This window comes from Rhodobacter capsulatus (assembly GCF_052363175.1).
Taxonomy (GTDB): Bacteria; Pseudomonadota; Alphaproteobacteria; order Rhodobacterales; family Rhodobacteraceae; genus Rhodobacter; species Rhodobacter capsulatus_D.
The window spans coordinates 1-447,302 of record NZ_CP198946.1; the positions used below are offsets into that span (position 1 = coordinate 1).

Annotated in this window: 431 protein-coding genes, 5 tRNA genes, 11 pseudogenes and 2 riboswitches (1 of these 449 running past the window's edge); of the genes and pseudogenes, 238 read left to right on the plus strand and 209 right to left on the minus strand. The window is 64.3% G+C overall.

Annotated features, from left to right (window positions below):
* The first annotated feature begins 345 nt into the window (after positions 1–345).
* The 14 genes from dnaA to ACTTAI_RS00830 all read left to right on the plus strand — a co-directional run bounded on the left by dnaA (position 346) and on the right by ACTTAI_RS00830 (position 16,996).
* Positions 346–1,722 (plus strand): chromosomal replication initiator protein DnaA, encoded by a 1,377-nt coding sequence (gene dnaA / locus ACTTAI_RS00765; protein WP_444453508.1) that lies wholly within the window; start codon positions 346–348, stop codon positions 1,720–1,722.
* Positions 1,723–1,824: 102 nt separating this feature from the next.
* On the plus strand, positions 1,825–2,943 hold the full coding sequence (gene dnaN / locus ACTTAI_RS00770; RefSeq protein ID WP_444453509.1) for a DNA polymerase III subunit beta: 1,119 nt from the start codon (positions 1,825–1,827) through the stop codon (positions 2,941–2,943).
* 46 nt (positions 2,944–2,989) lie between these two features.
* A complete protein-coding gene (recF, locus tag ACTTAI_RS00775; protein ID WP_444453510.1) occupies positions 2,990–4,048 on the plus strand; it encodes a DNA replication/repair protein RecF in 1,059 nt (352 codons plus the stop codon).
* 81 nt (positions 4,049–4,129) lie between these two features.
* A complete protein-coding gene (gene gyrB / locus ACTTAI_RS00780; RefSeq protein ID WP_444453512.1) occupies positions 4,130–6,580 on the plus strand; it encodes a DNA topoisomerase (ATP-hydrolyzing) subunit B in 2,451 nt (816 codons plus the stop codon).
* Between the two features lie 33 nt (positions 6,581–6,613).
* Positions 6,614–7,168 carry a flavin reductase family protein gene (locus ACTTAI_RS00785; RefSeq protein WP_444453514.1) on the plus strand — a complete coding sequence of 185 codons (555 nt, stop codon included), beginning with the start codon at positions 6,614–6,616 and terminating at the stop codon, positions 7,166–7,168.
* Between the two features lie 97 nt (positions 7,169–7,265).
* Positions 7,266–8,117 (plus strand): flagellar motor protein MotB, encoded by an 852-nt coding sequence (locus ACTTAI_RS00790; protein WP_444453516.1) that lies wholly within the window; start codon positions 7,266–7,268, stop codon positions 8,115–8,117.
* Positions 8,118–8,224: 107 nt separating this feature from the next.
* Entirely contained in the window at positions 8,225–9,586 is a 1,362-nt protein-coding gene (locus tag ACTTAI_RS00795) for a flagellar hook protein FlgE (RefSeq protein ID WP_444453517.1), read from the plus strand.
* Between the two features lie 31 nt (positions 9,587–9,617).
* Positions 9,618–11,099, plus strand: coding sequence for a flagellar hook-associated protein FlgK (gene flgK / locus ACTTAI_RS00800; RefSeq protein WP_444453518.1), 1,482 nt, complete (start codon positions 9,618–9,620; stop codon positions 11,097–11,099).
* A 1-nt stretch (position 11,100) separates the two neighbouring features.
* Positions 11,101–12,114 carry a flagellin gene (locus tag ACTTAI_RS00805; RefSeq protein ID WP_444453520.1) on the plus strand — a complete coding sequence of 338 codons (1,014 nt, stop codon included), beginning with the start codon at positions 11,101–11,103 and terminating at the stop codon, positions 12,112–12,114.
* Complete coding sequence (locus tag ACTTAI_RS00810; RefSeq protein WP_444453522.1) at positions 12,114–13,211, plus strand: flagellar basal body P-ring protein FlgI; 1,098 nt, start codon at positions 12,114–12,116, stop codon at positions 13,209–13,211. Before ACTTAI_RS00805 ends, ACTTAI_RS00810 begins: the two co-directional genes overlap by 1 nt.
* A gap of 125 nt (positions 13,212–13,336) precedes the next feature.
* Complete coding sequence (locus tag ACTTAI_RS00815; RefSeq protein ID WP_444453523.1) at positions 13,337–14,005, plus strand: CerR family C-terminal domain-containing protein; 669 nt, start codon at positions 13,337–13,339, stop codon at positions 14,003–14,005.
* Positions 14,002–14,949, plus strand: coding sequence for an HlyD family secretion protein (locus tag ACTTAI_RS00820; RefSeq protein WP_444453525.1), 948 nt, complete (start codon positions 14,002–14,004; stop codon positions 14,947–14,949). Before ACTTAI_RS00815 ends, ACTTAI_RS00820 begins: the two co-directional genes overlap by 4 nt.
* The gene (locus ACTTAI_RS00825) at positions 14,946–15,863 is read left to right on the plus strand and encodes an ABC transporter ATP-binding protein (RefSeq protein ID WP_444453527.1); all 918 of its coding nucleotides are present in this window, start codon (positions 14,946–14,948) and stop codon (positions 15,861–15,863) included. Before ACTTAI_RS00820 ends, ACTTAI_RS00825 begins: the two co-directional genes overlap by 4 nt.
* On the plus strand, positions 15,860–16,996 hold the full coding sequence (locus ACTTAI_RS00830) for an ABC transporter permease (protein WP_444453529.1): 1,137 nt from the start codon (positions 15,860–15,862) through the stop codon (positions 16,994–16,996). The genes ACTTAI_RS00825 and ACTTAI_RS00830 overlap by 4 nt, the downstream gene beginning before the upstream one ends.
* Before the next feature lie 45 nt (positions 16,997–17,041).
* Here ACTTAI_RS00830 and xylA read toward each other — a convergent pair whose 3' ends face one another.
* From xylA to xylF, 5 genes are all read right to left on the minus strand, one after another.
* Positions 17,042–18,343: a xylose isomerase gene (gene xylA, locus ACTTAI_RS00835; RefSeq protein WP_444453530.1), complete on the minus strand. Its 1,302-nt coding sequence runs from the start codon at positions 18,341–18,343 to the stop codon at positions 17,042–17,044.
* Positions 18,340–19,776 carry a xylulokinase gene (gene xylB / locus ACTTAI_RS00840; protein WP_444453532.1) on the minus strand — a complete coding sequence of 479 codons (1,437 nt, stop codon included), beginning with the start codon at positions 19,774–19,776 and terminating at the stop codon, positions 18,340–18,342. Before xylB ends, xylA begins: the two co-directional genes overlap by 4 nt.
* A complete protein-coding gene (locus tag ACTTAI_RS00845) occupies positions 19,776–20,537 on the minus strand; it encodes an ATP-binding cassette domain-containing protein (protein WP_444453534.1) in 762 nt (253 codons plus the stop codon). The genes xylB and ACTTAI_RS00845 overlap by 1 nt, the downstream gene beginning before the upstream one ends.
* Positions 20,534–21,823: a sugar ABC transporter permease gene (locus tag ACTTAI_RS00850; protein ID WP_444453536.1), complete on the minus strand. Its 1,290-nt coding sequence runs from the start codon at positions 21,821–21,823 to the stop codon at positions 20,534–20,536. Before ACTTAI_RS00850 ends, ACTTAI_RS00845 begins: the two co-directional genes overlap by 4 nt.
* A gap of 85 nt (positions 21,824–21,908) precedes the next feature.
* Complete coding sequence (xylF, locus tag ACTTAI_RS00855; RefSeq protein ID WP_444453537.1) at positions 21,909–22,928, minus strand: D-xylose ABC transporter substrate-binding protein; 1,020 nt, start codon at positions 22,926–22,928, stop codon at positions 21,909–21,911.
* Between the two features lie 218 nt (positions 22,929–23,146).
* Between xylF and ACTTAI_RS00860 the strand changes: the two genes are divergently transcribed.
* Positions 23,147–24,415: an ROK family protein gene (locus ACTTAI_RS00860; protein WP_444453539.1), complete on the plus strand. Its 1,269-nt coding sequence runs from the start codon at positions 23,147–23,149 to the stop codon at positions 24,413–24,415.
* A gap of 40 nt (positions 24,416–24,455) precedes the next feature.
* Here ACTTAI_RS00860 and mgrA read toward each other — a convergent pair whose 3' ends face one another.
* Entirely contained in the window at positions 24,456–25,484 is a 1,029-nt protein-coding gene (gene mgrA / locus ACTTAI_RS00865) for an L-glyceraldehyde 3-phosphate reductase (protein WP_444453541.1), read from the minus strand.
* 94 nt (positions 25,485–25,578) lie between these two features.
* Here mgrA and ACTTAI_RS00870 point away from each other — a divergent pair, with 94 nt between their 5' ends.
* On the plus strand, positions 25,579–26,400 hold the full coding sequence (locus tag ACTTAI_RS00870) for a YihY/virulence factor BrkB family protein (RefSeq protein WP_444453542.1): 822 nt from the start codon (positions 25,579–25,581) through the stop codon (positions 26,398–26,400).
* Here ACTTAI_RS00870 and ACTTAI_RS00875 read toward each other — a convergent pair.
* Positions 26,385–27,605 (minus strand): acyl-CoA dehydrogenase, encoded by a 1,221-nt coding sequence (locus ACTTAI_RS00875; protein ID WP_110804512.1) that lies wholly within the window; start codon positions 27,603–27,605, stop codon positions 26,385–26,387. The two genes, ACTTAI_RS00870 and ACTTAI_RS00875, sit on opposite strands and share 16 nt — an antisense overlap.
* A gap of 78 nt (positions 27,606–27,683) precedes the next feature.
* Here ACTTAI_RS00875 and ACTTAI_RS00880 point away from each other — a divergent pair.
* Together ACTTAI_RS00880 and ACTTAI_RS00885 are read left to right on the plus strand one after the other, a co-directional pair.
* A pseudogene (locus tag ACTTAI_RS00880) lies at positions 27,684–27,803 on the plus strand (helix-turn-helix domain-containing protein); the annotation flags it as partial.
* A 70-nt stretch (positions 27,804–27,873) separates the two neighbouring features.
* Positions 27,874–28,575, plus strand: coding sequence for a LysR substrate-binding domain-containing protein (locus ACTTAI_RS00885; protein ID WP_444453543.1), 702 nt, complete (start codon positions 27,874–27,876; stop codon positions 28,573–28,575).
* Here ACTTAI_RS00885 and ACTTAI_RS00890 read toward each other — a convergent pair.
* The 5 genes from ACTTAI_RS00890 to ACTTAI_RS00910 all read right to left on the minus strand — a co-directional run bounded on the left by ACTTAI_RS00890 (position 28,569) and on the right by ACTTAI_RS00910 (position 35,642).
* Complete coding sequence (locus tag ACTTAI_RS00890) at positions 28,569–32,060, minus strand: translocation/assembly module TamB domain-containing protein (protein ID WP_444453545.1); 3,492 nt, start codon at positions 32,058–32,060, stop codon at positions 28,569–28,571. The two genes, ACTTAI_RS00885 and ACTTAI_RS00890, sit on opposite strands and share 7 nt — an antisense overlap.
* Before the next feature lie 8 nt (positions 32,061–32,068).
* Positions 32,069–33,865, minus strand: a complete 1,797-nt coding sequence (locus ACTTAI_RS00895) for an autotransporter assembly complex protein TamA (protein WP_444453546.1) — start codon at positions 33,863–33,865, stop codon at positions 32,069–32,071.
* 105 nt (positions 33,866–33,970) lie between these two features.
* Positions 33,971–34,501: an isopentenyl-diphosphate Delta-isomerase gene (locus ACTTAI_RS00900; protein WP_444453548.1), complete on the minus strand. Its 531-nt coding sequence runs from the start codon at positions 34,499–34,501 to the stop codon at positions 33,971–33,973.
* A gap of 116 nt (positions 34,502–34,617) precedes the next feature.
* Positions 34,618–35,112 (minus strand): protein-export chaperone SecB, encoded by a 495-nt coding sequence (gene secB, locus ACTTAI_RS00905; RefSeq protein WP_444453549.1) that lies wholly within the window; start codon positions 35,110–35,112, stop codon positions 34,618–34,620.
* 50 nt (positions 35,113–35,162) lie between these two features.
* Complete coding sequence (locus ACTTAI_RS00910) at positions 35,163–35,642, minus strand: FxsA family protein (protein WP_444453551.1); 480 nt, start codon at positions 35,640–35,642, stop codon at positions 35,163–35,165.
* A 112-nt stretch (positions 35,643–35,754) separates the two neighbouring features.
* Here ACTTAI_RS00910 and ACTTAI_RS00915 point away from each other — a divergent pair, with 112 nt between their 5' ends.
* The 3 genes from ACTTAI_RS00915 to ACTTAI_RS00925 are packed head-to-tail and all read left to right on the plus strand — an operon-like array spanning position 35,755 to position 37,907.
* Positions 35,755–36,414: a Tim44/TimA family putative adaptor protein gene (locus tag ACTTAI_RS00915; RefSeq protein WP_444453552.1), complete on the plus strand. Its 660-nt coding sequence runs from the start codon at positions 35,755–35,757 to the stop codon at positions 36,412–36,414.
* A 3-nt stretch (positions 36,415–36,417) separates the two neighbouring features.
* Positions 36,418–37,308 (plus strand): murein transglycosylase A, encoded by an 891-nt coding sequence (mltA, locus tag ACTTAI_RS00920; protein WP_444453554.1) that lies wholly within the window; start codon positions 36,418–36,420, stop codon positions 37,306–37,308.
* A complete protein-coding gene (locus ACTTAI_RS00925) occupies positions 37,305–37,907 on the plus strand; it encodes a Smr/MutS family protein (protein WP_444453556.1) in 603 nt (200 codons plus the stop codon). The genes mltA and ACTTAI_RS00925 overlap by 4 nt, the downstream gene beginning before the upstream one ends.
* Here the strand turns inward: ACTTAI_RS00925 and ACTTAI_RS00930 are convergent.
* From ACTTAI_RS00930 to regB, 11 genes are all read right to left on the minus strand, one after another.
* Positions 37,904–39,007: an alpha/beta hydrolase gene (locus ACTTAI_RS00930; RefSeq protein WP_444453558.1), complete on the minus strand. Its 1,104-nt coding sequence runs from the start codon at positions 39,005–39,007 to the stop codon at positions 37,904–37,906. The two genes, ACTTAI_RS00925 and ACTTAI_RS00930, sit on opposite strands and share 4 nt — an antisense overlap.
* Positions 39,008–39,046: 39 nt before the next feature.
* Positions 39,047–40,348, minus strand: coding sequence for an ATP-dependent protease ATPase subunit HslU (hslU, locus tag ACTTAI_RS00935; RefSeq protein ID WP_444453559.1), 1,302 nt, complete (start codon positions 40,346–40,348; stop codon positions 39,047–39,049).
* Entirely contained in the window at positions 40,345–40,902 is a 558-nt protein-coding gene (gene hslV / locus ACTTAI_RS00940; protein ID WP_444453561.1) for an ATP-dependent protease subunit HslV, read from the minus strand. Before hslV ends, hslU begins: the two co-directional genes overlap by 4 nt.
* 112 nt (positions 40,903–41,014) lie before the next feature.
* Positions 41,015–41,335, minus strand: a complete 321-nt coding sequence (gene trxA / locus ACTTAI_RS00945; RefSeq protein ID WP_110804500.1) for a thioredoxin — start codon at positions 41,333–41,335, stop codon at positions 41,015–41,017.
* Positions 41,336–41,387: 52 nt separating this feature from the next.
* A complete protein-coding gene (gene addA / locus ACTTAI_RS00950) occupies positions 41,388–44,753 on the minus strand; it encodes a double-strand break repair helicase AddA (RefSeq protein WP_444453563.1) in 3,366 nt (1,121 codons plus the stop codon).
* Positions 44,750–47,689: a double-strand break repair protein AddB gene (gene addB / locus ACTTAI_RS00955; protein ID WP_444453565.1), complete on the minus strand. Its 2,940-nt coding sequence runs from the start codon at positions 47,687–47,689 to the stop codon at positions 44,750–44,752. Before addB ends, addA begins: the two co-directional genes overlap by 4 nt.
* Complete coding sequence (locus ACTTAI_RS00960; RefSeq protein WP_444453567.1) at positions 47,676–48,368, minus strand: nucleotidyltransferase family protein; 693 nt, start codon at positions 48,366–48,368, stop codon at positions 47,676–47,678. Before ACTTAI_RS00960 ends, addB begins: the two co-directional genes overlap by 14 nt.
* Positions 48,344–49,345, minus strand: coding sequence for an aminoglycoside phosphotransferase family protein (locus ACTTAI_RS00965; protein ID WP_444453569.1), 1,002 nt, complete (start codon positions 49,343–49,345; stop codon positions 48,344–48,346). Before ACTTAI_RS00965 ends, ACTTAI_RS00960 begins: the two co-directional genes overlap by 25 nt.
* 1 nt (position 49,346) lies before the next feature.
* Positions 49,347–49,823, minus strand: a complete 477-nt coding sequence (gene tsaE / locus ACTTAI_RS00970; RefSeq protein WP_444453570.1) for a tRNA (adenosine(37)-N6)-threonylcarbamoyltransferase complex ATPase subunit type 1 TsaE — start codon at positions 49,821–49,823, stop codon at positions 49,347–49,349.
* Positions 49,824–49,862: 39 nt separating this feature from the next.
* Positions 49,863–51,470: a PAS-domain containing protein gene (locus ACTTAI_RS00975; protein ID WP_444453572.1), complete on the minus strand. Its 1,608-nt coding sequence runs from the start codon at positions 51,468–51,470 to the stop codon at positions 49,863–49,865.
* Between the two features lie 84 nt (positions 51,471–51,554).
* Positions 51,555–52,940 (minus strand): sensor histidine kinase RegB, encoded by a 1,386-nt coding sequence (gene regB / locus ACTTAI_RS00980; RefSeq protein WP_444455819.1) that lies wholly within the window; start codon positions 52,938–52,940, stop codon positions 51,555–51,557.
* Between the two features lie 96 nt (positions 52,941–53,036).
* Here regB and senC point away from each other — a divergent pair, with 96 nt between their 5' ends.
* The 3 genes from senC (at position 53,037) to hvrA (ending at position 54,684) form a co-directional block, all read left to right on the plus strand.
* Positions 53,037–53,702 (plus strand): cbb3 -type cytochrome c oxidase assembly copper chaperone SenC, encoded by a 666-nt coding sequence (gene senC, locus ACTTAI_RS00985; RefSeq protein ID WP_444453574.1) that lies wholly within the window; start codon positions 53,037–53,039, stop codon positions 53,700–53,702.
* Between the two features lie 52 nt (positions 53,703–53,754).
* Positions 53,755–54,309, plus strand: a complete 555-nt coding sequence (locus tag ACTTAI_RS00990) for an ActR/PrrA/RegA family redox response regulator transcription factor (RefSeq protein ID WP_013065792.1) — start codon at positions 53,755–53,757, stop codon at positions 54,307–54,309.
* Between the two features lie 66 nt (positions 54,310–54,375).
* Positions 54,376–54,684, plus strand: coding sequence for a trans-acting regulatory protein HvrA (gene hvrA, locus ACTTAI_RS00995; protein ID WP_444453576.1), 309 nt, complete (start codon positions 54,376–54,378; stop codon positions 54,682–54,684).
* Here the strand turns inward: hvrA and ACTTAI_RS01000 are convergent, their stop codons facing one another.
* Together ACTTAI_RS01000 and ACTTAI_RS01005 are read right to left on the minus strand one after the other, a co-directional pair.
* Positions 54,685–55,563: a LysR family transcriptional regulator gene (locus ACTTAI_RS01000; protein WP_444453578.1), complete on the minus strand. Its 879-nt coding sequence runs from the start codon at positions 55,561–55,563 to the stop codon at positions 54,685–54,687.
* Positions 55,564–55,743: 180 nt separating this feature from the next.
* The gene (locus ACTTAI_RS01005) at positions 55,744–56,334 is read right to left on the minus strand and encodes an HD domain-containing protein (protein ID WP_444453580.1); all 591 of its coding nucleotides are present in this window, start codon (positions 56,332–56,334) and stop codon (positions 55,744–55,746) included.
* A gap of 125 nt (positions 56,335–56,459) precedes the next feature.
* Here ACTTAI_RS01005 and ahcY point away from each other — a divergent pair, with 125 nt between their 5' ends.
* On the plus strand, positions 56,460–57,851 hold the full coding sequence (ahcY, locus tag ACTTAI_RS01010) for an adenosylhomocysteinase (protein ID WP_444453582.1): 1,392 nt from the start codon (positions 56,460–56,462) through the stop codon (positions 57,849–57,851).
* 175 nt (positions 57,852–58,026) lie between these two features.
* On the plus strand, positions 58,027–58,368 hold the full coding sequence (locus ACTTAI_RS01015) for a DUF2853 family protein (RefSeq protein ID WP_444453583.1): 342 nt from the start codon (positions 58,027–58,029) through the stop codon (positions 58,366–58,368).
* Here the strand turns inward: ACTTAI_RS01015 and ACTTAI_RS01020 are convergent, their stop codons facing one another.
* The gene (locus ACTTAI_RS01020) at positions 58,369–58,980 is read right to left on the minus strand and encodes an enoyl-CoA hydratase/isomerase family protein (RefSeq protein ID WP_444453585.1); all 612 of its coding nucleotides are present in this window, start codon (positions 58,978–58,980) and stop codon (positions 58,369–58,371) included.
* Positions 58,981–59,089: 109 nt separating this feature from the next.
* Between ACTTAI_RS01020 and ACTTAI_RS01025 the strand changes: the two genes are divergently transcribed.
* The 8 genes from ACTTAI_RS01025 to ACTTAI_RS01060 all read left to right on the plus strand — a co-directional run bounded on the left by ACTTAI_RS01025 (position 59,090) and on the right by ACTTAI_RS01060 (position 67,975).
* On the plus strand, positions 59,090–60,598 hold the full coding sequence (locus ACTTAI_RS01025) for a DUF2125 domain-containing protein (RefSeq protein WP_444453587.1): 1,509 nt from the start codon (positions 59,090–59,092) through the stop codon (positions 60,596–60,598).
* A gap of 63 nt (positions 60,599–60,661) precedes the next feature.
* A complete protein-coding gene (locus ACTTAI_RS01030; RefSeq protein ID WP_444453589.1) occupies positions 60,662–62,008 on the plus strand; it encodes a TldD/PmbA family protein in 1,347 nt (448 codons plus the stop codon).
* Entirely contained in the window at positions 61,995–62,804 is an 810-nt protein-coding gene (locus tag ACTTAI_RS01035) for an inositol monophosphatase family protein (RefSeq protein ID WP_444453590.1), read from the plus strand. The genes ACTTAI_RS01030 and ACTTAI_RS01035 overlap by 14 nt, the downstream gene beginning before the upstream one ends.
* A gap of 69 nt (positions 62,805–62,873) precedes the next feature.
* Positions 62,874–63,662: a transglycosylase SLT domain-containing protein gene (locus ACTTAI_RS01040; RefSeq protein ID WP_444453592.1), complete on the plus strand. Its 789-nt coding sequence runs from the start codon at positions 62,874–62,876 to the stop codon at positions 63,660–63,662.
* Positions 63,662–65,749, plus strand: a complete 2,088-nt coding sequence (gene flhA, locus ACTTAI_RS01045) for a flagellar biosynthesis protein FlhA (protein ID WP_444453594.1) — start codon at positions 63,662–63,664, stop codon at positions 65,747–65,749. The genes ACTTAI_RS01040 and flhA overlap by 1 nt, the downstream gene beginning before the upstream one ends.
* Positions 65,746–66,522, plus strand: a complete 777-nt coding sequence (locus tag ACTTAI_RS01050; protein WP_444453596.1) for a flagellar biosynthetic protein FliR — start codon at positions 65,746–65,748, stop codon at positions 66,520–66,522. The genes flhA and ACTTAI_RS01050 overlap by 4 nt, the downstream gene beginning before the upstream one ends.
* A complete protein-coding gene (flhB, locus tag ACTTAI_RS01055; protein ID WP_444453598.1) occupies positions 66,519–67,607 on the plus strand; it encodes a flagellar type III secretion system protein FlhB in 1,089 nt (362 codons plus the stop codon). The genes ACTTAI_RS01050 and flhB overlap by 4 nt, the downstream gene beginning before the upstream one ends.
* Positions 67,604–67,975, plus strand: coding sequence for a hypothetical protein (locus ACTTAI_RS01060; protein WP_444453600.1), 372 nt, complete (start codon positions 67,604–67,606; stop codon positions 67,973–67,975). Before flhB ends, ACTTAI_RS01060 begins: the two co-directional genes overlap by 4 nt.
* Positions 67,976–68,012: 37 nt before the next feature.
* On the opposite strand, the gene ACTTAI_RS01065 is transcribed toward ACTTAI_RS01060, so the two are convergent.
* From ACTTAI_RS01065 to ACTTAI_RS01095, 7 genes are all read right to left on the minus strand, one after another.
* Positions 68,013–68,915, minus strand: coding sequence for a ParB/RepB/Spo0J family partition protein (locus tag ACTTAI_RS01065; protein WP_444453602.1), 903 nt, complete (start codon positions 68,913–68,915; stop codon positions 68,013–68,015).
* A gap of 3 nt (positions 68,916–68,918) precedes the next feature.
* Positions 68,919–69,734, minus strand: a complete 816-nt coding sequence (locus tag ACTTAI_RS01070; RefSeq protein ID WP_444453603.1) for a ParA family protein — start codon at positions 69,732–69,734, stop codon at positions 68,919–68,921.
* Positions 69,727–70,350 carry a 16S rRNA (guanine(527)-N(7))-methyltransferase RsmG gene (gene rsmG / locus ACTTAI_RS01075; RefSeq protein WP_444453605.1) on the minus strand — a complete coding sequence of 208 codons (624 nt, stop codon included), beginning with the start codon at positions 70,348–70,350 and terminating at the stop codon, positions 69,727–69,729. Before rsmG ends, ACTTAI_RS01070 begins: the two co-directional genes overlap by 8 nt.
* A complete protein-coding gene (gene mnmG, locus ACTTAI_RS01080; protein WP_444453607.1) occupies positions 70,347–72,209 on the minus strand; it encodes a tRNA uridine-5-carboxymethylaminomethyl(34) synthesis enzyme MnmG in 1,863 nt (620 codons plus the stop codon). Before mnmG ends, rsmG begins: the two co-directional genes overlap by 4 nt.
* Positions 72,210–72,221: 12 nt before the next feature.
* Complete coding sequence (gene mnmE, locus ACTTAI_RS01085) at positions 72,222–73,505, minus strand: tRNA uridine-5-carboxymethylaminomethyl(34) synthesis GTPase MnmE (protein WP_444453609.1); 1,284 nt, start codon at positions 73,503–73,505, stop codon at positions 72,222–72,224.
* A 27-nt stretch (positions 73,506–73,532) separates the two neighbouring features.
* Positions 73,533–74,801 carry a transcription termination factor Rho gene (gene rho, locus ACTTAI_RS01090; RefSeq protein ID WP_444453611.1) on the minus strand — a complete coding sequence of 423 codons (1,269 nt, stop codon included), beginning with the start codon at positions 74,799–74,801 and terminating at the stop codon, positions 73,533–73,535.
* A gap of 133 nt (positions 74,802–74,934) precedes the next feature.
* Positions 74,935–75,411: a CopD family protein gene (locus ACTTAI_RS01095; protein WP_444453612.1), complete on the minus strand. Its 477-nt coding sequence runs from the start codon at positions 75,409–75,411 to the stop codon at positions 74,935–74,937.
* Between the two features lie 395 nt (positions 75,412–75,806).
* Here ACTTAI_RS01095 and ACTTAI_RS01100 point away from each other — a divergent pair, with 395 nt between their 5' ends.
* From ACTTAI_RS01100 to nadC, 7 genes are all read left to right on the plus strand, one after another.
* On the plus strand, positions 75,807–76,406 hold the full coding sequence (locus ACTTAI_RS01100; protein WP_444453614.1) for a Maf family protein: 600 nt from the start codon (positions 75,807–75,809) through the stop codon (positions 76,404–76,406).
* Complete coding sequence (locus tag ACTTAI_RS01105; protein ID WP_444453616.1) at positions 76,403–77,233, plus strand: shikimate dehydrogenase; 831 nt, start codon at positions 76,403–76,405, stop codon at positions 77,231–77,233. Before ACTTAI_RS01100 ends, ACTTAI_RS01105 begins: the two co-directional genes overlap by 4 nt.
* Positions 77,230–77,826 (plus strand): dephospho-CoA kinase, encoded by a 597-nt coding sequence (gene coaE, locus ACTTAI_RS01110; RefSeq protein ID WP_444453618.1) that lies wholly within the window; start codon positions 77,230–77,232, stop codon positions 77,824–77,826. The genes ACTTAI_RS01105 and coaE overlap by 4 nt, the downstream gene beginning before the upstream one ends.
* Positions 77,819–78,514, plus strand: coding sequence for a DNA polymerase III subunit epsilon (gene dnaQ, locus ACTTAI_RS01115; protein WP_444453619.1), 696 nt, complete (start codon positions 77,819–77,821; stop codon positions 78,512–78,514). Before coaE ends, dnaQ begins: the two co-directional genes overlap by 8 nt.
* A gap of 118 nt (positions 78,515–78,632) precedes the next feature.
* Positions 78,633–79,685, plus strand: coding sequence for a quinolinate synthase NadA (nadA, locus tag ACTTAI_RS01120; protein WP_444453620.1), 1,053 nt, complete (start codon positions 78,633–78,635; stop codon positions 79,683–79,685).
* Positions 79,686–79,693: 8 nt separating this feature from the next.
* Positions 79,694–81,244, plus strand: a complete 1,551-nt coding sequence (locus ACTTAI_RS01125; RefSeq protein ID WP_444455821.1) for an L-aspartate oxidase — start codon at positions 79,694–79,696, stop codon at positions 81,242–81,244.
* Positions 81,241–82,083 (plus strand): carboxylating nicotinate-nucleotide diphosphorylase, encoded by an 843-nt coding sequence (nadC, locus tag ACTTAI_RS01130; protein ID WP_444453622.1) that lies wholly within the window; start codon positions 81,241–81,243, stop codon positions 82,081–82,083. The genes ACTTAI_RS01125 and nadC overlap by 4 nt, the downstream gene beginning before the upstream one ends.
* Before the next feature lie 9 nt (positions 82,084–82,092).
* Here the strand turns inward: nadC and ACTTAI_RS01135 are convergent, their stop codons facing one another.
* The 6 genes and pseudogenes from ACTTAI_RS01135 to rsfS form a co-directional block, all read right to left on the minus strand.
* Positions 82,093–82,581 carry an RNA pyrophosphohydrolase gene (locus ACTTAI_RS01135; RefSeq protein WP_444453624.1) on the minus strand — a complete coding sequence of 163 codons (489 nt, stop codon included), beginning with the start codon at positions 82,579–82,581 and terminating at the stop codon, positions 82,093–82,095.
* A gap of 43 nt (positions 82,582–82,624) precedes the next feature.
* Positions 82,625–84,001 carry a S41 family peptidase gene (locus ACTTAI_RS01140; RefSeq protein WP_444453625.1) on the minus strand — a complete coding sequence of 459 codons (1,377 nt, stop codon included), beginning with the start codon at positions 83,999–84,001 and terminating at the stop codon, positions 82,625–82,627.
* 2 nt (positions 84,002–84,003) lie between these two features.
* Positions 84,004–85,150 (minus strand): annotated as a pseudogene (locus tag ACTTAI_RS01145) (murein hydrolase activator EnvC family protein).
* A complete protein-coding gene (gene gpmI, locus ACTTAI_RS01150) occupies positions 85,147–86,667 on the minus strand; it encodes a 2,3-bisphosphoglycerate-independent phosphoglycerate mutase (protein WP_444453626.1) in 1,521 nt (506 codons plus the stop codon). Before gpmI ends, ACTTAI_RS01145 begins: the two are co-directional and overlap by 4 nt.
* Positions 86,668–86,732: 65 nt before the next feature.
* A complete protein-coding gene (gene rlmH, locus ACTTAI_RS01155) occupies positions 86,733–87,200 on the minus strand; it encodes a 23S rRNA (pseudouridine(1915)-N(3))-methyltransferase RlmH (RefSeq protein ID WP_444453628.1) in 468 nt (155 codons plus the stop codon).
* 23 nt (positions 87,201–87,223) lie between these two features.
* Positions 87,224–87,700 (minus strand): ribosome silencing factor, encoded by a 477-nt coding sequence (rsfS, locus tag ACTTAI_RS01160; protein ID WP_444453630.1) that lies wholly within the window; start codon positions 87,698–87,700, stop codon positions 87,224–87,226.
* Between the two features lie 96 nt (positions 87,701–87,796).
* On the opposite strand from rsfS, the gene ACTTAI_RS01165 reads away from it, so the two are divergent.
* The 10 genes from ACTTAI_RS01165 (at position 87,797) to ACTTAI_RS01210 (ending at position 95,547) form a co-directional block, all read left to right on the plus strand.
* Positions 87,797–87,901 carry an isopropylmalate isomerase gene (locus tag ACTTAI_RS01165; protein ID WP_444453632.1) on the plus strand — a complete coding sequence of 35 codons (105 nt, stop codon included), beginning with the start codon at positions 87,797–87,799 and terminating at the stop codon, positions 87,899–87,901.
* Positions 87,902–87,979: 78 nt separating this feature from the next.
* Complete coding sequence (gene leuC, locus ACTTAI_RS01170; protein WP_444453634.1) at positions 87,980–89,386, plus strand: 3-isopropylmalate dehydratase large subunit; 1,407 nt, start codon at positions 87,980–87,982, stop codon at positions 89,384–89,386.
* A gap of 12 nt (positions 89,387–89,398) precedes the next feature.
* Positions 89,399–90,004 (plus strand): 3-isopropylmalate dehydratase small subunit, encoded by a 606-nt coding sequence (gene leuD, locus ACTTAI_RS01175; protein ID WP_444453635.1) that lies wholly within the window; start codon positions 89,399–89,401, stop codon positions 90,002–90,004.
* Positions 90,005–90,271: 267 nt separating this feature from the next.
* Positions 90,272–91,099: a hypothetical protein gene (locus tag ACTTAI_RS01180; protein WP_444453637.1), complete on the plus strand. Its 828-nt coding sequence runs from the start codon at positions 90,272–90,274 to the stop codon at positions 91,097–91,099.
* A complete protein-coding gene (locus tag ACTTAI_RS01185) occupies positions 90,985–92,088 on the plus strand; it encodes an endonuclease/exonuclease/phosphatase family protein (RefSeq protein WP_444453639.1) in 1,104 nt (367 codons plus the stop codon). Before ACTTAI_RS01180 ends, ACTTAI_RS01185 begins: the two co-directional genes overlap by 115 nt.
* Before the next feature lie 69 nt (positions 92,089–92,157).
* Positions 92,158–93,267, plus strand: a complete 1,110-nt coding sequence (gene leuB, locus ACTTAI_RS01190; protein ID WP_444453641.1) for a 3-isopropylmalate dehydrogenase — start codon at positions 92,158–92,160, stop codon at positions 93,265–93,267.
* A 113-nt stretch (positions 93,268–93,380) separates the two neighbouring features.
* The gene (locus ACTTAI_RS01195; protein WP_444453643.1) at positions 93,381–94,349 is read left to right on the plus strand and encodes a DMT family transporter; all 969 of its coding nucleotides are present in this window, start codon (positions 93,381–93,383) and stop codon (positions 94,347–94,349) included.
* Between the two features lie 57 nt (positions 94,350–94,406).
* Positions 94,407–94,483 (plus strand) — tRNA-Pro (locus tag ACTTAI_RS01200).
* A gap of 87 nt (positions 94,484–94,570) precedes the next feature.
* Positions 94,571–94,768: riboswitch (cobalamin riboswitch) on the plus strand.
* An 85-nt stretch (positions 94,769–94,853) separates the two neighbouring features.
* Complete coding sequence (locus ACTTAI_RS01205) at positions 94,854–95,207, plus strand: cysteine-rich small domain-containing protein (RefSeq protein WP_444453644.1); 354 nt, start codon at positions 94,854–94,856, stop codon at positions 95,205–95,207.
* Positions 95,200–95,547, plus strand: coding sequence for a hypothetical protein (locus ACTTAI_RS01210; RefSeq protein WP_444453646.1), 348 nt, complete (start codon positions 95,200–95,202; stop codon positions 95,545–95,547). The genes ACTTAI_RS01205 and ACTTAI_RS01210 overlap by 8 nt, the downstream gene beginning before the upstream one ends.
* 8 nt (positions 95,548–95,555) lie before the next feature.
* On the opposite strand, the gene ACTTAI_RS01215 is transcribed toward ACTTAI_RS01210, so the two are convergent.
* Positions 95,556–95,996 (minus strand): MerR family transcriptional regulator, encoded by a 441-nt coding sequence (locus tag ACTTAI_RS01215; protein ID WP_444453648.1) that lies wholly within the window; start codon positions 95,994–95,996, stop codon positions 95,556–95,558.
* Between the two features lie 92 nt (positions 95,997–96,088).
* Here ACTTAI_RS01215 and ACTTAI_RS01220 point away from each other — a divergent pair, with 92 nt between their 5' ends.
* The 4 genes from ACTTAI_RS01220 (at position 96,089) to ACTTAI_RS01235 (ending at position 100,409) form a co-directional block, all read left to right on the plus strand.
* The gene (locus ACTTAI_RS01220) at positions 96,089–98,293 is read left to right on the plus strand and encodes a heavy metal translocating P-type ATPase (RefSeq protein ID WP_444453650.1); all 2,205 of its coding nucleotides are present in this window, start codon (positions 96,089–96,091) and stop codon (positions 98,291–98,293) included.
* A 111-nt stretch (positions 98,294–98,404) separates the two neighbouring features.
* On the plus strand, positions 98,405–99,190 hold the full coding sequence (gene exbB / locus ACTTAI_RS01225; protein ID WP_444453651.1) for a tonB-system energizer ExbB: 786 nt from the start codon (positions 98,405–98,407) through the stop codon (positions 99,188–99,190).
* Positions 99,190–99,609 (plus strand): TonB system transport protein ExbD, encoded by a 420-nt coding sequence (exbD, locus tag ACTTAI_RS01230; protein ID WP_444453653.1) that lies wholly within the window; start codon positions 99,190–99,192, stop codon positions 99,607–99,609. The genes exbB and exbD overlap by 1 nt, the downstream gene beginning before the upstream one ends.
* Positions 99,606–100,409 carry an energy transducer TonB family protein gene (locus ACTTAI_RS01235; protein ID WP_444453655.1) on the plus strand — a complete coding sequence of 268 codons (804 nt, stop codon included), beginning with the start codon at positions 99,606–99,608 and terminating at the stop codon, positions 100,407–100,409. The genes exbD and ACTTAI_RS01235 overlap by 4 nt, the downstream gene beginning before the upstream one ends.
* A gap of 7 nt (positions 100,410–100,416) precedes the next feature.
* Here the strand turns inward: ACTTAI_RS01235 and ACTTAI_RS01240 are convergent, their stop codons facing one another.
* A complete protein-coding gene (locus ACTTAI_RS01240) occupies positions 100,417–100,740 on the minus strand; it encodes an antibiotic biosynthesis monooxygenase family protein (protein ID WP_444453656.1) in 324 nt (107 codons plus the stop codon).
* 194 nt (positions 100,741–100,934) lie between these two features.
* On the opposite strand from ACTTAI_RS01240, the gene ACTTAI_RS01245 reads away from it, so the two are divergent.
* From ACTTAI_RS01245 to ACTTAI_RS01265, 5 genes are read left to right on the plus strand one after another with little or no spacing between them, the layout of a single operon-like run.
* Positions 100,935–102,938, plus strand: coding sequence for a TonB-dependent receptor domain-containing protein (locus ACTTAI_RS01245; protein ID WP_444453658.1), 2,004 nt, complete (start codon positions 100,935–100,937; stop codon positions 102,936–102,938).
* Between the two features lie 21 nt (positions 102,939–102,959).
* Complete coding sequence (locus ACTTAI_RS01250) at positions 102,960–104,009, plus strand: hemin-degrading factor (protein WP_444453660.1); 1,050 nt, start codon at positions 102,960–102,962, stop codon at positions 104,007–104,009.
* Positions 104,009–104,854 (plus strand): heme/hemin ABC transporter substrate-binding protein, encoded by an 846-nt coding sequence (locus ACTTAI_RS01255; protein ID WP_444455682.1) that lies wholly within the window; start codon positions 104,009–104,011, stop codon positions 104,852–104,854. The genes ACTTAI_RS01250 and ACTTAI_RS01255 overlap by 1 nt, the downstream gene beginning before the upstream one ends.
* Position 104,855: 1 nt before the next feature.
* Positions 104,856–105,920 carry a FecCD family ABC transporter permease gene (locus tag ACTTAI_RS01260; RefSeq protein ID WP_444453661.1) on the plus strand — a complete coding sequence of 355 codons (1,065 nt, stop codon included), beginning with the start codon at positions 104,856–104,858 and terminating at the stop codon, positions 105,918–105,920.
* A 3-nt stretch (positions 105,921–105,923) separates the two neighbouring features.
* Complete coding sequence (locus ACTTAI_RS01265; protein ID WP_444453662.1) at positions 105,924–106,703, plus strand: heme ABC transporter ATP-binding protein; 780 nt, start codon at positions 105,924–105,926, stop codon at positions 106,701–106,703.
* Here ACTTAI_RS01265 and ACTTAI_RS01270 read toward each other — a convergent pair.
* The 6 genes from ACTTAI_RS01270 to ACTTAI_RS01295 form a co-directional block, all read right to left on the minus strand.
* A complete protein-coding gene (locus tag ACTTAI_RS01270) occupies positions 106,682–106,918 on the minus strand; it encodes a FeoC-like transcriptional regulator (RefSeq protein WP_444453663.1) in 237 nt (78 codons plus the stop codon). The genes ACTTAI_RS01265 and ACTTAI_RS01270 overlap by 22 nt on opposite strands.
* A 9-nt stretch (positions 106,919–106,927) precedes the next feature.
* Positions 106,928–109,261 (minus strand): Fe(2+) transporter permease subunit FeoB, encoded by a 2,334-nt coding sequence (gene feoB, locus ACTTAI_RS01275; RefSeq protein ID WP_444453665.1) that lies wholly within the window; start codon positions 109,259–109,261, stop codon positions 106,928–106,930.
* Positions 109,258–109,506, minus strand: a complete 249-nt coding sequence (locus ACTTAI_RS01280; protein ID WP_444453667.1) for a FeoA family protein — start codon at positions 109,504–109,506, stop codon at positions 109,258–109,260. The genes feoB and ACTTAI_RS01280 overlap by 4 nt, the downstream gene beginning before the upstream one ends.
* Entirely contained in the window at positions 109,503–109,772 is a 270-nt protein-coding gene (locus ACTTAI_RS01285) for a FeoA family protein (RefSeq protein ID WP_444453668.1), read from the minus strand. Before ACTTAI_RS01285 ends, ACTTAI_RS01280 begins: the two co-directional genes overlap by 4 nt.
* A 146-nt stretch (positions 109,773–109,918) precedes the next feature.
* Positions 109,919–110,881 carry a CDF family Co(II)/Ni(II) efflux transporter DmeF gene (gene dmeF, locus ACTTAI_RS01290; RefSeq protein WP_444453670.1) on the minus strand — a complete coding sequence of 321 codons (963 nt, stop codon included), beginning with the start codon at positions 110,879–110,881 and terminating at the stop codon, positions 109,919–109,921.
* An 8-nt stretch (positions 110,882–110,889) separates the two neighbouring features.
* A complete protein-coding gene (locus ACTTAI_RS01295; RefSeq protein ID WP_444453671.1) occupies positions 110,890–111,168 on the minus strand; it encodes a metal/formaldehyde-sensitive transcriptional repressor in 279 nt (92 codons plus the stop codon).
* 150 nt (positions 111,169–111,318) lie between these two features.
* On the opposite strand from ACTTAI_RS01295, the gene ACTTAI_RS01300 reads away from it, so the two are divergent.
* From ACTTAI_RS01300 to ACTTAI_RS01310, 3 genes are all read left to right on the plus strand, one after another.
* Complete coding sequence (locus ACTTAI_RS01300) at positions 111,319–111,780, plus strand: hypothetical protein (RefSeq protein WP_444453673.1); 462 nt, start codon at positions 111,319–111,321, stop codon at positions 111,778–111,780.
* A 167-nt stretch (positions 111,781–111,947) separates the two neighbouring features.
* Positions 111,948–113,354: a DHA2 family efflux MFS transporter permease subunit gene (locus tag ACTTAI_RS01305; protein ID WP_444453675.1), complete on the plus strand. Its 1,407-nt coding sequence runs from the start codon at positions 111,948–111,950 to the stop codon at positions 113,352–113,354.
* Between the two features lie 52 nt (positions 113,355–113,406).
* Positions 113,407–114,576, plus strand: a complete 1,170-nt coding sequence (locus tag ACTTAI_RS01310; RefSeq protein ID WP_444453677.1) for a terminase TerL endonuclease subunit — start codon at positions 113,407–113,409, stop codon at positions 114,574–114,576.
* Here ACTTAI_RS01310 and ACTTAI_RS01315 read toward each other — a convergent pair.
* Together ACTTAI_RS01315 and ACTTAI_RS01320 are read right to left on the minus strand one after the other, a co-directional pair.
* A complete protein-coding gene (locus ACTTAI_RS01315) occupies positions 114,472–115,251 on the minus strand; it encodes a hypothetical protein (protein WP_444453679.1) in 780 nt (259 codons plus the stop codon). The genes ACTTAI_RS01310 and ACTTAI_RS01315 overlap by 105 nt on opposite strands.
* A 214-nt stretch (positions 115,252–115,465) precedes the next feature.
* A complete protein-coding gene (locus tag ACTTAI_RS01320; protein ID WP_444453680.1) occupies positions 115,466–116,137 on the minus strand; it encodes a helix-turn-helix domain-containing protein in 672 nt (223 codons plus the stop codon).
* A 180-nt stretch (positions 116,138–116,317) separates the two neighbouring features.
* On the opposite strand from ACTTAI_RS01320, the gene ACTTAI_RS01325 reads away from it, so the two are divergent.
* Positions 116,318–116,394 (plus strand) — tRNA-Arg (locus ACTTAI_RS01325).
* Between the two features lie 82 nt (positions 116,395–116,476).
* Here ACTTAI_RS01325 and ACTTAI_RS01330 read toward each other — a convergent pair.
* Positions 116,477–117,481, minus strand: coding sequence for a tyrosine-type recombinase/integrase (locus ACTTAI_RS01330; protein ID WP_444453682.1), 1,005 nt, complete (start codon positions 117,479–117,481; stop codon positions 116,477–116,479).
* 29 nt (positions 117,482–117,510) lie between these two features.
* Between ACTTAI_RS01330 and ACTTAI_RS01335 the strand changes: the two genes are divergently transcribed.
* Together ACTTAI_RS01335 and ACTTAI_RS01340 are read left to right on the plus strand one after the other, a co-directional pair.
* Positions 117,511–118,146: a tyrosine-type recombinase/integrase gene (locus ACTTAI_RS01335; RefSeq protein ID WP_444453684.1), complete on the plus strand. Its 636-nt coding sequence runs from the start codon at positions 117,511–117,513 to the stop codon at positions 118,144–118,146.
* Positions 118,147–118,448: 302 nt separating this feature from the next.
* Positions 118,449–119,480: a LacI family DNA-binding transcriptional regulator gene (locus tag ACTTAI_RS01340; RefSeq protein WP_444453686.1), complete on the plus strand. Its 1,032-nt coding sequence runs from the start codon at positions 118,449–118,451 to the stop codon at positions 119,478–119,480.
* 13 nt (positions 119,481–119,493) lie between these two features.
* Here the strand turns inward: ACTTAI_RS01340 and ACTTAI_RS01345 are convergent, their stop codons facing one another.
* Complete coding sequence (locus tag ACTTAI_RS01345) at positions 119,494–120,315, minus strand: ABC transporter permease (protein ID WP_444453688.1); 822 nt, start codon at positions 120,313–120,315, stop codon at positions 119,494–119,496.
* 125 nt (positions 120,316–120,440) lie between these two features.
* Between ACTTAI_RS01345 and cysQ the strand changes: the two genes are divergently transcribed.
* From cysQ to ACTTAI_RS01385, 8 genes and pseudogenes are all read left to right on the plus strand, one after another.
* Complete coding sequence (gene cysQ, locus ACTTAI_RS01350) at positions 120,441–121,235, plus strand: 3'(2'),5'-bisphosphate nucleotidase CysQ (protein WP_444453690.1); 795 nt, start codon at positions 120,441–120,443, stop codon at positions 121,233–121,235.
* Positions 121,235–122,035 (plus strand): 3-deoxy-manno-octulosonate cytidylyltransferase, encoded by an 801-nt coding sequence (locus ACTTAI_RS01355; RefSeq protein ID WP_444453692.1) that lies wholly within the window; start codon positions 121,235–121,237, stop codon positions 122,033–122,035. The genes cysQ and ACTTAI_RS01355 overlap by 1 nt, the downstream gene beginning before the upstream one ends.
* A 167-nt stretch (positions 122,036–122,202) precedes the next feature.
* On the plus strand, positions 122,203–123,096 hold the full coding sequence (galU, locus tag ACTTAI_RS01360) for a UTP--glucose-1-phosphate uridylyltransferase GalU (RefSeq protein WP_444453693.1): 894 nt from the start codon (positions 122,203–122,205) through the stop codon (positions 123,094–123,096).
* Between the two features lies 1 nt (position 123,097).
* Positions 123,098–124,084, plus strand: coding sequence for a UDP-glucose 4-epimerase GalE (galE, locus tag ACTTAI_RS01365; protein WP_444453695.1), 987 nt, complete (start codon positions 123,098–123,100; stop codon positions 124,082–124,084).
* 17 nt (positions 124,085–124,101) lie between these two features.
* Positions 124,102–125,124, plus strand: a complete 1,023-nt coding sequence (locus ACTTAI_RS01370; protein ID WP_444453697.1) for a glycosyltransferase family 2 protein — start codon at positions 124,102–124,104, stop codon at positions 125,122–125,124.
* 151 nt (positions 125,125–125,275) lie between these two features.
* Positions 125,276–126,287 (plus strand): annotated as a pseudogene (locus ACTTAI_RS01375) (glycosyltransferase family 2 protein).
* 10 nt (positions 126,288–126,297) lie between these two features.
* A complete protein-coding gene (locus ACTTAI_RS01380) occupies positions 126,298–127,986 on the plus strand; it encodes a DUF5927 domain-containing protein (protein ID WP_444453699.1) in 1,689 nt (562 codons plus the stop codon).
* A gap of 1 nt (position 127,987) precedes the next feature.
* Entirely contained in the window at positions 127,988–129,391 is a 1,404-nt protein-coding gene (locus ACTTAI_RS01385; RefSeq protein WP_444453700.1) for a nodulation protein NodH, read from the plus strand.
* Here the strand turns inward: ACTTAI_RS01385 and ACTTAI_RS01390 are convergent, their stop codons facing one another.
* The 10 genes from ACTTAI_RS01390 to ACTTAI_RS01435 all read right to left on the minus strand — a co-directional run bounded on the left by ACTTAI_RS01390 (position 129,392) and on the right by ACTTAI_RS01435 (position 137,240).
* Positions 129,392–129,859 carry a PTS sugar transporter subunit IIA gene (locus ACTTAI_RS01390; protein ID WP_444453701.1) on the minus strand — a complete coding sequence of 156 codons (468 nt, stop codon included), beginning with the start codon at positions 129,857–129,859 and terminating at the stop codon, positions 129,392–129,394.
* Positions 129,860–129,890: 31 nt separating this feature from the next.
* Complete coding sequence (gene hpf / locus ACTTAI_RS01395) at positions 129,891–130,466, minus strand: ribosome hibernation-promoting factor, HPF/YfiA family (RefSeq protein ID WP_444453703.1); 576 nt, start codon at positions 130,464–130,466, stop codon at positions 129,891–129,893.
* A 226-nt stretch (positions 130,467–130,692) separates the two neighbouring features.
* Positions 130,693–131,451: an LPS export ABC transporter ATP-binding protein gene (gene lptB, locus ACTTAI_RS01400; RefSeq protein ID WP_110804439.1), complete on the minus strand. Its 759-nt coding sequence runs from the start codon at positions 131,449–131,451 to the stop codon at positions 130,693–130,695.
* A complete protein-coding gene (lptA, locus tag ACTTAI_RS01405; RefSeq protein WP_444453704.1) occupies positions 131,448–131,933 on the minus strand; it encodes a lipopolysaccharide transport periplasmic protein LptA in 486 nt (161 codons plus the stop codon). Before lptA ends, lptB begins: the two co-directional genes overlap by 4 nt.
* A gap of 7 nt (positions 131,934–131,940) precedes the next feature.
* The gene (locus ACTTAI_RS01410) at positions 131,941–132,540 is read right to left on the minus strand and encodes a hypothetical protein (protein ID WP_444453706.1); all 600 of its coding nucleotides are present in this window, start codon (positions 132,538–132,540) and stop codon (positions 131,941–131,943) included.
* A complete protein-coding gene (locus ACTTAI_RS01415) occupies positions 132,540–133,496 on the minus strand; it encodes a KpsF/GutQ family sugar-phosphate isomerase (RefSeq protein ID WP_444453707.1) in 957 nt (318 codons plus the stop codon). Before ACTTAI_RS01415 ends, ACTTAI_RS01410 begins: the two co-directional genes overlap by 1 nt.
* Positions 133,477–134,091 (minus strand): ribonuclease D, encoded by a 615-nt coding sequence (locus tag ACTTAI_RS01420; protein WP_444453709.1) that lies wholly within the window; start codon positions 134,089–134,091, stop codon positions 133,477–133,479. Before ACTTAI_RS01420 ends, ACTTAI_RS01415 begins: the two co-directional genes overlap by 20 nt.
* Positions 134,092–134,203: 112 nt before the next feature.
* Positions 134,204–135,748 (minus strand): CmcI family methyltransferase, encoded by a 1,545-nt coding sequence (locus ACTTAI_RS01425; RefSeq protein ID WP_444453711.1) that lies wholly within the window; start codon positions 135,746–135,748, stop codon positions 134,204–134,206.
* 6 nt (positions 135,749–135,754) lie between these two features.
* Complete coding sequence (locus ACTTAI_RS01430; protein ID WP_444453713.1) at positions 135,755–136,969, minus strand: methyltransferase domain-containing protein; 1,215 nt, start codon at positions 136,967–136,969, stop codon at positions 135,755–135,757.
* 186 nt (positions 136,970–137,155) lie between these two features.
* Positions 137,156–137,240, minus strand: a tRNA-Leu gene (locus ACTTAI_RS01435).
* A gap of 169 nt (positions 137,241–137,409) precedes the next feature.
* Here ACTTAI_RS01435 and ACTTAI_RS01440 point away from each other — a divergent pair.
* From ACTTAI_RS01440 to ACTTAI_RS01480, 9 genes are all read left to right on the plus strand, one after another.
* Positions 137,410–138,393 carry a complex I NDUFA9 subunit family protein gene (locus tag ACTTAI_RS01440; protein ID WP_444453715.1) on the plus strand — a complete coding sequence of 328 codons (984 nt, stop codon included), beginning with the start codon at positions 137,410–137,412 and terminating at the stop codon, positions 138,391–138,393.
* Positions 138,394–138,395: 2 nt separating this feature from the next.
* Complete coding sequence (locus ACTTAI_RS01445) at positions 138,396–139,190, plus strand: undecaprenyl-diphosphate phosphatase (RefSeq protein ID WP_444453717.1); 795 nt, start codon at positions 138,396–138,398, stop codon at positions 139,188–139,190.
* Between the two features lie 217 nt (positions 139,191–139,407).
* A complete protein-coding gene (locus tag ACTTAI_RS01450; RefSeq protein ID WP_444453718.1) occupies positions 139,408–140,841 on the plus strand; it encodes an NAD(P)-dependent oxidoreductase in 1,434 nt (477 codons plus the stop codon).
* Between the two features lie 26 nt (positions 140,842–140,867).
* Positions 140,868–141,605 carry a hypothetical protein gene (locus tag ACTTAI_RS01455; protein ID WP_444453720.1) on the plus strand — a complete coding sequence of 246 codons (738 nt, stop codon included), beginning with the start codon at positions 140,868–140,870 and terminating at the stop codon, positions 141,603–141,605.
* Complete coding sequence (gene gltB / locus ACTTAI_RS01460) at positions 141,602–146,140, plus strand: glutamate synthase large subunit (protein WP_444453722.1); 4,539 nt, start codon at positions 141,602–141,604, stop codon at positions 146,138–146,140. The genes ACTTAI_RS01455 and gltB overlap by 4 nt, the downstream gene beginning before the upstream one ends.
* A gap of 96 nt (positions 146,141–146,236) precedes the next feature.
* Positions 146,237–146,986, plus strand: coding sequence for a monofunctional biosynthetic peptidoglycan transglycosylase (mtgA, locus tag ACTTAI_RS01465; RefSeq protein ID WP_444455683.1), 750 nt, complete (start codon positions 146,237–146,239; stop codon positions 146,984–146,986).
* Between the two features lie 70 nt (positions 146,987–147,056).
* Positions 147,057–147,470 (plus strand): hypothetical protein, encoded by a 414-nt coding sequence (locus ACTTAI_RS01470; protein ID WP_444453724.1) that lies wholly within the window; start codon positions 147,057–147,059, stop codon positions 147,468–147,470.
* A gap of 34 nt (positions 147,471–147,504) precedes the next feature.
* Positions 147,505–149,334, plus strand: coding sequence for a M10 family metallopeptidase (locus ACTTAI_RS01475; protein ID WP_444453726.1), 1,830 nt, complete (start codon positions 147,505–147,507; stop codon positions 149,332–149,334).
* Between the two features lie 276 nt (positions 149,335–149,610).
* The gene (locus tag ACTTAI_RS01480) at positions 149,611–150,561 is read left to right on the plus strand and encodes an alginate O-acetyltransferase AlgX-related protein (protein ID WP_444453727.1); all 951 of its coding nucleotides are present in this window, start codon (positions 149,611–149,613) and stop codon (positions 150,559–150,561) included.
* A gap of 16 nt (positions 150,562–150,577) precedes the next feature.
* Here the strand turns inward: ACTTAI_RS01480 and ACTTAI_RS01485 are convergent, their stop codons facing one another.
* The 4 genes from ACTTAI_RS01485 to ACTTAI_RS01500 form a co-directional block, all read right to left on the minus strand.
* Positions 150,578–151,192 carry a hypothetical protein gene (locus ACTTAI_RS01485; RefSeq protein ID WP_444453729.1) on the minus strand — a complete coding sequence of 205 codons (615 nt, stop codon included), beginning with the start codon at positions 151,190–151,192 and terminating at the stop codon, positions 150,578–150,580.
* A gap of 63 nt (positions 151,193–151,255) precedes the next feature.
* Complete coding sequence (locus tag ACTTAI_RS01490; RefSeq protein ID WP_444453731.1) at positions 151,256–152,029, minus strand: sulfotransferase family protein; 774 nt, start codon at positions 152,027–152,029, stop codon at positions 151,256–151,258.
* A 141-nt stretch (positions 152,030–152,170) separates the two neighbouring features.
* Positions 152,171–157,495 (minus strand): glycoside hydrolase family 99-like domain-containing protein, encoded by a 5,325-nt coding sequence (locus ACTTAI_RS01495; RefSeq protein WP_444453733.1) that lies wholly within the window; start codon positions 157,493–157,495, stop codon positions 152,171–152,173.
* A 137-nt stretch (positions 157,496–157,632) separates the two neighbouring features.
* Positions 157,633–158,436: an ABC transporter permease gene (locus ACTTAI_RS01500; RefSeq protein ID WP_444453735.1), complete on the minus strand. Its 804-nt coding sequence runs from the start codon at positions 158,434–158,436 to the stop codon at positions 157,633–157,635.
* 158 nt (positions 158,437–158,594) lie between these two features.
* Between ACTTAI_RS01500 and ACTTAI_RS01505 the strand changes: the two genes are divergently transcribed.
* From ACTTAI_RS01505 to ACTTAI_RS01515, 3 genes are all read left to right on the plus strand, one after another.
* On the plus strand, positions 158,595–159,746 hold the full coding sequence (locus ACTTAI_RS01505; RefSeq protein ID WP_444453737.1) for a sugar transporter: 1,152 nt from the start codon (positions 158,595–158,597) through the stop codon (positions 159,744–159,746).
* Positions 159,747–159,750: 4 nt separating this feature from the next.
* Entirely contained in the window at positions 159,751–160,434 is a 684-nt protein-coding gene (locus ACTTAI_RS01510) for an ABC transporter ATP-binding protein (RefSeq protein ID WP_444453739.1), read from the plus strand.
* Positions 160,435–160,535: 101 nt separating this feature from the next.
* The gene (locus tag ACTTAI_RS01515) at positions 160,536–161,651 is read left to right on the plus strand and encodes a DUF2793 domain-containing protein (RefSeq protein ID WP_444453741.1); all 1,116 of its coding nucleotides are present in this window, start codon (positions 160,536–160,538) and stop codon (positions 161,649–161,651) included.
* Here the strand turns inward: ACTTAI_RS01515 and ACTTAI_RS01520 are convergent.
* The 8 genes from ACTTAI_RS01520 to ACTTAI_RS01555 form a co-directional block, all read right to left on the minus strand.
* Positions 161,648–162,118 (minus strand): hypothetical protein, encoded by a 471-nt coding sequence (locus tag ACTTAI_RS01520; RefSeq protein ID WP_444453742.1) that lies wholly within the window; start codon positions 162,116–162,118, stop codon positions 161,648–161,650. The genes ACTTAI_RS01515 and ACTTAI_RS01520 overlap by 4 nt on opposite strands.
* Positions 162,119–162,142: 24 nt before the next feature.
* Positions 162,143–162,568, minus strand: coding sequence for a glycosyltransferase (locus ACTTAI_RS01525; RefSeq protein ID WP_444453744.1), 426 nt, complete (start codon positions 162,566–162,568; stop codon positions 162,143–162,145).
* An 8-nt stretch (positions 162,569–162,576) separates the two neighbouring features.
* A complete protein-coding gene (gene rfbA, locus ACTTAI_RS01530) occupies positions 162,577–163,452 on the minus strand; it encodes a glucose-1-phosphate thymidylyltransferase RfbA (protein WP_444453746.1) in 876 nt (291 codons plus the stop codon).
* A gap of 1 nt (position 163,453) precedes the next feature.
* Positions 163,454–164,299, minus strand: a complete 846-nt coding sequence (rfbD, locus tag ACTTAI_RS01535; RefSeq protein ID WP_444453747.1) for a dTDP-4-dehydrorhamnose reductase — start codon at positions 164,297–164,299, stop codon at positions 163,454–163,456.
* 4 nt (positions 164,300–164,303) lie between these two features.
* The gene (gene rfbB / locus ACTTAI_RS01540; protein WP_444453748.1) at positions 164,304–165,350 is read right to left on the minus strand and encodes a dTDP-glucose 4,6-dehydratase; all 1,047 of its coding nucleotides are present in this window, start codon (positions 165,348–165,350) and stop codon (positions 164,304–164,306) included.
* Positions 165,351–165,437: 87 nt separating this feature from the next.
* Complete coding sequence (gene rfbC, locus ACTTAI_RS01545; protein ID WP_444453749.1) at positions 165,438–166,001, minus strand: dTDP-4-dehydrorhamnose 3,5-epimerase; 564 nt, start codon at positions 165,999–166,001, stop codon at positions 165,438–165,440.
* Between the two features lie 69 nt (positions 166,002–166,070).
* On the minus strand, positions 166,071–166,502 hold the full coding sequence (locus ACTTAI_RS01550) for a hypothetical protein (protein WP_444455684.1): 432 nt from the start codon (positions 166,500–166,502) through the stop codon (positions 166,071–166,073).
* Complete coding sequence (locus tag ACTTAI_RS01555) at positions 166,393–168,714, minus strand: calcium-binding protein (RefSeq protein ID WP_444453751.1); 2,322 nt, start codon at positions 168,712–168,714, stop codon at positions 166,393–166,395. The genes ACTTAI_RS01550 and ACTTAI_RS01555 overlap by 110 nt, the downstream gene beginning before the upstream one ends.
* 180 nt (positions 168,715–168,894) lie before the next feature.
* On the opposite strand from ACTTAI_RS01555, the gene ilvA reads away from it, so the two are divergent.
* Positions 168,895–170,142 (plus strand): threonine ammonia-lyase IlvA, encoded by a 1,248-nt coding sequence (ilvA, locus tag ACTTAI_RS01560; RefSeq protein WP_444453753.1) that lies wholly within the window; start codon positions 168,895–168,897, stop codon positions 170,140–170,142.
* 3 nt (positions 170,143–170,145) lie between these two features.
* Here the strand turns inward: ilvA and ACTTAI_RS01565 are convergent, their stop codons facing one another.
* Positions 170,146–170,475, minus strand: a complete 330-nt coding sequence (locus tag ACTTAI_RS01565; protein WP_444453755.1) for an Hpt domain-containing protein — start codon at positions 170,473–170,475, stop codon at positions 170,146–170,148.
* A gap of 128 nt (positions 170,476–170,603) precedes the next feature.
* Here ACTTAI_RS01565 and ACTTAI_RS01570 point away from each other — a divergent pair, with 128 nt between their 5' ends.
* Positions 170,604–171,911: a PP2C family protein-serine/threonine phosphatase gene (locus ACTTAI_RS01570; RefSeq protein WP_444453757.1), complete on the plus strand. Its 1,308-nt coding sequence runs from the start codon at positions 170,604–170,606 to the stop codon at positions 171,909–171,911.
* Positions 171,912–172,135: 224 nt separating this feature from the next.
* Here the strand turns inward: ACTTAI_RS01570 and ACTTAI_RS01575 are convergent, their stop codons facing one another.
* On the minus strand, positions 172,136–172,579 hold the full coding sequence (locus ACTTAI_RS01575; RefSeq protein ID WP_444453758.1) for an NUDIX hydrolase: 444 nt from the start codon (positions 172,577–172,579) through the stop codon (positions 172,136–172,138).
* A 93-nt stretch (positions 172,580–172,672) separates the two neighbouring features.
* Here ACTTAI_RS01575 and hslO point away from each other — a divergent pair, with 93 nt between their 5' ends.
* The 6 genes from hslO (at position 172,673) to ACTTAI_RS01605 (ending at position 179,181) form a co-directional block, all read left to right on the plus strand.
* Positions 172,673–173,686, plus strand: a complete 1,014-nt coding sequence (gene hslO, locus ACTTAI_RS01580) for an Hsp33 family molecular chaperone HslO (RefSeq protein WP_444453760.1) — start codon at positions 172,673–172,675, stop codon at positions 173,684–173,686.
* Positions 173,679–174,272, plus strand: coding sequence for an NUDIX hydrolase (locus ACTTAI_RS01585; RefSeq protein WP_444453762.1), 594 nt, complete (start codon positions 173,679–173,681; stop codon positions 174,270–174,272). Before hslO ends, ACTTAI_RS01585 begins: the two co-directional genes overlap by 8 nt.
* Positions 174,269–175,423: a CCA tRNA nucleotidyltransferase gene (locus ACTTAI_RS01590; RefSeq protein ID WP_444453764.1), complete on the plus strand. Its 1,155-nt coding sequence runs from the start codon at positions 174,269–174,271 to the stop codon at positions 175,421–175,423. Before ACTTAI_RS01585 ends, ACTTAI_RS01590 begins: the two co-directional genes overlap by 4 nt.
* Positions 175,424–175,473: 50 nt before the next feature.
* A complete protein-coding gene (locus ACTTAI_RS01595) occupies positions 175,474–177,321 on the plus strand; it encodes an ABC transporter ATP-binding protein (protein WP_444453765.1) in 1,848 nt (615 codons plus the stop codon).
* Positions 177,322–177,372: 51 nt separating this feature from the next.
* Complete coding sequence (locus tag ACTTAI_RS01600; protein WP_444453767.1) at positions 177,373–178,596, plus strand: class I SAM-dependent RNA methyltransferase; 1,224 nt, start codon at positions 177,373–177,375, stop codon at positions 178,594–178,596.
* An 81-nt stretch (positions 178,597–178,677) separates the two neighbouring features.
* Positions 178,678–179,181 (plus strand): L,D-transpeptidase family protein, encoded by a 504-nt coding sequence (locus tag ACTTAI_RS01605; RefSeq protein WP_444453768.1) that lies wholly within the window; start codon positions 178,678–178,680, stop codon positions 179,179–179,181.
* A 69-nt stretch (positions 179,182–179,250) separates the two neighbouring features.
* On the opposite strand, the gene ACTTAI_RS01610 is transcribed toward ACTTAI_RS01605, so the two are convergent.
* A complete protein-coding gene (locus ACTTAI_RS01610) occupies positions 179,251–179,760 on the minus strand; it encodes a CAP domain-containing protein (RefSeq protein ID WP_444453770.1) in 510 nt (169 codons plus the stop codon).
* A 161-nt stretch (positions 179,761–179,921) separates the two neighbouring features.
* On the opposite strand from ACTTAI_RS01610, the gene ACTTAI_RS01615 reads away from it, so the two are divergent.
* On the plus strand, positions 179,922–180,533 hold the full coding sequence (locus tag ACTTAI_RS01615; protein ID WP_444453772.1) for a L,D-transpeptidase: 612 nt from the start codon (positions 179,922–179,924) through the stop codon (positions 180,531–180,533).
* A gap of 69 nt (positions 180,534–180,602) precedes the next feature.
* Here the strand turns inward: ACTTAI_RS01615 and hemH are convergent, their stop codons facing one another.
* Positions 180,603–181,658, minus strand: a complete 1,056-nt coding sequence (gene hemH / locus ACTTAI_RS01620; protein ID WP_444453773.1) for a ferrochelatase — start codon at positions 181,656–181,658, stop codon at positions 180,603–180,605.
* A 97-nt stretch (positions 181,659–181,755) separates the two neighbouring features.
* A complete protein-coding gene (locus tag ACTTAI_RS01625) occupies positions 181,756–182,571 on the minus strand; it encodes a methyltransferase domain-containing protein (RefSeq protein WP_444453775.1) in 816 nt (271 codons plus the stop codon).
* Here ACTTAI_RS01625 and ACTTAI_RS01630 point away from each other — a divergent pair.
* Genes ACTTAI_RS01630 through ACTTAI_RS01645 form a run of 4 tightly spaced genes read left to right on the plus strand, consistent with a single transcriptional unit; the run spans position 182,570 to position 184,900 of the window.
* Complete coding sequence (locus ACTTAI_RS01630) at positions 182,570–183,343, plus strand: ComF family protein (RefSeq protein WP_444453776.1); 774 nt, start codon at positions 182,570–182,572, stop codon at positions 183,341–183,343. The two genes, ACTTAI_RS01625 and ACTTAI_RS01630, sit on opposite strands and share 2 nt — an antisense overlap.
* A 32-nt stretch (positions 183,344–183,375) precedes the next feature.
* Positions 183,376–183,633, plus strand: coding sequence for a glutaredoxin 3 (gene grxC, locus ACTTAI_RS01635; RefSeq protein WP_110804394.1), 258 nt, complete (start codon positions 183,376–183,378; stop codon positions 183,631–183,633).
* A complete protein-coding gene (locus ACTTAI_RS01640; protein WP_444453778.1) occupies positions 183,633–184,463 on the plus strand; it encodes a carbon-nitrogen hydrolase family protein in 831 nt (276 codons plus the stop codon). Before grxC ends, ACTTAI_RS01640 begins: the two co-directional genes overlap by 1 nt.
* Entirely contained in the window at positions 184,460–184,900 is a 441-nt protein-coding gene (locus tag ACTTAI_RS01645) for a MarR family winged helix-turn-helix transcriptional regulator (RefSeq protein ID WP_110804392.1), read from the plus strand. The genes ACTTAI_RS01640 and ACTTAI_RS01645 overlap by 4 nt, the downstream gene beginning before the upstream one ends.
* A 212-nt stretch (positions 184,901–185,112) precedes the next feature.
* Here the strand turns inward: ACTTAI_RS01645 and ACTTAI_RS01650 are convergent, their stop codons facing one another.
* The 3 genes from ACTTAI_RS01650 to ACTTAI_RS01660 form a co-directional block, all read right to left on the minus strand.
* Entirely contained in the window at positions 185,113–186,216 is a 1,104-nt protein-coding gene (locus tag ACTTAI_RS01650) for a site-specific DNA-methyltransferase (protein WP_444453781.1), read from the minus strand.
* 122 nt (positions 186,217–186,338) lie between these two features.
* Positions 186,339–186,974, minus strand: a complete 636-nt coding sequence (locus tag ACTTAI_RS01655; RefSeq protein WP_444453782.1) for a ribonuclease HII — start codon at positions 186,972–186,974, stop codon at positions 186,339–186,341.
* A 106-nt stretch (positions 186,975–187,080) separates the two neighbouring features.
* Positions 187,081–187,470, minus strand: coding sequence for a hypothetical protein (locus ACTTAI_RS01660; RefSeq protein ID WP_444453784.1), 390 nt, complete (start codon positions 187,468–187,470; stop codon positions 187,081–187,083).
* A 171-nt stretch (positions 187,471–187,641) separates the two neighbouring features.
* On the opposite strand from ACTTAI_RS01660, the gene ACTTAI_RS01665 reads away from it, so the two are divergent.
* From ACTTAI_RS01665 to mog, 6 genes and pseudogenes are all read left to right on the plus strand, one after another.
* Positions 187,642–187,923, plus strand: coding sequence for a hypothetical protein (locus ACTTAI_RS01665; protein WP_444453786.1), 282 nt, complete (start codon positions 187,642–187,644; stop codon positions 187,921–187,923).
* A complete protein-coding gene (locus ACTTAI_RS01670) occupies positions 187,901–188,599 on the plus strand; it encodes a hypothetical protein (RefSeq protein ID WP_444453787.1) in 699 nt (232 codons plus the stop codon). The genes ACTTAI_RS01665 and ACTTAI_RS01670 overlap by 23 nt, the downstream gene beginning before the upstream one ends.
* A gap of 88 nt (positions 188,600–188,687) precedes the next feature.
* A pseudogene (locus ACTTAI_RS01675) lies at positions 188,688–189,783 on the plus strand (carboxynorspermidine decarboxylase).
* 46 nt (positions 189,784–189,829) lie between these two features.
* Positions 189,830–191,065 (plus strand): saccharopine dehydrogenase family protein, encoded by a 1,236-nt coding sequence (locus ACTTAI_RS01680; protein WP_444453789.1) that lies wholly within the window; start codon positions 189,830–189,832, stop codon positions 191,063–191,065.
* A 127-nt stretch (positions 191,066–191,192) separates the two neighbouring features.
* On the plus strand, positions 191,193–192,422 hold the full coding sequence (locus tag ACTTAI_RS01685) for an argininosuccinate synthase (RefSeq protein ID WP_444453790.1): 1,230 nt from the start codon (positions 191,193–191,195) through the stop codon (positions 192,420–192,422).
* Positions 192,419–192,946, plus strand: a complete 528-nt coding sequence (mog, locus tag ACTTAI_RS01690) for a molybdopterin adenylyltransferase (protein WP_444453792.1) — start codon at positions 192,419–192,421, stop codon at positions 192,944–192,946. The genes ACTTAI_RS01685 and mog overlap by 4 nt, the downstream gene beginning before the upstream one ends.
* 28 nt (positions 192,947–192,974) lie before the next feature.
* On the opposite strand, the pseudogene tnpC reads toward mog, so the two are convergent.
* The 4 genes and pseudogenes from tnpC to ubiG form a co-directional block, all read right to left on the minus strand.
* Positions 192,975–194,679 (minus strand): annotated as a pseudogene (gene tnpC, locus ACTTAI_RS01695) (IS66 family transposase).
* Between the two features lie 57 nt (positions 194,680–194,736).
* Entirely contained in the window at positions 194,737–195,129 is a 393-nt protein-coding gene (gene tnpB, locus ACTTAI_RS01700; RefSeq protein WP_444453794.1) for an IS66 family insertion sequence element accessory protein TnpB, read from the minus strand.
* Positions 195,126–195,494, minus strand: a complete 369-nt coding sequence (tnpA, locus tag ACTTAI_RS01705) for an IS66-like element accessory protein TnpA (protein ID WP_444453796.1) — start codon at positions 195,492–195,494, stop codon at positions 195,126–195,128. The genes tnpB and tnpA overlap by 4 nt, the downstream gene beginning before the upstream one ends.
* A gap of 232 nt (positions 195,495–195,726) precedes the next feature.
* A complete protein-coding gene (ubiG, locus tag ACTTAI_RS01710) occupies positions 195,727–196,470 on the minus strand; it encodes a bifunctional 2-polyprenyl-6-hydroxyphenol methylase/3-demethylubiquinol 3-O-methyltransferase UbiG (RefSeq protein ID WP_444453798.1) in 744 nt (247 codons plus the stop codon).
* 68 nt (positions 196,471–196,538) lie between these two features.
* On the opposite strand from ubiG, the gene pip reads away from it, so the two are divergent.
* From pip to infB, 5 genes are all read left to right on the plus strand, one after another.
* Entirely contained in the window at positions 196,539–197,510 is a 972-nt protein-coding gene (gene pip / locus ACTTAI_RS01715) for a prolyl aminopeptidase (protein ID WP_444453800.1), read from the plus strand.
* Positions 197,511–197,646: 136 nt separating this feature from the next.
* Entirely contained in the window at positions 197,647–198,246 is a 600-nt protein-coding gene (gene rimP, locus ACTTAI_RS01720) for a ribosome maturation factor RimP (RefSeq protein ID WP_444453802.1), read from the plus strand.
* 3 nt (positions 198,247–198,249) lie between these two features.
* Positions 198,250–199,863, plus strand: coding sequence for a transcription termination factor NusA (gene nusA / locus ACTTAI_RS01725; RefSeq protein ID WP_444453804.1), 1,614 nt, complete (start codon positions 198,250–198,252; stop codon positions 199,861–199,863).
* A gap of 1 nt (position 199,864) precedes the next feature.
* Entirely contained in the window at positions 199,865–200,494 is a 630-nt protein-coding gene (locus ACTTAI_RS01730; protein WP_444453805.1) for an RNA-binding protein, read from the plus strand.
* Positions 200,491–203,016, plus strand: a complete 2,526-nt coding sequence (gene infB / locus ACTTAI_RS01735; protein ID WP_444453807.1) for a translation initiation factor IF-2 — start codon at positions 200,491–200,493, stop codon at positions 203,014–203,016. The genes ACTTAI_RS01730 and infB overlap by 4 nt, the downstream gene beginning before the upstream one ends.
* An 82-nt stretch (positions 203,017–203,098) precedes the next feature.
* Here the strand turns inward: infB and ACTTAI_RS01740 are convergent, their stop codons facing one another.
* From ACTTAI_RS01740 to ACTTAI_RS01755, 4 genes are all read right to left on the minus strand, one after another.
* Positions 203,099–203,236, minus strand: coding sequence for a hypothetical protein (locus tag ACTTAI_RS01740; protein ID WP_444453809.1), 138 nt, complete (start codon positions 203,234–203,236; stop codon positions 203,099–203,101).
* 173 nt (positions 203,237–203,409) lie between these two features.
* Positions 203,410–203,847, minus strand: coding sequence for a (deoxy)nucleoside triphosphate pyrophosphohydrolase (locus ACTTAI_RS01745; RefSeq protein WP_444453811.1), 438 nt, complete (start codon positions 203,845–203,847; stop codon positions 203,410–203,412).
* Positions 203,844–205,196 carry a bifunctional glutamate N-acetyltransferase/amino-acid acetyltransferase ArgJ gene (argJ, locus tag ACTTAI_RS01750; RefSeq protein WP_444455685.1) on the minus strand — a complete coding sequence of 451 codons (1,353 nt, stop codon included), beginning with the start codon at positions 205,194–205,196 and terminating at the stop codon, positions 203,844–203,846. The genes ACTTAI_RS01745 and argJ overlap by 4 nt, the downstream gene beginning before the upstream one ends.
* Positions 205,197–205,324: 128 nt before the next feature.
* Positions 205,325–206,194: a peptidylprolyl isomerase gene (locus ACTTAI_RS01755; RefSeq protein ID WP_444453813.1), complete on the minus strand. Its 870-nt coding sequence runs from the start codon at positions 206,192–206,194 to the stop codon at positions 205,325–205,327.
* Between the two features lie 183 nt (positions 206,195–206,377).
* Here ACTTAI_RS01755 and secA point away from each other — a divergent pair, with 183 nt between their 5' ends.
* Both secA and ACTTAI_RS01765 read left to right on the plus strand, forming a co-directional pair.
* On the plus strand, positions 206,378–209,098 hold the full coding sequence (gene secA, locus ACTTAI_RS01760; protein WP_444453815.1) for a preprotein translocase subunit SecA: 2,721 nt from the start codon (positions 206,378–206,380) through the stop codon (positions 209,096–209,098).
* A 197-nt stretch (positions 209,099–209,295) separates the two neighbouring features.
* Entirely contained in the window at positions 209,296–210,249 is a 954-nt protein-coding gene (locus ACTTAI_RS01765) for a hypothetical protein (RefSeq protein WP_444453817.1), read from the plus strand.
* On the opposite strand, the gene radC is transcribed toward ACTTAI_RS01765, so the two are convergent.
* The 3 genes from radC to dnaK all read right to left on the minus strand — a co-directional run bounded on the left by radC (position 210,246) and on the right by dnaK (position 214,252).
* Complete coding sequence (gene radC / locus ACTTAI_RS01770) at positions 210,246–211,010, minus strand: RadC family protein (RefSeq protein WP_444453819.1); 765 nt, start codon at positions 211,008–211,010, stop codon at positions 210,246–210,248. The two genes, ACTTAI_RS01765 and radC, sit on opposite strands and share 4 nt — an antisense overlap.
* Positions 211,011–211,115: 105 nt before the next feature.
* Positions 211,116–212,267: a molecular chaperone DnaJ gene (dnaJ, locus tag ACTTAI_RS01775; protein WP_444453821.1), complete on the minus strand. Its 1,152-nt coding sequence runs from the start codon at positions 212,265–212,267 to the stop codon at positions 211,116–211,118.
* 68 nt (positions 212,268–212,335) lie between these two features.
* On the minus strand, positions 212,336–214,252 hold the full coding sequence (gene dnaK, locus ACTTAI_RS01780) for a molecular chaperone DnaK (RefSeq protein WP_444453823.1): 1,917 nt from the start codon (positions 214,250–214,252) through the stop codon (positions 212,336–212,338).
* A gap of 169 nt (positions 214,253–214,421) precedes the next feature.
* Between dnaK and ACTTAI_RS01785 the strand changes: the two genes are divergently transcribed.
* Complete coding sequence (locus tag ACTTAI_RS01785) at positions 214,422–215,057, plus strand: alpha-ketoglutarate-dependent dioxygenase AlkB family protein (protein ID WP_444453825.1); 636 nt, start codon at positions 214,422–214,424, stop codon at positions 215,055–215,057.
* 53 nt (positions 215,058–215,110) lie between these two features.
* On the opposite strand, the gene mutY is transcribed toward ACTTAI_RS01785, so the two are convergent.
* Complete coding sequence (gene mutY, locus ACTTAI_RS01790; protein WP_444453827.1) at positions 215,111–216,187, minus strand: A/G-specific adenine glycosylase; 1,077 nt, start codon at positions 216,185–216,187, stop codon at positions 215,111–215,113.
* 81 nt (positions 216,188–216,268) lie between these two features.
* Between mutY and ACTTAI_RS01795 the strand changes: the two genes are divergently transcribed.
* Together ACTTAI_RS01795 and ACTTAI_RS01800 are read left to right on the plus strand one after the other, a co-directional pair.
* On the plus strand, positions 216,269–216,847 hold the full coding sequence (locus tag ACTTAI_RS01795) for a DUF721 domain-containing protein (protein ID WP_444453828.1): 579 nt from the start codon (positions 216,269–216,271) through the stop codon (positions 216,845–216,847).
* Positions 216,844–217,506: a DsbA family protein gene (locus ACTTAI_RS01800; RefSeq protein ID WP_444453830.1), complete on the plus strand. Its 663-nt coding sequence runs from the start codon at positions 216,844–216,846 to the stop codon at positions 217,504–217,506. The genes ACTTAI_RS01795 and ACTTAI_RS01800 overlap by 4 nt, the downstream gene beginning before the upstream one ends.
* Here the strand turns inward: ACTTAI_RS01800 and lpxK are convergent.
* The 4 genes from lpxK to ACTTAI_RS01820 form a co-directional block, all read right to left on the minus strand.
* A complete protein-coding gene (gene lpxK / locus ACTTAI_RS01805) occupies positions 217,503–218,492 on the minus strand; it encodes a tetraacyldisaccharide 4'-kinase (RefSeq protein ID WP_444453832.1) in 990 nt (329 codons plus the stop codon). The two genes, ACTTAI_RS01800 and lpxK, sit on opposite strands and share 4 nt — an antisense overlap.
* Complete coding sequence (locus tag ACTTAI_RS01810) at positions 218,492–219,712, minus strand: 3-deoxy-D-manno-octulosonic acid transferase (protein ID WP_444453834.1); 1,221 nt, start codon at positions 219,710–219,712, stop codon at positions 218,492–218,494. Before ACTTAI_RS01810 ends, lpxK begins: the two co-directional genes overlap by 1 nt.
* Positions 219,713–219,726: 14 nt before the next feature.
* On the minus strand, positions 219,727–219,984 hold the full coding sequence (locus tag ACTTAI_RS01815) for a DUF4170 domain-containing protein (protein ID WP_110804364.1): 258 nt from the start codon (positions 219,982–219,984) through the stop codon (positions 219,727–219,729).
* 78 nt (positions 219,985–220,062) lie between these two features.
* The gene (locus tag ACTTAI_RS01820; RefSeq protein WP_444453837.1) at positions 220,063–220,884 is read right to left on the minus strand and encodes a sugar phosphate isomerase/epimerase family protein; all 822 of its coding nucleotides are present in this window, start codon (positions 220,882–220,884) and stop codon (positions 220,063–220,065) included.
* 87 nt (positions 220,885–220,971) lie between these two features.
* Here ACTTAI_RS01820 and zapE point away from each other — a divergent pair, with 87 nt between their 5' ends.
* Positions 220,972–222,054, plus strand: a complete 1,083-nt coding sequence (gene zapE, locus ACTTAI_RS01825) for a cell division protein ZapE (RefSeq protein WP_444453839.1) — start codon at positions 220,972–220,974, stop codon at positions 222,052–222,054.
* A gap of 57 nt (positions 222,055–222,111) precedes the next feature.
* Here the strand turns inward: zapE and ACTTAI_RS01830 are convergent, their stop codons facing one another.
* The 4 genes from ACTTAI_RS01830 to ACTTAI_RS01845 all read right to left on the minus strand — a co-directional run bounded on the left by ACTTAI_RS01830 (position 222,112) and on the right by ACTTAI_RS01845 (position 226,461).
* The gene (locus ACTTAI_RS01830) at positions 222,112–223,131 is read right to left on the minus strand and encodes an LLM class flavin-dependent oxidoreductase (RefSeq protein ID WP_444453840.1); all 1,020 of its coding nucleotides are present in this window, start codon (positions 223,129–223,131) and stop codon (positions 222,112–222,114) included.
* Positions 223,132–223,227: 96 nt separating this feature from the next.
* Positions 223,228–224,502 carry a bifunctional folylpolyglutamate synthase/dihydrofolate synthase gene (locus ACTTAI_RS01835; protein ID WP_444453841.1) on the minus strand — a complete coding sequence of 425 codons (1,275 nt, stop codon included), beginning with the start codon at positions 224,500–224,502 and terminating at the stop codon, positions 223,228–223,230.
* A 72-nt stretch (positions 224,503–224,574) separates the two neighbouring features.
* Complete coding sequence (gene accD / locus ACTTAI_RS01840; RefSeq protein WP_444453843.1) at positions 224,575–225,507, minus strand: acetyl-CoA carboxylase, carboxyltransferase subunit beta; 933 nt, start codon at positions 225,505–225,507, stop codon at positions 224,575–224,577.
* 75 nt (positions 225,508–225,582) lie between these two features.
* Positions 225,583–226,461, minus strand: coding sequence for a lysostaphin resistance A-like protein (locus tag ACTTAI_RS01845; protein ID WP_444453845.1), 879 nt, complete (start codon positions 226,459–226,461; stop codon positions 225,583–225,585).
* Positions 226,462–226,570: 109 nt separating this feature from the next.
* Between ACTTAI_RS01845 and ACTTAI_RS01850 the strand changes: the two genes are divergently transcribed.
* Entirely contained in the window at positions 226,571–227,329 is a 759-nt protein-coding gene (locus ACTTAI_RS01850; protein WP_444453846.1) for a TSUP family transporter, read from the plus strand.
* On the opposite strand, the gene ACTTAI_RS01855 is transcribed toward ACTTAI_RS01850, so the two are convergent.
* Entirely contained in the window at positions 227,326–228,315 is a 990-nt protein-coding gene (locus tag ACTTAI_RS01855; RefSeq protein ID WP_444453848.1) for an asparaginase, read from the minus strand. The genes ACTTAI_RS01850 and ACTTAI_RS01855 overlap by 4 nt on opposite strands.
* A 164-nt stretch (positions 228,316–228,479) precedes the next feature.
* On the opposite strand from ACTTAI_RS01855, the gene ACTTAI_RS01860 reads away from it, so the two are divergent.
* Entirely contained in the window at positions 228,480–229,004 is a 525-nt protein-coding gene (locus ACTTAI_RS01860) for an invasion associated locus B family protein (protein WP_444453850.1), read from the plus strand.
* A 111-nt stretch (positions 229,005–229,115) separates the two neighbouring features.
* Complete coding sequence (rlmN, locus tag ACTTAI_RS01865) at positions 229,116–230,297, plus strand: 23S rRNA (adenine(2503)-C(2))-methyltransferase RlmN (protein ID WP_444453851.1); 1,182 nt, start codon at positions 229,116–229,118, stop codon at positions 230,295–230,297.
* 86 nt (positions 230,298–230,383) lie between these two features.
* Here rlmN and ACTTAI_RS01870 read toward each other — a convergent pair whose 3' ends face one another.
* On the minus strand, positions 230,384–231,208 hold the full coding sequence (locus ACTTAI_RS01870) for an LOG family protein (RefSeq protein WP_444453853.1): 825 nt from the start codon (positions 231,206–231,208) through the stop codon (positions 230,384–230,386).
* 78 nt (positions 231,209–231,286) lie between these two features.
* Between ACTTAI_RS01870 and dapD the strand changes: the two genes are divergently transcribed.
* The 4 genes from dapD (at position 231,287) to ACTTAI_RS01890 (ending at position 234,077) form a co-directional block, all read left to right on the plus strand.
* Positions 231,287–232,114, plus strand: a complete 828-nt coding sequence (gene dapD / locus ACTTAI_RS01875) for a 2,3,4,5-tetrahydropyridine-2,6-dicarboxylate N-succinyltransferase (protein ID WP_444453855.1) — start codon at positions 231,287–231,289, stop codon at positions 232,112–232,114.
* A 2-nt stretch (positions 232,115–232,116) separates the two neighbouring features.
* On the plus strand, positions 232,117–232,371 hold the full coding sequence (locus tag ACTTAI_RS01880; RefSeq protein WP_444453857.1) for a hypothetical protein: 255 nt from the start codon (positions 232,117–232,119) through the stop codon (positions 232,369–232,371).
* A 13-nt stretch (positions 232,372–232,384) separates the two neighbouring features.
* Entirely contained in the window at positions 232,385–232,738 is a 354-nt protein-coding gene (locus ACTTAI_RS01885) for a hypothetical protein (protein ID WP_110804349.1), read from the plus strand.
* 79 nt (positions 232,739–232,817) lie between these two features.
* Positions 232,818–234,077 (plus strand): lytic murein transglycosylase, encoded by a 1,260-nt coding sequence (locus ACTTAI_RS01890; RefSeq protein WP_444453859.1) that lies wholly within the window; start codon positions 232,818–232,820, stop codon positions 234,075–234,077.
* Between the two features lie 55 nt (positions 234,078–234,132).
* Here ACTTAI_RS01890 and ACTTAI_RS01895 read toward each other — a convergent pair whose 3' ends face one another.
* The 5 genes from ACTTAI_RS01895 to ade form a co-directional block, all read right to left on the minus strand.
* Positions 234,133–234,816 carry an NnrU family protein gene (locus ACTTAI_RS01895; RefSeq protein ID WP_444453860.1) on the minus strand — a complete coding sequence of 228 codons (684 nt, stop codon included), beginning with the start codon at positions 234,814–234,816 and terminating at the stop codon, positions 234,133–234,135.
* A 3-nt stretch (positions 234,817–234,819) separates the two neighbouring features.
* Positions 234,820–235,683: a DMT family transporter gene (locus tag ACTTAI_RS01900; RefSeq protein WP_444453862.1), complete on the minus strand. Its 864-nt coding sequence runs from the start codon at positions 235,681–235,683 to the stop codon at positions 234,820–234,822.
* 182 nt (positions 235,684–235,865) lie between these two features.
* Positions 235,866–236,153: an HU family DNA-binding protein gene (locus ACTTAI_RS01905; protein WP_013065996.1), complete on the minus strand. Its 288-nt coding sequence runs from the start codon at positions 236,151–236,153 to the stop codon at positions 235,866–235,868.
* A 145-nt stretch (positions 236,154–236,298) separates the two neighbouring features.
* Positions 236,299–237,774, minus strand: a complete 1,476-nt coding sequence (locus tag ACTTAI_RS01910) for an AMP nucleosidase (RefSeq protein ID WP_444453864.1) — start codon at positions 237,772–237,774, stop codon at positions 236,299–236,301.
* On the minus strand, positions 237,771–239,573 hold the full coding sequence (gene ade, locus ACTTAI_RS01915) for an adenine deaminase (RefSeq protein WP_444453865.1): 1,803 nt from the start codon (positions 239,571–239,573) through the stop codon (positions 237,771–237,773). Before ade ends, ACTTAI_RS01910 begins: the two co-directional genes overlap by 4 nt.
* A 76-nt stretch (positions 239,574–239,649) precedes the next feature.
* Between ade and ACTTAI_RS01920 the strand changes: the two genes are divergently transcribed.
* Positions 239,650–240,486 carry an SDR family oxidoreductase gene (locus ACTTAI_RS01920; protein WP_444453867.1) on the plus strand — a complete coding sequence of 279 codons (837 nt, stop codon included), beginning with the start codon at positions 239,650–239,652 and terminating at the stop codon, positions 240,484–240,486.
* Here the strand turns inward: ACTTAI_RS01920 and ACTTAI_RS01925 are convergent.
* From ACTTAI_RS01925 to ACTTAI_RS01950, 6 genes are all read right to left on the minus strand, one after another.
* Positions 240,474–241,709 (minus strand): MFS transporter, encoded by a 1,236-nt coding sequence (locus tag ACTTAI_RS01925; RefSeq protein WP_444453869.1) that lies wholly within the window; start codon positions 241,707–241,709, stop codon positions 240,474–240,476. The genes ACTTAI_RS01920 and ACTTAI_RS01925 overlap by 13 nt on opposite strands.
* 48 nt (positions 241,710–241,757) lie before the next feature.
* Complete coding sequence (locus ACTTAI_RS01930; RefSeq protein ID WP_444453871.1) at positions 241,758–242,942, minus strand: TIGR03862 family flavoprotein; 1,185 nt, start codon at positions 242,940–242,942, stop codon at positions 241,758–241,760.
* Positions 242,939–243,967, minus strand: a complete 1,029-nt coding sequence (holA, locus tag ACTTAI_RS01935) for a DNA polymerase III subunit delta (protein ID WP_444453873.1) — start codon at positions 243,965–243,967, stop codon at positions 242,939–242,941. Before holA ends, ACTTAI_RS01930 begins: the two co-directional genes overlap by 4 nt.
* Complete coding sequence (lptE, locus tag ACTTAI_RS01940; protein ID WP_444453874.1) at positions 243,964–244,458, minus strand: LPS assembly lipoprotein LptE; 495 nt, start codon at positions 244,456–244,458, stop codon at positions 243,964–243,966. The genes holA and lptE overlap by 4 nt, the downstream gene beginning before the upstream one ends.
* The gene (locus ACTTAI_RS01945) at positions 244,445–247,114 is read right to left on the minus strand and encodes a leucine--tRNA ligase (protein WP_444453876.1); all 2,670 of its coding nucleotides are present in this window, start codon (positions 247,112–247,114) and stop codon (positions 244,445–244,447) included. Before ACTTAI_RS01945 ends, lptE begins: the two co-directional genes overlap by 14 nt.
* Before the next feature lie 136 nt (positions 247,115–247,250).
* Positions 247,251–247,760, minus strand: coding sequence for a DUF3576 domain-containing protein (locus ACTTAI_RS01950; RefSeq protein ID WP_444453878.1), 510 nt, complete (start codon positions 247,758–247,760; stop codon positions 247,251–247,253).
* Between the two features lie 279 nt (positions 247,761–248,039).
* On the opposite strand from ACTTAI_RS01950, the gene ACTTAI_RS01955 reads away from it, so the two are divergent.
* The gene (locus ACTTAI_RS01955) at positions 248,040–249,014 is read left to right on the plus strand and encodes a porin (RefSeq protein ID WP_444453880.1); all 975 of its coding nucleotides are present in this window, start codon (positions 248,040–248,042) and stop codon (positions 249,012–249,014) included.
* Between the two features lie 91 nt (positions 249,015–249,105).
* Positions 249,106–249,768, plus strand: coding sequence for a YggS family pyridoxal phosphate-dependent enzyme (locus ACTTAI_RS01960; RefSeq protein ID WP_444453882.1), 663 nt, complete (start codon positions 249,106–249,108; stop codon positions 249,766–249,768).
* Here ACTTAI_RS01960 and ACTTAI_RS01965 read toward each other — a convergent pair.
* Complete coding sequence (locus ACTTAI_RS01965) at positions 249,765–250,319, minus strand: L,D-transpeptidase family protein (protein ID WP_444453884.1); 555 nt, start codon at positions 250,317–250,319, stop codon at positions 249,765–249,767. The genes ACTTAI_RS01960 and ACTTAI_RS01965 overlap by 4 nt on opposite strands.
* Positions 250,316–251,395, minus strand: coding sequence for a GTP cyclohydrolase II (gene ribA, locus ACTTAI_RS01970; RefSeq protein WP_444453885.1), 1,080 nt, complete (start codon positions 251,393–251,395; stop codon positions 250,316–250,318). The genes ACTTAI_RS01965 and ribA overlap by 4 nt, the downstream gene beginning before the upstream one ends.
* Positions 251,396–251,539: 144 nt before the next feature.
* Between ribA and ACTTAI_RS01975 the strand changes: the two genes are divergently transcribed.
* Positions 251,540–252,226: a response regulator transcription factor gene (locus ACTTAI_RS01975; RefSeq protein WP_013066010.1), complete on the plus strand. Its 687-nt coding sequence runs from the start codon at positions 251,540–251,542 to the stop codon at positions 252,224–252,226.
* Between the two features lie 21 nt (positions 252,227–252,247).
* Here ACTTAI_RS01975 and ACTTAI_RS01980 read toward each other — a convergent pair whose 3' ends face one another.
* The 10 genes and pseudogenes from ACTTAI_RS01980 to ACTTAI_RS02025 all read right to left on the minus strand — a co-directional run bounded on the left by ACTTAI_RS01980 (position 252,248) and on the right by ACTTAI_RS02025 (position 264,444).
* Positions 252,248–252,700 (minus strand): DUF3775 domain-containing protein, encoded by a 453-nt coding sequence (locus ACTTAI_RS01980; RefSeq protein ID WP_444453887.1) that lies wholly within the window; start codon positions 252,698–252,700, stop codon positions 252,248–252,250.
* Positions 252,701–252,758: 58 nt separating this feature from the next.
* On the minus strand, positions 252,759–253,910 hold the full coding sequence (locus ACTTAI_RS01985) for a DNA recombination protein RmuC (protein ID WP_444453889.1): 1,152 nt from the start codon (positions 253,908–253,910) through the stop codon (positions 252,759–252,761).
* On the minus strand, positions 253,907–255,760 hold the full coding sequence (gene mutL / locus ACTTAI_RS01990) for a DNA mismatch repair endonuclease MutL (protein WP_444453891.1): 1,854 nt from the start codon (positions 255,758–255,760) through the stop codon (positions 253,907–253,909). Before mutL ends, ACTTAI_RS01985 begins: the two co-directional genes overlap by 4 nt.
* Positions 255,761–255,808: 48 nt before the next feature.
* Positions 255,809–257,125 (minus strand): M16 family metallopeptidase, encoded by a 1,317-nt coding sequence (locus tag ACTTAI_RS01995; RefSeq protein WP_444453893.1) that lies wholly within the window; start codon positions 257,123–257,125, stop codon positions 255,809–255,811.
* Positions 257,122–258,497: pseudogene (locus ACTTAI_RS02000) on the minus strand (M16 family metallopeptidase). Before ACTTAI_RS02000 ends, ACTTAI_RS01995 begins: the two are co-directional and overlap by 4 nt.
* A gap of 90 nt (positions 258,498–258,587) precedes the next feature.
* Positions 258,588–259,142 (minus strand): DUF3035 domain-containing protein, encoded by a 555-nt coding sequence (locus tag ACTTAI_RS02005; protein ID WP_444453894.1) that lies wholly within the window; start codon positions 259,140–259,142, stop codon positions 258,588–258,590.
* 65 nt (positions 259,143–259,207) lie between these two features.
* Positions 259,208–259,675 (minus strand): signal peptidase II, encoded by a 468-nt coding sequence (lspA, locus tag ACTTAI_RS02010; RefSeq protein WP_444453896.1) that lies wholly within the window; start codon positions 259,673–259,675, stop codon positions 259,208–259,210.
* Positions 259,676–259,696: 21 nt separating this feature from the next.
* Positions 259,697–261,283 (minus strand): bifunctional phosphoribosylaminoimidazolecarboxamide formyltransferase/IMP cyclohydrolase, encoded by a 1,587-nt coding sequence (gene purH / locus ACTTAI_RS02015; protein ID WP_444453898.1) that lies wholly within the window; start codon positions 261,281–261,283, stop codon positions 259,697–259,699.
* Between the two features lie 39 nt (positions 261,284–261,322).
* Positions 261,323–263,083: a heparinase II/III family protein gene (locus tag ACTTAI_RS02020; RefSeq protein ID WP_444453900.1), complete on the minus strand. Its 1,761-nt coding sequence runs from the start codon at positions 263,081–263,083 to the stop codon at positions 261,323–261,325.
* A 95-nt stretch (positions 263,084–263,178) separates the two neighbouring features.
* Positions 263,179–264,444 (minus strand): RsmB/NOP family class I SAM-dependent RNA methyltransferase, encoded by a 1,266-nt coding sequence (locus ACTTAI_RS02025; RefSeq protein ID WP_444453902.1) that lies wholly within the window; start codon positions 264,442–264,444, stop codon positions 263,179–263,181.
* Between the two features lie 78 nt (positions 264,445–264,522).
* Between ACTTAI_RS02025 and ACTTAI_RS02030 the strand changes: the two genes are divergently transcribed.
* Complete coding sequence (locus tag ACTTAI_RS02030; protein WP_055209120.1) at positions 264,523–264,702, plus strand: DUF1674 domain-containing protein; 180 nt, start codon at positions 264,523–264,525, stop codon at positions 264,700–264,702.
* Positions 264,703–264,792: 90 nt separating this feature from the next.
* On the opposite strand, the gene dapB is transcribed toward ACTTAI_RS02030, so the two are convergent.
* Positions 264,793–265,602 carry a 4-hydroxy-tetrahydrodipicolinate reductase gene (dapB, locus tag ACTTAI_RS02035; RefSeq protein ID WP_444453905.1) on the minus strand — a complete coding sequence of 270 codons (810 nt, stop codon included), beginning with the start codon at positions 265,600–265,602 and terminating at the stop codon, positions 264,793–264,795.
* A gap of 106 nt (positions 265,603–265,708) precedes the next feature.
* On the opposite strand from dapB, the gene rbfA reads away from it, so the two are divergent.
* The 8 genes from rbfA to pflA all read left to right on the plus strand — a co-directional run bounded on the left by rbfA (position 265,709) and on the right by pflA (position 273,526).
* Positions 265,709–266,143 carry a 30S ribosome-binding factor RbfA gene (rbfA, locus tag ACTTAI_RS02040; RefSeq protein ID WP_110804324.1) on the plus strand — a complete coding sequence of 145 codons (435 nt, stop codon included), beginning with the start codon at positions 265,709–265,711 and terminating at the stop codon, positions 266,141–266,143.
* Positions 266,133–266,876, plus strand: coding sequence for a phosphodiester glycosidase family protein (locus tag ACTTAI_RS02045; protein ID WP_444453907.1), 744 nt, complete (start codon positions 266,133–266,135; stop codon positions 266,874–266,876). Before rbfA ends, ACTTAI_RS02045 begins: the two co-directional genes overlap by 11 nt.
* A 51-nt stretch (positions 266,877–266,927) precedes the next feature.
* A complete protein-coding gene (gene truB, locus ACTTAI_RS02050) occupies positions 266,928–267,839 on the plus strand; it encodes a tRNA pseudouridine(55) synthase TruB (RefSeq protein ID WP_444453909.1) in 912 nt (303 codons plus the stop codon).
* Complete coding sequence (locus ACTTAI_RS02055; RefSeq protein WP_444453911.1) at positions 267,836–268,354, plus strand: DUF1643 domain-containing protein; 519 nt, start codon at positions 267,836–267,838, stop codon at positions 268,352–268,354. Before truB ends, ACTTAI_RS02055 begins: the two co-directional genes overlap by 4 nt.
* A 133-nt stretch (positions 268,355–268,487) precedes the next feature.
* Positions 268,488–269,561, plus strand: coding sequence for a calcium-binding protein (locus ACTTAI_RS02060; protein WP_444453913.1), 1,074 nt, complete (start codon positions 268,488–268,490; stop codon positions 269,559–269,561).
* Between the two features lie 132 nt (positions 269,562–269,693).
* Positions 269,694–269,963 carry a 30S ribosomal protein S15 gene (gene rpsO, locus ACTTAI_RS02065; RefSeq protein ID WP_110804319.1) on the plus strand — a complete coding sequence of 90 codons (270 nt, stop codon included), beginning with the start codon at positions 269,694–269,696 and terminating at the stop codon, positions 269,961–269,963.
* Positions 269,964–270,463: 500 nt separating this feature from the next.
* A complete protein-coding gene (gene pflB, locus ACTTAI_RS02070; RefSeq protein WP_444453916.1) occupies positions 270,464–272,731 on the plus strand; it encodes a formate C-acetyltransferase in 2,268 nt (755 codons plus the stop codon).
* 6 nt (positions 272,732–272,737) lie between these two features.
* Complete coding sequence (pflA, locus tag ACTTAI_RS02075) at positions 272,738–273,526, plus strand: pyruvate formate-lyase-activating protein (protein ID WP_444453917.1); 789 nt, start codon at positions 272,738–272,740, stop codon at positions 273,524–273,526.
* A 4-nt stretch (positions 273,527–273,530) separates the two neighbouring features.
* Here pflA and ACTTAI_RS02080 read toward each other — a convergent pair whose 3' ends face one another.
* The 7 genes from ACTTAI_RS02080 to acs form a co-directional block, all read right to left on the minus strand.
* The gene (locus ACTTAI_RS02080; protein WP_444455686.1) at positions 273,531–275,633 is read right to left on the minus strand and encodes an exonuclease domain-containing protein; all 2,103 of its coding nucleotides are present in this window, start codon (positions 275,631–275,633) and stop codon (positions 273,531–273,533) included.
* Positions 275,633–276,028 (minus strand): response regulator transcription factor, encoded by a 396-nt coding sequence (locus tag ACTTAI_RS02085; protein WP_444453919.1) that lies wholly within the window; start codon positions 276,026–276,028, stop codon positions 275,633–275,635. The genes ACTTAI_RS02080 and ACTTAI_RS02085 overlap by 1 nt, the downstream gene beginning before the upstream one ends.
* A 30-nt stretch (positions 276,029–276,058) precedes the next feature.
* Complete coding sequence (locus ACTTAI_RS02090) at positions 276,059–277,885, minus strand: DUF294 nucleotidyltransferase-like domain-containing protein (RefSeq protein ID WP_444453921.1); 1,827 nt, start codon at positions 277,883–277,885, stop codon at positions 276,059–276,061.
* Between the two features lie 103 nt (positions 277,886–277,988).
* Entirely contained in the window at positions 277,989–279,725 is a 1,737-nt protein-coding gene (locus tag ACTTAI_RS02095) for a cation acetate symporter (RefSeq protein ID WP_444453923.1), read from the minus strand.
* Positions 279,722–280,030, minus strand: a complete 309-nt coding sequence (locus tag ACTTAI_RS02100; protein WP_110804312.1) for a DUF485 domain-containing protein — start codon at positions 280,028–280,030, stop codon at positions 279,722–279,724. Before ACTTAI_RS02100 ends, ACTTAI_RS02095 begins: the two co-directional genes overlap by 4 nt.
* A 160-nt stretch (positions 280,031–280,190) precedes the next feature.
* On the minus strand, positions 280,191–280,868 hold the full coding sequence (locus ACTTAI_RS02105; RefSeq protein WP_444453925.1) for an adenylate kinase: 678 nt from the start codon (positions 280,866–280,868) through the stop codon (positions 280,191–280,193).
* Positions 280,869–280,870: 2 nt separating this feature from the next.
* The gene (gene acs, locus ACTTAI_RS02110; protein WP_444453926.1) at positions 280,871–282,841 is read right to left on the minus strand and encodes an acetate--CoA ligase; all 1,971 of its coding nucleotides are present in this window, start codon (positions 282,839–282,841) and stop codon (positions 280,871–280,873) included.
* A gap of 449 nt (positions 282,842–283,290) precedes the next feature.
* Here acs and ACTTAI_RS02115 point away from each other — a divergent pair, with 449 nt between their 5' ends.
* Together ACTTAI_RS02115 and ACTTAI_RS02120 are read left to right on the plus strand one after the other, a co-directional pair.
* The gene (locus ACTTAI_RS02115) at positions 283,291–283,569 is read left to right on the plus strand and encodes a hypothetical protein (RefSeq protein WP_444453928.1); all 279 of its coding nucleotides are present in this window, start codon (positions 283,291–283,293) and stop codon (positions 283,567–283,569) included.
* A 337-nt stretch (positions 283,570–283,906) separates the two neighbouring features.
* Positions 283,907–285,145 (plus strand): PAS domain-containing protein, encoded by a 1,239-nt coding sequence (locus tag ACTTAI_RS02120; protein ID WP_444453930.1) that lies wholly within the window; start codon positions 283,907–283,909, stop codon positions 285,143–285,145.
* Between the two features lie 14 nt (positions 285,146–285,159).
* Here ACTTAI_RS02120 and ACTTAI_RS02125 read toward each other — a convergent pair whose 3' ends face one another.
* From ACTTAI_RS02125 to thiM, 6 genes are read right to left on the minus strand one after another with little or no spacing between them, the layout of a single operon-like run.
* Positions 285,160–285,879, minus strand: a complete 720-nt coding sequence (locus ACTTAI_RS02125; protein WP_444453932.1) for an ABC transporter permease — start codon at positions 285,877–285,879, stop codon at positions 285,160–285,162.
* A complete protein-coding gene (locus ACTTAI_RS02130; RefSeq protein WP_444453933.1) occupies positions 285,876–286,565 on the minus strand; it encodes an ATP-binding cassette domain-containing protein in 690 nt (229 codons plus the stop codon). The genes ACTTAI_RS02125 and ACTTAI_RS02130 overlap by 4 nt, the downstream gene beginning before the upstream one ends.
* Positions 286,562–287,485: an ABC transporter substrate-binding protein gene (locus ACTTAI_RS02135; RefSeq protein WP_444453935.1), complete on the minus strand. Its 924-nt coding sequence runs from the start codon at positions 287,483–287,485 to the stop codon at positions 286,562–286,564. The genes ACTTAI_RS02130 and ACTTAI_RS02135 overlap by 4 nt, the downstream gene beginning before the upstream one ends.
* Positions 287,486–288,283, minus strand: a complete 798-nt coding sequence (gene thiD, locus ACTTAI_RS02140; protein ID WP_444453937.1) for a bifunctional hydroxymethylpyrimidine kinase/phosphomethylpyrimidine kinase — start codon at positions 288,281–288,283, stop codon at positions 287,486–287,488.
* A complete protein-coding gene (thiE, locus tag ACTTAI_RS02145; protein WP_444453938.1) occupies positions 288,280–288,891 on the minus strand; it encodes a thiamine phosphate synthase in 612 nt (203 codons plus the stop codon). Before thiE ends, thiD begins: the two co-directional genes overlap by 4 nt.
* Positions 288,888–289,676, minus strand: a complete 789-nt coding sequence (gene thiM / locus ACTTAI_RS02150; RefSeq protein ID WP_444453940.1) for a hydroxyethylthiazole kinase — start codon at positions 289,674–289,676, stop codon at positions 288,888–288,890. Before thiM ends, thiE begins: the two co-directional genes overlap by 4 nt.
* A 48-nt stretch (positions 289,677–289,724) precedes the next feature.
* A riboswitch (TPP riboswitch) is annotated at positions 289,725–289,820 on the minus strand.
* Positions 289,821–290,073: 253 nt separating this feature from the next.
* On the opposite strand from thiM, the gene ACTTAI_RS02155 reads away from it, so the two are divergent.
* Positions 290,074–292,554: an ATP-binding protein gene (locus tag ACTTAI_RS02155; protein WP_444453942.1), complete on the plus strand. Its 2,481-nt coding sequence runs from the start codon at positions 290,074–290,076 to the stop codon at positions 292,552–292,554.
* Between the two features lie 234 nt (positions 292,555–292,788).
* Here ACTTAI_RS02155 and dorR read toward each other — a convergent pair whose 3' ends face one another.
* Positions 292,789–293,487 carry a two-component system response regulator DorR gene (dorR, locus tag ACTTAI_RS02160; protein ID WP_444453943.1) on the minus strand — a complete coding sequence of 233 codons (699 nt, stop codon included), beginning with the start codon at positions 293,485–293,487 and terminating at the stop codon, positions 292,789–292,791.
* 247 nt (positions 293,488–293,734) lie between these two features.
* Between dorR and torC the strand changes: the two genes are divergently transcribed.
* From torC to moaC, 9 genes are all read left to right on the plus strand, one after another.
* A complete protein-coding gene (gene torC, locus ACTTAI_RS02165; RefSeq protein WP_444453945.1) occupies positions 293,735–294,907 on the plus strand; it encodes a pentaheme c-type cytochrome TorC in 1,173 nt (390 codons plus the stop codon).
* Positions 294,904–295,533: a TorD/DmsD family molecular chaperone gene (locus ACTTAI_RS02170; RefSeq protein ID WP_444453947.1), complete on the plus strand. Its 630-nt coding sequence runs from the start codon at positions 294,904–294,906 to the stop codon at positions 295,531–295,533. The genes torC and ACTTAI_RS02170 overlap by 4 nt, the downstream gene beginning before the upstream one ends.
* On the plus strand, positions 295,533–298,004 hold the full coding sequence (gene torA, locus ACTTAI_RS02175) for a trimethylamine-N-oxide reductase TorA (protein ID WP_444453949.1): 2,472 nt from the start codon (positions 295,533–295,535) through the stop codon (positions 298,002–298,004). The genes ACTTAI_RS02170 and torA overlap by 1 nt, the downstream gene beginning before the upstream one ends.
* 85 nt (positions 298,005–298,089) lie before the next feature.
* A complete protein-coding gene (locus ACTTAI_RS02180; protein ID WP_444453951.1) occupies positions 298,090–299,313 on the plus strand; it encodes a molybdopterin molybdotransferase MoeA in 1,224 nt (407 codons plus the stop codon).
* Between the two features lies 1 nt (position 299,314).
* A complete protein-coding gene (locus tag ACTTAI_RS02185; RefSeq protein WP_444453953.1) occupies positions 299,315–299,839 on the plus strand; it encodes a DUF2478 domain-containing protein in 525 nt (174 codons plus the stop codon).
* On the plus strand, positions 299,829–300,836 hold the full coding sequence (moaA, locus tag ACTTAI_RS02190; RefSeq protein ID WP_444453954.1) for a GTP 3',8-cyclase MoaA: 1,008 nt from the start codon (positions 299,829–299,831) through the stop codon (positions 300,834–300,836). Before ACTTAI_RS02185 ends, moaA begins: the two co-directional genes overlap by 11 nt.
* Before the next feature lies 1 nt (position 300,837).
* Positions 300,838–301,086, plus strand: coding sequence for a molybdopterin converting factor subunit 1 (gene moaD, locus ACTTAI_RS02195; RefSeq protein WP_444453955.1), 249 nt, complete (start codon positions 300,838–300,840; stop codon positions 301,084–301,086).
* A 1-nt stretch (position 301,087) separates the two neighbouring features.
* Positions 301,088–301,849 (plus strand): HesA/MoeB/ThiF family protein, encoded by a 762-nt coding sequence (locus ACTTAI_RS02200; RefSeq protein WP_444453957.1) that lies wholly within the window; start codon positions 301,088–301,090, stop codon positions 301,847–301,849.
* Entirely contained in the window at positions 301,843–302,310 is a 468-nt protein-coding gene (gene moaC, locus ACTTAI_RS02205) for a cyclic pyranopterin monophosphate synthase MoaC (protein ID WP_444453959.1), read from the plus strand. The genes ACTTAI_RS02200 and moaC overlap by 7 nt, the downstream gene beginning before the upstream one ends.
* On the opposite strand, the pseudogene mobA reads toward moaC, so the two are convergent.
* Positions 302,307–302,886: pseudogene (gene mobA, locus ACTTAI_RS02210) on the minus strand (molybdenum cofactor guanylyltransferase MobA). The gene moaC and the pseudogene mobA sit on opposite strands and share 4 nt — an antisense overlap.
* Positions 302,887–303,008: 122 nt before the next feature.
* Here mobA and rnr point away from each other — a divergent pair.
* Positions 303,009–305,265: pseudogene (gene rnr / locus ACTTAI_RS02215) on the plus strand (ribonuclease R).
* A 73-nt stretch (positions 305,266–305,338) separates the two neighbouring features.
* Here the strand turns inward: rnr and ACTTAI_RS02220 are convergent.
* A complete protein-coding gene (locus ACTTAI_RS02220) occupies positions 305,339–306,937 on the minus strand; it encodes a phosphoenolpyruvate carboxykinase (RefSeq protein ID WP_444453961.1) in 1,599 nt (532 codons plus the stop codon).
* A gap of 328 nt (positions 306,938–307,265) precedes the next feature.
* On the opposite strand from ACTTAI_RS02220, the gene ACTTAI_RS02225 reads away from it, so the two are divergent.
* The 7 genes from ACTTAI_RS02225 to ACTTAI_RS02255 are packed head-to-tail and all read left to right on the plus strand — an operon-like array spanning position 307,266 to position 312,592.
* Positions 307,266–307,967 (plus strand): response regulator transcription factor, encoded by a 702-nt coding sequence (locus ACTTAI_RS02225; protein ID WP_136907654.1) that lies wholly within the window; start codon positions 307,266–307,268, stop codon positions 307,965–307,967.
* Positions 307,964–309,706, plus strand: coding sequence for a stimulus-sensing domain-containing protein (locus ACTTAI_RS02230; RefSeq protein WP_444453963.1), 1,743 nt, complete (start codon positions 307,964–307,966; stop codon positions 309,704–309,706). Before ACTTAI_RS02225 ends, ACTTAI_RS02230 begins: the two co-directional genes overlap by 4 nt.
* A 3-nt stretch (positions 309,707–309,709) precedes the next feature.
* A complete protein-coding gene (locus ACTTAI_RS02235; protein WP_444453964.1) occupies positions 309,710–310,129 on the plus strand; it encodes an HPr kinase/phosphorylase in 420 nt (139 codons plus the stop codon).
* On the plus strand, positions 310,102–311,040 hold the full coding sequence (gene rapZ, locus ACTTAI_RS02240) for an RNase adapter RapZ (protein WP_444453965.1): 939 nt from the start codon (positions 310,102–310,104) through the stop codon (positions 311,038–311,040). Before ACTTAI_RS02235 ends, rapZ begins: the two co-directional genes overlap by 28 nt.
* On the plus strand, positions 311,037–311,438 hold the full coding sequence (locus ACTTAI_RS02245; protein WP_444453967.1) for a PTS sugar transporter subunit IIA: 402 nt from the start codon (positions 311,037–311,039) through the stop codon (positions 311,436–311,438). The genes rapZ and ACTTAI_RS02245 overlap by 4 nt, the downstream gene beginning before the upstream one ends.
* Positions 311,435–311,707: an HPr family phosphocarrier protein gene (locus ACTTAI_RS02250; protein ID WP_444453969.1), complete on the plus strand. Its 273-nt coding sequence runs from the start codon at positions 311,435–311,437 to the stop codon at positions 311,705–311,707. The genes ACTTAI_RS02245 and ACTTAI_RS02250 overlap by 4 nt, the downstream gene beginning before the upstream one ends.
* Before the next feature lie 33 nt (positions 311,708–311,740).
* The gene (locus ACTTAI_RS02255) at positions 311,741–312,592 is read left to right on the plus strand and encodes a lysophospholipid acyltransferase family protein (RefSeq protein WP_444455687.1); all 852 of its coding nucleotides are present in this window, start codon (positions 311,741–311,743) and stop codon (positions 312,590–312,592) included.
* Between the two features lie 78 nt (positions 312,593–312,670).
* Here ACTTAI_RS02255 and ACTTAI_RS02260 read toward each other — a convergent pair whose 3' ends face one another.
* On the minus strand, positions 312,671–313,546 hold the full coding sequence (locus ACTTAI_RS02260) for a 3-hydroxybutyryl-CoA dehydrogenase (protein ID WP_444453970.1): 876 nt from the start codon (positions 313,544–313,546) through the stop codon (positions 312,671–312,673).
* A 174-nt stretch (positions 313,547–313,720) separates the two neighbouring features.
* Here ACTTAI_RS02260 and ACTTAI_RS02265 point away from each other — a divergent pair, with 174 nt between their 5' ends.
* Positions 313,721–314,542: a DUF6473 family protein gene (locus tag ACTTAI_RS02265; RefSeq protein WP_444453972.1), complete on the plus strand. Its 822-nt coding sequence runs from the start codon at positions 313,721–313,723 to the stop codon at positions 314,540–314,542.
* Positions 314,543–314,607: 65 nt separating this feature from the next.
* Here the strand turns inward: ACTTAI_RS02265 and ACTTAI_RS02270 are convergent, their stop codons facing one another.
* From ACTTAI_RS02270 to ACTTAI_RS02280, 3 genes are all read right to left on the minus strand, one after another.
* Complete coding sequence (locus ACTTAI_RS02270) at positions 314,608–315,534, minus strand: electron transfer flavoprotein subunit alpha/FixB family protein (protein WP_444453974.1); 927 nt, start codon at positions 315,532–315,534, stop codon at positions 314,608–314,610.
* Positions 315,534–316,292 carry an electron transfer flavoprotein subunit beta/FixA family protein gene (locus ACTTAI_RS02275; protein WP_444453976.1) on the minus strand — a complete coding sequence of 253 codons (759 nt, stop codon included), beginning with the start codon at positions 316,290–316,292 and terminating at the stop codon, positions 315,534–315,536. The genes ACTTAI_RS02270 and ACTTAI_RS02275 overlap by 1 nt, the downstream gene beginning before the upstream one ends.
* A 155-nt stretch (positions 316,293–316,447) precedes the next feature.
* Entirely contained in the window at positions 316,448–317,287 is an 840-nt protein-coding gene (locus ACTTAI_RS02280; protein WP_444453977.1) for an SDR family NAD(P)-dependent oxidoreductase, read from the minus strand.
* A 108-nt stretch (positions 317,288–317,395) separates the two neighbouring features.
* Between ACTTAI_RS02280 and parC the strand changes: the two genes are divergently transcribed.
* The 38 genes from parC (at position 317,396) to ACTTAI_RS02470 (ending at position 349,558) form a co-directional block, all read left to right on the plus strand.
* A complete protein-coding gene (gene parC, locus ACTTAI_RS02285; RefSeq protein WP_444453979.1) occupies positions 317,396–319,654 on the plus strand; it encodes a DNA topoisomerase IV subunit A in 2,259 nt (752 codons plus the stop codon).
* A 254-nt stretch (positions 319,655–319,908) separates the two neighbouring features.
* Positions 319,909–321,084, plus strand: coding sequence for an elongation factor Tu (gene tuf / locus ACTTAI_RS02290; RefSeq protein WP_013065894.1), 1,176 nt, complete (start codon positions 319,909–319,911; stop codon positions 321,082–321,084).
* Positions 321,085–321,275: 191 nt separating this feature from the next.
* Positions 321,276–321,351: transfer RNA gene (locus tag ACTTAI_RS02295), tRNA-Trp, on the plus strand.
* A gap of 146 nt (positions 321,352–321,497) precedes the next feature.
* On the plus strand, positions 321,498–321,680 hold the full coding sequence (gene secE / locus ACTTAI_RS02300; protein ID WP_110804762.1) for a preprotein translocase subunit SecE: 183 nt from the start codon (positions 321,498–321,500) through the stop codon (positions 321,678–321,680).
* Between the two features lie 174 nt (positions 321,681–321,854).
* Positions 321,855–322,394, plus strand: a complete 540-nt coding sequence (gene nusG / locus ACTTAI_RS02305) for a transcription termination/antitermination protein NusG (protein ID WP_444453981.1) — start codon at positions 321,855–321,857, stop codon at positions 322,392–322,394.
* An 81-nt stretch (positions 322,395–322,475) separates the two neighbouring features.
* Positions 322,476–322,928 (plus strand): 50S ribosomal protein L11, encoded by a 453-nt coding sequence (gene rplK / locus ACTTAI_RS02310; protein ID WP_444453983.1) that lies wholly within the window; start codon positions 322,476–322,478, stop codon positions 322,926–322,928.
* 3 nt (positions 322,929–322,931) lie between these two features.
* Positions 322,932–323,630 carry a 50S ribosomal protein L1 gene (gene rplA / locus ACTTAI_RS02315; protein WP_444453984.1) on the plus strand — a complete coding sequence of 233 codons (699 nt, stop codon included), beginning with the start codon at positions 322,932–322,934 and terminating at the stop codon, positions 323,628–323,630.
* Positions 323,631–323,852: 222 nt separating this feature from the next.
* On the plus strand, positions 323,853–324,368 hold the full coding sequence (gene rplJ / locus ACTTAI_RS02320; protein ID WP_444453985.1) for a 50S ribosomal protein L10: 516 nt from the start codon (positions 323,853–323,855) through the stop codon (positions 324,366–324,368).
* 68 nt (positions 324,369–324,436) lie between these two features.
* A complete protein-coding gene (gene rplL / locus ACTTAI_RS02325) occupies positions 324,437–324,811 on the plus strand; it encodes a 50S ribosomal protein L7/L12 (RefSeq protein WP_444453986.1) in 375 nt (124 codons plus the stop codon).
* 237 nt (positions 324,812–325,048) lie between these two features.
* Positions 325,049–329,188 carry a DNA-directed RNA polymerase subunit beta gene (gene rpoB / locus ACTTAI_RS02330; protein ID WP_444453988.1) on the plus strand — a complete coding sequence of 1,380 codons (4,140 nt, stop codon included), beginning with the start codon at positions 325,049–325,051 and terminating at the stop codon, positions 329,186–329,188.
* A 50-nt stretch (positions 329,189–329,238) separates the two neighbouring features.
* On the plus strand, positions 329,239–333,477 hold the full coding sequence (rpoC, locus tag ACTTAI_RS02335; protein WP_444453989.1) for a DNA-directed RNA polymerase subunit beta': 4,239 nt from the start codon (positions 329,239–329,241) through the stop codon (positions 333,475–333,477).
* Positions 333,478–333,590: 113 nt separating this feature from the next.
* On the plus strand, positions 333,591–334,415 hold the full coding sequence (locus ACTTAI_RS02340) for a glycosyltransferase (RefSeq protein WP_444453991.1): 825 nt from the start codon (positions 333,591–333,593) through the stop codon (positions 334,413–334,415).
* Positions 334,416–334,672: 257 nt separating this feature from the next.
* A complete protein-coding gene (gene rpsL, locus ACTTAI_RS02345; protein WP_010399029.1) occupies positions 334,673–335,044 on the plus strand; it encodes a 30S ribosomal protein S12 in 372 nt (123 codons plus the stop codon).
* A gap of 12 nt (positions 335,045–335,056) precedes the next feature.
* The gene (rpsG, locus tag ACTTAI_RS02350) at positions 335,057–335,527 is read left to right on the plus strand and encodes a 30S ribosomal protein S7 (RefSeq protein ID WP_055209137.1); all 471 of its coding nucleotides are present in this window, start codon (positions 335,057–335,059) and stop codon (positions 335,525–335,527) included.
* Between the two features lie 9 nt (positions 335,528–335,536).
* The gene (gene fusA, locus ACTTAI_RS02355; RefSeq protein ID WP_444453993.1) at positions 335,537–337,663 is read left to right on the plus strand and encodes an elongation factor G; all 2,127 of its coding nucleotides are present in this window, start codon (positions 335,537–335,539) and stop codon (positions 337,661–337,663) included.
* A 63-nt stretch (positions 337,664–337,726) separates the two neighbouring features.
* Entirely contained in the window at positions 337,727–338,902 is a 1,176-nt protein-coding gene (gene tuf, locus ACTTAI_RS02360; RefSeq protein ID WP_013065894.1) for an elongation factor Tu, read from the plus strand.
* Between the two features lie 186 nt (positions 338,903–339,088).
* The gene (gene rpsJ, locus ACTTAI_RS02365; RefSeq protein WP_013066043.1) at positions 339,089–339,397 is read left to right on the plus strand and encodes a 30S ribosomal protein S10; all 309 of its coding nucleotides are present in this window, start codon (positions 339,089–339,091) and stop codon (positions 339,395–339,397) included.
* 11 nt (positions 339,398–339,408) lie between these two features.
* Complete coding sequence (rplC, locus tag ACTTAI_RS02370) at positions 339,409–340,128, plus strand: 50S ribosomal protein L3 (protein ID WP_444453994.1); 720 nt, start codon at positions 339,409–339,411, stop codon at positions 340,126–340,128.
* On the plus strand, positions 340,125–340,745 hold the full coding sequence (gene rplD, locus ACTTAI_RS02375; protein ID WP_444453996.1) for a 50S ribosomal protein L4: 621 nt from the start codon (positions 340,125–340,127) through the stop codon (positions 340,743–340,745). Before rplC ends, rplD begins: the two co-directional genes overlap by 4 nt.
* A complete protein-coding gene (locus ACTTAI_RS02380) occupies positions 340,742–341,038 on the plus strand; it encodes a 50S ribosomal protein L23 (RefSeq protein WP_013066046.1) in 297 nt (98 codons plus the stop codon). The genes rplD and ACTTAI_RS02380 overlap by 4 nt, the downstream gene beginning before the upstream one ends.
* 142 nt (positions 341,039–341,180) lie before the next feature.
* On the plus strand, positions 341,181–342,017 hold the full coding sequence (gene rplB / locus ACTTAI_RS02385; protein WP_110804774.1) for a 50S ribosomal protein L2: 837 nt from the start codon (positions 341,181–341,183) through the stop codon (positions 342,015–342,017).
* A gap of 3 nt (positions 342,018–342,020) precedes the next feature.
* Positions 342,021–342,299 carry a 30S ribosomal protein S19 gene (rpsS, locus tag ACTTAI_RS02390; protein ID WP_055211973.1) on the plus strand — a complete coding sequence of 93 codons (279 nt, stop codon included), beginning with the start codon at positions 342,021–342,023 and terminating at the stop codon, positions 342,297–342,299.
* A gap of 5 nt (positions 342,300–342,304) precedes the next feature.
* On the plus strand, positions 342,305–342,685 hold the full coding sequence (rplV, locus tag ACTTAI_RS02395) for a 50S ribosomal protein L22 (protein ID WP_110804775.1): 381 nt from the start codon (positions 342,305–342,307) through the stop codon (positions 342,683–342,685).
* Entirely contained in the window at positions 342,685–343,401 is a 717-nt protein-coding gene (rpsC, locus tag ACTTAI_RS02400) for a 30S ribosomal protein S3 (RefSeq protein WP_013066050.1), read from the plus strand. The genes rplV and rpsC overlap by 1 nt, the downstream gene beginning before the upstream one ends.
* A gap of 13 nt (positions 343,402–343,414) precedes the next feature.
* Positions 343,415–343,828: a 50S ribosomal protein L16 gene (gene rplP, locus ACTTAI_RS02405; RefSeq protein WP_055211968.1), complete on the plus strand. Its 414-nt coding sequence runs from the start codon at positions 343,415–343,417 to the stop codon at positions 343,826–343,828.
* 152 nt (positions 343,829–343,980) lie between these two features.
* On the plus strand, positions 343,981–344,661 hold the full coding sequence (locus ACTTAI_RS02410; protein ID WP_444453999.1) for a hypothetical protein: 681 nt from the start codon (positions 343,981–343,983) through the stop codon (positions 344,659–344,661).
* Positions 344,662–344,841: 180 nt separating this feature from the next.
* Entirely contained in the window at positions 344,842–345,042 is a 201-nt protein-coding gene (gene rpmC / locus ACTTAI_RS02415; protein WP_013066053.1) for a 50S ribosomal protein L29, read from the plus strand.
* A gap of 11 nt (positions 345,043–345,053) precedes the next feature.
* Entirely contained in the window at positions 345,054–345,287 is a 234-nt protein-coding gene (gene rpsQ / locus ACTTAI_RS02420) for a 30S ribosomal protein S17 (RefSeq protein ID WP_013066054.1), read from the plus strand.
* 91 nt (positions 345,288–345,378) lie between these two features.
* Positions 345,379–345,747, plus strand: a complete 369-nt coding sequence (gene rplN / locus ACTTAI_RS02425; protein ID WP_013066055.1) for a 50S ribosomal protein L14 — start codon at positions 345,379–345,381, stop codon at positions 345,745–345,747.
* Positions 345,747–346,055 (plus strand): 50S ribosomal protein L24, encoded by a 309-nt coding sequence (gene rplX, locus ACTTAI_RS02430; RefSeq protein WP_444454001.1) that lies wholly within the window; start codon positions 345,747–345,749, stop codon positions 346,053–346,055. Before rplN ends, rplX begins: the two co-directional genes overlap by 1 nt.
* Positions 346,055–346,612, plus strand: coding sequence for a 50S ribosomal protein L5 (gene rplE / locus ACTTAI_RS02435; protein ID WP_444454002.1), 558 nt, complete (start codon positions 346,055–346,057; stop codon positions 346,610–346,612). The genes rplX and rplE overlap by 1 nt, the downstream gene beginning before the upstream one ends.
* 15 nt (positions 346,613–346,627) lie before the next feature.
* Complete coding sequence (gene rpsN, locus ACTTAI_RS02440; RefSeq protein WP_013066058.1) at positions 346,628–346,933, plus strand: 30S ribosomal protein S14; 306 nt, start codon at positions 346,628–346,630, stop codon at positions 346,931–346,933.
* 12 nt (positions 346,934–346,945) lie between these two features.
* Positions 346,946–347,344 (plus strand): 30S ribosomal protein S8, encoded by a 399-nt coding sequence (gene rpsH, locus ACTTAI_RS02445; protein ID WP_013066059.1) that lies wholly within the window; start codon positions 346,946–346,948, stop codon positions 347,342–347,344.
* Positions 347,345–347,354: 10 nt separating this feature from the next.
* Positions 347,355–347,888: a 50S ribosomal protein L6 gene (gene rplF, locus ACTTAI_RS02450; protein ID WP_444454004.1), complete on the plus strand. Its 534-nt coding sequence runs from the start codon at positions 347,355–347,357 to the stop codon at positions 347,886–347,888.
* A gap of 11 nt (positions 347,889–347,899) precedes the next feature.
* The gene (gene rplR, locus ACTTAI_RS02455; protein ID WP_013066061.1) at positions 347,900–348,259 is read left to right on the plus strand and encodes a 50S ribosomal protein L18; all 360 of its coding nucleotides are present in this window, start codon (positions 347,900–347,902) and stop codon (positions 348,257–348,259) included.
* A gap of 115 nt (positions 348,260–348,374) precedes the next feature.
* The gene (gene rpsE / locus ACTTAI_RS02460) at positions 348,375–348,932 is read left to right on the plus strand and encodes a 30S ribosomal protein S5 (protein ID WP_110804780.1); all 558 of its coding nucleotides are present in this window, start codon (positions 348,375–348,377) and stop codon (positions 348,930–348,932) included.
* Between the two features lie 12 nt (positions 348,933–348,944).
* Positions 348,945–349,136: a 50S ribosomal protein L30 gene (gene rpmD, locus ACTTAI_RS02465; protein WP_013066063.1), complete on the plus strand. Its 192-nt coding sequence runs from the start codon at positions 348,945–348,947 to the stop codon at positions 349,134–349,136.
* 86 nt (positions 349,137–349,222) lie between these two features.
* Positions 349,223–349,558, plus strand: a complete 336-nt coding sequence (locus tag ACTTAI_RS02470) for a ribonuclease E inhibitor RraB (RefSeq protein ID WP_181420792.1) — start codon at positions 349,223–349,225, stop codon at positions 349,556–349,558.
* Positions 349,559–349,562: 4 nt separating this feature from the next.
* On the opposite strand, the gene ACTTAI_RS02475 is transcribed toward ACTTAI_RS02470, so the two are convergent.
* Positions 349,563–350,138, minus strand: a complete 576-nt coding sequence (locus ACTTAI_RS02475) for a hypothetical protein (protein WP_444454006.1) — start codon at positions 350,136–350,138, stop codon at positions 349,563–349,565.
* 161 nt (positions 350,139–350,299) lie between these two features.
* Here ACTTAI_RS02475 and rplO point away from each other — a divergent pair, with 161 nt between their 5' ends.
* From rplO to ACTTAI_RS02565, 18 genes and pseudogenes are all read left to right on the plus strand, one after another.
* Positions 350,300–350,770, plus strand: a complete 471-nt coding sequence (gene rplO / locus ACTTAI_RS02480) for a 50S ribosomal protein L15 (RefSeq protein ID WP_444454008.1) — start codon at positions 350,300–350,302, stop codon at positions 350,768–350,770.
* Between the two features lie 103 nt (positions 350,771–350,873).
* On the plus strand, positions 350,874–352,244 hold the full coding sequence (secY, locus tag ACTTAI_RS02485; RefSeq protein ID WP_444454009.1) for a preprotein translocase subunit SecY: 1,371 nt from the start codon (positions 350,874–350,876) through the stop codon (positions 352,242–352,244).
* Positions 352,245–352,255: 11 nt separating this feature from the next.
* Positions 352,256–352,909, plus strand: coding sequence for an adenylate kinase (locus ACTTAI_RS02490; protein WP_444454011.1), 654 nt, complete (start codon positions 352,256–352,258; stop codon positions 352,907–352,909).
* A gap of 181 nt (positions 352,910–353,090) precedes the next feature.
* Complete coding sequence (gene rpsM / locus ACTTAI_RS02495; protein ID WP_136908052.1) at positions 353,091–353,459, plus strand: 30S ribosomal protein S13; 369 nt, start codon at positions 353,091–353,093, stop codon at positions 353,457–353,459.
* 14 nt (positions 353,460–353,473) lie between these two features.
* Positions 353,474–353,863, plus strand: coding sequence for a 30S ribosomal protein S11 (gene rpsK, locus ACTTAI_RS02500; RefSeq protein WP_013066070.1), 390 nt, complete (start codon positions 353,474–353,476; stop codon positions 353,861–353,863).
* 118 nt (positions 353,864–353,981) lie between these two features.
* Positions 353,982–354,998: a DNA-directed RNA polymerase subunit alpha gene (locus ACTTAI_RS02505; RefSeq protein ID WP_444454013.1), complete on the plus strand. Its 1,017-nt coding sequence runs from the start codon at positions 353,982–353,984 to the stop codon at positions 354,996–354,998.
* A 132-nt stretch (positions 354,999–355,130) separates the two neighbouring features.
* The gene (gene rplQ / locus ACTTAI_RS02510; protein ID WP_444454015.1) at positions 355,131–355,550 is read left to right on the plus strand and encodes a 50S ribosomal protein L17; all 420 of its coding nucleotides are present in this window, start codon (positions 355,131–355,133) and stop codon (positions 355,548–355,550) included.
* Positions 355,551–355,731: 181 nt separating this feature from the next.
* Positions 355,732–356,343, plus strand: a complete 612-nt coding sequence (locus ACTTAI_RS02515) for an autoinducer binding domain-containing protein (RefSeq protein ID WP_444454016.1) — start codon at positions 355,732–355,734, stop codon at positions 356,341–356,343.
* A gap of 49 nt (positions 356,344–356,392) precedes the next feature.
* Positions 356,393–356,983, plus strand: coding sequence for an acyl-homoserine-lactone synthase (locus tag ACTTAI_RS02520; protein ID WP_444454018.1), 591 nt, complete (start codon positions 356,393–356,395; stop codon positions 356,981–356,983).
* Between the two features lie 80 nt (positions 356,984–357,063).
* Positions 357,064–358,372 (plus strand): annotated as a pseudogene (locus ACTTAI_RS02525) (replication-associated recombination protein A).
* Positions 358,373–358,403: 31 nt separating this feature from the next.
* Entirely contained in the window at positions 358,404–358,781 is a 378-nt protein-coding gene (gene crcB, locus ACTTAI_RS02530; RefSeq protein WP_444454020.1) for a fluoride efflux transporter CrcB, read from the plus strand.
* On the plus strand, positions 358,778–359,845 hold the full coding sequence (locus ACTTAI_RS02535; RefSeq protein WP_444454022.1) for an RluA family pseudouridine synthase: 1,068 nt from the start codon (positions 358,778–358,780) through the stop codon (positions 359,843–359,845). Before crcB ends, ACTTAI_RS02535 begins: the two co-directional genes overlap by 4 nt.
* Positions 359,842–360,498: an HAD-IA family hydrolase gene (locus ACTTAI_RS02540; RefSeq protein ID WP_444454023.1), complete on the plus strand. Its 657-nt coding sequence runs from the start codon at positions 359,842–359,844 to the stop codon at positions 360,496–360,498. Before ACTTAI_RS02535 ends, ACTTAI_RS02540 begins: the two co-directional genes overlap by 4 nt.
* On the plus strand, positions 360,495–361,208 hold the full coding sequence (locus tag ACTTAI_RS02545; RefSeq protein WP_444454025.1) for an ATP12 family chaperone protein: 714 nt from the start codon (positions 360,495–360,497) through the stop codon (positions 361,206–361,208). The genes ACTTAI_RS02540 and ACTTAI_RS02545 overlap by 4 nt, the downstream gene beginning before the upstream one ends.
* 220 nt (positions 361,209–361,428) lie before the next feature.
* Positions 361,429–362,445 (plus strand): amino acid ABC transporter substrate-binding protein, encoded by a 1,017-nt coding sequence (locus ACTTAI_RS02550; RefSeq protein WP_444454027.1) that lies wholly within the window; start codon positions 361,429–361,431, stop codon positions 362,443–362,445.
* Between the two features lie 126 nt (positions 362,446–362,571).
* Positions 362,572–363,852 carry an amino acid ABC transporter permease gene (locus tag ACTTAI_RS02555; protein WP_444454028.1) on the plus strand — a complete coding sequence of 427 codons (1,281 nt, stop codon included), beginning with the start codon at positions 362,572–362,574 and terminating at the stop codon, positions 363,850–363,852.
* A 1-nt stretch (position 363,853) separates the two neighbouring features.
* The gene (locus tag ACTTAI_RS02560) at positions 363,854–365,158 is read left to right on the plus strand and encodes an amino acid ABC transporter permease (RefSeq protein ID WP_444454030.1); all 1,305 of its coding nucleotides are present in this window, start codon (positions 363,854–363,856) and stop codon (positions 365,156–365,158) included.
* 10 nt (positions 365,159–365,168) lie between these two features.
* Entirely contained in the window at positions 365,169–365,960 is a 792-nt protein-coding gene (locus ACTTAI_RS02565) for an amino acid ABC transporter ATP-binding protein (RefSeq protein ID WP_444454032.1), read from the plus strand.
* Positions 365,961–366,046: 86 nt separating this feature from the next.
* On the opposite strand, the gene ACTTAI_RS02570 is transcribed toward ACTTAI_RS02565, so the two are convergent.
* The 3 genes from ACTTAI_RS02570 to argB are packed head-to-tail and all read right to left on the minus strand — an operon-like array spanning position 366,047 to position 368,066.
* The gene (locus ACTTAI_RS02570) at positions 366,047–366,568 is read right to left on the minus strand and encodes a SixA phosphatase family protein (RefSeq protein WP_444454034.1); all 522 of its coding nucleotides are present in this window, start codon (positions 366,566–366,568) and stop codon (positions 366,047–366,049) included.
* Entirely contained in the window at positions 366,565–367,191 is a 627-nt protein-coding gene (locus tag ACTTAI_RS02575) for a ferredoxin (RefSeq protein WP_444454036.1), read from the minus strand. Before ACTTAI_RS02575 ends, ACTTAI_RS02570 begins: the two co-directional genes overlap by 4 nt.
* Entirely contained in the window at positions 367,188–368,066 is an 879-nt protein-coding gene (gene argB / locus ACTTAI_RS02580) for an acetylglutamate kinase (protein WP_031320811.1), read from the minus strand. The genes ACTTAI_RS02575 and argB overlap by 4 nt, the downstream gene beginning before the upstream one ends.
* A 128-nt stretch (positions 368,067–368,194) precedes the next feature.
* Here argB and ACTTAI_RS02585 point away from each other — a divergent pair, with 128 nt between their 5' ends.
* Positions 368,195–368,926: an SDR family oxidoreductase gene (locus tag ACTTAI_RS02585; RefSeq protein WP_013066087.1), complete on the plus strand. Its 732-nt coding sequence runs from the start codon at positions 368,195–368,197 to the stop codon at positions 368,924–368,926.
* Between the two features lie 27 nt (positions 368,927–368,953).
* On the opposite strand, the gene yihA is transcribed toward ACTTAI_RS02585, so the two are convergent.
* From yihA to rpmH, 8 genes are all read right to left on the minus strand, one after another.
* Positions 368,954–369,604, minus strand: coding sequence for a ribosome biogenesis GTP-binding protein YihA/YsxC (gene yihA / locus ACTTAI_RS02590; protein ID WP_444454038.1), 651 nt, complete (start codon positions 369,602–369,604; stop codon positions 368,954–368,956).
* Positions 369,604–370,359, minus strand: coding sequence for an MOSC domain-containing protein (locus ACTTAI_RS02595; RefSeq protein WP_444454040.1), 756 nt, complete (start codon positions 370,357–370,359; stop codon positions 369,604–369,606). Before ACTTAI_RS02595 ends, yihA begins: the two co-directional genes overlap by 1 nt.
* On the minus strand, positions 370,356–372,209 hold the full coding sequence (gene yidC / locus ACTTAI_RS02600; protein WP_444454042.1) for a membrane protein insertase YidC: 1,854 nt from the start codon (positions 372,207–372,209) through the stop codon (positions 370,356–370,358). The genes ACTTAI_RS02595 and yidC overlap by 4 nt, the downstream gene beginning before the upstream one ends.
* Before the next feature lie 147 nt (positions 372,210–372,356).
* Positions 372,357–373,901: an EAL domain-containing protein gene (locus ACTTAI_RS02605; protein WP_444454043.1), complete on the minus strand. Its 1,545-nt coding sequence runs from the start codon at positions 373,899–373,901 to the stop codon at positions 372,357–372,359.
* Between the two features lie 73 nt (positions 373,902–373,974).
* Positions 373,975–374,859, minus strand: a complete 885-nt coding sequence (gene ttcA, locus ACTTAI_RS02610; protein ID WP_444454045.1) for a tRNA 2-thiocytidine(32) synthetase TtcA — start codon at positions 374,857–374,859, stop codon at positions 373,975–373,977.
* On the minus strand, positions 374,852–375,121 hold the full coding sequence (yidD, locus tag ACTTAI_RS02615; protein ID WP_444454047.1) for a membrane protein insertion efficiency factor YidD: 270 nt from the start codon (positions 375,119–375,121) through the stop codon (positions 374,852–374,854). The genes ttcA and yidD overlap by 8 nt, the downstream gene beginning before the upstream one ends.
* On the minus strand, positions 375,118–375,621 hold the full coding sequence (gene rnpA, locus ACTTAI_RS02620) for a ribonuclease P protein component (protein WP_444454049.1): 504 nt from the start codon (positions 375,619–375,621) through the stop codon (positions 375,118–375,120). Before rnpA ends, yidD begins: the two co-directional genes overlap by 4 nt.
* Before the next feature lie 18 nt (positions 375,622–375,639).
* Complete coding sequence (rpmH, locus tag ACTTAI_RS02625) at positions 375,640–375,774, minus strand: 50S ribosomal protein L34 (protein WP_013066095.1); 135 nt, start codon at positions 375,772–375,774, stop codon at positions 375,640–375,642.
* Between the two features lie 279 nt (positions 375,775–376,053).
* Between rpmH and ACTTAI_RS02630 the strand changes: the two genes are divergently transcribed.
* Together ACTTAI_RS02630 and ACTTAI_RS02635 are read left to right on the plus strand one after the other, a co-directional pair.
* Positions 376,054–377,457, plus strand: a complete 1,404-nt coding sequence (locus tag ACTTAI_RS02630; protein WP_444454051.1) for a sensor histidine kinase — start codon at positions 376,054–376,056, stop codon at positions 377,455–377,457.
* A gap of 111 nt (positions 377,458–377,568) precedes the next feature.
* A tRNA-Arg gene (locus tag ACTTAI_RS02635) sits at positions 377,569–377,645 on the plus strand.
* 6 nt (positions 377,646–377,651) lie between these two features.
* On the opposite strand, the gene ACTTAI_RS02640 is transcribed toward ACTTAI_RS02635, so the two are convergent.
* The 9 genes from ACTTAI_RS02640 to ACTTAI_RS02680 form a co-directional block, all read right to left on the minus strand.
* On the minus strand, positions 377,652–378,800 hold the full coding sequence (locus ACTTAI_RS02640; protein WP_444454053.1) for a tyrosine-type recombinase/integrase: 1,149 nt from the start codon (positions 378,798–378,800) through the stop codon (positions 377,652–377,654).
* Entirely contained in the window at positions 378,784–378,966 is a 183-nt protein-coding gene (locus ACTTAI_RS02645; protein ID WP_444454054.1) for a hypothetical protein, read from the minus strand. The genes ACTTAI_RS02640 and ACTTAI_RS02645 overlap by 17 nt, the downstream gene beginning before the upstream one ends.
* Entirely contained in the window at positions 378,966–380,150 is a 1,185-nt protein-coding gene (locus tag ACTTAI_RS02650) for a phage portal protein (protein WP_444454056.1), read from the minus strand. Before ACTTAI_RS02650 ends, ACTTAI_RS02645 begins: the two co-directional genes overlap by 1 nt.
* On the minus strand, positions 380,147–380,680 hold the full coding sequence (locus ACTTAI_RS02655; protein WP_444454058.1) for an HK97 family phage prohead protease: 534 nt from the start codon (positions 380,678–380,680) through the stop codon (positions 380,147–380,149). Before ACTTAI_RS02655 ends, ACTTAI_RS02650 begins: the two co-directional genes overlap by 4 nt.
* The gene (locus tag ACTTAI_RS02660) at positions 380,677–380,949 is read right to left on the minus strand and encodes a head-tail connector protein (RefSeq protein ID WP_444454060.1); all 273 of its coding nucleotides are present in this window, start codon (positions 380,947–380,949) and stop codon (positions 380,677–380,679) included. The genes ACTTAI_RS02655 and ACTTAI_RS02660 overlap by 4 nt, the downstream gene beginning before the upstream one ends.
* Positions 380,949–382,190, minus strand: coding sequence for a phage major capsid protein (locus ACTTAI_RS02665; RefSeq protein WP_444454062.1), 1,242 nt, complete (start codon positions 382,188–382,190; stop codon positions 380,949–380,951). Before ACTTAI_RS02665 ends, ACTTAI_RS02660 begins: the two co-directional genes overlap by 1 nt.
* A gap of 80 nt (positions 382,191–382,270) precedes the next feature.
* The gene (locus ACTTAI_RS02670; protein ID WP_444454064.1) at positions 382,271–382,969 is read right to left on the minus strand and encodes a hypothetical protein; all 699 of its coding nucleotides are present in this window, start codon (positions 382,967–382,969) and stop codon (positions 382,271–382,273) included.
* A gap of 67 nt (positions 382,970–383,036) precedes the next feature.
* Complete coding sequence (locus ACTTAI_RS02675) at positions 383,037–383,261, minus strand: hypothetical protein (RefSeq protein WP_444454066.1); 225 nt, start codon at positions 383,259–383,261, stop codon at positions 383,037–383,039.
* Positions 383,258–383,425 carry a hypothetical protein gene (locus ACTTAI_RS02680; protein ID WP_444454067.1) on the minus strand — a complete coding sequence of 56 codons (168 nt, stop codon included), beginning with the start codon at positions 383,423–383,425 and terminating at the stop codon, positions 383,258–383,260. Before ACTTAI_RS02680 ends, ACTTAI_RS02675 begins: the two co-directional genes overlap by 4 nt.
* A gap of 170 nt (positions 383,426–383,595) precedes the next feature.
* Between ACTTAI_RS02680 and ACTTAI_RS02685 the strand changes: the two genes are divergently transcribed.
* Positions 383,596–383,799: a helix-turn-helix domain-containing protein gene (locus ACTTAI_RS02685; protein ID WP_444455688.1), complete on the plus strand. Its 204-nt coding sequence runs from the start codon at positions 383,596–383,598 to the stop codon at positions 383,797–383,799.
* A 5-nt stretch (positions 383,800–383,804) separates the two neighbouring features.
* Positions 383,805–384,023 carry a hypothetical protein gene (locus tag ACTTAI_RS02690; protein ID WP_444454069.1) on the plus strand — a complete coding sequence of 73 codons (219 nt, stop codon included), beginning with the start codon at positions 383,805–383,807 and terminating at the stop codon, positions 384,021–384,023.
* 97 nt (positions 384,024–384,120) lie between these two features.
* On the opposite strand, the gene ACTTAI_RS02695 is transcribed toward ACTTAI_RS02690, so the two are convergent.
* From ACTTAI_RS02695 to ACTTAI_RS02730, 8 genes are all read right to left on the minus strand, one after another.
* A complete protein-coding gene (locus ACTTAI_RS02695; protein ID WP_444454071.1) occupies positions 384,121–385,788 on the minus strand; it encodes a terminase large subunit in 1,668 nt (555 codons plus the stop codon).
* Between the two features lie 22 nt (positions 385,789–385,810).
* The gene (locus tag ACTTAI_RS02700) at positions 385,811–386,191 is read right to left on the minus strand and encodes an HNH endonuclease signature motif containing protein (protein ID WP_444454073.1); all 381 of its coding nucleotides are present in this window, start codon (positions 386,189–386,191) and stop codon (positions 385,811–385,813) included.
* Position 386,192: 1 nt separating this feature from the next.
* Positions 386,193–386,378 (minus strand): hypothetical protein, encoded by a 186-nt coding sequence (locus tag ACTTAI_RS02705; protein WP_444454074.1) that lies wholly within the window; start codon positions 386,376–386,378, stop codon positions 386,193–386,195.
* Between the two features lie 173 nt (positions 386,379–386,551).
* Entirely contained in the window at positions 386,552–387,634 is a 1,083-nt protein-coding gene (locus tag ACTTAI_RS02710; protein ID WP_444454076.1) for a helicase RepA family protein, read from the minus strand.
* Positions 387,635–387,729: 95 nt separating this feature from the next.
* Positions 387,730–387,951, minus strand: coding sequence for a hypothetical protein (locus tag ACTTAI_RS02715; protein ID WP_444454078.1), 222 nt, complete (start codon positions 387,949–387,951; stop codon positions 387,730–387,732).
* Positions 387,952–388,300: 349 nt separating this feature from the next.
* Positions 388,301–388,627 carry a hypothetical protein gene (locus ACTTAI_RS02720; RefSeq protein ID WP_444454080.1) on the minus strand — a complete coding sequence of 109 codons (327 nt, stop codon included), beginning with the start codon at positions 388,625–388,627 and terminating at the stop codon, positions 388,301–388,303.
* A gap of 131 nt (positions 388,628–388,758) precedes the next feature.
* The gene (locus ACTTAI_RS02725) at positions 388,759–388,983 is read right to left on the minus strand and encodes a hypothetical protein (protein WP_444454082.1); all 225 of its coding nucleotides are present in this window, start codon (positions 388,981–388,983) and stop codon (positions 388,759–388,761) included.
* Positions 388,984–388,988: 5 nt separating this feature from the next.
* Positions 388,989–391,157: a tyrosine-type recombinase/integrase gene (locus ACTTAI_RS02730; protein WP_444454084.1), complete on the minus strand. Its 2,169-nt coding sequence runs from the start codon at positions 391,155–391,157 to the stop codon at positions 388,989–388,991.
* A 130-nt stretch (positions 391,158–391,287) separates the two neighbouring features.
* Between ACTTAI_RS02730 and ACTTAI_RS02735 the strand changes: the two genes are divergently transcribed.
* Together ACTTAI_RS02735 and ACTTAI_RS02740 are read left to right on the plus strand one after the other, a co-directional pair.
* On the plus strand, positions 391,288–392,853 hold the full coding sequence (locus ACTTAI_RS02735) for a terminase gpA endonuclease subunit (RefSeq protein WP_444454086.1): 1,566 nt from the start codon (positions 391,288–391,290) through the stop codon (positions 392,851–392,853).
* A 390-nt stretch (positions 392,854–393,243) separates the two neighbouring features.
* Entirely contained in the window at positions 393,244–394,683 is a 1,440-nt protein-coding gene (locus ACTTAI_RS02740; protein ID WP_444454087.1) for an IS1182 family transposase, read from the plus strand.
* Between the two features lie 358 nt (positions 394,684–395,041).
* On the opposite strand, the gene ACTTAI_RS02745 is transcribed toward ACTTAI_RS02740, so the two are convergent.
* Positions 395,042–395,305 (minus strand): hypothetical protein, encoded by a 264-nt coding sequence (locus tag ACTTAI_RS02745; protein WP_444454089.1) that lies wholly within the window; start codon positions 395,303–395,305, stop codon positions 395,042–395,044.
* A gap of 292 nt (positions 395,306–395,597) precedes the next feature.
* On the opposite strand from ACTTAI_RS02745, the gene ACTTAI_RS02750 reads away from it, so the two are divergent.
* Positions 395,598–396,446: an asparaginase domain-containing protein gene (locus ACTTAI_RS02750; RefSeq protein WP_444454091.1), complete on the plus strand. Its 849-nt coding sequence runs from the start codon at positions 395,598–395,600 to the stop codon at positions 396,444–396,446.
* Between the two features lie 42 nt (positions 396,447–396,488).
* On the opposite strand, the gene ACTTAI_RS02755 is transcribed toward ACTTAI_RS02750, so the two are convergent.
* Together ACTTAI_RS02755 and pepT are read right to left on the minus strand one after the other, a co-directional pair.
* On the minus strand, positions 396,489–396,995 hold the full coding sequence (locus ACTTAI_RS02755) for a DUF4405 domain-containing protein (RefSeq protein WP_444454093.1): 507 nt from the start codon (positions 396,993–396,995) through the stop codon (positions 396,489–396,491).
* 128 nt (positions 396,996–397,123) lie between these two features.
* On the minus strand, positions 397,124–398,362 hold the full coding sequence (gene pepT / locus ACTTAI_RS02760; RefSeq protein WP_444454094.1) for a peptidase T: 1,239 nt from the start codon (positions 398,360–398,362) through the stop codon (positions 397,124–397,126).
* 105 nt (positions 398,363–398,467) lie between these two features.
* Between pepT and ACTTAI_RS02765 the strand changes: the two genes are divergently transcribed.
* Positions 398,468–400,777, plus strand: coding sequence for a Tex family protein (locus ACTTAI_RS02765; protein ID WP_444454096.1), 2,310 nt, complete (start codon positions 398,468–398,470; stop codon positions 400,775–400,777).
* A gap of 24 nt (positions 400,778–400,801) precedes the next feature.
* On the opposite strand, the gene ACTTAI_RS02770 is transcribed toward ACTTAI_RS02765, so the two are convergent.
* The 3 genes from ACTTAI_RS02770 to ACTTAI_RS02780 all read right to left on the minus strand — a co-directional run bounded on the left by ACTTAI_RS02770 (position 400,802) and on the right by ACTTAI_RS02780 (position 405,903).
* Positions 400,802–402,628, minus strand: a complete 1,827-nt coding sequence (locus ACTTAI_RS02770; protein WP_444454097.1) for a DUF294 nucleotidyltransferase-like domain-containing protein — start codon at positions 402,626–402,628, stop codon at positions 400,802–400,804.
* Between the two features lie 145 nt (positions 402,629–402,773).
* The gene (locus tag ACTTAI_RS02775; RefSeq protein ID WP_444454099.1) at positions 402,774–404,729 is read right to left on the minus strand and encodes a MacB family efflux pump subunit; all 1,956 of its coding nucleotides are present in this window, start codon (positions 404,727–404,729) and stop codon (positions 402,774–402,776) included.
* Between the two features lies 1 nt (position 404,730).
* Complete coding sequence (locus ACTTAI_RS02780) at positions 404,731–405,903, minus strand: efflux RND transporter periplasmic adaptor subunit (protein ID WP_444454100.1); 1,173 nt, start codon at positions 405,901–405,903, stop codon at positions 404,731–404,733.
* A 222-nt stretch (positions 405,904–406,125) separates the two neighbouring features.
* Between ACTTAI_RS02780 and ACTTAI_RS02785 the strand changes: the two genes are divergently transcribed.
* Positions 406,126–406,284 (plus strand): hypothetical protein, encoded by a 159-nt coding sequence (locus ACTTAI_RS02785; protein WP_444454102.1) that lies wholly within the window; start codon positions 406,126–406,128, stop codon positions 406,282–406,284.
* Here ACTTAI_RS02785 and ACTTAI_RS02790 read toward each other — a convergent pair whose 3' ends face one another.
* The 11 genes and pseudogenes from ACTTAI_RS02790 to ffh form a co-directional block, all read right to left on the minus strand.
* Complete coding sequence (locus ACTTAI_RS02790; protein WP_444454104.1) at positions 406,285–407,094, minus strand: division plane positioning ATPase MipZ; 810 nt, start codon at positions 407,092–407,094, stop codon at positions 406,285–406,287.
* A 290-nt stretch (positions 407,095–407,384) separates the two neighbouring features.
* Positions 407,385–407,608: pseudogene (rpmE, locus tag ACTTAI_RS02795) on the minus strand (50S ribosomal protein L31).
* A gap of 11 nt (positions 407,609–407,619) precedes the next feature.
* A complete protein-coding gene (gene rplS, locus ACTTAI_RS02800) occupies positions 407,620–407,994 on the minus strand; it encodes a 50S ribosomal protein L19 (protein WP_110804825.1) in 375 nt (124 codons plus the stop codon).
* Positions 407,995–408,258: 264 nt separating this feature from the next.
* Complete coding sequence (locus ACTTAI_RS02805) at positions 408,259–408,765, minus strand: ClbS/DfsB family four-helix bundle protein (RefSeq protein WP_444454107.1); 507 nt, start codon at positions 408,763–408,765, stop codon at positions 408,259–408,261.
* A gap of 143 nt (positions 408,766–408,908) precedes the next feature.
* Positions 408,909–409,803 (minus strand): annotated as a pseudogene (gene trmD / locus ACTTAI_RS02810) (tRNA (guanosine(37)-N1)-methyltransferase TrmD).
* Positions 409,800–410,603 (minus strand): hypothetical protein, encoded by an 804-nt coding sequence (locus tag ACTTAI_RS02815; protein WP_444454108.1) that lies wholly within the window; start codon positions 410,601–410,603, stop codon positions 409,800–409,802. The pseudogene trmD and the gene ACTTAI_RS02815 overlap by 4 nt, the downstream one beginning before the upstream one ends.
* The gene (gene rimM / locus ACTTAI_RS02820; protein ID WP_444454110.1) at positions 410,603–411,112 is read right to left on the minus strand and encodes a ribosome maturation factor RimM; all 510 of its coding nucleotides are present in this window, start codon (positions 411,110–411,112) and stop codon (positions 410,603–410,605) included. Before rimM ends, ACTTAI_RS02815 begins: the two co-directional genes overlap by 1 nt.
* A 75-nt stretch (positions 411,113–411,187) precedes the next feature.
* On the minus strand, positions 411,188–411,538 hold the full coding sequence (gene rpsP / locus ACTTAI_RS02825) for a 30S ribosomal protein S16 (RefSeq protein WP_055211875.1): 351 nt from the start codon (positions 411,536–411,538) through the stop codon (positions 411,188–411,190).
* Positions 411,539–411,582: 44 nt separating this feature from the next.
* Entirely contained in the window at positions 411,583–411,879 is a 297-nt protein-coding gene (locus tag ACTTAI_RS02830; RefSeq protein ID WP_444454112.1) for a chorismate mutase, read from the minus strand.
* The gene (locus ACTTAI_RS02835; protein ID WP_444454114.1) at positions 411,876–412,412 is read right to left on the minus strand and encodes a GNAT family N-acetyltransferase; all 537 of its coding nucleotides are present in this window, start codon (positions 412,410–412,412) and stop codon (positions 411,876–411,878) included. Before ACTTAI_RS02835 ends, ACTTAI_RS02830 begins: the two co-directional genes overlap by 4 nt.
* Before the next feature lies 1 nt (position 412,413).
* Positions 412,414–413,922: a signal recognition particle protein gene (gene ffh / locus ACTTAI_RS02840; protein ID WP_444454116.1), complete on the minus strand. Its 1,509-nt coding sequence runs from the start codon at positions 413,920–413,922 to the stop codon at positions 412,414–412,416.
* A gap of 254 nt (positions 413,923–414,176) precedes the next feature.
* Here ffh and ACTTAI_RS02845 point away from each other — a divergent pair, with 254 nt between their 5' ends.
* Complete coding sequence (locus ACTTAI_RS02845; protein ID WP_444454118.1) at positions 414,177–415,067, plus strand: LysR family transcriptional regulator; 891 nt, start codon at positions 414,177–414,179, stop codon at positions 415,065–415,067.
* 49 nt (positions 415,068–415,116) lie between these two features.
* Here the strand turns inward: ACTTAI_RS02845 and ACTTAI_RS02850 are convergent, their stop codons facing one another.
* The 4 genes from ACTTAI_RS02850 to ACTTAI_RS02865 are packed head-to-tail and all read right to left on the minus strand — an operon-like array spanning position 415,117 to position 419,878.
* Positions 415,117–416,274, minus strand: coding sequence for an OpgC family protein (locus tag ACTTAI_RS02850; RefSeq protein ID WP_444454120.1), 1,158 nt, complete (start codon positions 416,272–416,274; stop codon positions 415,117–415,119).
* The gene (gene mdoH, locus ACTTAI_RS02855) at positions 416,267–418,072 is read right to left on the minus strand and encodes a glucans biosynthesis glucosyltransferase MdoH (RefSeq protein ID WP_444454122.1); all 1,806 of its coding nucleotides are present in this window, start codon (positions 418,070–418,072) and stop codon (positions 416,267–416,269) included. Before mdoH ends, ACTTAI_RS02850 begins: the two co-directional genes overlap by 8 nt.
* Before the next feature lie 4 nt (positions 418,073–418,076).
* Positions 418,077–418,277, minus strand: a complete 201-nt coding sequence (locus tag ACTTAI_RS02860) for a hypothetical protein (protein WP_444454124.1) — start codon at positions 418,275–418,277, stop codon at positions 418,077–418,079.
* The gene (locus ACTTAI_RS02865) at positions 418,274–419,878 is read right to left on the minus strand and encodes a glucan biosynthesis protein (protein WP_444455689.1); all 1,605 of its coding nucleotides are present in this window, start codon (positions 419,876–419,878) and stop codon (positions 418,274–418,276) included. Before ACTTAI_RS02865 ends, ACTTAI_RS02860 begins: the two co-directional genes overlap by 4 nt.
* Before the next feature lie 460 nt (positions 419,879–420,338).
* Here ACTTAI_RS02865 and nhaD point away from each other — a divergent pair, with 460 nt between their 5' ends.
* From nhaD to ACTTAI_RS02880, 3 genes are all read left to right on the plus strand, one after another.
* Positions 420,339–421,643: a sodium:proton antiporter NhaD gene (nhaD, locus tag ACTTAI_RS02870; RefSeq protein ID WP_444454126.1), complete on the plus strand. Its 1,305-nt coding sequence runs from the start codon at positions 420,339–420,341 to the stop codon at positions 421,641–421,643.
* 163 nt (positions 421,644–421,806) lie between these two features.
* Positions 421,807–423,177 (plus strand): aspartate aminotransferase family protein, encoded by a 1,371-nt coding sequence (locus ACTTAI_RS02875; protein WP_444454127.1) that lies wholly within the window; start codon positions 421,807–421,809, stop codon positions 423,175–423,177.
* Position 423,178: 1 nt separating this feature from the next.
* Complete coding sequence (locus tag ACTTAI_RS02880; RefSeq protein WP_444454129.1) at positions 423,179–424,558, plus strand: glutamine synthetase family protein; 1,380 nt, start codon at positions 423,179–423,181, stop codon at positions 424,556–424,558.
* Positions 424,559–424,709: 151 nt separating this feature from the next.
* Here the strand turns inward: ACTTAI_RS02880 and dapA are convergent, their stop codons facing one another.
* Positions 424,710–425,582, minus strand: coding sequence for a 4-hydroxy-tetrahydrodipicolinate synthase (gene dapA / locus ACTTAI_RS02885; RefSeq protein ID WP_444454131.1), 873 nt, complete (start codon positions 425,580–425,582; stop codon positions 424,710–424,712).
* 138 nt (positions 425,583–425,720) lie between these two features.
* Between dapA and ACTTAI_RS02890 the strand changes: the two genes are divergently transcribed.
* Complete coding sequence (locus ACTTAI_RS02890; protein WP_444454132.1) at positions 425,721–427,667, plus strand: transglycosylase SLT domain-containing protein; 1,947 nt, start codon at positions 425,721–425,723, stop codon at positions 427,665–427,667.
* 27 nt (positions 427,668–427,694) lie between these two features.
* On the opposite strand, the gene ACTTAI_RS02895 is transcribed toward ACTTAI_RS02890, so the two are convergent.
* Complete coding sequence (locus ACTTAI_RS02895) at positions 427,695–428,573, minus strand: DMT family transporter (protein ID WP_444454134.1); 879 nt, start codon at positions 428,571–428,573, stop codon at positions 427,695–427,697.
* Positions 428,570–429,235, minus strand: a complete 666-nt coding sequence (gene mnmD / locus ACTTAI_RS02900) for a tRNA (5-methylaminomethyl-2-thiouridine)(34)-methyltransferase MnmD (protein WP_444454136.1) — start codon at positions 429,233–429,235, stop codon at positions 428,570–428,572. Before mnmD ends, ACTTAI_RS02895 begins: the two co-directional genes overlap by 4 nt.
* 53 nt (positions 429,236–429,288) lie before the next feature.
* On the opposite strand from mnmD, the gene ACTTAI_RS02905 reads away from it, so the two are divergent.
* Positions 429,289–430,335 carry an NAD(P)/FAD-dependent oxidoreductase gene (locus ACTTAI_RS02905; RefSeq protein WP_444454138.1) on the plus strand — a complete coding sequence of 349 codons (1,047 nt, stop codon included), beginning with the start codon at positions 429,289–429,291 and terminating at the stop codon, positions 430,333–430,335.
* A gap of 75 nt (positions 430,336–430,410) precedes the next feature.
* Here the strand turns inward: ACTTAI_RS02905 and ACTTAI_RS02910 are convergent, their stop codons facing one another.
* The 3 genes from ACTTAI_RS02910 to ACTTAI_RS02920 all read right to left on the minus strand — a co-directional run bounded on the left by ACTTAI_RS02910 (position 430,411) and on the right by ACTTAI_RS02920 (position 433,067).
* On the minus strand, positions 430,411–431,781 hold the full coding sequence (locus ACTTAI_RS02910; protein ID WP_444454140.1) for a glutamate--cysteine ligase: 1,371 nt from the start codon (positions 431,779–431,781) through the stop codon (positions 430,411–430,413).
* Between the two features lie 63 nt (positions 431,782–431,844).
* Positions 431,845–432,345 (minus strand): hypothetical protein, encoded by a 501-nt coding sequence (locus tag ACTTAI_RS02915; protein ID WP_444454142.1) that lies wholly within the window; start codon positions 432,343–432,345, stop codon positions 431,845–431,847.
* Positions 432,342–433,067 (minus strand): 16S rRNA (uracil(1498)-N(3))-methyltransferase, encoded by a 726-nt coding sequence (locus ACTTAI_RS02920; RefSeq protein ID WP_444454144.1) that lies wholly within the window; start codon positions 433,065–433,067, stop codon positions 432,342–432,344. The genes ACTTAI_RS02915 and ACTTAI_RS02920 overlap by 4 nt, the downstream gene beginning before the upstream one ends.
* A gap of 12 nt (positions 433,068–433,079) precedes the next feature.
* On the opposite strand from ACTTAI_RS02920, the gene ubiA reads away from it, so the two are divergent.
* The 8 genes from ubiA to pgsA all read left to right on the plus strand — a co-directional run bounded on the left by ubiA (position 433,080) and on the right by pgsA (position 442,250).
* A complete protein-coding gene (gene ubiA, locus ACTTAI_RS02925; protein ID WP_444454146.1) occupies positions 433,080–434,051 on the plus strand; it encodes a 4-hydroxybenzoate octaprenyltransferase in 972 nt (323 codons plus the stop codon).
* 61 nt (positions 434,052–434,112) lie between these two features.
* On the plus strand, positions 434,113–436,101 hold the full coding sequence (locus ACTTAI_RS02930) for an OmpA family protein (protein ID WP_444454147.1): 1,989 nt from the start codon (positions 434,113–434,115) through the stop codon (positions 436,099–436,101).
* 302 nt (positions 436,102–436,403) lie between these two features.
* Positions 436,404–436,733, plus strand: a complete 330-nt coding sequence (locus tag ACTTAI_RS02935) for a hypothetical protein (RefSeq protein WP_444454149.1) — start codon at positions 436,404–436,406, stop codon at positions 436,731–436,733.
* A 56-nt stretch (positions 436,734–436,789) separates the two neighbouring features.
* On the plus strand, positions 436,790–437,617 hold the full coding sequence (locus tag ACTTAI_RS02940; RefSeq protein WP_444454150.1) for a S49 family peptidase: 828 nt from the start codon (positions 436,790–436,792) through the stop codon (positions 437,615–437,617).
* Between the two features lie 168 nt (positions 437,618–437,785).
* Entirely contained in the window at positions 437,786–438,262 is a 477-nt protein-coding gene (locus tag ACTTAI_RS02945) for a hypothetical protein (protein ID WP_444454152.1), read from the plus strand.
* Positions 438,263–438,591: 329 nt separating this feature from the next.
* The gene (gene uvrC, locus ACTTAI_RS02950; protein ID WP_444454154.1) at positions 438,592–440,487 is read left to right on the plus strand and encodes an excinuclease ABC subunit UvrC; all 1,896 of its coding nucleotides are present in this window, start codon (positions 438,592–438,594) and stop codon (positions 440,485–440,487) included.
* Positions 440,488–440,519: 32 nt separating this feature from the next.
* Entirely contained in the window at positions 440,520–441,572 is a 1,053-nt protein-coding gene (locus tag ACTTAI_RS02955) for a lysine-2,3-aminomutase-like protein (RefSeq protein WP_444454155.1), read from the plus strand.
* Between the two features lie 48 nt (positions 441,573–441,620).
* Positions 441,621–442,250, plus strand: coding sequence for a CDP-diacylglycerol--glycerol-3-phosphate 3-phosphatidyltransferase (gene pgsA / locus ACTTAI_RS02960; RefSeq protein WP_444454157.1), 630 nt, complete (start codon positions 441,621–441,623; stop codon positions 442,248–442,250).
* 12 nt (positions 442,251–442,262) lie between these two features.
* Here pgsA and plsY read toward each other — a convergent pair whose 3' ends face one another.
* Genes plsY through ACTTAI_RS02985 form a run of 5 tightly spaced genes read right to left on the minus strand, consistent with a single transcriptional unit; the run spans position 442,263 to position 446,221 of the window.
* On the minus strand, positions 442,263–442,877 hold the full coding sequence (gene plsY / locus ACTTAI_RS02965; protein ID WP_444454159.1) for a glycerol-3-phosphate 1-O-acyltransferase PlsY: 615 nt from the start codon (positions 442,875–442,877) through the stop codon (positions 442,263–442,265).
* A gap of 18 nt (positions 442,878–442,895) precedes the next feature.
* On the minus strand, positions 442,896–444,170 hold the full coding sequence (gene pyrC, locus ACTTAI_RS02970) for a dihydroorotase (protein ID WP_444454161.1): 1,275 nt from the start codon (positions 444,168–444,170) through the stop codon (positions 442,896–442,898).
* Entirely contained in the window at positions 444,167–444,781 is a 615-nt protein-coding gene (locus ACTTAI_RS02975) for an aspartate carbamoyltransferase catalytic subunit (protein ID WP_444454163.1), read from the minus strand. The genes pyrC and ACTTAI_RS02975 overlap by 4 nt, the downstream gene beginning before the upstream one ends.
* A complete protein-coding gene (locus ACTTAI_RS02980; protein ID WP_444454165.1) occupies positions 444,778–445,263 on the minus strand; it encodes a hypothetical protein in 486 nt (161 codons plus the stop codon). Before ACTTAI_RS02980 ends, ACTTAI_RS02975 begins: the two co-directional genes overlap by 4 nt.
* Complete coding sequence (locus ACTTAI_RS02985; protein ID WP_136906771.1) at positions 445,256–446,221, minus strand: aspartate carbamoyltransferase catalytic subunit; 966 nt, start codon at positions 446,219–446,221, stop codon at positions 445,256–445,258. Before ACTTAI_RS02985 ends, ACTTAI_RS02980 begins: the two co-directional genes overlap by 8 nt.
* A gap of 93 nt (positions 446,222–446,314) precedes the next feature.
* On the opposite strand from ACTTAI_RS02985, the gene ACTTAI_RS02990 reads away from it, so the two are divergent.
* Positions 446,315–447,133, plus strand: coding sequence for a uracil-DNA glycosylase (locus ACTTAI_RS02990; protein WP_444454166.1), 819 nt, complete (start codon positions 446,315–446,317; stop codon positions 447,131–447,133).
* A gap of 12 nt (positions 447,134–447,145) precedes the next feature.
* On the opposite strand, the gene ACTTAI_RS02995 is transcribed toward ACTTAI_RS02990, so the two are convergent.
* On the minus strand, positions 447,146–447,302 hold the 3' portion of the coding sequence (locus ACTTAI_RS02995) for a protein-disulfide reductase DsbD domain-containing protein (RefSeq protein ID WP_444454168.1). 641 nt of this gene lie beyond the right edge of the window; 157 of the gene's 798 nt are visible here — the last part of the coding sequence; its start codon lies beyond the right edge, outside the window; it ends in the stop codon at positions 447,146–447,148.

Genomic DNA, 447,302 nt, shown 5'->3' on the forward strand with positions numbered 1-447,302 from the left:
CAAGGGGGGCGCAGATTCGATTTGGGGAAAGTAGGCGTCAAGCGCGAAGTTCGGTTGCAGAAGCCCTCGCCCGCTTGCTAGCGTCAGCAGGCGATTCACGTCGTCTTGGGGGACAAGACGCATCCGAAAGGTCGAAGCGGGGCCAAGTTGCTGCCGCACCATAAGAAGCCGCAAGCTTCGACGCTGAGGGTGTGATCCGTTTCAAATGGGAGCAGATGCTCCGGTTTGGCAGGTGATGCCGCCACCGGGTTATCCGGGTGGTTCGGCATGTCTTCATTCCCGCCCCACCGCAAGGTGGACCCGTGTCGGTGACGAGTGTCGGTATGAAAAGCGATGGAAAAAGACATGACGAACGAACTCTGGGGGCAGGTGTGCAATGAGCTACAAAGGACGGTCGGCCGGACCAACTTCAACACCTGGATCGCGCCCCTTCAGCTGATCGACCTGTCGGACGGCATCGTCTCTTTCGAAGCGCCCACGAAATTCATGTGCGACTGGGTGTCGCGCAACTATGGCGAGCCGATTCTGCGCGAGCTGCGCAATTCCGGCGTTGCCGCCGAACGCGTCGCGATCCGCGTGCCGGAAGGCCGCCCGGTTGCGCCGCCGGTCGAAACCCGCCCCGTCGCAGAAAAGGCACCGGCCGCCCCACGCCGGACCCTGCGCGCAATGGATGAGCAGGAGCTTCCCGGGGCGCCGCTCGACGCCCGCTTCACCTTTGACAGCTTTGTCGTCGGCAAGCCGAACGAGCTCGCCCATGCCGCCGCGCGCCGCGTGGCCGAAGGCGGCCCGGTCACCTTCAACCCGCTGTTTCTCTATGGCGGCGTCGGGCTCGGGAAGACCCACCTGATGCACGCCATCGCGCATGATCTGCAAACCCAGCATGGCGAGCTGCGCGTGCTGTATCTCTCGGCCGAGCAGTTCATGTACCGCTTCGTGCAGGCGCTGCGCGACCGTCAGATCATGGATTTCAAGGAGCTGTTCCGCTCGGTCGATGTGCTGATGGTCGATGACGTGCAATTCATCGCCGGCAAGGACAGCACGCAGGAAGAATTCTTCCACACCTTCAACGCCTTGGTCGATCAGGGCAAGCAGATCGTGATTTCCGCCGACCGCGCGCCGGGCGAGATCAAGGATCTCGAGGAGCGGATCAAAAGCCGCCTGCAATGCGGGCTCGTCGTCGACCTGCATCCGACCGATTACGAACTGCGTCTGGGCATCCTGCAAACCAAAACCGAGGCCTATGCTGCCCGCAACCCGGGGGTCGTCGTGGCCTCGGGCGTGCTTGAATTCCTCGCGCATCGGATCACCACCAACGTCCGCGTGCTCGAAGGCGCGCTGACGCGGCTGTTCGCCTTTGCCTCGCTCGTCGGTCGGGAAATCACCCTCGATCTGGCGCAGGAATGTCTGGCCGATATCCTGCGCGCGTCTGACCGTCGCGTGACGATCGAGGAGATTCAACGCAAGGTGGCCGAGCATTACAACGTCCGTCTGTCGGACATGATCGGGCCGAAGCGTCTGCGCACCATCGCCCGTCCGCGGCAGGTGGCGATGTATCTGTCGAAGCATCTGACCACCCGTTCGCTGCCCGAAATCGGGCGTCGGTTCGGGGGCCGCGATCACACCACGATCATGCATGGCATCCGCAAGATCGACGAACTTATGGCGACCGATCGGCAACTGGCCGAGGATATCGGGCTGCTGAAGCGGCTGATGGAATCCTGAACCCTTGACGCCCCGCGCAAAGCGGCGGAATGTCCGGAAAAATCTTGTTCCGGCGCGGCGGCGTGTTACCTTGCCGCCCCCGGAAACCGGTGAGGAATGGATATGAAGATCAGCATCGAACGCGCCGCCCTTCTCAAGGCGGTGTCTCAGGCCCAGTCGGTTGTCGAGCGGCGCAACACCATTCCGATCCTGGCCAACGTGCTGATCGAGGCCGAGGGCTCGACCGTGTCCTTCCGCGCCACCGATCTGGATATCGAGGTGGTGGACAAGGCTCCGGCGCAGGTCGAACGCGCGGGGGCGACCACGGTTTCGGCGGTGATGCTGCATGAGATCGTGCGCAAGCTGCCCGACGGGTCGCTGGTGCAGCTCTCGGATGATGCGGCGGCGGGGCGGTTGTCCGTCATGGCCGGACGCTCGAGCTTCAACCTGGCGACGCTGCCGCGCGAGGATTTCCCGGTGATGGCGTCGTCGGAATATACCGCGAATTTCGCCGCCAAGGCGGGCGTGCTGAAACGGCTCTTCGACAAGTCGAAATTCGCGATCTCGACCGAGGAGACGCGCTATTACCTGAACGGCGTCTACATGCATGTGGCGACGGGCGAAGAGGGTCCTGCCCTGCGCTGCGTCGCGACCGACGGGCACCGGCTGGCGCGGATCGACGCGGCCCTGCCCGAAGGGGCAAACGGCATGCCGGGCGTGATCGTGCCGCGCAAGACGGTGAACGAGCTGCGCAAGTTGCTCGATGACGACGAGGCGCAGATTGCGGTCTCGGTCTCGGAAACCAAGGTGCGCTTCGCGACGCCGGCAATCACGCTCACCTCGAAGGTGATCGACGGGACGTTCCCCGATTACACCCGCGTCATTCCGATGGGGAACACCCGGCGTCTGGAAGTCGACGCGGCCGAGTTTGCGAAGGCCGTCGACCGTGTGGCGACCGTGTCTTCGGAACGTTCGCGCGCGGTGAAGCTGAGCCTGGACGAGGACCGGCTGGTCCTTTCGGTCAATGCCCCCGATGCGGGCGCGGCCGAGGAAGAGCTGGCCGTGGCCTATGGCGACGAGCGGCTGGAGATCGGCTTCAACGCGAAATACCTGCTGGAGATCGCGTCGCAGGTGGACCGCGAAAACGCCGTCTTCCTGTTCAACTCCTCGGGCGATCCGACGCTGATGCGCGAGGGCAATGACACCTCGGCGGTCTATGTCGTGATGCCGATGCGCGTGTGACGCAGGCGGCAAGGGCGTATTTGGACCAAGAAAAAGCAGGGCCGCGATGCTGCGGGATCTGACCTTGTTGCAGTTCCGCTCGCATCGGCGTGCGGTTCTGTCGGTCGATACCCGGCCTGTGGCGCTTTATGGGCCGAACGGCGCGGGCAAGACTTCGGTGCTGGAGGCGGTGTCGCTGCTCTCGCCCGGGCGGGGGCTGCGCCGCGCTTCGGCCGAGGAATTGATCCGGCGGCAGGAACAGGTCGGCTGGAAGATCCGTGCGACGCTGTCGGATTACGAGATCGAGACCTCGGCCCTGCCCGGATCGTCGCGCGAGGTGCTGATCGACGGCAAGGCTGCTGCGCAAGTCGCCTTGGGGCGGCTTTTGCGCGTGCTGTGGCTGGTGCCCGCGATGGATCGGCTCTGGATCGAAGCCGCCGAGGGGCGGCGGCGGTTTCTGGACCGGATGACGCTGTCGTTCTTTCCGACCCATGCCGAGGCCGTGCTGGCCTATGAAAAGGCGATGCGCGAACGCAACCGGCTTTTGAAGGACGAGATCCGCGATGCCGCCTGGTATGGCGCGTTGGAGGCCCGGATGGCCGAGGCAGGCGCCCTGATGAACGCGCATCGGCGCCAGGCCTTGGCGCAGATTGCGACGGCGCAGCGGGGCGCGGCGACGGCTTTTCCGGCCGCCGATCTGGGTCTGACCGCCGAAGGGCCGGAGGATCTGACCACCGCTTTGGCCGAGGGGCGGCGCCGCGACATGGCCGCGGGGCGGACGCTGGAGGGCCCGCATAGGGTCGATCTGACCGCCGTCTATGCGGAAAAGGCGATCCCGGCCGATCAATGCTCGACCGGCGAGCAAAAGGCGCTGCTGATTTCGCTGCTTCTGGCCAATGCCCGGGCGCTTGCCGGAGAAAATACCGTGCTGCTGCTGGATGAGGTGGCGGCGCATCTGGATGCCGGGCGGCGGGCAGCGCTCTATGACGAAATCTGCGCCCTGCCCGCGCAGGTGCTGATGACCGGCACCGGGGCCGAGCTTTTCGACTCCCTTGGCGACCGCGGGCGGTATTGGCAGGTGACCGAGGTCGCAGGAACCTCGGAACTGGTGGAAAGCAGCCCCTGAAACGCTGAATATTGTGGCCAAGGCGTGACATTGCCTGCCCGAAACTCTATAAGTCCGCAACGATCAGCAGGATAGGCGCGGATGACCGAAACCCCGAAGAACAAAGCCGAATATGGCGCGGAGTCGATCAAGGTCCTGAAAGGCCTCGAAGCGGTGCGCAAACGCCCCGGCATGTATATCGGCGACACCGACGACGGCTCGGGCCTGCATCACATGGTCTATGAGGTCGTCGACAACGGCATCGACGAGGCCCTCGCGGGCCACGCAAATTATGTGGCGGTGAAGATCCACGCCGACAGCTCGGTTTCGGTGCGCGACAACGGCCGGGGGATTCCGGTCGACATCCACCCCGAAGAGGGCGTCTCGGCGGCCGAGGTCATCATGACCCAGCTGCATGCGGGCGGCAAATTTAACAATACCGACGAGGGCGGCAACGCCTACAAGGTCTCGGGCGGTCTGCACGGCGTCGGCGTGTCCGTGGTGAACGCGCTCTCGGATTGGCTGGAACTGAAGGTCTGGCGGAACGACAAGGTCTATTTTGCCCGCTTCGAAAAAGGCGATTGCGTGGTCCATGTCCACGAAATCGGCGATGCGCCCGGCGAAAAGGGCACCGAGGTCCGGTTCATGGCCTCGTCGAAAACCAACGACCCCGAGGGGACGTTTTCGAACCTCGATTACGTCTTCAAGACGCTCGAAACCCGGTTGCGGGAACTGGCCTTCCTGAACTCGGGCGTGCGGATCATTCTGGAAGACGAACGCCCCGCCGAGCCCCTGCGCAGCGAGCTGCATTACGACGGTGGCGTGCGCGAATTCGTCAAATACCTCGACCGCTCGAAAACCGCGGTGATGCCCGAGCCGATCTACATGGTCGGCGAGGTCCGCGGCATCGGCGTCGAAGTGGCAATGTGGTGGAACGACAGCTACCACGAGACCGTGCTGCCCTTCACCAACAACATTCCCCAGCGCGACGGCGGCACCCACCTTGCGGGCTTCCGCGGCGCGCTGACCCGCACGATCACGAAATACGCGCAAGACAGCGGCATCGCGAAGCGCGAAAAGGTCGATTTCACCGGCGATGACGCCCGCGAAGGCCTGACCTGCGTTTTGTCGGTGAAAGTGCCCGATCCGAAATTCTCCAGCCAGACCAAGGACAAGCTGGTGTCCTCCGAGGTCCGTCCGGCGGTCGAGAATCTGGTGAACGAGAAGCTGTCCGAGTGGTTCGAGGAACACCCGACCGAGGCCAAGGGCATCGTCGGCAAGATCATCGAAGCCGCGCTGGCACGGGAAGCCGCCCGCAAGGCCCGGGAACTGACCCGCCGCAAGACCGCGATGGATGTGGCCAGCCTGCCCGGCAAGCTGGCCGATTGTCAGGAAAAAGACCCCGCGCTGAGCGAAGTCTTCCTGGTCGAAGGGGATTCGGCCGGTGGCTCGGCCAAGCAGGGGCGCGAACGGAAAAATCAGGCCGTGCTGCCGCTGCGGGGCAAGATCCTGAACGTGGAGCGGGCGCGGTTCGACCGGATGCTGTCCTCGGATCAGATCGGCACGCTGATCACCGCGCTGGGCACCGGGATCGGGCGCGACGAGTTCAACATCGCGAAGCTGCGCTACCACAAGATCGTCATCATGACCGATGCCGACGTCGATGGCGCACACATCCGCACGCTGCTTCTGACCTTCTTCTTCCGGCAGATGCCGGAGCTGATCGAGCATGGCTATCTGTATATTGCGCAGCCGCCGCTTTACAAAGTTGCCCGCGGCAAATCCGAAGTTTACCTGAAGGATCAGGCTGCCCTGGAAGATTACCTTGTGCATCAAGGCGTCGAAGGGGCGATCCTGCGGCTGGGCGACGGCACCGACATCATTGGCGCCGACCTGACCCGTCTGGTCGAGGAAGCCCGGCAGATCCGTCGCATCCTGCAAGCCTTCCCGACGCATTACCCGCAGCGCATTCTCGAACAGGCGGCGATCGCCGGGGCGCTTCTGCCCGGCCGGATCGACGCCGATGCGCAGGGCGTGGCCGACGAGCTTTCGGCGCGGCTCGACCTGATTGCGCTCGAATATGAACGCGGCTGGATGGGGCGGCCGACGCAGGATCACGGGCTGCGGATGTCGCGCATTCTGCGCGGCGTCGAAGAGGTGCGCACACTTGATGGCCCGGTGCTGCGCTCGGGCGAGGCGCGGCGGCTGTCGCAATTCACCACGAGCCTGCAGGAAAGCTACCGCGCCCCAGCCCGCCTGGTCCGCAAGGACCGCGAGCAATTCATCTATGGGCCGCTCGATCTGCTGACGGCGATCCTGCAAGAGGGCGAAAAGGGCCTGACGCTGCAACGCTACAAGGGTCTGGGAGAGATGAACCCGGAGCAACTGTGGGAAACCACGCTCGATCCGGCGGCGCGGACGCTGTTGCAGGTGCGCGTCGATGATGTGGCCGAGGCCGAGGACATCTTCTCGAAGCTGATGGGCGATGTGGTGGAACCGCGACGCGAATTCATCCAGCAAAACGCGCTGAGCGTGGAAAACCTCGATTTCTGAGGCCTGTTCGGGCCGGGACGGAAGGGGAAGATCATGAGCGAGAGCGACAGGATCGACGCTGCGATCCGCACGGCCGAAGATCTGGCCAAAGGCCACCGGCCCGATCCGGCGGACCCGCGGCTTTTGCGCGATGCGCTTGGCCGCTTTGCGACCGGGGTAGCGTTGGTCACCGCCTGCGATGTCGATGATGGCAATCCGATCGCCATCGTCGTCAATTCCTTTGCTTCGGTTTCGCTCGATCCGCCGCTGGTGTTGTGGTCGGCGGCGCGCAGCTCGATGCGGCACCGCCATTTCACCTCGGCGCCCGCGTTCGCCATTCACATTTTATCCGAGGTGCAACGCGATCTGACCTCGCGATTCTCGCGTTCGGGTCCCGGGTTCGAGGGGCTGACACTCGCCCGCAATGGCGAGGGCGTGCCAGTGCTTCCCGAGACGCTGGCACGATTCGACTGCGTGACCGAGGCCCTGCACGAGGGCGGCGATCACACCATCATCATCGGCCGTGTCACCCGTTTCGACCTGCAGCGCGAAGGCGGGCCTTTGTGCTTCTTTGGCGGCGGCTTTGGCGGGTTCACCCCCGGAAGCTGACCCGGAACCCCTCATGATTGCTTGGGATTTTAGCCGTTAAGGCCGCCTTAAGTGGCGGCTGCTATCTCTTGTCGCGGGTGAAATTGAGGTGGTGGGAATGGGCGCACACGATGGTGTCGCACCAGTCATCATCAAGCGCAAGAAGGTCGTCGGGGGCGGCGGGCACCACGGTGGGGCGTGGAAAGTTGCCTATGCCGACTTCGTCACTGCCATGATGGCCTTCTTTCTGCTGATGTGGCTGTTGAACGCGACAACAGAAAAGCAACGCAAGGGGATTGCGGATTACTTCAACCCGACGATTCCGATCAACCGGATCTCGGGCGGCGGCGAAGGCGCCTTTGGCGGCGATTCCGTCTTTTCCGAAGATCAGGTGGCACAGAACGGAACCGGGGCTTCGGGGCAAGCGCCGACCGAAGAACGGCAGGCCCGGGGCGACAGCGGCACCGTCAAGGAGCAGCAAAAACCCGATCAGGCCGAGTTCGACCGGATGGCCAAGGAAATCGAAAAGGCGCTCTCTGCGACCTCGGGCGAATCGATGGTCAGCGAGCAGATGGCCCGGCACATCGTGACGAAAGTGACGGATGAAGGGCTGATCGTCGAATTCTTCGATCTTGAAGACGAGCCGCTCTTTGCCCCCGAAACCGCCGAGCCGGAGCCGATTCTGGGCGAGATTGCCGGCATGCTGAACCGGGTTTTCGGGCTCGCCAAGAACAACATCGCAATCAATGGGCATACACGTTCCTATCCGTCGATGCTGCGGGCGAATCCGGTCTGGGATCTGTCCTCGTCGCGGGCCCAGACGATGCGTGAGCTAATGGAAAAAGCGGGTTTCGATCCGGCGCGGGTGGAACGGGTTTCCGGATTTGCCGACCGCAAACACGCAGTCGATACGCCGATGTCGGTGCGCAACAACAGGCTCGAGTTGATCTTGCTGCGCAACGGGCGCTGAAACGAACGAAGAAGAAATCGGACGTATTTTACGCGTTAGGCCGATCTTAACGGCGACTGCGGCAGTGTGGACTTCGATCGAGGACGCAGCAGCAGAAAGGCGCTCTTATGTCCATTTCTTCTTCGCTCAACGCGGGTGTGGCCGGTCTTTCGGCCAACTCAACGCGATTGGCAACGATTTCCGACAACATCGCCAACTCGGGCACATACGGCTACAAGCGGGCGACGGCGGATTTCGAAAGCATGGTCCTGACGCAGACGCGCAGCGCGGGCACCTATTCTGCGGGCGGCGTCCGGGCGTCTTCGGGACGGCTGATCGACGAACGCGGATCTCTGGTTTCGACCTCGAACGCGATGGACATCGCGATCTCGGGCCGGGGCTTCCTGCCGGTGGCCAACACCTCGGCCCTTGAAGGGGGGCTGGGCAATCAACCGTTGACCATGACATCGACCGGGTCTTTCCATACCGACGAAGATGGCGTGCTGCGCACCGATTCCGGTCTGGTTTTGCTGGGCTGGCCTGCGCTTGCCGATGGCACGATTCCGGTCAATGCGCGCGATACCGTCTCGGGGCTCGAGCCGGTCGTGATCAACGCCAACCAGACCGCGGGCGATCCGACGACGACGATGAACTGGGGGATCAACCTGCCTGCGGACGAAACCGCCTATGGGGCAGGCGGCGAAACCCAGACCTCGACAATCGAGTATTTCGGCAACCTTGGAAACTCGAATACGCTGACGGTCTCGTTTACCCCGACTTTGCCGGCGAATGACGGCGATCCGAATACGAACACCTGGACGATGCGAATCACCGACTCGGCCACCACGGGGAACCCGACCGGTCTTGGCGCGGGGATCGTAGGGGAATATACGCTCGAATTCGACAACACGGGCACCAACGGCGGCACGCTGGCCAATGTCACCACGGTGGCGGGCCCGACCTGGGACTCGACCGAAGGTACGCTCAACTTCACCGATGCTGCGGGCTTTGCCTTGGCCGACGGGCTGCAGGACATCACCGTCACCATCGGCAAGCAGGGCGATACGAATGGTCTGACTCAACTGGCGTCCGATTTCGCGCCCACGTCGATCAGCAAGGATGGGTCGCCAGTGGGCAACCTGACCTCGGTCGAAATCGATGAAAACGGGTATATCAAAGCGACCTATGACACGGGCTTCATCCGTACCGTCTACCAGGTTCCGCTCGTCGACGTCGCGAACATCAACGGCCTGAATGCGCTCGACAACCAGACCTTCCAGGTCTCGTCCACCTCAGGGTCGTTCTATCTCTGGAACGCGGGCGACGGCCCGACCGGCGCCATCAAGGGCTATGCCCGTGAAGGCTCCGCCGTTGACGTTGCGACAGAGCTGACGAACCTGATCCAGACCCAACGCGCCTATTCGTCGAACGCGAAGGTCATCCAGACCGTCGATGAAATGCTTCAGGAGACGACGAACATCAAGCGCTGAGCCTGATGAACGCCTTAGGAGGAGATGACCCATGAGCATCGCTAGTGCCTTCAACTTCGCCCGTTCGGGTCTGACGGCATCATCTCGGATGGCAGAGGTCGTCTCTTCCAACATCGCCAATGCGATGACCGAGGGCTACGCGCGCCGCGAACTTTCGCTCAGCTCGCAGACCTTGGGCGGAACGGGGGGCGGCGTCAGTATTGTCGGGGTGAACCGCGTGGTGAATCAGGTTGTGACACAAGACCTGATGCTGGCCGATGCGGCTTCGGCGAACTCCACCGCCAAGACCGATTTCTACAACCGTCTTGAAACGCAGATTGGCGATCCGGAAACAGCCGGATCGCTTTCTGCCACGATGTCCGAATTCGAGAACGCGTTGCAGACAGCCGGTAGCATGCCCGATAGCACTCCCCGACTGACGGCGACCGTCAAGGCGGCCGCAACGGTCGTCAGCAAAGTCAATTCCATTTCCGATGATATTCAGGCAACACGACTGACCGCCGACAAGTCGATCGGCAAACAGGTCCAGACCCTGAACCAGACTCTGTCACAGCTGGAAGAATTGAACCGGACGATCACGACCCAGATTTCCATCGGCAACGATGCTGCCGGACTGATGGACGAACGCCAATCGCTGGTGAACCAGATCTCCGAAATCGTTCCGATCCGGGTCGTGCAGCGCGACAACAACCAGATCTCGCTTTTTACCAGCGGCGGGGCGATCTTGCTTGATGGCACGGCTGCCCACCTCGATTTCGATGGGGCTGGTGTGATGCAGGCGAGTTACAGCCTCTCCTCGGGGGAACTGAGCGGGATCACGATCAATGGTGTTTCCGTGTCTACCGCGGATGATGGTCCCCTGGGCGGCGGAACCCTTGGCGCCGCATTTGCTGTTCGGGACGAGCTTGCCCCGGAGGCGCAGAGCCAACTTGATGCCTTTGCCATGGATCTTGTGAACAGGTTCCAGGATTCGTCTGTCGACACGACTCTAAGTTCGACTGACCCCGGGTTGTTCACCGATCGCGGTGACGCCTTCGAATTCGCGAGTGACGGAACCGCACTCGATCCCTCCAAAGAGGTTGGCCTGGCTGGTCGGCTGAGGCTGAACGCAATCGTCGATCCAGAACAGGGTGGCGCCGTCTGGCATCTGCGGGACGGTCTCATGGCCGGATCTCAGGGTGCAATCGGCGATGCAACGATTCTGAACGCCCTCTCCGGCGCCTTGTCCAAAGCATCGGCCCCCGCTTCGGGGGATTTCGGTTCCGCGCTGCGCAGCTCTTCTGGTCTGGCCTCCGATCTTCTGTCCTACGCGTCATCGGGCAGGCAATCTGCCGAACTCACTCAAGGCTATACCACTGCGCGTCAGGAAACGCTGAAAGAGATGTCGCTCGCCGATGGCGTCGACACGGATTACGAAATGCAAACCCTTCTCGTCGTGGAGAAGGCCTATGCCGCCAACGCAAAGGTCGTTCAGACCATAGACGCGATGCTGCAAGAACTTCTGGATATCTGACATGAAATACATCTCTGTCGGCGACATGTCGCAAACTTATCAGATGCGGCGTCACAACGTGCAGCTGAAGTCGACGATCTCGCGTCTTTCGGACGAGATGGTCACGGGTATCAGTCAGGATCTCGGCGCGGCGGTCGGCGGCGACTTCACTGCGTTGGCAGCCATCGACCACTCGCTCGCCCGCAGCGACACGTTCAAGCAGGTTGCCGAAGAGACGACTCTTGTCGCAAGCACTCAGCAAAACGCGCTCGAAACGATTCAGGGGCACGCCCAGACAATCGGCCCAACTCTTGTGTCTTCGTCCTACAGCGGCTCCTCCGGCATGATCGACTCCGGGGCACAGACGGCCGCCGAGCGGTTTTCCTCCGTGATCGACGCCCTGAATATCAGTGTCGCGGGACGCTATGTCTTCTCCGGCACCACCACCGACACGAAGCCTGTTGCCTCAGCGGATACGATCATTTCTGGACTCGAAACCGCCATTTCTGGACTGATTGCGGCGGAAGACATCGCCAATGCCGTCGATGACTGGTTCGACGCCGCCTCGGGCAATGGCGGTTTTCTGGATCAGGCCTATCTTGGAAGCGACGACAGCCTGGCCTCGGTACGGGTATCCGAAACAGACACGGCGCAACTGAAGATCACCGCAGCCGATCAGACAATTCGGGACAGCCTGAAGGGCTTCGCCCTCGCCACACTCGTCGCACGCGATCTGGTGCCAAGTGATACCGAAACGCGTGCCTTGCTGATCAGGGCCGCGGGCGAACGTATCACCGCGGGCGAGCGAGAAATCACCGACCTGAGGTCGGAACTTGGGACGGTTGAGAGCATCATCACGGATGCTCAAACCCGGAACTCGGCGCAGAAAACGGCGCTTGGCATTGCCCGCAAAGACTTGGTCGGTGTCGACGATTACGAAAGTGCGACCGCGCTTGAGGCTGCACAAACGCAAATGGAAACACTTTACACCCTGACGTCACGTCTGACGAAACTCTCCCTGACGGATTATCTCTGATGAAAATCGCCGCTTTCCTGCTGATGCTTCTGCTGCCGACGATCTGCGTAGCATCGCCGATCCGCATCAAGGATCTCGTCGACTTCGATGGCGTCCGTGGCAACGATCTCGTGGGCTACGGGCTCGTCGTCGGCTTGAACGGAACCGGCGACGGCATCCGCAACGCCCCTTTCACCGAAGAGATCATGTCAAATATCTTGGAGCGCCTCGGCGTTAACGTTACCGGCGAGCAATTCCGGCCCAAGAACGTCGCCGCGGTCATGGTGACAGCCTCGCTGCCGCCCTTCGCGCGCGCCGGGGCCAAGATTGACGTCACCGTTTCGGCGATCGGCGACGCCAAGAGCCTTCTGGGCGGAACGCTCGTCATGACTCCGCTCAATGCCGCCGATGGCGAGATTTATGCCGTCGCGCAAGGTGCCGTGATCGCGGGCGGGGTCTCCGCTCAGGGGGCTGCTGCTTCGGTCGTGCAGGGGGTGCCGACCTCGGGCACGATCCCCTCGGGGGCCCATGTGGAACGCGAGATCGGCTTCAAGCTCGACAGCCTGTCTGACGTGCGGTTGGCGCTTCGGACGCCGGACTTCACCACGGCAGCCCGAATCGAAAAGGCGATCAACAGTGAATTTGGCGCCCGTATTGCCGCAATGGAGGATTCAGGGACCGTTTCCGTCAGCATCGCCAATGCCAATATGCGCTCGGCCGCCCATGTGCTGGAACGACTGGAAAACCTGACCGTCGAGCCCGAGCAGCGTGCACGCGTCGTCGTCGATCAGCGATCGGGGACCATCGTCATGGGCGAGGATGTGCGGATTTCGCGCGTCGCTGTCAGTCAGGGCAACCTGACACTGCGGGTTCAGGAAAAACCGCTGGCTGTGCAACCAAACCCCTTCGCGCGCGGCGAGACTGTCGTCGTTCCCCGGACCGAGGCGTCGATCCAGCAAGGCGCGGGGCTGAAGATGGCCGAAGTCGGTGAGACAAGTTCGCTCTCCGATGTTGTGGCCGGTCTGAATGCCCTGGGTGTCAGCCCGCGCGACATGATCGACATCCTGAAAAGCATCAACTCTGCCGGGGCGCTTCATGCCGAGTTTCTGGTAAACTGAACCCGGAACATCAATTTGTCATCGGGCGCACCTTCCCTGCGCGCCCTTTTCTTTATCTGCTCCGAATTTGGCCGTTACGAGACTTCGCGTTTGACCTTTCAAACGATCGATTGAATTCTGCAGGCATGAGCGACGAACGCGACATGACCGACTCGGGCACGAGACCCGAGGGAACCGCCGGGGCACTGGTCGCCGCGGCCCTTGAGATTTTCGGACGCAAGGGCTTCGACGCCACCTCGACCCGCGAAATCGCGGCCGCCGCAAAAACCAATATCGCCTCGATCTCCTATCATTTCGGTGGCAAGGCCGGATTGCGCATCGCCTGCGCCGAGGCTTTCGCCACCCGTGTCGGCGCGCTGGTCGGAAACCTGATCACGCAGGAACCCACTGGCCCCCATGCGGCAGAAGACCTGCTTCTGGCCTTGATCGACCGCCTCGCGAGCCAGCTGATAGGATCGGCAGAGATGAGACCGCTCGTGGCTTTCGTCCTGCGCGAAATTGCCGATGGCGGACCGGGGGTCGACGTCATTTTCAACGCAATGATCGGCCCTGCGCATCAAAGGTTGTGTCGGATCTGGGCGCGGGCGACGGGCGAAGATCCCGATGCCGAAGCGGTAAAGATCTTCGTTTTCAGCATCATCGGCCAGATCGTCTATTTCCGCATCGGCACCGCCATCGTCACCCGCCGCATGGGTTGGGCCGACATCGGCCCCGAGGAAGCGTCGAAGATCGTCGCGGTGCTGAAAGCCAATCTCAAAGACTTGATCGCGGCCAGACGGAGGTTCCCGAAATGACCCTGTGCGCGCTTCCCCTGATCGCCGCGCTGTTGAGTAGCTGCGCCGCGCCCGCCCCGCTTGCGACCGGATATGTCGAAGGCGAGCATGTGCTGATCGCACCGGTCTCGGTGGCGGAACTGGCCCATCTTTCCGTCGCGCGTGGGCAGCGGGTGCGGGCGGGGGAGCCGCTGGCCGAACAGGAAGACCGCGATGCGCGGATTGCCGTCGAACAGGCGACCGCAGCTTTGGCGCAGGCGGAAAGCCAACTGCAAAACCTGCGTGAAGGCAAACGACCCGAGGAAATCCGGGTGATCGAGGCCTCGCTCGCTTCGGCCAAGGCGCAGGCGACCGAGTCCGAACGCACCGCCCTGCGGCTTGCGGCGCTGGAAGCCCGCGGTGCGGCGACCTCGGCCCAGCGCGAGGATGCGCAGACCGCACTGACCGTCGCACAGGCGAAGGTGGCCGAGATCGAGGCCAATCTGGCCGTCGCCCGTCTGCCCGCCCGTCAGGCCGAAATCACCGCCGCCGAGGCCGCCGTCCGCGCTGGTCAGGCGACGCTCGAACAGGCGAACTGGGTGCTCGAGAAACGCAAGCTGACCGCACCGAGCGACGGGGTGATCTCGGATCTGCTGCGACGGCCGGGCGAGATTTCGGGGCCGACTGCACCGGTGCTGACGATGCTGCCCGATGGCGCGGTGAAGCTGCGGCTTTATGTGCCCGAAGCGCAGGTGGCGCAGGTGCAGGCCGGAACCCGGCTCGAGGTGCATTGCGACGGCTGCGCCCCGGGGCTGAGCGCCACCGTGTCCTATGTCTCCGACGGGCCGGAGTTTACCCCCCCGGTGATCTACTCGCTGCAAAACCGGCAGAAGCTCGTCTTCATGGTCGAGGCCCGCCCGGAGGGCGACGCCGGGCTGAAACCCGGTCAGATCGTCGATGTCAGTCTGGCCGAGGCCAGCAAATGACCGCACCCGCCATTGCCGTGACCGAGCTGACGAAGCGGTTCGGCAGTCGAACGGTGGTGGACCGGGTCTCGATCACCGTGCAACCGGGCGAGATCGTCGGCTTTCTGGGGCCGAACGGCTCGGGCAAGACTACGACGATCCGGATGATGTGCGGCTTGCTGACCCCAGATGCAGGATCTGGCCGGGTACTTGGCCACGACATCTTACGAAACCAATCCGCCATCAAGCGCGAGGTCGGTTATATGACCCAGCGTTTCAGCTTTTACGAAGACCTGACCATCGCCGAAAACCTGAGCTTCGTCGCGGGCGTCTATGGCCTGCCCGGCAGTGCCGTCCCCGACACGTTGGAGGATCTCGGCCTGACCAGCCGCCGCGCGCAACTGGCCGGATCGCTCTCGGGCGGCTGGAAGCAACGCCTGGCGCTGGCCGCCTGCATCATGCACCGCCCGAAACTGCTGATGCTCGACGAACCCACCGCGGGCGTCGATCCGAAAGCCCGGCGCGAATTCTGGGACGAAATCCATGCCCGCGCCGCCACCGGCCTCACCGTCCTCGTCTCGACCCATTACATGGACGAGGCGGAACGCTGCCATCGCATCAATTACATCTCTTACGGCAAGCTGATTTCCCAGGGCACGGTGGCCGAGGTGATCGCGGCGGCCGGTCTTGTGACCGTGATCCTGCGCGGCGGCCGCACCGCCGAGGCACAAGAGCGGCTGGCCGGGCAGCCGGGCGTCGATCAGGTGGCGCATTGGGGGTCGGACCTGCATGTGATCGGCCGCGACGGCCCAGCGCTCCGCCGCGCCGCAACCGAGGTCGCCACCGCCACCGGCGCCAGCGTGATCGAGGCCGAAACCAGCCTTGAAGACGTGTTCATCCAGCTCATGGGCGCATCGACGGACAACATGTCATGACCAACTTTCTGTCTCTCCGCCGCCTTCTGACCATCATCCGCAAGGAAGCGGTGCAGATGCGCCGTGACCGCATCACCTTTGCGATGATGCTGGGCGTGCCCTTGATGCAGCTGATGCTGTTCGGGTTCGCGATCAACAACGACCCGAAGGGCCTGCCCGCCGCCCTGGTCGCCCCGGCACAGGACCGCTATTCCCGGGCGCTGGTTTCTGCGCTGGAACTGACCGGCTATTACCGCTTCACCCATCCGCAAGTCAGTGTCGCCGAGGGCGAGCGGCTGATCGCCACCGGACAGGTCAGTTTCGTCGTCACTGTGCCCTCTGATTTCGGCCGCAAGGTCATGCGCGGCGAGCATCCGCAGATATTGATCGAGGCAGATGCCACCGATCCCGCCGTTGCCTCGGGCGCCATCGGCACGCTTGGCACCGTCGCCGCGCAAGCGCTTTTGCGCGAAAGCGGCACCGAAGCCGAAGCCGAAGCAAGCGCGGCGCAAAAGCTCGAGGTCGTCGTGCACCGCCGTTACAACCCCGAGGGCCTCACGCAATACAACATCGTCCCCGGGCTTCTGGGCGTGATCTTGCAGATGACGATGGTGATGATGACCGCGATGGCGCTGACGCGCGAGGTCGAGCGCGGCACGATGGAAAACCTGCTTTCGATGCCAGTTACGCCGATCGAGGTGATGCTGGGCAAGGTGCTGCCGTTCTTCGTCGTCGGCGCGGTGCAGGTCATGGTGGTGCTGACGGCGGCCAAGACGATCTTCGGCGTGCCCTTCGTCGGCAGCCTGTGGCTTTTGATGCTTGGGGTGCTCGTTTTCGTGATGGCGCTGGTGGTGCTGGGCTATGTGTTTTCCACCTTGGCCCGCACGCAGATGCAGGCAATGCAGCTGACCTTCTTTTACTTTCTGCCCTCGATCCTGCTTTCGGGCTTCATGTTCCCGTTTCGCGGCATGCCGACCTGGGCGCAGTGGATCGGGGAAACGCTGCCCTTGACGCATTTCCTGCGGCTCATTCGCGGGGTGATGCTGAAGGGGGCGACTTTGGCCGACATCGCGCAACCGCTGCTGACGCTGACGGGCTTTGCGGTCTTCTTCTCGCTTCTGGCGCTGAGCCGGTTCCGGCAGACGCTGGATTGACGGCGGGGCGATTGAAAAGGGCCGCTTGCGCGGCCCTTCCAAGGTTCAGACGAACCGGTTCCAGAGATTTTCGAGCCGCTCTTGCCGCCCGGATTTCGGCTGCGGGTTGATGCCCTTGGCCCGCACCAGCGCCTCGATGCTGGCCAGATCCGAGCCGAGCATCGCTTTCGCCTCGGGCTTGTCCCAGCCCGCATAGCGCGCGTTGCGGTTCGCTTCGAGCCCGCCATCTTCCAAAAGCGCGGCAGCAGCCTTCAGCGCCCGGGCGCAAACGTCCATCGCGCCGACATGGCCGAGGATCAGATCTTCCGGGTCGATAGACTGACGGCGGATCTTGGCGTCGAAGTTGGTGCCGCCGGTGGTGAACCCGCCCGCTTTCAGCACTTCGTAATAGGCCCGCGCCATTTCCGGCACCGAATCCGGGAACTGGTCGGTGTCCCAGCCCGATTGGTAATCGTTGCGGTTCATGTCGATCGACCCAAGGATGCCAAGGCTGGCCGCCAGCGCCAGTTCATGCTCGAAGCTGTGCCCGGCCAGGATCGCGTGACCCTGTTCGATGTTCAGCTTCACCTCGTTTTCCAGCCCGAAGCGTTTCAGGAAGCCGTAGACCGTCGCCACATCGTAGTCATATTGGTGCTTCGACGGCTCCTGCGGTTTCGGCTCGATCAGGATCGTGCCCTTGAAGCCGATCTTGTGCTTGTAGTCGACGACCATCTGCAGGAAGCGCCCGGCATGCTCCGCCTCGCGGGTCAGATCGGTGTTCAGAAGCGTCTCGTAGCCTTCGCGACCGCCCCAAAGCACATAGTTCTGACCGCCCAGCTTGTGGGTGGCATCCATGCAGGTCTTCACCGTCGCCGCCGACCAGGCAAAGACCTCCGGGTCGGGGTTCGTCGCGGCACCCGACATGAAGCGGCGATGGCTGAACAGGTTCGCCGTACCCCAGAGCAGTTTCGTCTGCGATCCCGCCATCTTCTCGCCGATGTAATCGACGATGGTTTCAAGGTTGCGGGTGTTTTCCGCGAAATCCTTGCCCTCGGGACGGATGTCGGCGTCGTGGAAGCAGAAGAACGGCGCGCCGAGAATATCGAACATCTCGAAGGCGACATCGGCCTTCAGCTTCGCCAGATCGAGCGTGTCGCCGAACCACGGCCGCTCGAAGGTCTGGCCACCGAAGGGGTCGCCGCCCGGCCAGGCGAAGCTGTGCCACCAGGCAATGGCAAAGCGCAGATGCTCGGCCATCGTCTTGCCCATCACCACTTCCGTGGGGTTGTAGTGCCGGAAGGCGAATTCATTGGTGGAATTCGGGCCCTCGTAGCGGATTTGCGGAATACCCTTGAAGAAGTCGGTCATGTCAGTCCCCGGATTGCGGCCTGTGCCGCGCGGTAGCGGGCATGGCCTTCGTCGAATGCCGCCGACAGCGCCGAAACAGGCTCTATCACGGCTGAAATCACCGGTTGCGAGGCCACTTCGGCCCCGGCCCCGGTGGCGGCCATCACGGCCAGTCGCGCGGCGCCAAAGGCCCCGCCGAAATCCCCCGCCACCGGCAAGGACACCGGCGTGCCCAGCGCCGTGGCAATCGCCTGACACCAGTAAGCCGATTTCGAGCCCCCGCCGACGGCCAGCAGGCTGTCAATCTGCGTCCCGGTCGCGGCCAAGGCATCGCGGCAATCGCGGATGGCAAAGGTCACGCCTTCCAGAACCGCCCGCGTCGCGGCCGCGCGGTCGGTCGCATGTTCAAGGCCGATGAAGGCGCCGCGGATCGCGGCATCGTTCAAAGGCGTGCGCTCGCCGCCCAGATAGGGCAGGAATCGGGTCTTTCCGGGCGCCTGAAGCGCACCAAGACCCGAAGTCAGATCCTTGGGCGAGGCCCCCGCGATACGCGAAAACCAGTTCAGCGCATCGGTCGCGGCCAGGATCACCCCCATCTGATGCCAGGTTCCCGGCAGCGCGTGGCAGAATGTGTGCACGGCCGTCGCGGCATCGGGCTGATAGCCGTCATTCGCGGCAAAGAGCACGCCCGAGGTGCCAAGGCTGACAAACGCCTGACCGGCCTTCACCACACCAACGCCGATGCCCGAGGCAGCGTTATCGCCCCCGCCCCCGGCCACGACGACACCGGCGGGCATCCCGAACCGCTCGGCCAATTCGGCTCTGATCTGGCCCGAAACCTCGGAGCCCTCGACCAGACGCGGCATCTGATCGCGGCGCATCCCCGAGGCTTTCAGCAATTCCTCGGACCAGTCGCGGCGGCCGACATCAAGCCACGAGGTCCCCGCCGCATCGGACATTTCCGCCACATGCTCGCCGGTCAGCCAAAGCCGCAGATAGTCTTTCGGCAACAGCACCTTCGCCACGCGGGCGAAAATCTCGGGTTCATGCCGCGCCACCCAGCACAGCTTCGGCGCGGTGAAGCCCGGAAAGACGATGTTGCCCGAGAGCCGCCGGAAGATCGGGTTCGCATCGAGTTCGGCAGCTTCCACATGGCTGCGGGTGTCGTTCCAAAGGATGCAGGGCCGCAGCACGTCATCCGACTCATCGATCAGCGTCGCCCCGTGCATCTGCCCCGACAGCCCGATCCCGCGCAGCTGACCCAGACCGAAGCCCGACAGCTCGGCCAGCACCTTTTCCGCCGCGCCGATCCAGTCGGCAGGCGCCTGTTCCGACCAGCCCTCATGCGGGCGGGACACGGTCAGGGGGGCCGTCGCCTCGGCCAGAACCTTCTGATCAGCGTCGATCAGGATGCCCTTGAGCCCGGAGGTGCCCAGATCCAAACCGAGATACATCAGCAGGCCACCCCCTCGGGCTTCTTGCCAAGAATGATCATGCCGAGGATATCCTCGTCGGTGACCTCGTTCACCTTGACCGTGCCGACCAGCTGGCCGTTCTTCATCACCGAAGCGCGGTCGCACAGCCGCATGACGTTGTGAATGTCATGCTCGATCAGGAAGATGCCCAAACCCTGCGCCTTCAGCTCTTCGATCAGTTCCGCCACCATCTGGGTTTCATGCGGGCCCAGCGCGGCGGTGGGCTCGTCCATGATCAGGATACGCGCGTTGAAATAGACCGCCCGCGCGATCGCCACCGACTGCCGCTGCCCGCCCGAGAGCGCCTTCACCGGCTCCTTGAACTTGCGGAAGTTCGGATTGAGCCGCCCCATGATCTTGCGGGTCTCGGCCTCCATCTGCGCATCGTCGACAAAGCCGAAGGGCGTCACCAGCTCGCGGCCCAGGAACAGGTTCGAGGCCGCATCAAGGTTGTCCGCCAGCGCCAGCGTCTGATAGATCGTCTCGATGTTATAGGCGCGGGCATCGCGCGGATTGCGGATCTCGGCCTTTTCGCCGTTGATATAGATGGCGCCGCTATCCATTTGGTAAGCGCCCGACAGGCACTTGATCAGGGTCGATTTGCCAGCGCCGTTATGGCCCAGCAGACCGACCACCTCGCCCGGGTAAAGGTCGATGGTCACATGATCCACCGCCTTGATGCCGCCGAAGGCGATCGAGATGTCGCGCATCTCGACCAGAGGGGTTCCGCGATGGCTCATACCTTTTCCCCCGTGCGCTTGCGGTATTGGATGTCGATCCAGACGGCGAGAACCAGCACGCCCCCGACGACGATGTTCTGGAACGGCGCATCGACGCCGACCATCGCCATGCCCGATTGCAGCGTTTGCATGATCACCGCGCCCAGAACGGCGCCATAAATCGTGCCGATACCACCGGCCAAAGCCGTGCCGCCAATCACCGCCGCGGCGATGACGCGCAATTCATCAAGCGAGCCGATGTCGTTCGTGTGGTTGGCCAGACGCGCTTGCGCCACCATCGCCGAGATCGCGCAGAGAACGCCCATCAGGGTGAAGATCTTGACCGTCAGCATCCGGGTGTTGATGCCCGAAAGTTCGGCAGCATCCGGGTTGCCCCCGGCGGCGAAGATGTAGCGGCCAAAGCGGGTCTTGCGGGCGACGAGCGTCATCACGACAACGATGACGATCAGCATCAGCACCGAAATCGGCAGACCGAAGTAATCGACGTACCCCTCGGGCAAGACCTCGCCGCGCGACTCGAATTCGCGTTTCAGACGGCCGACCGGGATCGCATAGCTGTTCAGGATCGCGACAAAGCCGAGGATCGCCGCAACCGAGGCGGCCATCAGCGCGCCCTCGGCCCATATCGGCTTCACCGGGAATTCATGCCGGATCTTCGCCTGACGTGCGCGCCAAAGCCCGAAAACCGAAAGAATGGAGAAGAGAATCGCCAGCCCCCATGAGAGGGCCGAGCCCACCGTGCCCTCGACACCGCCAAACAGCATGAAGGTCTGATCGAGCGGCCCAAGCGTCTGCCCATCGGTCAGGTACCAGCCCACGTTGCGCCAGATCAGCAGCCCGCCCAGCGTCACGATGAAGGCCGGAATCCGTTGATAGCCGACGAGCCAGCCGTTCAGCGCGCCGATCGCGGCGCCGGTCAGAAGACCCGCAATCACGGTGAGCGGCATCACCAGCGGATGGCCGATGCCGAACAGCTGCGGCAGCAGCTGCACCTGCATCACCCCCATCACCGAGGAACAGATGGCCAGCACGGCGCCCACCGAAAGGTCGATGTGCCGGGTGACGATCACGAAGACCATGCCGGTGGCCATGATCGCCACGGAAACGGTCTGGATCGACAGGTTGAAGATGTTGCGGGGCGTCAGGAAGCGCCCTTCGGTGATCACGTTGAAGACAAGGCAGATCACGACGAAGGCGCCGATCATGCCCAGAAGCCGTGTATCCACCTCGAGCGATTGCAAAAGCGAGCGCTTTTGACCGCCGTCCTGCGGGGCCGGAGTGTTCATGGGGTGTCCGATCGAAAAAGGGCGCCGCGGCGCTCTTTGGAAGGGGGGCGGCCCTTGCGGCCGCCCCGGTTCATGTCAGCTCAGATCAGTTGCACGGCGCCGGGCCGGCGGTCACGCCCTGGCACAGCTCGTCCTTGGTGATCCAGCCAGCATCAACCACGGTGGACAGGTTGTCCTTGGTGATCGGCATCGGGGTCAGGAACTTGGCGGTCATCTTGGTCCCCGCGGGCGAGGTCCATTCCGTAGCGCCATCGACCGACTTCATGTCACCGCCCTTGGCCAGAGCCACGGCGATTTCGGCCGCATTCTTGCCAAGCTCGCGCGCGTCTTTCCAGACCGAGACGGTCTGCGTGCCGAGCGCCACACGGTTCAGCGCGGCATGGTCACCATCCTGACCCGAGACCGGAACCACCAGGCCCTGCGCCGAGAGCGCGGCAACGGCGCCACCGGCGGTGCCGTCGTTCGAGGCCACGACCGCATCGACCTTGTTGTCGTTCGCGGTCAGGATCTGTTCCATGTTGCGCTGCGCGTTCGCGGGCAGCCAGCCGTCGGTATAGGCTTCGCCGACGATCTTGATATCGCCCTTGTCGATCGCGGCTTGCAGGACCTCTTGCTGACCGCCCCGCAGGAAGTCGGCGTTCGGGTCGGTCGGCGAGCCCTTGATCATCACGTAATTGCCCTTCGGCGCCGCAGCCAGAACGGCCCGTGCCTGCATCCGGCCCACTTCGGCGTTGTCGAAGGTCAGGTAGAAGGCGCGCGGATCCTCGATCAGGCGGTCATAGGCGATGACCGGAATGCCCTCGTCGGCAGCGGCCTGAACGGCGGGGCCGATCGCCTCGGTGTCCTGCGCCAGCACGATCAGCGCGTTCACGCCCTGCGCCATCAGCGATTCGATGTCCGACAGCTGCTTGGCCGAAGACGATTGCGCATCGGCGGACACATATTTCGCACCGGCAGCTTCCAGCGCAGCCTTGATCGCGGCCTCATCGGTCTTCCAGCGCTCCTCCTGGAAGTTCGACCAGGACACGCCCACGGTCATTTCGGCAAAAGCCGTGGTGGCAAGGCCGGCCGTCAGCGCGACGGCGGCGAAAAGGGTTTTATACATGTTCTCCTCCCGAGATTTGGCCCGACGGGCCGCCCGACAGATTCGCCGGGATGGCAAGAGGATGAGTCTAATAATTTTAGTTGTCAAAATAAAAATGGGGCGCAAGAATGAAGATGACCAACAAAACGGCAAGAAAACGCTGCATTGCGGCAATTAAGGTCACCGCAACGCGTTGAAGCCACGTCGTTTTGTTAATTCATTGAACGAAAGATGCCGCGATGAAGAAGATCTCTCAGATCGGAAAGGCTTCTCTCGGCTGCGGCCCTCTGATTCAGCCCTTGTCGGAAACCGCACGCCCGCTGCGTCAGCAGATCTTCGAGCGTGTGCGCGCCGCCGGACAGATCGCCCGGGTGCAGCTGGCGAAAGAGCTTTGCATCAGCCCCGCCTCCGTCACCACGATCACCTCGGAACTGATCGAAACCGGGCTGCTTGAAGAAGTGCAGACGACCCGTGACGGCGAAGGCGGCCGCGGTCGCCCGGCGGTGGCCCTGCGGGTCCGCCCGAACACCCGGCATGTCGTCGGCATCAAGCTTTCCGACCGCGAACACACGGCGGTTCTGGTCGATTTCGCCGGGAATCTGATCGCGGGCGAGGCGATCCCGCGCAGCCCCGGGGCGATGGGGATCGACGGTATCCTCGAAGCGGCCGAGCGGCTTTTGCACCGCGTCTGCGCCAAGGGCGGCATCGATCGTGATGCGATTCTTGCGCTTGGCCTTGGCGTTCCGGGCTTCGTCGATTCCGAAGCGGGCGTGGTGCATTGGTCGCCCGTCCTGTCCGACCGTCACGTCAGCTTGCAGACGGCATTGCGCGACAAGCTGGGCCTGACCGTCTTCATCGACAACGACGCCAATCTGGTGACCTTGGCCGAGCTTTGGTTCGGCGCGGGGCGCAAGCTCTCAGACTTTGCGGTCGTCACCATCGAACACGGTCTGGGCATGGGCTTTGTGATCAACCACCGCATCTATCGCGGCTCGCGCGGCATGGGGATGGAGCTGGGCCACACCAAGGTGCAGCTTGATGGTGCGCTCTGCCGCTGCGGCCAGCGCGGCTGTCTGGAGGCCTATGTCGCCGACTATGCGCTGGTGCGCGAAGCAAGGACGGCGCTGAACCTGCCGCTTGGCGACACGCAGCCGGTGGGGGTTATGCTCGAAAGCCTCTTCGATCATGCCAAGGCGGGCAATGCTGCCGCACGGTCGATCTTTCGGCGCGCCGGGCGCTATCTGGCGGTGGGGCTGTCGAACATCGTCAACCTGTTCGATCCTGCACTGATCATCCTCTCGGGTGAACGGATGCGCTATGACTATCTCTACGCCAGCGAAACTCTGGCCGAGATGCGCGAATTGATGCTGGACACCGGCCGCGACGGACCCCGGATCGAGACGCATGCCTGGGGCGATCTGCTTTGGGCACATGGGGCGGCAGCGCTGGCGTTGCATGAACTGACCGAGCAACTGCTGGGTTCAACTCGGGATCTGGCAGCGCAATAAAGCGCCACCAGATTGTTATTCGGCTGAAACAGAGCCTGTTTCAGCGGTTCTCCGACGACCTTGCCCAAAGGTTGATCGCTTCATCCTGCGCATGGGTGTCGATTTCAGCCAGTTCCGCAGAGCTGAAGCTCAGATTGCCCAGCGCAGCCACACAATCAACCACCTGTTCCGGTTTCGACGCGCCGATCAGCGCCGAGGTAATGCCATCGCGCAGCACCCAGGCCACGGCCATCTGCGCCAGCGTTTGCCCGCGCCGCTCGGCAATCGCGTTCAGCGCGCGGATCTTGTCGAGCGCCTGCGGCGTCAACGTGCCGGGATCAAGCGACTTGCCCTGTCCCGCGCGTGCCCCTTCGGGAATGCCCTTGAGGTATTTCGAGCTCAGCAGACCCTGTGCCAGCGGCGTGAAGGCGATCGAGCCGACGCCCAGATCGGCAAGCGTCTCGACCAGACCATCGCGCTCGATCCAGCGGTTGAGCATGTTGTAGCTCGGCTGATGGATCAGCAGCGGCACGCCCATCGACCGCAGGATCGACGCGGCCTCGCGGGTGCGCTCGGAATTGTAGGAGGAAATACCGACATAAAGCGCTTTGCCCGAGCGCCAGATCTGCTCGAGCGCGCCCATGGTTTCCTCGAGCGGGGTCTCGGGGTCGAAGCGGTGCGAATAGAAGATGTCGACGTAGTCGAGCCCCATCCGCTTCAGAGACTGATCGCACGACGCGATCAGATATTTCCGGCTACCCCATTCGCCATAAGGCCCGGGCCACATGTCATAGCCCGCCTTCGAGGAAATGATCAGCTCGTCCCGCAGCCCGGCAAAATCGGTTTTCAGAATCTGGCCGAAGGCCTCCTCGGCCGAGCCGGGCGGCGGGCCATAGTTGTTCGCCAGATCGAAATGGGTGATGCCCAGATCAAAGGCGGTCCGGCAGATCGCCTGCTTCACCGAATGCGGCGTGTCGTGGCCGAAGTTGTGCCACAGGCCCAGCGAGATCGCGGGCAGTTTTAGGCCGGAAGCCCCGCATTTGCGGTAAATCATTCGGGAATAGCGGTTTTCAGCGGGGGTATAGGTCATCGTGTCCTCCAGACTGCGTCAGAAGACCACAGCCCGGATCGCGGCGCAAGTTGTGCCCGGCCCGGCAATCGGCGATGGTAAAGCCGGAGGCACCATGCGGTTCATCTTCGGCTTGCGGGACAGGCTGTCCCAGACCAACATCTTCCTGATCTCGGCCGGGGTGGCGTTCTATGCCATGCTGGCGGTGTTTCCGGGCCTGACCGCGACGATCTCGATCTGGAGCACGGTCGCCGATCCGGTGGTGATCCGCACCTATCTGGAGGTGGCGCAGAATTTCATCCCGCCCGAGGCCTATGCGATCCTGGATGCGCAGGTCAGCATGCTGCTGGCCGGGCCGCGCGGGGTGATCGGCTGGGGAACGCTGGTGTCGGTGCTTTTCGCGCTCTTTTCGGCGCGCGCCGGGGTCGATGCGCTGGTGCAGGGTCTGAACGTGATCCACGGATCGGTGCCGCGCAACACGATCTTCGGCTTCATTTTCGGCTATCTGATGACGGCGGCACTGGTCGGCGTGATGCTGGCGGCCATGGCCACAATCGTCGCGATTCCGATCGTGGCGAATTTCCTGCCCTTCCATGCGGTGACGACGGTGCTGCTCTCGGGCCTGCCCTGGATCGCGATGGTGCTGTTGATGCTGACGGTGCTGGGCGTGCTCTACCGCTTCGCCCCCTATCGCCCGGTGCGCCGCGATCCGATCTTTTCGCTTGGCGCGGTGGTGGCGACGGTGGTCTGGGGTGGGGCCTCGATCGGCCTCACCACCTATCTTGCGAATTTCGGCACCTACAACAAGGTCTATGGCTCGTTGGGGGCCGTGATCGCGCTTCTGATGTGGCTCTATCTTGGCGCCTTTTCGGTCTTGTTCGGCGCTGCCTTGAACGCCGAACTGGCCGACAGGCACCGGGCTCAGAAGAACGCCTGAAGCCCGGTCACCGCCCGCCCGAGGATCAGCGCATGCACATCATGCGTGCCTTCGTAGGTGTTCACCGTTTCGAGGTTCACCATGTGGCGGATCACCTGGAACGACTCGGAGATGCCATTGCCGCCGTGCATGTCGCGGGCATGGCGAGCCGCTTCCAGCGCCTTGCCGCAGTTGTTGCGCTTGATCAGCGAAATCATCTCGGGCGCGGCATTGGCGTCATCCATCAGCCGACCGACCTGCAGACAGGCCTGCAGACCCAACGTGATATCAGTCAGCATGTTGGCCAGTTTCAGCTGATAAAGCTGCGTCTGCGCCAGCGGCTTGTTGAACTGCTTGCGATCAAGCCCGTATTGCCGCGCCGCGTGGAAGCAGAACTCGGCCGCGCCCATCACGCCCCAGGCAATGCCGTACCGCGCCCGGTTCAGACAGCCAAACGGCCCTTTCAGCCCCTCGACACCCGGCAAAAGCGCGTCTTCGCCAACTTCCACACCGTCCATCACGATTTCGCCGGTGATCGAAGCCCGCAGGGAAAGCTTGCCCGCGATCTTAGGCGCCGAAAGCCCTTTCAGACCCTTTTCCAGCACAAACCCCTTGATCTTGCCGCCATGCGCCTCGGATTTCGCCCAGACCACGAAGACATCCGCGATCGGCGCGTTCGAGATCCACATCTTCGAGCCGGTCAGCACATAGCCATTGGCCGTCTTCTTCGCGACGGTCTTCAGGCTGGCCGGGTCCGACCCGGCGTCAGGCTCGGTCAGACCGAAACAGCCGATCCATTCACCCGAAGCAAGCTTCGGCAGATATTTCCGCCGCTGCTCCTCGGTGCCATAGGCATAGATCGGATACATGACGAGCGACGATTGCACCGACATCATCGAGCGATAGCCGCTGTCGACCCGCTCGATTTCCCGCGCCACCAGACCATAGGCCACATAAGAGGCGCCAAGCCCGCCGTATTCCTCGGGGATGGTCACGCCCAGAAGGCCCATCTCGCCCATCTCGCGGAAGATCGCGGGATCGGTTTCTTCCTCGGCAAAGGCGCGGATCACCCGCGGTTGCAGCTTTTCCTGCGCATAGGCCCGGGCCGCATCGCGCAGCATCCGTTCCTCTTCGGTCAACTGGCCGTTCAGGCGCAGCGGGTCATCCCAGTCGAACCGGGCAAGATCGGGGGCATCCTTGGGTTTCAGAGCCATCTGGTCCTCCATGCGTTCGATGCTTTATGCGCGAGGAAAATACGCTAATCTACCGCTATTCCGGCTTATGTCAATGCACGGAGCACATACATGACCCTGCCCAGACGCTACATTCCCTCGGTCTCGCTGCTCGCCGCCTTCGAGGCGGTTTGTCGGCTTGGCTCGACCGCCGCCGCCGCGCGGGAGTTGTCGCTGACGCAAGGGGCGGTCAGCCGGCTGGTGCAGAACCTTGAAGGGCAGTTGGGCGTGCAACTCTTTCGGCGCGAGGGGGCGGCGACTGATGCCGACCGAGGCCGCGCAGGCCTATGCCCGCGACGTGCGCAAGGCGCTCGAACTGATCGCGCGGGCCTCGCTGGGCTTGCGCGCCAATCCGGGCGGTGGGGTGCTGAACCTTGCCATTCTGCCGACCTTCGGCACGCGCTGGCTGGCGCCGCGGCTGGCAAGCTTTCTGGCGGAAAACCCCGGGGTTACGCTGAACCTTGGCACGCGGCTGCGCCCCTTCGATTTCGCGACCGAGACCTTTGACGCCGCGATCCATTTCGGCGTGCGGCACTGGCCCGATGCCGAGCACATGCTGCTGTTCGAGGAACGCATCATCGCCGCCTGTTCTGAAGATTTCGCCCGTGCCCATCCGATGCGAAGCCCCGAAGATCTGCTGGACCAGTCTCTGTTACAGCTGGAATCGCGTCCGAATGCCTGGACGGCCTGGTTCGCGCATCACGGGCTGCAGGCGCCCGCCACGCGCGGGATCATGTTCGACCAATTCGCCCCGATGATGCAGGCCGCGGCGCATGGTGTCGGCATCGCGCTTCTGCCCGAGTTTCTGGCGCTGCCCGAAATCGCCGAGGAGCGGTTGATCCGCACCCCGGGCGAGCCGGTTTCGGGCGTTGGCGCCTATTATCTGGTCTGGCCGGAGGGCGTCACGCCCTCGCCCGCGCTCGTGGCGTTCCGCGACTGGATCGCCCGCACCGCGGCTCAATAGTCCTTTTCGTAAAAGACCCCAAGCGAGCTGTCCCCCGCCGAGCCGACCGAGGCCTTGGCGGTAATCTGCTTGGTGATATCGAGGTTCAGCGTCACCTCGGCCTGACCGGAGCTGTCCACCGATACGTCGGAATAGACGTTCTTTGCCAGATACTTGCCCGCCTTGACCGTGGCATTGCCGCTATCGTCGGTGCCGACATCCAGATCATCAAGACCAAAGCCCTGCCGCAGCTTCGAGACGATCCCATCGCCGCCCTTGCCCGCCAGCGTCGCCACTGCCGACGCGAGCTGCGCCGCCTGCAGGGGCGAGAGGTTCGTCAGCCCCTTGTCGAACAGAAGCCGCGCCAGAACCTCTTCCTCGGGCAACTCGGGCGAGGAGGTGATGGTGAGCATCGGCTCGGTCGCCTCCCCCTCCAGCGTCAGGCTGATGTCGAGATCGTCTTGCGAGGTCGTCGCCTTGAACATCACCCAGGGCACCAGCGCGCCTTGCAGCGCAACTTGGCCATCGGTCAGATCGAAGCGCTTGCCCAGCACGTCGAGCCGACCCCGGATCAGGCTGAACTGACCGACCGGAACGATGTTGGCGGTGGTGCCGGTGACGCGCAGCTGCCCGCCCAGCTCGGCATCGAGCCCGCGACCACGGACGAAAATCTGCTGCGGCGCCGAGACCGTCACATCAAGCCCGATCGCGCTGCTGCCACTTTTCGCCGCCTTGGCCGTCTCGATCAGCCCGGCCCGCACACGGGTCTGATGCACCTTGGCAGGCTCGCCCCGATGGGTGATCGCGGGAATCGACCCGGCCCCGCCAAGACCGCCAGCCGGAATCCGTAGCTCGGTGTCCTCAAGCGTCAGAGCCCCGCCAATCCGCAAGGCGCCGGTCAGCCCGCCGTTGATCGCCAGCTTGCCGCTGACGCGCGTGTCGTAAAGCTCGGGGTCGCGCAGACGGGCGCGGTCCAACACCAGCGCCAGTTTCGCCGGGAAAGGCCCGGTCAGCCCGACCGGCCCAGAAAGATCCAGCGTGCCGCCACCCTCGAAACTCGCCTGACCCGAGAGCTGCGCCGTGCCATTCGCCAGTTTCGCCCGCAGATCGACATTGCTCAGCGCCTGGCCCAAGGTGGGCGCGGCAAGGCGCAGGTTCGAGCCCATGATCTGCCCGGACAGCGCCGAAAGCCCCGGCGCCCCCTTAAGCGCCAGATCGAAGGTCAGCGGGCCGCGGATCGATTGCGGCTCGAGGAAACTGTTCGCAAGCGCCGTCTCGGCCCGGCCGGAAATCGCCAGATCGACTGTCGAGGCATCGGCGGCCACTGTTCCCTTGACCGTCGCCTGCGTGCCGCCCGGCCCGGTGCCGCGCAGATCCAGCGCGTAGCGGCTGCCCTGATCGGTCAGACTGCCCGACACCGCGAGCGGCCCCGGGAAACCGGGCGCCAGAAGGGCGACGTTCGAGAGTTTGGTGGACAGATCGAAAACCTTCGGCGCATCCTTGCGCGGCTTCGCCGAGGCGGAAAGCTGCGGCGTCGACAGGGTCAGATCGGCCAGATGGAAGGTGCCGTTCGCTTGCCGCAGCGTGAGCGCAAACTGGCTCTGTCCCGCCAGAATCCGGTTCAGATCGGCCTGCGGCAGGGCCATGTTCTTGCCCGTGCCACTGGCCGAAAGCACCCGCGCATTCAGCGGCCCGGTCAGCTTCGCATCAAAGCCAACGGCGCCGCCATAGCCCGCGCCAAGACGCCCGAGATTTTGCGCCTCGAGCCGGGCCGAGAGCGTGCTTTCAGCACTGTTGAGAATCCCAGACGCCCGCAGCGATGCCCCGCCCGCATCGGCGGAAAGGTCGCGCAGGGTGAACCCCGTGTCGTCGCGCTTGGCCGACAGATTGATCTGCGCCTGCCCGGCCAAGAGCGCATCGGCCTGCGCCTGATCAAGATGCAGATCGGTGGCATCGACCTTGGCCGCCGCATCGAAAGCCCCGCTCGACAGCACGTAGGTTCCGTCAAGATCGGCCGAAACAGAGCCTGAAAGCGCCCGGCCCGCCAATGCGGAAAGGCTCGCCAACTTGCGGTGGTCAGCCTCGAAATGGCCTGAAACCGCCAGATCATCGCCCAGCGCAAAGCGGCCGCGCGTGGTGAAGTCGCGCGTGCCGAGGGTCAGGTTCGGCACCGTCAGCTTGTGCCCCTTTTGCCAGAAGAACTGCAGCTTGCCGGAGGCAAAGGGGCCCAGCGCCTCGGCCAGCGCCTTGTCGGAAGGCGCAAGCCCCGTCGCGATCAGGTTCAGCGCCCCACCGACCGTCTGCGGCCCGATCCGGCCAGAGCCCGACAGACTGAGCCGGTCGAGCGTGTCGGCCTCGCGGGTCAGACCAGACAGATCGGCGACAAGGCTCCAGCCCTCGCTCGTCGCGCGGTCGTAGCCAAGCTTCAGCTGCCCGCTGCGCAGGCTGACCGGCGCGCCGGAGAGCGGCAGAATCACCGGCTCGCCACTCTCCAACCCGAGCTTCGCAGACAGATCGAAGCGATCCGGCAGACCATCGGGGCGCAGGTCAAGCCCGCCCGAAAGGCTGACCGCCTGCCCTTGCAGATCAAGCTTGCTCAGCCGCAACATCCCCGTTGCGCTGCGCGCGCCCGCCAGATCAAGCCGCGCCTCGGGACCGAAGAAGGGGCGATATTCGGGCGGCAGCAGATCGGCGACATCGCCGCCAAGGCTCGCCTCGAAGCCCTGCGTGCCGTCCTTGCCCTTCAGCGCCACCGTGCCGGTGATCCGCGACACCCCGGCCGTGCCCAGAAGCACATCGGCCTTGAAATCATCGATCGAACCCAGCCCGCTCATCGACAGCGTCAGCGAAGGCCGCCCCGGCAGGCCGATCAGACCCGAGGCAATGCCGTCCTGCGCCTCGGTCACGAGCAGATCCAGAAGCAGCGCACCGCTGTCTTCGGCGTAACTCGCCTTCAACGCCAGCCGCCCCTTCGGTCCATCGGTGCGGGTCGCCGTGAGGTCGGTTTCGCCATCGCCCCCCGAAAGCCGCAGCGAGCCGCTCAGCTGAAACTCGGCCGCCTGCCCCAGAACGGGCGCCCCCAGAACCACCTTTTCCGCCTTTACAGAGCCGATATCGACCGAGACCGGCAGCTTCGGCAATGAGAAGGGTTTCGCCTCGGGCGCGGTTTCCTGCGGTGGGCTGACGGGCAGGCGCGGCAGGTCGATCTCGGCCGCCGAAAGCTCCTCGACCGAAACCCTGCCCAAAAGCAGCGCCGAGCGATCCCAGCTCATCGCGCCATTGTGCAGGGTCAGCCAGACGCCCTGGTCATCGGCGATCGTCAGCGTGTCGAAACTGGCGCGCGAAGACAGCGCACCCTTGAAACCCTCAAGCCGGATCTCGCGCCCGGCTCCGGAGAGGTTATCCTCGATCAGCCCGGTCAGATAGGAGCGGTCACGTTCGGTCTGGGCTTGATCGGCCTCCTGCGCCAAGGCGGGAAGTGGAAGCAGGACCAGGGGAAGAAGCAACCACCGCATCAGAACGCCTGCCCTATGCCAAGGTAAAGCTGCGGGCCATCGCCCGTGTCGCCATCGACGGGGGCGGCGACGTCAAGCCGGATCGGGCCGATCGGCGTCTTGTAACGCAAGCCAAGGCCCGCGCCGGAATGCCAGTCGCCACCGCGACCGAAGAAATCAGACGCGCTGACATAGCCTGCATCATAGAAAGCGACGACGCCGATCTTTTCGGTGACGCCCGCACGAAGCTCGGCCGACAGCCCGACAAAGCGAGTGCCCCCGGTATGCAGCGTGCCCCCCTCCAGCTCGGTCACGCCCAGCGCTTGATAGGGCTGGCCCCGTACGGTGCCGCCGCCGCCCGAATAAAACAGGTAATCGCGTGGTGTTTCGGCCAGGTCAGAGCCGAAAACCCCGCCGATCTGGGCCCGTCCGGCCAGCACGAAGCGGTCATTCGCACCAAAACCGCGATAGGCGCGGAAATCGCCCTGAAGTCGTGCCCCCGAGCCAGTGGTCCCAAGCCCATAGAAGGGCATCAGATCGACCTTGGCATAGCTGCCGCGCGTCGGATCCGTCGGAACATTGCGGTTTTCCCAGGTGGCCGACAGCGGCAAGGTGATCTGGCGATAGATTTCCTCGCCGACGTCATCCTCGATCTTTGCCCATTCATAGCCGATCCCGGCCTCGGCAGAGAGTTTCGCACTGAAGATATGGCTCAGGCCGAAGCTGAGCCCATAGCCGCTCTTGCTGTAATCATCCTCATGCGTACGGGCGAGCTCGGTTTTGAGGTAAGCCGCGGTATCCGGCGAGAAGGTGGCGGGGCGGTCAAGCCTTGCACCGAAGCTGTAATCGGCGCCGCCGGTGCTGGCGCCGATGCCCGAGACCTCGGCATCGAGTCGGAGTTTCTCCCCCCCGCCCATCAGGTCGCGGTGCAGCCAGTACCCCGAAACGGTCGCCCCGTCCGAGGTCGAGACCTCTGCGCCGAACCCGAGCCGCCGCAGTTTGGCCTCGACCACGGTCAGCTCGCCATCGAGAAGCTTGCCGTCGCGCAGCTTCTCTGCCTCGGTCAAGGTCACGGCGCTGAAGATCCCGGTGCGACGCAGGCGGTTGCGAACCTCTTCCAGCGCGGCGGGCGAGAACACCTCGCCCGTGGGATAACCGGCGATCTTCGCCAGACGGGCGGTGCGCAACCGCTCGTTCCCGGTCATGTGCAACGTGCCGAACCAGGTCAGTGGCCCGGGATCGAGCGCGATATCGGCGGCCAGTTCCTGCTTGCGGTGATCGGCGGTTATCGACTGCCGGGCAACCGAGGCCTTGGCATGGCCGGCATCGCGCCAGGCGGAAACGCCGTTCCCGGCCGCTTCGACGATGGTCGAGGACCGGGCCACCTCGGCCAGACGGAAGGTGGCGGGAACCTTCGTCGCCGGACCCAGAGGGCCAATGGTAGCCTGGGAGAACCGGAAGACGGGACCGGGATCGATCTTGATCTCGATCCGGCCGATATGCTCGGGGGCATCCATTGGCGCAATACCCGCCGCCTCGCGCCCGTCGATCAGGATCGAGACCGTGCCGCCATAGCGCCCCTCGTCATAAAGCGCGCTGACAAGCCGGGCGTAATCCGCCCGGGCCGCGCCGAACAGATCCTGCGCATCCGAGTCCTTGTTGCTCGCGGTGCTGCGCGAAAGCGAAGCCTGTTCCAGCGTTTTTGTCAGCCCGGGGTGGGGTTCGGAAAGCTGAAGCTGGAATTGCGTCTCGGCCGACGCCATGGAGGCGCAGGCGGAAATCAGAACGAACAGGCTCGCAGAACGACGCAACGACACTTTCACCCCCGGATCAATTGGGTGAATGATGCAGCTTTGCGGCCGGAATACCAGAGCCGGGATCGGGGATGGGTGCGTTTTCGCCGGTTTCGCGCGCCCTGCGCCTCACTCGCGCAGAAGCGAGCCGAAAATCCGGTCCAGATGGCTCGACAGATAGATGTTGAGCCATTTCGAGAACCGCTCGGGGTGGCGACCAGCCTCGGCCGCAAGGTCGTAAAGCCCGATCCAGCGCACTTCCGAAACCTCGTGCGGATCGGGTTCGATGCGCATATGCGGTTTGGCATAGGCCAGATAGATGTCGACCACCTCGTGCTCGATCATGCCGCCGCCCACATCGGCCCGATATTCGAGCCGGTCGGCATGGGCGGGATAAAGCCCGGTGATCCCCATTTCCTCGCGCAGGCGGCGCACGGCGCATTCCTCGGGGCGTTCATTCCAGCCCGGATGGGTGCAGCAGGTGTTCGCCCAAAGGCCCGGAGAATGGTATTTTTCTTCGGAGCGGCGCTGGATCAGCACATTTTCGCCATCCATGACGAAAACAGACACCGCCTTGTGGCGGAGCCCTTTCAAATGCACCTCCAACTTGTCCACCGGGGTCAGTCTGTCGCCAACCCAGGCGGGTATAAGCTCACTCATGTGACCGACCCGAAAAGCAAAAGCCATCGCATTTTGAAGGCGATGGCTTTCGAAGTCAGCGGGTCACCTTGTCCCTGAGGCAGGTTGACGCGTCAGCAATTTCAACCAAAGGTTGATCAATTCACGATCGCATCGCCTGCTTTTTGCGCTTCGTTCCGACGCGCGAGTTCGGCGCGATAGAGCGCCACAAAGTCGACCGGATCGAGATTGAAGGGCGGGAAACCGCCGTCGCGGGTCACGTCCGAGACGATGCGCCGCACATAGGGGAAAAGCTGACGCGGGCATTCGATCAGCAGGAAGGGGTGCATCTGATCCTCCGGCACGCCCTCGATGTGGAAGATCCCGCCGTAATCGATTTCCAGAAGGTAAAGCGCCGAGTTGGTCGCCTTGTTGGTCGAGGTGATCTTGAACTTGGTGATCACTTCATATTGATGATCGGCCGGGCGCTTGCGGGCGTCGAGGCTGACCTGCACCTGCATTTCCGGCTGCACTTCGGGGCTTTGCAGCCCGTTCAGCGCCACCGCGTTTTCAAAAGACATGTCGCGCACGAACTGCGCGAGAATGCTCATCTTCATCTGCGGCTGAGCCGCTCCGTTCGTGGCTTCGGTCATGGGTCACTCCAAAAATCGTTGCGACTTTCTAGCATCCCGAAGGCCTTGCCTCAATGGCGAGTCCAGCCCGAATTCCCCTTGATCGCAGGGTTTTTCGCGTCGATTTCCTGAAAGTCACCCTCGATGACCTGACCGCCATCCGGCTCGGAACGGGCGGTCTGAGACATGGTGCCGAAGCTTTGAACAACAACCCGTTTCGAGAGCCGGGCAATCAGCAGCGCCCGCACCGGCGGAAGCAGAAGAACAAGACCCAGAAGATCGGTGCAAAACCCCGGCAGGATCAGCAGCCCCCCGGCGACAAGGATCAGCGCCTCCTGTGCCAGCGGCACGGCGGGATTGCCAAACCCTTGCATCGCCTGCCGCAATCCGGCTTGCGCCCGATCCCCCTGCGCACGCAGCACCGCAATGCCCAGCGCCGCCGTCCCCAGAACCAGCCCCAAGGTCGGCCACAGCCCCAACCGCCCGCCGATCTCGACGAAAAGGCCGATCTCGATCAACGGCCATGCGATCAGAAGCATCAGAAACCACATTCTAACCTCCGGAGGGGTGGGACAAGGGCATCGGTGGACTTGAATGCACCGCTCCCTTACATAAGTGGGAGAAGCACAGGTTCCAATCGTCAACATCGCCGCGGAAAAGTCCATGAGCCCAGCCATCTTCCAGTTGATCGTTCTTGCCGCCATCGCGATCTTTCTGATCCTGAAGCTCAAGAGCGTTCTTGGCACCCGCGAGGGCTACGAAGATGACTTCGTGCCGGTGGAACGCCCGAGCCCCCGCACCGTCGAGACCTTCGAGGTGATCGAGGGCGGTCCGGATCACGACATCATCGACCATGTGACCGAAGGCTCGGATGCCGCGGTGGCGCTGGCGCAGATGAAGCGGGTCGAACCCGCCTTTAACGTGGGTGCCTTCCTGCAAGGGTCGAAAGCGGCCTATGAGATGATCCTGATGGCCTTCGAGCGCGGGGATCTGTCCTCGATCCGCCGCTTTCTGGCACCCGAGGTGCTGGAGGCTTTCGAAAGCGCCGTGGCCGACCGGCAGCGGCAGGGCCTGACGGTCGAGGCGGATTTCCTTGGGCTGCGCGAACTGGTGCTGACCGACGCGACTTTCGACGAACGCACCCGCGAGGCCGAGGTGACGGTGCGGTTCGGCGGCGAACTGATCTCGGTCGCCCGCGACGCGAATGGTCAGGTCGTCGAAGGCGATCCGAAGACGCCGCGCAAGCAGCGCGACAGCTGGACCTTTGCCCGCGTCATGGGCAACCCCGATCCGAACTGGCAGCTTGTCGCCACGGGCGGCTGATCGATGCTCTGGCCCGACCTGCCCGGTTGGGCCAACGAGGACCACGTGGCGGCTTGGAACACCTTTGCCACGACCGCCGACCTGATCGGGCTTTCCGGTGCCGATCTGGCAGAGCTGCCGCCCCGCGCGCGATTCGAAACCCTGTTCGAGCCGGTCGAGATCGTGCCCCCGGGCACGGCCCATTTCACCGCCTATTACGAGCCGGAGTTGCCCGCCGCACGCTTTTGCAGCGACCGCTTTCCCGCCCCGCTGCATTGCCCGCCCCCGGAGTTTCAGCCCGGTCAGCTGTGGCACAGCCGGGCCGAGATCGGCCGCGGCACTCTTCTTGCGGGCTGCGAGATCGCCTTTGTCGAAAGCGCAATCGAAGCTTTTCTGGCGCAGGTGCAGGGATCTGTCCGGTTGCGCTTCGAGGATGGCAGCACGCTGCGGCTTGGGTTTGCGGGCAAGAACGGGCATCCCTATCGCTCGATCGGGGCCGAGCTGATCCGGCGCGAAATCGTCTCTGATCCGGCCCAAATGACGCCCGAGGTGATCCGCAGCTGGTGCGCACAAAACCCCGGCTCGGTCGTGGAACTGCTGGAGACGAACCCGTCCTATGTGTTCTTTCGCGTCCTTGATCTGCCCGGGACAAGCGGCCCGCTGGGCGCCACTGGTCGGCCGGTCACGGCGGAACGCTCCTTGGCCGTCGACCCGGAGATGATCCCGCTCGGCACACCGGTCTGGATCGACTGCCCGGGTCTGGGCACGCGATTGTTGGTGGCGCAGGACATCGGTTCGGCGATAAAGGGACCGGGACGCGGGGACATCTTCCTTGGCTCGGGGCCCGAAGCGGGTGTCCGGGCGGGTGCGATGAACGCCCGCGGGCGAATGGTGATGCTGCGGAGGCGGTCATGAAACGGCGTCGGCTGCTGTCTGCAGAGGAACGCGAGCTTTGGGAAAAGGTCGCCTCGACCACCCATGCAATCCACCGTCATGCGCCGATCTCGGCCGAAACAGAGCCTGATCCGACCCATCCCCACCCGCATCATCCACCGAAAAAACCGCGCTTCGAGATGAAGGACTTCCGCGTCGGAGAACAGGCGCCGGACCTCGGATGGCGGCTGGATCTGGCACCCTCGATTTCCGAGCAGCTGCACCGCCAGCCGATCGTGATGGACCGCAAGACCCATCGCGAGATGAGCCGCGGCAAGCTCGACCCCGAGGCGAAGATCGACCTGCACGGAATGACGCTGTCGCAGGCGCATCCCGAGCTGATCCATTTTCTGCTCTCGGCGCAGGAGCGCGGGTGTCGCCTTGCGCTCGTCATCACCGGCAAGGGCAAACGCGGCCTTGATGACGGGCCGATCCCGCAACGCCAAGGCGTGCTGCGCCATCAGGTGCCGCAATGGCTGCGCCTGCCGCCCTTGGGCGCCGTGGTGATGCAGGTGACCGAGGCGCATCTGAAACATGGCGGCTCGGGCGCTTATTACGTCTATCTGCGGCGGATGCGTTAATTCGCACTGCCCAACGCGGTGATTGGCGACAGCACGATGCGCGTCGCATTCTGCACCGACAGCACCACCCCCGCCGCAAGATTGCGCTTGCCGGTCTGATCGCCTTCCAGGATCTTCACGACCTGCCCGGTCTGGCCCAGAAGCCGGATCAGCGCCGGGTTGTTCGCCACGTTGAAATGGCCATCCGCAGTCGAAAAAGCCCCGGTATCGATCATCGTCACCTTCAGATCGGCCACCCGCTGCAGATCCTGCAGCGTGCCCAGCCGGTCAGGCTCCCCCGCGATCTTCGACGACAGCCGCAAGGCCTTGTCTTTCTTCGAGGTGAAGATGACGAAGGGCTGCGGCAGCTTGCCGATGGTGCGGGCCTGCTCGCGGAACATGTCGACATCGATGTCGGGGGAAATCAGGATCACCCCCTCAAGCTCGGCCAGCGTGGCCCTTTCGCCCGAGAGCGCCATGTCGCGCAGGGTTTCCATGGTGACCGAGGAGCCCATCGAATGCCCGACCAGCAGGATGCGTTTGGCCCCGGCACGGTCCAGTTCCCGCAGCGTCTCGCGCAGGCCGTCGCGGGCGAAAACGGCGGAATCTCGGTCATAGGCATAGCCCAAGAGCTGCCCGCGCGAGGGCCAGGCGTAATAGACCAGCGTCTTCGGCAGGGCGAAATCCTCGCCCATCTGCGCCAGCCGGTACAGCCCCTCGGCAAAGGTGTTGTTGAACCCGTGCACGAAGACCACCGCCTCGCCACCGCTTTCTTTCAGACTGCGGCGCAATTCGGCCTTGAAGGGCTCGGGGCCGGAAAACTTCTGCGAGCCCGCCAGAACGAAGTCTTTCCGCGGATCGACCTTGCGCCCTTTCAGCGGATAGCTGAGCTGCCCCGCGCTGCGATGGGGCGGCACGGAGACATCGAACCGCGCCAGTTGCAGCGTCTCGCTGCGGCTGTAGCCGTATTCCGCCCCGGTTTCGGGATCCAGCCCGCGGGTCGAGCCGACGAAGACCTGCCGGATATGGGCACTTGGCTCGGGCGTATAGGCGATCTCTCCGCGCGGGGCGCAGCTGATCAATACGACGAAGGCGACAAGGATGAGGGAACGGATCTGCATGCCGGGGAGGATAGCACATGCCTCCCCGACTGCCAGACCTCAGAGAACGTAACGGCTCAGATCGGCGGATTGTGCCAGACTGCCCAGATGCAGCTCGACAAAGCCCGCATCCACCGTGACCTGATCGCCGGAGCGGTCGGGGGCGGTAAAGGACAGTTCCTCGAATACCCGTTCCATCACCGTATAGAGCCGCCGCGCGCCGATGTTTTCGACCGAGCGGTTCACCTCGGCGGCGATCCGGGCCAGGGCCGCGATACCGTCGGGGGTGAAGGTCACCGTGACCTCCTCGGTCGCCATCAGCGCGGTGTATTGGCGCGTCAGGGCATTGTCGGTCTCGGTCAGGATGCGGACGAAATCTTCTTCGGTCAGCGGACGCAATTCGACGCGGATCGGCAGACGCCCCTGCAATTCCGGCAACAGATCCGAGGGTTTGGCGATATGGAACGCCCCCGAGGCGATGAAAAGGATGTGATCCGTCTTCACCGGCCCGTATTTCGTCGAAACAGTCGTGCCTTCGATCAGCGGCAGCAGATCGCGCTGCACGCCTTCGCGACTAACGTCAGCCCCGCGGGTTTCGGCCCGCGCGGCGACCTTGTCGATCTCATCGAGGAAGACGATGCCGGATTGGCTGACCGCCTCGATCGCCGCGGTCTTCACCGCCTCGTCGTCCAGAAGCTTGTCGGCTTCCTCGGAAATCAGCACCTCGTAGCTTTCCGAAACGCTCATCTTGCGCCGAGTCTTGCGGTTGGCGCCAAAGGCCTTGAACAGATCCTGCAAGCCCTGCATCTGCATTTCCATGCCGGGATTGCCCATCATCATCTGCGGTCCGGCGGCGGCTTCGGCTACCTCGATCTCGATCTGCTTGTCGTCCAACTCGCCATCGCGCAGCTTGCGACGGAACATTTCCCGCGTCGCCTCGCGGGCATCAGTCCCGGCCAGAACCTCGATCACCCGATCTTCGGCGGCCTTGTGGGCGCGGGCCTTGACCTCTTCGCGCATCCGCTCGCGGGTTTCGACCATCGCCACATCGACCAGATCACGGATGATCTGTTCCACATCGCGGCCGACGTACCCCACTTCGGTGAATTTCGTCGCTTCGACCTTGAGGAACGGGGCTTTTGCGAGCTTGGCAAGCCGCCGGCTGATCTCGGTCTTGCCGACGCCGGTCGGCCCGATCATCAGGATGTTCTTCGGATAAACCTCTTCGCGCATCTCGGGCGAGAGGCGTTGCCGCCGCCAGCGGTTGCGCAGCGCCACGGCGACGGCGCGTTTCGCCTCGGCCTGGCCGATGATGAAGCGGTCGAGTTCCGACACGATCTCGCGCGGGGTAAGGCTCGTCATTTCGAGATGCTCTCCACGGTCAGGTTGCCGTTGGTGTAAACGCAGATATCGGCGGCAATCGCCATCGCCTTGCGGGCAATGGCTTCGGCATCAAGCTCGGTGTCCATCAGGGCCCGCGCCGCAGCCAGCGCGTAATTCCCGCCAGAGCCGATCGCCGTCACGTCATGTTCGGGTTCCAGAACGTCGCCCGCCCCGGTGATGACGTAAAGATCGGCGCCATCGGTGACGATCAGCATCGCTTCCAGATTGCGCAGATATTTGTCCATGCGCCAGTCCTTGGCGAGTTCCACACAGGCCCGCGCCAGTTGACCGGGTGCCGCCTCCAGCTTTTTCTCAAGCCGTTCGAGCAGCGTAAACGCATCCGCCGTCGATCCGGCAAAGCCCGCCACCACCTCGCGCCCGCCAGGGCTAAGCCTGCGCACTTTGCGCGCCGTGCCCTTGATCACCGTTTGACCAAGGCTCACCTGCCCGTCGCCGGCCACCACCACACGGCCACCCTTGCGCACGCCGATGATCGTCGTGCCGTGCCAGCCGGGAAATTTCTCGTCGGTCATGTTGCCCTCCGTTTGCGCAGATATGTGCGGGGGGCGCGCAGCTTGCAAGATGACCGATGGCGCGCATGCAAAAGGGCGCCCGAAGGCGCCCCCGAAGTCTATGTCGCGGCGATCAGAGCGAGGCTTCGATCCAGGCCTGCAGCGCGGCTTTCGGCGCAGCGCCGACCTTGTTCGAGACGACCTGACCGTTCTTGAACAGGAACAGCGCCGGAATGCCGCGCACACCCAGCGTGGCCGGGCTGTCGGGGTTTTCATCGACGTTCACCTTGACGATCTTCACCTTGCCGGCCAGCTCGGTCGACAGGTCTTCCAGCGACGGGCCGATCATCTTGCAGGGGCCACACCATTCCGCCCAGAAGTCGACGACAACGGGCAGGTCGGATTGGCGCACTTCGGCGTCAAAGGTGGCATCGGTGACGGCGACGGTAGCCATGGGAATCTCCAGATTGAGGGTTGTGGGAAGCTAGGTCTGGCCCGGCCTCGCGTCAAGATGCTGTGGCCAACCGCAGGGCATCCTCCAACAGAGTGTCACCCAACGGCATGATCTCGCCCGTCGCGGTCCACAGCAGAAAACTTTCAATCGTGCGGCCCGGATAGATCTGCCGCAGTGCGGAGCGATAGGCCGCCATCTGCCGCAAGAGCCCCAGCGGCACCTGATCGGCGGTTTTCGGCACGACCGCGTTCGACTTGTAATCGAGCACGCGGATCCGGTCGGGCAAGACCTGCAGCCGGTCGATGATGCCATGCAGCCGTTGCCCGCCCAGTTCCGGCAGGTCGGCCGTCAGTTCCACCTCGGCCAGAGTGTCAGGGCCAAGGAACCCCGCCTTTTCGACCGCTTGCAGCACCGCGCGGGCTTGGGCCAGAAGGGCGTCGATCTCCTCTGGAAAGGCTCTGTCACTGCCGAAACCCAGCAGAGACTGCGCCAGATCGGGCCAGGTTTCGGGCGGGGATTGCGGCAGATGCTCCAGAAGCAGGTGCAACTGCCGCCCGCGCAGCATCGCGGCTTCGGTGGAGAGTTCCGCGGTTTCCCCGGGCAGCGCCTTCGGCCCGCCCAGATCCGACGCCGACAGCACCTTTGCCGCTTGCGTCGCAGGCGAAACCCGCTCGCGCGCCCAGTCCGGAAGCGTGATCCGCGCCGTCTCGGCCTTGCGGCTCGGGGTGCCATTGTCCGGCCAATCGCCATGCAAAAACCGCTGCACGGGGCCAAGCGCCTGCAAGGGCGCGGAAAGTGCCAAAACCGTCTCTGTTCCGGCAGCTTTCATGCCATCCGAGATCAGCGCGTGCCAGCTTTCGCCGCTCTCGTCTTCGTCGCCCGCCGTGGCGACAATGAGCCATTTCTCGGCCCGGGTCATCGCAACGTAAAGCAGTCGCAAGCGCTCGTGCTTTTGCCGTTCCAGCACCTCGGCTTGCGCTTGCGCCAGCGCGGGCGGCATCGTCGCTGCAGCGGATTTCCAGAACGGAAGCCCCTCGGCCAGGATCACCTCGCCACGCTGCGAATTGCGCAGCTTGGCCGTGTCGGGCAGGATCACGATTGGCGCCTCAAGCCCCTTCGAGCCATGCACCGTCATCACCCGCAGCGCCGTCCCGGCACTGTCGGATTGGCGCTTGATCTCGATTTCATCGGCACCGAGCCAGACCAGAAAACCCGTCAGGCTCGGCACTTCGGTCTGTTCATAGGCCAAAGCCTGCGCGATCAGCGCGTCGATCCCCTCCTCGGCCTCGGCCCCGAGTCGCGCCACCAGACGCTTGCGGCCTTCGTGGCGGGTCAAGAGCCGCTCGATCAGATCATAGGGCCGCAAGAAATCCGCCTGATCAAGCAGATCGCGCAGAAGCGTCAACGTCGCCTCGTCACCCCCCTCGCGCAGCGCCGCCCACAGATAGCCCTTGCGCGGTTGGGCAAGACGGAAAAGCCGATCCTCGCTCCAGCCGAAAAGCGGCGATCGCAGCGCCTCAGCGAGCGACAGATCATCTTCGGGCGTAGCCAAAAAGGCCAGAACAGAGACGATATCCTTGACGGCAAGCTCGCCTCCGAGCTTCAGCCGATCGGCCCCCGCAACCTCAAGGCCGACGGCCTTGCAGGCCCGGATGATCTCGTAAAACAGACCCGAGCGGCGCTGCACCAGGATCAGGAAATCCCCCGCCGTCACCGGCCGGGGACCGTCGCGGCCCGGAAGCTGCACCCCGGCGTCGACCATCGCCCGGATCTCGGCGGCAATCGCGCGCGCAAGCACCACGGGGGCGGTATCTGCGCCCGGCTGATCGACCGGGTCATCCCAGTCTTCGGGCTCGGTCTTGTCGGGTTTCGGCACGGCGGGCCAAAGATCGACGCGCCCGGGAAGCGTTTCATGAAAGGCGAGATGTTCAGGGGCACCGCCCAGCGCCAGCGCCGGATCACCGCGAAAGGTCAGATCGACCAGCCGCAGGATCGCCAGCGACGAGCGGAAGGAATGCAGAAGTGCGGCATCCTGCAGCGGCCGCGAGATCGCCGCGAACTTTGCCGAAAACAGGCTCTTCATCGCCTCGAAATGGGTCAGATCGGCGCCTTGAAAGGAGTAGATCGACTGCTTGCGGTCCCCCACCACAAAGATCGTGCGGCGGTTGTCGCGCGCCCCATCGCCCGAGGTGAATTCATCCGCCAGCCGCTCGATCACCCGCCATTGCCCCGGTGAGGTGTCCTGCGCCTCGTCCACCAGAATGTGATCGATGCCGCCATCAAGCCGGAACAGAACCCATTGCGCGACGGACGGATCAGAAAGCAGGGCCCCCGCCCGTTCGATCAGATCGTCGAAATCGAGCCAGCCGCCCTGCGCCTTCTTGCGCTTGAGCGCGGGCAGAAGCACATGCGCAAAATCGTGCAACGCGCGCGTCCGGGCGAGCGTTGCAAGGGCGTTTTCCTGTTCCCGCGCCCAGCGCACCCGCTCGGCCATATCGAGGAATTCCTCGGCCAGATCGGGGCCAAAGGCCTCGACCGCCCCCTTGGTCAGAAGCTTGGCCGAGACGCGACTTCCATCCTTGACGAGGCAAAGATCGGACAGGCGGGCCAGATCGACCGGCCCCGGCGCAACAAGGTTGAGCAGCGACAGTTCCGCCGCCAGCGTCTTCATCGTGGCCGATTGCGTTTTCAAAAGCGGGATCGCATCGGCGATCACCCGATCTGTGCCGGGCAGAAAGACCGCGTCGGGCAAGGTGTCGAGCCGCAGATCAGGGGCAAGCCCCAGAACCTTGCGCAAGTCTGCCTCTGTCACCGGACACGAAAAAGCGTCTCTGTCATGGCTGATTTCACCGATCATGCCGGTCAGATCGGCGCCGGTGAAGGCCTGAAGGAAGCGGTCGAAAATCGGCCGATCGGGCCCCGAGGCGATATCTTCCAGAACCTCCTCGCGCATCCGCGCGGCGGTGCGATCGTCAATTTCAGCAAAGCCGTGCGAAACCCCGGCCTCAAGCGGGAAACGCCGCAGAAGCGCGCCGCAAAAGGCATGGATGGTCTGGATCTTCAAGCCGCCGGGCGTTTCGATCGCTTGGGCAAAAAGCCGCCGCGCGCGGGCCAAGGCCTCGGCATCGAGCGCCCCGGCTTCGCCAAGCGCGGCCAGTTGCGCCCGCAACTCGGCATCCGGCAGCATCGCCCAGTCCCCCAGACGCTTCAAAAGCCGGTTTTGCATCTCGGCTGCGGCGGCCTTGGTGTAGGTCAGACACAGAACCTTTTGCGGCTCTGTTCCTGCCAAAAGCAGCCTCGCAACTCGGTCGGTCAGCACCTTTGTCTTGCCCGATCCAGCATTCGCGGCAAGCCAGGTCGAAGCGGCAGGATCGGCAGCCTGAACCTGCCGTTCGGTGGCGGGGTTGCGCGGGCTCATCCAACATCCTCCGGGACCGGCAGATCGGTAATGTCCCATTCGCCGAACCGGGACAGATGATCATAATCGCTGATGTCGCGGCTCATCTGCATCGCGCGGCGGGCGGCAAAGCCCTGCGACGGCGACAGATAGCGCGCGATGAGCCCCTGAAGCCGGGTCCAGGTTTCCTCGACATCCTCGCGGCCAAGGGCGAGCATCCGGCAGTCACCAGTTCCGCCCAGATGCACGTAACTCATCGCCGCAACGGAACGCGGACCAATCTCGGCGAAGGCGCCGCGTTCGATCATCGCCGCTTCAAGCAGCAATTGCTTGTCGAAATGCCGGACCTCGGCCTCCTTGGGCGGCGTTCCGGACTTGTAATCGTAAACAAGCGCCGTGCCGTCGTCGTGCAGATCGATCCGATCCGGCCGCGCCATGAGCGTGAAGCCCTGCACCCCAAGGTCGATCGTGGCCGAGGTCTCGATGACGGCGGGAACCGAGGCGACCCGCCTTTGCGCCTCTTGCGCCACCAGCTGCGGCGCGATCTTCAACAGTCGGTACAGCCAGAGCCGCTGCGTCGAGGGCCAGGGGATCATCTCTTGCAGAACAGTCTCGGCGATCTCGGACAAGCGTTTTTGGCTGTCTTCGAGACGGATTGAGGGATCGAAGCCCCTCACGAACAGCTCGACGATCCGGTGCAGCGCCTCGCCACGCAGTCGCGGATCGGGGCCAGGCTTGAGCGGATCAAGCGGTCGCAACCGCAGGATCCGCCCGGCATAGACAGCATAAGGATCGCGGATCAGCGTCTTGATCGCCGTCACCGGAAGCTGCCGCGGACGGGCCTCGGCGGGCGGGCGCGGTGCAGGCCGGGCCGCAGGCGGGACCGGCTTTTCGGGCAGATCGAGCGCGGAAGCCATGTCGAGGAACCGTGCTCCGCGCGCGCGCATCTCGGCAACCGCCTCGGGTCCCTGCGCGTGGGTCAAACCGCCCGCGAGGTTGATAAGCCGGTTCAGCCAGCGCGAGGGCACCGTTTCGGCTTCGCTGTCACGACGGGCGCGCGACAACACAACCTCGGGCGCGGCAATCGCTTGCTGAAAGTCATGCGCCGAAAGGCCGATCTGCCGTTCGGGCAACAACAGACCCGCATCCAGACGCATCTTGCGGCTGAGCCAGGGATCGGGCGACGGCGCCTCGGGCCAGCTTTTCTCGTTCAGACCGGCCAGAATGACGAGTTCGGCCCCATGCGATCGGGCCTCAAGCGTGCCAAGGAAGGACACGAGCGGATGCGCGACAAGGGTCGAGCGGACCTGCCCCTCCTGCAGAAGCGAGTCGATCAGATCGGCGAAATTCGCGGCACTGATCTGAAGCCCGGTTTCTTCCTGCGCAGCGAGGTCGGACAAGGTTCGGAAAGCGGTCTGACCCGCCTCTTCAAGCCAGAGTTCGCTGGCGGCAACCGTTCCCCCGGGACCGGCAGCGAGGCCTTCGAGCAAGGTGAGAAGCGTCTCTAACCAAGCTGAAATGGTGTGGTCTTCGCCCGTCAGAAGCAGATCCAGCTGCGCCGCGAGCCATTCTGACCAGTGTTGACGCTCGGCGTCCTCGCTTCCGCCCCAGTCGCGCAGGGTGGTGGCATCCGGAAAGGCCGGTCCCTTGCGGCGCAGCGACAGTTCGAATTCCCGCGTCAGCCGAAGATGCGCCCCGCGCAGGGTCGAGCCGGTCGCGACCAGCGGATGTTTGAGCACCACAAGCAGGTTTTCCATCGACAGCTTGCGGCCAAGAAGCCGGGCAAGATGCCGGATCAGACGGCCGGGGGCGGTCAGCGGCAGCGGTTGACCGGCAGAATCGTCGGGGACGATTCCCCAGCGGTCGAGCGCGGCCGCAACGCGACGGGTCAGCATCCGATCCGGGCTGATCAGCGCCGCCTTTTTCCCCTGCGCGACCGCTTCACGCAAGATCAGGGCGATGGCTAGCGCCTCCCGCCGGGGATCGCTGGCTTCGATCAGGGTCATCTGTGAGGTCGCGGCGGGCAGATCGCTGAAGACCCGCCCCTCCTGCATCCATTGGTCGGTCACCGGCGCGGGACGCAGCGCCAGCGAAACAAGCGCGTTGCGCTGGGGCGACGGCGGCGGCGTCTCGGTCCAGCGCTCCACCTGTTGCGGGCGGAGGTCGAGCGCGTCGAGGATGGGAAGATAGCGATATTGCGGATGGTCTTCGATTGGAATCGGGCCTGAGCAGAGACTGTTCCAGGCCATCTGCGGCATGTCGAAGTCGAAGCCGGGCAGGACCAGCATACCCCGCGGCAACCGCGCGACGGCCTGCATCAGAAGCCGCGTTGCCCCCCGCGACCCGGTCGAGCCCGCGATGATGATCCGATCTTCGGTGGGGGTCTCGGCCCAGGTACGGGCCATCATCTCGGCCACCCGTCGCTGCCGAGCTTCGGCATCCAGTGCGGACCCGGCCTCGAAATAGCGCGCGACGATGCGGATGAAGACAAGGCTCTGCCGCCAATGTTCGGCATGCGAGGCCTGAATGTCGAGATGCTCGAAGACGTCGGGATGCACGCCTTCGCTTTGCATCTCGGCCATCAGGGTCAGCAGGCTGTCGGTCAGGCTGAAGATGCCGGAGCCGGTTTCGAATGCCGGAAGGCCGCGGGCAAGGCGATCGACCAGACAGGCGAGGTCAAGCTTGCGCCGCAGCGGCGGGATCGGCGCGGGCAGGCCCGGCATCGGCACGCGAGCCAGATCCGAAACCAGCTCGATCCGGGGCAGGAAGCGGGTGCCGAGACGGTCGAATTCCTCGCGCACGCGGCGGCTCATCCGCCCGGCGTTGAGGATCAGACGCAGCCGCGCCATCGCCTCGGGCGGTTCGTCCTGCATTCGGGTAACGAGCCCCTGCACCAGTTCCCGGGCGAAATCGACGCCGGGTGGCAGCGCGAAGACATGCGGCTCAGCGGGCGGCATCGGACAGAAGCCCCTCGGCCAAGGGGATGCATTCGGGTCGGCCGACATCGCACCAGCCGCCGTGATGGACCACGCCATAGGCGCGCCCCTCGGCGATCATCCGGTTCCAGATCAGGTTGAGCGAGAAGACAGGGTCAGGAATCGTCTCTATTTCGGCGGGATTCAGGATCTGGGCCCCGGTGTAGACGTAGCCAACGCCACGGCTGATCCGACCATCCGGCGCCAGCGAAAAGTCGCCCTTGCCGATATAGCCGACTGCCGCCTCGCGCGGGACGATTGCCAGAAGCGCGGACATCCGATCACCGTCCCAGGCCGCCTTCAGCGTCGAGATCACATTCGGCCCGGTCCAGACCGCATCGGTGTTCAGGGTGAAGACCGGACCGGGACCGAGCAGCGGCAGCGCCTTGCGCAGGCCGCCCCCGGTTTCCAGAACGACATCGCTTTCGTCGGAGACAAGCACATCGCGGCCCGCCAGATGCGCGGTGATCTGATCGGCACGATAATGCGCATTGGCAACGATCCGGCTGACACCGCCCGCGCGCGCCAGATCAAGCGCGTGGTCAAGGAGCGGCTTTCCGGCCACCTCGATCAGCGGTTTCGGCCGGTTTCGGGTCAATTCCTTCATCCGCGTGCCAAGACCGGCCGCGAAAAGCATCAGCGCATCGGGTGCTGACCGCATTGCTGTTTCATCCTTTCAAGCAGCGCCGCATCGGGCGGAAGCAGGGCTTGTGTCACCACCTCGCGCAGGGGCGCAAGGGCCCCGTGCGCCAGATTGTGCTGCACCTGAGCCCAGACCCGGGGGATCAGATCGACGTAACCGGGCTTGCCCATGCAAAGACAAAGGCGGGCAAAAATGCCAAGGATGCGCAGCCCGCGTTGCGCCCCGATCAAGGCGAAGGCATGGTCGATCTCTTGCGGATCAAGATCACGGGCGGCCGCGTAGCGGGCCTTTTCCGCCGCGATGACGGCGGGGGAAACATCGCGGCGGGCATCGTGCAACGCCGAGACGAGATCGTAGACGGGATGGGTAGCGACGGCGTCCTGAAAATCGAGAAGGCCAAGGCGGGCAGTGCCAACGCGGCTGGGCAGGATGATCACGTTTTCGGCGTGGAAATCGCGCAGCGACAGAACAGGCGGCAGGGGCGCAAGGTCACCGCAGAGCTGGGTCACCAAGGGCGCGAGCCTCTCGGCTGCGGCCTCATCGCGCAACGGATACCAGTCGCGGGTCAGTGCGACGAGGGCGCCAAGCCCCTGAGCATCAAGACTGGGGACAAAATCGGGCGGCGGCAGGCGGTGCAGATCCAGAAGAAACTCGGTGATCGCGGCGTAATGCGCGGCCTCGGTTCTCGGATCTTGCCGCAGCAGGCGGGCAAGCTGGTCATCGCCGAAATCTTCGAGCAGCATCAGGCCGGCCTCGGCGTCGAAACCCAGAATCCTTGGGGCAGAGAAGCCCTGCGCCAGAAGCCAGTGGTCGATGCGCTGAAAGCGGTGCATCTCTTCGCCCGGGGGGGCGATCATCAGAACTGCGGTCGCCCCGGGTCGGTGCAGACGGTCATAACGGCGGGCCGAGGCATCGCCCGCCAAAGGCGTGCGGCGGGCCTGCGCCCAACCGAAACGGCTCAGAAAATCCTGGATCTCGGGCTCGGTCGCGGCCATGTCAGATCTGCCCCAAAGCGGTCAAACGCTGCGCCCAATCCGCATCGCCAATAAGCTGAACCTGACGCGAGGCACCTGCGTCCGTCAGCGAAAAGCGCAGGACCAGAGCCTTTTGCGGCTGGAGATCGCCCAGACGCTCGGGCCATTCGATCAAAGAGATCGCGGTGTCGAAAGCTTCCTCAAGGCCAAGCTCGATCGCTTCATCGGGATGGGTGAGGCGGTAAAGATCGGCATGCCAGATCTCGGGGTCGGCGCCATAGACCTGAACCAGCGTGAACGTGGGTGAGGGCACATCTTCCGCAGGGCCAAGACGCGCGCGGATCAGGGCGCGCGCGAAATGGGTCTTGCCCGCGCCGATCGGACCTTCGAGCAACAGCACGTCACCCGCGCGCAACAGCGACCCCAAGGCAACCCCGAACCGGTCGGTGGCGTCGGCGTCGGGCAGATCGAAACGGAGAAGCGCGGGGGTGTTTTGCATGGCCGCACTCTAGCGGCCCTGCCCCCCGCGGCAACCCCCTTAACTGGCCAGAACCGTGACCGAGCGGTCGTCGTCGAAGACGGCACGGGTCGGCGGATCAAGGGTCACGACGCCCTTGGGAAGAAAGCTGGCCATCATCGCGCCTCCGGTCATCGGCGCAAAGCGACAGCCGATCATCAGCCCATCTTCGCGACGGCGCACGGTGGCCTCGATCGGGGCGCGCTGCCCCAGACGGTTGTTGAAGCCCCGCGCCGAGGTCCAGATATCCGAGGCATCGCATTTGCCCTGCCAGAGCCGCACGGCGTCCAGAATGGTCGTGCGGGTCAGAGAGGTGTTGGTTTCCACGCCCCAGAGCCGATCATAAGCCGCGTTCGAGGCCGAAAGCTCGCCCGAGGGCTGGAACACCGCCACCGCCTCGCTCATCATGTCGAGGATCTCCTGCCCCTGCTCCAGTTCGGCGCGGAAGCGGCGGGTGAGCGAAACTTCCGAGGAGATGTCCTCGAACAGGAACGCAACGGCGCCATCGGGATGCGGACGGCCGGTGACCCGATAGGTCTGGCCCGAGGGCAGCATCCAAGTTTCCGAATGGAAGCCCGCAGCGGCGGCCTGTTCCAGCTCGGTCATCTTCAGCCGCCAGCTGCGATAATCCTTGGGTTCGGGCATCATCCGTGCCTCGCGCAGACGGTCAAGGAAGGCGTAAAGCGTCGGCCGGTTCGACAGGAAGTCGGCGCCAAGCTGCGTGAGTTCGATCAAGGCCGGGTTGAACAGCTGCAGTTGCCGCGCCCGGTCGAAGATCGCCAGACCGATCGGCAGATCGGCGAAGGTTTTGGTCAGGGTCTGCACGAAATCGCGCAGCGCCTTTTCCGCCCGCACTGTCGCATCGGCCGGCAGGGCGAAATGAAGCGCGCCCTTTTCCAGCGGGAAGCTGTGGCAATCGAACCAGGCCGCCTTTTCATCGCCATCGTCGAGCCGCAGACGACGGGGGCCGGTGTGACGGGGATTTTCCTCCATGTGGAAGAGATGCGGCAGCGGCCAGACCAGAGCCTCTTCGTTGTCGGCAAAAGCCCCGGAGCGCAGCACATAGGCGCGGTTCGCCCAGGTGATCGTGCCGGTCTCGTCCTGCCGCCAGATCAGCGTCGGCGCGCGGTCGAGCGTCACCCGCAGCAGATCGAGTTCATCTTCCAGCGCGCGTTGCGACAGCCCGTCCACAAGAACGCCACGGCCCTCGGCCTCAGGGTCGTTAAGGGTGATTCGGGCCAGACCGTTCACCTCTTCGGCAATCAGCCTGATCTGCGTGCGGCGACCTTCTTCGGGTTTCGAGACCAGCTCGATCCGGCCCAGTTCGGCGAGTTTCTTCATCGTGTTTTCGAAGCCCTCGAACCGCGGTGCAACAAAGGCGCACAGACGCGCCCAGTCCGACAGCGCCATCGGCGAGGCATCCAACAACGCGCGGGCAGGCCCGGTGGCATCCACCAGATCTTGATCGTCAAAAAGGAAGACCGTTTGTTCAAGAACCGGCTGGGTCGCCACCCGGGTCACCGTCCCTGCCCTGCGGGCATTGACCATGCTGACCAGAAGCAAAGCAAGCAAAGCCGACCCAACCGAAGTTGCCGCGATCAGAATCGCCTGGAAAATCTCAATCTGCATGACTGCAGCCCTCTCGCCTGTCCCGCAGTCATGATTGATGAATAAAGGTTAATGTGCAGTTAAGTTAACAGAGGATTATGGTTGTCAGGCCGTGATCGGAAGATTCTCGCCGAGCGGGCCGGTCTCGGGCGCGATCAGACGCCCGATATGCCAGCGCAATTCGACCACCGCGCCCGAGCGCCGCGGCACCGGAGCGTTCTTCTGATAGGGTTCGGAGCCGTTCGCGAATCGCAGTTTCGCCCCCGTGCGCTCCAGCAGAGTCTTCGCAATGAAGAGACCAAGCCCCATCCCCTCGTATTCCTTGCGCTCGGCCGAGCGGGTCGAGATGAAGGGATCGCCGATGCGGTTGATGACGCTTGGCGTGTAGCCGCGCCCATCGTCGGTGACCCGCACGATGATGCTGCGGTCGGTCCATTCTGCATCGACCCAGACGGTCGTCTGCGCGAAATCGACGGCGTTCTGGATCAGGTTGCGCAGGGCATGAACGAGCTCGGGATAACGGTAGATCGTCGGCTGACGTTCGGAGCCGCCCTCGCCCGGAACCACGTCGAAATAGATCATCTTGCCGCGGTCGAGATGCGGTTCGGCGGCCTCACGCAGCACGGCGAGCAGCGGAGCCGTGCGCAAATGCACGTCATCCTTGCCCGCCCGGCCCATCGACCGCAGGATGTCGCGGCAGCGTTCTGCTTGCTCGCGGATCAGCACGGCATCGTCATGCAATTCGGGATCGTCGATCAGCTCTTCGGCCAGTTCGGTCGAGACAAGCTTGATCGTCGCGAGCGGCGTGCCGAGTTCATGCGCCGCCGCCGCCACAACCCCGCCGAGGTCGGTCAGTTTCTGCTCGCGTGACAGCGCCATTTGCGTTGCAAACAAGGCATCAGACATCGAATGGATCTCTTGCGCGATCCGGTGCGCATAGGCGCCAAGGAAGATAACACCGATCACGATCGCCACCCAGGAACCGAATTCGATCATGTGCGGCACGTCGATCAGAACACCATCACGGGTCTTCAGCGGCTCGTTGAAGACCGCGACGAAGGTGATCATCGCAATCGTCGCGCCGCCCAGAAGCAGGGTCGGACGCAGCTTCAGCGCCGTTGCGGCGATTGTCACCGGAACCAGGATCAACAGCGCAAACGGGTTGTTGAGCCCCCCCGTCAGCGACAGCAGCAGCGCCAGCTGTGCAGTATCGAACAGAAGTGTCGCCGTCACCTCGGCCTGCGACAGCCGCCGGGATTCCGGGTAAAGATAAATCGCCGCGATATTGGCCGCGATGGCAAAGCCGACGGTGCCAAGACACATCGGCAGGTTCAGGTCGATGTCATATTTGATATAGGCTGCGGCCAGGGCGGCCACCTGCCCCACGACCGCGGCCCAGCGCAACAGGATCAACGTCCGCAACCGGACCCATTCCTGATGGCTCAAACTCGCCGACATGTCGAATTCCGGCCGGTCGACAGCCCTTGTCATATCTGCCATCGCGTCCCCACCGCCTCACCTTCACCGCAACCCCTTGATATTCCCGTTGCGCTGAGCAATCAATCACCTGCACGTGAAGGAGAAGCGATGAACGTTTCGAACAAGACCGCCGCGCTGGCTGCCACGGCAGCCGTCGTCGCCGTGGTGGGCATCTCTGTCGTCCTGTCCTTCGGCAGTTCGGAACCTGATCGCTTCGCGCAGTGCCGCAAGGGCGTTGGCAGTGCCACCGCCAAGATCGGTGGGCCGTTCACCCTTGTTTCGGAAACCGGCGCGACCGTCACCGACAAGGACGTGATCACCAAGCCGAGCCTGATTTACTTCGGCTACACCTATTGCCCGGATGTCTGCCCGATCGACAGCACCCGCAACGCGGCCGCCATCGATCTGCTGTCGACGCGCGGCGACGACGTGACGCCGATCTTCATTTCGGTCGATCCGACCCGGGACACGCCGCCCGTGCTGACGGAATTCACCGATCTGATGAGCCCGAAGATGATAGGGCTGACCGGCACGACCGAGCAGGTCGATGCCGCGGTCAAGGCCTATCGCGCCTATTACATGATCCGCACACCGGGAGACCCGGCGACCTTGGTCGATCACTCGACCCAGACCTATCTGATGGATCCGAAGCTTGGCTTCCTCGATTACTATGATCGCGATGCCACACCCGAAACGGTGGCCGAAAGTGTCGGCTGCTTCCTTGATGCGCTGAAGTCCGAGGGCGCAACGCCCGGTTCCGGCAACGGAAATTGACCAGCGCCAAATATAGATTTAGACTCTAACAAAGAGGGTGAAAGGGGGAGCCATGGCCGAAGAAGAATTCGCCGAACTCGGAAGCGACAGGTCGCTGCTGCTGGTCGATGACGATAACGCCTTCCTGACCCGGCTTGCGCGCGCGATGGAAAAGCGCGGTTTTCAGACCGAGATTGCGGAAACGGTTTCGGCCGGCAAGGCGATCGTGCAGAACCGGGCACCGGCCTATGCGGTGATCGACCTGCGGCTGGAAGACGGCAACGGTCTTGAGGTTGTGGAAGCCCTGCGCGAGCGCCGTCCCGAAGCGCGGATCGTCGTTCTGACCGGATATGGCGCCATCGCCACCGCGGTTGCGGCAGTGAAAATGGGCGCGACGGATTATCTGTCGAAACCGGCTGATGCGAATGACATCACCAATGCGCTTCTGGCCAAGGGCGAAGCCCTGCCGCCGCCGCCGGAAAATCCGATGAGCGCCGACCGCGTACGGTGGGAACATATCCAGCGGGTTTACGAACTTTGCGACCGCAACGTTTCGGAAACCGCCCGGCGGCTCAATATGCACCGCCGCACGCTGCAGCGGATTTTGGCGAAACGCAGCCCGCGTTAATCAAATATATCTTGATTGCGCCGAAATAATAATCGATATCCATGAGACCATTCACTGGAGGCTCTCATGGATATCGATGCGCTTTCTTTAAACGAGCTCAAGGCGCTCCGGTCCAAGGTCGACCGCGCGATCGTGACTTACGAAGATCGCAAGAAAAAAGAAGCTCTCGCCGAGCTTGAAGAGATCGCCCGCAAGATGGGCTATCCGCTGGCTGAAATCATGGCCGTTGCAGGCACCAAGCCGCGCAAGACTGTTGCTGCCAAATATGCGAACCCTGAAAACCCGTCCGAAACCTGGACCGGGCGCGGCCGCAAACCGAAATGGGTCGAGGCCGCTCTGGCTGCGGGCAAATCGCTTGACGATCTGACGATCTGATCAGGCTTCGGCCTTCAGCCATTCGATGAAGATCTTGGCCGCCGGGTTCAACCGCCCAGGCGGCCTGACAATATAATAACCCAGGCTTTCCTCGGTCAGCTCGTGGATTTTCACAAGCCAGCCCAGTTTCAGATCCTCGACGATCAGCGCCTCGGTTTCCAGATGCAGGCCGATCCCTTCGCGGGCGGCGGCCAGCGCCAATTCCTCGTTCGGGAAATCGACGAATTTCAGCGCCGCCGGAACCAGCCCCATCGATTCCAGCAATTGCATCTGTTCCGGCCAATCGCCTTCACGCACCCATGGCAGCATTGCCATTTCCCGCAGAGATAGTTTTTTTCGCCCTCCCAGCAATTCTGGCGCAGCCACCACAACCTGAGGGGCAGCGGTGAGAAACTCGGAAATAACGCCCGGCCATTTTCCGACGCCAAAGCGAATACCGATATTCGCGCCGATTTCCTTCAGATCGACCACCCGGGGATCTGGCAGAAGGGAGAGCGGAATATCGGGGTGTTTTTTCCAGAACCGCGCCAGACGCGGCATCAACCATTCCGAAGCGAAAACTGGCGGAACCGTCACCGAAAGCGCCTTTTCGCTATTGTCCGCACGCAGCATTTCTGCCGCCGATTGTATCATCGAAAACCCGTCCGCGAGCGCCTTGGCGAAGCGCTCGCCCTCGGGCGTCAAGTGCAGATGCTTGCCGTCCCGCCACACCAAAGGCACGTCCAGATCGGCCTCCAGCGCGCGGACTTGTTGCGCTATGGCAGCGTGGGTGACATTCAGCTTGCGGGCTGCGGCACTGAACCCTCCCTCGCTGGCCGTTGCGGCAAAGGCGCGCAGCGCTGTCAGCGGGGGCATACGCCGCCAATCGATCTCGCTCATCTGTTAGCTCACCTATCACCTGTGGAAAAATTCCTGACTCGCCTTGTGGCGCAGGTCAAGGCATTTTGGGGACACAAGTGAAGTAAAGGAGATCCGTGATGTTCCGGATTCTTGGAGAAGTGATGGCTCTGGCCATGGGTGGCTACGCCCCCCGCGCCCGCAACGCAGGCGAATACAAGTTCAACCGCTGAGGGCACTCAGCAAGGCATGGTGACGCGCGGTAAAGGCTGCGCGCACCTCGGGCGGGGGACGCAGGCGGATCGCCAGACCCCGCACAAGGACAGGATCGGGCTTTCCAAAGATCCTGTCCGCCTCGGCCTCTGAAAAACCTGCGATCTGTTCGGCCTCGAGCCGGGCCGAAACCCTGTCTGCCGCCTTGATCGCCTTCTTGATCGGGGCGGGCAGCACGGCGGGAAGGCCAAAGCGCAGATGCACCGCAGCGGTCAGCCGGTCATCCAGTTCCACATAACCCTTGCCGATCGCCGCCTTGACAGGGGTGATCATGTCGCCCAGCACATATTCGGGCGCGTCATGCAGCAGCGCCGCCAGCCGCCAGCGTTCGCCGATCCCCGGATTGGCGCGGGCGAACAACTCCTCGACCAGCAACGAATGTTCGGCCACCGAATAGGCGTAATCGCCCGTCGTCTGCCCGTTCCAGCGCGCGACAAAGGCAAGGCCGTGGGCGATATCCTCGATCTCGATATCCATCGGCGTCGGGTCGAGCAGATCCAGCCTGCGCCCCGAAAGCATCCTCTGCCACGCCCGTTTCATCGAAGTCTCCCGTTTACCCCCTGCTAGCCAAAGCGAAAGGGTCTGTAAACGTCGCAGGTTCGCTTCGTTGCGCCAAGGGGCTCAAGGTGCTATGCAACCGCCGACTGAAATTCGAGGAGCGCCCGATGGCCGATTACATCGTCAAGGATATCAAGCTGGCCGACTTCGGCCGCAAGGAATTGGATATTGCCGAAACCGAAATGCCGGGCCTGATGGCCTGCCGCGAAGAATTCGGGCCGAGCCAGCCGCTGAAAGGCGCCCGCATCGCCGGGTCGCTGCACATGACGATCCAGACCGCCGTGCTGATCGAAACGCTCAAAGCGCTTGGCGCCGACGTGCGTTGGGCCTCGTGCAACATCTTCTCGACGCAGGATCACGCCGCCGCCGCCATCGCCGCGGGCGGCACGCCGGTCTTTGCCGTCAAGGGCGAGACGCTGGAAGAATACTGGGCCTACACCGACAAGATCTTCCAGTTCCCCGAGGGCACCTGCAACATGATCCTGGACGATGGCGGCGATGCGACGCTGTACATCCTTCTTGGGGCCCGCGTCGAAGCCGGGGAAACCGATCTGATCGCTACGCCGACTTCGGAAGAAGAAGTGTGCCTCTTCAATCAGATCAAGAAGCGCATGGTCGAAACCCCCGGCTGGTTCACTAAACAGCGCGAGGCGATCAAGGGCGTTTCGGAAGAAACCACCACCGGCGTTCATCGTCTTTACGACCTGCACAAGAAGGGCCTGCTGCCCTTCCCGGCGATCAACGTGAACGACAGCGTCACGAAGTCGAAATTCGACAACAAATACGGCTGCAAGGAATCGCTGGTTGACGGCATCCGCCGCGCCACCGACGTGATGATGGCGGGCAAGGTTGCTGTCGTCTGCGGCTATGGCGACGTGGGCAAAGGCTCGGCGGCGTCGCTCCGCGGGGCGGGCGCCCGGGTGAAAGTGACCGAAGTCGATCCGATCTGCGCGCTGCAAGCCGCGATGGACGGGTTTGAGGTCGTGGTGCTGGAAGATGTCGTCGCTGATGCCGACATCTTCATCACCACCACCGGCAACAAGGACGTGATCCGCATCGAGCATATGCGCGAGATGAAGGACATGGCCATCGTCGGCAACATCGGCCATTTCGACAACGAAATTCAGGTCGCCGCGCTGCGCAACCACAAATGGACCAACATCAAGGACCAGGTGGACATGATCGAGATGCCCTCGGGCGCGCGGATCATCCTTCTGTCCGAAGGGCGTCTGTTGAACCTCGGCAACGCCACGGGTCACCCGAGCTTCGTGATGTCGGCGAGCTTCACCAACCAGGTGCTGGCGCAGATCGAGCTCTTCACCAAGGGCGCCGACTATCAGCCCGGCGTCTATATCCTGCCGAAATCGCTGGATGAAAAGGTCGCGCGTCTGCATCTGAAGAAGATCGGCGTGAAACTGACGACGCTGCGCCCCGATCAGGCGGCCTATATCGGCGTGACCGTCGAAGGCCCGTTCAAGTCGGACCATTACCGCTACTGATCCTGCCTTCAAGGGCAGCAAGCGGGGCCTTCGGGCCCCGCTTTTCATTGCGCCCTGCCCCATCGGCAAAGACATGCCGCAGCCCACGCAACCCCGGGGAATTTTCTTTGTTTCACGGGGAACTCCCGCCTAGGCTTCGCCATGGGAGAAGCGCGCCAAGACGGGAGCAAGGACGATGGGCAAGCGGGATGCATTGATTGCGAAATATGCCGAGGATTTGCAGGGCAAATGCGGCATCACCCCGGACATGGCGCTGTTGGAAAAGGTCACGATCGGCTGCGGGCCGGCGATCTATGACCCGGATGCCGAGATCGTCGCGGCTGGGCAGAAATCCGAGATCGATCACATTCGACGCAATTTTCTGGGCAAGAAGCTGGGCCTGCCCAACGGCCCGGAGCTTGACGATGCCATCGATGCCGCGATCGAGACCTATGGCCGCTCGGAACCGCGCAAATACCGCGCGGTGATCTATTATATGCTGGTCCGGCATTTCCGGAAGGAAAGCCACTACCTCTGATCAGATCAGCGCCTTGATCGCCGCCACATGCGACGGCTTGGCGGCGGTCACATCGGCGACGAGCGCGGCAAGGGTCTCTTCCATCGCTTCGGGGGCGACGATGCGGTCGATCAACCCCCAAGTCAGCGCCTCGGCCGCCTCGATCTTCTGGCCTGCCATCAGGATCATCTTTGCCCGCGCGGGACCAACCAACGCAGCAAGACGTTTCGGATCAGAGGGTTGCGGCAGAAAACCAAGCTTCATCACCGGATAGAAGACCTTGGCCTGCGGCACCGAAATCCGCAGATCGCAAGCGAGAACCATCCCCATCGCCCCACCCGCAAGCGTTCCGTTCAGCGCCGCGATGGTCAAACAAGGCAGCGCCGCAACCGCCCCGGAAAGCCGTTCCCAGACCGGATCGGTGGCCAGCCCCGTCTGCGCCTCGTCAAGGTCCATCCCCGCCGAAAACACCTTGCCCGTGCCACGCAGCACGAAAGCATGGGCCTCGGCACGGCCCGCCGCCTCGGCCGCATCGGCAATCTCGGACAGCATCCCCCGCGTCAGCGAATTCGCCTTTTCCGGCCGGTCGATCGTCACCGTAAAGACGCCCTCGGCCGATTTCACATGGATCATCTTCCCCTCCGCGGTCAGCTTTCCCAAGGGTGTTAGCAACCCCATTGCCCCTTGACCATTACTGATGTGCAGCGGAAGGTGGAGCAATTCCTTTATCCACGAGGTCCCCATGGCACGGCTCAAGCCCGCTGGCACAACCACTTTCATCGCGCTTCTGATGAGCTCGACCGCGGCACTCGCCGACGTCACCCCGGAACAAGTCTGGGAGAGCTGGCAAAAACAATATTCTGCTTACGGTTTCACCGTCACCCCCGGCGCGGTCGAGCGCGATGGCGACGTTCTGACGATTTCCAATCTGGTCCTGACGAACGAGACCACCACCGAGGTCGGCACCGACAAGGTGGTGTCGAAAACCGTGATGAACGTGCCCACGATCCTGCTTGAAGATCTGGGCGACGGCACGGTGAAGGGCTCGATCGATGGCGAGATCACCGGGACCAACGACACGACCGATCCTACCGGCAAATCCGATACGGCGAAGATCAAGGTCAACAAGACCGACGCGAGTGTCGTGATTTCGGGCACGCCCGAGGAGATGTCCTATCTCGTCGACGCGCCAAGCGTCAGCGCCAGCGTCGAGGCGCAGCCCGCAACGCCGGGCGGCAAGCCCGCGCTTCTCGGGATGACGCTGACCGGGCTCAGCGGCACGCAAGCAATGTCCTCGGTCGGCGGTCAAGGTATCAAGGCTGATCTGAAGGCCACCGGCATGTCGCTGACGATGACCGGTACCGACCCCGAGGACGCGACCACGATCAACGCCAATGTCGAGATGAAGGATCTGGCGATCAAGGCCGACAGCATGATGCCCGAGGGCGCCGATGCTGCGAAACTCGGCGATGCGATCGCCAAGGGCATGCACACCAACAGCGACATAAGCTATGGCACGCTGACCTATTCGATGGACTCGGACACCAAGCAGGGCCCGGTCAATGTCTCGGGTTCGGCTGAAAGCGGCCATGCGATCATCGCGCTGTCGCGTGATGCGGTGCGCTATGCCGCCACCGGCACCAAGACCAAGCTTGATATCCAGACCGCGGAATTCCCGCTGCCGATGTCGGCCACCATCGATCAGGGCGAAATCGACTTTGCCATGCCGCTGGCGGCCACGCCCGAACCGCAACCCTTCACCGGCAAGGTCTCGCTGGTGGGGCTGAGCCTCTCGGATCAGATCTGGAAAGTGATCGACCCGACCGCGAAGCTTGCCCATGGCCCGGCGACGCTGATCGTCGATCTGACCGGCACCGGCAAGGCGATGATCGATCTGTTCTCGCTGGCCGCGGCCGCCTCGCCGGTGCCGCCGGTCCAGATCGACAGCCTCAACGTCAATCAGTTGCAACTGACCGCCGCCGGAGCCGAGCTGACAGGCAATGGCGCGCTCACTTTCGACAATTCGATGGGGATGCCGATGCCGCTGGGCGCGGTTGACCTGAAACTTGCGGGGGCGAACAAGCTGATGGATGGGCTCGTCGCGATGGGCGTCATGCCGCAAGATCAGGTGATGTTCGCCAAGATGATGATGGGCATGTATGCGGTGCCCGCGGGCGATGACCTGTTCACCTCGAAGATCGAGTTCAAGGAAGGCGGCCAGATTCTGGCCAACGGCCAGCCGATCAAGTAAGACGATACCACCGGAACAGCAAAACCGCCCGGCCTCCCGGGCGGTTTTTCACAAGGAGAGCCGATGCCCCCCGTTCTTGCCGATCTGACCGATGCCCTGCTCTCCGCCGCCCGCAAGGCCGGGGCCGAAGCCGCCGATGCAATCGCCGTCGATGGCCGCGCCGTGTCGATTGACGTTCGTGGCGGGGCGCTGGAACAGGCGGAACGCTCCGAAGGGCTGGAAATCGGCTTGCGGGTGCTGATCGGCGGGCGTCAGGCCTGTGTCTCGGCCTCCGATATTTCCGCTCGCACGATGGCCGACATGGCCGAACGTGCCGTGGCGATGGCCCGCGAAGCCCCGGCGGACCCGAACGCGGGTCTGGCCGATCCGGCACAACTGGCGCAGGGCTGGGACGCTGCGGCGCTGGAACTGGCCGATCCGGGTGCGGAACCCTCGGCCACGGCGCTGGAAACCGACGCGCGCGAGGCGGAAGCCGCGGCGCTTGCTGTGAAAGGTGTCTCGCAGGTGCAATCGGCCTCGGCCTCGTGGTCGAAGCGGCTGCTCCACATGGCGGGAACGAACGGATTTTCAGGCGGTTACGCGCGCACCTCGCGCTCGATTTCGGCCGTCGCCATCGCCGGTGAAGGCGAGGCAATGGAACGCGACTGGGCGTCCGAAGCGCGGATTTTCGGCACCGATCTGCCCTCGGCCAGCTCGATCGGCGCGCAGGCGGGCGAACGCGCCATTGCCCGTCTTGGCCCGGTGCGGCCGAAAACCGGATCCTTCCCGGTGCTGCTCGATGAACGCGTCGCGGCGAGCCTCATTGGCCATCTTCTCTCGGCGATCAACGGCACCGCCATCGCCCGCGGGGCATCGTGGCTGCGCGACGGCCTGAATGCCGAGGTGCTGCCGAAGGGCATCAGCCTGATCGAAGATCCGTTCCGCCGTCGCATCTCGGGCTCGCGTCCCTTCGACGCCGAGGGCCTGCCCCCTGCCCGTCGCGCCATCGTCGAGGATGGCGTGCTGACCGGCTGGGTGCTGGATCTGGCCACCGCCCGCAAGCTCGGCATGCAAAGCACCGGCAATGCGTCGCGTGGAACATCGACACCGCCCTCGCCCGCCGCGGGCAATGTGGCGCTGACGCAGGGCACGAAATCGCGCGAGGATCTGATCCGCGACATGGGCACCGGGCTTCTGGTGACCTCGTTCATCGGTGCGACGATTAACCCGACCACGGGCGATTATTCGCGCGGTGCCGCGGGCTATTGGGTTGAAAACGGTCAGATTTCGCATGTGGTGAACGAATGCACCGTGGCCGGAAACCTGCGCGAGATGCTGCGCCGGATCATCCCCGCCAATGACGCCCGTGGTCATCTGAACCATGTCGTGCCGTCGCTTCTGCTTGAGGGGCTGACGATTGCCGGAGCATGACGCCACCGCCGATCTGGAGCTGCTGATCCGGGCCGCCGAAGCCGCGGGCGAATTGGCGCTGCAATACTGGAAACACGCGCCGAAGCATTGGGACAAGGCGGGCGATGCCGGTCCGGTCTCGGAAGCCGATCTGGCGGTGAACGATCTGCTGTTTCACATGCTGCACAAGGCGCGGCCGGACTATGGCTGGCTGTCCGAAGAAAGCCTCGACAATGCCGACCGACTGTCCTGCCGTCGGCTGTTCGTCGTCGATCCGATCGACGGCACACGGGCCTTTCTGTCGAACGAACCGGGCTTTGCCCATGCCATCGCCGTCGTCGAAGATGGTGAAGTGCTGGCCGGTGTCGTGCATCTGCCCGTGTTCGAGGAAACCTATGCCGCCGTGCGCGGTGGACCGGCGCTGCTCAACGGGCAACCGATCCGCAATTCCGACCCCGGCCCGATCGATGGCTCCAGCCTGCTGGCCTCGAAAGTCTGTGATATCGCCACGAACTGGCGCGCGGAAAAGCCCGCTTATCGCCGGTTCTTCCGTCCCTCGCTGGCTTGGCGCCTATGTCTTGTGGCCGAGGGGCGGTTTGACGCCAGCCTGACCGTGCGCCCGACCTGGGAATGGGATATCGCCGCCGCGAGCCTGATCGCCACCTGCGCCGGGGCGCTGGTGACCGACCGTGCCGGGGGTCCGATCCGGTTCAACACCCCCAGCGCCCAGATCGACGGGCTGCTGGTTGGCGCCCCCGGATTGCATGCCCAATATCTCGCGCAGCTGAGACCCCAGACCCAAGATTCCGACGTCTGATTACCGGATGTAAACCTTCTTTCCCTAGCTTCAGCCTTGGCAAGAACTGCTGAATCAAGGGGGAACCCCATGCCAAGGCATTGGCGAATCGTCATAATCTTCATGCTTGGCATGTCCGCCACGCTGCGTCCGGCGCTGGCGTCCGAGTCGACAAAAAGCATTTCCGCCACTTGCGATCAGGTCGCCGAATACGCGTCGCAACGCACGGGCGTTCCCGTTTCGGTTCTCAAGGCGATCACCCTGACCGAGACCGGCAAGAAGATCGACGGAAAATTGCGTCCCTGGCCCTGGACCGTGAACATGGAGGGGACCGGGCACTGGTTCGACACGCTCGACGAAGCCCGTTCCTATGTGTTCAAGGAATATCAGCGCGGGGCCCGCAGCTTCGACGTCGGCTGCTTCCAGATCAATTACAAATGGCATTCGGAACATTTCTCGTCGATCGACGAGATGTTCGACCCCAAGTCCAATGCGCTTTATGCGGCAAAATTCCTCGCCGATCTCTATACCGAGACCGGATCGTGGAACGATGCCGCCGGTGCCTATCATTCTCGCACCAAGGAATATGCCGATCGCTATTCCGCCCGGTTCGCCGAATTGCGCCAACGGTATCTGGGCGGCGGATCGGAAAACGAAGTTCTGGCGATGAACGACGCGCCGGATGGCATGCCCTATGACAACATTCCCGAAATTCCGGACATCGTCGCCGCGCTGAATACGCCGGTGACGCCGCCGAAACCTCCCCGGGTCAATTCCTATCCGCTGTTGCGCCGCACCGGGACCGTCTCGCCGCCGTTGGGGGCCGCCCCGGGCGCCAGTCTCTTCGCCATCTCCCTGAACAAGACCGAGGTGAACTGATGCCGAAGCTGACGATTTCGGCGATCTTCCAGCCGACCATCCTTCTGGCGCTGGCGCTGATGGCAGTGATCGTGATGATGATCCTGCCGGTTCCGGCCTGGGTGCTCGATACCGGCCTTGCGGTCTCTTTTGCGCTGGCGATCCTGATCTTCACCGTGACGCTCTTCATCGAGCGGCCGCTGGATTTCTCGGCCTTCCCGACGATCCTGCTGGCCTCGCTGATGCTGCGGCTGTCGCTGAACGTCTCCTCGACGAAGCTGATCATCGGCAACGGCCATACCGGCACCGCCGCCGCGGGCCATGTGATCGAGGGGTTCGCGAATTTCATCATGGGCGGCTCGGTGATGATCGGGCTCGTCGTCTTCGGCGTGATCCTGATCGTCAACTTCATCGTCATCACCAAGGGTGCTGGCCGGATGGCCGAAGTGGGCGCCCGTTTCGCCCTCGATGCGATGCCCGGCAAACAGCTCGCCATCGACAGCGACATGAACGCCGGCGCCATCGACCATGCCGAGGCCCGGGCACGGCGCGAAAAGGAACAGGCGGAAACGACCTTCTTCGGCTCGCTCGACGGTGCGTCGAAATTCGTCAAGGGCGACGCGGTGGCGGGTCTTCTGATCACGCTGTTGAACCTTGTCGTCGGACTTGCCATCGGGACGATCGTGCATGGCATGCCGCTCGATCGCGCGCTCGAAACCTATGCGATCCTCACCGTCGGCGACGGCCTCACCAGCCAGATCCCGGCCGTGATCATCTCGATCGGCTCCGCCATCCTGCTGTCGCGCGGCGGCGCCAAGGGCTCGGCCGATACCGCGCTTTTCGAACAGCTGTCGCGCTATCCTTCGGCTCTGATCACCGTCGCGATGCTGATGGCAGGCTTTGCCATCGTTCCTGGGCTGCCTTTCGTGCCCTTCATGACCGGCGCTGCGATTCTGGGTGGCACCGCCTACATGGTGAAGCGCAATGCCCGCAAGAAGGCCGAACTTGAGGCGATGAAGATGCCCGATACCGCCGAGCCGAAGAAACGCAAGTCGATCGGTGACGTGCTTGATGTCGACGACATCCATGTGGAATTCGCCCCGGATCTGGTGGCGATGGCGCTCGATCCGGCGACCGGCCTTGATGCGCGGATTACCAACATGCGCAACCATGTTGCGGCAAGCTATGGGTTGATCCTGCCGGAAATTCGTCTGACCGACGATGCGACACTGGATTCCGGCTGTTATCGCATCCGCATTCAAGGCGTCGAACAGGCCAAGGACAAGCTTTTCCCCGATCGCGTTCTGGCACTGATCACCGACAACCGGGATTTCCTGCCTGACGGCGAAGATGTACGCGAACCCGTCTATGGTGCCCCTGCCCGCTGGCTCTCGCCCGCCAAACAGGAAGACGCCGCCCTTGCCGGGTCGACGGTCGTCAGCCCGACCGAAGTTCTGGCAACCCATCTGCTCGAAGTGATTCGGCGCAACTTCGGCCGGTTGATGACACTGCGCGCCTTGCGGCGTCTGCTTGAGGAAGTCTGCAACCTGTCCGACACTGCGCGGGCCGACTCGAACCGCCGACTTCTGGACGAGTTGATCCCCGACAAGGTTCCGGTTGACCTGCTGCTTGCCGTGCTGCGTCTGCTCCTCGAAGAACGCGTTTCGATCCGCAACCTGCTGGTGATCGTCGAATCCATTGCCGAAGTCCGCGGCATGCAGTCGCCCGAAGCAATCTGCGAACATGTTCGCCAACGTCTCGGGTTCCAGCTCGTCGCCGAATACCGCCGGGAGGATGGCACGCTACCGCTGCTGCAGCTTGCGCCGGAATGGGAAGACACCTTTGCCGCCTTCCAGGTCGCGGGCGATCGCGGGCAGACCGATGTCGCCCTGCCACCGGACAAGTTCAATCGGCTTGCAAACAATGTCGCCGAACGGATCGCCCGCGCGGGGGAATCCGGAATCTTCCCGGCGATCGTCACCTCCACGCGGCGGCGGCGCTTCCTCAAAACGGTTCTGGGTGCCAAGGGTATCCTGGCTCCGGTGCTGAGCTTCGAGGAAATCGGGCTCGACGCGCGGCCTTCGATGGTCGGGGTGGTGCAACCATGACCGCCGAGCTTGCAGAGCTGATGCAATCGGCCCGGAGTTTTCTCTGGATCGGCTTCGTCGTCTTCCTGCGCGTCGGTGGAACGATGGCCGTCATGCCAGCTTTTGGTGAGATGATGGTGCCGACACGCGTGAAACTGGGGCTTTCCCTCGCCTTCACCGCCATTGTGATGCCGGGTGCCCAACCCTTCGTGAACGATCCGGACACCAGCCTGCCCGTCGCGGTCTGGCTTTTCGCAGAGATCGTGATTGGCCTGTTTCTCGGCCTGATGCTGCGGCTTTTCGTGCTCTGCTTGCAGATTGCGGGTACGATCGCCGCTCAATCGACCTCACTTTCGCAACTTTTCGGCGGCACGACCGGCGAACCGCAACCGGCCGTGGGGGAACTTCTCGTGCTCGCAGGCCTGGCGATCTCGGTGCACTTTGGTCTGCATGTGAAGGTTACCGAGATTTTCCTCAACTCTTATCAGGTGCTGCCGCCTGGCGCCTTCCCCGATGCGGATCTGTTCCGGCAATGGGGTCTTGGCGGGATCGCGCATTCCTTCGCGCTTGGTTTTTCCATCGCTTCGCCTTTCGTCATCGCCGGGCTGATCTACAACGTGGCTCTTGGCGCGATCAACCGGGCCATGCCACAGTTGATGGTCACGATGATCGGCGCTCCTGCGCAGACGTTGGCCGGGCTGGCGCTGCTGATGATCGCGCTGCCAACCGGTCTTGTCGTCTGGCATGACGCCTTCCAGAGCTTTCTCGCCGCACCCTTTGAGGTGCCGCAATGAGCGAGGAAGACGACAGCTCAAAGGAATTCGACCCAACTCCGCAGAAAATCGAACAGGCCCGAAAACAAGGCGATCTGGTCCGATCTTCCGAGGTGACTGTCGCAGCCGTCTATGCCGCGTTCGTAGTGACCGCGCTCGCTTTCGGAAAAAGCACGCTCGAAAGCTTCGGCACCTGGGCCAGCGTCCTGATTGACCAGGCGGATTCGATCTCGACCCAAATGCTGGGCGGTGGCACCGCCGTGGCTGGCGGGCTTTTGTTCCGTGCTGGCATCTCGGTTGCCCCTTGGCTCATTCTGCCGGGCGTTCTCGTGCTTGGGGCGTTGATGGCGCAACGCGCAATCGTCTTTGCCCCTGAAAAATTGATGCCGAAATTCAATCGCATCGATCCGATTGCGAACTTCAAGCAGAAATTCGGGCGCACAGGTCTGTTCGAATTCGCGAAAAGCTTCGTGAAGCTGGTGGTGATCTCGATCATCCTTGGCAAATTCATCCTGCGCGAACTGCCCGGAATTCTGCTGGCGCAACAATATGACGCCCGGATCATATCTGGCCGTTTTCCCGAATTGATCGTCGAATTCTTGTTACTGATGCTACTTCTTGCGGGTGTTATCGGTGCCATAGACTACCTGTGGCAAAGATTTGAATTCATGCGCCGCAACAAGATGACGCGCAAGGAATTGACCGACGAGATGAAGCAGTCCGAAGGTGACCCCCATATCAAATCGCAACGTCGTCAAAAGGCCATCGAGATCGCGACGAAGCAGATGATTGCGGATGTCGCCAAGGCCGATGTCGTGATCGTCAACCCGACGCACTATGCGGTGGCACTGAAGTGGGAGCGTGGTGCGAAACGGGCACCGATCTGCGTGGCGAAAGGCGTCGACGAAGTTGCGGCGCGCATCCGCGAAGTGGCCGCCGAATCTGGCGTTCCGATCCACTCCGATCCGCCGACTGCGCGCGCGCTTCATGCCTCGGTCGACATCGGTAACGAAATCCATCCCGATCACTACCGGCCGGTGGCTGCCGCCATCCGGTTCGCCGAAAAGATGCGTCGTCGGTCTCGGGAACGCGGGGCAAGAAAATGAAACGCAAGGATCTTCAGTCCCTGAACGACATCGCCTCAATGATTCGCGATCGTGAAATGGCGGAACTGGCAAAGTTGAACCTGCGAAGATTGCGCTTGGAGGCGGAACGCCAGAAAATCACCCAAGACGTTCAGGCCGCCTGGAAGAGTGGGAGCGACAATCTGATGTCGGCTCGTGCTGCGGAGAGTTTCGAGAAATGGGCGCAGATGCGCCAGACGCAGATCAACGATCTGATGGCCAACCTGCAGCCCTTGATCGAAGCGCAGAAGCAACGAACGGCCACGGCAACCGGGCGTCACCGCAACCTTGGAAAAATTGCGCATCAATTGTTGGCAAAACATCAAAAGACAAAGGAAAATCGGCTCTGATCCTGCCTTGGGATCGGAGCCGATCTTCGAGATCTGGTCAGGCGATGTGGCTCAGCGCTTGGCACAAACGATCGAGATCATCGAGTGTCGCATAGCGAATGGTCAGCCGTCCACCCTCTGCCCCCTCGTGGTCAATACTCACTGACATGCCGATCGTTGCCGAAAGGTCCGCTTCAAGCGCCCGGGTATCCGCATCCTTCTCTTTTGACGCTCGAGAAGCGGTTCTCGACACCGTGCCAGGCGCCGTCGGAGCCTCGTCCTTGGCAAGTCGTTCGACATCGCGGACCGAAAGACCCTTGGCGATGGTTTCCTTTGCAAGCCGAACCGGGTCCGGAGCTGTTACCAGCGCCCGCGCATGACCAGCCGTCAGCTTGCCCTCGCGCAGGAATTCCTGCACCTCGTCGGGCAGGTTCAGCAAGCGCAGCAGGTTGGCGATATGGCTACGGCTTTTCGACAGTGCTTCGGCAAGCTTTTCCTGGGTATGACCGAAGCGATCCATCAACTGCCGATACCCCATCGCCTCTTCGAGCGGGTTGAGATCGGCACGCTGAATGTTCTCGATGATCGCGACTTCAAGGACTTCGGTATCCGTGAAGTCACGCACGATGACCGGAAGCTCGTGCAATTTCGCCAGTTGTGCGGCACGCCAACGCCGCTCGCCAGCGACAATCTCATAAATATCTGCATCGCGCGGATGTTTGCGGACGATCAGCGGCTGAATGATTCCCTTTTCCGCAATTGAGGCGCGCAATTCTTCGAGCGCTTCTGGCGCAAAGGTTCTACGCGGCTGGTCAGGGTTGGGAACGATCTTTTCGATCGGCACCAGCAAATCTTTCCGACGCGGCACCGCTTCGGCCTCCACCGGTGCCAGCTGAACATCCGCCATCAATGCGGACAGACCGCGACCAAGGCCGCGACGCTCGGGTTTTTTGTCGCTCATGACCTAGCCTTTCGTTCTTGTCATTGTGTGATGGTCAAGCAATTCCGCCGCAAGCGATCGGTAGGCTTCCGCACCTTTCGACCCCGCATCGTAACTCAGGACCGGCAAAGCATAGGACGGCGCTTCGGAAATCCGCACGTTCCGCGGGATCATCGTGCGAAAAACCAGCTCTCCAAGTGTGGCGCGGGCATCGGCCTCTACCTGCTGCGAGAGGTTGTTGCGCACATCATACATCGTCAGAACCACGCCCTCGATACGAAGATCCCGGTTCGCCGTCTGACGAACTTCCCGAATCGTAAGCATCAGTTGCGACAGCCCCTCCAGCGCGAAAAACTCGGCCTGCAGCGGAACGAGGATCGACTGTGCAGCCACCATCGCATTTACAGTCATCAGATTGAGCGACGGCGGGCAGTCGATCAACACATAGTCGAGCATATATCGATCGATATCATTCTGCCGAAGCGCATCATGAAGGAGAAAGCTGCGTTTTTCCGAGGAAACCAGCTCCATATCCGCTGAAGACAGGTCTGTCGTCGCGGGAGAGATGAAAAGACCCTCAAAGGCGGTCTTCTGAATGACATCTGAGAGTGGTGCGTCGCCGAAAATCAGATCGTAAGTGCTGAACTTACGATCTTGGGTATCGATCCCCAAACCTGTAGAAGCGTTCCCCTGCGGATCAAGATCGACCAACAGAACGCGGCATCCACGCTCTGCCATAGCGGCCGCAAGGTTGATTGCTGTGGTTGTTTTGCCGACACCGCCCTTTTGGTTGGCAATGGCGATGATTCTTGGTTGAGCCGGTCGTGTAGGATCAGACATGTTGCAACCCCTTGATTTTCAAGACCACGGACTCCGGATCCGTTGCACTGGGTTTCTGTTCGCAGTCAAAGGACCATTTCTGTTCCGCCAACGCAACCTCTTCGCGCCAACGATTTCCCTTCGGGAATAGTGCGATGCCATCGGGTGACAGGTGACGTTCTGCAAAACCCAACAGAAGATCGAGCGATGCCAGCGCGCGCGCGGACAGGACATCGACAGCAAGAGGATCGAGCATCTCTATACGAACAGGCGCGACCGTCGCGGATATGCCCAGGTCTCGCACAGCCGTCAAAAGGAATGCTGCCTTGCGCTTGTCGCTTTCGACCAGGGTCAGTTTCATCTTCGGAAACCGTTCCTTTGCAAGAACACCGACGACCAGACCGGGAAAGCCGCCACCACTTCCAAGATCGGCCCAATGGTTCGGACTGTGGTCAAGCAGATGAATAAGTTGCGCCGAATCGATAAAATGACGTGACCAGATTTCAGAAAGAGTGTTCGGCGAGACCAGATTGATCGCCGGATTCCATTTGCGCAGAAGCGCTTCCAGCTGTTCTAGCAACTGAATTGTTTCACGTGAAACATTGAAACGCTGTGAAAAGAGCTCCGCGCCTGTCATTTCTGCGCCGCTCGCTTGTTTTGCCGCAAACGGGCAAGGATCAAGGCCAAAGCTGCTGGCGTGGCTCCATCAACCTGACCTGCCTGATGCAGAGTGCGCGGCGCCGCCGCCGAGAACTTCAGTTTCAACTCGTTAGACAGGCCGGACAGAACCCCGTAATCAAAGTCGACCGGGATCTCCCAATTCTCGTCACGACGCATCGCCTCCACATCGCGCTGCTGCCGAATGATGTAATTTTCATAGAGTGCCTCGTTCGAAAGCTGCGCAGCAATTGCTGAGGGAATATTCGTCAACTCCGGAAACGAGCCCCCGAGGCGGTCGAAGGTGACTTCCGGAAAGGCAAGAAGCTGGAACGCGGTGCGCTTGACCCCGTCCTGATTCAATTCGAGGCCGAGCGAGATCGCCTGTTTCGGGGTGAGAACGATGCCGTCCAACACCGCTTTACCGGACTCCATTGCTTCCATCTTGCTCTCGAAAGCCGCTTCCCGCTCTTTCCCAACACAGCCGACCTCGATCCCGCGCGGCGTCAGCCGCTGATCCGCATTGTCAGCCCGAAGGAAAAGCCGAAACTCGGCGCGCGATGTGAACATGCGATAGGGTTCACTGACGCCGCGTCCCACAAGATCGTCGATCATCACCCCGATGTAGGAATCGGTTCGGCTGAACGTAATCGGATCACGCCGCAAGGCTTTAGAAGCGGCGTTCAAACCCGCAACGAGCCCCTGCGCGGCTGCCTCTTCATAGCCCGTGGTGCCATTGATCTGACCCGCGAGGAAAAGACCGGCCTGCTCTCGTAACTCTAGCGTCAAGGTCAAAGCCCGCGGATCAACGAAATCATATTCAATCGCATAACCCGGCTGCAGAATCCGAACCTGCTCAAGACCTCTGATCGAGCGCACATAGGCTTCCTGCACATCACTTGGCAAAGACGTGGAAATACCGTTCGGATAAACCGTGTCATCGTCCAGGCCCTCGGGCTCAAGGAACACCTGATGCGAGGTCTTGTCGGCAAATCGCACCACCTTGTCCTCGATCGACGGACAATACCGCGGGCCGACGCCTTCGATATGCCCACCGTACATCGCAGAGCGCTGCAGGTTGTTCCGAATCACCTCATGAGTCGATTCGTTCGTATGGGTGATGCCACAGGAAATCTGCCGCACAAACGGCTTCTGGCTGAGGAAGCTCAGCATCACTGGATCGTCGTCGCCCGGCTGGGTCTCGAGGATATCCCAGTTGATCGTCTTTCCATCAAGCCGCGGCGGCGTTCCTGTTTTCAGTCGACCGACGTTCGGCGCAAGCTCCCGCAGACGATGCGAAAGCGGTACGGAAGGGCGATCGCCGACGCGGCCCCCCGCAGTCCGTTGATCACCGATATGGATGACGCCATTCAAAAACGTGCCGGTCGTCATCACGACCGCAGCGGAAAAAATATCGGACCCATCCTGCAGACGCACGCCGGAAATGGCCGAGCCATCCATCAAAAGATCAACCACTTCGCCTTCGACGATTTCAAGGCAGGGCTGCGCTGCGCAAAGCTCGGTGATCGCAAGGCGATAGAGCTTGCGATCCGCCTGCGTCCGGGGCCCCTGCACCGCTGGACCCTTGCGCCGATTGAGCAAGCGAAACTGAATGCCCGCACGATCGGCGGCCTTGCCCATCACCCCATCCATCGCGTCGACTTCACGAACGAGATGTCCCTTCCCCAGCCCACCAATCGCCGGGTTGCAGGACATCACGCCAATCGCCTCGCGGCGCATCGTGACAAGCGCCGTTCTCGCCCCCATCCGGGCCGCGGCATGCGCTGCCTCGGTTCCGGCGTGACCACCGCCGACGACGATGACGTCAAAATGTTTCACGTGAAACACTCCTCACTTGCCGATGCAGAAACTGGAGAAGATCTCGTCAAGAAGGCTCTCGACATCGACCCGTCCCAGCAAGGATTCCAAGGCTCGAACGGCCGTCCGGCACTGCTCTGCCGCCAAGTCGAGCCGATCAAGCCCATGATCTAGCTCGACCGCCGACGCCCGCAAGGCTGCCTCTGCCCGGATCAGGCAGTCACGATGCCGTTCCCGTGTCATGACACCTGCCCCGGCCGCCCGTTCGGACAGCCGCGCCGTAATCGCCGCAACGAGCGCGTCGATCCCTTCGCCCGTTTTCCCGGAAACGCGGAGATCCCCAGCGCCTCCCAGATCGGCCTTGCCGCGCACCACCAGGTCCTCCGCGACCGGCTCCAAAAGCGGGATATCCCCGTCATCCAGCAAGAACACCCGCAGATCCGCCTGCTTCGCCCGCTCGATCGCCCGGGCCACACCGATCGCCTCGATCCGATCTTCGGTATCGCGCAAACCCGCGGTATCCAGCAACGTCACGGCCAGACCAGACAGATCCATCCGCACTTCGATCACGTCGCGCGTCGTTCCCGCAACTTCCGAGGTGATCGCCGCCTCCCGACCCGCAAGCGCATTCAGAAGCGTCGACTTCCCGGCATTCGGTCGCCCGACGATCGCAACCTCAAAGCCCTCGCGCACCCGTTCGGTCACAGAAATCCGCGCCATCTCCTGCGCCAGCTGAACCGAGACATCGCTCAGCAAACCACGCACTTCCGGCGTCACATCTTCGGGCACATCCTCATCGGCGAAATCGATGCAGGCTTCCATCAGCGCCGCCGCCCGGATGAGCTTGCTGCGCCAAGTCTCGACCACCCGCCCGACCGAACCCGACAGGACCGCCAAAGCCTGTTTCCGCTGTGCCTCGGTCTCGGCTTCGATCAAATCCGCCAAGCCCTCGACCTGCGACAGATCCAGCCGTCCACTTTCCATCGCCCGTCGGGTAAATTCGCCCGGCTCGGCCAGACGCAGAAAACCCAGCGATCCGAGCGCTTTCAGCACCGCGGCAACCGTCGCGACCGCCCCATGCAGATGCAACTCGGCCGATTCTTCGCCCGTGAAACTGCGACCGGCCTCGAAACACAGCACCAGAGCCTCGTCGAGAACTTCACCCTCGATCTTCAGCAGCCGCACCGAAGCCTGCCGCGGCGTGGGCAGACGGCCACACAAAGCCGTAATCGCCTCCCAGGCGCGCGGCCCGGACAGGCGAATGACAGCAACGCCGGCCTTGCCGCGGCCGGATGCCTGCGCATAGATCGTGTCCATCGAAATCCCTCTCGGGGCAACGATACCTCAGCCGTTCATCGAATCGAAGAACTCGCCGTTGGTTTTCGTCTGCTTCAGCTTCGAGATCAGGAATTCGATCGCATCCGTCGTGCCCATCGGGTTCAGGATGCGGCGCAGCAGATAGGTTTTCTGCAGGTCTTTCTGGTCGACCAGCAGATCTTCCTTCCGCGTGCCCGACTTGAGAATATCCATCGCCGGGAATACGCGCTTGTCGGCGACCTTCCGGTCCAGCACGATCTCGCTGTTGCCGGTGCCCTTGAATTCTTCGAAGATGACCTCGTCCATCCGCGAGCCGGTGTCGATCAGCGCGGTGGCGATGATGGTCAGCGAGCCGCCCTCTTCGATGTTCCGCGCAGCGCCAAAGAAGCGCTTCGGACGTTGCAGCGCGTTCGCATCGACACCGCCCGTCAGCACCTTGCCAGAGCTCGGCACAACGGTGTTGAAGGCCCGCCCAAGTCTTGTGATCGAGTCAAGCAAGATCACAACATCTCGCTTATGCTCGACCAGACGCTTGGCCTTTTCGATCACCATCTCGGCCACCGCAACGTGCCGCGTCGCCGGTTCGTCGAAGGTCGAGGAAATCACCTCGCCCTTCACCGAGCGCTGCATGTCGGTGACTTCCTCGGGACGTTCGTCGATCAGAAGCACGATCAGGTAGCACTCGGGGTGGTTCACCTCGATCGAATGCGCGATGTTCTGCAGCAGAACCGTCTTACCGGTCCGCGGCGGCGCGACGATCAACGAGCGCTGCCCCTTCCCGATCGGCGCTACCAGGTCGATGATCCGGGCCGAGCGATCCTTGATCGTCGGATCCTCGATCTCCATCTTCAGCCGTTCATCGGGGTAAAGCGGGGTCAGGTTGTCGAAGCTGACCTTGTGACGCGCCTTTTCCGGATCTTCGAAGTTGATCTTCTCGACCGCGGTCAGCGCGAAATAGCGTTCATTCTCGCCGGGGGCGCGAATGATGCCCCAGACGGTATCGCCGGTGCGCAGGCTGTATTGCCGGATCATGTCGGGCGAAACGTAGATGTCATCGGGGCCGGGTAGATAGTTCGCCTCGGGCGAGCGCAGGAAGCCGAACCCGTCCTGCAGCACCTCGAGCACGCCATCGCCGCCGATTTCGACGCCCTCTTCGGCATGCTCTTTGAGGATCGAGAACATCATCTCGCCCTTGCGCATCGTCGAGGCGTTTTCGATCTCCCAGTCTTCGGCCATCGCCAAAAGGTCCTTGGGGCTTTTCGCCTTGAGATCGGAAAGGTTCAAACGTTCGGTCATCTCGCATCCATCCGCGAAAGGCGCCATACCCCTTCGGGGCGGCGCAGCAAGGGTCATGGCTCGGCTAAACCTGCGGCCGGACGGCCGGGGCTGAGGCGCTTCTACGCTCAAAGCCCGCAGCGAGTCAACGAATTCAGAATTTCACGATCACCGAGATGACGATGAGAAACATCAAAAGCGTCGGCACTTCGTTCATCATCCGCCATTGCCGACCCGCCAGATCATTCGTGCCATCGACGAATTTCAGTCGCGCCCGGGCGAGGAACAGATGAAACACCGTCATCGCGATCACGCAGGCACCCTTGATCCAGGGCCATTGCATGCTCCAGTCGATGATGCCCGGCGTGAAGACAAGGCACAGACCGAAGAACCAGGTCGAGACCGCGGCCGGGTTCATGATCGCCTTGAGCAGCATCCGTTCTTGGTGCTGGAACAGCAGATCCATGTCCGAGCCGCGTTTCACACCCTGCTTCTTCAGCCCTTCGACGTGGTAAACGTAGAGCCGCGGCAGGTAGAACAGACCGGCCATCCAGGCTAGGACCGACATCACATGCAGCGACTTCGTCCAGAAATACCAATCCGAAAGGAAATCCGTGACGAGTTCGAACATCTGTGCCTCCTGTGTCGGCTTCTTCTTAAGAATTATTATTGAAAAGAAAAGATGTTGATTTTGTAAGGGCTGTGGACAGTGTGGATAGTCCAGTTTTCCAAGTCTTTTCCCATGCCTTGAAAGGCTCCGGCAAGGCATCGAAAAACCCTGTTGAAAAATCAGAAAGTCCATTTTCTATCAAGCACTTGTGTGGTTGATAGCGAGGTGAGCGGTTTGGGAGTGTTCCATTTTGTTCTTGTGGGTTGCGGCACTTCCTCACATCCGCCGTATCGTCCTTCCCACATGCTGGGAGTCTCCTTTCGTTCCTTGACAAACTCGCCCCTTCCCGGGGAGGAAAAGTTGCACCACCTTCTGTCCCCAGGCTCCCCCATCCGGTTTTCCCTACGGTTGTCCACATGCTCCCCGACCTTGTTCTGGCCTCTTCCTCGCAGATCCGCGCGCAGCTTTTGCGCTCTGCCGGGCTTTCGGTGACCATCGCCCCCGCCCGTGTCGATGAAGACGCGATCCGCCAAGCGCTTGAGCAGGAAGGCGCGAAGCCGCGCGATGTCGCCGATCAGCTGGCCGAGGCGAAAGCGATGAAGCAATCCGCCCGCCATCCCGGCGCGCTGGTGCTGGGTGCCGATCAGGTGCTCGAACTGCAGGGCGAGATTTTCGCGAAGCCCGAAAGCCCCGATCAGGCGATTGCGCATCTGCAAAGCCTTTCGGGTCGAACGCATCGCCTGCTTTCGGCGCTCGTCGTCGTGCAGGATGGCCGCCCGCTCTGGCGCCATGTGGCCGAGGTTCGCCTGACCATGCATCCGCTGACCGACGCCTTCATCGCCGAGTATGTCGCGCGCAACTGGGACTCGATCCGCCACGCGGTCGGCTGCTACAAGCTCGAAGAAGAAGGCGTGCGGTTGTTTTCCGCCATCGAGGGCGATTACTTTGCCGTCCTGGGCCTGCCCCTGATCGAAGTCCTGAACTGGCTGCGCGCACGAGGAGATCTGACGACATGACCCGAATTCCTCTGGCTGGCGTGATCGGGCATCCGATCAACCATTCCCGCTCGCCCGCACTGCATGGGCATTGGCTGAAAACTTACGGTATTCGTGGCCATTACATCCCGATGGATGTGGCCGAGGGCGATCTGGAGCCCGTGCTGCGGACCCTGCCCAAGGCCGGGTTTGTTGGGTGCAACATCACGATTCCGCACAAGGAAACCGCGCTGGCGCTGGCCGATGTGGTGTCCGACCGCGCCGCCCGGATCGGGGCGGCGAACACGCTCGTGTTCGATGAAACCGGCCGGAGTCATGCCGACAACACCGACGGCATCGGCTTTCTCGCCAATCTGATCGAGGGCGCTCCGGGTTGGCAGGCCGAAGCTGGACCCGCCGCGGTGATCGGCGCCGGAGGTGCCGCCCGTGCCATCGTCGTTGCCCTGCTCGACGCCGGTTGCCCGGAAATCCGCATCGCCAACCGCACCCGCGCCCGGGCAGAGGCACTTTGCACCGCCTTCGGCCCCCGAGTTGTGGTCGAAGATTGGGACAAGGTCAGCACCATCTTCGACGGCGCCGCGACCGTGGTGAACACCTCCTCGCTTGGCATGGCTGGGAAAGCGACCTTCGACCTGCCGCTCGACGCGCTTTCCGCTGCGGCCGTCGTCACCGATTGCGTCTACACGCCTCTGCGCACGGATTTTCTGAACGCCGCCGCCGCCCGCGGCTGTGTCACTGTCGATGGTCTGGGCATGTTGTTGCATCAGGCCGTCCCGGGCTTTGAACGCTGGTTCGGCCGCCGCCCCGAGGTCACCGCGGAATTGCGCGCTCTGGTGCTGGCGGCATGACCCGCCCCTTCCGTCTCGGTCTCACCGGCTCCATCGGCATGGGGAAATCGACGACGGCGCGGCTGTTTGCGGAAGAAGGCATTCCGGTCTGGGATGCCGATGCCACTGTGCATGCGCTTTACGCCAAAGATGGGTCCGCCGTTGCCCCTTTGGCCGCGATTTTCCCCGAGGCGATCCGCGACGGCGCGGTGGATCGCGACCGATTGAAGACCCTTCTTCAATCCGACAAACAGGCTCTATCCCGGCTGGAATCGGTCGTTCATCCCCTGGTTCAGGCCGCACGTGAGGCGTTTTTACTTACCCATAACGCCGATGATCTGATCCTTCTCGACATTCCGCTGCTTTATGAAACCGGTGCCGACAAGGATTGCGATGCAGTCCTTGTCGCCACCGCCGGGCCCGATGTGCAACGCGCTCGCGTGCTCGCCCGCGGCCAGATGACCGAGGCACAGTTGGAGATGATCCTTTCCCGCCAGCTGCCCGACGCTGAAAAACGCCGCCGCGCCGATTTCGTGATCGAGACCTTCACTCTTGAACAGACCCGCACCGAGGTGCGAAAGCTGATCAAACACCTGCGGAGCCGCCATGCGTGAGATCGTCCTCGACACCGAAACGACCGGATTCGAACCCTCCGAAGGGCATCGCATCGTCGAAATCGGCGCGGTCGAGCTGATGAACCACGTTCCCACCGGGCGGACCTATCACCAATACATCAACCCCGAACGCGCGATGCCGCAGGAAGCCTTTGCCGTGCATGGCCTTGGCGACGATTTCCTGCGCGACAAGCCGAAGTTCATCGAAATCGCGCAGGATTTCCTCGATTTCATCGGCGATGACTCGAAGCTGGTGATCCACAACGCCGCCTTCGACATGAAATTCCTGAATGCCGAGCTTGGCTGGGTGCAAAAGCCGCTGCTCCCCATGGATCGCGCGCTCGATACGCTGGCGATGGCGCGGCGAAAATTTCCCGGCTCGCCCGCGACGCTCGATGCGCTCTGCCGACGCTTCGGCATCGACAACTCGGCCCGGACCTTGCACGGGGCGCTTCTCGACTCCGAAATCCTGGCCGAGGTCTATCTGGAACTGATCGGCGGACGGCAGCCGGGTTTCGGGCTGAATATCGACCCTGTTCCAGCCAAAAACGCTGTTTCCGTCCCCGATTGGCGACCCCGCCCGCGGCCCGTTCCGCTGCCCTCGCGCATCACCGAAGCCGAGGCGGAAGCGCATGCCGCTTTCGTCGCCAAACTGGGCGATGGCGCGATCTGGAAGCGACCCCGCTGACACATATATTTCACAAAACGCATCGTTGCGGCAATTTTCCCATTCCATCCCCGCCCCGCAGCCATTAGATGCAGCGCGTTCGCAATATTGGGCGTTCGCAGTTTTGGGGAGGGAGCCCATGCTGGACTTCGCTACGATGCGCGCGGCTCTGGCCGAGGCCTATGACCTGACACCGTCGCTGACGCTGGCGCAGGACATGGCCGATATTCACGCCCGCATGGACCGCGTGATCCCCCTGCCCGATTTCGCCCGTCACGCACCCTATATCCGCGCGATAAACCGGCTGAAGCGCGAAAAGAACGCGGTGATTCTGGCGCATAACTACATGACGCCCGAGATTTATCACGGTGTCGCCGATGTCGTGGGTGACAGCCTGCAATTGGCGATCGAGGCGACGAAGGTTGAAGCCGAGACGATCGTGCAATGCGGCGTGCATTTCATGGCCGAGACCTCGAAGATCCTGAACCCGGCCAAGCGCGTGCTGATCCCCGATGCGCAGGCGGGCTGTTCGCTGGCCGAAAGCATCACGCCCGAAGGCATTGCCCAGATGCGGGCGAAATATCCGGGCGCTCCGGTTGTCAGCTATGTCAATACGACGGCGGCGGTGAAGGCGGCCTCGGACATCTGCTGCACCTCGGCCAATGCGGCGCAGATCGTGGCAGCCCTGCCCGAGCACACGATCATCATGACGCCCGACCAGTATCTGGCGCAGAATGTGGCGAAAGCCGTGCCGCAAAAGAACGTGGTCTGGTGGGCGGGCTCCTGCATCGTGCACGAGCAATACACGCCTGCCGATCTGCGCGATTTCCGCGCCTGGCATCCCGGCACGAAGATCATCGCCCATCCGGAATGCCCGCCCGATGTGGTTGCCGAGGCCGATTTCTCCGGTTCGACCGCGGGGATGATCGACTTCGTGACGCGCGAAAAACCGGCGCAGGTGATGTTGGTCACCGAATGCTCGATGGCCTCGAACATTGCTGATGCCCTGCCCTCGGTCGAGTTTCTGGGGCCGTGCAACATGTGCCCCTACATGAAGATGATCACGCTCGAAAAGATCCTGTGGTCGCTGCACACCGGCACCGAAGAGGTCACCGTCGACCCCGCTGTGGCCGACAAGGCCCGCCTCGCGGTCGAACGCATGATCGACCTGTCGCGGAAGCTGGCCCAGTGAGCGATCCGGTGATCGAAACCCCGCGCGTCGTCATCGTCGGTGCGGGGCTGGGGGCGCTTTATGCGGCGCTGAAGCTGGCGCCGCACCCGGTTCTGGTGATCTCGCCCGAGAGCCTGGGCGAAGGCGCCTCGTCGGCCTGGGCGCAGGGCGGTGTCGCCGCCGCAATGGCTCCGCCTGACAGCGCCGAGGATCACGCGAAAGACACCGAAACCGCGGGCGCGGGTACTGTCGATGCCGCGATCGCGCGTCTGGTGACGACCGAGGCCCGCGATCGCATTCTGGACCTGACGGCCTTGGGCGCGCCGTTCGACCGCGATGCGCAGGGCGATTACGTGATGTCGCGCGAAGCCGCGCATTCCCGCCCCCGCGTCGTGCGGGTCAAGGGCGATCAGGCCGGTTACGAGATCATGCAGACGCTGATCGCTGCCGTGCGGGCATGTCCCTCGGTTCAGGTGGTCGAAGGCGTGATCGCGACGCGGCTTGAGGTCGAAAACGGCGCTGTCACCGGGATCTGGGTCGAATCCGCCGCCGCCTCGACCGGCCGCGTGCTGATCCGCACCCCTGCGGTGCTTCTGGCCGGGGGGGGCTCGGGCGGGCTTTTCGCCGTCACCACCAACCCGCCGCGCATTCGCGGTCAGGTCATCGGCATGGCCGCCCGCGCGGGGGCGTTGATTGCCGATGCCGAATTCGTGCAATTCCACCCGACCGCGATTGCCACCGGCGAAGACCCGGCCCCCTTGGCGACCGAGGCTTTGCGCGGCGAAGGGGCGGTTCTGCTCAATGACCGGGGCGAGCGGTTCATGCAGCCGGTCCATCCCGATGCCGAACTGGCGCCGCGCGACATCGTTGCCCGCGCCGTCTATCTGGAACGGCAGGCGGGGCGGAACCCGGTTCTGGACACGCGAGACGTGCTGGGGGCCGAGCTTCCGAAACGCTTCCCCGCCGTCGCGGAAGCCTGCTTTTCAACCGGAATAGACCCTGTTTCGCAGCCGATCCCGGTTGCCGCCGCCGCGCATTATCACATGGGTGGAATTGCCGTCGATGACCGCGGGCAATCCTCGCTGAACCGGCTCTGGGTTTGCGGCGAGGCTTCCTCGACCGGGCTGCACGGCGCCAATCGGCTGGCCTCTAATGGCTTGCTGGAAGCCCTCGTCTTTGCCCGCATTTGCGCCGAGGGCATTGCCGAAACGCTTCCCGTGGCCGATGCTGACCGGATCACCCTGTCCTTCCCCGCGGGCGGTCACCCCGTCGATGAAGCCGCCGTCGCCCGCTTGCGGCAGGCGATGACCGATGGTGTCGGCGTCGTCCGCGATGCAGCGGGCCTCACCTCCGCCCTGCGCACAATCGCCGAGATCGAAGCAAAGGCCGAGCGCGAAGCCCTGCGCAACATGACCGCCACCGCTACGCTGATTGCCGCCGCGGCGCTGATCCGCACCGAAAGCCGGGGCGGCCATTACCGCTCCGATTTCCCGAAAACAGACCCTGTTCAAGCCAAACGCAGCTTTCTGACCTTGACCGAAGCGCTGGACATCCGCTCCCGCGCGCTGGAGGAAGAATGACCCCCCTGCCCGATTTCCTGCTCGAACCCGTGATCCGCGCCGCGCTGATGGAAGACCTGTCGCCGATGGGCGACGTCACCACCCGCGCCGTCGTTCCCGCCGCCACCCGCTACGAAGCCCGCGTCAACGCCCGCGAAGAAGGCGTCGTCTCGGGCATGCAGGTGGCCACCCTCGCCTTCCGCCTTGTCGATCCGACGCTCGTGGTCACGACCCATGTCGCCGACGGCCATCCCTGCGGCAAGGGCCAATGCCTGATGACGATTTCGGGCTCGGCGGCGTCGATCCTGATGGGCGAGCGCGTTGCGCTGAACTTCGCGGGCCGGATGACCGGCATCGCCAGCCTGACTGCCAGTTTCGTCGCGCAAACACGCGGCACCAAAACCCGGATCACCTGCACGCGGAAAACTACCCCCGGCCTGCGCCTGATCGAGAAAACCGCGGTTGCGCATGGGGGCGGGTCGAACCACCGCTTTGGCCTGTCTGACGCGATCCTGATCAAGGACAACCATATCGCTGCGGCGGGTGGTATCCGCGCCGTGCTTGAAGCTGCTAAGGCCGCCCGCAGCCACATGATGCGGGTCGAACTGGAGGTGGACAGCCTTGACCAGCTGGATCAGGCGCTGTCGATCGGCGGCGCCGACGTGATCCTGCTCGACAACATGGACACGCCCACGCTGCGCGAGGCGGTGGCGCTGACCCACGGCCGCGTCGTGCTGGAGGCCTCGGGCAACATGCGTATGGAACGCATCGCCGAGGTGGCCGCGACCGGGGTCGATTACATTTCGTCGGGTGCGCTGACCCATTCGGCGCGCACCTTCGACCTCGGTCTCGACTTCTGACGGATCAGATCATTTCTTCAGGTGTTCGGCGAAGGTGTCGAACACCTGTTCATAGACCGCGCGTTTGAAGGGCACGATCTTTTCCACCAGCTCGGCTGGCTCCATCCAGCGCCAGACCGAAAATTCCGGATGTTCGGTCGCGATATTCACATCGCTGTCCTGGCCCAGAAAGCGGAACAGGAACCATTTCTGCTTCTGGCCGCGGTATTTGCCGCCCCAGATAGTGCCGATCAGATCCTCGGGCAGGTCATAGATCAGCCAATCCTCGGTCTTGGCGATCTTCTCGACCAGATCCGCGCGAACCCCGGTTTCTTCCTCCAATTCGCGCAGCGCGGCTTCCTTTGGTCGCTCGCCCGCGTCGATGCCCCCTTGCGGCATCTGCCAGGCGTTGCCCGGATTGTCGATGCGCTGACCGGCAAAGATCAGGCCTTCGGAATTGATCAGCACAAGGCCGACATTCTTGCGATAGGGCAGCGCGGCAAGCTCTTCGGGGGTCATTTCATCCTCGTGTAGAAAGGGGGCCTTTCGGCCCCCGGTCTTGTTACGGTTTCGCGGGTTTGGCCGCGGCTCTGGGATCGTCCACCGGCACCAGCGTCTGACCGGCAACGGCCAGCCCCTTGATGATGTCGATCGCATAGGCCAGCTGGAAGTCCTCGAGCCGCAGTTTCGCGGCCTCTTCGGCCTTGCTGCGCTCTTCCTCGGCCTGCTTCTTCTCGTCCTCGGTCATCGAGTCGTTCGACAGCACGCCGCGCAGATCCGCTTCCGACCGGGTTTCCGGCGTGTCCTCGGCGGTCTTGTCGGCATCCGGCGCTTCCGGCGGCTGCGGCACGACGATATCGGGGGCAATCCCCAGCGCCTGAATCGACCGCCCCGAGGGCGTGTAGTAGCGCGAGGTGGTCAGCCGCATCGCGCCTTCGTTCTGCACCGGAATGACCGTCTGCACCGAGCCCTTGCCGAAGCTCTTCGTCCCTACCACGATGGCGCGGTGGTGATCCTGCAGCGCCCCGGTGACGATTTCCGAGGCCGAGGCGGAGCCGCCGTTGATCAGCACCACGATCGGCTTGCCATTCACCAGATCGCCCGGGGTGGCATTGAACCGCTCGCTGTCCTCGGACTTGCGGCCGCGGGTTGAAACGATCTCGCCCTTGTCGAGGAACGCATCCGAAACCGCGATCGCCTGCGTCAGCAGACCACCGGGGTTGTTGCGCAGGTCCAGCACGACACCGTTCAGCTTGTCGATCCCGCCCGCCTCATCGGCGACCTTCTTCAGGCTCTCCTGCAGGTTCGGGAAGGTCTGGTCGTTGAAGGTGGTGATGCGCAGAACGGCGGTATTCGCTTCAAGCCGTCCCTTCACCGCAGTCAGCTTGATCGTGTCGCGCGTCAGGGCCACGTCAAAGGGCTCGGTCTTGCCTTCGCGGACGATCTTCAGCGTCACTTCGCTGCCGACCGGGCCGCGCATCTTGTCGACGGCGTCATCCAGCGTCAGCCCCATCAGGCTCTCGCCGTTCACATGGGTGATGAAATCGCCCGACTGAATGCCGGCCGCCGCGGCGGGCGTCCCGTCCATCGGCGACACGACCTTGACCGCGCCGTTTTCCATCGTCACTTCGATGCCCAGACCGCCGAACGAGCCGCGCGTCTGCACCTTCATGTCGTCGTATTCATCGGCGGGCATGTAGCTCGAATGCGGATCAAGCGAGGACAGCATCCCGTTGATCGCGGCTTCGATCAGCTTCTTGTCGTCCACCTGCTCGACGTAATCGCTGCGGATGCGCTTGAACACATCGCCAAACAGATCCAGCTCCTGATAGACCGAGGCCGGTTTCGACGTCTCTTCCGCCAGCAGCGGCGCCACCTGCACCGAGAGCAATGTCCCGGCGATCGTTCCGCCCAGTGCGGCAATGACGAATTTCTTCATTTTCAGCCCTTGTTCTGGTCTTTCGTCGGGGTGAACCATGGCGCGGGGTCCACGGGCTTCTTGCCCTTCCTCAACTCGATATAAAGCGTTTCCGAGCGCGTGGCGCCACTCCCCATCTGCGCGTTCTTCACGAAATCCTCGCCGAATTCCTGTGCTCCGGGTTCGCGCCCGCCCATCAGACCGACCGGAGCCCCCGCCGCAAGCACGTCTCCGGTCTCACCATAGACGCTGCCCAGCCCCGCCAGAACCAGAAGATAGCCTTCCGCGGGTTCGAGGATCATCACATTTCCGTAGTCGAGAAGCGGGCCGCGATAGCGGATCGTGGCGGGCCAGGGCGTCGTCACCAGCGCCGCGGGCGCGGTGGCCACCACCAACCCCGGACGACGGATCCCCGCTGCATCGGCCTCGTTGAACTTGCGCAGCACCGTGCCCAGAACCGGCATCGGCAGATCGCCCTTGGCTTCGGTGAAATCGGCCAGCGGCGGGCCGATATCGCCTTCCAGATCGGCCAGACCCGAGGCGAACCCCTCCAGCGTATCGACGCTTTCGACCAGCTCGCGCAGCTCTTCGGGCTCTTCCATGTAGCGCTTGGGCAGTTTCGAGCGATCCGCCATCGCCTTCGACAGCGCCGTGCGGGCGGCCTGCACCGAGCTCAGCCCGGTTTCGAGCACCTTTTCGGCGTTGCCCTGCACGGTGCGCAGTTCCTGAATCTCGACCAGATCGGTGCGCATCTTTTCCGCTTCGGCCTGAAGCGCGGGCGTCACCGCGCCCAGCATCATGCCCGAGCGCGCGGTGCCCAAGGGCCCCGAGGGATGCAGCAGCAAAAAGCGGCCCTTCGGTGCTGCTCATCGTGCTCATCACACCCAGAAGCCGGCCGATATCTTCGCGTTTCGCCTCGAATTTCGCGCGGATCTCGGCCTCGCGGACCGAGGCCCGGCGCAGCCCGTCGCGCAGCGCGCCAAGGCCCGTTTCATAAGCCGAAATCGTCTGCGTCAGCGCCGCCACCCGGTCGGCCTTGGTCTGCGCGGCATCCAGCGCCTCGATCGAGGCGCGCAGATCCTCGGCGGCCTTCTGTGCAACGTCACCGGCGGGGCTGGCCAAGGCCGCCCCCGCCGAAAACAGCAAGGCAACGACCGCCTGACGGATCATCTGTCGATCAGCGTCTTGCCGGTCATTTCCTGCGGCACGGGGAGTTGCATCAGATCCAGCAGCGTCGGCGCCAGATCGGACAACCGCCCCGGATGCAGCCGCGCCCCCGCCGGGCCGCCGACCAGCGTCACCGGCACAAGGTTCGTCGTGTGCGCCGTGTGCGGCCCGCCCGTCACCGGGTCGATCATCGTTTCGCAGTTGCCGTGATCGGCGGTGATGATCATCGCGCCCCCGGCCTTTTCCAGCGCCGCCAGAACCCGGCCCAGATCGCGGTCGATTTCCTCGCAGGCCTTGATCGCGGCGGGAAGGCTGCCGGTATGGCCGACCATGTCCGGGTTGGCATAGTTGACGATGATCAGGTCATAGCCCTTTTCGATCGCAGCCACGAAATGATCGGTGACCTCGGGGGCCGACATCTCAGGTTGCAGGTCATAGGTCGCCACTTTCGGCGATTTTGGCATGTAGCGATCCTCGCCCGCCCAGGGCGCTTCCTTGCCGCCATTGAGGAAGAAGGTCACATGCGGATATTTCTCTGTTTCGGCCAGATGGAACTGCGTAAGCCCTTGTTTTGAAACCCATTCGCCAAGCGTGTTGACGATATCGCGCTTGGGGTAAGCGGCGGTCATGTAGGCGTTATGGCCAACCGAATATTCGACCATGCCGAGCATCGCCGACCAGTGCGGCCGGGCCGAGACGTCGAATTCGGCAAAGCCCGGCTCGCCGAGCGTGCGCAGGATTTCCCGCGCCCGGTCGGCGCGGAAGTTCAGGCAGAAGAAGCCGTCGTTGTCCGCGGTGCCGGTATAGCCCGCGATCACGGTCGGCTTGATGAACTCGTCCATCTCGCCCTTGGCATAGCTTTGCGCCACGGCTTCGGCCGGAGTGGCCGCGGTGAACCCCTGCCCTTTCACGATCGCATCAAAGGCGGTGCCGACGCGTTCCCAGCGGTTGTCGCGGTCCATCGCCCAATAGCGGCCGATCACCGTGGCGACAGTGCAGCCCGCGGGCAAACGCTTGCACAGATCGTCGACGAACCGGGCCGAAGAATCCGGCGCCACGTCGCGGCCATCGGTGATCGCATGCAGCACGACCGGTACCCCTGCCCCGGCAATCATCTTGCAGGCGGCCAGAACGTGCTCGATGTGGCCATGTACGCCGCCATCGGACACGACGCCCATCAGATGCGCGCGGCCCCCCGCGGTCTTCACTTTTTCAATGAATTCAAGGATCGGCGCGTTCTGGAAGAAGCTGCCATCCTCGATCGCCAGATCGATCTGCCCCAGATCCATCGCCACGACGCGCCCGGCGCCGATGTTGGTGTGCCCAACTTCCGAGTTCCCCATCTGCCCCGTGGGCAGACCGACATCATTGCCATGCGTGATCAGCGTCGATTTCGGGCAGGTCGCAAAGACCCGGTCAAGGTTCGGCGTATGGGCCAGTTTCGGCGCGTTGCCCTCGGTTTCGGCGCGCTCGCCCCAGCCATCGAGAATGCACAGAACAACGGGTTTCGGACGGGTCATGAGCGCCTCCTGACGAATTTGCCCCTTCCTACGCTGCCCGTGTTGAAACGGCAAGTTCGGCAGGGTCAAACCCGGTGATAGGGCGTGCCCGCCAGAATTTGCCCGGCGCGGTACAGCTGCTCTGCCAGCATCACCCGCACCAGCATATGCGGCCAGACCATCTTGCCAAAACTGAGCGACCAGTCAGCTTTCGCCCGCAGCGCAGGTGCAATCCCGTCCGCCCCGCCGATCACAAAGGTCACATCGCGCGCCGCGTCGCGCCAGCCGCCGAGGCGCGCGGCAAACTCGGGCGAAGACACCACATCCCCGCGCTCGTCCATCGTGATCAGCACCGATCCGGCGGGAACCGCGCGTTCCAGCAGTGCCGCCTCGGCGTCCATGCCCAGATTGCGCTTGTCCTCGACCTCAAGAATTGTGGCCGGACCAAGACCGAAAGACCGCCCGGCCTTGCCGAAGCGGTCCAGATAATCCGTGATCAGATCCAGCTCGGGGCCCTTGCGCAGCTTGCCCACCGCGCAGATGGTCACCTTCATGCGCCGCCCCTTTCAGGTCGTGATCAGACCTTGGCGCCGGTCGGCATCCACATCTTTTCGAGCTGATAGAACTCGCGCACTTCCGGGCGGAAAACATGCACGATCACATCGGTGGCGTCGATCAGAACCCAGTCGCCCTGATCCTTGCCCTCGATCTTGCAGGTGCGGCCGAAGGCTTCCTTCAGACGCTCGGTCAGCTTTTCGGCGATGGCGCCGACCTGACGCGACGACCGGCCCGAGCAGATCACCATGTGATCGGCAATCGAGGACCGACCGCGCAGGTCGATCGAAACGATCTCTTCCGCCTTGTCATCGTCAAGGGAAGAAAGCACGAGCGCCAGCACCTGATCGCTCGTTTCGGCATCCGTGACGTTCATGGTCATGGCTGCCACCGGTGCACCCGAAGCGACGGGCGCGGCATTGAGATGAGACAGGACATTGTCCTCCGAAACTCCACACGCCACTAACCCCGGGCGCCAGGTCGAAGCCCAAACTAACATTGCGGGCGCGAAATCTCAACCGATGGGCGACAGAATTGGTGTAGCCGTGGCAAAGGGCGGCGGATCACGGCCAAATTCCTTGCGTCAAGGGTGCCCTTGGCCTATATCCGGGCCATGATCCGCATCTTCGACATGGACGATCGCGCCCGGCTTCGGGAACGCTTCTACGGCGAAAGCCGTTCCATCCTCGCCCGACTTTGACGTTGGCGCGGGGGCTTCGCCCCTGTCTGTCCGGCCGTTTCGGCCATTGATCTTCCTCAGCTATCCAAAGAGAGAGCCATGTCCGCTCCGAAGACCCTCTATGACAAGATCTGGGATGCCCATGTCGTCAGTGAAGACGCCGATGGCACCTGCCTGCTCTATATCGACCGCCATCTGGTCCATGAAGTGACCTCGCCCCAGGCCTTTGAAGGTCTGCGCATGACCGGTCGCAAGGTCCGTTGCCCGGAAAAGACCATCGCCGTGCCGGATCACAACGTCCCCACCACCGAGGGCCGTGACAAGCACATCGAAAACGAGGAAAGCCGGATTCAGGTCGAGGCGCTCGACAAGAACGCCCGCGATTTCGGCATCCATTACTATCCGGTGACCGACATTCGTCAGGGCATCGTGCATATCGTCGGCCCGGAACAGGGCTGGACGCTGCCGGGCATGACCGTCGTCTGCGGCGACAGCCACACCGCGACGCATGGCGCCTTTGGTGCGCTGGCGCATGGCATCGGCACCTCGGAAGTCGAGCACGTTCTGGCGACGCAAACGCTGATCCAGAAGAAATCCAAGAACATGAAGGTGGAAATCACCGGCAAGCTGAAGCCGGGCGTGACCGCCAAGGACATCACGCTCGCCGTGATCGGCCTCACCGGCACCGCGGGCGGCACCGGCCATGTGATCGAGTATTGCGGCGAGGCGATCCGCTCGCTGTCGATGGAAGGCCGGATGACGGTCTGCAACATGGCGATCGAGGGCGGCGCCCGCGCCGGTCTGATTGCGCCCGATGAAACCACCTTCGAGTATGTCCGCGGTCGTGCCCATGCGCCGAAAGGCGCGCAGTGGGAAGCGGCGCTGAATTGGTGGAAGACCCTTTTCACCGATGAAGGCGCGCATTTCGACAAGGTCGTGACCATTCGCGGCGAGGATATCGAGCCCGTCGTCACCTGGGGCACCTCGCCCGAGGACGTGCTGCCGATTTCGGCCGTGGTTCCCGCGCCCGAGGATTTCACCGGCGGCAAGGTCGAGGCGGTCAAGCGTTCGCTCGACTACATGGGTCTGACCCCGGGTCAGAAACTGACCGATATCGCCATCGACACCGTCTTCATCGGCTCGTGCACCAACGGCCGTATCGAAGACCTGCGCGCCGCGGCGAAGATCGTCGAAGGCAAGAAGATCAAGCCCGGCATGCGGGCGATGGTGGTTCCGGGTTCGGGCCTCGTGCGGCATCAGGCGGAGGAAGAGGGCATCGCCCAGATCTTTATCGACGCCGGCTTCGAATGGCGTCTGGCCGGCTGCTCGATGTGTCTGGCGATGAACCCCGACCAGCTCGGCGAATATGAGCGCTGCGCCTCGACCTCGAACCGTAACTTCGAGGGCCGTCAGGGCTACAAGGGCCGGACCCACCTCGTCAGCCCGGAAATGGCCGCCGCCGCGGCCCTGACCGGTCACCTGACCGATGTGCGTGAATTGATCTGAGAGGGCACTGCGATGAAAAAGTTCGAAAAATTCACCGGCATCGCCGCCCCCATGCCGCTCGTCAATATCGACACCGACATGATCATCCCGAAAGGGTTCCTGAAGACGATCAAGCGCACCGGCCTGGGCGTGCATGCCTTCGACGAGATGCGCTATGACCGCGCGGGCAACGAGATCCCCGATTTCGTGCTGAACAAGCCGCAATACCGCAAGACGGAAATCCTGATCGCGGGCGACAACTTCGGCTGCGGCTCGTCGCGCGAACATGCCCCCTGGGCGCTCGCCGATTTCGGCATCAAGGTGATCGTCTCGACCTCGTTTGCGGACATCTTCTTCAACAACTCGTTCAAGAACGGGATGCTGCCGATTGTTCTGCCGCAAGAACAGGTCGACGTGCTGATGAAGGATGCCGACCGTGGCGAGAATGCCCGGATGACCATCGACCTTGAAGCGCAGGAGATCACCACCTCGGACGGTCAGGTGATCAAATTCGAGGTCGATGCTTTCAAGAAGCACTGCCTGCTGAATGGCCTCGACGATATCGGGCTGACGCTGGAAAAAGCTGCGGCGATCGACAGCTTCGAGTCGCAATCGGCGCAGGCTCGTCCCTGGGTCTGAGCCCTTTAGTGGGGTCCAACCCCTTGAAACACAAGATGAAGGGCCGCCCACTGGGCGGCCTTATTTTTGCACCGAAATTGATGCAATCGCGCACCAGTTTTTCCCACAAATCGGCCGATTGTTAACTGAGACGTTAAGCATCCGTTGCCACTCACGGTGAAACAGGGCAATTTCATGGCAAGAATGAGGCAGTTCGCCACAATTGGCGGAAACGATTGGCATGGTTCCGGCAGCGTATCGGGACCGGCAAAGGCAAAGGGCAGTATCGTGGTGGCACGTTATCTGGGAGCTTTGGTGCGGGCAATTCTGGTCATTGCGGCCATCGCCATGCCGTCGCTTCTGCTTCCGTCTGTCAGCGATGACACTGGCCAGATCGTGGCGCTGGTGGGTATCTTTGCCGCGACGCTGACCTTCTTCGAATATGCCTCGGTCTATCCGGGCCTGATCGAGTTCCGCGATGCCCCGCCCTTCAACCGCATCCGCTATGCCTCGCTGGTCGCGACGGTGGGTCTGCTCTCGATGGTGGTGATGGCCCGGACCGAGCCCTCGACGTTGACGCTCTTTGTCGATGTTCTGGGCTCGGCGATGGCGCGCTCGATCGATGTGCCCTATTCGCCGGTGCGCTTGCTGGTTCTGATGCTGCCGGCCAACGCCTCAAGCGAGCAGGTCGAGATCGTCCGCACCGCAGGCGGCATCGCCTACATGACCTCGCTGATCACGCTTGGGTATTTCGTCGTGGTGATCCGTGCGCTGGGCTGGCCGACCTCGGGGCAAAGCTTCAACGTCTGGGTCAACCTGCCGACCTTCGACCCGACCGCGGGCGGGGACGTGGTCGAGCGTCTGCGTCGCGACGCCTGGTTCAACATTGCGCTGGGCTTCCTTTTGCCCTTCGTTATCCCGGCGGTGATCAAGGCGATTTCCTCGGGCTTTTCTCCGGTCTCGCTCGAATCGCCGCATACGATGATCTGGACGGTGACAGCATGGGCCTTCCTTCCGGCCAGCCTGTTCATGCGCGGCATCGCGATGGGCCGGGTGGCGAACATGATCGAGGAAAAACGTCGCGCTTCGGGGCTGGCAGAGTTTCAACTGGTCTGATCGCGCTTTTCCTTGGCTTTCCGGCCGCAGCCGACACGCTGCGGCTGGCGACATTTTCCCCCGCGCTGTCCCGGCCCGGTCCCGGCCTTCTTCTGGCGGCGCTGCAAAAGGGCGAGGATCCGCAGATCAGCGCCGTCGTCGATCTGATCGTTGCAGCGAAGCCCGATGTTCTGCTTCTGACCGATTTCGACTGGGACTACCGGGCAGAGGCGCTCGGCGCGCTGCAGGGGCAACTGGCGAAGCGGGGGCGTGATTACCCCTTCGCCTTCGCGCCGCAGCCGAATACCGGCGTCGAGACCGGCTTCGACATCGACGGCAACGGGCGGATGGCCGAGCCCCGCGATGCGCAGGGCTACGGGCAATTCACCGGCCAGCATGGCATGGCCTTGCTCTCGACGCGGCCGATCCGCGCCGATCAGGCACGGGATTTTTCGACCTTTCTCTGGCGTGATCTGCCCGGATCGCAACTGCCGCAGGCGCAGCTGCCTCAGGGCGCAGCGGATGTGCAGCGCCTTGCCACGACGGCGTTCTGGGATGTGCCGGTTCAAACCGGGGCAGGGGAGCTGCATCTGTGGGCCTATGCCGCGACGACCCCGGTCTTCGACGGGCCCGAAGATCGCAACGGTCGCCGCAATGCGGATGAAACCGGGTTCTGGCTGCGCTATCTGAACGGCAATCTGCCGCAACAGCCGACTGCGCCTTTCGCGATCCTTGGCCTTGCCAACCTTGATCCCGACCGCGGCGAGGGGCGGCACGAGGCGATGCGAAAGCTTCTTGCCGATCCCCGGCTGCAGGACCCGAAACCGACTGCCCCGGAGGCCCCCTCGGGCCACCCGCTTGCGACCGCCGATTTCGGCGGCGCCATCGGCCCGCTGCGGCTTGATTACATCCTGCCTGCCGCCGGGCTGAAGGTTCTGGGCGCGGGCACGGCGGGCAATCCGCAGGCCAGCAAACACCGTCTTGTGTGGGTCGATCTGGCACTGCCCTGAGACCCGCGCTTGACCCCGCCCCGGCCCTCGGCTAGGCCGCTTGCAACCCTTGTTCCGTTGGAGAAAACGATGGCCAACCCTTCCCTTCTCATCCTTGCCGGTGACGGCATCGGCCCCGAAGTCATGGCCGAAGTGAAGAAGATCATTTCGTGGTATGGGGACAAGCGCGGGCTTGCCTTCGACGTCAGCGAAGATCTGGTCGGCGGTGCCGCCTATGACGTTCACGGCGTGCCGCTCGCCGATGCGACGATGGCGAAGGCGCAGGAAGTCGATGCCGTGCTTCTGGGCGCCGTCGGCGGGCCGAAATACGACGTGCTCGACTTCTCGGTGAAGCCGGAGCGCGGCCTGCTGCGTCTGCGCAAGGAAATGGACCTCTACGCCAACCTGCGCCCGGCGCAGTGCTTCGACGCGCTGGCCGATTTCTCCTCGCTGAAAAAGGATGTCGTTGCCGGTCTTGATATCATGATCGTACGCGAACTGACCTCGGGCGTCTATTTCGGCACGCCGCGCGGCATCACCACCCAGCCCGATGGCTCGCGCGTCGGCATCAACACCCAAGTCTACACGACCGAGGAAATCCGCCGCGTCGCGCGCTCGGCCTTTGAACTGGCCCGTCGTCGGGGCAACAAGGTCTGCTCGATGGAGAAGGCCAACGTGATGGAATCGGGCATCCTGTGGCGCGAAGAAGTGCAATGGGTGCATGACAACGAATATCCGGATGTCGAGCTGAGCCACATGTATGCCGACAACGGCGCCATGCAGCTGGTGCGCCGGCCGAAGCAGTTCGACGTGATCGTGACCGACAACCTGTTCGGCGACGTGCTCTCGGATTGCGCCGCGATGCTGACCGGCTCGCTGGGCATGCTGCCCTCGGCCAGCCTTGGCGCGCCGATGGCGAATGGCCGTCCGAAGGCGATGTACGAGCCCGTGCACGGCTCGGCGCCCGATATCGCGGGGCAGGGCAAGGCGAACCCGATCGCCTGCATCCTCTCGTTTGCGATGGCGCTGCGCTACAGCTTCGATCAGGGCGACGAAGCGACCCGTCTGGAAAAAGCGATCGAGAAAGTTCTGGCCGATGGTGTCCGCACCGGCGATCTGATGGGCCCCGAAGGCGGCAAGCCGGTCTCGACCACCGAGATGGGCGACAAGATCCTCGACGCGCTGAACGCCAGCCTCTGATCGCTTGCGCTGATGACAAGACGGCGCGGGGTAACCACCTCGCGCCGTTTTCATTGCCACCGCTTGCATCCGCGACATATCGGCGCGATTGTCGGCGGTAACGGAGGACATCCATGCATTTGGGAAAGCAGAACGCGAAAGGGGCCGGTCTCGGGCTTCTGTCGATGGCGATCTATGCGACGCATGACGCGGTGGTGAAGCAACTCGGCTACACCTATTCCGCGGTGCAGATCATCTTCTTCGCCGCGTTGCTCAGCTTTCCGTTGCTCACGGTGATTCTGCTGCGCGATCCGCGGGCGGGCAGTCTGCGCCCGGTGCGGCCGTTCTGGGTGATCTTGCGCGCGATTGCCACCGTCGCCACCTCGGTCAGCGCCTTTTATGCTTTTGCGCATCTGCCGCTGGCGCAGGTCTATCCGCTGCTGTTCGCCATGCCGCTGCTTTTGACGATCATGGCGATTCCGATCTTGGGCGAGCGCGTCGGCTGGCACCGCTGGGCTGCCGTCGTGATCGGGTTGATCGGTGTCATTATTGTCGTGCGGCCGGGGCAGGCCGACCTTGGCCTCGGGCATTTGGCCGCAGCCTTCGCCGCCTTCTGCGGGGCGCTGGCTTCGGTGATCGTGCGCAAGATCGGCAACGAGGAACGCTCGGTCGTGCTGCTGCTCTCGCCGCTTCTGGGCAACTTCCTGGCCATGGGGGCGGCGCTGCCCTTCGTCTGGGTGCCGCTGCAACTGCACGACCTTGGCCTGATGTCGGTGGTGGCGCTGTTCGGGCTGGTCGCGGCCTTCCTCAGCATTCTGGCCTATCGCATCGGCGAGGCGGTGATCGTTGCCCCCATGCAATATTCGCAGATTCTCTGGGCGGTGTTCTTCGGCTGGGTGCTGTTTCACGAAAAGGTCGACACCCAGACGCTGGTGGGCGCCGGGGTGGTGATCGCCTCGGGGCTTTACATCGTCTGGCGCGAAAGCACCGCGGATGTGTCGCAAAACACCCCGGTTCTGCAGACCCGCGGCCGCACCGAAACCGTCACCACACCCCGCGCCTCGATCCTGCAGCGCGCATTGAATTCGGGAACGCGCAGATAGCCGCACGAATCCCCCTTGCAAATACCTTCGGGGTTCGGTAACTCCCGCCCACACGGTCGGAGCGTAGCGCAGCCTGGTAGCGCACCTGCTTCGGGAGCAGGGGGTCGGAGGTTCGAATCCTCTCGCTCCGACCATGAAATCCCCCTGAAAATAAAAATGAATGTGCCCCTCGGGGCGCCCTTGGGGCGTTCGTGGGGAATTGACACCCGCCGGGCAAGCGCGCATCTTCGCCTTGCCTTGGTTCCGCGGCTGATCCCGCGGACGAAGAGGGAAGCCGGTGCAAGTCCGGCGCTGCCCCCGCAACTGTAAGCGGTGAGCCCAAAGCACTGCCACTGACGGCCCGGTGATCCGGGCATCGGGAAGGCGCTGCGGGCGTCCGAGCCGCAAGCCAGGAGACCTGCCAGGCCATCGACCATCCCGGGCGGCGGGCCCGGAGGCAGGGTGCTTCGGCTTGTCCGGGGCCTGTCCCCTTACCGCTTTCCGGCCCACTGCCAAGGACAGGGTATGGAGCCGAAAGACACGACCACGAACGAGGCCTTCAAGGGTTTCACCAATGCGAACTGCCCCTTTCTGCCGTGCCATCCGGGGGTGAAGCGGGCCTTCAACTGCCTGTTTTGCTACTGCCCGCTGATCGGCTACGAATGTCCCGGTCCCTATCAGACCTACACCGACCGCAACGGGCTGACGCGCAAGGATTGTTCCGCCTGCACCCTGCCGCATGACGGCTACGAGCAGTCGTGGAACTTCATCCAGAAATGGCTCGAATATCCGCAGCCCTGGTCGGGCAAGCCGCAAACCGATCCGCCGACGCCGCGCCCGAAACCCGTGCTGGCAGAGGGGCAGGGTCATCATGGCTGATGGCGGCTCTCCTCCCCGGATGCGCCCGCAGCGGATCCTGCGCTGCACCGCCTGCCGCCATGGCAACCCGGCCTGCGCCCCCGGGATCGCGTTCCTCACCCGTCTCGGCGCCGCCATCGCGCTTGCGCCGGTCGGTGCAGAGTTCGAACTCGTCGGCTCGGCCAGCCTGATCTGCAACGGGCAGGTCTGCCCGGCGGTCTGGCGAGCCACTGCCGACGCGACATGGCTGTGGGGCGATGTCGCCCCCGATGTGCCGATTGCCGCGCTGCTTGGCACGGGCGCGGGCGAAAGCGTCACCGTCGCAGCAGAGATCATGACCGGCGCGGTGGTGGTGCAGTGAGGCGGGGGTCACGCGCTCTCGGTCAGCGGATCGCCGTGGTGGTCATGCGCGCAAAGCCCGTGATCGCCCAGCACCTCGATCACCCGGCAGGTGGAGACCGTCCCCTGCGCGCAGGACCCGATCATCCGCGTCAGCTCGTCTTCCAGCGCCCGCAGCCGCGCGATCCGCGACTGCACGGCGGTCAGCTGCGCCCGCGCCAGCGCATCCACCCCGGCGCAGGATTGATCGGGGTGATCGGAGAGCGACAGCAAATCGCGGATTGCCTCAAGCGGGAAGCCAAGGTCGCGGGCATGGCGGATGAAGGCCAGCCGCCGCTTCGCCGCCGTGCCGTAAAGCCGCTGATTGGCGGCGCTGCGCTCGGGCTCGGGCATCAGGCCGATCTCTTCATAATACCGGATCGTTGGCACCTTGACCCCGGTCGCCTCGGACAGCTTTCCGATTGTCAGCATGAAAACCCCCTTGCCCCTCTAGTGACTAGAGAGATTAGGCAGGAAGCTGGGCCCCGGCAAGTGACCGGGCGATGAAGCGGCAAGAGGATGAGATGACAGCGCATTCCCGGGGTGAATCGGTCGAGTGGCAGGTCGGCGGCATGGATTGCGCCGCCTGTGCGGGCAAGGTCCGCACGGCGGTGGAACGCCTGCCGGGTGTCGAAGCGGTGGAGATCGCGCTGATGTCTGAGCGGCTCACGGCGCGGCTCAGCCCCGAGGGCGCCGGTGCCGCAGAGGTCGAGCAAGCCGTCAAGCGGCTTGGTTTCACCATCAGTCGCGCGGCGCAAAAGGCGCCGCCGCGTTTCGTGATGCCGGGCGAGTCGAGCTGTGGCTGCGGCAGTTGCGGCTGTGGCGGGGCCGAGACGCCGGAGCCCGAAGCCGTGGTGCAGGAAACCGCCGTCGAACCGACCGCAACGCCGCGCTGGTATCACCAGCCGAAAGGGCGATTGGTGCTCGCTTCCGGCGCGGCGCTTGCGCTCGGCTGGGCCGTGTCGATCCTGCTGCCGGGTCTTGAACGTCCGGTCTTTTCGCTGGCCTGTCTCGTCGGGTTGATCCCGATCGCCCGCAAGGCCTGGGCGCTGTTGCGCAGTGGTCAGCCCTTCACCATCGAGATGCTGATGACCGTCGCAGCCCTCGGCGCGCTGGTGATCGGCGCTGCGGCCGAGGCGGCGATGGTGGTCTTTCTCTTTGCTGTGGGCGAGGTGCTGGAGGGCGTCGCCGCCAATCGCGCCCGCGACGGCATCCGCGCCCTGACCCGGCAGATGCCCGCGACGGCGCTTCTGGATCATGGCGGCCATACGCATGAGGTCGCGGCCTCCAGCCTGCGGCCGGGGCAGATCATCCGGCTACGGCCGGGCGACCGGCTGGCCGTCGATGCCGAGATCGTCGACGGCGTGTCGCGCCTTGATGAAAGTGCGGTGACCGGGGAAAGCCTGCCGGTGACGCGCGGGCCGGGGGCAAAGGTGCCCGCCGGGGCGATCAATGCCGAGGCACTCCTCACCCTGCGCGTGACCCATTCCGCCGCCGACAGCACGCTGGCCCGGATCGCCCGGATGGTGGCCGAGGCCGAAGCCGCCCGCGCCCCGGTCGAGCGGTTCATCGAACGTTTCAGCCGCTGGTACATGCCGCTGATCGTCGGCCTTGCGGCGCTGGTCGCGGTGCTGCCGCCGCTGCTGGCGGGCGGGGCCTGGGCTGACTGGACCTATCGCGCGCTCGCGCTGCTGCTGATCGGCTGCCCCTGCGCGCTGGTGATTTCCGTGCCCGCGGCGATGGCGGCGGCTCTGTCCTCGGGGGCGCGGCGCGGCCTTCTGGTCAAGGGCGGCGCGGTGATCGAGGCGATGGCAGGGCTGCGCACGATCGCCTTCGACAAGACCGGCACCGTCACGCTGGGCCGTCCCGCGGTGACTGATCTGTTGCCCGCCGAGGGCATCGAGGCGACGGTGCTTCTGCAGCTTGCCGCCGGGGTCGAAGTGGGATCCTCGCATCCGCTGGCCCGCGCGATTCTGAGTGAGGCGAAGGGCAGGGGGATTGCCCCCGCCGCCGTTACCGCGGCCCGCGTCATCCCCGGGATCGGCGCCGAGGCTATGTGCGAGGGGGCCATGCTGCGCCTCGCGGCACCGACAGGCGCAAGCGCCGCCGTGGCCACCTTGCAGGCAACTGGCAAGACGGTGGTCGAACTGACCCGCGATGGTCAGCCGCTTGGCCTCATCGCGCTTTCTGACACGCTGCGCCCCGAGGCGAAAACCGCGCTGGCAGAGCTTGACCGGCTTGGTCTTGGCAAACTGATGCTGACGGGCGACGCGCTGGCTCCGGCGCAGGCGGTGGCCGGGCCGCTCGGTCTTGCGGTGGAGGCCGGGCTTCTGCCCGAGGACAAGCTGGCCCGCATCCGCAGCCTTGGCGCCAAGGGCGGGGTGATGATGGTCGGCGACGGCATCAACGACGCGCCCGCGCTGGGGGCGGCGGATGTCGGCGTGGCGATCGGCGCGGGAACCGATGTGGCGATCGAGACCGCCGATGCGGTTTTGCTGCACGACCGCCTGACCGATGTGCCCGCGCTGATCCGGCTGTCGCGGCAGACGATGCGCAACATCCGGCAAAACGTGGCAATCGCGCTCGGGCTGAAGGGGGTCTTCCTTGTCACCTCGGTTCTGGGTCTGACCGGGCTCTGGCTGGCGGTCCTGGCCGATACCGGTGCCACCGTCCTTGTCACCGCCAATGCGCTGCGGCTCTTGCGATTCGACCCTTTGAACGAGAGGTGATCCTTGCTGCCGAGACGAAGTTGACAAAAACACTAAGTTGCCCTTAAGGATGTCCGACATAAATACTCGGGGTTGGTGAGTCCATCGCCCCTTCCGTCATCGAGGTCTGCCATGCTCCCCGCCACTCCCGTGCCCGCCGATGATGTGCTGATTCAGGCCCTTGAGCATCTTGGCCTGTCGAGCCTTGCCGAGTCCCTGCGCGCCGCGGCGGTCTCCGAGGCGCTGACGCCGCTTGCGATGTTCGCCCATGCCGACGCGCTGGTGAAGGCAGTGATGCTGGGTCTGCTTGCGGCCTCGGTTCTGGCCTGGGCGATCTGGGTGGGCAAGCTGGTGCAGCTGACGCTCGCGAAACACCGCCTTGGCCGCGACTATCGGGCGCTTGCGGCGCGTGGCAGCCTTGGCGCTTCCCTGCGCCGGGGGCCTTTGGATCGCATGCAGGCGGCCGCGCAGGCCGAGATCCGCGCTTCGGAAGGATTGCCCGATGCGGGGATCAAGGAACGCGTGGCCATCGACCTTGCCCGGATCGAGGCGGGAGCGGCGCGCAGGCTGCAATCGGGGGTGACTGCCGTTGGCTCGATCGGCTCGACTGCGCCTTTCGTCGGTCTGTTCGGCACGGTCTGGGGGATCATGAACGCCTTTGTCGGCATTGCGGAAAGTGGCTCATCGAGCCTTGCCGTCGTCGCCCCGGGCATCGCCGAGGCGCTGATGGCCACGGCGCTCGGTCTGGTGGCCGCGATTCCCGCCGTGCTCCTTTACAACCACCTGACCCGCGCGGTCGGCGGCTATCGTGCCTGCCTTGCCGATGCGGCGGCTTTGGTGGAACGCACGCTCTCGCGTGATCTTGATCGGGCGCGGCTGACGCCCACGGTCACGCCGCTGCATCTGGTGGCGGAATAATGGCGGTCCGGCTTTCCGACGGCGAGGATCTCGCCCCCGAGGCCGCGATCAACATCACACCCTTCATCGACGTGATGCTGGTCCTGCTGATCATTTTCATGGTGGCGGCGCCGCTCTCGACCGTTGATGTGCCGCTTGATCTGCCGGTGGCCAGCGGCACCCCGCAGCCGCGTCCGCCCGAACCTGTGGTGCTGAGCCTGACCCCGGACAAGGGCCTGCTGCTCGGCCGCGATCCCGTGACGCCCACCGATCTGCCCGCGCGGCTGGCCGAGGCGACCGGCGGCAAGCTCGACACGCGGATCTTTGTTTCGGCTGACAAATCCGTGCCCTACGGCGAGATGATGGGGCTTTTGAACCAGCTGCGCGCCGGCGGTTATCTGAAGATCGGTCTTGTCGGTCTGGAAGAGGCGACGCCGTGAGCCTTGCCCTGTCCGACCGTCCCGAAGGCCCCGGCCGGGCGCTGCTGCTGGGTCTGGTCGTTTCGGTCGTTGTCCATGGCCTTGCCGTGACGGTGCTTTCACAGACCGAGGCGGCGCCCTCGGCGCTCGTTGCGGCGGGCGCGGGCGGGGAAGAGCTTGAAAGCATCGAGGCGATCGCCGCGACCTTTGTTGATCTCGCGCCCGAGATCCGCTTGCCGGAGCCCGAGATGGCGCTGCCGCTGACGGCGCCAGTGATCGACATTCCGCAGGTCAGGTTGCCCGATCCGGTGCTTTTGCCCCCCGAGCCGCCGAAGATCGCGGTGGAAAAGCCCAAACCCGCGCCGCCGAAACCGAAACCGGTGCGGCGCGAAAAGGTCGAGAAGCCGAAACAGGCAAAGCCCGCCAAGGAGCAAAGCGAAAGCCGGGCCGCCTCGCGCGCGGCGGGATCGGGCGGAGCGGCGCAGGCGGGCACGGGCGGTGCCGAAGCGCAGGCGACGGTCTCGGCGGGCACGACGAAAAGCCTGCTTTCCAAATGGGGGGCGACGATCCGCACCCGCATCGAGCGGCGCAAGAGCTATCCGTCCGCGGCGGGCCGGGCGTCCGGATCGGTCGGGTTGGCGCTGCGCGTTGGCCGTGATGGCACGCTGCAGGCAGCCTCGGTCAACCGCTCCTCCGGCCATGCTGCGCTGGACGCTGCGGCGCTGGCGGCGGTGCGCAAGGCGGGGAAATTCCCCGCCGCACCGACCGAATTGACGAAATCGAGCTACACCTTTTCCGTCGCCGTCAAGTTCAGTCGCTGATCCGGCCTCAGCCCTGCCGGGTCTTGACCTGAATCGAGGTGAACCCCTCGAACCGTGGTGCCCCGGCATGCAGCTTGCGGGTATCGCCCGCGCGGGCATGGGCCTCGCGGAACTGTGGCGAGGTCGTCCAGTTGCGAAAAGCTTCCTCGTTCTCCCAGACCGTATGCGAGGCGTAAAGCCGGGTGCCATCCTCGGCCTCGGGGCCGCGCAGCATGTGGAATTCGACAAAACCTGGCAGCTCGTGCAGCCGACTGTCTCGGCCAAGCCAGAGCGCCTCGAAATCGGCAGCGTTTTCAAGTGGAACGGTGAAGCGGTTCATCGCAAGGAACATCGAACATCCTTTCAGGTCGCAGCGGGAATGGCTGGCCGCGATGGCTGGCTGCACGAACTGTAGGGGCGAGGACAGTTCGGGCAAGTGAAAATATATTCTTGACAAATAAAATCAGAAATAGATGATCCCCCGCAACGGACGACATGCCAGCACTCGCCAGCGAAGCCGACACCTGTTTCGACTGGGAGATCTCCATGCGCCTCGCATCGCGGCATCTGGCCGCTTTTCTGTTTTGCACCACCGCCCTTTGCCAACCTCTGAGCGCCGAAGAGACGGCAGAGACGACTTGGCTGGGCCAGATCGTGATCGGCTATGCCGAAGACGGCTCGCCGATCTTTGCCGGGGAAAACGGCACGCATCTGGATGGCGACGATTTGCGCGGAGCGCAAAGCACAACCGATGTGGATGGGCTGTTGCGGACGCAGACCTCGGTCTTCACGCAAAAGGATCCGGGCAACCCGGGCGTTGCGGTGAACATCCGCGGGTTCGAGGGCTCGGGCCGGGTGGCGATGTCGCTCGATGGCGTGCCGCAGACCTATCGCCTGACCGGCCATGCGGCGCAGGGCTATGTCTTCGTTGATGAAAACCTGCTGTCAGGCATCGACATCACCCGCGGCCCGGTGACCGGGCTCGGTGGTTCCGGCATCGCCGGGTCGGTAAATTTCCGCACGCTCGAAGTGGGCGATGTGCTGAAGGACGGGCAGGGGCAGGGCGGTCTGGTGCGGCTTGACCACGCCTCGAACGGCGACACCACTTCTGGCATGGCTGCGGCGGCGCTGAAGGCGGGGCGGTTCGATGCGCTGGCGGCGATCAGCCGTCACACCGGCGGCAGCTACGAGGATGGCGACGGCGCCGAAGTTGCCAATACTGGCACCGACATTTCTTCGGCGTTGGTGAAACTTGGGTATGACCTGACCGAGACGCAGCGGCTGACCTTCTCGCTGATGCGCTACGACACCGATTTCTTTGCCACGAGCTACTTCCAGAACCTGACGAACGATGTGGCGAAGCTTGGTTATCATTACGACCCGGGATCGGCGCTGGTCGATCTGCGGGTGAATGCCTATGTCGGCAAGACCGAGACCGACTGGCTGCGCGGCCTTTCCTCCAGTGCGGCGTATGTCGGGCGCAACATGTCCACGACGACGCGCGGCTTTGATGTGACGAACACCTCGGAACTGAGCTTCGGAGCCTGGTCGCTGACCAGTGCGAACGGGATCGAAGCGTCGCAGGACAGTCTGGACGGAACTCTGGGCGGCGTTAACCCGACCACCGGCAAGGCGCGGCGGCTTTCGGCCTTTTCGGAGAATGTCTTCGTCAAGGACAAGTGGGAGATCACCGCGGGGCTGCGGGCGAACTCCTATACCCTCGACGGCGCGGCCTCGCAGGGGACGATCGATATCGACAACACCTCGCTCGATCCGAAGCTGACACTGGCCTATCAGCTGACCGACTGGTTCCAGCCCTATGCGACGCTGTCGCGGGCGATGCGCTCGCCGACCTTGCAGGAAACAATGCTGGGCGGCAGTCATCCGGGCGGCGGCATCGGCATGATCGCCAACCCCGAGCTTGAGGCAGAGACGGAACAGGGGGTCGAACTTGGCTTCAATCTCGACCGCGAGGGGCTTTTCGCGGCGGGCGACCGGCTGACCGGCCGGGTGAATTACTACAACATGGATGTCGACAATTACGTCGTCACCGATTTCACCTTCACCAATGCCTTCGGCCAGACCGGCGCCGCCTTCGTCAATGTCGATGGCAAGACCAAGACCGAAGGCGTCGAGATCGAACTGAACTACGCACATCGCGCCTTCGATCTGGGGCTGAGCTATACCCACAATTCCAGTCATCTGCCGAGTCAGACCCCCGGTCTGGGCGCGGGGCAATATCTGCCCGATGACACGGTCTCGCTGCGGCTCTCGCGCGATTTCATGGCGGATCGGCTGACGGTGGGAGCGCAATACACCTATGTCTCGGGGGGGCCTTTTACCGACGCCTACACCTCCACACCCTATCAGAAGGATGACAGCTACGAGCTGGTCGACCTGTTCGCAAGCTACGAGCTGACCGAAGACGCGGTGATTTACGCCAAGGTCACCAACGTCTTCGACGAGGTTTACGCGCCCTGGCTTTCGGCCAGCGCCACCGAGAACGGGCAGGGCCGCACCCTGCACATCGGCACCTCGATCCGTTTCTGATCCCACCTGAAAGGAGAGCCCATGACGACGCTCAGCCCCGAAGACATTCGCAAGGCCCGTGCGCTGGATCGCCGCCTGCATGCCCGCGATCTGGCCGCCCAGCTGGGCGTCGCCGAGGCCGAAATCTGCGCCGCTCTGGTGGGGTTTGGCGCCACGCGGATCGCCGCCACGCCCGATCTGGTGATGCCGCGCCTGACCGCCTTCGGGCCGCTGATGGCGCTGACCCGCAACGACGCCTGCGTGATCGAAAAGGTCGGTGTCTATGACGATTACCGCCCCGGTCCGCATGCGGCGCTGGTGGTGAACGAGGAAATCGACCTGCGGATCTTTCCCGCGCAGTGGGTGCATGGCTTTGCGCTGGAGGAAGAGACAGAGAAGGGCATGCGACGCTCGCTGCAATTCTTCGATGCGGCGGGGGATGCCGTGCACAAGGTGCATCTGCGCCCGGGCAGCGATGCAAGCCACTGGCAACCGCTGATCGACGATCTGCGGCTGGTGGATCAAAGCGCGGCGCTGAACCTGTCTGCGCGGCGTCCGCCCGAGGTGGCCAAGATCAATCCGGCAAAGCTGGCCGAGCTGCGCGCAGGCTGGGCAGCGCTCGAGGACACGCACCAGTTCTTGCGGCTTTGCGCCAAGCTGAAGATGAACCGGCTTGGTGCTTATCGGCTGGCGGGGGCACCCTTCGTGCGCCGACTCGCCCCAGGCTCGGTCGAGCGGCTGCTGTATCGCGCCGCCGAAATCGAGGTGCCGATCATGATCTTCGTCGGCAACATGGGTTGCATCGAAATCCACACCGGCCCGGTGGGCAAGGTCGGCGATGCCGGGCCCTGGATCACGCTGTTCGATCACGGCTTCGATCTGCATCTGCGCATGGACGAGATCGCGGAAATCTATGCCGTGGTGAAGAACACTGCCCGCGGTCCGGCCCATTCGGTGGAGTTCTTCGACGCGCAGGGCATGCTGATCGCGCAGATCTTCGGTGTGCTGCGGGCGGGGGCGCAGGCGGTGGCCGAGTGGAACACTCTGGTCGCCGAACTGCCGGATGCTCCCGTGGCGGAGGCGGCGGAATGATGCGGCGGATTCTGTTTGCGGCGCTGCTTGCCGCGTTGCCGGGCGGTCTGGCCGCGCAGGATCGAGTTCTGTCGATCGGCGGCGGCGTGACCGAGGTTGTCGCCGCGCTGGGCGAGGAGGGACGGCTCGTCGGGCGCGACACCACCTCGACCTATCCGGCTGCGGTCACTGCGCTGCCCGATGTGGGCTACATGCGTGCGCTTTCGCCCGAAGGCGTGCTTTCGGTCGCGCCGGATCTGATCTTGCTGACCGCGGGCGCCGGCCCGCCGGAAACGCTCGAGACCCTGCGCGAAACTGGGGTGAAGCTTGTTCCCGTGCCCGAAGGCCACACGCCCGAGGCCGTCCTGACCAAGGTGCGCACCGTGGCCGGGGCGCTGGGTGTGGCGGAAAAGGGCGAGGCTCTGGCCTCCCGTCTTGAGGCCGAGATGACGGCGGCTCTGACGCAGGTTGCGCGGGACACCGGGCCGAAACCGCGGGTGTTGTTCATTCTGTCGAATGCCGGTGGTCGGCTGACCGGCGCGGGGACGGGCACCTCGGCCGAGGCGATGATCACCTTGGCGGGCGGGCAGAATGCCCTGACCGGCTTCGAGGGCTACAAGGCGCTTGGCGACGAGGCGATTGCCGCGGCTGCGCCCGAAGTGATCCTGATGATGGCGCGGACCGGGGAAGATGCGGGCGGCCATGGTGCGGCGGAAGTTGCCACCCATCCGGCGCTGGCCGCGACCCCGGCCGGGCAGGCGGGTCGGGTCGTGCGGATGGATGGGATGTTCCTTCTGGGCTTTGGTCCCCGCACCGCCGAGGCGGTGACCGCCCTGCATGCCGCCCTTTACCCCAAGGCGCCGTAACATGGCCGAAACGACGCTCGCCGCGCCGCGCCACCGCAAGGCAGGGCTGCCGCATCGGCTGCCCGTGCCGCTGGTTGCGGGCGCGTTGATGCTGGCCCTTGCGCTGGCGGCGGCGGCAAGTCTGAGCCTTGGCGCCTCTGGGCTTTTGCCCTGGGAACCGCTGACCCGCGATCTCTCTCCGGTCGAGCGGGCGATCCTGTTCGACATCCGCCTGCCGCGGTTGTTCATGGGGGCGCTTGTCGGCGCGGCGCTGGCGGTCTCCGGTGCGCTGATGCAGGGGCTTTTTCGCAATCCGCTGGCCGATCCGGGGCTGGTGGGCGTGGGGGCTGGTGCGGGGCTCGGGGCTGTCGCCGCCATCGTTCTGGGCGGCCTTCTGCCTGCGGCGTTCCGTGCCGCCACCGGGCCCTATGTCGTGCCGCTCGCCGCCTTCGCGGGCGGTTGGGCGGCGGTGCTGATCCTGGCTCGTATCGCCAGCCTGCGGGGCCAAACCTCGATCGCGACACTGCTTCTGGCGGGGATCGTTTTGGGTGCGCTGGCGGGGGCGGTGACCGGCATCCTGATCTTTCTGGCCGATGACAATCAGTTGCGCGACCTGACCTTCTGGGGCCTTGGCTCGCTTGCCGGAGCAAACTGGCTCAAACTGACCGCAGCGGCCCCGATCCTGATCGCCGGGCTGGCGCTGGCCCCCTTTCTGGCGCGCGGTCTGGATGCGATGGCGCTGGGCGAGGCGGTGGCGCACCACATGGGCGTGCCGGTCGAACGGGTGAAACGCGGGGCGATCCTGTCGGTCGCGGCGATGACCGGGGCGGCGGTGGCGGTCTCGGGCGGGATCGGCTTTCTGGGCATCGTCGTGCCGCATATCCTGCGCCTTGCCATCGGGCCCTCGCACCGGCTGCTTTTGCCGCTCTCGGCGCTCTTCGGTGCGGCGCTGCTGATTGCCGCCGATACCGTCGCGCGGTTGGTCGTGGCCCCCTCTGAACTTCCCATCGGCATCATCATGGCGCTGATCGGCGCGCCTGTGTTCCTGTGGATCCTGCTCGCCCGCCGTGCCATCGTGGAGATCTGAGCCATGCTGATTGCGACAGATATCACTGCAAGACTAGGAGGCCGCGAGGTTCTGCACCACCTCGATGTCGAGGCCCGGCCGGGTCAGATCACCGCCATCGTCGGGCCGAACGGATCGGGCAAGACGACGCTGCTGCGCCGCCTGACCGGCGATCTGCCGGGTGGCGGGGTAATCTTGCTGGAGGGCGAACCGGTAGCGCAACTTTCACCGCGCGCGCTTGCACAGCGCCGGGCGGTATTGCCGCAGGCGAGCACCGTCGGCTTTCCCTTCACCCTGCGCGAAGTCGTGACGATGGGCCATCAGGCGGGGGCCAGTGCGACCCGGCCGGGTGTGGTCGAGGCGGCGCTGGCCGAGGTCGGTCTGGCCTCCAGGATCGACGGTTTCTTTCAGGACATGTCGGGGGGCGAGCAGGCGCGCGGTCATCTGGCGCGGGTGCGCGCGCAAGTCTGGGAGCCGGTCGCAGACGGCCGCCCGGCCTGGCTTTTCGTCGATGAGCCGGTGGCGGCGCTCGACATCGGGCATCAGCTGCAGGTGATGGCGGTCTTGCGCCGCTTTGCCGATTCGGGCGGGGGCGTGGTTGCCGTGATGCACGATCTCAATCTGACCGCGATGCATGCCGACCGGATGGTGCTGATGGAGGCGGGCCGGATTGCAGCCTTTGGCCCGCCGGAAGTGGTGATGACGGCACCGCTTCTGTCACGGGCTTATCGTTGTCAGCTTTGCCTCAACACCGCCCCGCGCAAGGGGGTGTGGCTCCTGCCTCAGGCCGCATCGCTGGGCTGAGGCAGGCAGTAATATTCGGACGAGGCGCAGCCGTCCTTCGACTTGCAACCGCAGCAGGCGGCTTCTTCCACTGCGAGGGCAAGCCGTCCCTTGCGCACAAGGCGCCCGGCCATGTCGCGCATCGCCTCGGGGGACGATCCGAAATGCAGGCTCAGATCGCGCAGGCTCGCCTTGCCCATCTTGGCGACGTAATCCTGAATGTCTTGCAGGGCCATCTTTGTCACCTATTCGGCTGCGACAGTGCGGGCGCGGTCAGCCCGGTTTGCCCAGAACCTGAGCCCGCCGAACATCGCCGCCGAGACGATTGCGAGACCGACAAGCCAGGCCGAGGAGGCGCCGGGATGCAGGCTGAAGCGCGCCGCCTGATAGACGCCGGTGCCAAGGATCCAGCCCACCGCCGTGGCCCAGCTTGCCACGAAGACGGTCCAGCCCATGCCGGCTTCCCGCACCATCGCCGCCAGCGCCGCGGTGCAGGGGAAGTAAAGCAGGATGAAGAGCAGATAGGCATAGGCCCCGGCGGCGCCGTCAAAGCGGGTCAGCATCGCCTGACCGGTCGGCGTGGCATTCGCCCCCGCCTGCGCCTCGATCTCGCCCAGACCCAGCGGGTCCGTCCAGTTCGCCAGCGCATCGCCCAGATTCGCGGGCACGGTGGCAACGGCTTCGCCCAGCGCGGCGGACAGGCTGAAGGGCGCCTCGGCCTCGGCCGGGGCTTCTTCCTCGGCCCCGGACGCGGCGGCGGCATCGGCCTTGCCCGCTTCGGCATAAAGCGCATCGAGTGTGCCGACGACGGCCTCTTTCGCCAGAATGCCGGTGAAGACGCCGACGGCGGCGGGCCAGTTTTCTTCGGTCATGCCCATCGGGGCAAAGATCGGCGTGATCGTCCGACCGATCGAGCTCAGCACCGAATTGCGGCTGTCTGCATTGCCGAAGCTGCCATCCGTGCCCATCGAGTTCAGCACGTTCAGAACCATCACCATCGGCACGATGATCTTCGTCGCCTGCGTCACGAAGTTGCGGGTCTTTTCCCAGGTGCGGATCAGAACGCCCTTCAGCGTCGGCACGTGATAGGGCGGCAGTTCCATCACGAAGGGGGTGACGGGGCCCGAGAGCAGCGTCGATTTCATCACGAGGCCCGACAGGATCGCAACGGCAATCCCCGCCATGTAAAGGCTGAACACGATCAGCCCGCCGTGGCCGGGAAAGAACACGGCCGCGAAGAGCGCATAGACCGGCAGCCGCGCGCCGCAGGACATGAAGGGGGCCATAAGGATCGTCATCAGTCGGTCGCGGTGGCGCTCGATCGTGCGGGTGGCCATGACAGCGGGGACGTTGCAGCCAAAGCCGACGATCAAGGGCACAAAGGCCTTGCCGGGCAGGCCGATCGCCCGCATCGCGCGGTCCATCACAAAGGCCGCCCGGGCCATGTAGCCCGAATCTTCCAGCGCCGAGAGGAAGAGGAACAGGAAGACGACGACCGGGATGAAGGTCGAAACCGTCTGCACGCCGCCGCCAAGGCCGGTGGCGATGATCTCGCGCAGCCAGTCGGGGCTGCCGAGTGCCGTCAGCGTGTTGCCCAGCCAGTCGACGAAAATGGCCCCCGCGGCGATGTCGAAGAAATCGATGAAGGCGCCGCCGATGTCGATGGTGAAGAGGAACATCAGATACATCAGCGCAAGGAAGATCGGCACCCCGGCGATGCGGTTCAGAACCACGCGGTCGATCCGGTCCGAGGTGGTTTCCGACACCCGGCGTTGATCGCGGATCGTGGCCGCCATCACCGTGCCGATGAAGCCGTAGCGGGCATCGGCCAGCACGATGTCGATGTCTTCGCCCAGTTTCTCCGTCAGATCCTGGCGCGCCTTCGTCAGGGCGGCAACCAGCGCCGGTTCGGGCGTGTCGCCCAGAAGACTGTCGCTTTCCAGAAGCGAGAGCGCCGCCCAATCGGTTTCAACGCCCCGTGCGGTGGCCAGCGGCTCGACCAGCGGGCGCAGGGCGGTGACCGCCGCCTGCACTGGCGCGGCGTGAAAGCTGGCGCGGCGTGGCTGGACGATCTCGTGGCCGAGCGCGGCAAGGCCTGCTTTCAGCGCCGGAACCCCGCGGCCTTCGGCAGCGACGACGCCGTAAACCGGGCAGCCCAGACTTTCCGAAAGCGCTGCCAGATCCAGTTTCAACCCGCGGCTTTCGGCGATATCGATCATGTTGACTGCCAGCACCACCGGAACCTTCATCTCCAGCAGTTGCGCGGTCAGGTACAGGTTGCGTTCGAGGTTCGAGGCATCGACGATGTTGAGCACCACATCGGCTTCCCGTGCGGCGACGAAATCGCGGGCGATCTGTTCATCCAGCGACAGATCCCCCTCGGAGGCATCCAGCGAATAGGTGCCCGGCAGGTCGATCAGCTCGACCTCTGTCGTGCCGTCGCGGAACTTGCCCGACTTGCGTTCCACGGTGACGCCGGGCCAGTTGCCGACCTGTTGCCGGGCGCCGGTCAATGCGTTGAAAAGGGTGGTCTTGCCGCAGTTCGGGTTGCCGACGGTGCCGACGATCAGTTTCTTCATTGTGCCTTCTCCGACAGCATTTCAACCTGCAGGGCATCGGCCTCGGCCTTGCGCAGGGTCAGACGGAAGCCGCGCAGGGCGATTTCCACGGGGTCGCCCATTGGCGCCACCCGCTGCACGGTGAATTCGGCGCCGGGGGTCAGCCCCATCGACAGGAGTTTCGCGCGATACCCGCCCGCGCCGCCCGCCAGACGCACCACCCGGCCCCGGGTGCCGACCTTCATGTCCTTGAGCTGAATGGTCATTTCAGATCCCCCGTCCGGGCCTCGGTGACCATGATCTTTTGCGCCACGCCGCGGCCGATGCCGAAGCGGCTGTCGCCGACGGCCAGCACCACATGGCTGCCTTCGCGTTGAAGCAACCGGATCACCCGCCCGGGTCCGATTCCCATCGCCAGCATCCGCGCCGCAAAATCGCCGCAGCCGGACAGGCGTTGCACTTCAAGCGCCACCCCAAGGGGCGCCATCGCCAAAGGCAGAGCCTTCAGATCGGGGTGAAAGGCCATGGTCATCCGGCTGCCTCGCTTAATCTGACTGGATAAGTCAAGAACTGCGTTATTCCTGACCGAAATAGTATGGGTCAAAAGCGCGCAGAGGTCAAAGGCCGACAAAAGCCGGATGCGAGGTTCGTGCCAACTGTGGGAATTTGACCCGGCCTTCAGGCGGCCGGGTTCACCTCGATGGTGACATGGGCGAGTTCGTGCAGATGCGCGAGCCGGGCCCGATAGGTGGCGGGGGGGTGCGGATGATCGGTGCAAAGGGCGATGATGGCGCCATGTTGCCCCGGTCCAAGCTGCCACAGATGCAGGTCGGTGATCTTCGCGACCGGGTCCAGAGCCGCGCGGATTTCGGCAGGCAGGTGTTCGTCTTTCGGAATGTAATCGACCAGCACGCCGCCCGCCTGTTGCATCAGTCCGAAGGACCAGCGTGCGATGACCACGGCGCCCAGGAGACCGATGGCCGGATCAAGCCAGACCCAGCCCCAGATCCGCCCGCCCAGAAGCGCCGCAATCGCCAGAACCGAAGTCAGCGCATCGGCGAGCACATGCAGATAGGCGGCGCGCAGGTTGCTGTCATGGCCGTGAGAATGGTGGGGATGATGGTCGTGATCGTGAGCATGCCCATGATGATGGTGATCCTCGTGCAGGAGCACCGCCGAGCCGAGATTGACCAGAAGCCCGATCACCGCCACGAGGATCGCCTGGGTGAAGTCGATGCCCACCGGATTGGCCATCCGCCACAGGCTTTCCCAGCCAATGAGCGCCGCCACCACGGCCAGCACCACCGCGCTGGCAAAGGCCGCCAGATCGCCGATCTTGCCGGTGCCGAAGCTGAAAGCCGGATTGCGGGCGTGCTTGCGCGCATAGGCATAGGAGGCGGCGGTGATCGACAACGCTGCCGCATGGGTGGCCATGTGCCAGCCATCCGCCACCAGTGCCATCGAGCCGAACACCGTTCCTGCGGCAATCTCGGCCACCATCATCGCCGCGGTGATGCCGATCACCAGACGTGTGCGACGGGCGTTGCGGTCATGATCCGTGCCCAGAAAGACATGCTCGTGCGGGGCCGCCATTCCGGCAAGACGGGATGACGCGGCCGGATGTTCTGCGTGATCGTGCATGGGTGCCTCTATTTCAGATAGATCCGCAGCGCCTTGGACAATTCCTCTGCGCCGCGTTTGCGCGCCTCGGGGTCGTCGACCTCGCGGATGTGATGGGCCAGATGCGATTCGATCAGTTCCGCGGTCAGGCCGCTGACTGCCCCGCGGACCGAGGCGACCAGATGCAGGATGTCGCCACAGTCGCGATCCGTCTCGACGGCGCGTTCGATCGCTTCGATCTGGCCCTTGAGGCGGCGGATGCGCGACAGCAGGGCGGTCTTGTCTTCGGGCTGGTTCAGGTGGGACATGATTGGCTTTCAGATAGCTATAGGGGTATGGGTATCATGTGTTGCGCGGGATCGCAAGTTCCGGCGCTTGACTTTGCATAGTAAAACAGTCAACTATTCTGCACCCAGCCTTGTGCACGGCACCTCCTTCCCCTTTCGAAAGGCTTGTCGATGTCCCATCCCGGCTGCTCTTCCCGCAACGCCTTTGCCCCCGCGCCCGCCTCGGGAAGCGCCGCATGGACGGTGTTGCAAATCCTGCGACTGCAGATCCAAAGCCAGATCGCGCCGGAGCGGCACAGCTGGCAACGCGGACTGGCGATGGCCTCTTCGGTCTGGGGGATGGCCGAGGGACCGCAGGTCTTTGCCGCCCTGGCCGAAATGCTGGACCAGATGGGGCGCTCGCGCCGCTCGATCTTTCGCTTTTCCAATCCCGATTGCCGCGGCTGTGCGGCGATGATGACCGCCCACGAGACGCAATTTCTGCAGATCATCTCCCTCGTGTCCCGCGCGGAGACGGAAAAGGCCGAACGTCTGGCATTCCTGCTGTGCGAGGCGAACGACACCACCGGCCTGCTTCTGGTTGCGGGGCGCCTGTCGAAACTCTTGCCCGCACCGGCAACGGTTCGCTCGTGACGCCGGTGCACCTGCCCGACCTTGTGACGGCGGGGCGTTGAAATAGCCATTCCGAAGCCTGGTCAGAGCGGTTAGAGAGGCCCGTCAGCGGTGAGAACCGTGCCAGACGACGAGGTGAGAATGAGAGGCTCAGGCGCAACCCCTCCCGATGCAGAGGAGCGGCGCGGATGAGCTTGCGCGCGCAGATCCGTGCCCGTTTGATGCCGCTGATCGTGGCAGTCGCGCTGCTGATGGAGACGCTCGACGCCAACGTGATCTCGACCTCCCTGCCCGAGATCGCCCGCGATCTGGGCACCTCGCCCATCCATCTGAAACTGGCGCTGACCTCCTACATGCTGGCGCTGGCGATCTTCATTCCGGCCTCGGGCTGGGCCGCCGACCGCTTTGGCGCGCGGCCGATCTTTCGCCTTGCCATCGCGGTCTTTGCCGCCGGGTCGATCGCCTGCGGGGCAGCCACCTCGCTCGAGTCGCTCGTTGCCGCGCGCATCCTGCAAGGCATCGGCGGCTCGATGATGGTGCCCGTGGGGCGACTGATCGTTCTGCGCACGACGCCGCGCAGCGAGCTGGTCAACGCGCTCGCCTGGCTCACCGTGCCCGCGCTGATCGGGCCGGTGCTGGGGCCGCTCCTGGGTGGCTTCATCACCACCTATTGGGACTGGCGCTGGATCTTCTGGATCAACATCCCGATTGCGGCGCTGGGAATGGTGCTGGTCAGCCTGTTCGTGCCGCAGGTCACCGCCGAGCCCCCCCGGCCGTTCGATCTGCGCGGCTTCCTGCTGCTTGGCCCAGGTCTGGGCGCGGTGCTGACCGGGGTCACGCTTGCCGGGCTCAACCTGTCCTCGCCGCTCTGGATGGCGGGCTTCACGCTGGGCGGCGGCCTGCTCATCGCCGCCTATGTCGCCCATGCGCGCAAGGTGGCGGAACCGCTCGTCGATCTTGGCCTTCTGCGCATCCCGACCTTCCGGATCGCGGCGCTGGGCGGCACCTTCTTCCGCATCGGCGCCGGGGCGCGGCCCTTCCTGCTGCCGCTGCTGTTCCAGATCGGTTTCGCGATGACGCCCTTCCAGTCGGGCGCCCTGACCTTTGCCGCAGGACTTGGCGCGATGACGATGAAATTCGTCGCCAAACCCATCCTCGACCGTTTCGGCTTCCGCCGCGTCCTGATCGCCAATGCGGCGATTTCCGCCGTGCTGATGCTGCTGCCGATCCTGTTTACCGCCACGACGCCCTGGGTGCTGATCGTCGTGCCGCTGTTCGTCGCGGGCGTCGGCTGGTCGCTGCAATTCACCGCGATCAATGCCATCGCCTATGCCGAGGTGCCCGCCGCGCGGATGAGCTCTGCCACCTCGTTCAATTCGGTGCTGCAACAGCTCTCTGGCTCCATCGGCATCACCGTCGCCGCTTTTGGTCTGACCGGAATGCAGGCGATGAGCGGGCATGCAACGCTTTCCGCCACCGACTTCGCCCCGGTTTTCATTCTGATGGCGGCGGTCGCGCTGCTCTCGGCCCCGATCTTCGCGCGACTTGCGCGGGATGCCGGTGGCGGCATGCTCAAGCGCCGCCCTGCGCGTTGAGCCAAAGGCGTCCGGACGGCTTGCAGCACTGCACCTACAAGCGGATCAGGCATTGACCTGCGCCCCGCGTTTGGAAATCGAGTTTGAGGGCGACGGCGGCGGTCATGTGCTGCGCGTCATTGCGGCTGACGGCAAGTCTGCCCTTGGCTCTGCGCCGACCATGTGCCTCTTGGACGAACGGGGCCACTGGGCCTTGGACAAGGGCGGCGAACTCGAGGCCGCGCTTCTGTCGGGCCTGGGCAAGCGGGGCGGCCGTACCCTGATCATCAGCACTTCTGCGGCCGACGACACGCACCCGTTTTCCAAGTGGATCGACGAGCCCTTGCCCGGCTCCTACGTCCAGGAACACCGGCCGCCGCCTGGCCTTCCGGCCGATGATCGCGCCTCGCTGATCATTGCCAACCCCGGTTCGGCGCATGGGATCGGGGCCGACATTGATTGGCTTGTGGGCCAGGCCGGGCGGGCGATTGCGCGGGGTGGCTCAAGCCTGACTTCCTTCCGCCTTTACAATCGCAACGAACGGGTGAGCGGCGAAAACCGCGACCTTCTCGTGACCATGGACGAATGGCTTTCCTGCGAGACTTCCGACCTCCCGCCGCGCGAAGGCCCGGTTGTGATCGGGATCGACCTGGGCGGCTCTGCGTCCATGACGGCGGCGGCGTTCTACTGGCCCGAAACCGGGCGGCTCGAATGCCTGGGCACGTTCCCGGCTTCGCCCTCGCTTCTAGATCGCGGCCAGGTGGACGCGGTGGGCGACCGTTACGTTCAGATGCAGGACCGGGGCGAATTGTCCGTGATGGGCGACAAGACGGTGCCCGTCGCTTCCTGGCTTGCCGAGGTGGTCAAGCACGTTGAGGGCCAATCCATCGCGGCCATCACGATGGACCGATACAAGCAATCCGAGCTGGCCGAGGGCCTGGGCCGGGCGGGCATCCGCGCGCCCCTGGTCTGGCGAGGCCAGGGGTTCCGCGAAGGTGGCGAAGACTGCGAACGGTTCCGCCGCGCCGTCTTTGACGGGAAGGTTCTTGCCCGGCCGTCGTTGCTTCTGTGGTCCGCTTTCTCGGATGCCGTCTGCCTGCGTGACCCGGCGAACAACCTGAAGCTGGCGAAAGCCCGGTCAAACGGCCGGATCGACGCGGCGGCCGCATCGGTGCTGGCCGTCGCAGAAGGGGCGCGCATCGCTGGGCGTCCGAAATCGAAAGCGAGGGTGATATGGGCATGAATGCCGGAAAAATGGATCTGCGGATTTCCATTGAGCGCGAAGCCGCAAGCGCGGTGAATGCATTCGGCACCGCAACACAAACCTTTCCTGATACCACGCCGCCACCACCTCGCGTTCGGTTTCCAGATCCGCAAGCAAGCGCTCGATCGCCCGATCTGCACCGCCGCGGCCTCTCCCGCCGCCACGCCGACGACCGCCGCCAGAGCTGCGCGCCGCCTGCTGCCGATTGTAGATTGTGGCGCTTCCAACCTGACCGCGCTGCGAACCGCGCTCGTCATCCATCGTCGTCAGGCCACCAGCATCAGACACTGCCGCAGCTCGCGCCGCCGCCGCCTCCCAAAGCTTTCCAGCCAGCGTCGAAGCGCCGTCAATCGCCGCCGCAAGCCAACCGGCCCGCGGCGCAGATGCGGCAAGCTCTTTCATCGCCTCTTCGCTCGAAACGATGGACTGATAGAACTCGCGCTGCGCCTTGTCCGAAAGATCGATACCGCCCGGAATGGCTTCAAGCTCAGTCCGCAGACGGGTCAAAGCCGCAGCCTTGTCCTCGAAGGTTACCGCGGCCATTGCATCGTCTAGCGCATTGGTCACCTTCCGCGCTGCACTCAGCGGAATATCGAAGAGCCGTGCCAGCTCCGAAAACGTCTCGCGGTTGTTTGCGCGCAGATCGTCATACATCTTCGTCAGCGTCGTATCCGTTGCCGCCATCGCATCTGCAAGCGCAAGCTGCCGCTTGGCTTCGACCATCCGAGAACGCAAGCTCTTCCTTCAGTTGCTCAAGCGTGCAGATCATCCCCGAAAATCTCCAATTACCGCAAATCTAACGCGCACTACCCCGCGCCGGTCCCCATGAGGGTGTCGAAGTCCAGAACCACCCCCCCCGGGGTCAGGCTCAGCTCGCCGACGCGTGAGTGACGACGATGTTGCTGTTGATCGGTGCCCGCACCAACGGCATGAGCCACCCGCCCGGCATTGCGTGCCCGATCACCCCGAGACGGGCAAAACCCCGGGCTTGCAGCCATGCGTTCCACTCTGCCTCTTGCTCGCTTCCGAAAGGCACCAACACGGTGGAGATTTTGGGCATGGGAAGACCGCGGATTTGCGCCACCGGGTGACGCCCGTCTTTTTGGTTCATATTTGGTTGATCCTTATAGGGGGGTCTGGGGGGAAACTCAGAACTGAGGGGTGTCACCCTCAAATCTGAGGGGTGTTCAGACCCAGCGAAGCGGCGCGGGTTTTCCGGCTCATTGGGGAAGCGGAAGCGAATGGCCGCGCGAATGCCGGGCGCATTTCCGCCCAGACGCTCGACCCATCCGGCAAGCTCAAGCTCACGCAAGACGCGCTCAATCGTCTTGACGCTCGTTGCGCAGTCCTCGGCCAAGGCTTGCGCCCCGGGTCTGCACTCCCCTGTTTCAGCGTTCGAGAACCCTTGCGCCAGCGATTGCGCGACAAGGCGGGCCATCGGTGACAGGTCGGCACAGCGCCGAACCTGCCGCATCCAATCCCACCGCCCCTTCGCCCACCCGCCCGGCCGCTGGCCGTTGAGGTGGACGACTTTAGCCATGATCGCCCCGGTTCAGCGGCGTATCATGTTCCTGACTCGTTCTGTTTTCGTCCCGATACGAAAAATGGGCGCTTCGCACTGACCCGGAACGGCTTTGTTCCGAAGGGCCAATACGCTCCCCCTTTCCCATTGCGCGAGGTGACTTGCGTTTTCGCGCCGATGCCCGCAAAAAGCCGATACGACCCCGTGGCTCAACTGGATAGAGCAGCCCCCTCCTAAGGGGCAGGTTGGTGGTTCGAATCCACTCGGGGTCGCCAATTTTCCGATTTTCGCCGGAAATCGGAAGAAAATCAGTCGCTTGCTCCTGCGTGTCCCGTTTCTGGGCTTGCGTGTCCCGTTTCATGCTTCCACCATGAGAAGTTTCACCAACTTGAGTCGGTCAACAGCGCGGGTGTATCGCTCGACTTCGCCAAGGGTGAGGTGACCGGCCATGGCCGCGATTTGATGGGTAGAGACGCCTTTCTCTGCCCAGTAGACGCAAAAGGCCTTACGCAGACCGTGCAGCCGGGCCACCATTCCGGCCGCAGTCGCAGCATCGCGGAACAGGTTGCCCAAGCTCTCGGCCGTGTAGGGTTTTCCCTTGCGGTTCAGGATGAACGCCGGGGATATGTCCGCAGTCCGCTCGATAACGGCGCGCAGCTCTGGGGTAACAGGCACATTCGCCTCGACCTTGGACTTTTGGCGCCGGTAGGTCAGAATTCCATCCTTGATGTTTCGGCGCCCCAACTTCACCAAATCCGCACGGGCGGCGCCGGTATAAAGCGCCAGGTCAAACACCAGACGTTCCGTCGTGCCCACGGGCCAACGCTTTTGGAAGGCTTCAATCTCATCTGCATCAGCAGTGCGGAAGCCATCCGAAGAGGGGCGGTCGAGCCTCAAGCCGCGCGTCGGATCGGCCGCAATGAAGCGCAACTTAGCTGCATGGGCAAAGACCGGCTTAAGCGCCTTCAGTTCGTTCACGGCGGCATGGCCACCGACAGAGTAGAGATAGGCTTCAAGGTCTTCTGCTCGAATGTCGGTCAGATAGCGCCCGCCCTGGGCCTCGACATACCGCCGAAAGATGGATGACCGGCTCTTGCGCGTGGAAGCCGCCAATGCTTCCCATTGGGGCGAAGCCTGATAGAGATCAACTGCCCAAGCGAAAGTTCCGCCTTTGGGTGTCGGTGTGTCTGCGGGCCGATCCTCCCAGCGGGCATGTGCCGCACAATAGGCGGCAAAAACTTTCGGGTTGGTAGGATGCAGCCCATGAACCTCCAACGAAATTTCTTTGTCGCCGCGCCGGTAGGTGTGGAACCAACGGCCACGGCGCAACTTGGAACGGAGATAGGGCCGGTTTTTGGTCACCTGCGCACCGGGGCAAAGGGGTTGGCGCTGTGTCCGCTTTCACCCTGCACGCGAGGGTAGTCGAAGACGATGCCGTTCTGATGCGGCACAACCCGGTGAAGGGGCTGCGCAAGGGCAAGATCCCGGAGGCGAAGCAAAAGCCGCATCTGCCTTGGACGCCCGAGGCGGTGGCGAAGTTCCGGGCCGAGGCGCTGCCGCTTCCGCGTCTGATCTTTGAGGTCGGCGTGGGCACCGTCCAGCGCCCGGCCGATTGGTGCCGGTTCACTTGGGGGGCCTATGACGGCGACACGCTGCGCATCGTGCAAGGCAAGACCGGGGTTGCCCTCACCCTGCCCTGCACGGCGGCGCTCAGGGCGGCTCTTGATGCGGTGCGGCCGGTAGATGCCTCGGCCGATGCGCCCATCCTGTGCGGGGCTAGGGGAGGGCGGCTGCGTTACAAGGACGTGGCGGAAATCATGCTCAAGGAGCGGCGGCGGTTGGGGGTCGAAGCCCACGACCTGCACGCGCTGCGCTACACCGGAGTGCAGGAGCTGGCGCTTGCGGGCTGCGATGATGACGAGATTGCAAGCTACTCCGGTCACACCTCCAAGGCCATGATACGCAAGTATGCGGGCGAGGCGCGGCAGCTTATGCGCGCCCTGAGCGCGCGCGAGAAACGGTGGTGAACGGATACGGAACGAAACGGCGACGTGATACGAAAAACGATACAGGCGGAGAAGGCTAGATGCAGAAGGCAATCAAAGCAGGCGGTTGCGCCCACACAATGGGAAAGGGGGAGCGTATTGGCCCACCGCTCCCCCCTTCGCTTCCCCGGCGGCTGAGGAAGGATCGCCGCTGCCGAGGTTGAACGATTGCGCCCGGATTTGCACCCGATTGCACCGTTAGCGATAACATACGGATGCGCTTCGACTTGCACAAGCGAAATGTTTGACGCTATCTGATAGCGTTCCCATGGAAAGGACCTGCCTTGGCCCGTTCGCCCAACGACTCCCGCCGTCGCCTGACCCTGCGTGACGTCTCCGAGGCTTCGGGGGTTTCCGAAATGACGGTCAGCCGCGTGCTGCGCAACCGGGGCGATGTGTCGGAAGCGACACGGGAAAAAGTGCTCGAGGCCGCGCGGACGCTCGGCTATGTGCCCAACAAGATCGCGGGCGCGCTGGCCTCGCAGCGGGTCAATCTGGTGGGCGTGATCATCCCGTCGCTGTCGAACCTGGTCTTTCCCGAAGTTCTGTCGGGGATTTCGACCGAGCTTGAGGATACCGGGCTGCAGCCGGTCGTGGGCGTCACCGACTATTCGCCCGAAAAGGAAGAGACCGTCCTTTACGAGATGCTGTCGTGGCGGCCCTCGGGGGTGATCATCGCGGGGCTTGAACATACCGCGACGGCGCGGGCGATGCTGCAGAATGCGGGCGTGCCGGTGGTCGAGATCATGGATGTAGATGGCGAGGGCGTCGATTCGGTTGTCGGTATCTCGCACCGCCGCGCCGGGCTGCAGATGGCGCAGGCGATCATTGCCGCGGGCTATCGCAAGATCGGGTTCCTTGGCACCAAGATGCCCGAGGATCACCGTGCCCGCAAACGGCTTGAAGGGTTCTCGGAAGGGCTGGCGCAGGCTGGCGTCGTGCTGCACGATACCGAATTCTATTCCGGCGGTTCAGCGCTTCTGAAGGGGCGCGAGATGACAGGCGCGATGCTGGCGCGCAGCCCGGACATTGATTTCCTTTATTACTCGAATGACATGATCGGCGCGGGCGGGCTGCTTTACTGCCTTGAGAAGGGCTTCGATGTGCCGGGCGGGCTGGGTCTGGCCGGGTTCAACGGCGTCGAGCTGCTGGACGGTCTGCCGCGGCGGCTGGCGACGATGGATGCCTGTCGGCGCGAGATCGGGCGCAAGGCGGCCGAAATCGTCGCGGCGCAATCGGGCAAGACCTCGGCCGGGGGCGAGGTGGTCGAACTGCAGCCGGTGATCCAGTTCGGCGACACGATCCGCAAGCCGTAAGGGCGGGCGGATCTCAGTGCTTCGCCGACCAGCTCGCCGAGGCATATTGGCGGGTGTAGAACTCGCCCATCAGCCCGATTGCGAGCAGCGCCAGCGCGACGTTCAGCGCATATTCCCAGTTCGAGAAATGCGGGTTGTAATTGATGAAGGTGTAGCCGCGCGCCTGATCGATGATGTGAAACAGCGGGTTCCAGCTGAACATCACCAGCATCTTGTGCGGCAGCGTGTTGGCCAGAAACATCTTGCCCGAGGCGATCATGTTCACCCGTCCGTAGATCTGCTGGATCATGTTCACCAGCGAGGGGTTCCACGGTTTGATCGCCAGAAACACCATGCCAAGCGAAACGCCGGAAAACCAGCCCAGCATCACCATGCCCATCGCACCGGACCAGTCGTAGATCTCGATCGGCTTGATTGCAGCGTGATAGAGGTAAAGCACGACGAGCATCGACAGCATCTGCGTGTAAAGCGCGCCCAGCGCCGCCGCCGAGATCGCGATCGCAGTGGTCATCGGCCCGTGTTTCATCATCGCCGAGGATGAGCCCTCCGAGGCGAAAACGGCCGACATCGCCTTGGTATAGGTCATGTAGAGGAAAATCCCCGACATGATGTAGAGCATGAAATCCCCGCGCACCGCGCTGCCGCGCATGCCGAGGATGGAATACATCAGGTAAAAGGTCGCCACGAGCATGATCGTCTGGAACATGTTCTGCAGCAGACCAAGGATCGCATTGCCCTGCGACTTGCGGATCGAGCGGACGGTGGCGTGATAGATCAGCTCCAGCAGGCTGAAGGTCGATGCAAGGGCACTGGTGTTGCGTTCGGTTCTGAACATGGCTCCGCCGGGCTGCCTGATGCTGGATTATGGGTCGGAAAACTTGCCGTTCCCTTGCCATGGCATCATAAAGATGCGGAAATCGCATGGCAATCTGGCCGAAATGCGGCCGACAGGAGAGAACGATGGACTTTGACCGTCTTGTGAGCGTGATGCGCCGTCTGGCGTTGGAGGCGGGCGACCGGATCATGCAGATCTACGAATCTCCCGATTTCGACGTGAAGACCAAGGCCGATGCCTCGCCGGTGACCGAGGCCGACGAAGCCGCCGATGCGCTGATCTCCGAAGGGCTGGCCGAGGCCTTTCCGCAGCTCGCCCTCGTGACCGAGGAACAATCGGCCAGCCACGGCCAAAGCGTGAAGACCTTCCTGATCGTCGATCCGCTGGACGGCACCAAGGAATTCGTGCAGCGCCGCGGCGATTTCACCGTCAACATCGCCTATGTCGAAAACGGCGTGCCGCTGCGCGGTGTCGTCTATGCGCCCGCCAAGAAGCGGCTGTTCTACACGCTCGCCGACGGCCGTTCGGTCGAGGAGCTGGGCGCCTTTGACAAGGAAACCGTGGGCGAACAGAAGCCGATCACGGTTTCGGTGCCCGACAACCGCGCGCTGATGGTGGTGGCGTCGAAATCGCACCGCGATCAGGCGACCGATGATTACATCGCGCGCTATGCGGTGGCCGACATGACCTCAGCCGGTTCGTCGCTGAAATTCTGTCTCGTGGCGACCGGGGAAGCCGATCTTTATCCGCGTCTGGGCCGCACGATGGAATGGGACACCGCCGCCGGGGATGCCGTTCTGCGCGGTGCGGGGGGCGAGATGGTGCGCTTTGATGATCACAGCCCCTTCATCTACGGCAAGGAGGGTTTCGCCAATCCCTTCTTCATCGCCTACGCCCCCGGCGTGATGCTGGTGAAGTGATGTCGGTTCTGGTCGTCATCCCCGCCCGTTACGCCTCGACCCGCTATCCGGGCAAACCGCTCGTCGCTCTGACAGGCGCCAGTGGCACCGCAAAGACGCTGATCCGGCGCAGCTGGGAAGCCGCGATGGCGGTGCAGGGCGTGGCCCGTGTGGTGGTGGCGACCGACGACGATCGCATCCGCGCCGAGGCCGAGGGCTTCGGCGCCGAGGTGGTGATGACCTCCTCGGCCTGCGCCAATGGCACCGAGCGCTGCGCCGAGGCCTATGCAAACCTTGGCGGCGGCTACGACATCGTGGTGAACCTGCAGGGCGATGCGCCGCTGACCCCGGCCTGGTTCGTCGAGGATCTGGTCGCGGGCCTGATCGCCAACCCCGCGGCGGAACTGGCGACGCCGGTTCTGCGCTGCGAAGGTGCGATGCTGGCGAGCCTGATCGAGGACCGCCGCAATGATCGCGTGGGCGGCACCACCGCCGTCTTCGGCGCGGGCCATCGCGGGATTTACTTCTCCAAGGAAGTGATCCCCTACACCGGCAAGATCTACGGTGCCGAGGAACCGACCCCGGTCTTCCATCACGTCGGCGTCTATGCCTATCGTCCCGAGACGCTGGCCGCCTATCCGGGCTGGCCGGTCGGGCCGCTCGAAACGCTCGAAGGGCTTGAACAGCTGCGATTCCTGGAAAACGGCCGGACCGTGCTGTGCGTCGAGGTCGAATCGCACGGACGGCAGTTCTGGGAGCTGAACAACCCCTCCGACGTGCCGAAGATCGAGGCGATGATGGCCGCAATGGGGCAGGACTGACACATAGATCGCGCCTGCGTGAGAGTTGTTTCTGCAGCGGCAAAAAACCGCCTGCCTTTTCTGCCCACGCTTACCCTTAAGATCACGTGTTGCTTGAGCAGGTCTTAAAAACGGTAGATTATGCCCCCAACTAGAACACGAGCAGCCCACACACACAAAGGTGCTATATGAAACGCAAGGTCACCAAGGCGATTTTCCCCGTCGCTGGCCTCGGCACACGCTTTCTTCCGGCCACCAAGTCGATCCCGAAAGAGATCCTGACGCTGGTTGACCGCCCCCTCATTCAATATGCGATCGATGAGGCCCGCGCGGCGGGCATCAAGGAATTCATCTTCGTCACCTCGCGCGGCAAGTCGGCGCTGGAAGACTATTTCGACGACGCGCCCGAGCTGGAAACCTCGCTGCGCAAGAAGAACAAGACCGATTTGCTCGAGGCGCTGAAAGCCACGAACATGGATTCGGGTGCCATCGCCTATGTCCGGCAGAACCGTCCGATGGGGCTTGGCCATGCCGTCTGGTGTGCCCGCCGTCTGGTCGGCAACGAGCCCTTCGCCGTCATCCTGACCGACGACGTGATCGCGGCCGAAAAGCCGTGTCTGCAGCAGATGATGGAAGCCTATAACGAGACCGGCGGCAACGTCGTTGCGGCGATGGAAGTGCCGCATGAGAAAACCTCGTCCTATGGCGTGCTCGACATTGCCGAGGACATGGGCTCGCTCGTGAAGGTCAAGGGCATGATCGAGAAGCCGGCCCCCGATGTGGCGCCCTCGAACCTCGCGGTGATCGGCCGTTACATCCTGACGCCGCGGGTGATGCAGAACCTGAACAAGAAGAAAGAGGGCGCGGGCGGGGAAATCCAGCTCACCGACGCCATTGCCGAAGAGATCGAAGCCGGGCAACCGGTCTACGGCTTCCGCTTCCGCGGTCAGCGCTATGACTGCGGCTCGAAAGCCGGGTTCCTGCAGGCGACGGTGGCCTTTGGCCTTGCCCGGGAGGATCTGCGCGACGAGTTCGGCGATTTCCTCGGCGACGTCATGGCCATGCGCACCGCGGCGCAATAAGATGGCGCGGCACGTTCTGGTCACCGGGGGGGCCGGTTACATCGGCTCTCATGCCTGCAAGGCGCTGGCAAAGGCCGGTTACGTGCCCGTCACCTACGACAGCCTCGTCACCGGCTGGCGCGATGCGGTGAAATTCGGCCCGCTCGAAGAGGGCGATCTGTCCGACCGCGCGCGGCTCGACGAGGTCTTCGCGCGCTGGCAGCCGGTGGCGGTGATGCATTTCGCCGCCCTCAGCCTTGTCGGCGAGTCGATGAAGAACCCGGGGCTGTACTGGCGCCACAACGTCCTGTCCTCCCTGACCCTGATCGAGGCTGCCTGCGCTGCGGGCAGCCTCGATTTCGTTTTCTCCTCCACCTGCGCCACCTATGGCGATCAGGATGGGGTGATCCTGAACGAAGCCACGACGCAGGCGCCGATCAACGCCTATGGCGGCTCGAAACAGGCGATCGAGATGATCCTGCGCGATTTCGAGGCCAGCCACGGCCTGCGCTCGGTGATCTTCCGCTATTTCAACGTCGCGGGCGCCGACCCCGAAGGTGAAGTGGGCGAGTTCCACCGCCCCGAAACCCATCTGGTGCCGCTGATGCTCGACGCGATCGACGGCAAGCGCCCGGCGCTGACGGTCTTCGGCTCGGATTATCCGACTGCGGACGGCACCTGCATTCGCGATTACGTCCATGTCTCCGATCTGGTCGATGCCCATGTGCTCGGGCTGAAATGGCTCGAGGCGGGCAAGGGTTCCGACGTGTTCTGCCTCGGCTCCGGCACCGGCTTTTCGGTGCGCGAGGTGATCGCGCAATCGCGGGCGGTGACGAACCGTGAAGTGCCGATCATCGAGGGCGACCGCCGCCCGGGCGATGCCGCGGTGCTGGTGTCTGGCTCTACCAAGGCGATCCGTGATCTGGGCTGGGCACCCAAACGCAGCGACCTGACGACGATGATCGCCGATGCATGGCGCTGGCATCAAAGCGGACATTATGAAAGATAACCCCCAACGGGGGTAAGATGGCGCTTTGGTCGAAGCTGTGGCAGGCCTATCGGTGGCGGCTCAGACGCCGCTATCTGCTGGCGCGCGCCCTGCGCCGTCGTCGCCGTCTGACCGTGGTGCAGGATCGCACCCTGGCGATCCGCAAGGGCGACATCCTGCTGTTTGCTGCGGTCAGGAACGAGGCGCAGCGGCTGCCGCATTTCCTCGATCACTACCGGCGTCTGGGTGTCGATCATTTCCTGATCGTGGACAATATGAGCGACGACGGAAGCACCGATCTGCTGGCGGCCGCGCCTGATGTGTCGCTCTGGCAGACCGGGTCAAGTTATCGGCTGCACCGCTTCGGGCTTGACTGGCTGACCTGGCTGATGATCCGTCACGGCCATGATCACTGGTGCCTGACCGTCGATGCCGATGAATTGCTGATCTATCCGCATCATGACACCCGCCCGCTTTCGGCGCTGACGGGCTGGCTGGACGAGAGCGGGCAGCGCGTCTTTCCGGCGATGATGCTGGAGCTTTACCCGAAGGGTCCGGTGCAGGCGCAACACTTCGCGCCCGGCAGCGATCCGTTGCGGCTGTTGCGTTGGTTCGATCGGGGAAATTACACGATCACCCGGCAGGAAAAGACGAAAGCTCTTTGGATTCAAGGCGGTCCGCGGGCGCGGATGTTCTTTGCCGACCGTCCCCGCCATGCGCCGACGCTGTCGAAAATTCCGCTCGTGCGATGGAACCGGCGTTGGGTCTATCTCAATTCCACCCATTCGATCCTGCCTGTGCGGCTGAACGAGGTCTATGACCGGCAAGGCGGCGAGGCGATCTCGGGGCTGCTTCTGCATACGAAATTCCTGCCCGAGGTGGTGCGCAAAGCCGCCGAGGAAAAAGACCGCCGCGAACATTTCGGCCGCCCCGAAGTTTTTGACGCCTATTACGACAGCCTGATGGGCTCGCCCGATTTCTGGACGCCATGCTCAACCCCGCTTGGCAGCTGGCGCCATCTCGAGGCGCTGGGCCTGATGTCGCGCGGCGGCTGGCTCTGACGGTGGATCGTATCTGCAGAAGAACCAAAGGTTTACCTGCTGTGTGGTTCCGCCTATGCTGATTTCCGCGTGGCCGGGACGGGCTTAACCCTGTCGCAAGCGGAATGCGCTAAAAGGGGCCGCAAGGCACGACACGGGGCGCGAGGGCAGTTTGGGACTGAGACAGGCGATCAGGCTTCGGCGGGAGCGGCGTCAGCGCCAATGGCGCGCATTCCGCAAGCGCCGCCAGCTGAAGCCCGTCGCGGACCGCACCGCGAAGATCGGCGCCCGCGATGTCATCGTCTTTTGCACCCTGCGCAACGAGCGTATCCGGCTGCCCTATTTCCTGCGCTATTACCGCGACATGCGGGTCGGTCATTTCATCTTCGTCGACAATGACAGCGACGATGGCTCGCGCGACTATCTGGCGGCGCAGCCCGATTGCTCGGTCTGGACGACGAAGGCCTCTTACAAGGCCGCCGCTTTCGGCATCGACTGGCTCAATCACCTGCTGCGCAAATACGGCACCGGCCATTGGACGTTGACCGTCGATCCGGACGAATTCTTCGTCTATCCGTTCTGCGACACCCGCCCGATCGACGCGCTGACCGACTGGCTTGATACCTATCATCTCCGCACCTTCCCGGCGATGCTGCTCGACATGTATCCCAAGGGCCCGATCGACGCTGTCCCCTATCGCGAGGGGCAGAACCCGTTCGAGATTGCGAGCTGGTTCGATGCCGGCAATTACATGATCTCGCGCAATCGCAAGATGCAGAATCTTTGGATTCAAGGCGGGCCGCGGGCGCGAGTTTTCTTTGCCGACGATCCTGTCTCGGCCCCCTCGCTGAACAAGATCCCCGTTGGTGAAATGGCAGCGTGGCTATGTTTTTGCCTCTTCGACCCACATGCTGATGCCGCGCGGGCTCAACATGGTCTATGACGAATGGGGCGGCGAAAAGGCCTCGGGTTGCCTTCTGCACGCCAAATTCCTGTCACCGATCACCGCCAAGGTGGCCGAGGAAATGGTGCGGCGCGAGCATTACGCGGGCTCGCGCGAATACGAGGCCTACAGCGCCCGGCTCAGCGCCGAGCCTGATCTGTGGACCAAGTGGTCGGAGAAGTATATCAACTGGCGCCAACTTGAAATTCTGGGGCTGATGTCGAAGGGCAACTGGGCATGAGGGCAGGGCGGTGACGGTCGGCTTCATCATGATGTGTCACACCGCGCTCGACCGGGCGGCGCAGGTTGCGCGCTATTGGGCGACGCATGGGGCGCCGGTCGTCATCCATGTCGATGCCCGCGTCTCGGCCGCGGATTTCGGCCATCTCGGCCAGTCGCTCGCCGATCTGGACACTGTCTCCTTCTGCAAACGCTTCAAATGCGACTGGGGCACCTGGTCGCTGGTGCAGGCGGCACAGACCGGGGCGGAACAGATGCTCGCCCGCCACCCCGAGGTCGGCCATGTGTTTCTGGCTTCCGGCTCCTGCCTGCCACTGCGGCCGCTGCAAGAATTGGCTGATTATCTTGCCGCCCGTCCGACGACCGATTTCATCGAAAGCGTCACCACCGCCGAAGTCGGTTGGACGGTGGGCGGCATCGACATGGAACGCTTCACCCTGCGCTTCCCGTTTTCGTGGAAGAAGCAGCGCCGCCTGTTCGATGCCTATGTCGATTTCCAGCGCCGCATCGGCTTCAAGCGCAAGATCCCGGGCGGCATCATCCCGCATCTGGGCAGCCAATGGTGGTGCCTGTCGCGCCCGACCCTTGCGGCGATCCTGCAAGACCCGGACCGACCGCAGCATGACCGCTATTTCAAGCGCGTCTGGATCCCCGATGAAAGTTACTTCCAGTCGCTGTCGCGGCTCTATTCGACCAATATCGAAAGCCGCTCGCTGACGCTGTCGAAGTTCGATTATCAGGGCAAGCCGCATATCTTCTACGACGATCACCTGCAGCTTCTGCGCCGCTCGGATTGCTTCGTGGCGCGGAATATCTGGCCGAAGGCGGAAAAGCTTTACGCCACCTTCCTGTCGGACCGGCCCTCGGAAAGTCTGGCCGAGCCGAACCCCTCGAAGATCGACCGGCTGTTTTCCAAGGCGGTCGAACGGCGCACGCGCGGGCGGCCGGGGCTTTACATGCAAAGCCGCTTCCCGCGGCAGGACCACGAAAACGGCAAGACTTCGGCGCAGTATTCGATCTTTCAGGGGTTTTCCGATCTTTTCGAAACTTTCGAAGGTTGGTTGGCCAAGTATGTGGGCGCCCGGGTGCACGGGCATCTGTTCGGACCCGAACGCGCCGCCTTTGCCGGCGGCGAGCGGATGTTCAACGGCTGTCTGACCGACTCGGCCCTGCTGCGTGACTACAACCCGCGCGGCTTTCTGACCAACCTGATCTGGAACGGCCGCGGCGAGCGGCAGTGTTTCATGTTCAGCCCGCGCGACACGCAGGACATCAACTGGTTCACCGCCACCGATCCGAATGCGCAGATCTCGGTCATCTCGGGCGCCTGGGCGGTGCCGCTGTTTCATTCGCAGCTGGATTTCGCCGAGATCCGACGCGAGGCGGCGCGGCTGCAGCAGATCGAGATCGAGCATCTGAACATCCTGCGCTCGATGTTCGTGAAGGCGCGGGTGCGGATCTGGACGATGGCGGAATTCATCGAAAATCCGATGGAGCCGTTGCAGACGATCATCGACGAAATCAGCCCGCGGGCGACGCGGCGGCTGACCGAAGCCCCGCAGATGATCGAGCTGACGGGCTTCGGCCAATTCCTGCAGAACCTGAAGAATCAGGGCATGCAGCCGCGGCTGATGGGCGATTTTCCGGTGGCGGGCGAGACTGTGCCGCCGCCGCGCCGCCGCCCCTATCTGGTGAAATGACATGAGCCGGTTTGATTGCTTTGTCGTCTTTGCGGAAATGCGCACCGGGTCGAACCTGCTCGAAGCCGCGCTGAACGACCTGCCCGGCGTCACCTGCCACGGCGAGGCCTTCAACCCCGCGCTGATCGGCTATCCGAAAAAGACCGAGCTTCTGGGCGTCACCCGCGAGGCCCGCGATGCCGATCCGCTGGCGCTCTGGATCCGGATCAAGACGGCCGAGGGTCTGAACGGCTGCCGGTTCTTTCACGATCACGACCTGCGCGTTCTGCCCGCGATGCTCGAAGACAAGCGCTGCGCCAAGATCGTTCTGACCCGCAATCCGGTCGAAAGCTATGTCAGTCTGAAGCTGGCGCGGGCAACCGGGCAGTGGAAGCTGGGCGATGCCAAGCACCGCAAGAATACGCCGCAGGCCGCGTTCGAGGCTGCCGAATTCGAGGCGCATCTGGAAGGCCTGCAGGGCTTTCAGATCACCCTGATGCGGGCCTTGCAGACCACGGGGCAGACGGCCTTCTACATCGATTACGAAGACGCGCAGGATCTCGAGGTGCTGAACGGCCTTGCCGCTTGGCTCGGGATCGAGGGGCGGTTGAGTGCGCTGCCCTCGAGCCTTGTGGTGCAAAACCCCGAGGCGCTGGAGGAAAAGGTGGCGAATTTCCCGGCGATGGCGGCCTCGCTGGCAAAGATCGACCGTTTCAACTTGTCCCGCACGCCGAATTTCGAGCCGCGCCGGGGGCCGGGCGTGCCCGCTTTCGTCGGCTGTGCGGCGGGGCTTTTGTATCTGCCGATCCGGCCGGGGCTGGATGCGCCGATCCGCGACTGGCTGGCGAAGCTTGGGCCGCTCGAAGGCGATTTCTCGCAAAAGACGCTGCGGCAGTGGAAGCGCAAGCATGTCGGCCACCGCAGTTTCACCGTCGTCCGCCATCCGCTGTTGCGCGCGCATCTGGCCTTTGCGGCGCTCCTGTCGCAGGACGGGATGCTTGAGATGCGCGAGGTGCTGCGCCGCAGCTACAAGCTGCCGCTGCCGCCCGAAGGCAAGCCGATGGCGGCGCAGGACTGGGCGGCGGGATTGCTGGCCTTCCTCGGCTGGCTGAAAGCGAACCTGAACGCGCAGACGAGCCTTGCGGTGCATCCGCTCTGGGCCAGCCAATCGGCCAGCCTGCAGGGCATCGCGCAATTCGCGCTGCCCGATCTGATCGCGCGCGAAGATCGCCTGCCTGAAGACCTTGCCGCGCTCGCGCAAGCTGTCTGCGTCGAGGCTCCTGCCTTCGCAGCCCCGCAGAGCGATACAGCACCGGTCAAGCTCGCCGATGTCTGGATGCCGGACCTTGAGCAGGCAGCCGCGGACACCTACTCCCGCGACTACATGCAGTTCGGCTTTGGTCCGTGGAAACGGAAAAAGGGCTGATCAGGCCGCTTGAACGCCGCCCGTTGCCGCGGTCAGCACTGCGTGCAGCGCCGCCGGGTCGGAATTGGCGCGCAGCTTCGCGCAGGTCTCGGCATTGCGCAGCGTCCGCGACACCAGCGCCAAGGCCTTCAGATGCTCGACGCCCGAGTCCTTCGGCGCGAAAAGCGCAAAGATCAGATCGACCGGAAGCCGGTCCACCGCGTCGAAATCAAGCGGCTTTTCCAGGCGCAGGAACACGCCCACCACCGATTTCAGCCCGTGCAGACGCGCATGCGGCAGCGCAACCCCGTGACCGACCCCGGTCGGCCCCAGCATCTCGCGTTCCTGCAACGCGTCCATGGTCTGGATCGCATCCAGCCCGTAGGCTGAATGCGCGATTTCGGAAAGGTCCTGAAACAGGCGCTTCTTGCTCGTGACGTTGGTCAAAACCTTGACCGCTGCCGGTTTGAGCAGGGTGGAAAGATCCATCTGTCCTTTTTCCGCGCCCATCGTCGAACGCTCACTTGATGTTGCGGGGATCAATCCAGCCGACGTTGCCATCGTCCCGCCGGTAGACCACGTTGACCCCGCCATGTTTCTCGTTGCGGAAGACCAGAAGCGGCTTCGTCGACAGCTCCATCTGCATCACCGCCTCGCCGACCGAAATCGTGGGGACCTTGGTCTCCATCTCGGCCACGATCACCGGCGCCAGGCTGTCGCCATCGGTTTCCGTCTCGTCATCTTCCGCGGCGAGCACATACAGGCCCGCGGCATCGAATTCAACCGGCGTCACACGTTCGCGGTGATGGTCTTTCAGGCGGCGTTTGTGACGGCGCAGCTGCTTGTCCATCTTTTCGCGGCAGGCTTCGAACGCGGCATAGACTTCGCCCGCACGGCCCGCGGCCGAGGCGGTCAGACCGGTGGAGAGGTGCACGGTGATTTCGCAGACATATTCATGCGAGGTCCGCGAAAAAACCACGGTCGCATCGGTGGGTCGTTGCATGTATTTGTCGACCGTTTCCCCCAATTCGGTCTTCACATGGGTTTGCAGGGCTTCGCCAACGTCGAGCTGTTTTCCGCTGATCTGGTAACGCATGGCTTCTCCTTCACGTCATTGTCCCGCAACCGGAATGCTCTGTCCGGGGTGCGAGGTGGTTGAACTCTTCTTTGAAACCGGGGAGGTCGAGCCCCAAACCCGATCGGGGCCGGGAATCGGACCGAACGGGAAACGGGGCGAGGGTGCGTTGGTGCACATACCCTGTATTTGGGAACGGAACCGCGGGGCTGTCAACTGCCCGAACGCATCCTTTGTGAAACGTTTCTTACTGAATGCGGAAATTCTCGCCGAGATAGACGCGGCGCACGTTTTCGTCCTGCACGACCTCGTCGGTGCGGCCCGACATCAGCACCCTGCCATCGTGAAGGATATAAGCCCGATCGACGATTTCGAGCGTTTCCCGGACGTTGTGATCGGTGATCAGAACGCCGATGCCGCGTTCCTTCAGATGTGACACCAGAGCGCGGATTTCGGCTACGGCGATCGGGTCGACCCCTGCAAAGGGTTCATCCAGAAGAAGATATTTTGGGTCAGCCGCCAGACAGCGGGCGATCTCGACGCGCCGCCGCTCGCCGCCCGAAAGCGCCAGCGCCGGCGCCTGCCGCAGATGGGTGATGGCGAAATCGCCGAGCAGTTCTTCCAGCCGTTCGCGGCGGTGATGCGGATCGGCGACGGCGATTTCCAGCACCGCCATAATGTTCTGCTCGACCGTCAGGCCGCGAAAGATCGAGGCCTCCTGCGGCAGATAGCCGATGCCCAGCCGCGCGCGGCGATACATCGGCATGCCGGTCGCATCGATCCCGTCGATGCTGACCCGCCCGGCATCCGGCGCCACCAGCCCGGCGATGGTGTAAAAGCACGTCGTCTTGCCCGAGCCGTTCGGACCCAGCAGCGCCACCACCTCGCCGCGCTCCAGCCGCAGCGAGACATCGCGCAGCACCAGACGCTTGCGATAGCTCTTGCGCAGGCTGGTGACGTCGAGCCCGGTCAGGCTTTCGGTCACGATCGGCTTTGCCTCGGTCATGGCGTTCCCCCCGGCTGCAGGATCGAGCGCACGCGCCCGTCCATCCGGCCGGTGCCGGTCTTCAGATCGATGGTCATGTGCTGCCCGGAGAGCACGTTCTGCCCCTGCGTCAGCAGCACGTCACCGGTCATTTCGACGGCGCCCGTGGCGACCGCATAAACAGCTTCTTTGGCTTCGGCGGCATCGGTCTTCGAGGCCAGCGTCACTCCGCCCGAGGCATGCAGCTTGGCGATCTTGCTGCGGTCGGCGCCATATTCGACCTCGACCTTTTCGGCCTTCAGCCGCATCGGCCCCTGCACGATCAACACATTGCCGGTGAAGACCGCGGTGCCCTTGGCCTGATTGACCGAGAGGCTGTCGGCGGTCACCTCGACCTGGGCCGTCGTATCGGTGCGCAGGCCGGGAAAGGCGACCTCCTGTGCCGATGCCGTCGCAAGGCCGAGGGCAAGGATCAGAACGGCAAGGGCGGGAAGGGAGCGCATCGAAACCTCATTTCTGCGGCTGATATATCAGCTTCACGCCGCCTTTGAAAACCAGATCGGAGCCGGTCTTCGGGTCGGTGGCATCAATCTGCATCTGCCCCGCATGCAGCGTGCCGAAGGGGGCCTTGGCCTCGACCGTGCACGGGGCACTGACCGAGGTGCGGTCGGTGGCCATGTCCACCCGCTCGGTCGAGATCCGGTAGCCCGAGGAGGTCTGGACGGCCACGCCCTCCGACAGGCTGATCTGCCCGGCGGCGGGATCGATCCGGCCGGTCTTCGCGCTCATGTCGGTGACGACGCCGGTGCCTTCTTCGAGCTTGGCGATGATCTTGCTTGCCGAAGCGCCATTGCCCGAGGGATCGGGGGCGGCGGTCGCGGCCTGCACGGTCAAGGCGGCGCCGTCTTCGGTGACGCCCGAAAACTCGGGCGCGGTCAGGCGCTGCTCGCGGGCAAGGGTCGTGACATCGACCTTGGAATAGATCGCCGCCGTCGTCGGATCGACCTTGCCGGAAAACAGAAACAGCGTCGAAAGCAGCACCAGCGCGCTGAGCGGCAGGGCGATTTTCGCCCAATGCACCAGCGTGGTATGGCGGCTCTCAGAGGTCATCACACCACCCCGGCACGCAGGCAGTCGTGGATGTGCAGGATGCCGACCGGAACGCCTTCGTCGACGGCGAAAAGGCAGGTGATCTTGCACTCGTTCATCACCGCGACCGCGGCCTCGGCCAGCGCCGTGGGCGCGATGGTGCGCGGGGTGCGGGTCATCACTTCGGCGACCGAACGCGACAAAAGCCCGTCCATGTGACGACGCAAATCGCCATCGGTGACGATGCCGATCAGCCGCCCCTCGGCATCGGTGACGCCGACGACGCCGAAGCCCTTCTGGCTGATGATCAAGAGCGCCTCGGGCATGGCCGTCGTCGCGGGGACGAGCGGCATGTCGGTATGCATCAGATCCGCGACCTTCGAGAGTTTCGCGCCGAGCTTGCCGCCCGGATGGAAGGTGCGGAAATGCTCGGGCGTGAAATGGCGATGCTCCATCAGCGCGACGGCCAAAGCATCGCCAAGCGCGAGCGTCATCGTTGTCGAGGTGGTGGGCACGACGCCAGTGCCGCAAGCCTCGGTGGCCTGCGGCAGCACCAGCGCCACATCGGCCTGCCGCAGCAGCGTCGAATCGGGCCGCGCGGCGACGCCGATCAGCGGAATGGAAAACCGCCGGGTATGGGCGATCAGATCGGCCAATTCCGGGGTCTCGCCCGAATTCGACAGCACCAGCGCCACATCCTCGCGCGTGACCATGCCCAGATCGCCGTGGCTCGCCTCGGCCGGATGCACGAATTGCGCCGGCGTGCCGGTCGAGGCCAAGGTCGCCGCGATCTTGCGGGCGATATGGCCCGATTTGCCCATGCCCGAGACGATCACCCGCCCGCGCGCGGACAGGATCATCTGCACCGCCGCGCCAAAGGCGCCATCGAGGCTTGCGGCCAGCGCCTGCAGCCCCGCGATCTCGATTTCGATCACACGCCGCGCGGTATTGGCGTAATCAGTGGTGGAAGATGTCATTCGGTTCCTCCCAGCCCATCAGATCCAGACGGGCGCGGGCGGGCAGGAAGTCGAAACAGGCCTGCGCCAGCTCGGTCCGGCCTTCGCGGGCCAGCCGCGTCACCAGAGCCGCCTTCAGCTGATGCAGGTAGAGCACGTCCGAGGCGGCATAATCGAGCTGCGCCGCGGTCAGCTCGGCCGCGCCCCAATCCGAGGTCTGCTGCTGCTTCGACACATCGACGCCCACCAGATCCTGCAACAGATATTTCAGCCCGTGCCGGTCGGTGAAGGTCCGCACCATCTTCGAGGCGATCTTGGTGCAGAAGACCGGCGCCGTCACGACACCGAAGGCATTGTAGAGCGCCGCAATGTCGAACCGGGCGAAGTGAAACAGCTTTTCCACCTTCGGATCGGCCAGCATCGCGCACAGTCGCGGCGCTTCGGTCTGACCGCGACCGATCTGCACAAGATGCGCATTGCCATCGCCCGAGGACATCTGCACCAGACACAGCCGATCGCGGCGCGGATCAAGCCCCATGGTTTCGGTATCGATGGCGACGACGGGGCCAAGATCCAGCCCCTCGGGCAGATCGTTCTGGTGCAGGTGAATGGTCACGGACGGTCCTTTCGCGACGTTTGCCGCAGGTATAATGGCTTTGGCCGCGCTTTGCCACGGCCCAACGGGTCACGCCCCGGTGACAGGGCCAAAAACCGCAGGCGCGGCGCTGTCAGCCATTGCGCACCAGCCACCCGTTCGGACACCAGGTCACGTTGTGGCCGAAGTAGTCGCACAGATCCCGTTCGATCCGGTAGTCCGCATGTCGCGCCAGCAGGAAATTCCGTACCGCCCGGTTCGGCCCGTCTTCGTATCTGCGATAGGGCGGTTCGGGCAGATCGGCGACGACGCCATCCTCGACCACCAGATGATCGCCCGGCGCCAGCAGCGGGTCGAAATAGGCCAGCACGGCCACGGTTGCCTCGAAAGTATGGGCGCTGTCTTCGATCACCAGCCAAGGATGCGGGGCCTCGGCGATTGCCGCATGCGGGAAGGTCCGCACCGGGTCGGAGGCATCGACCGAGAAGATCTCGACCCCGTCGATGGCATCTTCGGGCGGGGTGATGTCCATCGTCAGGATGCGGCAATCGATCCCCAGCGTCCGGCACTGATCGCGCAGCCAGAGCGCGCTGCCGCCCTCGGATGTGCCGACCTCGATAATCGTGCGGGGTCGAAGTCGTTCAAGAAGCTGCAAATACAGCACCAGGTCGAAAGGGTTTTTTGCCAGGCGACGCCCTCTGTAGCGGGTGCGCAATGTCCCCGCCTGGATCGCGCTGAGTGCATCTGACGGCAGGGCGACCTTGAACGGCCGGCCGAAAACCATATGGGCTTGACGTGGCGGTCCCATGGGCTCGGGCGTGAACCGGCGCGCAAGCTCTGCGGAGAGCGACCCGATATAGCGAGGCGTGTAGCTGACACGCGCGAGCGGCTTTCCGAAAATGCGCCGATGCTCTGCAGCCATGGCGATGCGATCATCCTGTGTACCGTTGGTTGCAGCGCCGCCGTGGATCTGGTGAAATGTGCCTTCTCCAAGCAGGATCCAGGGTTGCCCCCCCGAAAGATCGACTGCGCGCTGCCAGAACTCCAGATTGACCAGACCACCCCCGGGGCTCGCATATCTTTCATCGAAGCCGCCCAGCTTTTGCCAGAGCGCCCGGTCAAGAAACAGGCCGTTGGATTCCTCGATCGGGCCGAACCAGCCCTGACTGGAAGAACCCGCCAGGACCGACTTTTGGAAAAGGGTGTAGCCGTCGCGCTGCCATGGAATTTCGGCAAGCAGATCGTCTTCCACTTGCCGGGTGTAGCCATTGAGCACGGAGCGCATCTGCACATCAGGTCCGAGATGGAACCCGAGCGAGCCGATCACGCGGTTCGGGTCGGCCTGATGGGCCTGAATGGCGAGTGCCAGCATCCCCGGTGAGACCATCCGTGCCCCGTCAATGAACAGCCCGACGAGACGACCGGTGGTGTCCGCCACCGCGGCATTCAACGCGGCCGCGGGTGATGCCGCCGCATTCTCGATTCGAACCACACGCAGGTTCGGTGCGATGGCCTGCAGTGCGGCAGCGTTCACGGGCTCTGGTGAACCGTTGTCGAGAACGACAATTTCATAGCTCAGATCCCCCATATCACGCTGATGGTGCGGACTGAGCGTCTGGATCGTTCGCGGCAGTTCCCGCGCCATGTCATAGGCGCAGACGACAAGGCTCAGGTCCATCCTGTGTCACTCCAGTGCAATCGCGGCGACCAGCGCCGCGCGCGTTGGTGCGACAACGCCGATCCGTTCGAGAACCTCGGTCGGAGGTATCCCGCTGGCTTGCTCCAGTGTGCGCAAGATCGGATTGTAGTTGTTCCAAAGGACCCTGTTGTCCGGAGCGAGCCTCGTGATCACCAGAAGGCCGGTCGGCGCGGTGTCGAGAAGCGTCAGCTTCAGATCGGGGCGATGCTTGCGCAGCAGCGGAACGATCCGCCAGACGTCGCCACACCAGACCCGGGACTGGCGGTCACGCTCGGCCTGAACCGGGTGGTTGGGCAACACATCATCGATCACGATGACACCGTTGCGGGGCATCTGCCGCTCGATATTCATGAAATCGCGCAGCGCGAATTCCAGAAGATGCATGCCATCAATGAACGCCAGGTCCGGTTGCCGCGGGAAGGGTTTGGTGCCGTGAAAAAAGAAGAAATCGTCACTGCTGCACGTGTGCAACGTGACCCGATCGGGCAACGGTTCGTTCAGCGCGGGTTCGGGGTCGATGGCCACCGCGTCGCAGCTTGCCAGCCGCAGGCTGTTGCCGCGCCGCACGCCAATCTCTGCGTAAAGTCCGGGTTTGACCAGATCATGCAACTCGCCCAGAACCTCAAGATAGGGGCGGGCGCCCTGCGTCTTTTCGGCGGCCGGATCGGGATGGGTGACCTCGTGCAGGATCGAGGTGGAAAGCTTCGGCGGCGCGGTCAGCGGCTGCAGATCGCCGCCCTTCTGGAACACGCCGACAAGATCGCACCAGGGGCCGCGTTCGTCGCGCCAGCAATGCACCAGCCGCAGCCCGGCCCAGTCGGCCAGCGCCTGATACGCATCCGGGTAGAAGCGATAGCAGTCAACCGGATAGCGGTGGATCGGCCCGGCCGAGGGCGCATTGATGAAGGCCATCCCGCCCGGTTTCAGCACCCTGCCGATCTCGGTGAAGACGCGCCAGAAATGCGCGCAATGCTCGATCATCTGCCCCGACATCACCAGATCGACCGAGGCATCGGGAACCGGCAGGCAATAGGGGTCTTGCAGCACGATGTCGACGCCGGGCCCGGCGGAGAGATCGAACCCGGTATACTGAGCGCGGGCGGGCATCAGCTGCCGATAGGATCCGTTCACGTCATAGGCGCCCAGATCGATCACACGCAGATCTCCCTCGGGCAGATACCAGTCGACGCAGCGTTTCATATTTTCCATCGACGCCGGATGCATGCTTGGCTTTTCCTCCCCGGGGCTGTTTCGCCAGTCGTGCGTCACCCATGGGCGACCGCAGTCAAGCTAACATCTTGGCGCGGCAGTGCCAGCCGCGTTTTTGTCCCGGGTGCGAAAACCAAAAGACCCCGCAGTCTGATGACCGCGGGGCCTTTTGGGTATTGGTGCCCAGAAGAGGACTCGAACCTCCACGCCTTGCGGCACTGGTACCTGAAACCAGCGCGTCTACCAATTCCGCCATCTGGGCGATGTCGTGAGGCGGGGTTTAGCCGGGCGGTTCGGGAGTGTCAACAGGGGGTCGCAAGAAAAATTTGACCGACATGTCAGATGCTCTACCCTCTGACCACGCAGGGCTTGTTTGACGGGGGCCTTGCGGCTAAATCAGTGCACAACGGTATGCAATGAGGGCGGAAGCGATGTCGAAGCTTGTCACCATCTATGGCGGTTCGGGATTCGTCGGGCGTTACATTGCCCGACGCATGGCGAAAGAAGGCTGGCGCGTGCGCGTCGCCGTGCGCCGCCCGAACGAGGCGCTGTTCGTCAAACCCTACGGTGCCGTGGGGCAGGTCGAACCCTTCTTCTGCAACATCCGCGACGACGCCTCGGTGCGCGCTGCAATGCAGGGCGCGGATGCGGTGGTGAACTGTGTCGGCATTCTGGTGAACGAAGGCCGCAACACCTTCATGGATGTGCAGGCCGATGGCGCCGGGCGCATTGCCCGCATCGCCGCCGAGCAGGACGTCGCCCGTCTGGTCCATATCTCGGCGATCGGTGCCGACAACGAATCGGACAGCGCCTATTCCCGCACCAAGGGCTGGGGCGAGCTGGCGGTGCAGAAAGCCTTCCCGAAGGCGGTGATCCTGCGTCCCTCGGTGATCTTCGGGCCGGAGGACGGCTTCTTCAACCGCTTCGCCGCGATGGCCAAGTTCGGCCCGCTGTTGCCGATCACCGCGCCGCTGACGAAATTCCAGCCGGTCTATGTCGATGACGTCGCCGCGGCGGCGGTGCAGGGCATTCTTGGCGAGGCTGAGGGCGTCTATGAGCTGGGCGGCCCCGATGTCGAGACCTTCGAAGACATCATGAAGCTGATGCTGAAAGTGATCGGTCGCAAGAATTTCGTCGTCGGCCTGCCGCATGTGGTGGCGCGCACCACCGCGGCGATCGGCGATACCGTGCAATGGCTGACCGGCGGTCTGCTGACCAACCGCATCCTGACCACCGATCAGCTGAAGAACCTTGGCCGTCACAATGTGGTCGGCAAGTCTGCGAAGACCTTCGCCGATCTGGGCATCACGCCGACGCCGATGGCCGCGGTTCTGCCCGATTACCTCTGGCGCTTCCGCCCGCATGGGCAGTATGAGGCGATTCAGGCTTCTGCGAAGAACCTCAAAAAGGTGTAATCTTGTCCTATCTGGCCGATGTCGTTCTGGGGGTGATCGAAGGGATCACGGAGTTCCTGCCGATCTCCTCCACCGGGCATCTGCTGCTGGCCGAGCAATGGCTTGGCGCAAGGTCGGAGACCTACAACATCGCGATTCAGGCCGGGGCGATCCTGGCCGTGACGCTGATCTACTGGCGCCGCATCACCGGGATCTTCCTTGGCCTCGGTGAGGCTGAAAACCGCGACTACCTGATCAAGCTGGTGCTGGCCTTCCTGATCACCGCCGTTCTGGGGCTGGTGGTCAAGAAGCTCGGCGTCGAGCTGCCGGAAACCGTGATGCCGATCGCCTGGGCGCTGGTGCTGGGCGGTTTCTGGATGATCGCGGCCGAGTGGCTGGCGGGCAAGAAGCCCGACAATGACTTCATCACCCTGCGTGTGGCGATTGCGGTTGGCATCGCCCAGATCATCGCCGGGGTGTTTCCGGGCACCTCGCGCTCGGGCGCGACGATCTTTGTCGCCATGCTGATGGGCACGACGAACCGCGCCGCCGCCACTGAATTCGCCTTTCTCGTCGGCATCCCGACGATGTATGCCGCCACCGGCTACGAACTGCTCAAGCAGCTCAAGGGCGGGGCCCCGGCCGAGGACTGGACGGCGCTGGGCATCGGCTTTGTCGTCTCGACCGTGACCGCCTTTGTCGCAGTGAAATGGCTGCTGACCTATATCCAGTCGCATCGCTTCACCTACTTCGCGCTCTACCGCATCGTCTTTGGCGGGGCGCTGCTGGCGCTGGGCGCGGCCGGTGCTCTGGTCTGAGCTTTCCAAAAGAACCGAATCACCCCCTTTCCGCACAAGATCGTTATCGGCTTTTCGAGATAGGTAAGTTTAGCTGCCATATTATTTCACCCCAAACCGCCCTTGCAGCGGCGTTGCGACGATAAATCCCTATTTAAGGTCATAACTGCTGACTTTTATTTTGATTGGACCGGGTGTAACAAGACCTCCCGAATTGACCCCAGTGGGAGGCGCAGCCATGGCTCAGCAACGCATGCTCAAATTCGTCACGACGGCGAAAGAGACGCCGGAAAAACGCGATGCCACCGCGCGCACCCATGACTTCGACGAGATCTACGCCGAATTCGCCGATGCGAAAGCGGCCGAGCAGGCCAGCCGGTGCAGCCAATGCGGCGTGCCCTACTGCCACAGCCATTGCCCGCTGAACAACAACATCCCCGACTGGCTGCGTCTGACCGCCGAGGGCCGTCTGGAAGAGGCCTATCAGGTCAGCCAGACCACCAACACCTTCCCGGAAATCTGCGGTCGCATCTGCCCGCAGGACCGTCTGTGCGAAGGCAACTGCGTGATCGAGAACTCGGGCCACGGCACCGTCACCATCGGCGCGATCGAGAAATATATCACCGACACCGCCTGGGAACGCGGCTGGGTCAAGGCGATTGCCCCGGCCATCGAGCGTCCGGAATCGGTCGGCATCATCGGGGCTGGCCCCGGCGGTCTGGCCGCGGCCGACGTGCTGCGCCGGGCGGGGGTGCAGGTCACCGTCTATGATCGCAACGACCGCGCGGGCGGGCTGCTGACCTATGGCATCCCCGGCTTCAAGCTGGAAAAAGACGTGGTTATGCAACGCGTCCGTCAGCTGGAACAGGGCGGTGTCGATTTCGTGCTGAACTGCAATGTCGGCACCGACATTTCCTTTGATGCGATCCGCGGCAAGCATGACGCGGTGCTGATCGCCACCGGCGTCTACAAGACCCGCGCGCTGACTGACCCCGGCTCGGAGGCCAAGGGCATCGTCCGGGCGATCGACTATCTGACCGCCTCGAACAAGAAAAGCTTCGGCGATGACGTGGCCGAATTCGACGATGGCACGCTGAACGCCACCGGCAAGCGCGTGCTGGTGATCGGCGGTGGTGATACTGCGATGGACTGCGTCCGCACCGCCATCCGTCAAGGTGCGACTTCGGTCAAATGTCTGTACCGTCGCGACCGGGCCAACATGCCGGGCAGCCAGCGCGAAGTGACCAACGCCGAGGAAGAAGGCGCGGAATTCGTCTGGCTTTCGGCGCCGAAGGCGTTCTCGGGCAATCCGGTCGACAGCGTCACCGTGCAGCGCATGCGTCTGGGTGCCCCCGATGCCTCGGGCCGTCAAAGCCCCGAGCCGATCGAGGGCGGCATCTATGAAGAACCGGCCGATCTGGTGATCACCGCGCTGGGCTTCGAGCCCGAAGACCTGCCCGCGATGTGGAATGTTTCGGCGCTGGAAACCACGCGCTGGGGCACCGTCAAGGCCAGCTTCGGCACCCATGTCACCAGCCTTCCCGGCGTCTATGCCGTGGGCGACATCGTGCGCGGGGCCTCGCTTGTCGTCTGGGCGATCCGCGATGGCCGCGAGGCCGGGGCCGAGATCGTGAAATACCTCGACGGCGCCGGTCGCGTCGCCGCCGAGTGATCCGCAATCCGCGAAAGGGCAGAGCCATGCTTCGGCATTGGGCAGGTCTTGGGGGCATTCTGGCCGCGATCGGGGGGCTTTTCACCGCCCTTCCCGCGGCTGCGGAGCCCAAATTCACCCCGCCGCCCGGCTGCACGTTGCAGACCACGGTGCAGATGCATTCCTGTCAGGTGGCCAATTACTACACCTGCGCAGGGGATGCTCCGGGCGATCAATGGGTGTCCTTCGCCGATGGCGAGGGCGAGTTCTTCGTCAGCCACACCGACGCCGAAACCCGCTGGGTGGAATCGGTCAGCCTGAAGGATGGCACGGTCGAAAAGCTGGATGCGGCCGGGTCGAAGGACAATGCCTCGTTCAGCACGCTTCTGGCGACGGGTCGGGACGATTACGACTTTGTCACCCGCAGCAGTGCGGGCGTCATGCAGCGCTTCAAGGGCTTTGACCAGCTTTCCGGTGAAAGCACGGTGATCGACGGGGTTCCCCTTGAACGCTGCAGCTTCGAGATGACGATCGAGGACGAGGCGGGCAACAAGCTTGCCACCCGCAAGGGGCAGCAGTTCATCAGCCGCCAGATGCGCGCCTTCTTTGCCGATGTCGAAAGCTTCGAAAATTCCTACGGCGATCAGGTGACCACGTCGGAAGCGCCGGTGACCTTCGCCTTTCCCGGTGACGACGATTTCGCCGCCGCCAAGCCGCAATATGACTGCGACATGATGATGACCGATCTGTCGCTTGACCATCCCTCGAAGGAGGCCTTGAGATGACGAACTACGACGAAGCCTGGGTTGCCGCCGAGGAAGCCAAGCGCAAGTGGATGGACGAACATTCGCTCTACAAGACCGAGGACGAGCATTCGTCTTGCGGCGTGGGGCTTGTTGTGGCGCTGGATGGCAAGGCCAGCCGCAAGGTCGTGGCGTCGGGCATCGATGCGCTGAAGGCGATCTGGCACCGCGGCGCGGTCGATGCTGACGGCAAGACCGGTGACGGTGCGGGCATCCATGTGCAGATCCCGGTGCCCTTCTTCTACGACCAGATCCGCCGCACCGGGCATGAACCCGACATGGAAAAACGCGTCGCCGTCGGCCAGATCTTCCTGCCGCGCACCGATTTCGGCGCGCAGGAACGCTGCCGCACGATCGTCGAATCCGAAGTGCTGCGGATGGGTCATTACATCTATGGCTGGCGTCACGTTCCGGTGAACACCAGCGTTCTGGGCGAGAAAGCCAATGCGACCCGTCCCGAGATCGAGCAGATCCTGATCCGCTGCGAAAAGGACATCGACGACGAGACCTTTGAACGCGAGCTTTACGTGATCCGTCGCCGGATCGAGAAAGCCGCGATCGCCGCGCAGATCGCGGGGCTCTACATCTGTTCGCTGTCGTGCCGCTCGATCATCTACAAGGGCATGATGCTGGCCGAACAGGTGGCCGAATTCTACCCGGACCTGAAGGACGACCGCTTTGAATCGGCCTTCGCGATCTATCACCAGCGCTATTCGACCAACACCTTCCCGCAATGGTGGCTGGCGCAGCCCTTCCGCATGCTCGCCCATAACGGCGAGATCAACACGATCAAGGGCAACATCAACTGGATGAAGAGCCACGAGATCCGCATGGCCTCGACTGCCTTTGGTGACGCGGCCGAGGATATCAAGCCGATCATCCCTGCCGGTGTGTCCGATTCGGGTGCGCTGGATGCGGTCTTCGAGGTGATGGTGCGCTCGGGCCGTTCGGCGCCGATGACGAAAACCATGCTGGTGCCGGAAGCCTGGTCGAAAGCCACGACCGACATGCCGAAGGCCTGGCAGCACATGTATGCCTATTGCAACTCTGTGATGGAGCCCTGGGACGGTCCGGCGGCGCTGGCCATGACCGATGGCCGCTGGGTCTGTGGCGGGCTTGACCGCAACGGCCTGCGTCCGATGCGCTATGTGGTGACCGGCGACGGCATGCTGATCGCGGGCTCGGAAGCCGGGATGGTGCCGGTGGACGAGATGAACGTCCGCGAAAAAGGCGCGCTCGGGCCGGGGCAGATGATCGCCGTCGACATGCGCGAGGGCAAACTCTACCACGACAAGGACATCAAGAACCGTCTGGCGAACAGCCAGCCCTTCGGTGAATGGGTCGAGAAGGTCGTCGATCTGAACGCCATCCTGCGCGACGTGCCGGAGAAAGCCGTCTACACCGGCGCCGAGCTGCGCAAGCGCCAGATCGCGGCGGGCTATTCGGTCGAGGAACTGGAAAACATCCTCGCGCCGATGGCCGAGGACGGCAAGGAAGCCGTGGCCTCGATGGGCGACGACACCCCGCCGGCGGTTCTGTCGAAGCAATACCGCCCGCTGAGCCATTTCTTCCGGCAGAACTTCTCTCAGGTCACGAACCCGCCGATCGACAGCCTGCGCGAAAGCCGGGTGATGTCGCTGAAAACGCGCTTTGGCAACCTGAAGAACGTGCTCGACGAAGACGGCTCGCAGACCGACATCTGGATCCTCGAAAGCCCCTTCATCGCGAATACCGAATTCAACGTGATGATGAAGACCTTCGGCGCGAAAGTGGCGCAGATCGACTGCACCTTCCCGGCCGGGGCTGATCAGGAAGCCCTACGCGAAGGGCTGGAGCGCATCCGCGCCGAGGCCGAGGATGCCGTGCGCTCGGGCGCGTCGCACCTTGTGCTGACCGACGAGCATCAAAGCCCGTCCAAGGTCGCGATGCCGATGATCCTGGCCACCTCGGCGGTGCATTCGTGGCTGACCCGCAAGGGCCTGCGGACCTTCACCTCGATCAACGTGCGCTCGGCCGAATGCATCGACAGCCATTACTTCGCCGTGCTGATCGGCTCGGGCGCGACGACGGTGAACCCCTATCTGGCGCAGGACAGCATTGCCGACCGGATCGAACGCGGTCTGCTGGAAGGCACGCTCGAAGATGCGCTGCGCCGCTATCGCGATGCGATCGACGCGGGCCTTTTGAAGATCATGTCGAAGATGGGGATCTCGATCATCTCGTCCTATCGCGGGGGTCTGAACTTCGAAGCCGTGGGTCTGTCGCGCGCGATGGTCGCCGAATATTTCCCCGGCATGCAAAGCCGCATTTCGGGGATCGGTCTGCACGGCATCCAGCACAAGCTGGAGCAGGTGCATGGCAAGGGCTGGCTGGGCGGTCAGGACGTTCTGCCGATCGGCGGCTTCTACAAGGCGCGGAAATCGGGCGAGAAACACGCCTGGGAAGCGCAGACGATGCACATGTTGCAATCGGCCTGCGAGCGCTCGAGCTTCGATCTGTGGAAGCAATATTCCGCGATGATGCGGGCCAATCCGCCGATCCATATCCGCGATCTGCTCGACATCAAGCCGCTGGGCCGTCCGGTGCCGATCGAGGAAGTCGAAAGCATCACCGCGATCCGCAAGCGCTTCGTGACGCCGGGCATGTCGCTGGGGGCGCTCAGCCCCGAGGCGCACAAGCTTCTGAACGTCGCGATGAACCGCATCGGGGCGAAGTCGGACAGTGGTGAAGGCGGCGAGGATCCGGCGCATTTCGTGCCCGAACCGAACGGCGACAACCCCTCGGCGAAGATCAAGCAGGTGGCCTCGGGGCGTTTCGGTGTGACCGCCGAATACCTGAACGCCTGCGAAGAGCTGGAAATCAAGGTGGCCCAGGGTGCCAAACCCGGCGAGGGTGGCCAGCTTCCGGGCATGAAGGTGACGGAACTCATCGCGCGTCTGCGGCACTCGACCAAGGGCGTGACGCTGATTTCGCCGCCGCCGCACCATGACATCTACTCGATCGAAGACCTCGCGCAGCTGATCTATGACCTCAAGCAGATCAACCCGCGCGCCAAGGTGACGGTGAAACTGGTGGCCTCGTCGGGCGTCGGCACGATCGCGGCCGGGGTGGCAAAGGCGAAAGCTGACATCATCCTGATCTCGGGCCACAATGGCGGCACCGGGGCCAGCCCCGCGACCTCGATCAAATACGCCGGTCTGCCTTGGGAGATGGGCCTGACCGAGGCGCATCAGGTGCTGGCGATGAACAACCTGCGCGAGCGGGTGACTTTGCGCACCGATGGTGGCCTGCGCACCGGGCGGGATATCGTGATGGCCGCGATGATGGGTGCCGAGGAATACGGCATCGGCACCGCCGCGCTGATCGCGATGGGCTGCATCATGGTGCGTCAGTGCCAGTCGAACACCTGCCCGGTGGGCGTGTGCACGCAAGACCCGAAACTGCGCGCCAAGTTCACCGGCACGGCGGACAAGGTGGTGAACCTGATCACCTTCTACGCGCAGGAAGTGCGGGAACTGCTGGCCTCGATCGGCGCGCGCTCGATGGACGAGATCATCGGCCGGGCGGATCTCTTGACGCAGGTGAACCGTGGCTCTGCCCACCTTGACGACCTCGACCTGAACCCGCTGCTGATCACCGTCGATGGCTGGGACAAGATCGTCTACGACCGCTCGAAACCGCGCAACTTCGTGCCCGATACGCTCGATGCCGAGATCATCAAGGATGGTCACCGCTTCTTCGAGGACGGCGAGAAGATGCAGCTCTCCTATGCCGTGCGCAACACTTTGCGCACGATCGGGACGCGGGCTTCGAGCCACATCGTCAAGAATTTCGGAATGCGCAACGCGCTGCAGCCCGATCATCTGACGGTGAAGCTGACCGGCTCCTGCGGGCAGTCGCTGGGCGCTTTCGCGGCGCAGGGGTTGAAGCTGGAGGTTTCGGGCGATGCGAACGACTATGTCGGCAAGGGGCTGTCGGGCGGCATCATCGTCGTGCGTCCGCCGATGTCCAGCCCGCTGACCGCGGCCGAGAACACGATCATCGGCAACACCGTGCTTTACGGTGCGACCGATGGCTATCTGTTCGCGGCGGGCCGGGCGGGCGAACGCTTTGCCGTCCGCAACTCGGGCGCCAAGGTGGTGGTCGAGGGCTGCGGCTCGAACGGCTGCGAATACATGACCGGCGGCGTTGCAGTGATCCTTGGCCGGATCGGCGCCAACTTCGGCGCGGGCATGACCGGTGGCATGGCCTATCTTTACGACCCGGACAACGTGGCCGAGGATTACATGAACCTCGAAAGCCTCGTGACCTGTGGTCTGGGCCACCCGCATTGGGAAGCGCAGCTCAAGGGCCTGATCGAGCGGCACGCCGCCGAAACCGGCTCGGCCAAGGCGAAGGCGATCCTGTCGAACTGGGAGGCCGAGCGGAAGAACTTCCTGCAGGTCTGCCCGAAGGAAATGCTGGTGCACCTGCCGCATCCGCTGACCGATGAACCGAAAGCGGTTCCGGCCGAGTGATCGGGCGAACATGACAGGGGGCGGGGTCCGGTGACCCCGCCCTTTCCCATTTCGGTGCGGCTTGACCGGGCTGCCCCCGGCGTGACAGATGACGCAATGGCGCCGCGCAAGAAAAACCCGATCAAAGCGACGATTCCCCCGGGGCGGACGGCCTCTGTCGGGCAAATTCTGCGTGCGCCGCTGCGCTTTGCCGGGGCCTGGGCGGCGCGGATCGGGCTTGGCATTCTGGCGGCCTATCTGGCGCTGATCGTGCTTTATGATGTCGTCGATCCGCCAACGACCTTCACGATGTGGAGCGAGAAGCAACGGCTGGGCAAGCTCGATCAGGAATGGACCGATTTCGAGGATATCGCGCCGGTCATGGCCCGGTCGGTCGTGGCCGCCGAGGATGCGAATTTCTGCACCCATTGGGGCTTCGACATGGGGGCGATCCGGCAGGCGATCGACAAGGGCGCCAATCGCGGGGCCTCGACGCTGTCGCAGCAGGTGACGAAGAACGTCTTCCTGTGGCAGGGCCGCAGCTGGGTGCGCAAGGCGCTTGAGGCGCTTCTGACCCCCGCGGTCGAGGCGGTCTGGACGAAGCGGCGCATCCTGGAGGTCTATCTCAACGTCGCCGAATTCGGCGAGGGCGTGTTCGGCGTCGATGCGGCTGCCTTCCATTATTTCCGCACCACCCCGGCGAAGCTGTCGCCGCGGCAGGCGGCGCTGCTGGCGGCGGTTCTGCCCGACCCCAAGGACCGCAATGCCGCGCGTCCCTCCCGCTATGTCTCGAAGCGGGCCAATCAGATCGCGGATGGGGCCGAGACGATCAAGGTCGACGGCCGCGCAGATTGCTTTTCGCGATAAGTCGGCGCGTTGCGCGACAGCTCTTGGCGGCGGGATGGACAGTGGGTGACCGCAACGCTAGTCTGACCACATGGCGGCGAAGCGTCTGATCTCATTTGGGAGAATTCTTGTGATGATGGGTGCAGGGCTTGCCCCCGTCCCGGGACATGCTGACCCCGGGATCACGCTCAGTTGCCTTCCGCAAACCGAAGAGGTTGCAAAGGTCTGTGCGCTGATGCGCGACGTGATCGCGGCGGGAAAGCCGGAACACGCGGTTCAGCTGGTCGATGCGGACAGGCATCCTGATACGTCTACGGCGGTTCGGCTGAACGTCGAGCGGCTGACAAAGGACATGATCGCCGTTCATCTGGAATGGCGACACCCCGCCCGGCACTGGCAACGGGGCGAGACGATGGTGTTCTCGGTCATGGACCGAGAGCTGAGTGCGCCGATGATGAGCCGGTTTTTTGAAACCCTCTGGGCTGAAACCCCTGTCGCAAGATAGGCGCGGCGGAAGAAGTACGGAAAGGAATGCACGGATGACAGGTCAGCTCGGCGAGCCCGTTCGGGACGCGGTGAAAGCCGCTCTTTATCAGACGTTCTCCGAAAAAGCGGATGCGGCGGCGAGCAGCAGCACTGGCTATACCATGTCTGTCGGCGACACCTTCAGCGGAACGCTTTCACTGGGCGATCGGGATGGCGTGCGGGTCTTCCTCGAAGCCGGGCAAGCCTATGAGATCAATCTGGCTGCCTCGGGTTCTGGCGCCGGTACTTTGGTCGATTCCTTTCTGCGGATTTACAATGGTGCCGGGACGTTGCTGAGCAGCGACGACGATAGCGGTCAGGGCAGCGATTCCCTGCTGACCTTTACTGCAACGACCAGCGGCTATTATTACCTTGAGGCGGGCGCCTTTGGTGACAACAGTCTTGGCACCTATGCGCTCAGCGTCACCGAGCATGTGCCGCCCACTGTGCAGGAGCTGGCCGACTATCTGGTCAACGGCTATTGGCAAGACAATGGCGATGCGGCGCGCAAGTTCGACACGACGAGCAGCACCGTCATCACGGTCAATCTCAGCGCCCTGACTGCCGAGGGGCAGCAGCTGGCGCGCTGGGCGCTGGAAGCCTGGGAGGCCGTGGCCAACATCACCTTTCAGGAGGTCTCGGGCTCGGCGGATATCACGTTCGACGACACGGATTCCGGGGCGTATTCGGAGTCTGTCACGTCCAGCGGCACGATCCTCAGCTCGACCGTGAACATCGGGACTGGCTGGATCGCCAGCTATGGCACGACGATGGACGGCTACAGCCTGCAGACTTATATCCACGAGATCGGTCACGCGCTCGGGCTGGGGCATCAGGGCAGCTATAATGGTTCTGCCTCCTATCCGACCGATGCGACCTTCGAGAATGACAGCTGGCAGCTCTCGGTCATGTCCTACTTCTCGCAGGACGACAATACGACGGTCAACGCCTCTTTCGCCTGGGTCACGTCTGCGATGATGGCGGATATCATCGCGATCCAGTCGATGTATGGCGCCTCTGCCGTGAATTCGGGCAACTCCATCTATGGTCTGAACGCCAATATCGGCGGCTATATGGAAACCCTGTTCGACAGCCTCGTGGCGGGGAGTTCCACAAGCTATTCCGGCGAGTCGGTGACGATGACGATCTGGGATTCGGCGGGCAGCGACACGATCGATTACAGCTTCTCCAATCTCGATCAGTCGCTCAGCCTGGTTGCGGGCAGTTTCTCCGACATGCTCGGTCTGGTGGGGAACCTTGGTATCGCGGTTGGTGCCGTGATCGAGAACGGTTTCACAGGGGGCGGCAATGACACGATCACCGGCAACGCCGCGGCAAACTGGCTGAAAGCCGGGGCGGGCTCGGACGTGCTGCAGGGCGGGGCTGGCAATGACACTCTGGTTGGCGCTGCCGTCAATGACACTTTGCGCGGCGGGAATGGCGCCGACAGCATCGCCGGCGGCGCAGGCAATGATCTTCTTGTCGGCGGCGCCGGTGTCGATCGCATGACCGGCGGAGTCGGGCGTGACACATTCGTGTTCAATGTGGCCGTCCAGGCGGCCCATGCCGATGTCATCGCCGATTTCGTGGTGGCCGATGACACGATCTGGCTGGACCGCTCGTTCTTCACCGGATTTACAAGCATCGGCACGCTGGCGGCAACCGCATTTGCCGCGAATACCACGGGGCTTGCCGAGGACGCCTTGGACCGGATCATCTATGAAACCGACACCGGCAAGGTCTGGTATGATGCGGATGGCACGGGGGGCGCCGCACGGACTCTGGTTGCAACGCTCGGCGCCCATCTGGGGGTGACCAACGCGGACTTTCTCATCATCGCCTGAGACGGCTTTCGGTCCGAAATCGAGGCGTTGCGCGGTGGGCGGGAAGACTTCCCGCGGTTGCCCTGACCTTGCCTCGGCCGGAACGGGATGTCATTGTGACCGCCAATGACTGTCCGCGCAATCTGGCGAAGAAGGTTGCGCCGGAAGATCACGCCCCGGGCGTTGCACGCGAAAAGACCACGGCGCCGCAGTTGGTGCGAAGACGGTGGCGGGCTGTGTCGGGACCACAAGGAAGGCAGACAGATGAGCGATTTTGTCCCCCCATTCGTTAGTATCATGGATACTGCAGATCTTCCGGTGACAAACGGCATCCTCAAAGGTCGGGAGGGCTGGCTTTTCCTTTGGGATGGCTCGAACGACGTGCATCGCTATTACATGGAGCCCGGGTTCTTTGGCGCAACGCAAACCGCGGGCTGGGTGTCCTTGCTGCAGGACCGGGCGGGGCGCTGTGCGCGGATGGGGATGCAGTATCGCCACCTTGTCGTCCCCGACAAGATTTCCGTCTATCCGCAGCATCTGCCTGTCCCCCTGCCGCATTACGCCTGTCATCCGGCGGCGCAGTTTTCCCGGGCCTTTTCCGATGACTCGCTTTACGTCGACATCCTGCCCGACTTGCGCGGGCATCGCGGCAACTGGGCCGAGCGTGTGGAGCGCGGGGGCGGTGATGCCGCGGGCCCGGATGCGTTCTTCTTCAAGACCGACAGCCACTGGACCTTCGAAGGGTGTCAGGTCGGCTATCTGCGGCTGTGCGAAAGCCTGGGTGTGACACCTTGCGACCTGAGCAAGGCACGCCCCGGCCCGGGCAAGGAAATGGCGCTGGATCTGGGTGCCAAACTGTCGCCGCCGGTGCTGGAACATGCGCGTTTCGGCCGGGTGTTGCGGCTCGCGAAGCGGCAGGCCGACAACGAGATGGTGCGCTACAACGAATGCGAGGGCTTCGCCAAGGGGGCCCCGCGCTTCGTCGGCTGTATGGTGCACAACCATAATGACCAGCCGCAGGCGATTGCGAAACGGGTCGTCCTTTTTGGCGATTCCTTTTGCGAATTCCGCCCGCATCTGCTGACGGCGATGCTGTCGGAGACCTTCCGCGACGTGCATTTCGTCTGGTCGACCAGTCTTGACTGGGACTTCATCGCGGCGCTGAAGCCCGACATCGTGATCACCGAAATCGCCGAGCGGTTCGTGAACCGACTGCCGAAAGACGATTTCTTCGTTTCAAGTGAATGAGTGAGGGGATTTCCCCTCACTCCTCCAGCAGGTTTCCGTAGACCTGACGTTCGATCTCTGCCCAAGTCGGGTTGTCCGCGTAAAGATCCCGAAGTTCTGTCGGCGTGAACCAGAAATCCAGATTCCGGATATAGTCGATCTTGCTTTCGTTGGCGCGAACGAGCTGCACCCCCGGGAGGTTGAAGACTCGTTCGGTGTCTTCTTGCATCTTTTCGACCCGGATCCATTCGTCGACTTTGGTGCGGGTGAAATGGCGGATCAGCTTTTCGGCGGAATGTACCGTGTTCGCGTTTTCGTAGAATTCGCCGCGCAGGAATTGTGCGCGGGATGGAACAGGGGCGTCCGGTGCGCGGTCGACCTCATAGTGGACACGGCTCAGAAGCCATGTCGGAAGGCGACGAATTGTTGCAAGAACTCGTTTGCCGGTCGTCTCGAAACTCGGATCGTGTTCCTTGCGCAACTCTATGTTATGATGCCACAGCACGCGTCCCTTGGCATCCCTGTTGTCCATGCGCTTCACGTCGAAGGTGACGTCTTTCCGTCCCGCAAAAGCCACGCTCAGCGTACGTTCGATCGAGGTGCCGCCGCATTTGGGAATGTGAAGCCAAATGAAGTCAGGGCCGATAATCATGATCTTTCCTTTTTCGTATTTCGGTTGAGTGCGGCGGTCTTGCCTGGCATGCGGGGCCGTGTCTCATCCTTCCGGGGGGGCGGGCCACACGAAATCAATTCCGAAGGTCGCGCAAAACGCCTCGTAATCGGCCCGCATGATCCGGCTGAGGCGATCGAATGTCGCTGGAGAAATATCTCGAAGCGCCGCGTTGTTGCTGTGCCTGATCTCAAGGAAGCTGTCCTTCCAGATCGGGTCGACGCCCACATGTTCGAACAGGCGTCGAACCGTCGCTTTGGGATCGTTGCGCAACTGGCTGTTGTCGATCACCAGCAGCCGATCACCGAAAATGCTTCGATATCGTTGTGCCTTTGCCAGATAGAGACTGAAGGTCATCGCATGCATGAAGTTGCTTTGAATGAGCCCAACTGCGGGAAGCATCCTGGCCAGATCTCGGTTGAAGAACGTGTCGGCATCCATTTCCAGTAGGGGCGGGATCTTGTTGACCACCTGCAGATGCCGGAAATGCGAAATCGCCCGCTCGACCGGGTTGCGGGTGATCAGGATCAGCTTGCCCTGCGGGCTGTATCTGTCGATCAACCGCGGCAGAAGCGGCGTGTTGGAGGCATCGAAATAGGTCGGGCTGGCATCGACATAATGCTGTCCGGCGGGAAGGCCTTCGAAATGGCGGTGATACCAGTCGTCGCCTTCGGCATAATTCAACGAGAAATAGTGTATTTCTTTCTGAGTGCCCGAGTGGATCTCGGGGTGCTCGGTCAGGATGCGGTGCACCGCGGTCGTGCCGCCTTTCATCGTGCCGATGATGAAGATATCGGGTCGGTTGATGGTCTGGGTCATGTCGGGTTCCGCCTTAAGCTGCCACAACGGCTCCGGTCGGCCGGAGGCAGGCCTGCACCCCGGCAACCGGGAGGCTGCAGTCATGAAGAGATGGCACAGCGCAATGCGCGCTTGTGTGTTGTCGGAAAGCCGGGGAACGGCTCATGCTTTCGTCTTTCCTTGCAGGCCGAATTGCACGGCAAGTTCCGTGACATAGTCTTCGGCTCTTTGTTTTTGCGCGCTGCCCAGCCCGTGACGGGTCAGCACGTCGCGTTGCACGGTTTCGATCTCGGCCAGTTGTCTGGCGTCGAAATTCGAGATCGTGACGCTGTTCTGATGCCGACGGTGGATGTTCTTCGAAGCGGTGTTGAAAGCGATCCTGCCCCGTTCCAGCAGCCACAGATAGACCAGCCAGTCGCCGACGAAGCGCACCGATTCAAGGTCGGTGCGATGCTCGGCCAGCACCGTCTGCAGCGCCTCTGCCGCCATCACCACACCCGAGACATTCGGGATCGTGTTCTTCAGATAGAGCACCTCGGAGATTTCCTCGGCGCCGTCGCGACAGTAGTTCTGCGCCCAATGCGTCGGGCTGATCTTGTCGGTGTAATAGCGATAGTTCGGCGCCAGCGGCGTGCCGTTCTCGTCAATCTGCGCCGAGTCCGTATAGGACAGCACCGTGCCCGGTTTTTCGAAGCCGCGCATCGCCGTGCTCAGGAAATCGGGCTCCGCCAGATCGTCGGCTTCGGCGATCCAGATGTAATCGCCATGCGCGAGGTCGAGCCCCTTGATCCATTGCCGGAACACGTTGCCCGAATTGGTCTCGTTCGGGACGATGCGGATCGGCCGCTCGCAGCGCGCCGCGAAGGCGCGAATGCGCTCAAGACTGTCGTCGGTCGAGCGGTCATCAAGCACGATGATTTCGTAGATCGGGAAATCCTGCGCCAGAACCGAGGCCAGCCTGTCTTCGATGTAGCGGCCGTAGTTGTAGTTCGGCACGATCACCGAGACCCGCGGCACATGCCGCCCCGAGAGCCGCAGCAGATCCAGCGTGTATTTGGTGAAATCGGCCTCGGCCTCGATGTAGTCGCGCGCCGCCGTTACTATCTGGCCGCGCCGCTCGGGGTGGTCGATCAGGCTTTCGACCGCATGGGCCATTCCGGCCGGGTCCGTGCCCTTCACGGCAATCGCCAGACCACGCTCGGCCAGCAGCTCGCAGCCGGTGGTGCCACCGAACATCACGCAGGGCAGGCGCGCCGCCATCGCTTCGAGCACGACCGAGGGGAAGGGGTCCTCGCGCGAGGAAAGCAGGAACACGTCCGCGGCGGCATAGAACGGGATCGGGTTCTTTTGTCGGCCAAGGAAACGCATGTGTTCTGCCACGCCCAACTCGCGGGCAAGGGCCTCGACCTGCGGCTGGAAGTGGATGTCGCCATGGCCGATCCAGATGCCTTGCACCTTGCGCCCCGCCCCGCGCAGGGTTGCCAGCGCGCGCACGAACAGATCGCCCCCCTTGCGGTGATCGACATAGCCGACCCCGAGAAGCACGGTGGTCTCCGCGTCGATGCCCAGTTCGGCGCGCAACCGGGCACGCTCGGCGGCCAGCTCGGCCGAAGAGGCAAGCTCGTGCAGGTAAAGCCCCTGCGGGCGTACGGTGGCCTGCGGCAGATCGCGGCCCAGATAGGTCTGGAACTGCATCTGCACCAGCGGCGCCGGGAAGACGATGCGATCGGCGTGATCGGCGACCAGAGTCATCTGCCGCCGCAGGCCCATCTGGTGGTAGACGGATTGCATCTCGTGGATCAGCGATATGGTGCGATAGCCGGCGTCGCGCAGCATCGGCAGGATATCGGCGCTGACCGTGGTATTGACGATCGCCACCTGCCCATCCTCGGCCCGCAAACGCCGCAGCAGCGGGGTGGTGTTCTCGCCCGCAAGCGCGGGATCATCGAGCACGATCACCTGCGCATGGCGGGCGTATTCGGTGACCAGCTGCCCGCCTTGCAACAGCACGATCTGCACCTGCAGCCCGTTCTGCGCATAGCTGCGCGCAAGGTTCAGAAGCAGGATCTGCGCCCCGTGCGGATGCGCGTCATGGCCGACCAGCGTCACCGTGCGCGGCACTTCGGCCGGGTTCAGCGCCGCCCGCGAGGCGTCGAGATAGGCATAGCCGTATTTCGTGTCGGGCTCGAGATGCGCGCCCTCGGCCCATTCGTTCCAGGCATTGACGAAGATCACCCGCTCGTCCGGGGTGCGGGCATCGGCCAGTGTCCGGGTGATGGCGTTTTCCAGCCAGACCCGGTACTCAGCCGGGTTCGAATTGGCAAAGATCGCGCCCTTGTTTTTGCGTCGGGCGGTGTTGTCCCAGGACGGGCAGACCGAGCGGTAAAGCTTGTAGTCCGGCATCGGATAATTGCGCGAGCGCTCGACATAGGACCGCCAGTCATAGACGATGCCACCGAAATCGGGCGAGAGACCCGGCACCCGGTCGGTCAGATTGTCGGGGGAATAGTTGTTGGGCGGGAATTCCACCGCCGCGTCGAACCCGTATTGTGCCGGATCGACCGTCTCGAAGCTTTGCGGATAGGCCAGATAGATCTCGCCGATGCCGTTCTTGCGGCACCAGTCGCGCCAGCGCGCCGAGGTCTCGGCGACATTCGGCATCAGGCTGGGGCGATAGAGCAGGATCAGCGGCTTGCCGTCGATGCGGATGTAACGCGGATCGCGCAGATAGGGCGCCAGCTCGGCGATGAAGGCCAGATCATCTTCGGGGCTGTGGTTTTGCGAGATCAGCAACTCCTGATCCAGCCCGTCCCAGCGCCGCGACCAGTTCTCGTTCGCCCAGCAGATGCAGAAGGGGAAATCGAGATCGGGGGTGTCAAGCCAGTTGCGCACCGGCTTTTCCAGCAGACGCTTGCCGCCGAACCAATACCAGTAGAAGCAGAAGCCGCCGATGCCGTAGAGCTTGGCCAGTTCGATCTGCTTGCGCTGCACATCGGTGTCGAGCAGGTCATACTGACCCAGTTCGGGCACCGGCTCGTGCGGCTGGTAATGACAGGGGAATTGCGGCTGTGCCGGGCCGACATTCGTCCATTCCGTGAAGCCCTTGCCCCACCAGGCGTCATTTTCCGGAATCGGATGGAACTGCGGCAGATAGAAGGCGATCAGCCGCGCTTTCGGATTGGCCAGATCGGTTGTCGGATGGCGGGCGACGAAAGTGTTCGTCTCGGGGATCAGCACCTGTGCAGGGGCCGCCGGCTCGGCCGCGGTGGCGGGCTCCGGGGCGGCTTCGGCGGTCGGCTGCGGTTGTGCGGGCGACAGATGCTGCGCCTGCTGCCGCTGGATCGCCTGCAGCTGTGTCGCAACCGCTTCACGGTCGCGCTTCGCTTCCTGCCAGGTCTGATAGAAATGCGTCCCGCCAAGCAGGAAGCCCATCTTGCTCAGCACATTGTCCTTGAACTGCAGTTTGCGCGACCACGGCAGCGGCAGGTAATGCCAGACGAACCGCGCCGTCACCGAGGCCGAGCGTCGGCTGTTGCGCTTGACCCAGCGAGCCCCGGTCACGGTCACGCGCAGCGGTGCGGTGATCCGCCAGGAGGTGCTCGCGCGCAAGGCGGCGATCGTCGTCTCGTGCTGCGCGATCACGCGGTCCAGATGCGCGATATGCAGATGAAGCGCCTGCATCTGCGCCTGGGATTGATCCCGTTCCCCGATCAATTGCTTATCGCGCTGCTGCAACAGCGCTTGGGATTGATCCCGTTCCCCGATCAGCTGCTTATCGCGCTGCTGCAACAGCGCCTGCACATGCGCAAGTTCGCCAGCCTGAACCTGAAGCTGCCGCTGCGACTCCGCCCGATGCGCTTCCGCTTGTTCTTGCTGCAGGCTGCGCTCCAACAGTCGACCGCGGGTTTCAGTCAGCTGCGTTTCGGCTGTGCTCAGCCGTGCCGCAAGCACGTCGCGCTCGGCGCGGTGCTCGTCGATCTGTGCGAGGCTGACGGCAAGCTTCGTCTCGACATCGGCCAGCCGGAGCCGCAGCTCCTGTTCCAGCTTGAGCCGAGCGCCCTCGATCCGGTTGCGGGCTTCGTTGCTGGCCTGCAGTTGCGCCAAGGCTTCGGCGAGTTGCCCGTCGAGATGTGCGACGCGCTCCTGCATCGCATCATTGAGAAGCGCGCGTTCAGCGTAGCTTTCCTCAAGACGTTGCTGCAACATCTGGCCGCTGTTCGACGCCTCCAGCAAGCGCGCGTTCAGGGCATTGATTTCGTTGATTTTCGCGTTCAGCGCGTCATGCGCCTCGCTCAGTTCCGCGGCGCGCAGGCGCACGGCATTCTCGCGTTCTGCCAGCCGCGCCGTCAGATCCGAGATATAGGCCTCGTTCTTTCGGTTAAGCTCGGAAATCGTGCCGTGCAATTCCCAGATGCCGCCGACATTGCGGGTCATCTCCTCGTAGCGGGCTTTCAGATCGACATGCTCGGCTTCCAGCGTCTGCAGTGCCGTCTGCACATCCGCCAGCAGCCGGTCGGCTTCGCGCTGGGTCGGAAGGGTCAGATGCTCGATCTCGTCAAGCTGCTTGCGCAGCCGGTCGAAAGTTGCCAGCGCTGCCGCCGACATGGGATCGGCGCAAAGATCGGCCAGCGTGCGATAAATCGTCAGCGCCATCCCGGCGGTATAGTCGATCTCGGCAAGGGTCTGACTGTCGCCCGAATGATGCCGGAATTCGTCCGAAACGAAGGAATCCGCCTCTTCGGCGATTTCGTCGATCCGCGTCAGCCGGTCGAGCCCGACATCGCGGCTGATGCGCTCCAGCTCCTGCGCCCAGTCTGACATCACGGCGGTGTAATCGACAAAGCTGCGTCGCAGGCCGCGGCTGTAGACCTCCGCATCCAGCACATGACGCATCCACAGCAGCACGCCGCGCCGTTGTGCGATCTTGTCCCGCGCTTCCAGCGATCGCGCCACTTCGAGCGGGTTGCGATAGGGAATGATGACGCGGGTCTCGAACCCTTCGTCTTTCAGCGCTGCAAGGATCGGTGGCGCCAGACGGCAGGCGCGCGGTTCCTTCAGCACGAGGCTTTGGCGGGTGCCCTTTTCGCTGCGAAGCCAGGCGCGCAGATCGGCGCCATAAGCGGCGAGGACATCCCTGGGCAGGGCATCGAAGTCGAGACGCGACCAATCGGACCAGTCGCTACCAATCCGGACCAGAAAATCCTGGTTGAGCGTGTTCAGAACGACAGGCTCCCAATGCCCGGTCTGGTTGTCCTTCGTCGCACCGATCAGTTCGGTGGGCAGGGCATAGCCCGCGATGTTGAGCAGCCGGGTCAACATGCTCGTGCCCGAGCGATGCATGCCAAGGATCAGAACGCAAGTCGGTGTCGACGGCTGCGACCGGCGCTTGCGGGCGTGCGGTTCGCCGCCGGAGCGCACAGGATCGGACGTCGCGCCCTCCATCAGGATTGCGGGGTTGTCGACGTTCTGTGACCCGGTGTTCTTCATGCTCTGCCTTTGCGGTTATGCGGCCTTCGGGCTCGCGGCAACTTAATGCGGCCTCCGAAGCCGTGCAAGGCGAGGGGGCCCCCGTCAAGTGTCTTGGCACGATCATGCTGCAAATGCGCGGTGGTTTGCCGGGCGCTTCAGCGTTCGGAGAGCAGTTTGCGATGGTTGCGGTGCAAAAGCAGCATCCCGGCCGCACCGATCACCAAGGCGACGCCATAGACGAAAACCTCGGACACATAGGGCGCATCATAGGTGTCATAGAGCCCCCGGCGCACCATCATGATGAGATGGGCAGGCGGCAGCAGCAGGCTGATGTCCCGCACCGTTGTCGGCAGTTCGTCGACCAGATGCAGCACCCCGGCAACCAGAAACAGCGGTCTGTTCAGGATCGCCCAGATCGACTGCCAGATCGGGAAGCTGGTCATCAGATAGCAGTTGAGCAGGCCGACAGCGGTTCCCAGGGCAATGATCATGGCCCAGGCACGGGCAAGGACGATGTAATTGATGTTGACCTGCATGTGCTGCATTGCGATGGCGCCGATGACCACGATGGCAAAAACCTGCAGCTGTGTCAGGGTCGTCAGCAACAGGCGCGCGACGATGGCATCGATGTAGGTCACGCTCGGATAGGCCAGAAGCGCCTTGGAAAAGCGGATCGACATCGCAACGTTGATGGAGATCGCGTTATAGGCGCTCAGCACCAGAAACCCGCTGGCGTAGAACAGGATGAAGCTCTGTCCGAGCGGCGGATTGTTGACGATCAGCGAAAACACCACCGAGAGCAGCGCGATGGCCCCGACCGGTTCGGCAATGGCCCAGAAATAGCCTCCGACCGACTTCCCATAGGTCGTCGTCATCTCGCGCAGTATGAGTGCGAAAACCGCCCGGGTGCCGATCAGTCCGCTCCGGTTTGTTCTCACGCGCACCGCGGCTTTTGCCATCTGGACCGGTCCTCCAAAGGGGTATTCCGCTTGCTTGCTAGTGCTTTTTTACTTGCAATGCGAGGGACAAATAACCATGAGTTGCGCACCTCGATGGTGCGACGGGAGTATGGGCGATTAACAGGCAGTTGTCGGATGCGGCGAGTGCCGCCGCGCGAATGGTCACGAACACGATTGCCGGTCCCTCTGTTGCCCGGCCGAGGTTGCGCCACAAGCTTCTGCTTCTCAGTTTTCTGGTGGGTGTCGTCGGGCCGGTTGCGGTGGGGGCGGCATATCTTTACCTGATCGCCGCCGATCAATACGCCTCGAAAGTGGGCTTCACTGTCCATTCCGAAGACATGAGTTCCGCCGGAGATTTGCTGGGCGGCCTGTCGATGCTGACGCATTCGAGCTCGTCCGATTCCGAGGTGCTTTACGAATTCATTCAGAGCCGCAGCCTTGTCGAGCGCATCAATCGCAAGATCGATCTCGCCAAGGTCTTCTCGCGTCCGGCTTTCGATCCCGTCTTCGCCTATGACACCGATGGCACGATCGAGGATCTGGTCGATTATTGGCAAGACATGGTCAAGATCTCCTATGCCTCGACCACTGGCCTGATCGAGGTGGAAACCCGGGCCTTCACCCGCGAGGATGCGCTGGCGATTTCAGAGCAAATCGTGGCGGAATCGACGGCGGTGATCAACGAGATGTCGGCGATCGCCCGGGAAGACGCCACCCGCTACGCCAAGGAAGAACTGGGCACCGCCGTTGAACGTCTGAAGACCGCCCGTGAAGAGCGCACGCGGTTCCGCTCGAAGACCCGGATCATCGACCCGGCCGCGGATGTTCAAGGGCAGATGGGGCTTCTGACCTCGCTCGAGCAACAATTGGCGCAGGCCTATATCGATCTGAACCTGACGCTCGAGACCTCTTCCGGGGATGATCCGCGGGTGTCGCAGTCGCGTCGCCGCATCGACGTGATCCAGACCCTGATCGAGCAGGAAAAGAGCAAGTTCGGCATGGGCAATGCCGAAAATCCGGATGTCGCGTCGGAGGAAGATTATCCCACGCTGATGGCCGAATACGAACGCCTGAGCGTCGATGTGGAATATGCGAACTCGGCCTATCTCGCGGCGATGGCCTCGCTTGACGCCGCAAATGCGCAGGCGCAGCGGCAAAGCCGGTATCTGGCGACCTACACGCCCCCAGCGCTGGCCGAGGCCTCGACCTATCCCGAACGCGGCATGATCCTTCTTGTGATGGGGTTCTTCCTGACGCTTGCCTGGTCGATCTGCGTTCTGATCTTCTACAGCTTGCGCGACAGGCGCTGATCCGATGATCGAGTTGCGAAACCTGAACAAGACCTTCCGGCTGAACGGGGTGTCGAAGACGGTGGCGCGCGACATCAACTTCGTCTTTCCCACCGGGGAGGCAGTCGCGCTGCTGGGCGGCAACGGGGCCGGCAAATCCACCATGCTCAGCATGATCGCGGGCACGGTCGAGCCGGACAGCGGCGAGGTGCTCTCGGACGGGTCTGTTTCGTGGCCGATCGGCTTTTCGGGCAGCTTCCACGGCGATCTGAGCGGGGCGCAGAACGTGCGCTTCGTGGCGCGTGTCTATGGCATCGACACCGACGAAGCGATCCGGTTCTGCCGGGAATTCGCCGATCTGGGGCAGCATTTCCATCTGCCGACACGGACCTATTCCTCGGGGATGCGCTCGCGGCTGGCCTTTGCCCTGTCGATGGCCGTGCCTTTCGACACCTATCTGATCGACGAGGTGATGTCGGTCGGCGACACTTCGTTCAAGGAGAAGTGCCAATCCTTCATGCAGGAACGGCTGAAGACCTCGAGTGCGATCATCGTCTCGCACCAGTTCGGGGAACTCAAGCGGCTCTGCGCCTCGGGGGTCTATCTGGAGGGCGGGCAGCTTTATTACTACCCCGAGGTCGGCCAGGCGATCGAGCATTACCAGAAGGCGATGCATCGCAACGCCGCCCGGACGCCCGGCGGCGTCTGAAAGCCGTTGCGGATATGCCCTCCCGGGCGTGCGCCGGTCTGCGGGCATCTTAACCCTCTCGCGGGAAATCTGGGGCAAATCCACCTTTGCGGAGATTTCCCATGGCCGATCAAACCCCGCTTCTGGGGCTGCCCCTCATCCTGCCCTCGCAAGCGCAAAAGCATGTCACCCATAACGAGGCGCTGAGCCTGCTGGATGCGATCGTGCAGCTCGCTGTGCTCGGCCGCACGCTGACGGTGCCGCCCGCCGCGCCGCAGACCGGGGATCGTTACATCGTCGCCCCGGGGGGGGCGGCGGGCTGGAGCGGGCAGGATGCGGCAGTGGCGCTGTGGACCGGCAGCGGATGGCTCTTTGCGACACCGCAACCCGGCTGGGTGGCACGCGATCTGTCCGACGGGGCGGTGCTCGTCTTTGACGGAACCATCTGGGGGCTGGCGCCGGTCCAGACCGACAATCTGCCGGGAGTTTGGATCAACACCACGCATGACGCCACGAACCGGCTCTCGGTCCATGCGGCGGCGACGCTGCTCAGCCACGAGGGGGCCGGGCATCAGCTGAAGATCAACAAGGCGCTGTCGACCGACACCGCAAGCCTGCTGTTTCAGACCTCGTGGTCGGGCCGGGCAGAGATGGGCACGACCGGCAGCGACGGCTTTGCGATCAAGGTCAGCGCCGATGGCACGGCCTGGACCACGGCGCTGAGTTTCGCGGGCGCAACGGGAATGGCGTCGGGGGCGGCAGTGCAGCAGTCGCGCACCGATGTGACCGCGGGGCGGCTGATGCGAGCGGATTACGGCTACGGTCCGGGCAATCTGCTCGGCACGGTGGCGCAAAGCGCAGGTGTGCCGACCGGGGCGGTTCTGGAACGTGGCACGACGGCCAATGGCGACTACATCCGCTTCGCCGATGGCACGCAGATCTGTTTTGCGCAGCGCACGCTTGGCTCGATCATCGCCGTCGGCTCGGGCACGTTCACCGCGCCTTACAAGACCGGCGATGTCACATGGACCTATCCCAAGGCCTTCTCGGCGGCGCCGGTGCTGAGCGCGCGCGGCGTGGCGCCGACTGGGTTGACGCAGGATCGCCGCAGCTGTTCGGCTTGCGTCGGCGATCTGGATGCGACGGCGGCAGCCGGTATCCATGTCGTGCGACTGGGAAACGCGGCGAATGCCGATGTCTTCAAGATCGATCTGATCGCCGTCGGCCGCTGGGTCTAGAGCCGCTTCAGCAGCGCCCCGGCATAAAGCGAGAGCTGCCCGCGCAGGCCTTGCCGATAAAAGCCCGCGTTGCGGATCGCGGCGAGGCTTTGCAGCGGCGGCAGGGTGCGGGCGGTTTCAAACGTACTCAGCAGGGCGCGGTTTTCGGGCGTCAGCATGTCGTCGATTGCTCGTAGCGCCGCGATATTGCGGCGACACCAGTCGGAAAACCGCCCGGTCACCAGCATATGTGCCCGCACAAGCGTGGCCAGCGCGCCGCGGTTCGCGCCGATCACATTGCCCGCATGCTGGCGGTAAAGCAGATGCGGCGTGTCGTCGAAGATCACCCGACCCCCGATGCCGGTGATCACCTGATAGACCCACCAGTCATGGATCACCGTATCCGTCGTTCGCAGCGCGGCTTTGCGGATCGCCTCGGCCGCGGCGCGGTTCAGCACCATCGTGTTGCCGCCCGCGATGTTCTGCACCAAAGCATGGGCAAAGGAGGCCGGTCAGGGCGCCCCGCGCGACAGCCGATGCCCGGTCAGATCCTCGTTCACCTCGAAGGAGCGGCCGCAGTAAAGCGCGGGCTGATCGGCCCGCCCCAGTGCCAGCGCCTCGGCCGCGACGCGCAGCTTTTCCGGCAGCCAGACATCATCCTGATCCGAGATCGCCCAAAGATCGGTCTCGACCGGCTGGCGTAGCAGCGACAGGAAATTCTGCGCCGCCCCCGCCTTTGGCCCGTCCATCAGCCGCAGCGCAATCGCGGGATGGCGGGCCGCCCAGTCGGTCAGCACCTGCCGCGTCGCATCGGTCGAGCCATCATCGCTGACGATCAGCTGCACGGGCGGCAGGTCTTGCCCGGCAAAGCTGTCGAGCTGCGGCACCAGCCGCGCCGCCCCATTCCACGTCGCCATCAGGATCGAGACCGAGGTCACGGGCCGCCTCACGCGTCGAGCAGCTTGATCAGGTAGTTGCCATAGTCGTTCTTGCCGAAGAGTTTCGCCCGGGCGCGCAGGCCATCGGCATCGATCCAGCCGCGCTCGAAGGCGATCTCGTCCGGGCTGCCGGTCTGCAAGCCCTGGCGTTCTTCGAGCGTGCGCACGAAATTCCCCGCATCGAGCAGGCTGCCATGGGTGCCGGTATCGAGCCAGGCATAGCCGCGACCCATCTGACAGACGCGCAGGCTGCCCTCGGCCAGATACATTTCCAGGAGCGTGACGATTTCAAGCTCGCCCCGCGCCGAGGGGGTGACCTTGCGGGCGCGTTCGGGCGCATTGCCATCAAGGAAGTAAAGCCCGGTCACGGCGAAATTCGACGGCGGCACCGGCGGTTTTTCGATGATCGCGCGGACCTTGCCCTCGGCGTCGAAATCCACCACGCCGTAGCGCTCGGGATCGGCGACGCGATAGCCGAAGACGGTGCCGCCCGCGGTCTGGGCATCGGCCTCGGCCAGAAGCGCCGAGAGGCCATGGCCGAAAAAGATGTTGTCGCCCAGAACCATCGCCGAAGGGGCACCATCCAGAAAATCCTCGGCGAGGATATAGGCCTGCGCCAGACCATCGGGCGAGGGCTGCGCGATATAGGTCAGGCTCAGACCCCATTGCGAGCCGTCGCCGAGTGTGCGCTTGAACTGCTCCTGATCGATCGGGGTGGTGATGATCGCGATCTCGCGGATGCCCGCCAGCATCAGGACAGAGAGCGGATAATAGACCATCGGCTTGTCGTAGATCGGCAAAAGCTGCTTCGAGACCCCGATGGTGATCGGGTAAAGCCGCGTGCCGGAGCCGCCCGCCAGAATGATGCCCTTGCGTGCCGTCATCTCAAACCTCCAGATCTTTCAGGACTTTGGCCAGACCGGCCTTCCAGTCGGGGGGCGCGATACCGAAATCGCGTTCCAGTGCCGAGCAATTCATCCGGCTGTTCAGCGGCCGCACCGCAGGCGTCGGATAGGCCGAGGTAGGAATGCCCGTGACCGCGACCTTGCGCCCGGCAAGCGCAAAGATCTCGCGGGCGAAATCGGCCCAGCTGACCCATGGCGTGCCGCCGAAGTGATAGGTGCCGCCCGGCTGCCCGGCGACCATCTTCTGCGCCATCACGACCAGCGCCGCCGCGATGTCAGCCGCGGGGGTCGGACCGCCGATCTGATCCTCGACCACGTTCAGCGCTTCGCGGGTCTCGCTCAGCCGCAGCATGGTCTTGACGAAATTCGCCCCATGCGCGGAAAACACCCAGCTGGTGCGCAGGATCGCGGTGTTGCCGCCCGCGGCACGGGTGCCGATCTCGCCCGCGAGCTTGCTGCGGCCATAGGCATTCGGCGGCGCCACCGGATCGGTTTCGACCCAGGGCGCGGTGCCTTCGCCGGAAAAGACGTAATCGGTCGAGACATGCAGGAAGGGGATGCCCTTTTCCGCACAGGCCCGGGCCATCGCCGCGGGGGCCTCGCCATTGACGACGGTGGCCGCGGCTTCCTCGGTCTCGGCCTTGTCGACGGCCGTCCAGGCCGCGGCATTGATCACCACATTGACGTCGCTTTCGCGGATCGCCTGCGCGCAGGCGGCCGGGTCACTCAGATCTGCCGCATCGCGCCCCAGAAAGATCGCCTCGGGAAGACAGCGCTGCAGTTCCTGCGCCACCTGTCCGGTCTTGCCGAAAACGAGCGTCTTCATGGCTTTACCCTTTCCCCAGCCGTTTGCCGACGCCGTCGCGCTCTTGCAGCGGCCGCCACCAGCTTTCATTTGCCAGATACCAGTCGACGGTGCGTTCAAGCCCCTCTTCGACCGTCACCGAGGGGCGCCAGCCCAGTTCGGCCCGGATCCGCGTCGGATCGATCGCATAGCGCGCGTCATGGCCCGGCCGGTCGGTGACGAAGGTGATCTGATCGGCATAGCTGCCCGAGGCCTTCGGTTGCTTCCGGTCAAGGATCTCGCAGAGCGTGCGCACCAGTTCGAGGTTCGTGCGCTCGTTCTCGCCGCCGATGTTGTAGCTGCGCCCGACCTGGCCCTTTGCGACCACGGTCAACAACGCATCGGCGTGATCCTCGACATAAAGCCAGTCGCGGATATTCGATCCGTCGCCATAGATCGGCAGCGCCTTGCCCGCCAGCGCATTCAGGATGATCACCGGGATCAGCTTTTCGGGGAAATGGAACGGGCCATAGTTGTTCGAGCAATTCGTCAGCACGACCGGCAGGCCATAGGTCTCGTGCCAAGCGCGGACGAGGTGATCCGAACCCGCCTTCGACGCCGAATAGGGGCTGCGCGGATCGTAGGGCGTATCCTCGGTGAATTTCACCTGCGGATCATGCGGCAGCGAGCCGAAGACTTCGTCGGTCGAGATGTGATGGAAGCGGAAGGTCTCGGGGCGGCCGCGGCCTTCCCAATACTGCCGGGCGGCCTGCAGCATCTGATAGGTGCCCATCACGTTCGTCTCGATGAAGACGCCCGGCCCGTCGATCGAGCGGTCAACATGGCTTTCGGCTGCCAGATGCATCACCGCATCGGGCTGATGCCGATCAAGGATTGCCGCGATCGCAGCGCCATTCCGGATGTCGGCCTGCTCGAAGGCATAAAGCGGCGAGGAGGCCACCGAGGCGACATTGTCGAGGCAGGCGGCATAGGTCAGCGCGTCGACGTTGACGACGGCATGACCGCGCGCGATCGCCAGACGCACCACGGCGGAGCCGATGAACCCCGCCCCTCCGGTCACGAGAATCTTCATGGCAAATTCCATTTCTTCTGGTCTGAAACAGGCTTACTTGCCGCAACTGCAAAGGACAACTGAGCATTGCAGTTGCGGCGCTTGACCTCAGCCCAGCCAGCTGAAGGCGCTGTCGAAATCGGCAATCCGGCCCGCCACCGCATCCTTGGCCGAGAGCACCGGCTCCAAATCGCCCATGCCCCAGTCGATGCCGATATCCGGATCGTTCCAGATCAGCGCGCCTTCGGTTTCCGGGTGGTAGTAGTCCGAGCATTTGTAGATGATCTCGGTTTCCGGCAGGCGGGTGACGAAACCATGCGCGAAGCCCTTGGGGATCAGCAGCTGACGGCCATTTTCAAAGCTCAGCTCGGCGCCGAACCAGTGCCCGTAGGTGGGCGAGCCCTTGCGGATATCGACCGCGACATCGAACAGGCAGCCCTTGCCGCAGCGCACCAGTTTGTCCTGCGCATGCGGCGGGTTCTGGAAATGCAGGCCGCGGATCGTGCCCACCGTCATCGACAGCGAATGGTTGTCCTGCACGAAGACGGTGTCGATGCCATGCTCGGCCAGCGCCTTGGCCGAGTAGCTTTCGGAGAAGAAACCCCGGTGATCGCCGAAGCGGCGCGGGGTGATGAGTTTGACACCGGCAAGCGGCGTGTCTTCGACGAGCATCGCGGTCCTCGTTGCAGCTGGGGTTCCGCGTTTGCTTAACAACTGCCCGGCGCAAAGTCACCCGGTGCGTTACACCAGAAAGTAATGCGTCGTGTCATCGATCCGCAGGGCCAGGCGGTCCAGGCTTTCGGCATCGATTACCGTCCAGATCGCTTCACCGGTGGGGCGGTAGAGGATTTGCACGTCGCGCACGGCATCATCGCCGCCAAGGGTCACCCATCGGAGTCCGAAACTGGAGAGCTTGGCCGCTTGTCCCAGAAAGACCAGTGTGTCCTGGGCCGTGTAATCGGTGATCCAGTCCGTGCCCCAAGCCTTGCGGCCATCATGCAGGAAGAGGTCGTTGCCCGGCCCACCGGTCAGCGTGTCATTATCGCCATCACCATAAAGCACATCACTGCCCGCGCCGCCTTTCAGAAGATCCGCCCCGCTGCCGCCGCGCAGTGTGTCGTTGCCCGGTCCCCCCCAGAAGCGTATCCGCCCCCGCCCCGCCCCAGATCCGATCGTCGCCGTCGCCGCCCGACAGGCTGTCTGCCAGATCCCCGGTCAGGCTGTCGTCCGCACCGCCGATGATCCTGTCCGCCCCAGATCCGCCCAGAACGGTATCGGCGCCCGCGCCCGCGTCGATCACATTGATGCCACTCTCGTCGGACAGAAGATCGTTGCCCGCGCCGCCCTTGAGCGTGTCATCGCCCGCCCCCCCCCCCTTGAGCGTGTCATCGCCCAGCGATCCGTTGCATCGGTCATTGCCCGCCCCGGCCGAGATGGCATCATTCTCGCTGCCACCATCCATGAGGTCGTTGCCCGCTCCGGCCTGCAGCGTATCTGCCCCGGCATCGCCGATCAGCGTGTCATTGCCGACATTGCCGACAAGGGAATCTGCGTTCACCCAGCCATAGAGCACATCGTCGGCATCGCCGCCGATCAGCGTGTCATCGCCGCCACCACCGTTCATGCTGTTCCGGCCGCTGCCCCCCTCGATGCTGTCATTGCCCCCATTGCCAAGGATCGTGTCATCACCGCTGCCCCCGAAGATGACATCGCGCCCGCTGTCGCCGCGGATCTGGTCGCTTGAGTCAAGGCCGAAGATCGTGTCGTTTCCCACGCCTCCCAGCAAGGTGTCGCGGCCGATCGTGCCTTCAAGCACGCCACCGTTCTGACCGGCCTGCCGCCGTTCGCCAGCGACTTCCCCCAGCATGATCACCCGGTCGGCCAGACCGAAGCCGAGCCCGGCCCAGATGTCGGTCAGCGCGAGCGGTTGGCCAGTGCTGGAAACGATCTCGATCTCGGTGCCGAAGTAGGTCAGCAGGATGCCGCGGCTGGTCGCTTTCGCCGTCAGTTGCGCGGTCGAATGCAGCATCGGCAGGCCGCTCAGGTCGATGCGGTCGCCGGGAGTGAAATCCATCACATATTGCCGGTTGCCCGAGCTGCGGATCACGAAGACGTCGTTGCCATCGCCGCCGAACATCTGGGTGCTGCCCGGCCCCGAGACCAGCACATCCTCGCCCGCGAGGCCCATCAGCGTATCCTGGCCGGCGGTGTTCGCGATCAGCAGATCATCGCCCCCCGATCCGTCCCGTCGCAGGTTGCCGGTGTTGGTGCCGTTCACGGTTGTGCCGAGATCGCCAAGGTCGATGCGCAAGAGGCTCATCCCCGTTGTGCTGCCCGAGGAGACAAAAAGCCGGATTTCGGTGCCCACCACCGTCATCTCCAGCGCGGTGATGTTTTCGAGCCCGAGGCCCGGCCCCTGTTCCAGCACTTGCAGTTGCACCAGACGGCCATCGGGCAGAAGCGTGAACAGCGTCAGCCCGTCATCGCCGCCACCCGCGACCACGAAGACCCGCCCCTCGGCCTTGAGTGCCTTCAGCACGGTCAGCGTGCCGAACCGGCTCTCGAGCGTGTCGAGCAGATGATCGGTCGGGCGCAGGCTGCCGGTCGCCGTCAGCTCCATCACCGAAATCGTGCTGCTGCCGCCTGCGCCAAGCAGCACGAAGGTTTTGCCAAAAGCGCTGACCGTGGTCATCGCGGTGGGATCATTGATGCCAAGCCCGTTCGCGGCGCCAAGCGATCCGACCTGCAGCAGCGTCCCGGTCGCGCTGATCGTGTAGCTGGCGACGCCATCGAAACTGCCATCGGCGCGCAGCAGGAATTCCGTGCCGCCGACGTTCACCCGGTCGAGCAGCACCTGTGTCGCCGAAGCCGCGCCCGAGGGGCTTGCCGTGGCCGAAACCCAGCGCGGGATGCCGTCGCGGTCGATCGCATAGCCGTTCAGCGCCCCGCTGATCGCATCGGCCACATAGATCATGTCGGCGCCGCTGGCGATTTCCGCCGTCAGCAGCCCGTTTTGCAGCCAGGGCGAATGCGCATCGTCGAGCCGCACCGTCGTCTGCCGGTCAAGATTGCCGGGGCCCGCGGAATTGCTGCTCAAGAGATCCCCGCCCTGGGTGACGCCGAAGATGATCCGGGTGTAACCGTTGAACGTGGCCCAGGACAGATCCAGTGTCATCATCGAGGCAAGGCTGCCCGGGAAGTAGAAACTGTCAACGACGCCGGGCACGGCGCCGCCATCGACCCGCCAGGCGAGGATGCCGCCATTGCTGCCGGTCGAGCTGTAGAGGAACGTTCCCGAGTCCGTCACGGTGATCTCGAGCCGTTCGATATTCGTGTCGAGCAAAGAAAAACCAGACTCGAAACGTCTCGAAAACTCGATCCGCATCGTGTAACCTCTCTGTGAGCATATTGGGAACATAACGGAAACAATCCGCGCCGTCGCGGCATGATTGTTTCGAAATTGCGTAGAGTTTTACCGAATTTGGTGCGGCTCCCCCGCTCAGGCGCCTCGCCGCGCTGCGCGTTCGGTGCTTGCCAAAGCGCAAGCGACGGGTCTAATCGGCACATGACCCAGTTTGCCCTTGCCGCCCTTGCCGCCACCCGCGCCCTGCGCACGCTCTTCGAGCCGACGCCGCTGCAGCGCAACGAGTTCCTGTCCAAACGCTACGAGGCCGATATCTGGCTCAAGCGCGAGGATCTGACGCCTGTGCGCAGCTACAAGCTGCGCGGCGCCTTCACCGCGATGCGCAAGCTGCTGGAGGTCAACCCCGAGGCACGGCAGTTCGTCTGTGCCAGCGCGGGCAACCATGCGCAGGGCGTCGCCTTTGCCTGCCGCCATTTCGGCGTGCGGGGGACGATCTTCATGCCGGTGACGACGCCGCAGCAGAAGATCGACAAGACCCGCACCTTTGGCGGCGATGCGGTCGAGATCGTGCTGACGGGCGATTATTTCGATCAGACGCTGGCGGCGTCGCAGAAATTCTGCGCCGAGGTGGGGGCGCATTTCCTGTCGCCCTTCGACGATGAGAATGTGATCGAAGGCCAGGCCTCGGTCGGGGTCGAGATCCTCGATCAGCTCGGCAAGGCGCCCGATCTGGTGATCCTGCCGGTCGGTGGCGGTGGCCTGTCGGCGGGCGTCACGGGCTATCTGCGCGCGACGGCGCCGCAGACGCAGTATCGCTTCGTCGAACCTTTGGGCGGTGCCAGTCTGACCGCCGCGGTGGCCGCGGGCGAGCCGGTGACGCTGAAACATGTGAACAGCTTCGTCGATGGCGCGGCCGTGGCCCGGATCGGGGCGCTGCCGCTTGCGGCGCTCGACTGGGTGACCCCCGCCGAGATCCTGCTCGCGCCCGAGGATCGCATCTGCCTGACCATGCTCGAGATGCTGAACCACGAGGGCATCGTGCTGGAACCGGCCGGGGCGCTGGCGCTGAACGTGCTGCCCGAACTGGCCGAGGAGATCCGCGGCAAGACCGTGGTCTGTCTGACCTCAGGGGGCAATTTCGACTTCGAGCGGCTGCCCGAGGTCAAGGAACGGGCGCAGCGCTATTCGGGTCTGAAGAAGTATTTCATCCTGCGGATGCCGCAGCGGCCGGGGGCGCTGCGGGAATTCCTGTCGATGCTCGGCCCCGAGGACGACATCGCGCGGTTCGAATATCTGAAGAAATCCGCCCGCAACTTCGGCTCGGTGCTGATTGGCATCGAGACGAAGCAGGCCGACGCGTTCGATGCGTTGACGCAGAAACTGGATGCCGCGGGATTTGATTACCGCGACATCACCGATGATTCCGCGATCGCCGAATTCCTGATCTGAGCCTCAGGCCGCCGACAGGAATTCGTCGACTCGCCCCATGAAGATATCCTTCGACCGGCCATAGCAATCGAGCACGGCGGGAATGTCGACCGTCGCGGCATTGCCCGCGGCGCAGCGGCGTTCGCCGTCCTGACAGATGGCGCCGAAGGCACGGAACCCCAGATTCCAGGCCGAACCTTTGAGGAAATGCAGCTCTTCGCCCAATTTTTCAGGGCGACGACCGAGATTCATCACCACATTCTCGACTTCATCGAGGAAAAGCTCCAACACTTCGGCAAACCCTTCGGCGCCGATTTCGGATCGCAACTCGGCGACCCGTTCCCAATCGATCATCTTGCCCTCCACGGAGCCCATTTCTTCACCACAGGGCGAGGCTACGGCGCATTTCTTGCGGAAGACTTAACCCCCGGCAGCATTACTGGGATTCACCAGTTCTTAAGTCCGATCACGGACAGTGCGCCATGCATAGTTCCGGTGAGCCCGTGACCGATCCGATTTCCGACCGTCAAGACCCGACCTCTGTTGCACAATCCGATGCGGTGCCGCGTCGGGTGCTGGTCGTGGATGACAGCAAGATGCAGCGCCGCATCCTGTCCGCGCAATTGTCGCGGTCGGGCTATGAGGTGCTGGAGGCGGGCACGGCGGAAGAGGCGCTGGAGATTTGCAGTCAGATCGAACCTGATTTCGTGCTCTCCGACTGGATGATGCCCGGCATGTCGGGGATCGAATTCTGCCAGCAGTTCCGCACCATGCCGCGCGAAGGATATGGCTATTTCATCCTTCTGACCTCGAAGACGGAAAAGCACGATGTGGCCGAGGGGCTGCAAAGCGGCGCCGACGATTTTCTGGCCAAGCCGGTGAATGGTGACGAGCTGCGGGCCCGGCTGACGGCGGGCGAGCGCATTCTGACGATGGAACATGCGATGAAGGAGAAGAACCGTCAGCTCTCCTCGGCGCTGGGCGAGTTGCAGTCGCTTTACGATTCGATCAACCGCGATCTGGTCGAAGCCTGCAAGCTGCAGCAAAGTCTGGTCAAGGAACGCCACCGCAGTTTCGGCAATGCGCAGGTCTCGCTGACGCTGCGGCCTTCGGGCCATGTCGGTGGCGATCTGGTGGGGTTCTTCCCGATCAACATCCGCCGCGTCGGGCTTTACGGCATCGACGTGTCGGGGCATGGCATCACCTCGGCGCTGATGACGGCGCGGCTGGCGGGCTATCTGTCGGGCACCTCGCCCGAGCAGAACATTGCGCTGATCCAGACCGAATTCGGCTTTTACGACGGCCGCGACCCGGCCGATCTGGCGGCCTATCTGAATACCCTCGTGCTCGAGGAAATGCAGACCGACAGCTATTTCACCCTGATCTATGCCGATGTGGACCTGATTTCCGGCAAGGTGGCGCTGGTGCAGGCGGGCCATCCGCATCCGGCGGTGCTGCGCGCCGATGGCTCGGTCGAGTTTCTCGGCGATGGCGGCCTGCCCGTCGGGCTGATCGAGGGGGCGCAATACGAGACGGTGACCACCAAGCTTGCCCCCGGCGACCGGCTTTTTCTCGGCTCGGATGGCATCACCGAGGCCGAACCGCCGCGCCGCCCGCAGATCGGCGAAGATGGGTTGGCGATGCTGCTCAACCGGCTGCAATTGCTGCGCGGCCCGGCCTTTCTCAATGCGCTGTACTGGGAATTGCAGCGTATGACGTCGGACAACCTCTCCGATGACGTCTCGGCGGTGCTGTTCGAATTCGACGGCGCCAAGGAAAACGTCGGTTAAGGCTCCCGCAGGGCCTCGCGCGGTTTGTCGAGCGGCCTGACCGTGGCAAACTCGACTGACATTGCCCGTCTTGCGGCTTAGGCTCGAATATGATCCGGCTTTTGCGACCGGAGGATCACTTTTGAAATCCGAATACCCCGAAGGGGCACAAGGGCTGGTCATAAATATTGAGGCGGAAACAACGGGCGGTTTCGCGATCAGCTGATGCAGAGAAAACGTAGCGGTTAGCCCATATTTTGTAGGACCTTGGCCAAAAAGTGCCGGTCGCCGGTGTTGTCGAGCGCGGCCAGAGCCTCGCGTCCCGACATCCAATGCGCGACATGTCCAGATTCGGTTGGCGGCCCCAGCCGCAGCGCCGGACGCGCCATGTAGACGTGGCAGATCTTCTCGGCCCACAGGTTGTATTCCGGCATGAAGGTGAAGCGCCGATAGGCCCCCAGACGCCGATGGCCGGTGATCGACCAGCCGGTCTCCTCGTAGACCTCGCGGTTCAGGGCGGTCAGCGGCCCCTCGCCGGGGTCGATGCCGCCGCCGGGCAGCTGGAACTCGGGCTTCGGCTCGGCCTGATGGGTCAGCAGGAACCGGTTGCCCTGCACCAGCACCGCATAGGCCCCCGGCCGCTGCTTGTAGCGCTGCCCCGAGACCACCCGTTCACCGAACCGCCGCATTTTCGCACATCCTCTGTTGGGGGAACCGGTTGCCCCGCCTATATAGGCACGGTATGCCAGCCCAAGGGCTGCTCGAAAACCCCCGGGAACCAGATGACACCGCTTTCGCAAATCGCTTGGGACGATACCGTCCTGCCGTTCCAACTCGACCGCTCGGATGTGCGCGGCCGTATCGCCCGCCTTGATGGCGTGCTGGAAGACGTGCTGCGCCAGCACGATTACCCGGCCATCGTCGAGGGTCTGGTCGCCGAAATCGCCCTGCTGACGGCGCTGATCGGGCAGACGATGAAGCTGCGCTGGAAGCTCTCGCTGCAGGTCCGCGGCAAGGGGCCGATCCGCATTCTGGCGACCGACTATTACGCGCCCACCGAAGAGGGGGCCTCCGGTCGCATTCGCGCCTGGGCCAGCTTCGACCCCGCGCGGCTTGACGAAAGCGCCGATGCCTTCAGCCAGATCGGCGAGGGCTATCTGGCTGTGCTGATCGATCAGGGCGAGGGGACTTTGCCCTATCAGGGCATGACGCCCTTGGCCGGTGGCTCGCTCTCGGCCTGTGCCGAGACCTATTTTGCCCAGTCCGAACAGCTGCCGACCCGCTTCCAGCTGGCCTACGGCCGCTCGACCGAGGCGGGTCAGGCCGAGCGCTGGCGGGCCGGCGGGGTGATGCTGCAGATGATGCCGTCGTCGCCGATCACCGCGCGCGAAGGCTCGGGCGAGGGGGGGCTGCTGCGCCACGCCGACATTCTGGCCGGGGCCGAGGACGAGAACTGGACCCGCGCCAATGTGCTGCTCGACACGGTCGAGACGATGGAGCTGATCGGCCCCTCGGTCGGGCTGACGAACCTGCTGGTGCGGCTCTTCAACGAGGAAGTGCCGCGCGTCTATGATCCGACGCCGGTCCGGTTCGGCTGCACCTGTTCGGAAGATCGGGTGCGCACCAGCCTGTCGATCTATTCGGCGCGCGACATCCGGCACATGACGACGGCGGACAACACCGTGACCGCCGATTGCCAGTTCTGCGGTGCCCATTATGTCTTCGATCCGCTGACGCTCGGGTTCGAGGCGCAGAAGAACCCCGATGGCAGCCCGAAAGAGGCCGCGGATGGCTGAGGGTTTTGCGCCCCTTCGTGCCGCTTTGGCGCGGCCGGGGCGGCCTTCGTCGGACTATGACCTGAATCCGGAGACAGACTTGCCCGCGGGGCGCGTGCTGCGGCCCGCGGGCGTTCTGATCCTCTTCGAAGAGACGCCTGCGGGACTGCATCTCTATCTGACCAAGCGCGCCTCGCATCTGCGCCATCATCCGGGGCAGATCGCCTTTCCGGGCGGCAAGGTCGAGCCGGGCGACGCGGACCCGGTCGCGGCGGCCTTGCGCGAAGCCGAAGAGGAAATCGGCCTGCCGCGCGAAAACGTCGAAATCCTTGGCGTGCTCGAACCGCATGAGACGGTGACCGGTTTTCTGGTCACCCCGGTTCTGGCGCGGCTCGTTGGGCCGTTCACCCCGCGCTCCGACCCGTCCGAAGTGGACGAGGTTTTCACCGTGCCCTTCGCGCATCTTGCGTCATGCCGGTTTCGGGTCGAAAGCCGCCGCTGGCGCGGGAAGATGCGACATTACTATGTTGCGCCCTTCGGCCCCTATTACATCTGGGGCGCCACCGCGCGGATGCTGCGGGCGCTGTGCGACCGGATGGGCCGATGAAGATCGCGGGCGACTGGCTGCAGGCCAGCCATGTGCAGAAGGTGCTGGCGATGCTCTCGGGCGGCGGGCATCAGGCGCTTCTGGTCGGCGGCTGCGTGCGCAATGCGGCTCTGTCCCAGCCGGTTTCCGATATCGACATCGCCACCGATGCCCCGCCCGAGCGGGTGATCGACCTGGCGAAAGCCGCCGGGCTGAAGCCGGTGCCGACGGGGATCGATCATGGCACGGTGACCGTCGTCGCCGATCATGTCGGGCACGAGGTCACCACCTTCCGCCGCGATGTCGAGACCTTTGGCCGTCATGCGACCGTCGCCTTTTCGGCCGATATCCACGACGACGCCGCCCGGCGCGATTTCACCATGAACGCGCTTTATGCGACGGCCGATGGCACGGTGCTTGATCCCTTGGGCGAGGGGTTGGCCGATCTGGCGGCGCGAAGGCTGCGCTTTGTCGGCGACCCGGCGCAGCGGATCACCGAGGATTACCTGCGCATCCTGCGCTTCTTCCGCTTCACCGCCTGGTATGGCGATCCCGAACAGGGGATGGATGCCGAAGGTCTGGCTGCCTGCGCCGCGTTTTCTGCCGGAATAGAGACGCTTTCGCGCGAACGCATCGGCCATGAGATGCGCAAGTTGCTCGCTGCCCCCGATCCCGCGCCCGCCGTCTGCGCGATGCAGGCGAGCGGCGTGCTGTTGCAGGTTCTGCCGGGGGCCGAGGCGCAGTTTCTGGCACCGCTCGTGCATCTGGAAGCCGCTCTTCCGCCCGATCCGATCCGCCGTCTGGCGGTTCTGGGCGGCGCCGATGTCGCGGCGCAGCTGCGCCTTTCGAAAGCCGAGGCCCGGCAGCTTGAGCGCTTGCGCGAGGCTTTCGGCGATCCGGGGTCCGACGCTGAACTCGGCTATCGCTACGGGGCCGAGATCGCCCGCGATGCGCTTTTGATCCGCGGTGCGTCCCTGGGGCAAGCCATCCCCGAATTCAGCCTGAACAGAGTCGCTTTTGGCGCCGCGCAGCGCTTTCCGGTGACGGCTTCCGACCTGATGCCCGGTCTTGCCGGACCGGCGCTTGGCGCGAAGCTGAAAGAGCTGGAATGCCGCTGGATCGCCTCGGGCTTCTCGCTTTCGCGTGAGGCGCTGCTCGGTTCGGACGGCTGAGCTTTCCCTTTCGCCGTCGCCCGCTATATTTGATGGCGAAAGGATCTCCGATGATTGACGCCTTCCTGCCTGCCGAGGGACCGCCGCCCTCGCGACTGACCCCGTTTCTGCGGTGGTGCCTGAAGGGCGCCTGGCCCGCTGTCTGGATTGCCGGGGCGGCTTCGGCGCTGGCAGGCTCGATGGAGGTGGGGGCAGCCTGGCTTCTGGGGCTGGTCATCGACAGCGTCGTCGGCGCCGATCCCGCGACCTATGCCGGGCAGCATCTGTGGCTGCTCTTCGCCTTTATCGTCTTCTATCTGGTGATCCGGCCGGGGGCCTTTGGCCTGTCCACCTGGACGACGAACATGCTGGTGGCGCCGAATGTGATGCCGCAGGTTCTGTCGCGGCTGCATCGCTGGACGATGGGCCATTCGGTCACCTTCTTCGACAACGACTTCGCCGGCCGCATCGCGCAAAAGCAGATGCAGACCGCCCGCGCGGTGACGGATGTGGTGTCGGAAATCATCGGCACGGTCTTCTTCGCGCTCGCCTCGATCATCGGCTCGGTGGTGCTTCTGGCCGGGATCGATGGCTGGGGGGCGCTGTCGCTGGCGCTGTGGCTGGTGTTCTATCTGCTGTTGATCCGCGCCTTCCTGCCCCATGTCCGGGGCCGGTCGAAGGCCCGCGCCTCGGCCCGCGCGATGGTGACGGGGCAGGTCGTCGACACGATCACCAACATCAAGACGGTGAAGCTCTTCGCCCATGCCGATCACGAAGACCGCGTGGCGCTGGGCGCGATGGAGGGGTTCCGCACCGCCACCAAACGCTTTGGCGTCACCACCACCTGGTATCGGCTGAGCCAGATCACCTTCTCGGGCCTGTTGCCGATCCTGCTTGTTGGCGGGGCGATGCTGATGTGGCGCAAGGGCGCCGCGACGCCCGGCGACATTGCCGCCGCGGGGGCTGTCGCGATGCGGATCGCGCAGATGTCGGGCTGGGTGTCGCAATCGCTGATGGCGCTGTGGTCGAACATCGGCGAGGTCGAAGACGGCATGCGCACCCTGACCCCCGCCCATGCGATCACCGACGCGCCGGGCGCGCAGGTGCTGGGCCGGGTCAAGGGCGAGGTCCGTTTCGAGGCCGTCAGCTTCGCCTATGGCCGCGAAAAGGGTGGCATCGACGGGGTGGATCTGGCGATCAAGCCGGGCGAACGCATCGGCATCGTCGGCGCCTCGGGGGCCGGGAAATCGACGCTCGTCTCGCTGCTGCTCAGGCTCTATGACACCGAAAAAGGTGCGGTGACGATCGATGGCGTCGACCTGCGCGAAGTCACGCAGGAAAGCCTGCGCCGCAATATCGGGATGGTCACGCAGGAAACCGCGATGTTCAACCGCTCGGCGCGGGAGAATATTCTTTACGGTCGCCCCGACGCGAGCGATGCCGAGATGATCGCCGCCGCCGAGGCCGCCGAAGCGCATGAATTCATCCTTGGGCTGGTCGACCACACCGGCAAGACCGGCTACGATGCGGCGCTGGGCGAACGCGGGGTGAAGCTTTCCGGCGGGCAGCGGCAGCGCATCGCGCTCGCGCGGGCCTTCCTGAAGAACGCCCCCATTCTGGTGCTGGACGAGGCCACTTCGGCCCTTGATAGCGAGGTGGAGGCCGCGATCCAGAAGGCGCTTCGCCGGGTGATGGAGGGCAAGACGGTTTTGGCGATCGCGCACCGGCTCTCGACGATTGCCGAGATGGACCGGATCGTCGTGCTCGATCAGGGTCGGATCGTCGAAGAGGGCAGCCATGCCGAACTGCTGGCGCAGAACGGGCTTTATGCGCGCTACTGGAACCGGCAGTCGGGCGGCTTCCTTGGCACCGACGAGGAAGAGGCCGAGGAGATGCTTGGCATCGAAGCCGCGCAATAGGCTTGGCCCGCGCGGTCCCATCGGCTAAGCGGGGCTCAAAGGAGCCCGCCCATGCCATTCCCCATCGACCGTCTCTCCCTGCTTGCCGATGGCGTCGCCCACGGGCCCGAGGGGACCGTGCATGTGGCGATGGCGCTTCCGGGCGAGGTGGTCGAGGGCACGGTCGAGAACGGTCGCATTGCGACGCCGTCGATCATCACGCCCTCGCCCGAGCGGATCAAGGCGCCCTGTCCGCAGTATCGGGCGTGCGGGGGGTGTCTGCTGCAACATGCCTCCGACAGCTTCGTGGCGGGCTGGAAGGCGCAGGTCGTCGAAACCGCGCTCGCCGGGCGGGGCATTGCGGTGAAGATCGAGCGCGTCGAAACCTCGCCCGAGTTTTCGCGCCGTCGCGCCACCTTTTCCGGGCGACGGACCAAAAAGGGCACGCTCGTTGGCTTTCATGCCCGCGCCTCGGATACGGTGGTCGAGGTGCCGAACTGCCGGATCCTGCGGCCGGAACTTCTGGCCGTGCTGCCCGCGCTGAACGAAATGACCGCGGCGGGTTCCTCGCGCAAGGGCGAGATGTCCTTTGCGGTGACGCTGTCGGAAGCCGGGCTGGAAATCGCGGCCAAGGGCGGCAAGGAGATGGACCCCGCGCTGTTTCAGACCCTTGCGGGGCTGGCCGAGCGGCATGATTTCGCGCGCCTCAGCTGGGATGCCGATACCGTCGCCGCCCGCCGCCCTGCGCTGCAAAGTTTCGGCGCGGCACGGGTCAACCCGCCGCCCGGGGCCTTCCTGCAAGCGACCGCCGCGGGCGAGGCCGCCTTGGTCGATTTCGTGCGCAAGTCCACCGAGGGCGCTTCGAAGATCGCCGATCTGTTCGCGGGGTGTGGCACCTTTGCCCTGCCGCTGGCCGCCGCGGCCGAGGTTCATGCGGTCGAAAGCGAGGCCGCGATGCTGACGGCGCTCGACAAGGGCTGGCGCACTGCGCAGGGCCTCAAGCGGCTCACCCACGAGGCCCGCGATCTGTTCCGTCGGCCGCTCCTGCCCGACGAGATCGACCGCTTCGACGCCGTGGTGATCGACCCGCCGCGGGCCGGGGCGGAGGCGCAGGTGGCCGAGATTGCGGCCTCGAAGCTGCGCAACCTCACCTATGTCTCCTGCAACCCGGTGACCTTTGCCCGCGATGCCGAACGGCTGGTGCAGGCGGGCTTCGTGCTGACCCACGCAATCGTGGTCGATCAGTTCCGCTATTCCGCGCATATCGAGCTTGCGGCAAGCTTTCGGCGGACGTAAGGGCTTCGCGCTCGCCCAATTTTCCTGCTAGGGTGGGCGCAACCATAACACCAAACGATACCGGCAGCACACAGGCACGTCATGAACCGTCGCACGCTTCTTCTGGGGCTTTCCAGTCTCACCCTTCTGGCAGCTTGCGGTGGCGATTCCGCAAAGTTCCGGCATTACTCTGGCCCGCGAGTCACGCAGATCCAGGTCTTCAAGCGCAAGCGCAAGATGTTCCTGTTCTCTGGCAATGATGTGGTGGCGAAATACAAGATCGCGCTGGGCGGAAATCCGGTCGGCAAAAAGCGCTTCGAGGGCGATGGCAAGACCCCGGAAGGGCTTTATTACATCTCGGCGCACAACCCGAATTCGGCCTATCATCTGTCCTTGCGGGTCTCCTACCCGAACGAGGAAGATGTGGCCTATGCCGAGGCGCAAGGCCGCAAGCCGGGTGGCGACATCATGATCCACGGGCAGGGGCGCGGGTATCGCGGCACCCGCGGCGACTGGACGGCGGGCTGCATCGCGGTCGAGGATGCCGAGATCGAGGATATCTTCGCCATGGTGCCGAACGGCACGCCGATCTTCATCTTCCCCTGATCCAGATCCGATCCCCGGACATGCAAAAGGCCCCCGCGGGGGCCTTTTTCGTTTCGGATGGGGCGCGGCTTACTGGCCGGTGACCATCGTCCACCAGATCTTGCCCGAGGGTTCCTGATACCAGGAAAAGCCCATCTGCGTCGCCGCCGGGTTCAGGATCACGTCGCGCGTGTCGGCCAGCGCCATCCAGGCGGAGAGCGTCTCGGTCTCGGTCTCGTAGGTCTCGGAGATGTTCTCGCCCAAGAACTGCCCGGTGAAGCCCGCGCGCTGCACGCGCTGGATCGGCGAGGAGCCGTCCGAGCCCCAGTGCCACGGCCGGTTCTGATCGGCCATGTCGCGCGAATGACGTTGCGCCGCCGAGTTCAACGCCGGGTTCAGCGCCACGGGCGCGGTGCCGCGGGCAGAACGCAGCGTGTTGACGGCCTCAAGCACGCGCGTCGGGATTTCTTTCGCATCGCTCTTCGAGATGCGATACATTTTCGGCAGCGGTTTGCCATCGGGCCCGACCTGTTCGCCGGACGTGGTGCAGCCGACAAGAGCAAGACTTGCCGCAATAATCAGGGCGGTTGCGCGGATCATGGTATTCCCCCGGGGTTTGAGCGGTCCCTTACACTGCTCTGCACTGCGGCGCAAACCCACAGTTGCGTGAAACGTCACAATGACGTCGGTTTGATTTGCACATGCAGCGCAGCGGCATTAAGGAGACGCCCTGAATAGTTTCCCGCCCTACGGAGTTCACCATGTCGGATGCGCGCAAGATGCTCGACCGCCGTTCTTTCCTCGGCACCGCCGCATTTGCCGGGGTCTCTCTGGCTGCACCCGCGGTGCTGGCTCAGGCCTTGCCGGACACCGGCCTCGAACAGCACGAGGAAAACGCCAACACCAACATGCGGCGCAACATCTCGAGCTTCCGCGAGCTCGACTGGAAGCCCTATTTCTCCAACACCACGAATGGCATCATCCTGGTAGACACGATCTCGCGGGCGCTGCATTTCTGGTCTGAAGACCTGTCGATCTACAAGCTTTACCCGACCTCGGTGCCGGTGTCGGAAGAGCTGACCCGTCGCGGCCGGACCGAAATCATCCGCAAGGTGAAGAACCCGACCTGGTCGCCGACGCCCTCGATGAAGCAGCGCAACCCCGACTGGCCGGATTTCGTTGAAGCCGGTCCGGACAACCCGCTTGGCACCCGCGCGATGTATCTGAGCTGGCAGTATTACCGCATCCACGGCACTCACGACACGCGCAAGATCGGCCGCAAGTCGTCGAACGGCTGCATCGGTCTTTTTAACCAGCACGTCGAAGAGCTTTACGAACTGGCCAAGGTCGGCACGCAGGTCGTGCTGATCTGAGACCGGCATCATCGCCAAAACGAAGGGGGCCAGCGGCCCCCTTTTTCATGTCCGGTGGTCGGTTGTTGTTCAGTCGATCCAGCCCGCCAGATTTTCCTCGACCACCTCAAGCAGCGCTGCGATATGCAGGTCGTCGTCATTGAGGCAGGGCACATAGGTGAAGCTTTCGCCCCCCGCATGTTCGAACGCCTCGCGGATCTCGCCGTTGATTTCTTCCAGCGTCTCGATGCAATCGGCGGAAAAGGCGGGCGAAATCACCGCGATGCTTTTCTTGCCCGCTTCGGCCAACTGCACCACATGCTCGACCGTGTAGGGGCGCAGCCATTCCTCGGTGCCGAAGACCGACTGGAAGGTCGTGTCGATCGAATCCGGTCCCCAGCCCAGCCGCTCGCGCAAGAGGCGCGAGGTCTTCTGGCATTGGCAGTGATAGGGGTCGCCTTCGCGGTGATAGCGCTTCGGCATCCCGTGATACGAGGCCACCAGCACATCGGGGCGTTTGTCGAGCGTCGCATAGACCCGCTCGACCGAAGCTGCCAAGGCCTCGATGTAACTCGGGCGGGCGAAATATTCGGGGGCGGTGCGGGCAGCGGGCTGACGCTTGACCTCCATCAGCGCGCGGAAGAACTGGTCGTTCGCCGTGGCCGAGGTGGCCCCCGCATATTGCGGATAAAGCGGCAGGAACAGGATGCGCTCGCACCCCTGCGCCAGCATGTCATCCAGCACGTCGCGGGTGGAGGGATTGCCGTAGCGCATGCAGAAATCAACCACCACATTGCCCGCGCCATAGCGACTATCGATCGCGGCCCGCAGCTTGCGCACCTGATCGCGGGTGATCGTCATCAGCGGGCTTTCGTCGCGCTCTTCGTTCCAGATCGTGCGGTAGTTGTTGCCCGAGGTGAAGGGGCGTTTCGACAGGATGATCAGCTGCAGAAGCGGCTGCCATTTCCAGGTCGGATAGTCGATCACCCGCTTGTCCGAGAGGAATTCGTTCAGATAGCGCCGCATCGACCAGTAGTCGGTGGAGTCAGGCGTTCCGAGGTTCGCAAGCAGCACGCCGACACGCGGAACCGGCACCGACGGGTGGTCGGCGGGGGCGTGCGGAAGGATGCGGTTGGCGATCGTCATGACTCGTCCTGCTGGCTGTCCGGTCCCGGAGGTATAGCTTTTTCATTTGGGGTCAATGAAAAGCTGAACAATATCCTTGTGCAATGATTGAGCACCGTCACCCCTGCGACGTTTTGCCCAGAACATCGGTCAAGGAACAAGCAGCCGAGCCCGGCCGAAGGGGTTTTTGTTGACTTTCATGCGGTTTCCAGCCGGTCAGCCAGACCATGTCGAAACTCGCGCGCACCTGTCCCTCGGCATCGGCGAAATGGGCGACATACCGCGACAGCGCCTGCATCAACACCGCGCGCGAGGTGAAGCTGCGGCGTCGCTCGATCAGCGCATTCGTCTCGCCCATCGCCCGCAGATCGCGCAGAAGCTTCAGCGGATCGCCATAGCTGACCCGGCGCAGCACGCTGTCGGCAACCGGCAGCGCCAGCCCCGCGCGTTGCAAAAGCGCGCCCAGATCGCGGATCTCGCCCATCGGCAGCACCCGCGGCGACAGACCGCCGGTCACTTCAACCTCGGCCTCGGCCAGAACCGCGCGCAGCTCGGACAGCGTCTGCCCGCCAAACAGCACCGCGATAAAGAGCCCGTCGGGCCGCAGCGCCCGGGCGCATTGCACGATCTGCCCCACCGGATCATCGGCCCAGTGCAGGCACATCGCATGCACGATCAGATCATGCGCCTCGGGGGCAAGGTCGAGCAGATCCTCGTCCGCGACAACTTTCGCCCCCGGCAGGATTTCGCGCCAAGGTTGTGAAAAATTCGTCACCACAGCCGGAGACGTAAACGATCTGTTAACCTCGTTCAGTCTCTCCTGCAGTTCGACGGCAGCGTCTTCGTGCAGGAAAAGCTCAGGCCCAAGCGATCGGGCACGGGCACGGTGGCGCGTCAGGGCGGTGCGGTCGGTCAGTCGTGGAGAGTGTGTCATGGTCAGGACGAAAGATAGGGCGGTTCGCCCGCAGATGCCAGATGCCGTGCGGTCCGCCCTGCGCATGGCGCTGCATACAGTGTTTCCGCCGCGCTGTATCTGTTGCGGCGAGGCGGTCAGCACCGATTACGGCCTGTGCGGCCCGTGCTGGCGCGAGACGAGCTTCATTTCGGGCACTGTCTGCGATTGCTGCGGCTTGCCGCTGCCGGGCGAGGCGGCGGAGACGGTGCTGTGCGACGACTGCCTTGCAAGCCCACGGCCCTGGGGGCGGGGGCGGGCGGCCTTTCTTTACGCGGGCACCGGGCGCAAGCTGGTGCTGCAATTGAAACATGCCGACCGGCTCGATCTGGTGCCGCCGCTGGCGCTGATGCTGGCCCGCGCGGCCGAGCCGATCCTGCGGCCGAAGATGCTGGTGGCGCCGGTGCCCTTGCATCGGTTGCGTCTGGTGCGGCGCAAGTTCAACCAATCCGCGATGCTGGCGCAGGGGCTGGCGCGCGAACGCGGTCTGGCCTGCGTGCCCGATCTGTTCCTGCGCACCCGGCCGACGGCGGCGACGGAGGGGATGACCCGGGTCGAGCGGAGGACCAATCTGGAAGGCGCCATCGCGGTGACGCCGAAACATCTCGACCGGATCAAGGGCAAACACCTGCTGCTGATCGACGACGTGCTGACCTCGGGCTCGACCCTCGAAGCCACGGCCGAGGCGGCCTTGGCGGCGGGTGCGTCCAAGGTCTCGGTCGCGGTGCTGGCCCGCGTTGCGCGCGACGGCTGAAGCCCTTACGTTGGGGCCAACAAGGAGCCCCCATGAAACGCGTCGAAATCTACACCACCCGCACTTGCCCCTATTGCCTCGCCGCCAAGGAGCTTTTGACCACCAAGGGCGTCGCCTTCGAGGAGACCGATGTCGGCGCCGATCCGGCGCTGCGGGTGGCGATGCGCGAGCGGGCGAACGGCCGTCATACCGTGCCGCAGATTTTCATCGGCGGCGTGCATGTCGGCGGCTGCGACGACATCCATGCGCTGGATGCGGCGGGCAAGCTTGACCCGATGCTGGCGGATTGATGCGCGCCGCTCTGGTCCAGCTGTCGGTGACCGAGGATCCGGCCGCGAACCTGCCGGTGACGGTCGATTTCATCCGACAGGCCGCGGCGGGCGGGGCGGGCTTCGTGCTGACCCCGGAGTGCACCAATCTTCTGTCCTCGGACCGGGCGCATCAGCGCGCGGTTCTGGCGCACGAAGAAGACGATGCGACGCTCGCCGCCCTGCGGGCCGAGGCCGAGCGTCTGGGCATCTGGCTGCTGATCGGCTCGCTGGGGCTGAAGACCCATGATGCTGACGGCCGCTTTGCCAACCGCTCCTTCCTGATCGGTCCGGCGGGGCAGATCGTCGCCCGCTATGACAAGATCCACATGTTCGACGTCGATGTCAGCCCGACCGAACGCTATCGCGAATCCGAGGCCTATCGCCCCGGCACCCGCGCCGTGCTGGCCGATGCGGGCTTTGCGAAACTCGGCATGGCGATCTGCTACGACCTGCGCTTTCCGCAGCTCTTCCGCAGGCTCGCGCAGGCGGGTGCCAATGTCCTGACCCTGCCCGCGGCCTTCAATGACACCACGGGCGCGGCGCATTGGGAAAGCCTGATCCGGGCACGGGCGATCGAAAACACCTGTTTCGTGCTCGCCCCCGCGCAATGCGGCACCCATGCCGCCCACGCCGGAAAACCGCGCCGGACGCATGGCCACAGCCTTGCCGTCGCGCCCTGGGGCGAGGTGCTGGCCGATGGCGGCCTTGAGCCCGGGGTGGCGCTGGTGGACCTTGACCTCGCCCGCGTTGCCGAGGCCCGCGCCCGCGTCCCCTCGATCACCCATGACCGCGGGTTTGACGGGCCATGAGCGATCCGACCGACCCGCTTGCCGCCGCGCTCTTCGCCGAGGTCTTCATGGCCGATCAGCTGGCGCGCAACGTGGTCAGCCGGGCGCTGCCGAAAGGGATGGAAATCTCGCATTTCTCGGTGCTCAACCATCTCGCCCATATCGCCGAGGAACGCACCCCCGCGCAGCTGGCCGCCACCTTTCACGTCACCCGCGGCGCGATGACCAACACGCTGTCGAAACTGGTCTGGGCCGGGCATGTGCATATCCGCCCCGACTGGGACGACGCGCGGCGCAAGTTCGTCGCGATCTCGCCCGCCGGGCGGCAGGCGCGGGATGCGGCGCTGACCTCCTTCATGCCGGTCATCGCCGATATCGTGCGCGACATCGGCGCCGAGAAAGTCCGTGCCGCTTTGCCGGTCCTGCGCGAATTGCGGCTGCGGCTCGAGGAAAGCTGAAGCCGCGGAACGGGGGGGCTTTCCGCCCCCCACACCCCCCGAGCGTATTTGCGCCAAGAAGAAGCGAAGGGGTTTCTTCTTGGGAAAAATACGCCCTTTTCTTGGCCTAAATACGCAGACTTCAAATCAAAAAGGCCCCGCCGAGCGAACGGCGGGGCAAGGTCGTGCCTTGGGACGCTTCGTCCAGACACCGGCGGTAACCTTGAATTGGGTCAGTTCATCTCGGCGCGGATCTGCTGGCGCAGCAGGTCGATCGGCACCATCTTGCCGTCGCGCTTGAAGTGCCAATAGGTCCACCCATTGCAGCTGGGCGCGCCTTCGAGATGGGCGCCGACCTGATGGATCGAGCCCTTCACGTCATTGCCGACGAGCGTGCCATCGGCGCGGACCTTCGCCTTGAAGCGATTGCCGATGGAATACAGCTCTTCGCCCGGGCGCAGCATGCCGCGTTCGACCAGCTGGCCGAAGGGGATGCGCGGTTCGGCGCGTTTCGAGCCGGTGATCTCCAGCGCCTCGCGGTCGAATTTGCGGACCTTCTCGATGCGCTTGCGGGCGGCGTCGCGATAGGCTTCCTCGCGCTCGATGCCGATGAAGTCGCGGCCCAGCATCTTCGCCACCGCGCCCGTCGTGCCGGTGCCGAAGAACGGATCAAGCACCACATCGCCCGCATTGGTCGTGCCCAGAATGATCCGGTGCAGCAGGCTTTCCGGCTTTTGCGTCGGATGCGCCTTGTCGCCCGCATCGTCCTTCAGCCGCTCGTTGCCGGTGCAGATCGGCAGCACCCAGTCCGAGCGCATCTGGATGCCCTCGTTCAGCGCTTTCAGCGCCTCGTAATTGAAGGTGTATTTCGCGCCTTCGCCTTTCGACGCCCAGATCAGCGTTTCATGGGCGTTGGTCAGCCGCTTGCCGCGGAAGTTCGGCATCGGGTTCGACTTGCGCCAGACCACGTCGTTGAGGATCCAGAAGCCCTGGTTCTGCAACTCGGCGCCGAGCCGGAACACGTTGTGATAGGACCCGATCACCCAGATCGCCCCATTCGGCTTCAGGATGCGCTTCGCCGCCGCCAGCCAGTCGCGGGTGAAGCTGTCGTAGTGATCGAAGCTGCCGAACTGGTCCCAGGCGTCATCCACCGCATCGACCTTGGAATTGTCGGGGCGATGCAGATCGCCGCGCAATTGCAGGTTGTAGGGTGGGTCCGCAAAGATCAGATCGACGCTTGCCTCGGGCAAGCCGTTCATCACCTCGATGCAGTCGCCTGCAAGAATTTCATTGAGCGGAAGCGCCGCCTGCGGCTTCCGCGTCTCGGATTTGGTCATGTATGCCTCATTCTGCCCGTTCGGGTCTTGCCCACCAGAGCTGCCCATCGGTCGCCAGCTTGTGCCGGTCTATGGAGACAAACATGAGTCAAACACGATTCGCCGTCAATTTCTTTTTTGAATCAACGGGTTACAGAAATGTCTTGGCACAAGATGTTGTGCACGGGCTTGAACGAACGCCTATGAACGGGGGTGACCCCAAAATCTAGAAGCGCCTGCAGATGGTCCTTCGTCGGGTAGCCTGCGTTCCTCTCCCAGCCGTAGCCGGGGTATTGTTGCGCCAAATCCACCATCAGCGCATCGCGCACTTCCTTGGCCACGATCGAGGCTGCCGCGATCGAAACCGACCGCGCATCGCCCTTCACGATGGTCTCGGCGCTGATCGCGAGCGCCTTGGGCATCCGGTTGCCGTCGATCAGCACATGGTCGGGCGGGGTATCAAGCCCCGAGATCGCGCGGAGCATCGCCAGATGGCTGGCTTGCAGGATGTTGAGCGCGTCGATCTCTTCGACGCTGGCATGGGCGACCGAGACTTCGGCCGTGGCGGTGATATGCGCCACCAGCTCGGCGCGGCGTCTGTGCGAAAGCTGCTTCGAATCGTTCAGCCCCGCCGGGATGCACGACAGATCCAGCACCACCGCGGCTGCGGTGACCGGTCCGCAAAGCGGTCCGCGGCCGACTTCGTCGACGCCAGCGATGCGGGTGAAGCCGCGCGCAAGGGCGGCCAGTTCGAAACTGGTATCGGGTGCGGTGCTCATGGGACCGGTGTGCCGTCTGCCGTGCCGCCGCGCAACGAAAAAGGCGCGGGGGGTGCCCCGCGCCAGTCCGGTCCGGCTTCTCGTGTCCGGTTGGTATTCTGCCTGCTCAGCGGCTGTAGCTCCAATCCTCCGGGTCGCGGTGGTGACGATGGGGACGACGGTGTTCGCCGCCGCGGCCATAGCCGTCATCGTCCCAGCAACCGGGCGAGCGTTCCTCGACCCGGCGACCGTGGCGGTCGTAATAGACCTCGATCCGGCAGTCGTCGGCGCGGCGATAGTCGCGGTCATCTCGCCGCGGCGGAGGCGGCGGGCGATGGCCGCGGGAATTGTCGTTGCTATCGGCGATGGCGGCCAGCACACCCAGACCCACAATCAGGCCCAGAGCGGCCCGGTCCCGGTCGTTCATGGCACTTGCAGGCGTGGCCGAAATCCCGGTCAGCGCGACGGCAGCGGCAAGCGCGGCAGCGGTCAAACGCGGGAAGGCGAAGGCGGTCATGGCAGGGATCCTTTCGATGCGGGCCGGGTTCAGCAAGGGCCCGCGGTTTGCCTGTCCCGAACATGGGGCGGCCCCCGCCGCAGCGCAATATCAGCCCCTTGTTATCGGATAGCAGACGCGAAAACGCCTTTGGTTCTTGCATAACGCGGCCTGCGCGGGCAGCCTGCGGCCATGATGAAGACCCTGCTCCTCACCTTGCTTGTTCTGGCCGCCGCCCCGGCGCAGGCGCAGTGTTTCGCTTCCTGGAAGGCGAAACAGGATGCGCCCTTGCGGCTGATCTATGGCGTGTCGGAGGTGTCCGACGCCGCCTGTTCCAAGAAAGCCGCCAAAGCGGAACTGGCGCCGCGGCTGGCGTCGGGTGGCTGGACGCTTCTGACCGTCGTCTCGGTCTTTGGCCCCGAGGGCCTCGAACAAAGAAAGGTCAGTTCCGGTGCATTCTTCCTCCGTTACTGAGGGGCTGAAGACCGGCTCGCGGGCGCTGATCTGGGGGGTGGTGGCGATCGGCCTTGCGCTCTCGGCGGCGGCTGCCTTCCTGTTTCTGTCGCTGCCCGACAGCAATGCCTTTGACGCGCGGGTCGAACAGATCTTCGTGCAGAACGACGTGCTGACGAACCCGACGCAGCTGCGGCTTTTGGAGGTGCTGGCGTCCTCGTCGAACACCTTCGCCGACATGCTGCAATCCTACCGGGTGATCATCTTCATCCTTCTGGTCTTTGCGATGGTGCTGATGATCGCGGCTTTGGTGCTGTTGATCATCATCGCGGGTCTGAACCGGCGGATGAGTGCGATTCAGCGCGCGGGGATCGAGGTGCAGTCCCTGCGCATCCTGCGCGCGGAAAACGCGGTGATGCTGAACGACATGGTGTTCACCCTGACTCCCGCCGCGATCGAGACTTTGGCCGTTCTGGCCGAGGCGCGGATGGATGACGAATGGCTGACCGGGTCGAAGATCGAATCGGTGATCTCGGGGCGGCCCGAGCCCGATTGCGAGGAAGCGGCGGGCGCGACGCGGATCAAGCGGCTGCGCGATGCGCTTGGCAATGCGCTCGTCTCGGAACTGCTTGTGAGAAATGTTTCACGAAAGGGTTACACGCTCGGCGTAGCGAAAGAGCGGCTGCGGGTTGACTGACCCCCCTTTTCGCCCATCCGCGAATTCTGTTGCGCGGGGGGGGAGGGGGTCCTATATCGCGGCTTCACTTTCGCGCGGGGGGGCGCCCTTGATTCCGACACCCTTCTACCTGATCGACGAGACGGCCCTTTTGCAGAACCTGCAAAAAGATCGACCTGCTGCGCGAGGCCTCCGGGGCCAAGGCGCTGCTGGCGCTGAAATGCTTTGCCACATGGTCGGCCTTTGACATCATGCGCCCGCATATGGATGGCACGACGTCCAGCTCGCTGTTCGAGCTGCGTCTGGGCAAGGAAAAGTTCGGCAAGGAAACCCATGCCTATTCGGTGGCCTGGTCGGATCGCGAGATCGACGAGGCTTGTTCCTATGCCGACAAGATCATCTTCAATTCGGTCGGTCAGCTGACCCGCTTTGCCGAACCCTCGCACGGCATCAAGCGCGGCGTGCGGCTCAATCCGCGGTTCTCGACCTCCGGATTCGATCTGGCCGATCCGGCGCGGCCGTTCTCTCGGCTGGGCGAATGGGACGTGACGAAGCTTCTGGGCGTCGCGGACCTGATTTCCGGCGTGATGATCCACTACAACTGCGAGAACCGCGATTTCGCGCTGTTCGATGACCAGCTGGGCCGGATCGAGCGGGAATTTGCGCCGCTGCTGGAGAAACTGGAGTGGGTTTCGTTGGGCGGCGGCATCCATTTCACCGGCGAGGGCTATCCGCTTGAGGATCTGGCCAAGCGGCTGAAAAGCTTCTCGGATCGCTTCGGGGTGCAGGTCTATCTGGAACCCGGGGAAGCCTCGATCACGAAATCGACGACGCTTGAAGTCACGGTGCTTGACCTGCTCGACAACGGCAAGCAACTCGCCATCGTCGACAGCTCGATCGAAGCCCATATGCTTGATCTGCTGATCTACCGCGAAAGCGCGAAGCTGCCGCAGATGGGCGAGCACGCCTATCAGATCTGCGGCAAGTCCTGCCTTGCGGGCGACATCTTCGGCGAGGCGCGGTTTCCCGCGGCCCTGAAGGTGGGCGACCGCATCTCGGTTGCGGACGCGGCAGGCTACACCATGGTGAAGAAGAACTGGTTCAACGGCGTCAACATGCCGTCGATCGCGATCAAACGCGCTTCGGGCCAGATCGATCTGATCCGCGAGTTCACCTACGAGGATTACCTCTCATCCCTGTCCTGAGGGGCTGATCGCCCCCTTCCCTGTCTCGTGAAAGGAGCCAGAAGAAGTGAAGAAGAACGTGCTTATCATCGGTGCCGGTGGCGTCGCGCAGGTGGTTGCCCACAAATGCGCGCAACACAACGACATTCTGGGTGACCTGCACATCGCATCGCGCACCACAGCGAAATGCGACGCCATCATCGCCTCGGTGCACGAGAAGAACGCGATGAAGGTGCAAGGCACGTTCGAGGCGCATGCCGTCGATGCGATGGACACGGCGGCGGTCGCGGCATTGATCCGCAAGACCGGTGTGCAGATCGTCATCAACGTCGGTTCGTCCTTCGTCAACATGACGGTGTTGCAAGCCTGCATCGAGACCGGGGTGGCCTATATGGACACGGCGATCCACGAAGATCCGAAGAAGATCTGCGAAGCGCCGCCGTGGTATGGCAACTACGAATGGCAACGCCGCGAGGCCTGCAAGGCCGCCGGTGTCACCGCGATCCTGGGCGTCGGCTTCGATCCGGGCGTGGTGAACGCCTATGTGCGGCTTGCCGAAGAAGAATATCTCGACACGATCGAAAGCGTCGACATCGTCGACATCAACGCCGGCAGCCACGGCCGCTGGTTCGCGACGAACTTCGACCCCGAGATCAACTTCCGCGAATTCACCGGCACGGTCTATTCGTGGCAGAAGGGCGCGTGGCAGACGAACACGATGTTCGAAGTCGGTAAGGAATGGGATCTGCCCGTCGTCGGCACGCAGAAAGCTTACCTCACCGGCCATGACGAGGTGCATTCGCTGTCCGCCCGCTATCCGCAGGCGGATGTGCGCTTCTGGATGGGCTTCGGCGATCACTACATCAACGTCTTCACCGTGCTGAAGAATCTGGGCCTGCTCTCGGAAAAGCCGGTGAAAACCGCAGAAGGGCTGGAGGTGATCCCGCTCAAGGTGGTGAAAGCCGTGCTGCCCGATCCGGCCAGCCTCGCGCCCGATTATACGGGCAAGACCTGCATCGGCGACGTGATCCGCGGCACGAAGGATGGCAAACCGGCCGAGGTCTTCATCTACAACGTCGCCGACCACAAGGAAGCCTACGAGGAAGTCGGTTCGCAGGGCATTTCCTACACCGCGGGCGTGCCGCCGGTCGCCGCCGCGATCCTGATCGCCAAGGGCATCTGGGATGTGGGCCAGATGGCCAATGTCGAAGAGCTGCCGCCGCGGCCCTTCCTCGAACTTCTGGGCGAGATGGGCCTGCCGAACCGGGTCATCGACGCCAGCGGGCAAGATCGCCCGATCTGAGGCCCCGACCAGAGAGCAACGACCCCGGGCCGGATCGGCCCGGGGTTCTGCTTTCCCCCCTTGGCCCCTTGAGATACGGGCGAAAACCCACTAGACCCGCGCGAAACCGCATCCTCGGAGGCTCCTCATGTCTGCTCCCAAGAAAGTTGTGCTTGCCTATTCGGGCGGCCTTGACACCTCGATCATCCTCAAATGGCTGCAGACCGAATACGGCTGCGAGGTCATCACCTTCACCGCCGATCTGGGGCAGGGCGAAGAGCTGGAACCGGCCCGCGCCAAGGCCGAGCTGATGGGGATCAAAAAGGAAAACATCCACATCGTCGACGTGCGCGAGGAATTCGTGCGCGACTTCGTCTTCCCGATGTTCCGGGCGAATGCTCTGTACGAGGGGCTTTACCTGCTCGGCACATCGATCGCGCGGCCGCTGATCTCGAAACATCTGGTCGAGATCGCGCAGCGTCACGGCGCCGATGCGGTGGCGCATGGCGCGACCGGCAAGGGCAACGATCAGGTGCGCTTCGAGCTGTCGGCCGCGGCGCTCGATCCGTCGATCCGGGTGATCGCGCCGTGGCGGCTCTGGGATCTGACCTCGCGCACCAAACTTCTGGAATTCGCCGAAGCGAACCAGATCCCGATCGCGAAAGACAAGCGCGGCGAGGCACCGTTCTCGGTCGATGCGAACCTTCTGCACACCTCGTCGGAAGGCCGCGTGCTGGAAGATCCGGCGCAGGAATTCCCGGAATATGTCCTGCAGCGCGTCGTGCCGGTGGAACAGGCCCCAGATCAGGCCGAGATGGTCGAGATCACCTTCGAGAAGGGCGATGCCGTCGCGATCAATGGCGAGCGCATGTCGCCCGCGACGATCCTCGCGACGCTGAACGAGATCGGCGGCAAGCATGGCGTCGGCGTGCTCGATCTGGTGGAAAACCGCTTCGTCGGCATGAAGTCGCGTGGCGTCTATGAAACTCCCGGCGGCACGATCCTCTTGGAAGCGCACCGCGGCATCGAGCAGATCACGCTCGACGCGGGCGCCGGCCACCTGAAAGACAGCATCATGCCGCGCTATGCTGAGCTGATCTACAACGGCTTCTGGTACAGCCCCGAGCGCGAGGCGCTGCAGGCGCTGATCGACAAGACGCAGGAGCATGTGACCGGCACCGTTCGGGTCAAGCTTTACAAGGGCAAGGCCTCGACCGTCGCGCGCTGGTCGGATCACAGCCTTTACAGCGAAAAGCACGTCACCTTCGAGGAAGACGCGGGCGCCTACGATCAAAAGGATGCGGCCGGCTTCATTCGTCTGAACGCGCTGCGGCTGCGCCTGATCGCCACCCGCAACGCCCGGGTGGAAAAGAAGTGACGGCAAAGGTTGCCATCGTCACCGTCTCCGACCGCGCGAGCCGCGGCGAATACGAGGACAAGGGCGGACCGGGCTGCGAAGACTGGCTGAGGGGTGTCGTCACGACACCCCTTTCCATTTCCCGCGTGATCATCCCCGACGGCCGCGCGAGCGTCGCCGACTGCCTGAAGGATCTGGTGTCCCAGGGCATGGATCTGATCCTTGTCACCGGTGGCACCGGCCCGGCCCCGCGCGATGAAACGCCCGAAGGCGCGGCCGAGGTGATCGAAAAGGAACTTGCCGGTTTCGGCGAGGAAATGCGACGGGCGAGCCTGCAGGAAGTGCCGACGGCGATCCTGTCGCGCCAGACCGCGGGGATTGCGGGCAAGAGCCTGATCATCACCCTGCCGGGCAATCCGCGCGCGATTGCGACCTGCCTGAATGCGGTCTTTGCGGCGGTGCCCTATTGCCTCGATCTGATTGGCGCTGGCCATATCGACACCGATCCGGCGAAGATCGCGGCCTTCCGTCCGAAGACGAAGTAAAAGGGTAAGCCTCCGCCGAGTGCCGCTGTCAGGCAGCCTTGACTTCGGTTTTTTCGAGCGGCTTCCAATGCCACGGCAGCAATTCGGGCAGGCGCGAGAGCGGCAGGTCCGAGATCCTGGCGATGACGTCGGCGAGCCAGGCTTGCGGGGCGATCCCGTTCAGCTTGGCGGTGCCGATCAGGGAATACATGAAGGCCGCGCGCTGCCCGCCGCGCTCGGAACCGGCGAAGAGCCAGGATTTGCGGCCAAGCGCGACACCGCGCAGGGAGCGTTCCGCCGCGTTGTTGGTGAGGCAGACCCGGCCATCGTCAAGGAACCGGGTGAAGCCGGGCCAATGATCGGGCGAGAGCAGATAATCGATGGCCTTGGCGACTTTGGCGTGCTTCGAGATCTGCGCGCGTTGCGCCCGAAGCCAGAGTTCCAGGGCCGCGACCAGCGCGGCGGAGCGCGCCTTGCGGGCTTCCAGACGGGCGGCGGGGTCGAGGCCGGAGATCTCGCGCTCGATGTCGAAGAGGGCATCGATGCGTTTCACCGCCTCGAAGGCGATCGGCGAGATTTCCCGGGCATCCTTGCCCTTGCGGATGTTCCCCTCGACATCAGCCAGTTCGAAGAACGTGGCGACCGCGCGTGGCTCCAGCACAGAGCGGGAAGAACCGGCCCGGGCTTGCGATCGCCGCGGTAGAGGTCGTTGTAACCGGCATAGGCATCGGCTTGCAGGATGCCCTGCCAGCCTTCCAGATGCTCGGTCGGATGCGCGCCGCCCCGATCACGCGAGAAGCGGAAGATCACCGCTGGCGGCGCGGTGCCGCCGAAGGGGCGGTCGTCGCGCAGATAGGTCCAGAGCCGCGCCGTCTTCGTGCCGCCGCGGGCCAAGAGCGGTACGGTGGTGTCATCGCCGTGCAGGCGTTCGGCCGCCAGGACATGCGCCGCGATCAGATCATGGAGCGGCTTGAGCAGCTCGGCCACGGCCCCGACCTGATCGGCGAGGGTCGAGAGGCTGAGGTCGACGCCCTCGCGGGCATACCGCTCGGCCTGCCGGTTCAACGGTTGATGCTGGCCCTTGCGCCATTGTCGCTCGGACCAATGGCGCGCCAATGGCTCATTTCGAACACGATCATCGCCAGCAGGCTCGGCCCAGCCCAACCGCGCGACGTCGGATGGAACGGCGCCGGGGCTTGCGAGATCTTCTCACAGTCGCGGCAGGTGAACTTTTCCCGGACGGTCTGGATCACCTTCCACTGCCGGGGGAGTTCGCGCCGGTCCGCGCAGCGGCAAAGCGTCCAGTGGACGCTTTGAGGCAAGAACGGGCGGAGCCCATCGAGGGTCTCGGTGATATCCTCGCCCATCTTCACGATGCGGTCCGAGCTGCAACAGCTGCAGCTGGTCGGCGCTTCGATCACCACCCGCTCGCGCGGCAGATGCTCGGGGAAGGGTTTGCGCACCGGCTTCTTGCGGTCGAAAGCCGCGACCTTCGTGGTCTTTTCGGCTCGGGCCGCATCCTCGGCGGTGTCGGTCACCAGCTCCTCGAGCTGCAATTCCAACTGATCGATCAGCCTGGTCGTGCGTTCCGCGCTGTGACCATAGTGCTCGCGCTTGAGCAGCGCGATCTCGAGCTTCAGGCCCGCGATCATCGCCTCCGAGGTCGAAACCACCGCGCGCGCCTGCGCCAGTTCAGCCTTGGTGGCCGCCAGCTCGGCGCGGAGTTTTTCGAGTTCTGAGACGGGATCGGACATGGCCGCTTCTACCATGAACGACCATGTAAGCCAACAAATACAGGCGTTTCCGCTGCCTCAGCCCATCTTCTTCGGCCGCTGTGTCCAGCGCGGATTGCGCCAGTCATTCGTCGGGGAAACGGTCCCCCGGACCGTTTCCTGATCCTCCTCATCGTCCAGAAGATAGCCGAGCTGAGCTGCCGATATCGCAACGGCCGCGCCCGTGGCGCTCGACGGCCAGACGAATTTACCCGCCTCAAGGCGCTTGGCGTAAAGCGAAACGCCAATCCCGTCGAACCACAAGAGCTTCACCACATCCGCCTTGCGCCCGCGAAAGCAGAAGATCTCGCCACTGTGCGGATCGCGGCCGAGGCCCTGCTGGATCTTCAGCGCGAGGCTGTTCATGCCGCACCGCATGTCGGTGACGCCACCGGCGATCCAGACCCGCGTGCCCGCCGGAAAGGCGATCATGCCCGCTCCAGGATCTGCACGAACCGCATCAGCACACCCGCGTCGACATCCGGCGGCACGATCACCCGCCGCCCATTCGAAAGCGCGATCTCGATCGGACCCGACGTGACTGCGGTGGAAACCGCTGGGGCAATCCCCTCCGGAAACAACTCGACGGCCCGAAACGCGGGAACCTCCCCGCCCAACTCGCCGCGCTGATACTGCCGTCGCCATTGGTAAAGCCCCGACAATGCAATGCCATACCGGCGCGCCGTCGCCCGCGCGAGCTTCGGGCCGGAAAGGCTTTCTTCGACTATTCGGATCTTCTCCGCGAGGCTGAAACGACGGCGACGCCCCGTGTTCGTCACGTCCAGAATTTGCAGCATGTCATGCACCGTCCATAAGCAGCTCAATATAGACGGTCCACTAACCCCGCACCCGCGTCACTCAAAGACGGCCCTCGCCGCAGGCTTACGTAAAAGGGGGCGCTGCCCCCTCTTTGCCTGTCGGCAAATTCACCCCCGAGATATTTGGAGCAAGATAAAGGAGCCTGTTTTTATCTTGCACCAAATATCTCGGGGGTCTGGGGGCAGAGCCCCCAGCCGTTTCGATCTGGTCTTAACGTTTCACGCAGGCGGCGGCGTAGTTCACGCTGAGGTCGCGCGACGAAAGCGACCAGCTCCAGCCCAGCGGATTGAACACCATCCCCTTGCGGTCGATCGGGTCCACACCCGCCTTGCGCATCAGATCGTAAAGCTCGTCGGGCGTGACGAATTTCGACCAGTCATGCGTGCCGACCGGCAGCCAGCGCATCACCCGCTCGGCGCCGAAGATCGCCATGACATAGCTTTTCGGGTTGCGGTTCAGCGTCGACATGATCATCAGCCCGCCCGATTTCAGCAAGTTGGCGCAGGTGTCGGTGAAGCCCTGCGTGTCCGAGACATGCTCGATGATCTCCATCGCCAGCACGACATCGAAGCGTTCGCCAGCGGCCGCCAGATCCTCGGCGGCGCAGTTGCGGTAGTCGATCGTCAGGCCGGATTGTTCCGCATGAAGCTTCGCCACCGGGATATTTTTCGGGGCCGCATCGGCGCCGACAACGGTTGCCCCGAGCCGCGCCATCGGTTCCGCCAGCAACCCGCCGCCGCAGCCGATGTCGAGAAGGCGCAGCCCCTCGAAGGGCTTCGGGGCGCGCAGATCCCGTCCGAATTGCGCCGCGATTTGCGTGGTGATGTAGTCCAGACGGCAGGGGTTGAGCATGTGCAGCGGCTTGAACTTGCCGTTCGGATCCCACCATTCGGCGGCCATCGCCTCGAATTTCGCCACCTCGGCGGGGTCGATTGTCTTCGTTGCGGTTTCCATGCCATCCTCCGGTCAACTTTTCGGTCAGCCCCATGGCGGGGGCGTTTGAGGCGTTATATAGTGCAGTGATGGACAAGAACGCAGGGCAAAAGCGCACGGCAAGTGCCTTTCTCTATCCGCCGGTCGAACCTTTCGATCAGCGGATGATCGATGTCGGCTTTGGTCACCACATCTATGTCGAGCAGGCGGGCAATCCGCGCGGCCAGCCGGTCGTGGTCTGCCACGGCGGGCCGGGCGGCGGCTGCAGCCCCGCGATGCGGCGCTATTTCGACCCGGCGCATTATCGCATCGTGCTTTTCGACCAGCGCGGCTGCGGGCTCTCGAAACCGCATGCCTCGGTCGGGCACAACACCACCTGGGATCTGATCGCCGACATGGAGCGGATCCGCACCGAGCTTGGCATCAACACCTGGATCGTCTTTGGCGGCAGCTGGGGGGCGACGCTGAGCCTGCTTTACGCCCAGACCTACCCGGACCGGGTGCAGGCGCTGGTGCTGCGCGGCGTGTTCCTCGCGCTGAAATCGGAACTCGACTGGTTCTATGGCGGCGGCGCGGGGCAGTTCTTCCCCGACCTCTGGACGCAGTTCATCGCACCGATCCCCGAGGGTGAACGCGGCGATCTGATCGCGGCCTATCACAAGCGGCTCTTTTCTGGCGATTACCTGCAGGAAGCCCGCTTTGCCCGGCATTGGGCGATGTGGGAAAATGCGCTCGCTTCGGTCGATTATGATGGCTTCCCGGGCGAATCGCCGCCCGATTACGCCCATGCCTTCGCGCGGCTGGAAAACCACTTCTTCATGAACCGCGCCTTCCTTGAAGTCGACGGACAGATCCTGCGCGACCGGCATCTGATCGAGCATATCCCGACGACGATCGTGCAGGGACGGATGGACATGATCTGCCCGCCGATCTCGGCTTGGCGGCTGGCGCATGGCTGGAAGAAGTGCGAGCTGCGCCTGATCCCCGCCGCGGGCCATGCGCTGAGCGAGCCCGGGATCACCGCCGACCTTGTCGCGGTGATGGACCGGATGAAGGCCTGATCCGAGAGAAAGCTTGCAACACATGGGCGATTCGCCTATACGCAATGCAACAGCGGCGTTTCAGGGTCCAAACCTGAAGCCCACCGGATCCATGTGACGGGCCGCTCGGGCCCGTTTTTTGTTTTCAGGGATCGGAATGACCGACCTCATCGCCAAGACCGGTATCGACCGGCGTCTCGCCGACATCGTCGGCCCCACCATCGAAGGCCTCGGCTTCGAGCTGGTCCGTATCCGCATGCAGGGCGGGCGTCACCCGCTGTTGCAGATCATGGCCGACCGCCCCGAGGGCGGCATCGACGTTGACGATTGCGGCGCGATCTCGACCGCCGTTTCCGCCGTGCTCGATGTCGAAGACCCGATCGAGGAAAAATACACGCTGGAAGTGTCCTCCCCCGGGATCGACCGTCCGCTGACCCGGATGAAGGATTTCGACGTCTGGGAAGGCTATGAAGCGCGCATCGAGACCGACGAACAGATCGACGGCCGCAAGCGCTTCAAGGGCATCCTGCGCGGCACCGAAGACGACGAGGTTCTGATCGAAATCGAGAACCAGGGCGAACAGGTCACCATCGGCCTGAAGTTCGACTGGCTTTCGGATGCGAAACTGATCCTGACCGACGAGCTGATCGCCGAGATGCTGCGCCAGCGCAAGGCCGCGGGCATCATCGACGAAGACCAGTTCGACGAGATCCAAACCGAAGACGACGACCAGACTTCCCCCGACGAGGAGACCTGAGAGATGGCAATCACCTCTGCCAACCAGCTCGAGCTTTTGCAGACCGCCGAGGCGGTTGCCCGCGAGAAGATGATCGACCCCGACCTGGTCATTCAGGCGATGGAAGACAGTCTCGCCCGGGCGGCGAAGTCGCGTTATGGCGCCGAGATGGACATCCGTGTCAGCATCGACCGCAAGACCGGCCGGGCCCGGTTCACCCGCGTGCGCACCGTGGTCGAAGATGATGCCGTCGAGAATTATCAGGCGCAGCTGACCGTCGCGCAGGCGAAGCAATACAAGACCGCGCCGCAGATCGGCGACGAGATCGTGGACGAGGTTCCCCCGGTCGATCTGGGTCGGATCGCGGCGCAATCGGCGAAACAGGTGATCTTGCAGAAGGTCCGCGAGGCCGAGCGCGATCGTCAGTTCGACGAATTCAAGGATCGCAAGGGCACGATCATCAACGGCGTCGTCAAGCGCGAGGAATACGGCAACATCATCGTCGACATCGGTCGCGGCGAGGCCATCCTGCGCCGCAACGAAAAGATCGGCCGCGAAAGCTATCGCCCGAACGACCGCATCCGCGCCTATGTGAAGGACGTCCGCCGCGAAACCCGCGGCCCGCAAGTCTTCCTGAGCCGCACCGATCCGCAGTTCATGGCCGAGCTCTTCAAGATGGAAGTGCCGGAAATCTATGACGGCATCATCGAGATCAAGGCCGTGGCCCGTGATCCGGGCTCGCGCGCGAAGATCGCCGTGATCTCGAACGACAATTCGATCGACCCGGTCGGCGCTTGCGTCGGTATGCGCGGCTCGCGCGTGCAGGCCGTCGTGGGCGAGCTGCAGGGCGAAAAGATCGACATCATTCCGTGGAACGCCGATGCGGCCACTTTCCTTGTGAACGCGCTGCAACCGGCCGAAGTCGCGAAGGTCGTGATCGACGAGGAAGCGGGCAAGATCGAAGTGGTGGTGCCGGACGAGCAGCTTTCGCTCGCCATTGGTCGTCGCGGCCAGAACGTGCGTCTGGCCTCGCAGTTGACCGGCCTCGACATCGACATCCTGACCGAGGCCGAGGAATCGTCCCGCCGTCAGGCCGAATTCGCCGAGCGCACCAAGCTCTTTGTCGATGCGCTGGATCTGGACGAATTCTTCGCCCAGCTGCTGGTCGCTGAAGGCTTCACCAACCTTGAAGAAGTCGCCTACGTCGATCTGGATGAACTCCTCTCGATCGAAGGCGTCGATGACGGCACCGCTTCGGAACTGCAGGCCCGCGCCCGCGATTATATCGAGGCGCAGAACGCCAAGGCGATCGCCGCCGCCAAGGAACTGGGCGTCGAGGACTCGCTCTTCGACTTCGACGGCCTGACCCCGCAGATGATCGAGGCTCTGGCCAAGGACGACGTCAAGACGCTGGAAGATTTCGCCACCTGCGCCGACTGGGAACTGGCTGGCGGCTGGACCACGGTGAATGGCGCCCGCGTCAAGGATGAAGGCATTCTCGAGAAGTTCGGCATGAGCCTCGAGGACGCGCAGAAGCTGATCATGACGGCGCGCATCCAGCTGGGCTGGGTCGATCCTTCGGAACTTGAAGCCGAAGACGCGACCGAAGAAGACGACGAAGAAGAAACCGAGGAATGAGATGAGCCGCGGCGGCAAAGACAAAGACAGCGAAGATCCGGAACGGCGCTGCATCGTCACGGGCGATGTCGGGCCGAAGACCGGGTTGGTGCGCTTTGTCCTTGGCCCCGATGGCATGATCTACCCGGATCTGGCCGAAAAGCTTCCCGGTCGGGGCATCTGGGTGACGTCGGACCGCGACGTTCTTGAAAAGGCAGTCGCCAAGGGGCTCTTTGCCCGCGCCGCAAGGTCGCAGGTGAAGCTGCCCGAAGACCTGTGCAAGATCGTCGAACAAGGTCTGGCGCAGCGGGTGGTGGAACTGGTATCCTTGAGCCGAAAGACCGGCCATGCCGTCTGCGGCTTTGAAAAGGTCAAGGGTTGGCTGGCCGATGGCAAGGCCAAGGTGTTGTTTCAGGCCTCGGACGGATCGGATCGCGGCAAGGGCAAGCTCTGGACACCGCCCGGCGGGCGCTGGTTTGGCTGCCTGACGGCCTCGGAAATGGGTTTGGCTTTTGGCCGCGACCATGCCATACACGGCGCGCTTGCGGCTGGGGGACTCACCCCGCGTGTAATCAGAGAAGCGGCAAGGCTTGCAGGTTTGCGCAAGCAGGACGGCGGCGATACCGCCATGAAGGATACGAAGACGGCATGAGCGATACGGACGGCAAAAAACCCCTCGGTCTTGGCGGCGCCCGCCCCGGTTCGGTGAAGCAGAGCTTCAGCCACGGACGCACGAAAAATGTGGTGGTCGAAACCAAGCGCAAGAAGGTGGTTGTGCCGAAACCCGGTGCAGCCCCGGCCAAGCCCTCGGGGTCGCCCGCACTGGGCGATCCGTCGCGTCGTCCCGCGGGCATCTCGGATGCCGAGATGGAACGCCGCCTGAGGGCGCTGCAGGCCGCCAAAATCCGCGAGGTCGAAGAGGCCGCGCAACGCGCCGCCGATGAAAAGGCCCGCGAAGAAGAACGCGAACGCCGCCGCGCCGAGGCCGAGGCCAAGGAACGCGAAGAGCGCGAACGCGAAGAAGCCCTGCGGCTGAAGGCCGAGGAAGAAGAGCGCAAGGCCCGCGAGGCCGAACTGCGTGCGCAGAAAAAGGAAGAGGTCCGGGCGAAACCGGCGCCGAAACCGGCTCCGGCCGATCCGGCTGCGGCCGAGGCTGCAGCGGCGCGCGCCGCGACCAAGGGTGTTTCGGCGACCGGTCCACGCAAGACCGACCGCGACCGCGACGATCGCAACGCCACGCCGGACCGCAATGCGAAAGCTGCCAAGGGCGGTGACGAAGGCCGCCGGGCTGGCAAGCTGTCGCTGAGCGACATCGAAGGCGAAGGTGGGCGTCAACGCTCGCTCGCCGCGATGAAGCGCAAGCAGGAAAAGGCGCGTCAAAAGGCGATGGGCTTCGGCCAGAAAGCCGAAAAGATGGTCCGCGACGTGCAGTTGCCGGAAACCATCGTGGTGTCCGAACTGGCGATCCGGATGGCCGAACGGGCTGCCGACGTGATCAAGGCGCTGATGAAGATGGGCATGATGGTCACGGCCAACCAGGCCATCGACGCCGACACCGCGGAACTGATCATCGAGGAATTCGGCCACCGTGCCGTGCGCGTTTCGGACGCGGACGTGGAACAGGTGATCGACACCGTCGAGGACAAGGCCGAAGACCTGCAATCGCGTCCGCCGATCATCACGATCATGGGCCACGTCGACCACGGCAAGACCTCGCTTCTGGACGCCATCCGCCACGCCAACGTGGTGTCGGGCGAAGCGGGCGGGATCACCCAGCACATCGGCGCCTATCAGGTGACGACGGATTCGGGGGCGGTTCTGACCTTCCTCGACACCCCCGGCCACGCCGCCTTCACCTCGATGCGCGCCCGTGGTGCGCAGGTGACGGATATCGTCGTGCTCGTGGTCGCTGCCGATGACGCAGTGATGCCGCAGACGGTCGAGGCGATCAACCACGCCAAGGCCGCCAAGGTGCCGATGATTGTTGCGATCAACAAGATCGACAAGCATTCGGCCAATCCGCAGAAAGTGCGGACCGATCTGCTGCAACACGAAGTCGTCGTCGAAGAGATGGGCGGCGAGGTGCAGACGGTCGAGGTTTCGGCGAAGACCGGTCTGGGTCTCGACAAGCTGCTCGAAGCGATCGCGCTGCAGGCCGAGATCCTCGAGCTGCGCGCCAACCCCGGCCGTGCGGCGCAGGGTGCGGTGATCGAAGCGAAACTCGACGTTGGCCGTGGCCCGGTGGCGACGGTTCTGGTGCAGCACGGCACGCTGAAGCGCGGCGACATCTTCGTCGTCGGCGAGCAGTGGGGCAAGGTGCGCGCGCTGATCAACGACAAGGGCGAGCGCGTCGATGAAGCCGGTCCCTCGGTTCCGGTCGAGGTGCTGGGTCTGAACGGCACGCCGGAAGCCGGTGACGTGCTGAACGTCGTCGAAACCGAAGCGCAAGCGCGTGAAATCGCGGATTACCGCGAGAAAGCCGCCAAGGACAAACGCGCCGCTGCGGGCGCCGCGACGACGCTCGAACAGCTCATGGCGAAAGCCAAGGCGGACGAGAACGTTTCGGAACTGCCGGTGCTGGTCAAGGCCGACGTGCAGGGCTCGGCGGAAGCCATCGCCCAGGCGCTGGAAAAGATCGGCAACGACGAGGTCCGCGTGCGCGTGCTGCATTCGGGCGTTGGCGCGATCACCGAAAGCGACGTCGGTCTGGCCGAAGCTTCGGGCGCGCCGGTGATCGGCTTCAACGTCCGGGCCAATGCGCCCGCGCGTGCCGCCGCGAACCAGAAGGGCGTCGAGATCCGCTACTACTCGATCATCTACGATCTGGTGGACGACATCAAAGCGGCCGCCTCGGGCCTGCTCAAGAACGAGGTCCGCGAGAACTTCATCGGCTATGCCGCGATCAAGGAAGTCTTCAAGGTTTCCGGCGTCGGCAAGGTCGCTGGCTGCCTTGTCACCGAAGGTGTGGCACGGCGCTCGGCCGGTGTGCGCCTGCTGCGCGACAACGTGGTGATCCACGAAGGCACGCTGAAGACGCTCAAGCGCTTCAAGGACGAGGTCAAGGAAGTGCAATCCGGTCAGGAATGCGGCATGGCCTTTGAAAACTACGACGACGTCCGCGCGGGCGATGTCATCGAAATCTTCGAGCGCGAGGAGGTCGAGCGCAAGCTCTGACCTTTGTCGCCGCGGCGTGAACATTGAAAAGGGGGGCGAAAGCCCCCCTTTTGAATTCCGTGAGTGGTCTGTGGTTGGCGGATCAGGCGTTGTTGCGCATCACGGGCTTGCCCGCGAAAAGCCTATCCCCAACACGGACAACGATTTTTCCGTTGTCGAGCTGCGATTCGAACGTTCCCTGCACGGAGACGCAGCTGCCGACGACGATGGTGCGAAGCATGAGACATCCTCCCTAGAAATCTCGATTACACCTTCAGCTTAGTCACGATTACTTAACAAAGTGCAAACGAAAAAATACTCTGGAGGTATCTTTTGGATAGTTTTATTGCCGCACGTGGCGCGTTGGCGCAGGAAAGTTTCTGCACTGCAGGAATTTTCGCTGCATCTGCGTGATCAAAGCCAGTCCTGAAGCACCGGAATGAGCGGTTCGTCGGCGGGCGGCATCGGGTAGTCGCGCAGTTTCGCGGGCGCGACCCAGGCCAGCTTCTGCCCTTCCCGCGGTTGCGGCGTGCCCGACCAACGGCGGCAGGCAAAGAGCGGCATCAGCAGATGAAACGTCTCGTAGCTGTGGCTGGCAAAGGTCAGCGGCGCCAGACAGCTGCCCCAGGTGTCGATGCCGAGTTCCTCGTGCAGCTCGCGGATCAGCGCGGCTTCGGGGGTTTCGCCTGGTTCGACCTTGCCGCCCGGAAACTCCCAGAGCCCGGCCAGCGACTTGCCTTCCGGGCGCTGCGCGAGCAGCACCCGGCCGTCGGTATCGATCAGCGCCACCGCGCTGACCAGAACCACCCGCGCCGTGGTCAGCGCGGGCGACGGACCACAGGGCGAGGTCACGAGCGGTAATCCGCGTTGATGTCGATGTAGCGATGCGTCAGGTCGCAGGTGAAGACGGATTTCGCCGCCTTGCCCAGCCCCAGATCGATGCCGATCACCAGCTCCTGCCCCTTCATATAGGCCGAAGCGGCTTCTTCGGAATAATCCGGCACGCGCCAGCCATTCTCGGCCAGAACCATGTCGCCGAAGGAAATCCGCAGCTTGTCGCGATCGGCCTTGGCGCCCGACTTGCCGACGGCCGCCACGACCCGACCCCAGTTCGCATCCTCCCCCGCGATCGCGGTCTTCACCAGCGGCGAATTCGCCACCGCCATCGCGACCTTGTGCGCATCATCGGCATTGGCGGCGCCGCTCACCCGGATCTCGACGAATTTCGTCGCGCCTTCGCCGTCGCGGACAACTTGCTGCGCCAGATCAAGCATCACCCCGCGCAGCGCGGCTTCGAAATCCTTCGCGGCGCGCGAGCGCAGATCGGTGATCTCGGCCGCAGCGGACCGACCGGTGGCGGCCAGGATCAACGCATCCGAGGTCGAGGTGTCGCTGTCCACCGTGATCGCGTTGAACGTGTCGTCGACGTGCCGCGACAGCATTTTCTGCAGCAGTTTCGACGGGATCTTCGCATCGGTGAACAGATAGACCAGCATCGTCGCCATGTTCGGCGCGATCATCCCCGAACCCTTGGCGATGCCCGCGATGCGGATCAGACCACCGTCGCCCTGCACCTCGGCGCAGGCGCCCTTGGGAAAGGTGTCGGTGGTCATGATCGCCCGTGCGGCGGCCTCCATGCCTGCCGGGTCGAGCGCGGCGACAAGGCCGGGGACGGCGGCAACGATGCGTTCATGCGGCAGCGGTTCACCGATCACCCCGGTGGACGACGAGAAGACGCGGTTGATCGGCAGATCAAGCGCCTCGGCCACGGCGCCGGTCACGGCATCGACCGAGGCCTGCCCGGCGGCGCCAGTGAAGGCATTGGCATTGCCAGAGTTCACGACGATCGCGGCGCCCGTGCTTTCATCCGCCATCCCGGCCAGTTTCGCCTGACAGTCGAGCACGCAGGCCGCCCGGGTCGTGGAGGTGGTGAACACCCCCGCAATCGTCGATCCGGGCGCGATCTGCGCCAGCATCACGTCGGTCCGGCCCGCATAGCGCACGCCCGCGGCGGCGGCGGCAAAGGACACGCCCTCGATCACCGGCAGCGCCGGGAAAGCGGCGGGGGCGAGGGGCGAGACCGGGTTCTTGGCTTTCGCGGGGGCGGCGGTTTCGCTGGCCGCAGCCGCGGCTGCGGCGGCCGCTTCGGCCACGCCTTCGCGCAACGCCGAGGCGACTTCCGTCACCTCGTCACGCAGCATCGCCACGGCATCCTCGGTGATCTCGCCCAGCTGCGAGCGCAGATCCTTCACCTTGGATTTCAGCTTCTCGATCTTTTCTTCGAGTTCGCGTTTCTTCGCCATCGTCCTCTCCCCTCAGTCCGGTGGTCTTATTTTTCGCCGAAGAAGTTCGGCGCCTTCAGCACGGCCGGGTCGATCCCGTCGATGTGTTTTTCGACCTTGGCCTTGGCCACGGTGTCCGTCACCCGATCCTGCACGGCCTTCTGGCGCAGATCGCCCGACAGCTCGGCGGTGGCTTCTTCCAGCGTCGGCGCCGCGGCCAGACGGCTTTCCATCAGCTTGATCACGTGCCAGCCATATTCGGTCTGCACCGGGCCCTTGACCTCGCCCGGCTTCATCGCCGCCACGGCTTCGGCAAAGGGCGGGACCATTGCGGAGAGGTCGAACCAGCCCAGATCGCCGCCATTCGCCGCCGCGCCATCCTTCGATTTCGCCTTGGCTTCCTCGGCGAAATCGGCGCCGCCGTCGATCTCGGCCTTGATCTTCTTCGCCTCTTCTTCGGTCGGCACGATGATATGGGCGGCGTGATATTGGCGGCTCGGCTCGGCCTTGGCGAACTTCGTGTCATAAGCGGCCTTCAGCTTCTCGGGCGTCACCGCGCGGTCGGCGGTATAGTCGAGCAGCATTCCGGCCAGATAGGCGCGCCGTTCGACTTCGAGCGCGATCTCGTCGCGGTGGGTCATCATGCCTTCGCCGACCTTCGCCAGCGCGGTCTGCTGAACCAGCTGATCCAGAACGCCATTGAACAGCACCTGATCGGGCAGTTGCTGATATTCCGCGGGCAGGCTGTTGCGGACATTGACCATCATGCCCAGCGTGATTTCGGTGCCGTCGACGGTGGCAACGACCGTATCCGGGCTCGGCATCTTGGCCGGTTTGGCGGCGTCTTCGGCCAGCGTCGGCGCGGCCAGAAGTGCCATGACGGCCACGGAACCCAGAACTCGTGTGAAAATCGGCATCAAAGCCTCTCCCGCAGGGCCGCGGCACCCCGCGGCGTTGACACTCGGACGGCAGCCCCTTACATCGCCAAGGGTCCTGTGAAGGCCGTTTCGCCCTTATCCGCTTGCCGTTCTACGGGTGCGCGACGGGTGCGACAAGACCGCATTTCACACGATTTGGTCAGACGAACCCGCGGAGAAAAAATGCTGGGCCTCGGTTACATTGGAAGAAAGCTCTTCGGCACGCCCAACGACCGCAAGGTCAAGCGGACGCGCCCGCTGGTGGCGAAGATCAACGCGCTTGAGCCAGCGTTCGAAAAGTTCTCCGATGCCGAGATCGTGGCCAAGACCCGCGAGCTGCAAAAGCGCGCGCAATCGGGGGAGGATCTTGACGCTCTTCTCGTCGAAGCCTTTGCAAACTGCCGCGAAGCTGCACGCCGGGCGCTTGGCCTGCGCGCCTTCGACACCCAGCTGATGGGCGGGATCTTCCTGCATCAGGGGAACATTTCGGAAATGAAGACCGGCGAGGGCAAGACCCTTGTCGCCACCTTCCCGGCCTATCTGAACGCGCTGGCGGGCAAGGGCGTGCATATCGTCACGGTGAACGATTACCTCGCCAAGCGGGACTCGGAATGGATGGGCAAGGTCTATCGCCATCTGGGCCTGACCTGCGGCGTCGTCTATCCGTTCCAGTCCGATGATGAGAAGCGTGCCGCCTATGCCGCCGACATCACCTATGCGACGAACAACGAGCTTGGCTTCGATTATCTGCGCGACAACATGAAATCCTCGGTCGCCGAGATGTATCAGCGCGATCACTTCTTCGCCATCGTCGACGAGGTGGACAGCATCCTGATCGACGAAGCGCGGACGCCGCTGATCATTTCCGGCCCGTCGCAGGATCGCTCGGACATGTATCGCACGCTCGACGCCTATATCCCGTTCCTGACCGAAGAGCATTACAAGCTCGACGAAAAGCAGCGCAACGCGACCTTCACCGAAGAGGGCAACGAGTTTCTGGAACAGAAGCTGCAGGCCGATGGTCTGCTGCCCGAGGGCCAGTCGCTTTATGACCCGGAAAGCACGACGATCGTGCACCACATCGGGCAGGCTTTGCGGGCGCACAAGCTGTTCTTCAAGGATCAGAACTATGTCGTGGCCGATGACGAGATCGTGCTGATCGACGAATTCACCGGTCGGATGATGAAGGGCCGCCGTCTGTCGGACGGTCTGCATCAGGCGATCGAGGCGAAGGAACGGGTGACGATCCAGCCCGAGAACGTCACGCTGGCTTCGGTGACCTTCCAGAACTACTTCCGCCTCTACGAGAAACTGGCGGGCATGACCGGCACTGCTGTGACCGAGGCCGAGGAATTCGGCGACATCTATAAGCTCGGTGTGGTCGAAGTGCCGACCAACCGCCCGGTTGCCCGGAAGGACGAGCATGACCGCGTCTATCGCACCGCGCGGGAAAAATACGCCGCGGTGATCGAGGCGATCAAGACCTCGCATGAAAAGGGCCAACCGACGCTGGTCGGCACCACCTCGATCGAGAAATCCGAGATGCTCTCGGAGATGCTCAAGGCCGAAGGTCTGCCGCATAACGTTCTGAACGCGCGTCAGCACGAGCAGGAAGCGAAGATCGTGGCCGACGCGGGCCGTCTGGGCGCGATCACCATCGCGACCAACATGGCTGGCCGCGGCACCGACATTCAGCTCGGCGGCAACGTCGAGATGAAGGTACTCGAAGAGATCGCCGCCAATCCCGAGGCCGCGCCCGAAGAGGTCCGCGCCCGGATCGAGGCGGAACACGCCGACGAAAAGCAGAAGGTGATCGAGGCTGGTGGCCTCTTCGTTCTGGCCACCGAACGCCACGAAAGCCGTCGCATCGACAACCAGCTGCGCGGTCGCTCGGGCCGTCAGGGCGACCCCGGCCGCTCGCTGTTCTTCCTGTCGCTCGAAGATGACCTGATGCGCATTTTCGGTTCGGACCGGCTCGAAGGCGTGCTGTCGAAACTGGGCATGAAGGAAGGCGAGGCGATCATCCACCCCTGGGTGAACAAGTCGCTGGAACGCGCCCAGGCCAAGGTCGAGGGCCGCAACTTCGACTGGCGCAAGCAGCTTCTGAAATTCGACGACGTGATGAACGACCAGCGCAAGGCGGTGTTCAGCCAGCGCCGCGAGATCATGGAAACCGAAGAGATTTCCGAGATCGTCGCCGACATGCGCCAGCAGGTGATCGACGATCTGATCGACGATTACGCGCCGCCGAAAAGCTATGTCGATCAATGGGATGTCGAAGGCATGCGCGAAGCCTTCATTGAGCATACCGGGGTTGATCTGCCGCTGGCGCAATGGGCTGCCGAAGAAGGCGTCGATCAGGTCGAGCTGGCGCAGCGCGTGACCGCGGCGCTGGATGCGGTGATGGAGCAGAAGGCGCAGGCTTTCGGTGGCGACACGATGCGGGTGATCGAAAAGCAGATCCTTTTGCAGACGATCGACACGAAATGGCGCGAGCATCTGGTGACGCTCGAACATCTGCGCTCGGTCGTGGGCTTCCGCGGCTATGCGCAGCGCGATCCGCTGTCGGAATACAAGACCGAGTCCTTCCAGCTGTTCGAAAGCATGCTCGACAGCCTGCGCTACGAGGTGACGAAGCGCCTTGGTCAGATCCGCCCGATGAGCGAAGAGGAACGCGCCGAGATGCTGCGTCAGCAGGCGGCCGCCCTTGCCGCTGCCGAGGCGACCGTGGCGGCCCCGGCCGAGGTTTCGACCCCCGCGCCGCAGCCCGCACTTGCGATTGCCGCTGCCGCTCCGGGCTTTGTCGAATCGGACCCCACGACCTGGGGTGAGCCTTCGCGCAATGATCCCTGCCCCTGCGGCTCGGGCGAGAAGTTCAAGCACTGCCACGGCCGTCTGGTCTGACGCAATTGCGGAAAAATCATGGCGGCGGCGCGGAGGAGATCCGCGCCGCCGTTTTTTATCGTGCTGATTTTCCGTGAATTTCTGGCGATCTTCTGGCAGTGGGTGCGTTTCCAGTTTGGAAACCATGCCCCAGTCTGGCCCAAGCTTTGCCGAGATGCTTCGTTAACCTTCTGGCAAGAAGTCAGGAGGCGACGGAGATGAAACCGCTGCACAAGATCGCGCTTGTTTGCACCACCTTCATTCTGGCTGCGGCCACGGGCCATGTGATGCAGAACTCGGCCCGTTTCGGTCTGACCTCGGATCAAGTGTCACCGCCGATGGCCGGTACGCCGCAATCGCCCGCCGAACCGGTGGCGCTTGCTGCGGAGCCGGAGGTGCATGTGGCGCAGGTGCCGGGTCTGACCGCGCCTGCGCCGCGCCTGCAGGTCGTCGAGACCGACACGGTCACGCTGCCACAAGACGATCCCGCCCCCGCGACTGGTTTCGCGAAACCTGCCTGTGCGGCGCCGACGCTCTCGGTGGCATCGGCGCCTTCGGCTTCGGTCCAGCTGACGCTGGAGGCCCCCTGTCTCTCGGGGCAATGGGCCACGATCCGGCACGAGGGGCTGACGCTGCCGATCCGGCTTTCGACAAACGGCGATTGGAGCGGCCTTGTTCCGGCGATGGCGCCCGAGGCCCGGCTGAGCGTTGCGCTTCCCGATGGCACGCAGCTGAACGCGGTGCAGGCGGTGACAGGGCTTGCCAATCTGAACCGCTATGTTCTGAGCGCCGAAGGCCCGGCCGCCTTGCAGCTGCATGGTTATGAATATGGTTCCGGTGCAGGCGGCGAGGGCGACGTGAGTGCCGCGATGCCCCGCACGGCCGATACACCGCTGGGTGGCTGGATGGCGGTCTTTGATGACCCTGAGGCCGGGACGCAGGTGCAGATCTATTCCGCCCCCGCCGAGATGGCCGACATCCGGCTGCAGGCCGAGGCCGAGATCACGCCGCAAAGCTGCGGCAAGGATCTGCGCGCGCAGGCGCAGCGTCTGCTGAAAGGCTCGGCTGAGGCTCCGGCGCCGATCACGCTGGCGATGCCCGACTGCGGCGATGGAGAGGGCGCGGTGGTGATGGCGCTGCCGGATTTCCCGCTCAATGTGGCGGCGAATTAAAGCAGTCCCTCAGCCCGGAAGCTGAGTTCGCGGCCCTTGCCGATCACCAGATGGTCGTGCAGCACCAGCCCCAGCGCTTCGGCGGCGTGGCGGATCTGCGCGGTCATCGCGATATCGGCGGACGAGGGCGTCGGATCGCCCGACGGGTGATTGTGCACGAGGATCAGCGCCGAGGCATCCAGTTCCAAGGCCCGCTTCACCACCTCGCGCGGATAGACGGGCACATGATCGACCGTGCCGCGCGCCTGTTCCTCATCGGCAATCAGCAGGTTCTTGCGGTCGAGATAGAGCACCCGGAACTGCTCGGTCGGGCGATGCGCCATGGCGGTGTGGCAATAGTCGAGCAGTGCCTGCCACGAGGACAGCACCGGCCGTTGCAGCACCCGCGACCGGGCCAGCCGTTGCGCGGCCGCCTCGACGATCTTCAACTCCTGCACCACGGCTGCGCCCACCCCCGTGACCTCGGTCAGACGGGCCTGTGGCGCGGCCAGCACATGGCCGAAGCTGCCGAAGACCTCAAGCAGCCGCCGCGCGAGTGGCTTCACATCCTGACGGGGCAGGGCGCGAAACAGGATCAGCTCCAGCAACTCGTAATCGGGCATGGCCTCGGCGCCGCCCGCCAAGAACCGGTCCCGCAGGCGCTTGCGGTGATCGGTGATGTAAGAGGGCAGCCGGTCGGAGGAGAGAGATACCGGCTGCGCCTCATCAGGGTCGCCAAACAGCGTCGGCCCTTCGTCGAAACTGGAGGAACGGCTCTTCATGCCCTCAGCTTGCCTTGACGTGGTAAATAAACGGTTAACGCTTTTCCTGGCCCAAATACGCAAAAGGGCGCCCGCAGGCGCCCTCTTTTCGGTCTGATCGGAAAGTCAGCCCTTCATGCCATCCCAGAAGCTTTTCACCTTCTGGAAGAACGACGCCCCTTCGGGGTTGTTCTCGGCCTGAATGCGCTGGAACTCGTCCAGCAGTTCCTTTTGCCGTGCGGTCAGGTTCACCGGCGTTTCGACGGCCAGTTCGATCACCATGTCGCCGATGCCGCCGCCACGCAGGGCGGGCATCCCCTTGCCGCGCAGACGCATCTGCCGACCGGACTGGCTGCCCACCGGCACCTTGACCTTGGACCGGCCACCGTCGATCGTCGGCACCTCGACCTCGCCGCCGAGCGCGGCCGAAACCATGCTCACCGGCACCCGGCAGAACAGGTTCACCCCGTCGCGCTGGAAGATCGCGTGCTCGCGCACTTCGATGAAGATATAGAGATCCCCCGAAGGCCCGCCGCGCATCCCGGCTTCGCCCTCGCCCGCCAGACGGATCCGCGTGCCCGTTTCCACCCCGGCCGGAATGTTGACGGACAGGGTGCGTTCCTTCTCGATCCGGCCCGAACCGTGGCAGACGCGGCAGGGGTTCTTCACCACCTGACCTTGCCCGCCACAGGTGGGGCAGGTGCGTTCGACGGTGAAAAAGCCGTTCTGCGCCCGCACCTTGCCCAGACCCGAACAGGTCGGACAGGTTTGCGGTTCCGCGCCACCCTCGGCCCCCGTGCCATTGCACGAGCCGCAAGCGGCCGAGCCCGGAACGGTGATTGTCTTCTGCGCGCCCTTGTAAGCCTCTTCGAGCGTCACCCGCATGTTGTAGCGCAGGTCCGAGCCGCGCGTCGCCCGCGACCGGCCGCCACCACCCGGGCCACGCCCGCCCATGAAGTCGCCGAACAGATCCTCGAACACATCCGAGAAGGCCGAGGAGAAATCCGCGCCCTGACCATAAGGCCCGCGCGGCCCGCCGCCGCCCATGCCGCCCTCGAAAGCCGCGTGACCATAGCGGTCATAGGCGGCTTTCTTGTCGCCATCCTTCAGCACGTCATAGGCTTCGTTCACTTCCTTGAACTGGGCCTCGGCCTGCGGATTGTCCTGATTGCGGTCGGGGTGCAGTTCCTTCGCCTTGCTGCGATAGGCCTTCTTGATCTCCTCGGCCGAGGCGCCCTTGGACACCCCCAGAACCTCGTAGAAATCACGCTTCGCCATTGGAAAGCCCCACTGCGAGAACACGGAAGCGAGCCCCATGACGGGGCCCGCTCCTCAGGTTCCGGCGCTTACTTGCGCTTGTTTTCACCCATGTCCTCGAAGTCGGCGTCGACGATATCGTCGTCGACCGACCGCGGGCTGTCGTCGTCATCCGACGCGGCGCCACCCTCGCTCGACGCCTGCGCCTTGTAGATCGCTTCGCCCAGCTTCATCGCGGCATCGGTCAGGTTCTGCACCGCGCCCTTGATCTTGCCCGGGTCTTCCGACTTCAGCGATTCTTCCAGCGCGTTGCAGGCCAGTTCGATCATCTCGACGGTCGAGCCATCGACCTTGTCGCCATGCTCTTCCAGCGATTTGCGGGTCGAATGCAGCAGGCTTTCGCCGGTGTTCTTCGCCTCGACCAGTTCCTTGCGCTTCTTGTCGGCTTCGGCATTGGCCTCGGCGTCCTTGATCATCTTTTCGATGTCATCGTCCGACAGACCGCCCGAGGCCTGGATGGTGATCTGCTGTTCCTTGCCGGTGCCCTTGTCCTTGGCCTTGACCGAAACGATGCCGTTCGCGTCGATGTCGAAGGTCACTTCGATCTGCGGCACGCCGCGCGGCGCCGGGGGGATGTTTTCCAGGTTGAACATGCCCAGAATCTTGTTGTCGGCGGCCATTTCCCGCTCGCCCTGGAACACGCGGATCGTCACCGCGTTCTGATTGTCCTCGGCGGTCGAGAAGATCTGGCTCTTCTTCGTCGGGATCGTGGTGTTGCGGTCGATCAGACGGGTGAAGACACCGCCCAGCGTCTCGATGCCGAGCGAAAGGGGGGTGACGTCCAGCAGCACGACGTCTTTCACGTCGCCTTGCAGCACGCCCGCTTGAATCGCGGCGCCAAGGGCCACGACTTCATCCGGGTTCACGCCCTTGTGGGGTTCCTTGCCAAAGAACTTCGTCACTTCTTCCACAACGCGCGGCATCCGGGTCATCCCGCCGACAAGGACGACTTCGTCGATCTCGTCCTTCGACACGCCGGCATCCTTCAGCGCCGCGGCGCAGGGCTTGAGCGAGGCCTTGATCAGGTCATCGACGAGGCTTTCCAGTTTCGCGCGGGTCAGCTTCATCACCATGTGCAGCGGCACGCCGGTCGCCGCGTTCATCGAGATGAACGGCTGGTTGATTTCGGTCTGGCTGGCCGAGGACAGTTCGATCTTCGCCTTTTCAGCCGCTTCCTTCAGCCGCTGCAGCGCCATCTTGTCCTTGGTCAGATCGACGCCATGCTCCTTGCGGAACTCGTCGGCCAGATAGTTGACGATGCGCATGTCGAAGTCTTCACCGCCAAGGAACGTGTCCCCGTTGGTCGATTTCACTTCGAAAAGGCCGTCGTCGATTTCAAGGATCGTGATGTCGAAGGTGCCGCCGCCAAGGTCATAGACCGCGATCGTCTTGCTGTCCTTCTTGTCGAGGCCGTAAGCCAGCGCCGCCGCCGTCGGTTCGTTGATGATGCGCAGCACTTCCAGACCGGCGATCTTGCCCGCATCCTTGGTGGCCTGACGCTGGGCGTCGTTGAAATAGGCCGGAACGGTGATCACCGCCTGCGTCACGGTCTCGCCCAGATAGCTCTCGGCGGTTTCCTTCATCTTTTGCAGGATCACGGCCGAAACTTGGGCGGGGGAGAATTTCTCGCCGCGCACTTCCACCCAAGCGTCGCCGTTGCCGCCGTCGACGATGGCATAGGGCACCAGTTTCTTGTCCTTTTCCACCTCGGCATCGGTGGTGCGGCGGCCGATCAGGCGCTTGACCGCAAAGACGGTGTTGGTCGGGTTGGTCACGGCTTGCCGCTTGGCGGGCTGGCCGACCAGACGCTCGTTGTCGGTGTAGGCGACGATCGAGGGGGTGGTGCGCGCCCCTTCCGAGTTCTCGATCACGCGGGGTTGAGAGCCGTCCATGATGGCGACGCAGGAGTTGGTCGTCCCAAGGTCGATCCCGATGACTTTGGCCATTTCAATACCTCTTCTTTCGGCGACAGGTGGGGGCGGGTCCCATCAGGCCCCCGGCCCCTATCCCAAGGTTTCCAGACGGTCCGGCGCAGGTGGCCTGCTCCGGCTTCCCGGCGTATATAAGGAGGGGAAAATAGCCCTGCAAGAACTGACGCGCGGGAGTTTGCGACAAATGCCACAATCCGCCCGACCGGTGCAAATTCGCCCTGATCCGCAGGAGATCCGCGGCTTTCAGCATTACCCCGGCTGGCTCGTGCCCACGGAACAGGCGGCGCTGGTCGAGGAGTTGCGCGCGGTCGTCGCCGCAGCCCCGCTGTTCTCGCCGATGACGCCTTATGGGCGGCCGATGTCAGTGCGGATGACCTCGGCCGGGCGGTTCGGTTGGATAAGTGATCGGCGCGGCTATCGCTACAGCGAAACGCACCCTTCGGGCGGGGCCTGGCCACCGATCCCCGAGTGCATTCTGGAGATCTGGCGGGCGGTTTCGGGCTCTGATCGCAACCCCGAGTGCTGTCTGGTGAATTTCTACGCTGAAAAGGCTCGGATGGGCCTGCATCAGGACCGCGACGAGGCGGATTTTGCCCAGCCGGTGGTGTCGATTTCCTTGGGCGATGACGGGCTTTTCCGCATCGGCAACGAGACGCGTGGCGGGGCGACGCAGAGCCTCTGGCTGCGCTCGGGCGACGTGCTGGTGATGGGCGGCCCGGCGCGGCTGCTTTACCACGGCATCGACCGGATTGCGCCCGGCACCTCGACGCTCTTGCCGCAGGGCGGGCGCATCAATCTGACGCTGCGCGTGGTGACCTGAGGGGGCAGGGGCGTATTTGCGCCAAGAAAAAACCCGCACCCTTTTATCTTGCCTCAAATATCTCGGGGGTGCGGGGGCAGCGCCCCCGCCTGTGCCCCCGCTTCTGCCAGATCCCAGACCTTGCGCATCACCGTGGGCAGGGCGGCGGGCGAAAACTCCTGCCTTGGGGTGAAGCCCTCCCCCTCGGTTTGGGCGATGAAGACCCGCAGCCGCAGATGGAAATGGGTGAAGGTGTGGCGCACCTCATGCGAGAGCGCGGTCCAGTCGGCGGCAAGGGGCGGGCAGGGGGCCGGGTCGGTCTCGGCCCAGTCCGAGCCGGGAAAGCCGAGCATCCCGCCGAGCAACCCCTTCTCGGGGCGGCGCTCCAGCAGCACCCCGCCATCGGGGGCTAGCGCGACATAGGCAAGGCCGAAGCGCGTCGGTTTCTCGGGTTTCGGGGATTTGCGCGGCAGCTCGGCCGCGATACCCTGCGCCTTCGCAGCACAGAACGCATTGACCGGGCAAAGCGCGCAGGCCGGATTGCGCGGGGTGCAGATCGTCGCGCCCAGATCCATCATCGCCTGTGCGTGATCGCCCGGGCGCAGCTTCGGCGTCAGGCGCCCGGCTTTGTCGACCAGCTCCGGTTTCGCTGCGGGCATCGGGGTCTCGATCGCCCAGAGCCGCGCCACCACCCGTTCCACATTGCCATCGACCACCACGGCCGGTTCGTCGAAGGCAATCGCCGCCACGGCCGCCGCGGTATAGGGGCCGATCCCGGGCAGCGCCCGCAGGCCTTCGGCGGTTGCGGGAAACTGCCCGCCCGCCGCCGCCACGGCCCGGGCGCATTTCAAAAGATTGCGGGCGCGGGCGTAATAGCCAAGCCCCGCCCATTCGGCCATCACATCGCCATCCTCGGCCGCGGCCAGATCGGCCACGCCGGGCCAGCGCGCGGTGAAGCGGCGGAAATAGTCGCGCACGGCGGCCACCGTCGTCTGCTGCAGCATCACCTCGGACAGCCAGACGTGATAGGGATCGGGGCGGACCCCCGCCGCGCGCTCGGCCGGACCCACCCGCCAGGGCATCACCCGTGCCTGCCTGTCATACCAGGAAAGCAGGGCCGCCCCCGCTTCCGCCTCGCTTCCGTCACGCAATCTTTATGGCCCCCCGCCCCATTCCTCTGGCTTTGCCCCGTGGCCTGCCTAGAATAGGGCCAAGTTTCCGGAAGGACAGGGATGGACGACGACCACGACCACGAACCGCTCGAGCGCCCCGCAGCGCCCGTGAAGCTGCGCCGGATGCGCGGCTTCGAAGCGGCTGCGGGTCTGGTGAAAGAGCGGATCCGGGTCGCGGGGGAATCGCGTGGCTTCGCCATCGCCCGGCTCGTCACGCATTGGGCCGAGGTCGTTGGTCCCGAGATCGCCGCCCATGCGGTGCCGGTGAAGATCGGCTATGGCCGCGAAGGCATCGGCGCCAGCCTGACGCTGCTCGTCGCCGGGCCGATGGCGCCGATGATCGACATGAGCCGCGAGAAGATTCGCAAAAAGGTCAACGCCTGCTACGGCTACAATGCGATTTCCCGCATCCTGATCACCCAGACTGCCGCCACCGGCTTTGCCGAGGGACAGGCGGCCTTTGCCCCGGCGCCGAAAAAGGCGCCCGCGCAACCCACCCCCGAGGTCTGCGCCAAAGCGCAGGCGGCGACCGAAGGTCTGGCCGATGCCGGGCTGCGGACGGCGCTGGAAGACCTTGCCCGAAACATCCTGATGAAACCCGCAAGACAGCGGGAAGACCTGAGAAAGGCTGATCCATGAACCGACGTTCCCTTCTTCTTGGCCTCGCCGGTGGCGCCGTGGTGGCGGCTGCGGGCGGCTATGTCGCGCTTGGCCGCGGTCCGGCCGAAACCCTGATCGCGACCCCTGCGGTTGCCGCGGGCGCGACTGGCACCATCCTGCCTGATATCCCGCTCGGCAAGGCCGACGCGCCGATCACGCTGATCGAATATGCCTCCTACACCTGCCCGCATTGCGCGCATTTCCATGACGAGGTTCTGAGCAAGCTCAAGCGCGACTACATCGAGACCGGCAAGGTCCGCTTCATCCTGCGCGAGGTCTATTTCGACAAGTTCGGTCTTTGGGCCGGGCAGATCGCGCAATGTGGTGGCGATCTGAAATACTATGGCATCTCCGGCATGCTGTTCTCGGAACAGAAGGCCTGGATCGGTGATGGCACTGAAGCGACGATCGCCGAGAACCTGCGCAAGATCGGCATCAAGGCCGGGTTGACCAAGGAGCAGATCGAGACCTGCCTGAACGATCAGGCCCGCGCCGAAGCGATGGTGATGACCTATCAGAAGAACGCCTCGGCCGATGCGATCGAAGGCACGCCGACGCTGGTGATCAACGGCGAGAAGCACGACAACATGAGCTATGAGGATCTGAAGAAGATCCTTGATGCGAAGCTTGGCGGCTAAAGCCCGAGGCTTTCGAGCGCTTTGAGAAGCGGTGCGGCGTCTTCGAAGACCAGCCGCACCGGCAGCGCCAGAACCTTGGGCCGGAAGGCCGGAGGCAGGCGCACGGCATCCTTTTCCGTCGTGACCAGCTGCGCATGCTGGAACAGCGCCTCGGTTTCGAGCCGCGTCAGCAGTTGCGGCGAGAAGGGCTGATGATCGTCCAGCGCTTCGGCCCGCACCACCTCGGCGCCAAGGCCGCGCAGGGTGGCGAAGAATTTCTCGGGGTGGCCGATGCCCGCAAAGGCAAGCACCCGCTGGCCCTCCCAATCCATCCCGGTGGGCAAGGGCACCAGTTGTCCGCGCAGGTGCGGCACGGTGATCTGGTCGCCCCAGCGCGCGGCAAAGCTTTCCTGCGCCGGGACCTGCCCGATCGACAGCACCAGATCGGCGCGGGTCATCCCCGCGGCCACCGGCTCGCGCAGCGGCCCCGCGGGCAGGCACAGGCCGTTGCCGAAGCCCTTCGCCGCATCGACGACGATGATCGAAAGATCCTTTTGCAGCGCCGGGTTCTGATGTCCGTCATCGAGCAGGATCACCTTTGCCCCGGCGCCGATCGCCGCTCGTGCGCCCTCGGCGCGGTCCTTGGCGACCCAGGTCGGCGTGAAGGCCGCCAGCAGCAGGGGCTCGTCGCCGACATCGGCGGCCCGGTGGCGCATCTCGTCGACCCGCACCGGCCCGGGCAGACTGCCACCGTGACCGCGGCTGACCACATGCGCCTCGAGCCCGCGCGAGGCCAGCAGTTGTGCCAGCGCGATCACCGTCGGCGTCTTGCCGGTGCCGCCCGCGTTGATGTTGCCGACCGAAATCACCGGCACCGGCAGGCGCAGACCGTCCTTGGCCACCCGTGCCCGGGTCGCGGCGCCATAGACCTGCCCGAGCGGCTTCAGCAGCCGCGCCCGCAGCGCGGGGCGGGCCGGATCGGTGAACCAGAAAGCGGGGGCCTGCATCAGGGTGTCCTTTCTGCGCGGGCGGTGTCGAATTCCCGCAAGATCGCCCGCACGATGGCCTCGGCCGCGGCCGCCCCGCCCGAGGTGACGGCCCAGGCATTATGCGCCAGAACCGCCGCCCGGTCGGGCGACATCAGATCTGCGATGGCCTCGCCGAGCGAGGTTTCGTCATGGATCGACCGCGCCGCCCGGGCCTCGTCGAGCCGGACATAATCCTCGGCGTAGGGCGCCGTCTGCGGCCCGTGCACCACCGCCGACCCGAGCGAGGCGGGTTCGAACGGCGAGCGCGCATGGCCGGCGGAACCGATCAGCGTGCCGCCCATATAGGTCACCGGGGCGACGCGATACCAGAGCCCGTATTCGGCCGGATCATCGGCCAGGAAGATTTCCGTTTCCGCATCGGGTTCGCCTTCGAGCGAGCGGCTCGCCACCGCCCAGCCCTCGTCGGTCAGCCGGTCGCCCAGTTCCAGCGCGTCATCGGGCTGATCGGGGGCAAGGATCAGCAGCATCCGATGCGCATGATGTTGCGCATGGGCCTGTGCCGCCAGCACCGCGGCAAGTTCCGCCTGCGGCACCGAAGCCGCCAGCCAGACCGGCCGCGTATGGGTCAGCGCCGCCATCGAGGCCCGCTCGGCCTCGGAACAGCGCAGGGGCTCGGGTGGCAGGCCAAGGGCCCCGCCGACATCGATCTGTGCCGGATCAAGGCCCTGCCGCTCCAGCAGCCCGAACGAGGCCTGATCGCGCACGAGAATCCGGCTGATCCGGCGCAAAAGGCCGCGCTGCCCGATCCGGCCGAGGCGACGCAGGGGCGGCGGCAGGCAGACATCGACCATCATCACCGGGATGCCCTCGCGGTCGGCGCCAGTGATCAGCGTGCCAGGCAGATCGTTGCCGAAAAGCACGACAAGCCCCGGCTTGACCCGGTCCAGCGCGTCACGGGCAACGCCGATGCTTTCATCGGGCGGGGGAACAAGCTCGACCCCCTCGGGCAAAATGGGCTCTAGCCCCGGCGGCAGCGCCAGCATCACCCGCATCTCGGGGCGCACCCGGTGCAGCCGGGTCAGAACCTGCAGCGCACCGTCAAGACCGGCACTCGCGGCCTCGGGGCCGATCTGCATCCAGATCACCGGCCCCGGAGCATCGGGCGGCAGCACGTCTTCCCCGGTCCCCGTCGCGGGGTCGGGGCTGCCGCGCCACCAGCGTGCAAGCGATCCCAGCATCGGGGGTCAGGGTCTCAGCTGCCGAGTTCCTCGGTGGGCGACGCGTCGGTTTCCTCGTCGCGCAGCCGGTGCAGGTGGGCGATGAAATAGCGCATATGCGCGTCGTCCACGGTCCGCTGCGCCTCGGCCTTCCAGGCGGAATAGGCCGTGGCGTAATTCGGATAGATGCCGACGATATGGATGGCGGACACATCCTTGAACTCGCTGCGCGAGGCGGACACAAGTTCGCCGCCGAAAACGAGATGCAGGCGTTGGGGAGAAGGTTTGCTCATGGGCCATCCTGTCGGAGAAGTTGTGCGGGCAGACTATGCGAAGCCCCGTCGCCTCTCAAGCCGGGATGCGGGGGGCAGTTACTGGGCCAGCCCGAGCCCGATCAGATAGTCCGCCCCCTTGCGCAACCCGCGCGGGTCGAAGACTTCAAGCAGCAGCCGCGGCATCTGCGGCAACCGGTTCAGCGCGGCAAAGACTGCCTTCCAGGGAATGTTGCCCTCGCCCGGGTGCCAGTGCCGGTCGGCAAAGCCATCGACGTCCTGCAGATGCACATGCCGCAGCGCCGCACCGCCCGCCAGCGCGAAGGCATCGACCGGCGGAGCCCCGCAGCGGTGGTGCATCATCTGCGCATGGCCTGTATCGAGCGACAGCTTCACCGCCGCACTGCCCAGCGCCTCGGCCAGCCGGGCGCGCAGCCCCGGATCGGTGTCCTCGACATTTTCCAGCACCAGTTCGACGCCCAGCCGTTCGGCCCGCTCGATCACCGGCCCCATCACGAAGCGCACCCGTTCAAAGGAAATCGCGGCCGCGACCGAGGAGGTGGCGATATCCGCTTCGGTCCAGAGCCCGTAGGGTGAATGCACCACCATCTGATCAGCCTCCAGATCGGCGCAGATTTCGAGCGTGCGCAGCAGCCGGTGCCGGATCACCGGGGTGATTTCGGGGTCGGCGCAATCGATGCGGAAGGACATGAACGGCCCATGCAGCCCACGCCGCCCTTTGTGACCCTCCAGAAGCTGTTTCGCGCGGGCCACCAGATCAAGCGTGTCGCCGTCATGGGTGGTGGGCCAGCAGAAGCTTTGAATCTCGATGTCGCGGTCTTTCTCGAACAACCAGTCGCGATGGAACTCGATCATGTCAAGGCTGAGCGCAGCGCCCAGAACGGGTAACTCTTTTGTCATCGCTGACCCCTATGGTTGCTCGTGCTGACACAGGCTGCGCCAGCCGCGCGCGCTTTTCAATCCGGTTTGAAGCCGCTATCAGGCGCCATGCACAGAACTCTGACCCAGATCTACGATGGCCGCGTGGCGGCGGGAACCCTGCGTGCCGATGCCGCCCAGCGGGCGGTGCTGCCGCTTCTGGACCGGGTGCGGTCAGAGCTGGAAGCGCCGGTGAAAAAGCCTGGTCTCTTCGGGCTGTTCGCCAAGCCGCCAGAGCCGGTGAAGGGGCTTTATCTCTGGGGCGGCGTCGGGCGCGGCAAGTCGATGCTGATGGATCTGTTCGGCGAGGCGGCTGCGGTGCCCAAGCGCCGGGTGCATTTCCACGCCTTCATGCAGGAGGTGCAGGGCAAGATCGACGCGCACCGCCGCGCCAAGGAGGAAGACCCGATCCAGCCCGTCGCGGCCGAGATCGCGGCCTCGGTCCGGTTGTTGTGTTTCGACGAGATGCAGATCACCGACATTGCCGATGCGATGATCGTCGGGCGGCTCTTTGACGAGATGTTCAAGCGCGGCGTGACGGTGGTGACGACCTCGAACCGGCCGCCCTCCGATCTTTACAAGAACGGCTTGAACCGGCAGCTGTTCCTGCCCTTCATCGACATTCTCGAACACCGGCTCGAGGTGCACGAGATCGTTTCGGAGACCGACTACCGGTTGCATCGGCTCTCGGGGGCGGAGGTCTATTTTGCGCCCGCGGGGACGACGGCGCACAAGAAAATGGACGGGCTCTGGAACGAGCTGACCGGGCATGACGGCACGACGAAGCTGCGCATCGAGGTCAAGGGGCGCTCGGTCGTGATCCCGCATTACCACAACGGCGTCGGGCGGGCGCGGTTCTGGGATCTGTGCGGGGCGATGCTGGGACCGGCCGACTATCTGGCGATTGCCGGCGCGCTGCGGGTGCTGATGATCGACGACATCCCGCATCTGTCGGCCTCGAACTTCAACGAGGCGAAGCGGTTCGTGACGCTGATCGATGCGCTTTACGAAGGCAAGGTGCGGCTGATCTGTTCCGCCGCCGATGTGCCCGAGCGGCTTTACAACGAGGGCGAGGGCAGTTTCGAATTCGCCCGCACGGTGTCGCGGCTGCGGGAAATGCAGTCGGCCGACTGGTCGCAGGAAAACCGGTAAGCGGGTCGGTGTCGGGCGAGGAAAGGCGGTGCCTTTCCTTCTCCGCCCGAACGCCTGTCAGCTCAGCATGTCCCGCACCAGCGGCGCGACCTTTGCGCCGTAGAGCTCGATCGCGTCGCGCAGATGCGCGGGGTTCTGCGGTCCGGCCGAGTATTTCAGCGTGAACCGTGACGGTCCCAGCGCCTTGACCGTCGTCGCGATCTTTTTCGCCACCGTCTCGGGGCTGCCGACATAAAGCGACCCCTGCGCGATCTCGGCCTCGAAGGCGGCCTTGGTGAACCGCGGCCAGCCGCGCGAGCGCCCGATCAGATCGTGCATTGCCGCATAGGCAGGGAAGTAGCGCTCTTTCGCTTCCTCGTCCGTGGTCGCGACATGGCCCGGCGAATGCACCGACAGCGGCAGCATCTTCGCCCCCATCCGCTCGCGGGTATGGCGGTAAAGATCGACGAGCGGGCCGAACCGCGCCGGATTGCCGCCGATGATCGCCATGACCAGTGGCATGTCCATCGCCGCCGCCTCCATCACCGAGTCGGGGCTGCCACCCACGCCGCGCCAGACCTGCAACGGGCGTTCGGGGCGCGGATAGACGGTCACGCCTTTCAACGGGGTGCGGTGTCGGCCCTGAAAGCTGATCTTCTCCTGCGCCACAAGGCTGTGCAGCAGCTGCGCCTTTTCGGTGAACAAGGTCTCGTAATCGTTCAGATCGAAGCCGAAGAGCGGGAAGCTTTCGGTGAAGGACCCCCGCCCGATCGTCAGCTCTGCCCGTCCCGGCGCAATCGCATCGAGCGTCGCAAAGCGTTGAAACACCCGGATCGGATCATCCGAGGACAGCACCGTGACCGAGGTCCCGGCATGGATCTTCTCGGTCGAGGCCAGGATCGCCCCCAGCAGCGGTTCCATCGAGGAAATCGCGAAATCCGGGCGGTGGTGTTCGCCCAGACCGATGAAATCAAGGCCGACCTGATCGGCCAGGATCGCCTCGGCGAGCGTGTCGCGGATCACCTGTGCGCCGGATCGCAACCCCTGCGCATCGGCGGTGATGTCGCCAAAAGTATCAAGGCCGAATTCAAGCGTCATCATGGGCCTCCTTTCCGTTGCAGGAAAGATAGGCACCTGAGCCCTGTGCGCCTAGGCACAGGAGCGCACAGAACTTGGCACAGAAATGCGCAAGTCTCAGCCGTTCTCGCGCAGCACTTGCCCGGCAAGATACAGCGAGCCGCAGATCAGAACCCGGGCCTGCGGGTCGGTTTGCGCAATCGCATCAAGGGCTTCCGCCACCGACGCGGCCTCGGTCACCTGCGCGAAACCGGCCGTGCGGGCGGCTTCGGCGGTGGCGGCGCTCGGCAGGGTGTTGATCTCGTTCGGGATCGAGACGGCGGTCAGGCTTTGCGCCTGCGCCGCCAAGGGGCGCAGATAGCCCGCGATGTCCTTGGTGTTGAGCATGCCGCAAATCAGATGCGTCGGGCGTTTTGGCATCCGGGCCAGCGTCGCGGCAACGGCCTCGCCCCCGGCCGGGTTATGGCCACCATCCAGCCAAAGCTCGACCCCGGGCGCGCTGGTCGCAAGCGGCCCCTGCCGCAGGCGCTGCATCCGCGCGGGCCATTCGGCCTTGCTCACCGCTGCCTCGCAGGCCAGATCGTCGAAGCCGAGGAGCCGCAGCGCGGCAATTGCGGCGCCTGCGTTTTCGATCTGATGCGGCCCGGGCAGGGTCGGCAAAGGCAGATCCAGAAGCCCGGTCTCGTCCTGATAGATCAGCCGCCCGCGCTCCTCGAAGGCGTGCCAGTGCTGGCCATGCGCGAACAGGGGCACGCCCAGACGCGCGGCTTTCTCCTCGATCACCGCAAGCCCGTCGGGGTGCTGCGGACCGACGATGCAGGGCACGCCGCGTTTCAGGATCCCGGCCTTTTCGCCCGCGATCTCGGGCAGGGTCTCGCCCAGATATTGCTGATGGTCGATCGAGACCGGGGTGATGATCGTCGCCGCCGGTTTCGCGATGACATTGGTGGCATCGAGCCGCCCGCCAAGGCCGACTTCCAGCAGCGTGTAATCGGCGGGCGTGCGGGCAAAGGCCAGAAACGCCGCGACGGTGGTGATTTCGAAAAAGGTGATCGGCTGCCCGCCATTCGCCGCATCGCATTCATCCAAGAGCGCCGACAACGCAGGTTCGGAAATCAACGCGCCCGCCAGCCGGATGCGTTCGTGAAAGCGGGCGAGATGCGGCGAGGTATAGGCATGCACCGTCTTGCCCGAGGCCTCGAGCCCGGCGCGGATCATCGCCTGGGTCGAGCCCTTGCCATTCGTGCCCGCGACATGGATCACCGGTGGCAGGCGCGTCTCAGGGTGATCGAGCGCGGCCAGAAGCCGATGCACCCGGTCGAGCGTCAGATCGATGATCTTCGGATGCAGCCCCATCAGCCGCGCCAGGATTTCGTCGGAAGGTTGCGGCATGCTGGGCTCCTTTCATGCAAAGGCCGGGGGCGCTGCCCCCGGACCCCCGGGATATTTAGAGCAAGATAAAGGTTATTCCGCCGCGGGTTGGTCGGCGGGCGGGGCCGCTTCGGTCGGCGCGGGGCCGGGCGGCGGCAGTTCGCCCCAGATCGGCGGCGGCAGGCGCATCATCATGCGCAGGATCACGATCAGCTCTTCGCGCAGTTTCTTGCGATGCGTGACGCGGTCGAGCATGCCATGGTCGAGCAGATATTCGGCGCGCTGGAAGCCCTCGGGCAGGGTTTCGCGGATCGTCTGTTCGATGACGCGCGGACCGGCAAAGCAAATGAGCGAATTCGGTTCGGCGATCTGCACGTCGCCGAGCATCGCATAGGACGCCGTCACGCCGCCCGTGGTCGGGTGGGTCAGCACGACGACATAGGGCAGCCCGGCATCCTTCAGCATCTGCACCGCGACGGTCGAGCGCGGCATCTGCATCAGGCTCAGGATACCTTCCTGCATCCGCGCCCCGCCTGCGGCAGAGAACAGCACCATCGGGCAATGCAGCTCGATCGCGCGCTGGGCGGCGGCCAGGATCGCATTGCCGACATACATCCCCATCGAGCCGCCCATGAAGGAGAAGTCCTGCCCGACGGCGACGATCTGGGTCTTGCCCATCTCGCCTTCGACGACGAGCATCGCCTCTTTCTCGCCGGTCGATTTCTGCGCCGATTTCATCCGGTCGGGATATTTCTTCTGATCGCGGAAATGCAGCGGATCGGCGATCGGCTCGGGGACTTTCACCTCGGTGAAGGCGCCAAGGTCAAACAGCGCCTCGAAGCGCTCGCGCGGCGTGATCGCCATGTGATGGTCGCAGTTGGTGCAGACGTTCAGATTGTCCGTCACTTCGCGGTGGAACAGCATGGTTCCGCATTCGGGGCATTTCGTCCACAGGTTCTCGGGCATCTCGCGGCGCGAGAACAGCGAGTTGATCTTGGGTCGGACGTAGTTCGAGATCCAGTTCATCGGGGGGCCCCTTGGTTTCCGCGACGTCGCTTTGTGAGCTTGGGCTCAGATAAGCCCGCGCGCGGGCAAATGCAATCAGCGCCGCAGCCGCAGGCGCGCAGCCAGCCAGAACACCACGATCGCCAGCGCATCGAGCGCAAGATAGGGCGCCATCGCCCCGATGTCGCGGGTGTTGATGACGAGCGTGTAAAGCGAGAGCCCGTCGAGCTGGCCATAAAGCCCGACCAGAAAGAGCGCCGAGATGTTGTTGGCGAAATGGAAGGCGAGCGAGGGGCCAAGATTTCCGGCCCGCGCCGTCAGATCGGCGGACAGGCAGCCAAAGAGCATTGCCCAGAGCACGAAGATGATCGCGGTCGGGCCATTTTTCTCGGGCGCATAATGGAGCGCGCCGAACAGGGCGGCGGGCAGCACCATCCAGGCGAGCGGATGGCGCAGCCGTGCGGCCATCTGCTGCAGGAAATAGCCGCGAAAGAGCAGCTCTTCCGAGGCGATCTGGATGAAGAGCAAAGGCAGCGCGATCGGCAGCCATTTCAGCAGCACCGGCAGGGGCGTCGATTTGCCAAGGCTCGGGTCAAGGGCCGAGCTGGCGGCGACCAGCGCGACAAGCCCGAGCAGGGTCGGGAAGACCTTCAGGAAATCGCCAAAAGCGCCGGTGCCGAACAGGCTGGCGATCGGGCGGCGATGCAGGAAGCGGGTGACCAGCATCACGCCAAGCGCCAGCGGCAGGAAGCTGAGCATCACCAGCACGAGGCCGCCCGGGGTGCCGCCGCGTTCCATCGCCATCACCACGGCGGCGAATACGATCGGGCCGCCGAAGCGGTAAAGCAGCGCCAGAGCCCCCATCACCGCGCCCCAATAGATCCCCCCGATCAGGATCAGACCGGCAAGGCTGCGCAGCCATTCCGAGCGGGTCCGGGCGGGGGCGATGAAAAGCTCAAGTCTGGGGTAGGGCATTGCGGTCTCCCGATCTGGCGGGTGACCCTAGCGGCGCGGCTTGCGTGGGACAAGTCGCTTTACTTTGGTCGGGCGCTGGCGGAAGAGGGATCTCTGCCCCGGAGGATCCATGTTCGAAGTTTCCCTTGATCTGGCCCTGTCGCTGATCGGCGCGGCCTTTGTGGCCGGGTTTGTCGATTCCATCGCGGGGGGCCGGGGGCTGATCACTCTGCCGGTGCTGCTTCTGGCCGGGGCAACGCCGTTGCAGGCGTTTTCGACGAACAAGGTGCAGGGGGCTTTCGGCGCGGCGACGGCGGCGCTGACCTACGCGGCCAAGGGCCAGGTGAACCTGCGCGCGCAGTTGGGCGCGGCGTCTCTGGCGTTCCTGTCGGGGCTTGCGGGGGCGTTTCTGGTCTCGGTCCTGCCGACCGAGGCGTTGCGCCGCGTGCTGCCCTTCATCCTGATCGCGATCGCGGCCTTTTTCGCCTTTCGCAAGGGGCTCGATGACACCGACCGGGCCGAGCGGATCAAGCCTGCGGCCTTCACCGCCTTTGTCGTGCCGCTGATCGGCTTTTACGACGGGCTGATCGGGCCGGGGGCGGGGGCGTTCTACATGATCGGCTTCGTGATGCTGGCGGGCTATGGCGTGCTGAAGGCGACGGCGCATACGAAGCTGCTGAACTTCGCCTCGAACCTTGGCGGGCTTGCGGCCTTTGCCGCGATAGGCGCGCCCTGGTGGGTGACCGGCATCGCTATGGGCTTTGCGCAGGTGGCCGGCGCCAGCCTTGGCGCAAGACTGGCGATGAAGAAGGGGGCACGGCTCATCAAGCCGCTTCTGGTCGTGACTTCGACCGCGCTGGCGGTGCGGCTGATCTGGCAGATGATCTAGCAAAACCCCTTTGCCAGCCGCATTCCCCCGGTTGCGAACCCGCGCCAGTTCTTGCTGACCGGTGGCAGCAACTGCGCCACCACCGGGTTATCCGGGTCCAGCGCGCCCAGATGCACCAGAAGCGCGGTGATCGCCGCTTCCGAGGCACGGCTCGCGCCATCGGTGATCTTCAGCGCCACGCCGCGCTTCTGCTCGGGCAGGATCGCGACGAAGACCCCCTCGGCCCCGGTCTTCACCGTGACCTTGCCGCCCATCGCCCGCATCAGCTTGGTGCAGGCACGGTTCTCGCCCGCCACCAGTTCGGGGAAGGCTGTCATCGCCTCGATCAGCCGCGCCGCGGCAGCCGCGCGCAGCCCGCCCTCGGGCCGGGCGGCGGCAAAGAATTGCATCGCCCGCGCCAGACCCTCCAGCGTGCAGGCGAAATTCGGCGCCGAGCAGCCGTCGACCCCCCAGCCCGCCGCGGTCTCGCCCGTCACCTCCTCGAAGGCCCTGCGCACCGCGCGCTGCACCGGATGGTCGATCTCGACATATTCGGCGCCGCCCTTCAAATGCCGGTTCAGGGTCAGGAACCCGGCATGCTTGCCCGAGCAGTTGTTGTGCAGCTGGCAGGGCTTTTCCGCCGAACAGGTGAGCCGCTGCGCCTCGACCGGGTCAAAGGGCAGATGCGACCCGCAGCGCAGATCGCTTTCGTGCATGCCAAGCTCTGTCAGCCAGTCGCCCACCGCCCCCACATGCAGCGCGGCCCCGGAATGGCTGGCGCAGGACAGCGCCAGGTGCCGCAGGCCGAGCCCGGCAGCCTCGGCCGCGCCGCTTTCGATCAGCGGCAGCGCTTGCACCATCTTGCACGACGAGCGCGGAAACACGACCGCCCCCGCCTCACCCCAGACCTGCTCCGCACCCTGCGGCCCATAGACCACCGCATGGCCATGGTGCAGGCTTTCCAGCAAATCCCCGCGCCAGATCTCGATCAATGCCGCCGCTGCCATGCCAAACCTTCCTTATCATGCGCGAAAACCCGCCGGGGGGGCTTTCCCAAAACGCCACTTTTGCGTTATCACTGGAATATCGAGTTGAAATCGGGTCTGCCACAGTCAAGAACGGCCAATAGCCCACGGGCGGACCAGAGGCACAGACAGCTGGAGGCTGTTTCATGAAGACGATCATCACGAGCGTCGCTGCGTTTGTCGCCGCGTCGCTGGCATTTTCCCCTGTCGCGCAAGCCCAGGAAAGCTCGAACCGCGTCGCAGCGAAAACCGACTGGAGCGTCTTCGTCGAGGACAGCCCGAAGGAATGCTGGGGCGTGTCGCCGCCGAAAAAGTCGGTGGCCACCAAGGATGGCAAGACGGTGCAACCGCGCCGCTCGGAAATTCTGCTCTTCGTCACCTATCGCCCCGGCAAGGCTGGCGAGGTGATGTTCATGGCGGGTTATCCCTTTGCCGATGGCTCGACCGTCGATCTGAAAGTGAACACCGGCGCGACCTTCACGCTGTTCACCAATGGCGAAGGCGCCTGGGCGGGCTCGCCCGAAGACGACGCCAAGCTGATCGCGGCGCTGAAATCCGGGGCCGAGGTGACGATCGCCGGGCATTCGGGCCGCGGCACCAAGACCGAGGACACCTTCTCGCTGATGGGCTTCACCGCCGCGCTCGACGAAGCGTCCAAGCGCTGCAAGTAAGCGCCGCGACACCTGCGGGGCCCCGGGCATTGTCCGGGGCTTTTGCGTTTCGGGCTACCGTTTGGTGACCGAATCCCCTATATGCTCGGCTTTCGCTATTCTGGACCTGCCATGACCGAGCCGACCTCTCCGATCACGCAAGACGTGCTGACCCTGCCGCGCAAGCTGCCCGAGGGCGGCAAGGTCAATCTGGTCGGCCTGACCCGCGAGCAGCTGCGCGCGGCGCTGATTGCTGCGGGCACGCCCGAGAAACAGGCGAAGATGCGGGTCGGTCAGGTCTGGCAGTGGATCTATCACTGGGGCGTGCGCGATTTCGCCGCGATGACCAATCTGGCGAAAGACTACCGTGCGCTGCTCGATGCGCATTTCGAGATCGCCCTGCCCGAGGTCGTGACCTGTCAGGTCTCGATGGATGGCACGCGGAAATATCTTCTGCGCATCGCGGGCGGGCATGAGGTCGAGGCCGTCTACATCCCCGAGGAAAACCGCGGCACTTTGTGCATTTCTTCGCAAGTCGGCTGCACGCTGACCTGCTCCTTCTGCCATACCGGCACGCAGAAACTGGTGCGCAACCTGACGGCGGGGGAAATCGTCGGTCAGGTGATGGTGGCGCGCGACGATCTGGGCGAATGGCCGGTGCCGGGCGAACCGAAGGACGAGACGCGGCTGATCTCGAACGTCGTGCTGATGGGCATGGGCGAGCCGCTCTACAATTTCGAAAACGTCCGCGACGCGATGCAGGTCGTGATGGACAACGAGGGGCTGACGCTGAGCCGCCGCCGGATCACGCTTTCCACCTCGGGCGTCGTGCCGGAGATTGCGCGCACGGCCGAGGAAATCGGCTGCCTGCTGGCGATTTCCTTCCACGCGACCACCGATGCGGTGCGCGACCGTCTGGTGCCGGTGAACAAGAAATGGAACATCGCGACGCTGCTTGATGCCCTGCGCGACTATCCGCGGCTGTCGAATTCCGAGCGGATCACCTTTGAATATGTGATGCTCAAGGACGTGAATGACAGCGACGCCGACGCGCGGCGGCTGGTCAAGCTGATCCAGGGCATTCCGGCGAAGATCAACCTCATCCCCTTCAACGAATGGCCCGGCTCGCCCTATCAGCGCTCGGACTGGGAACGGATCGAGGCCTTTGCCGATATCGTCTACAAGGCCGGTTACGCCGCGCCGATCCGCACGCCGCGGGGCGAGGATATCATGGCCGCCTGCGGACAACTCAAATCCGCCACCGAACGGGCGCGGAAATCGAAGGCCGAGATCGAGGCCGAAACCGGTCTCTGATCCCCGCCGTCGCAAAGGGCGTATTTGCGCCAAGAAAAAACCAGCCAGCTTTTTCTTGGTCCAAATACGCCCTTTCGCGGCTTGTCTCAGGCGTGCCCGTTCGTCCAGGTCTCGATGACGTCCACCGCTTCTTCGGCGGTTTCGACAAAGCTGATCAGGTCAATGTCCTCGCGCGCGATCGTGCCTGCCTCGGCCAGATAGTCCCAATCGACGACGCGGCGCCAGAATTCCGCGCCAAACAGGATCAGCGGGATGCGTTTCATCCGCCGGGTCTGGATCAGCGTCAGCGTTTCGAACATTTCATCGAGCGTGCCGAAGCCGCCCGGAAAGACGCAGACCGCTTTCGCCCGCATCAGGAAGTGCATCTTGCGGATGGCGAAATAGTGGAAGTTGAAGCACAGATCCGGCGTCACATAGGCATTCGGCGCCTGTTCATGCGGCAGCACGATGTTGAGCCCGATCGATTGCCCCCCGGCCTCATGCGCGCCGCGGTTGCCCGCCTCCATCACGCCGGGGCCGCCGCCGGTGCAGATGACATATTCGCGCCCGTAAGCCGCCATCGAGCGTTCTGTCATCATCCGCGCGAAGGTCCGCGCCTCGTCGTAATAGCGGCTCAGTTCCGCCAGAATGGGGGTCTTGGCGGTGTCTTTTTGCGCCGGTTCCGGGATGCGGGCGCCGCCAAACAGCACCACCGTGCTTTCCACGCCGCGCTCGTCCATGATCAGCTGCGGCTTCAGCAGTTCGAGTTGCAACCGCACCGGGCGCAATTCCTCGCGCATCATGAAGCCGCCATCGGTGAAGGCGAGCTTGTAGGCGGGCGCGCGGGTCTGCGCGGTGGCGGGGATGTCCTGCGCCGTTTTGGCATCCATGATGCTGTCACGGAACGGGTGGGATCGGCTTTCGTCTTTCATATCCTGCTCATTGCGCGAAGGGCTTTCCCCAACTATAGGGGGAAAACCATGAAGACCACTTGAAAGAGGACCGTTCCGATGTCGAACGCCATGCTCGAAGCTGCCATCGAAGCCGCCTGGGAGGTTCGCGACACCCTCACGCCCCACACCAAGGGCGAAGCGCGGGACGCGATCGAGGCCACGCTCGAGGCGCTCGACAAGGGCGTGCTGCGCGTCGCCGAGAAGAAGGACGACGGCAACTGGCATGTGAACCAGTGGGCGAAAAAGGCCGTGCTGCTGGGCTTCCGCGTCAAGGACATGGAAGTGCATTCGGGCGGGCCGCAGAACGGCACCTGGTGGGACAAGGTCGACAGCAAATTCGCCCATTGGGGCGAGGCGCAGTGGAAGGCCGCCGGTTTCCGCGCCGTGCCGCACTGCATCGTCCGTCGTTCGGCCTATATCGCCAAGGGCGCGGTGCTGCTGCCGTCGTTTGTCAATCTTGGCGCCTATGTCGACGAGGGCACGATGGTCGACACCTGGGTGACGGTGGGCTCCTGCGCGCAGATCGGCAAGAACGTCCACCTGTCGGGCGGCGTCGGCATCGGCGGCGTGCTGGAGCCGATGCAGGCCGGTCCGACGATCATCGAGGACAACTGCTTCATCGGCGCGCGCTCGGAAGTGGTCGAGGGCTGCATCGTCCGCGAGGGCTCGGTTCTGGGCATGGGCGTCTTCATCGGCAAATCGACGAAGATCGTCGATCGCGAAACCGGCGAGGTCTTCTATGGCGAAGTGCCGCCCTATTCGGTGGTCGTCGCGGGGTCGATGCCGACCAAAGGGGGCATCAACCTTTACTGCGCGGTGATCGTGAAACGGGTCGATGCGCAGACGCGCTCGAAGACCGGCATCAACGAACTGCTGCGGGACTGATCATGCTTTTGTCGCTGGGCGCCAAGGTGGTCGATGCGGTGCGCGGGGCGGCCTTGCCGCAGCCCCTGCGCTTCGTTCTGATGGTCGCCGATCTGGCGATGATCGGTCTGGTGACGCCCGTGGCGCTGAGCAAACTGGGCGAAATGGCCAAGGCCGCCGCCCCCGGGGACTGGATGCCCGGGGCGGCGATCGGGCTTTATGTACTGGTCGCAGCCTGGCTGGCCGTGACCTCGCTGCGGTCTTTGCGCCGCAGCTGAGAAGGGAAACAGGATGACCGAGACGGCCGAGAAACCGGAAAAGGCGAAACGCCCGCAGCAGGTCTATACGCTGCTCGTGGAGGTGGGCCGCTCGGCCAATGACGGGTTGCCGAAGGGCTCCACCGGGGCGGGTCTTCTGTGCTACGCGAGCGGCGTCGACGAGGCCGAGGCCGTGCGCGAAACCGTGGCGATCCTGAAGCAGGCGGATATGGCGCCGCTCGACGTGACCGGCTACGGCACTTTGGCCGAGCGGGAAAAGGCGGGCGACGAGATCGACGCCGCCGAGAAGGAGCTGATGCAGCGGGCGCTGGATGAAAATTCGGTCGTCGTCGCGCAGATGACGCCCTTCTACGACGAGAAGGCTTGAGCGGACACTCGCCAAGCGGGTTTGCGCCCTGTCCATAGCCTGCTAGACTGTTTTCAAACAACGAACAGTCGGGCAGGCCATGAAACGCGCGTTGAAACCCATCCTCTTCTCCCTGTTGGCTTTTTCGGCTTTGACCGCCTGCGGCGGGCTGCTGGATCGGGGAGGCGTTTCCATGAACACCATCGAAGAGATTCCCCCCGTCGATGCGGCGACGCAGGCGGGGATGGATGCCTGGGTCGAGGGCTTCAAGCCGCGCGCGATGGCGGCGGGGATTTCCGAGGCGACCTGGAACCGCGCGATGCGCGACGTGCCCTATAACCCGAAGGTGATCGAGCGGCAGCAGTTTCAGGCCGAATTCGTGAAGCCCATTTGGGACTACATGGACAGCGCGGCCTCGGACGAGCGGATCGCCAACGGTCGGGCGGCGCTGGCGCAATATGACGGCGTGCTGCGCGAGATCGAGGCCCGGTATGGCGTCGACAAGGAAGTGGTGGTGGCCGTCTGGGGCATGGAAAGCCGCTATGGCGCCAAGCGCGGCAACACCCTGATCATCCCGGCGCTGGCGACGCTGGCGCATGATGGGCGGCGGGCCGAGTTCTTTGAAAGCCAGTTGATCGGCGCGCTGAAGATCCTGCAGGCGGGCGACATCGACCCGGCGCATATGACCGGGTCCTGGGCCGGGGCGATGGGGCATACGCAGTTCATCCCGACCTCCTATCTGGCTTTCGCGGTCGATTTCACCGGCGATGGCAAGCGCGACATCTGGTCGGACAATCCGGCCGATGCGCTGGCCTCCACCGCGGCCTATCTGGCGCGCTCGGGCTGGTCGAAGGGGCAGCCCTGGGCGGTCGAGGTCAGCCTGCCCGAGGGCTTCGATGTGGGGCTGGCGGGCAAGGGCACGAAGCGGGCGCCCTCGGACTGGGCGGCGCTGGGCGTGCGCGGCGTGAATGGCGGGGCGGTGCCGAATTACGGGTCGGCCTCGATCCTGCTGCCGGCCGGGCCGGAGGGGCCTGCGCTGATGATCTTCGGCAATTTCACCGCGATCTCGCGCTACAACAATGCCGATGCCTATGTGATGGGGGTCGGCCATCTGTCGGATCGGCTGAAGGGGCAGGGGCCGTTCGTGCACCCTTGGCCGCGCGAAGGCCGGGCGCTGACCGATGCCGAAAAGGTCGAGGTGCAGCAACTGCTGACCGCGCAGGGTTACGACACCAAGGGCACCGACGGGCTGATCGGCCCGGGCACGATCATGGCGGTGATGGACTATCAGCGCGCCCACGGCATGACGCCGAATGGCTGGGTGACGATCAAGCTGCTGGAAAGCCTGCGCGGCGGTTGAGCGGGTGTTTCGGGCGGGTCAGCGCTCTGCGTTCCCCTGCCCGAACCGACAGGGCTTATGGCGCCGGGCTAAGCCCGATCACCAGCTCGTGCAGGTGAAAGATCGCCGCCCAAGCGAAGACTGCGATCCCGAGCCGCAGCCACGAAGGCCGTCCCTGCGGGCGCCAGCGGCCGCTGAGGAAGGCGGCAAAGGGGATCAGGCTGGTGTGCGTCGCCAGACGGCCAAACTCGCCCGCGCCGATGCGGCGGATCAGGCGCTTTTCCATCGCCCGCATGCCGATCAGCGAGAACAGAAGGAACACCCCGAACAGGATCGCATGCGCCAGATCGCCGTTCACCAGCAGATGCGCCGACGCCCAGAGCACCAGCGCCCAGAGGAATGGTTGCCGGGTGATGCCGACGATGCCCGGCCGCGCGGGGTCGAAGCCGGTCGAACGGCCCTCGAAGGCGAAGGGGTTCGGGCAAGCGATCGCATAGCTTGAAATCAGGATCACCACAGGCATCACGATATTCGTGACCCAGCGCATCCAGATCTCTTGCGGCCAAAGCTCGACATAGGGGGCGCGGGCGGCAGCCCCGATCAGCCAGTAGAGCAGGCCAAGCGCAAGCCCGCCAAAGGCGATGCCGTAGCCCGCGCGGCCAAGGGTGGCGACCAGCAGCCCCTTGATCCGCGGATTGGCCGGGATCAGGTGGGTCGACAGGAAGGCCAGCCCGGCAAGGGCGAATTCGAGCCAGTCCATCGCTTACCTCTGTTTCGACAGTTGCACGGCCAGAATCCCGCCCGCGATGATGATCACGCCCAGAAGGTCCAGCAGACCGAGCCGCTCGCCCAGCACCAGCGCCGCGATGGCGACGCCGAAGAACGGGTTGAGGAAGTGGAAGGTCGCGGCCTTCACTGCGCCGATCCTCCCCACCAGCTTGAACCAGATCCAGGTGGCCAGAAGCCCGGGGATCAGCGTCGTGTAAAGGAAGGCCAGCACCAGCCGGGTCGAGGGCACGACGTCCCAGCTTTCGGTCGCGGCCGAGACACAGGCGAGCACGGCGGCGCCCACCCACATCTGCAGGCCGACGATCATCAGCACATTGCCCCCCGACGACGCGCCCCGCACCGAGAGCGTGGCAATCGACAGCGCCAACGCCGCCGCGAAGCACAGCGCAAGGCCGACCGGATCGACCCCGCCCGAGAGCCGCGCCCCCATGATGATGCCGACCCCGATCACCCCGGCCACCAGCCCGGCAAGGCCAAGCGGGCGCACGGTATCGCCAAAGACCACCCGGCCAAGCAGCGCCACCATCAGCGGCATGGTCGAGGCGACAATCGAGGCGACCGAGGCCTGCACCCACTGCATCGCGACGAAGTTCAGCCCCAGATAGAGCGCGTTCTGGCAGATGCCGAAAATCAGCGTCGCCTTCCACTGCGCCCGGCTCAGCCGCCAGCTTTGCCCCAGCGCCAGCGCAATGGCGACGCCCAGCCCGCCCGAGATCAGGAACCGCGCCGAGAGCGCCAGCAGCGGCGGCGCCTCGGCCACGATGATCCGGGCCGAGGTGAAGGCCGAAGACCACATCACCGCGAAGGCGAGCCCCATGAGTATGGCGCGAATATCCATTCTGTTCCCATCCGTCGGTGCGATTTCGAACAGCCAGAACCGGATTTGACCGCTTCGGACAAGACAAAACCTGTATGCGATACAGGTTATTTGCCGATGCCAGCGCCAGCGCCCAAGAAGAAGGCCGCCCTGCGGTGCAGAGCGGCCCAAATACGTCAGCACCCTTGCGGGGGCCTCGGGGATCAGACGTTGACGCTGTCCTTGAGGGCTTTGGCGATCGTCACTTTCACCTGCTTGTCAGCCGGTTTCATCATCGTCTCGCCGGTGGCGGGGTTGCGCACCTGACGCTCCGGACGGGCCTTGCACGAGACTTTGCCGATCCCCGGCAGCGTGACCGAACCGCCCGCCGCGACTTCTTTCGTCACGACATCGGCGATGGCGTCGATGGCGGCGGTCGCGGTTTTCTTGTCCGAACCCATGGCTTCGGCAAGCGCGGCCACCAGCTGGGTCTTGGTCATCGGTTTCGACATGGGTCTTCCTCTCATATGCCCCGGTGGGCGGGGCCATCTTGATCCGTCTGCACGGTTTGATGCGCCCTCTAACACACCGTTTTTTCCAGCATGGCAAGCCTTTTCGGGCATGTTTTGCTGATTTTCCCGGCGTCAAGGCAGCGCATCAGAGGAAGGCTGTTTCGTCGAAAGAGCGCAGTTTCCGGCTGTGGATCCGCTCCAGCGGCATGGCCCGAAGCTTCTCCATCGCGCGCACGCCGATGAGCAGATGACTGGCCACCTGAGTGCGGTAAAACTCGGTCGCCATGCCCGGCAGCTTGAGTTCGCCATGCAAGGGTTTATCCGAAACGCAGAGCAGCGTGCCGTAGGGAACCCGGAATCGGAACCCGTTCGCGGCGATGGTCGCGCTTTCCATGTCGAGCGCGACGGCGCGGCTTTGATTGAGCCGCTGCACCGGGCCGGATTGATCGCGCAGCTCCCAGTTGCGGTTGTCGATCGTCGCCACCGTGCCGGTGCGCATGATCCGCTTCAGCTCGTAACCTTCAAGCTGGGTGATCTCGGCCACGGCTTCCTGCAGGGCCACCTGCACCTCCGCCAGGGCCGGGATCGGCACCCAGACCGGCAGATCGTCATCCAGCACGTGATCCTCGCGCAGGTAGGCATGGGCCAGAACGAAATCGCCCAAGCTTTGCGAGTTGCGCAGCCCTGCACAATGGCCGACCATCAGCCAGGCATGCGGCCGCAGCACGGCGATATGGTCGGTCGCGGTCTTCGCGTTCGACGGGCCGACGCCGATATTGACCAGCGTAATGCCGTTCCCGTCCGGCCGCTTCAGGTGATAGGTCGGCATCTGCGGCAGCTTCGCCAAGGGTGGGATCACCCCGTCTGCCGTGGTGATTTCCACATTCCCGGGCGCGACGAAGCTCGTATAGCCCTGTGCCGGATCGGCCAGCATCTGCCGCGCGACCTTTTCGAATTCGTCGACGTAGAACTGGTAGTTGGTGAACAGCACATGGTTCTGGAAGTGCTCGGGCGCCGTCGCGGTGTAATGCGAGAGCCGGGCGAGCGAGTAATCCACCCGTTGCGCGGTGAAGGGCGCCAGATGCCCCGAGCCATCCGGGTTCGGCTTTGCCGTGCCATTCACGATGTCGTCGTTCATGCTTTCCAGGGACGGCACGTCAAACACATCGCGCAGCGAAATGGTCAGCGCGCCTTCCTGCGGGATCGTCACCTCGGGCTGGCCCGCGACGGCGAAATGCACCGGGATCGGGGTTGCCGACGGGCCGACCGTCACCGGCACGCCATGGTTGCGCATCAGAAGCCCGATCTGCTGCGTCAGGTAATTGCGGAACAGATCGGGGCGGGTGATCGTCGCGACCTTGGTGCCGGGCGAGGACACATGGCCGAAGCTCAGACGGCTGTCGGATTTCAGGTGCGAGGTGACGGTGATCCGCACCTCCGGGTAGAAGGCGCGATAGCGGGTGTCGGCATGGCCGGTGGCAAGAACCTCATTGAACTTCTGCAACAGGAAGCCGGTCGCCTCGCTGTAAAGCTGTTCGAGCCGGGCCACGGCGGCGGCCGCGTCGGTGAAGGTGTCATGCGCCGACGGCGGCGGGGTGAGGATCGTTACGGGGTCATTCATTCGAAAAGCTCGGTCAGTTGGAATTTCGTCACATCGACAAGGCCAAGGTCGGAGATCCGGATTTCCGGGATCACGACCAGAGCCAGCAGCGAATGCTGCATGTAGGCGTTGTTCAGCGTGCAGCCGCAGTCGGCCATCGCCTTGACCATCGCCGCGGCGCGGGCGGCAACCTCGGCGGCGGGGTCGTCGGACATCAGCCCGGCAATCGGCAAGGGCACGGCGGCCAGTTCGGCGCCGTCTTTCCAGACGCTGATGCCGCCGCCCATCTGCCCGAGCCGGTTCGCGACGGCGGCCATCGCGGCGCGGTCGGTGCCGACGACGATCATGTGGTGGCTGTCATGCGCGACGGTCGAGCCGATCGCCATCGAGCCCTTGTAGCCAAAGCCCGAGACGAAGCCGTTCACCACCTTGCCGGTGCCCCGGTGCCGCTCGACCAGCGCGATCTGCGCCACATCTTTCGCCTCGTCCGGCTGCGCCAGCCCGTCGACCACGGGCAGCTCCGCGGTCAGCGCCTTCGTCGGCGCCTGATTTTCGACGACGCCGATCACCTTGGCGGTCACCGTATTCGCGCCCTCGGGGGCGGGAATGGCGAAATCCGCAGGCTCGAGGTGCTTGCCCAGATGCACGGTCTGCCGCGCGCTTTCGGGCCAATCGTAATGCGGGCAGTCGACGGTCAGGGTGCCGTTCTCGGCCACCACCTCACCCCGCGCGATCACCATCTCGACCGGCAGGGTGACCAGATCCGAGGTCAGGATCACATCCGCCCGCCGCCCGGGCGCGATCGAGCCCAATTCCCGTTCCAGCCCGAAATGGCTCGCCGTGTTCACCGTGCACATCTGCAGCGCGATCAGCGGATCGCAGCCGCAGGCGACGGCATGGCGGTAAACGCGGTTCATATGGCCTTCGTGGACCAGCGTGCCGGAATGGCAATCGTCGGTGCACAGGATGAAGTTGCGCGGATCAAGCCCGCGTTGCGTCACCGCGGTGATCTGGCTTTCGACGTCATACCACGCCGAGCCGAGCCGCAGCATCGCCCGCATCCCTTGCCGGACCCGGGCCACGGCATCGTCTTCGCAGGTGCCCTCGTGGTCATCGGCCGGACCGCCCGCCGCATAGGCGCGGAACGGTGCCCCAAGGTCGGGGCTGGCGTAATGCCCGCCCACGGTTTTCCCCGCCCGCTGCACGGCCGCGATCTCGGCCAGCATCTTGGCATCGGCGCCGATGACACCCGGAAAGTTCATCATCTCGCCAAGACCGATGATGCCGGGCCAGGACATCGCCTTGGCCACATCCTCGGGGGTGATTTCAAAGCCCGTCGTCTCCAGCCCCGGGGCCGAGGGCGCGCAGGAGGGCATCTGGGTGAAGATGTTGACGGGCTGCATCATCGCCTCGTCATGCATCATCCGCACGCCCGCCAGACCCAGCACGTTGGCAATCTCATGCGGGTCGGTGAACATCGTCGTCGTGCCATGCGGGATCACGGCGGCGGCGAATTCCGCGGGCGTCAGCATGCCGCTTTCGACATGCATGTGACCATCGACGAGACCGGGGATCATGTAGCGGCCCTGCGCCTCGATCACCCGTGTGTCCGGCCCGATGGCCGAGCTCAAATCGGGGGCGATGGCGGCGAAACGCCCCTCGGCAATCGCGATGTCGTAACCGTCCAGCACTTCGCGGCTTTGGACGTTGACCCATTTGCCCTGCCGGATCACGCAATCGGCGGGTGCTCTGCCCGCGGCGACGGCAATCAGACGCGGCGCGGCCTCGGGCCAGGTTTTGAGAGATGTCATATGTTCCATGACCAAAGGTGCCAGAGCTTTTTGCCCTTCGCAAGTGACGACGTGATGACTAGGTTGCGAGGCGAAGGAGAAACCCATGAAAACGCTGCTCTCGATCGGTCACGGTTATTCCGCGCGGGCGCTGGCCCGGCTGCTTTTGCCCGATGGCTGGCGGATCATCGCGACGACGCGCAGTGCGGCGAAAACCGAAATGCTGCGCAGCGAAGGGGTGGAGCCGATGGTCTGGACCGGGGGGCCGCTGCCGCTGGCGGAGGCCACGCATTTGCTCACTTCCGTGGCCCCGGATGGCTCCGGTGACCCGGTTCTCGCTGCGCAGAAAGAGGCGCTTTTCGCTGCGCAGCATTTGCGCTGGGTTGGCTATCTTTCGACCGTCGGCGTCTATGGCGATCATGGCGGTGGCTGGGTGGATGAAGACACGCCCCTGACCCCCTCGACCACGCGCGGCGTGCAGCGGGTGGCGGCCGAGGCGGGCTGGCAGGCGCTGGGTCTGCCGCTGCAGATCTTCCGCCTGGCCGGGATTTACGGCCCCGGCCGTGGCCCGTTCGAGAAGGTTCGGGACGGCACCGCGCGGCTGATCCTGAAGCCCGGGCAGGTGTTCTCGCGCATCCATGTCGAGGACATCGCGCAGGTGCTGGCAGCCTCGATCGCGCAGCCGAACCCCGGGCGGGTCTACAACGTCTGCGACGACGCGCCCTCGCCGCCCGAGGATGTGCTGGCCTATGCGGCCGAGCTTCTGGGCCTGCCGCGCCCGCCCGAGGTGCCCTTTGACCCCAGCCAGATGACCCCGATGGCGGCCAGTTTCTATGCCGAAAACAAGCGGGTTCGGAACGACCGGATCAAGACGGAGCTCGGGATAACCTTGCGCTACCCCGATTTTCGCGCCGGTTTGGAAGCGATGCTTCAGGCCGGTTGAGCGATCAGCGGGCGCTCTTTCACCGGAAGGTGGACGAGCGCCGAGAAGGCCCCCATGCCGACGCCGACCCACCAGACCAGCGTGTAATCGCCCGAGATGTCGTAAAGCCGCCCGCCCAGCCAGACGCCCAGAAAGGCGCCGACCTGATGCGAGAAGAAGACGACGCCGTAAAGCGTGCCCATGTAGCGCAGCCCGTAAATCTCGGCGATCAGGCCCGAGGTCAGCGGCACCGTCGCCAGCCACAGCGCCCCCATGACGAGCGAGAACACCAGCACCGTCGCGGGCGTCATCGGCGTCAGGATGAAGGCGGCGGCGGCGATGGTGCGCAGCAGGTAAACGATGGCGAGGGCATATTTCTTCGAATAGTGCCGCCCGGCCCAGCCCGCAAAGATCGTGCCCGCGATATTGGCCAGACCGATCAGCGAGATGGCGACGGCGCCGAGGGTGGACAGGCTCTCGATCCCCACCGCGGCCAGCAGCGAGCCGGGGGGAACGGCGCCGCACATCTCGGTCACCATCGCGGGGAAATGCGCGGTGATGAAGGCGAGCTGATAGCCGCAGGAAAAGAAGCCAAGGAAGATCAGGGTGAAGGACGGATCTTTCAACGCGCGTTTCAGCACCGTGCCCATCGGCTCGCTTGTGCCGTGATGCGCGGCGCGGGCGGGGCTGCGCAGAAGCGGCAGGGCGGCCATCGCGGCAAGGATCGTGACCGAGAAGATCACGAAGACGGTCTGCCAAGGGAACTGCGACAGCAACGCCTCGGCCACCGGTGCGCCGAAGACCTGACCGGCCGAGCCTGCGGCGGTGGCGATGCCAAGCGTCAGCGAGCGATTCTCGGCCGAGGCGGCGCGGCCGACGACGGCCAGGATCACGCCAAAGCCCGTGCCTGCGATGCCGAAGCCGACGAAGATTTCCAGAAGGTCATGTTGCCAGGGCTGGGTGGCAAAGGCGGAAAGCACCAATCCCAGCGCATACATCAGCGCGCCCAGAACGATCGCCTTGCGATCGCCAAACCGCTCCGCAATCGCGCCGAAGATCGGTTGCCCGATCCCCCATGCGAGGTTCTGGATCGCGATGGCCAGCGAAAATTCCGCCCGCGGCCAGCTGAATTCGGTGGCGATCGGGATCTGGAACACCCCGAACGAGGCGCGGATGGCGAAGCCAAGCATCAAGATGATGGCGCCGCCCACAAGGACGGGGGTGATCAGGCGGGTCTGGGTCATTTGGTCTCCCTCGCAAGGCGGCCAGTTCGCCATGCGGGGGGGGCTGCGTCAATCTGTCGATTGTGCCCCGAACAATCGCGCCGCCGCCTGCCCGGCGACGCGGCCGGTGGCCAGACAGCCGGTCAGCAGATAACCGCCCGTCGGCGCCTCCCAATCCAGCATCTCGCCCGCGGCAAAGACCCCGGGCAGGGCCTTCAGTTCAAGACCGTCGGTCAGGGCGGTTTCGGCAATGCCGCCCGCCGAGGAAATCGCCTCGGCCAAGGGACGCGGGCCAAGGTGGCGCACGGGGAGCGCTTTCAGCTTGCGGGCGAGCGCGAGCGGATCGGTGGGCAGCGGCCGCCCCCATTCCTGCAACAGGGCGAGCTTCACCGGATCCAGCCGCAAAGCCTTGCGCAGACGGTTCGGCAGGCTGTCGCGCACAGGCGTGCGGGCGAGCCGATGCGCGATGTCGTCCACCCGCAGATCGGGCGCAAGGTCGAGCGACAAGGGCGCCCCATCCCGCACCAAAGCCGCAATCGCATAGATGCCGCCGCCTTCGAGCCCCCGGGCCGAGAGCACGAACTCGCCCCGGCTTGTTTGATCCGGCGTGATCAGCGCGGCCCCCTTGACCGGCTGTCCCAGATGCGCGGCCATATGGGGTGACCAGTCGACCATCAGCCCCATGTTCGCGGGCCGGAACGGTGCCAGCGTCACGCCTTTTTCGGCCAGCCACGGCACCCAGGCCGCATCCGAGCCAAGCCGCGGCCAGCTTGCGCCGCCAAGCGTCAGAACGGTCACTTTGGGAGTCAGCAGTTTCGGCCCCTCGGGCGTGTCGAAGGCGAAACCATCCCCGGCAAAGCCTGTCCAGCGCCATCGGGTGCGGACCTCCACCCCCAGATCGGCCAGCCGCCGCGCCCAGAGCCGCAGCATCGGCGAGGCTTTCATCTCGACCGGAAACACCCGCCCCGTCGAGCCGGTGAACAGATCGACGCCCAGACCGCGGGCGAAGTCCTTCACCCCCTCGGGGCCGAAACCGGCCACATGCGGGCGAATCCAGTCGGGGGAATAGGCGTCGAGAAACTGCGCCAAAGGCTCGTCGCGGGTCAGGTTCAGCCCGGATTTCCCGGCCATCAGGAATTTCCGCGCCAAGGTCGGTTTCGCCTCGGCCAGCACGACCCGGACGCCTGCGCGGGCCAATTCCTCGGCCGCCATCATGCCCCCCGGACCGCCGCCAATCACCAACGCCTGCGTCATCCGAGCTTCGCCGCCATCGAGGCCAATCGCATCAAAGCCCGTTCGATCACCGCCATCTGCGGCGCTTTCGAGGCCGAGCGCAGCGTCAGGTCGGCTTCGATCAGCACTTTCAGCGCCTCTTCGAGCCGCATCATCCCCCAGCGGCTCGCCTGCCGCTGCAACACGTCGCGGCGCGGACCGAAGACCGGCGGACGCAGCTTGCCGATGCCCGCCCCGGCCCCGCCGGGGTCCGAGGCCGCCATGTGCAAGGTGCGGAAATGCCGTGTCGCCATGATCGCCAGCGTCACCGGCTGCACGCCCTGCCCCTCGATCCGGCGCATCATCCGCGCAAGGTCCAAGGGCCGCCCGTCGGCCACCAGTTCGAGCACCTCGTCGATCTCGGCTTCGACCGTCGTGGGGGCGCAAAGCGCCACCTCGGCCGAGGTCAGGGGGCTGCTATCCCCATGTTTGTAAAGCGCGATCTTTTCGATCGTCTGGCGGAAATCGCCCGGATCGAGCGCCTTCGACAACGCCAGAACATCGGTCATCGTCTCATTCGGGATCGTCCGCAGCCCGGCCTTTTTCAGGATCTCCTCGATCTCTTCGCGGCTGGGCGGGTCGTCATAGATGCCGATCGCATAGGCGTTCGGGTGATTCTCGAAGATCTTGCGCAGGGCAGATTTCGCGGTCAGCGCGCCTGCCGTGACGATGATCTGCGCATCGCCATGCGTCCAGGCCTTCACCGCGGCGTCAAAGGCCGGGGCGGTAGTGTCGGTGGCTTCTTCGACAAAGACCACGCGCGGACCGGGAAAGAAGCCGATCTCCTTGATGCCGTCGATCACCTGCGAGGCATCCTTGCGCAGATCGGCGCCCGAAAGCCGGGTCAGCCGCATCTCGGCCTCGCCCTCGGGGCCGATCAGCGCCGCGATGACTTCCTGCCGCCGCAGCGCGACCCGCATCGCATCGGCGCCGTAGATCAGAAGCCCAAGCCGCGCCGGATCGGGTTTGCCGAAATAGCGCGTCGCGGCGATGCCGGTCAGCTTCATTTCGGCAGCGTGCTCGCCTGCGCCAGCAGACGGGTGACGATCTGATCGGCGAGCATCCGCATCAGGCGGCGATGGGCGTCATCCTCGGCCGAGGAGGTCGCGACCACCGAGCCAGAGGCCGACCACGAGGTGAAGCTGCTCACCTTGCCCGCCAGCAGCACGGCATCCGAGCGGCTGTCGTGCAGCGTGTAATCGACTTGCCCGGTCAGCGAATAGCGCGTCGTCGACCCTTCGGGCGTGATCGCCTGACCCAGCACGTCGGTGGTGACGGTGTAAGACAGCCGATACCGCGCCTTTTCGACCGGGCCGAGTCGTTCCGACAGCCGCCGCACCAGCGCGAAATCGTCGGGCGTTTGCGGCATGTCGGTTTCGACGCGGCCCAGAAGCCCGGCCGCGCCGCCCTTCGGCCCAAAGGCCGGGGTGAAGCCGCAGCCCGAAAGGGCCGCAGCGCTGATCAGAAGCAGAAAGGACCGACGGTCAGACGACCACATTGACGATGCGCCCCGGGACGACGATGAGCTTTTTCGGCTGGCCACCGGCCAGAACCTTGATCACAGTCTCGTCCGCCAGCACGAGCTTTTCAACCTCGGAAGCGGGCATGTCTTTCGGCACGACCACTTCGGCCCGACGCTTTCCGTTGATCTGAATTGGCAGCGTGACCGTGTCTTCGATCAGCATCGCCGGATCGGCCTTCGGCCAGGGCGCGCGCACCACCAGACCTTCGCCGCCCTGATGCGCCCAGACATCCTCGGCCAGATGCGGCGTCATCGGTGCCATCAGCTGGGCAAGCGTGCGCATCGCCTGTTGCCGGACCGGTTTCGAGGCATCCGATTTCGCCAGCGTGTTGGTGAATTCGTAAAGCTTCGCAATCGCCTTGTTGAAGGCGAAATTCTCGATCGAGAAGGTCACATCGGCAATCGCCCGGTGCATGGCCCGCAGCAGCGCCTCGTCCTCGCGGGGCGGCAGGTCATCGGGCAGGGTGGCGATGCGGTCGCACAGGTTCCACACGCGCGTCAGGTGCTTGCAGGCGGCCTCGGCCCCCGAAGCGGTCCATTCCACGTCGCGCTCGGGCGGGCTGTCCGACATCACGAACCAGCGCGCGGTATCGGCGCCGAATTGCGCGATGATGTTCATCGGATCGACGACGTTCTTCTTCGACTTCGACATCTTGGCCGAGGGGATGATCTCGACCTTTTCGCCCGTCGCCTTCAGCGTGCCCGCCTCGTGGTCCACGTCTTCGGGCAGGTGATAGACCGGACGGCCATTGGCGTCGCGGGTCAGGTAGATCTCGTGCGTCACCATGCCTTGGGTGAACAGCGCGTCGAAGGGCTCGATCGCTTTGGCGGGCAGGTGCCCGGTCTTCGCCATCGCGCGGGCGAAGAAGCGTGAATAGAGCAGGTGCAGAATCGCATGCTCGATGCCGCCGATATATTGATCGACGTTCATCCAGTAGTCGGCATCCTCGGCCACGGTCGGCGTCGTCGCATGCGGCGCGGTGAAGCGCGCATAATACCAGGACGAATCGACGAAGGTGTCCATCGTGTCGGTTTCCCGCCGGGCGGGGGCCCCGCAGGCCGGGCAGGTGCAGTCGCGCCAGGTCGGATGCCGGTCGAGCGGGTTGCCCGGCTTGTCGAAGGTGACATCATCGGGCAGCCGGATCGGCAGGTTCTCTTTCTTCTCGGGCACGACACCGCAGGCGGCGCAATGCACGACGGGAATCGGGCAGCCCCAGTAGCGCTGACGGGAAAGCCCCCAGTCGCGCAGGCGGTATTTCGTGACGCCGGTGCCCCAGCCTTGCGATTCTGCCACGGCGATGGCGGTGGCCACGCCCTCTTCGCCGGTTTGCACGTCCGCCCCGGCAAAGCCGCGGATGTAGCGCACGGGTTCCGATTTTTGCGGAACATAAGCTCGATTAGCGATTAGCTCCGAGGCTACCACAAATGCGGGGCGATATGGGCCTTCATCGTCTATGGCGTCATAGCCGATTCCGTTCTCCCAACCGCCTCTCAGATAGCCAGCGTCTTGTTGGGAACCAATCAAGATCGGTTCCCCCGGTACGAAGACCGGGTTGATCGGCAAGGCATATTTCGTGGCAAATTCGAAGTCGCGCTGGTCATGCGCCGGGCAGCCGAAGATGGCGCCGGTGCCGTAATCCATGAGGATGAAGTTCGCGATCCAGACCGGCAATTCCCAAGCCGGATCAAGCGGATGCTTGACACGGATGCCGGTATCAAGGCCGATCTTCTCGGCCGTCTCGATCGCTTCCTCGGTGGTGCCGCCCTTGCGGCATTGCGCGATGAACTCGGCCATTTCCGGGTTCGCCGCTTCCAGCACTTTGGCCAGCGGATGGTCGGGCGAAATGCCGACGAAGCTGGCCCCCATCAGCGTGTCAGGCCGGGTCGTGTAGACCTCGATCTGGCCGAATCCCTCGGGCGCATCGACGGTGTCGAAGCTGAATTGCAGCCCGCGCGACTGGCCGATCCAGTTCGCCTGCATCAGCCGAACCTTTTCCGGCCAGTCCTTCAGACCATCAAGCGCCGCGAGCAATTCACCCGCGTAATCCGAGATCTTGAAGAACCACTGCGTCAGTTCCTTGCGCTCGACCAGAGCACCCGAGCGCCAGCCGCGCCCGTCTTCCACCTGCTCGTTCGCCAGAACCGTCATGTCGACCGGGTCCCAGTTCACCACCGCGTTCTTGCGATAGACGAGACCCGCTTCCAGCATATCAAGGAACATCGCCTGTTGCTGGCCGTAATATTCCGGGCGACATGTGGCGATTTCGCGGCTCCAGTCGATCGACAAGCCGAGCGGCTTCATCTGGCTCTTCATTTCCAGAATGTTGTTCTCGGTCCAGTCCTTCGGATGGCCGCCCCGCTCCATCGCGGCGTTTTCCGCGGGCATCCCGAAGGCGTCCCAGCCCATCGGGTGCAACACGCTGAAACCGCAGGACATTTTATACCGCGCCACCACGTCGCCCATGGTGTAGTTGCGCACGTGGCCCATGTGGATGCGCCCCGACGGATAGGGGAACATCTCGAGCACGTAATATTTCGGCTTTGCGGGATCACGCCGCGCGGTGAAGACGCCCTCCGCCTCCCAGGCGGCTTGCCAATTCTTTTCGCTCTGGCTCGGCTCGTAACGCGACATCTGGCCCCTCGTTCGTCATCGGTCGCGGTTTGCTACACCGCGCGGGGCCGGAAGGTCCAGTGATCAGGAAAGACAAGTGACAAAATAACCCCGCCGCGGAGGGTTCCGGGCGGGGAAATCGCAGTCTTGTGACGGCTTAAAGCCCCGAGTCGCGAATCCGCAGCTGCCGGGCCCGGGTCAGGATCGCATCCTCGACCGCGCGCACGGTTTCCGGGGCCACCGCGCCACCGCGGCTTTCCAGCGACACTTTCAGCGAGCGGGCGTCAAGCGCCGGATCGGTGACATGGATCGTCGCCCGGTAGGCCTTGCCGCCGCCGGGCGGCGTGCCGTAGCCGGTGACGATCAGGCCCGAGAACGGATCGACCGATTCAATCGGCAGGAAGTCGAGCACTTCCAGCGAGGCGTTCCACAGATATTTGTTCACCGCGAGCGAGACGTTCGGGTCCTGGTTGTTCGAAAACAGGTCGAACAGCGTCGATTGCTTCGGCTGCGGGTTGAACTTGTCGAAAGCGGTTTCCTGCTTTTGCGGTGCCTTCGCGGCGCCGCCCCAGGAAAACAGCTTGCCGCTCGAGGTGCCGCCGCAACCCGCAAGGGCAAAGGCGACACCCAGCACCGCCGCGGTGCGCAGAGAGGTTGCTTTCTTCATACGATCGACTGCCCCCGCAGGCTGAACCCATTGGCTTTTCCCGTCTCTAGCCGAAGGCTGGGGGGGCGACAAGATTTTTCCCCCTTCGGGCACATGTTGCGGCGGTCACGAAGCCGTCTGCCCCCAGCGGGGCACTGTGGCAAAGCTGCACCATGCGGTTTTGCTTTGGCCGCTTCGGCCCTGTTTTCGTTGCAAAGTGCGACGTGGCGAGAGAAAAAGCCTTCATACCCAACTCGGAGTCCCCTGAGTTGGGGCTGACCTTAGCAAATGAGGGAACAAATGAAAAAGCTTCTCATCGCGACGACCGCGCTCGTCATGACCGCCGGCATGGCTGCCGCTGAAGTGAAACTCTCGGGCGACGCCCGTATGGGTGTGGCCTATGCCGGCGGCGATGGCGTCACCGACAACGAATGGAACTTCTCGAGCCGCGCTCGCGTCAAGTTCACCCTCTCGGGCACCACCGACACCGGTCTGGAATTCGGCGCGACCTTCAAAACCTCGGACCTGCGTGGCGAAGACGCCGATCCGCGCAACGGTAGCCGCGGCACCGTGTTCCTGTCGGGCGCCTTCGGCAAGGTGACCATGGGCGACGTTGCTTCGGCTCCGGAAGAACTGTTCGGCGACCTGGCCGACGTGGGCTACCTGGGCGATGACCAAGGCACCGCTGGTATCACCAATGGCGCTCTGAACACCAACGATATCCCCTATCTGACCCTCGACAACCAGACCCAATCGGCTCTGCTGTACACCTACAGCACCGGCCCGATCTCGGTCGCCGCTGCTATGTCGGATGGTTACACTGATCAGACCACCGTCGAGGAAGCCCAAGCTTACTCGGTCGCCGCCGCCTACACCTTCGGTAACTACACCGCTGGCCTCGGCTACGAAAAACTCGATGGCGTAACCGCTGCCGGCGACAAGTCGCAAACCGAACTCGCCGGCATGGCGAAATTCGGCAACACCGATGTCAAAGCCTACTACGCTGCTGGTGGCGACGAAAACCTGGTTGACTACGCTGTTGGTCTGAGCGTTGCCTCGGCGTTCAACGCGGTCACCGTCAAAGGCTACGTCCAAAAAGCCAGCCCGGTTGACGGCGCTGACATCGGCGGCGGTGCTGATGAGTCGGTCACCTGGTACGGCCTCGGCGCCGACTACGATCTGGGCGGCGGCGCGATCCTCGCGGCTGGCGTGCAAGATGACGACGTTGACGGCTCGGATCCGGTCGCCAACCTCGGCGTGAAATTCTCGTTCTGATCGTTCAGAACTTGATGGGAAAGAGCGGGCCTTGGCCCGCTCTTTTCTTTTCTGCGGGGCCGTGCTGGAGTGTGCCGCAAAGGAGATCGCCATGGGATTGATGGATATTCAGGCCCGGATCGCCGCGGCGATGCGGGCGGCCGGGCGGGCCGAGGGCTCGGTGCAGCTCATCGCCGTGTCCAAAGTGCAGCCGCCTGAGCGAGTCGAGGCGATTCTGGCTGAGGGGCAACGGCTCTTTGGCGAGAATTATGTGCAGGAGGCGGCGGGGAAATGGCCCGCATGGCGGGCGCAGTTCCCGGGCGTGGCCGTGCACATGATCGGGCCTTTGCAGACGAACAAGGCCAAGCAGGCTGTGGAGCTGTTCGAGGCGGTCCACACGCTCGACCGGCCGTCGCTGGCGACAAAGCTTGCATCGCTGGCGCAGGCGCGGGGGGCAAGCCCGGATCTGTTCGTGCAGGTCAACACCGGCGCCGAACCGCAAAAGGCAGGCGTTCTGCCCGAGATACTGGATGATTTTGTGGCCGAGGCGCGGCGGCTTGATCTGCCGGTGGTCGGATTGATGTGCATTCCGCCGGAAGCGGAAGACCCCGCCCCGCATTTCGCCATGCTGGCCGAGATGGCGGCGCGGAACGGGCTGACCGGGCTCTCGATGGGGATGAGCTCTGACTTCGAAGCGGCGATTGCCGCCGGGGCCACGCATGTGCGGGTCGGCTCGGCGATTTTCGGCGCCCGGGATTACCGGGCGAAGGCTTAAGCCTTGTCGGCGGACCGGGGCGCTGCCCCGGACCCCGAGGTATTTTTCGCAAGATGAAAGCAGGCGAGGTTCGGGATCTCGATCTCGGTGCCGGGTTTCAGATTGCGGGCGAGCTTGATCAGATCGGCACGGCGCAGCGCAAGGCAGCCCGCGGTCGGGTAGCCGAGGCGGCGGCGCTGGTGCACGAAAATTGCCGAGCCCTTGCCGGGCGTTGCGTTCGGATAGTTCCAGTCCGTCACCAGAACGATGTCGTAAAGCGGATCGCGGCGGGCCAGGCGTTCATGGCTGGCGGTGAATGGTGCCGTGATCGGCTGGTTATAGGCCGGGTGATCGGGGGCATCGCACCACAGATCCTGTGGCCCGATCGGCCTGGCCCAAGGCGCCGGGCGGGGCAGGCGGTCGGCGCGGTAAAGCAGCCCGACGATGCGCAAGCGGCCCACCGGGGTGGCGCCGTCGCCCTCGCGCTTGGCGGTGGAAAGGCCGCCGCGGCCGATCTGCACCGGATGGCGGCGGCCGTTGAACAGAAGTCCGGTGGCGGTCAGACGGATCACAGCAGGTGCCCCGATTTCGCGGCCTTGGTGGCCAGATAGGCGGCGTTATGGGCGCTTTTGCCGACCTTGAGCGGCACCCGCTCGGCCACGGCAATGCCATGAGTTTCGAGCATCCGCACCTTGGCCGGGTTGTTGGTCAGAAGTCGCACCGATTTGAACCCGAGCTTTTTCAACAGCGCTGCACCGATGCGGAAATCGCGCTCGTCATCCTCGAAGCCCAGCCGGTGGTTTGCCTCGACGGTGTCAAACCCCTGATCCTGCAAGGAATAGGCGCGCATCTTGTTCGCCAGACCGATGCCGCGGCCCTCCTGATTGAGGTAAAGCAGCACGCCCGCCCCCTCGGCCCCCATCTGATGCAGGGCAGCGTCGAGTTGCGGGCCGCAATCGCATTTCAGACTGCCCATCACGTCGCCGGTGAAACAGGCCGAATGCAGCCGTGCCAGCACGGGCTGCATCCGGTCGGGGGAGCCGATCTCGATCGCATAGTGTTCCGGCCCGCCATCATCGGGGCGGAAGATATGCAGCCGCCCCTTTTCCGCCGCCCGCATCGGCACCCGCGCCGCGGCAACGGGGGCGAAGGCGGCCTCGGAGGACAGCAGTTGCAGCACCTGCCCCGCGTCGAGCGCGGTCAGCCCCTCGGGCGCAGGCGTGGGCAGGGGGGCGAGCAGCGCGGCCGGAAGAAGTTGCGCCGTCTTGCAAAGACCGATCGCGGCCCGGGCGAGCGTGGCCTCGCCGCCGCGTTGGCTGGTGAGTGGCCCCTTCATCGGCACGCGCAGATCATCAGCCGGATCGGCCAGCGCCCGCAGCCAGCCCAGATCGGCGTCTTCGGGCACGGCGATCCGGGCGAGATCGCCATCATAGACCCGGGCCTTCAACGTCTCGGCCCGCCACGAGGTCAGCGCGAGCGTCAGCGGCCCGAGACTACGCAGGGCGCGCAGCCGCTCGGGCGAGAGTGTCTCGACGGCGACGGCCAGCACCTGCCCCGAGAGCACGACGGGAAGACCGAGCCGCAGGTCGGCGCGGGCGCGATTCACAAGTTCAAGGGCGCTCGGGCCGAGGGCGAAGGGCGTTTCCATGGCCGGAAGATAGCGGCGACTGAAACAGATTGAAACACTTCCCGCCCCTGCGTCACCCTTGCGTGAGAAAGATTTCACCTCCCTTGCCGCAGTCGTGATGAGAGTCCAGCTTGACGGAAACCGCAGCGAGACCGGGAGGCAAAGATGGCCGGGCTGAAAAAAATTCTTCTGGTGGATGACGACAGCGACCTGCGCGAGGCGCTGGCCGAGCAGCTGATCGCGACCGAGGAATTCGACGTGTTCGAGGCGGGTTCGGGCGCTGAAGGGGTCGAAAAGGCCAAGGGCGCGCTTTACGATCTGGTGATGCTCGATGTCGGCCTGCCCGATACCGATGGCCGCGAGCTGTGCAAGAAGCTGCGCAAGCAGGGGGTGAAATGCCCGATCATGATGCTGACCGGCCATGATACCGATGCCGACACGATCCTTGGGCTCGATAGCGGCGCGAATGATTACATCACAAAGCCGTTCAAGTTCCCGGTGCTGCTGGCCCGCATCCGCGCCCAGCTGCGCACGCATGAACAGTCGGAAGACGCGGTGTTCCAGCTCGGGCCGTATACGTTCAAGCCGGCGATGAAGATGCTGATCGACGCGAAAGACCGCAAGATCCGGCTGACCGAAAAGGAAACCAATATCCTGAAGTTCCTTTACCGGGCGCAGGATGGGGTGGTGGCGCGCGATGTGCTCTTGCACGAGGTCTGGGGCTACAATGCGGGCGTGACCACGCATACGCTCGAAACCCACATCTACCGCCTGCGTCAGAAGATCGAGCCCGATCCGTCGAATGCGCGGCTGCTGATCACCGAGTCCGGCGGTTACCGGCTGGTGGCCTGACACAGCTCAGGAGCGGGGGTTTCACACCCCCGCGCCCCCGTGGCGTATTTTGCCAAGGAAAGGCAGGGCTTTTTCTTGGCAAAATACGCCGGGGGGAGTCCGCTTGCGGACGGGGGCAGCGCCCCCCCTTATACCGTCGGGGTGGATCTCGTCCTCGGCTTCCTCAAGGCTGATGCCCATCGCATTCAGCCCGTCTTCAAGGTAATCAGCCAGCATCGGAATGCCGAGCAGATAGTCCTCGGTGGGGGCGGTGGCTTCGGCCTTGGCGGTCTCGAAGGCTTCGTCGAATTCCTCGGGCTCGAAGGTTTCGCGGCCGATCCACATCAGCGCGGTCAGGGCGGCCTGTTCATCTTCGTTCAGCGCCGCGATGAAGGCGCGGAGCTCGCGCGCTTGACCGGACCCCGGCACCTCGGCGTCGAATTTCCGGGCGTTGATGATCACATGGGCGATTTTCGACGGGCTGATCGGCAGCATGACACGTCCTCCTGTGGGGTCAGTCTCGCCCCGGATCGGCCGTGACGCAAGCGCCATCTCAGCTTTTGACGGGAAGCCGCAGCGGTGGTTCCGGCGCCAGCTCCTCGAAGTCGAAATTGTCGAGCCGATGCGCCCGCTTGCCCGCCTTTTCGGCAGAGGTCTTGATCTCTTCGATGTCGCGCGCGGCCATGGTGAAATGGCGATCGAGGTTCGCCACCCGTTCCCCCAGCCGCCCGACATCGCCATGCAGCGCGGCGAGTTCGCGCCGGATCGCCCCCGCCTGCGCCCGCATCCGCGCATCTTTCAGCACGGCGCGCATCGTGTGCAGCGTCGCCATGCAGGTCGTGGGCGAGACGATCCAGACCTTGGCGGCAAAGCCCTCGCGCACCAGTTCCGGGAAATTCGCGTGCAGTTCGGCGTAGACCGCTTCCGACGGCAGGAACAGAAGCGCGCCATCGGCGGTCTCGCCTTCTAGGATGTAGCGGTCGGCAATGGCGCGGATATGAGAGCGCATGGAAATCCGCATCATCCGCTGCGCCTCGATCAGCTGGCTCTGGTTTTCGGCCCGGCGCAGGGCTTCATAGGCTTCCAGCGGGAATTTGCTGTCGATCACGATCGGGCCGGGGGGATGGGGCAGATGGATCAGGCAATCGGCGCGGCGTCCGTTCGAAAGCGCCGCCTGCATCGTATAGGAATCGCGCGGCAGCGCCTTTTGCACGATGTCATGCAGTTGGATTTCCCCAAAGGCGCCGCGGGTCTGCTTGTTCGAGAGAATATCCTGTAGCCCGAGCACGTTGCCCGAGAGCTTCTCGATATTCGCCTGCGCCTTGTCGATCGCGGCCAGCCGCTGTTGCAGATCGCCCAAGCTGCGCGCCGTGCGGGTGGCCGAGCCGTGCAGGCTTTCGGTCATCGCGCGGTTCACCTCGGCCAGCCGGGCTTCCATCAGTTGCAGCATCCGGCTTTGGCTCGCTGCCTGCGCCTCCGACACATGATGCAGCCCGCCTGCCAGCTGGTGTTGCCCATCCGAGAGCGCCTGCACCCGTTGCGCCAGATGCAGAAGGTTGCCCGCGAGCGGATCGAGCGCTTTTGCCGCGCGCAGGGACGCCCGCAGCATCAGAAGGACGAGCACCAGCAGCACCGCCGCCGCGCCCAAGGCACCCTGCACCAGGGGGTCGTGCAGGTCGATCACATGCGCGCCGATCTGGATCATGTCCGGCCGAACAGCCGTTCGATGTCGGAGAGTTTCAGCTCGACATAGGTCGGGCGGCCGTGGTTGCATTGGCCCGAGAGCGGGGTGGCTTCCATCTCGCGCAGAAGGGCGTTCATTTCCTCGACCCGCATCTGCCGACCGGATCGGATCGAGCCGTGGCAGGACATCCGCGACAGAACCGCGTCGATCTTCGATTGCAGCCGCAGGCTGTCGCCCTGATCGGCGAGTTCATCAAGGATATCCCGCAGCAAAGCCGCCGCGTTGATTTCGCCAAGGATCGCGGGGGTTTCGCGCACGGCGATGGCACTGCCGCCGAAGGGCTCGATCGCAAGGCCAAGCCGGTGCAGATCGTCGGCGACGTCCAGCAGCCGGGCGGCATCGGCAGCGGAAAGTTCGACGATTTCGGGTATCAGGAGCGCCTGCGCCGCGATGCCCTTTTCCGCGCTTTGCGCCTTCAGCCGTTCATAGACCAGCCGTTCATGCGCGGCGTGCTGATCGACGATCACCATGCCGCGCTCGGTCTGGGCGATGATGTAGTTTTCGTGCAGTTGCGCCCGCGCGGCGCCGAGCGGGCGGTGGACCAGCTCCGCCGTCTCGGGCGGCGGCGTCTCGACCCGGGCCGAGGGGGCAAAGGGCGCGGTGTAGCTTTGCGGAGCCTCGTCAAAACTGGCAAGCGGCATCTGCGCGGCAAAGGCGTTGCGGATCGCGCCGTAACTGGGCCGCTCCATCTGATAGATCCGCGGCTGCGCCGGTTCGGGTTGCATCGCGCCCAAAGTCGCGGTGGCGACGGTCGAGGACGAGCGATGCCCCGATTGCGCCAGTGCGTGGCGGATGCCGGTGACGATCAGCCCGCGCGGCACGCCCGCCTCGCGGAAGCGAACCTCGGCCTTGGCCGGATGAACGTTCACATCGACCGACTCGGGATCGCAGGTCAGGAACAGCACGGCGGCCGGGTGGCGGTCGCGGCTGAGCACATCCATGTAGGCTGCCTTGAGTGCGCCCAGCAGCATCTTGTCCCGCACCGGACGGCCGTTGACGAACAGGAACTGCTCGATCGCCGCGCCGCGGGAATAGGTGGGCAGGGCGGCATAGCCGGTCAGCCGGATGCCTTCGCGTTCGGCATCCAAAGGCACGGCATTGTCGGCGAAGGCGCGGCCAAGGATGCGACCCAACCGGCCCGACAAGGCGCCGAAGAGTTCGCCCTGTTCGGCATCGGCGCGGAACAGTTCCCGCGTCTCGGTCCCCGCGATCTCGCGCAGGGTGAAGCTGACATAGGGCTCTGCCATCGCCAAGCGCTTCACCGTGTCGGCGATCGCCTGCGCCTCGGTCCGGTCGGTGCGCAGGAATTTCAGCCGGGCGGGGGTGGCATAGAACAGGTCGCGCAGCTCGACCACGGTGCCGCGATTGAGCGCCGCCGGTTTTACCGCGCCGATCTTGCCACCCGAAACGCTGATCTGCGCCGCCTCATAGCCCTCGGCGCGCGAGGTGATCGTCAGCCGCCCGACCGCGCCAAGCGAGGGTAGCGCCTCGCCGCGAAAGCCGAAGGTGTGGATGTTCAAAAGGTCCGAGCCGTCGATCTTCGAGGTGGCATGACGTGAAAGCGCCAGGGGCAGGTCTTCGGCACTCATGCCGCAGCCGTCGTCACTGATGCGGATCAGCGTCTTGCCGCCGTCGGCATAGGCGACCTCGATCCGTGTCGCCCCGGCATCGAGTGCGTTTTCGACCAGTTCCTTCACCGCCGAGGCGGGCCGTTCCACAACCTCGCCCGCCGCGATGCGGTTGGCGGCGGCTTCGTCAAGCTGGCGGATCACCGGGCGGGATGCGCCCATTTGGGGGGGCTGTGCGTTCATTCCACAAGGGATAGCACAGCCCGAAACCGAGCCCAACAGATTCGGGCGTTACTTCAGCCCCTCGGGTTGCCCGACGACGACAAAGCGCAGCCCATCCGCCTTCATCAACCGCTTCGCCACGCGGGCGATGTCGTCTTTCGTCACCGCATTGACCTTGTCGTTGCGGGTGTTGATGTAATCGACGGGCATCCCGTTCAACTGCATCCCCGCCAGAATGTCGGCAATATTGCCGTTGCCGTCAAAGCGCAGCGGATAGGCGCCGGTCAGATAGGTCTTCGCATCGGCGAGTTCGCGGTCCGAGACCTTGCCGGTCGCGGCCTTCGCCCATTCCTTCTTCACGATCTCGACCGCTTCGGCGACCTTGCCATTGGCCGACGCAAAGCTGCCCTGCCAGGTCTCGGCCAGATCCTTTGGCACCAGATAGGTGTAGATCCCATAGGTCAGGCCGCGCTTCTCGCGCACCTCTTCCATCAGGCGCGAGGAAAAGCCGCCCGCCCCAAGGATCTCGTTGAAGACATAGGCGGGGAAGAAATCCGGGTCCGACATCGCCAGACCCTGCTCGCCAAAGATCACGGTGGCCTGCGGCGTGTCGAAGGGCACGACAGTGACACCACCGGAAATCTGCAGATCGGCGCGCGGCGGCAGGGGGGCGCCGGTGGCGGGCAGATCGCCCAGCAGCTTGTCGAGCAGCGGGCCGAGGTCCGTGGGGGTGATGTCGCCCACGGCGGAAACCACCAGTCGGTCGCGGGCCATCACCCGGGCCTTGGCGGCGAACATGTCCTCGCGCGTCAGCGCCTGCACGCTATCGACCGTGCCATTGAGCGACGTTCCATAGGGATGATCGCCGTAAGCCAGCTTGCGGAAGGTCTCGCCCGCGATCTCGTTCGGGTCCTGCGCATTCGAGGCGATGATCGAAAGCACCTGCCCCCGCACCCGATCGACCGAGGCCTGATCGAAATGCGGGTCGGAGAGCGCGCCATGCAGCAGCTCGACCGCCTTGTCGCGGTTTTCCGTCAGCATCCGCGCGGAAATGCTCAGCGTGTCATCATCGACGTCGAATTTGAAACTGGTGGCCAAAGCCTCCTGCGCGGCGGCAAAGCCCTGACTGTCGAGATCGGCCGAGCCTTCCTCGAGCGTCGCCGTCATCAGATTGATCGCGCCGCGCTTGCCCGGCTCGTCCAGACTGGCCCCGCCGCGGAAGCGGATTTCCAGCGCGGTGAAGGGGATGTCATGCGCCTCGACCAGCCAGGCCTTGATGCCGCCGGGCGAGGTGACTTCGGTGATTTCGATCGCCTGCGCGGGCAGGGCAGAGAGCAGCGCGAGCGCAACCGCGGCGATCACGCGAAAGGGGGCGCGAAGGATCATTTCGTGGCCTCCGGGGTCAGGGAGGGTTCAGCGTCGGCTTGCGCCTGGGCGCCGCCCTCGGGTTCTGCAAAGACGGTCACCGCTTGCGCCGGATCGAACAGCGCCTTCGCCGCCGCCATCACATCGTCGGGGGTGACCGACATCAGCACATCAGGCCAGGCCGCGATGTCGTCGATCGAGAAGCCCGAGGCCAGCGCTTCGCCGTAACGCTGCGCCAGCGCCTCGGTATCGTCCTGTTCGTAGATCTGGCTGGCGCGGATCTGCGTGCGGATGCGCTCGAACTGCGCCGGATCGATGCCGTCCTTGAAGAAATCGGCCAGCGCCTTGTCGAGCGCGGCTTCGGCCCGGGGCAGGTCGACATCCTTCGCAGGCATCACGGCCAGCGAGAAGGTGGTCTTGTCGATCGACATGCCGTCATAGCCCGCCGAGACATGGATCGCATCGCCCGCCTCGAACACCAGTTTGCGGCCGAGAACCGAGGTGGCCATGTTGCCGCCCAGCAGTTCCGCCAGAATCGTCAGCGCGGCCGCCTGCTTCTGATCGCCGGGGTTGCGCTCGGGCGCCAGATAGCTGCGCATCACATAGGGCTGGGCGATGCGGGGATCGCGATAGACCATTCGCCGCTCGGCCAGTTGCGGCGGCTCTTGAGGGCGCACGCGGGCGGGAATGTCGGCCGAGGGCGCCAGCGGGCCATAGTAGGTCTCGGCCAGCTTCTTCACCTGATCGGGCGTCACATCGCCCGCCACCACCAGCACCGCATCGTTCGGCGCGTAATAGCGGCGATACCATGCCAGAGCGTCGTCGCGGGTCAGCTCCTCCATCTCCTGGCGCCAGCCGATCACCGGCGTGCCATAGGGGCTGTTGAGGAATTGCGCCGCCCGCATCTGTTCGCCCAGAAGCGCCGAAGGATCGCTGTCGGTGCGCTGGGCGCGTTCCTCCAGAATCACCTCGCGCTCGGTCTTCCAGTCGTCCGGCGAGATCCGCAGGTTGCGCATCCGGTCGGCTTCCATCTTCATCACCAGCTCCAGCCGGTCGGCGGCGATGCGCTGGTAATAGGCGGTGTAATCATAGCTGGTGAAGGCATTGTCCGAGCCGCCATTCGCGGCCACGACCTTCGACAATTCCCCCCGCCGCCATCGTGTCGGTGCCCTTGAACATCAGGTGTTCAAGGTAATGGGCAATGCCCGACTTGCCGCGGAGCTCGTCGGCAGAGCCCGGCCTTGTACCAGACCATCTGCACGACGACCGGGGCGCGGTGATCCTCGATCACCACGGCTTCAAGGCCGTTTGGCAGGGTAAAATGGGTTACCGGCGCGGCTGAAGCGCCAAAAGCCGTCGCCGTCAGGAACAGTCCGGCAAGCATCGTGCGCATGGGCACCTCCGTCGATCTGGCGTCAGGGTAGCCCCGCCGTTGCCACAAACAACCGTGACCGCGCGGCACTGACGCAGGTTTGATCGGCCGTTACGGCAGCGATTTCTGTGCCTTGCCCGAGGGTGGGGCCGCCGGTGTGCGCAGGCCGAGCTGGCGCCAACGGTCGAGTTCGGCCTTCTGGTCAAGCGACATCGGCCGATAGGCCTTGAGGTAGACGTTGATGTTGAACAGCCGCTCAAGCAGGCGGCCGTCATGCTTGCGCCGCCACTCGAGATCTTCGGCGGCGAGCTGATCGCGGATCTTGCCATCGACGCCGAAGCGGTCGGCATGGGACAAAAGCCCACCATCGCCCGCACTGCGCCCCTTGGCAGTTACCCGTTCTGGGTTGCCACCAAGCGCCGCCACCGCATCGGCCTGCGGGGTGGGATCGGTGATGTTCGCCCCGCCGGGCGTCGGCGCGGGCAGCTCGGTCAGGCTGTCGGGCATCGCGAGCGGCTTGGTCGGCAGGATGCCGAATTCATCCGGGCCCGAGGTGGTCGAGCGCAGGTGCATCAGCTCGGGTTGCTTGTCCTTCGCGCCGCCGCAGCCGCCAAGAGCCAGCGCCGTCACCAGCGCAATCCCGAGCGTTCCAGACACCGATCGCATGCAGCACCCCATCGTCGTTTGTCCCGTCTTAGCCGATCACTCTGCGCGCGTCACGCCGAAAGGCGTCACGCCCGGCCGGACTTGCCCTCTCCGGTGAACAGCACCAGACCCGCCGCGCCAAGGAAGATGGCGATATCGGCGACGTTGAAGGAAAAGGGGTTGTCCCAGAACGGCGCCGAGACATTGAGGAAATCGGCGACCGCGCCATAGGCGATGCGGTCGATCACGTTTCCGAGCGCACCGCCGATCAGAAGACCCGCCGCCAGCTGTACCCGGCCTTCTTGCGGGCGCCGGGTCACCCAATGCCAGACCCAGGCCGAAATCGCCAGCGCCATCCCCACAAGGGCCCAGCGGGTGATTTCATCCTCGCCCGAGAACAGGCCGAAGTTGATCCCCCGGTTCCAGGCCATGCGCAGGTTGAACCACGGCGGCAGCACCGCCATCTGTCCGATCCGGTCAAGCCCGAGCCCCTGCACGACCAGGAATTTCGATCCCTGATCGAGCAGCAGCACGAAGGCCGCGATCCGCGCCATCAGTCGCATCGTTCCTGAGCCTCAGTGCCGGAAGTGGCGCATGCCGGTGAAGACCATCGCCAGACCGCGCTCGTTCGCGGCGTCGATCACGTCCTGATCGCGCATCGAACCGCCGGGCTGGATGATCGCCGTCGCGCCCGCTTCGGCCGCGGTGATCAGACCGTCGGCAAAGGGGAAGAACGCGTCGGACGCCACGACCGAGCCTTTGGTCAGCGGCCCGGGCAGGCCCATCACTTCGGCCATGTCCTCGGCCTTGCGGGCGGCGATCCGGGTGCTGTCGACGCGGCTCATCTGGCCCGCGCCGACGCCGACGGTGGCGCCGTCCTTGACGTAGATGATCGCGTTCGACTTGACGTGCTTGGCGACCTTCCACGCAAACAGCAGGTCTCTCAGCTCCTGTTCCGAGGGCGCGCGCTTGGTGACGACCTTCAGATCATCCATCGAGATCGCGCCATTGTCCTTGCCCTGAACAAGGAAGCCGCCCGCCACCTGCCGGAAGCTGGTGATCGCGGCTTTCGGGTCGGGCAGGGCGCCCGTGGTCAAGAGGCGCAGGTTCTTCTTCGCGGCAAAGATCGCCTTGGCCTCGTCGCTCGCTTCGGGGGCGATGACGACTTCGGTGAAGATCTTGCAGATTTCTTCCGCCGTCGCCGCGTCGAGCGTCTGGTTCAGCGCGATGATCCCGCCAAAGGCCGAGGTGCGGTCGCAGTCAAACGCCCGGGTATAGGCTTCGAGCATCGTCTTGCCGGTCGCGACGCCGCAGGGGTTGGCGTGCTTGATGATCGCGCAGGCCGGGGCCTCGGTCGGGAATTCCGCCACCAGCTCGAAAGCCGCGTCGGTGTCGTTGATATTGTTGTAGCTCAGTTCCTTGCCCTGATGCTGCTTCGCCGTCGCCACGCCCGGACGGTTCGAGCCGTCCAGATAGAAGGCCGCAGACTGATGCGGGTTCTCGCCGTAGCGCAGGGTCTGCGCGATGGTCCCGGCAAAGGCGCGGCGGCGCGGCGCTTCCTCGCCGATTGCCTGCGCCATCCAGGTCGAGACGGCGGCATCATAGGCGGCGGTGCGGGCATAGGCGATCTGCGCCAGCCGCTGGCGGAAGGCGAGCGTCGTCTTGCCGTCGTTGGCATCGAGTTCCGCCAGCACGGCGGCGTAATCCTCGACGTCGACCACGGTCGCGACGAAGGCATGGTTCTTCGAGGCCGCGCGGATCATCGCCGGGCCGCCGATGTCGATATTCTCGATGCAGTCGTCATAGTCGCCGCCCTTGGCCACGGTGGCCTCGAACGGGTAGAGGTTGACGACGAGCAGATCGATCACCTCGATGCCGTGGGTTTCCATCGCGGTCAGGTGCTCGGTATTGTCGCGCAGCGCCAGCAGACCGCCATGCACCTTCGGATGCAGCGTCTTCACCCGGCCGTCCATCATCTCGGGAAAGCCCGTCACTTCCGACACGTCGCGCACGCTCAGGCCAGCTTCGCGCAGCGTCTTCGCCGTGCCGCCGGTCGAGAGCAGCTCGACCCCGCGCGCGGCCAGCGCACGGGCGAAATCGACCAGACCGGTCTTGTCGGAAACCGAAAGCAGGGCACGGGTGAGCGGAACGGGACGGGTCACGAGACTTTCCTTCTTTGCAAGGGCCGTCGCGGCCCGTGGTCAGGGAGCGGGAGAGGGCGGTGTGGGCTCGCCCGGATTGGCGCCGGAGGTATCCTGAGCCTTGGCCAAGGTCCAGCCGATTTGCTGGATCGGCGCCTGCAAACGGCCCGAAAGCACGATTTGTTGCGTCGCGCGCGGGCGTAAACGGCCCTTTTCCAGATAGACCGAGGGGTCCAGCGTCAGATCGACCGGGCCATCGAAGCGGAAAACCCAGATTTCCCCGGATTTGAGCGCCATCGACACCGCCCAGCCGCCCATGTCGAGCGTCGCATCGACCTCGGGGTGGATGTGGAAACGAATCTGAAACGGAATGCCGCGCAGGGCATCGGCCTGAAACACCGTCTCGAAGCGAGCCTTGTCGGCACTGGTCATCGCGCCGAGCGTATCGGTGCCCTTCAGCGCATTGCCATCGGGCGAAAGCTCAAGCTCGCGGATATGGGTCAGCCCATGGGTGATCAGATAGCCGTCATGGCCGAACAGCGCATGCCGGGCCGGGTCGCTTTCCGGCCGCATCCAGGCTTCCGCGGGGGTTTCCTCGAGCCAGGTCCGCATCGCCGCCCCGGTGCGGCGGGCGGGACCAAGGCGCGAGGAGGAATAGCCCTCGATCGCCAGCGTCGAATGGCTGGGCGTGGCCCGGCCGACGCGGTGCCAGTCGGGTCCGAACATCGCGCCCGAGCCGCAGCTGACGATCAGCGGCCAGCGCCCGGAGGTCATCTCGAAGGCCAGCGTCGAGGCATGGGCATTGGCCGAGGCGGCGCCCTTGGGCGGCGGTGCCGCATCGACGATCAGGCTGGTGCGACCCGCATGCAGCCGCGCAAAGCCCATCGCCAGCCCCTGCCGCGCCACGGCCCGGGTGCCGGAGGCGTTCAGCGCCGTATCCAGCCGCCCCTCGCCGCCGCGGCCCCCGCCATGAAACCGTGCCAGCCCGCCATCGGAATGGCGCAGCGCCCGCAGCGTCGGGGCAATCCGCGCGATCGCGGCCAGATGCGCGGGCAAGGGCGTGCGCCCGGCCGCGGTCATCGCATCGGCGGCCCATAGAAGCAGCGTCAGGACTTCCAGCAATTCCTCGGGGTTGCGGGTGGGAATGCCGCCCGCCTCGTCGATCTCGTCGTTGCATTCCTCGGCCAGTGCCTCGGCGGCGGCGGCGGCATGGCCCTCCATCCCGGTCAGGGCAAGGCTCGCATAAATCAGCCCGGTCAGCGCCTCGACCCGCGGCAGGCCGGGGCTCGCCGAACGCCAGCGCCGCGCCAGAAACAGCGTCTGCTGGCCAAGGCTGCGGAAAAACGCCTGCGCCTCGGCCTTGTCGCGGCCGTTGAGCAGGAACAGCGCATGGTTGATCAGCCGGATCAGCCGCCGCCCGGTCAGATCCGGGGTCCAGCCCGGTCCCTTCGCCTTGCCGTAGCGCGCGATCCAGTCGAAGACCCAAGCCTGGGCCCGTTCGCGTGCGGGCCGGTCGCCCACCGCGGCCAGATCATCGAGCCAGGTGCAGCCCTGCAGCGCCTCTTCGAAGCTCGGGTCGGGAACGGCCAGATCCCAGATCGAGCGGTCGGGGCCTTCGATAAGGAAACCCGCAAAGAGAAAATTCCCCGCGATCATCTGCCGACCGCGGGCAAACGAGCCGATCGAGCGCGGCTCTGGCTGGCTGACGAACCCGGTGGCGGGACTGGCCTTGGTGGCGCGCAGCGCGGCCAGCCGGTCGAAGAGGCCCGTCAGCCGCCCACGCGATTCGCCTCGCGAGGATTTGCCCTTGCCCCCAGTCATCGCACCCGCCCTCGAATGTGAACCGTCATGCCTGTTGTTGTGTTCGGCGCAGTTTAAAGCTGCGCAGGGGCCCTGTCATGGCCCGAATTTACCCGTCAGCCGCCTTGTTGCAGAACGGCGACGAAGAAGCCATCAAGGCCACCGCGTTCGGACCAGAAATCCGGGCGCAGACGCAGGCAGCCGCTGTCGGTGAGCCAATCTGGATCAAGGCCGGGGGCCGTGATCGGGGTGATCTTCAGCCCCGGATGACGGGTGAGCGCGGCGGTGATCTGCGCCTCGCCCTCCTCGGGCAGAAGCGAGCAGGTGGCATAGACGAGCCGCCCGCCGGGTTTGAGCCAGCCGAGCGCGCGGTCAAGCAGCGCCGCCTGCAGCGCGACCAATTCCTTGATGCCGCTCGCGTCTTTCACGAAGGGCAGATCCGGGTGGCGGCGAATGGTGCCGGTGGCCGAGCAAGGCGCGTCGAGCAGGATCGCATCGAAGGGCGCCTCGGGCGCCCAGTCGAGCGCATCGGCCACGACGGTTTCGGCACGCATCCCGCAGCGGGTCAGGTTTTCTTCCAGCCGGTCAAGGCGCGGGGCCGAGATATCGAGCGCGGTGACCTTGGCCCCGGCTGCCAGCAGCTGCAGCGTCTTGCCACCGGGCGCGGCGCACAGGTCGAGCACGCGCTCGCCCGGCTGGGCATTCAGCGCCTTTGCGGGCAGGGCGGCGGCGGCATCCTGCACCCACCAATCCCCGGTGTCGTAGCCCGGAAGCTCGGTGATCTGCCCGGTCTGTGCCAGACGCAGCGAGCCGGTGGGCAGAAGTTCGGCCCCCAATTTCTCGGTCCATCCCGCGGCATCGGCTTTCACCGACAGATCGGTGCGGGCGCCCGCCAGATGCGCGGCCTCCATCCGCATCACCGCGACCTTGCCGTAAGCCGACATCAGCCGCCCGCGCAGCCAGCCGGGCAGGGCCGGGGCATCGAGCCGCGCCCAGCGCTCGGCATCCGTTGCGATCTTGCGCAGCACCGCGTTGATCAGCCCGGCGAAACCCTCGGTCTTTTGCCCGCCCGAGCGGGTCAGGGAAACGAGCGCATCAGTGACGCCATGGGGCGCCTCGCCCAGCGCGCAGATCTCGACCGTGCCAAGCCGCAGGAGCACATGCAGATCGGGCGGCGGCGCCTTGCGCAGATGCGGTTTCAGCATCGCATCGGCGCGCGAGAGGTTGCGCAGCGTGGCAAGGGCGAGCCTTTGCGCCCGGGCACGCTCGGGCGGTGCCAGCGCGGCCAGCTCGCCCGCCTGTTCGGCGAGCGTCAGCCGTTCCTGCAAGACGCCTGACAAAAGCGCCGCTGCCGCACGACGGGCCGGATCGATCGAAGCCATGGCGCTTTCCCTTGCTTGTTCCTCTGGATGGCGCGGCCTATAACAGGCCAGACCCGAAACGCAAAGCCGGAGGCATTGATGAGCGAGGACGCCCCGAAGGATCTGCCCCCCGCCGCGATCCGCGCGCTGGCCGAGGCCGAGGAACGGCGCAAGGCGGCCAAGGCCGCGGAGCTGCCGAAAGAATTCGGCGGTCGCGACGGTCCCGAGCCGGTGCGTTTTGGCGATTGGGAGAAAAAGGGCATCGCCATCGACTTCTGAGGCGCCCTTGACCGGCCGCGGCGGCGGGGGTTTCACACCCCCGCACCCCTGTGGGATATTTTCGGCAAGATAAAGAGGCGCCGCGGGAGGTCAGATCCCCAGCACGTCGATCATGTCGTATTGGCCGGGCTTCTGGCTTTGACCCCAAAGCGCGGCCTTGAGCGCGCCGCGGGCGAAGATCGCGCGGTCGGTGGCGATGTGGCGCAGCACGATGCGCTCGCCCGCTGCGGCGAAGATCACGTCATGCTCGCCGACGATATCGCCGCCGCGGATCGCCGAAAAGCCGATCGCACCATGCTTGCGGGCGCCGGTGATGCCGTGACGACCCGATTCGCTCATGCCGTCAAGATCGATGCCGCGGCCCTCGGCGGCGGCCTTGCCCAGCATCAGCGCCGTGCCCGAAGGCGCATCGACCTTGCGGTTGTGATGCGCCTCGACCACTTCGATGTCCCAATCGGCATCCAGCGCCTGCGCCACGGTCTTGGCGAGTTTCGTCAAGAGGTTTACGCCAAGGCTCATGTTGCCCGCGCGGATCTGCACCGAATGCCGCGCGGCGGGTTCCAGTGCCTCGATCTGCTCTTTCTCGAAGCCGGTGGTGCCGATCACATGCACGGCGCGGGCCTGCGCGGCCAGCCGGGCAAAGTCCAGCGTCGCCGCGGGGGCGGTAAAGTCGATCACCGCCTGCGCTTTCGCAAAGGCTTCGAGCGGATCATCGGTGACGATCACGCCATTTTTCGCCCCGCCCAGAGCCTCGCCCAGATCGCGGCCGATCCAGTCATGGCCCGCGCGTTCGACCGCACCGACGAGCTTGGCCTTGTCCGAGGCGCCGACCGTCGCGGCCAGCATCCGCCCCATGCGTCCCGAAATCCCCGTGATCACGATCCCCGGCAGGTCACTCATCTGTCTCTCCATGCGTTTCGCCCTTCCTAGCCCGCGGTTGCCCGCTTGGCAAAGCCCCGTTGCAGGCCCCGTTGCGGAATGGGCCCGAAAGCCCTATGTGCGGGGCATGGCAAAGAACCGTTTCTCCTCGGGCGATGGCCCCTCGCAACGTCAGCTTCGCGTCGGCGAACTGATCCGGCGCACCCTTTCCGACGTGCTGTTGCGCGGCGATGTGCATGACCCGGACCTGAACAAGATCTCGATCACCGTGGGCGAGGTGCGGACCTCGCCGGATCTGAAGGTGGCGACGGTTTATGTGGCGCCTTTAGGGGGCACGCTGGGCGGCGAAACCGCCGAGGCGATGCTGGCCGCGCTGCGCCGTCATTCGGGCGAGCTGCGCCATCACGTGGCCAAGGCGATGACGCTGAAATATGCACCCGACCTGCGCTTCCGCATGGACGAGACCTTCGACCGGCTTGATGAAACCCGGCGGCTGTTTTCCGATGAAACCGTGCAGCGCGATATTGCCGCGAAGGACGAAGACGAAGGCGATGAGGACTAAGCCGCTCTGGGCCCGGCTGTTTGCCGCCCTTGCGCTGATCGTGCCGCGGGTGGCGATGGCCGCCGACCCCTGCCACACCGTCACTTTCGAGGACATGCCCTTCACCGTCTGCGAGGCGAAAGCCGGGCAGGATGTGCGGCTGTGGCTGAAGAATGATCAGGGTCAGTTGCTGGGCAATGCCGAGCGGGTCAAGGCCACGCTCGCCCCGGGTGAACGGCTGGTTTTCGCGATGAATGCCGGGATGTATGCGCCCGACCGCGATCCGGCCGGGCTTTACATCGAGAACGGCACCGAGCGGAAGCCGATCGTCACCCGCGAAGGGCCGGGCAATTTCGGCATGCTGCCGAACGGGGTCTTTTGCCTCACGGACAAGTTTGCGGTGATCGAAAGCCGCGCCTTTGCCGCCGCCCCGCCCGCCTGCCGCTTTGCCACGCAATCGGGGCCGATGCTGGTGATCGGGGGCGCGCTGCATCCGCGGTTTCTGCCCGACAGCACCTCGACCTATATCCGCAACGGCGTGGGTGTTTCGGCTGACGGGCTGACAGCCTGGTTCGTGATTGCCGACAGGCCGGTGACCTTTCACCGCTTCGCCCGATTCTTCCGCGACACCCTTGGCGCGCCGAATGCGCTTTATTTCGACGGCTCGATCTCGCGGCTGTTCGTGCCGTCACAGGGCCGCGCCGATTTCGGCCTGCCGCTTGGTCCGATGGTCGGACTTGTCACCCGCGATTGACCGACACGCCCCAAGGCGCTAGCACGCGAGCCTGTCATCAGGGAGTCGGTCATGGGTCGGAAGAAGGGGCGTGAGATTTCGGGCTGGGTTGTCGTCGACAAACCAGCGGGGGTGACCTCGACTGCGGTTGTGGGCAAGGTGCGCTGGGCCTTTGACGCGAAAAAGGCGGGCCACGCGGGCACGCTCGATCCGGCCGCGACCGGCGTTCTGGCCGTGGCGCTGGGCGAGGCGACGAAGACCGTGCCCTTCATCACCGATGCGCTGAAATGCTACCGGTTTCAGGTGCGCTTCGGCGCCGCCACCGCGACCGACGATGCCGAAGGTGCGATTGTCGCGCGCTCGGACAAGCGCCCGAGCGATGCCGAGATCGAAGCGGCGCTGACCGCCTTCCGGGGCGACATCCTGCAGGTGCCGCCGCAATATTCCGCGGTGAAGGTCGAGGGCGAGCGCGCCTATGATCTGGCCCGCGAAGGCGTGGGCATGGATCTGGCGGCGCGGCCCTTGTGGGTCGAAAGCCTCGAGATGATGTCCCGCCCCGATGCCGATACGGTCGAGCTTGAAATGGTCTGCGGCAAGGGCGGCTATGTCCGCGCCATCGCCCGCGATCTGGGGCAGGCCTTGGGCTGCCTTGGCCATGTGCTCTGGCTGCGCCGGGTCTGGTCCGGCCCCTTCGAAGCCGACAAGGGCCTGAGCCTTGACGAGATCGACCGCATGGCGCGCTCGGGCGAGATCGACGCGCATCTGCTGCCGCTCGAACTCGGTCTGGACGATCTTCCCGAGGTCAAGGCCACCGTCGAAGGCGCGGTGCGGCTGAGTCACGGCAATCCGGGCCATGTCATCTGTTCGGGTATCGATTTCGGCACCGAAGTCTGGGTCAGTCACAACGGTCTGGCCATCGCCGTCGGGCGTTACATGGGGGGCGAAGTTCACCCCGACCGCGTCTTCAACCGGGTCGAGGCATGATCACCCGAACCCACGTCAAGGGCGATGCCCCCTCGGTGGCGGTCTATTCCGACTGCGAGGCCTATCGCTATCTGCTGACGCGGGTCTGGGACGACCGCCTGCCGCGCGCCTTGTTCGTGATGCTCAACCCCTCGACCGCGACCGAGGTGCAGAACGATCCGACGGTGGAGCGCTGCGAACGCCGGGCGCGGGCCTTGGGCTTTGGCGCCTTTCGGGTGACGAACATCTTTGCCTATCGTGCCACCGACCCGCGCGCGATGCGGGCCGTGGCCGATCCGGTCGGGCCGGAGAACGACGCGGCGATCCGCGAGAGTCTGGGCTGGGCAGGCGGCCCCGCGGATCGCATCGTTTGCGCCTGGGGCACGCATGGGGCACATCTGGACCGCGGCGCGGCGGTTGCGCGGCTGCTGCGCGACTCGGGGCGCGATCTGCACCACCTTGGCCTGACGGCCGCGGGGGCGCCGAAACATCCGCTCTACATCGGTTATGCGCAACCGCTGCAGCTCTGGGCCTGAGGCGTCGGGTCTCCTTCGCGATGCGTTAACTACACCTTAAGAAACCGACAGCACGGCCTTGGTCGTGCCATGTTTTGGTTTTGTTCGACAGGCCCGTTTCGGCTATGCTCTGCGGGTGAAGCTGGGGTGTGCCATGTTGTTCTTGTCGGGGTTTCTGGGTCTTTTGATGGCGGGTCTTGCTGCCGGGGTTTCCCCTGCGGGGGGCGGGGAGGACGCAGAAACGGATGCCTCTGACGGCGGGTCCGGGGGCGTCTCTCAGGCGCAGGACGGGACTGAGGTGCAGGACGATGCCGCCCCGTCGGAAGAAGTCACCGAAGACACTGTAGACGACGGCACCGAAACCACCCTGCCGGGCGTAGAGCCCACGGACCCCGAGCCCTCGCCCGAGGCGACGGATGGAAACGATATCCTCTGGGGCGATCTTTTCGGCGATGTGCTCGATGGTCAGGCCGGAGACGATCAGATCAACGGCTATGCGGGGGATGACACCGTTTCGGGCGATGCGGGCGACGACAGTCTGGAAGGCGCCGCGGGGGATGACAGTCTGGACGGCGGCACCGGCGACGACAGCCTGACCGGCGATTATGGCACCGATACGCTGATCGGGGATGCGGGCGACGATACGCTTGTGGCCGGGTTCGGCGATGACAGCCTGGGCGGTGGGGCAGGCGCGGATTCGCTCTTGGGCGGGGTCGGGGACGACAATGTTTCGGGCGATGCCGGCGATGACAGTCTGGAAGGCAACGATGGCGACGACACCCTTGATGGCGGATCGGGCGCAGACGATCTGGGCGGCGGACGCGGGGACGATCTGCTGATCGGGGTTGTTTCGGATGACCAAAGCGGCAACACTGACACCGACGGGGTGGATTTCCTCAACGGTGGTGTGGGGGCTGATACATTTATCATGGGGACAGGTGATTGGGCCTCGGGTGGGGAGGATGGCGATCTGTTTGCCTTGGGCGAGTGGATCGATCCTGACAGCCCCGCCACGATCACCGATTACGACGCGAGCGCTGATCAGATCGTCGTCGTCTATGACCCCGACAGCGGTGCGACGCCCGAGGTGACGCTGGAACCGTCCGAGACCGAGGGCAATGTCTGGATCACGCTGAATGGCACGCGTCTGGCCGAGGTGGTCGATGCCGCCGACCTGCGCCCCGAGGATATCCTGCTGATCACCCCCGAGGAGTTCGGCGCCGCCTGATCCGGGCTTTTCCCTTTCCTTCTGGCGGTTTTTCCGCTAAGTGCCGCCATCCGCCGGATTCGGCGGAGCCTCCACGGGCCCTGCTGGACGACATCCCGGCTTGCGCCATCACCCTTTGAACAGGAGACCCCGATGTCGATCACCGTCGAAGAAAAGAACCGTCTGATCAAGGAATTCGCGACCAAGGAAGGCGACACCGGTTCGCCCGAAGTTCAGGTTGCGATCCTCAGCTCGCGCATCGCGACGCTGACTGAGCACTTCAAAGCCCACAAGAAAGACAACCACTCGCGTCGGGGTCTTTTGATGATGGTGGCCCAGCGCCGCAAGCTGCTCGACTATCTGAAGAAGAAAGAAGTGGCTCGCTACCAGTCGCTCATCGAGCGTCTCGGCCTGCGCCGCTGATCCTTCCGAGGTTCGGAAAACGAAACGCCTGTCGCGCAAGCGGCAGGCGTTTTGCTTTGGGGTGGCGTCTCGGCTGCGCCGCGCAAGCCCTTGGCAGAGCAAGCCGAACCCGGATCGCGGGGGCGAGTCAGGGGCGGGGTTTCGCGACTTTCGCGCCGCAAGGATCTGTTGCCCGGGGCGGCTTGGGTAAAAGATTATTTCGGGGGGTCATTTTTGGTCGATCCGAGCGGATAACTTGCAACAATCTTGTCATGCCAAATTTGCAAACCTGCTGCAGCGTCAGAGATAACCATATGAAATCGCGTGTATATTTACTTATGACGCAACGTCAGATCGGTTGATTTATAGGGCGGTTTCCGGTCAACTAATCTTACCGGAAGATCCAATCCGCCAGCCCCTCAGCGCCGAAAGTGCCGCGTCTGGCGATCCGGGTGCGATCCTCCCTCATCCGACCGTCAGGCCGCCAATCGGGCTTTGTGCCCGCGGGAAAGGACCGCTCCATGAATGCCATCACCGAAACTCCGATCCCTGCGGTCGCCGCCGATCCGTGGCACGGTTTCTCGGCCGGGGCCTGGCGCGACAGCATCGACCTGCGCGGCTTCATTCAGGAAAACTACACGCCCTTCACCGGCGATGCGGGCTTTCTGGTCGGGCCGACGGCGCGGACGAAGAAGCTGTGGGCCGATGTCGCGGCGCTGTTGAAGCTTGAACGCGAAAAGGGCGTGCTGGATGTCTCGGCCGACCGGCCTTCGACGATCACCGCGCATGACGCAGGCTACATCGACCGCGAGGCCGAGCTGATCGTGGGCCTGCAGACCGATGCGCCGCTCAAGCGGGCGATCATGCCGAACGGCGGGCTGCGCATGGTCGAGACGGGGCTGAAGGCTTACGGCTTCACCCCGGATGCGACGGTGGCCGAGATCTGGACGAAATACCGCAAGAGCCACAATCAGGGCATTTTCGACACCTATTCCCCCGACATTCTGGCGGCGCGGAAATCGGGCGTGATCACCGGCCTGCCCGATGCCTATGGCCGCGGCCGGATCATCGGCGATTACCGGCGCGTGGCGCTGTATGGCATCGACCGGCTGAAGGCGGCGAAACTGGCCGAGTTCCATGCGCTGGATGACGCTGTTTTCGACGAAGACACGTTGCGGCTGCGCGAGGAGCTTTCGGAACAATTCCGCGCGCTGGAGGAACTGCGCGAGATGGCGCGGAAATATGGCATCGACCTGTCGGGTCCCGCTTCGACCGCGCGCGAGGCGGTGCAGGCGACCTACCTTGGCTATCTCGCGGCGGTGAAGGAGCAGAACGGCGCGGCGATGTCGCTCGGCCGGGTCTCGACCTTCCTGGATGTCTATTTCGAACGCGATCTGGCGGCGGGGCTTCTGACCGAAGAAGCGGCGCAAGAACTCATCGACGATCTGGTGATCAAGCTGCGCATCATCCGCTTCCTGCGCACGCCCGATTATGACGAGCTGTTTTCGGGCGATCCCACCTGGGTCACCGAAGCCATCGGCGGCATGAGCGAAGACGGCCGGACGCTGGTGTCGAAAACCTCGTTCCGGGTGCTGCAGACGCTTTACAACCTTGGCCCGGCGCCCGAGCCGAACCTGACCGTGCTTTGGTCGGTCAGTCTGCCGCGCGGCTTCAAGGCGTTCTGTGCCAAGGTGTCGAAGGATACCTCGGCCATTCAATACGAAAACGACGATCTGATGCGGCCGAAATGGGGCGACGATTACGGCATCGCCTGCTGCGTGTCGGCGATGCGGATCGGCAAGCAGATGCAGTTCTTCGGGGCGCGGGCGAACCTCGCCAAGGCGCTGCTTTATGCGATCAACGGCGGCGTCGATGAAAAGTCGGGGGCGCTGGTGGCGAAGGGGCTGACGCCGATCACCGGGGATGTGCTCGACTATGACGAGGTCAGGGCCAAGTTCGATCTGGCGATGGACTGGCTGGCGCGGACCTATGTCAAGGCGCTGAACGCGATCCACTACATGCACGACAAATACGCCTATGAGCGGATCGAGATGGCGCTGCATGACCGCGATATCCTGCGCACGATGGCGACCGGGATTGCGGGGCTCTCGATCGTCGCCGACAGTCTTTCGGCGATCAAGCACGCCAAGGTGCGGGTGATCCGCAACGACGCGGGCCTTGCCGTCGATTACGCGATCGAGGGCGACTATCCGGCCTTTGGCAACAACGATGACCGCGTGGACGAGATCGCCGTCGCCGTGACCGAGGCCTTCATGGCCAAGATCGCCGCGCAGCCGCATTTTTATCGCAACGCGATGCCGACGCAGTCGATCCTGACGATCACCTCGAACGTCGTTTACGGCAAGAAGACCGGCAACACCCCCGATGGCCGCCGCGCGGGTGAACCTTTCGCGCCCGGCGCCAACCCGATGAACGGGCGCGACAAGAAAGGGTTTGTCGCCGCCGGGGCCTCGGTCGCGAAGCTGCCCTATGAAGCCGCGCTGGATGGTGTGTCCTGGACCGCCTCGGCCACGCCCGGCTCGATGGGCCATACCGAGGCCGAGCAGGTGACGAACCTTGCCAATTGCCTTGACGGTTTCTGCGGGGCAGGGGGCTTTCACGTCAACGTCAACATGCTGACGCGCGAGATGCTCGAAGATGCGATGGACCACCCCGAGGCCTATCCGCAACTGACCGTCCGCGTCTCGGGCTATGCGGTGAACTTCGTCAAGCTGACGCGGGCGCAGCAGCTTGACGTGATCAGCCGCACCTTCCACGCGAACATGTGAGGCGCGATGACGTTCCTGACGCCGCATCCCGGGTTCGACACCTTTTGCGATCCGCACGAGGCCGCCTGTCACGGCTTCCTGCATTCGCTCGAATCCGGGGCCGCGGTCGACGGGCCGGGGATGCGCTTCGTGTTCTTCCTGTCGGGCTGTCAGTTCCGCTGCCTGTACTGCCACAACCCCGACACCTGGAAGCTGCACGCCGGGCGTCGGGTGGCGGTCGAGGATCTGCTGGCCGAGGTCGCGCCGCTGGCCAGCTTCCTCAAATTCGCGGGCGGGGTGACCTTTTCGGGCGGCGAGCCGATGATGCAGGCGGCCTTTGTCAACGCGACCGCCCGGGCGCTGAAGGCGCGTTTCGGGATGCATATCGCGCTCGATACGCAGGGCCATCTGCATGACCGCGTGACCGACGATTGGTTTGATCCGATTGACCTCGTGATGCTCGACATCAAGCATATCGATCCGGCGCGTCATCTGGCGCTGACGGCGCAGCCGCTGCAGCCGACGCTCGATTGCGCCGATCGGATGGTGCGGCTGGGCAAGAAAATGCGGATCCGCTACGTTCTGGTGCCCGGCTGGACCGACGCCCCGGACGAGATCGCCCGCATGGCCGATCACGTTGCGGGGCTGGGCCGGGCGGTCGAGCTGGTCGAGGTGCTGCCCTTCCATCAGCTCGGCGCCTCGAAATGGGCGATGCTCGGCCATCCCTATGCTCTGGCCGAAACCCCGACGCCCTCGCCGGAAGCGGCCGAGGCCGCGCGGGCGGTGTTTCGCGCCCGGGGCCTTGTCGCCTGTTAAGACCTTACTCGTTCGCGTCGCGCAGGATGCGGCCGTGCTTGCGCACCTCGGTCAGCACTGCGCCGAAGGTGGTCAGCCCGCGCGCCTTCAGCGCCGGCAGCAGCCGCAGGAAGGCATCGGCCGTGGCGATCGTGTCGCCGATGGCGGTATGGCGGGCCTCTTCGGGGATGGTGATGCCCAGCCGATGCGTCAACGCGTCAAGGCTGTGACTTTCGGACGGGCCGAAGATCACCGCCGACAGCAGCACCGTATCCAGCACCGGATTGTCGAAATTCTTGCCGATCAGCAGTTCCTTGCGGCGCAGGAATTCCAGATCGAAAGGCGCGTTATGGGCGACCAGAACCGCCCCTTCGGCGAATTTGTGAAACCGCCGCCCGACCTCGGCGATCGGGGGCGCCCCCTCCACCATCGCATCGGTGATGCCGTGAATCACGGTCGAAGCTTCGGGGATATGCCGCCCGGGGTTCACCAGCGTGTCGAACACCTCGGTGGCGACGCGCCGCCCGTTGACGATCCGCACCGCCGCGATCTGCACGATCTCGTCGCCCTCCGTCGGCAAAAGCCCCGTCGTCTCGGTGTCGAAGACGACAAAGGTCAGCTTGTCGAGCGGCGTTTCGGCAAAGGCGCTTTCCTTGCCGCGCCCCAGCAGGTCGAAATCATAGACCACCTTGCGCGGCACCGGACGCGGCCCGTTGCCGATCCGCCGCGCCTCGCGCAGCGGCAGGCAAAGCCGGTGCCGCCCCTCGTGCAGCCGCTCGGGCCAAAGGTCGGTCGCATGGACCGAGAGCACGCGCCGCCCGCTCACATCCGGGATGCCGACATCGAGCGGCTCGGTCAGCCAGCCGTCGAGTTCGGCAATCGCCACCGCCTCGCCGCGCCATTCCAGCGCCAGAAGCGCCCCCGCACCTTCTTCAAGCACCTCGAGCCGCTTTTCGACCCGGCCCGCGCCCAGACGGCGCACCAGATGCGCGATCAGCGCCACCATCTCGAAACCCTCGATCCGCAGCATCAGCGGCGCGGTCACCGGCAGCAGATCGCCATTCCCCTCGGCCGCGACGCGGGCCTGCACGGCGGCGCCGAAATCCGAGGCGCGGATCATCGCGAGCGGCCACCAATCGGCTCGCATTGCCTCGTGGCGTTCGAAAAGCGTGTGGATCGCATGGGAAAGACTGCCCGCCTCGGCCCGGGCGGCGCCGCGCAGCTGCGCCCGCGCCTGCGGTTCGGTCGGACCGTCATCGGCGATCAGCACCCCGGTCAGCGATTGCAGCGCGGCAGCCGGGCGACGGATGCGGTCGAAAAGCTCGTCCATCAGCGCCTCGCGCCCGGCATGGGCGCGCATGTCGGCCGACACATCGCGCAGCGTCAGCACATAGCCCGCATTGCGCACCACATGGTGATCCTCGCCCTCGGAAATCAGCCGCATTCGCGCGGCCAAGGTGCGGCCATCGGCGACGGTGGCGCAGAGAAGATCCGAGGCGGCATCGGGATCGGCCGTCGCCAGAAGCCGCGCATAGGCATGCTGGATCGGCGCCGGGTTGAGAAAATCGAAAACCCGCCGATCCAGCCCCGGCGCATGGGTGCCGCCCAGAAGATCGACCGCCTGACCGTTGTAAAAGACCAGCGCATGGTCGGCGGTGCACAGAAGCACCCCCACCGGCACGTCCGAGAGCAGCGTTTCCAGCCGTTCCTTTTCGCGCGCAAGCCGCGTGGTCTCGCGCTGCACCGATTCCGTCAGCGCCGAGCGGGTCTCGTTCAGGTTCTGCGCAATCGCGGCCGCGGCGGGAGCCAGATCGCCCAGATAGCGGCCGGGCAGCTGATCCAGCGCGCTTTCGACCGAGGTCTGCGTGCGGGCGCGGATCGATCCCGCCAGCCGCTCGATCGGTTTCGCCAGATTGGCATCGAACAGAAACCAGACCGCTGCGATCAGGCCAAGGATCGCCAGACCTGCTACCGAACCTCCGACGACGAAGCCATCCAGCGCTTCGGGGCGGCCCAGCTTGTGAAACCCGAAGATCAGACCCGCGACAAGGGCGGCCAGATTGCCAAAGGCCAGCGCGGCGAAGAACAGGAAGATCCGGAGCCGAAGGCTGAGCCGGGTCAGGTCCATCACGCCCCCTCCGCATCGAGCAGCCGGTGCAACTCGTCGCGCAACTCCTTCAGCTCGAACGGCTTGGCGATGAAGCCATCGGCGCCCAGTGCCAGCGCCTTGCGCCGCTCGAGCGCCGAGCCGCGGGCGGTCATCATCACGATCCGCACGTCAGAGAGCGCGCCGTCGGCCCGGACCTCCTGACAGATCTCGTATCCCGAGACTTCGGGCAGCATCACGTCAAGCAACACCAGATCCGGGTGGTCGGCGCGGATACGATCGACTGCGCCCAGACCCGTGTCCATGCGCGCGTGATCCAGCCCCTCGCGGCCCAGAAGATAATCGAGCGCGATGGCGATATTGTCCTCGTCCTCGACGATCAGCACCCGCCTTCTGCGGCCGCTTTGCCCGTTCATTCCGTCCTCCCGCGCAGGCCGCGCTTCATCTCAGGTCACCACGGCCTTGCTGTGCCCCACCGCCGATTGCATCGTGCGGACCACCACGAAGGCGTCGCGCAGATGCGAGCGTTCAAAGTCGCTCATGTCGGAAGGCGCAAGGAAATTGTCGGGCGCTCGCCCGAGCTTGATCAGCGTCACCTGATTTTCAAGCCGGGTGGAGGCGATCAGGTCATAGGCCTCGATCAGGTCGCGCGCATCATTGGCCGAGATCACGCCCTCCTCTTCCGCCGCCTTCAGCCGGGCGCGGGTATTGGCCAGGCCAAGCCGACCCTTCAGCGCATAGACCCGGGCCAGATCGATCACCGGCACCACCCCGTTCATCTTCAGATCGATGTGGTTGCGGTGCTCGCCCGAGCGGATCGTGGCAAAGCCGCGCAGAAGCCCCAAGGGCGGCGTGTGCTTGAGCGAGTTCGCCAGCATGTTCGAAATGAAGATCGGGCTGTGCGAGGCCAGCCGCAGGGTTTCTTCCTGAAGCGCGGCGAACAGATCGGCGCCATTGCCGCCGATCGGGCGCAGATCGAACATCACCGAGGCCAGCATCTGCGCCTCGGGGTTCGGCGTGTCGATCCAGTCGTGGAAATAGCCGCGCCAGACCTTGAGCGGCTGGCACCAGCGCTCGGCCGTGGCCATCATGTCGCCCGGGCAATAGACATAGCCGCAGGCGTTCAGCCCGTCGCAGACGATCTTTGCCAGCGCGCGGAAATAGTCCATGTCCTCGGCCGTGACGCGGTCATCGACGATGAGGCAATTGTCCTGATCCGAGACGCCGGTCTGCTCCTGCCGCCCTTGGCTACCGCAAGCCAGCCACAGATAGGGCACGGGCGGGGGCCCGAGTTCGCGCTCGGCCATCACCAGCAGGCGCCGGGTGACGGCATCGGCGATATCGGTGATCAGCCGGGTCACGACATCATGGGCGTGATGAGCGCCGACGAGTTGCAGCAGCAGCTGCGGGATGCGGGCGGTGACGGCGGTCATCTCGTCCAGCGTCTCGGCCGAGACAACGTCGCGGATCAAGACGGCCGAGGAGACGGCCTGAAACCGCGTCAGGTCGGTCTGCGTGATCATGCCGACGAAGCGGCCCGCTTCGGTGATGGGCAGATGGCCGATGCGCTTTTCCAGCATGATATGCAGGATGTCCGAGCCAAGCGCCGTCGGCGGCAGGCTGATCGGATCTGGCGTCATCACCGCGGCCACCGGCGTCTGCGGCGGCTGGCCATCGGCGAGAATCTTGTTCGACAGATCGCGTTGCGTGACGATGCCCAGAAGCTTCTCGTCGCTCTCGACCACACCGAGCGACGAGACATGGGCATCGCGCATCATCCGCGCGGCCTCAATCGCGGGGGTGCCCGGCGCGCAGGACAGCGGCTTTCGGGCAATCAGGTCGGCCACCTTCTGCGTCGCGATATCGGTCGAGACCTTCTCGCCGCGCTTTCGGTTGAAGAAGCGCTCGAAGGCCGGATAGGTCTCGATCAGCCGCTTGAAGGTCGGGGTGGGCAGCACAAGGCAGACCGTCTGCGCCGTCGCCCGGGCCTGCGTCGCCGCCAGACCGTCGCGCAGAAGCCCGCGTTCGCCAAACGAGTTGCGCGGACCCAGAAGCGAGACCAGCCCGCCATTGCCATCGGTGATTTCCACCGCGCCCTGCTTGATCAGGTAAAGCCCGCCAAGGGGGGTCTGATAGACGTAGATCAGCGCCTCGGGGCGGAACTCCATGCGGCGAAAGGAACTGGCCACATCGGCCAGCTCGTCACGCGGCAGGGAATCGTAGGGATGCACAGTTTCCAGAAAGGCGATGATGGCCTGACGATCGGTGTCCATGATGTCTCCTGCGATCAGGGGGAGGCCCGCCCGCCGAATTCGAAACCGGTTTGGCGGAGGGGCCGAGGGAGAACGGGCGGGGTTTGACCCCCGCCCGCCTTGATCAGTGCGCCGAAGCTTCCGCAGCGCCGATGCCGGTTTCCGAACGGACTTCCTGCGCCAGGTAGCCAGCGCGGTCGGTATCGCCACGGCGGCTCTTGTCGGTGATCGAGAAGAACCAGATGCCGACGAAGGCCAGAACCATCGAGAAGAGCGCCGGCGAGGTGTAGGGGAACGGAGCCGAGCCCTTTTCAAAGCCGAGCGTCGCTTCCCAGACCGAGGGCGAGATGATGGTCAGACCGACCGAGACGATCAGACCGATCGCGCCGCCGATGACCGCACCGCGGGTCGTCATGCCCTTCCACAGAAGCGACATGAACAGCACCGGGAAGTTCGCCGAAGCGGCGATGGCGAAGGCCAGCGACACCATGAAGGCGATGTTCTGCTTCTCGAAGGCCAGACCCAGAACCACCGCGACGAGGCCGAGGCAGATCGTGGTGATGCGCGAGACCCGCAGTTCCGCAGCGCTGTCGGCCTTGCCGTTCTTGACCACGGTCGCATAGAGGTCATGCGACACCGCCGAAGCACCCGAGAGCGTCAGACCGGCAACCACGGCGAGGATCGTGGCGAAAGCCACCGCCGAGATGAAGCCGAGGAAGACGTTGCCGCCGACGGCTTGCGCCAGATGGATCGCGGCCATGTTGTTGCCGCCGACCAGCGCCAGAGCGCCTTTGGCATCATGGGTGATCAGGTTCGGGTTGGTCAGCACGTAGACGATCGCGCCGAAGCCGATGATGAAGGTCAGCATGTAGAAGTAGCCGATCCAGACGGTCGCCCACATCACCGATTTGCGCGCTTCCTTGGCCGAGGGAACGGTGAAGAAACGCATCAGGATATGCGGCAGACCGGCGGTGCCGAACATCAGCGCCATGCCGAACGAGATCGCCGAGATCGGGTCTTTCACGAAGGTGCCCGGGCCCATGATCGCAAGCCCGGCCTTGGCGGCTTCCTCGGGCGTCTTGCCGTCGGCGGTCGCAAGGTTGGTCTTCACCGAAACGGATTCGGCGAACAGGCTTTCAAGGCTGAAGCCGTAATGTGCCATCACCATCAGCGCCATGAAGGTCGCGCCGCCAAGCAGCAGACAGGCCTTGATGATCTGCACCCAGGTCGTCGCGGTCATGCCGCCGAACAGAACGTAGACCATCATCAGGATGCCCACGATGATCACGGCATAGAAGTAGTCGAGACCGAAGAGCAGCTCGATGAGCTGGCCCGCGCCGACCATCTGCGCGATCAGGTAGAAGGCCACGACGACAAGCGTCGACATCGCGGCGAAGACCCGCACCGGGGTTTGCGCGAAGCGGAAGGCCGCCACGTCGGCGAAGGTGAACTTGCCGAGGTTGCGCAGGCGCTCGGCCATCAGGAAGGTCAGGATCGGCCAGCCGACAAGGAAGCCGATCGAGTAGATCAGCCCGTCGAAGCCCTGCATCATCACGGCCGCGGAAATCCCGAGGAACGAGGCCGCCGACATGTAGTCGCCCGCGATCGCCAGACCGTTCTGGAAGCCGGTGATGCCGCCGCCGGCGGTGTAGAAGTCGGCCGCCGATTTCGTCTTCGCCGCCGCCCATTTCGTGATGAAGAGCGTCATCACGACGAAGAAGCCGAACATGCCGATGGCGGTCCAGTTCGTCGCCTGTTTCTCGACCGTGCCTTCGAGCGTGCCCACGGCCATCGCGAAGCCGGGGACCATGGCAAAGCCGGTTGCCGCCGCAAGGCGGGTCAGCGTGGTGATCCGGTTCATTTCAGGACCTCGCGCTTCACTTGGGCCGTCAGGTCGTCATATTCGCGGTTGGCGCGGGTCACGTAGATCGCGGTCACGATGATGGTGAAAAGGATCACGCCGAAGCCGACCGGAATCCCCCAGGTCATCACGCCCTCGCCCATCGGAATGGCGAGCAGGTCCTTGCGGAAGGCGATGACGGTAATGAAGCCGTAATAGACAAGCAGCATCGCGATGGTCAGCGTCCAGCCAAAGCGCAGGCGCTTGCCGCGCAGCGCCTTGTAGGACGGGCTGTTCGCGATGCGTTCAAGCATCGAGTCTTGCATGGTGATCTTCCTCCTCGTTGTATCGTCGCTGACCCGGCTTTGCGCTCTGGGTCAGTGTTTGCTCCCTGTCGGCGGTGATGGGCGGAACATCTCCCCGTCCGCCCGCCGCCCTTCACTGTCTGGATGCCGCCCGACCACGCATGGCCGCAGACTGCCCCCGTCAGGCCGAGACGTCCTCTACGATCGACCCGAGTGCGCTTGCGACGGTATCGATGCTGTCCATCGCATCGACCGAGCGCAGGACGCCCATGCCCCGGTAATGGGCGATGAGCGGTGCCGTCTGCGCGTGATAGGCGTCAAGCCTTGCCCGCGCGGTCTCGGCGGTATCGTCGGCGCGGCGTTTGAAAGCCACCCCGCCGCATTTGTCACAGCAGCCCGCGACGGCGGGTTGCTTGAAGCTGTCATGGTAGCCCTCGCCGCAGGCGGCGCAGGTGAAGCGACCGGCGACGCGGGCGATCATTGCCTCGTCGTCAACGTCAAGGCTGACGGCCGCGGTGACCTTCTGCCCCGAGGCGGCCAGCAGCGCATCCAGCGCCGCCGCCTGCCCTGCGGTGCGGGGAAACCCGTCAAGGATCACCCCGGCGGTCACATCCGGCTCGGCCATGCGGTCTTGCAGGATCGCCAGCACGATCTCGTCACTGACGAGCCCGCCCGCTTCCATCACGGTCTTCGCCGCAAGGCCCGCAGGCGTGCCCGCCGCAACCGCCGCGCGCAGAAGATCGCCGGTCGAAAGCTGGATCAGGCCGAAGCGCTCTTCCAGCATCCGGGCCTGCGTGCCCTTGCCGGCCCCGGGGGGGCCAAGCAGGATCAGCACGGCGGGGGTGGTCACGGTGTCCATGCTCACGCCCGGTTCATTCTGTTGTCGATGAGTTCCTGCACGACGCCCGGATCGGCGAGGGTCGAGATATCGCCCAGCGCGCCGTAGTCGTTCTCGGCGATCTTGCGCAGGATGCGGCGCATGATCTTGCCCGAGCGCGTCTTCGGCAGACCCGGCGCCCATTGAATGAGATCGGGCGACGCAATCGGGCCGATCTCGGTGCGCACCCACTTGACCAGATCCTTGCGCAGATCCTCCGACGGCTCGATCCCGTTCATCAGCGTCACATAGGCGTAGATGCCCTGACCCTTGATGTCGTGCGGATAGCCCACCACCGCGGCCTCGGCCACTTGCGGATGCGCCACGAGCGCGCTTTCGACCTCGGCCGTCCCCATCCGGTGACCCGAGACGTTGATCACGTCATCGACCCGGCCGGTGATCCAGTAATAGCCGTCCTTGTCGCGACGGCAGCCGTCGCCGGTGAAGTAATAGCCGCGATACTGGCCGAAATAGGTCTCCTGGAAGCGGTCGTGATCGCCCCAGACCGTGCGCATCTGCCCGGGCCAAGAGTCCGAGATGCAGAGCACCCCTTCGCATTCCACTTCGCCGATCCGCACCGCGGTCTGCGGGTCCAGAACCACCGGCTTCACCCCGAAGAACGGGTTCGTCGCCGAGCCCGGTTTCGTGGCCGTCGCGCCCGGCAGCGGCGTGATCATGTGCCCGCCGGTCTCGGTTTGCCAGAACGTGTCGACGATCGGACATTTCCCTTTTCCAACATATTTGTCGTACCAGACCCAGGCCTCGGGGTTGATCGGCTCGCCCACAGACCCCAGCACCCGCAGCGAGGAAAGGTCATATTTCTCAACCCATTCCGTGCCCTGCCCCATCAGCGCGCGGATCGCCGTCGGCGCGGTGTAGAACTGATTGACCTTGTGCTTTTCGCACACGGCCCAGAACCGGCCCGCATCCGGCCAGGTCGGCACCCCCTCGAACATCAGCGTCGTCGCACCATTCGCGAGCGGCCCATAGATGATGTAGCTGTGCCCGGTCACCCAACCCACGTCGGCGGTGCACCAGAACACGTCACCGTCCTTGTAATCAAACGTGTATTGATGCGTCATCGCGGCATAGACGAGGTAGCCGCCCGTCGTATGCACGACGCCCTTCGGCTTGCCGGTCGAGCCCGAGGTGTAAAGGATGAAGAGCGGATCTTCCGCATTCATCGGCCGCGGCGGGCATTCGGGGCTGACATGCTCCATGAGATAGAGCAGGTCAACATCGCGGCCATGCACCCAGCTGATCTGATCGCCAGTGTGCTTGACGACAAGGCAGCGCACCTTGTCCGAGCAGTGCAAGAGCGCGGCATCGGTGTTCGCCTTCAGCGGCGTGCGACGGCCGCCACGCGGCGCGGTATCGGCGGTGATGACGAGCTTCGCGCCGCAATCGTTGATCCGGTTGGCCAGCGCGTCGGGCGAGAAGCCCGCGAAAACGATCGAATGGATGGCGCCGATCCGGGCGCAGGCGAGCATCGCGTAAGCGGCTTCCGGGATCATCGGCAGATAGATCACGACGCGGTCGCCGCGCATGATGCCCTGGCTGAGCAGGACGTTCGCCATCCGGTTCACCTTTTCGGACAGCTCCTTGTAGGTGATGTGCTTGGCCGGTTCCTTCGGATCATCGGGCTCGAAGATGATGGCGGTCTGCAGCGCGCGGTCGCGCAGATGGCGGTCGATGCAGTTCACCGAGGCGTTCAGAACGCCATCCTCGAACCATTTGATCGAGACCTTGCCGAAGGTGAAATCGGTGTTCTTGACCTTGGTATAGGGGGTGATCCAATCGAGCCGTTTGCCTTCCCGGCCCCAGAACGCATCCGGGTTCTCGATCGATTCCCGATACATCTCGAGGTATTTCGCACCGTTCGCATGCGCCGTCTCAAATCCCGCGGGAACCTCCCGAAGGTCCGGCGCTGCGACTGCCTGGCTTTGCATCCCCATTCCATCCTCCCTGTGACGCGGCAAGCGCCGCCTGCGCCAGGGGCAAGCCCCGGCATCACTCCTCGAAGGTATTGTAAACAGAATGTGTGCTGAGCTGTAAACCCTTTAAATAAAAGGACAAAGCTGTAAATAAGTTATCAGGGTGCGAGCTTAAATTGTAAATTAATTATCTGATCACGGGAAGTTCATAGAATTTCAACAACTTCCCCGCGAGAGCGCGTAGCGGTCAGGTCTTTCCGGCTTGGCCCTCGCTGCGCGCGTACTGCCCGCTTCGTGGTCATGCCTTGCGCACGCGCCCCGCAAACCCCCGCTTCAGGGTTGCCGATCGGACAAAACCGGAGGAAGCTGGGCGGCGAAAGCGTAAGAGGTACATATTATCCATGTTAGAAGGGCATGCTTGGCTGATACCGATTCTCGACGATCTGATCGAGCATTGTGACCGACATTCCATGAACTCCACGGCGGTCGGGTTGCGTCAGGCGCGGATGGCGCTGGTTTCGGAAGTCGGCGCACTGGAACGGCTTGTCGGCGATGATCCGCAGGAACGCTGGCTGGGCGAGGTGATCGACGAGCTCGCCCGCTATTGTCATCATCAGGGCCTCGACGAGGTCGAGACGAAGCTTCTGCAAGCGCAGGAGGCTTGGCACGAGGAATGTCACCCGCCGCAACGGGGCAATGTGCTGACCTTTCCTGCGGGGTTCGGCCATCGCGAGGATGAAGCTGGCTGACCCGGCACGGGCCGTCCGCGACCTTGGGGGGCTCGGCCGTCTGAGGCCAGTTGTCTTTTCGTGCGACCTGGGGCCCGGATCTGGGGCGGCGCTTCGTTTGGGGTATGCGCTGGTTTGGCCGGTGCAAGCCGCTCTTGCAGTGGGCTGTTGATCCCCTGCGACATTTTTGCGGGCCGCCACGGTTTGCCCGCCATTTCGTCGATTCTCTGCGCCAAAGGCATCGGATTTCCGTAAAATCCTAATGATCAAAGATGCTTATCAATTTTTGAAAAAGGAATTCGGCATTAAGGTCTGGCATCCCCACCGGACAGCGCCCGCCTCGCGCCCAGAGAGCCAGATGAACGCAGTGATATCGCAGACCCTCGCCCGCGAGGGGGAAGTCGATTTCGGCTTCCAAGAACTCTTCTTTTCCCGCACCGATTCGCGCGGGGTGATCCTGTCCGGAAACGAGGTGTTCCGCCGTGTCTCCGGTTATGGTTGGACAGATCTTCTGGGGGCCCCCCACAAGATCATCCGCCACCCCGACACGCCGCGCGGCGTGTTCCGCATCCTGTGGGATGCGCTCGGCAAAGGCCATCCGATGGGCGGCTACGTCAAGAACCGCGCCCGCAACGGCGATTACTACTGGGTCTTCGCCGTGCTGGTGCCCGCGCCAGAGGGATTTCTGTCGGTGCGGATGCGGCCCTCCACTCCGCTCTTTGCCAGTATCCGCGAGGTCTATGCCGAGCTCGCGCAGCGCGAGCGGACAGAGCGTCTGGATCCCGAGGAGGGGGCGCAGGCGCTGTGCGACTTCGCCGCGAGTCAGGGATTTTCAAGCTATACCAGCTTCATGGCCTCGGCGATGGGGCAGGAACTGGTTGCCCGCGATGCCAAGCTGGGCCGTTTGACCGATGCCCGCACCGCGCAACTTGTCGCGCTCAATACCTCGCTCGAAGAGGTCACACGCGAGCAGCGCAACCTGTTGCGCAGTTTCGAGGCGCTGCAGTCCGTGCCCAACAACATGCGCATCATCGCCTCGCGGCTGGAGCCCTCGGGCGGGCCGGTGTCGGCGATTTCGGAAAACTACCGCAGCTCGTCGCAGGTGATCTCGGAACGTCTGCGCAGCTTTGTGGCGGGGCGGGACAATCTTTGTGACCGGGTTTCGCGGCAGGCGTCGAAGGCGCTGTTTCTGATCGGGGCGCATCGGGTTCTGTCGGAAATGCGCCTGAACTTCGCCGATGCGCAGCCGGTGCCGGGGATCGATTGGGCACATGAGCGGCAGATTCTGGTTGCGATCGAGGCTCAGGCGCAGCGGGATACCGGAACGGCGATGGAGCAGGCGATTGCCCATGCCGAGGTGCTGGGCCGCGCCAGTGCCGAGATCCGACGGCAGATGTTGGGGCTTGATACGATCCGGGTTCTGGGCCGGGTGGAGACCGGGCGGATGCGCGGCACCAACAGCCATCTGTCGGCGACGATCGACCAGCTTGATGTTTCGCATTCCGACATCCGGCTGCGGCTCGAAACGATCATGCGGCTGTCCGAGGGGATCGGCACGACGATGCGGATGTTTCAGCGCAGCCAACGCCTGTTCTGACAGCGCCGGGGCCGTCACAGCCCCGCGCGCGCCAGCGTCCGGTCGATCAGCCGGTTGAGCGCGAGCGTCAACGCCAGAATGACCAGAAGCGCCGCAAACATCAGATCGGTGCGCATCCGGGCATTGGCCATCAGCATCAGATAGCCAAGGCCCTGCGACGCACCGACCCATTCGCCGATCACCGCGCCGGTTGGCGCATAGGTGACGGCGATGCGCAGCCCCGCGGCGCCTTGCGGCAGCGCATGCGGCAGGCGCAGCCAGATCAGCGTGCGCAGCTTTGAGGCGCGGGCAATCCGCGCCAGATCGAGCACCGGCTCGGGCGTGGTGGCAAGCCCGTCGCGCAGGCCGGAGGCGACGGGAAAGACAACGAGCAGCGCCACCATCGCCACCTTTGGCCCAAGCCCATAGCCCAGCCACAGCGTCAGCACCGGCGCCAGCACGAAGACCGGCAGCGCCTGCGCCCCTGCGAGCAGAGGCCCGATCAACCGCTCCAGTTTCGGCGCAAGGCTCATCGCCAGCGCCAGCGTGACGCCAACGCCAATTCCGATCAGAAGCCCCGCGCCGGTCTCGGCCAAAGTGGTCAGGGTATGCTGGCCGATCAGGGCACGCTCGCGCCAGAGCGTTTCGAAGACCTGCACGGGCGGGGGCAGCACGAAAGCGGGCACGAGCGCCGCCGCCGTCGCGGCCTGCCACAGCGCCAGCACCGCCAGCACCGGCCACAGACGCGCGCTCATGCTGCCCGCATCCGTGCCAAAAGCCCGGCCGCCGCCTGCGCCAACTGCGGATCGTCGAGCGGCACCGGACGGGCCCCGGGCAGGGGCTGGATCTCGTGCAGGGCCGCGCCGTCCAGCAGCAGAACCCGGTCGCCCAGCCGCAGCGCCTCGGTCGGATCGTGGGTGACCATCAGCACGGTCTTGCCCACAAGACACGCCGCCGCCAGATCCTGCATCGCCGCGCGGGTGGGGGCATCGAGCGCCGAAAAGGGTTCGTCGAGCGCCACCAGCGCGGTCTCGTCAGCGAGCACCCGGGCCAGTGCCAACCGCTGCCGCTCGCCGCCCGAAAGCGTCTCGGGGCGGTCGGCGCCGCGGCCCGAAAGCCCGACGGCGGCCAGAAGTTCTTCGGCCCGGGGGCGGGGCAGGGTCTCGCCGCGCAGCCGGGCCATCAGGCGCAGATTGGCCAGAACCGAAAGCCGCGGCTGCAACAGATCGCCCTGCGCCATCCAGCCGATCCGGTCGGGCGCCTGTCGCCTGCCCTCAAGCCGTGCCGCCACCGGCAGCCCGGCCAAGAGCCGCAGCAGCGTCGATTTCCCCGCGCCGGACGCGCCCAGAAGGCAGGTCCAGCCGGGCTTGAGCTGCAGATCGAGCGCGCGCAGCAGCGGGCGCTCGCCCAGCCAGACCTGACCCGAGAGTGCCGCGGTCATTTCCCCACCGCGATCTCGTCCACCGTCGGGGCGGTCCGGATCAGCCCGGTCTCGACCATGAAGGCGCCGAAATCGCGGTAGCGCGCGGCATCGAGCGCCGCCGGATCGCGGGCGAAATGCGGCCAGGTGTCGGCCCAGGCCTGTTCGTTCAGCGGATCATCAAGCTCCGCCGCATGGGCGCGGAAGCTGTCCCAGCCTGCTTGCGGCTCGGCGGCGATCTCGGTTGCGGCGCGGCCCGTGGCGGCCAGAAACCGGGCGATGCGATCATCCCCCGCCAGATCGGCGCGGGCCAGATAGATCAGCTCGTCATAGGCGGGCACGCCGTTTTCCTCGGGCAGGAAGCAGCGGCCCTGATGCCCCACGGCCGCCATCTGATGCAGCTCGAAATTGCGAAACGCGCCCGAGACCGCATCGACCTGCCCCGTCGCCACCGCGGGGGTCAGGGCGAAATTCACGTTGATCGTCTCGACCTCGGCGGGATCGACGCCATTGTGGCGCAGCATCCGTTGCATCAGCGCCGCCTCGATGCCTGCGAGCGAATAGCCGACCTTGCGACCGCGCAGATCGGCCAAGGTTTTCACCGGCCCCGCGGCATCGGCCATGACGCAATAAAGCGGCGCGTCGATCAGCGTGCCGACCCGCTTCAGGTTCAGCCCGGCGGCGTGTTGCAGATACAGCTGCGGCTGGTAGCTGACCGCCAGATCGACCTGCCCGGCGGCGGCCATCTTCGGCGGGTCCGAGGGGTCGGCGGGTGGGATGATCGTCACATCAAGCCCGGCTTCGGTGAAATAGCCGCGCTCGGCCGCGACGATGATCGGGCCGTGATCGGGGTTCACGAACCAGTCGAGCATGACCGAGAGGTGATCGGCGGCCTCGGCGCGGGGGGCAAGCAGCAGCAGGACAAGCAACAGGCGTTTCATCTATGACCTCTGGGCAAAGAAATGATCGAGCGGGCCATGACCTTGCCCGACCGAAAGCCGGTCGGCCCCGGCGATGGCGCGCAGGGTATAGGTGCGGGCGGCGGCGGCGGCCTGACGCAGATCGGGGATGCGGGCCAGCTGCGTCGCCAGCGCCGAGGACAGCGTGCAGCCGGTGCCGTGGGTGTTCTTCGTCTCGACCCTTGGCGCCTCGAACCAGGTCTCGCCCGCGGCATCGAGCAGCAGATCGGGGCTGACCGGCCCCGGCAGATGCCCCCCCTTGAGATAGACCGCCCGCGCGCCCAAAATCCGCAGCCCGCGGGCCTGCGCCACCATCTCGGCCCGGCTTTGCGCGACCTCGCAGCCGAGCAGATCGGCCGCCTCGGGCAGGTTCGGGGTGATCACCGCGGCGCGGGGCAGCAGGATATGCCGCAGCGCCGCCACGGCCTCGGCGGCAAGCAAGCGGTCGCCGCCCTTCGCCACCATCACCGGGTCGAGAACGACGGGGGCGGACAGCCCCTCAAGTGCTGCGGCAACGGCGGCGATGATCGTGCTGTCGCCGAGCATCCCGATCTTTACCGCATCGATGCGGATATCGGTGCGGATCGTGGCAATCTGCGCCGTCACCATCTCGGGGCGGATCGGATCGACCGCCGTCACGCCGCGGGTGTTTTGCGCCGTGAGCGCGGTCAGCGCCGCCATCGCATAGCCGCCATTGGCGGAGATCGCCTTCAGATCCGCCTGAATCCCGGCCCCGCCCGAGGGGTCGGAGCCGGAAATCGAAAGAATGTTCGGGATCATCTCTGCCTCCAGTCCTGCACCAGCGCGCGGCAGGCGGCCTCGGGGTCGGGGGCGCGGGTGACGGCCGAGACGACGGCCAGCCCGGCGACGCCCGCGGCTTTCAGCGCGGGAATGTCGACCTGCGTCAGCCCGCCGATGGCGATGGTGGGGACCGGGACCAGTCGGGCGATGCGGGCGAGACCCTCGAAGCCGATCGGTGCCGCGGCATCGGGTTTCGTCGCCGTCGCCCGCACCGGCCCCGCGCCGATGTAATCGATGCCGGGGGGCAGGGCGCTTGCCTGCGCCTCGGTCTCGATGGACAGACCGAGCAGCATTTCCGCCCCGATCCGGGCGCGGATGGCGACGGGATCGCCGTCGCCCTGCCCGATGTGCAGCCCATCGGCCCCGGCGGCCAGCGCGACCTCGATCCGGTCATTGAGGAACAGCTTCACCCCATGCGCCCGCATCTCGGGCAGAAGCTGCCGGGCAAGGGCGAGCAGATCGGCATCCGAAGCACTCTTGTCGCGCAGCTGCACCGCGCGGGCGCCGCCGCGGGCCGCCGCCCGGGCCTGATCGGGCACGGAGAGGGGCGTGCCCGGGTCGGTGATGACATAGACCGGCCCGATCATGCCGCATGCACCTTCGCCCCGGCACTGAGCGCCTCGGGCGTCAGGTTGGCCAGCGCATCAAGGAAGGCCACGGCGAAACTGCCCGGGCCTTTCGCGTCCTGAGCGGCGATTTCGCCCGCCAGACCATAGTAGGCGAGCGCGGCCACCGTGGCATCGAGCGGCGGCTGGCCGACCAGAAAGGCGCCGATCACGCCATTGAGCGAACAGCCAAGCGCCGTCACCTTCGGCATCAGCGGATGACCATTGGCGATGCGGAAGGCCTGACGGCCATCGGTGACGTAATCGACCGGGCCCGAGACCGCGACCACGCCGCCCGTCTGGGCGGCCAGCGCCCGGGCAGCGGTCTCGGCCGCTTCGACGGGATCGCCCGCATCGACCCCATGCGCCTGCCCGCCAAGCCCGGAGAGCGCAAGGATCTCGGAGGCATTGGCGCGGATCACCGTCGGGCGCAGATCGAGCAGCCGGGCGCACAGATCCTGCCGGAACCGCGTCGCACCGACGCCCACCGGGTCCAGCACCCAGGGCCTGCCGATCCGGGTCATCACCGCGGCGGCCTGCACCATGCCCTCGGCCCAGTCGGTATCGGCCGTGCCGATGTTCACCGTCAGCGCCCCGGCCAGAAGGGCAAATTCCGCCACCTCGGGCAAAGCATGCACCATCGCGGGCGAGGCGCCCACGGCCAGCTGCACATTCGCCATCACGTTCATCGCGACGAAATTGGTGATGTTGTGAACAAGCGGCGCCGTCGCGCGCATCTTGGCAAGGTAGTGTCCGGTCTCGGTCATCGGTCCCTCCGTGACGCGGAAGACCGAAGCCGGGATGGGGCGGGGGCCACAGCACCGGTTGCGGACTCCCTACGCCAGCATGATCTGGTTCAGGTTCAAAGGGTGCTTCTCAGCCCGGATCCCCGGACGCCCCTGTCGCAGGATCAAGGAACCACGGATGGCGGGGCTTGTCCAGAGCGCGGGAAAGGATGTGTCCCGCAGGATCGCGCGGAATGCCGCTCATGTCGCGGCGGCGGCGGCCCCCCTTGATCCCGATCAAAGCCGGGCCGCGCGAGTTGCGGTAGCGGGGGAACAGTTTCGTGACGAGGAGACGGGCTTTCGGGCCGGGTCTTGGGGTAAGGGCCGGATTCCCGGCAAGACGTGCGCCGGTCGGGGCGCCAATATCTGGACGTTACGAATGATTTCCGAACATCAAGGGCAGTTTTCCCACCCGCTCCCGGGTGGCGATGCGATCGCTTCCGGGGCCGATCTGGCGACACTGGCGCGGTTTCTGCAGGCAAACGAGAACCGGCTGATCGAGATGCACATCGCCTATTCGATCACTCGCAGCTACAACGCCCATGTCTCGACGCTGCCCGAAGCCTGGCGGGCCTCGGTGCAGGGTCTGAATGGCGCCATCGCGCTGATGCTGGAAACCCGCGGCGATGCCGAGGTGGATTACGACAGCGACATCGGCGACGATCCCTCGACCGTTTATGGCATCGACGTGGCGCGTCGGCACGGGCTGCGCGGTGTGCCGCTGGCGATGTTCCTGAGCAATTTCAAGGGCTACCGCGAAAGCTATCTGCGGCTCGTGCGGATGACGGGCTTTCCTGCCGAGGCCGAGGCGCTCTATCTGCGGCTTCTGCGCGGCTTCTTTGACCGTGCCGAGATCGGCATCTGCACGCAATGGGGTCGCGGCGTCGTCGATGCCGATCACGAGCGGCTGCTGGCGGAAAACCAGCGCGTCGTGAATGAAAAGAACAAGTATCTGACGATCTTCGAAAGCATCCAGACCCCGGTTTTCCTGATCGATGCCGAGGGCGGGATCGAGAACATGAACCACGCCGCGGCGCTGCTTCTGTCAAAGGATGTCGTGCCCGGCTCGGTCTATTACGGCTCGGCGGCGCGCCGCAGTTTCCGCGAGCTGTTCGGCCTTGATCCGCGGGCCGTCGGCCCGCTGCTGCCCGAGCACGAGATCCAGACCATCGACGGGCGGCGCTGGGTGTCGGTCTCGACGCAGGAAATGCTTGATGTCTCGCGCAAGTTTCTGGGCACGGTGATCAGCTTCACCGATGTCACCGACGAGCGCCGCGCCCGCGAGGAGGCGGTGGCGCTGGCGAAGGCGAAGACCGATTTTCTGGCGACGATGAGCCATGAGATCCGCACGCCCATCCACTCCATCGGCGGCATCGTCGAGTTGTTGCGGCAAGATGATCTGAGCCCGCGCGCGGCGGGCTATGTCGAGGCGATCGACCGCTCGGCCCGGGTGCTGACCTCGATCGTCTCCGAGATCCTCGATTATTCGCGGATCGAGGCGGGCGGGCTGATGCTGGAGCGCGTCGATTTCCCGCTGGCGGAGCTTCTGAACGATGTCGGCCGGGTGATCGAGCCGCTTGTCGCACGCAAGCCCGGGCTGATGCTGCATCTCGACAGCCCGCAGGAGCGGCCCTGTGTCACCGGCGATCCGGCGAAGCTGCGGCAGATCCTGCTCAATCTGGCGGGCAATGCGGTGAAGTTCACCGAGGCGGGCGCGGTGGTGATCGGGCTCGATCTGCTGACGCGCGATCCGGGCCGGATCCTGGCGCGGTTTTCGGTGCGCGACACCGGGCCGGGGATCGCCGCGGAACGGCTCGAAGAGATCTTCTGCCCCTTCACGCAATCCGACAGCTCGATCGAGCGCAAGCACGGCGGCACCGGCTTGGGGCTGGCGATCTCGCGCCGACTGGCCGAGCTGATGGGGGCCGAGTTGACCGTCGAAAGCCATCTGGGCGAGGGCAGCTGTTTCCGGCTTGTCGTGCCGCTTGATCTGGCGCCGCGGCAGGGCGCCGATTGTGCCCGGGCGCGGGCCGAGGCGAAGCTGCCAGCCAAGGCGCTGCGGCTGCTGATCGTCGAGGATGATGCGGTGAACCGGCTGGTGACCGAGACGCTGTTGCGGCAGGCCGGGCATCAGGTGCGGCTGGCCGAGACGGCCGAGGCCGCGCTTCAGGCTCTGGCCGGGCAGGCTTTCGATCTGGTGCTGACCGATCTCAACCTGCCCGATCTGAGCGGCTTCGAGCTGGGCCATGCCATCCGCGCCCATGCCGATCCGGCGATTGCGCGCCTGCCGATCGCGGCGCTTTCGGCGCATGGTCCGGCGGTCGATGCGGCGGCGCATGGTCCGGCGGTCGATGCGGCGGCGCTTGCGGCGGCGGGGATCGGCGGGTTTCTCTCGCCAAGCCCTTCCCGTTCTCGCGGCTCGAGGAGTTGTTGCGGCGGGTCACCGGCTTTGCCTCGCCGCGGCCGGTCGGCTCGGGGGCGGCGCGGCCCGAGGGGAGCGGGGCAGGGGCTTGTCGATCTGACCGTCCTGCGCGGCCATGCCGAGGCTTTGGGTGTCGAGCCGACGGGCCGGATCGTCGCGACCTTCAAGGCGAGCCTTGGTCACACCGCCGGAGCATTTGAAGCGGCGGCGCAGTCCGAGCGCTGGAATGAAGTGGCGATGATCGCGCATCGGCTGAAAAGCTCGGCGCGGCATGTGGGCTTGCTCGCGCTCGCCGACGAAGCCGAGCGGGCCGAGATGCTGGCCTCTGCCTCGGGGCGGCGCAGCGCCGAGGTTGCGGGTCCGGTGGCCGATCTGATCCTGTCGTGCCGCTCGGCCGTGGGGCTGGTCGAAGCGATCTGGGCCGAAATCGCGGGGTAAGCCCATCTGTCTCGGGCGGATCAGGAAAGGCATCGCCTTTCCCCGCCCGTCCGGGCAACGCCTGTCGCAAGACCGCATCCCCAAGCGTGACAGAGGCCTGCGCTCCGCCCCGGCGGCGCGAATGCGCCCGCCATGGGCGGGGCGGGCGCAGGCCGAGTGCCTGAAGCACTCGGCGGTCACGGGGCCGATGTGTCGCGTGACCTCGGCGATGGCCTCGGTCATGGCAGAGAGAGTTTACGCCGAAAAAACGTAACCCAGCCCGTGCACGGTGACGATCAGCCGGGGCTTCGCCGGATCGGGCTCGATCTTGCGCCGCACCCGGCGCACCAGCACGTCGATGGTGCGATCGAAGCTTTCGTGCCCACGCCGACTGACATGCGTCATCAGCTGATCGCGGCTCAGAACCTGCCCCGGATGGGTGACGAAGGTGGCCAGCAATTCAAACTCGGCCCGGGTCATCTTCACCGCCTCGCCCGAAGGATCGGTCAGGGTCCAATGCGCGATATCAAGCGTCCAGCCCTCGAAGCTTTTCTTCGACTCATCCGCCTTCACCACCCGCGCCGCCGTCACCCGACGCGCCAGATTGCGGGTCCGCGGCAGGATCTCGCGCATGTTGTAGGGCTTGGTGACGTAATCATCGGCGCCCAGTTCCAGCGCCACGATCCGGTCCACATCCTCGCGCCGCGAAGTGACCATGATCACCCCCACCTCGGATTGCCGCCGCAATTCACGCAGCAGCGACAGCCCGTCCTCGCCCGGCAGGTTGATGTCGAGCAGGATCACGTCGACATCGCCCTTGGCAAAGATCGCCCGCATCTGCTCGCCGTCGCCCGCCTCGCTGACGCGGTGATTGTCCTTCACCAGATAGGCGGCCAAGGTCTGGCGCCCCACCGGATCGTCCTCGACGACAAGGATATGATAGGAAGTCTTCATCACCGGCCCCTTTCTTCCGTCATCGCGCCAAAACCCCCGAGCGGCAACGATTTTTGCGTGATTTCCGCTGGTTTTTCCGGGTTTTAACATCCTGTTCACAATTTTTTTCATCGCATTCACAACCGGACGCAACGCGGTTCATATCGCGGGTCTACTCCGATCCTCGAACGGGGTCGGACCGTGACAAGAACTGACGTGCGGCGTCGGTGATGGAGCGGCCCCCGGAACGGCAAGACCGGAGGCGAAAGTGATCAGGAAAATCTGGGGCGTGATGCGCAGGCCCAGCACGCGCTGGGGACTGGGCACGTTGGTGCTGGGCGGGGCCGTCGTCGGCGCGCTGGGCTGGAACGGCTTCCACTATGCCGTCGAACAGACCACGACGACGAAATTCTGCCTGTCCTGCCATACGATGCAGGGCAATTTCGAAGAATACAAAACCACCGTCCACTATTCGAACCCGATGGGCGTGCGCGCGGAATGTGCCGATTGCCACGTACCGAAATCGGGCTGGCGGCTTTATCGGGCCAAGGTGCTGGCGGCGAAGGATCTGTGGGGCGAAATCACCGGCAAGGTCGACACGCCCGAGAAATTCGAGGCGCATCGGCTTGAGATGGCCGAAACGGTCTGGGCTGACATGAAGGCGAACGATTCGGTCGGTTGCCGGTCCTGCCACAGTTTCGAGGCGATGGATTTCGCGCATCAGACGAAGCCGGATGCGGCCAAGCAGATGCAGCAGGCGATGAAGGATGGCGGCACCTGCATCGATTGCCACAAGGGCATCGCGCACAAGCTGCCCGACATGTCCTCGGGCTACAAGAAGCTGTTTGAAGATCTGGAGGCGCAGGCGGCCGACCTGGCGCCGAAAGCGGGTGACACGGTCTATCCGCTGAAGACGATCGAGCTGTATCTGGAAGAGCCGAAAGATGGCGTGAAGGCCGCGGGCAAGGTGATCGCGGCGACGCCGATGGTCGTTCAGGCGGTCTCGGGCAAGGCGCTGCAGGTCAAGCTTGACGGCTGGCAGCAAGAGGGCGCCGAGCGGATGCTCTATGCCGCACAGGGCCAGCGCATCTTCAACGTGGCGCTGGCGCCGACGGCTGTTTCAGCGGTGACCGCGGGCAAGACGATGACCGATCCCGACACCGATCAGGTCTGGACCGAGGGATCTCTTACGGTCTGGGTGAAGAATGGCGATCTGACCGACAGTCTCGACAAGGTCTGGTCCTATGCGGGTTCGATGTTCAGCGCCGCCTGCGGCACCTGCCACGTCCTGCCGCACACCAGCCATTTCCTGGCGAACCAATGGATCGGCACGCTCAATGCGATGAAGACCAAGGCGCCCTTGAACGAGGAACAGTTCCGGCTGGTGCAGAAATACGTGCAGATGCACGCGAAAGACATGGGCGGGGAGGCCGAGGAATGACCGCGATCTCGCTCAATCCCGCTGTTGTGGCTGATCGTGCGCTGCTTTGGCACTGGCTGGCCGAGGTCTTTCTGGCCCCGCCGTCCGCAGATCGTCTGACCGCCTTGCGCGAAGGCGCCGGGTCGAAATGGCTGGCGGCGCTCGGCACTGAACCCGCCTTTGCCGAGGCGCTGACCGAAATCCGCACGGCGCTGGCCTCGCCCCTTGAGGCGGCGCGGCTGCAGACGCGGCTGACCATCGCTTTCAACGGGCTGTTCCTGGGTCTTGGCGGCAAGCGCACGCTGGCGCCGAACGAATCCGCCTGGACCCATGGCGGGCGGCTCTTTCAGGCCCCGGTCGCAGAGATGAGCGCCCTCATGGTCGCCTGCGACCTGCATCTGGCCGAAGGCTGCTGCGAGGCGCCCGACCATCTCTCGGTCGAGCTGATGCTGCTTGCCCATCTCGAAGCCCATGCCGATCCGCGCGCCGAGGCGCTGCAGGCCCGGCTGCGGCTCTGGTTGCCCGGCTTTTGCGCCGCCGTCAGGGCCGAAGATCGCACCGGCTTCTGGGCCGGGGCCGCAGCGCTGCTTCTGGCGGCGCTCGATCACAACTCTCTCACAACCCAACCGGAAGAAAGGACAGTCTGATGACGAAGATTTCCGGAAACGAACTGCGCGCAGAGCTTTCACGCCGCGCCTTCCTCAGCTACTCGGTCGCCGCAGGCGCGCTGGGCATGTTCGGGCCGTCGCTGTTTGCTCAGGGCGCGCGCGCCGAGGCGCTGGCCAATGGCAAGGTGATGTCGGGCAGCCACTGGGGCATCTTCACCGCGACGGTTGAAAATGGCCGCGCCACTGCCTTCACACCCTGGGAAAAAGACCCGCATCCGACGCCGATGCTCGAAGGCGTGCTTGACTCGATTTATTCGCCGACCCGGATCAAATATCCGATGGTGCGGCGCGAATTCCTCGAAAAAGGCGTGAAAGCCGATCGCTCGACCCGCGGCAACGGCGATTTCGTCCGCGTCAGCTGGGATCAGGCGCTCGATCTGGTCGCGGCCGAGGTGAAACGCATCGAGGAAACCTATGGCCCGCAAGGCCTGTTTGGCGGTTCCTATGGCTGGAAGAGCCCGGGCCTGCTGCACAATTGCACCACGCTTCTGCGCCGGATGCTGACGCTGGCGGGCGGCTATGTGAACGGCGCGGGCGACTATTCGACCGGCGCGGCGCAGGTGATCATGCCGCATGTGGTCGGCACGCTCGAAGTCTATGAACAGCAGACCGCCTGGCCGGTGGTGGCGGAAAACACCGAAGTCATGGTGTTCTGGGCCGCCGATCCGATCAAGACCAGCCAGATCGGCTGGGTGATCCCCGAACATGGCGCCTATCCGGGGCTTGAGGCGCTCAAGGCCAAGGGCACCAAGGTCATCGTCATCGACCCGGTCCGCACCCAGACGGTGGATTTCTTCGGCGCCGAGCACATCACGCCGAAGCCGCAGACCGATGTGGCGATCATGCTGGGCATGGCGCATACGCTGGTGAGCGAAGACCTGTATGACAAGGACTTCATCGCGAACTACACCTCGGGCTTCGACAAGTTCCTGCCCTATCTGATGGGCGAAACCGACAGCACGCCGAAGACGGCCGAATGGGCGTCGGAGATCAGCGGCGTTCCCGCCGACACGATCAAGGAGCTGGCGCGGCTCTTCAAATCGAAGCGCACGATGCTGGCGGCGGGCTGGTCGATGCAGCGCATGCATCACGGCGAACAGGCGCACTGGATGCTGGTGACGCTGGCCTCGATGCTGGGTCAGATCGGTCTGCCGGGCGGTGGCTTCGGGCTTTCGTATCACTATTCGGGCGGCGGCACGCCCTCGACCAGCGGTCCGGCGCTCTCGGGCATCACCGATGGCGGCGCGGCGACGAAGGGGCCGGAATGGCTGGCGGCAAGCGGGGCCTCGGTGATTCCGGTGGCGCGTGTGGTCGATATGCTGGAAAACCCCGGCGCCGAATTCGACTTCAACGGCACGCGGTCGAAATATCCGGACGTGAAGATGGCCTATTGGGTCGGCGGCAACCCGTTCGTCCACCATCAGAACCGAAACCGCATGGTCAAGGCCTGGGAAAAACTGGAAACCTTCATCGTGCATGACTTCCAGTGGACGCCCACGGCGCGGCATGCCGACATCGTGCTTCCTGCAACGACCAGCTACGAACGCAACGACATCGAGACCATCGGCGACTATTCGAACACCGGCATCCTGGCGATGAAGAAGATCGTCGAACCGGTCTACGAAGCGCGCAGCGATTACGACATCTTTGCCGCGATCTCGGAACGGCTTGGCAAGGGCAAGGAGTTCACCGAAGGCAAGGACGAGATGGGCTGGATCAAGTCCTTCTACGAAGATGCCGCGAAACAGGGCAAGGCCAGCGGCGTCGAGATGCCCGCCTTCGATGCCTTCTGGGAAGAAGGGATCGTGGAATTCCCGGTCACCGATGGCGACAAGTTCGTGCGCTATGCGAGCTTCCGCGAAGATCCGCTGCTCAACCCGCTCGGCACGCCGACCGGTCTGATCGAGATCTACTCGAAGAATATCGAGAAGATGGGCTATGACGACTGCCCGGCGCATCCGACCTGGATGGAACCGCTGGAACGTCTGGACGGGCCGGGGGCGAAATATCCGTTCCACGTTGCGGCCTCGCACCCGTTCAACCGGCTGCATTCGCAGCTGTGCGGGACGGTCCTGCGCGAGGGCTACGCGGTTCAGGGTCACGAGCCTTGCCTGATGCATCCCGAAGATGCGGCGGCGCGTGGCATTGTCGATGGCGATGTGGTGCGGGTGTTCAACGATCGCGGTCAGACGCTGACCGGGGTCAAGGTCACCGATGCCGTGATGAAGGGGGTGATTCAGGTCTACGAAGGCGGCTGGTATGATCCCTCCGACGTGACCGAGGCGGGCACGCTCGACAAATATGGCGACGTGAACGTGCTCTCGGCCGATATCGGCACCTCGAAGCTTGGACAGGGCAACTGCGGTCAGACGATCCTGGCCGAGGTCGAGAAATACACCGGTCCTGCCGTCACCCTGACAGGCTTTGTCGCGCCGAAAGCTGCGGAATAAGCAATCCCGCTCCCCGGAGGGCTGTCCCGGCCCTTCCCCTGCACCGCGTCTTCGGGCGCGGTGCCCTCTCCCAAGGACTTTTGCGATGACCGCGCAGGATCAACTCTCCCCGATGCTCGACATCGCCGCCGCCCGCGCCCTAGCCACCTCGCTCGTTGATCCGATCACCGAGACCGAGGAACTGCCGCTTGCTGCCGCGCTGGGCCGTTTCTGTGCCGAAACTCTCCAGTCGACGCTGGCACTGCCGCGCTGCGCACGCGCGGCGATGGATGGCTTCGCGCTGCGTCTTTCCGATCTTGGCGATGGGCAGGCCCTGCCGATCGCGGGCACGATCGCCGCGGGCGCCGAGGCCCCCGATCTGCCCGCGGGCGCCTGCCTGCGCATCTTCACCGGCGCGCTGGTGCCTGCGGGCGCCGAGGCCGTGCTGCCCGTCGAGGACTGCACCGAAGAGGGCGCCACCCTGCGCCTTTTGCGGCGTCCCGAACCGGGCGAGAACATCCGCGTGCCGGGCTCCGAACAGCCCGAGGGCGGTGTGCTTCTGCGCGCCCATGCGCGGATCGCGCCGCAGCATGTCGGGCTTCTGGCCGCCAATGGCATCGCCCGCCTGCGCGTGCTGCGTCGCCCGCGTGTGGGCGTCTTTTCGACCGGCGACGAACTGAATGCGCAAAGCCCCGACAGCCTGCCCGACAGCAACCGGCCGATGCTTCTGGCGCTGGCCGCCGCTGCGGGGGCCGAGGTCGCCGATCTGGGACTTTTGCCCGATGACCTGTCCGCGATCACCGCGCGGCTTGCGGGGCTGAGCGGGCATGACCTCATTCTGACCTCGGGCGCGGTGTCGATGGGCGGGCGCGATCACCTGCGCCCGGCGCTGATCGCCGCGGGCGGCCGGATCGACGGCTGGCGCGTCGCGATCAAGCCCGGCAAGCCGATCCTTTTCGGCCAGCTTGGGAGCGCCGCCATCACCGGCCTGCCCGGCAATCCGTTTTCCGCCTTCACCGGCTTTCACCTCTTCGCCGCGGCCCAGCTTGCGACACTCACGGGACAGATACCGCCCCTCCTTTTTCCGTTTGAGGCGCGGGCGGGCTTCGACTGGTCCCGCAAGCCTGGCCGCGGCGAGGTCTTTCCGGTGCGCCTCGCACATGGCGAGATCGACGGCATGCCGGTGCTGCAACGGCTGGGGGCGAGCGTCTCGGCGACGCTCTTTCCGCTGGCCGAGGCCGAGGGGCTGGCCTTCGTTCCCGCCGAGACGAGCCGGGTGGGTTTCGGCGCGCGGCTGCGCTGGATGCCTTTCGTGCACAGGGGGTTTTGACATGCGCTTTCCGCTTGCGGCCATCCTTTACGAAACGACGCCCCCCGATGCGCTTTTGCGCGATTTCGCCCGCGATCTTGCGCGGCAGGGGCGGCATATCGGCGGCGTCGTGCAGCATCGCCCCGGCCTCGTCACCGACTGCCACTGTGCCGAGATGGTGCTGATGTCGCTTGCCTCCGGGCAAAGCTTCCCGGTGGCGCAGCCGCTCGGCTCCGGCTCGACCGGGTGCCGGCTCGATTTCGGGGCGCTGGCGCAGGTGGCGCAGGGGCCTTTGTCCGAGATCGAGGCCGGGCTTGATCTGCTGATCCTGAACCGTTTCGGCAAGGCCGAGGCCGAGGGGCGCGGCTTTCGCGACGTGATCGCCGCCGCGATGGAACGCGAGACGCCGGTGCTGACCGCGCTGCACCCGCGCAACCTGCCCGACTGGATCCGCTTCACCGAGGGCGCGGCGCTGCTGCTGATGCCCGACGCCAGCACCCTGCATCAATGGTTGGCCGACGGCCAGGGAGTTGCCCATGCTGCCTGATCCCCTTTGCGACGGCTTCGGCCGCGATGTGCGTTACCTGCGGGTCTCGGTCACCGACCGCTGCGATCTGCGCTGCTCTTATTGCATGAAGGAAGACGTGACCTTCCTGCCGCGCAATCAGGTGCTGAGCCTCGAGGAACTCGACCGGCTTTGCTCGGCTTTCGTCTCGCTGGGCGTGCGCAAGCTGCGCGTGACCGGGGGGGAACCGCTGGTGCGCCGCAACATCCTCAGCTTCTTTGCCGCGATGGGGGCGCATCTGCGCGCCGGGCGCCTTGATGAACTGACGCTGACGACGAACGGCACCCAGCTTGCCCGCCATGCGCAAGCGCTGGCCGCGTGCGGGGTGAAGCGGGTCAATGTCTCGCTGGATACTCTGCAGGCCGAGAAATACACCCGCCTGACCCGGTTCGGCCGCATCGGGCAGGTGTTCGACGGCATCGCCGCCGCGCAGGCGGCCGGGTTGCGGGTGAAGCTGAACGCGATGGCGCTGAAGGGCGTGAACGACGACGAGATTTTCGCGCTGACCGATTGGGCGGCGGCGCAGGGCTGCGATCTGACCTTCATCGAGCTGATGCCGATGGGCGACATTCCGGCAGGCACGCGGCTCGATCAGTTCTGGCCGCTCGATGACGTCCGCGCGCATCTGGAAACCCGGTTCCGGCTGATCGACAGCGGGCTGAATACCGGCGGCCCCGCACGCTATGTGACGGTCGCGGAAACCGGGCAGCGGATCGGCTTCATCTCGCCGCTCAGCCACAATTTCTGCAACAGTTGCAACCGGGTGCGGCTGACCTGCAAGGGCGAGCTTTACACCTGTCTCGGGCAGGAAGGCTCGACCGACCTGCGCCCCATCCTGCGCGCGGGCGTCGAGGGCGAAGCGCTTGCGCGTGAAATCCGCGCGGCGATTGCACGAAAACCTGCGGGCCATGCCTTCGGTTACGGCCCCTGCGCCGTCGCCGGGCAGATGGCGCGCGGCATGAACCACACCGGAGGCTGACATGCTCGACATCGTCTATTTCGCCTGGGTCCGCGAGCGGATCGGGCAACCGCGCGAGCGGCTCGAAACGGGGGCCGCGACCGTGGCTGAACTGGTGGCGGAACTGCGGGCGAAAGACCCGCGCTACGAGGCCGCCTTTGCCGACCCTGCGGTGCTGCGGGTGGCGCTGGATCAGAATCTGGCCGATTTCACCGCGCCGCTCGCGGGCGTGCGCGAAGTGGCCTTCTTTCCGCCGATGACGGGGGGCTGAGATGGATGGTCCGATGTTCGATCCCGAAGGCCGCTATGCGCGGCATCTGATCCTGCCCGAGATCGGGCCGGAGGGGCAGGCGAAGCTGAACGCCGCCTCGGTTCTGGTGATTGGCGCGGGCGGGCTTGGCTCGCCGGTGCTGCTTTACCTCGCGGCCGCGGGGATCGGGCGGCTCGGGCTGGCCGATGACGATGTGGTGTCGCTCTCGAACTTGCAACGGCAGGTGCTGCACGGCACGGCGCGGTTGGGCCAAAGCAAGACCGCCTCGGCGCGTGACCGGCTTTCGGATCTGAACCCCGAGGTGCTGATCGAGACCCATGCGATCCGCATCGAGGCAGACACTGCCGCGGCGCTGATCGGCGGCTTCGATCTGGTGATCGACTGCACCGACAATCTGGCGGCACGGCATCTGATCAACCGCGCCTGTGTCGCGGCGGGGGTGCCGCTGCTGTCTGGCGCGATCGCGCAATGGGAAGGCCAGATCGGCCTTTATGCGCCGGGCCTTGGTGGCCCCTGCTATGCCTGCACTTTCCCCGAGCCGGACCATCCGCCGCCCGCGCAATCGAAGGGCGTCGTCGGTGCGCTGCCGGGCGTGGTGGGGGCGCGGATGGCGCTGGAGGCGATCAAGTTTCTGACCGGGGCCGGGCAAAGCCTGCTCGGGCGGCTCTGGATGATCGACACGCTCTGGAACGAGGAACGGCTGATGCACACGCATCGGCGCGACGATTGCCCGGTGTGCCGGGCGAGGGGGGCGGAATGCTGACCCATTTCGACGCGGCCGGGCAGGCGCATATGGTCGATGTTTCGGACAAGACCGAGACGAAGCGCACCGCCGTGGCCGAGGGGCGGGTGGTGATGCGCCCCGAGACCTTGGCGCTGGTGATCGCGGGCACGGCGGGCAAGGGCGATGTGCTGGGCGTGGCCCGCGTTGCCGGGATCATGGCGGCGAAGCGCACCGCGGATATCATTCCGCTGTGTCATCCGCTGGCGCTGTCGCGGGTGGCGCTGGAGCTGGTGCCCGAGCCGGAAACGAGTTCCGTGCGGATCGAGGCGACCGTGGTCACTACCGGCCCGACCGGGGTCGAGATGGAGGCGCTGACGGCGGTCTCGGCCGCGGCGCTGACGGTCTATGACATGCTGAAAGCCGCGGAAAAGGCGATGCGGATCGAGGGGATCCGGCTTCTGGCCAAGGATGGCGGCAAGTCGGGCAGCTTCCGCGCTTAAGGCGCGCTTTGGCGCAACCAGTCTTCGGCCCGGGCGAGGTCTTCGGGCGTGTTGAGATTGGCGAAAGGATCGGGTGTCGTGTCGAAGGGCACCGGCACCGCGCCTGCCAGATAGGCGCGCATCCGCCGCTCGTCGGCCGCGAAAAGCGCATCGATCCGGGGTCGGTCCGCCACCCGCCACAAAGCGGCGGTGTAATGGTCGCGCCCGAAGCTTTGCGCATGCGCAGGCCCGCCCGCGGCAGCCAGCCGGGCCACCAGATCGGCGGGCAGGAACGGCGTGTCGGTGGCGGTGCTGACCAGCGCCTCGGCGCCCATCTCTGCCGCCCAGTCGAGCCCGGCGCGAATGCCCGCCATTGGGCCAAGCCCCGATTCCCCGGCGCGATCGGGCAGGACCGGCAGGCCAAGGCCGAACCGCGCCGGATCGCCATTGGCCGAGATCGCGACCGCGTCGACCTGCGGCGCGAGCCGTGCCAGTACCCGCGCGATCAGGGCGTCGCCTGCGAGCGGCACCAGCGCCTTTTTCGCGCCCCATCCGCCGCCCCTGTCCCCCCGCCAGAATGATCCCCACGATCCGCATGCGCCGCCCTTCCGCTTCGCCCAAGCCCTGACCGCTCGGGCGCGCAAGTGCAAGCCCGCCCCATGCAGTTCCCCCGTGCAGCCCCCACTTTCTTGCGCGGTCTCGTCGTGCTAGGCAAGGCCATGACCCATTCCCCCATCCCGACGAAGCAGCAGATCCTCGACTGGATCGCCGACAACCCCGATCAGGGGGGCGAAACGCGATATCGCCAAGGCCTTCGGCCTGAAGGGCGCGGCAAAGATCGAATTGAAGCGCCTGCTGAAAGAGCTGACCACGGACGGTCAGATCAGCCGCAAGAAGCGCAGCTATCACGACAGTGCCAGCCTGCCGCCGGTCACGGTGCTGGAGATCCTGCCCGCCGACACCATGGGCGATCTCTGGGCGCGGCCGCTCGAATGGGCCGGTCCGGGCGAGGCGCCGCGGATTGCCTTCCTGACCCGCAAGGACGATCCCGCGGTCGGCCCGGGCGAGCGCGTGTTGGCGCGGATTTCGCAAGGCTCCGAAGGCCCCGAGGCGCGGCTGATCCGCAAGATCGGGCAGGCGCGGCATCGCATCGTCGGCATCTTCCGCAAGGGCGCCGAGGGTGGGCGGATCACGCCGATCGACAAGGGCGAGATGAACGAATGGATCGTGCCGCCCGGCGCTACCAATGATGCCCGCGATGGCGAACTGGTCGAGGCCGAGCAATCGGGGCCGAAGGGCCGGATGGGCCTGCCGCGGGCGCGGGTGATCGAGCGTCTGGGCGATCCGACCGCGCCGCGGGCGGTGTCGCTGATCGCCATTCACCAGCACGGCATTCCCGATGATTTCCCCGATGACGTGATCGCCGAGGCCGATGCGGAACTGCCCGCCGCCTTGGGGGACCGCGAGGACCTGACCGGCCTGCCCTTTGTCACCATCGACCCGGCCGATGCCCGCGACCGTGACGACGCCTGTTTCGTGCAGCCCGATGATGATCCGGCGAACGAGGGTGGCTTCCTGCTCTGGGTGGCGATCGCGGATGTCGCCCATTACGTCCGCCCCGGCTCGGCGCTCGATCGCGAGGCGCGCAATCGCGGCAACTCGACCTATTTCCCCGACCGGGTGGTGCCGATGCTGCCCGACCGACTGTCGGGCGATCTGTGCAGCCTGCATGAACATGTGCCGCGTGCGGTGCTGGCGGTGCGGATGAAGGTCTCCTCCGAAGGGCGCAAGATTGCGCATCGGTTTACCCGGGGCATCATCCGCTCGGTGGCCTCGCTTGAATATGCGCAGGTGCAGGCCGCGCAGGAGGGCCGCCCGGATGCGAAGACCGCGCCGCTGGTGGAAGAGATCATCGCCCCGATCTATGGCTGCTACCGGGCGATGACCCGGGCGCGGGCGGCGCGGCAGCCGCTGGACCTCGATCTGCCCGAACGTCGGATCGAGATCGACGAGAGCGGCAAGGTCGCTTCGGTCAAGTTCAAGGAACGGCTCGACGCGCATCGGCTGATCGAGGAATTCATGGTGCTGGCCAATGTGGCCGCGGCCGAGGAGCTGGAACGGCTGCGCCGCCCGCTGCTTTACCGCGTGCACGAAGAGCCGAGCCAGGAAAAGATCGACGCGTTGCGGGAAGTGGCGCAGGCCTCGGGGTTTTCGCTGGCGAAGGGGCAAGTGCTGAAAACCGCGCATCTGAACCGGCTCTTGAGCGAGGCCGAGGGCAGCGAGTTCGACGAGCTGATCAATATCTCGACCCTGCGCTCGATGACGCAGGCCTATTATGCGCCGCATAATCTGGGGCATTTCGGGCTCGCCTTGCGGTCTTACGCGCATTTCACCAGCCCCATCCGGCGCTATTCCGACCTGATCGTGCACCGGGCGCTGATTGCCGGGCATGGCTGGGGGAGTGATGGTCTCAGCCGCGACGACATCGCCCAGCTCGAGGACACCGCGCAGCACATCTCCGAGACCGAGCGCCGCTCGATGGCAGCGGAGCGGGACACGACCGACCGGTATCTGGCGGCTTACCTCAGTGAACGGGTGGGCAGCGAGTTCACCGGGCGCATCAGTGGCGTGCAGAAATTCGGCGCCTTCGTGAAGCTCGACGAGACGGGGGCGGATGGTCTGGTGCCGATCCGTTCGGTCGGGCGCGAGTTCTTCCACTATGACCGCGATGCGCAACAGCTGATCGGGGCGGATAGCGGCATCACGCTTGGCATCGGCCAGCGGGTGTTGGTGCGGTTGGCGGAAGCCGTGCCGGTGACCGGCGGGCTTGAGCTGGAATTGCTGGAGCTGGACGGCGAGGCGATGCCGGGCGCGGGCAAGGGGGGCAGAAGGCCCTTCCGTCCGGGGCGGAAATCGGTGGCCTTCAAGGCGAAGGAACGGGCGATTTCGCGCAAGGTGAAGCGCACGCGCAAGTAAGCCTCACATCGAACCAGCGCCAAAACGAAAGGGCCGGGGAAAACCCCGGCCCTTTGTCTGTCTGCCCGTGCGATCAGCCGATCGCGACGGCTTTCACGTCTTCGTCCACATAGGGGACATATTGCGCGAAGTTGTCCGAGAACATCTTCACCAGTTTCGCGGCCTGCGCGTCATAGGCGGCCTTGTCGGCCCAGGTTTCGCGCGGGTTCAGCAGTTTCGCGTCAACGTCATGCGCCGCCACCGGCACGTCGAAGCCGAAGTTCGGGTCCTTGCGGAATTCGGCATTGTGCAGCGAGCCGTCGAGCGCGGCGGTCAGCAGCGCACGGGTTGCCTTGATCGGCATCCGCTTGCCCACGCCAAAGGCGCCGCCGCTCCAGCCGGTGTTCACGAGCCAGCACGACGCGCCATGTTCGGCGATCTTCGCGGCGAGAAGCTTGCCGTAGACTTCCGGACGACGCGGCATGAAGGGCGCGCCGAAGCAGGTCGAGAAGGTCGGGACCGGCTCGACGATGCCGACTTCCGTGCCGGGGGTCTTCGAGGTGAAGCCCGAGAGGAAGTGATACATCGCCTGCGCCGGCGTCAGACGCGCAATCGGCGGCAGCACGCCGTAAGCGTCGCAGGTCAGCATGATCACGTTCTTCGGATGGCCACCGAGCGCGGTTTCCGAGGCGTTGCCGATGTAGTGCAGCGGGTAAGCGCAGCGCATGTTCTCGGTCAGCGAGCTGTCGAAGAAGTCGAGTTCGAGCGTTTCCGGGTCATAGACCATGTTCTCGACCACGGTGCCGAACATCGAGCAGGTGTTGTAGATGTCCGGTTCGGCTTCTTTCGAGAGGTTGATGGTCTTGGCGTAGCAGCCGCCCTCGAAGTTGAAGATGCCCTTTTCCGACCAGCCGTGTTCGTCGTCGCCGATCAGCACGCGCGACGGGTCGGCCGAAAGCGTGGTCTTGCCGGTGCCTGACAGGCCGAAGAACACCGCCGAGTCATCGGGGTTGTCGATCGCATGGTTGGCCGAGCAGTGCATCGCCATCACGCCCTTGCCGGGCAGGATGTAGTTGAGCAGCGTGAACACGCCTTTTTTGTTTTCACCGGCGTAAGCGGTGTTGCCGATCAGGATCAGCTTCTTGTCGAAGTTCAGCGCGATCACCGTTTCGGTGCGGCAGCCGTGACGCTCGGGGTCGGCCTTAAACGACGGGCAGTTGATGATCGTCCATTCCGGGCTGAACGTGTCGAGCTCTTCGCGGGCCGGACGGCGCAGCATGGTGCGCAGGAAGAGGCCGTGCCAGGCCAGTTCGGCGACCAGACGCACGTCCAGACGGTGGGCCGGGTCAGCGCCGCCGTAAAGATCCTCGACGAAGAAATCCTTGCCCTTCATATGCGCCAGCATGTCGGCATGCAGCACGTCGAATTTGGCCGGATCCATCGGCTTGTTGTTTTCCCACCAGATCGTGTCTTCCACGCTGGCAGTGCGGACAACGAATTTGTCTTTCGGGGAGCGGCCGGTGTGCTTGCCGGTCGAGCAATAGAACGCGCCACCTTTACCCAGAACGCCTTCGCCACGTTTGATCGCTTCCTCGATCAGCGCGGGTTCCAGCAGGTTGTAATAGACGTTGCCGAGACCAGTGAGGCCCTGATCTTCCAGCTTTTTCGCCGGGTTCACGCGTCCGATGCTCATTTTCAGCTCCCGTTGCCGCCCTTGCGGCGCAGTGGTTCCTCCCGGTATCCGAAGGCGCCAGAATACCGATCCGCGCAATGAAATTGCGGATGAGGCCCTATAACATGTCGCAAATGCGAAGGAACAGAAGGGTTTGTCGCAGCTAGCGCAAACATTGCCGATTTAGCGCCACCATCTCGCAGAGGTGAGACAAATTAGTCAAAGCTTCGTTTTTTTGCGCTCAGATGATTCCGGCCGGGGGCCTGATTCGCATATCGCAGTTGATTCCGCGGGCCGGAAAGCGGACAATATGCGCAATCATAATACCAAGCAGTATGAGGTGCAGGACATGTCGAGGATCGCGCTGGTCGACGACGATCGCAACATTCTGACATCGGTCTCGATGACGCTCGAGGCCGAGGGCTACGAGGTCGAGACCTACAACGACGGTCAGGCGGCATTGGATGCGTTCAGCAAGCGCCTGCCCGACATGGCCGTGCTCGACATCAAGATGCCGCGGATGGACGGGATGGAACTGTTGCAACGCCTGCGGCAGAAGACGACGATGCCGGTGATCTTCCTGACCTCGAAAGATGACGAGATCGACGAAGTTCTGGGCCTGCGCATGGGGGCGGACGATTACGTCAAGAAACCCTTCAGCCAGCGGCTTCTGGTCGAACGCATCCGCGCGCTTTTGCGCCGTCAGGAGGCGATCTCGACCGGCGAGGTGCCGGTGGCCGAAGACACCAAGGTGATCGTGCGTGGCTCGCTCTCGATGGACCCGCTGCGCCATTCGGTGACCTGGAAGGGGCGCGAGGTGACGCTGACGGTGACCGAATTCCTGCTGCTTCAGGCGCTGGCGATCCGGCCTGGTTTCGTGAAAAGCCGCGATCAGCTGATGGACGTGGCCTATGACGATCAGGTCTATGTCGACGACCGCACCATCGACAGCCACATCAAGCGGTTGCGCAAGAAAATGCGCACGGTGGATGACGATTTCTCGGCGATCGAGACGCTTTACGGCATCGGCTATCGCTACAACGAAGAATGACGATTGCCGGATTTCTTTCAGCGGGGCGGAGGCGTGTGAACAAGGCCACCAAATCCGAGACCGATGTGGTTCTGGGCGAGGACTGGGTCGGGCCCAAGGGCGCGATCGATGAGGATCTGGCCAAGGGTCGCAGCCGACGCCGCTTCATCTCGCTGAACAACTCGCCGCTGGCGCGCAAGATCATCACCTTCAACCTGCTCGCCATGCTCGTGATGGTCGCTGGGGTGTTGTATCTCAACCCGTTCCGCGACAGCCTGGTCTTTCAACGCGAAAGCGCCATCGTCAGCGAGGCGGAGCTGATCGCCGATGTCTTCGAGGCGCGGATGCCCTCGGCCGCGCCGGTCAATCTGGCGGCGGGCGACGGCATCGATGTCGTCGAAGTGATGCGCGGGATCGAGCTGCCCGAGGGCGCGACGATCTATGTCTTTGACGCGGCGGGCAATCTGCTGGCCGATTCCGCTGCGGTCGGCACCGCGCCGCGCGAACATGTCGAGGGGCTCGGCATCGATACCCGCTCGACAGTGATCACCGATCTGCTGAATTCTGCCTGGGATTGGCTGACCCATATCGCGCGCCGCAGTCAGGACGGGGCGGCCCCGGTCGATACCCGTGCCATCGCCGAGGCGCTGGTGCCGCAGGTCTCCGCCGAACAGACGGTGATGTCGACACGGCGCAATGCCTCGGGGGCGACAATCTTTTCCGTGGCGACCGGGCTTTATCAGGGCGACAAGCGCGTTGGTATCGTGGCGATGACCTCGGCCGCGGGCGAGATCGACAAGCTGGTGCGGGTCGAACGCGAACAGGTCCTGCAGATGTTCGTCATCGCGATCATCGTCTCGATCGGCCTGTCGCTGGTGCTGGCCTCGACCATCGCCAATCCGCTGGCGGATCTGGCCGCCGCCGCCGAGATCGGGCGCGATCGCCATTCGCGCAAGATGACGCCCGGGCGGATCCGCATTCCCGACCTGACGGCACGTCCCGACGAGATCGGGCGGCTCTCCGGTGCGTTGCGCGGCATGGTGGCCGCGCTTTACGACCGTATCGATGCGAACGAACAATTCGCCGCCGATGTCGCGCATGAGATCAAGAACCCGCTGGCCTCGCTGCGTTCGGCCGTTGCGTCTATGCATGTGGTCAAGCGCGATGAACAGCGCATCCGTTTGCTGGAAGTGATCGACCATGACGTGAAGCGGCTCGACCGGCTGGTGAGCGACATTTCGAACGCCTCGCGGCTCGACAGCGATCTGGTGAAGGAAGAGGAAGAATCCTTCGATCTGCTGAAGATGGTGGGCAATCTGGGCGAATATCTGGGCAAGGAAGCGGCGGCGAAGGGGGTCGAGTTCATCACCGATCTGCCGCACGAGCCGATCGAGATCACCGGCTTGGAAGAGCGGCTGGCGCAGGTCTTCGTCAACCTGATCTCCAATGCGATCAGCTTCTGCGAAGAGGGCGATGCGGTCCGGGTCTGGGCGCGCAAGCGTGAAAATCGCGTGCTGGTCGTGGTCGAGGATACCGGCCCCGGCATCCCCGAACAGGCGCTGACCAAGGTCTTCAAGCGGTTCTACTCGCAACGGCCCGAGGGGCAGTTCGGCGATCACTCCGGCCTTGGGCTGGCGATCTCGAAACAGATCGTCGAGGCGCATGGCGGCGTGATCTGGGCCGAGAACATCCGCCCCACCGATGCCGACATCACTTCGGAACCGCTTGGCGCCCGGTTCGTCGTCGGCTTGCCGGTCTGAGCCTTGGACGGGCCGCTGCATGCCACGGCGGTCGCGCTGACCCCGGAGGCGGGGGCGCTGATCCTCGGTCCCTCCGGCTCCGGCAAGTCGAGCCTTGCGCTGCGGTTGATGGCTTTCGGCGCGCAGTTGGTGGCCGATGACCGGGTGATCTTGTCGGTCGAAGACGGTGCGTTGATCGCGCGCTGTCCGCCGCCCATCGTCGGTTTGATCGAGGCGCGCGGCGCCGGCATCCTGCGGGCCGCACCAATCGCGCAGGCGCGGATCGTTCTGGCGATCGACATGGGGCAGGATGAAACCGAAAGACTGCCGCAATCACGCGAGATTGCCTTCCTTGGCGTCACCCTGCCCCTTGTGCTGCGCCTGCAACATGGTCATCTTGAGGCGGTGGTCCTGCAATGGCTGAAGGCCGGGAGAGCGATGTGAACGAGCGCGCGGCAGCGGAGACGACGAACCGTCTGGTTCTTGTCACCGGCCCCTCCGGGGCGGGGCGCACCACCGCCATCGCCGCGCTCGAAGACATGGGCTACGAGGCGATCAACAACCTGCCGCTGTCTTTGGTGCCGCGACTGATCGACGGCCCGCTGCCCCGGCCGATGGCGCTTGGTATCGATGTGCGCAACCGCGATTTCTCGGTTGCGGCGATGATCGAGCTGATCGACTGGCTGACCCGCGAGCCGGGGCTGCTGCTCGAGGTGCTCTATCTTGATGCCACGCCCGAGGCGCTGATCCGCCGCTATTCCGAAACCCGGCGCCGTCATCCGCTGGCGCCCGAGGCGCAACCGGTCTCCGGCATCGATCAGGAAATCGACATGCTGGCGCCGATCCGGGTCCGGGCGGATGTGCTGATCGACAGCTCGAACATGAGCCCGCATGACCTGCGTGCCGAGGTCCTGCGCTGGTTCGACATGGGGCAGATTTCCCGGCTGGCGGTGTCCTTGCACAGTTTCAGCTACAAGCGCGGCGTTCCGCGCGGTCTCGACATGATGTTCGATTGCCGGTTTCTGGCGAATCCCCATTGGGTCGCGGCGCTGCGCCCGCTTACCGGGCTCGATCCGGCGGTGGCGGCGCATGTGCAGGCCGATGCCCGCTATCAACCCTTCATTCAGAAGGTGTGTGATCTACTTCTGTTTCAACTTCCGGCCCATATCGACGAGGGCAAGGCCCATCTGGCTGTGGGCTTCGGATGTACCGGCGGGCAACACAGATCGGTTGCCGTAACGGAAGCGGTCGCCAAGGCCCTTGCGCAGGCGAACTGGCAAGTGTCTAAACGGCACAGGGAGCTTGAACGGCGGGCACAGGCCATGCCCACAGGGAAAGAGGCAGAGGGCGCGTGATCGGAATCGTGATCGTGGCACATGGGGGTTTGGCGCGGGAATATCTCGCGGCGGTCGAACATGTGGTCGGCCCTCAGGAAGGCATCCGTGCCATCACCATAGAAGACGACCATGACAGGGCTGCGAAACAGGCCGAGATTCGGGCTGCGGCCGATGCGGTCGACAGTGGCGATGGCGTTGTCGTCGTCACCGACATGTTTGGCGGCTCGCCCTCGAACCTGAGCCTGATGGCCTGCGAGGCTGGCGGGCGCGAGATCATCTATGGTGCCAATCTTCCCTTGCTGATAAAGCTCGCCAAATCGCGTTCTTTGGGCGTGCATGCGGCGGTGGAAGCCTCGCTCGACGCCGGTCGCAAATATATCAATTGCTATTCGACGGGCGGAGCCTCGGCCAAGTGAGTGTCAGCAAGGTCTTGAAGATCGTGAACGAAAAGGGCCTGCATGCGCGGGCCTCGGCGCGGTTCGTGGAAGTGGTCGAGGCGTATGACGCACGGGCCGAGGTCGAAAAGGACGGGATGAAGGTCTCGGGCGATTCGATCATGGGGCTGCTGATGCTGGCCGCCTCGCGCGGGACGACGATCGAAGTCACGACTTTCGGCACCGAAGCTGACCGGCTGTCGGCGGCGCTCGAAGCGCTGGTTGCCGACCGCTTCGGCGAAGAGATGTAAGCCGCAAGGCAAGGGGAATGCGTCGTGGACGACATGCAACCAGGCGACCTGATGCAGGTCGAGCAAAAGCCTTATGACATCAAGCGACTTTCCTATGCGGGCACGTTCACCAATCCGTGGAAGGCGAACACGATCCGCACGATCGAATGGCTGACGGCGAAATGGACGCTGCTGCGGCTGATCCGCAAGTTCGAACGCCGCGGCGCTCCGGTCGGGCAACCGTTCTGGCCGCAGGCGCTGGAGATCATGGGGATCGACGTGAAGACCCCACCCGAGCAGATCGCCCGCATTCCCGCGACCGGGCCGCTTGTTGTCGTCGCAAACCATCCGCACGGGCTCGTTGACGGCATGGTTCTGGCCTGGCTGGTCGGTCAGGTGCGCACGGATTACAAGATCCTGACCCGTTCGCTCTTGACGGGAATTCCCGAAATCGAGGAATTCATGCTGCCGGTGCCCTTCCCGCATGAACCGAATGCGCAGGAAGAAAGCCTGAAGATGCGGGCGGAATGCATGGCGCAGCTGAAGCGCGGCGGGGTGATCGTGCTCTTCCCGGCTGGTGCCGTTGCGCATTCCCAGACCTACTTCGGCCCGGCGATCGAGGGGGAATGGAACCCCTTCACCGCAAAGATGCTGGCGCGCTCGGGTGCCTCGGTGCTGCCGATCTACTTCCCCGGCAAGAACTCCCGCGCCTATCAGATCGCCAACAAGCTTGGGGCGACGCTGCGGCAGGGGATGCTGCTGCATGAAATCAAGCGCGCGCTTTTCAAGCCGCAATCGCCGGTGATCGGTCATCCGAAAACCGCCACTGAGATGGCCGAGGCGCTGAAACATCCGCGCCAGTTCCTCGCCGATCTGCGCGCCGAGACGCTTGCGCTGAAAAACTGAAAAGGGCCCCGAAAGGCCCCCTTTATCTTGCCGAAAATATCCCGGGGTGCGGGGCAGAGCCCCGCTCCGCCGCAGATCTCAGCGCGTCGGCACCGGCGTCTCGCCGCGGTAGTCGTAAAACCCCCGCCCGGTCTTGCGCCCCAGCCACCCGGCCTCGACATATTTCGTAAGCAGCGGGCAGGGCCGGTATTTCGTATCCGCCAGCCCGTCATAAAGCACGTTCATGATCGCCAGACAGGTGTCGAGCCCGATGAAATCCGCCAGTTCCAGCGGCCCCATCGGATGGTTGGCGCCGAGCTTCATCGCCATGTCGATCGACTGCACGTTGCCGACGCCTTCGTAAAGCGTATAGACCGCCTCGTTGATCATCGGGATCAGGATGCGGTTGACGATGAAGGCCGGGAAATCCTCGGCCGAGGCGGGGGTCTTGCCCAGCCGCTCGATCACGCCCAGAAGCGTGCGATAGGTTTCCTCGCCCGTCGCGATGCCGCGGATCAGCTCGACAAGCTGCATCACCGGCACCGGGTTCATGAAATGCACGCCGATGAATTTCTCTGGCCGATCCGTGCGCGAGGCAAGCCGGGTGATCGAGATCGACGAGGTGTTGGTGGCCAGAATCGTTTCCGGCTTCAGATGCGGCAGCAGACTGTCGAAGATCGCCTGCTTGACCGGCTCGCGTTCCGTCGCGGCTTCGATGATCAGATCGGTCTGGCCCAGATCGGCAATCGTCAGCGTCGTGCGGATGCGCCCCAGCGCCGCGTCGCGATCCTCGTGCGAGATCTTGCCCCGGTGCACCTGCCGGTCGAGGTTCTTTCCGATCGTCCCCATCGCCCGTTCAAGGCTGTCGGGGGCGACGTCGTTGAGCAGCACATCATAGCCCGAAAGGGCAAAGACATGGGCAATGCCGTTGCCCATCTGTCCGGCGCCCACGACACCCACGGTCAAGATCGTCATTTCGTTTCCTTCTTTCGGATTTGACCAAGTCTAAGCCCGGCGCTGCATCGCGGCAAGGGGGCGCCGCCATCGCCGCAAAATAGCCAGATTGTGTCAATTTTCTCTTTAGGTTTTTGGCAAGGCTTTCCGGTCAATTCTTCCTGTGGGTGAGTCGAAATCTACAAGGTGGGATGAATGGCCTTTGAATACACGGGCAGTGGTGCCCTTGACTATTTTCCATGCCGATATGGCAAGTCGAAGCTTCTGTTCCGGGGACCGCGCCGCGATCTGACGAAACCCTTCGTCGCAGCGATGGGCGGCAGTGAAACCTATGGCAAGTTCGTGGCCGAACCCTGGCCGGTGCTGCTTGAGGATCGTCTTGATTTCCCGGTGGTGAACTTCGGCTATCTGAACGCGGGCATCGATGTCTTTTACAGCGAGCCGCAATTGCCCGAGGCGACGAAATCGACCTCGCTCTCGATCATCCAGCTGCTTGGTGCGCCGAACATGTCGAACCGCTTCTACGCCGTGCATCCGCGGCGCAATGACCGGTTCCTGCGCGCCTCGAACCTCATGCGGGCCGTGTTCAACGATGTGGACTTTACCGAGTTCAACTTTACCCGGCACATGCTCAGCACCCTGCAGGCCTATGCGCCGGATCGCTACGAGACGCTGGTGGCGGAGTTGCGCACGGCTTGGGTCGCGCGGATGAAGGGTCTGCTGGAGCGGGTGACCGGGCCGAAGCTGCTTTTGTGGTTGGGGGATTACCGCGACCCGCTGACGGTCGACTCGCTGGGGGCCGAGCCGCTCCTGATCACGCAGGCGATGGTCGACGAGATCACGCCGCTGGCGCAGGGGCTGGTCAAGGTGCAGCCCTCGGTGACGGCGCGCTCGACCGGTACGGTGGGGATGCATTTCGGTCCGATGGAGGAACCGGCGGCGATGACGATGCCGGGCCCGCTCGTGCATCAGGAGATTGCCGAAGCGCTGATTCCCGTGGTGCGGAAGTTCCTGTAACCCCGCAAGAATCGCAAAGGAAAAGCCCCGCCACTGGCGGGGCTTTCTGTTGCAGGTCGCTCGGATCAGAGCTTGTCGGCCAGTTCCGGCACGGCGGTGAAGAGATCGGCAACGAGACCGTAATCGGCGACCTGGAAGATCGGCGCCTCTTCGTCCTTGTTGATCGCGACGATGATTTTCGAGTCCTTCATCCCCGCAAGATGCTGGATCGCGCCCGAGATGCCGACGGCCACGTAAAGCTCCGGCGCGACGACCTTGCCGGTCTGACCGACCTGCCAGTCGTTCGGCGCAAAGCCGGAGTCGACGGCGGCGCGCGAGGCACCGACGGCGGCGCCGAACTTGTCGGCCAGCTTCTCGATCAGCGCGAAGTCGGCTTGCGAGCCCACGCCACGGCCGCCCGAGACGACGATCTTCGCCGAGGTCAGTTCGGGGCGATCCGACGCCGCGACCTTGTCTTCGACCCAGGACGACAGACCCGCGGCGGTTTCGCCCGAGATCGTCTCGACCGCGGCCGAACCGCTGGCGCCGACGGCGCCGAAGGTGGCGGTGCGGACGGTGAAGACCTTGACCTTGTCGGCCGACTTCACGGTCTGGATCGCGTTGCCCGCATAGATCGGACGCTCGAAGGTGTCGGCGTCGATCACGGCGGTGATGTCGGTGATCATCATCACGTCCAAAAGCGCGGCGACGCGCGGCAGCACGTTCTTCGCCGCGGCGGTCGAGGCGGCGGCAACGTGGCTGTAGCCCGAGGCGAGACCGACGATCAGCGCGGCGGTGGCTTCGGCCATGCCATGGCTGTAGTCATTGGCGCCCGCAAACAGCACTTTCGACACGCCGTCCAGCTTCGCGGCCTCGGCGGCGGCAGCTTCGCCGCCTTGACCGGCGACCAGCACATGGACCTCGCCCAGCGATTTCACGGCCGAAAGGGTTTTCGCAACGGAATCGGTGGCCAGTTGGCCGCCATTCACGTCAGCAAGCAGAAGAACAGCCATCAGATCACCCCCGCGTCCTTGAGTTTGCCGATCAGCTCGTCGACCGAGCCGACCTTGATGCCGACGGCGCGGCCAGCCGGTTCGGTGGTCTTCACCACGGTCAGGCGCGGCGTGACATCGACGCCGTAATCGGCGGCGGTCTTCTCGACCAGTTCTTTCTTCTTCGCCTTCATGATGTTCGGCAGCGAGGCATAGCGCGGCTCGTTCAGGCGCAGGTCGGCAGTGACCACGGCCGGAAGCTTGACCGAAATCGTCTGCAGACCGCCGTCGACTTCGCGCGTCACCTTGGCCTTGTCGCCCGCGATTTCCACCGACGAGGCGAAGGCCGCTTGCGACCAGCCGAGCAGCGCCGCAACCATCTGACCGGTCGCGTTCATGTCGTTGTCGATCGCCTGCTTGCCGGTGATGATCAGGCCGGGCTGCTCTTCGGCGGCCACTTTCGCGATGATCTTCGCCACGGCGAGCGGCTCGATGTCGGTATGCACGTCATCGGCAGCCACGACGAGGATGGCGCGGTCCGCCCCCATCGCCAGCGCCGTGCGAAGGGTTTCCTGGGCCTGTTTCACGCCCACGGACACGACGACGATCTCGGTCGCGACGCCCTTTTCCTTCAGCCGGATCGCCTCTTCGACGGCGATCTCGTCGAAGGGGTTCATCGACATTTTCACGTTCGCAAGATCGACCCCGCTGCCATCCGCCTTCACACGGACTTTCACGTTGTAGTCGATCACGCGCTTCACAGGCACGAGGACCTTCATCGGCGGTGTCTCCCTAGGTTTCGAAGGCGCCCCCGGGGGGGCGGATTCTTGCATCGGAAATTTTGTTACAATGCGACCGCAGCAAAAGACAGATGAAAAACGACGCCGGATGGTGTCGCTACGTCACGTCGCGAAGACAGTTGGGCGAAATCGACTCAGGCCTTGGAAAACATCCAGTCCTGAAGCCGCAGCGGCAATATCCGTCGCGCGATGGCGGCCAGCCAGGTCGCCTTGGTCACATAGTAATGCGATTTTGGTTTCGGGTCGGTCAGGGCACGCAGGATCTGGTCGGTCACCGCCGAACAGGGCAGCTCGAACGTGTCGGGTTTGCCCGAGGGGGTATAGAGGCGCTTGAGCAGCGAGGTCTCATATTGTTCGCGCCGGGCCGAGGCTTTCCAGTCGATCCATTTCTCGAAATGCGGGATCGAATTGACCCGGATCTTAGTCGGGATCGGGCCGGGGTTCAGCGTGATGATGTGAATCCCGGTGTCGCGCATCTCGCGGCGCAGCACGTCGGTCAGACCCTCGAGGGCGAATTTCGTCGCCACATAGGCGCCGCGCCAGCGGATGCCGACCAGCCCCAGCACCGAGGAACATTGGATGATCCGGCCCTCGCCATTCTCGCCGTAAGCCCGCATCACCTTGATCGCGCGGATGGTCAGATCGTGCAGGCCGAACAGGTTGGTTTCGAAGATCTCGCGCAAAGCGCCCGGGGGCAGATCCTCGGCGGCGCCGGGGCAGCCATAGGCGGCATTGTTGTAAAGCGCGTCAAGCCGCCCGTTCGCCCGCGCCAAAGCCTCGTTGAAACCGGCCTCGATCGAGGCGGGATCGGAGAGATCGAGCGGAAAGGAGATCAGCCCCTCGGCGCGCAGCCGGGCACAGTCTTCCTCGCGCCGACAGGTGGCCAGCACCTTCCAGCCCGCCTTTTGCAGCCCATGCGCCGCGTCATGACCGATGCCCGAAGAGCAGCCGGTGATCAGGATCGTCTTCGCCATCGTCATCCCCCGTGTTTCGTTCCAGATAGGCGAAGCCCGGTCACGCGACAACGGCTTTGACCGGTGTTTCTGCTGGACCGGGGGCCGGTCCCGAATTACACCGCGACCATGAGCAGCGACGACGAAACCCCGAATTCCGCAACCCATGCCGAACCGCTTTCGCGGGCGATCGGCGAGCGTTACCTGACCTATGCGCTCTCGACGATCATGCACCGGGCGCTGCCCGATGCGCGCGACGGGCTGAAGCCGGTGCACCGGCGCATCCTTTATGCGATGCGGGAGTTGAAGCTGACCTCGACCGGCGGCTTCCGGAAATCGGCGAAGATTTCGGGCGACGTGATGGGGAACTATCACCCGCATGGCGATGCCGCGATCTATGATGCGATGGCGCGGCTCGCGCAGGATTTCGCCATGCGCTACCCGCTGGTGGACGGGCAGGGGAACTACGGCAACATCGATGGCGACGGCCCGGCGGCAAGCCGCTATACCGAGGCGCGTCTTGCCTCGCCCGCCGAGGCGCTGCTCGAAGGGCTGGCCGAGGATTCGGTCGATTTCCGCCCGAACTATGACGGCACGCTGACCGAACCTGTCGTGCTGCCCGCGGCCTTCCCGAACCTTTTGGCGAATGGTGCCTCGGGCATCGCCGTCGGCATGGCGACGAACGTGCCGCCGCATAACCTGGATGAGCTGGTCGATGGCTGCCTTGCGATGATCGCCGAACCCGAGATCGACGATGCGCGGCTTGTGGATCTGATTCCCGGGCCGGATTTTCCGACCGGCGGCGTGATTGTTGAGCCGAAGGCGAATATTCTTGAAGCCTACCGCACCGGGCGCGGGGCGTTTCGGCTGCGGGCGCGCTGGGCGCTCGAGGATCTGGGGCGGGGGCAATGGCAGATCGTCGTCACCGAAATCCCCTATCAGGTGCAGAAGGCGAAGCTGATCGAGCGGCTAGCCGAGCTGATCGAGACGAAGAAGGTGCCCGCGCTGGCCGATGTGCGCGATGAAAGCGCCGAGGATGTGCGGATCGTGCTGGAGCCCCGCGCGCGGACGGTCGAACCGGCGCAGCTGATGGGGATGCTGTTTCGCAACTCCGAGCTTGAGGTGCGGTTCAGCCTGAACATGAACGTGCTGATCGATGGCCGGGTGCCCAAGGTCTGCTCGTTGAAAGAGGTGCTGCGGGCGTTTCTGGATCACCGCCGCGAGGTTCTGTGTCGGCGGTCCCGGCACCGGCTGGAAAAGATCGCGAACCGGCTCGAAGTGCTTGAAGGCTATATCATTGCCTTTTTGAATCTGGATCGGGTGATCGAGATCATCCGCACCGAGGATGACCCGAAAGCCGCCCTGATGGCCGAGAACTGGGCGGTCGAGGCGGGCGCGGTGGTACATCTGAGTGATGTGCAGGCCGAGGCAATCCTGAACATGCGGCTGCGCAGCTTGCGGCGGCTGGAAGAGATGGAACTGCGCGCCGAGCGGGAGGATCTGCTCAAGGAACGCGACGGGCTGGAGGCGCTGCTGGCGTCCGAGGTCGCGCAATGGGCGCAGATCTCGACCGAGCTTGAGGATCTGCGCAAGACCTGGGGCAAGGCGACGACGGTCGGCGCGCGGCGGACCGATTTCGCCGAAGCGGGCGAAGTCGAGGAAGTGCCGATCGAGGCGATGATCGAGCGCGAGCCGATCACGATGATCCTGTCGAAGATGGGCTGGGTCCGGGCGATGAAGGGGCACCAGCCGCTCGATGCCGAGGTGAAGTTCAAGGACGGCGACGGCATGGCCTTTGCGCTGCATGCCGAGACGACGGACCGGATCGTGCTGATGGGCTCGAACGGGCGGGCCTGGACGCTTCTGGGCGCGAACCTGCCCGGCGGGCGCGGCATGGGCGAGCCGGTGCGGCTGATGCTGGAGATGCCGAACGAAGTCGAAGTGACCCATGTTCTGGTGCCGAAACCGGGCGAGAAATATCTGCTGGCTTCGTCTGAAGGGGATGGGTTCATCGTTCCGGCCGAGGAGCTGATCGCCTCGACCCGCACCGGCAAGCAGGTCTTGAACATGAGCGACGGCGTGCGCACGCGGGTGTGCCGGCTGGCCTCGGGCGATGCGGTGGCCTGTGTCGGCGAGAACCGCAAGCTCTTGGTCTTCCCGCTGGAGGAGCTGCCGGAGATGGCGCGCGGCAAGGGCGTGCGGCTGCAGAAGTTCAAGGATGGGGGGCTGTCCGATGCGATCACCTTCCGTCTGGCGGAGGGGCTGAGCTGGAAGGATCCGGCCGGGCGGACGCGGACCGAGGCGGATCTGTCGGAATGGCTGGGCAAACGGGCGAGTGCCGGGCGGATGGCGCCGCGCGGATTCCCGCGCGACAACCGGTTCCCGTGACCGGGGGCTGGCGGTTCCCCTGAGGGGTTTCGGGCGCTGCCGCGCCCGACCCGCGCGGGGGCTCCGCCCCCGCACCCCCGGGCGTATTTTGCCAAGGAAAAGCAAGGAGCGGCCCGGACGTGTCGTTTCGGGGACGGGCTTTGGCGCGGCAAGCGGCCTTGCGCGAACCGGGCTTGATTTTTCCCCGTTTCGGCAATAGGGAACGCGCCATATTCAATGGGCCGACGGCGGCCCCCGAACCAGAGGCGCCCGAAATGGCAAAGGCAAAGTTTGAACGGAACAAGCCGCACGTGAACATCGGCACGATCGGCCACGTGGACCACGGCAAGACGACGCTGACGGCGGCGATCACGAAGTACTACGGCGAATTCCGCGCCTACGACCAGATCGACGGTGCGCCGGAAGAGCGCGCGCGCGGGATCACGATCTCGACTGCGCACGTGGAATACGAAACCCCGAACCGTCACTACGCGCACGTCGACTGCCCCGGCCACGCCGACTACGTGAAGAACATGATCACGGGCGCTGCGCAGATGGACGGCGCGATCCTCGTGGTGGCCGCTTCGGACGGCCCGATGCCGCAAACGCGCGAGCACATCCTGCTCGGCCGTCAGGTGGGCATCCCCTACATGGTCGTCTACATGAACAAGGTTGACCTTGTTGACGACGAAGAGCTGCTCGAGCTCGTGGAAATGGAAGTCCGCGAACTGCTGTCGTCGTACGAATACCCCGGCGACGACATTCCGATCATCAAGGGCTCGGCCCACCAGGCGATGATCGGCGAGAGCAAGGAAATCGGTGAAGATTCGATCCACGCCCTGATGAAGGCCGTCGACGAATACATCCCGACCCCGGCGCGTGCGGTTGACCAGCCGTTCCTGATGCCGATCGAAGACGTGTTCTCGATCTCGGGCCGCGGCACGGTTGTGACCGGCCGTGTGGAACGCGGTGTGATCAACGTGGGCGACGAACTTGAAATCGTCGGCATCCGCGACACCAAGAAGTCGGTCTGCACCGGCGTCGAGATGTTCCGCAAGCTGCTGGATCGCGGCGAAGCGGGCGACAACATCGGCGCTCTGCTGCGCGGCATCGACCGTGACGGCGTGGAGCGTGGTCAGGTTCTGTGCAAGCCGGGTTCGGTGAAGCCGCACACGAACTTCGAAGCCGAAGCCTACATCCTGACGAAGGAAGAAGGCGGCCGTCACACGCCGTTCTTTGCGAACTACCGTCCGCAATTCTACTTCCGCACGACGGACGTGACCGGGACCGTGAAGCTGCCGGAAGGCACGGAAATGGTGATGCCGGGCGACAACCTGAAGTTCGAAGTCGAACTGATCGCCCCGATCGCGATGGAAGAGAAACTGCGCTTCGCCATCCGCGAAGGCGGCCGCACCGTCGGCGCCGGCGTCGTCTCGAAAATCATCAAGTGATGATCCCGAGACGCGCCAATCAGGCGGTGTCGAAAATCATCAAGTAATTTTCCCGCAAGGGAAAATCGGAAGGCCGCCCAAACCGGGCGGCCTTTTGCATGTTGAGGGGCAGGCTGCGGCATCACTGTCGCGACTTCGTGCAAATCGCTCTTGATTTCCCCCGCGTGGTGCCTTAGCACGCGCTCAGGCCTAGGAGTTTAGCTCAGTTGGTAGAGCATCGGTCTCCAAAACCGAGGGTCGTGGGTTCGAGTCCCCCAACTCCTGCCATCCCATCTTTCCAGAAATGATCGGATGATACGGGCGCTTCGGCGCCTTTTCCGGTCTTTCCGGCAGGCCGCGGTGCCGCACAGCATCGCGCTTGAAATCCGCCGCATCTGCGCGTATCTCGGCGCGGTCGCATGAGAGGAAGCAGCATGGCAAACCCGATCCAGTTCCTGAGCCAGGTGCGCTCGGAAGTTGGCAAGATCACGTGGCCGACCCGGCGTGAAACCGTTCTGACCACCGTCATGGTGCTGGTCATGGCGATGCTGACGGCGATCTTCTTTTCCTTCGTGGATTGGGTGATCGGCTTCGGCGTCACCGCAATGTTCATGTGAGACGCATGGAAGCCCTTGAAATACGGGGCGACCGAGGCTAAACGGGCACGACACTCAAGGACCGGCGTGCATCGATTCGAATGATGCGCGCCGTTCTTCGTTGAGAGAGCAACGGCATGACCGTTGAATCGACAAATTTTCGGCGCTCGCCGCCGGGGGGAAAGAGGCAGGTTGATGGCGAAGCGGTGGTATTCGGTTTCCGTTCTCTCGAACTTCGAGAAGAAGGTCGCCGAGCAGATCAAACAGGCCGTGATCGACAAGGGCCTGGGTGACGAGATCGAGGAAGTTCTTGTCCCCACCGAAGAAGTGATCGAAATCCGCCGCGGCAAGAAAGTCACGTCGGAGCGTCGCTTCATGCCCGGCTATGTGCTGGTGCGCATGGACATGACCGATCGCGGCTATCACGCGATCACCTCGATCAACCGCGTCACCGGCTTCCTGGGTCCGCAGGGCAAGCCGACGCCGATGCGTGACAGCGAGGTCAACACGATCCTGAACCGTCAGGGCCCGACCGGCGAAGTCGTCGCGCCGCGCAACCTGATTCGCTTCGAGATCGGCGAGAATGTTTCCGTGACCGACGGCCCGTTCGAGGGCTTCTCGGGCATGGTCGAGGAAGTGGACGACGTCGCGGGCCGCCTGAAGGTCACGGTGTCGATCTTTGGCCTGCCGACGCCGGTCGAGCTGGAATTCACTCAGGTGTCGAAAACCGCCTGAGTTGATGCGTGGGAGGCGGGTGACCGCCCGACCACTAAACTTCGCCTCATGGTGGGGCGGCAGTGAAAAGGAGAAGGCCACATGGCCAAGAAAGTCATCGGGCAGCTGAAGCTGCAAGTGAAGGCGGGGCAAGCCAACCCCTCCCCGCCGATCGGTCCGGCGCTGGGTCAGCGCGGGATCAACATCATGGAATTCTGCAAGGCGTTCAACGCCCGCACGCAGGAAATGGAACTCGGTTCGCCGGTCCCGTGCCTGATCACCTACTACGCCGACAAGTCGTTCACCTTCGAAACGAAAACCTCGCCGGCGTCGTTCATGCTGAAGAAGGCCGCTGGCCTGAAGCCGGTGGGCAAGCGCAACCGTCCGAAAGGGTCGGTCAAGCCGGGCCACGTGGTTGCGGGCACCGTGACCGCCGCTCAGGTGAAGGCGATCGCCGAAGCCAAGATGAAAGACCTGAACGCCAACGACATTCAGGGCGCCATCAACATCATCCTCGGCTCGGCGAAGTCGGTCGGCATCGAAGTCAAGGGGTAAGCAATGGCCAAGATCGGTAAACGTTCGGCCGCTGCGCGGACCGCTTTCGAAGGCAAGGCCAACCTCTCGGTTGAAGATGCTGTCAAGCTGATCAAGTCGGCGGCTTCGGCCAAGTTCGACGAAACGCTTGAAATCGCGATGAACCTGGGCGTCGACCCGCGTCACGCCGACCAGATGGTCCGTGGCGTGGTGCAACTGCCGCACGGCACCGGCAAGACCGTCCGGGTGGCCGTCTTCGCCCGTGGCGCCAAGGCTGACGAGGCGAAAGCCGCCGGGGCCGACATCGTCGGTGCGGAAGACCTGATGGAAACCATCCAGCAGGGCAAGATCGAGTTCGATCGCTGCATCGCCACCCCGGACATGATGCCGCTTGTCGGCCGTCTGGGCAAGATCCTCGGGCCGCGCAACCTGATGCCGAACCCGAAAGTCGGCACCGTGACGATGGACGTGAAGAACGCCATCGAAGCGGCCAAGGGCGGCGAAGTGCAGTTCAAGGTCGAAAAGGCTGGCGTGATTCACGGCGGCATCGGCAAGGTCTCGTTCACCGAAGACAAGCTCGCGGACAACGTCCGTGCCTTCGTCGACGCGGTGTCGAAAGCCAAGCCGTCGGGCGCCAAGGGCACCTACCTGAAAAAGGTGTCGCTGTCCTCGACCATGGGCCCGGGCGTGACGGTCGATCTGACCTCGGCCACCGCCCACTGAAGAATTTGCCGGGAAACCGGCGAATGACGGGGCGGTGACGCCCCGTCCTGTCCGAGACGGAGGGTGGGGGTTTCCCCCATAAGTCCTTCCTGAGATGGGGAACGAGAATTTCCGGGGCTGCTGCCTCGGGCGATCTCTCGGGAACCGATCGGACCCGACCTGCGGGCAGTCTGCTCGTGGGAAACAGAGCCGGGGGGAAACCCCCACACTTGGAGTGTAACCGTGGATAGAGCCCAAAAAGAGAAAGTGGTCGAGGAACTCGGCCAAATCTTCGAAAGCTCTGGCGTCGTGGTGGTTGCCCGCTACGAAGGCATGACGGTTGCTCAGATGCAGGACCTGCGCGCGAAAATGCGTGACGTGGGTGGGTCCGTTCGCGTTGCCAAGAACACGCTCGCCAAGATCGCCCTGGAAGGCAAGCCCTGCGAGAGCATGGCCAAACTTCTGACGGGGATGACCGTTCTTGCCTATTCCGAAGACCCGGTGGCTGCTGCCAAGGTCGCGGACGCTTACGCCAAGACGAACGACAAGTTCGACATTCTTGGTGGTGCGATGGGCAAGGACGCTCTGGACAAGGCCGGTGTCAAAGCCGTCGCCGCCATGCCGTCGCGCGAAGAGCTTATCGCTCAAATCGCGTCGTGCATCGGGGCGCCTGCTTCGAGCATCGCCGGTGCCATTGGCGCGCCTGCTTCCAACATCGCGGGCATCCTCAAGACTCTTGAGGAGCGGGAAGCCGCCTGACGCAACAATCTGCCTTCGTCGGGAAATCTCGACGTCGGATCAACCCTATATCAGAATGGAACGGAAAAATGGCCGATCTTAAAGCCCTTGCCGAGCAAATCGTCAACCTGACGCTGCTGCAAGCTCAAGAACTGAAAACCATCCTCAAAGACGACTACGGCATCGAGCCGGCCGCCGGTGGCGCCGTCGTCATGGCTGGCCCGGCTGCTGGCCCGGCTGAAGCCGCGGAAGAAAAAACCGAGTTCGACGTCGTCCTCGTGGACGCCGGTGCGAACAAGATCAACGTGATCAAAGAAGTCCGCGCCATCACCGGCCTGGGCCTGAAAGAAGCCAAAGACCTCGTCGAGGCTGGCGGCAAAGTCAAAGAAGCTGCGGCCAAAGCCGAAGCCGAAGAGATCAAGAAAAAGCTCGAAGCGGCTGGCGCCAAAGTCGAGCTCAAGTAATCGGGCAGGGTGCTCACGCATCCGACCAGATAACTTCAGGCTGGGTTCGGGGTTTCCCCGAGCCCAGCCATGCCCGTCTCGGCAAGGGGTTTTGCGAAACCCTTTTCCAAGGCAGGGTCGGTTCGGGAGCCTTCCGGTGGGACGGAAGGCAGGTATGGAACCGCCTCCCATTCGCAAGCGGCGTGCATCGGGCCCCGACGATGCACACCCGCGAAGAGACGAAAGGTCACGACGAGCATGGCTCAAGCTTACGTTGGTCAGAAGCGTATCCGCCGCTACTACGGCAAAATCCGCGAAGTTCTGGAAATGCCGAACCTGATCGAGGTTCAGAAGGCCTCCTACGATCTGTTCCTGCGCTCGGGCGATGCCGACAAGCCGCTGGACGGCGAGGGCATTCAGGGCGTCTTCCAGTCGGTGTTCCCGATCAAGGACTTCAATGACAACGCGATCCTCGAATTCGTGAAATACGAGCTCGAGAAGCCGAAATACGACGTCGACGAATGCATGAGCCGCGACCTGACCTATTCGGCGCCGCTCAAGGTGACGCTGCGTCTGATCGTGTTCGATGTCGACGAAACCACCGGGGCGCGGTCGGTCAAGGACATCAAGGAACAGGACGTCTACATGGGCGACATGCCCCTGATGACGCCGAACGGCACCTTCATCGTCAACGGCACGGAACGCGTGATCGTTTCGCAGATGCACCGTTCGCCCGGTGTGTTCTTCGACCATGACCGCGGCAAGACCCATTCCTCGGGCAAGCTTCTGTTCGCCTGCCGGATCATTCCCTATCGCGGCTCGTGGCTCGATTTCGAATTCGACGCCAAGGACCTCGTGTTCGCGCGCATCGACCGTCGCCGCAAACTGCCGGTGACGACGCTGCTGTATGCGCTCGGCCTCGATCAGGAAGGCATCATGGATGCCTATTACAACACCGTCACCTTCCGCGCCGAGGGCAAACGCGGCTGGGTGTCGAAGTTCTTCCCCGAGCGCGTGCGCGGCACCCGTCCGACCTATGATCTGATCGACGCCGGTTCGGGCGAAGTGATCCTGAAGGCGGGCGAAAAGGTCACGCCGCGGATGGTGAAGAAGTGGCTCGACGAAGCCAAGGTGACCGAGCTTCTGCTGCCGTTCGACCACATCCTCGGCCGCTACTGCGCCAAGGACATCATCAACGAGCGCACCGGCTACATCTACATCGAAGCGGGCGACGAGCTGACGGCCGAATATGACCGCGACGGCCAGCTGGTCGGCGGTTCGGTGAAGACGCTTCTGGACAACGGTATCACCGAGATCCCCTGCCTCGACATCGACAACATCAACGTCGGTCCCTACATCCGCAACACGATGGCGGCAGACAAGAACATGGGCCGCGACGGCGCGCTCATGGACATCTACCGCGTCATGCGTCCGGGTGAGCCGCCGACCGTCGAAGCCGCATCGTCGATGTTCGACACGCTGTTCTTCGATTCGGAACGCTATGACCTCTCGGCCGTCGGCCGGGTGAAGATGAACATGCGTCTCGACCTCGATGCGCCGGACACCCAGCGCACCCTGCGCCGCGCCGACATCATCGCCTGCATCAAGGGCCTGGTCGAGCTGCGCGACGGCAAGGGCGAGATCGACGACATCGACCACCTTGGCAACCGCCGCGTGCGCTCGGTCGGCGAGCTGATGGAAAACCAGTATCGCGTCGGCCTGCTGCGCATGGAACGCGCGATCAAGGAACGCATGTCCTCGGTCGAGATCGACACGGTCATGCCGCAAGATCTGATCAACGCGAAACCGGCCGCGGCCGCGGTGCGCGAATTCTTCGGTTCCTCGCAGCTCAGCCAGTTCATGGACCAAACCAACCCGCTTTCGGAAGTCACGCACAAGCGTCGTCTTTCGGCGCTCGGGCCGGGCGGTCTGACCCGCGAACGCGCGGGCTTCGAGGTGCGCGACGTTCACCCGACCCACTACGGCCGGATGTGCCCGATTGAAACGCCCGAAGGTCAGAACATCGGTCTGATCAACTCGCTGGCGACCTTTGCCCGCGTGAACAAGTATGGCTTCATCGAGACCCCCTATCGCCGCGTGCGCGAAGGTCAGGTGACCGACGAAGTCGTCTACATGTCGGCGACGGAAGAGATGCGCCACACCATCGCGCAGGCGAACGCCACGCTCGATGAGAACGGCAAGTTCGTGAACGATCTGGTCTCGACCCGTCAGGCTGGCGAATTCATGCTCAACCCGGTCGATGCGGTGGACCTGATCGACGTGTCGCCGAAACAGCTGGTTTCGGTCGCTGCGGCGCTCATCCCCTTCCTTGAAAACGACGACGCCAACCGCGCCCTCATGGGCTCGAACATGCAACGTCAGGCGGTTCCGCTGCTGCGCAACGAAGCTCCCTTCGTCGGCACCGGCATGGAAGCGACCGTGGCGCGGGATTCGGGCGCTGCGATCATGGCCCGCCGTGGCGGGATCGTGGATCAGGTCGATGCCTCGCGTATCGTTATCCGGGCGAACGAAGACATCGGCATGGGCGACGCGGGCGTCGACATCTATCGTCTGCGCAAGTTCAAGCGTTCGAACCAGTCCTCGACGATCAACCAGCGTCCGATCGTCAAGGTGGGCGACATCGTGTCCAAGGGGCAGGTTGTGGCTGACGGTCCCTCGACCGATCAGGGCGAACTGGCGCTTGGCCGGAACGTGGTCGTCGCCTTCATGCCCTGGAACGGCTACAACTACGAAGACAGTATCCTGATTTCGGAACGCATCCACCGCGATGACGTGTTCACCTCGATTCACATCGAGGAATACGAAGTTGCGGCGCGCGACACGAAACTCGGGCCGGAAGAGATCACCCGCGACATCCCGAACGTCGGCGAGGAAGCCCTGCGCAACCTCGACGAAGCGGGCATCGTCTACATCGGCGCCGAAGTCGGCCCGGGCGATATCCTCGTGGGCAAGATCACGCCGAAGGGCGAAAGCCCGATGACGCCGGAAGAAAAGCTTCTGCGCGCCATCTTCGGGGAAAAGGCGTCCGACGTCCGCGATACCTCGCTGCGTCTGCCGCCCGGCGCCTATGGCACGATCGTCGAGGTTCGCGTCTTCAACCGTCATGGTGTCGACAAGGACGAGCGCGCGCTGCAGATCGAGCGTGAGGAAATCGAACGTCTCGCCCGCGACCGCGACGACGAGATGGCGATTTTGGAACGCAACATCTACGCGCGTCTGAAAACGCTGATCCTTGGCAAGGTGACGGTCAAAGGGCCGAAGAACACCTCGATCAAGGCCGGTTCGGAAATCACCGAAGAACTGCTTGCCTCGCTGTCGCGTGGCCAGTGGTGGCAGCTCGCCCTTGAAAACGAATCCGATGCGAAGGAAGTGGAAGCGCTGAACGACCAGTTCGACGCGCAGAAACGTGCCCTCGAGCATCGCTTCGATGACAAGGTGGAGAAAGTCCGTCAGGGCGACGATCTGCCTCCGGGTGTGATGAAGATGGTCAAGGTCTTCGTCGCCGTGAAGCGCAAGCTGCAAGCGGGCGACAAGATGGCCGGTCGTCACGGCAACAAGGGCGTGGTGTCGAAGGTCGTTCCGATCGAAGACATGCCGTTCCTCGCCGATGGCACCCCGGTCGACCTCGTGCTGAACCCGCTCGGCGTGCCGTCGCGGATGAACGTCGGTCAGATCCTTGAAACCCACATGGGTTGGGCAAGCCGTGGTCTGGGCATCCGTATCGACGAGGCGCTGAAAGCCTATCGTCGCAACGGCGACCTGACCCCGGTGCGCGAGGAAATGCGCCACGGCTACGGTGACGAGACCTACGAGGACGTCTTTGCCGAGATGGAAAACGAACGCTTCGTCGAATGCGCCGAACAGGTGCGCGGCGGCGTTCCGATCGCCACCCCGGTCTTCGACGGTGCCAAGGAAGCCGACGTGAACGATGCGCTGATGCGCGCGGGCTTCAACAAGTCGGGCCAATCGATCGTCTTCGACGGCCGTACCGGCGAGCAATTCGCCCGTCCGGTCACCGTGGGCGTGAAGTACTTCCTCAAGCTGCACCACCTCGTCGACGACAAGATGCACGCCCGTTCGACCGGGCCGTACTCGCTCGTCACCCAGCAGCCGCTGGGCGGCAAGGCGCAGTTCGGTGGTCAGCGTCTCGGGGAGATGGAGGTCTGGGCTCTGGAAGCTTACGGCGCCGCCTACACCCTGCAGGAAATGCTGACGGTGAAGTCGGACGACGTCGCGGGCCGGACCAAGGTCTACGAGAGCATCGTCAAGGGCGAGGACAACTTCGAGGCCGGCGTGCCCGAGTCGTTCAACGTGCTCGTCAAGGAAGTGCGGGGCCTCGGCCTCAACATGGAACTCCTGGATTCGGAGGAAGAGTGAGCGCTTCGGCGCTCACCACCCCCCTCTGACCTCACTCAAGGAAAGATCTGATGAACCAGGAAATCACCAACAACAATCCGTTCAACCCGCTGGCGCAGCCGAAGGCCTTTGACGAGATCAAGATCTCGCTCGCGAGCCCTGAACGGATCCTTTCGTGGTCCTATGGCGAGATCAAGAAGCCCGAGACCATCAACTACCGGACCTTCAAGCCCGAGCGCGACGGCCTGTTCTGCGCCCGTATCTTCGGGCCGATCAAGGATTACGAGTGCCTGTGCGGCAAGTACAAGCGGATGAAATATCGCGGCGTCGTCTGCGAGAAATGCGGCGTTGAAGTCACGCTGCAAAAAGTCCGCCGCGAGCGCATGGGCCATATCGAGCTGGCCTCGCCCGTCGCGCACATCTGGTTCCTGAAATCGCTGCCCTCGCGCATCGGCCTGATGCTCGACATGACGCTGCGGGATCTGGAACGCATCCTTTATTTCGAAAACTACGTCGTGATCGAACCCGGTCTGACGGAGCTTTCCTATGGTCAGCTGCTGACCGAGGACGAATATCTGGATGCGCAGGACCAGTTCGGTGCCGATGCCTTCACGGCGAACATCGGGGCGGAAGCGATCCGCGAGATGCTCTCGGCGATCGACCTTGAAGCGACCGCGGAACAGCTGCGCGAAGAGCTGAAGGAAGCCACGGGCGAGCTGAAGCCGAAGAAGATCATCAAGCGTCTGAAGATCGTCGAAAGCTTCCTCGAATCGCAAAACCGTCCCGAGTGGATGATCCTGACGGTGCTGCCGGTGATCCCGCCGGAACTGCGCCCGCTGGTTCCGCTCGATGGCGGCCGCTTCGCGACCTCGGACCTGAACGACCTCTATCGTCGCGTCATCAACCGCAACAACCGTCTGAAGCGCCTGATCGAACTTCGTGCGCCCGATATCATCGTGCGCAACGAAAAGCGGATGCTGCAGGAAGCTGTTGACGCCCTCTTTGACAACGGCCGTCGCGGCCGCGTCATCACCGGCACCAACAAGCGCCCGCTGAAATCGCTCTCGGACATGCTCAAGGGCAAGCAGGGCCGGTTCCGTCAGAACCTGCTCGGCAAGCGCGTCGACTTCTCGGGCCGGTCTGTCATCGTGACCGGGCCGGAACTCAAGCTGCACCAGTGCGGCCTGCCGAAGAAGATGGCGCTCGAACTGTTCAAGCCCTTCATCTACTCGCGCCTTGAAGCCAAGGGCCTGTCGAGCACGGTGAAACAGGCAAAGAAACTGGTCGAGAAAGAGCGTCCCGAGGTTTGGGATATCCTCGACGAGGTGATCCGCGAGCACCCGGTGCTGCTGAACCGCGCGCCGACGCTGCACCGTCTGGGCATCCAGGCGTTCGAACCGACGCTGATCGAAGGCAAGGCGATCCAGCTGCACCCGCTCGTCTGCTCGGCGTTCAACGCCGACTTCGACGGTGACCAGATGGCCGTGCACGTTCCGCTGTCGCTCGAAGCGCAGCTGGAAGCGCGCGTGCTGATGATGTCGACGAACAACGTGCTGTCGCCCGCAAACGGCAGTCCGATCATCGTTCCGTCGCAGGACATGATCCTTGGCCTCTATTACACCACGATGGAGCGCAAGGGCATGGTCGGCGAAGGCATGGTCTTCGCCTCGGTCGAGGAAGTCGAACATGCGCTGAACGCGGGCGCCGTGCACCTGCACGCCAAGATCAAGGCGCGCGTCAAGCAGATCGACGAAGAGGGCAACGAAGTCTGGAAGCGCTACGACACCACGCCGGGTCGGGTGCGTCTGGGCAACCTGCTTCCGCTGAACGCGAAAGCGCCCTATGACCTCGTCAACCGCCCGCTGCGGAAGAAAGACGTGCAGAACGTCATCGACACCGTCTACCGCTACTGCGGTCAGAAAGAATCGGTGATCTTCTGTGACCAGATCATGGGTCTGGGCTTCCGCGAAGCCTTCAAGGCCGGGATTTCCTTCGGCAAGGACGACATGCTCATTCCGGAACGGAAATGGGAAATCGTCGATGCCGTGCGCGATCAGGTCAAGGAATTCGAACAGCAATACATGGACGGTCTGATCACCCAGGGTGAGAAGTACAACAAGGTCGTCGATGCCTGGTCGAAATGCTCGGATGCCGTCGCGGCCGAGATGATGAAGGAAATTTCCGCCGTTCGCGTCGATGATGCGGGCGCCGAGAAAGAGCCGAACTCGGTCTACATGATGTCCCACTCCGGGGCGCGGGGTTCGCCGGCGCAGATGAAGCAGCTGGGCGGGATGCGCGGTCTGATGGCCAAGCCTTCGGGCGAGATCATCGAGACGCCGATCATCTCGAACTTCAAGGAAGGCCTGACCGTGCTCGAGTACTTCAACTCGACCCATGGCGCCCGGAAGGGTCTGGCCGACACCGCTCTGAAGACGGCGAACTCGGGCTATCTGACCCGTCGTCTGGTGGACGTGGCGCAGGACTGCATCGTGCGCTCGCACGATTGCGGCACCGAACGCGCGATCACCGCTTCGGCGGCCGTGAACGATGGCGAAGTCGTCGCGCCGCTCAGCGAACGTGTGCTGGGCCGTGTGGCTGCCGATGACGTTCTGGTTCCGGGCACCGACGAGGTGCTGGTGCGCAAGAACGAGCTGATCGACGAACGCAAGGCCGACCTGATCGAGCAAAATGCGATCCAGTCGATCCGCATCCGTTCGGCGCTGACCTGCGAGGCCGAAGAGGGCGTTTGCGCGCTCTGCTACGGTCGCGATCTGGCGCGCGGCACGCTGGTGAACCAGGGCGAAGCGGTGGGTATCATCGCGGCGCAGTCGATCGGGGAACCGGGCACGCAGCTGACGATGCGGACCTTCCACATCGGCGGTATCGCGCAGGGCGGTCAGCAGTCGTTCCTTGAAGCCTCGCAAGAGGGCAAGATCGAGTTCCGCAACGCCAACCTGCTCATCAACGACGCGGGCGAGCAGATCGTCATGGGCCGCAACATGCAGCTGGCGATCGTCTCGGATCAGGGCGAGGAACGCGCGAGCCACAAGCTCAGCTACGGTTCGAAGATATTCGTCAAGGATGGCGACACGGTGAAACGTGGCACCAAACTGTTCGAATGGGACCCCTATACCCTGCCGATCATCGCCGAAAAGGCCGGTGTGGCGAAATTCGTCGACCTGATCTCGGGCATTGCGGTGCGCGAAGAGACCGACGAAGCCACCGGCATGACGCAGAAGATCGTGACCGACTGGCGCTCGGCGCCGAAGGGCAACGATCTGAAGCCGGAAATCATCATCGTCAACGCGGACGGCGAGCCGGTCCGCAACGATGCGGGCAACCCGGTGACCTATCCGATGTCGGTCGACGCGATTCTGTCGATCGAAGACGGTCAGGACGTGAAGGCCGGTGACGTGGTGGCGCGGATCCCGCGCGAAGGTGCGAAGACCAAGGACATCACCGGGGGTCTTCCCCGCGTGGCGGAACTGTTCGAAGCCCGTCGCCCGAAAGATCACGCGATCATCGCTGAACTCGACGGCTATGTGCGCTTCGGCAAGGACTACAAGAACAAGCGCCGCATCACCATCGAGCCGTCGCAAGACGGGCTGGAGCCGGTCGAATACATGGTGCCGAAAGGCAAGCACATCCCGGTGCAGGAAGGCGACTTCGTGCAGAAGGGTGACTACATCATGGACGGCAACCCGGCGCCGCATGACATCCTGCGCATCATGGGGATCGAGGCCTTGGCCGACTACCTCATCGACGAAGTGCAGGACGTCTATCGACTGCAGGGCGTGAAGATCAACGACAAGCACATCGAGGTGATCGTGCGGCAGATGCTGCAGAAGATCGAGATCCTCGACAGTGGCGACACCACGCTTCTCAAGGGCGAGAACATCGACAAGTCGGAGTTCGACGAAGAGAATGCGAAGGTCGAAGCCCGTGGCGGCCGTCCGGCGACGGGCGAGCCGGTGCTGCTCGGGATCACCAAGGCCTCGCTGCAGACGCGGTCCTTCATCTCGGCGGCCTCGTTCCAGGAAACGACCCGCGTGCTCACCGAAGCCTCGGTGCAGGGCAAGCGCGACAAGCTTGTCGGCCTGAAGGAAAACGTGATCGTCGGCCGTCTGATCCCGGCTGGCACGGGTGGCGCCACCACCCGCGTGCGCAAGATCGCGGCCGAGCGCGACAGCAAGGTCATCGAGGCCCGCCGCGCCGAGGCTATCGATGCCGCCGCGCTGGCGGCGCCGATCGATACGGCCTATGGCGACGACGACTTCGGCCCGGTGGAAACCCCGGAAAGCCGCGAGTGATCGTCTGATATGATGAAAGCCCCCGCGCAGTCCGCTGCGCGGGGGTTTTCTTTTGCCTTGACCCCCGGGACCGAAGTGGAAATCCTGCCCCCGTCAGAACGGGAGCTAGTGTCTTGTCGGAAGAATTTCGCAACCAGATCGTCGGGTTGATCCGCTTTTCCTTTGTCACCACCGGCGATTTCTACCCCGGCTTCGACACCATCGAGGACATGAAGGCCTTCCTGTTCGACGAATCCCGGCTGGAACGCCGGTTCCGCCTGTTCGAGGGCATCTGCCTGCCGACACTGAAAGCGCAGACCGATCAGGATTTCACCTGCATCTTCCTTGTATCGCAGGATTTTCCAAAGAAATGGCGCAAGCGGCTGGACAAGCTTCTGGAGGGATTGCCCTTCGTGCGGATCGTCGAAAAGCCGCCGATGAACCACTATCAGGGCATCCGCGAGGCTTTCGGCGAAGTCTCAAGCGCGGGCTTCACTCATCGCACCACCTTCCGGCTGGATGACGACGATGCGGTGAACCTGAATTTCATCGCGACGCTGCGGGGCTTGGCCGAAAAGGTTCACATGATTCCCGCGAAGGACGAGCCGATCGGCATTTCCTTCAATCGCGGGCTTTACCTGACCTATTCGAAGAAGGGCACGAGCTATCAGCGCGCGGTCGAGCGCACGCCCTTGTCGATCGGCACGGCGCTGCTGGCGCCGGTCGCTTTCACGGGCAACATCTATGCCTACAACCACCGCGCCGTGGGCCAGTATCACAACACCTGGATGGATCAGCAGGATATCGTCTACCTGCGCACCCTGCATCGCGACAACAAATCGAATCCGCATTTCTCGGGCTCGATGGAGCCGGTCGAGCCGAAACGGGCGGCTGTGCTTCTGAGCCAGAAATTCGGCTTCGATTTCGACAGGATCGAGACCCTGATGACCGGCACCTGAACCCGCGCGGGGCACTGCGGTTGACAAGGGGGGCGCAACCCCCTATAGCCGCGCCATCCTGCGGACAGACCTGCCCGCCGGTATTCGATCTTCAGTGGTGATGGTCCGGGTCCCATAACCCGCTCCTCTGGATATCGCCCGTTCGGCAGCCTTCGGGTGGCCCGGACGGTTTTGGCGTTTCGCGATGGGCGCGGAATGTCGTCGAGAAGTGGCGCACCCGCAGGGGTGCGAGTATTGACAGCAGAACGGGGAACCGAATGCCGACGATCCAGCAGCTGATCCGCAAACCGCGGCAGCCCAAGGTGCAGCGCAGCAAGTCGCAGCACCTTCAGTCGTGCCCGCAAAAACGGGGCGTGTGCACGCGCGTGTACACCACGACGCCGAAGAAACCGAACTCCGCTATGCGTAAGGTGGCCAAGGTCCGCCTGACGAATGGCTTCGAGGTCATCTCCTACATCCCGGGCGAAAAGCACAACCTGCAAGAGCACTCCGTCGTGCTCATCCGCGGCGGCCGGGTGAAAGACCTTCCGGGTGTCCGTTACCACATCCTGCGCGGTGTGCTGGATACCCAAGGCGTCAAAGACCGTCGCCAGCGTCGTTCGAAATACGGCGCCAAGCGTCCGAAATAAGGAGATCACCAGATGTCTCGTCGTCACGCAGCTGAAAAGCGCGAAGTGCTGCCCGACGCCAAATATGGCGATCGCGTGCTGACCAAATTCATGAACAACCTGATGATCGACGGCAAGAAGTCGGTCGCGGAACGGATCGTCTACAACGCGCTTGAGCGCGTCGAAGGCCGCGCCAAGCGTGCTCCGGTGGAAGTGTTCCACGAAGCGCTCGACAACGTGAAGCCCTCGGTCGAAGTCCGCTCGCGTCGCGTCGGCGGTGCCACCTACCAGGTGCCGGTCGAAGTGCGTCCGTCGCGCCGTGAGGCGCTGGCGATCCGCTGGCTGATCAACGCCGCCAAAAACCGCAACGAGAACACCATGGAAGAGCGCCTTGCTGGCGAGCTGCTCGATGCCATGAACTCGCGCGGTTCGGCGGTGAAGAAGCGCGAAGATACCCACAAGATGGCCGACGCGAACAAAGCGTTCAGCCATTACCGCTGGTAAGGGGTCATCATGGCACGCGAATATCCGCTCGAGCGGTACCGCAACTTCGGGATCATTGCCCACATCGATGCGGGCAAGACCACGACGTCGGAACGCATCCTGTACTACACCGGCAAGTCGCACAAAATCGGCGAGGTCCATGACGGGGCCGCGACGATGGACTGGATGGAGCAGGAACAAGAGCGCGGCATCACCATCACCTCGGCTGCCACGACCACGTTCTGGAACCGTCAGATCGACCCGTCGACCGGCGTGGGCGACAAGTCGTCGAAGTTCCGCTTCAACATCATCGACACCCCCGGCCACGTCGACTTCACCATCGAAGTCGAACGTTCGCTCGCGGTGCTCGACGGGGCTGTGGTTCTGCTCGACGGCAACGCCGGTGTGGAACCGCAGACCGAAACCGTGTGGCGTCAAGCTGACCGCTACAAGGTTCCGCGGATCGTGTTCGTCAACAAGATGGACAAGACCGGCGCCGACTTCTTCAACTGTGTCCGCATGATCAAGGACCGCACCGGCGCGAATGCGATGCCGGTCGCCCTGCCGATCGGCGCGGAAGACAAGCTTGAAGGCATCATCGATCTCGTGACCATGGAAGAATGGGTCTACGAGGGCGAAGATCTTGGCGCTTCGTGGAAACGTCAGCCGATCCGTGCGGAACTGAAGGACGAAGCCGACGAATGGCGTCTGAACCTTCTGGAAACCGCCGTCGGTCAGGACGATGACGCGATGGAAGCCTACCTCGAGGGCAACGAGCCCGACGAGGAAACGCTGCGCAAGCTGATCCGCAAGGGCACGCTGGCCATCGACTTCATCCCGGTGCTGGCTGGCTCCGCGTTCAAGAACAAGGGCGTGCAGCCGCTGCTGAACGCCGTGATCGACTACCTGCCGTCGCCGCTCGATGTGCCGCCCTACATGGGCTTCGCGCCGGGCGACGAGACCGAGACGCGCAACATCGCCCGTTCGGCCGATGACGCGCAGCCCTTCTCGGGTCTGGCGTTCAAGATCATGAACGACCCCTTCGTGGGCTCGCTGACCTTCACCCGGATCTATTCGGGCAAGCTGGCCAAGGGCGACGCGATGCTGAACGCGACCAAGCAGCGCCGCGAGCGCGTTGGCCGCATGATGATGATGCACGCCATCGAACGCGAGGAAATCACCGAAGCGTTTGCGGGCGACATCATCGCGCTTGGCGGTCTGAAAGAGACCACCACCGGGGATACGCTCTGTGATCCGGCGGCGCCGGTCGTTCTCGAAACCATGACCTTCCCGGTCCCGGTGATCGAGATCGCGGTGGAACCGAAGACCAAGGCCGACCAGGAAAAGATGGGCATCGCGCTTGCCCGTCTGGCTGCCGAAGACCCGTCCTTCCGCGTCGAAACCGATCTCGAATCGGGTCAGACGATCATGAAGGGCATGGGCGAACTTCACCTCGACATCCTCGTCGACCGCATGCGTCGCGAGTTCAAGGTCGAGGCGAACATCGGTGCGCCGCAGGTGGCCTATCGCGAAACGATCTCGCGCGAGCATGAAATCGACTACACGCACAAGAAACAGACCGGTGGTACCGGCCAGTTCGCGCGCGTGAAGCTCGTCATCTCGCCGACCGAACCGGGCGAAGGCTATTCGTTCGAATCGAAGATCGTGGGTGGTGCGGTGCCGAAGGAATACATCCCCGGCGTCGAAAAAGGCATCAAGTCGGTGATGGACTCCGGTCCGCTCGCGGGCTTCCCGGTGATCGACTTCAAGGTGGCGCTGATCGACGGTGCCTTCCACGACGTCGACTCGTCGGTTCTGGCCTTCGAAATCGCCTCGCGTGCCGCCATGCGTGAAGGCCTGAAAAAGGCCGGCGCGAAGCTGCTCGAGCCGATCATGAAAGTCGAAGTCGTGACGCCGGAAGAATACACCGGCAGCGTCATCGGCGACCTGACCTCGCGTCGGGGCATGATCAACGGCCAGGACAGCCGCGGCAACGCGAACGTCATCAACGCGATGGTCCCGCTGGCGAACATGTTCGGCTACATCAACACGCTGCGCTCGATGTCCTCGGGCCGCGCCGTGTTCTCGATGGAGTTCGACCATTACGACACCGTGCCGGACAACATCTCGGCCGAGATCCAGAAAAAACACGCCTGATGCGACTGGGCCCGGACCATCCGGGCCCTCTCTCGCGCAGGATCAACGAACCAGGAGGCCATTATGGCAAAGGCAAAGTTTGAACGGAACAAGCCGCACGTGAACATCGGCACGATCGGCCACGTGGACCACGGCAAGACGACGCTGACGGCGGCGATCACGAAGTACTACGGCGAATTCCGCGCCTACGACCAGATCGACGGTGCGCCGGAAGAGCGCGCGCGCGGGATCACGATCTCGACGGCGCACGTGGAATACGAAACCCCGAACCGTCACTACGCGCACGTCGACTGCCCCGGCCACGCCGACTACGTGAAGAACATGATCACGGGTGCTGCGCAGATGGACGGCGCGATCCTCGTGGTGGCGGCCTCGGACGGCCCGATGCCGCAAACGCGCGAGCACATCCTGCTCGGCCGTCAGGTGGGCATCCCCTACATGGTCGTCTACATGAACAAGGTTGACCTTGTTGACGACGAAGAGCTGCTCGAGCTCGTGGAAATGGAAGTCCGCGAACTGCTGTCGTCGTACGAATACCCCGGCGACGACATTCCGATCATCAAGGGCTCGGCCCACCAGGCGATGATCGGCGAGAGCAAAGAGATCGGTGAAGATTCGATCCACGCCCTGATGAAGGCCGTCGACGAATACATCCCGACCCCGGCGCGTGCGGTTGACCAGCCGTTCCTGATGCCGATCGAAGACGTGTTCTCGATCTCGGGCCGCGGCACGGTTGTGACCGGCCGTGTGGAGCGCGGTGTGATCAACGTGGGCGACGAACTTGAAATCGTCGGCATCCGCGACACCAAGAAGTCGGTCTGCACCGGCGTCGAGATGTTCCGCAAGCTGCTGGATCGCGGCGAAGCGGGCGACAACATCGGCGCGCTGCTGCGCGGCATCGACCGTGACGGCGTGGAGCGTGGTCAGGTTCTGTGCAAGCCGGGTTCGGTGAAGCCGCACACGAACTTCGAAGCCGAAGCCTATATCCTGACGAAGGAAGAAGGCGGCCGCCACACGCCGTTCTTTGCGAACTACCGTCCGCAATTCTACTTCCGCACGACGGACGTGACCGGGACCGTGAAGCTGCCGGAAGGCACGGAAATGGTGATGCCGGGTGACAACCTGAAGTTCGAAGTCGAACTGATCGCTCCGATCGCGATGGAAGAGAAACTGCGCTTCGCCATCCGCGAAGGCGGCCGCACCGTCGGCGCCGGCGTCGTCTCGAAGATCATCAAGTAAGACCTGCCGGTCTTTCTGAACGAAATCGGAAGGAGCGCCGAAAGGCGCTCCTTTTTGCTCTTGACAGACTCGGGGGGGTCCCGTAGGGCACTGGCCTGATCTGCCAAGATTACGGTTCGATGCAGGCGTCGCATTCGGCGGGGGTCTGCCTCTCAACTTGAAAGCCCTGCGAAAAGGGAAGACTGCATGTCTGGTCAAAACATTCGCATCCGGCTCAAGGCGTTCGATTACCGCGTGCTGGATGCCAGCACCCAGGAAATCGTGAACACCGCGAAGCGCACGGGTGCACAGGTCCGCGGGCCGATCCCGCTGCCCAACAAAATCGAGAAATTCACGGTTCTCCGTGGTCCGCACATCGACAAGAAGTCGCGCGACCAGTGGGAAATCCGCACGCACAAGCGTCTTCTCGACATCGTCGATCCGACCCCGCAAACCGTGGACGCGCTGATGAAGCTCGACCTCGCGGCTGGCGTGGATGTCGAGATCAAAGTCTGAGGAGCGGGCACATGCGTTCTGGTGTTATCGCCAAGAAGCTGGGCATGACCCGGCTGTTCCTCGAAGACGGCAAGCAGGTTCCGGTGACCGTGCTGCTGCTGGACAACCTGCAGGTTGTCGCGCAGCGCACCGTGGAAACCGACGGCTATACCGCGGTGCAACTCGGTGCGGGCGAGGCGAAAGCCAAGCGTACCACCGCTGCGATGCGTGGCCATTTCGCGAAAGCGAATGTGGCGCCGAAGCGCAAGCTGTGCGAATTCCGCGTTTCGCCGGAAAACCTGATCGACGTTGGCGCCGAGATCTCGGCCGAGCATTACCTTGCCGGTCAGCATGTCGACATCGCCGGGACCTCGATCGGTAAAGGCTTCGCCGGTGCCATGAAGCGTCACAACTTCGGTGGTCTGCGGGCTTCGCACGGTGTGTCGGTCTCGCACCGCTCGCACGGTTCGACCGGCCAGTGCCAGGATCCGGGCAAGGTGTTCAAGGGCAAGAAGATGGCTGGCCATCTTGGTGCTGCCCGCGTCACCACCCAGAACCTGCAAGTCGTCCGCACCGACGCCGCCCGAGGCCTGATCATGGTCAAAGGATCGGTTCCGGGCGCCAAGGGCGGCTGGGTCACGATCAAGGACGCGGTGAAGAAAGCCGCTCCGGCCGATCTGCCGCTGCCCGCCGCGCTGAAAACCGCTGCTGCTCCGGCCGAACAAGTCTCGGTCGAAGGGGGTGAAGCATGAAACTCGATGTGATCAAGCTTGACGGCGGCACCGCCGGTTCGATCGAGCTGGACGAAGCGCTGTTCGGCCTTGAGCCGCGCGCCGACATCCTGCACCGCGTCGTGCGCTGGCAGCGGGCCAAGGCCCAAGCCGGTACCCACTCGGTTCTCGGCAAGTCGGAAGTCAGCTACTCGACCAAGAAGATCTACCGCCAAAAAGGCACCGGTGGCGCGCGTCACGGGTCCAAAAAGGCTCCGATCTTCCGTCACGGTGGCGTCTACAAGGGCCCGACCCCGCGGTCGCACGCCCATGACCTGACCAAGAAGTTCCGTGCCCTCGGCCTGCGCCATGCGCTCTCGGCCAAGGCGAAATCGGGCAGCCTCGTGGTGATCGAAGCGGCTGACATGGCCGAAGCGAAAACCGCCCTTCTGGCGAAAGCCGCGAAGGAACTGGGCTGGAAAAAGGTCCTGGTCATCGACGGCGCCTCGGTCAACGAGAACTTCGCTCTGGCGGCGCGCAACCTCGACGGCATCGACGTGCTGCCGACCATGGGCGCCAACGTCTATGACATCCTGAAGCGTGACACGCTCGTGATCACCAAAGCGGGTGTCGAAGCTCTGGAGGCTCGCCTGAAATGAGCGCGAAACCCGAACATTACGACGTGATCGTGAAGCCCGTCATCACCGAGAAAGCCACCATGGCTTCCGAGGCTGGTGCGGTCGTCTTCCAGGTGACCAAGACGGCGACCAAACCCGCCATCAAGGAAGCCGTGGAAGCCCTCTTCGGCGTCAAGGTGAAGGCGGTCAACACCACCATCACCAAAGGCAAGACCAAGCGTTTCAAGGGCCGCCCCGGCGTGCGCTCGGACGTGAAGAAGGCCTATGTGACGCTCGAAGCCGGAAACACCATCGACGTCTCGACCGGCCTCTGATAGAAGCCGCACGAATCTCTCGGGCCGGGGCTTCCCGGCCCGCAGAGTTTTGCTTTTCAGGCGACTGAAAACGTGAGCGGGGAGCTACGGCGCCCCATACGAAACGGACCTGACAGGTCCAAAGCAACGGAAGACAGAGAGCATGGCACTCAAGTCGTATAAGCCGACGACGCCTGGCCAGCGTGGACTGGTTCTGATCGACCGTTCGGAGCTTTGGAAAGGTCGCCCCGTCAAAGCCCTCACCGAGGGTCTGACGAAAACGGGCGGTCGGAACAACACCGGACGCGTCACGATGTGGCACAAGGGTGGTGGCGCGAAGCGTCTCTACCGGATCGTCGACTTCAAACGTCGCAAATTCGACGTGGCCGCCACGGTCGAGCGGATCGAATATGACCCGAACCGGACCGCCTTCATCGCGCTGGTGAAATACACCGACGGCGAACTGGCCTATATCCTCGCGCCGCAGCGCCTTGCCGTGGGTGACACCGTCATCGCCGGCCTGAAGCAGGACATCAAGCCGGGCAACGCGATGCCCTTCTCGGGCATGCCGATCGGGACGATCGTTCACAACGTCGAACTGAAACCGGGCAAGGGCGGCCAGCTGGCGCGCGCTGCCGGGACCTACGCCCAATTCGTCGGCCGTGACGGCGGCTACGCCCAGATCCGTCTGTCGTCGGGCGAGCTGCGCCTCGTGCGTCAGGAATGCATGGCGACCATCGGTGCCGTGTCGAACGCCGACCATTCGAACCAGAACCTCGGGAAAGCCGGGCGTCGTCGTCACATGGGCATCCGCCCGACCGTTCGCGGTGTTGCGATGAACCCGATCGACCACCCGCATGGTGGTGGTGAAGGCCGGACCTCGGGTGGCCGTACCCCGGTGACCCCGTGGGGCAAGGACACCAAGGGCAAGAAGACCCGTTCGAACAAGAAGACGGACAAGTACATTCTCCGTTCGCGTCACGCCAAGAAGGGTCGCTAACACATGGCACGTTCTCTCTGGAAAGGCCCCTTCGTCGACGCCTATCTGCTCAAGAAAGCGGAAAAGGCTCGGGCTTCGGGCAAATCGGACGTCATCAAGATCTGGTCGCGTCGTTCCACCATCCTGCCGCAGTTCGTCGGCCTCACCTTTGGCGTCTACAACGGCCAGAAGCATATCCCGGTGAACGTCACCGAGGAAATGATCGGCCAGAAGTTCGGTGAATACTCGCCGACCCGGACCTACTACGGTCACGCCGCCGACAAGAAAGCGAAGAGGAAGTAATCGCCATGGGTAAGGAACAAAATCCGCGCCGCGTGGCGGACAACGAAGCCTTCGCGAAAGCGAAGATGCTGCGCACCTCGCCGCAGAAACTGAACCTCGTCGCCGCGCTGATCCGTGGCAAGAAGGTCGAGAAGGCTCTGGCCGATCTGACCTTCTCGAAGAAGCGGATCGCCGAAGACGTGCGCAAGTGCCTGCAATCGGCGATCGCGAACGCCGAAAACAACCACGGCCTTGACGTCGACAGCCTCGTGGTTGCCGAAGCCTGGGTCGGCAAGAACCTCGTGATGAAGCGTGGCCGTCCGCGGGCGCGTGGCCGGTTCGGCAAGATCATGAAGCCGTTTTCGGAAATCACCATCAAGGTGCGTCAGGTCGAGGAGCGCGCGTAATGGGTCAGAAGGTCAACCCCATCGGGATGCGTCTCCAGGTCAACCGTACCTGGGACAGCCGCTGGTTCGCTGAGTCGAAAGACTACGGCAACCTGCTTCTGGAAGACCTGCGCATGCGCGAGTTCATCCATGAAGAGGCGAAGCAGGCCGGCATCGCCCGCGTGATCATCGAGCGTCCGCACAAGAAGTGCCGCGTCACGATCCACGCTGCGCGTCCGGGTGTCATCATCGGCAAAAAAGGCGCCGATATCGAGACCCTGCGCAAGAAGCTGGCGAACTTCACCGCTTCGGAACTGCACCTGAACATCGTTGAAGTCCGCAAGCCGGAACTCGATTCGCAGCTGGTGGCCGAGTCGATCTGCCAACAGCTCGAGCGTCGGGTCTCGTTCCGCCGCGCGATGAAGCGTGCCGTGCAGAACGCGATGCGCATGGGCGCCCTCGGCATTCGGGTCAACGTTTCGGGCCGCCTTGGTGGCGCCGAGATCGCCCGTACCGAATGGTACCGTGAAGGCCGCGTGCCGCTGCACACGCTCCGTGCCGACATCGACTATGCGCTGGACGAGGCCATGACCCCCTATGGGATCATCGGCGTCAAGGTCTGGATATTCAAAGGCGAGATCATGGAACATGATCCGCAGGCCCGTGACCGCAAGGCCGCCGAAGCCCAAGACGGCCCGGCTCCGCGCGGTCCGCGTCGCGACCGCGACGCTCGCTGAGGAGTGACTTGAAATGCTGCAACCGAAACGGACGAAATTCCGCAAACAGCACAAGGGCCGCATCCACGGCGAGGCCAAGGGCGGCTTCAACCTGAACTTCGGCTCCTTCGCCCTCAAGGCGACGGAACCGGAGCGTGTGACGGCGCGTCAGATCGAAGCGGCTCGCCGCGCGATCACCCGCCACATGAAGCGTCAGGGCCGTGTCTGGATCCGCGTGTTCCCGGATGTGCCGGTCTCGTCGAAACCCACCGAAGTCCGTATGGGTAAAGGTAAGGGTTCGGTCGATTACTGGGCGTGCAAAGTGAAACCGGGCCGCATCATGTTCGAGATCGATGGCGTTCCGGACGCGATCGCCCGCGAGGCCCTGCGCCTCGGCGCGAACAAGCTGCCGGTGATGACCCGCATCGTGGCCCGCGAAGACTGGTAAGGTCTTCCAAGGTTCGAGATCGAAACCCCCGTCGGAAACGACGGGGGTTTTGCTTTGAGCGGGGCCATCGTCCTTGTGACGGAAAGATGACAGTCGGTCCTTGCGGTGGGGCAGGGCTTGCCCGATGCTGGGCGGGAAGCTGGAGAAAAGACGTGTCGGCACGGCGCATCGAAAAGACCTTTGTGGCCGGTCAGCCCGGATGGCTGAAGCGCGTCGAGCATGTCGGGCTGCGGCTGCGGCTGCAGAAGGGCGATCCGCGCCGTTTGTTCGAAGCCGAGCGGAGCGCTTATCTGAGCCTGCAGGACGCGCATCTGCCCTTCCCGAAGGTGCTGGCTGAGGGCCCGGATCATTTCGTTCTGGCCGATGCCGGTCCGACCGTGCGCAGTCTGCTGCGCCGCTCCGGCTCCGAAGCGCCCGAGGTCCGGGCGGCGCTGGTCGCAGCGGCGCGGGCGCTGGCCGGTCTGCATGCGGCGGGCTACAGCCACGGACGGCCGAACCTCTGCGACATCTGCTGGCAGGACGGGCAGATCACCTTCATCGACCTTGAGAACTACCGCGCGCGGCATAACACCCCGGGTGGTCATGTGCGGGATCTGCTGCTGTTCCTGTTCAATCTTTGCGCCGAGACGGGCCGCGCCGATGCGTCTGTTCTGGCCGCCCGCGATGCCTATCGCGCCGCCGACACGAAGGGGATCTGGCAGGCGGCCGCGCGGCGGATGCGGCAGACGCGCCCGCTCTGGGCGGTGCTCGTGGCGCTGACCCGGCCGCTGCGGCACAAGCGCGACTTCCGCGCCATTGCCGCTTTCGTGTCGCTGTTCCGCGATCCGCAGTAGGGCAGGCCCCCTTCATTCGGGGCTTGCCCCGGTGGTCACTTTCCTGTAGGCAGCGGCATCCGCGCGCCGGTCCCTTCGGGAATCGGCCGTGGCTTACATAACCCACCGGACCACGGGTCACCCCAAGTGTGCATCACGCACCCAAGCGGGGCCTTCCGGTGCCAGACAAGGAACCATGGGATGAAAGCCCAAGATCTCAAGGCGAAGACGCCTGACGAGCTCCGCGACGCGCTTGTCGCGCTCAAGAAGGAAGCCTTCAACCTCCGCTTCCAAGCCGCCACCAACCAGCTGGAAAACACCGCCCGCATGCGCGCCGTCCGTCGTGACGTTGCCCGCGTGAAGACGGTGCTGAACCAAAAAGCTGCTGAAGCCGCGAAGTAAGGAGACTTCCGATGCCCAAACGTATCCTTCAAGGGGTCGTGACCTCGGACAAGAACGATCAGACGATCACTGTCCTCGTGGAACGCCGCTTCAAGCATCCGCTGCTGCAAAAAACGGTGCGGAAATCGAAGAAATACCGCGCGCATGACGCGCTGAACCAATTCAAGACCGGCGACACCGTCCGCATCGAGGAATGTGCGCCGATCTCGAAGACGAAACGCTGGACGGTCGTCGTCGAGGCCTGAGGAAACTCAGGCCCGGCGATGAACTTTTCAGTTCATCGAAACCCTGGGACGACTACCTGCATAGGCGTTCCCAAAGGTCGGGAGTAACAACATGATCCAGATGCAGACCAATCTGGATGTCGCTGACAACTCCGGCGCTCGCCGAGTTCAGTGCATCAAGGTTCTGGGCGGTTCGCACCGCCGCTACGCATCCGTGGGCGACATCATCGTGGTGTCGGTCAAGGAGGCGATTCCGAAAGGCCGTGTGAAGAAGGGTGACGTCCGCAAGGCCGTCGTTGTTCGCACCGCCAAGGAAGTCCGTCGCGAAGATGGCACCGCCATCCGCTTCGACCGCAACGCCGCCGTCATCCTGAACAACCAGGGCGAACCGGTCGGCACCCGTATCTTCGGGCCGGTCGTTCGCGAACTGCGCGCGAAAAACTTCATGAAGATCATCTCGCTCGCGCCGGAGGTGCTGTGATGGCTGCGAAACTCCGCAAGGGCGACAAGGTCGTCGTGCTGACCGGCAAGGACAAGGGCAAGCAAGGTGAAATCACCGCTGTCATGCCCAAGGACAACAAAGCCGTCGTCGATGGCGTGAACATGGCGATTCGCCATCAGCGTCAGACCGCGAACGCGCAGGGCGGCCGCACGCCGAAGGCGATGCCGATCGACCTGTCGAACCTCTCGCTGATCGACGCGAACGGCAAGGCGACCCGCGTCGGCTTCCGTATCGAAGCCGATGGCACCAAGGTCCGTTTTGCCAAGACCACCGGGGAGGCGATCTGATGCTCGACCAAGCCACCTATACCCCGCGTCTGAAGGCGCTCTACGCCAGCTCGATCCGGGCTGCGATGAAAGAGCAATTCGCCTACAAGAACGACATGCAGATCCCCAAGATCGAAAAAGTCGTTCTGAACATGGGCGTCGGCGAAGCCGTCAAGGACACCAAGAAAGTCAAGCAAGCCGCTGAAGAGCTGACGCTCATCGCCGGTCAAAAGGCTGTCATCACCAAGGCCAAGAACTCGATCGCCGGGTTCCGCGTCCGTGAAGAGATGCCGCTGGGCTGCAAGGTGACCCTGCGCGGTGACCGGATGTATGAATTCCTCGACCGTCTGATCAACATCGCCCTGCCGCGCGTGCGCGACTTCCGCGGTGTGAAACCGGCGTTCGACGGCCGCGGCAACTTTGCGATGGGTCTCAAGGAACATATCGTGTTCCCGGAGATCGATTTCGACAAGGTCGACGAAGTGCTCGGGATGGACATCATCATCTGCACCTCGACCCAGGTCGATGCCGAAGCGAAGGCGCTGTTGAAAGCCTTCAACATGCCTTTCAACGCCTGATCGCGGAGAGAATTTATGGCCAAGAAATCCATGGTTGAACGCGAAGTGAAGCGCGCCAAGCTGGTGAAGCAATTCGCCAACAAGCGCGCCTCGCTTAAGGCGATCATCGAAGATCAGTCCCGCCCGATGGAAGAGCGCTTCAAGGCGACTCTGAAACTGGCGGAACTCCCCCGCAACTCGTCGGCCGTGCGTCTGCACAACCGTTGCCAACTGACCGGCCGTCCCCACGCTTACTACCGTAAGCTCAAACTCTCGCGGATCATGCTGCGTGACCTGGCCTCGTTCGGCCAGATCCCCGGCATGGTGAAGTCGAGCTGGTAAGGGAGACCGGGAATGTCCATGAACGATCCCCTCGGCGATATGCTGACCCGCATCCGCAACGCGCAACTGCGCGGCAAGTCCACCGTCAAAACCCCGGCGTCGAAACTGCGCGCCTGGGTGCTCGACGTGCTTGCGTCGGAAGGCTACATCCGTGGCTATGAGAAAACGACCTCGACCGACGGCCATCCGGAGCTCGAGATCAGCCTGAAGTACTTCGAAGGCACCCCGGTGATCCGCGAAATCCATCGCGTGTCGAAGCCGGGCCGCCGGGTCTATGCTTCGGTCAAGGAAATCCCGTCGGTCCGCAACGGCCTCGGTGTTTCGATCGTCTCCACGCCGAAAGGCGTCATGACGGACGCGGCTGCACGCACTGCCAATGTTGGCGGTGAAGTGCTCTGCACCGTGTTCTAAGGAGGGAAGCATGTCTCGTATCGGCAAGAAACCGGTCGAATTGCCCAAGGGCGTCAGCGCGACGCTTTCGGGTCAGACCATCGAAGTGAAGGGGCCGAAAGGCACCCGCAGCTTCACCGCCACCGACGACGTGACGGTTGCTCTCGACGGCTCGACCGTCACCGTGACCCCGCGCGGCACCTCGAAACGTGCCCGCCAGCAATGGGGCATGGTGCGTTCGATGATCGAGAACCTCGCCATCGGCGTCTCCACCGGCTTCAAGAAAGACCTGGAAATTCAAGGCGTGGGTTACCGCGCTGCGATGGCCGGCAATGTTCTGAAGCTCTCGCTCGGCTATTCGCATGAAGTCAACTTCGAGGTGCCGACTGGCGTGACCATCGCCACCCCGAAGCAGACCGAAATCACCATCGAAGGCATCGACCAGCAGCTGGTCGGCCAGGTGGCCGCGAACATCCGCGAATGGCGTCGTCCCGAGCCCTACAAGGGCAAAGGGATCCGCTATAAGGGCGAGTTCATCTTCCGCAAGGAAGGCAAGAAGAAGTAAGGGGCGCGAAAATGGCGAACAAGAAGAGAGAGCTGTTCCTCAAACGCCGCCTGCGCGTCCGGAACAAACTGAAGGCGATGGCCAATGGCCGCGCCCGTCTGTCGGTGCATCGCTCGTCGAAGAACATCAGCGTCCAGCTGATCGACGACGTCAAAGGCGTGACGATTGCTGCGGCGTCGACTCTGGAAAAAGAGTTCGGCCTCGTTGGCAAGAACAACGTCGAAGCGGCCACCAAGATCGGTGCCGCGATCGCCGAACGTGCGAAGAAAGCCGGTGTCGAAGAGTGCTACTTCGACCGTGGCGGCTTCCTGTTCCACGGGAAGATCAAGGCTCTGGCCGACGCAGCCCGCGAAGGCGGTCTGAAGTTCTGAGCCTGGTGGGGGGCTTTACAGCCCTCCCGATGATCCGGGGGCGGTCCCTTTTGGGGCTGCCCACCTGGATTGGTATAACGGCGTGGACCCACGCCATTCACGAAAGGAATGCCTGATGGCAGAACGTGAAAACCGCCGGGAGCGTCGCGCCGAGCGCGAAGAGACCCCGGAATTCGCCGATCGTCTGGTTGCGATCAACCGCGTGTCGAAAACCGTGAAGGGTGGTAAGCGCTTCGGCTTCGCTGCGCTCGTCGTGGTGGGTGACCAGCGTGGTCGCGTCGGCTTCGGCAAGGGCAAGGCCAAAGAAGTGCCGGAAGCGATCCGCAAGGCGACGGAACAGGCGAAACGCTCGCTGGTTCGCGTGCCGCTGCGCGATGGCCGCACCCTGCACCATGACATCGAAGGCCGTCACGGCGCTGGCAAAGTGGTGATGCGGACGGCTCCGGCCGGGACCGGGATCATCGCCGGTGGTCCGATGCGCGCCGTGTTCGAGATGCTGGGCGTTCAGGACGTGGTCGCGAAGTCGATCGGGTCGCAGAACCCCTACAACATGATCCGCGCCACCATCGACGGTCTGAAACTGGAAGCCTCGCCCCGCAACGTCGCGGCGCGCCGTGGCAAGAAAGTGGCCGACATCCTGCCGAAGACCGCCGCTGAAGCGGCCGAAGCCTGAGGAGTGTGAGAGATGGCGAAGAAAACCATCGTCGTGCAACAGGTGGCCTCGGCCGCCCGTCGTCCGGCCATCCAGACCGCGACCCTCAAAGGTCTCGGCCTGAACAAGATCCGCCGCACCCGTGAGCTGGAAGACACTCCGGCCGTCCGTGGCATGGTCAACAAGATCTCGCACCTCGTGAAGATCATCGAAGAGCGCGGCTGAGCGTCCTTCGCAAGAATTGAGGAACGCCCCGGGTATCCCCCGGGGCGTTTTTCGTTTAGGACGGTGGGGCAACCAAGGAGGCGCGCATGGACCTGAAGCAGCAGAAGGCCGAGACCGAACAGGTGTTTCGGGAAATCCAGTCGATGGAATCGCTGCCCGAGAAGGCCTGCATCAACTTCCAGTTTGTCACCGACGAGCCGAAGGCCGACTGGGACGGCTTTACCGAGGCCGCCGAGGCCGCGGGCTATTCGGTCGAATGGTATGAGGCCGACGACGAAGACGACGAGGATTGCCTCGAGATCACCACCGGTCCGGTGGTGCTGACCTTCGAGACCCTCTGGGCCGAGGAAGAAAAGCTGACGCTGATGGCCGCGATTTACGGTTTCATCGCCGACGGCTGGGGGTTCTTCGAGGAGGAGTGAGGGATTACTCACCCCCGCTAATGTCTTCCCCCGGGCCATTCGTCCCGGGGAAGCGATAGCCCAGCATCGTTACGACGTTTATGACCCCGAGAATTTGCTCAGCGGTAGCTCTTCGAGTTGTTTGCAAGAAACCGATATTTATTTCTTGCTGCAATACGTTCATTTTTCTGCTTACGAAGAGGGGATAGGCGCTACAACTTGAAGTGCAGTTTGACCAACTGGCATGACAAATGACGTCTCGCAGTTCTTTCCCACGGCCAAGCTCGACGAATAGTCGCTCGTGTTTTTCCGGATCCACGTCAGGATGAGATCGGCACGCCTTCTCAAATAGCTGTATCCGTTTCCCGAGTGGTTCACTGACCGCTTGCTCAAGTGTTTTTTGCCAATCCGCTACTGCCTGCTCGGCATTTTCTGGTAGGCAAGGAGTGCGGGCCGATAGCGCGAAGTACGCTTTACTGAGACATTCTTCCAGAAATCCGAAGGTTGCAACTGTTCTCCCCAACTCCGCCCAAAACTCGGACGAGAGGCGATTAGTAGGCCAAGCCTCAGGCATTTGGTCTATGTCCAGATACGAGCTCATCACGATGCCTCCTCCACAGCCTTAGCGATTGCATCATACTCTTGCTGATCGGTTGCGCATCAATTATACGCCCCCGGTGGCTCTGCCACAGAATCAACAACAAACGCCGTGTGTGCTCCGGTTTCGCTTCCGGGGGCATCTTCCGGCAAAGGAGAAGCGACATGAAACTCAATGAACTCCGCGACAACGCGGGTGCGGCCAAGAAATCCAAACGCGTTGCGCGTGGTCCGGGTTCGGGCAAGGGCAAAACCGCCGGCCGCGGGATCAAAGGTCAGAAATCGCGTTCGGGCGTCGCTCTGGGCGGCTACGAAGGCGGTCAGATGCCGCTCTATCGGCGTCTGCCGAAGCGTGGCTTCAACAAGCCGAACCGCAAGGCTTTCGCCGTCGTCAACCTCGGCCTGATCGAGAAATTCATCGCCGCCGGCAAGCTCGACGCCTCGGCGCCGATCACCGACGATATCCTTGTCGCCGCGGGCCTGACTTCGCGCAAGCGGGACGGTATCCGCGTTCTCGCCAAGGGCGAAATCACCACCAAGGTCACGCTGGTTGTGACCGGCGCCTCTGCCGCGGCCGTTGAAGCCGTTGCGAAAGCCGGTGGCACGCTGACCGTTGCTGCGGCCGCTGCCGAATAATCGGTTGTGAACGGGCCTTGGCCCGCTTACATAGGCAACAGTTTTCCAGGCGCCGCCGACCGGGGAACGGTCTGGCGGCGCTTCTCGCATGAAAGAGACGGGCATGGCATCTGCTGCAGAGCAAATGGCGGCGAACCTGAGCTGGTCGGCCTTTAGCAAGGCCTCCGACCTCAGGGCGCGCATCTTCTTCACCATCGGGCTGCTGATCATCTACCGGCTCGGGACCTACATTCCGGTGCCCGGCATCGATGCTGACGCGCTGCGGAGCTTCATGGAACGCGCCTCGCAGGGGATCGGCGGCATGCTGTCGATGTTCACCGGCGGCGCGCTGGGGCGGATGGGCGTCTTTGCGCTTGGCATCATGCCCTATATCTCGGCCTCGATCATCGTTCAGCTTCTGACCTCGCTCGTGCCCGCGCTCGAGCAGCTGAAGAAGGAAGGCGAGCAGGGCCGCAAGAAGATCAACCAGATCACCCGCTATTCGACCGTCGGTCTGGCGACGTTCCAGGCCTGGGGTCTGGCGACGAGCCTTTACAACGGCGGCATGGCGAACGAGTCGGTGCCGCATCTGTTCTTCATCTCGTCGGTGGTGGTGACGCTGGTCGGCGGCACGATGTTCCTGATGTGGCTCGGCGAGCAGATCACCGCGCGCGGCATCGGCAACGGCGTCTCGCTGATCATCTTCGTCGGTATCGTGGCGAACATCCCGCATGCGGCGGCGACCTTCTTCGCGCAGGGCCGGGCCGCGGGCAATGCCTCGATCCCGATCACGATCGGCGTGCTGGTGATGGTGATTGCCGTCATCGCCTTTGTCGTCTTCATGGAACGGGCGCTGCGCAAGATCCACATCCAGTATCCCCGCCGTCAGGTGGGCATGAAGATCTATGACGGCAGCTCCTCGCACCTGCCGATCAAGGTCAACCCGGCGGGCGTGATCCCGGCGATCTTCGCCTCGTCGCTGCTGCTTCTGCCGACGACGATCTCGACCTTCTCGGGCGACAACACCGGCCCGATCATGTCGACGATCCTCGCCTATTTCGGCCCCGGTCAGCCCCTCTATCTGGCGTTCTACGCCGGGATGATCGTGTTCTTCGCCTATTTCTACACGGCGAACGTCACCTTCAAATCCGACGAAGTGGCCGAGAACCTGAAGAATCAGGGCGGCTTCATTCCCGGCATCCGTCCGGGCAAGAAGACCGAAGACTACCTCGACTATGTCGTGGCCCGCATTCTGGTGATCGGCTCCGCCTATCTGGCGCTGGTTTGCCTGCTGCCCACGATCCTGCAAACGGAGCTGCATGTTCCGTTCTACTTCGGCGGCACGTCGGTGCTGATCGTGGTCTCGGTGACGATGGACACGATCAACCAGATTCAGTCGCATCTTCTGGCGCATCAATATGAGGGGCTCATCGAGCGGTCTCAGCTGCGCGGCAAACGCAAATCGGCCACGAAGAAGGCGCCCACCCGGCGCTGAGGGAGGAAAGCATGGCCAATATCATCCTGCTGGGACCGCCCGGCGCAGGCAAGGGCACCCAGGCACGCAAGCTCGTTGACGAGCGGGGCATGGTGCAGCTGTCGACCGGCGACATGCTGCGCGAGGCCAAGACCTCGGGCACCGAAATGGGCAAGAAGGTCGCCGAAGTGATGGACCGCGGCGAACTCGTCACCGACGAGATCGTCATCGGCCTGATTGAGGAAAAGCTTTCGTCCGGTCAGGGCAACGGCTTCATCTTCGACGGCTTCCCGCGCACGCTGCCGCAGGCGGATGCGCTCGGGCGGCTCTTGGCGAAGATTGGCCAGAAGCTCGACGCCGTGATCGAGATGCGCGTGGATGACGAGGCGCTGGTGCACCGGATTTCCGGGCGCTTCACCTGCGGCAAGTGCGGCGAAGTCTATCACGACGCCACCAAGCCCACGAAAGTGGCAGGCACCTGCGATGTCTGCGGCTCGACCGACCTGCGTCGGCGCGCCGATGACAACGAGGAAAGCCTGCGCACCCGGCTGATGGAATATTACAAGAAGACCTCGCCGCTGATCGGCTATTACTATCACGCGGGCGATCTGTTCGGCGTCGATGGTCTGGCCGAAATCGACCAAGTGGCGGCTTCGGTCGCCGCGATCCTCGATCAGCAAGTCTGAGGCGTGTTACCGCTTGACCTGCGCCAAAATAGCCTCTAGGTCGCGGTGTCTCGCATGAGAATCGCCCGAATCTCCGGAATGCCGGAGGTTCGGGCGTTAAGCCGTCCGGAAAGGTGATTTTTCGGACAAGTTGTGAAAAAAGGTTCTGGCACCACGGAACCGCAACGAAAGGAAGCACGCTTTGGCACGTATTGCTGGCGTCAACATTCCGACCGGGAAACGCGTCCCGATCGCTCTTCAATACATCCACGGGATCGGCCCGATGTTCGCGAAACAGATCGTGGACGCCGTCGGCATCGCCGAAGCCCGCCGGGTGAACGAACTGACCGACGCCGAAGTGCTCGCCATCCGCGAATACATCGACGCGCACTTCACCGTCGAAGGTGACCTGCGCCGCGAAGTCTCGATGAACATCAAGCGTCTGATGGACCTTGGTTGCTACCGTGGCCTGCGTCACCGCAAGAACCTGCCGGTTCGCGGTCAGCGCACGCACACCAACGCCCGCACCCGCAAGGGCCCGGCGAAACCGATCGCCGGCAAGAAGAAGTAAGGGGAGGGTAGCACATGGCTCGTGACAAGACTCGCGTCAAACGCAAGGAACGCAAGAACATCGCCGCTGGTGTGGTGCATGTGAACTCGTCGTTCAACAACACCAAGATCCTGATCTCGGACGTGCAAGGCAACGCCATCTCGTGGTCGTCGTCGGGCACCATGGGCTTCAAGGGCTCGCGCAAATCGACCCCCTATGCCGCGCAGATGGCCGCCGAAGACGCTGCCCGCAAGGCGCAGGAACACGGCCTGAAAACCGTGGACGTCGAAGTGCAGGGCCCGGGTTCGGGCCGTGAGTCGGCGCTGCGCGCGCTGGCCGCGGTTGGCCTCAACATCACCTCGATCCGTGATGTGACGCCGATCGCCCACAACGGCTGCCGTCCGCCCAAGCGCCGCCGCGTCTAATCAACTGTGTTAAGCCGGGCCGTGCGGGGTGTTTCCGCGCGGCCCGGTCAGTTTCGTTTTTTCCTCGGGCGTTCCGGGCAAGGGACATGGGTCCGGAACAAGAATGGAGGCAGAGCGCATGATCCACAAGAATTGGGCCGAGTTGATCAAGCCGACGCAGCTTGAAATCAAGGCGGGCAACGATCCGCAACGGCAAGCCACCGTCATCGCGGAACCGCTGGAACGCGGCTTCGGTCTGACGCTGGGCAACGCGCTGCGCCGCGTGCTGATGAGCTCGCTTCAGGGGGCTGCCATCACCTCGGTGCAGATCGACAACGTGCTGCACGAGTTTTCCAGCGTGGCGGGCGTGCGTGAAGACGTCACCGACATCATCCTGAACCTCAAGGGCATCTCGCTCAAGATGGACGTCGAAGGGCCGAAACGCCTCTCGATCTCGGCCAAGGGTCCGCGCGTCGTGACCGGCGCCGACATCTCGGACTCGATGGGCATCGAGGTTCTGAACAAGGACCACGTGATCTGCCACCTCGACGATGGCGCCGATGTGTTCATGGAACTGACCGTGAATACCGGCAAGGGCTACGTGGCTGCCGACAAGAACCGCCCCGAAGATGCGCCGATCGGGCTGATCCCGATTGATGCGATCTATTCGCCGGTGAAGAAGGTCGCCTATGACGTGCAACCGACCCGCGAGGGCCAGGTGCTCGACTACGACAAGCTGACGATGAAGATCGAAACCGATGGCTCGCTGACGCCGGAAGACGCGGTGGCCTATGCCGCCCGCATCCTGCAAGACCAGCTGTCGATCTTCGTGAACTTCGAAGAGCCGGAATCGGCCTCGAAAGCCGATGCCGACGACGGGCTCGAGTTCAACCCGCTGCTTCTCAAGAAAGTGGACGAGCTGGAATTGTCGGTCCGTTCGGCGAACTGCCTCAAGAACGACAACATCGTCTATATCGGCGATCTCATCCAGAAGACCGAAGCCGAGATGCTCCGCACCCCGAACTTCGGCCGCAAGTCGCTCAACGAGATCAAGGAAGTGCTCTCCTCGATGGGGCTGCACCTCGGCATGGAAGTCGAGGATTGGCCGCCGGAGAACATCGAAGATCTCGCGAAGCGCTTCGAAGACCAGTTCTGATCTTTCGGGGGGCGGCAACGCCCCCCACCAATGCCCGGGCTGCCGGGGAACTCTGGGCAATGACGCCCCAACGACGACTCCCGCTACGCACGGGGGCCAACACAAAGCAAAACGCGACTATAGGAGACCATCATGCGTCACGCTCGCGGCTACCGCCGTCTGAACCGCACCCACGAACACCGCAAGGCGCTGTTCGCCAACATGTGCGGCTCGCTCATCGAGCACGAACAAATCAAAACCACCCTGCCGAAAGCCAAGGAACTGCGTCCGATCATCGAAAAGCTGATCACGCTGGCCAAGCGCGGCGATCTGCACGCGCGTCGTCAGGCGGCCGCGATGCTGAAGCAGGACAAGGACGTTGCCAAGCTCTTCGAAGTGCTCGGGCCGCGTTACAAGGACCGCAACGGTGGTTACACCCGCGTTCTGAAAGCCGGTTTCCGCTACGGCGACATGGCGCCGATGGCCTTCATCGAATTCGTCGAGCGTGATCTCTCGGCGAAGGGCGCGGCCGACAAGGCCCGTGAAGCCGCTTTCGAAGCTGCCGACGAATAAGCCTTCCGCAAGGGAAGCTGGAAGCCCGCCCCTTGGGGCGGGTTTTCGTTTTTGCATCTGTCGCAATCCATGATTGCATTTCTGTCGAATCGCTGCGGAAATGCGGCGGAAACGCGCCAATGATCATCAATCCGCAGCAATTCGCGGTTGATCTTTTGCCCCCGCACCTGTCTAAAAAGACATGTCCATTCACGTCGAAATCAACAAGTGCCTGCGGGAAATCGGTCGCGTCGCGACGGATGGCTATTTCATTGGCCTGCACATCCGCTTCGCCGCGCCGATCATGCAGTTTCAGACCTACCCCGAAGCCTGGACGGACCATTACACGCGGCAAGCCTATGCGCTGCGCGAGCCGACAATTGCCTGGGGCTTTTCTGAAGAAGGCGCCTGCCGGTGGAGCGAATTCACCCTGCCTGACCCGTTCAACATTCTGGGGGAGGCGCGGCGCTACGGGTTGAACTACGGGGTGACGGTGTCCTGCGGGCCGGTTACCTCTCGGACGATTGCTTCTTTTACACTGCGGGACCGTGAGTTCCGGGATGACGAGATCGATCTGATCTCGCAACAGATCCGGCGTCTGCATGACTTGGCGCAGCCGCCGGAGGGCCTGACAAAGGCCCAGATCGAGGCCCTGCGGTGCATCGCTGCCGGGGATCGACATGCTGCTGCTGCTGCAAAGCTTGGCATCACGCAGTCTGCGTTCAAGGCGCGTCTTCTGTCGGCGCGCGAACGTCTGATGGCCAGAACTACGGCCGAAGCAATCCAGAGAGCGAAGGAGTATCGGCTGCTGTAGGTCCTCGCAGCGGTCACTTCCGGGCCAGTCCTCAACCCGGAGAAGACCGATGCAGACCACTACCCTTTCCTTTGCCAACATGCACAATCACGGCGAGCTTTTCGCCAACATCTTTCGCGCAAGACGGCAAAGTTTCATTGTCCAGAACCGCTGGGACTTGCCCGAGGCACTCGGGATGGAGTTTGACCAGTATGACACGCCGCAAAGCCGCTGGATCGCGGTTCATGAGGCTGGTCAGGTTCACGCCGGGGTCCGCCTGACCCCTACCACCGCGAGCTGTGGCATCTACAGTTACATGATTCGCGATGCCCAGAAGGGCACCCTGGGCGGATCTATCCCGCAAGAGCTGCTCTGGGAGCCCGCACCTGTCGATCCGCAGGTCTGGGAAAGCTCGCGCGTGTTCGTATCGCATGACATCCCGATGCAGAGCCGTCGCAAGGTGCATTTCCAGCTGGTCGAAGCGATGGTGCGCTCGGCCCGCGAGCAGGGGGCAATGCGGTTGCTGGCGATCAGTGCCGCAAGCTGGCCGCGCTGGTATCGGCGTTGTGGCCTTGTCGCGCAACCGATCGGGCCGGTGATGTTCATCGGCGACGGCGATTACCAATGCGTGTCGATCGACCTTATGGCGAAGCTGCACTGACGCTTCTGTAACGCCTTGTGGCGGTCCCGCCATTCGCCCCTTCCGCCGCGGGGCAGGGGGGGGGCTAGGGTGGGGCCGCCATGCCCGATCTGTTCGACACATCCGCACCCAAGGGGGGCCGAGGCCCCGCGGCCGCTGGCCGATCGTATCCGCCCGCAGCATCTGTCCGAGGTGATCGGCCAGACCCATGTACTTGGCCCCGAAGGCCCGCTTGGCGCGATGCTGGCGGCGCACTCGCTCGGTTCGGTGATTTTCTGGGGCCCGCCCGGGGTCGGCAAGACGACGATTGCCCGGCTTCTGGCGCATGAAAGCGACCGCGCCTTCGTGCAGATCTCGGCGATCTTTTCCGGCGTGCCGGAGCTGCGCAAGGTCTTCGACGCGGCGAAGCTGCGGATGGGGCAGGGGCGGGGGACGCTGCTCTTCGTCGATGAAATCCACCGCTTCAACAAGGCGCAGCAGGACAGTTTCCTGCCGCATATGGAAGACGGCACGATCCTTCTGGTCGGTGCCACCACCGAGAACCCCAGTTTCGAGCTGAACGCCGCGCTTTTGTCGCGCGCGCAGGTGATTGTTCTGGAACGGCTTTCTCTGGCCGATCTGGAACGGCTGGCGCAGCGGGCGGAGCAGGCGATGGGCAAGGCCCTGCCGCTGAAAGCCCCGGCGCGCGAGGCGCTTCTGGAAATGGCCGATGGCGATGGCCGTGCCGCGCTCAACCTGATCGAGCAGGTGATGGCGTGGAAGTTGTCGGCGCCCTTGGACACCGAGGCGCTCTCGACCCGACTGATGCGGCGCGCGGCGAATTACGACAAGTCGGGCGATGGCCATTACAACCTGATTTCGGCGCTGCACAAATCCGTTCGCGGCTCAGACCCCGATGCCGCGCTTTACTGGTATTGCCGGATGCTCGAGGGCGGCGAGGATCCCCGCTTCATCGCCCGGCGCCTGACCCGGATGGCGGTCGAGGATATTGCGCTGGCCGATCCGCAGGCGCAGACGCAATGCCTGCACGCCTGGGAGACCTATGAACGGCTGGGCTCTCCCGAAGGCGAACTCGCACTGGCGCAGGCGGTGATCTATCTTGCGCTCGCGCCGAAATCGAACGCGGGCTATGTCGCCTACAAGGCCGCCCGGGAAGCCGCCCGCAAGACTGGCTCTGCCCCGCCGCCCAAGCACATCCTGAACGCCCCCACTCGGCTGATGGAGGAGCAGGGCTTTGGCTCCGGTTATCAATACGATCACGATGCCGAGGACGGCTTCTCGGGTCAGCATTATTTCCCCGATGGGATGAAGCGGCCGGTCTTTTACAGCCCGGTTGAACGCGGCTTTGAACGCGAGTTGAAGAAGCGCGTCGACTGGTTCGCGAAGCTGCGCGAAAAGCGCGGCAGTTGACATTGGGCGCCAGCGCGGCAAAGGAAACCGGATGATCCAGACCCTGCTTTTCGTTGCGCTTGGCGGTGCCCTCGGCTCCGCGCTGCGCTATCTCGTCAATGTCTCGCTGCCGCGGCTCTTCGGTCACGGCTTTCCCTATGCCACGATGACGGTCAACGTCGTCGGCAGCTTTGCCATGGGGGCGCTTGTCGTCGTTCTGGCGATGAAGGGCGGCAACCGCTTCGCACCCTTCCTGATGACCGGAATTCTGGGCGGCTTCACCACCTTCTCGGCGTTCTCGCTTGATGCGGCGAAGCTCTGGGAAGCGGGCGAGGTGACCACGGCGGCGGGCTATGTCATCGGCACGGTCGTTCTGGGTCTGGCAGCACTTTTCGCGGGCATGGCGTTCGCACGGGGGTTTTTCGCATGAGTTCGGTGCAACTGATCAAGGTGACCGAGGATGAGGGCGAAAGCCGTCTCGACCGCTGGCTGAAGAAGAAATTCCCGGTGCTGACCCAGGGTGCGGTGGAAAAGATGTGCCGCACCGGGCAGTTGCGGGTGGATGGCGGCCGGGTGAAGGCCTCGGACCGGATCGGGCCGGGCATGGAAGTGCGCGTGCCGCCGCTGCCCGAGGTGGGCGCGAAGGCGCCCGAAAGCCGCTCGGAAGCGCGGCGCGAGGCGACGCAGATCTCGCCCGCAGACGAAAAGATGATCCAGGCCGCGGTGCTCTGGAAGGATGAGCACATCATCGCGTTGAACAAGCCCGCGGGGCTGCCCTCGCAGGGCGGTTCGGGGCAGGGGGATCGGCATGTGGACGGGCTCCTGGATGCGCTGAAATTCGGCTATAAGGACCGGCCGAAGATGGTGCACCGGCTCGACAAGGACACCTCGGGGGTGCTGCTCATTGCCCGCACCGACCGCGTGGCCCGGGCGCTGTCGGAAGCCTTCCGGCTGAAGACCACGCGCAAGATCTATTGGGCGGCGGTCGCGGGCGTGCCGAGCCCGAAGAAGGGCACGATTCGTTATGGTCTGGTGAAGGCCCCCGGCCATGGTCGCGGCGGCGAGGGCGAGAAGATGATCTGCATCCACCCGTCGAAGGTCGATTCGACGCCCGATGCGAAACGTGCCACCACCGATTTCGCGGTGATCGACGGGCTGGGAAGCCGCGTTTCATGGGTCGGCCTTGTGCCGATCACCGGCCGCACCCACCAGCTGCGCGCCCATATGGCGGAACTCGGCCATCCGATCGTCGGCGATGGTAAATACGGCGGCTCGGGGCAGGAGAACCTGGGCGACGGCTGGGGTTCGCAGCTGGGGGGGGAACTCTCGCGCAAGCTGCACCTGCATGCGCGCACGATTTCCTTCGACCATCCGATCACCAAGAAGCGCGTCACCATCACCGCGCCGCTGCCCGATCACATGCTGCGGACGTGGAAGACGCTGGGCTGGATCGAGGGCGAAGCCCCGCTCGACCCGTTCGAGGACGATCGATGAAGCTTGCGATCTTCGACGTCGACGGCACGATCAGCGACAGTCAGGCGCATATTCTGGCCGCGATGACCGAGGCGTTCCGGGCTGTCGGGCTGCCCCCGCCGCCGCCCGCGGCGGTGTTGGCGATCGTCGGCCTGTCGCTGCCCGTCGCGCTGGCCCGGCTCGCGCCCGATCAGGACGAGGCGACGCAAGCGGCGGTGGTGGCGGCCTACAAGGCCAGCTATTTCACCGGCCGCGCGGCATCGCCCGCGCCGCTTTACCCCGGCGCGAAGGATTGTCTTCTGCATCTTGCCGCGCGCGAGGATCTTCTGCTCGCCATCGCCACCGGCAAGTCGCGTCGGGGGGTGACTGCGCTGATCGCCCATCACGGGCTGGAGGGGCTTTTCACCTCGTCGCAGGTGGCTGACGACCATCCGTCAAAGCCGCATCCCTCGATGGTGCTGGAAGCCCTGCGCGCCGCGGGCGTTGATGCGAAAGACGCGGTGATGATCGGTGACACCACTTACGACATCGAGATGGGCCGCGCCGCGGGTGTGGCGACGATCGGTGTCAGCTGGGGCTATCACCCTGTTTCCGAATTGAAAAAGGCCGGGGCCGGGCGGATCGTCGAGAGTTTCGCCGAGCTGGAACAGGCCCTGCAGGAGGGACTTGCATGAGTGGCTGGAGCGCGAAACGGTTTTGGAAATCCGCAACGGTCGAGCCCTGCGAGGGCGGGTTCACGGTCAAGCTCGACGGGCGCGCGGTGAAGACCCCCGCCAAGGCGGCGCTGGTTCTGCCGACCCGGGCGATGGCGGAAGCCGTGGCCGCCGAATGGCAGGCGCAGGGCGAAAAGGTCGATCCGACGACGATGCCGGTGACGCGCTCGGCCAATGCCGCGCTCGACAAGGTGCGGGCGCAACAGGCCGAAGTGGCCGAGCTGATCGCCGCTTATGGCGAGACCGATCTTATGTGCTACCGCGCCAAGACCCCGGAAGAGCTTGTGGCCCTGCAGGCCGCGGCCTGGGACCGCTGGCTGGACTGGGCCGACAGCCGCTATCAGGCGCGGCTGATCGTGACCGCGGGCGTCCTGCCCGTCGCGCAGCCCGCGCAGGCGCAACTGGCGCTCGCGGCCCGGGTCTCGGCTTGCGATATCTGGGAGCTGGCGGCGCTGCATGATCTGGTCGGCATCACCGGCTCGCTGGTGCTGGGTCTGGCCGTCGCCGAGGGCGAGATCGCCGCCGATGAGGCCTGGAGGCTGTCGCGCATCGACGAGGACTGGCAGATCGCGCAATGGGGCGAGGACGAGGAAGCCGCCGAGATGGCCGCGCTGAAGAAGCAGGCGCTCGCCCATGCCGGACGATTCTGGATACTGCGGCATACCGCCTGAAACCCCGACCCGTGGCGCGTGTGCGATCTTCGCGATGCGCGCGGAGCGGGCATTTGCCTGCGGAACGGGCGGTTGCGACATCGAAAATTACTCAGACGTCTTGACCAATTCCGACGTATTTGCGCAAACTCGGGCAGCCGGTCATGATCGGCACAGAACTTGCAGACCCGTCAAGGGCAGACTCACCGCCGCAAGGGCGGCAACTCAGGAAGAGGTAAACATGAAAAAATCCGTATTCTTCGGCTCGGTCGCGATGGCTGCCCTTGTGGCGGGCGCGGCTGCGGCTTCGACGCTTGATGACGTCAAGGCCCGCGGCGAGCTGATCTGCGGCGTCAACCCGGGCCTGACCGGTTTCGGCGCGCCGGATGCGAACGGTGCCTATCAGGGCTTCGACGTGGCCGCCTGCAAGGCTGTTGCTGCCGCCGTTCTGGGCGATCCGATGAAGGTGCAATACAAGGCCCTGACCGGCGAGACCCGCTTCACCGCGCTTGCCTCGGGCGAAGTCGACATGCTTGCCCGCAACTCGACCTGGACCTTTGGTCGTGACACCGAGCTCGCCCTCGATTTCGTCGCCGTCAACTACTACGACGGTCAGGGCTTCATGGTGAACAAGTCGCTCGGCGTCAGCTCGGCCAAGGAACTCGATGGCGCCACCGTCTGCGTGCAGACCGGCACCACCACCGAGATGAACCTCGCCGATTACTTCAAGTCGAACAACATGACCTATACGCCGGTGAACATCGCCGATGACGCCGAAGGTCAGCAGAAGTTCCTCGCCGGTGCCTGCGACAGCTACACCACCGACGCTTCGGGGCTGGCCGCCTCGCGCGCGACCATGCCGAACGCCGCCGACATCGTGATCCTTCCCGAGATCATCTCGAAGGAACCGCTGGCACTGGCCGTCCGTCATGGCGACAACAACTGGGGCGATGTCGTCCGCTGGAGCTTCTACGCGCTCGTCGCGGCGGAAGAATACGGCATCACCAAGGCGAACCTTGAAGAAGTGGCCGCCTCGACCCAGAACCCGGAAATCCGCCGTCTGCTCGGCCTCGAAGGCGACATGGGCAAGAAGATCGGTCTCGACAATGATTTCGCCAAGCGCGCGATCATGGCCTCGGGCAACTACGGCGAGATCTTCGAAGCCAATATCGGGGCCTCCACCTCGATCGGTCTGGCGCGCGGTCTGAACGCGCAGTGGACCCAAGGCGGGCTGATGTACGCCCCGCCGTTCCGCTGATCCAACCCACCGATGCGGCCGGGAGACCTCCCGGCCGCATTTTGCATTTCAAGGACGGTCTGTCGGGGCACAAGTCCCGAACGCAGTCGGCGCAAAGCCGCGGGGCAGATCGGACAGGGGAAAACCATGGCACTTGCTAGTGACCCGCCGAAAGATGGCTTTCGGCTCTCTATGCTCATCTATGACACGCGGTTCCGCTCGATCACCATCCAGATCGTGGTGCTGCTGTTGTTCCTTGCCGACCTCGTCTGGCTTTTGCACAACGCCTATGTGAACCTTGAGGCGAAGGGCAAGGATTTCGACTTCCACTTCCTGTGGACGCGCGCGGGTTATGACCTTGCGCAGACCTTGATCCCCTATTCGAACGACGACACCCATTTCCGGGCGATGGTCGAGGGGTTGCTGAACACCCTTCTGGTCTCGGTGCTGGGCTGTATCCTGGCCACGATCCTTGGCACCGTCATCGGGGTGCTGCGGCTGTCGCACAACTGGCTCGTGGCGAGGATCATGACGGTCTATGTCGAGACCTTCCGCAACATCCCGCTGCTTCTGTGGATCCTGCTCATGGGCACGATCCTGGCCGAGACCCGGCCGGTGCCGAAAGATTTCCGCGTGACCGAGGCGATGAAGGCCGCGGGCGAGGCGCCGAAGGCCTCGATGTGGCTCTTTGATTCCATCGCCGTCACGAACCGCGGCACCAACGTTCCGGCGCCGGTCTTCGACAATTCGCTCGGCGTGGTCGATCTGGGCTGGAACCTGCCCGTCAGCCTGAACGCAGTGGCGGTGATCGCGGTGATGGCGGCTTCGTTCTGGGGCTGGCGGCGCTTCATGGCCCGGGCGAAGGCGGTGCAGGAGGCGACCGGCATCCGCCCCGTGACCTGGTGGCCGAGCCTGCTGATCCTGTTCGCGCCGATCACCGCGCTGCTTTATGCGCTCGGCTTCCATCTGGATTATCCCAAGATCACCAAGTTCGACTTCACCGGCGGCTTCCAGATGCTGCATTCCTTCACCGCGCTGCTGATCGCGTTGACCGTCTATACGGCGGCCTTCATCGCGGAAATCGTGCGGGCGGGGATTCAGGCGATCTCGAAGGGGCAGACCGAGGCCGCCTATGCGCTGGGTCTGCGTCCGGGCCGGACCATGAGCCTTGTCATCCTGCCACAGGCGCTTCGGGTGATCGTGCCGCCCCTGATCTCGCAGTTCCTGAACCTGACGAAGAACTCGTCGCTGGCCATCGCGGTCAGCTACATGGACCTGCGCGGCACGCTGGGCGGCATCACGCTGAACCAGACCGGCCGGGAACTCGAATGCATGCTCTTGATGATGCTGATCTATCTGACCATCAGCCTGACGATTTCGAGCCTGATGAACCTCTACAACAAATCGATCAAGCTGAAGGAGCGGTGAGATGAGCGATACCTCTTTCGTCCGCACCGAGATGCTGCCGCCGAAACCCGCGCCGGTCTCGCAGGTGGGAGCGGTCAAATGGATGCGCGAAAACCTGTTCTCGGGTCCGCTCAACACGGCGCTGACGCTTTTTGGCTTGCTGATCACGGCTTGGCTGGTGCAAGCGGCGGCGCCCTGGCTGATCCATGGCGTCTGGAACGCGAATTCGCTGACCGAATGCCGGACGATCATCGCAGAGCGTTGGGGGCCAGAGGCCACCGGCGCCTGCTGGGCGATCATCCGGGTACGCTGGAACCAGTTCCTGTTCGGCTTCTACCCGGTCGATCAATACTGGCGGCTGTTCCTGACCTTTGGCGGGCTGTTCCTTGCGCTTGCGCCTGTGCTGTTTGACAGCCTGCCGCGCAAACTGCTCTGGGGCGCGCTGCTTTACCCGCTCGTGGCCTTCTGGCTTCTGTGGGGCGGGCCGGTCTGGGGGCCGATGGGCGTTCTCGTCGGCTTCGTGCTGATGGCGCTGATCTTCAATGCGCTGGCGCCGAAGCTGGGTGTGCCGGTCTCGGCCGGGGCGGGGCTTGTCGCTGCGGCACTGTTCTGGCTTTACGCCGTCGGGCCGATCGAGAGCGCATTGAGTGCGGTCCTTCCGATCGCCCTGCCCGAGGTGGACAGCGACCAGTTCGGGGGCTTCCTGCTGGCGCTGGTGATCGGGGTGACGGCGATCGTCGTCTCGCTGCCGCTGGGCATCCTGCTGGCGCTGGGGCGGCAGTCGGACATGGTGATGGTGAAGGCGCTCTCGGTCGGCATGATCGAGTTCATCCGCGGCGTGCCGCTGATCACGCTGCTCTTCACCGCCTCGCTGCTGCTGCAATACTTCCTGCCGCCGGGCACGACGTTCGACCTGATCTTGCGCGTTGTGATCCTCGTGACCCTTTTCGCCGCGGCCTATATCGCCGAGGTGATCCGGGGCGGTCTGGCGGCGCTGCCGCGCGGCCAATACGAGGCGGCCGATGCGCTGGGGCTGGATTACTGGCAGGCGCAGCGGCTGATCATCATGCCGCAAGCGCTGAAAATCTCGATCCCCGGCATCGTGTCCAGCTTCATCGGGCTCTTCAAGGATACGACGCTGGTGACCTTCGTGGGGCTTTTTGACCCGCTCAAGGGCATCTCGGGTGTCGTGCGCTCCGACATGGCGTGGAAGGGCACCTATTGGGAACCCTATATCTTCGTCGCCGTCATCTTCTTTCTCTTCAACTTCAGCATGTCGCGGTATTCGATGTATCTCGAACGCAAGCTGAAGCGTGACCACCGTTAAGGAGGCGCTCATGTCAGAGCCCAGCTATGACCACGCGGTCGACCGCAGCCACATGCAGGTGAGCGACGAGGTCGCAATCCAGATCAGCCAGATGAACAAGTGGTACGGTCAGTTCCACGTGTTGCGCGACATCAACCTCACGGTGCACCGCGGCGAGCGGATCGTGATTGCCGGGCCTTCGGGCTCGGGCAAGTCGACGATGATCCGCTGCATCAACCGGCTCGAGGAACACCAGTCGGGCAAGATCATCGTCGATGGCATCGAACTGACCTCGGATCTGAAGAACATCGACAAGGTGCGCTCGGAAGTCGGGATGGTGTTCCAGCACTTCAACCTGTTCCCCCATCTGACGATCCTCGAAAACCTGACGCTGGCGCCGATCTGGGTGCGCAAGGTGCCCAAGCGCGAGGCCGAGGAAACCGCGATGTATTACCTGCAGAAGGTGAAGATCCCGGAGCAGGCGCATAAATATCCGGGGCAGTTGTCGGGTGGGCAGCAGCAGCGGGTGGCGATTGCGCGAAGCCTGTGCATGAAGCCGAAGATCATGCTGTTCGACGAACCGACCTCGGCGCTCGATCCCGAGATGATCAAGGAAGTGCTGGATACGATGATCCAGCTCGCCGAAGAGGGCATGACGATGCTCTGCGTGACCCACGAGATGGGCTTTGCCCAGGCGGTGGCGAACCGGGTGATCTTCATGGCGGACGGGCAGATCGTCGAGCAGAACAACCCGCATGACTTCTTCCACAACCCGCAATCGGAGCGGACGAAGCAGTTCCTGAGCCAGATTCTGGGGCACTGACGGCAGAAGCGGGGGTTTCACACCCCCGCACGCCCGTGGGATATTTGCGGCAAGATAAAGGGGCGGCCGTCGGGCTGCCCCTTTTCTTATTTGCCGCGGCTGGCTGGCAGGAAGAAGTCGAGCATCGAGCCCTGACCGGGGGCGACTTGCGACCAGTCGTCGATCTGGAAATCGACGATCAGCGTCGCGCAGGTCGGATATTTGCGGAAATCCGGGTCGTAATTCGGCCGCGACGGCAGCGATGCGGCGAAATCGGCGATGCCCGGGTTATGCGCGATCAGCATCACCGTGGAGGCGGTCGCGGTCTTCAGCACGGCGAGCAGCGTTTCGGGCGTCGCCTGATAGAGGCTGTCGATGTAATGCACGTCGGGCCGGGTCTCGATCACGGCCGAGGCGACACCTTCCCAGGTTTCGCGGGTGCGCAACGCGGTCGAGCACAGCACCTCTTCGGGTTCTAGCCCGCGCGAGGCGAGGAAGTCGCCCAGCTCATGCGCCGCCACGCGGCCGCGCGCGTTCAGCGGGCGGTCGGCATCGGCCATAAGGGGATCGTCCCAGCTCGATTTTGCATGGCGTGTGAGGATCAGGCGACGGTGTCCAAGGGGGGTCATCTGTGGAAGTGCCTCATGTGCCAAGCGGATTGAGCCTCCAGCCTGCCATAGCTTTGACCCGGGGGGCAAGAGCGGCGGACAAGGCATCCCCCGGAAAGGCAGTTTTCCCCTTCCCGGGTATTAAGGAAGGCGTGGCAGGCGGGGACGTCATAGCCCTGTGCAGACAGGGCCCCGCAGGGGCAGGCCGTCGTGCAGGGCGCGGCGCAGCCCGTGCAGGGGTGTTTTGACGCAGGGGGCAGAAAAAGCCTTTCGGGCAGGGCCAGCGCCCCCCGAAACGAGGTCCAGAGCCCCATCCGCGCATGGACAAGCATCTGCACCGGCGAGGAAAAAGTCTGTCCCGACTCGGTTGCCCAGCGAAAGAACGGCGGGTAGGGCGGCCCGTCCGAGGGAAAGACCGCGCGCCCGCCGAAGGCCGTGGCAAGCGTCCCGATCACCCGCTTCGACCAGCGGTCGAGCGGATCGGCGGTGCCATCGGCAAATTCCGGCTCTGCGGTGACATGATCCCAGAAGCCGGGCTCGTCAGGGGAGAGGAGGAGGATCGTCTCCTCCTGCGCGTGGACCATCCCCGCCACGAACAGCCTGTCCGCGGCAAGGGCTTCGGTCAGGGCAAGCGGCAGGCTCACCGGCGGCGCGGCTTGACCCGCGTCAGCGTCGAGCGGATCATCGAGCCCGCCCCGTGTTCGGTGAACAGTTCGAGCAGACAGGCATTCGGCACCCGGCCATCGAGGATGACCACGGCGCGGACGCCTTCCTTGACCGCCTTCAGCGCGGTTTCCACCTTCGGGATCATCCCGCCCGAGATCGTGCCATCCTCGATCAGCGCATGAACCTCGTCGGGGCTCATCTGGGTGATGACCTCGCCCGCCTTGTTCTTGACGCCAGCCACATCGGTCAGCAGCAGCAGCCGGTCGGCCTGCAGCGCCCCCGCGATGGCACCCGCCGCGGTATCGCCGTTGACGTTGAAGGTCTCGTTGTCATTCACGCCCGTCGCCACCGGGGCGATGACCGGAATGAGCCCCGCGCCATAAAGGTCGCGCACGATCTGCACGTTCATCTCGACCGGCTTGCCGACGAAGCCAAGCTCCGGATCGTCCGCCTCGCAGACCATCAGGTCGTCGTCCTTGCCCGAGATGCCGACGGCGCGGCCGCCCTGATCGTTGATCGCCTGCACGATGCGTTTGTTCACGAGGCCCGAGAGGATCATCTCGACCACCTCGACCGTGGCCTTGTCGGTGACGCGCTTGCCGCGGACCCAGTCGGATTTGATGCCAAGCTTGGCCAGCATCTCGTTGATCATCGGCCCGCCGCCATGCACGACGACCGGGTTCATCCCGACCTGCTTCATCAAGACGACATCGCGGGCGAATTCTGCCATCGCCTCGTCGTCGCCCATGGCATTGCCGCCGAATTTCACCACGACGACGGCGCCGGTGTAACGCTGCAGATAGGGAAGCGCCTCGGAAAGCGTCTTCGCGGTGGCGATCCAGTCACGGTCCATCGTCTGTTTTCTCATCGGAAGCCCTCGGGGAAGTCCGGACTTTGTTAGAACCAATCGGCCCGACTGCCAAGGGCATTGCCATTCCCGCGCCGGTGATTACATCGAAGGAGAAAAGCAGGAGAACGGGCATGGACGGACGGAAGGTGTTGCTGTTGACAGGGGCGAGCCGCGGGATCGGCCATGCCACGGTGAAGCGCTTCGCACGCGAAGGCTGGCGGATCATCACCTGCTCGCGCCAGCCCTTCCCCGAGCAATGCCCCTGGGGCGGCGGGCGCGAGGATCACATCCAGCTCGATCTGGGCGATCCGAATGCGACGATCCAGGCGATCGACGAGATCAAGTCGCGGCTGGGCGGCAAGCTGCATGCGCTGGTGAACAATGCCGGGATCTCGCCGAAGGGGCCGGGGGGCGCGCGGCTGAATTCCATCGACACCGATCTGCGGACCTGGGGGCAGGTGTTCCATGTGAACTTCTTCGCCTCGATCGTGCTGGCGCGCGGGCTGAAGGACGAACTCTCGGCGGCCAAGGGCGCGGTGGTGAACGTGACCTCGATTGCGGGCTCGCGCGTGCATCCCTTTGCGGGCGCGGCCTATTCGACCTCGAAAGCGGCGCTGAAGGCGCTGACGCGGGAAATGGCGCATGATTTCGGGCCGATGGGGGTGCGGGTCAATGCGATCGCGCCCGGCGAGATCGAGACCTCGATCCTGTCGCCCGGCACCGAAAAGATCGTCGAGACCCTGCCGCTGCGCCGTCTGGGCCAGCCGCGCGAAGTGGCCGACGTGATCTGGTTCCTGTGCTCGGATGCCTCGAGCTATGTCACCGGCACGGAAATCGAAGTGAACGCCGGACAGCACGTCTGACCGGCGGGGGAGGGGGGCTTGGCCCCCCTATTCCAGCGTGGCGATGATCGCGCGCAGGGTTTCGATGCCGTCGCCCTTTTCCGAGGAGGTGACGACGATTTCGGGATAGGCCGCGGGATGCTTCGAAAGCGCGCCCTTGACCTGCTCGATCACCCGCTCCAGCTCGGCCTTGGAAATCTTGTCGGCCTTGGTCAGCACCGCCTGAAAGGTCACGGCGGAGCGGTCAAGCAGCTGCAGGATTTCCTCGTCGACCGCCTTCACCCCGTGGCGCGCATCGATCAGCACAAACGCGCGGCGCAAGGTGGCGCGGCCCGAGAGGTAGGATTTCAAGAGCGCCTGCCACTTCTTCACGATCGCCACCGGCGCTTCGGCGAAGCCGTAGCCGGGAAGGTCGACCAGATAGGGGCCGCCGTCGGTGGTGAAGAAGTTGATCTCCTGCGTCCGGCCCGGCGTGTTCGACGCGCGGGCGAGGTTCTTGCGTCCGGTCAGCGCGTTGATCAGCGAGGATTTCCCCACATTCGAGCGGCCCGCGAAGCAGACTTCGAGCCGGTCGGCCGGGGGCAGGCCCGTCATCGCGACCACGCCCTTGACGAAATCGACCTGCGCGGCGAACAGCAACCGGCCGCGCTCGCGGGCGTCCTGTTCGGGCTCCGGGGCCAGCGTGAACTGCATCTGCATCAAAGCACCTCCACAGGGTCGCCAAGGGTGATGGTGCCGCTCTCGATCACCGTCGCATAGCAGCCGAAATGCCAGTCGCCGTTCAGGCGTTCGAGCAATTCCAGCATTTCAAGGTCTTCCATCCCGGTGTCCGGGTTGGTGCAGGTCGCCCGGCAGCGGGTGATCGGCATCGCGACTTCAAGCACGGCTCCGCCGATGCGCAGCCGTTTGCCCACCAGATCACGCTCCGCCCAGGGCGCCCAGCCCTCAATGCAGAGATTGCCGCGAAAGCGGTGGCGCGAGATTTCGGTGCTGGCCGCCTGTGCCAGCGCCGCCAGCGAGGACAGCGACAGAAGCGAGATGTAAGGCTCGGCCATGTCGGCCAGCGCCACGCCTTCGACCCGTTCGACCGCGCGCGGCGCGGGGCGGTTCTCGGGCCAGAGCGGTTTCAGCCAGTCGATAAGCCGCGCCTGATCCTCGGCCCGGTCGGGATCGAGGGTCAGGGCTGGCACTTCGGGATGGCTCAGCGTGATCTGCCCGTCCGCCTGCATCTGCGCGGTGACCGCCATCAGCTTCGGCGCCGCAACGCCGCGCACGAAGTTCAGCTTGCGCGCCCATTCTGTCAACGGGCTGTCGAATTTCGCCGCCTCGTGCGAGACCGCCCAGACCCGGTCAAAAGGCAGAACGCGCCCCTGTATCAGGGGCGCGCTTTGGATGTCCTCGAAGCCAATCGACTTGATCGGATGTCGGACGATGTCGACCAGATGTGCCGTCATTTCTTCGGCGTTTCAGGCGCGGGCTTCTTGCGGAAGCTCGACGCGATATTGCCGAACAGATCGGGCCGTTTGCCGTGCACCGTCATGATCGAATATTGCTGGATGAAGGTGATCGTGTTGTTCGCAATCCAGTAGAGCACGAGGCCCGAGGCGAAGCTGCCCAGCATGAACATGAAGATCCAGGGCATCCAGGCGAAGACGGCGGCCTGGCTCGGGTCGGTCGGCGCCGGGTTCAGCTTTTGCTGGAACCACATCGAGATGCCCAGAAGGATCGGCAGCACGCCGAGGCTGAACATGAACAGCATCGAGCCCGGTTCCGGCGTCGCATAGGGCAGGAGCCCGAACAGGTTAAGGATCGAGGACGGATCCGGCGCCGAAAGGTCATGGATCCAGCCAATGAAGGGCGCGTGGTAAAGCTCGATCGTGACGTAGATCACCTTGTAGAGCGAGAAGAAGATCGGGATCTGCAGCAGGATCGGCAGGCAGCCTGCCGCGGGATTGATCTTTTCGCGCTTGTAAAGCTCCATCATCCCTTTCTGCATCGCAGCCTTGTCGTCCTTGGTGCGCTCTTTCAGCGCCTCCATCGCGGGCTGGATTTCCTTCATCTTCGCCATCGAGATGTAGGAGGTCCGCGCCAGCGGGAAGACGATCAGCTTGATGATCACGGTCAGGGCGATGATCGCAAAACCCATGTTGCCCAGCACGGCATGCAGCCAGTGCAGCAGGCGGAACATCGGTTTCGTCAGGAAGTAATACCAGCCCCAGTCGATCGAATCGACGAAACGGGTGATCTGCGGACGGTTCGGATCGACCCGATCGCCGAGCAGGCTGTCAAACCAGCCGGGATCGTTCTGGTATTCGGCGATCGCTTCCCATTCCTTCGCGCCCGCAAAGAGCCGCGTCGTCACCGAAGCGGTCGCCCCGGCGGCGATTTCCACCGCGGGCTGACGGGTTTCGGTCTGATAGAGATCGGCCGAGGGAACGTATTTCACCACCGAAGTGAATTTCCCATCGGTCGGGACCAGCGTGGTCATCCAGTATTTGTCGGTGAAGCCCGCCCAGCCGTTCGATTCGGCCGAGATCACGTCTGCCTGACCCTCACCCTCGATGCTGTCGAGTTTGGTGATGTCCTTGTACTTGATTTCCTGCAACTCGCCATCGGTCATGCGCACCGCACCTTCATGCAGCACATAGACCCGGTTGCCCTTCGGAATGCCGTGACGGGCGATGATGCCCCAAGGGGCAATGCTGACGCCCGCGGTGCCGGTGTTCTTCACGCTGTCGGTGACGGTGAAGAGATATTGCGGATCGACGGCAATGGTACGGGTGAAAAGCAGACCGGCGCCATTGTCCCAAGTCAGAGTGAGCGGCGTTTCCGGTGTCAGTTTCGCGCCCGGCTGCGCGGTCCAGAGCGTCTTCGGTCCCGGCACTTGCGTGGCGCTTGCGCCAGCCAGCGCGGACCAGCCCTGAACCACATAATAGGGTTTGGCGCCGTTCAGATCGGTGCCGCCCACCGGGGCGAGCAGGCGCACCAGCGGCGAATTCTCGTCCAGCTTCTCGTGGTAGCGCTTCAGCGACAGGTCGTCGAAACGCGCGCCCAGAAGCGAGATCGAGCCCGTCAGCGCCGGGGTGTCGATCGCGACGCGCGGCGCCTCGGGCGCGGGGTCGACGGCTGGTACGGCCGTGGCGACCGGTGCGGCAGTCGTCGGCGCGGCTTCGCCCACCGTCTGGCTTTGCGTGACCGGGTCCGTCGCTTTCGGTTTCGGCGGCGGGAAGAAAACGGTCCAGACGACGATCACCAGTGCTGAAAGCACCGTCGCAAGGATGAGGTTCCTGTTTTGATTGTCCATGGGCGTGTATTTCCCCTGCCGGTCCGGAGTCGGCCCGGTTCAACAGAAGGGGCGGCGAAAGGTCAAGCGCTTTCGCGCAGGAGCTCCGTGCAAGCGCCGATTCCCGCCTTTTGTCGCAGCGGGAAAAGGCGTGTTCGACACGCGCGCTCAGGCCCCGCGGCGCAGATCCGGGCGTGGGATCGAAGACAGCCGTGCATCATGGCGCAGCATCCATGAGGCACATTCGTCAAGCGGCAGCGGCGCCGAAATCGCCTTGCCCTGCACATGGTTGCAGCCAAGCTGCGCCAGCATCGCATGCTCGCCGATCGTCGCGACGCCTTCGGCCAGTGTCTCAAGCCCGAGCCCGGCGGCGAAGGAGACGAGGGCCGAGACCAGACGCTGCTGTTCCGGGTCGCGCTCGACATTGGTGACGAAAGAGCGGTGGATGCGAATCCGGTCCGCCCCGGTGCGGCGGATCGCCGAGACCGAGATCGGGCCGGTTCCGAATCCTGCCAGCTCGATCCGGCAGCCCATCTTGGCGCATTGCGAGACATTGCGCATGATCACTTCATCATCGAGCCGCGCCGTCACCTCGCGGTGCAGGACCAGACCGACCTGTTGCGGATGCACGTCGAAACGGTCGAATTCCCATTTCAGCCGGTCATACATCTTGGGGTCGGTGATATGTTCGATCCCGATCGGTAGGCTTACGAGACCCGGCATGACCGGTAGCTTGTCCCATTCCCGCAGCGCGCCGAAGCACTGGAACAGCATCACCTCGGACAGGCGGAGCTGCAGGCCCTTGGCGATCACCGCAGGCATGATTTCGGCCTCGGCCAGAATGCCCCGCTCGCGATCCAGCCAGCGCGGCACGGCCTGCATGCCCGAAATTGCCCCGGTATCGGTGCTGATCTGCGGCTGGAAATAGGCGACGATCCGCCCTTCCTCAATCGCCGGGGTGATTTCCGAGGCCAGCGCGCTTTTCGCGGTCGGACCCTGTTTGATGTCGGGCGAATAGGCCCGGATCGCCCCGGGGCCATTGCGGCTGGCCTCCTCGGCGGCGATTTCGGCGGCGTTCAGGATCGATTTGCCGGTCTGTTCCGGTGCCCGCGTCATCAGGCAGAAGCCGACATGGCTCGTGATGTTCACGCTGCGCGCGGTGATCGAATAAGGCGCGTCACAGGCGAGCTGCAGCCGCCCCGCCAGCTGGATCATGCTTTCGAGATCTGGGCGCTGCGTCGGCGTGAGGATCGCGGCGTAACGTTCCCCATCGAGCAGGGCGATTCGGTCGGAATTGCGCAAGACGCCCCGGATGCGTTCGCCAAAGGCATGCAGGAATTCTTCGAACTCCTCGCGCGACATCTGTCGGGCCAGGGCCATCGGATCATCGACGCCTATCACCAGACAGGCCGTGCCCTTGCCGCTGTCCTTGGCATCCTGCGCGGCGGCTTGCATCATCTCTTCGGCGTCAGCCCGTTGCGGCAAGGCCCGCAGGTTGACGCCCTCGTCCTCGGTTTCTTGGGGAATCGCGAGCGGGCGGCTCATCCAGGCGACGATCAGGGCCGTGGCGCCAACAAGGGTCAGCCCCTCAAGCCCGAACCACAAAGCGGCAAGTGAGACCGCAGGCAGGAAGGCCACCATTTCCCGTCGCAGCAGAATCGGCCCCCGCAGCTTCCCCTTGCGTTTCTTGCCCTTCTGCGCCGCTTTAACCATTTTGCCCTCGACCCGTCACGAGGGCATGCCCTCTTGTCGGGTCCGACCGTAGGCAGGTTTTGTCAGTGATTGGTTAAGGAGCTTGCCGCAAATTTGGAATGTTTTCGATAAAATCCGAGGCAATTGGCGCTTCGGCCCGCATCAGCGCGGCGAAATCGAAAATGCCGGGGTCGCACAGATGCGAGGGGCGCACGTTCATCAGGGCGCGGAACATCACCTGACGGCGGCCGGGGCTGCGGGCTTCCCAGCCGTCGAGAATCTGCTTCACCTGCACCCGCTGCAAGCCTTCCTGCGAGCCGCAAAGATTGCACGGAATGATCGGGTAATTCATGCCACGGGCAAACTTTTCGCAATCGGCTTCGGCGACGAAGGCAAGCGGGCGATAGACGAAGAGATCTCCTTCCTCGTTCAGCAGTTTCGGCGGCATCGTCGCCAGCCGTCCGCCGTGAAACAGGTTCATGAAGAAGGTTTCGAGGATGTCGTCGCGGTGATGCCCCAGCACGACGGCCGAGCAGCCTTCCTCGCGGGCGATGCGGTACAGGTTGCCGCGCCGCAGTCGCGAACACAGGCTGCAGGTGGTCTGGCCCTCGGGGATCTTTTCCTTGACCACCGAATAGGTGTCCTGAAATTCGATCCGGTGCGGCACCTGCATTCGGGTCAGGAACTCGGGCAGGATAGTGGCCGGAAAGCCCGGCTGGCCCTGATCGAGGTTGCAGGCGAGCAGTTCGACCGGCAAAAGGCCGCGCCATTTCAGTTCGACGAGGGCCGCCAGCAGCGTGTAGCTGTCCTTGCCGCCCGAAAGGCAGATCAGCCAGCGATCGCCGGGCTTGATCATGCCATAGGTCTCGATCGCCTCGCGGGTCTCGCGCAGGATGCGCTTGCGCAGCTTCTTGAATTCGGTCGAGGACGGCGCCCCCGCCAGAAGCGGCGGCAGGCCGGTGTCGTCATCGTCAAACATGGTCGTGATCCTTGTGCCGCGTCGAATCGAAGGCCGGATCGGCGCCCGGCACCGGGTCGTAGCCATGCCCGCCCCAGGGGTGACAGGAGAGTACCCGTTTCGCCGCAAGCCAGCTGCCCTTGAAGGCCCCGTGGCGTTCGAGCGCCTCCATCGCATAGGCCGAACAGGTGGGCTGATAGCGGCAGCCATGGCCGACCCACGGGGAAAGCAGCAGCCGATAGGCGCGCACGGGCAGCGAGACGACAAAGGCGAGCGGGCTCATTTGCCCCGTCTCCGCCCCTTCGGCACCTCGCCCAGCGGGCGGGGCTTCAGGCTGCGCCCGGCGTGGAGGTCGGTGATGGCGCGGGCAAGATCGGCCTGAAGGGCAGCGAAGTCACGGGTGGCGGTGGCCTCGGGGCGGCCGACAAGGACATAGTCCCAGCCCGGCAGGCCAAGGCTCGGAAGGCCCAGCCGTGCCACTTCGCGCAGACGCCGTTTCGCGCGATTGCGCGCGACGGCATTGCCGAGTTTCTTCGAACAGGTAAAACCGACGCGGATCACGTCGGCGGGCGCGCCGTCACTGTCGCCGCGCTTGCGCGCCTGCACCAGAAAGCCGGGCGCGCTCATCCGCTGCGCCGAGGCGGCGCGCAGGAAATCGGCGCGTTTGCGCAGGACCGTGATCACCGGTTTGACGACGCCGGGCGCCGGACAAACGGAAACCGCCGGGGCAGTTCCCGGATCCCGACCCTCTGGGCCAGTCGCGGGAGCCTCCGGCGGTGTCATGCGGTCTGGCCGTCAGCCTTACGCCGACAGAACCTTGCGGCCGCGGGCGCGACGAGCATTGAGGACCTTGCGGCCGCCTTTGGTCGCCATGCGGGCGCGGAAGCCGTGACGGCGGGCGCGAACGAGGTTCGACGGCTGGAAAGTGCGTTTCATCGCGGATACTCCGGTTGTCTTGTCGGGGGGGCAGCTGAATTCCTGCCGGATTCGGCCGCCCTGCAATTGAAGCCCGGTCTTTAGGGGCATCCTTTGCACAAGTCAATTCACCCACGCGGGTTTTTTGCGCATCCGGCCCCGGCGCGGCGTTTGCGCCCTTCCGCTACCGCCAACAGCCCCCTATGTAGGTGCAAAAGGCTTTGGTATTCCATAAAAATGCCGAAGACATGAGGAGGGGGTGAAAGGACCCCCGGGCGGATCGACGCCGATCGGGACAGGATGAAGGTCAACACGCTTTCCGGGCGGTTTCTTGTGCTCACGACGGTCTTCGTCGTGTTGGCTGAAGTGCTGATCCTGTTGCCGGGCCTTGCCAACTTCCGCGAAGATTACCTGCTGACGCGGCTCGAGCGCGCCCAGATCGCCTCGCTGGCACTTTTGACCACCGATACGATGATCGAACCCGACCTCGAGCAGGAACTGCTCGACAATGCCGGGGTTTACAACGTCGTTCTGCGCCGCGATGCGGTGCGCCAGCTGGTGCTGTCCTCGCCGATCCCGCAACCGATCACCGCCACCTATGACCTTCGCGAAGAGCCCTTCCTCAATCTGGTTCGCGATGCGCTGGCGGTTCTGGCCGATCCGGAGAATCATGTGATCCGGGTCATCGGCGATCCGGTGCAGAAGGGCGGTCTGGTGATCGAGGTGACGCTCGCCACCCAACCGATGCGGCTCGCGATGATCGAATCGGGTCTGCGGCTTCTGTCGCTCTCGGCGGTGGTCTCGGTGGTGACGGCCTTTCTGCTGTTCTTCCTCGTGCGGCGCCTGATGGTGGTGCCGATCAAGCGCGTCGTGGCCCATATGGCCGCCTATGCCGCCGCGCCCGAGGATGCCCGCACGATCATCCGGCCCGAGGCGCGGATCGAGGAGCTGCGGGTGGCCGAGGACGCGCTCGCCTCGATGCAGCATCAGCTGACGGCGGCCTTGCGGCAAAAGGAGCGGCTGGCACAGCTTGGTCAGGCGGTGGCGAAGATCAGTCACGATCTGCGCAACATCCTGACCACGGCGCAGCTGTTTGCCGACCGGATGGAGGGCTCGGACGATCCGGCGGTGCAGCGCGCGGCGCCGAAGCTGATGGGCTCGATCGGCCGTGCGATCAATCTGTGCGAGACGACCCTCGCCTTTGGTCGTGCCGAGGAGCCGCCGCCGAAGCTCGAACCCTTCGATCTGGCCGGGCTTGTCACCGAGGTGATCGAGGGCGAGCAGGGCCTGACCGCCGAAGTGGAATTCCTGTCCGATGTGCAGCCGGGCTTTGAGATCCATGCCGACCGCGAGCAGCTTTACCGGGTGCTGTCGAACCTTGCCCGCAATGCGCGGCAGGCGATCGAGGCCACGGGCAAGCCCGGCACGATCGAGATCGGCGCGGGCGACGAGTCCGAGGGCTGGTGGATCCGGGTGCAGGACACCGGGCCGGGCCTGCCCCTGAAAGCGCGCGAGCGGCTGTTCCAGCCCTTCTCGGGCGGGGTGAAGAAGGGCGGCACCGGGCTTGGTCTGGCGATTTCGGCCGAACTCGTGCGCGGTCACGGCGGACGGCTCGACCTGTTGCGCACCGACGAGACCGGCACCGAATTCCGCCTGCATCTGCCGCGTCCGCTGCTTCTGGCGGGCGACGACACCACCGTCTGAGCGCTGCCCCCGAAATCCGGCCGAAATCCGGGGGGCGAAAAGAAATCTTTCGATCTCATCGTTTTCGGGCTTGCAAAGGTTTTCCTGCGGGGCTACATCGCCCCCCACGACGGACCCGTAGCTCAGCTGGATAGAGCATCAGACTACGAATCTGAGGGTCGGGCGTTCGAATCGCTCCGGGTCCGCCACTCATCCTATTGTTTTCCTTTCGCTTTCGTCGCGCCGCCACTCACGGGTTGCGCGCCGGTTTGCAGTCGGTTTGCAAAAGCCGTTTCCGGTGCGTTCTGGAATGCCAAGATAGCGGCTTTCGACATGGCAGCCGTTCGGGCCAGATACTTCTCAAGAATCCGCGTTGCAGATTGCAGGCTGTGCCCGGTGACGGCGCAGATCTGCGGCACCGAAACCCCTGCGGCGGCCAGCATCGTGACGGCGGTCCCGCGCATGTCGTGGAAGTGCAGGTAGCCCTTCTTCTCGTCCTTGGTCATGTCCTTGAACGGCTTCGGATAGAAGCCCGCCTCGGTCATGCGGGTGTGCCAGGCCTTCGACAGGGGCGAATCGTCCTTGTCGGTGAACCACGGGCGCCCATCGGCGCGGGTGAGGATGTAAGCGCACTGGCGCGGCGTGGTGTCCAGCATCGCGCGCAACGCGTCGGTGCAATGCACGGTGACGCGGGTTTTGCCCTTCGACTGCACAAGGCTCAGGGACTCGCCGTCATAGTCCGACCAGCGCAGCCGGATCAGATCCCCGTAACGCTGCCCGGTGTGAATGGCGAGGATCAGCGCCCGCTGCAATTCGACGGGGGCGCCGGTCATGAATTTCTTGATGTCGGCTTCGGTCCAGATCAGTTCCGAACGGTCAGCGGAATAGAGCCGTTCGAAGCCAAGAAGCGGGTTCTCTTTGATCTTGCCGCGACGGCGCGCATAGTCCAGCACCACGGAAAGCACGGTCAGCCGGTTGTCGGCTTCGCGCGGGCGATCGCGCCCGATTTCTTCCTGATAGTCGAGAAAGACGGCCCGCACCCTTGGGCTTTCAAGCGCCTTGATCGGCATCTTGCCGAACCGCTTTTCCAGCTCGGTCAGCATCCGCTTGTATTCCTTCTGGGTGCGCAGCGCCTTTTTCTCGAAGGTCAGGCTAAGAAGGTAATCGCGGATCAGCGCATTGACGTTGCCCACGTCGAGGGGCTTTGTGGCTTCCTCGACAGCCCATGCCGCGACATGCCCCGGATCATCTCGGGGCGGCAGAGGTGCCCCGGTGCCCCGGTGATATAGGTAGACCTTGACCTCACCCGAGGCGAGGCGCTTGGTCACTTTGTTGATGCGAGGAAGCTTAGGCGTTTTTGCCATGCGCCTTTTCCCATCCTGCCAGCGCCGCATCGGCTGCGTCCTTGACCTCTGCGGCGGTCAAGACCCGGATCATGTCCTTGCCGACCTCGAAGCCGGTCACGGTCAGGCCCATATCTTGGGCCGCCTTGATAGCTTTCTTGAGGGTAGGGGTCCTAAATTCGCCCATCACACACCCTCCTGCTTTCCAGAAGTCGCCATGTTGAGCGGGGTCAGGTAGTCGTCGCCCCCCTCGATCTCGGGCAGGTTTTCCAGGCGGCGGATCTCGTTGGCCGAAAGCCATCCGCCATCGCGCCCGATACGATATGCGGCGTAACGCGCCGCCATGTCGCCCCGCAGAAGGCCCGCAAGGTCATGTTCGATGAAGAACAGCTTGCGCCCTTCCTCGGTCAGCAGGGCAGCGTTCATGGTCTGCTCGATGCGCCGGGCCATCGGGGCAAGGCATCGCTGCACCAGGGCGCGGCTTTCCTCTCCGATGTTCGAATAGGTCGCGTTATCGGTGATGCCCGCCGCGCTGGGGGGCACCCCGTAAATGCGGCAGATATCGAGCGCGGTCAGCTTCCGGCTTTCGAGGAACTCGGCATCCTTCGAGCTGAACGCGAAAGGCTTCCAGTCGGCCCCGCCGTCCAGCACCAGAACACCGCTTGTCGTGTCGTTGCGCTCGATCTTCTGGCGCAGCTTGTCGAGCACATCGGCCTTCTGGTTGGGGTTGATCGACTGCGCGAAGACCACCGCGCCCTCGGGGCGGAAACCTTTCGCGGCTTGCTTCGAGGCCGCGTCATTCTGCGACAAGGCAAGGTTGAACGTCTCGCGCCCGATCTGGATTGGCGACTGGCCCATGACACCATCGCGAGCAAGGCGGTAGCGAATGTGCAAAACCTCGTCCTGCAAAAGCACCTTCGAGGGCGAGCCGGTCACGGTGTAGCGCAAGCGCCCGCTGCGCAGCCGCTCCACGGTGACGGTGCCCGGGTCGATCAGATGCAGGCCGGTGACTTGCCCGCGCCCGTTGCGCTCGATCTCGGCATAGGCGTTGCCGTGGGTCAGGATCGAGGCAATCAGGCTTTGCCGCAGGTCGAAGGCGGTGTGCATCGGGTTGGGCATGTCATGCAGCACCGAATAGGCCGGGTGATCGGCGGCACGGTCGCGCTGGCCGCGTTCGCCGCGCCGGTAGATGTGCAGCGGCACCGAGGCCAGCAGCTCGGAAATCAGCATGACGCAGCGATGCGCGACGGCGGTTCCCGAGGCCCTTGCAGGATCGACATAGGACAGCGCCCCGCCGCCCTGGCCGAAGAACTCGGAAAGATAGGCGTCAGAGGTCTGAACGGTGGCGCGGGTTTCGTCTTCGGCGGTCATTGCGACACCTCGAAGATACGGAGGACGCGGGCGGCATGGGCGAGGCCGGGCAGCAGGGGCTCTTTCGCCCGGGCCTGCACTACCGTCTCGGGATAGGCGGGCCATGCCGACACCACGGAAATCTCGAAGAGGTCAACCTTGCGCAGCTCGCGCCGGTCGCCCTGGCGCGGGGCGTCCACCGCACGGAAGCCGAAGGACATGCCGCCCAGGTCGCCGCGCTCGGCCAGTGCCAGCACGTCGCGCCCTGCCTGCGTGTCGGGCAGATCCAACTCGAAGGACAGCCCGCGCGTGTCTTCGGCCAGACGCAGGGTCTTCGACCGGGTGCGGCCCAGAACGCGGCTGGGGTCATGATCGACCAACCCGATGATATCCGGCGCCGAGGCCAGCGACGCGCTGAACGCACCGGGGACGATTGTTTCGGTAAACTCGCCCCCGATCCGGGTTTCGGTATTGAAGGTCGCGGCATAGCCTTCAAGCCGCCGCCCCTTGGCGCGCAGCTCGATCGGCAGCGATCGGCGTTCGTGTGTCACAGGGCAATCTCCCGATAGGGGGCGATCAGGCGGAAGAACGCGGGCGAGAGCCGCGCGCCTTCACCTTCGACCAGCCCGCGCGAGTCGTAGAAGTGGGTGATCAGCATCAGCGCCGCCTGCTTCAACGGCGCTGGCACGGGGTCTTGCGCAGTGTCGATCCCGACCGAGGCGAGGTGCTGCACCGCCGCCTCGATCATGTCGGCAACCACGGAGTCTTCGTGATCACTGTCAACGCGCAGGTGCAGCTTCGCCTCGGCCAGGGTGATCATCACTGCACCTCGGCCCAGCGGAAGCCTTCCTTGTGCCGCACCACCACGTCACAATCGAGGAAGGCGTGCAGCAGGGCGCCGCCCGCCGAAGCCACGTCCGCGTGATAGGGGTTCACCAGAATATCGACGCCCGACCAGTAGCCGATATGCAGGCTCGCCCATTCGCCATAGATCAGAGGGTATTTCGCGGGCACCGCACCCGCAGCCGCCGTGCTCGGCGAAACGTTGGTCGAAGTTTCCAGCCGCTCATTGTGGAAAGTCTCGGCGAGCTGGATCAAGTGCCCGTCGCCGTCGGCGAACTTACGAGCCGCGGTTGCAACCTTCGGATGGGTCAGAAAGGCGCGGGTGCCCGTCACATCGTCCAGTTCAAGCGCAGCAATAAGATCGGCGGTCAAGGTGTAAGTCAGTGCCGCCGCGGCCAGATGCGCCACGCCGGAATCGGCGAGAATGCCCACAGGTTCATTGGTTCCGCCGCCTTTGATCGCCACCGCATCGAGCTTTTGCGCCAGCAGGTACGACAGGTCGTTGCGCAGAATTGGTTCAAGCGCAGAGTAGCTTTGCAGCAGCATTTTTCGGCTCACCTTGTATTCCGCGGCTGCGGTCTTGGGTGCCATGCTGACCTTCGAAAAACCCGCGTCGCTCCGGGTCGCATTGCTCGCTTCCGCGACGAAGGCCGCGCTGCCGCTTTGGCTCAACCGGGGCAGCTCGAGGTTGCCAGTCAAACCGCGCAGCACCGTCGCGCCCAGGCTTTCGACCTTGAGCATGGCGCGGCGGCGATCGGTCAGGCCCCCGAGTTGCGTGGCGATCAGGTTCGAGCCGGGGCCGGTGACGGGCGTGGTCGTGGTCAGGTCGCGCCGCTCGAAAAGGATCTCGGTCGGCACCATGACGCCGCGCACCTCGCCCCGCCCGCGCGAAAGCTCCTGGTGAACCTCGGCCTCGAGGCCGGAAAGCCGCTGCCCCGCGCCTTCGGCAATCGCCTTCGCCACCGAATAGTTGCGCAGCTCGCGCGACATGGGGCCGGAAACGGCTTCGCCGCGCTCTTCGAGGCGTTCGAACTCGGCCAGCTTTTCGGCATCGGTGATGCGGTTCGTAAGCCCGCGCACCTCGGCTTCGAGGGCGTCGAAGCGGGTGCGTTCGTCCTGGCTCAGATCCCGGTTCGCGGTCTGCGCGGCTTCGGTCAGGGCGCGCATTTCCGCGACCTTGGCCGTGCGCTTTTCGCGCAACGTGTTAAGAGTGCTCATCTTGATTCCATTTTCTGGGGTTAAGGTCGAAGACCGGGGCGGGTGGAGTTTGGCGACAAGGCCCGCCCCGGTCGGTTTTATCAGGTCAGCGCCTCCCGGTTCTTGATCGCACAAACAACCGCCCTGCGAAGCGCAAGGCCGATGTTCAGCCGATGATCGGAAACCGCGTTTTCCAGTCGCGCCGCAAAAAGCGTATCGCCTTCGGGCGTGTCGAGGCTTTCGGACACGAAGCCCCCTGATTTTCCACGGAACTCAAAGCGCAGGATCGCGCGGGGCATTTCGGTCGCAAGCGGTCGCGCGACCGTCCAACCGACGAAGGCTCCGTCTATGATCAGCATCACAAAGTCATTCGGGCGCTTGACGCGCTCGTCTTCGAGGCCATTCCGCCACGCTGTTTCGATCGTCCGATAAGGACAGATTTCCCGATCAGGTCCGCGCAACGCCTCGCTTGTCTTCAGCTTCGCATAGACGGCGCGTTGCATGTCGCTGAAACCGAAGGGGAAGCTGCCATATTGCGCCTCAAGAGCGGGGGCGATTTCGTTGATGATGCGCGCGGCGGTGACATAGCCGCCCGTCGAGGGGGCAAGGGCGGCGATCGAGGCCATGCGGGAGAGGGCGCGGAACGAATAGCGCGCCTGCCTTCCCCGCCCTGGTTCTGTTACCCGTCCAAGCATGAGGTTTTCCCGGATCAAGAGTTCAACGGTGCGATCGGGCAAGCCCGTAGCTCTTTCAAGCTCGGGGCCGGTGAATGTTCCGATCAGGTCAACATCGCCGCTCATGCTTCACACTACGCACGGAACCTTTTCTGCGTCAAGAGTTCCGTGTCCTGTGTGAACCATCGACTCATCAAGCCGGATGTAGCGACAGGCCGTCCTCGATCAGCAGCATCAGGTGTTCGGCGAATTCGAGGGTGCTTGCCACCCTCTCGCGCGCGGCCCGATCGTCAAGCGACGTGGTGTCGTTCTCCAGCGCAAGGCGGCAAGTGGTGATGATCGCGGTGGCAAGATAGGCCCGATTCCCGGCCAGTCTCAGGTCGCCTTTCTCGGGGCTCAGGGCGTCGGTCGCCATCATTTCGGGGCCTCCCGGGTTTGCTTCGAGAGGTCGCCGCTGGCCGATTCGGCGGCAAGTTCCCGCAAGAGGCTCAGCAGTTGGACCTGGCCCTGTTCGGAAAGCGCCTCGACTCGACGCTTGAATTCTTCGGTCCTCTTGTGGCGAAGAACGTCGGTCGCCGTCATTTCAGATCCTCCAAGTGGCAAGCCCGGGGCGTTCCCCGAAGCGGGGTTGATCGAAGACATGGTGTTGCTTCCTTGCGTGAATTTCGGAACATGGTTACGATACGCAAGAACGTGACGGTCCGTCAACACAAATCAGAACAGGGTTACGAATGAACGCGGTGCAATGCAAAATGGCTCGGGCGGCAACTGGCCTCGGCGTCCGCGATCTTGCGAAGGCTGCGGGCGTTTCCCCCGACACGGTTGCCCGCCTTGAGCGGGGCGAAGACCTGCGCGAAAGCACCGTTGCGGCGATCAGGGTCGCTCTTGAAAACGCCGGGGTTGAGTTCATACCTGAGAATGGCGGAGGCGTTGGCGTCCGCTTGGCAAAGAGGTGATTTCAATGGCTGACCAAACCGTAAGAATTGAGGATACGGGCCTTGCTGCGGTTACCGCACAATTGGCTCGCGAACTGTGGATAACGCAAACCGGCTACTCTCCCAAAGCAACCGACGCCGCGTTTTTTGAACTGGTCGTGGTTTGCAATTTTGCGCTCAGGGGCTCGCCCAACACTATGGGATACGTCGAAAGCTTCATGGCAAGGAACTTCAAGGGCGCTTGAGCGCCGCGCCTTGCGAGGGCCGCGCTCTCTCGGGGTTTGCCCACTCACCGAGTAACGGGGACGCTTTGCGGGGAGTCTTTCCGCAGGCGCGTCCTGCCTAGTCCAAAAACTCGGCCAGACAGGCCGGAAGGGTCTCGCCCTCTTCCGGCCTGTTCGCTGTCCCAAGCGCCATCGCCAGCGCCACCATGCCATCAATGCGCCCCGTGCTCTTGTGCTTGGCCAGCTTGCGGTTGCCCGCCGCGTCGCGCTCGATCACGGCATTCGCCGCGCACATGGTCAGGATCGGGTGCCCGCCGTGGCGCAGCTGCCCCTCGGCGGCAAGGCGCTCGAAAAGGTCGATCGCCGGGGCCATGTCGCGGAAGCCCTGGCCGAACTCGCGTAGCGGCAGCTCGGCCCCGATCTCGCGCAGCTCGCGCCGCAGATCCTCGATGCGCCAGCGGTCATAGGCCAGCCCTTGCAGGTCATATTCCGCCGCCGCCTCGGCAATGTCCTGGGCGACAAAGGACGGGTCCACCGTGGCCCCGGGAATCGCCGTCAGGTAGCCTTGCCGTGCCCAGACGTCATAGGGCACCCGGTCGGCCTCGGCCTTGTCGCGCAGCCCTTGCTCGGGCAGGTAGAACTTCGCCAGCACGTCGAAGGCCCCGGCGTCGTCGGGGAAGACCAGAACGAAGGCGGTCAGGTCGCGGCTTTGCGACAGGTCGAGGCCCCCGAAGCAGGGCCGCCCCTTGAGCCGATCGAGATTCGGCGCGGCGCTGTTCAGATCCCATTCGGCCTTGGCGATGAAGCGCACATGCGCCGACACCCGCTGATTCAGGATCAGGTTGCGGAAGGAATGTTCCGCGCTTGGCATCCGCTGCGCCTGGGCGGCTTGCCGTTCCACGTCCGACAGGCTGCGGAAGTCGCCCAGGGCCGGGTTGGCTTTCGCCCAGGTGTCGGGGTGCCACGGATCATCCTCGGGGGCCGCGCCGTAAAAGGTCAGGTGAAAGGCCGGGTCTTCCAGCTCGCCCGCGTTCACCCGCTGGCCGTAGTCCACCAGCTCGGACATGATCGCGTGATCATCGGCGGCTTGCGTGGAAATCACCACCATCAGCGGGTTATCCCGCGCGCCCATGGCGGTATCGAGCGCCTCATACAGGTCGCGCTTCGGGGCCTGCCCGAGTTCGTCATAGACGATGAAGGACGGGGAAAGCCCGTGCTTGCCTGCCGCGTCGGCCGACAGGGCGGCGAAGATCGAGCCCTTGCCGGGGCCGGTCAAAACCTCGATCTCCTTGCGGAACTTGACCACGTTCACCCGCGCCTCGATCTCGGGGAACTCTTCGAGGATTGCCACGATCTCGTTGAAGGTCTTGCCCGACTGGAAGCGGTCGTTGGCGGCGGCATAGACTTCGCCGCGTTGCTCGGCCTCGGGGCCCAGCAGGTGGCACAGGGCGAGGCCCGCGACGATCTGGGTCTTGCCGTTCTTGCGCGGCATCGACAGCACGGCGGTTCGCACCGGGCGGGTGCCTTCGTCGTCTTCGGTGTAGACGGCTTCGAGGAAATCCCGCTGCCACGGGCGCACACGCAGCTTTTGCCCCGCAAGCTTGCCCTGGGTGATCGGCAGGCTTTCGAGGAAGGCGATCACCCGATCGACGCGGCTCAGGCCCGGCGCTTCCCACGGCATCGGCACGGCCTGCGGGCGGTATCCATCTGGGTTAAACAGGTCAGGCCCGCGCCCTTCGACAAGGTGCAGGTGCTTCGGCTTCGCTCCGATTCCGCGCTGGCCCATTCTGGTTAAGTCCCTGTTTTAATTAAGTCTGCAGTCGTCTTAGGGCGTCGGTCCGGGGCTTTGGCTTCCTCGTCCTTGAAGGCCCCCCACCCCCATGCCACACGTCGAAGGGGTCGATCGGGTTGCCTTCCGCATCGAAGCCCTTGAAGCGACGGCGGAAGGATTGCCCGCCGGGTCGATCGAATGCGGCGGTCTTCTCGTTGTGACACGACAGGCACAGCGAAAGCAGGCCGGTCAGCGGTGGGAATGGATGCCCGCCCTGGTTCACCGGCTGGAAGTGGTCAACGGCAATGGCTTCCTCGGTCAGGCCGCGCCGCGCACAGATTTCGCAAAGCGGGGTTTCCGCAAGCTTCGCCTCGCGCAGCCTTGCCCACTTCGACGTGTTGTAGGGCCACTGTGCCACGTCACCAGATCCCCGCCTGAACCTCGATCTCGTAACGCAACGAGCGCAGCTTGCGGTGCATGTCCACCAGCTTGCCCGCCTCTCGAAGCTTCAAGCCACCTTTCACCACGGCATCCATCAACCCGTATTCGCTGGCCTTGAGTTGCGCGGCCAGATCGGCAGCGGCTTCCCTCGTCGGGGTCTTCATCGGTCCCTTCATCCTCGTGTTCCCTTTCGTCAGTTGCCGGGGCAGCCGGGATAGGTGGGGCCGGGATAAAGCGGGTATATCCCCCTTTAGGGGGATATCCCGTTCATCCCGTCCTATCCCGGCTGGCGGGATATGGTGGGATAGGCCGGGATATCCCGCTTTATCCCGCCCTCTCATGCCAGCCACCACACATCGCCAAAGCAGCGGACAAGGCCCTTCTTGAGCAGGGCTTCCTTCGCCTGCGAGAAGGTCTTGCGCTCGGATGCAGGCGAAACATTCTCGTAAAGCCCGTGCAGTTCGCAGGCTTCCTTCCACTGTTCCGTGGTCACGCTGCGACACTGCGGATAGTCGGAGCCTTGGCGGGTCACACCGTGCTTTTCCGTGGCCGTCTGGAGCGCCTGCAAGGCCAGCTCGGCCTTGCCCTTCACCGTAGCCCGCCGCGGCTCCTCGCCTTCGGCTGCCCGCTCCACGACGCAGGTTGTCACCTCGTCCCCGTCTCGGTCCTGCCCGAGTATCACTTGCCGCAACCGATAGCGGAACGTGCTGCCCGCCTGCATGTCGCGCTGTTTCGTGGCCTTCGCTTCGATGATGTCCTGTCCTTCCTCCTTCGTGATTTCGATTTCGGTGTCGATCGCCGCGCGCAAGGAACTGTGCCCGCGCGCCCCGAGGGCCGCGTTCTTGCCTGCGTGGTGAATGAGCATGACATGCGCGCCGGTGCGTTCTTTCAGCGTCTCGGCGGATGCCACCAGCTTGCCCATGTCCTGAGAGGCGTTTTCGTCGCCCCCTGGCATCGCCCGCGCAAGCGTGTCGATCACGATCAGGCCGCAAGGCCCGTGCGTCTTCGCCAGCATGTTGACGGCTTCGGCAAGGAATGTCGGATCTCGGCGGGGGTCCATGAAGGAAAGGGTGATCGGCAGCACCCAAAAGCACGGATCTCCCAGGGCTTTCACCCGCATGTCGAAGCCCGCGCCGCCTTCCATCGTCACATAGACGACAAGCGATTTGCGCACCCGGCAGCTTCCCCACGGCCTGCCACGCGCGATCGCATGGGCCAGATCGAGGGCGAAGAAGCTCTTGCCCACGTTGGGTTGGCCGTAGACCACGGAAAGCGATTTCGGAATGAGCCACCCCTTGACCAGATATTCCGGGTCAAGGTTCGGCTCGATCTCCACCGCTGGAACGAAGCGTTCAAAGAGTTCATGCGCGCGGGACCGGCGCTTGTGGCGCTCTTCGGCCAAATTCTTGACGTTCCCCATTCCGGGGGGTGGCGCGACCTCTTCGGCCTTCGCAAAGGCCGCGCGCACTCGGTCAATGCCGTCTTCCCTCGGGGGGCCTTGCCCATTCTCCGAACTCATGACGACACCCCGTCGAAAGCGTGCCGACAGATCACCTCAGCTTGTGCCGGGTGCAGCGAATGAAGCGCGGCCATCAGGATTGCGGCGCGTTCACCGGGCGAAAGCCGCACCGCCCAGACATTCGCCACCGCCTGCCAGCCCTCGGGCGTGTCGAGGGTCAGGCCGTAGGCCAGCAACCGCGCCGCGCGCTTGTGGGCGTCCTTTGCGAAAGACTGCATCGGATTCGAGCCGGTTTTCCCGGTTTGCAGTGAAATCGTAAGCCCTTGACCGGAAACGCCTTCATTCGCGCTTGGTTTGAACGAGAATCCTTGCAATTCAATGGGCTTTTGCAGCCTACGAATCTGAGGGTCGGGCGTTCGAATCGCTCCGGGTCCGCCACTTCCTCCAATAAAATCAGTATGTTAGAGAAATCCCCTCCGGGGGTCGCTATGATACTGATACGATGCTGATACAGTGCCGGGGCGCGCGTATCAGCGCCCGCGTATCATCTGCAAAGTCAGCTTGAAGCCGAATCGCCCTGTGGAGACGATCCGACTCCATGGAACCCGCTGACGCGGGCCGATCCGGTTAAACCGCAATCGCTGCAAGTGCCCTGTCGATGCTGAAAACGCTTGTTGCGCCGGAAGCCGTGACCACTGCTAGGGCCTTGGTCTGCGCATAGTTCCTAGCCGGACGCTGCCGGTTGTCCCATTCGGTTATGACGTCAACCACGTCTTCTGCCTGCCAGTTGGTTGCTGAACAGTACCGACGGTAAATGTCCAAAACGTCCGACCTGTCCGGTTCCCCTAGGCGCGTGCCCGGCTCAGTAGCTTCCCGAATCTTTCCGAAATGTTCTTGAGCGGCCTTCAACGTCGGGAAAGTCTTGCCGCTTTGGATCGTCACTTTCTTAGCCATGAACACCTCACTGCAACATGTCCTAGATATGTGGTGGTCGGAGGGGGGAAGGGGAAGAGGTTAAGCAATTCTTTTGGTCGCTGACGCGGGCCACCCTGTAGCAGAAAGGGGCCGTTAGGCCCCTCTCACTGTCACCACTCATCCGCGCCTAGCTGCGGGTCAAGAGTACCGGGCCGGGCCGTCCAAGGGAGAACCGGCAACTCCCCATTGGGCAGGCATTGGATGCGGTACCCGGTTTCCGTCACGATGACGGGGATTTTGGACTCGAAGAGGAGTCGCACCTGTTCAATCGTGAACTGCAACTCTTCGCTGAGCGCGCCGGTGATGCGGGGCGAGGTCGAGGGGCCTTTGTACATCGCGGTTATCCGTTCTTCCGCAGGCCACGGTTCCCCGCGCGGGCGAGGTCTGCTTCAACCTGAGACCGCGACTTGCGGAACGCATCGGGGTTGGGGGTAGTCACTTGGAAGTTGATGTTCTGGACGGTCGGGCCGGTGCTGCCCCCCGCCGCGCTGTCGCCGTTCAGTTCCACCCCGATCTTGCGGCCCTTGCTCAGCGGAATGACTGCTTCGTTCGGGTGCAGAACCGCCGGGATGCCCGAGGTGTTGGTAGTCCCTTGCGAGAAGTGCGGCGCATGGCGGAAAGCCGATGCCGGGGCAGAGGCGAACCCCACGGGGGACGTGGAAACGCCGCCCTCTTCGAACGCCCCCAGCGCCATCGTCAGAAGGCCGCTCCAGCCGCCCACGCCCGAGAGCAAGCCGCCTCCAGTGCCGCCCATCGCGGCCCCGGATGCCACACCCTGCGCGAGGATGGGCGCGCCTTGCTGCGACCCAAGAACGACGCCTTGCCCCAGTTGCTGCCCGCCTTGGATGGTCGCGGCGCGAACTTGCGTTGCGTGGGTCATCCCGGCGGCGCGCTGCGCGTTTGCCGCCTGCATCCCGCCCGAGGTCACGCCGGTTTGCAGCGCAATCTGAGCCTGTCCGCCCGCGCCGGTCATTGCCGCGCCGATCTGCTGGGCAACGGTAGCCCCCGCCTGCGTCATCGCGGCGGCGATAGATTGCCCCGCCTGCGCGCCACCCTGCGCCACGCCCGCGCCATCTGCGGACAAGGTGGAGTTTGCCCCGAGGGCGGCAATCCAATCGTTCGACTTGGTCAGCGCCTTGTCCAGCCCGGTGAGCTTCATCAGTTCCCCGGTTGCCAGCGGTGCGAAGGCGTCGGCGAAGGTGCCAAGCAACGCGTCCGCAAGGCCTTCGAAGGTGAAATCGCCCGTCATGAGATCGGGCAGCGAACTTTGGATGTTGCCGATCACGCCTTCGGTGATGTCGTTGCCGGTTTTCTGCCAAGAAGGCAGGCTGTTCATGAATTCGCGCACCGGATCGCGGGCAGCTTCCTTAAGATGTTCGTTGAGCTTGGTCAGCGCGTCAATCTGACGGATCATTGCGCCGGTGGTGGCGTCGATCTGACCGCCGTTCGCCGCCATGGCCTCAACCATCAATTTCGCGGAGTCGACGTTCTTGGCCTGCCCGGTGGCAACGAGTTGCAGCGCGGTATTCTCGTTCTGGAGGGAAAGAATCCGATCATCCACCGACTTTTTCAGCCGGGCGAGAGCGTTTTCCTCTTCGGCTGCGCCAGCGGCGCGGCTGCCGCCGCCACCCCCACCGCCGCCATGACGGCGACCGCCACCGCCGCCAGATGCGGGCTTGTTCGCGGCCTGAATGCGAGTCTGCAGGTCCTTCTGTTCCTTCACTACCTTGTCGAGGGCGTCGACTTCTGCAAGACGGCGGCACGTCGCCTTCCGCAGTCCGTGCGGTGAAAGACTGTCAGGCAGTTTAGCTTCCCGCACCATCGCGCGAAACCAGTTGGTGAAGCCTGCCGGGGTGAAGAGCTTCCCCTGCGCCGTCACAAGGAAGGCGAGGTTATTCAGCGGCAGTCGATCGAGGGTCGCCTTAAGCTCAGGGTGCAAAGGGATATGCACGTCCTGCCCGGTCTTCTGTTGCACGATCGACAGAACCCCGTTGCGGACATGCTGCCGCCCCATCCTCACCACATCCGAACGCCGCTGGCCCGTATAGAGCAAGAGCGATAAGGCAAGATGCGCGCGGGTGCCGGGTTTGTGCTGCGCGATAAAGGCTTCGATATGCTCTTCTTCCCATGTGAGGAAGCCGCCAGTCTTTTCTTTGGCCTTGCGCACATCGCGCGTCGGATCGTCGCCCCGCCAGCCAAGTTCCACCGCATGTCGCATCAAAAGGTGAATCATCCGCAGCAGGTTGTTGGCAGCCGATGGCGTCTCGGCTTTGGCGGCAACGATGCTCTGCACATGCCGCCGCTCCATCTGGGCAACGCGCTTGTCACCATGTTCGGCGCGGAAGCGTTCGATGATCCCGCGATAGGTGGCCTTCGTGGAGTCGCTCAGGCCCTTGAAGTCCGAGGTGCGATAGTAGCTCGCCACCAGTGCAGAGACGGTGCCCGGTTTGCTGCGGTCCTTGCCGATTTCGACACGTTCGCCGATCGACGCCTTTTCATATGCGGCCATGAACTCGGGCGACCACGGCAGGCCGGGCAAGGCCAGACGCGGAAAGCCGGGGCGGCGGTAATACCAGCGCACCTTGCCGTGTCGGTCCTCGAAGCCTTGGCAGTATTTGGGCGGTTTTCGAAGTTGCTTCATGCTCAGTCCCAATCGTTCGTTTCGGGGGCTGAGTCCTCACCCGGAAGGGCGTCAAACGCCAAGTCCAAAGCGCGACAGTCCCAGATTCTCCGGGTTCCGATGCGCTTGGGGCTGGGCATTTCGCCAGCGGCAACCAGCTTGTCAAAGGTTGCAGGGCTTACACCGATGTAGCCCGCCGCCTCGACACGCGACAGCCCGCGCCGAGTCGGCGGGGCGATCGGGGAAGAGGGGCGGGCTTGAGTCTGCATCTGCGGGCGAGCCTCAGAACCCCGACAGACGCACGCGCACGGATGCCGTGTCGGCGGGGGCGACGGTCGCCACGATCAAGCCCTCGCAAGAGGGTGAGCCGATCAAGCTGGCCGAAATGCGAACCATGACCTTTAGAGACCGCAAGATTCTCGCCGGATCGACCCCGATCTTTGATTTCGGCCCGATCACACGTCTTTATGCCGAGTCCGATCGCCGCATTTACGAATGCCTTTGCCCGGAATGCGGCGGCTTCTCGGAAATTGAGTGGGCACAGATCACATGGCCGGAAGGCCAGCCCGACAAGGCGGCTTTGGCCTGCCCGCAATGCGGATGCCTGATCGAAGAACGGTTCAAGCCGCAGATGGTCGCGCAAGGCCGCTGGCGGGTGACAGCGCCCGAGGTTACGGGCCATGCCGGGTTTCGGATCAACTGCCTTGTGTCGCCCCATCACAACGCACGCTGGGGGAAACTGGCAGCCGAGTTCCTTTCGGCCAAGCGTGCGCCCGAAACGCTGCAGGTGTTCACCAACACCATTCTGGGCCAGGCTTGGAAGTCCGAAGGCGAGGATCTGGACGAGCACGAGCTCTTCGCGCGGCGCGAGCCCTTCCACCTCGACAGCCTGCCGCCTGACGTGCTTTGGATCACAGCGGGCGTCGATTGCCAGGACGATCGGCTTGAAGTCGTGCTGATGGGGCACACCGATTCCGATTGGCTGGTGCTCGATCATCGAGTGTTTTGGGGGCCGATCGACGGCGAAGGTGTCTGGCAAGACCTCGACTCGCTGCTGAAGAAAAGCTGGCAGCATCCGAACGGCGGCACGATCCGCATTGACGCTTGCGCCGTTGACTCCTCGGACGGCGGGCACCTGCAACACGTCATGGCATATTGCAAACCGCGCTTCGAGCGCCGTGTCGTGCCGATCAAAGGCGTTCCGGGCTTCTCGCGCCCGGTCTTCCAGCGTTCGGGAACCAAGGGACAACACCTTTGGCTTATGGGAGTCGACGCTGCGAAATCGGCCCTGTTTGCGCGACTGACCCGGTCTCAGGGGATTCGGTTCGGGCAAGCCCTGCAACCGATCTATTTCGAGCAACTGACCTCGGAGCGGCGCGTTGTGCGTTATGTTCGCGGCAAGCCCGAAGCCCGGTTCGAGCGGATCAAGGGCAAGCGTGCAGAGACGCTGGACGCCACCGTTTACGCGCTTGCCGTGCGTCAGATCATCGGGCAACGTGAAGACTTGCGGGCGGCAGAGCTTGCAAGCGCAGCGGCGCCCCGAAAGGCAGCGACCGTGGTTAAATCAAAGTGGTTGGGAGGGTGATTTATCTGACATTAGCGCGCACGACAGCAAGAGCAATTTGACGCAAAAAACTCATTCGTGTAATTTTCATATGGGGGTCGATAAAATGCATCACCGATCATGTCAAGAAGTCGTCCAGAAAGGCTAACCTCATCATCAGTGGTCAAACGGAGATGCCGTATGAACTCTTCGAAATCCATTCGAGCTTGCGTTTCCCCAAGCAATCTATCTGCTGCATTGCTATAGTCTGATTCGTCCATTTCCCTCCACACGCCTTCAATTTTCTCAATTATTAAGCAATAACTATTAGACTAAAGCCAATCACCGATATTAACGGGCGGATCTTCAAAGGGCCGAGGCTGTGTCAAAACCCGGCACCGTGCTACGATTCCGTGAGAGCGGGAGATCAGCATGGCAGGTTTCATCGAGGGCGTGCAGCGTGGCCAGACGGTGCTTTTTCCCGACCGCCTCGAGGACTGGATCGGCGAGGATGAGTTGGTCCGCGTCGTCGATCTCTTCGTCGAGGAACTCGACCTGCCCGGCCTTGGTTTCGTGCGCGCGTCGTCGGCCCGGACAGGGCGGCCCGGGTATCATCCTGCGGTCCTCCTCAAGCTTTTCATCTATGGATACCTGAACCGGATCCCCTCCAGCCGCCGCCTGGAACGTGAAGCCGGGCGCAATGTCGAGGTGATGTGGCTGACTGGTCGCCTGGTCCCCGATCACAAGACGATCGCCGAATTCCGCCGTCAGAACGGCGTCGCGATCCGCAAGACCTGCGCCCGGTTTGTCGAGCTGTGCCGCCGGATCGGGGTTCTCAAAGGGGATGCCGTCGCCATCGATGGCAGCAAATTCAAGGCGGCAAACAATCGCGACAAGAACTTCACCAAGAACAAGATCGCCAGCCGCCTTGCCCATCTCGAGGCCGATGTCGCCCGCTATATCGATGTCATGGTGCGGATCGACCGGCAGGAAGCTGGCGAGGCCCGGGCCGAGAAGGTGGCCCATCTTGCCCGTCGTTACGGTCGCATCCGGCAGGAGATCGCACGGTTGCAAGCGATGGAAAAAGCCCTCGCCGACGCGCCTGATGGCCAGATTTCCCTGACCGATCCCGACGCCCGCGCGATGGCGACCAGTGCCCGGCACAGCGGCATGGTCGGCTACAACGTGCAAAGTGCGGTCGACACCGAGACCCATCTGATCGTCGCGCATGAGGTCACCAATCAGGGTTTCGACCGCGATCAGCTCAGCCAGATGGCGATCGCCGCCAAAACCGCCCTGGGCCGTGAAGATCTGAACGTCCTCGCGGACAAGGGGTACTTCAGCGGCGCCGAAATCCTGTCGTGCCACGCCGCGGGCATCACCACGACGGTGCCGCGCCCCGCGACCTCGGGCAATGCGGCCAAGGGGTGGTTCGTGAAGGCCGATTTCCTCTATGACCCGGCCCGCGACATCTACACCTGCCCGGCTGGCAACGAACTCATCTATCGCTATACCCGTGAGGAAGGGGGCCTGCAGGTTCGCCGCTACTGGATCAACGGCTGCCAGACCTGCCCCGTGAAAGGCCGCTGCACCTCCGGCACGGAGCGCCGGATCACCCGCTGGGAGCACGAGCCTCTGATCGACGCCATGCGGGAACGATTGAGCCGCGACCCGGATCCGATGACACTGCGCCGCTGCACGGTCGAGCACCCCTTCGGCACGATCAAGGGCTGGATGGGCTACACCCATTTCCTGACCCGCCGCCTGAAGAACGTGCGCACCGAGATGGCGCTGAACGTGCTTGCTTACAACATCAAGCGGATGATCGCCCTAGTCGGCATCCGGGGATTGATGGAGGCGATCCAGGGATGAAATCCCGAGAGAAAGCCGTTTCGCGGGCCACAAAAGAAAGGCTGGCAGGCGATCCCGCCGGCGACCGGATCAAATGCCGCCTTCGGGGCGCCGAACCCGCAGAGGCACCCGCGCGCCTTGTATGCAAGCCATCTGGCCGGCTTTTGACACAGCCTCGGCCCTTCGTGAGTGGAGCTATTGAAATAATACACCTTTCAACCCTCTTCCCCAACCTTGCGGCAGAGATAATTTCCTCTTTCCTGTTCCACGACCACATATTCGTGTCCATCGACTCGATAGATTATTTTCGTCTCGATCATTCGGCACCTATTGACGGCTTATTGCTCACAGTGAATATAAATAAGTTCTGTTGATTATCTCACAGATCGGGCCAGTTGCCAAGCGAGTCGATTCTGAACTCACCCCTCTCACCAAGCAAGGCTTCCGTGGCAGCCAGGCCGATAACTTCGTAGACAGCGAACCAATAGCGTTCGTTTTCTGGCATCTGGTAGCGGAACCACTTGTGCAGGCTGCGCCAGCCGCGCGCCCATTCGGCCAGCTTGCGGCCTTCAAGGCCGGGCGGCGGCGGCAAGCGGCGTGAGTTCCAGCGGAACTGCGGCTCGATGATGACTTCTGTCGGCACGCGATGACTCCTCAAACAAAAGCCCCGGCAGCGGTGGAGGACGCAGCCGGGGCTTCCCCCAGGCCACCTTTCTGCAACAACGCCTCTCCGTAAGCTCCGTGATTGAAGTCGCCAAACTCCACCTCGATCTTACACCTCGATGGCCACCCAGGATCACACCGCTGGCGGCGATGAAATTACACCAGCACCGTGGACACTACCGATGAAAGCCACGCCTTCGGGCGTGTTTTTTATTGCCCGGCCGGGCCCTTCGCCCTATGGCGCACACAAGGCGCGGCTTTGGGAGAGAGCGATGACCCTGCTTCTGATCCATACCGGTGGCACGATCGGCATGGCCCCCGGGCCACTGGGTCTGGCGCCGAAGCCCGGTCTGGTCGAGGCGGCGCTGGCCGAGCGTCTGCCCGTTGGCGCCGTTCTGCACACCCATGTCTTTCGGCCGCTGCGCGACAGTGCCGACATCGGTCCCGCCGACTGGAACGCGATTCTCGACGCGCTTGATGCCCATCCCGGCGTGCCTGCGCTGGTGACGCATGGCACCGACACGATGGCCTTCACCGGGGCGGCGCTGGCGCAGGCGCTGGCGGGGACCGAGCGTCGGGTGATTCTGTGCGGCTCGATGCTGCCGCTCGGGCAGGGGGGCGATGCCGAGCGCAATCTCGATCTGGCGCTCGCCGCCGCCCATGCGCCCGGGATGGGGGTCGATCTGGCCTTCGACGGGCGGCTGATGGCGGCGGCCGGGCTGGTGAAGCACGACAGCCATGCCCGCGATGCCTTTCGCAGCCAGCCACAGGATCACGCGCCCGCGCCGAAAACCCGCCGCTTCGATCCGGCGCGGCGGCTGGCGGTGCTGACGCTCTCGCCCGGTCTGCCGGGGGCGGCGCTTGCGGCGATGCTGGACGCGCTCGATGGCGCGGTGCTGCGGGTCTTTGGTGCGGGCACGGTGATGAACGACCCCGCGATTCTCGACGCCCTGCGCGGCGCCGTGGCCGCGGGCAAGCGGTTGCGCGCGGTCAGCCAATGCGAGGCGGGCGGGCTGGCGCCGGGGGCTTATGCGGCGGGGGCGGGCCTCTGGGCTGCGGGGGTCGAGAACGGTGGCAAGGAAACGCCCGAGGCGGCGCTGATCCGGCTTTGGCTCGCGTGATACGAAAAGGGGCCCCGAAGGGCCCCATTCGGTCGAACGGGCTTATTGCGCGGGGGCTGTGGCGCTGAGCAGCGCCGCTGCCACGGCTTCGGTCGATGTGCCCGAGGCGGTTCCCACGGCAGCCAGCGTCTGATCTGGTCCGGTCACTTTCAGCCCGGCGGCGGTCAGTTTCGCGGCCAGCGTCGCGCCATCGGTGCCAAAGACCTGCGCCACATCTGCAATCTTCGCATTCATCACCGCCATCGCCAGCGCGAATTGCGGCGGGCCCGAGCGGCCTTCCCCCGAGGGGATCGCGAAGGGGATCGAGATCACGAGCGACACCACCAGCGCGATCCACATCGGCGCGCGCTTGATGTAATTGGTGACCGAGCGCCAGTTCTTCCAGACGTGCAGCACGAAGGGCAGGATCAGCACCATCGACAGGATTTCGTGCATCTCGTGGAAGGTCGCCTGCCCGACATGGAAGAAAAGGGCGACGCCGGAGATCAGCGAAACAAGGAAAAGCCCGGTGATGAAGGGCGTGGCGTAGCGGTTGAAAAGATCATTCATGACAGTGCTTTCTGTGGGGCCGGGGCTCATCCCCGGGGGCCTGAGAGGGTTCAGGAGTGAAACGCGAATGGCCGCAACTTTCGTCGCGGCCATGGCGTGGAAAGTTCGATTTTTCCTGCGGCAGGCTGTCACAGCGCCTTGGCCGCCATCTGCACCAGCCGCAGGCAGACCTGCGTCGCCTTCTCCATGTCCTGCACCGAGACCCATTCGAGCGGCCCGTGAATGTCCTGCATGCCGGTGAAGATATTGGGGCAGGGCACACCCATTTCGGTCAGCCGCGAGCCATCGGTGCCACCGCGGATCGGCACGGACAGCGGTGCGATCCCTTCGGCTTTGCAGGCCTCGCGGGCCAGATCGACCGGGGTCATGTCTTTCTCCAGCCAGTAGCGCATGTTGCGATACTGCGGGCGGATCGTGCAGGTGATTTCCGCCCGCAGTTCCGTGGCGGCGACAGCGGCGCAGACCTGCTGCAAAAGCGCCCCGCGGGCGGCAAGGCCGTCGAGTTCGAAATCCCGCAGGATGATGGAAAATTCCACCTCGGCCGCGGTGCCCGCCACGTTGGTGATGTGCCAGAAGCCCTCGCGACCGTCGACCACCTCGGGCGTCTGCGTCGCCTGCGGCAGCATCTCGATGATCTTCGCGGCCAGATGCAGCGCGTTCACCATCTTGCCCTTGGCGGTGCCCGGGTGGGTCGAAACGCCCTTCACCTTCACCTTGGCGCCATCGGCGGAGAAGCTTTCATATTCGATCTCGCCCACCGCGCCGCCATCGAGCGTATAGGCGAAATCGGCGCCCAGATCCTTCGGCAGTCGGGCATCGACGCCGCGGCCGATCTCCTCGTCGGGGGTGAAGGCGATGCGCAGCTTGCCATGCGGGATCTGCGGGTTGGCGATCAGATGCTCGGCCATCGTCATCAGGATCGCGACGCCCGCCTTGTCATCGGCACCCAGAAGCGTCAGCCCCGAGGCGGTGATCAGATCATGCCCGACCTTTTCGCCCAGATAAGGGTTGGCAGCGGGCGAATTCACCAGACCGGGCGCATCCGGATAGGTGATCTCGCCGCCATTGTAGCCGCGAATGACCCGCGGTTTCACGCCCGTCGCATTGTAGGCGGGGGCGGTGTCCATATGGGCGAGCATCCCGATCACCGGGCCTTCCGCCGTCGCGGGCACCGTGGCCAGAACGGCGCCATAGTCGGTCACTGTCACCTCGGCGGCGCCGATCCGGGTCAGTTCCTCGGCCAGCATCCGGGCCAGGTTCAGCTGAATCGCGGTCGAGGGGGACGACGGGCTTTCCTCGTCGCTTTGCGTATCGACGGCGGCGTAACGGCACAGGCGCTCTTCGAGGCTGGGGCAAAATTCGGTCATGTCGGACTCCTTTGGTGCAATGGGACGCGGCCGGGCGGAAGTGTCAAGACTTGCCCCGTGACGGCGGCGCGGCTACATCACCCTTCCGGTCGAACGGAGGACCCCATGGACACCGCCACCCGCATTGCCCGCACCATTGCCGAGGAAATCGCCGCCACCCCCGCCCAGGTCACCGCCGCGGTGGGGCTGCTGGACGAAGGCGCGACCGTGCCCTTTGTCGCGCGCTACCGCAAGGAAGTGACCGGCGGGCTTGACGACACGCAGCTGCGCAAGCTGGCGGAACGGCTCGATTATCTGCGCGAACGCGAGGCGCGGCGGGCGGCGATTGTCGCCTCGATCACCGAACAGGGCAAGATGACCGACGAGCTGGCGCTGTCGCTGGCGCGGGCCGAGACCAAGGCGGAACTGGAAGACCTGTATCTGCCCTACAAGCCCAAACGCCGCACGAAGGCGATGATCGCGCGCGAAAACGGCCTTGGTCCGCTGGTCGAGGCGATCTTGGCCGATCGCAAGGCGGTGCCGGAAAAGCTGGCCGAGGGCTACCTCTCCGAAGCCGTCGCGACGGTGAAGGACGCGCTGACCGGCGCGCGGGAGATCATCGCCGAAGGGCTTGTCGAAAACGCGGCGCTGCTGGGGTCCTTGCGCGAGTTTCTGGCGCGCGAGGCTTACATCACCGCCAAGCTGGTGGAGGGTCAGGCCGAGAAGGGCGCGAAATTCTCGGACTATTTCGACCACCGCGAACGCTGGTCGGATGTGCCCTCGCACCGGGCGCTCGCCATGCTGCGCGGCTCGAATGAAGGCGTGCTGACGCTCGACATTGCCCCCGACGAAGACGGCGTCGCCCGAGCCGAGGCGATGGTGGCGGCGGCGCTTGAGGCGAAAACGCAGGCCCCCGGGGATACCTGGCTGCGCTCTGTCGCGGGCTGGACCTGGCGGGTGAAGCTGAGCCTGTCGATGATGCTCGATCTTCTGTCCGAGATGCGCGGCCGCGCGCAGGACGAGGCGATCAAGGTCTTTTCGCGCAACCTCAAGGATCTGCTTCTGGCCGCGCCCGCGGGCGCCAAGGCGACGCTGGGGCTGGATCCCGGCATCCGCACCGGCTGCAAGATCGCGGTCGTCGATGCGACGGGCAAGGTGCTGGCGACCGAAACCGTCTATCCCTTCCCGCCGAAATCCGACCTGCGCGGCACGCAGGCGACGCTGATCCGGCTGATCACGGCGCATAAAGTCGATCTGATTGCCATCGGCAACGGCACGGCCAGCCGCGAGTCCGAGCGGCTGGTGGCGGAAACGCTGAAGCTTCTGCCTGCTTCGGTGAAGGCGCCGACCAAGGTTGTCGTGTCCGAGGCCGGGGCCTCGGTCTATTCGGCCTCGGAACTCGCGGCAAAGGAATTCCCCGATCTTGACGTGTCGCTGCGCGGCGCGGTCTCGATTGCGCGTCGTCTGCAGGACCCGCTGGCTGAGCTGGTGAAGATCGAGCCGAAGTCGATCGGCGTCGGGCAATATCAGCATGACGTCGATCAGTCGAAGCTGGGCCGGGCGCTGGAAGGCGTGGTCGAGGACGCGGTGAACGCCGTTGGCGTCGATCTGAACACCGCCTCGGCGCCGCTGCTCGCCCATATCTCCGGCCTCGGGCCGGGGCTGGCCGAGGCGATCGTGGCGCATCGCGACGCCAATGGTGCCTTCAAGAGCCGCAAGGAACTGCTGAAGGTCAGCCGCCTTGGGCCGCGGGCTTTCGAGCAATGCGCGGGCTTTCTGCGCATCACCGAGGGGACCGAACCGCTCGATGCCTCGTCGGTCCACCCCGAGGCCTATGACGTGGCCCGCGCCATCGTGAAGGCCTGCGGGCGGGACATTCGCGCGCTGATGGGCGACACGGCGGCGCTTGCAAAGCTGCGCCCGCAGGAGTTCGTGACCGAGAAATTCGGCCTGCCGACCGTGCGCGACATTCTGGCGGAGCTGGAAAAGCCCGGTCGCGACCCGCGGCCCAGCTTCGTCACCGCGACCTTTGCCGAGGGTGTCGAGGACATCAAGGACCTGAAACCCGGGATGCAGTTGGAAGGCACGGTGACCAACGTCGCGGCCTTTGGCGCCTTTGTCGATATCGGCGTGCATCAGGACGGGCTGGTGCATATCAGCCAGCTGGCTGACCGTTTCGTCAAAGACCCGCATGAGGTCGTCAAGGCCGGCGATGTGGTCAAGGTGCGGGTGACCGAGGTTGACGTTCCGCGCAAGCGCATCGCACTGACGATGCGCAAGGATGGCGGCACCTCGGCGCGCGAAGACCGCGCCGCCCGTGGACCCGAGCCGCAGAAGGGGCCGAAGGGCAAACAGCCGATGTCGGCGAGCCCGAAGACCAGCCAGGCGACCGGCGGCTTTGGCGCGGCGTTGCTTGATGCGATGAAGAAACGCTGAGGGCCCCCGTCCTCAGTTGCCCCCTCAGCTTCCCGCGGCGCGGCCGTGGCCGGTCGCCGATTGCATCGTGCGCACCACCACGAACGCGTCGCGCAGGTGTGACCGTTCCAGATCGCTCAGGTCCGAGGGGGCAAGGAAATTGTCCGCTGCCCGCCCGGCCTTGATCAGAATGGCCTGATTTTCCAGCCGCATCGTCGCGATCAGGTCATAGGCTTCGATCAGATCGCGCGCGCCCGTGGCCGAGATCACCCCGACCTCTTCCGCCGCCTTCAGCCGGGCGCGGGTGTTCGTGGGCAAAAGCCGCCCCTGCAGCGCATAGATACGCGCCAGATCCACCACCGGCACCACCCCGTTCATCTTCATGTCGATGTGGTTCCTGTGCTCGCCCGAGCGGATCGTGGCGAAGCTGCGAATGAGCCCGAGCGGCGGCGTGTGCTTGAGCGCCGTGGCCGTCATATGCGCGACAAAGACCGAATTCTGCGCCGCCATCGCCAGCGTTTCGGCGCGCAGATCCTCGAACATCGCGATGCCGCCGCCGCCGATCGGGCGCAGGTCGAACATGACCGAGGCCAGCATCTGCGCCTCGGTCGCAGGCCGTGCAATCCAGCCCGCGAAATAATCGCGCCAGACCCGCAGCGGCTGACACCAGCGCGGATTGGTCGCCATCATCTCGCCCGGGCAATGCGCGTAGCCGCAGGCATGCAGCCCGTCGCAGACGATCTTCGCCAAGGCACGGAAATACTCCATGTCCTCGGGCGTCGCGCGGTCATCAAGGATCAGGCAATTGTCCTGATCCGACACGCCGCTTTGCTCCTGCCGCCCCTGCGAGCCGCAGGCAAGCCACAGATAGGGCACCGGCGGCGGGCCAAGGCTACGTTCCGCCATCACCAGAAGCCTGCGCGTCACCGCATCGGCAATGTCGGTGATCAGCCGCGTCACCACATCGGGACCGTGGTGGCTGCCGATGAGCTGCACCAGCAGCTGTGGAACCCGCTCGGTCACGGCGATCATTTCGGCCAGCGTTTCGGCCGAGACCACGTCGCGGATCAGCATGGCCGAGGACACGGCCTGAAACCGGGTCAGGTCGGTTTGCGTGATCATGCCGACGAAGCGGCCGTCTTCGGTGATCGGCAGATGGCCGATGCGACGTTCCAGCATGATATGCAGGATGTCCGAGCCAAGCGCCGTGGGCGGCAGGCTGACCGGGTCGGGCGTCATCACCCGCGCCACCGGCAGATCGAGCGGTTGCGCCTCGGCCAGGATCTTGTTTGACAGATCGCGTTGCGTGACGATGCCGAGCAGTTTCTCGCCCGGCTCGATGACGCCGAGCGAGGACACATGCGCATCGCGCATCATCCGCGCGGCGGTCAGAACCGTCGTATCCGGCGTGCAGGCGAGTGGCTTCCTTGCGATCAGATCGGCCACCTTCTGCGTCGCGATATCGGTTGAAACCTTTTCGCCGCGCTTTCGATTGAAGAAGCGCTCGAAGGCCGGATAGGTCTCGATCAGCCGTTTGAAGGTCGGCGTGGGCAAGACAAGACAAATGGTTTGTTCGGTGGCTTTCGCCTGCGTCGCAGCCAGCCCGTCGCGCAGGATACCGCGTTCGCCAAAGGAATTGCGCGGCCCCAGCAGCGACACCAGACCGCCGTTGCCATCGGTGATCTCCATCGCGCCCTGTTTCACCAGATAGAGCCCGCCGATCGGGGTCTGATAGACATAGACCAGTGAGCCCGGGCGGAACTCCATCCGGCGAAAGGCAGCGGCGACGGCTTCAAGCTCCTCGCGGGGCAGGGTGTCGTAGGGGTGGACCGTCTCCAGAAAGGCAATATGGGCCTCGCGATCGGTTTCCATGACGCGTTCCTTGACTTTGGGACGGCCCGATGAGGGGCGGCCATCCTTGGGCAGGGCGGTGATTGCCGCAGCGTCACGCATCCTGCGCAAAGATCCCGCCCTGCGCCAGAGCGATTCCGGCGCCGGGCCAATTCGTCGCGTCTTCTCAGTCCCTTGCCAGAGCTTCGACGGGATCAAGCCGTGCCGCCGCGCGGGCGGGCAGGAAGCCAAAGCTGACACCAATGAGCGAGGAGCAAAGGAAGGCCAGCGCCGCCACCGGCGCAGAGAAGGACAAGGTCATCGCGGTCTGGAAGGCGTTGAAGGCCGAACCCGCAGCAAGTGCCAGCGCGACGCCCAGAAGCCCGCCCAGAAGGCAGATCAGCACCGCTTCGATCAGGAATTGCGCCACGATATCGGATCGCCTTGCGCCCACGGCCACCCGCACGCCGATTTCCGCGGTGCGTTCGGTGACCGAGACCAGCATGATGTTCATCACCCCGATGCCACCAACCACCAACGAAATCAGCGCGATGGCGGCGACAAGGATCGTCATCGTCTGCGTCGTCTGGGTGATCGTGTTGCGGATCGTATCGGCGTTTTGCAGGAAGAAGTCCTTCTTGCCGTGGCGCTGCTGGATCAGTGCGGAAATCTGTCCTTCGGCATCGGCCATGGTCACTGTATCAGCCACTTTCACCGCGATCGAGTTGATCGTGTTCGAGCCGGTGATCCGCACCGAAGCCGTGGTGAAGGGGGTGAAGACGCGCACCTGCGTCGGGCCGAAACCGGAGCTTGTCGCCTCGACCCGGCCGATGATGCGCAAAGGCACCTTGCCGATCAGGATCGTCTTGCCCAGCACCGTGCCGCCCTGCGGGAAGAAGGCCTTGTAGGCCTCGGCATCCAGTACGGCCACCTGCGCGCGGGCGTCGATCATCGCCTGATCGATCAGCATGCCTTCGCGCAGGGTGAAGCCGCCGACGTCGAAATAGCCTGCCGAAACCCCGCGCAGCGAGACAGAGGTGGTGGTGGCGCCGAGCGTCGCGGATTTCTGCGTGCTGATTTCGGGGCTGACCGAGGCGGTGAAGGGCTGCGCCGCCAGCGCCACCGCATCGGCCACGACCAGCGTGCGGATGCGGCTGGCCATGCGGTCACCAAAGCCGGTGCCGGGGCGGATGGTGATGGTGTTGGTGCCAAGCGCCGAAATGCCCGACAGCACCTTTTCCTGGCTTCCCTTGCCAAGCGCCACCACGGACACGACCGAGGCGATGCCGATGATGATGCCCAGCATGGTCAGAAAGCTGCGCAGCCGATGCGCGGCCAAGGCCCGCACGGCCATGCGCGCGGCCTCGACGATGCGCCCGGCCAGCGCGGCGCTGCCGCCGCAGGCGGTCTCGGGACGGTCAAGGGCTGCGGCCGGGGTGTCGGGCGGGCCCGGGCGGCTGTCCGACAGGATCGCACCGTCGCGGATCTGGATGACCCTGCTGGCGCGGGCGGCCACGTCGGGATCGTGGGTGATCACGACAATCGTATGGCCGCGCGCATGCAGATCGTCGAAGAGATGCAGCAGTTCCGTGCCCGAGACGCTGTCGAGCGCGCCGGTGGGCTCGTCGGCCAGAATCACCTCGCCGCCGTTCATCAGCGCGCGCGCAACCGAAACGCGCTGCTGTTGCCCGCCCGACAGCTGCGAGGGGCGATTGTTCAGCCGGTTGCCAAGGCCGAGCCGGGTCAGCAGCGCCTCGGCCCGGGTGGCGCGTCGCGGGCCATCTGTCCCGGCATAGATCGCCGGGATCTCCACGTTGCCCACTGCCGAAAGCGCGCCAAGCAGTTGATAGCGCTGGAAGATGAAGCCGAAATGTTCGCGGCGCAGCTTCGCCAGCGCATCGCCGTCAAACCCGCTGACATCCTGTCCATCATAGAAATAGCTGCCGCGCGTCGGATGATCGAGGCAGCCGATCAGGTTCATCAGCGTCGATTTGCCGGAGCCCGAGGCGCCGACGATGGCGACATAATCGCCGCGCCAGATATCCAGATCGATGCCCTTGAGGACGGACACTGCCTCGTCGCCGATCACGTAATCCTTGCCGATGCCGCGCAGGCGGATGATCGGCGCGTCGGTCGCGCCCATCTCAGAACCCCATCATCGGCGGGCCGCGCCGCTTGCTGGTGTCGGAATTCGCCGCCGAGATCGAGGGCAGCACCACCGCTTCGCCTTCCTGCAGACCCGAGGTCACTTCGGCCAGCGTATCGGTCATCATGCCGATGCCGATCTGCCGCGTCTCGCTGCGCCCGGTCGCGGGGTCGTAGACCTCCACCTCGGCCTTGCCGCCCGAGACGCGCGGGATCGTCGTCACCGGCACCGTCAGCACGTTCTTGCGCGCATCAAGCGTGATCGTCACTTCGGCCGACATGCCGATGCGCAGGATGCCTTCTGGGTTATCGACGTCCAGAAGCGCGTTGTAATAGATCGCCTCGTCGGTATCGATCGTGTCCGAGGTCTCGATGCTGGCAGGTGCGGGTTCCAGCGCCCTGAGCCGCGCCTTGAACGGCGTCGTCAACGAGGAGTTCAGGGTGAATTCCGCCGTCTGCCCCGGTTTCACCGCCACCACATCGGCTTCCGAAATCTCGGCCTTGACCACCATCCGGTCGAGCTCGGCCAGTTTCACGATCGTCGGGCTTGAGGTGTTGGCGTTCAGCGTCGTGCCTTCCTCGCTGACGATCGCCACCACCGTCCCCGAGATCGGCGCCGAAATCTGCGTCCGCGCCAGCTCCGTCTGGGACGAGCTCAGCGTCACTTGCGCCTCGTCCAGCTGCGCCTTCAGCCCTTCCAGCTCCGCCTGCGCGACATCCAGCGTTGCCTCGGCCGTTTCGCGGGTCTCGTCAGAACTCAGCGCCTTGGAGTTCAGCGTCTTCTGCCGGGTCAGCGACAGTTCCGCCACCCGGATCGAGGCCTCCTTGGCCTTGATCTGCGCCTGCAGCTGCTTCAGCGCCGCTTCCGCCCGCGCCACATCGGCGCGCTGGTCGGAGCTGTCGATCCTGGCGATCAGATCGCCCTTTTGCACCCGGTCGCCCAAGGCCACGTCCAGCGTCTGCAGCTGCCCCGAGACCTGCGCGCCGACCGACACCAGCTGCGCCGCCTCGATCGTGCCACTGGCCAGAACCGTTTTCGACAGATCCGCGCGCGTCACCGTCGCGGTCGAGGGCGCCTGCGGTTCCTCGGCCGAGCCAAGCTTCCAGGCTGTGCCCCCTGCCGCCGCCAGCAGCACCACGAGGGAAAGGGCAATCAGGTTTTTCCTTTGCATCGGTCCCGGTCCAATCGACGCCATCGCGGCAGTCCTGCGTTCTTTACGCACGAGATAGCGGTTTCCGGCGTTTGTCATCGCCCCGAAAGCGGTGCGCTATCCCCGATCACGGCATCGTGTGCCATGAAGCTGACGCGAAGGGCCGCGCTCTCTCCATTCTTGAGTCACGCTTTGGCCGCAATGGGGGAGCAAACCGGAGGGGTAACCGGAATGGAGAGCAAAATGGCACGCAAGCTCTTGGCCCTGATCGCGAAACTGCGCGCTTCCGAAGATACGGTGTTTTCGACCCGCCTGTCGATGCTGGCCGAAGGCGTCACCCCCGGCCGCCTGCACGGGCAGCTGTCGCCGTTCCGCTTCGTTGCCCACCGCCGCGCGGTCTGATCAGAAATCCACCGTCACGCCGGGCAGGTTCAGATCGCGCACCAGATCGCGCAGCTCCTGCCGGGCGGCGATGTTCGAGATGTTCAGGTTCTCGACGCCCAGATCGCGCAGATCGAGCAGCGTCATGCCGCGCGGGAAGAGCTCGCGGAAGATCACCCGTTCCGAAAACCCGGGCGCGACGCGGAAGCCGATGCGCTTCGAGAGCTGTTCCAGCGCCTCGCCGACCTTGCGCTTGTTATGCGCCTGCTGCGAGCTCATCCGGTTGCGCAGCACCAGCCAGTCGATCGGCTTCAGCCCCGCCCGCGCCCGCAGCTGCCGTGCAGACCAGACCATTTCCGAATAGATCGAGGGGCCGGTGACCTTGGAGGTCTCGGGATCGATCCGCGCCAGCAGGTCGAAATCGATGAAGCTGTCATTGAGCGGTGTGATCAGCGTGTCTGCCAGCGAATGCGCCACCTGACTGAGGCGCGTATGCGAACCGGGGCAGTCGATCACCACGAAATCGCAGACCGGGTCGAGTTCGGCCACGACCGAGGACAGCCGGTGGTCATAGGGGTTCTCGCCGGGGGCCAGCGTCGCGGCATCGGCCTCGGGCAGTTCGCGGTATTCGGGCGAGGGCAGATCGAGCCCTTCGCGCGCCATGTAGGCCAGGCGATTCTCGACATAGCGACCAAACGAGCGCTGCCGCAGATCCAGATCGAGCGCGCCGACCTTCTTGCCCATGCGCGCCAGCGCGGTCGCCACATGCATGCAGGTGGTGGATTTGCCCGAGCCGCCCTTTTCATTGCCGACAACGATGATATGCGCCACGTCAACACCCCGCTCAGCGGCCCTGTCCCGGGGGCCTTCGCATTTATAGGACGCTCCGGCTACCGAAGGAAGCGCGCAGGTGCAAGGGGGGAGGTGCAAAGGGTTTGAGTGGTCGCTGGTGTGTTTCGCCTCGGCTGGCGCCGAGGCGACCCGCGGGGGGCTGCGCCCCCCGCACCCCCGCGCGTATTTTGCCAAGGAAAACCGGGGCTCTTGGCACGGCCCCGGCGGGGATGCTGGCGAAAAGCAAAAGGGCGCCCGAGGGCGCCCTTTCGGAACGATCACGCGGTGGCTCAGAAGCCGAGGCCGCGGCGTATTTGTTCTTGAACTTCGACACGCGGCCACCGGTGTCCATCAGCTTGGCCGAACCGCCGGTCCAGGCCGGGTGCGCCAGCGGATCGATATCGAGCGACATCGTATCGCCTTCCTTGCCCCAGGTGGACTTGGTCAGATATTCCGAGCCGTCGGTCATCTTGATGGTGATGAAGTGGTAATTCGGGTGGGTATCGGCTTTCATCGTCCCGCTCCTTATTCGGCTTTGGCTTTGTAGTTGGTGACTTCGGCGATACGAGCCGATTTGCCGCGACGCGAACGCAGGTAGTAGAGTTTCGCACGACGGACGCGACCGCGACGCACCACTTCGATGCTGTCGATGTTGGTCGAGTAGAGCGGGAACACACGTTCCACGCCTTCGCCGAACGAGATCTTGCGCACGGTGAACGAGGCCGCGATGGTGGCGCCGCCCTTGCGGGCGATGCAGACGCCTTCGTACATCTGCACGCGCGAGCGGGTGCCTTCGGTCACTTTGTAGCCGACGCGCACGGTGTCGCCAGCCTTGAAGTCGGGGATGGTCTTGCCGAGGGCGGCGATCTGTTCCGCCTCGAGTTGTGCGATCAGGTTCATCGCATGTCCTTTCGTTGCTTGCGGTTATGTCCGCAAAGGTGTCGCCGCCCGAGAGCTCCGGTCTTCGCTCGGGTCCGCGCCTGTTGCCAGGGGCGCCCGCCGGAGGATCGTTCGTCCTGTTCAAGCCCCGTCCCGGCCCGATGCTGTGGTCGAAGAAGACCGCCGCAGGCAAAGGAAAAGGGTCCGAGAGCCGATTCCGGTCCGGACCCGCGCGGCATACGGGGAAACGGCCAAGGGATCAAGGGGGAAGTGGGGCGCGGCCGCTCATGTCCTCTCCTTCAGCCAGCGGCGCAGCCGCCCGCGCGCATTGACGTAAGGCGAGGCCGAGTTGAACTGGATCATCCGGCCTTTCGTCCATTTGCCATACCACGGCCGCCCGTAAAGCTCGTCCTCCGCCCGCGCCGCCACCGCGCGCATCAGTCCGGCCTGCGCCGCGGAGAGTCGTTCCAGCAGCTCCGGCCAATTCAGCGCGTGATGATCGCGGTAGAATTTCTGCGCCAAAGCGCCCAGCTGGTTCCATTGAAAGCCGGTTTCGGGAAAATCGACCGTCTCGCCGCGGTCATCCCGGTCGAGCCATTTCAGAACAAGCTCGTTCCAGCCGATCAGATAGCTTACCAGATCTGCCGGAGACATCACCGATCCGCCCACATGGCCCGCCATCGACAGTTCTCGAGCCCGCTCCGGCGCGACCCGCTCGCAATCCTGCATCAGCTTGTCGAAGCTTGTCGCAATCGCGCTCAGCAACTCTGCCTTTGATCCGGGGACGGCCATCGGAAATCCCCTCCTTGCCACCGCGCAAGACTATGCGGCCGAAACCGGAGGGACAATGGCGGGCCCCTTCACCTTGCCTCAAATATCCCGGGGGTCCGGGGGCGGAGCCCCCGGCGGGTCGCCTCGGCGAAGCCGAGGCGAAATCACTTGCCGAACTTCTCCCACAAATCCGGCCGCCGCTCCCGCGTCAGCGCCTCGCTTTGCGCGCGCCGCCATTCGGCAATCTTCTTGTGGTTGCCCGACATCAGAACCTCGGGGATCGCCCTTCCCCTGCCAGTCCGCGGGGCGGGTGTATTGCGGATGCTCCAGAAGCCCGTTCGAGTGGCTTTCCTCGGTGGCGCTTTCCGCATTGCCCAGAACGCCGTCGCGCAGCCGCACCGTGGCGTCGATCACCACCTGCGCCGCGATCTCGCCGCCGGTCAGAACGAAATCGCCGATCGAGACTTCTTCGACGCCATAGGCTTCCAGCACCCGCTCATCCACCCCCTCGAACCGACCGCACAGGATCGTCACCCCCTGCGCCGCCGCCAGTCGCCGCGCGTGGCCTTGCGTGAAGGGCTTGCCGCGGGGCGACATGTAGATCACCGGCCAGTCGGCGCGATCGGCGGGCGTGCCCGCGGCGGCATGATCCAGCGCCGCCGCCACCACATCGGCGCGCAGCACCATCCCGGCGCCGCCGCCCGCGGGTGTGTCATCGACATTGCGATGCTTGCCAAGACCGAAGGGCCGCAGGTCGATGGTTTCCAGCCGCCACAGCCCGGCATCCAGCGCCTTGCCGGTCAGGCTCAGCCCCAGCACGCCCGGAAAGGCCTCGGGGAACAGCGTCACGATTTTCGCCGTCCAGACGCCCGCGACGGCCTCGACCTCGGCCATCAGATCGCGGGGTTTCACTTTGCCCGAAAGCGAGGTCACCACCGCCCGCCGCCCATGCGAGCGCGCCGGCGCGACCTCTGGCGTTTCCGCCTCGACCAGTTCCGCTGTCGTCAGCTTCAGCGCGCCCTTGCGTGGCGGGGGCGGGGTGTCGTCGGTGTCGCTCATGCCTCGTCCTCTTCGCTCATCGCCTCGGCCAGAAGCGCCTGTTTCGCCGCCGCCAGCTCTGCCTCGCCCAAGCCCTGACGGTTCAGCGCCCAAAGCGCCTCGGTCACCGCGCGCGGGGGCGAGACATTGCGGCGAAAGACCGGCTGAAACGCCGCGCGCTGCTCGGGTGTCAGCGCCAGAAAGTCGAGAAACGGCTGCCCGGCGCCAAAAGGCAAGCCGTCAAAGCCCGACAGATCTTGCGTCGCCAGCTTCACCCCCGCCAGATTGCGGCGGATGATGTCGAGCTGTTCCGCCTGCGAGACCCGGTTCATCCGGGCCCGGAAACTCTCCAGATCCTCGGTGAAGGGGATCGGTTGATCCTTGCGGACCTGATGTGCCCAAAGGCTGTCGACCCAAGGGCCCTGCGCGCGGGTGGAGAGATACAGCGTCACTTGCACCGGCCAGTCGAAATGGGCAAACCCGGCAATCAGCGCACGCAGGATCGCCGCCGCATCGGGGTAGGGGGCGGGTGTCACGCCGCGCGGCATCGGGCCGAGCAGGTTCTCGGACGAGATCAGGATCCGCCGATTCGGCCCCAAAGTCATCGTGCCCAGAAACGCCCGCATCGCGGCGGTGATCGCCGCAAGCGACGTCGCATCGCGGTCGTAATCATGCGCAAAGACCGCCTGCTCCACAGCGCGGATGCGGCCCGGAAGCACCAGCGCCGCCCGCGGCCAGATCAGCGCGCGGTTTTCGTGAAGGAACATCTGCGCCGAGGAGGTCCCGGTCTTGTGAAACCCCAGATGCAGGAAGACCTGCATCACTCGAGGTCCTCGGGCGGGTCGGCGATGATGCGCCCCGCGGTCAGATCGACGGTCGGCACCACGGCGCGGGTGAAGGGCAGCATCAGCGTCGTCTTGCGGCCCGGCGCGTGGATTTCCAGAATGTCGCCCGCGCCGAAATCAAGCACGGCACGGACCGTGCCGATCAGCACCCCGCCGGTGTCATGGACCGGCAGGCCGATCAGATCGGCGTGGTAGAATTCATCATCGGGCAGATGCGGCAGGCGCGCGCGATCGGCCCAGAGCGTCGCGCCTTTCAGCGCGTCGGCCTCTTCCTTGGTGGCGATGCCGGAAAGCCGCGCCCCCAGACCGCCGGTGACCGGACGGGTCAGCTTGACGGTGAAGCTGCGGGCACCGTCTTCGGAGTAAAGCGGTCCATAGGCGGCGATGTCGGTGGGTTCGGCGCAGAAGCTTTTCAGCCGCACCTCGCCCTTGACGCCAAAGCCCCCGGCGATGGCACCGACGCAGACACGATCCGTTTTCGACATGACACCTCCGAGACGACGACAGGCCGGACATCGCTGCCCGGCCCGCATGAGAGCCCGAACCCGGGACTCCGAAGATTATTCTTCGGTTTTGGCGGCTTTGGCAGCCTTTTCTTCAGCGCGTTTCTTTGCTTTCGCGCCCGGCTCGGCTTTCTTCATGTTGGCGCGCTCGGCTTTCGGCATCGCGCCAGCGGCTTCGAGGAAGCGGGCCACGCGGTCGGTCGGCTGCGCGCCTTGAGCGAGCCAGTATTGCACGCGCTCCATGTTCATCTTGACGCGGTCTTCGCTGTCCTTGGCGAGAAGCGGGTTGTAGGTGCCCAGCTTTTCAAGGAAGCGGCCGTCGCGCGGCATGCGCGAGTCCGAGGCAACGATCGCGTAGTGCGGGCGTTTTTTCGAACCACCACGGGCGAGACGGATTTTCATGGCCATGCTATTTCTCCTTCAGATGGCTGTGAGCGGGCCTTGCGGGCCCATCATTTCTGGAACGACGTGTGATGCCGGATCACTTCCGAGATCACGAAAGACAGGAATTTGCGGGCGAATTCGGGGTCGAGATCGGCCTCTTTCGCCAGTTGTTGCAGACGTTCGATCTGCCAGGCCTCGCGCGCCGGATCGGAAGGCGGCAGGTCATGTTCGGCCTTGAGTTTCCCCACCGCCTGCGTGCGCTTGAAGCGTTCGGCCAGCGTGAAAACAAGGATCGCATCGAGCCGGTCGATCGAGGCGCGATGTTCGCTCAGCAATTGGGCGGCGCGGGCGGTGGCATCGCTCATGCCAGATCCTCCGGTTTACGGTGGCGATAGACGAGCACCGGCTTGTCTTCGACGCGGCGGGCCTCGGGGTCGAGTTCGGCGCCCAGACGTTCGGCGAGCCGGATCGAGCGGGCGTTGTCGGGATCGATGTAGCTGACCGCGGTCGACCATTTCAGGGTGCGGAAGGCGTGATCGAGCGTGGCTTTCGCCGCCTCGGTCATCAGGCCCTTGCCCTCGTGCTCATCCGACCAGAGCGTCCAGCCGATTTCATATTCCGGCCAGTTGATCGGCGCCCAGGGGCCGGTCATGCCGATGGCGGCGTCGCTGTCATGCGTGGTGACGACGAAGCTGCCCCAGCCGCGCATCACCCAATGGCCGATCACACCGGACCAGGCTCGCCAGGCCAGCGCCTCGTCCGGTTCGGCCACGGTGCGGATGAACCGGCTGCGGTCGGACAGGAAGAACTTCCGCCACGCGGCGAAATCCCGCCCGCCCGGCGCGCGCAGCACCAGACGAGAGGTCTCGATCACCGGCGTGGGGGACAGGGCGACCATGTTACTTCTTCTTGCCCATGCCAAGGCCCGCCAGCCCCGGCGGCAGCTTCAGCCCGCCCAGACCCGGCAGCGCGCCCGGCAGGCCCTTCATCTCGGCCATCGCCTTGGCGGCTTCTTCCATCTTCGCCGGGTCCATCTCGTCCTTGCCCGGAAGGCCGCCGAACTTGCCCTGCATCGCGGCCATCGCCTGCTTGAGCATGCCGCCCTTCATGTTGCCGAGCTTCTTCATCGTGTCGGCCATCTGCCGGTGCATCTTCAGAAGCTTGTTCAGCTCGGCCACATCGACGCCCGCGCCCGCGGCCACGCGACGCTTGCGGCTGGCTTGCAGCAGTTCGGGATGCGCCCGTTCCTTTTTCGTCATCGAGCTGATCATGGCGATCTGACGGCGGATGGTGCGGTCGTCGAACCCGGCCTCTTCGGCCTGTTTCGCCATCTTGCCCATGCCGGGCATCATGCCCATCACGCCCTGCATGCCGCCCATCTTCATCATCTGTTCAAGCTGGGACTTCATGTCGTTGAGGTTGAACAGGCCCTTCTGGAACCGGCGCATCATGCGCTCGGCCTGTTCCTTCTCGAAGACTTCCTGCGCGCGCTCGACCAGGGCAACGATGTCGCCCATGCCAAGGATGCGGCCCGCAATCCGCGACGCCTCGAAGGTTTCGAGCGCGTCCATCTTTTCGCCAAGGCCGACGAAGCGGATCGGCTTGCCGGTGGTGGCGCGCATCGAAAGCGCCGCACCGCCGCGGCCATCGCCGTCCATCCGGGTCAGCACGACGCCGGTGATGCCGATCTTGTCGTCGAATTCCTGCGCCACTTCGACGGCGACCTGACCGGTCAGGCCGTCGACGACCAGAAGAGTCTCGCGGGGCGAGACCGCATCGCGGACCTGCTGGACTTCGCCCATCAGCACTTCGTCGATATGCAGACGACCGGCGGTATCGAGCAGGTAGACGTCATAGCCGCCCATCGCGGCCTGAGTCTTGGCGCGCTTGGCGATCTGCACCGCGGTTTCGCCCGGAACGATCGGCAGCGTGTCGACGCCGATCTGCGTGCCGAGAATCGCCAGCTGCTCCATCGCGGCCGGGCGGTAGATGTCGAGGGACGCCATCAGGACGCGCTTCTTCTCGCGCTCTTTCAGACGGCGGGCCAGTTTCGCGGTGGTGGTGGTTTTGCCGCCGCCCTGCAGGCCGACCATCAGGATCGGCGCGGGCGGGTTGTCGATCTTCAGCGCATCGGCAGCCTCTTCGCCCGAGAGCATCGCGACGATCTCGTCATGGACGATCTTGACGACCTGCTGACCGGGGGTGATCGATTTCGTCACCTGCGCGCCGGTCGCCTTGGCCTCGACCTTCTTCACGAAGTCCCGCACCACGGGCAGCGACACGTCAGCTTCCAGAAGGGCGGTGCGCACTTCGCGCATCGCCACCTTGACGTCTTCGGCCGTCAGCGCGCCCTGTTTCGTCAGCCGCTCGAACACCCCGCCAAGGCGTTCGGAAAGAGACTCGAACATGTTGCCCTCCTGCGCCGCGATTGCGGCCGATCAACGACAAGCGCACCAGTGGGCGCAACGCGCTGACTGGTGGCGATCCTTGCACCCGCAAGGACCGGAGGAACCGAACCTCCGGGGAATCTGGGGTGCACTACGCGAAAAGGCCCAGGGAGTCAACGTCCTCTGCTTGGGCTTGCCTGCCCGCGGCGAAGTGCGTAATTGCATATCCAAACAAAATACACATGCTTGTGGCATGTTTGTTCATGGGTGCACGAATGCGCTTCGAGAACTGGGACGAGATCCGGACTGCTTATCAGGTCGCCCGGATGGGAACGGTGTCAGGGGCTGCGGAGGTTCTGGGGGTGCATCACGCCACCGTCATCCGCCACGTCGATGCGCTTGAGACGCGTCTTGGCACGAAACTGTTTCAACGCCATCCGCGGGGATACACGCCGACCGAGGCGGGGCAGCAGTTGCTGGCCGTCGGTCAGGCGACCGAGGATCAGTTCGCCCAGCTGGCCGCCCGCATTGCCGGGGCGGGCGAGGAGATGCGGGGCGAGCTGATCCTGACCTCGTTGCCGGCTTTGGCGGCGCTGGTGATGCCGGCGATGGCCGAGCTGATGCGGGCGCATCCGGCGCTGGTTTTGCGCTACATCACCGATCCGCGGGTCTTCCGTCTGGAATATGGCGAAGCGCATGTGGCGATCCGGGCGGGGGCCCGGCCGACCGAGCCGGACAATGTCGTCAGCCAGCTGGGGGTGAACCGCACTGCGCTTTATGCGGCGCCGGAATATATCGAGCGCTACGGGCGGCCGAAGGGGGCGCAGGATCTGGCGGGGCATCGTTTTGTCGGTCCCGACAGTCGCGAAAGCCGGGCGCCGTTCTTCCGCTGGCTTGCCGGGCAGGTGCCGCCCGAGGCGATGGTCTTCATGGCGAACGAGATGGGCTCGCAGCAGGCGGCGATCGAAGCGGGCCTTGGGCTCGGCTTCCTGCCGGTGCTGCAGGGGCGGGCGATTCCGCGGCTGGTCGAGGTGGTGGCGCCGATGACGGAATGGGACAGCCCGTTCTGGCTGGTGACCCATGTCGATCTGCATCGCACGCCGAAGGTGCAGGCCGCGCTGAAGGCGCTGCGCTCGGCCGCCGTGCGACTCGACCCGGGGGTTTAGAAAACCCGGCCAGACGGAAAGCGCAGGGCTTTGCTGTCTGGCCTTTGTTTCAGGCGTTCGCCGGTTTCGGCGCGGTCGGATGCGGCTTGATGTATTCGCGCACCGCCGCAAAGGCCCATTGCACGGTCAGACCGCCCAGGATCAGCACGGTATCCTGCCAGAACCCGCCCGGATGCGAGGTCTTCACCGCCTGCGAAAAGATCGCCAGCACGGTTCCGAGCGCAAAGACCTGCAGCCCCTGCTTGCCCATGGTGCGGATCGGTTTCATCACCCGCGATGCGGCGATCGAGGGCACGAGCCAAGGCAGCGAGAGCATGTAGGCAAGAGCCAGAAAATGCGTCAGTCGCGGCCCGGACACATAGGTCTTGTCGAAATCGACAAGGAACCGCGGCACGTCATATTGCAGGATCTGCCAGATCACATGGCCGAACTTCGCCTGCAGATCGGGCGATTGCGCCCAAAAGGCGCTGAAGACGAGCCAGATCACCGCGGGCACCATCAGCCATTTCCAGACCGGCACGAAGCGTTCGCCCCGGCGCAGGAACAGCCCGGTCAGGATGCCGAGCGAAAACAGGAGCTGCCACGAGAACGGGTTGAAGAACCAGCCGCCGTCAAACGGATAGTTCGGCAGATCGAGCCCATACCAGCCCGCAAAGGCCCAAAGCCCGACGGTAAAGGCCAAAAGCCCCATCGGTTTCTTTTGTCCCAAGCGGATCAGGAACGGCGCCCAGAGCAGAAGCACCGCATACATCGGCAGGATGTTCACATAGCCAAGCTGATGGCCGAGCGTCGCGATGCCGACAAGGAAGGCGAGGGGGGTCTCGGTCAGCGGGGCGAAGGCATTGTGCTTGAGCATCTCGCCGCCGCCGAACCACAGCGTCGCGCCCGAGGCAATCGCGATCGCCCAGGCCGAGATGAAGATATGCACCAGATACAGAAGCCAGGCCCGGCCCCAGCATTTGCGGATGCCGGGCCAGTTCAGCCCGTCCTTGATCTTCGGGCCGTAGGCCAGTGCCGCCGCGCAGCCGGACATGAAGACGAAGCCCTCGGCTGCGTCCGACAGGCCATAATTGCGCGAGGTGAAGTTCTCGTAGATCGTCCCCGGCACATGGTTCATGTAGATCATCACGAGGCTGACGCCCCGGAAGAAATCCAGCCGGGGGTCGCGGGCGCCGCTCGGAAGCGGTGCGTGGGTATGATCAGCCATGATGCGCGGACAACTCTTTCTTCGGTTGTCGCGCGTCTTGTTCCTGTTCGGCCTCTACGTCAAGTGCCCAACGATTGAGCACTTCGTCATGCAGCTTCACCACGGCCGGTTTCGCATATTCGCTGGGAACCCCCATCAGCCGTGACCGCGAGGGCCGCGAGGACCACGAGAGGATCACCGGCGCGAAGACCATCGGCAGGCCGACGGGCAGAAGCCACAGCAGCAGGCCGGGGGCAAAGAACCAGGTCGTCATCAAGCCCACAAGGCCGATGGTCACGATCCAGTGCGAGGCGGCAAAGCTGTCCTTGAGGCTCAGCGTGCCATCGCCGCGGTTGTTGGTGGGCCAGCCGCCGTCGCGGCCCATCACTACCTGCATCACCGAACGGGTCGAATACATCAGCAGCACCGGGGCAGTGATCGAGGACAGCGCCAGTTCCGACAGCGTCGAGGCGAAGGCGAGGATCGGTCCCCCGAAACCTTTTGCCGCACCCGTCACCGACATGCGCAGGGCAATCAGAACCTTCGGCAGGAACAGAAGGCCGAAGATGCCGATGGCAAGGCTGATCGCCTTCGAGGCTTCGGACGGCGGGAAATAGGGAATCGGCCAGTAGGGCGTGGGGAAGTAATCCGGCGGCGGCGCCATCAGCGGCGCGGCGATCGAGGCAAGGATGAAGCCCACCCAGAACAGCGGCGCGATATAGGCCATGATCCCTTGCGAGAACACGAACCGCGACCAGAGCCGCAGGCCGGGGGCGCCGATGATCCGGCTGTGCTGCAAGTTGCCCTGGCACCAGCGACGGTCGCGCTTGGCGTGATCGACGATGTTTTCCGGGCCTTCCTCGTAGCTGCCGCCGAGATCGTCATCGAGCCGCACAATCCAGCCGCCGCGGGCGAGCAGGGCGGCCTCGACGTAGTCGTGGCTCATCACGTGACCGCCGAACGGCGGCTTGCCCTTCAGCGCGGGCAGGCCGCAGCTTTCGGCAAAGGCGCGGGTGCGCACGATGGCATTGTGGCCCCAGAACGGGCCGGTCTCGCCCTGCACCATCGCCAGACCACGGGCGAAGACGGGCGAGAAGAAGGCGGCGGCAAATTGCATCGCGCGGCCAAAGCGCGAGCGGGCGCGGATCACCTTGGGCAGCGTTTGCAACAGGCCCAGACGCGGCTCGGCCTCCATCCGGCGGACCATCTGCAGGATCGTCTCGCCTTCCATCAGGCTGTCGGCGTCAAGGATCACCGCATAATCGTAAGCCCCGCCGGAGCGGGTGATGAAATCCTCGATATTGCCCGCTTTCTTGCCGGTGTTCAGCTCGCGCCGCCGATAGAAGAAGCGGCCAATCGCATTCCGTTCCGCCACCAGACGCGCGAAGATCAGCTTTTCCCGCGCGGCGATCAGATCGTTGCGGGTGTCGGACAGAACGGCGAAATGCACTTCGGCGGTGTCGCCCGTCGCGGCCAGCGAGGCATCCATCGCGGCGATGCGGGCAAAGGTCACCAGCGGGTCTTCGTTGTAGACCGGGACCAGCACGACGGTGCGGCCCTTGATCGGGGCTTTCGGGTCGTATTTCGGCGGTCGGGCGCGGCTCGGCAGGCCGATCATCGCCACGGTGGCCCCCAGTGCGAGCCATTGCGTCGAGATCAGGATCAGCACCGCCCGCGTCACATCCAGCGCGTCGATCCCGTCGACCGAGCCGAACTGCAGGAACAGGATGAAAGCGCCGATCCCCGCCAGCAAGCTGAAGGCGATGGCAAGAAAACGCAGGGCATAGAGCCCTGCGCGTGAGGCGAGCGAGAGCGCCATGATCTCAGTGGCCGGTGCCGGCAGGCGCCGCCTGCAGATGCAGGCCGGTCAGCAGGCGGCGGATCAGGCCACTTTGGGATTCGATCACCTGATGCGGCATCGCCATCGGCGCCACCGGAAGGGCGCAGGGGCCTGCGATCAGCGCATCGGGCGACAGCACGGCTTCGGACGCGAGCGCAGAGAGGGAGGAGGTATGCGCGGTCATGCGTGGATCCATTGATAGAGCCAGGTTTCGGTCAGCTTGCGACCATATCCAGCGATATGGGCAGCCAGTTCGACGGTGTCACCCCCGGTCGGCTTCACGTCCATGACAAGACGCCAGATTCCGTCGGTGGTGTTGCGGGAAAGTACCTTCGTCACGATTTCGCCGTTCCAGGCGTTGGCGACGATGGTCAGGTTCTCGGCCTCGTCATGGCCGAGGCTGTCCATCAGCCCGCCGACGAAGTCGATCACGAACTTGCGGGTGCCATCGGTGTTCTGCACGCCGGAAACGCCACCCTCGCCGGTGCGGGTTTCCTTGACATGGGCGCGGTCGTCGAAATCTTCGAATTCGATGTCGCCCCAGCGCAGCCGATAGCTGAATTCGCGGCTTTCGCCCGCCTTTGCCGGTGCATCGGGGATCCAGAACGCCACGATGTTGTCGTTCACTTCCAGATCCGAGGGGATCTCGACCAGACGGATCACGCCTTTGCCCCAGTCGCCCACGGGCTCGACCACGCAGGAGGGACGCTTTTCGTAATGCGCCGCATCGTCCTGATAATGGTCGAATTCGCGGTCGCGCTGATACAGACCAAAGGACTTCGGCGCGGTTTCCGAGAAATAGGACGAGGCCAGCCGCGGCGGGTTCGCCAGCGGACGCCACAGGATGTCGCCATCGGCGCGCACGATGCCCAGACCGTCGCTGTCATGCACGTTCGGCCGGTAATCGTCGAACTTCGCCCGGTTGCGTTCCGCAAAGAGGAACATCGAGGTCAAGGGCGCGATGCCCAGCTGGTCGATATCGGCGCGGAAGAACAGACGCGCTGTCACATCCATCACCGTCTCGAAGCCCGGACGGATCACGAATTGATAGGCGCCGGTCAACGACGCGCTTTCGAGTGCGGCCCAGACCGTGATCGTCTCGCCACCCGGCTCGGGGCGCTGGATCCAGAAACGGGTGAAGCGCGGGAATTCCTCGGCCACCGACAGGCCGGTGTTCACCGCCAGCCCGCGCGACGACAGGCCATAGGCCGAATTGCGGCCAAGGGCGCGGAAGTAGGACGCACCCTGGAAGGCCACAAGCTCGTCGAAGACATCGGGGCGGTTGAGCGGCGTGTGCAGGCGGAAGCCCGCAACACCCGGCAGCGCGGCATGCAGCGGAACCTTGTCGCGGCTTTCGCGCTCGTAGATGAAATCGTCGGTGTCAAAGCCCATCGGCAGGGTCTGACCGTTCACCACCTCGTTCAGCAGAACGGGTTCCTTGAACAGCCAGCCCATGTGGAAGGCATGCAGCTGGAAATGCGTGCGCTCGACATCGGCAAACCGGGCCCGCGCCGGATCGAAGCGAATGAGCCGGTAAAGGTCATAGGTGAGCTGGTTGAGGAAGCTGTCGGGCAGCACGACCGGCGCATCGGGACCGGCGGCGGCAAGGGCGCGCATCTCTTCAGCCAGCGTGTCGAAGCTGAACGGTTTCTGCGGCGCGGCAGCGGGCACGTCGATCGGCGCCGGGGGCGTCGTTTCCTGCGCATAGGCACTGCGCGGCACTGCCCCCGTCCCGGCCAGAATGGCAGCCGAGGAGAGCGTGACCAGAAGGTGGCGGCGAGTCATCATGGTGGAGGCTTCGTTACGGCTGGAGGGCATCTGTTTTCTATGCAAAGTCAGATAGTTCCAAAGGCCGCGCAAGGGCGTCCCTGTTTGCCGTTTCTATAGTCACAGTGCTGAAAAACTGGCAAGAGAGTTTGCGTAACAGATGTGTCAAATGGGCGCTGTCCCGCCTGTTTTGGCGCAAAGTTGCGCAACTTCCCGCGCATCGGTCAGGAAGTTGCGCATTCTGCGCAGGCAAAGCCGATTTTCCCGATTTTGATACATGTTTTAGCCGGTTCAGGCCGGTTTTTCCGCAGCTGCAAAGGGCCGCTCCGCGCCCGAGGTCGGAGGTGAGTCGCGGCCGTTCGGCCCGCAGATTGCGCCGCGCCGCGCAGTCCTCGTGCCAGCCTGTGAGCGGGGGGCGCGGGTGCTCTTGTGACACCCGGTCAGGCTGGATAAACCGATCAAAACAGCCGGAGGGACCATGGACCAACTCGATCTGACCGGAAGCATCTTCGGCATTCTGTCGGTGATGATCTTTCTTGGCGCCTATGCGCTCGTGGTGATGGAAGAGACCACCCACATGCGCAAGTCGAAGCCGGTGATGCTTGCCGCCGGGCTGATCTGGACGCTGATCGGCGTCGCTTATGCGAGCCACGGCCTTTCGGAAGTGGCGCATGAAAAGGCCATCCATGTGGTCGAGGAATATGGCGAGCTGCTGTTGTTCCTGCTTGTCGCGATCACCTACGTCAACACGATGGAAGAACGCCGGGTCTTCGACGCGCTGCGCGCGAAACTGGTGGGGCTCGGCCTGAGCTATCGCAAGCTGTTTTTCTTCACCGGTTTCTTGTCCTTCCTGCTCTCGGGTGTGCTCGACAACCTGACGACGGCGCTGGTGATGGGGGCCGTGGTGATGGCCGTAGGCCGGACCTCGCCGAAATTCGTCACCCTTTCCTGTATCTCGACCGTCGTCGCGGCGAATGCGGGCGGCGCCTTCACCCCCTTTGGCGACATCACCACGCTGATGGTCTGGCAAAAGGGCAAGATCGAGTTCTTTGAATTCTTTGTCCTCGTCATCCCCTCGCTGCTGAACTGGCTGGTTCCGGCGGTGATCATGTCCTTTGCGATCCCGAACGAATCCCCTGCCGCGACCGAGGATCGGGGCACGATGAAGCCGGGTGGCGCCGGGGTGGTCTGGCTCTTTGCCGCCACCATCGTCACCGCGGTCAGCTTCAAGAACTTCCTGTCGCTGCCGCCCGCGATGGGGATGATGCTTGGCCTCGGCTATCTGCAGATCTTTTCCTATTTCCTCACCATGACGGGCCACAAGCGCCACCATGAGGAGCTGGTTCTGGACAGCTTCAAGCAGTTCGAGCGGGTGGAATGGGACACGCTGCTGTTCTTCTTCGGGATCATCTTCGCCGTCGGCGGTCTGGGGGTTCTTGGCTACCTCGACATGGTTTCTGTTGCGCTTTATCAAGGGCTTGGGGCGACGGCGGCGAATACGATCCTTGGTCTGCTGTCGGCCGTGGTGGACAATATTCCCCTGATGTTCGCGGTGCTGACCATGGACCCGGTGATGAGCCACGGGCAATGGCTGCTGATCACGCTGACCTGCGGCGTCGGCGGCTCGATCCTGTCGATCGGCTCGGCCGCAGGCGTCGCGCTGATGGGGCAGGCACGCGGGCAATACACCTTCTCGGGCCATCTGAAATGGGCCTGGGCGATTGCGCTGGGCTATTTCGTGGCGATCGGCGCGCATCTGGTGATCAACGCGCATCACTTCTGATCCTGACCGACATCCGAAAGGCCCGGGACCCGCGTCCCGGGCCTTTTTCTTTGCGCCTTGCGGTGGCACATATGTGTTCCATGCATGACCGCGCGCCGAAATGGCTGCTGCCCGGGCGTTGCCTTGGCGCTTCGGGCATGGTCAGGTGAAGCCGGAGGGAGCCATGTCCGAAACCCAGATCGGCGGCGTTGCCGCAGCCCGTATCGCCGCCTTTGCGGCCCAGGAGGCCGAGGTCTATGCCGCGGCCCGTCCGCGCACGCGCGCGGCGCTTCAGGCGGGGGCCAGCCCGTGGCTTTCGGGCGTGCCGATGCACTGGATGCGCGACTGGCCGCAGCCCTTCCCGATGCTGGTGGCCGCCGCGAAAGGCGCGGTGATCGAGGATCTCGACGGCCACCGGATCGATGATTTCTGTCTGGGTGACACCGGCTCGATGTTCGGCCATTCGCCCGCGCCCGTCGCCCGGGCGATCCGCGCGCAGGCGGGGGCGGGGCTGACTTACATGCTGCCGACCGAGGCGGCGCTGCAGGCGGGTCAGCTGCTCTGTGATGTCTTCGGTCCGATGCGCTGGCAGGTGGCGACGACCGCGACCGATGCCAACCGCTTCGCCCTGCGCGTCGCCCGCGCGGTGACCGGGCGGCCAAAGGTTCTGGTCTTCGATGGCTGCTATCACGGCACGGTCGATGATGCGATGGTCTGCCTTGAGGGCGGCAAAACCGTCGCCCGTCCGGGGCTGGTGGGGCAGGTCGAGGATCTGTCTCTCGTCGCTGTCGTCGTCCCCTTCAACGATCTCGCCGCCGTCGAGCAGGCGCTGGCGGCGGGCGATGTCGCCGCGATCCTGACCGAGCCGGTGATGACCAACTCCTGCATGGTCCTGCCCGCGCCGGGTTTTCACGAGGGTCTGCGCGATCTCGCCACCCGCTACGGCGCGGTGCTGATCATCGATGAAACCCACACGATTTCCTCGGGCCGTGGCGGCTACACCCGCGTGCATGGCCTGCGCCCCGATATCTTCGTGGTCGGCAAATGCGTGGCGGGCGGCGTGCCCACCGCGGTCTGGGGCCTGAGCCCCGAGATCGCCACCCGCTTCGCCGCTTATGACGCGACGCGGCCTTCGGGCCATAGCGGCATGGGCACGACGCTTTCCGCCAATCCGCTGCAATTCGCGGCGCTTGTCGCCACCCTCTCGCAGGTGATGACGCCCACCAATTACGCCCGGATGGAGGTGGGCGCAGCGCGGCTATGCGCTGGCCTTTCGAAGGTGGTCAAACGCCGCAAAGCGCCGTGGCATGTCGTCCGCGTCGGCGCCCGGGTCGAGTTCATCTGCGCCCCGGGACCGCTGCGCACCGGCTCCGACGCCGCCACGGCCCATGCCCCCGCGCTGGAAGCCGCGTTGCACATCGGCCTTCTGAACCGGGGCTGCCTGATCGCCCCCTTCCACAACATGATGCTGATTTCGCCCGCCACGACGCGCGCGCAGATCGACCGCCTGATCGCCGCCTTCGACGCCGTGACGGCCCAATTGTTCGAGACCTGACATGACCCAATCGCCGACCGGCTCCACCCCGCAAGAAGCCGAAGATTTCCTGGCCGCCCATCCCTCGATCGAGGCTTTCGACATCGTGCTGCACGATGCGAACGGCATCGGTCGCGGCAAGATCATCCGCCGCCACGAGCTGATGGGGCTCTACAAGGGCGGCCGCCACCTGCCGATTTCGATCCTTGGCCTCGATATCGTTGGCGAGGATGTGCACGAGACCGGCCTGATCTGGGATCAGGGCGACGGCGATCTGCGCGCCTGGCCCATTCCCGGCACGCTGAAGGCGTTGCATGGCACCAACCCGCCGCGCGGCGAGGTGCTGATGAGCATGTATCACCTCGATGGCGCGCTGATGACCTCGGACCCGCGCCATGCGCTGGCCCGGCAGGTGCAGGCGATGGCCGACGAGGGGCTGTATCCGGCGGGCGCGTTCGAGCTCGAGTTCTTCCTCCTCGATCCCGACACCACGCAGGGCGTTCGGCCCGCGGCGGCGGTTCTGGACGGGCGGCGCTCGGATTGGACCGAGGTCTATTCGGTCGATCACCTGCACGGGATGGAGCCCTTGTTCAGCGACATCTACCGCGCCGCCGAGGCGATGGGGATCAAGGCCGAGACGGTGATTTCCGAATATGCGCCCGGGCAATACGAGCTGACGCTGCATTACCGGACCGATGTGATGCAGGCCGCCGATGATCTGGTGCGCTTGAAACGCATCGTCCGGCTGCAGGCGCGGCGGCATGGCGTGACCGCCTGTTTCATGGCGAAACCGATCGAGAAATATGCGGGCTCGGGGATGCATTTCCACGTCAGCCTCTGCGACGCGACCGGCCGGAACATCTTCGCCGAGGAGGTCGAGGGGATCTGGACCGACAGCATCCGCCACGCCATCGGCGGTCTGCGCCAGACGATGGGCGAGTCGATGCTGGTCTTTGCCCCGCATGGCAATTCCTGGCGCCGCTTCGTTGGCCAAAGCTACGCGCCGGTCTCGCCCAGCTGGGGGGTGAACAACCGCTCGGTGGCGCTTCGCATCCCGGCAGGGGACATCAAGGCGCGGCGGATCGAGCATCGGCCCTCAGGCGTCGATGCGAACCCCTATCTGGTCGCGGCGACGGTTCTGGCGGGGATCCGCCACGGGTTGAAGCATCGCATCGACCCAGGCCCGGAAACGACGGGCAATGGCTATGCTGGCGACGACGCACTGAAAATCCCGCGCGACTGGCGCGAGGCGATCGAGGCGGCGACCGCCTCCGAGTTCCTGAAAGACGCGCTGGGCGAGGACATGCACCGCACCTTCACCGCGATCAAGGCGGCGGAACATGGCCGCGTCGCCCGCTGGATCGCCGATGTGGATTACGCGCTTTACCTGCACAACGTTTGAAAGGCTGGGGGCTCTGCCCCCAGACCCCCGAGGTATTTCGGGCAAGATGAAACAAGCCCCTTTCATCTTGCCCGAAATACCTCGGGGGGAGGCTTGCTGAAAGCAAGACGGGGGGCAGAGCCCCTTGCGTCGGTCGTAATTTGCGCAGAGCTCAGATCAACCCGGCGTGTTTCATCGCCGCATCAAGTGCGGCCTTGGTGCTGTCCGTCAGTTCGGTCAGCGGCAGCCGCACCTCGGGGCTGCAGAGCCCGAGCTTCGACATCGCATATTTCGCTCCGGCCACGCCCGGCTCCATGAAGATCGCGATATGCAGCGGCAGCAGCAGATCCTGATATTTCAGCGCTTTCGCGTAATCGCCGCGCAGGGTGGCTTCCTGCATTTCCGCGCAAAGCTTCGGCGCGACGTTCGCGGTCACCGAAATGCAGCCGACGCCGCCCATGGCGTTGAAGCCCACCGCCGTCGCATCTTCGCCCGAGAGCTGGACGAACTCGGCGCCGCAGGTCATGCGCTGCTTCGCGACGCGGCTCAGATCGCCGGTCGCATCCTTCACCCCGACGATCCGCGGCAGTTGCGCCAATTGCCCCATCGTCTCGGGCATCATGTCCACGACCGAGCGGCCGGGGATGTTGTAGATGATGATCGGCAGATTGCAGGCGTCATGCATCGCTTTGAAATGCGCCACCATGCCCCGCTGCGTCGGCTTGTTGTAATAGGGCGTCACCACCAGCGCCGCATCGGCGCCGTTTTCCTCGGCGTGGCGGATCAGTTCGATCCCCTCGGCCGTTGCATTCGAGCCCGCGCCCGCGATCACCGGCACGCGCTTCGCCGCGGTTTCCACCACGACACGCACGACTTCGTTATGCTCTTCATGGCTCAGCGTCGGGCTTTCGCCGGTCGTGCCCACCGGCACGATGCCGTGGCTGCCCTGAGCGATATGCCAGTCCACAAGCTTCTTGAGCGTGTCCCAATCGACTGCGCCGTTCTTGAACGGCGTGACGAGTGCGGGGAAGGACCCTTTGAACATGACACGCTCCTGAGGTTTGGGCGGATTCGCCTGAGTGAAAGTCGCGCGGACCATAGGCGAGGCATTCGGTCTTGCCAACTTGTGAATTGCAACGATCACGCCTTGCGCGCAGGCTGTTGAAAACGCATGCACAGGCTCATGACCAGACCCCGATCCATCGCCGCTCTGCTGGCCGCTTGCCTTGTGCTCTTCCCGTTGTCCGGGCGGGCCGATGACCCCGTTGCGCTGAGACTTGCGCTGCAGCTGGCCGCGAAGACCAACTGGGATCAGGCCGAGGCCGAGGCCCGGCTTTCCGGTCCTTTGGCCTTCGATATCATCGAATGGCAGCGCCTGCGGGCGGGCGCGGGGAGTTTCGCCGATTACGCGGATTTCTCGGCCCGCCGGGAGGATTGGCCGGGCATGGAGCTTCTGCGCAAGAAGGGCGAGGCGCAGCTTGCAAGTGCCAATCCGGCCGAGATCGTAGCCTATTTCGGCGATACGCCGCCGCAGACCGGCACCGGCGCGCTGGCGCTGATCGAGGCGCGGTTGGCGCTCGGGCAGAAGGACAAGGCCGCTGCCGTGGCCGAGGAGGCCTGGCGCAGCCTTGATCTTTCCCCCGAAGAGCAGGCGGCTTTCCTGGATCGTCACGCCGATCTGGTCGCACCGTTCCACGGCGGGCGGATGCAGGCGGCGCTGGATCAGGGTCGCCTTGCGCAGGCCCGTGCGATGCTGCCCCTTGTGACCCCGGGCACGAAGGCCGTGGCCCAAGCGCGGATCGCGCTGCAGTCGCGGGCCAAGGGCGTGGATGCGCTGGTGAAGGCGGTGCCGGAGCGGCTGGCGGGCTCGAGCGGGCTGGCGCGCGACCGGGCGGTCTGGCGCTGGCGCAATGACATGGAAGATGGCGCGGCCGAGATCGTGCTGCAGTTTTCAAAGAACGCCGAAAGCCTTGGCGATCCGAAGCTCTGGTCCGATCTGCGCGGGCAGCTGGCGCGGTTCTTCCTGCGCAAGGGCGATGCGCGGCTGGCCTACAAGATCGCGGCGCGGCACCGCCTGCCCTCGGACGATCCGGATTGGGGCGATCTGGAATGGCTCGCGGGCTTTGCGGCGCTGAAGCTCGGTGATGCGCCGACGGGGCTTGAGCATTTCGAGGCGCTGGATGCCGGGGTCAGCACGCCGATCTCGAAATCCCGCGCCGCCTATTGGCGTGGCCGGGCGCTTGAGGTGATTGGCCGGGTGGCCGAGGCGGATCAGGCCTATGTCGAAGGCGCGCAGTGGCAGACCGCCTTTTACGGGCTTTTGTGTGCCGAACGCATCGGCGCGCCGCTCGACCCCGCCTTTGCCGCCCCGCCCGCGCTGCCCGACTGGAAATCCGCGCCCTTCGTGAGTGATCCGGTCTTTCAGGCGGCGCAGTTGTTGCAGGCGGCAGGGGCGCGCGATCTGGCCGAGCGCTTCTTGCTGCATCTGGAGGAAAGTCTGCCGCCCGAGCAGATTGCCCCGCTCGCAAGGCTGGCCGAGGAATGGCGCGACGCGCATCTGATGTTGCTTCTGGCCAAGCGCGCGGCGAACGAGGGGGTGGTGCTGACGCGCGCCTATTATCCTTTGCCCGAGCTGAACCCCAAGGGATTGGTGGTCCCCGAGGAATTGGCCCTGTCGATCGCGCGGCGCGAAAGCGAATTCGACCCGGCCGTGGTCAGTCCTGTCGGCGCGCGCGGCATGATGCAGCTGATGCCCGAGACGGCGAAGATGATGGCGAAGAAACTGGGCGAGCCCTACGATCTGAAACGGCTGACCACGGACCCGTCCTACAACGTGCGGCTGGGGTCCGAATATCTGGCAAAGCTTGAAGAGGAATTCGGCACCTCGCCGGTGCTGATCGCGGCGGGCTACAATGCCGGTCCGGGTCGGCCGCGGCGCTGGATCACCGAGCGCGGCGATCCGCGCCAGCCCACCGTCGATGTCGTCGAATGGGTCGAGATGATCCCCTTCACCGAGACCCGAACCTATGTGATGCGAGTAGCGGAAAGCCTGCCCGTCTATCGTGCGAGATTGGGCCGCCCTGATGCCGGCGCGGTTCGGTTTACCGACGAATTGCGCGGCAACTGGTGAGGCAAGGGCGTATTTGGGCCAAGAAGATCAGGGGGTTTCGGCCTTGGCGCGGGCGCGCCAGAGCGTGAACAGGCCCGCACAGACGACGACCCCGGCGCCAAGGGCAACGTTGGGGCGCAGGATGTCACCAAAGATCCAGATCCCGATCCCCGAGACCCAGACGAGTTGCAGATAGGCAAAGGGCTGGATCGCCGAGGCCTCGGCGATTTCATAGGCGCGGATCAAGAGGAAATGCGCCGTGACCGCGGTCAGGCACAGCGCTCCCATCCAGAGCCAGTCGGTGGCGATCATCGGTTGCCAGAAGATCAGGCCGAGCGGTGTCATCGCCAGCGCGCCGATCAGCCCTGTCCAGTAGAACGAGACCGAGGCCGCGTCCTTGCGCGCAGCAAAGCGGGTCAGCAGCGAATAAAGCGCAAACAGGAAGGCGCCGAAGAGCGGGATCACCGCCTGCGGGCGGAAGACGCCATATCCCGGTTGCAGGATGATCAGGATGCCGACAAAGCCAATGCCGATGGCCGTCCAGCGCCGCCAGCCGACGGTTTCGCCCAGCACCGGGCCAGACAGGGCCGCGACGAGCAGCGGATAGGCGGCAAAGACCGCATGCGTCTCGATCAGGCCAAGATGCACGAAGGCCTGAATGACGATCACGATCTCGAAGACCAGAAGCAGGGCGCGGACGGTTTGCAAAAGCGGTTGTTGCGTTGCCAGCGCCGCGCGCAGCCCGCCCGAGGAACGGGCGGCGATGGTCAGGGTGAAGAGCGCGAAGAACCAGTAGCGGATCGTCACCACCATATAGACGTTATACGCACCCGAGAGATGGCGCGAGATTGCATCCTGAAGCGAGAAGATGATGGTGACGATCACCATCAACCAGATGCCGCGGCCGATGTTCTGGGTCGCTCTCATGTTTTCACTCCGCGGCTCATGTGGCGTTTGCCCGCGTAGCCGGGGGCGCGGGAGACGGTGAAGCCCGCCGCCGCAAGGCCGCGGCGCACGAAGCCCGCGGCGGAATAAGTGGCGAAGGTGCCGCCGGGCGCGGTGTGACGGCCGACCTCGGCCATCAGATCCTCGCCCCACATCTCGGGGTTCTTTGCCGGGGAAAAGCCGTCAAGGAACCAGGCGTCGGCTTTTTCATCCCAAGTCGGCAGTGTCTCGCGGACATCGCCAAGGATCAGCGTCACGGAAATGCTGCGCAGCGAAAACTGCGTTTCTCCATACTGCATTGCGGCAATGAGCGGTTCCGCGATCGGTTCGACCTCGGGAAAGGCGGTATGGGCGCGGGCCATTTCGGCGGCCGACATCGGGAAGGCCTCGAAGCTGGTGAAGCGGATCGGCTGGTCGGTGGAGAGCGCGAGGGCCAGCAGATTGAGCCCGGTGCCGAAGCCCAGTTCTGCGACGTGAAAGCCCGGTCGCAGGCGGGTGGGCAGGTCGTTGCCTGCCAGAAAGACATGGCGGGTTTCGTTCAGACCTCCGGCAAGGCTGAAATACGGGTCGTCGAAACGGGTCGAAACGGGCGTCGATCCGTCGCGCCACGCAAGCGCGGCCGGGCTCTGGTCTGGGGAGGTCATCGGGGGTAGTGCCTGTGGGGATTTGACGCGGAGAGTGGCGAAAGGGGCTGGCGATGGCAAGAGCAGATCGGGTGACGGTGCGCGGCGGCGGGGTTTTTGGTCTGGCCTGCGCCTATGAACTGGCGCGGCGGGGGGCAAAGGTGCGGCTGATCGAGCGGGATCGGATCGGCGCGGGGTCGTCGGGCGGGACCGTGGGGATGCTTTCGCCGCATGTGCCGGATCAATGGAACCCGAAGAAGCAATTCCAGTTCGATAGTCTGGTGATGTCGGAGACGTTCTGGGCGGGGGTGAAAGAGGTCGGCGGCAAGGACGCGGGCTTTGCGCGGATCGGGCGGCTGCAGCCGCTCGCCGATCAGGCGGCGGTGACGCTGGCCGAGCTGCGGGCCAAGGATGCGGCGACGAACTGGGGCACGGACTATCTTTGGCGCATTGCGCCGGTGAGTGACTTCGGCGCCTTTGCACCCCTTACGCCGACGGGGCTCGTCATTCACGATACGCTTTCCGGCCGGGCCTCGCCGCGCGGGGCCGCGGCGGCTTTGGCGGCGGCGATCGAGGCTTTGGGCGGCGAGATCGTCTTTGGCGAGGCCGCGGACGAGGGCATCGTGCTGCATGCGACCGGGCTTGCGGGGCTTGAAGAGCTTTCGGCGGCTTTCGGCAAGGAAGTCGGCAACGGCGTCAAGGGCCAGTCGGCGATCCTGAAGCTCGATCCCGGCCCGGTGCCGCAGATCTTTGCCGATGGTGTGCTGGTGGTGCCGCATGCGAATGGCACGGTGGGTGTCGGCTCGACCGCCGAGCGCAGCTACACCGACCCGACCGCGACCGATGATCAGCTGGAGGCGGTGCTGGAGCGTGCCCGCGCGCTGGTGCCTGCGTTGCAGGGCGCCGAGGTGATCGAGCGCTGGGCGAATGTGCGGCCGCGCTCGGTCTCGCGCTCGCCGATGCTGGGCGCCTGGCCGGGGCGCGAGGGGCATTTCATCGTCAATGGCGGTTTCAAGATCGGCTTCGGCATGGCGCCGAAAGTGGCGCAGGTGATGGCCGATCTGGTGCTTGAGGGTATCGACGCGATCCCGGCGGGGTTCCGGGTCGAGGACAACCTCTGAACTCAAGATGTCCCGGCCGCGAGGTCGGGACATCGGTTCGAAAAGGGCGTATTTGCGCCAAGAAAAAGCAGGCGTTCAGTAGCTGTATTCGCCGTAGATGCGGGACAGATCGCCCTTCCAGACGCCGTGGTATTTTTCGAGCAGCTCGTCGGCGGGAACGCGGCCGGTGTCGATGCTTTCTTCGAGCGCGTTGAGGAAATAGGTCTCGTCCGGGATCAGCCCGCCTGCGCCGGGGATCTTGCGCGCGGCAAGACCGGCTTTCGAGATCGCCACCACCTCGCGCGCCAGATCATGCATCTTCACGCCATTGCACTCGGCTTGCAGGGCGTGCTTGGCGGCAGAGACGCGCAGACCATCGCGGGTCTCACCATCCCAGTCCTTGACCAGATCCCAGGCCGCATCGAGCGCGCCTTGGTCGTACATCAGCCCGACCCAGAACGCGGGCAGGGCGCACAGACGCCGCCACGGGCCGCCATCGGCGCCGCGCATCTCGATGTATTTCTTCACCCGGGCTTCAGGGAAGACGGTGGTCAGATGGTCCGCCCAGTCTGACAGCGTCGGTTTCTCGCCGGGCAGGGCGGGCAATTCGCCCTTCAGGAAATCGCGGAACGATTGGCCGAGTGCGTTGATATATTGGCCGTCGCGGTAGACGAAATACATCGGCACATCGAGGACGTAATCGACATAGCGTTCATAGCCCATGCCGTCCTCGAAGAAGAAGGGCAGCATGCCGGTCCGCGCCGGATCGAGGTTTTGCCAGATGTTCGCGCGCCAGGATTTCATCCCGTTCGGCTTGCCGTCAAGGAAGGGCGAGTTCGCGAACAAGGCGGTCGCCACGGGTTGCAGCGCCAGCGCCACCCGCATCTTCTTCACCATGTCGGCCTCGGACGCAAAGTCGAGGTTCACCTGCACGGTGCAGGTCCGATACATCATCGTCTTGCCCATGGTGCCGACCTTGTCCATGTAGCTGTTCATCAGCCGATAGCGCCCCTTCGGCATCATCGGCATTTCCTCGGCCGACCATTCCGGCGCCGCGCCCAGCCCGATGAACTTCGCCCCGATGCGGTCGGCGATCCGGTGCACCTCGGTCAGGTGTTCGTTCACTTCCTCACAGGTCTGGTGCAGGGTTTCGAGCGGCGCGCCCGACAGCTCCAGCTGCCCGCCCGGTTCAAGGCTGACATTGGCGCCATTGCGGGTCAGGCCGATGATATTGCCGCCTTCCAGTACCGGTTCCCAGCCGAAGACCTGCTGCAGGCCTTCCAGCATCGCCCGGATCGAGCGCGGGCCGTCATAGGGCAGGGGCTTCAGCGCATCCTTGCAATAGCCGAATTTCTCGTGCTCGGTGCCGATGCGCCAGTCACTTTTCGGCTTCTCGCCCGAGGCCAGATATTCGGCCAACTGGCTGAAGTCTTCGATCGGGCCGCCGCCCTGCTGGGGAATGGACATCGGACCCTCTCTTTCCGTTGGGACACAACAGGTGGTTCTTCCGCGCCGCCAAGTCAAGCCGCCTCAGGCGGGGCGGCGCCACAGGCTTTGTGCGGTGATGCGCGTATCAAGGGCGGCGGTCATCGCCCCCATGTCGATGCCGGGCAGCCCGGCGAAGGCATCGAAAAGCTTTTCCGAGCCGACCGCTGCCACGGGCACCAGAAGCGCCTGCCCGTCGCGGCTTTTCAGCCGCCAGAACTGGCTGTCTTTCAGGATCAGCAGGCGAATCTCGCTCAGATCGTCGAGCGCCATGTAGCCGCCCAGAACCAGCCCGCCGGTGCCGTAATAGCCGATCCGGCCTTCATCGAGATCGACCACGCCCGGATCGGAGACCGGACGCGAAAAGCGGGCGCGTCGCAGGGCCAGCACCACCCAACCCGCTGTCAGCGCGGCAAGGCAAAGGCCGACCGCCGCCAGAAACCAGCCGCCGCGCGTCGCGATCCAGAGCGAGGCGGCGAGCAAAAGCCCTGCGACATAAGCTTCGCGCTGCCGGATCAGATGCGCGCGCAGCTCGGGTCGGATCACTTCCAGTCCCCCAAGGCGGATTGCCAAAGCGTGATCGCCGCACAGGCGGCCGTGTCGGCGCGCAGGATGCGCGGCCCGAGCGACACCGGCGTGACAAAGGGGAGCGCCCGCAGCTGCCGCCGCTCGGTTTCGGAAAAGCCGCCCTCGGGGCCGACGAGAACCGCCCAGGGGCCGGGGGTGAGGCCAGCCAAGGTCTGCGCCGGGCCGACGAGCGATTCGTCACCCCAGAGAATGCGTCGCTCCGGGTTCCAGTCTTTCAGAACTTTCTGCAAAGGCTGCAAGTCACTGACTTCGGGGACATAAGTGCCCAGACATTGCTCGGCCGCTTCCAAGGCATGCGCCTGCAAGCGGTCCTGCTTGATCCGCGCGGCATTTGTGAACTCGGTCTGCACCGGCAGGATTCTGGCACAGCCCAGTTCCGCCGCCTTTTCGACGATGAAATCGGTGCGTTCCTTCTTGATCGGGGCAAAGAGCAGCCAAAGATCCGGCGGGTTCAACTGCGGCGCGGCAAGGCCGAGACAGCGCAGCACGCCGCCGCGTTTCGAGCCCTCGACCACCTCGGCGGTCCATTCGCCGTCCTGCCCGTTGAAGAGCGCAACCCGGTCTCCCGGGCCAAGCCGCATCACCGCAAAGAGATAATTCGCCTGATCGGCGGTCAGGGGCACGGCTTGCCCCGGCCCGAGCGGGTGAGTAACACAGAGTCGTATCTTGGCGCGTTCCATGAGGCGAAACTTATGACCGGCAAAACCGAAATGCCAGAGGCTCAGGTGACAGGACAGGTGGCGGACGCCTATCGCGGCAACTGGGTGGACCATACCGCCCCCGCGTTCAGCCGCCCCTATCTGCGGCTTTCCCGGGCGGATCGGCCGATCGGAACTTGGTTGTTGCTGCTTCCGTGCTGGTGGTCGATTGCGCTGGCCGCCGCGACCGACAGCCTGCGCGCGTTTGATCTGTGGTTGGCACTGGGCTGTGCGATTGGCGCCTTTCTGATGCGCGGCGCGGGCTGCACCTGGAACGATATCACCGACCGCGATTTCGACGGGCAGGTGGCGCGGACGCGCTCGCGTCCGATTCCCTCGGGGCAGGTGAGCGTGAAACAGGCGGTGGGGTGGATGGTGGCGCAGACCGCCATCGCGGCACTGATCCTCTTTACCTTCAACTGGGCCGCCATCGGCATGGGCGTGCTGGCGCTCGTGCCGGTCGCCGTCTATCCCTTTGCCAAGCGCTTCACCTGGTGGCCGCAGGCCTTCCTAGGCGTCGCCTTCAACTGGGGCGCGCTCCTCGGTTGGGTCGCGCACAAGGGCAGCCTTGGGCTGGCGCCGATCGCGCTTTACGTAGCGGGGATCATCTGGACGCTGTTTTACGACACGATCTACGCGCATCAGGACAAGGAAGATGACGCGCTGATCGGGGTAAAATCGACGGCGCGGCTCTTTGGTGCGAACACGCAGCGCTGGCTGACGCTGTTCCTGATCCTGACCGTGGTGCTGATGACGGCGGCGGTGCTGCTGGCGCTCTTGCCGCTGGACAATCCGCTGGTGCTGGCGCTGGGCCTGTGCGCGCCTTGGGCGATGGGCTGGCACATGCTCTGGCAGATGCGCCGGCTCGATATCGATGATGCCGACACCTGCCTGTGGCTCTTTCGCAAGAGCCGCGATACCGGGCTTTTCGCTGCGCTGTTTCTTGCCTGCGCCGCAATCCTTTGATTGATCGCCAAGGGGGCGCCCCTTAAGACGGTTCGGACCCAAGTCGAGGAAGCAAACTCCCATGCGTGGCCGCATCACAGTCCTGACGACGACGGCTTTCGTCGGCGCCCTCGTGCTTTCGGCGTTCATCGCGGGCGGCTCTGCCACGATCATCGAGCAGCGCTCGCGCAAGGCGGTGAAGCTGGCGCTGGAAGCCGCCAGCCATTCCTGGGTGCAGGTCGAAACCGATGGGCTGCAGGTGATCCTGCTGGGCACCGCCCCGTCTGAGGCCGAGCGCTTCCGTGCCGTGACCCTGGTCTCGACCGTGGTCGACAGCTCGCGCATCGTCGACAACACCGATGCCGAGGTGGAAAAGGCGATCGCGCCGCCGGATTTCTCGCTGCAGATGCTGCGCAATGACGAGGGCATCTCGCTGATCGGTCTCGTGCCCGCGGGCACCGACCGCAAGGCGCTGATGAACCGGCTGACGCAGTTGGCAGGCGATGGCACCGTCACCGACATGCTCGAAAGCGCCGATTACCCGGTGCCGGGCGGCTGGAAATCCGCGCTCGATTTCGGGATCACAGCGCTCTCGGAGCTGCCGCGGGCGAAGGTCTCGATCCTGCCCGGCAAGGTGGGCGTCGAGGCGATCACCGACAGCCCCGAGGAAAAGGCTGATGCCGAGACCCTCCTCAACCGCCGTCGCCCGACCGAGATCAAGCTTGATGCGAAGATTTCCGCGCCCCGCCCGGTGATCACCCCCTTCACGCTGCGCTTCCTGATCGACGCCGACGGGCCGCGCTTCGACGCCTGCTCGGCCGATACCGAGCGGGCTTCGGGGCGGATCATGGCGGCGGCGCGCAAGGTGGGCGCAAAGGGCGATCTGGATTGCACCGTCGGCATGGGCGTGCCCTCGCCGCAATGGGTCGATGCGGTGGAAATGGGGATTGCCGCGCTGGGGCAGCTGGGCGGTGGCACGCTGACCTTCTCGGATGCCGATATCGCACTGGTGGCGGCCGATACCACCGATCCCGTTATCTATGACCGGGTGGTGGGCGATCTTGAATCGAACCTGCCCGAGGTCTTCTCGCTGAAGGCCGAGCTGGCGAAGAAGGCCGAGGCCAAGGATGCTGTGCCGGAATTCTCGGCGCTCTTGCGCGAGGACGGGCAGGTGGAACTGCGCGGCCGCGTACCCTCGGATCGCTCGCGCGAGGCGCTTGAAAGCTTTGCCCATGCGCAATTCGGGGCGAAGTCGGTCTATGCGGCGACGCGCGTCGATACCGGCTTGCCGGAGGGCTGGCCGTTGCGCACGCTGACCGCGCTCGAGGCGCTGAGGCTGATGCACGACGGCACGGTGACGGTGACGCCCGATGTGATCCGGCTGTCGGGGGTGACCGGCGACCGGCAGGCCTCGGATAAAGCGGCGGGGCTTTTTGCGCGCCGTCTGGGCGAGGCGGCGCCGATCGCGCTTTCGGTGAAATATGACCGGCGGCTGGATGCGACGCTGTCGCTGCCTGACGGCAATGAATGCGTGGCGCGGCTGAACGGAGTTCTGGCCAAGCAAAAGCTGAGCTTTGAACCGAGTGCCGCGCGAATCAAGGCCGAGGATCTGGATCAGCTGGATGCCCTCGCCAAGGCGATGGCGCAGTGTCAGGACTATCGCATGGAAGTGTCGGGGCATACTGACAGCCAGGGCAGCGAAGAGGGCAACCGCAAGCTCAGTCAGGCCCGCGCCGAGGCGGTGATTGCCGCGCTTGGTGGGCGCGGGGTGCAGACGCGGAACCTGACGCCAAAGGGCTATGGCGAGACCCAGCCGATTGCCGACAACGACACCGACAAGGGGCGCGAGGCGAATCGACGGATCGAATTCGTGCTGCTCGATGCCAAGCCCGTCGGCGGCGAAGGGCAGGTCGATCTGCCGGTGACGCCGCCATCCCCGCCCGCACAACCCGCCGCCCCGAAGCCCGCGCCCGTCGCGCCGATCGAAGCAATGCCCGATATGGTGCTGGATGAAAGCGCCGTCGAAGGGGGCTGCGCCGATGGAAGATGCGCATGGCGAGCCGATGCCTGAGTCGCCCGAGACCGATGACACGCCTGCAACCGATGCCGGGGCCCCGGACACTCCCCCTGCAACCGATGCCCCTGCCGTCGAAACCCCGGCTGCGGAATCCGGGGCTCCAGCCGCAACCGATACCGCAGCCGACACGGCGGCGCCCGTTGCTGAGGCAACGGATACGGCACAGCCAGAGGCCGCCCCGTCTGCGGCCGAAGCTGCCCCCCGCCATTCCGGTCAACCCCGCCGCGCAATCGCCCGGCCATCCGAAGCCGCGGCCGAAAAAGCTCGGCGGGCTGAACAACTGAGGAAAGCCGCAGATGAACAGAACCGAATTCGTCATCGCCACGGCGATCATCCTGTTCCTGGCCTTCTGTCTGGGCTGGTTCGCTTCTTGGCTGATCCACCGTCTGACCCGGGTCACCGCGGCGGACATGGGGGAGCTTGAGCAGATGGCGCAGGCGCTGCACGAGGCTGAAGAGGTCCGTGATCAGGCCATCGCCTATGTCGAAACGCGCGAGGCCGAGCTGGTCAACCAGATCAACCAGACCGAGGCGGAATTGCGCGCCGCGATGGATGGCCTGCGCGATGCCCGCCACGAGGCCGAGGAGCTGCGCGCCTATATCGAGCGGATTCAGGCCGAAGACTAAGGCGGTTTCGTCGCCGCCCGCTTGCTTGCCGCGTGCGAGGCGCCTACATCGGGGGCATGGACATCACGCGACTCCTTCCCGCCCGACTCTTCCGCCGTCCGCCCCGCGTCTCGGTCGTTCGGCTGCAAGGGGCCATCGGCCTCAGCCGACCCGGCGCGCAGGGCCTGTCGGATGCGGCTCTGGCCGAAACGCTGGAGCGGGCCTTCCGTCGCGGTAAACCTGCGGCCGTCGCGCTGATCGTCAATTCTCCGGGTGGCTCGCCGGTGCAATCTTCGCTGATTGCCGCGCGCATTCGGGCGCTGGCCGAGGAAACCGGCCTGCCTGTCCACGCCTTTGTCGAGGATGTGGCGGCCTCGGGCGGCTATTGGCTGGCCTGCGCCGCCGATGACATCTGGGCCGATGCGACCTCGGTCGTCGGCTCGATCGGGGTGATCTCGGCGGGCTTCGGCTTTTCCGATCTGATCAGCCGCTACGGGGTCGAGCGGCGCGTGCACACCGCAGGCGGCTCGAAAAGCTTTCTCGACCCGTTCCGGCCGGAAAAGCCCGAGGATGTGGCGCGGCTCTCCCGTCTTCTCGAAGACATGCACCGGTCGTTCAAGGCCTGGGTGACCGAGCGGCGCGGCGCGAAGCTGGCCGCGGGCGCCGATCTCTTCACGGGCGAGATCTGGACCGGGTCGCAGGCGCTGGAGACCGGGCTGATCGACGGGCTGGCGCATCCGGTGCCGAAACTGCGTGCGCTTTACGGCGAGAAGGTGAAGCTGGTTCCCTATGGTCAGCGCCGCTCGTGGCTGCGGCGGTTCGGGGCCAGCATGGCCGCCGAGGCCGCGGTCTCGGTGCTCGATGCCGCCGAAGAGCGGGCGATGTGGGCGCGGTTCGGGCTCTGAGATCATGATCAAGGTAATGACCCTGTTCCTGCTCGTCATGGTGGCCCTCGCCTTTTTCGGGCGGCTTCGCTTTCCGGCGCGCAAGCCCCGGCTGATGCGGCGCGCCTGTCCACGCTGTGGGCGGCCACAAGTCGGGCCGGGGCGTTGCCCTTGCGAAAAGGTGTGACGATGCAGGTCGTGCGGACCGATATCCCCGTCGCTCTGGCGTCCGCCTTGGCAGAGGCGCTGGCGATGTGCGACCTCGCGCCGAGCGAGGTCGCGCTGCTTCTGATCGGCAGCGCGGATCCGGCCCGCGCGCTGGCACAGATCGCCGATTTTGCAGCGCAGCGTCCCGCGCCGGAGCGGGCAGGGGCGGATACGATCGCGAGCGGTCAGGTGATCTGGCTGATGCCCGAGGGCACCGCCGCGGTGCTGAATGGGGTCTTGCAGCAGGCCGCGCGGAGCCATGCGCCGTGCCTGCGGGTCAATGCGATCCACCTTGGCGCGACTCGCCCGCGTCCTGCGCCGTGGCAGGCTGCCTGGCTTGCCGCACAGCCGCATCCGGGCCCGAAACCGCTGCCGCAGGCGCTTGCGGAGGCGATGAGATTTCTCTTGCAGGTGCCTTCCGTGACGGGCCAAACAGTTAACATTAACCATTCGGTTTAACGGTTTGGTAACCTTTCAACCGGCTGATCAAGGGTTTCGAGGCGCAACTCGGCGGCAAGTTGTCCACCCGTCGCGGATTTGTAAATAAAGGGTTACAATTCTCTCAATCCTTTCAGTCACTTGCTTTGAGTGAAAATATTTTTTGTTTACAATCAATTGCTTGAAATGTTGCCTGTTTTTTGGGCAACCCTGTGAAAGGGGCCGGATTCAAGGGAAATCTGCAGATCGGCAAATCTTTCCAACAAACTTATCCACAGAAACGGTGGAAAGCTTTCCACTTGAATTCGGCAAAGCATGGTTACAACCCATACAGAGAATCAGGGGGCAAAATGACCGACGAAATCGAGATTTCCGCTGACGCCGCATCGCAGCAACACCCCCGGTTGCGGGGGCATGAGCTGATCGCAGATTACGTCAGCCGTCTTGACGGGTCTCCGGGCGTGTATCGCATGCTCAATGCCGCGCAGGAGGTGCTTTACGTCGGCAAGGCGCGCAACCTGAAGGCGCGTGTCTCGAACTATGCGCGCACCACGGGCCACTCGGGGCGGATCGCGCGGATGATCCACGAGACCACGCACATGATGTTCCTGACCACGCGCACCGAGACCGAGGCGCTGCTCTTGGAGCAAAACCTGATCAAGCAGCTGAAGCCGCGCTACAACGTGCTTTTGCGCGACGACAAGAGCTTCCCCTACATCCTGATCGCCGAGGATCACCCGTTTCCGATGATCCGCAAACACCGGGGCGCGCGGAACGTGAAGGGGGCCTATTTCGGGCCGTTTGCCAGCGCCTCGGCGGTGAACCGGACGCTCAACCATCTGGAACGGGCGTTCCAGCTGCGCAACTGCTCGGATGCGATGTTTTCAAGCCGCACGCGGGCCTGCCTGCAATATCAGATCAAGCGCTGCTCCGGTCCCTGCGTGGGCAAGATCGGCGAAGAGGACTACCGCCGCACCGTCGCCGATGCGCAGCGCTTTCTGGAAGGGAAATCGTCGAGCATCCAGCAGGATCTGGCGGCCGAGATGAGCGCGGCCTCGGAGGCGATGGAATATGAACGCGCGGCGGCACTGCGCGACCGGATCGGCGCCTTGACGACGGTGCAACAAAGTCAGGGCATCAACCCGCGCTCGGTGGCCGAGGCCGATGTGGTGGCGGTGCATCTGGAAGGTGGGCAGGCCTGCGTGCAGGTCTTCTTCATCCGCGCGCATCAAAGCTGGGGCAACCACGACTTCTATCCGCGCACCGGGGCAGGGGCCGAAGAGGCCGAGGTGCTGGAGGCCTTTCTGGCGCAGTTCTACGATGCCAAGGAACCGCCGAAGACGATCCTGCTCAGCCACGAGATCGAGGATGCCGATCTGATGGTCGACCTGCTCTCGACCCGCGCCGGGCGCAAGGTGGAATTGGCGGTGCCGAAGCGCGGCGAGAAAGCCGAGCTTGTGGAAAACGCGCTGCGCAACGCCCGCGAGAGCCTGGGTCGCAAGATGTCGGAATCGGCGGCGCAGGCGAAATTGCTGCAGGGCGTGGCGCAGGCGTTTGGCTTGCCCAAGCCGCCCGAGCGGATCGAGGTCTACGACAACTCGCATATTCAGGGCGCCCATGCGGTCGGCGGCATGATCGTTGCCGGGCCGGACGGGCTGATGAAATCGTCTTATCGCAAGTTCAACATCAAGGGCGAAGATCTGACGCCCGGCGATGACTTCGGCATGATGAAGGAGGTTCTGACCCGGCGGTTCGAGCGGCTCTTGCGGGAAGACCCCGAACGCAAGACCGACCTCTGGCCCGATCTTCTGCTGATCGACGGCGGCGCGGGGCAGGTCTCGGCGGTGCATGAGATCATGGTCGCGCTTGGCGTGCAGGACATCGCGATGGTGGGCGTGGCCAAGGGCATCGACCGCGATCTGGGCAAGGAGGAATTCCACCGCATCGGGCATCGCCCGATGGCGCTGCCGCGGCAGGACCCGGTGCTTTACTACATCCAGCGCCTGCGCGACGAGGCCCACCGCTGGGCCATCGGGGCGCACCGGGCGAAGCGGGCCAAGGCGACGATGGCGAACCCGCTCGATGAAATCCCCGGTATCGGCGCGACGCGGAAACGGGCGTTGCTCGCGCATTTCGGCTCGGCCAAGGCGGTGAGCCGTGCGGGGCAAAATGATCTGATGGAAGTTCCTGGGATTTCGGCCGCCACCGCCGAGACGATCTGGAACTTCTTCAACGATCGGGGTTGACGGACGGGCGGCCCCGTCGTAGCGCCCCGCCCATGACCGCGCCCGTGAAAACCGCCCTGACCAGCCCCGAAGACCTTCTGGCCGAAGGTCTGATCGCGCCCGCAGACATGCCCGCGCTGGCGCAGGTGGCGAGGCACTTCCGCATCCGCGTGACGCCCGCCATGCGCGCGGCGATCACCGCGCCGCAAGGCCCGGTGGCGGCGCAATTCGTGCCCGCCGCGGCAGAACTGATCACCCGGCCCGAGGAGCGCGCCGATCCGATCGGCGATGCGGTGCATTCGCCCGCGCCCGGCCTGACGCATCGCTACCCCGACCGGGCGATTTTGCACATCACCAAGACCTGCGATGTCTACTGCCGCTTCTGCTTCCGCCGCGAGACCGTGGGCGAGACCGGCCCGCTGCCCGAGGCCGATCTGGCGCAGGCCCTCGCCTACATCGCCGCGACCCGCGGCTTGCGCGAGATCATCCTGACCGGGGGCGATCCGCTGACGCTCTCGGTCCGACGGCTGGAAGACGTGCTGACCCGACTCTCGGCGATTCCCCATATCACCACGCTCCGCTTTCACTCCCGCGTGCCAGTGGTGGCGCCCGAGCGGATCACGCCCGCGCTTCTCGATTTGCTGCGCCGCCAGCGCCCCGCGGTCTGGGTGGTGGTGCATACGAACCACGCGCAGGAACTGACCGCCCCCGCCCAGGCCGCTATCTCGCGGCTGGTTGAGGCGGGCGTGCCGCTTCTCTCGCAATCGGTGCTGCTCAAAGGCGTGAACGACAGCCATCAGGCGCTGGTCGATCTTTTCCGCGCGCTGCAGGACTGCCGGGTGAAGCCCTATTACCTGCACCATTGCGACCTTGCCCCCGGCACGTCGCACTTCCGCACCACCATCGCGGCGGGGCGGGCGCTGATGGCCGGGTTGCGCGGGCATCTGAGCGGGGCGGCGATCCCGACCTATGTGCTCGATATTCCGGGCGGCTTCGGCAAGGTGCCGATCACCGCCGACCATTTCAGCCCCGGCACGCAGCCCGGAACCTGGCGGGTCACCGATTGGCAGGGCGGCCTTCACGATTACGCCGACCCCGCAAGCTGAGTGTCGCACCCCCTTTTCCTTGAGCACGCCCGGGTCTAGGGTGCTGCCATGAAATGGACCCTGCCCAATACGTTGACCGTTTTGCGCCTTGTCGCCGCCCCCGGCGTCGCGGTGATGTTCCTCTATTTCCGGCGCCCCTGGGCCGACTGGTTCGCGCTGACGCTGTTCATCGGCGCCGCGATCACCGATTGGTTCGACGGCTATCTGGCGCGGGCCTGGAAGCAGGAAAGCAAGTTCGGCGCGATGCTGGACCCGATTGCCGACAAGGCGATGGTGGTGATCGCGCTCGTCGTCATCACCGGCTATTCCGGCATGAACCCCTGGCTGATCCTGCCCGCGACGGTGATCCTGTTCCGCGAGGTCTTCGTTTCCGGCCTGCGCGAATTCATCGGCGCCGATGCGGGCAAGCTCAAGGTCACGAAGCTGGCGAAGTGGAAGACCACGGCGCAGATGGTCGCCATTGCGATCCTTTTCCTCGGCACCGGGCTGGATTATCTGGAAAAGGGGCGGGCGCCCCGCGCGGGCGAGGGCAACCTGCCCAATTTCGTCAGCCTTGCCGATCTGGCCAACCATGTCGGTCTGGCGCTGATCTGGGTGGCCGCGATCCTGACCGCGATCACCGGCTGGGATTATTTCCGCAAGGCGATGCCGTTCCTGCGCGATCACCACGAAGGGTGATCAAGAAGGCGCTTACGCCTTCTTGCCGATCTTCGGTTCGGTGCCTGCGAGGATCCGCTCGATATTGGCGCGGTGACGCACGAAAATCAGCACCGCCATCAGCGCAGTGACCGGCATGTAGGCCTGATCGCCAAGCACGAAGGCCAGCGGAACCGCCCCCGCCGCCGCGACCAGCGCTGACAGCGAAGAAATCCGCCCGACCGCCGCCGCGACAAGCCAGGTCGCGCAGGCCGCAAGACCCAGCGCCCAATGCAGCGCGATCAGCGTGCCAAGGAAAGTCGCAACCCCCTTGCCGCCCTTGAACTTCAGCCAGACCGGGTAAAGGTGCCCGATGAAGGCCGCCCCCCCCGCGACCACGGCCGCGGTGTCGTTGCCGTCAAGCAGCGCGCGGGCGATCAGAACCGCCACGGCGCCCTTGGCGCCATCAAGGATCAGCGTCGCCGCCGCTGCCGCCTTGTTGCCGGTGCGCAGCACATTCGTCGCGCCGATATTGCCCGAGCCGATCTTGCGCAGATCGCCCAGACCAAACGCCTTGGTGATCACGACGCCGAAAGGCACCGAGCCCAGCAGGTAGCCAAGCCCCGCCACCGCCAGAAGCAGCATTGCTCCCGCATGCAGATCCGCCATCCTTGCCCCCGTCCGTTCTTATTCTGCCTGACCGTGAACCTGCACCCCGCCGACGAAAGTGGCAAGCACCTTGCCCGTCATCTTCGCGCCGTCAAACGGGGTGTTCTTCGATTTCGACGCCAGTTTGAAACGATCCAGCACAAAAGGTGCGTCCGGGTCGAAAAGCACGAGATCGGCCGGGCTTCCCTCGGAAAGACGGCCTTGCGGCAGCCCCATCAGCCGCGCCGGGTTGAGCGAGAGCGCCGCAAAGAGCCCCGGCAGGTCAAGGTTTCCTGCGTGATAAAGCCGCAGCGCTGCGGGCAGCAGGGTTTCAAGCCCCACCGCGCCCGCCGCCGCTTCCTCGAAGGGCAGGCGTTTTGATTCCTCGTCGGCGGGCGTGTGCATCGAGCAAAGGATGTCGATCACGCCCTCGGCCAGCGCCTGCACCATCGCCTGACGGTCGTCTTCCGACCGAAGCGGCGGCGTCAGCTTGAAGAAGGTGCGGTAATTGCCGACGTCGAATTCGTTCAGCGTCAGGTGATGCACCGAGACCCCCGCCGTCACCGGCAGCCCGGCCGCCTTGGCGCGTGCGAGCGCGGGCAGGGCGCGGGCGGTGGTGATCTGATCGGCGTGATAGCGCACCCCGGTCATCTCGACCAAAGCGAGATCGCGGTCGAGCCCCATGCGTTCGGCCGCCGGGCTGACGGCGGGCAGACCGCGCAAGGACGCGAACTTGCCCGAGGTCGCGGCGGCGCCTTTCGACAGGCCCGGCTCTTGCGGATGGCACAGCACCAAGGCGCCAAGCGCGCGGGCATAGGTGAAGGCGCGCGACAGGACCTTGGTATCGGCGCAGACGTGATCGGTGTCGGTGAAGGCGATGGCGCCCGCATCCATCAGAAAGCCGATCTCGGTCATCTCGCGGCCCTCGCGGCCCTTGGTCAGCGCCGCCATGTGGCGGATGCGGACCGGGGCTTCCAACGCGCGGCGGGTGACGAATTCGAGCGTCTCGGGCGTGTCGATGGCGGGGCTCGTGTCGGGACGGGCGACGATCGTCGTCACGCCGCCGCGCGCGGCGGCCAGCCCCGCGGTGCGGAAGCTTTCCTTGTGCCGTTCCCCGGGTTCGCCGATCTTCACGCCGATATCGACAATCCCCGGCGCAAGGCATTTGCCCGCGCAGTCGATCACCTGCGCGTCGGCGGGCGCCTGCATCTGTCCGATGGCCGCGATGATGCCGCCATCGACCACCAGATTGCCCAGTGTCTCGGTGCCCGCTTCGGGGTCGATCAACCGGGCGTTTTCGAAGAAAAGGGTCATCGCAGCGCCTCCCGCGCGTTTCTCAGGATCGCGAACACCTCGGGCGCGCCGGTGATGTCGAGAAAGCCCACTTCCACGGCGCGCAGGCCGCTGATCGTCCAGCTGGACCGGGTGCCGAACACCACGTCGCCCGCCTTGTCGCCGCCCCGCAGCCCAAGTTCGAGCCCGGCGGTGATCGGATAGGTGTCGAGCCTGCGTCCCTTCAGCAGCGTCCGGCTTGCGACATAGGCGGCGCGGTCGCTCAGCGTGTAGAAGGTGTCTTGCAGGCGCATCCGCTCTTCGAGGATGCTGACCACGGCAAGGCCAAGGCCGACGCTGAAATGGATCAGCCCGAAGGCCCAGAACCAGGCGCCTGAGCGCGCGGCCATCACCATCCAGAACACCGCGAAGCCCGCAAAGGCCAGACCGAAGGCGGCCATGATCCCGACGCGCAGCCATTTGACCCGCGCGATGGGGCGGCCGCGCCACAAGATCCGTTCGCCGGGCACCATGATCCCCTCCCAGCCCTCGGGGACCGAGGTCGGGTCATGCGGGGTTTCGGTCAGGGCCCGCGGGCCGGTCGGGCGGGGGGGCGCTTCGGTTCCGCGCGGGGTCGCGCGCGGCGGTCTCATCGGACCTCCCGGGCCCGTCGCGCCCGGGCCGACTCGATCGCCGTCACGACAGGCGCCGCCTCGGCCAGATGCCGGATCAGATGCTTGTCACCCGATTTCGTCAGGATCTGCACATCGCCCATCAGCGCGCGCACCATCTCGATCTCCAGCAGCATCGCCTGCTTGCCCTGCGGTCCGATCAGGCGTCGGTCGGTCAGCTGCCAGCGCCGCGCGAAGGCTTCCGACCGGAACCACGCCGCCCGGGCCGCCATGCCGATCATGATCGCCAGAATCGCCACCGGGATCTGGTCGAACCGGCCCATCCAGACCAGCACGGCCGAGACCCCGACCGAGCCGAGCCCGCCCAGAACCATGTGGTCCATCCAGTAGCGGCGCAGATCGGGCAGGAACACCTGCGAGACCTTTTCACCCGGTTCCAGCGGCAATTCGCTGTCGACGCCGGGGCGGTAATTGAGAACGGAATCGCGTTTCATCTCAGACATTCGCAGCCTCCAGCGCGGCCCGGCCGCGTTCGGCGCGCAGGTTCTGCGCCAGAAGATCCATCACCGCCATCCGCACGGCGACGCCCATTTCGACCTGCTCCTGAATGACCGAGCGGTTGATGTCATCGGCAATCGTGCCGTCGATTTCCACGCCGCGGTTCATCGGCCCGGGGTGCATCACGATCGCATCGGGTTTCGCATAGGCCAGCTTTTCCGCATCGAGCCCGTAGCGGTGGAAATATTCGCGCTCGGACGGGATGAAGCCGCCGTCCATCCGCTCCTTTTGCAGCCGCAGCATCATCACCACATCGGCGTCGCGCAGCCCTTCACGCATGTCGTCGCAGATCTCGGCGCCAATGTCGCCAAAGCCCGCAGGCATCAGCGTCGGCGGCCCGACCAGACGCACCCGGTTTTCCATCTTGCCGAGCAGCAGCAGGTTCGAGCGCGCCACGCGGCTGTGCGCGACATCGCCACAGATCGCCACCGTCAGACGCTGGATCCGGCCCTTGGCGCGGCGGATCGTCAGCGCATCCAGAAGCGCCTGCGTCGGGTGTTCGTGCCGCCCGTCGCCCGCGTTGATCACCGCGCAATTCACCTTCTGCGCCAGAAGATCGACGGCGCCCGAGGACGGATGCCGCACGACGAGCAGATCGGGGTGCATCGCGTTCAGGGTCAGCGCGGTGTCGATCAGGGTCTCGCCCTTCTTCACGCTCGAAGTCTGCATCGACATGTTCATCACGTCGGCGCCAAGCCGCTTTCCGGCCAGTTCGAAGCTCGATTGCGTCCGCGTCGAATTCTCGAAGAACATGTTGATCTGGGTGAGCCCCGCCAGCGCATCGGTGCGCTTCACGGTGCGGCGGTTCAGATCGACATAGCTGTCGGCGAGATCGAGAACGGAACGGATGTCTTCGGGCGAGAGATGCTCGATCCCCAGAAGATGGCGGGCGCGAAATGCCATGACGTCCTCCGATGTTGTCGGGCTGCTTATGGCAAATGGGGGGGGCTGCGTCCAGCGGCTTTACCCCCGGGACCGGTCATGCGATGGAAAGCCATGGAGACTCGCCCCGGCCCCGATCTGAGCTATGACGCCGCGCTCGCCGCTTTCGAGTGGCTGATCGAGCTTGGCGCCAGCGATCCGGTGGGCGATGCGCCGGTCAACCGCTACGAGCTTGTGACCCCAGACCCCATCGCCGCGGCCCCGCCGCCGCCGGTAGCCGAGACGCGGCCGCAGCGGCCCATGCCGGTTCTGGTGCCGGTCGACACCGTCGATCCGGTCGCGGTGGCGCGCAATCTGGCGGCGCGGGCAAAAACGCTTGAGGACCTGCGCGAGGCGATCCTCGGCTTCGAGCATTGCCCGCTGAAACTCGGTGCCCGCAACACGGTCTTTTGCGACGGCAATCCGAAGGCGCGGGTGATGCTGATCGGCGAGGCCCCGGGCAAGGATGAAGATGCGCAGGGCAAGCCCTTTGTCGGCCGCGCCGGGCAGTTGCTCGACCGGATGCTGGCGGCGGTGGGGCTGGATCGTGCGTCGCCCGATCCGGCAACGGCCGTCTATATCACCAATGTCATTCCCTGGCGGCCACCCGGCAACCGCGAGCCGGAACCTGCGGAAATCGCGATGATGGGGCCGTTTCTGGCCCGGCATGTCGAGCTGGTCGATCCTGATCTGATCGTGCTCATGGGCAATACCGCCTGCGCGGCGGCGCTGAATGCGCGCGGCATCACCCGGCTGCGCGGCACCTGGGCGCAGGCCTTCGGTCGCCCGGCGATGCCGACGCTGCATCCGGCGAACCTGTTGCGCACGCCGATCAACAAGCGGCTGGTCTGGGCCGATCTGCTGGAATTGCGCGCGAAGCTGAACGCGCTTTGAGGGTCAAACGCCTTAAGGGGCGGGGCAGCCGTTGATCTCGACCGCATCGCCGTGGCTGACCACCGTGATGCGCAGATCGGAGGGGTCCAGATCGAAGGGCCGGGCATCCTCGGGCACGAAATCGACACTGGCGAGCAATTGATCGCCCTGCCGGGAAATCTCGGGTTCC

Bases quoted from the DNA above. Each gene is read 5' to 3' on its own strand.
- dnaA (WP_444453508.1), top strand. From the start codon at position 346: ATGACGAACGAACTCTGGGGGCAGGTGTGCAATGAGCTACAAAGGACG.
- dnaN (WP_444453509.1), top strand. From the start codon at position 1,825: ATGAAGATCAGCATCGAACGCGCCGCCCTTCTCAAGGCGGTGTCTCAG.
- recF (WP_444453510.1), top strand. From the start codon at position 2,990: ATGCTGCGGGATCTGACCTTGTTGCAGTTCCGCTCGCATCGGCGTGCG.
- gyrB (WP_444453512.1), top strand. From the start codon at position 4,130: ATGACCGAAACCCCGAAGAACAAAGCCGAATATGGCGCGGAGTCGATC.
- ACTTAI_RS00785 (WP_444453514.1), top strand. From the start codon at position 6,614: ATGAGCGAGAGCGACAGGATCGACGCTGCGATCCGCACGGCCGAAGAT.
- ACTTAI_RS00790 (WP_444453516.1), top strand. From the start codon at position 7,266: ATGGGCGCACACGATGGTGTCGCACCAGTCATCATCAAGCGCAAGAAG.
- ACTTAI_RS00795 (WP_444453517.1), top strand. From the start codon at position 8,225: ATGTCCATTTCTTCTTCGCTCAACGCGGGTGTGGCCGGTCTTTCGGCC.
- flgK (WP_444453518.1), top strand. From the start codon at position 9,618: ATGAGCATCGCTAGTGCCTTCAACTTCGCCCGTTCGGGTCTGACGGCA.
- ACTTAI_RS00805 (WP_444453520.1), top strand. From the start codon at position 11,101: ATGAAATACATCTCTGTCGGCGACATGTCGCAAACTTATCAGATGCGG.
- ACTTAI_RS00810 (WP_444453522.1), top strand. From the start codon at position 12,114: ATGAAAATCGCCGCTTTCCTGCTGATGCTTCTGCTGCCGACGATCTGC.
- ACTTAI_RS00815 (WP_444453523.1), top strand. From the start codon at position 13,337: ATGAGCGACGAACGCGACATGACCGACTCGGGCACGAGACCCGAGGGA.
- ACTTAI_RS00820 (WP_444453525.1), top strand. From the start codon at position 14,002: ATGACCCTGTGCGCGCTTCCCCTGATCGCCGCGCTGTTGAGTAGCTGC.
- ACTTAI_RS00825 (WP_444453527.1), top strand. From the start codon at position 14,946: ATGACCGCACCCGCCATTGCCGTGACCGAGCTGACGAAGCGGTTCGGC.
- ACTTAI_RS00830 (WP_444453529.1), top strand. From the start codon at position 15,860: ATGACCAACTTTCTGTCTCTCCGCCGCCTTCTGACCATCATCCGCAAG.
- xylA (WP_444453530.1), bottom strand. From the start codon at position 18,343: ATGACCGACTTCTTCAAGGGTATTCCGCAAATCCGCTACGAGGGCCCG.
- xylB (WP_444453532.1), bottom strand. From the start codon at position 19,776: ATGTATCTCGGTTTGGATCTGGGCACCTCCGGGCTCAAGGGCATCCTG.
- ACTTAI_RS00845 (WP_444453534.1), bottom strand. From the start codon at position 20,537: ATGAGCCATCGCGGAACCCCTCTGGTCGAGATGCGCGACATCTCGATC.
- ACTTAI_RS00850 (WP_444453536.1), bottom strand. From the start codon at position 21,823: ATGAACACTCCGGCCCCGCAGGACGGCGGTCAAAAGCGCTCGCTTTTG.
- xylF (WP_444453537.1), bottom strand. From the start codon at position 22,928: ATGTATAAAACCCTTTTCGCCGCCGTCGCGCTGACGGCCGGCCTTGCC.
- ACTTAI_RS00860 (WP_444453539.1), top strand. From the start codon at position 23,147: ATGAAGAAGATCTCTCAGATCGGAAAGGCTTCTCTCGGCTGCGGCCCT.
- mgrA (WP_444453541.1), bottom strand. From the start codon at position 25,484: ATGACCTATACCCCCGCTGAAAACCGCTATTCCCGAATGATTTACCGC.
- ACTTAI_RS00870 (WP_444453542.1), top strand. From the start codon at position 25,579: ATGCGGTTCATCTTCGGCTTGCGGGACAGGCTGTCCCAGACCAACATC.
- ACTTAI_RS00875 (WP_110804512.1), bottom strand. From the start codon at position 27,605: ATGGAGGACCAGATGGCTCTGAAACCCAAGGATGCCCCCGATCTTGCC.
- ACTTAI_RS00885 (WP_444453543.1), top strand. From the start codon at position 27,874: ATGCCGACCGAGGCCGCGCAGGCCTATGCCCGCGACGTGCGCAAGGCG.
- ACTTAI_RS00900 (WP_444453548.1), bottom strand. From the start codon at position 34,501: ATGAGTGAGCTTATACCCGCCTGGGTTGGCGACAGACTGACCCCGGTG.
- secB (WP_444453549.1), bottom strand. From the start codon at position 35,112: ATGACCGAAGCCACGAACGGAGCGGCTCAGCCGCAGATGAAGATGAGC.
- ACTTAI_RS00910 (WP_444453551.1), bottom strand. From the start codon at position 35,642: ATGTGGTTTCTGATGCTTCTGATCGCATGGCCGTTGATCGAGATCGGC.
- ACTTAI_RS00915 (WP_444453552.1), top strand. From the start codon at position 35,755: ATGAGCCCAGCCATCTTCCAGTTGATCGTTCTTGCCGCCATCGCGATC.
- mltA (WP_444453554.1), top strand. From the start codon at position 36,418: ATGCTCTGGCCCGACCTGCCCGGTTGGGCCAACGAGGACCACGTGGCG.
- ACTTAI_RS00925 (WP_444453556.1), top strand. From the start codon at position 37,305: ATGAAACGGCGTCGGCTGCTGTCTGCAGAGGAACGCGAGCTTTGGGAA.
- ACTTAI_RS00930 (WP_444453558.1), bottom strand. From the start codon at position 39,007: ATGCAGATCCGTTCCCTCATCCTTGTCGCCTTCGTCGTATTGATCAGC.
- hslU (WP_444453559.1), bottom strand. From the start codon at position 40,348: ATGACGAGCCTTACCCCGCGCGAGATCGTGTCGGAACTCGACCGCTTC.
- hslV (WP_444453561.1), bottom strand. From the start codon at position 40,902: ATGACCGACGAGAAATTTCCCGGCTGGCACGGCACGACGATCATCGGC.
- trxA (WP_110804500.1), bottom strand. From the start codon at position 41,335: ATGGCTACCGTCGCCGTCACCGATGCCACCTTTGACGCCGAAGTGCGC.
- addA (WP_444453563.1), bottom strand. From the start codon at position 44,753: ATGAGCCCGCGCAACCCCGCCACCGAACGGCAGGTTCAGGCTGCCGAT.
- addB (WP_444453565.1), bottom strand. From the start codon at position 47,689: ATGCCGCCCGCTGAGCCGCATGTCTTCGCGCTGCCACCCGGCGTCGAT.
- ACTTAI_RS00960 (WP_444453567.1), bottom strand. From the start codon at position 48,368: ATGCGGTCAGCACCCGATGCGCTGATGCTTTTCGCGGCCGGTCTTGGC.
- ACTTAI_RS00965 (WP_444453569.1), bottom strand. From the start codon at position 49,345: ATGGCCGCGACCGAGCCCGAGATCCAGGATTTTCTGAGCCGTTTCGGT.
- tsaE (WP_444453570.1), bottom strand. From the start codon at position 49,823: ATGCAAAACACCCCCGCGCTTCTCCGTTTCGATCTGCCCGACGCCGAC.
- ACTTAI_RS00975 (WP_444453572.1), bottom strand. From the start codon at position 51,470: ATGCAGATTGAGATTTTCCAGGCGATTCTGATCGCGGCAACTTCGGTT.
- regB (WP_444455819.1), bottom strand. From the start codon at position 52,940: ATGACAAGGGCTGTCGACCGGCCGGAATTCGACATGTCGGCGAGTTTG.
- senC (WP_444453574.1), top strand. From the start codon at position 53,037: ATGAACGTTTCGAACAAGACCGCCGCGCTGGCTGCCACGGCAGCCGTC.
- ACTTAI_RS00990 (WP_013065792.1), top strand. From the start codon at position 53,755: ATGGCCGAAGAAGAATTCGCCGAACTCGGAAGCGACAGGTCGCTGCTG.
- hvrA (WP_444453576.1), top strand. From the start codon at position 54,376: ATGGATATCGATGCGCTTTCTTTAAACGAGCTCAAGGCGCTCCGGTCC.
- ACTTAI_RS01000 (WP_444453578.1), bottom strand. From the start codon at position 55,563: ATGAGCGAGATCGATTGGCGGCGTATGCCCCCGCTGACAGCGCTGCGC.
- ACTTAI_RS01005 (WP_444453580.1), bottom strand. From the start codon at position 56,334: ATGAAACGGGCGTGGCAGAGGATGCTTTCGGGGCGCAGGCTGGATCTG.
- ahcY (WP_444453582.1), top strand. From the start codon at position 56,460: ATGGCCGATTACATCGTCAAGGATATCAAGCTGGCCGACTTCGGCCGC.
- ACTTAI_RS01015 (WP_444453583.1), top strand. From the start codon at position 58,027: ATGGGCAAGCGGGATGCATTGATTGCGAAATATGCCGAGGATTTGCAG.
- ACTTAI_RS01020 (WP_444453585.1), bottom strand. From the start codon at position 58,980: ATGATCCATGTGAAATCGGCCGAGGGCGTCTTTACGGTGACGATCGAC.
- ACTTAI_RS01025 (WP_444453587.1), top strand. From the start codon at position 59,090: ATGGCACGGCTCAAGCCCGCTGGCACAACCACTTTCATCGCGCTTCTG.
- ACTTAI_RS01030 (WP_444453589.1), top strand. From the start codon at position 60,662: ATGCCCCCCGTTCTTGCCGATCTGACCGATGCCCTGCTCTCCGCCGCC.
- ACTTAI_RS01040 (WP_444453592.1), top strand. From the start codon at position 62,874: ATGCCAAGGCATTGGCGAATCGTCATAATCTTCATGCTTGGCATGTCC.
- flhA (WP_444453594.1), top strand. From the start codon at position 63,662: ATGCCGAAGCTGACGATTTCGGCGATCTTCCAGCCGACCATCCTTCTG.
- ACTTAI_RS01050 (WP_444453596.1), top strand. From the start codon at position 65,746: ATGACCGCCGAGCTTGCAGAGCTGATGCAATCGGCCCGGAGTTTTCTC.
- flhB (WP_444453598.1), top strand. From the start codon at position 66,519: ATGAGCGAGGAAGACGACAGCTCAAAGGAATTCGACCCAACTCCGCAG.
- ACTTAI_RS01060 (WP_444453600.1), top strand. From the start codon at position 67,604: ATGAAACGCAAGGATCTTCAGTCCCTGAACGACATCGCCTCAATGATT.
- ACTTAI_RS01065 (WP_444453602.1), bottom strand. From the start codon at position 68,915: ATGAGCGACAAAAAACCCGAGCGTCGCGGCCTTGGTCGCGGTCTGTCC.
- ACTTAI_RS01070 (WP_444453603.1), bottom strand. From the start codon at position 69,734: ATGTCTGATCCTACACGACCGGCTCAACCAAGAATCATCGCCATTGCC.
- rsmG (WP_444453605.1), bottom strand. From the start codon at position 70,350: ATGACAGGCGCGGAGCTCTTTTCACAGCGTTTCAATGTTTCACGTGAA.
- mnmE (WP_444453609.1), bottom strand. From the start codon at position 73,505: ATGGACACGATCTATGCGCAGGCATCCGGCCGCGGCAAGGCCGGCGTT.
- rho (WP_444453611.1), bottom strand. From the start codon at position 74,801: ATGACCGAACGTTTGAACCTTTCCGATCTCAAGGCGAAAAGCCCCAAG.
- ACTTAI_RS01095 (WP_444453612.1), bottom strand. From the start codon at position 75,411: ATGTTCGAACTCGTCACGGATTTCCTTTCGGATTGGTATTTCTGGACG.
- ACTTAI_RS01100 (WP_444453614.1), top strand. From the start codon at position 75,807: ATGCTCCCCGACCTTGTTCTGGCCTCTTCCTCGCAGATCCGCGCGCAG.
- ACTTAI_RS01105 (WP_444453616.1), top strand. From the start codon at position 76,403: ATGACCCGAATTCCTCTGGCTGGCGTGATCGGGCATCCGATCAACCAT.
- coaE (WP_444453618.1), top strand. From the start codon at position 77,230: ATGACCCGCCCCTTCCGTCTCGGTCTCACCGGCTCCATCGGCATGGGG.
- dnaQ (WP_444453619.1), top strand. From the start codon at position 77,819: ATGCGTGAGATCGTCCTCGACACCGAAACGACCGGATTCGAACCCTCC.
- nadA (WP_444453620.1), top strand. From the start codon at position 78,633: ATGCTGGACTTCGCTACGATGCGCGCGGCTCTGGCCGAGGCCTATGAC.
- nadC (WP_444453622.1), top strand. From the start codon at position 81,241: ATGACCCCCCTGCCCGATTTCCTGCTCGAACCCGTGATCCGCGCCGCG.
- ACTTAI_RS01135 (WP_444453624.1), bottom strand. From the start codon at position 82,581: ATGACCCCCGAAGAGCTTGCCGCGCTGCCCTATCGCAAGAATGTCGGC.
- ACTTAI_RS01140 (WP_444453625.1), bottom strand. From the start codon at position 84,001: ATGAAGAAATTCGTCATTGCCGCACTGGGCGGAACGATCGCCGGGACA.
- gpmI (WP_444453626.1), bottom strand. From the start codon at position 86,667: ATGACCCGTCCGAAACCCGTTGTTCTGTGCATTCTCGATGGCTGGGGC.
- rlmH (WP_444453628.1), bottom strand. From the start codon at position 87,200: ATGAAGGTGACCATCTGCGCGGTGGGCAAGCTGCGCAAGGGCCCCGAG.
- rsfS (WP_444453630.1), bottom strand. From the start codon at position 87,700: ATGTTAGTTTGGGCTTCGACCTGGCGCCCGGGGTTAGTGGCGTGTGGA.
- leuC (WP_444453634.1), top strand. From the start codon at position 87,980: ATGTCCGCTCCGAAGACCCTCTATGACAAGATCTGGGATGCCCATGTC.
- leuD (WP_444453635.1), top strand. From the start codon at position 89,399: ATGAAAAAGTTCGAAAAATTCACCGGCATCGCCGCCCCCATGCCGCTC.
- ACTTAI_RS01185 (WP_444453639.1), top strand. From the start codon at position 90,985: ATGGGCCTTCCTTCCGGCCAGCCTGTTCATGCGCGGCATCGCGATGGG.
- leuB (WP_444453641.1), top strand. From the start codon at position 92,158: ATGGCCAACCCTTCCCTTCTCATCCTTGCCGGTGACGGCATCGGCCCC.
- ACTTAI_RS01195 (WP_444453643.1), top strand. From the start codon at position 93,381: ATGCATTTGGGAAAGCAGAACGCGAAAGGGGCCGGTCTCGGGCTTCTG.
- ACTTAI_RS01205 (WP_444453644.1), top strand. From the start codon at position 94,854: ATGGAGCCGAAAGACACGACCACGAACGAGGCCTTCAAGGGTTTCACC.
- ACTTAI_RS01210 (WP_444453646.1), top strand. From the start codon at position 95,200: ATGGCTGATGGCGGCTCTCCTCCCCGGATGCGCCCGCAGCGGATCCTG.
- ACTTAI_RS01215 (WP_444453648.1), bottom strand. From the start codon at position 95,996: ATGCTGACAATCGGAAAGCTGTCCGAGGCGACCGGGGTCAAGGTGCCA.
- ACTTAI_RS01220 (WP_444453650.1), top strand. From the start codon at position 96,089: ATGACAGCGCATTCCCGGGGTGAATCGGTCGAGTGGCAGGTCGGCGGC.
- exbB (WP_444453651.1), top strand. From the start codon at position 98,405: ATGCTCCCCGCCACTCCCGTGCCCGCCGATGATGTGCTGATTCAGGCC.
- exbD (WP_444453653.1), top strand. From the start codon at position 99,190: ATGGCGGTCCGGCTTTCCGACGGCGAGGATCTCGCCCCCGAGGCCGCG.
- ACTTAI_RS01240 (WP_444453656.1), bottom strand. From the start codon at position 100,740: ATGTTCCTTGCGATGAACCGCTTCACCGTTCCACTTGAAAACGCTGCC.
- ACTTAI_RS01245 (WP_444453658.1), top strand. From the start codon at position 100,935: ATGCGCCTCGCATCGCGGCATCTGGCCGCTTTTCTGTTTTGCACCACC.
- ACTTAI_RS01250 (WP_444453660.1), top strand. From the start codon at position 102,960: ATGACGACGCTCAGCCCCGAAGACATTCGCAAGGCCCGTGCGCTGGAT.
- ACTTAI_RS01255 (WP_444455682.1), top strand. From the start codon at position 104,009: ATGCGGCGGATTCTGTTTGCGGCGCTGCTTGCCGCGTTGCCGGGCGGT.
- ACTTAI_RS01260 (WP_444453661.1), top strand. From the start codon at position 104,856: ATGGCCGAAACGACGCTCGCCGCGCCGCGCCACCGCAAGGCAGGGCTG.
- ACTTAI_RS01265 (WP_444453662.1), top strand. From the start codon at position 105,924: ATGCTGATTGCGACAGATATCACTGCAAGACTAGGAGGCCGCGAGGTT.
- ACTTAI_RS01270 (WP_444453663.1), bottom strand. From the start codon at position 106,918: ATGGCCCTGCAAGACATTCAGGATTACGTCGCCAAGATGGGCAAGGCG.
- feoB (WP_444453665.1), bottom strand. From the start codon at position 109,261: ATGAAGAAACTGATCGTCGGCACCGTCGGCAACCCGAACTGCGGCAAG.
- ACTTAI_RS01280 (WP_444453667.1), bottom strand. From the start codon at position 109,506: ATGACCATTCAGCTCAAGGACATGAAGGTCGGCACCCGGGGCCGGGTG.
- ACTTAI_RS01285 (WP_444453668.1), bottom strand. From the start codon at position 109,772: ATGACCATGGCCTTTCACCCCGATCTGAAGGCTCTGCCTTTGGCGATG.
- dmeF (WP_444453670.1), bottom strand. From the start codon at position 110,881: ATGCACGATCACGCAGAACATCCGGCCGCGTCATCCCGTCTTGCCGGA.
- ACTTAI_RS01295 (WP_444453671.1), bottom strand. From the start codon at position 111,168: ATGTCCCACCTGAACCAGCCCGAAGACAAGACCGCCCTGCTGTCGCGC.
- ACTTAI_RS01300 (WP_444453673.1), top strand. From the start codon at position 111,319: ATGTCCCATCCCGGCTGCTCTTCCCGCAACGCCTTTGCCCCCGCGCCC.
- ACTTAI_RS01305 (WP_444453675.1), top strand. From the start codon at position 111,948: ATGAGCTTGCGCGCGCAGATCCGTGCCCGTTTGATGCCGCTGATCGTG.
- ACTTAI_RS01315 (WP_444453679.1), bottom strand. From the start codon at position 115,251: ATGTATGACGATCTGCGCGCAAACAACCGCGAGACGTTTTCGGAGCTG.
- ACTTAI_RS01320 (WP_444453680.1), bottom strand. From the start codon at position 116,137: ATGGCTAAAGTCGTCCACCTCAACGGCCAGCGGCCGGGCGGGTGGGCG.
- ACTTAI_RS01345 (WP_444453688.1), bottom strand. From the start codon at position 120,315: ATGTTCAGAACCGAACGCAACACCAGTGCCCTTGCATCGACCTTCAGC.
- cysQ (WP_444453690.1), top strand. From the start codon at position 120,441: ATGGACTTTGACCGTCTTGTGAGCGTGATGCGCCGTCTGGCGTTGGAG.
- ACTTAI_RS01355 (WP_444453692.1), top strand. From the start codon at position 121,235: ATGTCGGTTCTGGTCGTCATCCCCGCCCGTTACGCCTCGACCCGCTAT.
- galU (WP_444453693.1), top strand. From the start codon at position 122,203: ATGAAACGCAAGGTCACCAAGGCGATTTTCCCCGTCGCTGGCCTCGGC.
- galE (WP_444453695.1), top strand. From the start codon at position 123,098: ATGGCGCGGCACGTTCTGGTCACCGGGGGGGCCGGTTACATCGGCTCT.
- ACTTAI_RS01370 (WP_444453697.1), top strand. From the start codon at position 124,102: ATGGCGCTTTGGTCGAAGCTGTGGCAGGCCTATCGGTGGCGGCTCAGA.
- ACTTAI_RS01385 (WP_444453700.1), top strand. From the start codon at position 127,988: ATGAGCCGGTTTGATTGCTTTGTCGTCTTTGCGGAAATGCGCACCGGG.
- ACTTAI_RS01390 (WP_444453701.1), bottom strand. From the start codon at position 129,859: ATGGATCTTTCCACCCTGCTCAAACCGGCAGCGGTCAAGGTTTTGACC.
- hpf (WP_444453703.1), bottom strand. From the start codon at position 130,466: ATGCGTTACCAGATCAGCGGAAAACAGCTCGACGTTGGCGAAGCCCTG.
- lptB (WP_110804439.1), bottom strand. From the start codon at position 131,451: ATGACCGAGGCAAAGCCGATCGTGACCGAAAGCCTGACCGGGCTCGAC.
- lptA (WP_444453704.1), bottom strand. From the start codon at position 131,933: ATGCGCTCCCTTCCCGCCCTTGCCGTTCTGATCCTTGCCCTCGGCCTT.
- ACTTAI_RS01410 (WP_444453706.1), bottom strand. From the start codon at position 132,540: ATGACCTCTGAGAGCCGCCATACCACGCTGGTGCATTGGGCGAAAATC.
- ACTTAI_RS01415 (WP_444453707.1), bottom strand. From the start codon at position 133,496: ATGACATCTTCCACCACTGATTACGCCAATACCGCGCGGCGTGTGATC.
- ACTTAI_RS01425 (WP_444453711.1), bottom strand. From the start codon at position 135,748: ATGGACCTGAGCCTTGTCGTCTGCGCCTATGACATGGCGCGGGAACTG.
- ACTTAI_RS01430 (WP_444453713.1), bottom strand. From the start codon at position 136,969: ATGAAACGCTGCGTCGACTGGTATCTGCCCGAGGGAGATCTGCGTGTG.
- ACTTAI_RS01440 (WP_444453715.1), top strand. From the start codon at position 137,410: ATGTCGAAGCTTGTCACCATCTATGGCGGTTCGGGATTCGTCGGGCGT.
- ACTTAI_RS01450 (WP_444453718.1), top strand. From the start codon at position 139,408: ATGGCTCAGCAACGCATGCTCAAATTCGTCACGACGGCGAAAGAGACG.
- ACTTAI_RS01455 (WP_444453720.1), top strand. From the start codon at position 140,868: ATGCTTCGGCATTGGGCAGGTCTTGGGGGCATTCTGGCCGCGATCGGG.
- gltB (WP_444453722.1), top strand. From the start codon at position 141,602: ATGACGAACTACGACGAAGCCTGGGTTGCCGCCGAGGAAGCCAAGCGC.
- mtgA (WP_444455683.1), top strand. From the start codon at position 146,237: ATGGCGCCGCGCAAGAAAAACCCGATCAAAGCGACGATTCCCCCGGGG.
- ACTTAI_RS01470 (WP_444453724.1), top strand. From the start codon at position 147,057: ATGGCGGCGAAGCGTCTGATCTCATTTGGGAGAATTCTTGTGATGATG.
- ACTTAI_RS01475 (WP_444453726.1), top strand. From the start codon at position 147,505: ATGACAGGTCAGCTCGGCGAGCCCGTTCGGGACGCGGTGAAAGCCGCT.
- ACTTAI_RS01480 (WP_444453727.1), top strand. From the start codon at position 149,611: ATGGATACTGCAGATCTTCCGGTGACAAACGGCATCCTCAAAGGTCGG.
- ACTTAI_RS01485 (WP_444453729.1), bottom strand. From the start codon at position 151,192: ATGATTATCGGCCCTGACTTCATTTGGCTTCACATTCCCAAATGCGGC.
- ACTTAI_RS01490 (WP_444453731.1), bottom strand. From the start codon at position 152,029: ATGACCCAGACCATCAACCGACCCGATATCTTCATCATCGGCACGATG.
- ACTTAI_RS01495 (WP_444453733.1), bottom strand. From the start codon at position 157,495: ATGAAGAACACCGGGTCACAGAACGTCGACAACCCCGCAATCCTGATG.
- ACTTAI_RS01500 (WP_444453735.1), bottom strand. From the start codon at position 158,436: ATGGCAAAAGCCGCGGTGCGCGTGAGAACAAACCGGAGCGGACTGATC.
- ACTTAI_RS01505 (WP_444453737.1), top strand. From the start codon at position 158,595: ATGGTCACGAACACGATTGCCGGTCCCTCTGTTGCCCGGCCGAGGTTG.
- ACTTAI_RS01510 (WP_444453739.1), top strand. From the start codon at position 159,751: ATGATCGAGTTGCGAAACCTGAACAAGACCTTCCGGCTGAACGGGGTG.
- ACTTAI_RS01515 (WP_444453741.1), top strand. From the start codon at position 160,536: ATGGCCGATCAAACCCCGCTTCTGGGGCTGCCCCTCATCCTGCCCTCG.
- rfbA (WP_444453746.1), bottom strand. From the start codon at position 163,452: ATGACGGCACGCAAGGGCATCATTCTGGCGGGCGGCTCCGGCACGCGG.
- rfbD (WP_444453747.1), bottom strand. From the start codon at position 164,299: ATGAAGACGCTCGTTTTCGGCAAGACCGGACAGGTGGCGCAGGAACTG.
- rfbB (WP_444453748.1), bottom strand. From the start codon at position 165,350: ATGAAGATTCTCGTGACCGGAGGGGCGGGGTTCATCGGCTCCGCCGTG.
- rfbC (WP_444453749.1), bottom strand. From the start codon at position 166,001: ATGCTCGTCGAAGACACGCCGCTTGCCGGTGTCAAACTCATCACCCCG.
- ACTTAI_RS01555 (WP_444453751.1), bottom strand. From the start codon at position 168,714: ATGCGGATCGAGTTTTCGAGACGTTTCGAGTCTGGTTTTTCTTTGCTC.
- ilvA (WP_444453753.1), top strand. From the start codon at position 168,895: ATGACCCAGTTTGCCCTTGCCGCCCTTGCCGCCACCCGCGCCCTGCGC.
- ACTTAI_RS01565 (WP_444453755.1), bottom strand. From the start codon at position 170,475: ATGATCGATTGGGAACGGGTCGCCGAGTTGCGATCCGAAATCGGCGCC.
- ACTTAI_RS01570 (WP_444453757.1), top strand. From the start codon at position 170,604: ATGCATAGTTCCGGTGAGCCCGTGACCGATCCGATTTCCGACCGTCAA.
- ACTTAI_RS01575 (WP_444453758.1), bottom strand. From the start codon at position 172,579: ATGCGGCGGTTCGGTGAACGGGTGGTCTCGGGGCAGCGCTACAAGCAG.
- hslO (WP_444453760.1), top strand. From the start codon at position 172,673: ATGACACCGCTTTCGCAAATCGCTTGGGACGATACCGTCCTGCCGTTC.
- ACTTAI_RS01585 (WP_444453762.1), top strand. From the start codon at position 173,679: ATGGCTGAGGGTTTTGCGCCCCTTCGTGCCGCTTTGGCGCGGCCGGGG.
- ACTTAI_RS01590 (WP_444453764.1), top strand. From the start codon at position 174,269: ATGAAGATCGCGGGCGACTGGCTGCAGGCCAGCCATGTGCAGAAGGTG.
- ACTTAI_RS01595 (WP_444453765.1), top strand. From the start codon at position 175,474: ATGATTGACGCCTTCCTGCCTGCCGAGGGACCGCCGCCCTCGCGACTG.
- ACTTAI_RS01600 (WP_444453767.1), top strand. From the start codon at position 177,373: ATGCCATTCCCCATCGACCGTCTCTCCCTGCTTGCCGATGGCGTCGCC.
- ACTTAI_RS01605 (WP_444453768.1), top strand. From the start codon at position 178,678: ATGAACCGTCGCACGCTTCTTCTGGGGCTTTCCAGTCTCACCCTTCTG.
- ACTTAI_RS01610 (WP_444453770.1), bottom strand. From the start codon at position 179,760: ATGATCCGCGCAACCGCCCTGATTATTGCGGCAAGTCTTGCTCTTGTC.
- ACTTAI_RS01615 (WP_444453772.1), top strand. From the start codon at position 179,922: ATGTCGGATGCGCGCAAGATGCTCGACCGCCGTTCTTTCCTCGGCACC.
- hemH (WP_444453773.1), bottom strand. From the start codon at position 181,658: ATGACGATCGCCAACCGCATCCTTCCGCACGCCCCCGCCGACCACCCG.
- ACTTAI_RS01630 (WP_444453776.1), top strand. From the start codon at position 182,570: ATGGTCAGGACGAAAGATAGGGCGGTTCGCCCGCAGATGCCAGATGCC.
- ACTTAI_RS01625 (WP_444453775.1), bottom strand. From the start codon at position 182,571: ATGACACACTCTCCACGACTGACCGACCGCACCGCCCTGACGCGCCAC.
- grxC (WP_110804394.1), top strand. From the start codon at position 183,376: ATGAAACGCGTCGAAATCTACACCACCCGCACTTGCCCCTATTGCCTC.
- ACTTAI_RS01640 (WP_444453778.1), top strand. From the start codon at position 183,633: ATGCGCGCCGCTCTGGTCCAGCTGTCGGTGACCGAGGATCCGGCCGCG.
- ACTTAI_RS01645 (WP_110804392.1), top strand. From the start codon at position 184,460: ATGAGCGATCCGACCGACCCGCTTGCCGCCGCGCTCTTCGCCGAGGTC.
- ACTTAI_RS01650 (WP_444453781.1), bottom strand. From the start codon at position 186,216: ATGACCAAATCCGAGACGCGGAAGCCGCAGGCGGCGCTTCCGCTCAAT.
- ACTTAI_RS01655 (WP_444453782.1), bottom strand. From the start codon at position 186,974: ATGAGCACCGCACCCGATACCAGTTTCGAACTGGCCGCCCTTGCGCGC.
- ACTTAI_RS01660 (WP_444453784.1), bottom strand. From the start codon at position 187,470: ATGACCGCCTTCGCCTTCCCGCGTTTGACCGCTGCCGCGCTTGCCGCT.
- ACTTAI_RS01665 (WP_444453786.1), top strand. From the start codon at position 187,642: ATGATGAAGACCCTGCTCCTCACCTTGCTTGTTCTGGCCGCCGCCCCG.
- ACTTAI_RS01685 (WP_444453790.1), top strand. From the start codon at position 191,193: ATGTCTGCTCCCAAGAAAGTTGTGCTTGCCTATTCGGGCGGCCTTGAC.
- tnpB (WP_444453794.1), bottom strand. From the start codon at position 195,129: ATGATCGCCTTTCCGGCGGGCACGCGGGTCTGGATCGCCGGTGGCGTC.
- tnpA (WP_444453796.1), bottom strand. From the start codon at position 195,494: ATGCTGCAAATTCTGGACGTGACGAACACGGGGCGTCGCCGTCGTTTC.
- ubiG (WP_444453798.1), bottom strand. From the start codon at position 196,470: ATGGAAACCGCAACGAAGACAATCGACCCCGCCGAGGTGGCGAAATTC.
- pip (WP_444453800.1), top strand. From the start codon at position 196,539: ATGGACAAGAACGCAGGGCAAAAGCGCACGGCAAGTGCCTTTCTCTAT.
- rimP (WP_444453802.1), top strand. From the start codon at position 197,647: ATGACCGACCTCATCGCCAAGACCGGTATCGACCGGCGTCTCGCCGAC.
- nusA (WP_444453804.1), top strand. From the start codon at position 198,250: ATGGCAATCACCTCTGCCAACCAGCTCGAGCTTTTGCAGACCGCCGAG.
- ACTTAI_RS01730 (WP_444453805.1), top strand. From the start codon at position 199,865: ATGAGCCGCGGCGGCAAAGACAAAGACAGCGAAGATCCGGAACGGCGC.
- infB (WP_444453807.1), top strand. From the start codon at position 200,491: ATGAGCGATACGGACGGCAAAAAACCCCTCGGTCTTGGCGGCGCCCGC.
- ACTTAI_RS01740 (WP_444453809.1), bottom strand. From the start codon at position 203,236: ATGCTTCGCACCATCGTCGTCGGCAGCTGCGTCTCCGTGCAGGGAACG.
- argJ (WP_444455685.1), bottom strand. From the start codon at position 205,196: ATGCTGCGTGACGAGGTGACGGAAGTCGCCTCGGCGTTGCGCGAAGGC.
- ACTTAI_RS01755 (WP_444453813.1), bottom strand. From the start codon at position 206,194: ATGCCGATTTTCACACGAGTTCTGGGTTCCGTGGCCGTCATGGCACTT.
- secA (WP_444453815.1), top strand. From the start codon at position 206,378: ATGCTGGGCCTCGGTTACATTGGAAGAAAGCTCTTCGGCACGCCCAAC.
- ACTTAI_RS01765 (WP_444453817.1), top strand. From the start codon at position 209,296: ATGAAACCGCTGCACAAGATCGCGCTTGTTTGCACCACCTTCATTCTG.
- radC (WP_444453819.1), bottom strand. From the start codon at position 211,010: ATGAAGAGCCGTTCCTCCAGTTTCGACGAAGGGCCGACGCTGTTTGGC.
- dnaJ (WP_444453821.1), bottom strand. From the start codon at position 212,267: ATGGCGAAGCGTGATTTCTACGAGGTTCTGGGGGTGTCCAAGGGCGCC.
- dnaK (WP_444453823.1), bottom strand. From the start codon at position 214,252: ATGGCCAAAGTCATCGGGATCGACCTTGGGACGACCAACTCCTGCGTC.
- ACTTAI_RS01785 (WP_444453825.1), top strand. From the start codon at position 214,422: ATGCCACAATCCGCCCGACCGGTGCAAATTCGCCCTGATCCGCAGGAG.
- ACTTAI_RS01795 (WP_444453828.1), top strand. From the start codon at position 216,269: ATGGACGACGACCACGACCACGAACCGCTCGAGCGCCCCGCAGCGCCC.
- ACTTAI_RS01800 (WP_444453830.1), top strand. From the start codon at position 216,844: ATGAACCGACGTTCCCTTCTTCTTGGCCTCGCCGGTGGCGCCGTGGTG.
- lpxK (WP_444453832.1), bottom strand. From the start codon at position 218,492: ATGCAGGCCCCCGCTTTCTGGTTCACCGATCCGGCCCGCCCCGCGCTG.
- ACTTAI_RS01810 (WP_444453834.1), bottom strand. From the start codon at position 219,712: ATGCTGGGATCGCTTGCACGCTGGTGGCGCGGCAGCCCCGACCCCGCG.
- ACTTAI_RS01815 (WP_110804364.1), bottom strand. From the start codon at position 219,984: ATGAGCAAACCTTCTCCCCAACGCCTGCATCTCGTTTTCGGCGGCGAA.
- ACTTAI_RS01820 (WP_444453837.1), bottom strand. From the start codon at position 220,884: ATGACAAAAGAGTTACCCGTTCTGGGCGCTGCGCTCAGCCTTGACATG.
- zapE (WP_444453839.1), top strand. From the start codon at position 220,972: ATGCACAGAACTCTGACCCAGATCTACGATGGCCGCGTGGCGGCGGGA.
- ACTTAI_RS01830 (WP_444453840.1), bottom strand. From the start codon at position 223,131: ATGACGCTTGAATTCGGCCTTGATACTTTTGGCGACATCACCGCCGAT.
- ACTTAI_RS01835 (WP_444453841.1), bottom strand. From the start codon at position 224,502: ATGCCGCAACCTTCCGACGAAATCCTGGCGCGGCTGATGGGGCTGCAT.
- accD (WP_444453843.1), bottom strand. From the start codon at position 225,507: ATGAACTGGATCTCGAACTACGTCCGACCCAAGATCAACTCGCTGTTC.
- ACTTAI_RS01845 (WP_444453845.1), bottom strand. From the start codon at position 226,461: ATGCCCTACCCCAGACTTGAGCTTTTCATCGCCCCCGCCCGGACCCGC.
- ACTTAI_RS01850 (WP_444453846.1), top strand. From the start codon at position 226,571: ATGTTCGAAGTTTCCCTTGATCTGGCCCTGTCGCTGATCGGCGCGGCC.
- ACTTAI_RS01855 (WP_444453848.1), bottom strand. From the start codon at position 228,315: ATGGCAGCGGCGGCATTGATCGAGATCTGGCGCGGGGATTTGCTGGAA.
- ACTTAI_RS01860 (WP_444453850.1), top strand. From the start codon at position 228,480: ATGAAGACGATCATCACGAGCGTCGCTGCGTTTGTCGCCGCGTCGCTG.
- rlmN (WP_444453851.1), top strand. From the start codon at position 229,116: ATGACCGAGCCGACCTCTCCGATCACGCAAGACGTGCTGACCCTGCCG.
- ACTTAI_RS01870 (WP_444453853.1), bottom strand. From the start codon at position 231,208: ATGAAAGACGAAAGCCGATCCCACCCGTTCCGTGACAGCATCATGGAT.
- dapD (WP_444453855.1), top strand. From the start codon at position 231,287: ATGTCGAACGCCATGCTCGAAGCTGCCATCGAAGCCGCCTGGGAGGTT.
- ACTTAI_RS01880 (WP_444453857.1), top strand. From the start codon at position 232,117: ATGCTTTTGTCGCTGGGCGCCAAGGTGGTCGATGCGGTGCGCGGGGCG.
- ACTTAI_RS01885 (WP_110804349.1), top strand. From the start codon at position 232,385: ATGACCGAGACGGCCGAGAAACCGGAAAAGGCGAAACGCCCGCAGCAG.
- ACTTAI_RS01890 (WP_444453859.1), top strand. From the start codon at position 232,818: ATGAAACGCGCGTTGAAACCCATCCTCTTCTCCCTGTTGGCTTTTTCG.
- ACTTAI_RS01895 (WP_444453860.1), bottom strand. From the start codon at position 234,816: ATGGACTGGCTCGAATTCGCCCTTGCCGGGCTGGCCTTCCTGTCGACC.
- ACTTAI_RS01900 (WP_444453862.1), bottom strand. From the start codon at position 235,683: ATGGATATTCGCGCCATACTCATGGGGCTCGCCTTCGCGGTGATGTGG.
- ACTTAI_RS01905 (WP_013065996.1), bottom strand. From the start codon at position 236,153: ATGTCGAAACCGATGACCAAGACCCAGCTGGTGGCCGCGCTTGCCGAA.
- ACTTAI_RS01910 (WP_444453864.1), bottom strand. From the start codon at position 237,774: ATGAATGACCCCGTAACGATCCTCACCCCGCCGCCGTCGGCGCATGAC.
- ade (WP_444453865.1), bottom strand. From the start codon at position 239,573: ATGGAACATATGACATCTCTCAAAACCTGGCCCGAGGCCGCGCCGCGT.
- ACTTAI_RS01920 (WP_444453867.1), top strand. From the start codon at position 239,650: ATGAAAACGCTGCTCTCGATCGGTCACGGTTATTCCGCGCGGGCGCTG.
- ACTTAI_RS01925 (WP_444453869.1), bottom strand. From the start codon at position 241,709: ATGACCCAGACCCGCCTGATCACCCCCGTCCTTGTGGGCGGCGCCATC.
- ACTTAI_RS01930 (WP_444453871.1), bottom strand. From the start codon at position 242,942: ATGACGCAGGCGTTGGTGATTGGCGGCGGTCCGGGGGGCATGATGGCG.
- holA (WP_444453873.1), bottom strand. From the start codon at position 243,967: ATGAAGCTGACCGGCATCGCCGCGACGCGCTATTTCGGCAAACCCGAT.
- lptE (WP_444453874.1), bottom strand. From the start codon at position 244,458: ATGTGGTCGTCTGACCGTCGGTCCTTTCTGCTTCTGATCAGCGCTGCG.
- ACTTAI_RS01945 (WP_444453876.1), bottom strand. From the start codon at position 247,114: ATGTCGCGTTACGAGCCGAGCCAGAGCGAAAAGAATTGGCAAGCCGCC.
- ACTTAI_RS01950 (WP_444453878.1), bottom strand. From the start codon at position 247,760: ATGAAGAAAGCAACCTCTCTGCGCACCGCGGCGGTGCTGGGTGTCGCC.
- ACTTAI_RS01955 (WP_444453880.1), top strand. From the start codon at position 248,040: ATGAAAAAGCTTCTCATCGCGACGACCGCGCTCGTCATGACCGCCGGC.
- ACTTAI_RS01960 (WP_444453882.1), top strand. From the start codon at position 249,106: ATGGGATTGATGGATATTCAGGCCCGGATCGCCGCGGCGATGCGGGCG.
- ribA (WP_444453885.1), bottom strand. From the start codon at position 251,395: ATGGAAACGCCCTTCGCCCTCGGCCCGAGCGCCCTTGAACTTGTGAAT.
- ACTTAI_RS01975 (WP_013066010.1), top strand. From the start codon at position 251,540: ATGGCCGGGCTGAAAAAAATTCTTCTGGTGGATGACGACAGCGACCTG.
- ACTTAI_RS01980 (WP_444453887.1), bottom strand. From the start codon at position 252,700: ATGCTGCCGATCAGCCCGTCGAAAATCGCCCATGTGATCATCAACGCC.
- ACTTAI_RS01985 (WP_444453889.1), bottom strand. From the start codon at position 253,910: ATGATCCAGATCGGCGCGCATGTGATCGACCTGCACGACCCCCTGGTG.
- mutL (WP_444453891.1), bottom strand. From the start codon at position 255,760: ATGAACGCACAGCCCCCCCAAATGGGCGCATCCCGCCCGGTGATCCGC.
- ACTTAI_RS01995 (WP_444453893.1), bottom strand. From the start codon at position 257,125: ATGATCCTTCGCGCCCCCTTTCGCGTGATCGCCGCGGTTGCGCTCGCG.
- ACTTAI_RS02005 (WP_444453894.1), bottom strand. From the start codon at position 259,142: ATGCGATCGGTGTCTGGAACGCTCGGGATTGCGCTGGTGACGGCGCTG.
- lspA (WP_444453896.1), bottom strand. From the start codon at position 259,675: ATGGCGCGGATCGCGGCCTTCGTGCTGCTGCTCGATCAGGGATCGAAA.
- ACTTAI_RS02020 (WP_444453900.1), bottom strand. From the start codon at position 263,083: ATGACTGGGGGCAAGGGCAAATCCTCGCGAGGCGAATCGCGTGGGCGG.
- ACTTAI_RS02025 (WP_444453902.1), bottom strand. From the start codon at position 264,444: ATGGCTTCGATCGATCCGGCCCGTCGTGCGGCAGCGGCGCTTTTGTCA.
- ACTTAI_RS02030 (WP_055209120.1), top strand. From the start codon at position 264,523: ATGAGCGAGGACGCCCCGAAGGATCTGCCCCCCGCCGCGATCCGCGCG.
- dapB (WP_444453905.1), bottom strand. From the start codon at position 265,602: ATGAGTGACCTGCCGGGGATCGTGATCACGGGGATTTCGGGACGCATG.
- rbfA (WP_110804324.1), top strand. From the start codon at position 265,709: ATGGCAAAGAACCGTTTCTCCTCGGGCGATGGCCCCTCGCAACGTCAG.
- ACTTAI_RS02045 (WP_444453907.1), top strand. From the start codon at position 266,133: ATGAGGACTAAGCCGCTCTGGGCCCGGCTGTTTGCCGCCCTTGCGCTG.
- truB (WP_444453909.1), top strand. From the start codon at position 266,928: ATGGGTCGGAAGAAGGGGCGTGAGATTTCGGGCTGGGTTGTCGTCGAC.
- ACTTAI_RS02055 (WP_444453911.1), top strand. From the start codon at position 267,836: ATGATCACCCGAACCCACGTCAAGGGCGATGCCCCCTCGGTGGCGGTC.
- ACTTAI_RS02060 (WP_444453913.1), top strand. From the start codon at position 268,488: ATGTTGTTCTTGTCGGGGTTTCTGGGTCTTTTGATGGCGGGTCTTGCT.
- rpsO (WP_110804319.1), top strand. From the start codon at position 269,694: ATGTCGATCACCGTCGAAGAAAAGAACCGTCTGATCAAGGAATTCGCG.
- pflB (WP_444453916.1), top strand. From the start codon at position 270,464: ATGAATGCCATCACCGAAACTCCGATCCCTGCGGTCGCCGCCGATCCG.
- pflA (WP_444453917.1), top strand. From the start codon at position 272,738: ATGACGTTCCTGACGCCGCATCCCGGGTTCGACACCTTTTGCGATCCG.
- ACTTAI_RS02080 (WP_444455686.1), bottom strand. From the start codon at position 275,633: ATGGACCTGACCCGGCTCAGCCTTCGGCTCCGGATCTTCCTGTTCTTC.
- ACTTAI_RS02085 (WP_444453919.1), bottom strand. From the start codon at position 276,028: ATGAACGGGCAAAGCGGCCGCAGAAGGCGGGTGCTGATCGTCGAGGAC.
- ACTTAI_RS02090 (WP_444453921.1), bottom strand. From the start codon at position 277,885: ATGGACACCGATCGTCAGGCCATCATCGCCTTTCTGGAAACTGTGCAT.
- ACTTAI_RS02095 (WP_444453923.1), bottom strand. From the start codon at position 279,725: ATGAACCGGATCACCACGCTGACCCGCCTTGCGGCGGCAACCGGCTTT.
- ACTTAI_RS02100 (WP_110804312.1), bottom strand. From the start codon at position 280,030: ATGCAAGACTCGATGCTTGAACGCATCGCGAACAGCCCGTCCTACAAG.
- ACTTAI_RS02105 (WP_444453925.1), bottom strand. From the start codon at position 280,868: ATGGACACCGTGACCACCCCCGCCGTGCTGATCCTGCTTGGCCCCCCC.
- acs (WP_444453926.1), bottom strand. From the start codon at position 282,841: ATGGGGATGCAAAGCCAGGCAGTCGCAGCGCCGGACCTTCGGGAGGTT.
- ACTTAI_RS02115 (WP_444453928.1), top strand. From the start codon at position 283,291: ATGAACTCCACGGCGGTCGGGTTGCGTCAGGCGCGGATGGCGCTGGTT.
- ACTTAI_RS02120 (WP_444453930.1), top strand. From the start codon at position 283,907: ATGAACGCAGTGATATCGCAGACCCTCGCCCGCGAGGGGGAAGTCGAT.
- ACTTAI_RS02125 (WP_444453932.1), bottom strand. From the start codon at position 285,879: ATGAGCGCGCGTCTGTGGCCGGTGCTGGCGGTGCTGGCGCTGTGGCAG.
- ACTTAI_RS02130 (WP_444453933.1), bottom strand. From the start codon at position 286,565: ATGACCGCGGCACTCTCGGGTCAGGTCTGGCTGGGCGAGCGCCCGCTG.
- ACTTAI_RS02135 (WP_444453935.1), bottom strand. From the start codon at position 287,485: ATGAAACGCCTGTTGCTTGTCCTGCTGCTGCTTGCCCCCCGCGCCGAG.
- thiD (WP_444453937.1), bottom strand. From the start codon at position 288,283: ATGATCCCGAACATTCTTTCGATTTCCGGCTCCGACCCCTCGGGCGGG.
- thiE (WP_444453938.1), bottom strand. From the start codon at position 288,891: ATGATCGGGCCGGTCTATGTCATCACCGACCCGGGCACGCCCCTCTCC.
- thiM (WP_444453940.1), bottom strand. From the start codon at position 289,676: ATGACCGAGACCGGACACTACCTTGCCAAGATGCGCGCGACGGCGCCG.
- ACTTAI_RS02155 (WP_444453942.1), top strand. From the start codon at position 290,074: ATGATTTCCGAACATCAAGGGCAGTTTTCCCACCCGCTCCCGGGTGGC.
- dorR (WP_444453943.1), bottom strand. From the start codon at position 293,487: ATGAAGACTTCCTATCATATCCTTGTCGTCGAGGACGATCCGGTGGGG.
- ACTTAI_RS02170 (WP_444453947.1), top strand. From the start codon at position 294,904: ATGACCGCGATCTCGCTCAATCCCGCTGTTGTGGCTGATCGTGCGCTG.
- torA (WP_444453949.1), top strand. From the start codon at position 295,533: ATGACGAAGATTTCCGGAAACGAACTGCGCGCAGAGCTTTCACGCCGC.
- ACTTAI_RS02180 (WP_444453951.1), top strand. From the start codon at position 298,090: ATGACCGCGCAGGATCAACTCTCCCCGATGCTCGACATCGCCGCCGCC.
- ACTTAI_RS02185 (WP_444453953.1), top strand. From the start codon at position 299,315: ATGCGCTTTCCGCTTGCGGCCATCCTTTACGAAACGACGCCCCCCGAT.
- moaA (WP_444453954.1), top strand. From the start codon at position 299,829: ATGCTGCCTGATCCCCTTTGCGACGGCTTCGGCCGCGATGTGCGTTAC.
- moaD (WP_444453955.1), top strand. From the start codon at position 300,838: ATGCTCGACATCGTCTATTTCGCCTGGGTCCGCGAGCGGATCGGGCAA.
- ACTTAI_RS02200 (WP_444453957.1), top strand. From the start codon at position 301,088: ATGGATGGTCCGATGTTCGATCCCGAAGGCCGCTATGCGCGGCATCTG.
- moaC (WP_444453959.1), top strand. From the start codon at position 301,843: ATGCTGACCCATTTCGACGCGGCCGGGCAGGCGCATATGGTCGATGTT.
- ACTTAI_RS02220 (WP_444453961.1), bottom strand. From the start codon at position 306,937: ATGAGCATCGGACGCGTGAACCCGGCGAAAAAGCTGGAAGATCAGGGC.
- ACTTAI_RS02225 (WP_136907654.1), top strand. From the start codon at position 307,266: ATGTCGAGGATCGCGCTGGTCGACGACGATCGCAACATTCTGACATCG.
- ACTTAI_RS02230 (WP_444453963.1), top strand. From the start codon at position 307,964: ATGACGATTGCCGGATTTCTTTCAGCGGGGCGGAGGCGTGTGAACAAG.
- rapZ (WP_444453965.1), top strand. From the start codon at position 310,102: ATGGCTGAAGGCCGGGAGAGCGATGTGAACGAGCGCGCGGCAGCGGAG.
- ACTTAI_RS02255 (WP_444455687.1), top strand. From the start codon at position 311,741: ATGCAACCAGGCGACCTGATGCAGGTCGAGCAAAAGCCTTATGACATC.
- ACTTAI_RS02260 (WP_444453970.1), bottom strand. From the start codon at position 313,546: ATGACGATCTTGACCGTGGGTGTCGTGGGCGCCGGACAGATGGGCAAC.
- ACTTAI_RS02265 (WP_444453972.1), top strand. From the start codon at position 313,721: ATGGCCTTTGAATACACGGGCAGTGGTGCCCTTGACTATTTTCCATGC.
- ACTTAI_RS02270 (WP_444453974.1), bottom strand. From the start codon at position 315,534: ATGGCTGTTCTTCTGCTTGCTGACGTGAATGGCGGCCAACTGGCCACC.
- ACTTAI_RS02275 (WP_444453976.1), bottom strand. From the start codon at position 316,292: ATGAAGGTCCTCGTGCCTGTGAAGCGCGTGATCGACTACAACGTGAAA.
- ACTTAI_RS02280 (WP_444453977.1), bottom strand. From the start codon at position 317,287: ATGGCGAAGACGATCCTGATCACCGGCTGCTCTTCGGGCATCGGTCAT.
- parC (WP_444453979.1), top strand. From the start codon at position 317,396: ATGAGCAGCGACGACGAAACCCCGAATTCCGCAACCCATGCCGAACCG.
- tuf (WP_013065894.1), top strand. From the start codon at position 319,909: ATGGCAAAGGCAAAGTTTGAACGGAACAAGCCGCACGTGAACATCGGC.
- secE (WP_110804762.1), top strand. From the start codon at position 321,498: ATGGCAAACCCGATCCAGTTCCTGAGCCAGGTGCGCTCGGAAGTTGGC.
- nusG (WP_444453981.1), top strand. From the start codon at position 321,855: ATGGCGAAGCGGTGGTATTCGGTTTCCGTTCTCTCGAACTTCGAGAAG.
- rplK (WP_444453983.1), top strand. From the start codon at position 322,476: ATGGCCAAGAAAGTCATCGGGCAGCTGAAGCTGCAAGTGAAGGCGGGG.
- rplA (WP_444453984.1), top strand. From the start codon at position 322,932: ATGGCCAAGATCGGTAAACGTTCGGCCGCTGCGCGGACCGCTTTCGAA.
- rplL (WP_444453986.1), top strand. From the start codon at position 324,437: ATGGCCGATCTTAAAGCCCTTGCCGAGCAAATCGTCAACCTGACGCTG.
- rpoB (WP_444453988.1), top strand. From the start codon at position 325,049: ATGGCTCAAGCTTACGTTGGTCAGAAGCGTATCCGCCGCTACTACGGC.
- rpoC (WP_444453989.1), top strand. From the start codon at position 329,239: ATGAACCAGGAAATCACCAACAACAATCCGTTCAACCCGCTGGCGCAG.
- rpsL (WP_010399029.1), top strand. From the start codon at position 334,673: ATGCCGACGATCCAGCAGCTGATCCGCAAACCGCGGCAGCCCAAGGTG.
- rpsG (WP_055209137.1), top strand. From the start codon at position 335,057: ATGTCTCGTCGTCACGCAGCTGAAAAGCGCGAAGTGCTGCCCGACGCC.
- fusA (WP_444453993.1), top strand. From the start codon at position 335,537: ATGGCACGCGAATATCCGCTCGAGCGGTACCGCAACTTCGGGATCATT.
- tuf (WP_013065894.1), top strand. From the start codon at position 337,727: ATGGCAAAGGCAAAGTTTGAACGGAACAAGCCGCACGTGAACATCGGC.
- rpsJ (WP_013066043.1), top strand. From the start codon at position 339,089: ATGTCTGGTCAAAACATTCGCATCCGGCTCAAGGCGTTCGATTACCGC.
- rplC (WP_444453994.1), top strand. From the start codon at position 339,409: ATGCGTTCTGGTGTTATCGCCAAGAAGCTGGGCATGACCCGGCTGTTC.
- rplD (WP_444453996.1), top strand. From the start codon at position 340,125: ATGAAACTCGATGTGATCAAGCTTGACGGCGGCACCGCCGGTTCGATC.
- ACTTAI_RS02380 (WP_013066046.1), top strand. From the start codon at position 340,742: ATGAGCGCGAAACCCGAACATTACGACGTGATCGTGAAGCCCGTCATC.
- rplB (WP_110804774.1), top strand. From the start codon at position 341,181: ATGGCACTCAAGTCGTATAAGCCGACGACGCCTGGCCAGCGTGGACTG.
- rpsS (WP_055211973.1), top strand. From the start codon at position 342,021: ATGGCACGTTCTCTCTGGAAAGGCCCCTTCGTCGACGCCTATCTGCTC.
- rplV (WP_110804775.1), top strand. From the start codon at position 342,305: ATGGGTAAGGAACAAAATCCGCGCCGCGTGGCGGACAACGAAGCCTTC.
- rpsC (WP_013066050.1), top strand. From the start codon at position 342,685: ATGGGTCAGAAGGTCAACCCCATCGGGATGCGTCTCCAGGTCAACCGT.
- rplP (WP_055211968.1), top strand. From the start codon at position 343,415: ATGCTGCAACCGAAACGGACGAAATTCCGCAAACAGCACAAGGGCCGC.
- rpmC (WP_013066053.1), top strand. From the start codon at position 344,842: ATGAAAGCCCAAGATCTCAAGGCGAAGACGCCTGACGAGCTCCGCGAC.
- rpsQ (WP_013066054.1), top strand. From the start codon at position 345,054: ATGCCCAAACGTATCCTTCAAGGGGTCGTGACCTCGGACAAGAACGAT.
- rplN (WP_013066055.1), top strand. From the start codon at position 345,379: ATGATCCAGATGCAGACCAATCTGGATGTCGCTGACAACTCCGGCGCT.
- rplX (WP_444454001.1), top strand. From the start codon at position 345,747: ATGGCTGCGAAACTCCGCAAGGGCGACAAGGTCGTCGTGCTGACCGGC.
- rplE (WP_444454002.1), top strand. From the start codon at position 346,055: ATGCTCGACCAAGCCACCTATACCCCGCGTCTGAAGGCGCTCTACGCC.
- rpsN (WP_013066058.1), top strand. From the start codon at position 346,628: ATGGCCAAGAAATCCATGGTTGAACGCGAAGTGAAGCGCGCCAAGCTG.
- rpsH (WP_013066059.1), top strand. From the start codon at position 346,946: ATGTCCATGAACGATCCCCTCGGCGATATGCTGACCCGCATCCGCAAC.
- rplF (WP_444454004.1), top strand. From the start codon at position 347,355: ATGTCTCGTATCGGCAAGAAACCGGTCGAATTGCCCAAGGGCGTCAGC.
- rplR (WP_013066061.1), top strand. From the start codon at position 347,900: ATGGCGAACAAGAAGAGAGAGCTGTTCCTCAAACGCCGCCTGCGCGTC.
- rpsE (WP_110804780.1), top strand. From the start codon at position 348,375: ATGGCAGAACGTGAAAACCGCCGGGAGCGTCGCGCCGAGCGCGAAGAG.
- rpmD (WP_013066063.1), top strand. From the start codon at position 348,945: ATGGCGAAGAAAACCATCGTCGTGCAACAGGTGGCCTCGGCCGCCCGT.
- ACTTAI_RS02470 (WP_181420792.1), top strand. From the start codon at position 349,223: ATGGACCTGAAGCAGCAGAAGGCCGAGACCGAACAGGTGTTTCGGGAA.
- ACTTAI_RS02475 (WP_444454006.1), bottom strand. From the start codon at position 350,138: ATGAGCTCGTATCTGGACATAGACCAAATGCCTGAGGCTTGGCCTACT.
- rplO (WP_444454008.1), top strand. From the start codon at position 350,300: ATGAAACTCAATGAACTCCGCGACAACGCGGGTGCGGCCAAGAAATCC.
- secY (WP_444454009.1), top strand. From the start codon at position 350,874: ATGGCATCTGCTGCAGAGCAAATGGCGGCGAACCTGAGCTGGTCGGCC.
- ACTTAI_RS02490 (WP_444454011.1), top strand. From the start codon at position 352,256: ATGGCCAATATCATCCTGCTGGGACCGCCCGGCGCAGGCAAGGGCACC.
- rpsK (WP_013066070.1), top strand. From the start codon at position 353,474: ATGGCTCGTGACAAGACTCGCGTCAAACGCAAGGAACGCAAGAACATC.
- ACTTAI_RS02505 (WP_444454013.1), top strand. From the start codon at position 353,982: ATGATCCACAAGAATTGGGCCGAGTTGATCAAGCCGACGCAGCTTGAA.
- rplQ (WP_444454015.1), top strand. From the start codon at position 355,131: ATGCGTCACGCTCGCGGCTACCGCCGTCTGAACCGCACCCACGAACAC.
- ACTTAI_RS02515 (WP_444454016.1), top strand. From the start codon at position 355,732: ATGTCCATTCACGTCGAAATCAACAAGTGCCTGCGGGAAATCGGTCGC.
- ACTTAI_RS02520 (WP_444454018.1), top strand. From the start codon at position 356,393: ATGCAGACCACTACCCTTTCCTTTGCCAACATGCACAATCACGGCGAG.
- crcB (WP_444454020.1), top strand. From the start codon at position 358,404: ATGATCCAGACCCTGCTTTTCGTTGCGCTTGGCGGTGCCCTCGGCTCC.
- ACTTAI_RS02535 (WP_444454022.1), top strand. From the start codon at position 358,778: ATGAGTTCGGTGCAACTGATCAAGGTGACCGAGGATGAGGGCGAAAGC.
- ACTTAI_RS02540 (WP_444454023.1), top strand. From the start codon at position 359,842: ATGAAGCTTGCGATCTTCGACGTCGACGGCACGATCAGCGACAGTCAG.
- ACTTAI_RS02545 (WP_444454025.1), top strand. From the start codon at position 360,495: ATGAGTGGCTGGAGCGCGAAACGGTTTTGGAAATCCGCAACGGTCGAG.
- ACTTAI_RS02550 (WP_444454027.1), top strand. From the start codon at position 361,429: ATGAAAAAATCCGTATTCTTCGGCTCGGTCGCGATGGCTGCCCTTGTG.
- ACTTAI_RS02555 (WP_444454028.1), top strand. From the start codon at position 362,572: ATGGCACTTGCTAGTGACCCGCCGAAAGATGGCTTTCGGCTCTCTATG.
- ACTTAI_RS02560 (WP_444454030.1), top strand. From the start codon at position 363,854: ATGAGCGATACCTCTTTCGTCCGCACCGAGATGCTGCCGCCGAAACCC.
- ACTTAI_RS02565 (WP_444454032.1), top strand. From the start codon at position 365,169: ATGTCAGAGCCCAGCTATGACCACGCGGTCGACCGCAGCCACATGCAG.
- ACTTAI_RS02570 (WP_444454034.1), bottom strand. From the start codon at position 366,568: ATGACCCCCCTTGGACACCGTCGCCTGATCCTCACACGCCATGCAAAA.
- argB (WP_031320811.1), bottom strand. From the start codon at position 368,066: ATGGACCGTGACTGGATCGCCACCGCGAAGACGCTTTCCGAGGCGCTT.
- ACTTAI_RS02585 (WP_013066087.1), top strand. From the start codon at position 368,195: ATGGACGGACGGAAGGTGTTGCTGTTGACAGGGGCGAGCCGCGGGATC.
- yihA (WP_444454038.1), bottom strand. From the start codon at position 369,604: ATGCAGATGCAGTTCACGCTGGCCCCGGAGCCCGAACAGGACGCCCGC.
- ACTTAI_RS02595 (WP_444454040.1), bottom strand. From the start codon at position 370,359: ATGACGGCACATCTGGTCGACATCGTCCGACATCCGATCAAGTCGATT.
- yidC (WP_444454042.1), bottom strand. From the start codon at position 372,209: ATGGACAATCAAAACAGGAACCTCATCCTTGCGACGGTGCTTTCAGCA.
- ACTTAI_RS02605 (WP_444454043.1), bottom strand. From the start codon at position 373,901: ATGGTTAAAGCGGCGCAGAAGGGCAAGAAACGCAAGGGGAAGCTGCGG.
- ttcA (WP_444454045.1), bottom strand. From the start codon at position 374,859: ATGTTTGACGATGACGACACCGGCCTGCCGCCGCTTCTGGCGGGGGCG.
- yidD (WP_444454047.1), bottom strand. From the start codon at position 375,121: ATGAGCCCGCTCGCCTTTGTCGTCTCGCTGCCCGTGCGCGCCTATCGG.
- rnpA (WP_444454049.1), bottom strand. From the start codon at position 375,621: ATGACACCGCCGGAGGCTCCCGCGACTGGCCCAGAGGGTCGGGATCCG.
- rpmH (WP_013066095.1), bottom strand. From the start codon at position 375,774: ATGAAACGCACTTTCCAGCCGTCGAACCTCGTTCGCGCCCGCCGTCAC.
- ACTTAI_RS02630 (WP_444454051.1), top strand. From the start codon at position 376,054: ATGAAGGTCAACACGCTTTCCGGGCGGTTTCTTGTGCTCACGACGGTC.
- ACTTAI_RS02640 (WP_444454053.1), bottom strand. From the start codon at position 378,800: ATGGCAAAAACGCCTAAGCTTCCTCGCATCAACAAAGTGACCAAGCGC.
- ACTTAI_RS02645 (WP_444454054.1), bottom strand. From the start codon at position 378,966: ATGGGCGAATTTAGGACCCCTACCCTCAAGAAAGCTATCAAGGCGGCC.
- ACTTAI_RS02650 (WP_444454056.1), bottom strand. From the start codon at position 380,150: ATGACCGCCGAAGACGAAACCCGCGCCACCGTTCAGACCTCTGACGCC.
- ACTTAI_RS02660 (WP_444454060.1), bottom strand. From the start codon at position 380,949: ATGATCACCCTGGCCGAGGCGAAGCTGCACCTGCGCGTTGACAGTGAT.
- ACTTAI_RS02665 (WP_444454062.1), bottom strand. From the start codon at position 382,190: ATGAGCACTCTTAACACGTTGCGCGAAAAGCGCACGGCCAAGGTCGCG.
- ACTTAI_RS02670 (WP_444454064.1), bottom strand. From the start codon at position 382,969: ATGAGCGGCGATGTTGACCTGATCGGAACATTCACCGGCCCCGAGCTT.
- ACTTAI_RS02675 (WP_444454066.1), bottom strand. From the start codon at position 383,261: ATGATGGCGACCGACGCCCTGAGCCCCGAGAAAGGCGACCTGAGACTG.
- ACTTAI_RS02680 (WP_444454067.1), bottom strand. From the start codon at position 383,425: ATGACGGCGACCGACGTTCTTCGCCACAAGAGGACCGAAGAATTCAAG.
- ACTTAI_RS02685 (WP_444455688.1), top strand. From the start codon at position 383,596: ATGGCTCGGGCGGCAACTGGCCTCGGCGTCCGCGATCTTGCGAAGGCT.
- ACTTAI_RS02690 (WP_444454069.1), top strand. From the start codon at position 383,805: ATGGCTGACCAAACCGTAAGAATTGAGGATACGGGCCTTGCTGCGGTT.
- ACTTAI_RS02695 (WP_444454071.1), bottom strand. From the start codon at position 385,788: ATGGGCCAGCGCGGAATCGGAGCGAAGCCGAAGCACCTGCACCTTGTC.
- ACTTAI_RS02705 (WP_444454074.1), bottom strand. From the start codon at position 386,378: ATGAAGACCCCGACGAGGGAAGCCGCTGCCGATCTGGCCGCGCAACTC.
- ACTTAI_RS02710 (WP_444454076.1), bottom strand. From the start codon at position 387,634: ATGGGGAACGTCAAGAATTTGGCCGAAGAGCGCCACAAGCGCCGGTCC.
- ACTTAI_RS02715 (WP_444454078.1), bottom strand. From the start codon at position 387,951: ATGCAGTCTTTCGCAAAGGACGCCCACAAGCGCGCGGCGCGGTTGCTG.
- ACTTAI_RS02720 (WP_444454080.1), bottom strand. From the start codon at position 388,627: ATGGCTAAGAAAGTGACGATCCAAAGCGGCAAGACTTTCCCGACGTTG.
- ACTTAI_RS02725 (WP_444454082.1), bottom strand. From the start codon at position 388,983: ATGTACAAAGGCCCCTCGACCTCGCCCCGCATCACCGGCGCGCTCAGC.
- ACTTAI_RS02730 (WP_444454084.1), bottom strand. From the start codon at position 391,157: ATGGCCGCATATGAAAAGGCGTCGATCGGCGAACGTGTCGAAATCGGC.
- ACTTAI_RS02735 (WP_444454086.1), top strand. From the start codon at position 391,288: ATGCTCAGTCCCAATCGTTCGTTTCGGGGGCTGAGTCCTCACCCGGAA.
- ACTTAI_RS02740 (WP_444454087.1), top strand. From the start codon at position 393,244: ATGGCAGGTTTCATCGAGGGCGTGCAGCGTGGCCAGACGGTGCTTTTT.
- ACTTAI_RS02750 (WP_444454091.1), top strand. From the start codon at position 395,598: ATGACCCTGCTTCTGATCCATACCGGTGGCACGATCGGCATGGCCCCC.
- ACTTAI_RS02755 (WP_444454093.1), bottom strand. From the start codon at position 396,995: ATGAATGATCTTTTCAACCGCTACGCCACGCCCTTCATCACCGGGCTT.
- pepT (WP_444454094.1), bottom strand. From the start codon at position 398,362: ATGACCGAATTTTGCCCCAGCCTCGAAGAGCGCCTGTGCCGTTACGCC.
- ACTTAI_RS02765 (WP_444454096.1), top strand. From the start codon at position 398,468: ATGGACACCGCCACCCGCATTGCCCGCACCATTGCCGAGGAAATCGCC.
- ACTTAI_RS02770 (WP_444454097.1), bottom strand. From the start codon at position 402,628: ATGGAAACCGATCGCGAGGCCCATATTGCCTTTCTGGAGACGGTCCAC.
- ACTTAI_RS02775 (WP_444454099.1), bottom strand. From the start codon at position 404,729: ATGGGCGCGACCGACGCGCCGATCATCCGCCTGCGCGGCATCGGCAAG.
- ACTTAI_RS02780 (WP_444454100.1), bottom strand. From the start codon at position 405,903: ATGCAAAGGAAAAACCTGATTGCCCTTTCCCTCGTGGTGCTGCTGGCG.
- ACTTAI_RS02785 (WP_444454102.1), top strand. From the start codon at position 406,126: ATGGCACGCAAGCTCTTGGCCCTGATCGCGAAACTGCGCGCTTCCGAA.
- rplS (WP_110804825.1), bottom strand. From the start codon at position 407,994: ATGAACCTGATCGCACAACTCGAGGCGGAACAGATCGCCGCCCTCGGC.
- ACTTAI_RS02805 (WP_444454107.1), bottom strand. From the start codon at position 408,765: ATGGCCGTCCCCGGATCAAAGGCAGAGTTGCTGAGCGCGATTGCGACA.
- ACTTAI_RS02815 (WP_444454108.1), bottom strand. From the start codon at position 410,603: ATGCAGGTCTTCCTGCATCTGGGGTTTCACAAGACCGGGACCTCCTCG.
- rimM (WP_444454110.1), bottom strand. From the start codon at position 411,112: ATGTCGAAAACGGATCGTGTCTGCGTCGGTGCCATCGCCGGGGGCTTT.
- rpsP (WP_055211875.1), bottom strand. From the start codon at position 411,538: ATGGCCATGAAAATCCGTCTCGCCCGTGGTGGTTCGAAAAAACGCCCG.
- ACTTAI_RS02830 (WP_444454112.1), bottom strand. From the start codon at position 411,879: ATGAGCGATGCCACCGCCCGCGCCGCCCAATTGCTGAGCGAACATCGC.
- ACTTAI_RS02835 (WP_444454114.1), bottom strand. From the start codon at position 412,412: ATGGTCGCCCTGTCCCCCACGCCGGTGATCGAGACCTCTCGTCTGGTG.
- ffh (WP_444454116.1), bottom strand. From the start codon at position 413,922: ATGTTCGAGTCTCTTTCCGAACGCCTTGGCGGGGTGTTCGAGCGGCTG.
- ACTTAI_RS02845 (WP_444454118.1), top strand. From the start codon at position 414,177: ATGCGCTTCGAGAACTGGGACGAGATCCGGACTGCTTATCAGGTCGCC.
- ACTTAI_RS02850 (WP_444454120.1), bottom strand. From the start codon at position 416,274: ATGGCTGATCATACCCACGCACCGCTTCCGAGCGGCGCCCGCGACCCC.
- mdoH (WP_444454122.1), bottom strand. From the start codon at position 418,072: ATGGCGCTCTCGCTCGCCTCACGCGCAGGGCTCTATGCCCTGCGTTTT.
- ACTTAI_RS02860 (WP_444454124.1), bottom strand. From the start codon at position 418,277: ATGACCGCGCATACCTCCTCCCTCTCTGCGCTCGCGTCCGAAGCCGTG.
- ACTTAI_RS02865 (WP_444455689.1), bottom strand. From the start codon at position 419,878: ATGACTCGCCGCCACCTTCTGGTCACGCTCTCCTCGGCTGCCATTCTG.
- nhaD (WP_444454126.1), top strand. From the start codon at position 420,339: ATGGACCAACTCGATCTGACCGGAAGCATCTTCGGCATTCTGTCGGTG.
- ACTTAI_RS02875 (WP_444454127.1), top strand. From the start codon at position 421,807: ATGTCCGAAACCCAGATCGGCGGCGTTGCCGCAGCCCGTATCGCCGCC.
- ACTTAI_RS02880 (WP_444454129.1), top strand. From the start codon at position 423,179: ATGACCCAATCGCCGACCGGCTCCACCCCGCAAGAAGCCGAAGATTTC.
- dapA (WP_444454131.1), bottom strand. From the start codon at position 425,582: ATGTTCAAAGGGTCCTTCCCCGCACTCGTCACGCCGTTCAAGAACGGC.
- ACTTAI_RS02890 (WP_444454132.1), top strand. From the start codon at position 425,721: ATGACCAGACCCCGATCCATCGCCGCTCTGCTGGCCGCTTGCCTTGTG.
- ACTTAI_RS02895 (WP_444454134.1), bottom strand. From the start codon at position 428,573: ATGAGAGCGACCCAGAACATCGGCCGCGGCATCTGGTTGATGGTGATC.
- mnmD (WP_444454136.1), bottom strand. From the start codon at position 429,235: ATGACCTCCCCAGACCAGAGCCCGGCCGCGCTTGCGTGGCGCGACGGA.
- ACTTAI_RS02905 (WP_444454138.1), top strand. From the start codon at position 429,289: ATGGCAAGAGCAGATCGGGTGACGGTGCGCGGCGGCGGGGTTTTTGGT.
- ACTTAI_RS02910 (WP_444454140.1), bottom strand. From the start codon at position 431,781: ATGTCCATTCCCCAGCAGGGCGGCGGCCCGATCGAAGACTTCAGCCAG.
- ACTTAI_RS02920 (WP_444454144.1), bottom strand. From the start codon at position 433,067: ATGGAACGCGCCAAGATACGACTCTGTGTTACTCACCCGCTCGGGCCG.
- ubiA (WP_444454146.1), top strand. From the start codon at position 433,080: ATGACCGGCAAAACCGAAATGCCAGAGGCTCAGGTGACAGGACAGGTG.
- ACTTAI_RS02930 (WP_444454147.1), top strand. From the start codon at position 434,113: ATGCGTGGCCGCATCACAGTCCTGACGACGACGGCTTTCGTCGGCGCC.
- ACTTAI_RS02935 (WP_444454149.1), top strand. From the start codon at position 436,404: ATGAACAGAACCGAATTCGTCATCGCCACGGCGATCATCCTGTTCCTG.
- ACTTAI_RS02940 (WP_444454150.1), top strand. From the start codon at position 436,790: ATGGACATCACGCGACTCCTTCCCGCCCGACTCTTCCGCCGTCCGCCC.
- ACTTAI_RS02945 (WP_444454152.1), top strand. From the start codon at position 437,786: ATGCAGGTCGTGCGGACCGATATCCCCGTCGCTCTGGCGTCCGCCTTG.
- uvrC (WP_444454154.1), top strand. From the start codon at position 438,592: ATGACCGACGAAATCGAGATTTCCGCTGACGCCGCATCGCAGCAACAC.
- ACTTAI_RS02955 (WP_444454155.1), top strand. From the start codon at position 440,520: ATGACCGCGCCCGTGAAAACCGCCCTGACCAGCCCCGAAGACCTTCTG.
- pgsA (WP_444454157.1), top strand. From the start codon at position 441,621: ATGAAATGGACCCTGCCCAATACGTTGACCGTTTTGCGCCTTGTCGCC.
- plsY (WP_444454159.1), bottom strand. From the start codon at position 442,877: ATGGCGGATCTGCATGCGGGAGCAATGCTGCTTCTGGCGGTGGCGGGG.
- pyrC (WP_444454161.1), bottom strand. From the start codon at position 444,170: ATGACCCTTTTCTTCGAAAACGCCCGGTTGATCGACCCCGAAGCGGGC.
- ACTTAI_RS02975 (WP_444454163.1), bottom strand. From the start codon at position 444,781: ATGAGACCGCCGCGCGCGACCCCGCGCGGAACCGAAGCGCCCCCCCGC.
- ACTTAI_RS02980 (WP_444454165.1), bottom strand. From the start codon at position 445,263: ATGTCTGAGATGAAACGCGATTCCGTTCTCAATTACCGCCCCGGCGTC.
- ACTTAI_RS02985 (WP_136906771.1), bottom strand. From the start codon at position 446,221: ATGGCATTTCGCGCCCGCCATCTTCTGGGGATCGAGCATCTCTCGCCC.
- ACTTAI_RS02990 (WP_444454166.1), top strand. From the start codon at position 446,315: ATGGAGACTCGCCCCGGCCCCGATCTGAGCTATGACGCCGCGCTCGCC.